The 461,373-nt window shown below is 56.0% G+C and carries 430 protein-coding genes, 6 tRNA genes and 8 pseudogenes (2 of these 444 cut by a window edge); 245 read left to right on the top strand and 199 right to left on the bottom strand.

The features are described 5' to 3' along the window. From ABWH92_RS15180 to ABWH92_RS15160, 5 genes are all read right to left on the bottom strand, one after another. Positions 1-29, bottom strand: the 5' portion of a protein-coding gene (locus tag ABWH92_RS15180) for a class I SAM-dependent methyltransferase (RefSeq protein ID WP_375569769.1). 796 nt of this gene lie to the left of the window's left edge; 29 of the gene's 825 nt are visible here — the first part of the coding sequence; it begins with the start codon at positions 27-29; its stop codon lies beyond the left edge, outside the window. A gap of 83 nt (positions 30-112) precedes the next feature. Next, a complete protein-coding gene (locus ABWH92_RS15175) occupies positions 113-376 on the bottom strand; it encodes a hypothetical protein (RefSeq protein WP_375569767.1) in 264 nt (87 codons plus the stop codon). Positions 377-578: 202 nt separating this feature from the next. Continuing rightward, positions 579-2,129, bottom strand: coding sequence for a winged helix-turn-helix domain-containing protein (locus tag ABWH92_RS15170; RefSeq protein WP_375569765.1), 1,551 nt, complete (start codon positions 2,127-2,129; stop codon positions 579-581). Between the two features lie 688 nt (positions 2,130-2,817). Beyond that, positions 2,818-3,135: a carboxymuconolactone decarboxylase family protein gene (locus tag ABWH92_RS15165; RefSeq protein ID WP_375569763.1), complete on the bottom strand. Its 318-nt coding sequence runs from the start codon at positions 3,133-3,135 to the stop codon at positions 2,818-2,820. Positions 3,136-3,144: 9 nt separating this feature from the next. Further along, on the bottom strand, positions 3,145-3,858 hold the full coding sequence (locus tag ABWH92_RS15160) for a helix-turn-helix domain-containing protein (protein ID WP_375569761.1): 714 nt from the start codon (positions 3,856-3,858) through the stop codon (positions 3,145-3,147). A 239-nt stretch (positions 3,859-4,097) separates the two neighbouring features. On the opposite strand from ABWH92_RS15160, the gene ABWH92_RS15155 reads away from it, so the two are divergent. The 10 genes from ABWH92_RS15155 to ABWH92_RS15110 all read left to right on the top strand — a co-directional run bounded on the left by ABWH92_RS15155 (position 4,098) and on the right by ABWH92_RS15110 (position 16,657). Further along, complete coding sequence (locus ABWH92_RS15155; RefSeq protein ID WP_375569759.1) at positions 4,098-5,510, top strand: MFS transporter; 1,413 nt, start codon at positions 4,098-4,100, stop codon at positions 5,508-5,510. Between the two features lie 83 nt (positions 5,511-5,593). Then, a complete protein-coding gene (locus tag ABWH92_RS15150; RefSeq protein ID WP_375569757.1) occupies positions 5,594-7,201 on the top strand; it encodes an antiporter in 1,608 nt (535 codons plus the stop codon). A 67-nt stretch (positions 7,202-7,268) separates the two neighbouring features. After that, on the top strand, positions 7,269-11,021 hold the full coding sequence (locus tag ABWH92_RS15145) for a nitrate reductase subunit alpha (protein WP_375569755.1): 3,753 nt from the start codon (positions 7,269-7,271) through the stop codon (positions 11,019-11,021). Then, positions 11,018-12,541 carry a nitrate reductase subunit beta gene (gene narH / locus ABWH92_RS15140; protein ID WP_375569753.1) on the top strand — a complete coding sequence of 508 codons (1,524 nt, stop codon included), beginning with the start codon at positions 11,018-11,020 and terminating at the stop codon, positions 12,539-12,541. The genes ABWH92_RS15145 and narH overlap by 4 nt, the downstream gene beginning before the upstream one ends. Before the next feature lies 1 nt (position 12,542). Then, positions 12,543-13,292 (top strand): nitrate reductase molybdenum cofactor assembly chaperone, encoded by a 750-nt coding sequence (gene narJ / locus ABWH92_RS15135; protein ID WP_375569751.1) that lies wholly within the window; start codon positions 12,543-12,545, stop codon positions 13,290-13,292. A gap of 14 nt (positions 13,293-13,306) precedes the next feature. After that, positions 13,307-14,050: a respiratory nitrate reductase subunit gamma gene (narI, locus tag ABWH92_RS15130; protein WP_375569749.1), complete on the top strand. Its 744-nt coding sequence runs from the start codon at positions 13,307-13,309 to the stop codon at positions 14,048-14,050. Between the two features lie 5 nt (positions 14,051-14,055). Continuing rightward, positions 14,056-14,904: a peptidylprolyl isomerase gene (locus ABWH92_RS15125; RefSeq protein ID WP_375569747.1), complete on the top strand. Its 849-nt coding sequence runs from the start codon at positions 14,056-14,058 to the stop codon at positions 14,902-14,904. A 22-nt stretch (positions 14,905-14,926) separates the two neighbouring features. After that, a complete protein-coding gene (locus ABWH92_RS15120; protein ID WP_375569745.1) occupies positions 14,927-15,499 on the top strand; it encodes a hemerythrin domain-containing protein in 573 nt (190 codons plus the stop codon). 1 nt (position 15,500) lies between these two features. Continuing rightward, the gene (locus ABWH92_RS15115) at positions 15,501-16,130 is read left to right on the top strand and encodes a carbonic anhydrase (RefSeq protein ID WP_375569743.1); all 630 of its coding nucleotides are present in this window, start codon (positions 15,501-15,503) and stop codon (positions 16,128-16,130) included. Next, positions 16,127-16,657 (top strand): DUF2478 domain-containing protein, encoded by a 531-nt coding sequence (locus tag ABWH92_RS15110; protein ID WP_375569741.1) that lies wholly within the window; start codon positions 16,127-16,129, stop codon positions 16,655-16,657. The genes ABWH92_RS15115 and ABWH92_RS15110 overlap by 4 nt, the downstream gene beginning before the upstream one ends. Positions 16,658-16,681: 24 nt before the next feature. On the opposite strand, the gene ABWH92_RS15105 is transcribed toward ABWH92_RS15110, so the two are convergent. Beyond that, positions 16,682-17,377, bottom strand: coding sequence for a glutathione S-transferase family protein (locus tag ABWH92_RS15105; RefSeq protein ID WP_375569739.1), 696 nt, complete (start codon positions 17,375-17,377; stop codon positions 16,682-16,684). A 112-nt stretch (positions 17,378-17,489) separates the two neighbouring features. Between ABWH92_RS15105 and ABWH92_RS15100 the strand changes: the two genes are divergently transcribed. The 4 genes from ABWH92_RS15100 (at position 17,490) to ABWH92_RS15085 (ending at position 21,340) form a co-directional block, all read left to right on the top strand. Beyond that, on the top strand, positions 17,490-18,389 hold the full coding sequence (locus tag ABWH92_RS15100; protein WP_375569737.1) for a polysaccharide deacetylase: 900 nt from the start codon (positions 17,490-17,492) through the stop codon (positions 18,387-18,389). 132 nt (positions 18,390-18,521) lie between these two features. Then, the gene (locus ABWH92_RS15095; protein WP_375569735.1) at positions 18,522-19,049 is read left to right on the top strand and encodes a TRAP transporter small permease; all 528 of its coding nucleotides are present in this window, start codon (positions 18,522-18,524) and stop codon (positions 19,047-19,049) included. Between the two features lie 3 nt (positions 19,050-19,052). Then, complete coding sequence (locus ABWH92_RS15090; RefSeq protein ID WP_375569733.1) at positions 19,053-20,324, top strand: TRAP transporter large permease; 1,272 nt, start codon at positions 19,053-19,055, stop codon at positions 20,322-20,324. Positions 20,325-20,350: 26 nt separating this feature from the next. Then, positions 20,351-21,340, top strand: a complete 990-nt coding sequence (locus tag ABWH92_RS15085; protein WP_375569731.1) for a TRAP transporter substrate-binding protein — start codon at positions 20,351-20,353, stop codon at positions 21,338-21,340. A gap of 63 nt (positions 21,341-21,403) precedes the next feature. On the opposite strand, the gene ABWH92_RS15080 is transcribed toward ABWH92_RS15085, so the two are convergent. Next, a complete protein-coding gene (locus tag ABWH92_RS15080; RefSeq protein ID WP_375569729.1) occupies positions 21,404-23,422 on the bottom strand; it encodes a glycoside hydrolase family 31 protein in 2,019 nt (672 codons plus the stop codon). 133 nt (positions 23,423-23,555) lie between these two features. Between ABWH92_RS15080 and xylA the strand changes: the two genes are divergently transcribed. After that, the gene (gene xylA / locus ABWH92_RS15075; protein ID WP_375569727.1) at positions 23,556-24,857 is read left to right on the top strand and encodes a xylose isomerase; all 1,302 of its coding nucleotides are present in this window, start codon (positions 23,556-23,558) and stop codon (positions 24,855-24,857) included. Here the strand turns inward: xylA and ABWH92_RS15070 are convergent. Together ABWH92_RS15070 and ABWH92_RS15065 are read right to left on the bottom strand one after the other, a co-directional pair. Further along, the gene (locus ABWH92_RS15070; RefSeq protein ID WP_375569725.1) at positions 24,854-25,081 is read right to left on the bottom strand and encodes a hypothetical protein; all 228 of its coding nucleotides are present in this window, start codon (positions 25,079-25,081) and stop codon (positions 24,854-24,856) included. The two genes, xylA and ABWH92_RS15070, sit on opposite strands and share 4 nt — an antisense overlap. Before the next feature lie 91 nt (positions 25,082-25,172). Beyond that, a pseudogene (locus ABWH92_RS15065) lies at positions 25,173-25,874 on the bottom strand (LacI family DNA-binding transcriptional regulator); the annotation flags it as partial. A gap of 159 nt (positions 25,875-26,033) precedes the next feature. Here ABWH92_RS15065 and ABWH92_RS15060 point away from each other — a divergent pair. The 9 genes from ABWH92_RS15060 to ABWH92_RS15020 all read left to right on the top strand — a co-directional run bounded on the left by ABWH92_RS15060 (position 26,034) and on the right by ABWH92_RS15020 (position 35,342). Then, a complete protein-coding gene (locus tag ABWH92_RS15060; RefSeq protein ID WP_375569723.1) occupies positions 26,034-26,363 on the top strand; it encodes an EthD family reductase in 330 nt (109 codons plus the stop codon). Continuing rightward, positions 26,363-27,118, top strand: coding sequence for an SDR family NAD(P)-dependent oxidoreductase (locus ABWH92_RS15055; RefSeq protein ID WP_375569721.1), 756 nt, complete (start codon positions 26,363-26,365; stop codon positions 27,116-27,118). Before ABWH92_RS15060 ends, ABWH92_RS15055 begins: the two co-directional genes overlap by 1 nt. A gap of 3 nt (positions 27,119-27,121) precedes the next feature. After that, positions 27,122-29,200 carry a TIM-barrel domain-containing protein gene (locus tag ABWH92_RS15050; protein ID WP_375569719.1) on the top strand — a complete coding sequence of 693 codons (2,079 nt, stop codon included), beginning with the start codon at positions 27,122-27,124 and terminating at the stop codon, positions 29,198-29,200. 57 nt (positions 29,201-29,257) lie between these two features. Further along, on the top strand, positions 29,258-30,469 hold the full coding sequence (locus ABWH92_RS15045; RefSeq protein WP_375569717.1) for an ABC transporter substrate-binding protein: 1,212 nt from the start codon (positions 29,258-29,260) through the stop codon (positions 30,467-30,469). A 66-nt stretch (positions 30,470-30,535) separates the two neighbouring features. After that, positions 30,536-31,435, top strand: a complete 900-nt coding sequence (locus ABWH92_RS15040) for a carbohydrate ABC transporter permease (protein WP_375569715.1) — start codon at positions 30,536-30,538, stop codon at positions 31,433-31,435. 10 nt (positions 31,436-31,445) lie between these two features. Beyond that, positions 31,446-32,273: a carbohydrate ABC transporter permease gene (locus tag ABWH92_RS15035; RefSeq protein ID WP_375569713.1), complete on the top strand. Its 828-nt coding sequence runs from the start codon at positions 31,446-31,448 to the stop codon at positions 32,271-32,273. Then, on the top strand, positions 32,270-33,343 hold the full coding sequence (locus ABWH92_RS15030; RefSeq protein ID WP_375569711.1) for an ABC transporter ATP-binding protein: 1,074 nt from the start codon (positions 32,270-32,272) through the stop codon (positions 33,341-33,343). Before ABWH92_RS15035 ends, ABWH92_RS15030 begins: the two co-directional genes overlap by 4 nt. Before the next feature lie 2 nt (positions 33,344-33,345). Continuing rightward, positions 33,346-34,938: a GMC family oxidoreductase gene (locus tag ABWH92_RS15025; protein WP_375569709.1), complete on the top strand. Its 1,593-nt coding sequence runs from the start codon at positions 33,346-33,348 to the stop codon at positions 34,936-34,938. After that, on the top strand, positions 34,935-35,342 hold the full coding sequence (locus ABWH92_RS15020; protein ID WP_375569707.1) for a hypothetical protein: 408 nt from the start codon (positions 34,935-34,937) through the stop codon (positions 35,340-35,342). Before ABWH92_RS15025 ends, ABWH92_RS15020 begins: the two co-directional genes overlap by 4 nt. On the opposite strand, the gene ABWH92_RS15015 is transcribed toward ABWH92_RS15020, so the two are convergent. The 8 genes from ABWH92_RS15015 to ABWH92_RS14980 form a co-directional block, all read right to left on the bottom strand. After that, on the bottom strand, positions 35,327-36,217 hold the full coding sequence (locus tag ABWH92_RS15015) for an SMP-30/gluconolactonase/LRE family protein (RefSeq protein WP_375569705.1): 891 nt from the start codon (positions 36,215-36,217) through the stop codon (positions 35,327-35,329). The genes ABWH92_RS15020 and ABWH92_RS15015 overlap by 16 nt on opposite strands. After that, a complete protein-coding gene (locus ABWH92_RS15010; RefSeq protein WP_375569703.1) occupies positions 36,214-37,155 on the bottom strand; it encodes an ABC transporter permease in 942 nt (313 codons plus the stop codon). The genes ABWH92_RS15015 and ABWH92_RS15010 overlap by 4 nt, the downstream gene beginning before the upstream one ends. Further along, complete coding sequence (locus tag ABWH92_RS15005; RefSeq protein ID WP_375569701.1) at positions 37,152-38,096, bottom strand: ABC transporter permease; 945 nt, start codon at positions 38,094-38,096, stop codon at positions 37,152-37,154. Before ABWH92_RS15005 ends, ABWH92_RS15010 begins: the two co-directional genes overlap by 4 nt. Then, a complete protein-coding gene (locus ABWH92_RS15000) occupies positions 38,093-39,610 on the bottom strand; it encodes a sugar ABC transporter ATP-binding protein (protein ID WP_375569699.1) in 1,518 nt (505 codons plus the stop codon). The genes ABWH92_RS15005 and ABWH92_RS15000 overlap by 4 nt, the downstream gene beginning before the upstream one ends. A 64-nt stretch (positions 39,611-39,674) precedes the next feature. After that, complete coding sequence (locus ABWH92_RS14995; RefSeq protein ID WP_375569697.1) at positions 39,675-40,688, bottom strand: sugar ABC transporter substrate-binding protein; 1,014 nt, start codon at positions 40,686-40,688, stop codon at positions 39,675-39,677. 103 nt (positions 40,689-40,791) lie between these two features. Further along, entirely contained in the window at positions 40,792-42,213 is a 1,422-nt protein-coding gene (locus ABWH92_RS14990) for a mannose-1-phosphate guanylyltransferase/mannose-6-phosphate isomerase (RefSeq protein WP_375569695.1), read from the bottom strand. 75 nt (positions 42,214-42,288) lie between these two features. After that, positions 42,289-42,912, bottom strand: a complete 624-nt coding sequence (locus tag ABWH92_RS14985) for a CoA transferase subunit B (RefSeq protein ID WP_375569693.1) — start codon at positions 42,910-42,912, stop codon at positions 42,289-42,291. Positions 42,913-42,923: 11 nt separating this feature from the next. Continuing rightward, positions 42,924-43,619: a CoA transferase subunit A gene (locus ABWH92_RS14980; RefSeq protein ID WP_375569691.1), complete on the bottom strand. Its 696-nt coding sequence runs from the start codon at positions 43,617-43,619 to the stop codon at positions 42,924-42,926. Positions 43,620-44,044: 425 nt separating this feature from the next. Between ABWH92_RS14980 and ABWH92_RS14975 the strand changes: the two genes are divergently transcribed. The 3 genes from ABWH92_RS14975 to ABWH92_RS14965 all read left to right on the top strand — a co-directional run bounded on the left by ABWH92_RS14975 (position 44,045) and on the right by ABWH92_RS14965 (position 48,559). Continuing rightward, positions 44,045-45,379 carry a porin gene (locus ABWH92_RS14975; RefSeq protein WP_375569689.1) on the top strand — a complete coding sequence of 445 codons (1,335 nt, stop codon included), beginning with the start codon at positions 44,045-44,047 and terminating at the stop codon, positions 45,377-45,379. Between the two features lie 223 nt (positions 45,380-45,602). Further along, complete coding sequence (locus tag ABWH92_RS14970) at positions 45,603-47,702, top strand: OmpA family protein (protein ID WP_375569687.1); 2,100 nt, start codon at positions 45,603-45,605, stop codon at positions 47,700-47,702. A 158-nt stretch (positions 47,703-47,860) separates the two neighbouring features. After that, on the top strand, positions 47,861-48,559 hold the full coding sequence (locus ABWH92_RS14965) for a hypothetical protein (RefSeq protein ID WP_375569685.1): 699 nt from the start codon (positions 47,861-47,863) through the stop codon (positions 48,557-48,559). A 15-nt stretch (positions 48,560-48,574) separates the two neighbouring features. Here the strand turns inward: ABWH92_RS14965 and ABWH92_RS14960 are convergent, their stop codons facing one another. Then, positions 48,575-49,444 (bottom strand): alpha/beta fold hydrolase, encoded by an 870-nt coding sequence (locus tag ABWH92_RS14960; protein WP_375569683.1) that lies wholly within the window; start codon positions 49,442-49,444, stop codon positions 48,575-48,577. 5 nt (positions 49,445-49,449) lie between these two features. After that, on the bottom strand, positions 49,450-51,531 hold the full coding sequence (locus ABWH92_RS14955) for a transglycosylase SLT domain-containing protein (RefSeq protein ID WP_375569681.1): 2,082 nt from the start codon (positions 51,529-51,531) through the stop codon (positions 49,450-49,452). Between the two features lie 328 nt (positions 51,532-51,859). On the opposite strand from ABWH92_RS14955, the gene dapA reads away from it, so the two are divergent. Together dapA and smpB are read left to right on the top strand one after the other, a co-directional pair. After that, positions 51,860-52,747, top strand: a complete 888-nt coding sequence (gene dapA, locus ABWH92_RS14950; protein ID WP_375569679.1) for a 4-hydroxy-tetrahydrodipicolinate synthase — start codon at positions 51,860-51,862, stop codon at positions 52,745-52,747. Positions 52,748-52,771: 24 nt separating this feature from the next. Beyond that, positions 52,772-53,257: an SsrA-binding protein SmpB gene (smpB, locus tag ABWH92_RS14945; RefSeq protein WP_375569677.1), complete on the top strand. Its 486-nt coding sequence runs from the start codon at positions 52,772-52,774 to the stop codon at positions 53,255-53,257. Here the strand turns inward: smpB and ABWH92_RS14940 are convergent. Continuing rightward, on the bottom strand, positions 53,254-53,946 hold the full coding sequence (locus ABWH92_RS14940; RefSeq protein ID WP_375569675.1) for a uracil-DNA glycosylase: 693 nt from the start codon (positions 53,944-53,946) through the stop codon (positions 53,254-53,256). The genes smpB and ABWH92_RS14940 overlap by 4 nt on opposite strands. Then, positions 53,927-54,538, bottom strand: a complete 612-nt coding sequence (locus tag ABWH92_RS14935; protein WP_375569673.1) for an NYN domain-containing protein — start codon at positions 54,536-54,538, stop codon at positions 53,927-53,929. Before ABWH92_RS14935 ends, ABWH92_RS14940 begins: the two co-directional genes overlap by 20 nt. 222 nt (positions 54,539-54,760) lie before the next feature. Between ABWH92_RS14935 and rpoZ the strand changes: the two genes are divergently transcribed. The 10 genes from rpoZ (at position 54,761) to parC (ending at position 64,862) form a co-directional block, all read left to right on the top strand. Then, positions 54,761-55,168 carry a DNA-directed RNA polymerase subunit omega gene (gene rpoZ, locus ABWH92_RS14930; RefSeq protein ID WP_375569671.1) on the top strand — a complete coding sequence of 136 codons (408 nt, stop codon included), beginning with the start codon at positions 54,761-54,763 and terminating at the stop codon, positions 55,166-55,168. A gap of 150 nt (positions 55,169-55,318) precedes the next feature. Beyond that, positions 55,319-57,556, top strand: coding sequence for a RelA/SpoT family protein (locus ABWH92_RS14925; RefSeq protein ID WP_375569669.1), 2,238 nt, complete (start codon positions 55,319-55,321; stop codon positions 57,554-57,556). A gap of 107 nt (positions 57,557-57,663) precedes the next feature. Beyond that, positions 57,664-58,248, top strand: coding sequence for an orotate phosphoribosyltransferase (gene pyrE / locus ABWH92_RS14920; RefSeq protein WP_375574261.1), 585 nt, complete (start codon positions 57,664-57,666; stop codon positions 58,246-58,248). Positions 58,249-58,304: 56 nt separating this feature from the next. After that, positions 58,305-58,850: a DUF2062 domain-containing protein gene (locus tag ABWH92_RS14915; RefSeq protein ID WP_375569667.1), complete on the top strand. Its 546-nt coding sequence runs from the start codon at positions 58,305-58,307 to the stop codon at positions 58,848-58,850. Positions 58,851-58,860: 10 nt separating this feature from the next. Beyond that, on the top strand, positions 58,861-59,265 hold the full coding sequence (gene acpS / locus ABWH92_RS14910) for a holo-ACP synthase (protein WP_375569665.1): 405 nt from the start codon (positions 58,861-58,863) through the stop codon (positions 59,263-59,265). Positions 59,266-59,446: 181 nt separating this feature from the next. Further along, positions 59,447-60,214 carry a signal peptidase I gene (lepB, locus tag ABWH92_RS14905; RefSeq protein WP_375569663.1) on the top strand — a complete coding sequence of 256 codons (768 nt, stop codon included), beginning with the start codon at positions 59,447-59,449 and terminating at the stop codon, positions 60,212-60,214. Then, positions 60,204-60,899, top strand: a complete 696-nt coding sequence (gene rnc, locus ABWH92_RS14900) for a ribonuclease III (protein WP_375569661.1) — start codon at positions 60,204-60,206, stop codon at positions 60,897-60,899. Before lepB ends, rnc begins: the two co-directional genes overlap by 11 nt. Continuing rightward, positions 60,892-61,809 carry a GTPase Era gene (gene era, locus ABWH92_RS14895; RefSeq protein ID WP_375569659.1) on the top strand — a complete coding sequence of 306 codons (918 nt, stop codon included), beginning with the start codon at positions 60,892-60,894 and terminating at the stop codon, positions 61,807-61,809. Before rnc ends, era begins: the two co-directional genes overlap by 8 nt. A gap of 15 nt (positions 61,810-61,824) precedes the next feature. Further along, positions 61,825-62,571: a DNA repair protein RecO gene (gene recO, locus ABWH92_RS14890; protein WP_375569657.1), complete on the top strand. Its 747-nt coding sequence runs from the start codon at positions 61,825-61,827 to the stop codon at positions 62,569-62,571. Positions 62,572-62,603: 32 nt separating this feature from the next. Further along, complete coding sequence (gene parC, locus ABWH92_RS14885) at positions 62,604-64,862, top strand: DNA topoisomerase IV subunit A (RefSeq protein ID WP_375569655.1); 2,259 nt, start codon at positions 62,604-62,606, stop codon at positions 64,860-64,862. Here parC and ABWH92_RS14880 read toward each other — a convergent pair. Next, the gene (locus ABWH92_RS14880; RefSeq protein ID WP_375569653.1) at positions 64,859-65,470 is read right to left on the bottom strand and encodes a TetR/AcrR family transcriptional regulator; all 612 of its coding nucleotides are present in this window, start codon (positions 65,468-65,470) and stop codon (positions 64,859-64,861) included. The two genes, parC and ABWH92_RS14880, sit on opposite strands and share 4 nt — an antisense overlap. Positions 65,471-65,565: 95 nt before the next feature. On the opposite strand from ABWH92_RS14880, the gene ABWH92_RS14875 reads away from it, so the two are divergent. Together ABWH92_RS14875 and ABWH92_RS14870 are read left to right on the top strand one after the other, a co-directional pair. Next, complete coding sequence (locus ABWH92_RS14875) at positions 65,566-65,922, top strand: DUF3817 domain-containing protein (RefSeq protein WP_375569651.1); 357 nt, start codon at positions 65,566-65,568, stop codon at positions 65,920-65,922. Beyond that, positions 65,922-66,341, top strand: a complete 420-nt coding sequence (locus ABWH92_RS14870) for a CopD family protein (protein ID WP_375569649.1) — start codon at positions 65,922-65,924, stop codon at positions 66,339-66,341. The genes ABWH92_RS14875 and ABWH92_RS14870 overlap by 1 nt, the downstream gene beginning before the upstream one ends. 33 nt (positions 66,342-66,374) lie before the next feature. Here the strand turns inward: ABWH92_RS14870 and ABWH92_RS14865 are convergent, their stop codons facing one another. The 4 genes from ABWH92_RS14865 to hemB form a co-directional block, all read right to left on the bottom strand. Next, a complete protein-coding gene (locus ABWH92_RS14865; protein WP_375569647.1) occupies positions 66,375-67,124 on the bottom strand; it encodes an arginyltransferase in 750 nt (249 codons plus the stop codon). Positions 67,125-67,168: 44 nt separating this feature from the next. Beyond that, on the bottom strand, positions 67,169-69,004 hold the full coding sequence (locus ABWH92_RS14860; protein ID WP_375569645.1) for a sodium:proton antiporter: 1,836 nt from the start codon (positions 69,002-69,004) through the stop codon (positions 67,169-67,171). Positions 69,005-69,108: 104 nt separating this feature from the next. Next, positions 69,109-69,654, bottom strand: coding sequence for an RDD family protein (locus ABWH92_RS14855; protein ID WP_375569643.1), 546 nt, complete (start codon positions 69,652-69,654; stop codon positions 69,109-69,111). A 71-nt stretch (positions 69,655-69,725) separates the two neighbouring features. Further along, positions 69,726-70,748, bottom strand: a complete 1,023-nt coding sequence (gene hemB / locus ABWH92_RS14850) for a porphobilinogen synthase (RefSeq protein ID WP_375569641.1) — start codon at positions 70,746-70,748, stop codon at positions 69,726-69,728. A 197-nt stretch (positions 70,749-70,945) separates the two neighbouring features. Here hemB and ABWH92_RS14845 point away from each other — a divergent pair, with 197 nt between their 5' ends. From ABWH92_RS14845 to ABWH92_RS14790, 12 genes are all read left to right on the top strand, one after another. Next, on the top strand, positions 70,946-71,410 hold the full coding sequence (locus ABWH92_RS14845) for a DUF6163 family protein (RefSeq protein WP_375569639.1): 465 nt from the start codon (positions 70,946-70,948) through the stop codon (positions 71,408-71,410). A 201-nt stretch (positions 71,411-71,611) separates the two neighbouring features. Further along, the gene (gene ldtR, locus ABWH92_RS14840) at positions 71,612-72,127 is read left to right on the top strand and encodes a transcriptional regulator LdtR (RefSeq protein ID WP_375569637.1); all 516 of its coding nucleotides are present in this window, start codon (positions 71,612-71,614) and stop codon (positions 72,125-72,127) included. Between the two features lie 302 nt (positions 72,128-72,429). Beyond that, positions 72,430-73,719 (top strand): murein L,D-transpeptidase, encoded by a 1,290-nt coding sequence (locus ABWH92_RS14835; protein ID WP_375569635.1) that lies wholly within the window; start codon positions 72,430-72,432, stop codon positions 73,717-73,719. Positions 73,720-73,733: 14 nt separating this feature from the next. Continuing rightward, positions 73,734-73,964 carry a DUF6898 family protein gene (locus ABWH92_RS14830; protein ID WP_375569633.1) on the top strand — a complete coding sequence of 77 codons (231 nt, stop codon included), beginning with the start codon at positions 73,734-73,736 and terminating at the stop codon, positions 73,962-73,964. A 143-nt stretch (positions 73,965-74,107) separates the two neighbouring features. After that, positions 74,108-75,415: a serine hydroxymethyltransferase gene (gene glyA / locus ABWH92_RS14825; protein ID WP_375574260.1), complete on the top strand. Its 1,308-nt coding sequence runs from the start codon at positions 74,108-74,110 to the stop codon at positions 75,413-75,415. 18 nt (positions 75,416-75,433) lie between these two features. After that, positions 75,434-75,922, top strand: a complete 489-nt coding sequence (nrdR, locus tag ABWH92_RS14820; RefSeq protein WP_375569631.1) for a transcriptional regulator NrdR — start codon at positions 75,434-75,436, stop codon at positions 75,920-75,922. 11 nt (positions 75,923-75,933) lie between these two features. Then, a complete protein-coding gene (ribD, locus tag ABWH92_RS14815; RefSeq protein WP_375569629.1) occupies positions 75,934-76,929 on the top strand; it encodes a bifunctional diaminohydroxyphosphoribosylaminopyrimidine deaminase/5-amino-6-(5-phosphoribosylamino)uracil reductase RibD in 996 nt (331 codons plus the stop codon). A 4-nt stretch (positions 76,930-76,933) separates the two neighbouring features. Then, complete coding sequence (locus ABWH92_RS14810) at positions 76,934-77,539, top strand: riboflavin synthase (protein WP_375569627.1); 606 nt, start codon at positions 76,934-76,936, stop codon at positions 77,537-77,539. 45 nt (positions 77,540-77,584) lie between these two features. Further along, positions 77,585-78,016: a 6,7-dimethyl-8-ribityllumazine synthase gene (gene ribH, locus ABWH92_RS14805; RefSeq protein ID WP_375569625.1), complete on the top strand. Its 432-nt coding sequence runs from the start codon at positions 77,585-77,587 to the stop codon at positions 78,014-78,016. Further along, entirely contained in the window at positions 78,016-78,504 is a 489-nt protein-coding gene (gene nusB / locus ABWH92_RS14800) for a transcription antitermination factor NusB (protein ID WP_375569623.1), read from the top strand. Before ribH ends, nusB begins: the two co-directional genes overlap by 1 nt. Before the next feature lie 91 nt (positions 78,505-78,595). Next, positions 78,596-79,825: an MFS transporter gene (locus ABWH92_RS14795; protein ID WP_375569622.1), complete on the top strand. Its 1,230-nt coding sequence runs from the start codon at positions 78,596-78,598 to the stop codon at positions 79,823-79,825. A 251-nt stretch (positions 79,826-80,076) separates the two neighbouring features. Continuing rightward, entirely contained in the window at positions 80,077-82,209 is a 2,133-nt protein-coding gene (locus tag ABWH92_RS14790; RefSeq protein ID WP_375569620.1) for a sodium-translocating pyrophosphatase, read from the top strand. A gap of 86 nt (positions 82,210-82,295) precedes the next feature. Here the strand turns inward: ABWH92_RS14790 and ABWH92_RS14785 are convergent, their stop codons facing one another. Beyond that, positions 82,296-82,727: an outer membrane protein assembly factor BamE gene (locus ABWH92_RS14785; protein ID WP_375569618.1), complete on the bottom strand. Its 432-nt coding sequence runs from the start codon at positions 82,725-82,727 to the stop codon at positions 82,296-82,298. Positions 82,728-82,952: 225 nt separating this feature from the next. Between ABWH92_RS14785 and ABWH92_RS14780 the strand changes: the two genes are divergently transcribed. From ABWH92_RS14780 to ABWH92_RS14750, 7 genes and pseudogenes are all read left to right on the top strand, one after another. After that, a complete protein-coding gene (locus ABWH92_RS14780) occupies positions 82,953-83,513 on the top strand; it encodes a ubiquinol-cytochrome C chaperone family protein (RefSeq protein ID WP_375569616.1) in 561 nt (186 codons plus the stop codon). A 126-nt stretch (positions 83,514-83,639) separates the two neighbouring features. Beyond that, entirely contained in the window at positions 83,640-84,068 is a 429-nt protein-coding gene (locus ABWH92_RS14775) for a DUF177 domain-containing protein (protein ID WP_375569615.1), read from the top strand. 142 nt (positions 84,069-84,210) lie between these two features. Continuing rightward, the gene (gene plsX, locus ABWH92_RS14770) at positions 84,211-85,311 is read left to right on the top strand and encodes a phosphate acyltransferase PlsX (protein ID WP_375569613.1); all 1,101 of its coding nucleotides are present in this window, start codon (positions 84,211-84,213) and stop codon (positions 85,309-85,311) included. Further along, positions 85,308-86,300 carry a beta-ketoacyl-ACP synthase III gene (locus tag ABWH92_RS14765; RefSeq protein WP_375569610.1) on the top strand — a complete coding sequence of 331 codons (993 nt, stop codon included), beginning with the start codon at positions 85,308-85,310 and terminating at the stop codon, positions 86,298-86,300. Before plsX ends, ABWH92_RS14765 begins: the two co-directional genes overlap by 4 nt. 138 nt (positions 86,301-86,438) lie before the next feature. Next, positions 86,439-86,759: pseudogene (locus ABWH92_RS14760) on the top strand (integration host factor subunit alpha); the annotation flags it as partial. Between the two features lie 259 nt (positions 86,760-87,018). Continuing rightward, complete coding sequence (locus tag ABWH92_RS14755; RefSeq protein ID WP_375569608.1) at positions 87,019-87,957, top strand: MerR family transcriptional regulator; 939 nt, start codon at positions 87,019-87,021, stop codon at positions 87,955-87,957. A gap of 8 nt (positions 87,958-87,965) precedes the next feature. Then, a complete protein-coding gene (locus ABWH92_RS14750; protein WP_375569607.1) occupies positions 87,966-88,529 on the top strand; it encodes a response regulator in 564 nt (187 codons plus the stop codon). 19 nt (positions 88,530-88,548) lie between these two features. On the opposite strand, the gene ABWH92_RS14745 is transcribed toward ABWH92_RS14750, so the two are convergent. From ABWH92_RS14745 to ABWH92_RS14725, 5 genes are all read right to left on the bottom strand, one after another. After that, a tRNA-Pro gene (locus tag ABWH92_RS14745) sits at positions 88,549-88,625 on the bottom strand. Continuing rightward, positions 88,616-89,836: an O-antigen ligase family protein gene (locus ABWH92_RS14740; protein ID WP_375569606.1), complete on the bottom strand. Its 1,221-nt coding sequence runs from the start codon at positions 89,834-89,836 to the stop codon at positions 88,616-88,618. The genes ABWH92_RS14745 and ABWH92_RS14740 overlap by 10 nt, the downstream gene beginning before the upstream one ends. Positions 89,837-89,895: 59 nt before the next feature. Next, the gene (locus ABWH92_RS14735; RefSeq protein WP_375569605.1) at positions 89,896-91,461 is read right to left on the bottom strand and encodes an undecaprenyl-phosphate glucose phosphotransferase; all 1,566 of its coding nucleotides are present in this window, start codon (positions 91,459-91,461) and stop codon (positions 89,896-89,898) included. Positions 91,462-91,589: 128 nt separating this feature from the next. Beyond that, entirely contained in the window at positions 91,590-92,735 is a 1,146-nt protein-coding gene (locus ABWH92_RS14730; protein ID WP_375569603.1) for a glycosyltransferase, read from the bottom strand. After that, the gene (locus tag ABWH92_RS14725) at positions 92,735-93,304 is read right to left on the bottom strand and encodes a polysaccharide biosynthesis/export family protein (protein ID WP_375569601.1); all 570 of its coding nucleotides are present in this window, start codon (positions 93,302-93,304) and stop codon (positions 92,735-92,737) included. Before ABWH92_RS14725 ends, ABWH92_RS14730 begins: the two co-directional genes overlap by 1 nt. A gap of 258 nt (positions 93,305-93,562) precedes the next feature. On the opposite strand from ABWH92_RS14725, the gene ABWH92_RS14720 reads away from it, so the two are divergent. Together ABWH92_RS14720 and ABWH92_RS14715 are read left to right on the top strand one after the other, a co-directional pair. Continuing rightward, the gene (locus tag ABWH92_RS14720) at positions 93,563-95,725 is read left to right on the top strand and encodes a GumC family protein (protein WP_375569599.1); all 2,163 of its coding nucleotides are present in this window, start codon (positions 93,563-93,565) and stop codon (positions 95,723-95,725) included. Positions 95,726-95,824: 99 nt separating this feature from the next. Then, complete coding sequence (locus ABWH92_RS14715; RefSeq protein WP_375569597.1) at positions 95,825-96,901, top strand: polysaccharide deacetylase family protein; 1,077 nt, start codon at positions 95,825-95,827, stop codon at positions 96,899-96,901. A gap of 120 nt (positions 96,902-97,021) precedes the next feature. Here ABWH92_RS14715 and ABWH92_RS14710 read toward each other — a convergent pair whose 3' ends face one another. Continuing rightward, entirely contained in the window at positions 97,022-97,243 is a 222-nt protein-coding gene (locus ABWH92_RS14710) for a DUF2842 domain-containing protein (protein WP_375569595.1), read from the bottom strand. A 164-nt stretch (positions 97,244-97,407) separates the two neighbouring features. Here ABWH92_RS14710 and ABWH92_RS14705 point away from each other — a divergent pair, with 164 nt between their 5' ends. Continuing rightward, positions 97,408-98,514: a COX15/CtaA family protein gene (locus ABWH92_RS14705; protein WP_375569593.1), complete on the top strand. Its 1,107-nt coding sequence runs from the start codon at positions 97,408-97,410 to the stop codon at positions 98,512-98,514. 77 nt (positions 98,515-98,591) lie between these two features. Here the strand turns inward: ABWH92_RS14705 and ABWH92_RS14700 are convergent, their stop codons facing one another. Further along, positions 98,592-99,869: an O-acetylhomoserine aminocarboxypropyltransferase gene (locus ABWH92_RS14700; RefSeq protein WP_375569591.1), complete on the bottom strand. Its 1,278-nt coding sequence runs from the start codon at positions 99,867-99,869 to the stop codon at positions 98,592-98,594. A 343-nt stretch (positions 99,870-100,212) separates the two neighbouring features. Between ABWH92_RS14700 and rplM the strand changes: the two genes are divergently transcribed. The 3 genes from rplM (at position 100,213) to argC (ending at position 102,589) form a co-directional block, all read left to right on the top strand. After that, positions 100,213-100,680, top strand: a complete 468-nt coding sequence (gene rplM / locus ABWH92_RS14695; RefSeq protein WP_375569589.1) for a 50S ribosomal protein L13 — start codon at positions 100,213-100,215, stop codon at positions 100,678-100,680. After that, positions 100,680-101,186 carry a 30S ribosomal protein S9 gene (rpsI, locus tag ABWH92_RS14690; protein WP_375569587.1) on the top strand — a complete coding sequence of 169 codons (507 nt, stop codon included), beginning with the start codon at positions 100,680-100,682 and terminating at the stop codon, positions 101,184-101,186. The genes rplM and rpsI overlap by 1 nt, the downstream gene beginning before the upstream one ends. Positions 101,187-101,536: 350 nt before the next feature. Continuing rightward, entirely contained in the window at positions 101,537-102,589 is a 1,053-nt protein-coding gene (argC, locus tag ABWH92_RS14685) for an N-acetyl-gamma-glutamyl-phosphate reductase (RefSeq protein WP_375569585.1), read from the top strand. 6 nt (positions 102,590-102,595) lie between these two features. Here argC and rnhA read toward each other — a convergent pair whose 3' ends face one another. From rnhA to ispH, 3 genes are read right to left on the bottom strand one after another with little or no spacing between them, the layout of a single operon-like run. Beyond that, positions 102,596-103,069, bottom strand: a complete 474-nt coding sequence (rnhA, locus tag ABWH92_RS14680) for a ribonuclease HI (protein WP_375569583.1) — start codon at positions 103,067-103,069, stop codon at positions 102,596-102,598. After that, positions 103,050-104,021, bottom strand: a complete 972-nt coding sequence (thrB, locus tag ABWH92_RS14675; protein WP_375569581.1) for a homoserine kinase — start codon at positions 104,019-104,021, stop codon at positions 103,050-103,052. The genes rnhA and thrB overlap by 20 nt, the downstream gene beginning before the upstream one ends. 9 nt (positions 104,022-104,030) lie before the next feature. Further along, positions 104,031-105,026: a 4-hydroxy-3-methylbut-2-enyl diphosphate reductase gene (gene ispH / locus ABWH92_RS14670; RefSeq protein ID WP_375569579.1), complete on the bottom strand. Its 996-nt coding sequence runs from the start codon at positions 105,024-105,026 to the stop codon at positions 104,031-104,033. A gap of 111 nt (positions 105,027-105,137) precedes the next feature. Here ispH and ABWH92_RS14665 point away from each other — a divergent pair, with 111 nt between their 5' ends. Beyond that, positions 105,138-106,097 (top strand): ChaN family lipoprotein, encoded by a 960-nt coding sequence (locus tag ABWH92_RS14665; protein ID WP_375569577.1) that lies wholly within the window; start codon positions 105,138-105,140, stop codon positions 106,095-106,097. Here ABWH92_RS14665 and ABWH92_RS14660 read toward each other — a convergent pair. From ABWH92_RS14660 to ABWH92_RS14650, 3 genes are all read right to left on the bottom strand, one after another. Then, complete coding sequence (locus ABWH92_RS14660) at positions 106,094-107,173, bottom strand: dipeptidase (protein WP_375569575.1); 1,080 nt, start codon at positions 107,171-107,173, stop codon at positions 106,094-106,096. The two genes, ABWH92_RS14665 and ABWH92_RS14660, sit on opposite strands and share 4 nt — an antisense overlap. Beyond that, a complete protein-coding gene (locus ABWH92_RS14655) occupies positions 107,170-108,405 on the bottom strand; it encodes a cytochrome P450 (protein ID WP_375569573.1) in 1,236 nt (411 codons plus the stop codon). Before ABWH92_RS14655 ends, ABWH92_RS14660 begins: the two co-directional genes overlap by 4 nt. A 136-nt stretch (positions 108,406-108,541) precedes the next feature. After that, entirely contained in the window at positions 108,542-112,237 is a 3,696-nt protein-coding gene (locus ABWH92_RS14650) for a vitamin B12-dependent ribonucleotide reductase (RefSeq protein WP_375569571.1), read from the bottom strand. A 560-nt stretch (positions 112,238-112,797) separates the two neighbouring features. Here ABWH92_RS14650 and ABWH92_RS14645 point away from each other — a divergent pair. Then, the gene (locus ABWH92_RS14645) at positions 112,798-113,193 is read left to right on the top strand and encodes an NADH:ubiquinone oxidoreductase subunit NDUFA12 (protein WP_375569570.1); all 396 of its coding nucleotides are present in this window, start codon (positions 112,798-112,800) and stop codon (positions 113,191-113,193) included. A gap of 126 nt (positions 113,194-113,319) precedes the next feature. After that, positions 113,320-113,751, top strand: a complete 432-nt coding sequence (locus ABWH92_RS14640; protein WP_375569568.1) for a DUF2155 domain-containing protein — start codon at positions 113,320-113,322, stop codon at positions 113,749-113,751. Here ABWH92_RS14640 and aat read toward each other — a convergent pair. From aat to ABWH92_RS14610, 6 genes are all read right to left on the bottom strand, one after another. After that, positions 113,685-114,341 (bottom strand): leucyl/phenylalanyl-tRNA--protein transferase, encoded by a 657-nt coding sequence (aat, locus tag ABWH92_RS14635; RefSeq protein WP_375569566.1) that lies wholly within the window; start codon positions 114,339-114,341, stop codon positions 113,685-113,687. The two genes, ABWH92_RS14640 and aat, sit on opposite strands and share 67 nt — an antisense overlap. Positions 114,342-114,360: 19 nt before the next feature. Next, the gene (gene accC / locus ABWH92_RS14630) at positions 114,361-115,707 is read right to left on the bottom strand and encodes an acetyl-CoA carboxylase biotin carboxylase subunit (RefSeq protein ID WP_375569564.1); all 1,347 of its coding nucleotides are present in this window, start codon (positions 115,705-115,707) and stop codon (positions 114,361-114,363) included. 10 nt (positions 115,708-115,717) lie between these two features. Beyond that, the gene (accB, locus tag ABWH92_RS14625; protein ID WP_375569562.1) at positions 115,718-116,197 is read right to left on the bottom strand and encodes an acetyl-CoA carboxylase biotin carboxyl carrier protein; all 480 of its coding nucleotides are present in this window, start codon (positions 116,195-116,197) and stop codon (positions 115,718-115,720) included. A 150-nt stretch (positions 116,198-116,347) separates the two neighbouring features. Further along, positions 116,348-116,785 carry a type II 3-dehydroquinate dehydratase gene (aroQ, locus tag ABWH92_RS14620; RefSeq protein WP_375569560.1) on the bottom strand — a complete coding sequence of 146 codons (438 nt, stop codon included), beginning with the start codon at positions 116,783-116,785 and terminating at the stop codon, positions 116,348-116,350. Positions 116,786-116,821: 36 nt separating this feature from the next. Next, entirely contained in the window at positions 116,822-117,703 is an 882-nt protein-coding gene (locus ABWH92_RS14615; protein WP_375569558.1) for a DsbA family protein, read from the bottom strand. Positions 117,704-117,751: 48 nt separating this feature from the next. Then, positions 117,752-119,116 carry a M48 family metalloprotease gene (locus ABWH92_RS14610; protein ID WP_375569556.1) on the bottom strand — a complete coding sequence of 455 codons (1,365 nt, stop codon included), beginning with the start codon at positions 119,114-119,116 and terminating at the stop codon, positions 117,752-117,754. 222 nt (positions 119,117-119,338) lie between these two features. On the opposite strand from ABWH92_RS14610, the gene ABWH92_RS14605 reads away from it, so the two are divergent. Then, a complete protein-coding gene (locus ABWH92_RS14605) occupies positions 119,339-120,568 on the top strand; it encodes a pyridoxal phosphate-dependent aminotransferase (RefSeq protein ID WP_375569554.1) in 1,230 nt (409 codons plus the stop codon). 94 nt (positions 120,569-120,662) lie between these two features. Here the strand turns inward: ABWH92_RS14605 and ABWH92_RS14600 are convergent, their stop codons facing one another. Both ABWH92_RS14600 and ABWH92_RS14595 read right to left on the bottom strand, forming a co-directional pair. After that, entirely contained in the window at positions 120,663-121,124 is a 462-nt protein-coding gene (locus ABWH92_RS14600; protein WP_375569553.1) for an NUDIX domain-containing protein, read from the bottom strand. Positions 121,125-121,132: 8 nt separating this feature from the next. Continuing rightward, positions 121,133-123,601, bottom strand: a complete 2,469-nt coding sequence (locus tag ABWH92_RS14595) for a ribonuclease E/G (protein ID WP_375569551.1) — start codon at positions 123,599-123,601, stop codon at positions 121,133-121,135. 790 nt (positions 123,602-124,391) lie between these two features. Between ABWH92_RS14595 and ABWH92_RS14590 the strand changes: the two genes are divergently transcribed. The 4 genes from ABWH92_RS14590 to ABWH92_RS14575 all read left to right on the top strand — a co-directional run bounded on the left by ABWH92_RS14590 (position 124,392) and on the right by ABWH92_RS14575 (position 131,362). Beyond that, positions 124,392-125,726, top strand: coding sequence for an N-acetylmuramoyl-L-alanine amidase (locus ABWH92_RS14590; protein ID WP_375569549.1), 1,335 nt, complete (start codon positions 124,392-124,394; stop codon positions 125,724-125,726). Positions 125,727-125,942: 216 nt separating this feature from the next. Next, entirely contained in the window at positions 125,943-128,381 is a 2,439-nt protein-coding gene (locus ABWH92_RS14585) for a penicillin-binding protein 1A (RefSeq protein ID WP_375569547.1), read from the top strand. 93 nt (positions 128,382-128,474) lie between these two features. Then, positions 128,475-129,603, top strand: a protein-coding gene (gene prfB, locus ABWH92_RS14580; RefSeq protein ID WP_375569545.1) for a peptide chain release factor 2 whose coding sequence is annotated in 2 segments (ribosomal slippage) — positions 128,475-128,543 and positions 128,545-129,603 — 1,128 coding nt in all. Because the reading frame shifts where the segments join, the coding sequence is not laid out codon by codon here. Positions 129,604-129,784: 181 nt separating this feature from the next. Continuing rightward, positions 129,785-131,362, top strand: a complete 1,578-nt coding sequence (locus tag ABWH92_RS14575; RefSeq protein ID WP_375569543.1) for an ABC-F family ATP-binding cassette domain-containing protein — start codon at positions 129,785-129,787, stop codon at positions 131,360-131,362. A gap of 2 nt (positions 131,363-131,364) precedes the next feature. On the opposite strand, the gene ABWH92_RS14570 is transcribed toward ABWH92_RS14575, so the two are convergent. Beyond that, positions 131,365-132,003 carry a GNAT family N-acetyltransferase gene (locus ABWH92_RS14570; RefSeq protein WP_375569541.1) on the bottom strand — a complete coding sequence of 213 codons (639 nt, stop codon included), beginning with the start codon at positions 132,001-132,003 and terminating at the stop codon, positions 131,365-131,367. Positions 132,004-132,058: 55 nt separating this feature from the next. On the opposite strand from ABWH92_RS14570, the gene ABWH92_RS14565 reads away from it, so the two are divergent. From ABWH92_RS14565 to ABWH92_RS14555, 3 genes are all read left to right on the top strand, one after another. Next, the gene (locus tag ABWH92_RS14565; RefSeq protein WP_375569540.1) at positions 132,059-133,081 is read left to right on the top strand and encodes an alpha/beta hydrolase family protein; all 1,023 of its coding nucleotides are present in this window, start codon (positions 132,059-132,061) and stop codon (positions 133,079-133,081) included. A 164-nt stretch (positions 133,082-133,245) separates the two neighbouring features. Continuing rightward, positions 133,246-134,007 (top strand): LuxR C-terminal-related transcriptional regulator, encoded by a 762-nt coding sequence (locus tag ABWH92_RS14560; RefSeq protein WP_375569538.1) that lies wholly within the window; start codon positions 133,246-133,248, stop codon positions 134,005-134,007. A 329-nt stretch (positions 134,008-134,336) separates the two neighbouring features. After that, positions 134,337-135,377, top strand: a complete 1,041-nt coding sequence (locus ABWH92_RS14555) for a hypothetical protein (RefSeq protein ID WP_375569536.1) — start codon at positions 134,337-134,339, stop codon at positions 135,375-135,377. Positions 135,378-135,399: 22 nt separating this feature from the next. Here the strand turns inward: ABWH92_RS14555 and ABWH92_RS14550 are convergent, their stop codons facing one another. Further along, positions 135,400-136,512 (bottom strand): linear amide C-N hydrolase, encoded by a 1,113-nt coding sequence (locus ABWH92_RS14550; protein WP_375569534.1) that lies wholly within the window; start codon positions 136,510-136,512, stop codon positions 135,400-135,402. Positions 136,513-136,598: 86 nt separating this feature from the next. Between ABWH92_RS14550 and ABWH92_RS14545 the strand changes: the two genes are divergently transcribed. Further along, complete coding sequence (locus tag ABWH92_RS14545) at positions 136,599-137,411, top strand: LytTR family DNA-binding domain-containing protein (protein WP_375569533.1); 813 nt, start codon at positions 136,599-136,601, stop codon at positions 137,409-137,411. 30 nt (positions 137,412-137,441) lie between these two features. On the opposite strand, the gene ABWH92_RS14540 is transcribed toward ABWH92_RS14545, so the two are convergent. From ABWH92_RS14540 to bcp, 3 genes are all read right to left on the bottom strand, one after another. After that, positions 137,442-138,797, bottom strand: a complete 1,356-nt coding sequence (locus ABWH92_RS14540; RefSeq protein ID WP_375569531.1) for a M23 family metallopeptidase — start codon at positions 138,795-138,797, stop codon at positions 137,442-137,444. Positions 138,798-138,941: 144 nt separating this feature from the next. Beyond that, positions 138,942-139,751 carry a ferritin-like domain-containing protein gene (locus tag ABWH92_RS14535; RefSeq protein ID WP_375569529.1) on the bottom strand — a complete coding sequence of 270 codons (810 nt, stop codon included), beginning with the start codon at positions 139,749-139,751 and terminating at the stop codon, positions 138,942-138,944. A 7-nt stretch (positions 139,752-139,758) separates the two neighbouring features. Further along, a complete protein-coding gene (gene bcp / locus ABWH92_RS14530; RefSeq protein ID WP_375569527.1) occupies positions 139,759-140,241 on the bottom strand; it encodes a thioredoxin-dependent thiol peroxidase in 483 nt (160 codons plus the stop codon). 307 nt (positions 140,242-140,548) lie between these two features. Here bcp and ABWH92_RS14525 point away from each other — a divergent pair, with 307 nt between their 5' ends. Next, complete coding sequence (locus tag ABWH92_RS14525; RefSeq protein WP_375569525.1) at positions 140,549-144,091, top strand: hypothetical protein; 3,543 nt, start codon at positions 140,549-140,551, stop codon at positions 144,089-144,091. A 13-nt stretch (positions 144,092-144,104) separates the two neighbouring features. On the opposite strand, the gene tyrS is transcribed toward ABWH92_RS14525, so the two are convergent. After that, positions 144,105-145,358 (bottom strand): tyrosine--tRNA ligase, encoded by a 1,254-nt coding sequence (gene tyrS, locus ABWH92_RS14520; protein ID WP_375569523.1) that lies wholly within the window; start codon positions 145,356-145,358, stop codon positions 144,105-144,107. A 99-nt stretch (positions 145,359-145,457) separates the two neighbouring features. Here tyrS and ABWH92_RS14515 point away from each other — a divergent pair, with 99 nt between their 5' ends. Then, positions 145,458-146,576 carry an anhydro-N-acetylmuramic acid kinase gene (locus ABWH92_RS14515; RefSeq protein ID WP_375569521.1) on the top strand — a complete coding sequence of 373 codons (1,119 nt, stop codon included), beginning with the start codon at positions 145,458-145,460 and terminating at the stop codon, positions 146,574-146,576. Between the two features lie 41 nt (positions 146,577-146,617). On the opposite strand, the gene ABWH92_RS14510 is transcribed toward ABWH92_RS14515, so the two are convergent. Continuing rightward, positions 146,618-147,271, bottom strand: a complete 654-nt coding sequence (locus tag ABWH92_RS14510; RefSeq protein WP_375569519.1) for an alpha/beta hydrolase — start codon at positions 147,269-147,271, stop codon at positions 146,618-146,620. A gap of 280 nt (positions 147,272-147,551) precedes the next feature. On the opposite strand from ABWH92_RS14510, the gene ABWH92_RS14505 reads away from it, so the two are divergent. From ABWH92_RS14505 to ABWH92_RS14465, 9 genes are all read left to right on the top strand, one after another. After that, complete coding sequence (locus ABWH92_RS14505) at positions 147,552-148,778, top strand: cysteine desulfurase family protein (RefSeq protein ID WP_375569517.1); 1,227 nt, start codon at positions 147,552-147,554, stop codon at positions 148,776-148,778. Positions 148,779-148,862: 84 nt separating this feature from the next. Next, positions 148,863-150,377, top strand: coding sequence for a Fe-S cluster assembly protein SufB (sufB, locus tag ABWH92_RS14500; protein WP_375569516.1), 1,515 nt, complete (start codon positions 148,863-148,865; stop codon positions 150,375-150,377). Further along, the gene (locus ABWH92_RS14495; RefSeq protein WP_375569514.1) at positions 150,374-150,541 is read left to right on the top strand and encodes a hypothetical protein; all 168 of its coding nucleotides are present in this window, start codon (positions 150,374-150,376) and stop codon (positions 150,539-150,541) included. The genes sufB and ABWH92_RS14495 overlap by 4 nt, the downstream gene beginning before the upstream one ends. 13 nt (positions 150,542-150,554) lie before the next feature. After that, positions 150,555-150,770, top strand: coding sequence for a hypothetical protein (locus ABWH92_RS14490; protein ID WP_375569513.1), 216 nt, complete (start codon positions 150,555-150,557; stop codon positions 150,768-150,770). 12 nt (positions 150,771-150,782) lie between these two features. Next, entirely contained in the window at positions 150,783-151,538 is a 756-nt protein-coding gene (sufC, locus tag ABWH92_RS14485) for a Fe-S cluster assembly ATPase SufC (RefSeq protein ID WP_375569511.1), read from the top strand. 12 nt (positions 151,539-151,550) lie between these two features. After that, positions 151,551-152,843, top strand: a complete 1,293-nt coding sequence (gene sufD, locus ABWH92_RS14480; RefSeq protein ID WP_375569509.1) for a Fe-S cluster assembly protein SufD — start codon at positions 151,551-151,553, stop codon at positions 152,841-152,843. A gap of 17 nt (positions 152,844-152,860) precedes the next feature. Then, a complete protein-coding gene (locus tag ABWH92_RS14475) occupies positions 152,861-154,081 on the top strand; it encodes a cysteine desulfurase (RefSeq protein WP_375569507.1) in 1,221 nt (406 codons plus the stop codon). A 46-nt stretch (positions 154,082-154,127) separates the two neighbouring features. Beyond that, positions 154,128-154,529, top strand: a complete 402-nt coding sequence (locus ABWH92_RS14470; protein ID WP_375569506.1) for an SUF system Fe-S cluster assembly protein — start codon at positions 154,128-154,130, stop codon at positions 154,527-154,529. A gap of 21 nt (positions 154,530-154,550) precedes the next feature. Next, the gene (locus tag ABWH92_RS14465) at positions 154,551-154,910 is read left to right on the top strand and encodes a HesB/IscA family protein (RefSeq protein WP_375569504.1); all 360 of its coding nucleotides are present in this window, start codon (positions 154,551-154,553) and stop codon (positions 154,908-154,910) included. Positions 154,911-154,987: 77 nt separating this feature from the next. Here ABWH92_RS14465 and ABWH92_RS14460 read toward each other — a convergent pair whose 3' ends face one another. Further along, the gene (locus tag ABWH92_RS14460) at positions 154,988-156,040 is read right to left on the bottom strand and encodes a GGDEF domain-containing protein (protein WP_375569502.1); all 1,053 of its coding nucleotides are present in this window, start codon (positions 156,038-156,040) and stop codon (positions 154,988-154,990) included. A gap of 284 nt (positions 156,041-156,324) precedes the next feature. Beyond that, positions 156,325-157,821: a DEAD/DEAH box helicase gene (locus ABWH92_RS14455; RefSeq protein ID WP_375569500.1), complete on the bottom strand. Its 1,497-nt coding sequence runs from the start codon at positions 157,819-157,821 to the stop codon at positions 156,325-156,327. Between the two features lie 389 nt (positions 157,822-158,210). Between ABWH92_RS14455 and ABWH92_RS14450 the strand changes: the two genes are divergently transcribed. After that, complete coding sequence (locus tag ABWH92_RS14450; protein WP_375569498.1) at positions 158,211-158,717, top strand: fasciclin domain-containing protein; 507 nt, start codon at positions 158,211-158,213, stop codon at positions 158,715-158,717. 76 nt (positions 158,718-158,793) lie between these two features. On the opposite strand, the gene parE is transcribed toward ABWH92_RS14450, so the two are convergent. The 5 genes from parE to ABWH92_RS14425 all read right to left on the bottom strand — a co-directional run bounded on the left by parE (position 158,794) and on the right by ABWH92_RS14425 (position 163,879). After that, entirely contained in the window at positions 158,794-160,833 is a 2,040-nt protein-coding gene (gene parE / locus ABWH92_RS14445; RefSeq protein ID WP_375574259.1) for a DNA topoisomerase IV subunit B, read from the bottom strand. Between the two features lie 259 nt (positions 160,834-161,092). Continuing rightward, a complete protein-coding gene (locus ABWH92_RS14440; RefSeq protein WP_375569496.1) occupies positions 161,093-161,563 on the bottom strand; it encodes an SRPBCC domain-containing protein in 471 nt (156 codons plus the stop codon). 14 nt (positions 161,564-161,577) lie between these two features. Next, positions 161,578-161,904, bottom strand: a complete 327-nt coding sequence (locus ABWH92_RS14435) for an ArsR/SmtB family transcription factor (RefSeq protein ID WP_375569494.1) — start codon at positions 161,902-161,904, stop codon at positions 161,578-161,580. A 124-nt stretch (positions 161,905-162,028) separates the two neighbouring features. Further along, positions 162,029-163,438: a type I glutamate--ammonia ligase gene (glnA, locus tag ABWH92_RS14430; RefSeq protein WP_375569492.1), complete on the bottom strand. Its 1,410-nt coding sequence runs from the start codon at positions 163,436-163,438 to the stop codon at positions 162,029-162,031. A gap of 102 nt (positions 163,439-163,540) precedes the next feature. Beyond that, positions 163,541-163,879 carry a P-II family nitrogen regulator gene (locus ABWH92_RS14425; protein ID WP_375569490.1) on the bottom strand — a complete coding sequence of 113 codons (339 nt, stop codon included), beginning with the start codon at positions 163,877-163,879 and terminating at the stop codon, positions 163,541-163,543. Positions 163,880-164,257: 378 nt separating this feature from the next. Between ABWH92_RS14425 and ABWH92_RS14420 the strand changes: the two genes are divergently transcribed. From ABWH92_RS14420 to lpxB, 48 genes and pseudogenes are all read left to right on the top strand, one after another. Then, a tRNA-Leu gene (locus ABWH92_RS14420) sits at positions 164,258-164,342 on the top strand. 91 nt (positions 164,343-164,433) lie between these two features. Further along, the gene (gene tig, locus ABWH92_RS14415; protein ID WP_375569488.1) at positions 164,434-165,792 is read left to right on the top strand and encodes a trigger factor; all 1,359 of its coding nucleotides are present in this window, start codon (positions 164,434-164,436) and stop codon (positions 165,790-165,792) included. 203 nt (positions 165,793-165,995) lie between these two features. After that, complete coding sequence (locus ABWH92_RS14410) at positions 165,996-166,628, top strand: ATP-dependent Clp protease proteolytic subunit (protein WP_375569487.1); 633 nt, start codon at positions 165,996-165,998, stop codon at positions 166,626-166,628. A 395-nt stretch (positions 166,629-167,023) separates the two neighbouring features. After that, positions 167,024-168,295: an ATP-dependent Clp protease ATP-binding subunit ClpX gene (gene clpX, locus ABWH92_RS14405; protein ID WP_375569485.1), complete on the top strand. Its 1,272-nt coding sequence runs from the start codon at positions 167,024-167,026 to the stop codon at positions 168,293-168,295. A gap of 392 nt (positions 168,296-168,687) precedes the next feature. Next, positions 168,688-171,156 carry an endopeptidase La gene (gene lon, locus ABWH92_RS14400; protein WP_375569484.1) on the top strand — a complete coding sequence of 823 codons (2,469 nt, stop codon included), beginning with the start codon at positions 168,688-168,690 and terminating at the stop codon, positions 171,154-171,156. Positions 171,157-171,342: 186 nt separating this feature from the next. After that, positions 171,343-171,645, top strand: a pseudogene (locus ABWH92_RS14395) (HU family DNA-binding protein); the annotation flags it as partial. Between the two features lie 193 nt (positions 171,646-171,838). After that, positions 171,839-171,914: transfer RNA gene (locus ABWH92_RS14390), tRNA-Val, on the top strand. A gap of 375 nt (positions 171,915-172,289) precedes the next feature. Further along, the gene (locus ABWH92_RS14385; RefSeq protein ID WP_375569482.1) at positions 172,290-173,621 is read left to right on the top strand and encodes a DUF3422 family protein; all 1,332 of its coding nucleotides are present in this window, start codon (positions 172,290-172,292) and stop codon (positions 173,619-173,621) included. Positions 173,622-173,736: 115 nt separating this feature from the next. Next, a tRNA-Asp gene (locus ABWH92_RS14380) sits at positions 173,737-173,813 on the top strand. A 173-nt stretch (positions 173,814-173,986) separates the two neighbouring features. Beyond that, the gene (locus ABWH92_RS14375) at positions 173,987-174,352 is read left to right on the top strand and encodes an NADH-quinone oxidoreductase subunit A (RefSeq protein WP_375569480.1); all 366 of its coding nucleotides are present in this window, start codon (positions 173,987-173,989) and stop codon (positions 174,350-174,352) included. Beyond that, the gene (locus tag ABWH92_RS14370) at positions 174,343-174,954 is read left to right on the top strand and encodes a NuoB/complex I 20 kDa subunit family protein (RefSeq protein WP_375569478.1); all 612 of its coding nucleotides are present in this window, start codon (positions 174,343-174,345) and stop codon (positions 174,952-174,954) included. The genes ABWH92_RS14375 and ABWH92_RS14370 overlap by 10 nt, the downstream gene beginning before the upstream one ends. Before the next feature lie 12 nt (positions 174,955-174,966). After that, positions 174,967-175,602 (top strand): NADH-quinone oxidoreductase subunit C, encoded by a 636-nt coding sequence (locus ABWH92_RS14365; protein ID WP_375569476.1) that lies wholly within the window; start codon positions 174,967-174,969, stop codon positions 175,600-175,602. Positions 175,603-175,628: 26 nt separating this feature from the next. Then, positions 175,629-176,834 (top strand): NADH-quinone oxidoreductase subunit D, encoded by a 1,206-nt coding sequence (locus ABWH92_RS14360; protein WP_375574258.1) that lies wholly within the window; start codon positions 175,629-175,631, stop codon positions 176,832-176,834. Positions 176,835-176,897: 63 nt separating this feature from the next. Next, positions 176,898-177,983: an NADH-quinone oxidoreductase subunit NuoE gene (gene nuoE, locus ABWH92_RS14355; protein ID WP_375569474.1), complete on the top strand. Its 1,086-nt coding sequence runs from the start codon at positions 176,898-176,900 to the stop codon at positions 177,981-177,983. After that, positions 177,980-179,290 (top strand): NADH-quinone oxidoreductase subunit NuoF, encoded by a 1,311-nt coding sequence (gene nuoF / locus ABWH92_RS14350; protein ID WP_375569472.1) that lies wholly within the window; start codon positions 177,980-177,982, stop codon positions 179,288-179,290. Before nuoE ends, nuoF begins: the two co-directional genes overlap by 4 nt. A 57-nt stretch (positions 179,291-179,347) precedes the next feature. After that, the gene (locus ABWH92_RS14345) at positions 179,348-180,010 is read left to right on the top strand and encodes a hypothetical protein (protein WP_375569470.1); all 663 of its coding nucleotides are present in this window, start codon (positions 179,348-179,350) and stop codon (positions 180,008-180,010) included. A gap of 5 nt (positions 180,011-180,015) precedes the next feature. Then, the gene (locus ABWH92_RS14340) at positions 180,016-180,468 is read left to right on the top strand and encodes a DUF3291 domain-containing protein (RefSeq protein ID WP_375569468.1); all 453 of its coding nucleotides are present in this window, start codon (positions 180,016-180,018) and stop codon (positions 180,466-180,468) included. Between the two features lie 32 nt (positions 180,469-180,500). After that, a complete protein-coding gene (gene nuoG, locus ABWH92_RS14335) occupies positions 180,501-182,573 on the top strand; it encodes an NADH-quinone oxidoreductase subunit NuoG (RefSeq protein WP_375569467.1) in 2,073 nt (690 codons plus the stop codon). 5 nt (positions 182,574-182,578) lie between these two features. Continuing rightward, the gene (gene nuoH / locus ABWH92_RS14330) at positions 182,579-183,625 is read left to right on the top strand and encodes an NADH-quinone oxidoreductase subunit NuoH (protein ID WP_375569465.1); all 1,047 of its coding nucleotides are present in this window, start codon (positions 182,579-182,581) and stop codon (positions 183,623-183,625) included. 20 nt (positions 183,626-183,645) lie between these two features. Then, entirely contained in the window at positions 183,646-184,134 is a 489-nt protein-coding gene (gene nuoI / locus ABWH92_RS14325; RefSeq protein ID WP_375569463.1) for an NADH-quinone oxidoreductase subunit NuoI, read from the top strand. 205 nt (positions 184,135-184,339) lie between these two features. Beyond that, positions 184,340-184,954: an NADH-quinone oxidoreductase subunit J gene (locus ABWH92_RS14320; RefSeq protein ID WP_375569461.1), complete on the top strand. Its 615-nt coding sequence runs from the start codon at positions 184,340-184,342 to the stop codon at positions 184,952-184,954. Between the two features lie 51 nt (positions 184,955-185,005). Then, on the top strand, positions 185,006-185,314 hold the full coding sequence (nuoK, locus tag ABWH92_RS14315) for an NADH-quinone oxidoreductase subunit NuoK (RefSeq protein WP_375569459.1): 309 nt from the start codon (positions 185,006-185,008) through the stop codon (positions 185,312-185,314). 7 nt (positions 185,315-185,321) lie between these two features. Further along, positions 185,322-187,325 carry an NADH-quinone oxidoreductase subunit L gene (gene nuoL, locus ABWH92_RS14310; protein WP_375569457.1) on the top strand — a complete coding sequence of 668 codons (2,004 nt, stop codon included), beginning with the start codon at positions 185,322-185,324 and terminating at the stop codon, positions 187,323-187,325. A gap of 3 nt (positions 187,326-187,328) precedes the next feature. Beyond that, positions 187,329-188,840, top strand: a complete 1,512-nt coding sequence (locus ABWH92_RS14305) for an NADH-quinone oxidoreductase subunit M (protein WP_375569455.1) — start codon at positions 187,329-187,331, stop codon at positions 188,838-188,840. A gap of 15 nt (positions 188,841-188,855) precedes the next feature. After that, positions 188,856-190,289: an NADH-quinone oxidoreductase subunit NuoN gene (gene nuoN / locus ABWH92_RS14300; RefSeq protein WP_375569453.1), complete on the top strand. Its 1,434-nt coding sequence runs from the start codon at positions 188,856-188,858 to the stop codon at positions 190,287-190,289. Between the two features lie 6 nt (positions 190,290-190,295). Then, positions 190,296-191,024: a biotin--[acetyl-CoA-carboxylase] ligase gene (locus ABWH92_RS14295; RefSeq protein WP_375569451.1), complete on the top strand. Its 729-nt coding sequence runs from the start codon at positions 190,296-190,298 to the stop codon at positions 191,022-191,024. Between the two features lie 41 nt (positions 191,025-191,065). Next, positions 191,066-192,745 (top strand): ribonuclease J, encoded by a 1,680-nt coding sequence (locus ABWH92_RS14290; protein ID WP_375569449.1) that lies wholly within the window; start codon positions 191,066-191,068, stop codon positions 192,743-192,745. Further along, on the top strand, positions 192,745-193,149 hold the full coding sequence (gene mce, locus ABWH92_RS14285) for a methylmalonyl-CoA epimerase (protein WP_375569447.1): 405 nt from the start codon (positions 192,745-192,747) through the stop codon (positions 193,147-193,149). The genes ABWH92_RS14290 and mce overlap by 1 nt, the downstream gene beginning before the upstream one ends. Positions 193,150-193,152: 3 nt before the next feature. Then, on the top strand, positions 193,153-193,413 hold the full coding sequence (locus ABWH92_RS14280) for a DUF1467 family protein (RefSeq protein WP_375569445.1): 261 nt from the start codon (positions 193,153-193,155) through the stop codon (positions 193,411-193,413). Between the two features lie 469 nt (positions 193,414-193,882). Beyond that, positions 193,883-194,215, top strand: a complete 333-nt coding sequence (locus tag ABWH92_RS14275; protein ID WP_375569444.1) for a hypothetical protein — start codon at positions 193,883-193,885, stop codon at positions 194,213-194,215. Positions 194,216-194,311: 96 nt separating this feature from the next. Continuing rightward, on the top strand, positions 194,312-195,637 hold the full coding sequence (gene proS, locus ABWH92_RS14270; RefSeq protein WP_375569442.1) for a proline--tRNA ligase: 1,326 nt from the start codon (positions 194,312-194,314) through the stop codon (positions 195,635-195,637). A 153-nt stretch (positions 195,638-195,790) separates the two neighbouring features. After that, a complete protein-coding gene (locus ABWH92_RS14265; RefSeq protein ID WP_375574257.1) occupies positions 195,791-197,092 on the top strand; it encodes a lipoprotein-releasing ABC transporter permease subunit in 1,302 nt (433 codons plus the stop codon). After that, positions 197,085-197,789, top strand: coding sequence for an ABC transporter ATP-binding protein (locus ABWH92_RS14260; protein WP_375569440.1), 705 nt, complete (start codon positions 197,085-197,087; stop codon positions 197,787-197,789). Before ABWH92_RS14265 ends, ABWH92_RS14260 begins: the two co-directional genes overlap by 8 nt. A 285-nt stretch (positions 197,790-198,074) precedes the next feature. Further along, positions 198,075-201,623: a DNA polymerase III subunit alpha gene (dnaE, locus tag ABWH92_RS14255; RefSeq protein ID WP_375569438.1), complete on the top strand. Its 3,549-nt coding sequence runs from the start codon at positions 198,075-198,077 to the stop codon at positions 201,621-201,623. A 203-nt stretch (positions 201,624-201,826) separates the two neighbouring features. Next, positions 201,827-202,696, top strand: a complete 870-nt coding sequence (gene rpsB / locus ABWH92_RS14250) for a 30S ribosomal protein S2 (RefSeq protein WP_375569436.1) — start codon at positions 201,827-201,829, stop codon at positions 202,694-202,696. 250 nt (positions 202,697-202,946) lie between these two features. Next, on the top strand, positions 202,947-203,873 hold the full coding sequence (tsf, locus tag ABWH92_RS14245) for a translation elongation factor Ts (protein ID WP_375569434.1): 927 nt from the start codon (positions 202,947-202,949) through the stop codon (positions 203,871-203,873). Positions 203,874-203,966: 93 nt separating this feature from the next. Next, positions 203,967-204,695, top strand: a complete 729-nt coding sequence (pyrH, locus tag ABWH92_RS14240; RefSeq protein ID WP_375569432.1) for a UMP kinase — start codon at positions 203,967-203,969, stop codon at positions 204,693-204,695. A gap of 97 nt (positions 204,696-204,792) precedes the next feature. Beyond that, a complete protein-coding gene (gene frr, locus ABWH92_RS14235; RefSeq protein WP_375569430.1) occupies positions 204,793-205,344 on the top strand; it encodes a ribosome recycling factor in 552 nt (183 codons plus the stop codon). Positions 205,345-205,377: 33 nt separating this feature from the next. Continuing rightward, positions 205,378-206,184 (top strand): isoprenyl transferase, encoded by an 807-nt coding sequence (locus ABWH92_RS14230; RefSeq protein ID WP_375569428.1) that lies wholly within the window; start codon positions 205,378-205,380, stop codon positions 206,182-206,184. Between the two features lie 62 nt (positions 206,185-206,246). Further along, complete coding sequence (locus ABWH92_RS14225) at positions 206,247-207,155, top strand: phosphatidate cytidylyltransferase (RefSeq protein WP_375569426.1); 909 nt, start codon at positions 206,247-206,249, stop codon at positions 207,153-207,155. Further along, positions 207,148-208,365 (top strand): 1-deoxy-D-xylulose-5-phosphate reductoisomerase, encoded by a 1,218-nt coding sequence (dxr, locus tag ABWH92_RS14220; RefSeq protein ID WP_375569424.1) that lies wholly within the window; start codon positions 207,148-207,150, stop codon positions 208,363-208,365. Before ABWH92_RS14225 ends, dxr begins: the two co-directional genes overlap by 8 nt. Positions 208,366-208,394: 29 nt before the next feature. Continuing rightward, a complete protein-coding gene (rseP, locus tag ABWH92_RS14215; protein ID WP_375569422.1) occupies positions 208,395-209,528 on the top strand; it encodes an RIP metalloprotease RseP in 1,134 nt (377 codons plus the stop codon). Positions 209,529-209,711: 183 nt separating this feature from the next. Beyond that, a complete protein-coding gene (gene bamA, locus ABWH92_RS14210; RefSeq protein WP_375569420.1) occupies positions 209,712-212,087 on the top strand; it encodes an outer membrane protein assembly factor BamA in 2,376 nt (791 codons plus the stop codon). 216 nt (positions 212,088-212,303) lie between these two features. Then, positions 212,304-213,368, top strand: coding sequence for a UDP-3-O-(3-hydroxymyristoyl)glucosamine N-acyltransferase (gene lpxD, locus ABWH92_RS14205; protein WP_375569418.1), 1,065 nt, complete (start codon positions 212,304-212,306; stop codon positions 213,366-213,368). A 94-nt stretch (positions 213,369-213,462) separates the two neighbouring features. Then, positions 213,463-213,936 (top strand): 3-hydroxyacyl-ACP dehydratase FabZ, encoded by a 474-nt coding sequence (fabZ, locus tag ABWH92_RS14200; RefSeq protein ID WP_375569416.1) that lies wholly within the window; start codon positions 213,463-213,465, stop codon positions 213,934-213,936. Next, positions 213,933-214,730 carry an acyl-ACP--UDP-N-acetylglucosamine O-acyltransferase gene (gene lpxA, locus ABWH92_RS14195; RefSeq protein WP_375569413.1) on the top strand — a complete coding sequence of 266 codons (798 nt, stop codon included), beginning with the start codon at positions 213,933-213,935 and terminating at the stop codon, positions 214,728-214,730. Before fabZ ends, lpxA begins: the two co-directional genes overlap by 4 nt. Before the next feature lie 8 nt (positions 214,731-214,738). Next, positions 214,739-215,635: an LpxI family protein gene (locus ABWH92_RS14190; RefSeq protein WP_375569411.1), complete on the top strand. Its 897-nt coding sequence runs from the start codon at positions 214,739-214,741 to the stop codon at positions 215,633-215,635. Then, the gene (gene lpxB / locus ABWH92_RS14185; RefSeq protein WP_375569410.1) at positions 215,632-216,822 is read left to right on the top strand and encodes a lipid-A-disaccharide synthase; all 1,191 of its coding nucleotides are present in this window, start codon (positions 215,632-215,634) and stop codon (positions 216,820-216,822) included. The genes ABWH92_RS14190 and lpxB overlap by 4 nt, the downstream gene beginning before the upstream one ends. Positions 216,823-216,869: 47 nt before the next feature. On the opposite strand, the gene gltA is transcribed toward lpxB, so the two are convergent. Beyond that, complete coding sequence (gene gltA / locus ABWH92_RS14180) at positions 216,870-218,174, bottom strand: citrate synthase (RefSeq protein ID WP_375569408.1); 1,305 nt, start codon at positions 218,172-218,174, stop codon at positions 216,870-216,872. 237 nt (positions 218,175-218,411) lie between these two features. Further along, the gene (gltX, locus tag ABWH92_RS14175) at positions 218,412-219,860 is read right to left on the bottom strand and encodes a glutamate--tRNA ligase (protein ID WP_375569406.1); all 1,449 of its coding nucleotides are present in this window, start codon (positions 219,858-219,860) and stop codon (positions 218,412-218,414) included. 163 nt (positions 219,861-220,023) lie between these two features. On the opposite strand from gltX, the gene ABWH92_RS14170 reads away from it, so the two are divergent. Beyond that, positions 220,024-222,282 carry a ComEC/Rec2 family competence protein gene (locus ABWH92_RS14170; RefSeq protein WP_375569404.1) on the top strand — a complete coding sequence of 753 codons (2,259 nt, stop codon included), beginning with the start codon at positions 220,024-220,026 and terminating at the stop codon, positions 222,280-222,282. On the opposite strand, the gene lipB is transcribed toward ABWH92_RS14170, so the two are convergent. Continuing rightward, the gene (lipB, locus tag ABWH92_RS14165) at positions 222,270-222,965 is read right to left on the bottom strand and encodes a lipoyl(octanoyl) transferase LipB (protein ID WP_375569402.1); all 696 of its coding nucleotides are present in this window, start codon (positions 222,963-222,965) and stop codon (positions 222,270-222,272) included. The genes ABWH92_RS14170 and lipB overlap by 13 nt on opposite strands. A 147-nt stretch (positions 222,966-223,112) precedes the next feature. Between lipB and ABWH92_RS14160 the strand changes: the two genes are divergently transcribed. Further along, complete coding sequence (locus ABWH92_RS14160; RefSeq protein ID WP_375569401.1) at positions 223,113-223,349, top strand: FliM/FliN family flagellar motor switch protein; 237 nt, start codon at positions 223,113-223,115, stop codon at positions 223,347-223,349. Positions 223,350-223,475: 126 nt separating this feature from the next. Continuing rightward, positions 223,476-223,562 (top strand) — tRNA-Leu (locus tag ABWH92_RS14155). A gap of 55 nt (positions 223,563-223,617) precedes the next feature. Here ABWH92_RS14155 and ggt read toward each other — a convergent pair. After that, on the bottom strand, positions 223,618-225,405 hold the full coding sequence (gene ggt / locus ABWH92_RS14150; protein WP_375569399.1) for a gamma-glutamyltransferase: 1,788 nt from the start codon (positions 225,403-225,405) through the stop codon (positions 223,618-223,620). Between the two features lie 334 nt (positions 225,406-225,739). Here ggt and ABWH92_RS14145 point away from each other — a divergent pair, with 334 nt between their 5' ends. Both ABWH92_RS14145 and ABWH92_RS14140 read left to right on the top strand, forming a co-directional pair. Beyond that, positions 225,740-226,582 (top strand): helix-turn-helix domain-containing protein, encoded by an 843-nt coding sequence (locus ABWH92_RS14145; protein ID WP_375574256.1) that lies wholly within the window; start codon positions 225,740-225,742, stop codon positions 226,580-226,582. A 385-nt stretch (positions 226,583-226,967) separates the two neighbouring features. After that, positions 226,968-228,077, top strand: coding sequence for a SagB family peptide dehydrogenase (locus tag ABWH92_RS14140; RefSeq protein ID WP_375569397.1), 1,110 nt, complete (start codon positions 226,968-226,970; stop codon positions 228,075-228,077). A gap of 31 nt (positions 228,078-228,108) precedes the next feature. Here ABWH92_RS14140 and ABWH92_RS14135 read toward each other — a convergent pair whose 3' ends face one another. After that, entirely contained in the window at positions 228,109-229,107 is a 999-nt protein-coding gene (locus ABWH92_RS14135) for an ester cyclase (protein WP_375569395.1), read from the bottom strand. 131 nt (positions 229,108-229,238) lie between these two features. On the opposite strand from ABWH92_RS14135, the gene ABWH92_RS14130 reads away from it, so the two are divergent. The 10 genes from ABWH92_RS14130 to ABWH92_RS14085 all read left to right on the top strand — a co-directional run bounded on the left by ABWH92_RS14130 (position 229,239) and on the right by ABWH92_RS14085 (position 239,277). Further along, complete coding sequence (locus tag ABWH92_RS14130) at positions 229,239-230,282, top strand: ABC transporter ATP-binding protein (RefSeq protein WP_375569393.1); 1,044 nt, start codon at positions 229,239-229,241, stop codon at positions 230,280-230,282. Between the two features lie 74 nt (positions 230,283-230,356). Further along, the gene (locus ABWH92_RS14125; protein ID WP_375569391.1) at positions 230,357-231,583 is read left to right on the top strand and encodes an ABC transporter substrate-binding protein; all 1,227 of its coding nucleotides are present in this window, start codon (positions 230,357-230,359) and stop codon (positions 231,581-231,583) included. A 79-nt stretch (positions 231,584-231,662) separates the two neighbouring features. Next, entirely contained in the window at positions 231,663-232,685 is a 1,023-nt protein-coding gene (locus tag ABWH92_RS14120; protein ID WP_375569389.1) for a carbohydrate ABC transporter permease, read from the top strand. Positions 232,686-232,795: 110 nt separating this feature from the next. After that, a complete protein-coding gene (locus tag ABWH92_RS14115) occupies positions 232,796-233,836 on the top strand; it encodes a carbohydrate ABC transporter permease (protein ID WP_375569387.1) in 1,041 nt (346 codons plus the stop codon). A gap of 130 nt (positions 233,837-233,966) precedes the next feature. Further along, positions 233,967-234,500, top strand: coding sequence for an ester cyclase (locus ABWH92_RS14110; protein WP_375569385.1), 534 nt, complete (start codon positions 233,967-233,969; stop codon positions 234,498-234,500). After that, positions 234,500-235,561: an ester cyclase gene (locus tag ABWH92_RS14105; protein ID WP_375569383.1), complete on the top strand. Its 1,062-nt coding sequence runs from the start codon at positions 234,500-234,502 to the stop codon at positions 235,559-235,561. The genes ABWH92_RS14110 and ABWH92_RS14105 overlap by 1 nt, the downstream gene beginning before the upstream one ends. After that, the gene (locus ABWH92_RS14100; RefSeq protein ID WP_375569381.1) at positions 235,558-236,532 is read left to right on the top strand and encodes an ester cyclase; all 975 of its coding nucleotides are present in this window, start codon (positions 235,558-235,560) and stop codon (positions 236,530-236,532) included. Before ABWH92_RS14105 ends, ABWH92_RS14100 begins: the two co-directional genes overlap by 4 nt. 3 nt (positions 236,533-236,535) lie before the next feature. After that, the gene (locus ABWH92_RS14095; RefSeq protein WP_375569379.1) at positions 236,536-237,504 is read left to right on the top strand and encodes a cupin domain-containing protein; all 969 of its coding nucleotides are present in this window, start codon (positions 236,536-236,538) and stop codon (positions 237,502-237,504) included. A gap of 1 nt (position 237,505) precedes the next feature. Continuing rightward, positions 237,506-238,144: a class I SAM-dependent DNA methyltransferase gene (locus ABWH92_RS14090; RefSeq protein ID WP_375569378.1), complete on the top strand. Its 639-nt coding sequence runs from the start codon at positions 237,506-237,508 to the stop codon at positions 238,142-238,144. Between the two features lie 11 nt (positions 238,145-238,155). Further along, positions 238,156-239,277, top strand: coding sequence for a cobalamin-independent methionine synthase II family protein (locus tag ABWH92_RS14085; RefSeq protein ID WP_375569376.1), 1,122 nt, complete (start codon positions 238,156-238,158; stop codon positions 239,275-239,277). A 10-nt stretch (positions 239,278-239,287) separates the two neighbouring features. On the opposite strand, the gene ABWH92_RS14080 is transcribed toward ABWH92_RS14085, so the two are convergent. Next, positions 239,288-240,826 carry a UxaA family hydrolase gene (locus ABWH92_RS14080; protein WP_375569374.1) on the bottom strand — a complete coding sequence of 513 codons (1,539 nt, stop codon included), beginning with the start codon at positions 240,824-240,826 and terminating at the stop codon, positions 239,288-239,290. Between the two features lie 299 nt (positions 240,827-241,125). Between ABWH92_RS14080 and ABWH92_RS14075 the strand changes: the two genes are divergently transcribed. From ABWH92_RS14075 to ABWH92_RS14065, 3 genes are read left to right on the top strand one after another with little or no spacing between them, the layout of a single operon-like run. Next, complete coding sequence (locus tag ABWH92_RS14075; protein ID WP_375569372.1) at positions 241,126-241,812, top strand: GntR family transcriptional regulator; 687 nt, start codon at positions 241,126-241,128, stop codon at positions 241,810-241,812. Continuing rightward, positions 241,809-242,795, top strand: a complete 987-nt coding sequence (locus tag ABWH92_RS14070; RefSeq protein ID WP_375569370.1) for a TIM barrel protein — start codon at positions 241,809-241,811, stop codon at positions 242,793-242,795. The genes ABWH92_RS14075 and ABWH92_RS14070 overlap by 4 nt, the downstream gene beginning before the upstream one ends. Next, on the top strand, positions 242,792-243,706 hold the full coding sequence (locus ABWH92_RS14065; RefSeq protein WP_375569368.1) for a PfkB family carbohydrate kinase: 915 nt from the start codon (positions 242,792-242,794) through the stop codon (positions 243,704-243,706). The genes ABWH92_RS14070 and ABWH92_RS14065 overlap by 4 nt, the downstream gene beginning before the upstream one ends. On the opposite strand, the gene ABWH92_RS14060 is transcribed toward ABWH92_RS14065, so the two are convergent. After that, positions 243,688-244,524 carry an amidohydrolase family protein gene (locus ABWH92_RS14060; protein WP_375569366.1) on the bottom strand — a complete coding sequence of 279 codons (837 nt, stop codon included), beginning with the start codon at positions 244,522-244,524 and terminating at the stop codon, positions 243,688-243,690. The genes ABWH92_RS14065 and ABWH92_RS14060 overlap by 19 nt on opposite strands. A gap of 15 nt (positions 244,525-244,539) precedes the next feature. Then, a complete protein-coding gene (locus tag ABWH92_RS14055) occupies positions 244,540-245,562 on the bottom strand; it encodes an aldo/keto reductase (RefSeq protein ID WP_375574255.1) in 1,023 nt (340 codons plus the stop codon). A gap of 118 nt (positions 245,563-245,680) precedes the next feature. Here ABWH92_RS14055 and ABWH92_RS14050 point away from each other — a divergent pair, with 118 nt between their 5' ends. The 3 genes from ABWH92_RS14050 to ABWH92_RS14040 are packed head-to-tail and all read left to right on the top strand — an operon-like array spanning position 245,681 to position 249,065. Then, positions 245,681-246,484 (top strand): BtpA/SgcQ family protein, encoded by an 804-nt coding sequence (locus tag ABWH92_RS14050; RefSeq protein ID WP_375569364.1) that lies wholly within the window; start codon positions 245,681-245,683, stop codon positions 246,482-246,484. Then, positions 246,484-247,575, top strand: coding sequence for a M42 family metallopeptidase (locus tag ABWH92_RS14045; protein WP_375569362.1), 1,092 nt, complete (start codon positions 246,484-246,486; stop codon positions 247,573-247,575). The genes ABWH92_RS14050 and ABWH92_RS14045 overlap by 1 nt, the downstream gene beginning before the upstream one ends. Beyond that, positions 247,572-249,065: an FGGY-family carbohydrate kinase gene (locus tag ABWH92_RS14040; RefSeq protein ID WP_375569360.1), complete on the top strand. Its 1,494-nt coding sequence runs from the start codon at positions 247,572-247,574 to the stop codon at positions 249,063-249,065. Before ABWH92_RS14045 ends, ABWH92_RS14040 begins: the two co-directional genes overlap by 4 nt. Positions 249,066-249,073: 8 nt before the next feature. Here the strand turns inward: ABWH92_RS14040 and ABWH92_RS14035 are convergent, their stop codons facing one another. From ABWH92_RS14035 to ABWH92_RS14025, 3 genes are all read right to left on the bottom strand, one after another. Continuing rightward, positions 249,074-249,991 (bottom strand): carbohydrate ABC transporter permease, encoded by a 918-nt coding sequence (locus tag ABWH92_RS14035; protein ID WP_375569358.1) that lies wholly within the window; start codon positions 249,989-249,991, stop codon positions 249,074-249,076. 8 nt (positions 249,992-249,999) lie between these two features. After that, a complete protein-coding gene (locus tag ABWH92_RS14030) occupies positions 250,000-251,106 on the bottom strand; it encodes a carbohydrate ABC transporter permease (RefSeq protein ID WP_375569356.1) in 1,107 nt (368 codons plus the stop codon). Between the two features lie 81 nt (positions 251,107-251,187). After that, positions 251,188-252,858 carry a twin-arginine translocation signal domain-containing protein gene (locus tag ABWH92_RS14025; RefSeq protein ID WP_375569354.1) on the bottom strand — a complete coding sequence of 557 codons (1,671 nt, stop codon included), beginning with the start codon at positions 252,856-252,858 and terminating at the stop codon, positions 251,188-251,190. 329 nt (positions 252,859-253,187) lie between these two features. On the opposite strand from ABWH92_RS14025, the gene ABWH92_RS14020 reads away from it, so the two are divergent. From ABWH92_RS14020 to ABWH92_RS13995, 6 genes and pseudogenes are all read left to right on the top strand, one after another. Beyond that, positions 253,188-254,237 carry an ABC transporter ATP-binding protein gene (locus ABWH92_RS14020; protein WP_375569352.1) on the top strand — a complete coding sequence of 350 codons (1,050 nt, stop codon included), beginning with the start codon at positions 253,188-253,190 and terminating at the stop codon, positions 254,235-254,237. After that, positions 254,234-254,881, top strand: a complete 648-nt coding sequence (locus tag ABWH92_RS14015) for an SGNH/GDSL hydrolase family protein (protein ID WP_375569350.1) — start codon at positions 254,234-254,236, stop codon at positions 254,879-254,881. The genes ABWH92_RS14020 and ABWH92_RS14015 overlap by 4 nt, the downstream gene beginning before the upstream one ends. A 21-nt stretch (positions 254,882-254,902) precedes the next feature. Next, a complete protein-coding gene (locus tag ABWH92_RS14010; protein WP_375569348.1) occupies positions 254,903-255,355 on the top strand; it encodes an RbsD/FucU family protein in 453 nt (150 codons plus the stop codon). 10 nt (positions 255,356-255,365) lie between these two features. Beyond that, positions 255,366-256,298 carry a ribokinase gene (locus tag ABWH92_RS14005; RefSeq protein ID WP_375569346.1) on the top strand — a complete coding sequence of 311 codons (933 nt, stop codon included), beginning with the start codon at positions 255,366-255,368 and terminating at the stop codon, positions 256,296-256,298. 11 nt (positions 256,299-256,309) lie between these two features. Beyond that, positions 256,310-257,062, top strand: a complete 753-nt coding sequence (locus tag ABWH92_RS14000; protein WP_375574254.1) for an SDR family oxidoreductase — start codon at positions 256,310-256,312, stop codon at positions 257,060-257,062. A 6-nt stretch (positions 257,063-257,068) separates the two neighbouring features. Next, positions 257,069-258,719: pseudogene (locus tag ABWH92_RS13995) on the top strand (thiamine pyrophosphate-binding protein). On the opposite strand, the gene ABWH92_RS13990 reads toward ABWH92_RS13995, so the two are convergent. Beyond that, positions 258,716-260,149 carry an FAD-binding oxidoreductase gene (locus ABWH92_RS13990; protein WP_375569344.1) on the bottom strand — a complete coding sequence of 478 codons (1,434 nt, stop codon included), beginning with the start codon at positions 260,147-260,149 and terminating at the stop codon, positions 258,716-258,718. The pseudogene ABWH92_RS13995 and the gene ABWH92_RS13990 overlap by 4 nt on opposite strands. Before the next feature lie 198 nt (positions 260,150-260,347). Here ABWH92_RS13990 and mgtE point away from each other — a divergent pair, with 198 nt between their 5' ends. Beyond that, complete coding sequence (gene mgtE / locus ABWH92_RS13985; RefSeq protein WP_375569342.1) at positions 260,348-261,760, top strand: magnesium transporter; 1,413 nt, start codon at positions 260,348-260,350, stop codon at positions 261,758-261,760. Positions 261,761-261,766: 6 nt separating this feature from the next. Here the strand turns inward: mgtE and ABWH92_RS13980 are convergent, their stop codons facing one another. Continuing rightward, the gene (locus ABWH92_RS13980) at positions 261,767-262,240 is read right to left on the bottom strand and encodes a methyltransferase family protein (RefSeq protein ID WP_375569341.1); all 474 of its coding nucleotides are present in this window, start codon (positions 262,238-262,240) and stop codon (positions 261,767-261,769) included. A gap of 184 nt (positions 262,241-262,424) precedes the next feature. Here ABWH92_RS13980 and ABWH92_RS13975 point away from each other — a divergent pair, with 184 nt between their 5' ends. Next, entirely contained in the window at positions 262,425-262,793 is a 369-nt protein-coding gene (locus ABWH92_RS13975; RefSeq protein WP_375569339.1) for a hypothetical protein, read from the top strand. On the opposite strand, the gene ABWH92_RS13970 is transcribed toward ABWH92_RS13975, so the two are convergent. Then, positions 262,762-263,703 (bottom strand): DMT family transporter, encoded by a 942-nt coding sequence (locus ABWH92_RS13970; protein ID WP_375569337.1) that lies wholly within the window; start codon positions 263,701-263,703, stop codon positions 262,762-262,764. The genes ABWH92_RS13975 and ABWH92_RS13970 overlap by 32 nt on opposite strands. Positions 263,704-264,025: 322 nt before the next feature. Here ABWH92_RS13970 and ABWH92_RS13965 point away from each other — a divergent pair, with 322 nt between their 5' ends. Then, positions 264,026-264,445 carry a rhodanese-like domain-containing protein gene (locus ABWH92_RS13965; protein ID WP_375569335.1) on the top strand — a complete coding sequence of 140 codons (420 nt, stop codon included), beginning with the start codon at positions 264,026-264,028 and terminating at the stop codon, positions 264,443-264,445. A gap of 18 nt (positions 264,446-264,463) precedes the next feature. Here ABWH92_RS13965 and ABWH92_RS13960 read toward each other — a convergent pair whose 3' ends face one another. Then, positions 264,464-264,793, bottom strand: a complete 330-nt coding sequence (locus tag ABWH92_RS13960) for an ArsR/SmtB family transcription factor (protein WP_375569333.1) — start codon at positions 264,791-264,793, stop codon at positions 264,464-264,466. 256 nt (positions 264,794-265,049) lie between these two features. On the opposite strand from ABWH92_RS13960, the gene ABWH92_RS13955 reads away from it, so the two are divergent. After that, complete coding sequence (locus ABWH92_RS13955; protein ID WP_375569331.1) at positions 265,050-265,490, top strand: DUF1489 family protein; 441 nt, start codon at positions 265,050-265,052, stop codon at positions 265,488-265,490. Here the strand turns inward: ABWH92_RS13955 and panC are convergent. Next, complete coding sequence (gene panC / locus ABWH92_RS13950) at positions 265,487-266,320, bottom strand: pantoate--beta-alanine ligase (protein WP_375569329.1); 834 nt, start codon at positions 266,318-266,320, stop codon at positions 265,487-265,489. The genes ABWH92_RS13955 and panC overlap by 4 nt on opposite strands. 130 nt (positions 266,321-266,450) lie before the next feature. Here panC and ABWH92_RS13945 point away from each other — a divergent pair, with 130 nt between their 5' ends. Both ABWH92_RS13945 and ABWH92_RS13940 read left to right on the top strand, forming a co-directional pair. Next, positions 266,451-267,158, top strand: coding sequence for a VWA domain-containing protein (locus ABWH92_RS13945; protein WP_375569327.1), 708 nt, complete (start codon positions 266,451-266,453; stop codon positions 267,156-267,158). Then, a complete protein-coding gene (locus ABWH92_RS13940) occupies positions 267,155-267,886 on the top strand; it encodes a DnaJ domain-containing protein (RefSeq protein WP_375569325.1) in 732 nt (243 codons plus the stop codon). Before ABWH92_RS13945 ends, ABWH92_RS13940 begins: the two co-directional genes overlap by 4 nt. A gap of 52 nt (positions 267,887-267,938) precedes the next feature. On the opposite strand, the gene ABWH92_RS13935 is transcribed toward ABWH92_RS13940, so the two are convergent. Then, positions 267,939-269,306 (bottom strand): serine hydrolase, encoded by a 1,368-nt coding sequence (locus tag ABWH92_RS13935; RefSeq protein WP_375569323.1) that lies wholly within the window; start codon positions 269,304-269,306, stop codon positions 267,939-267,941. Between the two features lie 253 nt (positions 269,307-269,559). On the opposite strand from ABWH92_RS13935, the gene ABWH92_RS13930 reads away from it, so the two are divergent. From ABWH92_RS13930 to ABWH92_RS13915, 4 genes are all read left to right on the top strand, one after another. Beyond that, entirely contained in the window at positions 269,560-269,892 is a 333-nt protein-coding gene (locus ABWH92_RS13930; protein WP_375569321.1) for a phasin family protein, read from the top strand. Positions 269,893-270,298: 406 nt separating this feature from the next. After that, positions 270,299-270,634, top strand: a complete 336-nt coding sequence (gene clpS, locus ABWH92_RS13925) for an ATP-dependent Clp protease adapter ClpS (RefSeq protein WP_375574253.1) — start codon at positions 270,299-270,301, stop codon at positions 270,632-270,634. Between the two features lie 9 nt (positions 270,635-270,643). Beyond that, positions 270,644-273,088, top strand: coding sequence for an ATP-dependent Clp protease ATP-binding subunit ClpA (gene clpA, locus ABWH92_RS13920; RefSeq protein WP_375569320.1), 2,445 nt, complete (start codon positions 270,644-270,646; stop codon positions 273,086-273,088). A 50-nt stretch (positions 273,089-273,138) separates the two neighbouring features. Next, positions 273,139-273,495, top strand: coding sequence for a cupin domain-containing protein (locus tag ABWH92_RS13915; RefSeq protein ID WP_375569318.1), 357 nt, complete (start codon positions 273,139-273,141; stop codon positions 273,493-273,495). Here ABWH92_RS13915 and ABWH92_RS13910 read toward each other — a convergent pair. The 3 genes from ABWH92_RS13910 to ABWH92_RS13900 are packed head-to-tail and all read right to left on the bottom strand — an operon-like array spanning position 273,492 to position 275,874. Next, positions 273,492-273,914, bottom strand: coding sequence for an HIT family protein (locus ABWH92_RS13910; protein WP_375569317.1), 423 nt, complete (start codon positions 273,912-273,914; stop codon positions 273,492-273,494). The genes ABWH92_RS13915 and ABWH92_RS13910 overlap by 4 nt on opposite strands. Before the next feature lie 20 nt (positions 273,915-273,934). Beyond that, positions 273,935-275,116: a GNAT family N-acetyltransferase gene (locus tag ABWH92_RS13905; RefSeq protein WP_375569315.1), complete on the bottom strand. Its 1,182-nt coding sequence runs from the start codon at positions 275,114-275,116 to the stop codon at positions 273,935-273,937. Then, complete coding sequence (locus tag ABWH92_RS13900) at positions 275,113-275,874, bottom strand: glycerophosphodiester phosphodiesterase family protein (protein ID WP_375569313.1); 762 nt, start codon at positions 275,872-275,874, stop codon at positions 275,113-275,115. Before ABWH92_RS13900 ends, ABWH92_RS13905 begins: the two co-directional genes overlap by 4 nt. Positions 275,875-276,017: 143 nt before the next feature. Here ABWH92_RS13900 and ABWH92_RS13895 point away from each other — a divergent pair, with 143 nt between their 5' ends. Further along, a complete protein-coding gene (locus tag ABWH92_RS13895; protein ID WP_375569311.1) occupies positions 276,018-276,941 on the top strand; it encodes an EipB family protein in 924 nt (307 codons plus the stop codon). On the opposite strand, the gene ABWH92_RS13890 is transcribed toward ABWH92_RS13895, so the two are convergent. Both ABWH92_RS13890 and ABWH92_RS13885 read right to left on the bottom strand, forming a co-directional pair. Further along, positions 276,869-278,257 carry a DNA polymerase IV gene (locus ABWH92_RS13890; RefSeq protein ID WP_375569310.1) on the bottom strand — a complete coding sequence of 463 codons (1,389 nt, stop codon included), beginning with the start codon at positions 278,255-278,257 and terminating at the stop codon, positions 276,869-276,871. The two genes, ABWH92_RS13895 and ABWH92_RS13890, sit on opposite strands and share 73 nt — an antisense overlap. After that, positions 278,248-278,517, bottom strand: coding sequence for a DUF3572 family protein (locus ABWH92_RS13885; protein WP_375569308.1), 270 nt, complete (start codon positions 278,515-278,517; stop codon positions 278,248-278,250). The genes ABWH92_RS13890 and ABWH92_RS13885 overlap by 10 nt, the downstream gene beginning before the upstream one ends. Before the next feature lie 190 nt (positions 278,518-278,707). Between ABWH92_RS13885 and ABWH92_RS13880 the strand changes: the two genes are divergently transcribed. Both ABWH92_RS13880 and ABWH92_RS13875 read left to right on the top strand, forming a co-directional pair. Beyond that, on the top strand, positions 278,708-279,079 hold the full coding sequence (locus tag ABWH92_RS13880; protein WP_375569306.1) for a response regulator: 372 nt from the start codon (positions 278,708-278,710) through the stop codon (positions 279,077-279,079). A 9-nt stretch (positions 279,080-279,088) separates the two neighbouring features. Beyond that, positions 279,089-280,456 (top strand): PleD family two-component system response regulator, encoded by a 1,368-nt coding sequence (locus ABWH92_RS13875; RefSeq protein WP_375569304.1) that lies wholly within the window; start codon positions 279,089-279,091, stop codon positions 280,454-280,456. A gap of 325 nt (positions 280,457-280,781) precedes the next feature. Here ABWH92_RS13875 and rpmG read toward each other — a convergent pair whose 3' ends face one another. From rpmG to topA, 4 genes are all read right to left on the bottom strand, one after another. Next, positions 280,782-280,949, bottom strand: a complete 168-nt coding sequence (rpmG, locus tag ABWH92_RS13870; RefSeq protein WP_375569302.1) for a 50S ribosomal protein L33 — start codon at positions 280,947-280,949, stop codon at positions 280,782-280,784. Positions 280,950-281,060: 111 nt separating this feature from the next. Next, entirely contained in the window at positions 281,061-281,615 is a 555-nt protein-coding gene (locus ABWH92_RS13865; protein ID WP_375574252.1) for an NUDIX domain-containing protein, read from the bottom strand. Positions 281,616-281,748: 133 nt separating this feature from the next. Next, positions 281,749-284,067: a ribonuclease R gene (gene rnr / locus ABWH92_RS13860; RefSeq protein ID WP_375569300.1), complete on the bottom strand. Its 2,319-nt coding sequence runs from the start codon at positions 284,065-284,067 to the stop codon at positions 281,749-281,751. Then, complete coding sequence (topA, locus tag ABWH92_RS13855) at positions 284,064-286,655, bottom strand: type I DNA topoisomerase (protein ID WP_375569298.1); 2,592 nt, start codon at positions 286,653-286,655, stop codon at positions 284,064-284,066. Before topA ends, rnr begins: the two co-directional genes overlap by 4 nt. 346 nt (positions 286,656-287,001) lie before the next feature. Here topA and ABWH92_RS13850 point away from each other — a divergent pair, with 346 nt between their 5' ends. Beyond that, complete coding sequence (locus ABWH92_RS13850) at positions 287,002-287,286, top strand: hypothetical protein (RefSeq protein WP_375569296.1); 285 nt, start codon at positions 287,002-287,004, stop codon at positions 287,284-287,286. A 52-nt stretch (positions 287,287-287,338) separates the two neighbouring features. Here ABWH92_RS13850 and ABWH92_RS13845 read toward each other — a convergent pair whose 3' ends face one another. The 7 genes from ABWH92_RS13845 to ABWH92_RS13815 all read right to left on the bottom strand — a co-directional run bounded on the left by ABWH92_RS13845 (position 287,339) and on the right by ABWH92_RS13815 (position 295,780). Beyond that, complete coding sequence (locus ABWH92_RS13845) at positions 287,339-288,508, bottom strand: DNA-processing protein DprA (protein WP_375569294.1); 1,170 nt, start codon at positions 288,506-288,508, stop codon at positions 287,339-287,341. Next, complete coding sequence (gene plsY, locus ABWH92_RS13840; protein ID WP_375569292.1) at positions 288,509-289,156, bottom strand: glycerol-3-phosphate 1-O-acyltransferase PlsY; 648 nt, start codon at positions 289,154-289,156, stop codon at positions 288,509-288,511. A gap of 58 nt (positions 289,157-289,214) precedes the next feature. After that, positions 289,215-290,537 (bottom strand): dihydroorotase, encoded by a 1,323-nt coding sequence (locus ABWH92_RS13835; protein WP_375569291.1) that lies wholly within the window; start codon positions 290,535-290,537, stop codon positions 289,215-289,217. A gap of 2 nt (positions 290,538-290,539) precedes the next feature. Then, entirely contained in the window at positions 290,540-291,535 is a 996-nt protein-coding gene (locus tag ABWH92_RS13830; RefSeq protein ID WP_375569289.1) for an aspartate carbamoyltransferase catalytic subunit, read from the bottom strand. Between the two features lie 82 nt (positions 291,536-291,617). Then, positions 291,618-293,723: a hypothetical protein gene (locus ABWH92_RS13825; RefSeq protein ID WP_375569287.1), complete on the bottom strand. Its 2,106-nt coding sequence runs from the start codon at positions 293,721-293,723 to the stop codon at positions 291,618-291,620. Between the two features lie 80 nt (positions 293,724-293,803). Continuing rightward, entirely contained in the window at positions 293,804-294,289 is a 486-nt protein-coding gene (ruvX, locus tag ABWH92_RS13820; RefSeq protein ID WP_375569286.1) for a Holliday junction resolvase RuvX, read from the bottom strand. Next, complete coding sequence (locus ABWH92_RS13815; RefSeq protein WP_375569284.1) at positions 294,290-295,780, bottom strand: AMP nucleosidase; 1,491 nt, start codon at positions 295,778-295,780, stop codon at positions 294,290-294,292. A 205-nt stretch (positions 295,781-295,985) separates the two neighbouring features. On the opposite strand from ABWH92_RS13815, the gene gatC reads away from it, so the two are divergent. The 6 genes from gatC to ABWH92_RS13785 are packed head-to-tail and all read left to right on the top strand — an operon-like array spanning position 295,986 to position 300,870. Continuing rightward, positions 295,986-296,273 carry an Asp-tRNA(Asn)/Glu-tRNA(Gln) amidotransferase subunit GatC gene (gene gatC, locus ABWH92_RS13810; protein WP_375569282.1) on the top strand — a complete coding sequence of 96 codons (288 nt, stop codon included), beginning with the start codon at positions 295,986-295,988 and terminating at the stop codon, positions 296,271-296,273. 41 nt (positions 296,274-296,314) lie between these two features. Next, positions 296,315-297,793 carry an Asp-tRNA(Asn)/Glu-tRNA(Gln) amidotransferase subunit GatA gene (gatA, locus tag ABWH92_RS13805; RefSeq protein WP_375569280.1) on the top strand — a complete coding sequence of 493 codons (1,479 nt, stop codon included), beginning with the start codon at positions 296,315-296,317 and terminating at the stop codon, positions 297,791-297,793. Positions 297,794-297,800: 7 nt separating this feature from the next. Beyond that, a complete protein-coding gene (locus ABWH92_RS13800; protein ID WP_375569278.1) occupies positions 297,801-298,607 on the top strand; it encodes a GNAT family N-acetyltransferase in 807 nt (268 codons plus the stop codon). After that, positions 298,604-298,828, top strand: a complete 225-nt coding sequence (locus ABWH92_RS13795; protein WP_375569276.1) for a hypothetical protein — start codon at positions 298,604-298,606, stop codon at positions 298,826-298,828. Before ABWH92_RS13800 ends, ABWH92_RS13795 begins: the two co-directional genes overlap by 4 nt. A gap of 48 nt (positions 298,829-298,876) precedes the next feature. Beyond that, on the top strand, positions 298,877-300,379 hold the full coding sequence (gene gatB, locus ABWH92_RS13790; RefSeq protein WP_375569274.1) for an Asp-tRNA(Asn)/Glu-tRNA(Gln) amidotransferase subunit GatB: 1,503 nt from the start codon (positions 298,877-298,879) through the stop codon (positions 300,377-300,379). 5 nt (positions 300,380-300,384) lie between these two features. Then, positions 300,385-300,870 carry a DM13 domain-containing protein gene (locus ABWH92_RS13785; RefSeq protein WP_375569272.1) on the top strand — a complete coding sequence of 162 codons (486 nt, stop codon included), beginning with the start codon at positions 300,385-300,387 and terminating at the stop codon, positions 300,868-300,870. Between the two features lie 7 nt (positions 300,871-300,877). On the opposite strand, the gene ABWH92_RS13780 is transcribed toward ABWH92_RS13785, so the two are convergent. Next, positions 300,878-301,570, bottom strand: coding sequence for a putative metalloprotease CJM1_0395 family protein (locus ABWH92_RS13780; protein WP_375569270.1), 693 nt, complete (start codon positions 301,568-301,570; stop codon positions 300,878-300,880). A gap of 240 nt (positions 301,571-301,810) precedes the next feature. Between ABWH92_RS13780 and ABWH92_RS13775 the strand changes: the two genes are divergently transcribed. After that, positions 301,811-302,506 carry a glutathione S-transferase N-terminal domain-containing protein gene (locus ABWH92_RS13775; RefSeq protein ID WP_375569268.1) on the top strand — a complete coding sequence of 232 codons (696 nt, stop codon included), beginning with the start codon at positions 301,811-301,813 and terminating at the stop codon, positions 302,504-302,506. A 37-nt stretch (positions 302,507-302,543) separates the two neighbouring features. Here the strand turns inward: ABWH92_RS13775 and ABWH92_RS13770 are convergent, their stop codons facing one another. Beyond that, positions 302,544-303,149 carry a YqgE/AlgH family protein gene (locus ABWH92_RS13770; protein WP_375569266.1) on the bottom strand — a complete coding sequence of 202 codons (606 nt, stop codon included), beginning with the start codon at positions 303,147-303,149 and terminating at the stop codon, positions 302,544-302,546. 140 nt (positions 303,150-303,289) lie between these two features. Here ABWH92_RS13770 and ABWH92_RS13765 point away from each other — a divergent pair, with 140 nt between their 5' ends. The 6 genes from ABWH92_RS13765 (at position 303,290) to ABWH92_RS13740 (ending at position 306,967) form a co-directional block, all read left to right on the top strand. Next, positions 303,290-304,105 carry a protein-disulfide reductase DsbD domain-containing protein gene (locus tag ABWH92_RS13765; protein WP_375569265.1) on the top strand — a complete coding sequence of 272 codons (816 nt, stop codon included), beginning with the start codon at positions 303,290-303,292 and terminating at the stop codon, positions 304,103-304,105. A 78-nt stretch (positions 304,106-304,183) separates the two neighbouring features. Continuing rightward, positions 304,184-304,678: a peroxiredoxin gene (locus ABWH92_RS13760; protein ID WP_375569264.1), complete on the top strand. Its 495-nt coding sequence runs from the start codon at positions 304,184-304,186 to the stop codon at positions 304,676-304,678. A 231-nt stretch (positions 304,679-304,909) separates the two neighbouring features. After that, a complete protein-coding gene (locus ABWH92_RS13755; protein ID WP_375569263.1) occupies positions 304,910-305,182 on the top strand; it encodes an SEL1-like repeat protein in 273 nt (90 codons plus the stop codon). A gap of 196 nt (positions 305,183-305,378) precedes the next feature. Beyond that, on the top strand, positions 305,379-305,570 hold the full coding sequence (locus tag ABWH92_RS13750; RefSeq protein ID WP_375569261.1) for a hypothetical protein: 192 nt from the start codon (positions 305,379-305,381) through the stop codon (positions 305,568-305,570). An 82-nt stretch (positions 305,571-305,652) separates the two neighbouring features. Next, positions 305,653-305,745 (top strand) — tRNA-Ser (locus ABWH92_RS13745). 88 nt (positions 305,746-305,833) lie between these two features. Further along, a complete protein-coding gene (locus ABWH92_RS13740) occupies positions 305,834-306,967 on the top strand; it encodes a CaiB/BaiF CoA transferase family protein (RefSeq protein WP_375569259.1) in 1,134 nt (377 codons plus the stop codon). Here the strand turns inward: ABWH92_RS13740 and ABWH92_RS13735 are convergent. Further along, a complete protein-coding gene (locus ABWH92_RS13735) occupies positions 306,942-308,039 on the bottom strand; it encodes a hypothetical protein (protein ID WP_375569257.1) in 1,098 nt (365 codons plus the stop codon). The genes ABWH92_RS13740 and ABWH92_RS13735 overlap by 26 nt on opposite strands. Positions 308,040-308,248: 209 nt before the next feature. On the opposite strand from ABWH92_RS13735, the gene deoC reads away from it, so the two are divergent. The 10 genes and pseudogenes from deoC to mazG all read left to right on the top strand — a co-directional run bounded on the left by deoC (position 308,249) and on the right by mazG (position 320,422). Next, on the top strand, positions 308,249-309,178 hold the full coding sequence (gene deoC / locus ABWH92_RS13730) for a deoxyribose-phosphate aldolase (RefSeq protein WP_375574251.1): 930 nt from the start codon (positions 308,249-308,251) through the stop codon (positions 309,176-309,178). Between the two features lie 7 nt (positions 309,179-309,185). Next, positions 309,186-311,560: pseudogene (locus ABWH92_RS13725) on the top strand (aldehyde dehydrogenase family protein). A 151-nt stretch (positions 311,561-311,711) separates the two neighbouring features. After that, entirely contained in the window at positions 311,712-313,199 is a 1,488-nt protein-coding gene (locus ABWH92_RS13720) for a septal ring lytic transglycosylase RlpA family protein (RefSeq protein ID WP_375569256.1), read from the top strand. A 50-nt stretch (positions 313,200-313,249) separates the two neighbouring features. Next, positions 313,250-314,479 carry a D-alanyl-D-alanine carboxypeptidase family protein gene (locus tag ABWH92_RS13715; protein ID WP_375569254.1) on the top strand — a complete coding sequence of 410 codons (1,230 nt, stop codon included), beginning with the start codon at positions 313,250-313,252 and terminating at the stop codon, positions 314,477-314,479. A gap of 3 nt (positions 314,480-314,482) precedes the next feature. Then, on the top strand, positions 314,483-315,154 hold the full coding sequence (gene tmk, locus ABWH92_RS13710; RefSeq protein WP_375569252.1) for a dTMP kinase: 672 nt from the start codon (positions 314,483-314,485) through the stop codon (positions 315,152-315,154). Between the two features lie 3 nt (positions 315,155-315,157). Next, entirely contained in the window at positions 315,158-316,225 is a 1,068-nt protein-coding gene (locus ABWH92_RS13705; protein WP_375569250.1) for a hypothetical protein, read from the top strand. 32 nt (positions 316,226-316,257) lie between these two features. Then, complete coding sequence (gene metG, locus ABWH92_RS13700) at positions 316,258-317,814, top strand: methionine--tRNA ligase (RefSeq protein ID WP_375569248.1); 1,557 nt, start codon at positions 316,258-316,260, stop codon at positions 317,812-317,814. A gap of 4 nt (positions 317,815-317,818) precedes the next feature. After that, a complete protein-coding gene (locus ABWH92_RS13695; protein ID WP_375569247.1) occupies positions 317,819-318,598 on the top strand; it encodes a TatD family hydrolase in 780 nt (259 codons plus the stop codon). Next, positions 318,598-319,410, top strand: a complete 813-nt coding sequence (locus tag ABWH92_RS13690) for an MBL fold metallo-hydrolase (RefSeq protein WP_375569245.1) — start codon at positions 318,598-318,600, stop codon at positions 319,408-319,410. The genes ABWH92_RS13695 and ABWH92_RS13690 overlap by 1 nt, the downstream gene beginning before the upstream one ends. 157 nt (positions 319,411-319,567) lie before the next feature. Continuing rightward, a complete protein-coding gene (mazG, locus tag ABWH92_RS13685; RefSeq protein ID WP_375569243.1) occupies positions 319,568-320,422 on the top strand; it encodes a nucleoside triphosphate pyrophosphohydrolase in 855 nt (284 codons plus the stop codon). 7 nt (positions 320,423-320,429) lie between these two features. Here mazG and hflX read toward each other — a convergent pair whose 3' ends face one another. The 9 genes from hflX to dusB form a co-directional block, all read right to left on the bottom strand. Next, on the bottom strand, positions 320,430-321,839 hold the full coding sequence (hflX, locus tag ABWH92_RS13680) for a GTPase HflX (protein ID WP_375569241.1): 1,410 nt from the start codon (positions 321,837-321,839) through the stop codon (positions 320,430-320,432). Positions 321,840-321,850: 11 nt separating this feature from the next. Then, positions 321,851-322,105, bottom strand: a complete 255-nt coding sequence (gene hfq, locus ABWH92_RS13675; RefSeq protein ID WP_375569239.1) for an RNA chaperone Hfq — start codon at positions 322,103-322,105, stop codon at positions 321,851-321,853. Positions 322,106-322,249: 144 nt separating this feature from the next. Beyond that, positions 322,250-323,692 (bottom strand): potassium transporter TrkG, encoded by a 1,443-nt coding sequence (locus ABWH92_RS13670; RefSeq protein WP_375569237.1) that lies wholly within the window; start codon positions 323,690-323,692, stop codon positions 322,250-322,252. A gap of 42 nt (positions 323,693-323,734) precedes the next feature. Beyond that, the gene (gene trkA, locus ABWH92_RS13665; protein WP_375569235.1) at positions 323,735-325,111 is read right to left on the bottom strand and encodes a Trk system potassium transporter TrkA; all 1,377 of its coding nucleotides are present in this window, start codon (positions 325,109-325,111) and stop codon (positions 323,735-323,737) included. A 96-nt stretch (positions 325,112-325,207) separates the two neighbouring features. Continuing rightward, positions 325,208-326,575 carry a sigma-54-dependent transcriptional regulator gene (locus tag ABWH92_RS13660; protein ID WP_375569233.1) on the bottom strand — a complete coding sequence of 456 codons (1,368 nt, stop codon included), beginning with the start codon at positions 326,573-326,575 and terminating at the stop codon, positions 325,208-325,210. After that, complete coding sequence (locus tag ABWH92_RS13655; protein ID WP_375569232.1) at positions 326,572-328,845, bottom strand: ATP-binding protein; 2,274 nt, start codon at positions 328,843-328,845, stop codon at positions 326,572-326,574. Before ABWH92_RS13655 ends, ABWH92_RS13660 begins: the two co-directional genes overlap by 4 nt. A gap of 202 nt (positions 328,846-329,047) precedes the next feature. After that, positions 329,048-330,505: a nitrogen regulation protein NR(I) gene (gene ntrC / locus ABWH92_RS13650; RefSeq protein ID WP_375569230.1), complete on the bottom strand. Its 1,458-nt coding sequence runs from the start codon at positions 330,503-330,505 to the stop codon at positions 329,048-329,050. A gap of 34 nt (positions 330,506-330,539) precedes the next feature. Next, entirely contained in the window at positions 330,540-331,685 is a 1,146-nt protein-coding gene (locus ABWH92_RS13645; RefSeq protein WP_375569228.1) for a nitrogen regulation protein NR(II), read from the bottom strand. Continuing rightward, a complete protein-coding gene (gene dusB / locus ABWH92_RS13640; protein WP_375574250.1) occupies positions 331,682-332,734 on the bottom strand; it encodes a tRNA dihydrouridine synthase DusB in 1,053 nt (350 codons plus the stop codon). The genes ABWH92_RS13645 and dusB overlap by 4 nt, the downstream gene beginning before the upstream one ends. 228 nt (positions 332,735-332,962) lie before the next feature. On the opposite strand from dusB, the gene ABWH92_RS13635 reads away from it, so the two are divergent. Together ABWH92_RS13635 and ABWH92_RS13630 are read left to right on the top strand one after the other, a co-directional pair. Beyond that, positions 332,963-334,207: a bifunctional 2-C-methyl-D-erythritol 4-phosphate cytidylyltransferase/2-C-methyl-D-erythritol 2,4-cyclodiphosphate synthase gene (locus tag ABWH92_RS13635; RefSeq protein ID WP_375569226.1), complete on the top strand. Its 1,245-nt coding sequence runs from the start codon at positions 332,963-332,965 to the stop codon at positions 334,205-334,207. Continuing rightward, entirely contained in the window at positions 334,200-334,682 is a 483-nt protein-coding gene (locus ABWH92_RS13630; protein ID WP_375569224.1) for a CinA family protein, read from the top strand. The genes ABWH92_RS13635 and ABWH92_RS13630 overlap by 8 nt, the downstream gene beginning before the upstream one ends. Here the strand turns inward: ABWH92_RS13630 and ABWH92_RS13625 are convergent. Beyond that, positions 334,679-335,143: a type II toxin-antitoxin system RatA family toxin gene (locus ABWH92_RS13625; protein WP_375569222.1), complete on the bottom strand. Its 465-nt coding sequence runs from the start codon at positions 335,141-335,143 to the stop codon at positions 334,679-334,681. The two genes, ABWH92_RS13630 and ABWH92_RS13625, sit on opposite strands and share 4 nt — an antisense overlap. 196 nt (positions 335,144-335,339) lie before the next feature. Here ABWH92_RS13625 and ABWH92_RS13620 point away from each other — a divergent pair, with 196 nt between their 5' ends. Next, positions 335,340-336,197, top strand: a complete 858-nt coding sequence (locus ABWH92_RS13620; protein ID WP_375569221.1) for a penicillin-binding transpeptidase domain-containing protein — start codon at positions 335,340-335,342, stop codon at positions 336,195-336,197. On the opposite strand, the gene lipA is transcribed toward ABWH92_RS13620, so the two are convergent. The 13 genes from lipA to ABWH92_RS13555 all read right to left on the bottom strand — a co-directional run bounded on the left by lipA (position 336,194) and on the right by ABWH92_RS13555 (position 349,635). Beyond that, complete coding sequence (lipA, locus tag ABWH92_RS13615; protein ID WP_375569219.1) at positions 336,194-337,168, bottom strand: lipoyl synthase; 975 nt, start codon at positions 337,166-337,168, stop codon at positions 336,194-336,196. The two genes, ABWH92_RS13620 and lipA, sit on opposite strands and share 4 nt — an antisense overlap. Before the next feature lie 51 nt (positions 337,169-337,219). After that, entirely contained in the window at positions 337,220-337,465 is a 246-nt protein-coding gene (locus tag ABWH92_RS13610) for a GlsB/YeaQ/YmgE family stress response membrane protein (protein ID WP_375569217.1), read from the bottom strand. A gap of 89 nt (positions 337,466-337,554) precedes the next feature. Next, positions 337,555-338,994, bottom strand: a complete 1,440-nt coding sequence (gene lpdA, locus ABWH92_RS13605; RefSeq protein WP_375569215.1) for a dihydrolipoyl dehydrogenase — start codon at positions 338,992-338,994, stop codon at positions 337,555-337,557. 49 nt (positions 338,995-339,043) lie between these two features. Continuing rightward, positions 339,044-339,286, bottom strand: coding sequence for a YdcH family protein (locus tag ABWH92_RS13600; RefSeq protein WP_375569214.1), 243 nt, complete (start codon positions 339,284-339,286; stop codon positions 339,044-339,046). Between the two features lie 115 nt (positions 339,287-339,401). Continuing rightward, positions 339,402-340,733 (bottom strand): pyruvate dehydrogenase complex dihydrolipoamide acetyltransferase, encoded by a 1,332-nt coding sequence (locus tag ABWH92_RS13595; protein WP_375569212.1) that lies wholly within the window; start codon positions 340,731-340,733, stop codon positions 339,402-339,404. Between the two features lie 12 nt (positions 340,734-340,745). Beyond that, entirely contained in the window at positions 340,746-342,131 is a 1,386-nt protein-coding gene (locus tag ABWH92_RS13590; RefSeq protein WP_375569210.1) for a pyruvate dehydrogenase complex E1 component subunit beta, read from the bottom strand. Between the two features lie 15 nt (positions 342,132-342,146). Continuing rightward, entirely contained in the window at positions 342,147-343,202 is a 1,056-nt protein-coding gene (pdhA, locus tag ABWH92_RS13585) for a pyruvate dehydrogenase (acetyl-transferring) E1 component subunit alpha (protein ID WP_375569208.1), read from the bottom strand. Between the two features lie 225 nt (positions 343,203-343,427). Next, complete coding sequence (locus ABWH92_RS13580) at positions 343,428-343,736, bottom strand: septum formation initiator family protein (protein ID WP_375569206.1); 309 nt, start codon at positions 343,734-343,736, stop codon at positions 343,428-343,430. A gap of 158 nt (positions 343,737-343,894) precedes the next feature. Further along, complete coding sequence (gene eno / locus ABWH92_RS13575; protein WP_375569204.1) at positions 343,895-345,166, bottom strand: phosphopyruvate hydratase; 1,272 nt, start codon at positions 345,164-345,166, stop codon at positions 343,895-343,897. A gap of 102 nt (positions 345,167-345,268) precedes the next feature. After that, positions 345,269-346,096 (bottom strand): 3-deoxy-8-phosphooctulonate synthase, encoded by an 828-nt coding sequence (kdsA, locus tag ABWH92_RS13570; protein WP_375569202.1) that lies wholly within the window; start codon positions 346,094-346,096, stop codon positions 345,269-345,271. Positions 346,097-346,098: 2 nt separating this feature from the next. After that, complete coding sequence (locus ABWH92_RS13565; RefSeq protein WP_375569200.1) at positions 346,099-346,977, bottom strand: VOC family protein; 879 nt, start codon at positions 346,975-346,977, stop codon at positions 346,099-346,101. Positions 346,978-347,006: 29 nt separating this feature from the next. Continuing rightward, positions 347,007-348,638, bottom strand: coding sequence for a CTP synthase (locus ABWH92_RS13560; RefSeq protein ID WP_375569198.1), 1,632 nt, complete (start codon positions 348,636-348,638; stop codon positions 347,007-347,009). Between the two features lie 115 nt (positions 348,639-348,753). Then, positions 348,754-349,635 carry a LysR family transcriptional regulator gene (locus ABWH92_RS13555; RefSeq protein WP_375569197.1) on the bottom strand — a complete coding sequence of 294 codons (882 nt, stop codon included), beginning with the start codon at positions 349,633-349,635 and terminating at the stop codon, positions 348,754-348,756. Between the two features lie 99 nt (positions 349,636-349,734). Between ABWH92_RS13555 and ABWH92_RS13550 the strand changes: the two genes are divergently transcribed. Further along, positions 349,735-349,968, top strand: a complete 234-nt coding sequence (locus ABWH92_RS13550) for a hypothetical protein (RefSeq protein ID WP_375569196.1) — start codon at positions 349,735-349,737, stop codon at positions 349,966-349,968. Positions 349,969-350,112: 144 nt separating this feature from the next. Here ABWH92_RS13550 and secG read toward each other — a convergent pair whose 3' ends face one another. Further along, positions 350,113-350,484, bottom strand: coding sequence for a preprotein translocase subunit SecG (gene secG, locus ABWH92_RS13545; protein WP_375569194.1), 372 nt, complete (start codon positions 350,482-350,484; stop codon positions 350,113-350,115). Between the two features lie 181 nt (positions 350,485-350,665). Further along, entirely contained in the window at positions 350,666-351,448 is a 783-nt protein-coding gene (tpiA, locus tag ABWH92_RS13540) for a triose-phosphate isomerase (RefSeq protein WP_375569191.1), read from the bottom strand. Between the two features lie 172 nt (positions 351,449-351,620). Between tpiA and ABWH92_RS13535 the strand changes: the two genes are divergently transcribed. The 16 genes and pseudogenes from ABWH92_RS13535 (at position 351,621) to ABWH92_RS13460 (ending at position 367,467) form a co-directional block, all read left to right on the top strand. After that, on the top strand, positions 351,621-353,537 hold the full coding sequence (locus ABWH92_RS13535) for a SurA N-terminal domain-containing protein (protein ID WP_375569190.1): 1,917 nt from the start codon (positions 351,621-351,623) through the stop codon (positions 353,535-353,537). Positions 353,538-353,558: 21 nt separating this feature from the next. Beyond that, positions 353,559-355,076 carry an anthranilate synthase component I gene (gene trpE / locus ABWH92_RS13530; RefSeq protein WP_375569188.1) on the top strand — a complete coding sequence of 506 codons (1,518 nt, stop codon included), beginning with the start codon at positions 353,559-353,561 and terminating at the stop codon, positions 355,074-355,076. 1 nt (position 355,077) lies between these two features. Continuing rightward, a complete protein-coding gene (locus ABWH92_RS13525; protein WP_375569186.1) occupies positions 355,078-355,698 on the top strand; it encodes an anthranilate synthase component II in 621 nt (206 codons plus the stop codon). Continuing rightward, positions 355,698-356,732, top strand: a complete 1,035-nt coding sequence (trpD, locus tag ABWH92_RS13520) for an anthranilate phosphoribosyltransferase (protein WP_375569184.1) — start codon at positions 355,698-355,700, stop codon at positions 356,730-356,732. Before ABWH92_RS13525 ends, trpD begins: the two co-directional genes overlap by 1 nt. Before the next feature lie 3 nt (positions 356,733-356,735). After that, positions 356,736-357,527, top strand: coding sequence for an indole-3-glycerol phosphate synthase TrpC (gene trpC / locus ABWH92_RS13515; protein WP_375569182.1), 792 nt, complete (start codon positions 356,736-356,738; stop codon positions 357,525-357,527). Next, a complete protein-coding gene (moaC, locus tag ABWH92_RS13510) occupies positions 357,524-358,009 on the top strand; it encodes a cyclic pyranopterin monophosphate synthase MoaC (RefSeq protein ID WP_375569181.1) in 486 nt (161 codons plus the stop codon). Before trpC ends, moaC begins: the two co-directional genes overlap by 4 nt. Next, positions 358,006-359,049 (top strand): annotated as a pseudogene (glp, locus tag ABWH92_RS13505) (gephyrin-like molybdotransferase Glp); the annotation flags it as partial. The gene moaC and the pseudogene glp, both read left to right, overlap by 4 nt. Continuing rightward, positions 358,991-359,197 carry a hypothetical protein gene (locus ABWH92_RS13500; RefSeq protein WP_375574249.1) on the top strand — a complete coding sequence of 69 codons (207 nt, stop codon included), beginning with the start codon at positions 358,991-358,993 and terminating at the stop codon, positions 359,195-359,197. The pseudogene glp and the gene ABWH92_RS13500, both read left to right, overlap by 59 nt. Positions 359,198-359,312: 115 nt before the next feature. Beyond that, positions 359,313-360,023, top strand: coding sequence for a transcriptional repressor LexA (gene lexA / locus ABWH92_RS13495; protein ID WP_375569179.1), 711 nt, complete (start codon positions 359,313-359,315; stop codon positions 360,021-360,023). A 299-nt stretch (positions 360,024-360,322) separates the two neighbouring features. Further along, positions 360,323-361,339, top strand: coding sequence for a Bug family tripartite tricarboxylate transporter substrate binding protein (locus ABWH92_RS13490; protein ID WP_375569177.1), 1,017 nt, complete (start codon positions 360,323-360,325; stop codon positions 361,337-361,339). 170 nt (positions 361,340-361,509) lie between these two features. Further along, positions 361,510-362,022, top strand: a complete 513-nt coding sequence (locus tag ABWH92_RS13485) for a tripartite tricarboxylate transporter TctB family protein (protein WP_375569176.1) — start codon at positions 361,510-361,512, stop codon at positions 362,020-362,022. Beyond that, complete coding sequence (locus ABWH92_RS13480) at positions 362,022-363,560, top strand: tripartite tricarboxylate transporter permease (RefSeq protein ID WP_375569174.1); 1,539 nt, start codon at positions 362,022-362,024, stop codon at positions 363,558-363,560. The genes ABWH92_RS13485 and ABWH92_RS13480 overlap by 1 nt, the downstream gene beginning before the upstream one ends. Further along, entirely contained in the window at positions 363,553-364,269 is a 717-nt protein-coding gene (locus ABWH92_RS13475) for a TetR/AcrR family transcriptional regulator (protein ID WP_375569172.1), read from the top strand. Before ABWH92_RS13480 ends, ABWH92_RS13475 begins: the two co-directional genes overlap by 8 nt. A gap of 45 nt (positions 364,270-364,314) precedes the next feature. Then, entirely contained in the window at positions 364,315-365,466 is a 1,152-nt protein-coding gene (locus ABWH92_RS13470) for a Gfo/Idh/MocA family protein (protein WP_375569170.1), read from the top strand. Between the two features lie 3 nt (positions 365,467-365,469). Continuing rightward, positions 365,470-366,630 carry a dihydrodipicolinate synthase family protein gene (locus ABWH92_RS13465; RefSeq protein WP_375569168.1) on the top strand — a complete coding sequence of 387 codons (1,161 nt, stop codon included), beginning with the start codon at positions 365,470-365,472 and terminating at the stop codon, positions 366,628-366,630. Between the two features lie 3 nt (positions 366,631-366,633). Beyond that, complete coding sequence (locus tag ABWH92_RS13460) at positions 366,634-367,467, top strand: sugar phosphate isomerase/epimerase family protein (RefSeq protein WP_375569166.1); 834 nt, start codon at positions 366,634-366,636, stop codon at positions 367,465-367,467. A 2-nt stretch (positions 367,468-367,469) separates the two neighbouring features. Here the strand turns inward: ABWH92_RS13460 and ABWH92_RS13455 are convergent, their stop codons facing one another. Then, on the bottom strand, positions 367,470-369,479 hold the full coding sequence (locus ABWH92_RS13455) for an acetyl-CoA carboxylase biotin carboxylase subunit (RefSeq protein ID WP_375569164.1): 2,010 nt from the start codon (positions 369,477-369,479) through the stop codon (positions 367,470-367,472). A 100-nt stretch (positions 369,480-369,579) separates the two neighbouring features. On the opposite strand from ABWH92_RS13455, the gene ABWH92_RS13450 reads away from it, so the two are divergent. Beyond that, positions 369,580-370,311, top strand: coding sequence for a DUF1624 domain-containing protein (locus ABWH92_RS13450; protein ID WP_375569162.1), 732 nt, complete (start codon positions 369,580-369,582; stop codon positions 370,309-370,311). On the opposite strand, the gene ABWH92_RS13445 is transcribed toward ABWH92_RS13450, so the two are convergent. The 49 genes from ABWH92_RS13445 to ABWH92_RS13205 form a co-directional block, all read right to left on the bottom strand. Further along, positions 370,308-371,837 carry an acyl-CoA carboxylase subunit beta gene (locus ABWH92_RS13445; protein WP_375569160.1) on the bottom strand — a complete coding sequence of 510 codons (1,530 nt, stop codon included), beginning with the start codon at positions 371,835-371,837 and terminating at the stop codon, positions 370,308-370,310. The two genes, ABWH92_RS13450 and ABWH92_RS13445, sit on opposite strands and share 4 nt — an antisense overlap. A 97-nt stretch (positions 371,838-371,934) precedes the next feature. Beyond that, positions 371,935-372,738 (bottom strand): ATP12 family chaperone protein, encoded by an 804-nt coding sequence (locus ABWH92_RS13440; RefSeq protein ID WP_375569159.1) that lies wholly within the window; start codon positions 372,736-372,738, stop codon positions 371,935-371,937. Then, positions 372,731-372,961 (bottom strand): hypothetical protein, encoded by a 231-nt coding sequence (locus ABWH92_RS13435; protein WP_375569157.1) that lies wholly within the window; start codon positions 372,959-372,961, stop codon positions 372,731-372,733. Before ABWH92_RS13435 ends, ABWH92_RS13440 begins: the two co-directional genes overlap by 8 nt. After that, positions 372,958-373,983, bottom strand: a complete 1,026-nt coding sequence (locus ABWH92_RS13430) for an RluA family pseudouridine synthase (protein WP_375569156.1) — start codon at positions 373,981-373,983, stop codon at positions 372,958-372,960. Before ABWH92_RS13430 ends, ABWH92_RS13435 begins: the two co-directional genes overlap by 4 nt. Next, the gene (locus tag ABWH92_RS13425) at positions 373,980-374,387 is read right to left on the bottom strand and encodes a fluoride efflux transporter FluC (RefSeq protein ID WP_375569154.1); all 408 of its coding nucleotides are present in this window, start codon (positions 374,385-374,387) and stop codon (positions 373,980-373,982) included. The genes ABWH92_RS13430 and ABWH92_RS13425 overlap by 4 nt, the downstream gene beginning before the upstream one ends. Before the next feature lie 12 nt (positions 374,388-374,399). Beyond that, a complete protein-coding gene (locus tag ABWH92_RS13420) occupies positions 374,400-375,734 on the bottom strand; it encodes a replication-associated recombination protein A (RefSeq protein ID WP_375569152.1) in 1,335 nt (444 codons plus the stop codon). Between the two features lie 12 nt (positions 375,735-375,746). Continuing rightward, positions 375,747-377,252 (bottom strand): Do family serine endopeptidase, encoded by a 1,506-nt coding sequence (locus ABWH92_RS13415; protein ID WP_375569150.1) that lies wholly within the window; start codon positions 377,250-377,252, stop codon positions 375,747-375,749. Between the two features lie 111 nt (positions 377,253-377,363). Next, the gene (gene rplQ, locus ABWH92_RS13410) at positions 377,364-377,792 is read right to left on the bottom strand and encodes a 50S ribosomal protein L17 (RefSeq protein WP_375569148.1); all 429 of its coding nucleotides are present in this window, start codon (positions 377,790-377,792) and stop codon (positions 377,364-377,366) included. A 28-nt stretch (positions 377,793-377,820) separates the two neighbouring features. Then, positions 377,821-378,837 (bottom strand): DNA-directed RNA polymerase subunit alpha, encoded by a 1,017-nt coding sequence (locus tag ABWH92_RS13405; protein WP_375569146.1) that lies wholly within the window; start codon positions 378,835-378,837, stop codon positions 377,821-377,823. A 133-nt stretch (positions 378,838-378,970) separates the two neighbouring features. Beyond that, positions 378,971-379,360: a 30S ribosomal protein S11 gene (gene rpsK, locus ABWH92_RS13400; protein ID WP_375569144.1), complete on the bottom strand. Its 390-nt coding sequence runs from the start codon at positions 379,358-379,360 to the stop codon at positions 378,971-378,973. A 111-nt stretch (positions 379,361-379,471) separates the two neighbouring features. Beyond that, complete coding sequence (gene rpsM, locus ABWH92_RS13395) at positions 379,472-379,840, bottom strand: 30S ribosomal protein S13 (protein WP_375569142.1); 369 nt, start codon at positions 379,838-379,840, stop codon at positions 379,472-379,474. 293 nt (positions 379,841-380,133) lie between these two features. Next, positions 380,134-380,718 carry an adenylate kinase gene (locus ABWH92_RS13390; RefSeq protein WP_375569140.1) on the bottom strand — a complete coding sequence of 195 codons (585 nt, stop codon included), beginning with the start codon at positions 380,716-380,718 and terminating at the stop codon, positions 380,134-380,136. After that, positions 380,715-382,049 carry a preprotein translocase subunit SecY gene (gene secY, locus ABWH92_RS13385; protein WP_375569139.1) on the bottom strand — a complete coding sequence of 445 codons (1,335 nt, stop codon included), beginning with the start codon at positions 382,047-382,049 and terminating at the stop codon, positions 380,715-380,717. Before secY ends, ABWH92_RS13390 begins: the two co-directional genes overlap by 4 nt. Positions 382,050-382,146: 97 nt before the next feature. Further along, positions 382,147-382,653 carry a 50S ribosomal protein L15 gene (rplO, locus tag ABWH92_RS13380; protein ID WP_375569137.1) on the bottom strand — a complete coding sequence of 169 codons (507 nt, stop codon included), beginning with the start codon at positions 382,651-382,653 and terminating at the stop codon, positions 382,147-382,149. Between the two features lie 101 nt (positions 382,654-382,754). After that, positions 382,755-382,946, bottom strand: coding sequence for a 50S ribosomal protein L30 (gene rpmD / locus ABWH92_RS13375; protein WP_375569135.1), 192 nt, complete (start codon positions 382,944-382,946; stop codon positions 382,755-382,757). Between the two features lie 30 nt (positions 382,947-382,976). Continuing rightward, positions 382,977-383,528: a 30S ribosomal protein S5 gene (rpsE, locus tag ABWH92_RS13370; RefSeq protein ID WP_375569133.1), complete on the bottom strand. Its 552-nt coding sequence runs from the start codon at positions 383,526-383,528 to the stop codon at positions 382,977-382,979. Between the two features lie 113 nt (positions 383,529-383,641). Next, the gene (gene rplR / locus ABWH92_RS13365; protein WP_375569132.1) at positions 383,642-384,001 is read right to left on the bottom strand and encodes a 50S ribosomal protein L18; all 360 of its coding nucleotides are present in this window, start codon (positions 383,999-384,001) and stop codon (positions 383,642-383,644) included. Positions 384,002-384,083: 82 nt separating this feature from the next. Further along, on the bottom strand, positions 384,084-384,617 hold the full coding sequence (rplF, locus tag ABWH92_RS13360; RefSeq protein ID WP_375569130.1) for a 50S ribosomal protein L6: 534 nt from the start codon (positions 384,615-384,617) through the stop codon (positions 384,084-384,086). A gap of 42 nt (positions 384,618-384,659) precedes the next feature. Beyond that, positions 384,660-385,058: a 30S ribosomal protein S8 gene (gene rpsH / locus ABWH92_RS13355; RefSeq protein WP_375569128.1), complete on the bottom strand. Its 399-nt coding sequence runs from the start codon at positions 385,056-385,058 to the stop codon at positions 384,660-384,662. A gap of 13 nt (positions 385,059-385,071) precedes the next feature. Then, on the bottom strand, positions 385,072-385,377 hold the full coding sequence (gene rpsN, locus ABWH92_RS13350; RefSeq protein ID WP_375569126.1) for a 30S ribosomal protein S14: 306 nt from the start codon (positions 385,375-385,377) through the stop codon (positions 385,072-385,074). Between the two features lie 25 nt (positions 385,378-385,402). Then, on the bottom strand, positions 385,403-385,957 hold the full coding sequence (rplE, locus tag ABWH92_RS13345) for a 50S ribosomal protein L5 (RefSeq protein ID WP_375569124.1): 555 nt from the start codon (positions 385,955-385,957) through the stop codon (positions 385,403-385,405). Further along, complete coding sequence (gene rplX, locus ABWH92_RS13340; RefSeq protein WP_375569122.1) at positions 385,950-386,267, bottom strand: 50S ribosomal protein L24; 318 nt, start codon at positions 386,265-386,267, stop codon at positions 385,950-385,952. The genes rplE and rplX overlap by 8 nt, the downstream gene beginning before the upstream one ends. A gap of 2 nt (positions 386,268-386,269) precedes the next feature. Continuing rightward, positions 386,270-386,638 carry a 50S ribosomal protein L14 gene (gene rplN / locus ABWH92_RS13335; protein WP_375569120.1) on the bottom strand — a complete coding sequence of 123 codons (369 nt, stop codon included), beginning with the start codon at positions 386,636-386,638 and terminating at the stop codon, positions 386,270-386,272. A gap of 35 nt (positions 386,639-386,673) precedes the next feature. After that, a complete protein-coding gene (rpsQ, locus tag ABWH92_RS13330) occupies positions 386,674-386,934 on the bottom strand; it encodes a 30S ribosomal protein S17 (RefSeq protein ID WP_375569118.1) in 261 nt (86 codons plus the stop codon). A 23-nt stretch (positions 386,935-386,957) separates the two neighbouring features. Continuing rightward, on the bottom strand, positions 386,958-387,161 hold the full coding sequence (rpmC, locus tag ABWH92_RS13325; RefSeq protein WP_375569116.1) for a 50S ribosomal protein L29: 204 nt from the start codon (positions 387,159-387,161) through the stop codon (positions 386,958-386,960). Between the two features lie 18 nt (positions 387,162-387,179). Further along, entirely contained in the window at positions 387,180-387,593 is a 414-nt protein-coding gene (rplP, locus tag ABWH92_RS13320) for a 50S ribosomal protein L16 (protein WP_375569115.1), read from the bottom strand. Between the two features lie 128 nt (positions 387,594-387,721). Continuing rightward, complete coding sequence (gene rpsC / locus ABWH92_RS13315; RefSeq protein WP_375569113.1) at positions 387,722-388,462, bottom strand: 30S ribosomal protein S3; 741 nt, start codon at positions 388,460-388,462, stop codon at positions 387,722-387,724. After that, positions 388,462-388,842, bottom strand: a complete 381-nt coding sequence (rplV, locus tag ABWH92_RS13310; RefSeq protein WP_375569111.1) for a 50S ribosomal protein L22 — start codon at positions 388,840-388,842, stop codon at positions 388,462-388,464. The genes rpsC and rplV overlap by 1 nt, the downstream gene beginning before the upstream one ends. Before the next feature lies 1 nt (position 388,843). Beyond that, positions 388,844-389,122: a 30S ribosomal protein S19 gene (gene rpsS, locus ABWH92_RS13305; protein WP_375569109.1), complete on the bottom strand. Its 279-nt coding sequence runs from the start codon at positions 389,120-389,122 to the stop codon at positions 388,844-388,846. A gap of 10 nt (positions 389,123-389,132) precedes the next feature. Next, positions 389,133-389,972: a 50S ribosomal protein L2 gene (rplB, locus tag ABWH92_RS13300; protein ID WP_375569107.1), complete on the bottom strand. Its 840-nt coding sequence runs from the start codon at positions 389,970-389,972 to the stop codon at positions 389,133-389,135. 22 nt (positions 389,973-389,994) lie between these two features. Further along, positions 389,995-390,291 (bottom strand): 50S ribosomal protein L23, encoded by a 297-nt coding sequence (locus ABWH92_RS13295; RefSeq protein WP_375569105.1) that lies wholly within the window; start codon positions 390,289-390,291, stop codon positions 389,995-389,997. Further along, positions 390,288-390,908: a 50S ribosomal protein L4 gene (gene rplD, locus ABWH92_RS13290; protein ID WP_375569103.1), complete on the bottom strand. Its 621-nt coding sequence runs from the start codon at positions 390,906-390,908 to the stop codon at positions 390,288-390,290. Before rplD ends, ABWH92_RS13295 begins: the two co-directional genes overlap by 4 nt. Continuing rightward, a complete protein-coding gene (rplC, locus tag ABWH92_RS13285; RefSeq protein WP_375569101.1) occupies positions 390,908-391,627 on the bottom strand; it encodes a 50S ribosomal protein L3 in 720 nt (239 codons plus the stop codon). Before rplC ends, rplD begins: the two co-directional genes overlap by 1 nt. Positions 391,628-391,682: 55 nt before the next feature. After that, positions 391,683-391,997 carry a 30S ribosomal protein S10 gene (gene rpsJ, locus ABWH92_RS13280; RefSeq protein WP_375569099.1) on the bottom strand — a complete coding sequence of 105 codons (315 nt, stop codon included), beginning with the start codon at positions 391,995-391,997 and terminating at the stop codon, positions 391,683-391,685. A 108-nt stretch (positions 391,998-392,105) separates the two neighbouring features. Further along, positions 392,106-393,281, bottom strand: coding sequence for an elongation factor Tu (gene tuf / locus ABWH92_RS13275; protein WP_375568696.1), 1,176 nt, complete (start codon positions 393,279-393,281; stop codon positions 392,106-392,108). A gap of 60 nt (positions 393,282-393,341) precedes the next feature. Then, on the bottom strand, positions 393,342-395,432 hold the full coding sequence (fusA, locus tag ABWH92_RS13270; RefSeq protein WP_375569098.1) for an elongation factor G: 2,091 nt from the start codon (positions 395,430-395,432) through the stop codon (positions 393,342-393,344). 36 nt (positions 395,433-395,468) lie between these two features. Next, positions 395,469-395,939 carry a 30S ribosomal protein S7 gene (rpsG, locus tag ABWH92_RS13265; RefSeq protein WP_375569096.1) on the bottom strand — a complete coding sequence of 157 codons (471 nt, stop codon included), beginning with the start codon at positions 395,937-395,939 and terminating at the stop codon, positions 395,469-395,471. A 12-nt stretch (positions 395,940-395,951) separates the two neighbouring features. Then, positions 395,952-396,323, bottom strand: coding sequence for a 30S ribosomal protein S12 (gene rpsL / locus ABWH92_RS13260; RefSeq protein ID WP_375569094.1), 372 nt, complete (start codon positions 396,321-396,323; stop codon positions 395,952-395,954). 544 nt (positions 396,324-396,867) lie between these two features. Beyond that, entirely contained in the window at positions 396,868-401,079 is a 4,212-nt protein-coding gene (gene rpoC, locus ABWH92_RS13255) for a DNA-directed RNA polymerase subunit beta' (protein WP_375569092.1), read from the bottom strand. A 134-nt stretch (positions 401,080-401,213) separates the two neighbouring features. Then, positions 401,214-405,371 (bottom strand): DNA-directed RNA polymerase subunit beta, encoded by a 4,158-nt coding sequence (rpoB, locus tag ABWH92_RS13250; protein ID WP_375574248.1) that lies wholly within the window; start codon positions 405,369-405,371, stop codon positions 401,214-401,216. A gap of 355 nt (positions 405,372-405,726) precedes the next feature. Then, positions 405,727-406,107, bottom strand: coding sequence for a 50S ribosomal protein L7/L12 (rplL, locus tag ABWH92_RS13245; RefSeq protein ID WP_375569091.1), 381 nt, complete (start codon positions 406,105-406,107; stop codon positions 405,727-405,729). Positions 406,108-406,154: 47 nt separating this feature from the next. Continuing rightward, the gene (gene rplJ, locus ABWH92_RS13240) at positions 406,155-406,673 is read right to left on the bottom strand and encodes a 50S ribosomal protein L10 (RefSeq protein ID WP_375574247.1); all 519 of its coding nucleotides are present in this window, start codon (positions 406,671-406,673) and stop codon (positions 406,155-406,157) included. A gap of 337 nt (positions 406,674-407,010) precedes the next feature. After that, complete coding sequence (gene rplA / locus ABWH92_RS13235) at positions 407,011-407,709, bottom strand: 50S ribosomal protein L1 (RefSeq protein ID WP_375569089.1); 699 nt, start codon at positions 407,707-407,709, stop codon at positions 407,011-407,013. Positions 407,710-407,712: 3 nt separating this feature from the next. Beyond that, a complete protein-coding gene (gene rplK, locus ABWH92_RS13230; RefSeq protein ID WP_375569088.1) occupies positions 407,713-408,141 on the bottom strand; it encodes a 50S ribosomal protein L11 in 429 nt (142 codons plus the stop codon). A 118-nt stretch (positions 408,142-408,259) separates the two neighbouring features. Beyond that, a complete protein-coding gene (nusG, locus tag ABWH92_RS13225) occupies positions 408,260-408,790 on the bottom strand; it encodes a transcription termination/antitermination protein NusG (protein WP_375569086.1) in 531 nt (176 codons plus the stop codon). A 14-nt stretch (positions 408,791-408,804) separates the two neighbouring features. After that, positions 408,805-409,002, bottom strand: a complete 198-nt coding sequence (secE, locus tag ABWH92_RS13220) for a preprotein translocase subunit SecE (RefSeq protein ID WP_375574246.1) — start codon at positions 409,000-409,002, stop codon at positions 408,805-408,807. A 421-nt stretch (positions 409,003-409,423) separates the two neighbouring features. Continuing rightward, positions 409,424-410,944, bottom strand: a complete 1,521-nt coding sequence (locus ABWH92_RS13215) for a glucan biosynthesis protein (protein ID WP_375574245.1) — start codon at positions 410,942-410,944, stop codon at positions 409,424-409,426. After that, complete coding sequence (gene mdoH / locus ABWH92_RS13210) at positions 410,944-412,554, bottom strand: glucans biosynthesis glucosyltransferase MdoH (protein ID WP_375574244.1); 1,611 nt, start codon at positions 412,552-412,554, stop codon at positions 410,944-410,946. The genes ABWH92_RS13215 and mdoH overlap by 1 nt, the downstream gene beginning before the upstream one ends. A gap of 84 nt (positions 412,555-412,638) precedes the next feature. Further along, positions 412,639-413,187, bottom strand: a complete 549-nt coding sequence (locus tag ABWH92_RS13205) for a cytochrome b (RefSeq protein WP_375569084.1) — start codon at positions 413,185-413,187, stop codon at positions 412,639-412,641. Between the two features lie 195 nt (positions 413,188-413,382). Here ABWH92_RS13205 and ABWH92_RS13200 point away from each other — a divergent pair, with 195 nt between their 5' ends. The 9 genes from ABWH92_RS13200 to ABWH92_RS13160 all read left to right on the top strand — a co-directional run bounded on the left by ABWH92_RS13200 (position 413,383) and on the right by ABWH92_RS13160 (position 421,968). Further along, positions 413,383-414,045, top strand: coding sequence for a CDP-alcohol phosphatidyltransferase family protein (locus ABWH92_RS13200; RefSeq protein WP_375569082.1), 663 nt, complete (start codon positions 413,383-413,385; stop codon positions 414,043-414,045). Continuing rightward, positions 414,042-414,587 carry a hypothetical protein gene (locus ABWH92_RS13195; RefSeq protein ID WP_375569080.1) on the top strand — a complete coding sequence of 182 codons (546 nt, stop codon included), beginning with the start codon at positions 414,042-414,044 and terminating at the stop codon, positions 414,585-414,587. Before ABWH92_RS13200 ends, ABWH92_RS13195 begins: the two co-directional genes overlap by 4 nt. Before the next feature lie 48 nt (positions 414,588-414,635). After that, positions 414,636-415,682 (top strand): sulfatase-like hydrolase/transferase, encoded by a 1,047-nt coding sequence (locus ABWH92_RS13190; RefSeq protein ID WP_375569078.1) that lies wholly within the window; start codon positions 414,636-414,638, stop codon positions 415,680-415,682. After that, a complete protein-coding gene (locus ABWH92_RS13185; protein WP_375569076.1) occupies positions 415,679-416,620 on the top strand; it encodes a YbhN family protein in 942 nt (313 codons plus the stop codon). The genes ABWH92_RS13190 and ABWH92_RS13185 overlap by 4 nt, the downstream gene beginning before the upstream one ends. 113 nt (positions 416,621-416,733) lie before the next feature. Further along, positions 416,734-417,735 (top strand): ABC transporter substrate-binding protein, encoded by a 1,002-nt coding sequence (locus tag ABWH92_RS13180; RefSeq protein WP_375569075.1) that lies wholly within the window; start codon positions 416,734-416,736, stop codon positions 417,733-417,735. Further along, positions 417,725-418,525, top strand: coding sequence for an ABC transporter ATP-binding protein (locus tag ABWH92_RS13175; protein WP_375569073.1), 801 nt, complete (start codon positions 417,725-417,727; stop codon positions 418,523-418,525). Before ABWH92_RS13180 ends, ABWH92_RS13175 begins: the two co-directional genes overlap by 11 nt. Continuing rightward, positions 418,522-420,117, top strand: a complete 1,596-nt coding sequence (locus tag ABWH92_RS13170; RefSeq protein ID WP_375569071.1) for an ABC transporter permease — start codon at positions 418,522-418,524, stop codon at positions 420,115-420,117. Before ABWH92_RS13175 ends, ABWH92_RS13170 begins: the two co-directional genes overlap by 4 nt. Positions 420,118-420,127: 10 nt before the next feature. Next, positions 420,128-421,222: a glycosyltransferase family 4 protein gene (locus ABWH92_RS13165; RefSeq protein ID WP_375569069.1), complete on the top strand. Its 1,095-nt coding sequence runs from the start codon at positions 420,128-420,130 to the stop codon at positions 421,220-421,222. Next, on the top strand, positions 421,219-421,968 hold the full coding sequence (locus ABWH92_RS13160; protein WP_375569067.1) for an FkbM family methyltransferase: 750 nt from the start codon (positions 421,219-421,221) through the stop codon (positions 421,966-421,968). The genes ABWH92_RS13165 and ABWH92_RS13160 overlap by 4 nt, the downstream gene beginning before the upstream one ends. Here ABWH92_RS13160 and ABWH92_RS13155 read toward each other — a convergent pair. The 3 genes from ABWH92_RS13155 to ABWH92_RS13145 form a co-directional block, all read right to left on the bottom strand. After that, a complete protein-coding gene (locus tag ABWH92_RS13155; protein ID WP_375569066.1) occupies positions 421,965-425,018 on the bottom strand; it encodes an efflux RND transporter permease subunit in 3,054 nt (1,017 codons plus the stop codon). The two genes, ABWH92_RS13160 and ABWH92_RS13155, sit on opposite strands and share 4 nt — an antisense overlap. A 10-nt stretch (positions 425,019-425,028) precedes the next feature. Continuing rightward, entirely contained in the window at positions 425,029-426,075 is a 1,047-nt protein-coding gene (locus ABWH92_RS13150; RefSeq protein ID WP_375569064.1) for an efflux RND transporter periplasmic adaptor subunit, read from the bottom strand. A gap of 186 nt (positions 426,076-426,261) precedes the next feature. Continuing rightward, positions 426,262-427,233, bottom strand: coding sequence for a ribokinase (locus ABWH92_RS13145; protein WP_375569062.1), 972 nt, complete (start codon positions 427,231-427,233; stop codon positions 426,262-426,264). A 101-nt stretch (positions 427,234-427,334) separates the two neighbouring features. On the opposite strand from ABWH92_RS13145, the gene ABWH92_RS13140 reads away from it, so the two are divergent. The 8 genes and pseudogenes from ABWH92_RS13140 (at position 427,335) to ABWH92_RS13105 (ending at position 434,488) form a co-directional block, all read left to right on the top strand. Then, on the top strand, positions 427,335-428,357 hold the full coding sequence (locus ABWH92_RS13140; protein ID WP_375569060.1) for a LacI family DNA-binding transcriptional regulator: 1,023 nt from the start codon (positions 427,335-427,337) through the stop codon (positions 428,355-428,357). A 41-nt stretch (positions 428,358-428,398) separates the two neighbouring features. Then, complete coding sequence (locus tag ABWH92_RS13135) at positions 428,399-429,334, top strand: substrate-binding domain-containing protein (RefSeq protein ID WP_375569058.1); 936 nt, start codon at positions 428,399-428,401, stop codon at positions 429,332-429,334. An 8-nt stretch (positions 429,335-429,342) separates the two neighbouring features. Further along, on the top strand, positions 429,343-430,131 hold the full coding sequence (locus tag ABWH92_RS13130) for an ATP-binding cassette domain-containing protein (protein ID WP_375569056.1): 789 nt from the start codon (positions 429,343-429,345) through the stop codon (positions 430,129-430,131). Continuing rightward, positions 430,128-431,129, top strand: a complete 1,002-nt coding sequence (locus ABWH92_RS13125; RefSeq protein ID WP_375569054.1) for an ABC transporter permease — start codon at positions 430,128-430,130, stop codon at positions 431,127-431,129. The genes ABWH92_RS13130 and ABWH92_RS13125 overlap by 4 nt, the downstream gene beginning before the upstream one ends. A gap of 51 nt (positions 431,130-431,180) precedes the next feature. Then, positions 431,181-432,029, top strand: coding sequence for a BtpA/SgcQ family protein (locus ABWH92_RS13120; protein ID WP_375569052.1), 849 nt, complete (start codon positions 431,181-431,183; stop codon positions 432,027-432,029). A 47-nt stretch (positions 432,030-432,076) separates the two neighbouring features. Next, positions 432,077-432,664 carry a TenA family protein gene (locus ABWH92_RS13115; RefSeq protein ID WP_375574243.1) on the top strand — a complete coding sequence of 196 codons (588 nt, stop codon included), beginning with the start codon at positions 432,077-432,079 and terminating at the stop codon, positions 432,662-432,664. Beyond that, positions 432,661-433,722, top strand: a pseudogene (locus ABWH92_RS13110) (phosphotriesterase). Before ABWH92_RS13115 ends, ABWH92_RS13110 begins: the two are co-directional and overlap by 4 nt. A gap of 1 nt (position 433,723) precedes the next feature. Then, on the top strand, positions 433,724-434,488 hold the full coding sequence (locus tag ABWH92_RS13105) for a glutamine amidotransferase (RefSeq protein ID WP_375569050.1): 765 nt from the start codon (positions 433,724-433,726) through the stop codon (positions 434,486-434,488). A gap of 21 nt (positions 434,489-434,509) precedes the next feature. Here the strand turns inward: ABWH92_RS13105 and ABWH92_RS13100 are convergent, their stop codons facing one another. From ABWH92_RS13100 to ABWH92_RS13060, 9 genes and pseudogenes are all read right to left on the bottom strand, one after another. Then, positions 434,510-435,274 carry a hydroxypyruvate isomerase family protein gene (locus tag ABWH92_RS13100; RefSeq protein WP_375569048.1) on the bottom strand — a complete coding sequence of 255 codons (765 nt, stop codon included), beginning with the start codon at positions 435,272-435,274 and terminating at the stop codon, positions 434,510-434,512. Beyond that, a complete protein-coding gene (locus ABWH92_RS13095) occupies positions 435,271-435,918 on the bottom strand; it encodes an aldolase (protein ID WP_375569046.1) in 648 nt (215 codons plus the stop codon). Before ABWH92_RS13095 ends, ABWH92_RS13100 begins: the two co-directional genes overlap by 4 nt. Continuing rightward, a pseudogene (gene otnK / locus ABWH92_RS13090) lies at positions 435,915-437,184 on the bottom strand (3-oxo-tetronate kinase). The gene ABWH92_RS13095 and the pseudogene otnK overlap by 4 nt, the downstream one beginning before the upstream one ends. Next, positions 437,181-438,104 (bottom strand): L-threonate dehydrogenase, encoded by a 924-nt coding sequence (gene ltnD, locus ABWH92_RS13085; RefSeq protein WP_375569044.1) that lies wholly within the window; start codon positions 438,102-438,104, stop codon positions 437,181-437,183. Before ltnD ends, otnK begins: the two are co-directional and overlap by 4 nt. Continuing rightward, positions 438,104-439,048 (bottom strand): SMP-30/gluconolactonase/LRE family protein, encoded by a 945-nt coding sequence (locus ABWH92_RS13080; protein ID WP_375569042.1) that lies wholly within the window; start codon positions 439,046-439,048, stop codon positions 438,104-438,106. The genes ltnD and ABWH92_RS13080 overlap by 1 nt, the downstream gene beginning before the upstream one ends. Then, positions 439,045-440,010, bottom strand: coding sequence for an ABC transporter permease (locus ABWH92_RS13075; RefSeq protein ID WP_375569040.1), 966 nt, complete (start codon positions 440,008-440,010; stop codon positions 439,045-439,047). Before ABWH92_RS13075 ends, ABWH92_RS13080 begins: the two co-directional genes overlap by 4 nt. After that, the gene (locus ABWH92_RS13070; RefSeq protein ID WP_375569038.1) at positions 440,007-440,972 is read right to left on the bottom strand and encodes an ABC transporter permease; all 966 of its coding nucleotides are present in this window, start codon (positions 440,970-440,972) and stop codon (positions 440,007-440,009) included. The genes ABWH92_RS13075 and ABWH92_RS13070 overlap by 4 nt, the downstream gene beginning before the upstream one ends. Position 440,973: 1 nt before the next feature. Then, positions 440,974-442,494: a sugar ABC transporter ATP-binding protein gene (locus tag ABWH92_RS13065; protein WP_375569036.1), complete on the bottom strand. Its 1,521-nt coding sequence runs from the start codon at positions 442,492-442,494 to the stop codon at positions 440,974-440,976. A 120-nt stretch (positions 442,495-442,614) separates the two neighbouring features. Then, positions 442,615-443,721, bottom strand: a complete 1,107-nt coding sequence (locus ABWH92_RS13060) for a sugar ABC transporter substrate-binding protein (protein ID WP_375569034.1) — start codon at positions 443,719-443,721, stop codon at positions 442,615-442,617. A gap of 248 nt (positions 443,722-443,969) precedes the next feature. Here ABWH92_RS13060 and ABWH92_RS13055 point away from each other — a divergent pair, with 248 nt between their 5' ends. Further along, positions 443,970-444,956 (top strand): LacI family DNA-binding transcriptional regulator, encoded by a 987-nt coding sequence (locus tag ABWH92_RS13055; RefSeq protein WP_375569032.1) that lies wholly within the window; start codon positions 443,970-443,972, stop codon positions 444,954-444,956. Between the two features lie 5 nt (positions 444,957-444,961). Here the strand turns inward: ABWH92_RS13055 and ABWH92_RS13050 are convergent, their stop codons facing one another. The 14 genes from ABWH92_RS13050 to ABWH92_RS12985 form a co-directional block, all read right to left on the bottom strand. After that, entirely contained in the window at positions 444,962-446,470 is a 1,509-nt protein-coding gene (locus ABWH92_RS13050; RefSeq protein ID WP_375569030.1) for a mannitol dehydrogenase family protein, read from the bottom strand. Continuing rightward, on the bottom strand, positions 446,458-447,231 hold the full coding sequence (locus tag ABWH92_RS13045) for an L-iditol 2-dehydrogenase (protein WP_375569028.1): 774 nt from the start codon (positions 447,229-447,231) through the stop codon (positions 446,458-446,460). Before ABWH92_RS13045 ends, ABWH92_RS13050 begins: the two co-directional genes overlap by 13 nt. Next, a complete protein-coding gene (locus ABWH92_RS13040; protein ID WP_375569026.1) occupies positions 447,228-448,232 on the bottom strand; it encodes an ABC transporter ATP-binding protein in 1,005 nt (334 codons plus the stop codon). The genes ABWH92_RS13045 and ABWH92_RS13040 overlap by 4 nt, the downstream gene beginning before the upstream one ends. A gap of 11 nt (positions 448,233-448,243) precedes the next feature. Further along, a complete protein-coding gene (locus tag ABWH92_RS13035) occupies positions 448,244-449,074 on the bottom strand; it encodes a carbohydrate ABC transporter permease (RefSeq protein ID WP_375569024.1) in 831 nt (276 codons plus the stop codon). A 13-nt stretch (positions 449,075-449,087) separates the two neighbouring features. Next, positions 449,088-449,966: a carbohydrate ABC transporter permease gene (locus ABWH92_RS13030; RefSeq protein ID WP_375569022.1), complete on the bottom strand. Its 879-nt coding sequence runs from the start codon at positions 449,964-449,966 to the stop codon at positions 449,088-449,090. Between the two features lie 151 nt (positions 449,967-450,117). Further along, a complete protein-coding gene (locus ABWH92_RS13025) occupies positions 450,118-451,383 on the bottom strand; it encodes an ABC transporter substrate-binding protein (RefSeq protein WP_375574242.1) in 1,266 nt (421 codons plus the stop codon). Positions 451,384-451,537: 154 nt separating this feature from the next. Continuing rightward, entirely contained in the window at positions 451,538-452,572 is a 1,035-nt protein-coding gene (locus ABWH92_RS13020) for a LacI family DNA-binding transcriptional regulator (RefSeq protein WP_375569020.1), read from the bottom strand. A 74-nt stretch (positions 452,573-452,646) separates the two neighbouring features. Then, positions 452,647-452,955 (bottom strand): Dabb family protein, encoded by a 309-nt coding sequence (locus ABWH92_RS13015; protein ID WP_375569019.1) that lies wholly within the window; start codon positions 452,953-452,955, stop codon positions 452,647-452,649. A 96-nt stretch (positions 452,956-453,051) separates the two neighbouring features. Beyond that, on the bottom strand, positions 453,052-453,861 hold the full coding sequence (locus ABWH92_RS13010) for a phosphodiesterase (RefSeq protein WP_375569017.1): 810 nt from the start codon (positions 453,859-453,861) through the stop codon (positions 453,052-453,054). Positions 453,862-453,884: 23 nt separating this feature from the next. Further along, a complete protein-coding gene (locus tag ABWH92_RS13005; protein ID WP_375569015.1) occupies positions 453,885-454,898 on the bottom strand; it encodes an ABC transporter ATP-binding protein in 1,014 nt (337 codons plus the stop codon). Further along, a complete protein-coding gene (locus ABWH92_RS13000; RefSeq protein ID WP_375569014.1) occupies positions 454,895-455,686 on the bottom strand; it encodes an ABC transporter permease in 792 nt (263 codons plus the stop codon). Before ABWH92_RS13000 ends, ABWH92_RS13005 begins: the two co-directional genes overlap by 4 nt. Before the next feature lies 1 nt (position 455,687). After that, a complete protein-coding gene (locus tag ABWH92_RS12995) occupies positions 455,688-456,491 on the bottom strand; it encodes an ABC transporter permease (protein ID WP_375569012.1) in 804 nt (267 codons plus the stop codon). Positions 456,492-456,557: 66 nt separating this feature from the next. Beyond that, complete coding sequence (locus tag ABWH92_RS12990) at positions 456,558-457,568, bottom strand: ABC transporter substrate-binding protein (protein WP_375569010.1); 1,011 nt, start codon at positions 457,566-457,568, stop codon at positions 456,558-456,560. A gap of 3 nt (positions 457,569-457,571) precedes the next feature. Next, positions 457,572-458,711: a LacI family DNA-binding transcriptional regulator gene (locus ABWH92_RS12985; protein WP_375569008.1), complete on the bottom strand. Its 1,140-nt coding sequence runs from the start codon at positions 458,709-458,711 to the stop codon at positions 457,572-457,574. A 364-nt stretch (positions 458,712-459,075) separates the two neighbouring features. Here ABWH92_RS12985 and ABWH92_RS12980 point away from each other — a divergent pair, with 364 nt between their 5' ends. The 4 genes from ABWH92_RS12980 to ABWH92_RS12965 form a co-directional block, all read left to right on the top strand. Beyond that, entirely contained in the window at positions 459,076-459,768 is a 693-nt protein-coding gene (locus ABWH92_RS12980; RefSeq protein ID WP_375569006.1) for a GntR family transcriptional regulator, read from the top strand. Between the two features lie 41 nt (positions 459,769-459,809). Next, entirely contained in the window at positions 459,810-460,787 is a 978-nt protein-coding gene (locus tag ABWH92_RS12975; protein ID WP_375569004.1) for a TRAP transporter substrate-binding protein, read from the top strand. 80 nt (positions 460,788-460,867) lie between these two features. Continuing rightward, a complete protein-coding gene (locus ABWH92_RS12970) occupies positions 460,868-461,362 on the top strand; it encodes a TRAP transporter small permease (RefSeq protein ID WP_375569002.1) in 495 nt (164 codons plus the stop codon). Positions 461,363-461,366: 4 nt separating this feature from the next. Next, a protein-coding gene (locus tag ABWH92_RS12965; RefSeq protein ID WP_375569000.1) for a TRAP transporter large permease crosses the window boundary here: on the top strand, positions 461,367-461,373 show its beginning. It continues 1,271 nt past the right edge of the window; 7 of the gene's 1,278 nt are visible here — the first part of the coding sequence; the start codon lies at positions 461,367-461,369; its stop codon lies off the right edge, out of view.

Here is a 461,373-nt window from a genome sequence, read left to right as displayed (position 1 = left end):
GTTGCGGTGCTCTGTTCGATCACTGTCATGTGGATTTTAGCCTTTGAGTTGCATCTGTCGGCACGTATCTCTGTGCGAAGATCGCAGCGTCATGATCTGTTCGATCTTGCACCTAGCTTTCGACAAGCAGTTCAACAGTGCCAGGGCGCACGCCATCATGTTTCATTGCCGCGCCTGCAGCCTCGCTGGCCAGGACTGCTTTGAATTTATCCATGTCGAGAATGGTGCCAGACAGGCCGACACTATTTGGCTTTTCAGGATGCACGAAAGTGAGGATATCCTCCATCACGCCTGCAAATACCTCTTCGCGCTTCGGTGAGGCGAGCCAGTGGGGAACGTCATCGACTTCGTGGAAGAAAATAGCTTTGACAGACATAGAGGTCGTCCTTTTTTAAATGAATATTGGGCTAGCCAAGCGAAAGGAACCATCCGACGCTTCGCGTGAGGTTCTCGGAAATTGTTTCTGATTTTCAGTCGTTTGGCCGAATTCCGCGCCAGGGATGTCACGTTGGCGGCATCATGCGCCAGGTCACGCTGGCGCTGCTATATCGTGACCTAAATAGTTATAAATCGACGGCTCAGCGCACAGCATCGGCCGCTTCGGGCAGCGCTTGTCCGGCTGCGACGCGGAAAAAGGTGTATGCACGCGTCAGGTAGTCCGGGTTGGAGCTTAGCCAACGACCCGCTAGACGTGCCTCTACAAGTTTTGGGGCATTCAGCGCGACCTGTTGGAACAGCATAGTTGCCCTGTCGATCCGGCCTGCGCCGACATTGGCGATTGTTCCCAGGATCAGGGGTGTTGCACCATTTGCGGCCTCCGCCAGTGCCGCTTCGGCAGCCACGACTGCAGCGTCATAGTTGCTCGCTGCAAACTGCGCGAAGCCCAGCGCACAAAGCATGGACCCTCGCGCCGGATCACGTGGGCTGCGCCGCAAGCCAGCCTCAGCCAAGGGCACGCCCTTGGCGACGTCTCCATTGACCGCTTCGTAGAACCCCAGCCAGCATAGCGTCAACGCACAGTTCGGGTTGAGATCGTGGGCGTGGCGAAGCTCAATCAAGCCCGTCGGCGCATCGTCCTTCATGAAATACAGTTGCGCGCGCAGCCTCCTTGCGTGGTGATCCGTCTGGTCGATGGTGATTGCGCGGGTCGCAGCGTCGATGCCCTCCGTAAGCGTTGCGGGAACCGAGCTGGTTGTGCCGTGGTAAACAGTCCACCATGCGACCCAGGCCAATGTCCGATGGGCAAGGCCGGATCGCGGATCACGCGACAGCGCTTGGTGTGCCAGCGCCGCCGCCCGGTCGCGCGGCCCGCTTTCATAACTCATTTCTTCAGAAGAAATCGCTGTCCAGCCCTGCTGCGCCAACCCATGGGCCGTCAAATCATCCGGTACCGCGATGCGTATACGATCCGCTTCTACCCGTTCGATCTGCGGAAAGAGGCACGAGACGATGGCCCGCGAAACGGCTGCTTGGGTCTCGAAATGTGCATCGATAGTGTGGTCGAAGCGTTCCGCCCAAACCTGCCCACCGCTGGTCGTGTCGATCAGCTGGGTCGTCACTCTGACCCGCTCAGGCGTCGCCCGCACGCTGCCTTCAACCACGTAGCGTACCCCGAGGTCGCGGGCGATCGAGCGCAAGTCGCGGGGCGTATCGCGAAAGAGGAAGGCTGAGTTCCGGGCGACGACGAAAAGATCTTTGAAACGAGACAGCTCGGTTGTGATGTCCTCCACAAACCCGTCCGCCATCCAAGCCAGCTCCGGGTCACCGCCAAAGTTCGAAAACGGTAAGACCACGACCGAGGGACGGTCAGGCAATTCCAATCGCTGGGTGTCTGCCGCCAGATCAAGTGCGAACCGCAGACCGCGTCGTGGCACCGTGATGATGGCGTCCGGCCCAAGCACTTGCCTAAGCTTGGCCACTTGTACGTTCAGATTGTTGTCGCCCACCACCGTATCGGGCCAGACGGCCTGAAATATCTCATCGCGGCCCACGATCCGGTCGCTGTGTGAAATAAGGACCTCCAGCAAATCGAATGCACGCGCGCCGATGGGCAGCACATCCGCACCGCGTCGCAACTGCCGAGTCCGCCGATCGAGAACGAAATCAGAGAAGAAAATGTCCGTGTTCACAGTCTAAAAGGCCCCCTTGGTACTTGGTTAGACCACAGGAGACGGGCCTTCCTCAACAAAGTGACTGTCCACACGAAGACCCGAAAAAAAGGTTCTGAGCCATTCTTCATCTTTGGGCGCGTATGAGGCTCCGAAACCAGTCCTTCTGCCCGGCTGCCGATATGGTTTGGTGACCCGGACTGAGACCGAAACTTTCAAAAAAGCGCGCGGGGCCCGTCTTGCTGTCGTGCGACCACGACAAATGCTGTGATCTGCACCAATGCCCCTTTTTAGGAGGCCGCACTGCAGCAGCGCTTGGCGCGCTCAACGTTGGCTGTGCGTGGAGATCGCAATCTCCAACGGCCCATTTGCTCGGTTTGCGGTCATTATTCAAATGCGCAGCATTCGTAATTTTGGGCCCGTAGCTGCCACTTGACGTTCGGTTGCTAATCAATAGCCAACGCGTCCAAATCCATCTCATCCTGATTTTGATCCACACCAAAACCAGGCAACGAACTCAAGATTGCTTCCCAGTCTTCCAGGTCTTTGAAAAGATCATCAGGAAGGTTCGGACTTTGTCCCAGCAGGTCCGCCAGATGTTTTCGAAACCTTAGAAGTTGCCTCGCAGTTGATCGTGTAGCGATCGACCAAGAGGTCATTCATTGTTCTCTTCGTGTCGCGATTGCGACCGCTCAACAGAAGAGCAGGCTTACGACTTAGCCGTCACATCCTCGATCCACGTTTTCGCAGCCACGGCCTGAGGGAAGCCAAGCGTTCCGATGGCCAGCATCGCCACGTGAAGCATATCGTCCTGAGAGACACCTTCACTGCCACCGCGACGTGCGTGGGAATGGACGGCGCCTTCCGAACCCGCACCGACCGCGAGTGCCAGCTTGACCAGACGCTTTTCGCGATCTGAAAGCGGCCCAGCATTCGCGCTGGCCTCGCCTAGGGCCTGATACGCCTGCCAAACATCGGGATAGTGCTCAGCAATGGCGCCAGCAGCGCCGGGAAGCTTCGTGTTCATGGTTGTTCCTTAAACGGTGAAGTCATCAATCAAGACTTCCGGTTTTGCAAAATTGGTGAGGTCATCAATGTCATTGATCGTGACGCGGGCACCATCCACCTCCACACCATACCCCTGCAGAGTTTTGAAGGCGCGCGAGAGGTTTTCCGGGGTCATGCCGAGATATGAGGCCAAGCGGCGCTTCTCCATCGGCAGATGAACTGTGTCGCCGTGGTCGCTAAACTTTCGAACCCGCAGCAGATAATTCGCCAACCGTTCGATGGACGTGCGAAGTTTTAGGTTCTTGGTGTTCTTGATAACGCCGCGATAGCACTTGGCCAGCTCATCCACGATAGCGCGCGCAAACACCGGGTCGGTCGAAAAAACTTCGCGCACGTCGGTGGAGGGCAGTAGCACGATGCGCGACTTCTCAAGGGTTCGGGCGGACATGAGATAAGGCGCATCGCGGATCGTTGCGGCCAAAATAAACGTTGATACCGGCCTGACGGTGGCCATCGTTGTTTCGCGGCCGTTCCAGGCGGCATAAAGCTCTACCGATCCACCGACCATGACGTGTAAAAAATCACACGGATCGCCTTCGGTTATCAGTTCAATCATCGGTGGAAAATTCTGGACATAGGCACCGCGAAACAGAGCGTCAAAACTCTCATCTGCCATGCCTTTGAAAAGACTCAGCGCCCGGATATCGGCTTCTTCGGTCGGTTTCACAGTCGCTCGCGGCAAATCGTTACACCTAACATTTATCAAGCCATGACATGATAAATGTCAATAGGCGGATTGCGCTTTCCCAAACGTTAGCATGACCTTTTCACAAGGAGAAGCTGACCAATCTTAGCCATTGATTTATTTGAGTATTTCAAGGGTACTCGCTTGATGTACGTCAAATTCGACGTCTAAGGAAGCGCGCAGACACATTCCGGTGCTTCGGCAATTTGGCTGAAGCAGAATGCCGGAGAAACCCGATGGAACTGCAAAACAAGGCCACCGCGCTGTGGTCGAATTTCCTCAAAGTGAACATGGTGCAGATCAGGACGTTCCACATGACGTGGTTCGCCTTCTTCGCCTGCTTCTTCGCTTGGTTCGGGATCGCGCCTCTTATGTCGGTGGTGCGCGATGAACTGCAACTTACACCTGATCAAATCGGCTGGGCCATCATCGGTTCGGTGTCGATGACGATCTTTGCGCGTCTGTTCATCGGATGGCTATGCGACCGCATCGGTCCGCGCAAAGCTTACACCGGCTTACTGCTTTTTGGGTCTTTGCCAGTGATGGGCATTGGCCTTGCGCACACGTTTGAGACGTTTCTTCTGTTTCGCGTTCTCATTGGGTGCATTGGCGCATCATTCGTTATCACCCAGTACCATACCAGTGTGATGTTTGCCCCCAATGTGGTCGGTCAAGCGAATGCGACATCTGCTGGTTGGGGTAATCTTGGCGGCGGTGTCACCCAGTTCGTGATGCCCTTGCTGTTTTCGGTGATGGTCATTGGCTTTGGCTTCTCAGAAGCTGTCGGCTGGCGCCTGTCGATGGTTGTTGTCGGCGTGATCATCATGCTGATCGGCATCGCCTACTTCTTCCTCACCCAGGACGCGCCTGACGGCAACTTCGATGACCTGCGCGCGCAGGGAAAAATGGAAGAGAAGAAGAAGGTCACGGGCAACTACATGCATGCTCTGGCCGATCCGCGGGTCTGGGTTCTGTTCGTCATCTATGGCGCCTGCTTTGGCATCGAGTTGACGGTGAACAACGTCGCTGCTCTCTACTTCATGGACTATTTTGACCTGAACCTGGTCACTGCTGGCTTTGTGGCCGCTTCGTTTGGCCTCATGAACATTTTCGCTCGCACCCTGGGCGGCATTTTTGGCGACAACTTCGGTTCGCTGTGGGGCTTAAGAGGTCGGGCGTTCTGGCTGTTCATCTGCCTGCTGTTTGAAGGCATCGCCCTGATGATCTTCAGCCAGATGAGCGTTTTGTTTCTGGCTCTCCCATCGCTGATCGTCTTCTCCTTGTTCACGCAGATGGCCGAAGGCGCGACCTACTCTGTTGTTCCCTTCATCAACAAGAAGGCTCTTGGAGCCGTCGCAGGTGTGGTGGGCGCAGGCGGTAACGCCGGTGCTGTGCTTGCAGGCTTTCTGTTCAAGAACGTGATCGATTGGTCTGAGGCCTTCCTCATCCTGGGCATCGTGGTGACTTGTGCTTCCTTCCTCGCCTTCTTTGTTCGGTTCTCGAGCAAGCAGGAAGACGAAGAGCGTGCAGCCTTCGCAGCGGCCAACATTGAGACGCTCAAAAAGAAAGCTGAACGGGCCAATGCCGAGCTCGAAGAAGGGTTGATTGCGATCGCCAATCGCAACCCCAAGCCCAGCCCAGCTGAGTAGCACGAAACCTACACGAACCACGACGCGTGGCATCCGGTCACGCGTCTCTTCCCGACCGCCAAGACCCAATCAAGGACACGATAATGGGACAGGACCTTAGAAATTATACGCCGGACGATGAGGCCTTCTGGGCCTCTACCGGCAAGGCGATTGCGAACCGCAATCTTTGGATTTCAATCCCCTCACTGCTCTGCGGTTTCGCCGTGTGGCTTTACTGGGGCATCATCACTGTTCAGATGATCAACCTGGGGTATCCGTTTGAAACCTCACAATTGTTCACGCTGACCGCTATCGCGGGCCTATCCGGTGCAACACTGCGTATCCCGGCAACCTTCTTCATTCGTATTGCCGGTGGCCGCAACACGATCTTCTTTACCACTGCACTTTTGATGATCCCTGCCGCTGGGACGGGTCTGGCACTGCAGAACCCTGACACACCGCTCTGGCAGTATCAGATCTTGGCTCTGCTATCCGGCATTGGCGGCGGTAACTTCGCAGCCTCTATGTCCAACATCTCGTTCTTCTTTCCCAAGAAGATCCAGGGCTACTCGCTGGGCATGAACGCTGGTCTTGGCAACTTTGGTGTCACGACCATGCAGATCGTGATCCCACTGGTCATGACCTTTGCCTTGTTTGGTGGTGAGTCACAAACCCTGGTCAATACGTCCGGCACGCTGATCGGCCGTATTCCTGCTGGCACGGAAACCTTCATCCAGAACGCGGGTTTTGTTTGGTTGCTCGCACTCATCCCGCTCGCCTTCCTTGGCTGGTTCGGTATGAACAACATTCGCGATGAGCATGTTTCACCCAACATCCCCAACCCAATTGGTGCCTTCAGCATCATTGGCTTCATGTACGCCATCGGCCTTGCCGCGGCAGCCTTTGGCCTCTGGTTGATGCTTCCAGCTGCCGTGGGTGGCTCGGGCCTTGGCGTTTCGAAATGGTTCGTCCTGCCGATCGTAATCGTGCTGACGGTTGTGGCGTTGAAGCTCATTCCTGGCCAAGTGGGCCAGAACCTTACGCGCCAGTACAAAATCTTCGGCAACAAACACACATGGGCGATGACCATCATCTACGTGATGACCTTCGGCTCGTTCATCGGCTACTCCGCTGCCATGGGCCTGACCATCAAAGTGGTCTTTGGCTTCCAGCACATCATGGTCGACGGTGTTCTGACCCACGACACGGCCAACCCCAACGGCCCTAGCGCCTTGATGTTTGCCTGGATGGGCCCATTCATCGGCGCTCTGATCCGCCCACTGGGTGGGGTTTGGGCTGATAAGGCCGGTGGCGCCAAAGTGACCCAGATCATCTCGATCATCATGGTCCTCTGCGCCGTTGCTCTGGCTTACATCCTGCAGCAGGCCTACGCCTCAGCAACACCGGAAGAGTACTTCATTCCCTTCCTGCTTCTGTTTCTGGTGCTGTTCGCTGCAACAGGGATCGGCAATGGCTCGACCTTCCGCACAATCGCTGTGGCCTTCAACAAAGAACAGGCCGGTCCGGTTCTCGGTTGGACATCAGCGGTGGCCGCGTACGGAGCCTTCTTGATCCCACAGATCTTCGGCGAACAGCTGCGCGCTGGATCTCCCGAACTCGCCCTCTATGGCTTTGCGGTCTTCTACACCGTCTGCATCGTCATCAACTGGTGGTTCTACCTTCGGCGCAACGCCTACATCCAAAACCCTTGAGTTTTGAAAGCCTTAGCTGCGCCGTATCGGGCGGCGCAGCTCCCCATTCTTCGTAAGGAAAACAATCATGAGCCACCTGCTCGACAGACTTAATTTCCTACAGTCGAAAGAACTGGAACAGTTCTCAAACGGACACGGCCAAGTCACGCGCGAAAACCGCGATTGGGAAGACACCTATCGCAACCGCTGGAGGCACGACAAAGTGGTGCGCTCCACCCACGGCGTGAACTGCACTGGGTCATGCTCATGGAAGATCTACGTCAAATCAGGCATTGTAACCTGGGAAACGCAGCAGACGGACTATCCGCGCACGCGCCCAGACTTGCCCAATCATGAACCACGCGGTTGCGCCCGCGGGGCCAGCTACTCCTGGTATCTCTACTCTGCTAACCGGGTGAAAAACCCGCTCGTACGCGGTCGTTTGATGAAGGTTTGGCGCAAGCTGCGCCAAACGCTCGGCCCCATCGAAGCTTGGACCAAGTTGCAAAGCGATCCCATTCTGCGCGCGGGCTATGTTGAGACGCGCGGCAAAGGCGGTTTTGTACGCGCTACGTGGGATGAGGCAACGGAAATCACTGCCGCTGCCAACGCCTACACAGCCAAAACCTATGGCCCGGACCGGGTGTTCGGCTTCTCCCCCATTCCCGCGATGTCGATGGTCTCTTACGCGGCTGGATCGCGCTATCTGTCGCTGCTTGGCGGCGTCTGCATGAGTTTCTACGATTGGTACTGCGATTTGCCGCCTGCATCTCCAATGACCTGGGGCGAACAGACCGACGTTCCAGAGTCCGCTGATTGGTACAATGCTGGCTACCTGCTGATCTGGGGCTCAAACGTCCCACAGACACGTACGCCCGATGCGCACTTCTACACCGAGGCCAGGTACAAGGGCACAAAGTCGGCCGTCATCTGCCCGGACTATTCAGAAGCCGCCAAGTTTGGCGATGTCTGGTTGAATGTGAAGCAGGGCACGGATGCTGCACTCGCCATGGCCTTTGGCCATGTGATCCTGCGCGAGTTCCATCTCGACCAGCAAACGCCATACTTCGAAGACTACACCCGGAAGTACTCTGATTTTCCAATGCTGGTGAGGTTGGAAGAGAAAGACGGCAAGCTGATTCCGGGGCGTTTCCTGCGCGCCGATGATCTCGACGGCAAGCTCGGCGAAGACAACAATCCAGAATGGAAAACGGTCGCTTACGATGAGACCTCCGAAGGGCTCGTCGCACCCAATGGATCGGTTGGCTATCGTTGGGGCGAAGATGGCGAATGGAACCTAGAAGAGCGCGCTTCAAAGGCTGACACGCGCCTGAAAATGACTTTGGTTCTCGAAGACGACCACGACGATGTCGTTGGTGTCGACTTCCCGTACTTCGGCGGCGAGGCCATCGGTCAGTTCGCAACCGATGCAGACCATCCCAACGTTCTGACCCGCAACATTCCGGTCAAGAAGGTCAAGACAGCCGACGGCGAGACCTATGTCGCCACGGTTTTTGATCTCTTCTGCGCCAACTATGGCCTTGATCGTGGTTTGGGCGGTGACTGGGTTTCCAAGGACTACGCCGACGAGACACCTGGCACGCCTGCTTGGGCGGAAAAAATCACCGGTGTGTCCGCTGACAAGATCATCCATGTAGCCCGTGAGTTTGCGCAAAACGCAGAGAAAACACAGGGCAAGTCGATGGTCATCATCGGCGCGGCCATGAACCACTGGTACCACATGGACATGAACTACCGTGGCGTCATCAACATGTTGGTGATGTGCGGGTGTGTTGGTCAGTCCGGTGGTGGCTGGGCGCACTATGTGGGCCAGGAGAAGCTGCGTCCGCAAACCGGCTGGCAGCCTCTGGCCTTTGGGTTGGATTGGTCTCGTCCACCGCGGCATATGAACTCCACATCAGCTTGGTATGCCCATTCTGATCAGTGGCGTTATGAAACGCTCAGCGCTGACGAGATCATCTCTCCAACCGCCCCTGATGGCGATTGGAATATCAACATGATCGACTACAACATCCGTGCTGAGCGGATGGGGTGGTTGCCATCCGCGCCTCAGTTGAAAACCAATCCGTTGGAAGTTGCCAAAGCCGCTAAGGCCGCAGGCAAGGAAATCCCGACCTATGTGGTTGAACAGCTGAAGTCCGGCGATCTGGAAATGGCCTGCGAGGATCCTGATGATCCTGCCAACTGGCCACGCAACCTGTTTGTCTGGCGCTCGAATTTGCTCGGTTCGTCAGGCAAAGGGCACGAGTACTTCCTCAAGCATCTGCTTGGCACCGACCATGGTGTGATGGGCAAAGACTTGGGCGAAGAGGGTGCGCAGCTGCCCAAGGAAGCCAAATGGCATGAGGAAGGACCTCGCGGAAAACTTGATCTTCTTGTGACCATTGATTTTCGCATGTCCACGACCTGCGTCTACTCTGACATCGTTCTACCGACCGCGTCTTGGTACGAGAAAGATGATCTCAACACCTCGGACATGCATCCGTTCATCCATCCGCTTCAGGCGGCGGTTGATCCGGCTTATGAGTCAAAGTCCGATTGGGAAATCTTCAAATCCATTGCCAAGAAGTTCCAGGACATTGCGCCGGGATACTTGGATCAGGAAACCGATATCGTCGCGCTTCCAATCCTTCACGACACCCCTGGCGAGATCGCTCAAGATCAGGTGAAGGACTGGAAGAAGGGCGAATGCGACCTGATCCCTGGCAAGACGGCGCCAGCCTATGTGCCCGTGGAGCGAGACTACGGCGCTATCTACGACCGCTTCACCGCGCTTGGCCCCCTAATGGACAAGCTCGGTAATGCCGGGAAGGGTATCGCCTGGAACACGCAAACCGAGATCGACAATTTGGCGGCCCTCAATGGCACCCAACTTGAGGGTGCCGCGGAAGGCCGTCCGAAAATCGACACAGCGATTGATGCTTGCGAAGTCATCTTGATGCTGGCGCCAGAGACCAACGGCGAAGTGGCCGTGAAGGCCTGGGAGTCGCTGAGCAAGGCCACAGGGCGTAAACATGCGCACCTAGCCGAGGGCGAGCACCACAACAAGATCCGCTTCCACGACATCGCTGCGCAGCCGCGCAAGATCATCTCCTCGCCCACCTGGTCAGGCATTGAGTCAGAGAAGGTCAGCTACAATGCCGGCTACACCAATGTGCATGAGTTGATCCCTTGGCGCACGCTGACCGGGCGTCAGCAGCTCTACCAGGATCACCTTTGGATGCGCGCGTTTGGCGAGGGCTTCATGTCCTATCGTCCGCCTGTGGATCTGAAGACGATCACCGATGAGGTGCACACCGATCAAAACAGCCCTCACGTGGTGCTGAACTTCATCACGCCGCACCAGAAATGGGGCATTCACTCCACCTACACCGACAATCTGTTGATGCTCACGCTCAACCGCGGTGGTCCGGTGATCTGGATCAGTGAAAACGACGCCGCCACAGCCGGTATCGTCGATAATGATTGGGTGGAACTCTACAATACCAACGGCGCTTTGACGGCGCGTGCGGTGGTTTCCCAGCGGATCAAGGACGGAACAACGTTCATGTATCACGCGCAGGAAAAGATCGTGAACACACCGGGCTCTGAGAAGACCGGTCATCGCGGTGGCATCCACAATTCGGTGACCCGCGCCACGCTCAAACCAACCCACATGATCGGTGCATACGCCCAGCAGTCCTACGGCTTCAACTACTACGGAACCGTTGGCGCAAACCGGGATGAGTTTGTCGTCGTTCGCAAGATGCAGAAGGTCGACTGGCTCGACCGTGAGGCCCCCAAAAACATGGAAGCCCCCCGAAAGGAGGCAGCCCAATGAGAGTACGCGCACAAATCGGCATGGTGCTAAACCTCGATAAATGCATCGGGTGCCACACCTGCTCAGTAACCTGCAAGAACGTTTGGACCAGCCGTGAAGGTGTTGAGTACGCCTGGTTCAACAATGTCGAAACCAAACCGGGCACCGGTTATCCCACCGACTGGGAAAACCAAGCCCGCTGGAACGGTGGTTGGGAGCGTACAGCTTCTGGCAAGCTTCAGCCCAAGCAGGGCGCGAAGTGGCGCATTTTGTCGAACATCTTCGGCAACCCGGACCTGCCTGAAATCGACGACTATTACGAGCCGTTCGACTTCGACTACGACCATCTGAAATCGGCCCCGGAAATGGAGGCGTTCCCAACGGCGCGTCCCCATTCAAAAATCACTGGTGAGCGGATTGAGAAGATCGAGAAAGGCCCGAACTGGGAAGAAATTCTGGGCGGCGAGTTCTCCAAGCGCTCAGAGGACTACAACTTTGAGGGTATCCAGAAGGAGATTTACGGCGAGTACGAAAACACCTTCATGATGTACCTGCCACGGTTGTGTGAGCACTGTCTCAACCCAACGTGTGCAGCCTCTTGCCCATCAGGTGCGATCTACAAGCGTGAAGAAGATGGCATCGTTCTGATTGACCAGGAAAAATGCCGGGGCTGGCGCATGTGCGTCTCTGGCTGTCCGTACAAAAAGGTCTATTACAACTGGGAATCGGGCAAATCCGAGAAGTGCACGCTGTGTTACCCGCGCATTGAATCAGGCAATCCGACGGTCTGTTCAGAAACCTGCGTTGGTCGCATCCGTTATCTCGGCGTGATGCTCTACGACGCCGACAAGATCGAACAGGCGGCCAGCGCTGGCAAAGAAACTGATCTTTACGACGCTCAGCTCGATGTCTTCCTCGATCCCAACGACCCTGAGGTGATCGCTGCGGCACGCCGCGATGGCATTCCTGAAGATTGGATCAAATCGGCCAAGGAAAGCCCGATTTGGAAGATGGCAATGGTCTGGAAAGTGGCATTCCCGCTGCACCCAGAATACCGCACGCTTCCTATGGTTTGGTACATCCCGCCGCTGTCTCCGATCCAGAACGCAGCCCAAGCTGGCAAGATCGGCATGGATGGCGCAATGCCGGATGTGAACTCGCTTCGTATCCCGGTGAAGTATCTGGCCAACATGTTGACTGCTGGAGATGAGACACCGGTTGTTCAGGCGCTCGAACGTATGCTTGCCATGCGCGCCTACATGCGTGCCAAAACGGTGGAAGGCGTGAGCGATGCGGCCATCGCTGCGCGGGTTGATCTCAGCCCAACCATCATCGAGGACATGTACAAAATCATGGCCCTTGCGGACTACGAGGACCGGTTCGTCATCCCAACCACTCATCGTGAGCAAGTCGAAGAAGCCTACGACTTAAGGGGCGGCTGCGGCTTCACTGATGGCAATGGCTGCTCGACGGGCATCTCCGGCAGTTCACTCTTCGGCGGCAAGAAGAAGCCGCTCAAGATGCCAGCTGAGGTGCGCTGATATGGCCAATCCACACGATAGAACCCTAAAGGCGCTCTCGCTTTTGCTGAGCTACCCAACGCGGGACCTTCAAGCGGCAATGCCGGAAATCGGTGGTGTGTTGGCGTCTGAAAGCCGTCTGACAGCTGCTGCTCGCCGTGACCTTCGACCGTTGGTCGAAGAACTGGCAAGCCGGGACATCTATGAGTTGGAAGAACAGTTCGTCATGCTGTTCGACCGCTCGCGCACGCTCTCGCTCAACCTGTTTGAGCATGTTCACGGGGAAAGCCGTGATCGCGGCGGCGCCATGGTCTCTCTGATAGAGACGTACCGCGACGGTGGATTTGATCCGGTAACCAGTGAGCTACCGGACCATCTTCCGGTGTTGCTGGAGTTCCTTTCCACGCGGCCAGCCGCTGAGGCACGCGACACGCTGGCTGATGCCGCGCATATTTTCAGCGCGCTGTGCGAACGGTTGGTGCGTCGCGAGAGCGTTTATGCCGGCGTCTTCAATGCGCTGGCGCAGCTCTCTGGCATTCATGCCGACGAGCAGGCGGTTGCCGACCTTCTGGAAGAGCCAGAGGTCGACCCCAACGACCTGGAAGCGCTCGACAAGGTTTGGGAGGAGAGCGAAGTACGCTTTGGCCCCGATCCCAATGCAGGCTGTCCGCAAGTGCGCGACATGCTTGCTCGCATGGATGAGCCCATCAACCCCAAACCACCCAGTTCCATGCCACACGCGCAGCCGACGCCGTCGGTTGCTGCCGAATAAGGAGTACGGACAACATGTTCAGCAACTTCGATATCAACTTCATCATTTTCGGCGTAATGCCTTATGTGGCGCTGACCGTTCTCATCGTTGGTTCTATCGCCCGCTATGAGCGCGATCCTTTCACTTGGAAAAGTTCGTCTTCGCAGCTCTTGCGCCGCAAGCAGCTGATCTGGGGCTCGGTGCTTTTTCACGTCGGTATTCTGACCGTGTTCTTCGGCCACCTTGTTGGTCTTTTCACACCGGTTTGGGTGCTTGATGCGCTGGGTATTCCTTACGCACTTAAGCAATGGATGGCCGTGCTCATTGGTGGTCCGGCGGGTGTTGCGGCTCTCATCGGCTCGACCATGCTCTTGCACCGCCGCCTGGTCGATCCGCGTATCCGTGTCACCTCCAGCTATCCCGACATCATCATTATGGGGCTGATTTGGCTTCAGCTTGCGATCGGTTTGCTGACAATCACTCAAACACTGCAGCATATGGATGGCGCGGCGATGGTTCTCTTCATGAACTGGTCGCAGAGTGTTGTGACCTTGAACCTCAACGCTTGGATCAACGTCATCGACGTGCACTGGCTGTACAAGCTGCACATCTTCCTCGGCTTGATCATCACGATGTTGTTCCCGTTCACTCGGCTGGTGCACATCTTCTCTGGCTTTGCGACGCCATTTCGTTACCTGCTGGGTCGGCGTGGCTACCAACTGGTCCGCTCTCGCCGCCAGACGCCGTTGGATTCCCATTCCTCCACCCCGGCGGAGTGAGCCTTATGGAGCGGACAACCCACACGCTTGCGAATGCTGGTGCCCCGAAAGGGGGCCAGCAAACCAACGGCTCAATAAGCGTCAACGGTGAGGCCATTTCAGCGGAGGCTATCGGTTTGGAGGCGCAAAATCACACCGCACCTAAGAACAAGCCCGGCACGGCCTGGAACCAAGCCGCACGCGCCATGGCAGTTCGTACGTTGCTTTTGCAGGTCGCCAAAAGGCAGGGCATCACGCCATCGCCAATAGAAGTTGGGCCAGGACGGTTCGAGACTGACGAGGAAGCGTTGATCCGCGCCTTGCTGGAAGACTCAATCAGCGTATCGGCACCAACGGATGATCAAGTGCTTGCCGAATGGCAGCGCAACCCAGACCGCTTTCGCTCGCCACCCCTTTGGGAGGTTTCTCACATCCTGGTTGCTTGCGACATGGGCAACCCAGAGAGCCGCCTTGCCGGTTTCAAGCAAGCGGTCTCACTGGCCAAGTCGGTTCGTGAGAAACCACAGCAATTTGCAAGATTTGCCATGGATCATAGCGATTGTGATTCCAAAACCAATGGTGGCGCCCTCGGCCAACTTACACCAGGCGACAGTGTTCCAGAGTTTGAGGCGGCTCTGCGCACACTTGGTGAAGGCGACATCACGCCTAAGCCCGTTCCAACGCGCCACGGGTTTCACATCATCCGCATGGATGCGTTGGCGCTTGGTCAAGTGCTGCCTTTCGAGGCTGTGCGCGGCAAGATAGCTGACGCTATGGAAAAAACCGCTTGGGCGGCCGCAGCCCGTGGTTTCCTGAACACCTTGGTGCAGGGCGCAACGATAGAAGGACTTCACCTCGATCTCGCTGATGTCTAGGCGAGGCTGACAGGAGCAAACCATGCTCAGGAACCAGAATGAGAGGCTAGCCGACGGGGTGGAGTCAACCAGCGCAAGTCTGCAGGCTGATCCGCTGACCTTCTTGGCTGAGGACCATATGCGGCAGCGTGAGATATGCGCGATGCTGCACATGGTTGCCAGCCAACCTTATCCTGAGTTCCGATCCATGGGCATGTCGCTGGCTTATCTGCGCCACGAGTTTCTGCTGCATAACGCAGACGAGCGGGTGGTATTGTTCCCCATGATGGTCCGGCGCTGCGAGAAAGAAGATGAGATTGGTCTCATCATTGATCGCCTGCTGCGCGACCACGAAACAGCGGAAGTCCAGGCACAAAGAATATGCCACATCCTGGACTCCATCATGGAGGCAGGCGACGCGCCCAACGACAAAGATCGCGCCGAACTGAAGGGCTTTGCTGGCCGGTGCCAACGCTACCTTATCTTGGAAAACGCCATCATCTTAAGGTTGGCGCGCGTACGGCTCGATGAAGACGACTTGGCAACACTAACGCGAAAAATGCTGCTGCGGCGTGGGCTGATAGAGCCAAATCAAGCCGGGCAAGAGGAGCGCTAAGATGATCAACAATCTGCTTGCACGTAACGCCAACTGGTCAGCCCGGCGGCATCAACAAGATCCTGGCTATTTTGCCCGGCTGGCTGAACAGCAGGCGCCGGAATACTTCTGGATTGGCTGCTCTGATAGCCGAGTACCGGCCAATGTTGTTGCCGGGCTCGACCCTGGCGAGGTGTTCGTCCACCGCAATGTTGCCAACGTGGTGCACTCTTCTGACATGAACTTACTCAGTGCGCTGGAGTACGCCGTCGACGCCCTCAAAGTGCGTGAGATCATTGTGTGCGGGCACTATGGCTGCGGCGGCGTTAAGGCCGCTACGGAAAGTCTGCCACATGGCCTTGCGGACCACTGGCTGGAGCCAATCAAACGACTGGCTCGCGCCTACGCGCTCGACCTTTCCCAAGCCTCATCTTTGGAAGAGAAGCAGAACAAGCTCGCTGAGCTCAATGTCATTGAAGGTGTGTTGCGTGTTTCAGAAACGCCGATCCTGCAGCGAGCCTGGCAACGCGGCGACAAGATTGCAGTTCACGGTCTGATCTATGGGCTAAGCGATGGCCGGCTACGCAATCTCAACTGTTCTGTTGGTGCCGGACATCTTGATCAACCTGAAACAACAAAGGTGTATCTATGAAAATCGCGTACACAATGATGCCTGGACGGGGGGATATGGACCGGCTCCTTTCCACCTTGGCCAGTGATCTTATCGCCGATGGCCTGCGAGTGTGCGGTGTGGTTCAGTCCAATCAGGAACGTCCAGGCGATCATCCATGCGATATGGATATCAAGGTTCTGCCAGACGGAAACGAGCATCGCATTTCGCAGGCGCTCGGCAAGGGTTCTCGCGGTTGCCGCCTCGACCCTTCCGTGCTGGAGCAGGCCGCTCTTGAGGTTGAGCACAGTCTTGAGGCGGGTGCCGATATCTTGCTCATCAACAAGTACGGCAAGCATGAAGCCCAAGGGCGTGGTCTGGCCACCGCTATTGCCATGGCCGTAGAGCGGGATATGCCGGTGATATGCGGATTGAACGAGCTTAATGTGGAAGCGTTCAACACCTTCACTGCGTCGGCAGCCGTTCAACTGGCCCCCAAGCTGAACGAGCTTGTCGGCTGGGCTAACACCAGTCTAGCAGGGGCAGTTGGCGACGAGCGTGTGGCTTAGCGCTTAAGCGCAGGAACCAACGTCCTAAACAACTGGGTCTGGCGCAAAGATTTGTGGATACATGTGCTGCATCGCTTCTTCATCAAACTCTTGTTTGAAGGCGTGCTGGGTGGGCAGTGCCTTGGCGCGCTGTGCTGCTGGGCGGGCATCAAGCTCTTTCATCAGTCGATCAAGGTTTGGGTATTTTTCCATTATGTTGTCATCAGCCAGCATGTAAGTAAGCCGGTCGCCCCAGCCCCAGACCGCCATGTCGAGGATGGTGTAGGTGTCGCCCATCATATAGCGGCCTTCGGCCAACCGATCATCGATGATCTGCCAGTGGCGCCGCGCTTCAAAGTCGTAGCGCTTGATAGCGTAAGGGATCTGTTCTGGCGCAAACTTGCGAAAATGCACGGCTTGGCCGGAGTAGGGCCCAAGTCCTGAGGCGATGAACATCAGCCAGGAGAGTAGGGTTCCGCGCGAACCGTGATCGTCTGGTGGCAGGAATTGGCCTGTCCTATCAGCCAGGTAAAGCAAGATCGCATTGCTATCGAAAATGGGTACATCGCCATCAATGATGGCCGGTACTTTGGCGTTGGGATTAATCTGTTTGAAGGTCTCGCTGTGCTGTTGGCCGCGTTTGGAATCGATGGGGACAGGCTCATAATCCAACCCACTTTCTTCAAGGAACAGCGCAACCTTCATTGGGTTGGGTGCTGCATTGTAGAAGAACTTGATCATACTCATTCCTAATATGTGCGATATCGTAACACTTGTACGCATGTTGAACATGAGCGACTTTGGCTGGCAAGCGCATTTAGAAACGCACCAGCAGTGACGAGGTCTGACCAAGATGAAGCCTACAATCAATCATGAAAGACCTTGGGACACCGATGAGGCCACCTGGCGAAGCGCGGTCAACCAAGTGCGCGCCGGTCGCGAGCTTGCGCCCAAAACATGGCCTGGCGGTGCCCAATGCGCGATGGCGCTGTCTTTTGATTGCGATCATGAAACGTTTGAGCTTGGTATGGGCAAGGCCGCTGTCGGACGCCTTGCGTGGGGTGAGTTTGGCCGCCGCCGCGGTGTGCCGCGCATCCTAAAAGTTTTAGCCAAACACAACGTCAGGGCGAGTTTCTTTGTTCCAGCTGTTTCGGCGTTGATCGAGCCGGTGGCGCTTCGGCCGATCGTCGATGCGGGGCACGAAATTGGCGTTCATGGCTGGATTCATGAAAACACATCCAAACTGGATCAAGAGACCGAACGCGAGCTTCTGCATCGATCCCGGGACACGCTGGAACAGCTCACCGGTGCCACGCCCGTCGGGCACAGGGCGGCCAACTGGGATCTCAGCGCCCACACCATCCAACTGGTTGCCGAAGCTGGCTTTTCTTATGACAGCAGCATGATGGCCGACGACAGTTGCTACGAGCTTTTGAGCGAAGGTCGCGAGACTGGGCTGGTGGAAATTCCTGTCGATTGGGTGCGTGATGATGCGGTCTATTTGCTGTTCAACCGCGAGCCAGCGACCAGGCCATGGACCGCGCCAACCGACGTGCTCGACATCTTCAAACGAGAGTTTGACATGGCCTTCGATGGGGGCGGCGTTTGTCAGCTTGTTTTTCACCCATTCGTCATCGGCTATCGCTCCCGCATATGGTTATTGGAAGCGTTGATTGAACACGCAAAGGCGCGCGGCAAGGTATGGTTCCCAACCCATGCTGAGCTTGCAGATTGGGTGCGCAACCAGGGGTAGAAACAACCTTCGATCACTCTCGATGTTCGTATTACGCACAAAAATTTATCTTGCGCACAAATGATAAGTGCTCCATCTTAGGTAGTTGTACGCAGGCTATCCTCTGCGGCTATCTGGGTTGGGAGGCAGGCTTTGCGAGCGTTCGTGACAGCCATGGATCGCGTGAATGCAGTGGCCACCGCGCTCGTCGCGGCTTTGCTCGCGATCGTCGCCCTTGCTGTGATGGGCCAAGTGACCGTCCGCTTCGTCCTCACGGCCTTCGGAATCAACATCTCTGCGCCTTGGACCGAAGAGATTGCGCGGTACACGCTGATCTGGATGGTCTTTCTGGGTGCCGCCATTGGCGTACGTCACGCCCGCATGATCGCGCTCGAGTTTGGCGTGCGCAAACTGCCCCCGGGCGTTGGCGTGCCGATCCGCTACGCCGTCATGATTATGAGCATAGCCTTTTTTGGGCTGCTGTTCTGGGTTGGGATGGACTTCTTGGAGCTTGGTCGCTCTGAGCGTAGCCCCGTCCTCGGTATCACCCGCGACTATGTCTACTGGGCGATGCCCGTTGGCATGGTGCTGATGATCCTCAACTCGCTGGCATTGATCGCCGAAACAATCCTTGAAGGCCGCGATATTCGCTTCGCCTCCGATTTCGCGCCGGAGGACTAGGCGATGGTCATGCTCGTTGTCGTTCTTCTGGTGCTTTTCGTGGCCAGCGTCCCCATTGCGATAGCCCTTGGCATGGCGGCGATCCCGACATTGGTTGATCGCGGCATACCCTTTATCGCCATCCCGCAAGTCATTTTCGAAGCGCTGGACAGCTTCGCACTGATGGCCTTGCCACTCTACATTCTTGCTGGGCGGCTCATGCAGCATGGCGGCATCGCCGGTCGGCTGGTCGACTTCGCCAAGGCGCTGGTCAGCTGGGTGAGAGGCGGTTTGGCGGCAGCCGTCGTCATGACATCCATGCTCTTTGCCACCATCTCTGGTTCCTCAGCAGCAACCGCTGCCGCGATTGGCTCCATGCTGATCCCAGAGATGGAAAAGCAGAAATATCCACGCCCGTTCAGCGCTGCTGTGACAGCCTCCTCGGGTGAACTGGGTGTGATCATTCCACCGTCGGTTGCCATGGTGATCTACGGCGTCATCACCGGCGTCTCGATCACTGATCTGTTCATCGCTGGTTTTCTGCCGGGCCTGATGATCGCGGTTTCGTTGATGACCACAGCTATCCTCATCGCTTGGATCATGGGCTATGGCGAGCGCCAGCCTTTCAGCCTGGGTCCATGGGCACGCGACGTCGGCCATGCGCTCGGGCGTGCCTCGCTCTCGCTTTTTATGCCGGTGATCATTCTGGGTGGCATTTTTGGCGGCATCTTCACCGCCACCGAAGCAGCCGTCGTCGCAGTCTTCTACGCGCTGTTCTTGAGCTTGGTTGTCTATCGGGAGATCGGCCTACGCGACCTGCCGCGCATCTTCGCCAGTGCCGCGATCACGTCATCAGTGGTGATGATTATCGTTGCCTTTGCAGCCATGTTTGCCTTCGGCCTTCACCTGCTGCGCGCGCCGCAACAGCTGGGCAATCTCCTAACAACAATCACCGAAAATCCCATCCTTTTCCTGCTGCTCGTCAACCTCTTTCTGCTCATCGTCGGCATGTTCATGGAAACGTTCGCAGCCATCGTGATTTTGGGGCCGATCCTTTCGCCTATTGCCGTCAGCTACGGCATCGATCCGGTCCATTTCGGTCTCATCATGATCGTCAATCTGGCCGTCGGCATGGTGACGCCGCCGGTAGGGGTCAATCTGTTTATCGCCTGCGGCATAGCGCGGATCAGTATGGAGCAACTGATGCGCCCGCTGGCGATTTTCCTAGGTGTGCTCATCATCAATCTTCTGATCATCACCTATGTGCCGAGCATTTCGCTCGTTTTGCTCCGCTAAAATCAACAACTGGGAGTACCGACCGCATGACCATCAAAACGACCCTTATGGGGGCCGCTGTGGCCTTTGCTTGCACCGCGGGTGCAGCGCAAGCGCAGACTTACACCATGACGCTTGCTCATGTTCTCAGCGACACAAGCCCTTACCAAGTGATCCTGGAAGAGTTCAAAAGCCTTATCGAAGAACGCTCAGGAGGCGATATTGCGGTTGAAATCCAGTGTTGTGGCCAGGCAGGAAACGAAACCCGCGCCATTCAGTCGATGCGCACAGGCATCCTAACGGGTGGTTTTGTTGGCGGTTCGACGTTGGAAAACGTGGTGCCTGCCTACCGTGTGCTGTCGCTGCCGTACCTATTTGAAGACAAGGCACAGGCCTACGAGATTCTGCAAAGTGAGATGGGCCGCGAGATGCTTGATCTGCTTGGTGAGTTCGACATGTATGGCCTTGGCTTCGGTTCGATCTACGAACGCTCGGTGGCCTCCAAAGAGCCTGCACGTGTTGAAACCATAGATGACATGCAGGGCCTGAAAATCCGCGTGCTGCCGACACCAGGTTTTGTCGAAGCCTACATTGCGATGGGCACGCAACCGACCCCGATGTCGTATGGCGAGCTTTTCATGGCGATCCAAAACAACGTCGTTGATGCGCTGGAAATCTCGCCTGATGCTATCGTAGCCGATGGTTTCTATGAGACGGTCAACAGCTACACCATGACCCGCGCTCATCAGTCGACGACCGTCTTTGTGCTGTCGCAAAGCTGGTGGGCAGGCTTGCCCTCCGATGTCCAAGAGATGATCCAAACGGCGGCTGACGATGCCATTGCAGTCGGTATCGAAGCCCATGATCGCTTGGCTGATGAGGGTCTTGAGACCGCTCGTGCCGCAGGTGTCGAAATCATCGAGCCAGACCTTGGACCATTCATGGAAGCGGCCCGTCAAAGCTGGGATGTGATCCTCACCGATCAGCCAGAAGCGGCAGAGTTCAAGGATCGCTTCGAAGCCTTCATGGCGCAGTAAATCTGGACATCAACAACGGGGAAGGGTGGCCAATTGGCCGCCCTTTTTTATGTTCAGCCTTCTCTAAACCAAGCGCACATCGCTGCCGGCCCGTTTGAAAACCGGGATCCGATCAAGTGGTGCATCAGTGGTGAAGGTCTGGCCACCTTGATGCTGTGTGCCGGTCCAGGCGTCTTCCCAGTCAGTACCCTTGGGCAAGTAAACCTCTCGACTGGTCGCATCAGCTTCCAGAATGGGCGCCACAAGCAAATCAGGGCCGAGCAAGTAGCTATCGTCCTGGGTCCAACAGCTCGGGTCATCAGGGAAGCCGAACAAAAGTGGGCGCATAACCGGCGTACCAGTTGCAGTCGCTTCAGCACGACAGGCTCTCAGATAAGGTTTCAGCCGCTCTCGCAGGTGCATGTAGCGTTCAAGAATTGCGTACACATCATCACCGAATGACCAGACCTCATTGTCTGCTCCGCCAAATGAAAACAGCTCGCCAAACCGCTCATCGCGCGAGGCATCTTTGCGGAAGCCGTGCAACCGGAAAATTGGGCAGAGCGCGCCAAACTGAAACCAACGGATCAGCAGTTCGTGAAAGGCTGGATCATTCACGTCGCCACCCTTGAAGCCGCCAATGTCAGTCGTCCACCACGGAATACCGCTCATCGCCATGTTGAGGCCCGCTCGGATCTGACGACGGAAATCAGCAAAGGTCGATTTTACATCGCCTGACCAGACCACCACTGGATAACGCTGTGTGCCCAGCCAAGCTGATCGCGAGAGCATCACCCCATCCTCAAAGCCTTCATCTTGAAACGCTTTGGCGTAGCCCTTTTGATGCTCCACCGGGTAGACGTTGGCCACCGCCTGTCCATCACCAGCCCAGAACCGCAAATTGTCGCGGTGCATGGGGTACATTTCCGGCTCATTTGCATCGAGCCAAAAGGCATGAATGCCGTGATCGGCATAGCCTTTTTTGACGCGCGACCAGTGGAAAGCGCGCGCATCGGGATGGGTTGCATCATAATAGGCGAGGGCATTCATCGCGTCCGGCTCACGGTCATAAAAGATCATCCCGTCCAATGCGCCGCGCTTGCTTTGCACCATCCAGCCATTGTCGTGCAGCTCGCCCCAGGTTTCGGCGTTGGCGTTTACCGACGGCCAAACCGAAACCATGGGCGTCACGCCCATCGCGCGCAGTTCGGCGACCATAGCTGATGGATCGGGGAAGTCTTGAGCGTTAAACCGCCACTCACCCATCTTGGTCCAGTGGAAGAAATCGATCACCAGACAGTCAAGCGGCAGGCCTCGCCGCTTATGTTCGCGAGCAATCTCCAGCACCTCCTCTTGCGTCTTGTAGCGCAGCTTGCACTGCCAAAAGCCCAGCGCCCAGTCTGGCAGTTCTGGCGGCCTGCCGGTGAGGGCGGTGTAATCGTTCAAGATAGAAGCAGGCGTCTCACCAGCGATGACGACATAGTCCAGCTGAGCTGTCGCATCCATCACCCACAGCGAGCGGTTTTCCGCCAGTTCCACACGGCCAACGCCTGGGTTGTTCCAGATCAGGCCATAACCGCATGAAGATACCAGAAAAGGGATCGAGATCTCGGTGTTGGCTTGCGCCAAATCTACCACGCAGCCCTTTTGATCAAACTTACCGTGTTGATGCTGACCCAAGCCAAAAAACTGCTCGCCATCACGGGCTTTGAAGCGCTGTTCAACGTGCCAAAGGTCACCCTCTTGTGGTTTGTAGTGTCGGCTCGCTGGCCACAAGATATGCGGCATTTCTTCCTCAAGAAGCAGCGCTCCGGTAACGGCATCAACAAAGCGCAGCTCAAGCGCTGGTCCCATGCCGCGGGCAAGCAAACGCAGCTCAGCGCGCAAACGCCCATTGGTCAAAGCTGCCGCATCCTCGTCGATGTCCCAAGATGTGTCTGGCGCATCGGTTTCCAAAAGCGCGGAGATCGCATGCTCATCGATTGCGCGATTGCGTGTTGTGCGAACCCGCGCGCCATTGGTTCCGCATGGCTCCAGCCAGATCGTTTCGCCACCCAGACGGGCGACAACTCGATCACCGATCTGTTCAAACACTGTTGGCATTGACTGCATTCTCCTTGTCAGATTTCCTTGCAGATTAGGGGCGGGGTTGCGTTTTGGCAAACGTTTGTATTGACCTGATTGAAATGGCGCGCCATCCTTTAAAAGCGCTACATTTTGAACAGAAGGGCTCGATATGACTGACTTTTTCCATGGCATTCCCAAGCTGCGTTATGAAGGCCCGGACAGTCAAAACGAGTTTGCATTTCACCATTACAATCCAGATGAAATGTTGGGCGGCAAAACGATGCGCGAGCATCTGCGTTTTGCGGTTGCCTATTGGCATTCCTTCGCTTGGCCTGGCGGCGACCCGTTTGGCGGGCAGACATTTGATCGACCATGGTTTGGCGATACGCTGGAGCTTGCCAAGCTCAAAGCGGATGTGGCGTTCGAGATGTTTGATATCTTGGATGCGCCATTCTTCTGTTTTCACGACGCTGATGTGCGGCCAGAAGGTGCAGACTTCGCTGAGAACACGCGCAATTTAGAGGCCATCACCGACTATTTCGCGCAGAAGATGGAGACGTCTTCAACCAAGCTGCTTTGGGGTACAGCCAACCTTTTCTCCCACCGCCGGTTCATGGCCGGTGCTGCCACGAATCCTGACCCAGATGTGTTCGCCTGGTCCGCCGCAACGGTGAAAACCTGCATGGATGCCACCCATAAGCTGGGTGGCGAGAACTATGTGTTGTGGGGCGGACGTGAGGGCTATGAAACCTTGCTCAACACTGACCTTAGTCGGGAAGCTGAGCAGGCAGGTCGGTTCCTTGCAATGGTAGTGGAGTACAAACACAAGATCGGTTTTGACGGCACAATCCTGATCGAGCCAAAACCACAAGAACCGTCCAAACATCAGTATGATTATGATGTAGCCACCGTATACGGTTTTCTTAAGCGCTTTGGGCTGGAGAACGATGTTAAGCTGAACATCGAGCAAGGCCACGCCATCCTGGCCGGTCATTCCTTTGAGCACGAGCTTGCTCTGGCCGCATCGCTCGGCATTCTTGGCTCTATCGACATGAATCGGAACGATTACCAGTCGGGCTGGGACACCGATCAGTTCCCCAACTCTGTGCCGGAAATGGCGCGTGCTTACTACGAGATTCTAAAAGCTGGAGGGTTCACCACAGGCGGCACCAATTTTGATGCCAAACTGCGCCGCCAGTCCCTGGACCCAGATGACCTTGTTCTCTCCCATGCCGGTGCTATGGACGTTTGCGCGCGGGCGCTGAAAGCAGCTTACGCCCTTTTTGAGAACGGTAGCTTGGAAGCGGCGCGCAACGAGAGATATGCGGGCTGGAACGCGCCAGAAAACGCGTCAATGCTGACGTCCGATCTTAGCAGCATCGAACAGCGTGTTCGCAAGCAATCCATCAATCCTCAGCCGCGATCAGGCAGGCAGGAGCGACTGGAAAATCTCTGGAACCGTTTCGTTTAGGCAGACAGGAGGTGGGAGCCACGAAGCAAGGCGCGCGGCTCAATCACTTGCCCCTCCAGATCATCATCATCTCGCGGCCCGTCAAGCCGCCGAAGCATGATATCGCTGAGTAACTCGGCCACGCGATTGTCTTCGGTTGAGAATGTCGAAAGGGGAGGGGCTGTGTGTTCTGAACCGGGGAAGTTTTGACCACCAAACACAGCGGCTTCCTCTCCAAGTTTCACGCCGAGTTTGGCAGCAGCGCGGAAAACACCAAAGGCCAGAGAGTTCTTGAATGCATGCCAGGGCAATGCGCGCTCCAGGTTGCAGCAGCCCCATAGCGGCTTCTTCTCCCATCGCTTCGGTCATCTCGATGCGATGGGTGTGCACATTGGTAAGGCCGTTCTTCGATGCAGCACGCTTAGCACCAGCAACATAGTTGTCCGCAAAGCGCAAACCCTCAGGTGCTGAGAGAATGTGCAAGGAATCTGGTTTGGCCGAGGCAAGCGCTTCAACTGCGACTTCGCCCGCGCGCGCATAATCGATCTCCACCCAAGGGTGCTCACGCTCCCATCCAGTTCGGCCAAAGGTCACGAACGGAAAGCCTGCCTCGATAAGATAGGCGACGCGTGGATCGTCCTGCCGTGTTCGGCCAAGCACGATGGCATCGGCCAGCCGGTCTTCGACAACCGCACGCACGATATCAATCTCTTCATCACGCTCTTGTGCTGCGAACACTGCCAGACTGCGACCGGTGCCACGCAAACGTTGATCCAATGTCGAAAGCAATTCCAAGAAAATTGGCGAGGCAAATCGCTGTTGCGGTGGGGAGAGCAACACAGCCACGCGATTGGTCATCCCACCTTTCAGAGCCCGCGCCATCGCATTGGGTCGGTAGCCCATACGTTGCGCGGCATCACGGATAACCTCTGATGTTTCAGGCTTCACCCTTGGATCGGAACGCAGTGCGCGCGAGACCGTGGACACATCGAGACCAAGATGCTCGGCAATATGTTTCAATCCAACGCGATGCGGCATGTACGCGACCTCCATAAGCCAGCAGTGTGGTGATTCTGATCGCCCGTTGAGAGCCTTCTTTTACACCGGAAATTTTCCGGAAAGCAAAAATACAAAGGTTTGTATTGACGCAATCGTCCATTTGTCGTGAAGTATGCGCAACGATAAATGGGAGGTTGCATGATCAAGCTCGTCGCCCTTGTGCGCCGCAAAGCGAGCCTGTCGAAGACGGCATTTGCCGACTACTGGGTGAACGTTCATGCACCGCTTGCTGCGGCCATTCCAGGTATGCGCGGGTATCGTATCAACATAGCTGGTGATGCAGGCGGCATGCCCCCTGCAGACTATGACGGGTCGGCGGAAATCTGGTTCGATAGCCGAGAGGCGATGGACGCCGGGCTTGCTTCGCCAGAGAACGACATTGCGGGCAAAGACACCGAGAATTTCCTCGACCATTTGGAATTTTTGGTCGTCGACGAGCACGTGATTCTGCCGAAGAGCGTCGCCTGATGGCCGCTCGGATGTTTCCCGTTGCTGATCGCCATCAAGGCAAAGTGTATGTCATCACAGGCGGTGCCGAAGGCATTGGTCGGGCATGCGCTGAACGCTTTGCTCAAGAGGGCGCGCACGTCATGATCGCCGATATCAATCCCAAGGGCGCAGACGTTGCCGATAGCATTGGAGCGGCCTTTCAACTGACCGATATGGCCGAACCAGAGCAGGTGAGGGCGCTGGCCGCCGCCACCGTCGAGCGCTTTGGCCGGATTGATATCTGGCACAACAACGCCTTCACCGCCGTCTTCAAACCCATTCATGAACAGACACTAGACGAGTTCAACGCCATCACCGGCGTTGGCATTCGTGGCTATTGGATGGGCGCAAAGGTGGCCGTTGAGCAAATGCGGCTTCAAGGCTCCAAGGGCGTCATCGTCAACACTGCGTCTGTGCAGAGCTTTGTCGGTGAGAAGGGCTTTTCAGCTTACCAAGCCACCAAGGGCGCCGTGCTCGCAATGACCCGATCTCTTGCGCTCGATCACGCACCGGACATTCGCGCCGTGGCCATCGCGCCTGGTTTGATTGAGACCGAAGCGGTGAAGGCCATACCTCAAGATGTCATGGACGAGGTGATTGCGGGCATACCCGCAGCCCGTGCGGCGCAGCCTGAAGAAGTTGCCGCGGTTGCCGCTTTCATCGCCTCAGATGAGGCTGACTACATGTCTGGAACCGCCATCATTCTTGATGGTGCCTACCTTGCGATTGGATAAGTGATGACCTCTTTGTTCACCCAAGATGGGGTTGCACTTGTCTGTAGTTTTCAGGCTGAAACACTACTCATCGAGCCGTGGGGCACGGATGCCCTGCGCGTGCGTTCGCGGCCAGGCCGAACGCTTGCCGAACCACATGTCGATGCGCTGTTGGCTGTCGATGGGCAAAGCTCTCAGATAACCATCGAGGGCGAAAAAGCCTCCATTACGCGTGGCCATATCCGCGCCGAGCTTTGGATCAAAGTGCGCTACGGTGCTGAAGTCCGTCGCGAACTGATGATCCGTTTTCTGCGGTCTGACAGCGGCGAGGAGCTTCTATCGGAAACACGTTCTCACTTTGCAGGGCCACGTCCACGCAACTTCAAGGCCATCGCATCCGGCTCATGGAAATTGGAACAGCAGTTCAAAGCCTATGACGGCGAAAAACTGTGGGGCCTAGGCCAGCCGCAACACGGCAAGATGGACCTGAAGGGCGTCTCAACCACGCTCTTGCAACAGAACGCCCATGTGGTGATCCCATTCGTCGTCTCCTCGCGCGGTTATGGTTTTCTCTGGAACAATCCTGCCGTTGGCCGCGCTGAATTTGCTTCCAACGTGACCCGCTGGACGGCTGAGGCCACCAATGGTCTGGATTACTGGGTCACAGCTGGCGACACGACCCAAGAGATCGTGCGCAACTACATCATGGCGACAGGCAAATCGCCCGACATTCCTGATTGGGCGCTTGGCTTCTGGCAGTGCAAACTGCGCTACCGCACGCAGGAAGAGCTGCTGTCGGTGGCGCGCGAGTACAAAGCGCGTGGCTTGCCACTGTCCTGCATCGTGATCGATTTTTTTGCTTGGACACGCCAAGGGGAATGGAAGTTCGACCCCTCTGAATGGCCCGACCCCAAAGCCATGGTCGATGAGCTCAAATCCATGGGTGTTGAGCTCATGGTCTCGATTTGGCCAACAGTCTCAGCTTCCTCTGAGCACTACAAACAGATGACCGAGCGTGGTCTGATCTTCACCTCCGAGCGCGGCTCACCGGTCATGATTCCGTTCCCAGACAAAGACCCGTTCGGCGCGGGTTTTTTCACCTATTACGATGCGTTCAACCCCGACGCACGAGCCTTTCACTGGGATTTGGTCAAAGAGAATTACGTGGCCCACGGCATCAAGCATTTCTGGCTGGATGCGTGCGAGCCAGAGATGCGGCCTGCCCACCCGGAGAACGTCCGGACGTCTTTGGGCAATGGTGCCGAAATGCTCTGTGGTTATCCGCTCCTTCACGAGGAGAATTACCGCAAAGGCCTGACTGATGCAGGTCACGAAGATGGCGTTCTGCTTTGTCGTTCAGCTTGGGCCGGCTCGCAGCAGCATGGCGTGATCCTATGGTCCGGCGACGTCTGGTCTGATTGGGATTGGTTCCGCGCCCAGCTTCCTGCCGGTCTGCATGCTGGGATGTCAGGCCTTGGTTGGTGGACGACCGACATTGGCGGTTTTTACGACGGGCATGGAGAATCAGAAGAGTTTCGCGAGTTGCTCGTTCGCTGGTTTGAGTTCGGTGTCTTCTCGCCCATTTGCCGTTTGCATGGCTTCCGTGTGCCGGAGGGTGTGCCTGCCCCAGGACCGGGCGAAGAGGTAACCTACGGCCAAGATACCTTCAACATCTTCACCAACACCGGTGGACCCAACGAGGTCTGGTCTTACGGGCCGGAGATTGAAGCCATCCTGACCGAGTTGCTCCGCGTGCGCGAGGCACTACGCCACTATCTGGAAGGCGTTTTTGCCACCTATGCACAAACTGGTGACCCGGTCATGGCGCCGCTTTTCTATCATTTTGACACAGATGCTGGCGCCGATGGCACGAGCTACATGCTTGGGCCTGATCTTTTGATTGCGCCCGTTTTGAACCCTGGCGAGCGATCCATCACTGTTGATCTACCAGATGGCGAAACCTGGGTGCATGTCTGGTCCGGCGAGACTCACGATGGTGGTACCGGCGCCAGTGTTGATGCGCCGTTCGGACAGCCAGGCGTTTTCGTTCGCGCAGCCGCTGCTCATCGGTTCACACAAGCTTTCCCCGCCCTAACCCCCTGAAACCAAAAGAAGAGCGCTGTTGAGGCGCCCGCCCACACACAAACAAGGGAGATACCCATGAAACGTACCTTCACAGCGCTGGCGTTCTCAGCGCTCCTCACATCGACCGCCATAGCGCAAGATGTGACACTAACCCTTTGGACCGAAAGCGCAACAGGTGCTGAGGCGACCTTTGCGGGCGAGTTTTCTGAAATGGACAATGGGATCACCATTGAAGTCCGCGAAATTCGTTTCGATGACATCGTGACCGAAACGCTGCGTGCGTTCGCAACACGCACCAACCCGGATATTATCTCAATCGACAATCCCGATCATGCAGCCTTTGCCGCACGGGGCGCTTTCTTGGACCTCACCGATTTGGCGGCTGGGTCCGATCAGATCGACATGGACAATTACTTCCCCGGCCCACGATCATCCTTCACATGGGACGGCGGTGTTTACGGCATTCCGCGCGCCTCCAACACCATCGCGCTCTACTACAACAAGGACCTGTTTGAAGCCGCTGGCCTTGACCCCGATAGCCCCCCGACAACTTGGGACGAGCTTTACGAAGCTGCCAGTGCGCTGACCGATCCTGACAATGACGTTTACGGCATCGCCTTCTCCGCCAAAGCGTCTGAAGAAGGTACGTTCCAGTTCTTGCCCTGGCTGCAAATGACCGGCGGCTCGTTTGAACAGGTCAATGGTGATGGTGCAGCTGACGCACTTGCCTTCTGGAAAACGCTTCTTGATGAAGGTCTTACAAGCCCGGACACCCTGACCCGCGGCCAGTGGGATTCCACCGGTACGTTCAATGGCGGCAACGCGGCCATGGTGATCTCTGGTCCATGGGAGCTGAACCGCATGGCATCTGATGCGCAGTTTGAGTGGGGTGTAACACTGCTTCCTGTACGCGAAGAAGGTGGCCCGCGTGCATCGGCTTTGGGAGACTTCAACCTCGCCATCTTCGACAACACCGAGCATCCAGACGAGGCCTTTGCGTTCCTAGAGTATTTTGACAGTCAAATGGACCGCCTGTGGCCTGAATTTACCCGCATGCCACCGCGTCCAGACGTTTCGTTGGCACCCACTGGCGATGCGCGCATCGATGAAGCGGCTGGTGTGTTCACAGAACAGCTCCAATACGCTGCCAACCGTGGACCACATCCTGAATGGCCGCGCATCTCACGTGCCATCCAAGATGCGATCCAGTCCTCATTGACAGGCCAAAAAGAACCGCAAGAGGCACTGGATGATGCCCAAGCTGTCATTGATGGTATCTTGAACTGATAGCGGTCAGTCATCGCAGTTCGGCCAGGCGGTTGTCCGCCTGGTCTTTGCAGCAAAGGCGCAACCATGAGCCTCTTTAAGAGCTTTCGAGACGGCATCGGCTTTGACACGCTGCTTATCGGCTTTGCTCTGCTCTACCTTCTGGCCTTTGCTGGCCTGCCGCTCATCTACAACGTCATCATCTCGTTTCAGCAGGTCGACGTTTTCTCGCTCGGAACGCTCTTTCACTCTGCAGCGGGTTGGGACAATTACCTATCGATCTTCCGTGATCCGTTGGCCAACATGGTGTTTTGGAACACCATTATCTTCACCGTTGGCTCGGTCGCCTTCCAGTTCACCATCGGCTTTGCATTCGCGCTGTTCTTCCACCAAAAATTCCCCGGCGCGACCTGGTTTCGCGGACTGTTTCTCGCCGCCTGGGTGATGCCTGGACTGGTCGTTGGTGTGCTGTGGAACTGGCTGCTGTCTGGTGACTTCGGCGTCATCAATCATGTGCTGCTCACCACCGGTCTGATCTCAGAGCCGATCTTCTGGCGCTCGGATATCGACGTCGCACTCTACTCGGTAATTCTTGCCAACATCTGGTATGGCATGCCGTTCAACATGATCCTGTTGTCGGTGGGTTTGGCGGCCATCCCTGACGATCTTTACGAGGCAGCCGAGCTGGACGGTGCAACCGCCTGGCAGAAATTCTGGACCATCACGCTGCCCATGATGCGGGCCACCATCGGCGCGGTTCTGGCGCTGGGCACCATCTTCACGCTTCAGCAGTTCGACCTCTTCGCCGCGATTACCTCTGGAGGCCCGGCGGGCTCCTCAACGGTGGCGCAGTATTGGTCTTGGCAGCTTTCGTTCCGCGAGTTCGATTTCGGACGCGGCGCGGTGATCTCTGTGATGATGATCATCGTCGTGCTGGCCGTTTCTCTGGTCTATGTGCGCTCCACCCGCGCTGAGACGCGGCTGTGAGGGCGGCGTCATGAGATCAGATTGGCACAGCCGCGCACTCTTTCTCATCGCCCTAGTCTTGGCGGCGATCTACCTGTTTCCGCTCTACTGGATGTACGTGACGAGCCTGAAAACTGGCTCGGCCATCTTCGCTGTCCCGCCAGAAATCCTGCCGACGGATCCGCAATGGGGCACCTATGCGGAAGTCTGGGCGACCACCAACATCCCGCGCTATCTCTGGAACTCCACGCTGATTGCTACCGGCGTGACGGCGGTGACGGCTATCCTTGGGGCAGGGGCCGCCTATGTGCTTGCGCGCTATCGCAACGTGTGGATCGATGTCGCTCTGTTCACCGTGCTCATGCTGCAAGTGCTGCCGCCAAGCTTGATGGTGACACCGATCTTTGTTGGGTTTGCCACAATTGGGCTGCTCGATTTTCCGCGTACTGCCGCTGTGCTTGCTATTGCGGCGAAAACTATGCCGTTCTTCGTCATTTTGTGCCGGGCGACGTTCATGACCATCCCGCGTGAGCTGGAGGAAGCCGCGCTGGTGGATGGCAACTCGCGGGCAGGGGCGTTCTTCTTCATTGTCCTGCCGCTGGCGCGTAACGGCATCCTGGTCGCTGCGCTTCTGATCTTCATGCAAGGCTTCGGTGAGTACGTCTACTCGGCCTCGCTCATCGCCGACAATCGCCTGCAACCAGCTTCCATCGGCATGACAAACTTCCTTCAGCCGAACGTTGTTAATTGGAACGCCATCATGGCCTTTGCCGCGACCTATGTGACGCCAATCCTCGCCGCTTTCGTCCTTCTGCAACGCCAGATCGTCAACGGTCTGACCTCCGGGGCTTTGAAATGACCAGTAGCCAAATCCGCATTGAAAAGGTCGACAAGCATTATGGGGCGTTTCATGCCCTGAAAGGCATCGATCTAGATATTCCCAAAGGCGGTTTCGTGGCGCTGGTCGGCCCGTCTGGCTGCGGAAAATCCACCCTGCTGCGGACCATCGCTGGACTCGAGAAGATCACCTCAGGCGACATGTGGATTGAAGACAAGCTGGTGAATACTCTCGCGCCGCGTCACCGCGACCTGGCGATGGTGTTTCAGTCTTACGCGCTTTACCCACACATGAACGTGCGCGACAACCTCACCTACGCGCTGCGCCTAAAGGGTGTCTCCAAAGCCGAGCGCGCCAAACGCGCTGAGGAGGTGGCAGCGGTGATCGGCCTGGAGAGCCTGCTTGATCGCTTTCCGCGCGCCCTGTCGGGCGGGCAACGACAGCGCGTGGCCATGGGCCGGGCTATCATCCGCTCACCCAAAGCGTTTCTGTTTGATGAGCCGCTGTCCAACCTTGATGCCGCTCTCAGGGTCCGCATGCGCAAGGAAATCCGCGCGCTCCATGATCGCATCGGCGCGACATCGGTCTACGTGACGCATGACCAGATCGAAGCCATGACCATGGCCGATCATGTCGTTGTGATGCGCGCTGGGGTCATCGAGCAGCAAGGCGCGCCTTTGGATCTCTATGAACGCCCAGCCAACCAGTTCGTGGCCGGTTTCATCGGCTCTCCAGCGATGAATTTCGCACCTGGCGTGGTGGCCGAGAATGGCACGTCAGTTCGGTTGTTGGATGCGGAAATCCCAATCGATCTGGCGATGCAGCCAGGCCGCGATGTCATTGTTGGTCTACGGCCAGAACACATCACGGTGACTGATCCCCAATCAAAAGGGGCGGTGCCAGTGACCATCTCTGCCGTTGAAGCGACCGGATCGTCCAGCTATCTCTTCACTGATGGTGATCCGGAGCTGGTGCTTGTGACCAATGGAACCAGCCCTTTGGAGGCGGGCGAAACCATCGGGCTGTCGGTCGAACCTGATCAGGTGCACCTTTTTGACAGCCAAACCCAGGTGGCGCTGCGGAGCACTTAGAGATGGCCGAGCACAGCGATGTGGTGATCGTTGGCGCTGGTCCGTCGGGCGCCGTCGCCGCCAGCGAACTCATCGCCGCTGGTATGTCCGTCACAGTGCTGGAACAAGGTGATTGGGTGCCAGCGGACGCGTTTCACGGCGCGACACGCCATTGGGAACTCACACAACTGCACGAATGGCACCCCAACCCGAATGTGCGGGGCAGGGCAGATGATTATCCAATCGATACGTCCAAGTCCGACGTTAATCCGCTGATGTTTGCCGGCGTTGGCGGGGCGGCCCTGATCTATGGCGCGCATTGGATGCGCTTTATGCCATCGGACTTTCGCGTGAAGACACTGGATGGCGTGGCCGATGATTGGCCCTTCGCTTACGAGGATTTGGAACCCTTCTACGCGTATGTCGAGGAGGCGATGGCGGTATCGGGCCGTGCCGGCAACACCGCTTACCCTGATGGCGCACCATGCCCCTTGCCGCCGCTTCCCATCGGCAGAGTTGGACGTAAAGCCGCCGAGGGCATGAACGAGCTTGGTTGGCACTGGTGGCCCGGCTCGAATGCCATTCCCTCGCGCCCCTATCGCTCGTTGCAACCCTGTGTGCTGCGTGGCACCTGTGGCACGGGTTGTTCAGATGAAGCCAAGGCAACGCCGGACCGCACCCATTGGCCAGAGGCCATCAAGCGGGGGGTGAATCTGATCACCGGCGCGCGGGTCTGCGAGGTCGAAACCGATGCACAGGGCAGGGCATCTGGCGTGATTTGGGTCGACCGAGACGGTGCGCGCCATCGCCAGAGCGCAGATGTCGTCATCCTTTGCGCCAACGGCATTGGCACACCGCGTTTGCTGTTGACGTCAGAGCTTGCAAACCGGTCCGGGCTTGTCGGCAAACGGTTGATGATGCACCCGTTTGCCGCTGTCATGGGCACGTTTGAGGAGGATCTGGAAAGCTGGGTCGGTCCTGCCGGGCAGATCCTCACCTCCATGCAGTTTTACGAAACCGACAAAAGCCGGGGCTTTGTGCGCGGTGCTAAATGGAACTGCATGCCCGCTGGCGGGCCGCAAAGCTTCCGCGCTGGCTATGGCGATGGTCCGCTGACCGATGCCTGGGGCGCCGCGCTGCACGAGCGCGTGCGACGCAAGTTTGGTCGATCCTTCGAGTGGGGCATCATTGGCGAGGATTTGCCGGATGAGGCCAATCAGATCGTGCTGTCAGAGACGCTCACCGATGGTGACGGTCTGCCCGCGCCGGAAATCCGCTATCAAGTCTCTGACAACACGCGCGCCATGCTGGATTTTCACAGCGCGCGCGCCGTTGAAGCAATGGAGGCGGCTGGCGCTATCGAGACCTCTGTGACCTCGTTGATCCGCGATTGTGGCTGGCATCTCATGGGCACGGCAGTCATGGGCAACGATCGAGAAACGTCCGTGACCAACGCCGACGGTCGCTGCCACGACGCCCCGAACCTTTATGTGTTTGACGGCAGCCTGTTCCCAACATCTTCGGGCATGAACCCCACGGCGACGATCATGGCGGTGGCGGCCAAATGCACATTGGCGCTGATCGAAAATCGTGCTGAGATTGAGACCGCCGCATGAGACTAACCGACGGCCAGAAAACACGGCTAGGAGAGTTTGCGAGGGTTATGCTCCCCGGCAGCTCCCGGATGCCCTCAGCCGTTGATCTCGACCTATGGCATAACCCGGTAGACGAAGTTTTGGCCATTGATCCAACGCGGTTAGAGCCACTGTTGCAGTTCTTGGCGTTGGAAGGGCCCGTCGAAACACTCGCCGACGTCGAAGCCTTAGCGCAAGCGGACACATCCGGTTTTGAGGCGTTGGGGGTTGTGCTCGCTAATGCCTATTTCATGCATACGGCTGTGCGCGAAAGCATCGGCTATCCGGGGCAGGAGGCACGGGACAGCTCTGGCGGATTGTCGGAGGAGGATGAGGCGCTGCTCGCGCCGGTTATCGCACGGGGGCCGATCTACCGCCCCGCGTAACTCCAGGCCCGACCGCCGGGTAGAGCGGTTTTCAGGTGGTAGAGCGATGACACGGCCGTGATGAAAAGGTCATCCATCTCAGGTCCACCAAATTCCACATTGGTCACCATTTCCGGCACCGCTGCGTGGCCAATTTGAGAACCATCCGGCGCATAGACATAAACGCCATCGCCGCCGCCAACCCAAAGGTTGCCCGCCGTATCGACCCGCATACCATCGGGCACACCAACCGCCATGACGGCGAAATCGCGAAGGTTCGACGCCTCCCAACTCTCCGAGATATCGCAGGCGAGCACCTTGTGATGCTGTTCGGAGCTGTCGCTGACATAGAGCGTGCGTTCGTCCGGCGAAAGGCACAGCCCGTTGGGCCGATAGATGTCTTTCAGGACTGGTGCCGGGCTATCGGCATCGTCGCCTACCTTGAACACATAACAGCCTGGAATCTCCATCGCCTGTTGATAGCCGTGAAGCTCGCCATCCTCTGCGCGCAAGCCAAAAGGCGGATCAGTGAAGAGAATAGCGCCGCCCGATGTGCAGATGACATCATTGGTGGAATTGAGCACTTTGCTGCCAAGCGAACGGGCCAGAACCTCGCGGCTCCAGTAAGATCCATCGGCGCTGACAGTCAGAGCCGATAAACAGCGCGTGGAGTGCTCGCAGGAGAGCACGCGACCATCTGTGGCGCGCGCGAGCCCGATGGCGAAATGGGCATCGTCGGTCCATAGCGACACGCCCCGCTCGGCGTGCCAAGCATGGATCGCATTGCCTGGGATATCGGTGAAGAGCAGCGTTTGATGGTCAGGCAGCCACACTGGCCCCTCGGTGAAGGCAAAGCCGGTCGCAAGCTGTTTTACGTCGCTGGCAATCACACTCATGCCGAAGCTCCTTTCAAACCCCTGGCCCAACGGTCGAGCAGCACAACGGCAATGACAAGCACGCCTTTGATGACCTGCTGGGCGTTGAAATCCACATTGAGAATGGCAAGGCCATTGTTGAGCACGCCGATCAGCATCACGCCAATCAGCGACCGCACCAAGGATCCAGTGCCTCCGCCCAAAGCTGTCCCGCCGATCACCACGGCGGCAATGGCATCGAACTCCAGGCCGACCGCCCCGTCGCTGCGCGCGTTACCAATGCGTGAGATCAGGATCATCCCGACCAAACCCATCAATGCGCCCGCCATGGTGAAGATCAAGATCTTGATGCGATCCACCGCAAGGCCCAGCATCCGCGAAGACGGTTGGCTGCCGCCAATCGCGTAGACATGGCCCCCAAATCGCGTGCGCGAGAGCAGCCACCATAGGGCCAGAAATGCGAACAAAAGCCAGAGGAACGCGCTGCGCAGCCCGAACACCGACCCGGTGGCAAAAAGATCGCGGAACCAGTCGGCGTCAAACAAAATTGTCCGCCCGCCGGTTAGTGTAAGCGCTACGCCTTGGGCAATGAAAAAGCTGACCAGGGTAGCAATGAACGATGGCACGGCAGCATAAACCGTTAGCAGTCCGTTCATCAGGCCGAAGCCCGCGCCGACACCCACACCAATAAGGATCGCCCAAGGGCCAAACCCGGCAGCAAGCGCCATGGCCGTTACCACGCCAGCTGCGGATGCTACAGCGCCGACCGAAAGGTCGATTTCGCCAGCCAAAATCACAAAGGTCATAGCGAAGCTGGCAATGCCAAGCACGGCGACTTGTCGGCCGATAGCAATGAGGTTCTCCGGGGCGCGGAAGGCAGGGCTCGCAATCATCATGCCGATCACCACCAAAGCGAAGGCAAGGAAAATGCCGTAATTGGCCAGTTGAGCGCGCGTCATGTGCGCACCCCTGATGCCAGCCGTTCCAGCACCACGGCAAAGAGGATGATCACGCCTTTCACGATGTACTGCGCATCGATGTTGACGTTCATCAGCACCATGCCGTTGTTGAGCACGGCAATCAGCAGCGCGCCCAGAAGCGTGCGCAAAACCGAGGCCCATCCACCGAAAAGGCTAGCCCCACCGATGATGACCGCCGCAATGGCATCGAGCGTCAGGGTGGGGCTTGATCCCGGGGCTCCATTGCCAAGCCGCGCCGCACTCAAAATCGCGCCAAGGCCGACCAGCAGCCCCATAATGGCAAACACGGCCACCTTGCGCTGTTTTACTGGCACACCAGATAGGCGCGCCGCCTCCATGTTGGCTCCAACGGCAAACAGCTCACGGCCAAAGCGCGTTCGGTTGAGCGTCAGCAGACAGGCAACGAATGCCAGTGCGACGATGACTAGTGGGATTGGCAGGCCGAAAATCTGTTCTGAATAGAAAAGGTCGAGGAAGTCGTATTGCAGAATGGCGACCGAAATCGCGCCGGTGAACACAAAGGCAAGGCCAGTCGCGATGGCGAGCATGCCGAGTGTCACGATGAAAGAGGGGATTTGCCCATAGACGGTAATCGCGCCGTTCAGCGTGCCAATGCCAACTGAGATCAAGATCACCAGCACCATGGCGACGGGCCAGGCCATCCCTGCCACCATTATCTGCGCCAAGATGACCGAGAGCAGGCCAACAACAGCAGAGACGCTGAGATCGATCTCACCGATCAGGATCACCAGTGTCATCCCGAAGGCAACGAGCATGAGGGTCGCGCTGTCAGTGGCAAGTCGCTCGAAATTGCGCGCGTTGAGGAAGAACTCAGACGACAGCGAAAAATAGCCAATGAGCAAGATCAGCCCGAGATAGGGCATCAGATCACGCAGCAGCTTGGCGGCTGACTGGTTCATGCAGCCACCTCATGATCAGGTGATTGCTCGGTGAACGCTAGCTCCAGCAGGCTTTCTTCGGTGGCATCGGCGGCAGACACCACACCTGCTACACGCCCTTGCGCCATCACGGCGATACGGTCGCTGATTTGCAGTACTTCGGGCAGTTCCGAAGAGATCACCATCACCGCTGTGCCTTGGGCAGAAAGATCGCGGATAAGAGTATAGATCTCAGACTTCGCGCCGACATCGACACCGCGTGTCGGTTCATCGAGCAGGATCACCTTCGGCGCAATGGCGAGCCATTTTGCGATGGCCACCTTTTGCTGATTTCCGCCAGACAATGTGTCAGCGGCCACATCCGGTGAAGCCGCGCGAATGCCCAGTTTACCCGACCACTCTTTTGCCATTGCTTTCAGCTTTGCCATGGAGAGCCAGCCTGATTGGCTAAGCGACCCCAGGTTCGGCAACGCGATGTTATCGGCCACTGAAAGGGAAAGTACCAAGCCTTGGGTTTTTCGGTCTTCGGGCAGGTAGGCAACGCCGGCCTCGATGGCGTCTGCTACGGTGTTCGGACTAAAAGGCTCGCCAAACAAGGTCATCGACCCAGCATCACGGCGATCAACACCGGCCATGAGACGCGCAAGCTCCGTACGACCTGCCCCCATCAACCCAGCGACGCCAAGCACTTCGCCGACATGCACGTCTAAAGAAACATCGCGCACTGCCGTGCCTCGCGATAGACCATCGACACGCAGTGCTACTGGTAGGTCTGCTACGTGAACACCGCTGCGCTTCTCATCAACGGCACGACCCACCATGGCTGCGATCAGCTTCTCGCGCGTAAAGTCTTTCGCATCGCCCGTCACCACATGCTTGCCGTCGCGCAATACTGTGATGCGGTCGGCCAGACGAAACACCTCCGACATGCGATGGGTGATGTAGACGATCCCGACACCATCGGCGCGCAATCGATCCACAAGGGCAAAGAGCAGCTCTTCTTCTTGGCGACCAAGTGAGGAGGTTGGCTCGTCGAGCACCAGAACCTTTGGCGTTTCGCCGCAGGCGCGGGCGATTTCCACCATCTGGCGCTGGCCCGCCGAAAGACTGCCTATTGGTGTGCGGGCATCGAGTTTGATGTCGAGACGATCAAGAATTGCTTGCGCTTTAGAGTAGAGCGCACCGCGATCGAGCCAAATCCCCGCTTGCATGGGCTCCTGACCGATCATGATGTTTTGGCCTACATCCAGATTGGGCAGAACCGTGAGCTCCTGAAACACCGTATGGATGCCAAGTGCCGTAGCATCTGATGGAGTGGAGAGCCCCACGCGCTGGCCCTCAACCTCGATGAAGCCCTCGTCTGGCCGGTGGATGCCAGCACCGATTTTCATCAGTGTTGACTTGCCAGCACCATTCTCGCCCATGAAGGCGTGGACCTCGCCAGCACGTACATCAAAGCTCACATCGTCCAGCGCTATCACGCCAGGGAAGCGCTTTGTGATGCCATGAAGTGAGAGGCGAGGGGTGGATGTCACAAATCAACTCGCGCAAAAAAGGCAGGCTCTTTTTGAGCCTGCCCAAGTTTTCGGGAGGGACGGATTACCAGGGCTGTTCGGCGCCTGGGTACTGGATGGACCAGCTTTCTTCGAAGTTGTCAGCGGTCACCAATAGGTTGGGTGTGATGATCTCATCACAGAGCTCTGCGCGAAGGATCGATTGAGCCAAACCTTCAATGGCCGCGCGACCTTGGAGGGCTGCCTGCTGACCTGAAAGCGCCACGATATTGGTATCGCCGCTGGCAAGTTCTACATAGCCGGGAACTTCAGAATCATAGCCTGCGATGACGATGTCGCGGCCTGACTGCTCCACAGCTTCAGTGGCGGCATTCACAGCAAGAGACCAGGTGGCAAAAATGCCCTTTAGGTCGGGGTTGGCCTGAATGACGTTGGTTGCCAGCTCGAGTAGGCGATCTTGACTGAAATCCGACTGCATAGAGATGACCTGACCGCCAGATGCACCAACGGCATCCAGGATGCCTTTCTCTCGGTCACGTATGGTTTGCAGCGCGAAGGGAATGCCGAGAATGGCAACTTGCGCATTCGCTTCGCCAATTGCGTCCATCATGGCTGAACCAGCGTCGAACGAGCCTTGATAGGATGAGGCGTTCATCACGGCGATCACGTCACCACGCGCTGGCGCACCGCCGACAATGAACACAGGCACATCATCGCGGTTGGCGCGGTTCACCGCTTGACCGATGGAGCTAGCGTCCACCGCCGTGAGGAAAATGCCATCCACCTGACGCTGCAACAGCGCATCGAACTGTGAGAGCTGCGTGTTGGCGTCGAAATCGGCATTGTTGACGATCAGTTCAACGCCGATCTCCTCAGCATAGGCCTCTCCGCCCGCGACGAGCGTGCGGCTGAAGTCATCAGAAATGTTGTTGGTCAAAAAGCCGAAGGTGAGTTCGCGCTCCGCCACGTCGGCGAGCTGCGCATCGCTAAGATGCAAGTCTTCCGCCGTCGCCAAACATGCATCTTGAGCGGCCACTGGCGCTGTGGCCAGCAAGGCAAAAACAGAGGCGGCAAGCGCCAAATGCGGTGTGCGGGTCATGCTTAGTCCTCCCAAGTTCAGGCAATTTTGCCTTTTGGGAAGGAAACAGCATTCTCATCGGCAAATCAATACAAACGATTGTATTTTGTGAAAAGTGATCAGCCTATCGGCGTCCATAAGGGTCATCGTAGCGCACAATATCATCCTCACCGAGATAGCTACCGCTTTGCACCTCGATCAGCTCCATAGGCACCTTGCCTGGGTTTTCCAGCCGATGTTTGGCACCAAGCGGCACGTAGACCAACTCATTTTCGCTGACCAAGCTGACAGCGGAATCGATTGTCACCCGTGCTGTGCCAGAAACAACAACCCAGTGTTCGGCGCGGTGGACATGGCTTTGCAGCGACAAGGCTGCACCTGGGTTGACCACCAGGCGCTTGACTTGAAATCGGTCAGAGAGCGCGAGCACATCATAATAGCCCCAGGGGCGATGATCCCGGGGAAACGAGTCAGCTTGCTTGCTCCCCTTTTTGCTGAGAACGTCGACAGCTTGTTTAACCTGTTGCGCGTTGGATTTGTCGGCCACCAGCACGGCATCCTGGGTTGCCACAACCATCACGTTCTCTAGGCCCATACCGACAACCGCCAGTCTGTCGTCATCAGAGCGAAGGTAGGATGAGGAGCAGTCAAGTGCGGTCGCATCGCCAACGGTCACAACGCCGTGTTCATCAGGTTCGCTTTCGCGCCAAAGCGCTTCCCAGTTACCAAGGTCGCTCCAATCGCCTGAATAGGGCACGACCTTGATATGATCGATCTTCTCCATGATCGCATAGTCGATCGAGATACTCTCAACTTGGCCCCAAGCATCGGCATCCAGGCGCTCAAAGCCGAGGTCTTTGGTTCGCCCCTGTACGGCGTTGCGTACGGTTTCGAGGATGTCAGGTTGGTGGGTGGCAAACGCTTTGACCAGAACGTCAGCGCGAAACAAGAAAATACCAGCGTTCCAGAGATGAGAGCCGTTGGCGATCATAGCAGCGGCTGTTTGAACATCTGGCTTCTCAACGAAACGCTTAAGTGGGAGCGCCGAGGAGCCGCCCACAGCTTCGGCTAACTCTAGATACCCATAGCCTGTTTCCGGACGTGTTGGCGTGATTCCGAATGTAACGATCGCACCGCCCAGAGCTGTTTCAACGCCGCATTGAACGGCATCGCCAAAGGCGTTCGTGTCCATGATTAGATGGTCAGATGGAGCTGCAAGCAGCAGCGACTTCGGATCCGTTTCCTGTGCGATTAGAGCGGCGGCCAAAATAGCGGGTGCCGTGTTGCGTCCTTCCGGCTCAATCAGAATACATCTGGCCTCAGCCTTTGCCTCAGCCAGCTGGTCGCGAACCAAAAAACGGTAACCATCACCTGTCACAATGATGGGCGCCTCCCAGTTCAGCTCGGCCAACCTTCGCGCAGCTTTGGAGAACAGGCTCTCGTCGCCGATTAGCTTCGCAAATTGTTTTGGCAACACTCTTCGGGAGACTGGCCAGAGACGCGTGCCCGCTCCACCACTGAGCAAAATGGGAGTAATGTTGTCCACCGGCTATCCTCTATGCAAAAAGCCGATCATTCAGAATGATCGGCTTTAGAGTTGAAAGCACTCTTACTTGAACAGTCAAATAAGACTTGCTTGGGTCGCTGCCTTGATGTCATCCTCGCTTACACCTGGTGCGGTTTCAGTGATCTTTAAACCGCCATCGACGACATCGAGAACACCCAGATTGGTGATGACACGATCAACAACACCTTTTCCGGTGAGGGGCAGGGTACATTCTTTCAAGAGTTTTGACTCGCCCTTCTTGTTGGTGTGATCCATCACCACGATCACGCGGCCCACACCGGCAACCAGGTCCATTGCGCCGCCCATGCCTTTGATCAGCTTGCCTGGAATCATCCAGTTCGCGAGGTCTCCATTTTCAGCCACTTCCATAGCGCCAAGAATCGCCATCGCTATCTTCCCACCACGGATCATGGCGAAGCTTTGAGCTGAATCGAAATAGGCTGTGCGATCCAACTCGGTGATTGTTTGCTTGCCGGCATTAATAAGATCAGCGTCGATCTCATCTTCAGTCGGGAAAGGCCCCATGCCCAACATACCGTTCTCTGATTGCAGCGTCACATCCACGCCATCTGGAATGTAGTTGGCCACCAGCGTCGGAATGCCGATGCCAAGGTTCACATACATACCGTCTTCTAGCTCTTGCGCTGCTCGGGCAGCCATCTGGTTACGATCCCACATAAATCTGTCCCCTAAGCCGCGCGTACGGTGCGTTGTTCGATACGTTTTTCATGCTCGCCTTGAATGAGGCGGTTCACATAGATGCCTGGAAGATGGATGGCGTCAGGGTCTAGAGAACCAGCTGGCACGATCTCTTCGACTTCCAACACGCAGACTTTGCCGCACGTGGCAGCGGGCTGGTTGAAGTTACGCGCAGTTTTGCGGAAAATTGCGTTGCCTGTTTCGTCGGCTTTCCAGGCCTTCACGATGGCAAGATCGGCAAAAATACCTTTCTCCATTATGTAGGTCTCACCGTCGAAGTCTTTGTGCTCTTTGCCCTCGGCAATCACCGTGCCGACACCAGTTTTGGTATAAAACCCCGGGATACCCGCTCCACCAGCGCGCATGCGCTCAGCCAAGGTGCCTTGCGGGTTGAACTCGATCTCCAGCTCTTCGGCAAGATATTGACGCATGAACTCATCGTTCTCACCAACATAAGAGGACATCATGGTTTTGATCTGCCGCGTATCGAGCAGCTTGCCCAGGCCAAATCCATCAACGCCGCAATTGTTGGATGCGATGGTGAGATCTTTCACACCGCTCTTTACCAGTGCATCGATTAAAAGCTCTGGAATGCCGCACAGGCCAAAGCCGCCAGCGGCAATCAGCATTCCATCGTCCAGCAGGCCTTCTAAGGCGCTGTCCGCCGTGTCGTATATTTTGCGCATCGCGCTCCCCTATAAGAAAGTCACCTGAAAGGTCGGGAACAGGTGGCGCAGTCTCTCCCATGCCGCGCTGCAATATTCAAGTTCACGGTTGGGACGCACCGCGCCGGGCAAATAGGAGTTCAGCATTTACCGCTGCTTTATCAGTTACCGGTCATTAACCAATCACCGCCGCCCAAGCGCCACACCGTGGCATCCTTGCAACACAATCTGCCAATCATATCGACTGCACCCCAAACCCATCACTTGTCGCTTGCATGGGCAAAACCGTTTGATAGGCATGGAGCACGAGAAGGGCTCGCCCAACTCGGCCTGTTTTGGTTGTTTTTGGTTTCGCTTCTAAAGCTCCCGCATCCCAAACAGGCTTAGCTGGATCAGATGTGGTCTGACACGCACTGATCTTTTGTTTGATGATTTGGAGGTCAATTATGACTTTGGCAAAACGCCTTCTCCTCGGTTCGGCTGCAGCTGTTGTTGCAACCACTGGGGCTCAAGCTGCCGACCTCGGCCTGCCGGTTGCACCGGCTGTCGACTACGTGCAGATCTGCTCGATCGGTTCTTTCACCGGTTTCATCCTTCCTGGTTCTGACGTCTGCTTCGACATCTCAGGTTTCGCTCGTGCGCAGGCTGATTTTGGCGTTGCCAACACTGGCAGCTACTACGACTATGACGATGTAGATTTCTCCAGCGAAGTTGAGTTGAATTTCGACGCTCGCACGATGACAGAGTGGGGTCTTCTTCGTGGCTTCATCCGTTTGGGTGAATCTGACGAGGGCGAAGACTACAATCTGGATGTCGTGAAGGCGTTTGTTCAAATTGGTGGCTTTACAGCTGGTCTGACTGACTCATTCTTTGATCCAGTTTACACCGATTACGCGATGGCTGGTATTGGCGCACCTGATGGTGGCACCGACGACCTGACGCTCTTTGGCTACAGCTATGCTGTTGGCAATGGCGTTACATTGATGGCTTCTGTTGAAGACAATGATGGCAATGGTCGTTTCGGCGGCATTGCTGCGGTTGATCCGGTTGCTGGCAACATTTACCAAGGTGGTGCTGCTGTTGCTGTTGGTACCGCTTTCACAACCGGTGCCGGAACTACAATTAATAACATCCAAGACACAGAGAACGGTCTAGCATTTGTCGCCGCTATCCGCGTCGACCAAGCTTGGGGTTCTGCGAAATTGGCTGGTGCTATCACCGAAGTCGATATCGACAACTCTACATTGGCTGCGTTGAACGCGGCTATGGGCTCGACCGTTACCGATGATACCGAGCTTGGTTGGGCGATTTCTGCGTCCGCTGAGTTCAACTTGCCTGTCGGTGTTGACTCTGAATTCGGTATCTTTGGTATCTACACCGATGGTGCTGTTTCCTACGCTGGTGTTGGCACGGGCATCACTGCTCCAGGCGCATCAGCTGCATGGGCTGATCTGTCTCTTGACGCAGTGGTTGACACAACAACGGGTAACCTGCAGACGACAGAAGCTTGGGCACTTGGTGCTGGCGTCGAATTCGGTCTGAATGCTATGACCGATTTGGAAATCGATGGTTATTATGCTGATGTTGACCACGGCGATGCCATTGGCGCTGTTGGCGACTACAATGTCTGGGCTGTTCGCAGCTCGATTGCGTACCGCCCAGTTTCCGGCCTTGAGCTGCGCGCTGGCGTTGGTTACACCGACTACGACGTGAACTCGGCTCTTGACCCATACTTCGACAGTGGTTTCACCGGTCGTTTCCGCGTGACCCGTTCTTTCTAATCTGATTTTTCAGACTTAGAGATTACATCGGAAGGGCCCGGCATTCGCCGGGCCCTTTTGTATTTGTCATGTGGTCATTGCCGGACTTGATCCTGCAGTCCAGCGATGAACGATCTGCACACACAGTCGGTTAAACAGACTTGGCTTCACGCGATGCCCTTGCACCTCTTTGCAAAACCGGCTTTCCTGATGTTGGTGCAGATTTGAAGGGGACTCCATCGACATGTGCAATTGGCGTGCTTGGCTTCTCCCAGGGCTTTTGACCCTCATCTTATTGACGGCCATTGCCGTTTTGGTGCGAGGCGGGCTGATTGAAGCCGATCTCACGGCACGATCGCTCCAAATGCTGGAAGCTGATGGCACGCCTTGGGCCTCTGCGACCTTAGATGGCCGCGATGCAACATTGTCCGGTACGGCACCAACCTTAGCGGCACAAGAAGCAGCGATCGCAGCGGCCGAACGGGTGGCGGGCATCTACCGTGTCGACACGTCGGCGCTTACTGTTCTTCCGCTGGCAGACCCCTACGCTCTTTCCTTCACCATTGACGCCGGCAGTGTCACCGCATCGGGCTCGTTTCCTGATGGTGTAACGCGCGCTTCGCTGCTTGATCAGGTTCGCGATGGGCTTGGAAGTCGCACGCTCGTTGATGAAACGGACTTGGCGCGTGGGGCTCCGATTGGTTTTGGCGGCCTGGCAACCTTTGCTGTCGCAGGCTTGCCCGCTCTCCAGGCCGGATCGATTTCTCTCGATGGGTCAACGCTTTCCATCAACGGCGATGCGGCTACGCTTGAGGGTTATACTCTTGAATTGGAACGCCTTTCCGAGCCTCCAACTGGGCTGATGATTGGTGAGATAGCCATCAATCCACCTGAGGTCTCGCCTTACACATGGTCGGCTGAAGTGACGGATATTGGCGTAACGCTTTCCGGTTTTGTGCCGGATGAGACGATTCGCGCTGCCATCCTCGAAGCATCATCATCGTTGGGCACTGTCACCGACACGATGCAGTTGGGGTTTGGTGCGCCCGAAGGTTTTGCCGATGCGACACTTGCCCTGCTTGGGCAGATGCAGATTCTGGATAATGCAGCGGCGTCCATCACAGACCGAGATATCACATTGTCCGGCGAAGCTGCCGACAGCGCGGCCTATGATGCAGCCAACGCGTTCTTAGGCGCTCTACCCACTGGGTTTGACAGCATTTCGGGTCGCATCGCGCCGCCGGTAGCCGCGCCGTTTACAACAACGCTGTCCAAAACAGACGAAGGTTTTGCTCTTTCCGGATTTCTGCCCGATGAAACAGCTCGTGCCGTGATTTTGGACGCTTTGGCAGACGCGTCGGTCACTGACACATCTACAGTTGCACGTGGAGCACCAGAAGGCGTCGCGCTTGGAGACGTTTTGTCATCCATTGCGAGCTCTTTTGGTGACTTGTCCGAGGGAACCGCGTCTCTGACGGATAGCGATTTGACCATCACAGGCATAGCTTCAAGCTTCTCTGCGGCTGAAGAGGCCGAAGCTGCTCTGATGTCGCTTGCGACTGGTGCCCTGTCGGTGACAGTGGATATCACGCCTGGTCCAGTGTCACCTTTCACCTTTGGCGCTTCGGTTGATGACGCGGCTGTTATGCTTGAAGGTTTCGTTCCGAGCGAAGACGCGCGAACCACTATCTTGGATGACCTTTCAGCGCTTTATCCGGGCCGCGAGGTCACCGAGACGCTTGCCATTGCCGAGGGCGCACCGGAGGGTTTTTTGGAGGCAGTGCAGGCGGGTTTGCGTAGCCTTGGTCGATTGGCCGTTGGCCGGTTGGCCATCAGCGGTTCTGAAGCCGCGATCTCTGGGGATGCCTTTTACGCCGGTTCAAGGGAAAGTATTGCGTCAGACTTCTCAACCAATGCGCCGCAAGCTTTTGACATCACCTCTGATATCGGTGTTTTGGACCCACCTCAGGCCATTCGTCCGTTTGCATGTCAGGTGCAGTTCCGCCGTTTGTTGGCGGGCAATACAATCCGCTTTGAAACAGGCAGCGCCTCGATCAACACGCTATCAAATGGGCTTTTGGATCGGTTGGTGCGCGTTCTGCAGAGCTGTCCCGATGCAACGGTTGAGATTGGTGGCCATACCGATGCCCAGGGCTCCGACGATGCCAACATGACACTGTCAGAGGCTCGCGCCCAATCCGTTAGCGACTACATCACGAACGCTGGCATCCCTGAAGGTCGACTGATCGCGGTCGGCTATGGTGAAACCGATCCTATCGCCGACAACGAGACTGAAGAAGGTCGAGCACAAAATCGACGTATTGAGTTCACCGTTCAACGCTAAGGTTGCATGCGCGCTGGCGCCAAACGCACAAAGGCTAACCGATGTACTATCTCATCACGCAGCTCTGGCTGTTCCTGCTTATCGCTTTCTTGATCGGCGTTGCGACCGGCTGGTTCACCAGCGGTTCATCAGCCAGTGATCGCAAATAGGAGGCTGCGTTGTTCTATTTGGTTCTCCATACAGCCCTACTGATCCTCGCAGCTTTCGTGCTTGGCGCGATTGTTGGTTGCCTTTTGAAGTGCTTCCTATCCGGTGGCAGTGTTTATAGTTCTGGTACCGCTGAGACCAAGCGCTCAACACCAGCGCAATCTGCTGCTGCGGCAGCTGCTGCAACCGTCGCCGCTCGGGCCAAAGCGCTTGAGCAGTCGGCTGAACAGGCTGTGGAAGAGGCCGCCCACAAGGCGGAAGAGGTGGTTGAAACCTTGTCTGCCGATGCGCCCACCATGGATCAGCCAGAAGTGGCATCGACGGACATGGATGATCAGGCCGTCGAGGCGGCGCTGGCGGCCTTACCAGCCAACGCCAGCAATGAAGACAAGGCCAACGCAGTGGGCACGCGCCCAGCTGGCTTGGCTTCACCAACAGGTGGAGCAAAAGACAACCTCCAGCGCATCAAGGGTATAGGCAAAGTGAATGAGGGCAAGCTCAACGATCTTGGCATCTACCATTTTGCCCAGATAGGTGACTGGACACCCGCCGAAGCACGTTGGGTTGGGACCTATCTCGCCTTTTCAGGGCGTATTGAGCGCGAAGACTGGATAGGGCAGGCCAAAGTGTTGGCGGATGGAGGCGAAACTGACTTCGCCAATCGTGTCGATAAGGGTGACGTGCAAACCTCATCTTCAAAGAAAAAGTAACGCCCCAGGTAATCTCTAGAGGTTGTGCTGGAGCAAAAACTGCTCAACAACCGTGAGCACGTCGCCACGCAGGCTTGGCGCATGTCCTTGGCCAGCAATGGTGCGCGCGGTCGCACCCATTGCAATGGCATCATTCAAAGTACCGCCATCAAGCAGATCAGAATGCTCGCCATGCAGCACAAGCGTTGGTCGAGTCACCAAAGCTTTGAAAGGCCCGGAAAGGTCGATGAACGGCAAGCCATCCGGCAAGGCTGAAAGCGGCTCAAGCAGTTTCCGATCAAAGGCTGAGGTAGGGCGCCCATCCTTCTCGTAGAAGGTCAGGCGGGCATAGTGCTCCCAATCCTGCTCTGAAAACACTGGGAACTGAGCGCCCATGCTGGCCTTTACGCGTGCAGCGGCTTCATCCCAACTTGTGGGCAAAGTGGAGGAGGGCAGTTGCCTTTGCAAGCGAGCGATACCGTCGCCAGCTATCCGCGGCCCAATATCATTGAGCACGCTCCCGACCAAAAGGCCCGGACGCGTGAGCGCCAACACCATCGCAAGTATGCCGCCGCGCGACGTGCCAACAATCACGCAATTGTGCATGCCGAGCGCGCAAGCAACCTGCGCCGCATCATCGGCCTCGCGTTGCACGGTGTACTGCGAACTATCGGATGCATGGTCGGACTCACCACGTCCCCGTGTGTCCATCAGGACAACCCGTCGCGGCGCATTGCCGTGAAAGGCGAAATGGTCTCGCAGGTCGTAGAAATCGCGTTTGGTACGCGTCAATCCCGCCAAGCAGAGTAAAGGTGCGTGGTCAGAACCATGGCGCGGCCCCGCATCCTCGACCGCTAGGCGCAAACCGTCACTGGCCAAAACCGTCAGATGGCGAACATCACCCACTGGCGTCAGCCATTAGCGGTAAGCTGCTGATAGACAAAGATGTTTTCAAGCACGCGTTGCACGTAGCTGCGTGTTTCAGAGAATGGGATAAGCTCGATCCAATCAATCACATCAACCTGTCCGGCGCGCGGGTCACCAAAGCGTTCGATCCACTGGGGCACACGACGCGGGCCAGCATTGTAAGCGATAAAGGTAAGGATGTAGGAGCCGTTATACTCGGCGATCAGCTCGTCCAGATGATAGGCGCCAAGCGTTACGTTGTGGGCTGGATCTGAGGTAAGTCGGGCGGTGGAGTGTGAAACGCCAACCTCTCGTGCAATACGCCGAGCGGTTTCTGGCATCAACTGCATCAAGCCCAATGCACCGGCGTGGCTGCGGGCACGCGCATTGAACCCACTTTCTTGGCGCGAGATCGCATAGGCAACCGCTTGCGGTAGCCGCTCGGGTATCCTTGCATCTTGGGGAAAGGCACCGGTCGGATAGCCCAACAGCGCAAGTGAACGGTGGCGCAGCGCACCAATCTTGCCAATCTGAACCACACTTGTCGCATCACCATGGCGCGCTGCTAACTCCGCCATCGCAGCAATCTGCGCCGGGGTCGCGCCGTCGCGGGCCAAAGCGTAGAGGAACAGGCGGGCATCTGTGCGCCGGTCCATACTGTAGAGCGCGTCAGCGTAAGAGAAGTAAGCGTGGCTCGGCGCTTGCGCCCTCGGCACGTCTTCAAAGCGGATGGGCAACCCAGTGATGGTTGAGGCAGCTTGGCCGTAAAACGTCTCGCCATAGGTCATGGCTTGGGCATAGGCCTGATTGGCGCCTGTTGTATCGCCACGTGCTGAGAGAGCTCGGCCCAACCAATAGTAACCGCGTGCCCGCGTGATAGGTGTCGTTCCGATTTCCAAGATCTGTCGGAAGTGCGGTTCGGCACGATTGGGGTCGTTCAGATACCGCAGGGCAATCCATCCTGCCAAAAATGAGCGCTGCGCTTCATCACCGGCGCTGGACCCTGTTGGTGCAACGGCCAACTGATAGGCGCCATCGAACTGACGCGTCTCGAGCAAGTCGCGCGCCACGATATGGCGTTCGCGCCACCAAACATCAGGGCGCACCAGGGCATCGCCAGTCTGGCGCACCGACCGCAGCAATCGCGCCGCTTCACGGGGCTGATCGGCTCGGCGGTAGAGCCGAGCCAACTCATAGGTGATGTGTATATCGCCGGGATTGGCCTCATGCGCCCTGCGCACCAAATCGCGCGCGCTGGCGCCATCTCGTATAGCCCGACCACGAACGGCAATGGAATTCTGGTCGGCGGAGGGCAGATACTGGCCAACGCGTTCGGCACCTGTCACGCGATCACGATAAAGCAGCCAATGGGCACGATGGCGATGATCGTCTTGGGTCAGCAAGCTGCCAAGAGAAGAGAGAAGTCGGGCTTCCAGGCCATCATCGAGAATATCACCACGCCAGAGCGCAGCAGCAAGACGTCGAGCTTCCTGCGTTTGCCCTGCTTGGGCAAAAGCTTGGGCTTGCGCCAGTTGGGCTGCGGGGGTTCGCGCGTCACGTGTGCCAAATAGGGAAACGGGCGGCACCTGATTGCCGTAACGCTCCATCATCGCGACATCGGTTTGGCGAGCAATGATCCCTGCGCCTGGCCATCCCGCGAACGCATCGCGAAACGCTGTCCGTAGTTCCAAGGGAAGATCATCGGCCCGGGTACGCGCGATCATCCAGAGGCCCAGATCACGTGTTGCAGGATCTGTGATGCCTTGCGCAATGGAGTAAGCCCGCTGACCTTGATCGTTCGCCAAAGCCTGCGAAAGGGGCTCCAAGGCGCGCGCCGCCGCCGATGCATTGCCGCCAATGCTTCCGGTGAACAGGGGGGCGGCATCCGCTTGAGCTTGGCGGGCAAGCGCATGCGCGGTTCCGATGGCCGAAGATGTCGGTGATGTTTGTGTCGCGGTGCCAACTGGATGAGCAATTGGGTTGGGCGGAGAGAACCGCTGGGCAAGTGCAGCGCCGCCAAGCACCATCATTACCAAAGCGCCGGATACGGCCGAAATGGTCAAGCGAGAGAGCGGAAAAACCGACACGGGAGCAAAGTTCCTTCAACACGGGTTCTGCGCGAATACTCCAACGCCGACAGTTTCGCGCACAAAACGGCGAAAGTCTGGTCATTTGAACTGGAATATCGTCGACAAGGTTTGGTTCACCATGCACCGCTCTTGGTGAAAACGAGGTGAAGATTGCCGTGGACGCGCAGACACGCCTCATCAACGTTCCATCAACCATGTTAGCGACTAACCATTCGTGCCGCGGCCGCTTGCGGGATCGTTCGCGTCTACCTATGGTCCGGCAACCTTATTCAAGGCTGCCGCAAGGTCTGCGGTGGCCTTTCTTGCCTTTGAAGGAGACCTGGCCATGCTCACCCTGGGCGGCTCAATTCCAGCGCTTGTCACCCCGTTTGATGGTGACGCGGTCGATTTTGATGCGTTGGACGCGATCGTGGACTGGCAGATTGCCGAAGGTTCGTCCGGTTTGGTGCCGGTCGGAACCACCGGTGAATCGCCAACTTTGAGCCATGACGAGCACAAACAGGTGGTAGAACGCGTGGTGAAACGCGCTGCTGGGCGCGTGCCTGTTGTCGCTGGAGCAGGGTCTAACAACACAGCTGAAGCCATCGACTTTGGCCGCCATGCCCTCAGTGTCGGCGCCGACGCGATCCTTGTCGTTACGCCTTACTACAACAAACCCGGTCAACAGGGGCTCTATGCCCACTATATGGCGATCGACGCTGCCGTCGATCTGCCGACAATCATCTACAACATTCCTGGCCGCTCTGTGGTGAACATGAGCGTGGAAACGATGGCGCGTCTGCACAAAGAAGGCCGGGCCATTGTCGGTGTTAAAGATGCCACAGCCAATCTTGTGCGCGTTTCTGAACAACGCGCGGCGGTTGGCCGTGATTTCATTCAATTATCAGGCGAGGATGCGACAGCCATCTCTTTCAATTCCCATGGCGGGCAGGGCTGCATCTCCGTAACGGCCAATGTTGCCCCAGCGCTTTGTGCGCAGATGCAAGCGGCATGCGCCGCAAATGACTACGCCAAGGCGCTCGATATCCATGATATGTTGATGCCGCTACACACGGCGATGTTTGTTGAAACCAATCCTTCACCTGTTAAAGCCGCGCTTGAAATGCTTGGCAAATGCAAGGCCGATGTGCGCCTGCCCATGGTGCCGATTTCCGAAGCGACACGCACGCAACTTGGTGATGCGATGCGCTTTGCTGGCCTCTTGAACAGTTAGGCGCGCGCACGCATCTAGAGCACTATGGCAGCAAAGAAAAAAGGCGCGAACGACGGCCCACGACGCACAGTGGCCGACAACCGCAAGGCGCGCTTCAACTATGAATTTGTCGAGACATTTGAGGCGGGCCTGCAGCTGACAGGCACCGAAGTCAAAAGCTTGCGTGAAGGCAAGGCGATGATCGCCGAAAGCTATGCAAGCGCGGAGGGCGATGAGATATTTCTCATCAACTCCTACATTCCAGAATATCTACAGGGCAATCGCTTCAACCATGAAGCCCGACGTCCGCGCCGATTGTTGCTGCACCGCAAGCAGATCAACAAGCTGATCGGTGCGACGCAGCGCGAAGGCATGACAATGGTACCGACCAAAATCTACTTCAATGATCGTGGTCGCGCGAAGATCGAGATTGCGCTCGCTAAGGGTAAGAAGATTCACGACAAGCGCCAGACCGAAAAAGCCCGCGATTGGCAGCGTGACAAAGCACGCCTTATGCGAGAGCGCGGCTAAGACGGCACTCTGTCGAGTGCGTCTTGAATGCTATCAAAAACAGCCTCAAACATCGGCACGGTGAGGCGGCCTGTGTTCGTGTTGTAGCGCGAGCAATGGTAGCTATCGATAAGCACCAAACCACTATCGAGCGCATGCACTGCATTGTGCCCGAAGGTGTAAGCTGAGCGTTTGATGGCAAAGGCGCGTAGGACTGCGTCATGCGAAATGCGCCCCAAAGCCATAATCACTTTCAGGTTTGTCATGCCGCCCAGGAGTTCTTGAAGGAAGGCGTTGCAGGTTGCAATCTCCGCACCAATGGGCTTGTTCTGAGGTGGAACGCAGCGCACCGCGTTGGTGATCGCGACGTTGTGAAGGGTCACACCATCATCGGGCCGCGCGTCATAGGTGCCTTGGGCAAACCCATACTTGCCAAGCGTCGCGTAGAGCAGATCGCCGGCATAGTCGCCGGTGAAGGGACGCCCAGTCCGGTTGGCGCCGCGGAGCCCTGGGGCTAGCCCAACGATAAGCAGATCTGCATCAGCATCGCCGTAGGTTGGCACGGGTCCATTGTGCCAGTCAGGATGATCGGCTTGGTGTGAGACAGCGAAGTCATGCAAGCGCGGGCAAAGTGTGCAGGGCAGGGGTGGTTCGCTGTTGGCAGGAAAGCCAGCGGCCACACCTTGCTGCTCAGTCGTCGTAATCGTCATACTCGTCGTCATCATCATCAAAGCGCTCGCGCCGCGCCGGGCGTTCTGAAGGATCACGGCCAAGGCGATCCGTCAAATCGGCAAGATCAAGAAAATGATCAGCCGTGCGCCGCAAATCATCAGACACCATAGAGGGGGTGGTTTTCAGCGAAGAGACGACGGTCACCTTCACCCCCTTCTTCTGAAGCGCTTCGACCAGAGCCAGATAGTTGCCGTCACCGGAAAACAGAACCAGATGATTGATCGAGTCAGCCAGCGTCATCGCATCGACCGTTAGATCAACGTCAAGCGAAGGGCGAACTCGCCGCCGCTGTCCGCTGTTGTCTGTGAACTCCCGCATCGGCTTTGTAGTGATCTGAAAGCCGTTATAGTCCAGCCAATCGATCAGCGGACGTAGTGACGAAAACTCCTGATCGTCTGCCATGGCTGTGTAATAGTGCGCGCGCAGCAGATAGGCATCACCAACAAAGCTGGTCAGCATGCGCCGATAATCGATATCGACGTTCAAATTACGCGCTGTTTGATAAAAATTTGCACCATCGACAAAGAAAGCAACGCGTTCACGCATATCAAAAGGAAAATTGGACGACATTATCATCTTCTCCAGATCGAAAAAATAGAATCAAATATTGCAAGAGATGCTGCTTATACTGCAGCACCTTCTGGCTACTCAGAAACGGCGCGCAACTCAAGAGGATAAGAGCGCGCACCCAAAACGAAACGCTCTGGCAACAACCCAGTCGCGTTTTGCTTGCGTTTCGCGGCGAGCCTGCGTATAGCCACCGTAAATCCAAAAATGTTTCAGGAGGGCCGCATGGCTCGTGTGACTGTCGAAGATTGCGTCGACAAAGTCGAAAATCGTTTTGACCTGGTTCTTTTGGCCGCCCATCGTGCGCGGTTGATCTCGTCTGGTGCTGAACTCACCATTGACCGCGATCGCGATAAGAACCCTGTTGTGGCGCTGCGTGAGATCGCCGACGAGACCATTCTTCCCGGTGATTTGGAAGAACAGCTTATTCACTCCTTGCAAAAACAAGTTGAGGTTGATGAGCCCGAACCCGATGTCGTGCCTATGATCCCGTCACCAGAAGCGATGGCTGCATCGTCGGCGGATGGTACTGACGTGCCCGATGAAGGCATGTCGTTTGAGCGCATGACCGAAGAAGAGCTGCTGGCCGGATTGGAAGGTATCGTTCCACCTGAGCGCAAAGACGATATGTAGTTTGATCTTCGCGTAAAGTTTTCGGAGCGCCGGCTTGGATCAACCAAGTCGGCGTTTTGCGTTTGCATTCAGCTTTCTAAGGCGCCACCTTGCGCCAGAGAGACACGTTCAGTCGCCACTGGCTGAACGACACCCATCCGAGCCAACACCATGATGCGTCAGTACGAGTTGGTTGAGCGGGTCGCCCGCTACAACCCCGATGCCGATGAGGCCTTGCTCAACAAGGCCTATGTGTACGCAATGCGTGCCCATGGCAGTCAGACGCGCGCTTCAGGTGACCCCTATTTCTCACATCCTCTAGAAGTGGCGGCGATCCTCACCGATCTTAAGCTCGATGATGCAACGATCGCCGTTGCGCTGTTGCACGATACGATTGAAGACACCGACGCTACGCGCGATGAGATCGACCGCCTGTTCGGTGATGAGATCGGCAAGCTGGTCGATGGCCTTACCAAGCTGAACCGCCTTGACTTCATCACCTCTGAAGCCAAGCAGGGCGAGAACCTACGTAAACTTTTCTTGGCAATCTCCGATGATGTGCGTGTGCTGCTGGTGAAGCTTGCTGACAGGCTGCACAACATGCGCACGCTTGGCGCTATGCGCGAAGATAAGCGCCAGCGCATTGCACGAGAGACGATGGAAATCTACGCGCCGCTCGCCGGACGTATCGGCATGCAGTCCATGCGCGATGAGTTGGAAGATTTAGCCTTCGAGATCCTTGATCCAGAAAACCGACAAATGGTGCTGGATCGCTTGGCCGAGCAGATGGAGCAGTCAGACGCGATCATCGGCACCATTATTGAAACGGTTCAGGCAAAGTTAGCTGAGTATGGTCTCGCATCAGAGGTGACGGGGCGGCAGAAACGGGCCTACTCGATCTATCAAAAGATGTTGCGCAAGGGCCTGTCTTTTGAGCAACTTTCCGACCTCTATGCTTTCCGGATCATCGTCGCCAATCCTGCGGCTTGCTACCGCGCCCTCGGCATCGTCCACACAACCTGGAAATGCGTTCCTGAGCGTTTCAAAGACTATATCTCCGTCCCCAAGCAGAACGATTATCAGTCTCTACACACGACAGTCATTGGGCCGTTTTCACGCCGCGTCGAACTGCAGATCCGTGATCATGCCATGCATGCGGTGGCCGAGTACGGCATCGCTGGTCATGGTTTCTACAAAGATGGCATGACGGTTGGTGGCTCCCAGCTTGATGCGCTTCGCCGCGATAGCCGGGCTTTTGCTTGGATCAGGCACACCGTCGATATGCTTGATGGCGATGACACCGCTGAGGAGTTCCTGGAAAACACCAAGCTGGAGCTTTTTCGTGATCAGGTGTTCTGCTTCACGCCCAAAGGGCGCGTGATCGCTTTGCCGCGGGGCGCCACACCGATTGATTTTGCTTATGCCGTCCACACCGATGTTGGCGACACCACCGTTGGGGCGAAGATCGACGGACAGTTGATGCCGCTGCTCACCGAGCTCAAAAACGGCAATCAGGTGGAGATTATCACCTCGCGGGCCCAGGTTCCGCCTCCAGCTTGGGAGCAGTTTGCGCGTACCGGTAAGGCGCGCGCTGCAATCCGTCGTGCGACACGGCAAGCAGTGCGCCGACAGTATCTGGGTCTTGGCAAAGAGGTTGTTCAACGGGCCTTTGAACGCGCAGGTAAGAGCTTTGATCCGGCTTCCATAGAGACCGTACTGCACAAGCTTGCGCACAAAAATGTCGATGATGTTTTCACATCAGTCGGGCGAGGGGAGTTGGCCTCGCGCGCCGTTCTGGCCGCTGTCCATCCCGAGGCGAAAGACATTGAGCAAGGTCCAGCTCCCAACGATCAGGACGGTTGGTTTGGCCTATCAGATATGACGGCGCTGCAGTTTCGTATTCCCGGTGAGAAGGCCGATGCATTTCACTCTGGCAGCAATGGCCATGCTGATCCGAACCGAGCTCCCGTACGTGGCCTCGACAAGGCAATGCCGGTGCGCTTTTCCACCGATGAGCCTCCCATTCCTGGTGACCGCATTGTCGGCATCGTGACGCCCGGCGAAGGCGTGACCGTCTATCCGATACACGCCGCAGCGCTTGCCGATTTTGAAAATCAGCCCGAGCGCTGGCTTGATGTCCGCTGGGATATCGATCCGAGCCAGACCCAGCTCTTCGAGGCAAAAATCCGAGTGACCGCTCTCAATGAGCCTGGCTCGCTGGCAACCTTGGCCACGGTCATTGCCGACCATGGCGGTAATATTGAGAACCTCATCATGACGCGCCGAGGTCCTGATTTTCATGACCTTTTGATCGAGCTGCAGGTCAGCGATGTCAAACATCTGCATCGCATCATTGCTCAGCTTCGCTCAAGCGCCGTCATAAGCAGCGCCGCCCGCGCCGAAAACTAGGCTTTTTTTCTAGCCCTTCTGCTGCTTGCTCTTCAGCAGCGAGAGCGCTAGGTCCATCCCCACAGACACGCCGGTTGTGGGGACGGATCATCATGAGTGAAACACTGTTGAGCGACGAAGATGTGCTGGATGTGTTTCGCTCGGAAGACGCAATTCTAGATGGGCACTTTGTGCTCTCATCTGGCTTGCACAGTCCGGTCTTCCTTCAAAAAGCTCTGGTCTACCGATCACCTGCCAAAACAGAACGTCTCTGCCGGGCATTGGCTGCGAAGGTTCGCGCCAGCGATCTCGGCGCCATCGATTGCATCATTGCTCCAGCCATGGGTGCGGTCGTCCCCGGCTATGAGACAGCGCGCCACCTAGAGGTTCCTTACATGTGGGTTGAGCGCGAGGATGGAAAGTTCGCTCTGCGCCGTGGCTTCACGTTGGAAAAAGGCGCCCGCGCGCTGATTGTCGAAGATATCATCACCACTGGGCTGTCGGTGGGAGAGGCGGCTAAATGCATACGCGATTTGGGTGCTGAAGTGGCAGGATGTGCGTGCATCATTGATCGTTCCGCCGGCAAGGCGGATATCGGGATGCCCCTGGTTGCGTTGGCCAATTACGAGGTGCCTGCTTACCCGGCCGATCAATTGCCTGATGAGTTAAGGGCCATTCCAGCGACAAAACCTGGCTCACGCGGGCTGGCCTAAACGCCATGCTCTTTAAGCGCCGTTCAAAACCATCTTGGGCCAAAAGAACCCGCGCGATGGCTTGGCCAACGCGCAGTTTTACGCGTTCGGCTCAATATTTCTTCAAGCGCATTTTAAGGGTCAATGCGACGCCCTATGCCATTGCTATGGGCGTTGCGATCGGTGCGTTCGTCTCTTTCACGCCGTTGCTCGGCCTGCATTTTTTAATGGCCTTTGCGCTGGCGTATCTGCTGCGTGCCAACTACTTTTCCGCCATTATCGGCACAGTGGTTGGCAATCCGGTCACCTTTCCCTTCATCTGGGCGTTCACCTTTCGCGTTGGGCGGGTGATGTTGGGTGACCCTGTTCATCGTAACGCCGAGCCCCAACTTGATGGGCCAACCGCTTACACCGCCGAGGCCATTGGCGGTTTCTTTGAGCGGACATGGCCGGTGATCAAGCCGATGCTGGTCGGCAGCATTCCCCTTGGCTTGACCGCTGCCGTTGCCTGCTTCTTTCTCACCTATGGCACCGTCTTAGGCTATCAAAAAGCTAGGCAGGCCAAAGCATTGGCCGCTGCGAAAAAACGTGAAGCACTGATAGAAGGTGCCGACACACTATGATGGGCACTGCATGATCATCGGGCTTGGCAGTGATCTTTGCGATATCCGCCGCATCGAAGACACGCTTGAGCGGTTTGGCGAGCGGTTCACGCACCGCGTGTTCACGCCGCTTGAGCGCGCGAAATCCGATCGCCGAAAGCAGCGCTCAGCATCTTACGCCAAACGTTTTGCGGCCAAGGAAGCCTGTGCCAAAGCGTTGGGAACAGGCCTTCGCAACGGCGTTTTCTGGCGCGATATGGGTGTTGAGAATCTGCGCAGCGGCGCTCCCACCATGGTGCTGACAGGCGGCGCGCAGGATCAGCTTCAGCGCTTGATTCCAGCCGGTCACGCACCGGTGATTCATCTTTCCATCACTGATGATTTTCCCTACGCGCAAGCGTTTGTGATTATCGAAGCACTGCAGCCAACACCCTGATCTAGCGGCCTAGGCGTGGCCAAACCGCCACGATTGTGGCGCAATTGCCCACCAAAGGCTTGCCTTCACACCGGGCGAAGGTTGACTTGTGCCCACGGACCCCCGACATGGGCGACACGCAAGGCGCAAGCGGCGCCTGGAATCGACCATTCTTTTGAAGAACCAGGAAGGCAACCATCGCATGGCGCAGGACGGATCAACCGAAGATGCCACCGCGCGCGAGCCGGAAAAGAAGAAGAGCGAACTGTGGGACACCATCGTTGTTCTATTGCAGGCGTTCGCCATCGCCTTGGTCATTCGCACATTTCTGTTCCAACCGTTTGTGATTCCATCCTCTTCGATGGTTGGTACGCTGCTCATTGGTGACTATCTGTTCGCCAACAAGTTTGCTTACGGTTTTTCCCAGCACTCTTTGCCTTTTAGCCCTGATCTCTTCGATGGCCGAATTCTCGGCTCAGACCCAGAGCGCGGCGATGTGGCCGTGTTTAAACTGCCGTCTGATGGCTCGACTGACTACATCAAGCGTGTGATCGGCCTGCCCGGCGATAGCGTCGAAGTGCGCAACGGTGTCGTCTTCATCAACGGTGAAGAAGTACCGCGCGAGCGCATCGATGACTTCGTTCATCCTGAAACGGGCGAACGCGTGCCTCAGTACCGTGAAACATTGCCCAATGGCGTCACCTACAATGTGCTCGATCTCATCGACAACTCGATGCTCGACACCTCACCTGCGCCCTTTGTGGTGCCGGAGGGCCATTACTTCATGATGGGCGACAACCGCGACAACTCCTCTGACAGCCGCACCGCGCTGGTTGGTTTTGTGCCTTTGGAGAACTTTGTTGGCCGGGCCGATTTGATCTTCTTCTCGATGGCTGAAGGATCCTCGCCTTGGCAGGTGTGGCGCTGGCCCTCCGATGCCCGCTTCGACCGGATGTTTGATGGCATTTAAGCCTGTTGAAGTCGCGCTGGGCCATACCTTTGCAGACACGGCCTTGCTTGATCGTGCGCTCACCCATGCCAGCCATGGTGGTGGCCAAAGCGATCCCAACAAGACCTATCAGCGCTTAGAATTTCTCGGCGACCGCGTGCTTGCGCTGGTCATCGCTGACGCCTTGATTGCCCGTTTTCCAAGCGCCGATGAAGGTGAATTGGCGCGTCGCCTCAACCATCTGGTTCGGGCTGAAACCTGCGCAGCGATTGCCAAGCAGCTTGGCCTCGATCGTCATGTGCGCACCGACGATTTGGATGTCACCAAACCCACACGCGCCGCCCGCGCGGTGCTTGCTGATGTATGCGAGGCACTCATTGCTGCACTGTTCCTTGATGGCGGTATGAAGGTCGCCAAACGTTTCATCCTCACTCACTGGCAATCGGTGATGGATGAGGCCGGTGCCGCACGCCGTGACCCGAAAACAGCACTTCAGGAATGGGCGCATTCCAAACGCAAGGCCACGCCGACCTACACGGAAGTAGGCCGAGATGGTCCAGACCATGCGCCGGTGTTTAAGATCGCCGTCTCGGTCGACGGGATCGATCCGCTGGAAGCTGACGGCAAATCAAAGCGCGACGCACAACAGGCTGCCGCTATGGCAATGTTGGTGCGTGAAGGCGTTTGGAAAGATTCCCATGACTGAGCCATCGTCTGAAAATCAGCAAACACGTGCTGGTTTCGTTGCCCTGATGGGGCCAACCAATGCTGGGAAATCGACACTGCTCAATCGCTTGGTTGGTTCGAAAGTGGCGATTGTCTCGCACAAGGTACAGACAACGCGCGCACTGGTTCGCGGTATCGCTATTCTGGAAGAAACACAGGTCGTTTTTGTCGACACGCCAGGTCTCTTCAGGCCCAAACGGCGTCTGGATCGCGCTATGGTGGAGACCGCTTGGTCGGGCGCAAAAGATGCTGAATGCGTATGCTTCGTCATCGATGCTCGCAAAGGCCTGTCCGAAATCGTTGAATCCGCCTTAGAGCAGCTGGAGGGTATCCGTCAGCCCAAATGGTTGGTGCTCAACAAGATCGACGAGATGGATCAGTCCGAGCTTCTGCCATTGATTGCCGCCATCAATGAAAAGCTCTTGTTTGATGAAACCTTCCCGCTTTCGGCCATCACGGGCGAGGGCGTTGATGTGTTTGTTGATGCCCTGCGCAAGACCATGAAACCAGGGCCCTGGCTGTACCCTGAAGACCAGATATCCGACATGCCGATGCGTATGTTGGCTGCTGAGCTGACCCGCGAGAAACTGTATGAGCGGCTTCACGAAGAACTGCCCTACGTCTCCCATGTCGTCACCGAAGATTGGAAAACCACCCCAAAAGGTCACCGGGTGGAGCAAACCATCTATGTGGAGAGGGACAGCCAGAAGAAGATTGTGCTTGGCAAAGGCGGGCAGACGATCAAATGGATTTCGATGAACGCCCGCAAAGCGATCAGCCATGCCGTCGATGCGCCGGTTCATCTGTTTCTGTTCGTCAAAGTACGACCGAATTGGACCTCAGATCCGGAACGCTACAACGAGATGGGCTTGGACTTCCCCACCCAATAGGGCAGGTTTGCCAGCATGGAATGGACCGCCAGCGGCATTGTTCTCGGTCACAAAAAGCATGGTGAATCGAGCCTCATCCTTGAGGTGATGACACGCGAGCGTGGTCGTCATCTGGGCTTGGTACGCGGTGGGCGATCGCGCCGTATGGCGGCGCTCTTGCAGGTTGGCAACACGCTCTCGCTCACTTGGCGAGCCCGTCTTGATGAGCATTTGGGCCTCTTTCAAGTGGATGGCGAAACACTGCGTGGTGCGCAGTTGATGGATGAGCCTGTCGCGCTGCTCGCGGCCCAACTCTGTGCGGCTCATCTGCGTCTACTGCCCGAACGCGATCCGCACGCCCGGCTGCATGATATGCTGGGCCTCATCCTGGATCATTATGATGAACCGCAAACCATCGCCGCTTTGGTGGCGCGTTTTGAAGTGCTGCTGCTGGAAGAGCTTGGCTTTGGCCTTGATCTCACCAAATGCGCGGGAACAGGCGTGCAAACCGGGCTGATCTATGTCTCGCCGAAATCCGGCTGTGCGGTCAGTGCCGATGCTGGCGCGCCTTACAAAGACAAGCTCCTGGCTTTGCCATCTTTTCTTACCGGTTCCATGAAGGGTGTCTCGTCGGATCAAACCGCAGAAGCCTTCGCGCTGACGGCCTTCTTTTTGGAGCGCAATGTGTGGGGACCACGTGCTGTGCGTCCGCCAGAAGGCCGTGATGCGCTTCTTCGTCGGATTTGCGGGCCTTCTGCACAGTCAAAGACCAGTACTGCTTGAAGCCGTGAGCGCCGTTGGGTACGTCCAAGGACATGAGCGACATGACGATTCGGCCACCCGGTGGAGATGATGATGACGGCATTGAGGCCATCGACCTCGATGCGGCTCTGCGTGAGCGTTATCTCGCCTATGCCCTTTCCACCATCACACAACGGGCGCTGCCGGATGTGCGTGATGGTTTAAAACCGGTTCACCGCCGCCTGCTTTACGCCATGCGGCAGCTAAAGCTGGATCCAGCGCAGGGCTTCAAAAAGTCCGCCCGCGTTGTCGGTGACGTCATCGGCAAATACCACCCGCACGGTGACCAGTCGGTCTATGATGCTTTGGTGCGCTTGGCGCAGGATTTTGCCGTGCGCTACCCGTTGGTTGAAGGCCAAGGGAACTTTGGCAACATCGATGGCGATAGCGCTGCCGCCATGCGCTACACAGAAGCGCGCATGACCGATGTCGCCACGCGGCTGCTTGATGGCATCGACGAGGATGCGGTTGATTTCCGCGAAACCTATGATGGCTCCGAAGAAGAGCCGGTGGTTCTACCTTCTGATTTTCCTAACCTGTTGGCGAATGGCTCCACTGGCATTGCCGTCGGCATGGCAACGTCCATTCCACCGCACAATGTGGCCGAGCTTTGCGACGCGTCTCTGGCGCTGATCGACAATCAGAACATGGAAACGCCTGAACTGGTGAAGCTCGTTCTGGGGCCTGATTTCCCAACTGGCGGCATTTTGGTTGATGATGAGGCAAGCCGCATTCAGGCCTATGAAACAGGCCGCGGCGGTTTCCGCGTCCGAGCGCGCTGGCACAAAGAGGATCAGGGCAGGGGCACTTGGTCGATTGTGATCACCGAAATCCCCTATCAGGTCGTCAAAAGCCGTTTGGTGGAACGCATTGCCGATCTGCTGCTGTCGAAAAAACTACCGCTTCTTGGCGATGTGCGCGATGAATCGGCCGAAGACATGCGTTTGGTTCTGGAGCCAAAGAACCGCAATGTTGATCCTGAACTCATGATGGAGTCGCTGTTCCGGCTCACCGAGCTGGAATCGCGCATCTCGCTCAACATGAATGTGCTCGACGGCGGGCTGACACCGCGCGTGATGGGTCTGCGCGAGGTTCTTGTCGCCTGGCTTGATCACCGCCGCGACGTATTGGTGCGCCGCTCCAACTACCGTCTTGGTAAGATCGCCGCGCGGCTGGAGTTGCTTGAAGGCTTTATTGTTGCCTACCTCAATCTGGATGAGGTGATCCGTATCATCCGCTACGAGGATGAGCCCAAGCAAGAGCTGATGAAGGCCTTTGGCCTAAGCGATACCCAGGCTGACGCCATCCTCAACATGCGTTTGCGTGCCTTGCGCAAACTCGAAGAGATGGAAATCCGCAAGGAGCGCGATGCCCTGCTGGAAGAGCAGGCCGGACTGGAAGCGCTGGTCGGTTCCAAAGCGCGCCAGTGGACGCGCATTGGCAAAGACATCAAAGCGCTGCGCAAGACCTATGGTCCGGACACCGATCTTGGCCGTCGTCGCACAACCTTTGCTGAAGCGCCGTCTATTGATCTTGGCGATATTGATGCCGCGATGGTCGAGCGTGAACCGATCACGGTTGTGCTGTCGCAAAAAGGTTGGGTACGGGCGCTGAAGGGCCACAATGCTGATCTGTCGCGTCTCGATTTCAAGCAGGGCGATCGGCTGAAGTTGACCCTTGAAGCCATGACAACCGATAAGCTCGTGGCGGTCTCAACAGGTGGCAAAGTGTTCACGCTCGCGGCAGACAAACTGCCTGGCGGGCGTGGCCATGGTGACCCGCTGCGCATCATGGTTGATCTGGAAGCTGGACAGGATGTTGTCGCGCTTTTTGTTCACGACCCGAAGCGCAAACTGTTGATGGTCAACACCGATGGCTATGGGTTCGTTGCGCCGGAGAAAGATATCGTCGCCAACACCCGCAAGGGCAAGCAGGTTATGAACCTGTCAGAACCCACCGAGCTGCAAATGTCAGTGCCGGTGGAGGGCGATATGGTCGCTGTCATCGGTCAGAATCGCAAGCTTTTGCTCTTCCCACTCTCTCAGATCGCCGAGATGGGCCGCGGTAAGGGCGTACGGTTGCAACGTTACAAAGATGGTGGGGTCAGCGACCTCGTCACGTTTAAGACTGATGAGGGCATCACTTGGTCGGACAGCGCCGGGCGGCAGTACAACCGGTCACTGGAGGAAATGGCGGAATGGCGCGGTGAACGCGCGCAGGCCGGCCGCATGGCCCCGCAGGGCTTCCCCAGGAACAATAAGTTCGGCGCTTAGCGTCGCGCTGCACCCATGCGGTGAGAAAATTCTGAGAACTGTGCGTCAATTTCCTCGGTTGAGCGACCTTCGATGATCGCGCCAAAAAAATTCACCGAGAACGAAAAGTACGCGATCGCCGAAAACAACATGTCCACATTCATGTCCTGCGGGGCTGATCCAAGCTGCTGGTGTTGTTTGGCACGCAGTCTGAAGTTTTCGTCCGCTCCGCTTGCCATCATCGCGCGCGCCTTTTGACGATAGTCATCGTCGATAGAAACGCGGCTGACCATCAATCGAACCATCGCCTCATGCGCGCGATCCTCTAGCAGGCGATGATGGAGATAGTGGTAAATCTCATCGCTCAGGGTTGGTTGTAACGGGTAGGGCAGTTCAGTGTAGCGCTTGGCTTCCACAAAGCGCTTGGTGATACCAACCAGCAGCCCGTCTTTGCCACCAAAATAGCGGTTTATAAGCGAGGTGTTGGCCTGTGCTTCAGCAGCCACATCGCGCACCGTTGCACCGTCATAGCCGTGTTCAGCGAAGACTTTTTCAGCTGCATCCAAGAGCCGAGTTTCCGTTTCAAAACGGTTGCGCGGGTGTCGCTTAAGGTTCCTGGAATCGATCATCGCTCGCGACCATCTGTCATGTAAACATACCTTTACTTAGCGTCGTTCCAACGATAAAGCAAACAAATGTTTACATAGGCAACTGTTCGGAGAGCATGAGTATAATCCAAACTGTTTCGCAATCTGATCCCTTGCGTTTCCTGCGATGGGTCGGGGTTTTTGAAGGGTTCACGTTGATCCTCTTGATGTTGGTGGCGGTACCAATCAAGCGACTGCTTGGTGTCGCAGAGATGGTCACATGGGTTGGTCCAGTCCACGGCGTTGCTTTTCTTGTCTATCTCTATGCTGTCGTTGAGGCTTGGTCGGCCGGTGATCTTTCCAGACGTCGCTTGGCCTTCTCTCTCCTGGCTTGCTTCATTCCCTTCGGAACGTGGTTCAACAACAGATATCTGCGCGGCCCAGCCAAAAATGCCTGGCTTTCCAAAACGAAATCCGAGAGGTCGATGCCTTGATGTATGAGTGGCTAAAGATCATCCACATCATCTCTGTGATCATCTGGATGGGCGGTATGCTGACAGCACCGCTCGTGGGCACAATGTTGTCCGATCAACGCGCTGATCAACAATTGCGCTTGCGTTTACGATCGGCATTCTCACGATGGATAACGCCGGCGATGATCTTATCTCTGATCGTCGGCATCGCCCTGGCTCAAATCGGTGGCTGGTTTACCGATCCCTGGCTTCTCACCAAGCTTGTATTGGTGCTCGTGATGACCGCCCTTCACGGCGTTATCTCTGGCCGCTTGCGTCGTTTTGCATCTGACCCGAAAGCTGAATTGGCTGCTTGGTTTCCTCGCGTCAGCCTAATCGTTCTGCTCTTGTTGGCAGCTGTGGTGTCATTGGTGGTTACAAAGACTCTGTTCGCAGGTTGACATCACAGAAAAAGGTTCTGGTCAGGTCTGACCCTACTTACTCGCGCGCCATCCGCTTGGCGTCAGATGCTCTTGTGGTTTGAAGCGGGCTTTGTAGGCCATCTTCTGCGAGCCTTCGACCAAATAGCCGAGATAGAGATAGGGCAGGCCGCGTTTGCGGGCCCTCTCAATGTGATCAATGATCATGTAGGTGCCCAGAGATCGAGCTTCGAGCGACAGATCAGGGTCGAAAAACGAGTAGACCATCGACAGACCATCAGCCACCTGATCGGTAAGGCAGAGGCCCACCAGCGGGCCGCCATCTTCCCCGGCCAGTTCGCCTGGCTGGCGTTGGCGATAGCTGACAACCTGCGTGTCGATATGGCTGTCTTCGATCATCATCGCGTAATCAAGGACGCTCATCTGGGCCATCCCACCATCTTCATGGCGGGCATCCAGATAGTCGCGAAACAGGGCGTACTGCTCTGACGTTGCGCGGTTGGGCTCATCGCTTCCGATGATATCGACATTGCGCCTGACGATGCGTTTCATCGATTTGGTAGGTCGAAAATCATCAACTCGCACGCGCACCGAGACGCAGGCATTGCAGCCCTCACAGGCCGGGCGATAGGCAATGTTTTGCGAGCGACGGAAACCACCTGCCGACAGCATGGCGTGCAGTTCACGGGCTTGCGAACCAACAAGATGGGTGAAGATTTTGCGCTCCCGATTGCCCGGCAGATAAGGGCACGGCGAAGAAGCCGTTAGATAAAAGGTTGGCGTATCAAGCGGATGCTTGGTCATTGATTAAGGCCAATCAGGGCGTTCGGCGGCAAAGTTGCGCCACTCTATAGGGAAAAATACCAGGGCGCCAGCAAGGTGAAAGCAAGCCAATACATCACAACAAGCGGCGCACCGGCTTTGACATAGTCCGAAAAGGCGTAGTGGCCAGGGCCCATCACCAACAGGTTGGTTTGATAGCCGATCGGTGTCGCAAAAGAGCAGTTGGCCGCCAATAGGACGGCCATCACAAAAGGCTCCGGCGGCAGAGCCATGTCACCAGCCAGTTGCAGGGCGATTGGGGTGAAGAGAACCGCCGTTGCATTGTTGGACAGAATATTGGTGAGCACCGCCACAACCAGAAAGAATGCCGAGAGGATAACGGTTGGCCCCGCATCGGCAGCCAAGGCCATAACGCCATCCGCTATGGCTCTATCGCCGCCTGTCACTTGCAGTGCTGCCCCCATGGCGAGTGCGGTGCCGATCATCATCACGATGCGTGGATCGATTGCGCGTGTTGCTTGGCGGATGTTGAGGCAGCCCGTAGCAACCATCGCAAATGCCGCCGCGACCGTGGCCACCATCAAGTCGGCGAAGCCCAACAAGACGCATATGATGGCCACCGCAAAAATGCCGATGGCCATGGGTGCGCGTTCACGATTACCGATTTCGGCCCGCGTCTCTTCCAAGATGAGGAGTTCACGTTGGCCACGGAGATTTTCCAATCCGTCATCAGTGCTTGCCAGTAAGAACACGTCGCCAGCTTCTAGGCGCAGGGCATCCAGCGCAACACGCGGCATGCGCGAGCGCCGTTCGATGCCAAGAAGCTTGTGTTCTCCCCCAAGATAGGCAGCAATCACATCAATGCTTTGGCCAACAAACCGTGCGCCCGGGGCCAGCATTGCCTCGCTTGCATTGACCGACAGCACGCCACGCCGCTCCTCTTCCTCAGCCGGTGTAGAGGCCACGAACGTTTTCACCAGTTCATCGCGCTTGGCGGCGACCACGACCGTGTCGCCAGGCATCAGTTCCAGATTGTCAAAAGGTGGCAAAAATAGACGCGGTCCGCGCCGCACCGAGCGCACGGTGATGTCTTTGAGGCCCGTGAAAAGACCTTGTGTTGCGCGCGCGCCAACCAGCGCATCGCCAGCCACCAAGCGCTGTTCGGCAATGAACTGCTTGCCGCGGAAGGCGGTGGCTGGTGTCGAAGCTGCATCATTCTTCAAGATGTTGGGCAGAACCCACAATAGATAGGGCAGCATGGTAACCACAAGGATCAGAGCCAGAGCGGTCTGATCGAAGAAGCTGAGCATATAGCCTGCATTGCGTTCGGCTGTGGATGCGACCAGCAGGTTTGTCGAGGATCCAATCAGTGTAGTTGTACCACCCAAAATGGTCGCAAACGAAAGGGGAATCAAAAACGGCCGCGCGCCACCGGGTAGTTTTGCCGCCATCGCGCCGATAACCGGCAGCAGCATGACAACGACAGGTGTGTTGTTGAGAAAGGCGCTGAACGCACCAGCGATCAGTATCACCAGTAAGATGGTCAGTACTTCGCGCTTGCCGCCAACACGCGTGGCCAAGCGTGCGACGGGTGCCAGCGCATCGGTTTGGAAAAGCGCTTGCCCGATGACAAGCAGAGCCAGGATCGTGAAAAGAACGGGGCTCGCAAACCCATCGAGCAGAAAGGCCGGATCAACAAAGCCTTGCAGCACCGCTGCGCCGACCGGAACCCCAAACTGTTCGGTGAGTGTCGGGCCGACCATTGGCAGGACCGAAAAGACCAGCAGCAACGCGGCCATAATGCCAAGCGAGACAAACTCGATTGACCATCGGTCGGACGCATACGCGATGATGGCCAAGCCAATCACCGCATAGACCATCCAGACATCAAGTCCAATCAAAGGCAAAACCCTCTCGCCGCACTAGGGGGTCAACCATGCGGCGAGAGGGTGGGGATTAGCAACCTGCTTTTGGTTGCGTGTTGTGGATGGGCGAACCGCTTGGCTTAGGAGCCACGAAGCTGATTGGCGCGCGTGCCGTTGTTGATGACCACCGTGCCTAGAAGAACATCATGCAGGCAACGTTTGGTTGAGGAGAACAAGCTCGCGCCCAAAATGATCATCAACAAAAGTCCTGTCCCGGCTGAGAAATAGAAGGCCAGTGCATGCACGATGGCCAGAAGACCGTACATCGGCGCGCCGTGCCAGAGCCGCATCTCAATGCCCATGGCCTGCATGCCAGGCGTTGCCGATTTCGCGCCACCCAGTGTGAGGCCGATATAGGCGATAGCGATCAATGGCAGCAGAATTGGATAGAGCAACCACGCCAACCCAAAGGTCGGCAAGCCGAGGATCGCGATCACCACCGCAGCGATGGTCACAAAGACCGAGAGCACAATCAGATCGAGAAAAAACGCGAAGATCCGCCGCGTGCGCACACCATCGAAAAGCCAGGGCTCGCCAACAGGATCAAAAGCAAAGCGGTCCCGCTTAGGATCGCTCCCATCAAGCGGCATGATAGGCGGGCGAGGTTGTGATGAAGCGGTGGTCATGGGTCTCCGGTCCTAAACAATGGATATTTAAGACGTGGGCACGCTGTTTGGCATCTTCAAGCAAAAAGCACCTATTTGGCCAGTTTTGCAGCGATCTCTGGCGCAAAATAGGTCAAAATACCATCAGCGCCGGCGCGCTTGAAGGCCAGCAGGCTCTCCATGATCGCCTTGTCGCGGTCGATCCAGCCATTGGCGGCTGCCGCTTCGATCATCGCAAATTCGCCGGACACCTGATACACGGTTGTTGGCACGCCAAAAGCAGACTTCACCCGGTGCACGATGTCCAGATAGGGCATGCCGGGCTTCACCATCACCACGTCGGCGCCTTCGGCCAAATCCAGCTCCACCTCATGTTCTGCCTCTTGGCCGTTGGCAGGGTCCATTTGATAGGTGCGCTTGTCGCCCTTCAACGTGCCCGAGGCACCGACCGCATCGCGAAACGGCCCGTAAAAGGCGGACGCGTACTTTGCTGCATACGCCATGATGGGCAGATCCGTATGACCGGTCTCATCCAAGCTTGCGCGAATGGCACCGATACGCCCGTCCATCATGTCTGAGGGCGCGATCATGTCAGAACCTGCCTCGGCCAGTGTCTGGGCCTGCAAAATGAGTTGCGCGACCGAGGCATCATTGTCGATCTGTTGATCGTTACTGCCAAACACCCCATCATGGCCGTGACTGGTGTAGGGGTCGAGCGCAACATCTGTGATCAACCCGACATCAACACCCGCTGCTTTGATCGCGCGCACCGCTGTGCAAACCAAATTGTTGCTGTTGAGTGCCTCGCTGCCTGTTTCATCACGCAGTTCAGAGGGTGTGTTTGGAAAAAGCGCAAGCGCACGGACACCAAGATCCTCAGCGCGTTTGGCGGCATCCACCGCCAGATCAGGGGACAGGCGCGACACACCGGGCATAGAGGCTACGGGCTCGCGTGTGCCGACGCCTTCGGTCAGAAAAATGGGCCAGATGAGATCATTGATGGTGAGCACATTTTCACGCGCGAGATCACGCAGCCAGGGCTGAAGCCGCCGACGCCGCATCCGCCGTCCACCTGTAACCTCATTCACAAGGCCGCGCGCAGTGTGTTTGTCCATGATATCAGCCTTGTCTCGCCGGGTGCTGTTCTTATCCTGTTGCTAGCAGTGGCTTGGCGGTGGAACAATGTCGTGGAAGGCCTGATGCGACAACCAGCCATCCTCAACCCTTCCTTGCTCTTGCCCAACGCCTTCGGCATAAGCCGACCATGTCGCACTGAGTTTCAGCCAACTCTTAAAAGGAATGCCTTTGCCACATGGCGCGAACGTCCGCTCCTGAGCCGATTGATCCCATCTGGATCACACCGCCGCCAAAACAGCGGCTCGACCCCATTGAGCGTTGGTTCATTGTGGTCTTACGCATCATCGCGTTGGTGCTCTTGGTGCGAGCGATCCACGGTTGGCTCTTGATCGTCGGCATTTTGGAGCACCCAGAGCTTGGACGCTTGCTGGTTGCCGATCCCTATGTGCGGTTCGCGCTGTTTGGTATTCTCACCGTTGCCAGCATCATCGCTTGCGTTGGGCTTTGGCTGCTCGCGCCGTGGGGCGCTGTATTGTGGCTGGTGATCGTTGCAGCGGATGCCTTGATCTTTTTCCTGCTGCCCAATCTTGGTATTGTGAGCATCATCATTGTGTTGACCAACGCCGGATTGGTTTCAATCTATTTGGGTATGCTGTTGCAGGTTCGCCGCCTGTCACACGAAGCGCCGCCTCTTCGCTAACCCCGTCCGCCAAAGTTAGCCTGAACGCTCTCTCACCAGCACTGGTTAGGGGTTCCTGACCGCAATTGGTGAACAGCTTCTTGCACGAATGCCAGAAGAAATATGAAATTAATCAAAGACTTTAAGCGAGGTTTTAGAGCTCACTGCTACGTTGCTGTCACGACCGGAGGAAACATCCGGCAAAAACAGTGAGGCTTACCTATGACCAAGACCAGTGCCGCTATGGCAAATTACCTGGCCGACCAAGATGAAGACCAGGGTATTGAACCGCTTTATATGGAATCGCTGCACCTTGTGGAGCGGCTGCACCGTCGCCTACTTGACGTGATCAAGGACGAGTTTGATCGCCAGGGTCGCTCTGACATCAACTCTGTGCAAGCGCTGCTGCTTTTCAACATTGGTGATTCCGAGCTGACGGCAGGCGAATTGCGCACCCGCGGTTACTATCTTGGTTCCAACGTTTCTTACAATCTGAAGAAGCTCGTTGACTTAGGTTTCGTCTCACATCAGCGCTCCCGCATGGATCGCCGCTCGGTACGCGTCAGCTTGACCGACAAAGGCAAAGAGATCGCCAAGATCGTGGGTGACCTTTATCAGCGCCACCTGCTTTCCATTGAGAAAGTTGGTGGTCTGGGCACCGAAGAATTCAAAACGCTGAACAAGTCGTTGCACCGTCTTGAGCGTTTCTGGACAGATCAGATCCTTTATCGTCTGTAGATGTCAGAGCCGACAGGTGTCGGCGCAAGACTTTGCTAACCAAAACCTCGCATCATCATCGTCGATGGTGCGGGCTTTTTCGTTTTGGCCTCTGCGCTGCTGTGATCCGCCGGTCACTCTGTGTGGTTTTTGCCGCACTTCATCACAAATGCGTTAGGTGAAAGCGGCTCATAGGGCCAACCACAAAAGAGCCACATTGCATTGGCGTCACCGAAGCCAACATATGAGACAAAATGCATGTAAGCGCCCGTACGGATATCAGGTGGCTAGGCGTGCTCTCGCGATTTCTGTAGGATGCTTTGATGGACCGTAAAACCAACCATTTGAAAACACGTCGCCAAATCTTGGCCGCCGGACTTGGTCTTGGCGCGTCTGCATTGGCGATGCGTGCTGCCCACGCACAGCAGTCGGCGCTTGATGCGCTGCTCGATCAACGTCTTCGTCAGCACAACTCCGGGTGGGGCGATAGCTTCGATTCCACGGCACAAGGCCAGGCGCCGGTTATCTCGCCGGAACCAATGTTCTCGCCGGCCAGCGCGGTGAACCTCGAAACCGCGCTCCGTCAGCATTCTGACATGATGAACCGTGGCGGTTGGAACCAGGTTCCTGCCGATTCCGTGCTTCGTTTGGGCGTTCGTCACCCCAATGTGCAGCATCTTCGCCAGCGTCTCATCGTTGGTGGTGATTTGGCTCAGCAATGGGGCATTTCGGACATCTTCGACAGCTATGTCGATTCGGCGGTCAAGCGCTTCCAAGCGCGTCATGGTCTGGTCGTTGACGGCATTATGGGGCCAGAAGGCTTTGCGGCCATGAACGTACCGATCGGTTTCCGGGTACGTCAGATGGAAACCAATCTGGTGCGCATTCGTTCCATGTCGGGTTTCCTAGGCGATCGCTATGTGATGGTGAACATCCCAGCTGCTGCGCTAGAGGCGATCAACTCCGGTCGGGTCACCACACGCCACACCGCCATCGTTGGTAAAGTGGATCGACCAACACCGATCCTCGATAGCCGCATCCACGAGCTAAACTTCAACCCGTACTGGACTGTGCCGGTTTCCATCATTCGCCGTGACTTGATCCCGCTGATGCAGGAAAACCCAAGCTATCTGGCTGAGAACAACATTCGCATCTTCAACAGCTGGGGTGCCAGTGCGCAGGAATTGGCGCCGGAACAGGTCAACTGGAACACCGAGGAAGCCACACGCTACATGTTCCGCCAGGATCCAGGCGAGATCAATTCACTTGGCTCGGTGAAGATCAACTTCCACAATGAGCACCAGGTCTATCTGCACGATACACCTGACAAGTCATTGTTCGGTGACGACTACCGCTTCCTGTCGTCGGGCTGTGTGCGCGTGCAGAACATCCGCGAGTTGGTAACATGGCTTCTTGCCAACACAGATGGTTGGTCACGTCAGCGTATTGACCAGGTCATCCAAACCGGTGAGCGCGTCGATCTGCGCATCCCTGATCCTGCGCCGCTCTACATCAATTATGTGACGGCTTGGGCTGCATCGGATGGCACGGTGAACTTCCGTGAAGACATCTACAACCGCGATGGCCTGCCAACCGTCGCGTCCAACGGCTAAAGCACCGGCGGCGCATGACGGGCGAGATTTATCTCGAAATCATTCCCGTCGATAAGGCGTTGCGTGTCACAGCGATTGACCCGGTAACGGGGCTGGAGGTGGTTTTTGCCGCCCCCAGCTATACCGCTCGCGAGCGGATCAACGAACTGGCACGTCGCAAACTGCAAGCGCGCATCGCGCGCGAGCGCCCTGAGTCCAAGGCATCCGCGATTGATGCAGAGCCTGGGCGCGGCAAGCTCGTTTAGCTGATCTTTCTGTGCGCTTTTCACGCGGCCATTGGTGTGTTGGACAGCGCCGCGCAATGTGTTAGCTGCACATCTCGCTTGCCGATTGCCTGTCACGCGCCTTGCTGCGCCGATCCATCACCAGGGGGCCTTCAACCATGGCTATGACCGAACACGACGCTGCGCCGTTGTACCCGACCTTCTTCACAGATGATCTTGCGACCACCGACCCAGAATTAGCTGCCGCCATCAAGGGTGAGCTTGGCCGTCAACAGCACGAAATTGAGCTGATCGCATCAGAGAACATCGTCAGCCGCGCCGTGATGGAAGCGCAAGGCTCGGTGATGACCAACAAATATGCCGAGGGCTACCCAGGACGCCGTTACTACGGTGGTTGCCACTTTGTTGATATTGCAGAGAAATTGGCGATTGAGCGTGCTTGCAAACTGTTCGATTGCGAGTTCGCCAACGTCCAGCCCAACTCCGGTAGCCAGGCCAATCAGGCGGTGATGCTCGCGCTGGCCAAACCAGGCGACACCATCCTAGGCATGAGCTTGGATGCTGGTGGTCACTTGACCCACGGTGCTGCGCCGAACCTCTCAGGCAAATGGTTCAATGCGATCCAGTACGGTGTGCGCAAGGAAGATGGCTTGCTCGACTATGACCAGGTTGAGCAGCTTGCCCAAGAACACAAACCCACAATCATCATTGCTGGTGGATCGGCCTATTCCCGTCAGTTTGATTTTGCCCGGTTCCGCGAGATTGCCGATTCTGTTGGCGCGCTTCTGATGGTCGATATGGCGCACTTTGCTGGCCTCGTGGCCGGTGGGCAGCACCCAAGCCCATTCCCTTACGCGGACGTGGCAACCACAACCACGCACAAAACACTGCGCGGCCCACGCGGCGGTATGATTCTCACCAACAATGGCGACATCGCCAAGAAGCTGAATTCAGCCGTATTCCCGGGCCTTCAAGGCGGCCCGCTCATGCATGTGATTGCAGGTAAGGCTGTCGCCTTTGGCGAAGCCTTGCGCCCAGAGTTCAAGATCTACGCCAAAAATGTCGTGGAGAACGCGATTGCGCTGGCCGAAACCTTGAAGGGACACGGCTACGATATTGTGTCCGGTGGCACCGAAAATCACATTGTCCTTGTTGACCTGCGGCCGAAGAACCTCACCGGTAAAGTGTCGGAGAAAGCGCTGGAGCGCGCTGGCATCACCTGCAACAAAAACGGTGTGCCGTTTGATCCACAGAAACCGTTCGTGACTTCCGGCGTGCGTCTTGGCTCGCCAGCTTGTACGACGCGCGGGTTTGGTGTTGCCGAGTTCCAGGAGGTTGGTCACCTTATCTCTGAGGTGCTCGACGTGCTGTCGCAAAACCAGACCGATGAAGACTCGCTGGTTGAAAAAGCTGTTCACGAGAAGGTGGTCGCGCTCACCGATCGCTTCCCGATCTATCCTGATCTCGGCTAGAAAGGCTCCTTCTGCTTTATGCGCTGTCCTTTCTGCCAGAGCCTGAACACGCACGTTAAAGACTCACGACCTGCCGAAGATAACGCCGTCATCCGCCGCCGCCGCGTGTGCGGCGACTGCGGTGGTAGGTTCACAACGTTTGAGCGGGTGCAACTGCGCGAGCTAACCGTTGTGAAGCGCGACGGAAAACGCCAAGCCTTTGATCGCGATAAGCTTTCCCGTTCAGTACGCATTGCTGCCCGCAAGCGACCGTTGGCCGATGAGCAGTTGGAGCGGCTGGTCTCCGGCATTGTTCGCCAGCTGGAAAGCACCGGTGAGACCGATGTCCAATCCGATCAGATCGGGCTTTTGGTGATGGATGCGCTCAAAGGCCTGGACGATGTGGCCTATGTTCGCTTTGCCTCGGTCTACAAAGACTTCCGCGAAGCGCGCGATTTTGAAGAGTTTGTCGAAGAGCTCGCCAACTCTTCGGGCGTGACTGCCAAGCGCGTCGACCAGGCCGAGTGATCGCATCTGCGATGACCTCAGAAACCGACCGTCGCTATCTGGCTGCTGCAATTCGTGTTGGACGTGCTCAGCTTGGGCGCACCTGGCCGAATCCTGCCGTTGGTTGTCTTGTCGTCAAAGACGGCGTTGTGGTTGGCATGGGCGCAACAGGGCAGGGCGGTCGTCCCCATGGTGAGACTGTTGCCTTGGATGAAGCGGGTGACGATGCGAAAGGCGCGACCGCCTATGTCTCGCTTGAGCCCTGCAACCATCACGGCAAAACCGGTCCCTGCACGCTCGCGCTCATATCGGCAGGCGTTGCGCGGGTTGTGATCGCCCTTGGAGACCCTGATCCGCGTGTGTCGGGCGCCGGCGTTACACGGCTGCGCGAGGCAGGCATTGAGGTCCTTTTTGAGCCGTTCGCTGACTTGTGCGCCACCGCCGCGCAGGCCCACCGCGGCCACTTCACGCGCCTTGCAAAAGGCCGCCCACATGTCACGCTTAAACTGGCGCTGAGCGTCGATGGTGGCATCGGTTTGTCGGGCGAGGGGCAGGTTGCCATCACCGCGCCGGCCACCAACCGGCTGATGCACGGGCTTCGCTCCCGTATGGACGCCATCGCTGTGGGTGCGGTCACCTATCAAACAGATGCTCCGCAGCTCACGGTACGCTTGAGTGGGCTACCGGACCATTCACCACAACGTGTTGTTTTTGGTGGAAGTGAAGCGCCTGATGGTTTCATCCACCTACCAGGTCATGATCTCGATGCTCACCTTCAAACATTAGGTGAGCGCGGGTTCACCAGCCTGCTCGTTGAAGGCGGCGCGAAGCTTGCGCGCAGTCTATTGCAGGCTCATCTGGTCGACGACATTGTTTTGATCCAGGGCACCCCTGTTTTGGGTCCTGACGCGATACGCCCTTTTGAGGTGAACCCGTTTGCCGGCGGAGTGCCAGGCTTCACGGTCATATCACGACGTCAAAATGGCTCCGATCGCATCTTAACTTTTGCACCAGACAGGAAGGCTTGAGCCTATGTTCACCGGTATTGTCACTGCAATGGGATCTGTAGAAGCCGTCGAAGCAATGGGTGCGGACAAGCGCTTCACCATCCAGTCGCCTTACGACGCTGCTTCCATCGATCTAGGCGCGTCCATTGCCCATGATGGTTGCTGCCTGACGGTCACAACATTGGAGCAGACGCCTGAAGGCGCGCGCTATACCATTGATGCCTCCAGCGAGACGCTTCGCTTGACAACTCTGGGCCAATGGCAACAGGGAACCCGCATCAACTTGGAACGCTCCTTGAAGCTGGGCGATGAAATGGGCGGGCATCTCGTCACCGGTCACGTGGATGGCATGGCCGTCATCACCAAACGCGAGGATGGAGACAACACATCCTTCTTTGAGATTGAAGCGCCACCAGAGCTATCTAGGTTTGTCGCCAAAAAGGGCTCGGTCTGCCTTCAAGGAACATCTTTGACTGTCAATGATGTTGCTGGTGATCGGTTCACACTGATGCTTATCCCACACACTCTGGCCGTCACCACATGGGGTGACCGACAGGTGGGTGATGCGATGAACATCGAGATAGACCTTATGGCGCGTTACGCTGAACGCTTGATGGGTAGCGCTGGCTAACAAAAGGCGTATAAGCGGCGCGCGATCCAAACAAACTGGTATTTCATGGCTCATTTTCTCATTGTTGAAGCGCGCTTCTACACCGATCTTGCTGATGAGTTGGCAGCAGGTGCCATCGAAGCACTAGAGGCCGAAGGGCATACCTATGAACGTGCCTCTGTACCTGGAGCGCTGGAAATTCCTGCTGCGATGATGATCGGCTACCGCAACCCCAAAGCCTATGACGGGTACATTGCGCTCGGCGTCGTGATCCGCGGCGAGACGAGCCACTACGATATTGTCGCCGGGGAATCCTCCCGCGCGCTCATGGATCTAACGCTCAATCCGGGCCTTGCTATTGGTAATGGCATCCAGACCGTTGAGAACCGCGATCAGGCCTGGGCCCGCGCCAACCGAAGCGATAAGAACAAAGGCGGCGGGGCGGCCAAGGCAGCTATGGCGCTTTCTGCGCTGCGCAGCACCATGGGAACCCAGTGATGACCGCAGCCGCTCGCCCCAGTTCGACGTCCAAAGGTGCGACGCCAAAACCAGCCAACGCACGCGGTGTGGCACGTTTGATTGCCGTTCAGGCGCTCTACCAGATGGATGTGGGCGGAACGACGCTGCCTCAAGCATTGGCGGAGTTTGAGATGTTTCGCTTGGCCGAGGAAGTCGATGGCTGGGCCTATCGACCGGCAGACAAGGGTTACTTCCGTCACTTGGTTCAAGGCGTGGTAGAGAGCCAGAAAGTGCTCGACCCAGCCATTCACGCAGCATTGCCTGATGGGTGGCCGCTAACGCGTCTGGACACATTGCTACGCGCCATACTGCGTACAGCGGCGTTTGAGATCATGAAGCGGCAGGATATTCCAGCGCCGGTTATCCTCAACGAGTATCTCGATGTCGCCAAAGCATTCTACGAAGATCAGGAAGTGCGCCTAAGCAATGGTGTGCTCAATGCACTCGCAAAACGGTTTCGCGCCTAGTTGGTATTGACGCGCGGTCGAACGACGACATGTGCGCGCATAAGCGTTTTCCAACATGGACGTTTGGCGCTCACTGCGAGATACCCCCTTCATGACCATAGCTTCCGCTGAACCAATAGAAACGCACGATGACGGTCGTGCCAAACGCAACGCCTTGGTGCTGGCCGTCGGCCAAGCCCTTGGTGGCGCCAACGCATCCATCGTCATTGCCACAGCCGGTCTTGCAGGTGGCTATGTGCTGCCTGCTGAACAGGCCGCCTTCGCCACGATCCCGGTTTCGTTGTTTATTTTGGGCACCGCGTTTTGCACGCTCCCAGCGCAAAAGCTGATGGGCCGCGTTGGCCGTCGGCCTGTTTTTCTGGCAGCTGCTGCCTTCGGAGCACTTGCCGGTCTGGTGGCAATGCAAGGTGTATTGATTGGCGCCTTTTGGATGCTGTGCCTCGGTACTTTCATGGCAGGTATGTTCGGCGCCGTCGTGCATTCTTACCGTTTTGCCGCTGCCGATACAGCCTCGCCCGCTTTCCGGCCCAAGGCCATCTCCTGGGTGTTGGCGGGCGGCGTGGCATCTGGCTTCATCGGCCCGCAAATCGTGATCGCCTTCAACGACTTTTTTGATCCGATTCTTTTCGCTGGTGCCTTTATGGGGCAGGCCGGTCTGGCACTGCTTTCCATTGCCGTGGTCAGTTTTGTCGATCTGCCCAAGCCGATGGTGCAAACGCCAGCAAGCAAAGCGCGCACGCGCCCAATGTCTGAAATTGCGCGCCAACCACGCTTCCAGGCAGCTCTAACAAGCGCCATTGTCTCTTACGCGCTGATGGCACTGGCGATGACGGCTGCCCCTATCGCAATGATCGCCTGTGGTCACACAGTGGGTGACGCTGCGCTCGGTATCCAGTGGCATGTTATCGGCATGTTCGCGCCGAGCTTTTTCACTGGCTCGCTGATCACACGCTTTGGGGTCGAGCGGATCATCTTGACAGGCTTTGCCGTTCTAGCTGTCTGCGCTGCTGTGGCCCTCAATGGCATCTCTGTCGGCCATTTCTGGGTTGCTTTGGTATTGCTGGGCGTGGGTTGGAACTTGGCCTTTCTTGGCGCAACATCAATGCTCACAGAATGCTACCGCCCAGAAGAACGCAACACCGTTCAAGGCTGGAACGATTTCATCCTATTTGGATTCGTCGCTTTTGCCAGCTTCTCTTCAGGCGGGTTGCTGCACCTCTTCGGCTGGGACGTCATCAACTGGCTGCTTCTGCCTGTTTTGGCAGCCGCTGCGCTGTTCCTTTTGTGGCGTGGGCGCAAGGTGGAAAGCGCAGCAGTCTAGCTCGGCCCTTGTGCTTTAGACTTTCGTTGAAAGGTGTACCGACAAGCGTGAACCATCACCCAGCAGCGCTTGCTTATGGTTTGCCTTTTTGGCATGACCAGCACGGCTAGGGGCGGCCAGACCCGCTCACCCGCGAGGTGGAAGCGTCCCTCTCCAGCCTACCAAGAATAAGAACAAGCGGTGCGCGTGCGCGCAGGCTTGCTGGAAACAGGCGCGCTTTGCGCTTCTAAACGCTTCAAGGGATTTGTTCTATGGAACTCATTTTCGTCATCGCGTGTGGCATCTTATCGATCGTCTACGGCGTCTGGGCCGTGCAGTCGGTGATGGCCGCTGACGCGGGCAACCAGCGCATGCAAGAAATTGCCAGCGCCATCCAGGAAGGCGCTTCGGCCTACCTGACCCGCCAATACCTCACCATTGCCATCGTTGGCGCGGTGATCTTCGTCGCTGTTATCTTCTTGCTCGGTTTTGAGGTCGCGATCGGCTTCTTGATCGGTGCCGTTCTATCAGCCGCTGCTGGTTTTATCGGCATGCACGTATCGGTTCGCGCCAATGTGCGCACCGCGCAGGCATCGTCACAAAGCTTGGCTGCTGGCCTTTCCATCGCCTTCAAATCGGGCGCTGTGACCGGTATGCTGGTGGCTGGCCTCGCCCTGCTCGGTGTCGCTGTCTACTACTACCTGCTGACTGGCCCGATGGGCTTCGATAACACCTCACGCGTTGTCATCGATTCCCTTGTCGCGCTTGGCTTCGGTGCTTCACTTATCTCTATCTTCGCCCGTCTTGGCGGCGGTATCTTCACCAAAGGTGCTGATGTTGGTGGCGACCTTGTGGGTAAAGTTGAAGCTGGCATCCCCGAGGATGATCCACGCAACCCAGCCACGATCGCTGACAATGTCGGTGACAACGTTGGCGACTGCGCAGGCATGGCCGCTGACCTGTTTGAAACCTATGCGGTGACGGTCGTTGCCACCATGGTGTTGGCATCGATCTTCTTTGTCGGCGCGGACGGCGAGAAGCTCATGCTGCTGCCGCTGGTCATCGGTGGTGCCTGCGTGATCACATCGATCATCGGTACGTTCTTTGTGCGCCTTGGTTCGAACAATTCCATCATGGGCGCCCTCTACAAGGGCTTCTGGGGTGCTGCCATCCTTTCCATCGTTGCTCTTGCCGGCATCGTCTGGGGTTGGTTGGGTGCTGACCAGGTGTTCACCACCTCTGGCGGCACAAGCTTCACCGGTATGGACCTGTTCTTCTGCGGTGTGATCGGCCTTGTGGTCACTGGCGGTATCATCGTCGTCACCGAGTACTATACCGGTGTTGGCTATCGCCCTGTGCGCTCGATCTCTCAGGCGTCTGTGACCGGTCACGGGACGAACGTCATCCAAGGTCTGGCGATCTCACTGGAAGCAACCGCGTTGCCTGCGATCATCATCATCGCTGGTATCATCTCCACCTTCTTGCTTGCCGGCTTGTTCGGTATCGCCATTGCGGTGACAACCATGCTGGCGCTGGCTGGTATCGTCGTTGCATTGGATGCCTTCGGTCCTGTCACTGATAACGCAGGCGGCATCGCTGAGATGTCGAACCTGCCGGACTCGGTGCGTGAGACAACCGATGCGTTGGACGCTGTCGGCAACACCACCAAGGCTGTCACAAAAGGCTATGCCATTGGTTCAGCCGGTCTGGGTGCTCTGGTGCTGTTTGCGGCCTACACCGAAGATCTGAAGTTCTTCGCGGCCAACGCAACGCCGGGTTCCTTCTTTGAAGGTGTGGCGGTCGATTTCTCGCTATCCAATCCATACGTCGTAGTCGGTCTGCTGTTCGGTGGTCTGCTGCCTTACCTGTTCGGTGGCATGTCTATGACGGCTGTGGGCCGTGCCGGTGGCGCGGTTGTGGAAGAGGTGCGCCGTCAGTTCAAGGCTGACCCTGGCATCATGGAAGGCACGTCTAAGCCGGACTACGCCCGCGCCGTTGACATGCTGACCAAAGCTGCGATCAAAGAAATGATCGTGCCGTCCATGTTGCCGGTTCTTTCGCCGATCGTGGTGTTCTTCGCCATCAACGCGATTGCTGGTAAAGACCAGGCCTTCGCTGCCGTGGGTGCCATGCTGCTCGGCGTGATCGTCAACGGGCTTTACGTGGCGGTTTCCATGACCGCCGGTGGTGGTGCGTGGGACAACGCCAAAAAGAGCTTTGAAGATGGTTTCACCGACAAAGATGGTGTGAAGCACGAAAAGGGCGGCGATGCCCATAAGGCTTCGGTCACGGGCGATACTGTTGGTGATCCTTACAAGGATACCGCGGGCCCAGCTGTGAACCCGATGATCAAAATCACGAACATCGTGGCTCTGTTGCTGCTGGCTGTGCTTGCTCACGGCTAAGCCGGGCCGTCACCACACACACATGAAAACCCCGCCAAACAGTCGGTTGGCGGGGTTTTATTTATTCTGGATGTAACTGGTCGGGCTTAGAAGACACTCGTTGGCGCTGACCCAAGTCCACCGAGAATCTGACCGATAAACGTCAAATCAGCACCACCGGTTGGTGTCGTCTCACTAACAAAGTCAAAGATCACACCGTCTTGCAGGCCGTAATCGGCGATGCGGGCCACGAGCTCATTTTCATCAAAATAGACCGCAAGCACACGCTGGTCGGTGATTTCAGGGCGCGAGAACGCAAAGGTCTGTTCGCTGCGCTGCGAGATGTAATAAAACACCTCATTGTCCAGCGTCGCCGTGGTTTGAGGTGTGCCAAGCACAATCAGAACCTGGTTCTTTGAGGAGCCAACCGGCACTTGCTCAAGGCCCGAATCTGGCATGATGAAGCCGTGATTGCGCACCTCGGTGGTGTTGCAAGCAGACAGTGCAAACGCAGCACCCAGAGCTGCAACGCCCATCATAAGCGATCTTCGTGTTGGTTTGCTGCTGGGTTGTGCGACGCCAATCGGGGATGCCCCCTTTAATCCAACCTGTGCCAACCCTATACCTCCTCAATACACAAAGCATACGCACATGGGTGCGGGCTTAAGCGAATGGTCCAAAAGACCCTTGTGCGTCCGGACCTACCCAAGATGACCAAATAGGGCAACACGATGGTGTTCGGTTTATGGAAACGGCGTAAAGATATGACGCCTTACGCTTTTTATCAAAGCGTGATGGATCAGTCGCGCCAACCCATCTTTTTTGAGGCCTGGGGCGTGCCCGACACCATTGGGGGGCGGTTTGATACGCTCATTGCCCACGCCATTCTTGTCTTTCGTCGGCTGAAGAGAATTGAAGGCGCTCGCGCAGAGGAAGCCGCAGCGCGATCACAAGCCTTTTCTGACTTGATGTTCAAAGACTTGGATCGTGTTCTTCGTGATACCGGCGTGAGCGATCGCAATGTGCCCAAACGACTGAAAACACTTGCCACAGCCTATCTGGGGCGCGGACAGGCGTTTGGCGATGCTCTTGATGCCAATGATCAGGACGCTTTGGTGGATGCTGTTGAACGCAACGCCGGCGGCATCGTATTTGGTGCCGACAAAGCATCAGCCGAAGATGAGGCGGAACCTTACGCTGTCGATGCACTGGCGTTTGCCAAATATCTTCAGGCCGCTGACCAGGCGCTGATCGATCAAGATGACGAAACAGTGCTCAGCGGAACATTGGCATGGCCTGCCCATCCTGATCAGGCCGCAGCCTAACGGACAAAGCATGGCTGAACATCAGAAAGTGAATAAGACCGACCTTCCAGCGCTCACCGTACTCGCAGAAACCGCGCGCAGAAGTCCGGTGAGGGTAAAGCTTGAGCTTTCCCCGAGGAGCGCGCTGTGCTGGCGCATGAAAACGGCTTGGCCTCCGTAGAGGCTTTTCGTCTGAAAGCCACGGCGCTCGGTATGAAGGGTAGAAAACTGCGGGTGGAGGGCGACCTGACCGCCGACGTCACCTATGTGTGTGGCGTCTCGTTGAAACCGTACCCGGCATCGCTTGATGTGCCATTCGATCAGGTGTTCGGTGAAGGCCAGCACGACAACAACCTCATCGATTTCGACCCGTTGGATGACAATGAGGTTGAACCTCTGGTTCACGGCGAAGCGTCGGTTTCTGACCTTGGCTACCAGCTTTTCAGTTTGGCTCTTGATCCCTTTCCTCGGCACCCTGATCTGGCTCCACCAAGCGAAAAAGACGATGAGGACGGCGATGATGAGATTGAAGAGAAAACCTCTCCGTTCGCTGTGCTTAAAGACCTCAAACTCTGACATCTCAGGTAAATCAGTCAAACGGCGCGTTGCATCCTCATCATCATGATGTGCCCTTTATCCGGGCAAGATTCGGCTATAGGAATGCGAACGTTCTTTGCGACCTTCGGTGTCGTCGGGCCCCAACACTTTGAAAGCATTGATGACGCGTACAGATAACACGGTAACGATCTCGGTAGATGTGATGGGCGGCGACAACGGCGCCATCGACGTCATTCCCGGGCTTGCCATATCACGGCAGCGCCATCCGGAATTGGCCTTTGTCCTGGTGGGCGATGAGACCGTCATCACGCCGATTTTGGCCAAGTACCCCAATCTTAAAGACTGCACGTCCATCGTTCACACCGATGTGGCCATCGCAATGGATGCCAAGCCTTCTCAAGCTTTGCGCCAAGGACGGCGCACCTCGTCCATGTGGAAAGCCATCGAGCAGGTAAAAATTGGTGACGCAGATATTTGCGTGTCTGCTGGCAACACTGGCGCATTGATGGCGATGTCAAAGTTCTGTTTGAAAATGCAAAAAGGCATTGAACGCCCCGGTATCGCTGCCATTTGGCCAACTGCGCGCAATGAGTCGGTCGTGCTCGATGTTGGTGCAACCGTCGGCGCTGATGCTGACATGCTTGTTGATTTTGCCTTGCTTGGCTCAGCTATGGCCCGTGCTTTGTTTGGCCTTGAGCGCCCCACAATCGGCCTTCTCAATGTGGGTGTGGAGGAAGTCAAAGGCTTGGAGCCAATCCGCGAGGCCGGTCAGCGGCTGAAAGATGCTGCCTATGAAGGCATGGACTATATCGGGTTTGTCGAAGGCACCGATATTGGTTCGGGCAATGTCGATGTGATCGTGACAGAGGGCTTTTCGGGCAACATTGCTCTGAAAACGGCGGAAGGTACGGCCAAACAGATTGGTAGCTATTTGCGTGATGCGATGACGGCAACATTGCGCACCAAGCTTGGTGCTTTGTTGGCGCGCCCCGGGTTCAACGCACTGCGCATGAAAATGGATCCACGCCGGGTGAATGGTGGCGTGTTTTTGGGCATGAACGGAACAGTAGTGAAAAGCCACGGCGGCGCCGATGCGCTGGGTTTTGCTGCTGCTGTTGATCTTGCGCGAACCATGGTCATCAACGAGCTTGGTGAGAAGATTGCTGCGCAGCTTGCCCAAGCTGGGCGAGGCAGCGTAGAAACTGATCCTACACCTTCTCCCTCGGTCGAGGAAGATACCCCAATCTCCGAGGCCTTATGACACCTGCAGCTTCCACCACACGCCACACCCGTCTTTTGGGTGTCGGTAGCTATCTGCCTGAAAAGATCCTCACCAATGATGATTTGGCGAAGATGGTGGACACCTCAGATGAGTGGATCGTCCAACGCACGGGCATAAAGTCACGACGCATTGCTGACCCAGACCAGCGCACCAGCGACCTCGCCTTTGAGGCTGCCAAAGCTGCGCTTGCCAATGCTGGCGTTGATGCGGAGTCAATAGACCTCATTGTGTTGGCTACCGCCACACCGGATTACACCTTTCCGGCCACTGCGACGCAAGTTCAGCAGAAGCTTGGCATCCGCCATGGCTATGCTTTCGATTTGCAGGCCGTTTGCTCAGGGTTTGTTTACGCAATCGCCAATGCCGATAGCCAGCTGAAAGCAGGCCTTGCCAAGCGGGCTTTGGTGATTGGTGCTGAGACTTTTTCGCGCATCATTGATTGGGAAGACCGCACGACCTGTGTGCTTTTTGCCGATGGGGCAGGGGCTGTCGTGTTGGATGCCGTCGATGGTCCGATGAGTTCAGATGGCCCAGGTATCATCGCCTCATCATTGCGTTCAGACGGCAATCATCGCGAGAAGCTTTATGTCGATGGCGGCCCGTCGACCAATCAGATGGCGGGCCACCTGCGCATGCAGGGCAAAGAGGTTTTCAAACACGCCGTGGGCATGATCACTGACGTGATTGTCGACGTCTTTGAGCAAACCGGCTTTGATGGTGATAGCATCGACTGGTTTGTGCCACATCAGGCCAACAAGCGCATTATTGATGCGTCGGCCAACAAGCTCAAAATCGACCCTGCCAAGGTCGTTACGACCGTTGATCATCACGGCAACACATCGGCGGCATCCATCCCACTTGCGCTCAGCGAAGCGGTCGACGACGGACGCATTAAGACAGGCGATGTTGTGCTGCTTGAAGCGATGGGGGGCGGTTTCACCTGGGGTGCCTGCCTGTTGCGCATGTAACCCACTGCGCAAGAATGCCCGCCTATTGCGCTTGATGCTGATATTTCTAGCTATTTTTGCCCTCCACTGAATTGACCCGCTGCAAACTCATCGCTTAAGACTTGTCCTCCAAGGCGAGGGGTCGCTGGGGCGAACAGGAAAAGGGCCAAGAGGGTTATGGCTGGTGGAACCGTTACGCGTGCTGATCTATGCGAAGCCGTCTATCAACAGGTAGGGTTGTCGCGGACTGAGGCGGCCGATTTGGTCGAAGCAGTGATTGAAGAAATTGCGGCGGCAGCTGTCCTTGGCGAGAATGTTAAGCTGTCCTCTTTCGGCACATTCGTTGTGCGTCACAAGGACGAACGCATCGGACGCAACCCAAAGACTGGCGAAGAAGTTCCGATTACCCCGCGCCGTGTGATGGTGTTTAAGCCTTCCAACATTCTCAAAGAACAGGTCGACAACGGCCACAAGAGTTAGACAGTCCGCCTGTTGCAGGTCTCATTGTAGATGCATAGTCTTCCAAGACTTTATCAATGAAAACGTTGTCGTCGTAACGCAACAAATCGCATGGATTGCTAACTTTTCGTCATCATTCAACCATAGACCTGTTGGTACGTTTGGCGACATGACGTAAAGTCTGGCTTCTTCAATGATTCGTACGATAACTACCGTTAGTCATTGAAATATAAGAATAAAAAGTTCGTCAAATCGGTGTCATTGAGGGGGTTGCAGCGACATGGCGCGTGCCTCGGCCAAAAGTCCGGAAGCGTTTCGCACAATCAGCGAAGCGGCCGATGCTTTGGACTTGCCTCAGCACGTTCTGCGCTTTTGGGAAACCCGCTTTAGTCAGATCAAGCCGATGAAGCGCTCCGGCGGCCGGCGTTACTATCGCCCCGGCGATATCGCACTTCTGCAAGGCATTCGCCATCTACTCTACGATGAAGGCTACACCATCAAAGGTGTGCAGCGCATTTTGCGCGAGCAAGGCATTGCGCATGTCGTTTCCTTTGCTGACCAAGGACCGGCTCTGCCGGACGTTGCATCCAAGTCGACGCAGCCGAAGCCAGAACCAGCACCGCAACAAAGCGCCGAGCAGTCGCCACCTCGACCAGATCCTGTGCGTGCTGCGCTTGCCAACCCGCAACCAGAGCCCATTCAGCCGGAGCAACGCCAACCTCAACCAGCGCAACCAATGCCGCCAACTGCTCCGGTGCCAGTTGCCTCGCCGCCGCTCATGCCAAGTTCGGGTCTAAGGTTTGTCGCTGAACCCGAGCCCGATGGCGCACAGCCCGCGCCAACCCAGATGGTGCCGTCTCAGCCTGCTTCACCACAGCCAGCTGTTTCGCAGGCGATGAACCAACCTGTCGCGCCTGTGCCACCGGAGCCACAGCTCCCGCAATCGCCCACTCACACGCAACCACTGCCAAATCCGGTGTTGCAGAATCAACCACTGCCCACCGTACCGTCGATTGTAGATCCTGCGACACCAGCGCCCACGGTTGCTCAGCCAACAGTGGCACCAGGTGCATCCGAGGTTGGTGGTCAGCTCGCGCCGCATCAAACCAAGTCACTGGTGAAAGCGCTGCGCACGCTGATGGAGTGTAAGTCGCAGCTGGATCAGGCCCGGCCCGCACCAACAGCCTCTTCAGCCTCGGCGCAGGTGATAGACCCTTGAAGGCTCCTTTGAAGTCCAGCCTCGACCTGTCTTACGTCCAGTTCTTGATTGCCGATGACAGCCGGTTCATGCGCCGACTGGTGGTATCGGTGCTCAAAGCGTTTGGCGTGCGCCACATACAAGAGGTCTCAACGGGCGGAGAGGCTTATGAGGCCATTCTTGCCGGCAACCACGATATCGTTCTGCTGGATTGGGAGTTTCCTGACCGCTCAGGCGAGTCGGTGATGCGCGCCATTCGCACCCCAGGGCATCCAGGTGCTTTCCAAACGGTCATCATGATGTCTGGCCACGATGAACAGCGCCGCATTGAGCGCGCTCTGCGCTTTGGTGTGAATGGCTATGTGGCCAAGCCGGTGGCCCCGGCAACCCTCTACACCCAAATCCGCCAAACCATTCTGCATCCGCGACCCTATCTGCGCACCGAGCACTATTTTGGCCCACAGCACCCCTTGATCACCGAACGGCTACGTCAGGACGACAAGAGAAAAGCGCGTGAAAAAGCAGAAGCCGAGCGCACGTTATCGAAGACGGACAACACCATCTATCTGGACGAAGTTCAGCTCTTTGATTGATCTAACACGGTCCTGAAAATGGTCGGGGCGGCGGGATTCGAACCCACGACCTCTCGTCCCCCAGACGAACGCGCTACCAGGCTGCGCTACGCCCCGACGGACGGCACATAGCCTGTGTCAGGTGCTTTGTGCAAGCACCCAAAGCTGGTTGCCGAAAATCCCCAGGCCAATCCCAGGAACAGCCACAAATGGCGCCAGTGTTCCGCCTCGTGCAGGCTGGCGCACAGGACGATTCCAATCACACCAAACATGACTGTTATCGGCACGTCAGAGCCGGTGCGAATATAGCCCCGCAGACCTGCCACCAACGATCCAAAGAAGAGGAAAAGCCACGAAATGCCACCAAGCCAGCCATAGTTCACAAAGGCACTCAAGAAGATGTTGTGAATGGGCTCTGGGAAGATGCGTTCCAACTGCAGCACCCCAACGCCAACTGGATCTTGCAAGATCATCGGCAGCACGAGCAGATAGCGACCAAAGCGACCTTCCCGACCGGAGTCATAGGCTTTCACAAAGGTGAGGCGTTCAAAAAACTTGGTTGCGAACTCTTCTGACAGCGACAGTGCGACGGCCAAGGCAAACACCGCCAGCAGCGTCACGATAATCAGCTTTGGGATGAAAACAGGAAGTTTGTGGCGATTGAGAAAGCCAAGATAGCCAACAACCACAAAAATCAGTGCAGCTGAGGCAATACGTGAAAAGGCGACCATCACACCGACCGCGATAACCAGCGCGCAAGCCATTCCAACAATCCAGGAGATTCGGCGGTGTTTAACCAAGAAGATGGCTGCCAAAACACCTGGGATCAAAAAGGAGGCGAACATGTTGGGGTCATCAATGAACGCCATCGCGCGCCCATCCCATGTGAGACTGGGATGCCCTATTGCGAACGCGACGATGCCGATGGTCGCCGCAATAGTGGTCGATATCATGTAAACTTTGAAAAATGCGGCAAAATCCGCTTGTCGCCATGTCGATGCGATGTAGGCGGACAAGATGGCCAGCAGCGCGACAAACGTTTTTGCCAGCAGTTCATGCTGAACATTGCTGTCCCCTGCATAGGGCAGCGACGCATTCATGTAAGAAAAGACCCAGGCCACGATAATGGCGAAAAAGGCAACGAAATGCGTGCGTATTGGCTGATTGATCACCACGCACACGCCCAAAGCACTGAGGAAAATCAGATCCACAGGAGATGGCCGCATCCAAGTGTAGTTCATGGCAATCACGCCAAGAAAGAACAGGTAGGACCTGACGTGCCAGAACGTGCGTGACGCATTCCACGGGACTGTCGAGACGTCAGCCATAAAGGAAATCCCAACGGGGGGGTCGTCGATGTGTTTTCATCAATAGCGAGCTGCGCATATCAGTACGCATTCTCGTTTTTGGTCAGCAGGGCCAGCGGCGTCATAGCAATGATCTGCAGATCAAAAAGGATCGACCAGTTTTCGATGTAGAACAGGTCATGTTCCACGCGCCGTTCAATCTTCTCCAGCGTGTCCGTTTCGCCGCGCCAGCCGTTGACCTGGGCCCAACCGGTGATGCCAGGTTTCACTTTGTGGCGAGCAAAATAGCCATCAACCACGTCATGGTAGAGGCCGCCGGCTGCTTTGGCGGCCATGGCGTGAGGACGCGGGCCAACCAGCGATAGATCGCCTTTGAACACCACATTGAAAAGCTGCGGTAGTTCATCCAGACTGGTGGCGCGTATGAACCGCCCAACACGGGTGACGCGCGGATCATCCTTGGTGACCAGCTTGTTGGCCTTGGCATCGCACATGTCGGTGTACATGGAGCGAAACTTGTAGACGCCGATCGGTTCGTTGTTGAAGCCAAAGCGCCGCTGCTTGAAGAACACCGGACCTTTGCTATCCAGTTTCACCACAAGCGCCGTGGCCAGCATCACCGGTGACAGGGCCACCAGCATCGCAAAGCCAAGCACGCGATCGAGCACCGATTTCGCGACATAGTCCCAATCGGCCAGCGGTCGATCAAGGATCGCCAGAAACGGTACATTACCAATGTAATTGTAGGCGCGGGGACGAAAGCGCAGTTTCTGTGTGTGTGCCGACAGGCGAATGTCGATGGGCAAAACCCAGAGTTTGCGCACCATGTCGAGCACACGCTTTTCAGCGTTTACCGGCAGTGTCACGATGATCATGTCCAGCGTTGCCATGCGGGCAAATGCAACGGCATCATCAACGCAGCCGAGCTTTGGTAGCCCTCCGCATGTTTGTTTGCTTCGGTCATCCCCACGGTCATCGAAAAAGCCGATCAGATTGAGATCGCTGTTGGCTGAGTTCCGCAGAGCTTCCACCAGCTTCTCTGCGTCTTTTCCGCCGCCAACCAGCGCAACGCTCCGCTGTAGGCGACCGGCCTTTGTCCAATGCCCCACAAGCGTCACCACGCCTGCGCGGTAGAGCATCAACACCAGCAGACCAACGGCGAACCAAAGGCCGACCCATACGCGGCTGAGATCATCACCAACGTTGGTGAAGAAACCAAAGGCCAGCATCAGAGCAAACAGGACCGTCCAACCGCCCACCAGACGAAGACCCTGATGCACAACCGAACGCAAGCCGTAAGGGGTATAAAGGCCGAGAAGCTGAAAGATGCCAACGGCTGCTGTCGATACACCAGCGATCATGCTCAGATAAAGAACGGAGAACCCAAACTCTGATCCCAGGTAACTGGCGTAGATGATGGTGCCAACACCAGCGATCGCGATCCATTCAAACAGGCGCACCAGGCCGGCCAGAATAACCGGCGACATCGCATGGCTCTTGAGCGCATGGGCGGCGTCCATGGCTGCTTGAGAAAGTGGGCGAATATCATCTTCGCCCCCAATAAGGTTGGAACTGGTGGAGGGGTCAATGTCGACGCTGGCGGCTTGAATGGCCTCGCGTGCAACGCTCCCACGATCGATCAACATGACGGCACCCTTGTTTGGCGCCGGATTGGTCCAGCGCCTTGTCGTTAGGGTTCGTTGTATCGCAGTGGTCTTTGCGCCCGTTTAAGGGAAGTGGTGAACAACACCTTGCCGCAATCGCTGATAAAGCGTTAACGGGCCTGGCTCAGATTGCGGTAGCTTGCAGCGATTTGGTCAACCATCGTGTCGACGTGAAAGTTCGCAGCCAGGTAGGCATAGCGCGTTTCCAGCACGCTCTCCGTCGTCGGCGAGCGTGGCTCCAAAGCTTGCCGCATAGCCTCTGCCAACGCATCCACATTGTCGGCAGGCACCAGCGCGTCTCGCGTCGGGCCGAAAATTTCGCTGATGCCACCAACATCCGTGGCGATCACCTGTTTGCCTGCAGCAATCGACTCAATCACGATGTAGGGCAGAGATTCCGCCCGTGATGGCACCAAAACCGTGTTGGTAGCCGCAAAGGCTTCGCGCACGGGGCGCCGGCCGACAAAGGACACCTCGTCGGCCAAACCAAGTTGCTCTGCATACGTGCGATAGTCCTCAAGCATCGGTCCATCGCCAAGCATCAGTACTTTCAAAGGGCGTCCTTCAGGATGCCGCACTTGGCACAGCGCTTCGAGCAGGACATCGACACCTTTGATTGCGCGCATTTCACCGACAAAGGCAAAGTCATGGGTTGGCTCGTCCAACACAACCGGGCCACCAGCAAACTCACGGCTTCCTAGGCCGTTGAACACAACCTTGTCACGTCCCTGCGTATCGCCAATCTTTTCTTCAAAACCGTCAGCACTGAACTGGCTTTCAAAGAGAAACTGATGGGTAAGGGGGATGAGCCGCCGTTCTGCCGTCAGAAACACCTTCCCGCCCATTGTCTTCCAATCATAGTGCAGCGAGCCGCCATGAGGGGTGTAAACGGCGTTCGCCTCGGTCCGCCACGCCGAAAGCCTTGCGTAGAGGCCGCCTTTAGCGCCGTGGCCGTGTACAATGTCTGGCTGCACGGTCTTGATGAGCTTGCGAAACTGCATGGAGAGCCGCAGATCGCCCCAGCCAGGCAGACGCGGGATATCAAGTGTATGGACCCCGAGGGCAAGCCTTGGCTCAAAACGCTTCAGAGTGGCGCGGACATGCTCTGAGGCCCGCAGCGAATCCACCGCAATGCCGAGCTCAAAACCGCGATCGAGCAATCCGTCGGTGAGATCAAGAATATGCCGCCAAAGCCCGCCAACGGGCGCGCGCGTGATCAGCAACACCCGCACGGGTTTGCCATCGGTCCTGGTCATTAGAACCAGCGTTCCCGAACGGTGATGACATCGCCCGGACGCACAGCCTCATTCAAGTGGATGCGTCCGACAACAACCTCGCCATTGATCACGCGGGATACATCCACATTCTCACGCACCGCACGCGGTGAAAAACCTCCAGCAATCGCAATAGCGCTTCGCACAGTCATGCCAGCGACATAAGGGAACTGTCCTGAGGTGCCCACTTCGCCAAGAACAAAGAAGGGGCGATAGGCAGCCACTTCAACGCTGACGTCCGGATTACGCAAAAACCCTTCACGCAGCGCCGTGGTGATGGATGTGTCGAGCTCGTCCGTTGTCAGGCCGCGCGCGGGAAGGTCACCGACCAACGGCATGGAAATCATGCCTTCAACATCGATTGTGTAGGTCGCCGACAGGCTGGGTTGCTCAAAGACCGTGACACGCAGGGCGTCACCAGAGTCCAATGCGTAAGGCTCAACAAGGAGTGGATTGAAGTTGGACGGCTGAGGCGGCGCAGTTGCGCACCCACCAAGAAAGGCAAGAGAGACCAGCAGGCCCATCTGCCGAATTTTCTGTCCAAACACCATGACACGCTACGCCTTACAACCAACAAACAGTGCGTTGCTGTGCGGCGGCGAAAGGCAGCCAAGCAACATTTCTAATGGCCGCAAAGGTAATCGAACAAGGTTAATCAACCGTTGTTTGGATGTGCCGAGTTTTGGCGATCGTCGCGCTACGTTGCGTCAAGCATCATGCAGGCATTGGACGGTTAACCGCTTGCTTACCATAGTCGGTCACATTGCCTGTGTCTTTCTAGTCGGCTTCTGGACCCGTGGAGTAGAGCGTTGGCGTCCCCCTATGTGCAAGCACCCCAAGAAATAAGTCTTTCCCATCTGCTGGGGCGTCTGTGGGCCATGAAGTTTGGCATGGCGCTGTTCGTCATTGTTTTGACGGGCCTAGTCTACCTCTACACACAGACCGCAACGCCAAAATACGGCGCCGAAGCGCAAATCCTCATTGAAGCCCAGGAAACCGCGTTTACCCGCCCTGAAGTTCAGCAGGGCGAGGCAGCTCCAAGTATCGACGAGCGTGTTGTTGCCAGCCAAGTGCAGGTGGTGCGTTCGCGTGATGTTGCAGAGCAAGTGATCGAACGCTTGAATTTGCGCGATGATCGCCGGTTTGATCCCGCCTTGGATGGGTTGTCGCTGATCAAATCTGTGCTCGTGCTGTTTGGCCTCTCCGACGACCCGATGCTTCTGTCACCCGAAGAGCGCGTCTATCGCGAGTTTGATCGCGGCTTGAGTGTCTACAACATCGTCGATTCGAGCGTTATCGTGGTGCGTTACGAAAGCACCGACCCAGAGCTGGCCGCGCAACTCGCCAACGCTGTCGTCGAGGTCTACTTAGCCGCGCAGCGCAGCACGCAGGCGACGAACACACGGTCGGCCACGTCTTTCTTGGAGACGGAAATTGCGCAGTTGCGCGAACAGGTGAACGAGGCCGAAGCTGCCGTCGCGCGCTACCGTTCGGGCTCTGGCCTTTTCCTGGACACCAACGATCGCACACTCTCAACGCAGCAGCTGTCTGAACTCTCCAGCGAATTGACACGGGCTCGCGCTGAGGAGTCCACCTCACGGTCGCGTGCAGAAGAAATCCGTTCGCTGATTGCTCAGCAAGGCACCCGTGTTGCGTTGCCTGACAGTTTCTCCACCCCGCTCACTCAGCGTTTGCAGGAAGAGCAAGCCACACTGCGTGCGCGGGTGGCCGAACTTTCAGCCACATTGCTGCCGGCGCATCCGCGCTTACAAGAGCTCAACGCGCAGCTCTCCGACCTGGGCGGACAACTGCGAGCCGAAGCAAGCCGCATTGCTGAACGCTTCGACAACGAAGCGCGCGTGTCCGCGGCGCGCGCCGCTGCTTTGCAAGACGAGCTTGCGCGCTTGAGCGCAGAGGCTTCACGCGTTGCTGAAGCAGAAGTTGAACTGCGTGCCCTTGAACGCGAAGCGGCTGCGCAGCGTGACCTTTTGGCCAGCTATCTGGTCCGCTTCCGTGAGGCTGCGACACGTGATGAAGCAGCTGATCTGCCAACCAATGCACGAATCATTCAAACTGCACAGATCGAGCGAGATGCGATCTTCCCGCAAACGCTGCCCATGATCATGATCGCTTTTGTTGGCAGCGTTGCGTTGGCACTGCTTGGTGTTACCAGTCACGCGATCTTGGCAGGTGCTGTGCGCGATGAAAGCTTGGATGCTGTTGAACCGCGTATGGCGCCGGAACAAGAACCCGTTTCTGTCCAGCCAGCATCAGCAGCGCATAGCAGCAACGACGCTGTTGCGCGTCTCCAATCCATGGCGCAGAGCAGTGCCGCAAGCCAGACTGCCGTTCCAGCCATGGCACCAATGGTGCGGACCTACACGCTGTCTGATCTGCAAGAGTGTCGTTTGCTGTTCGCGCATCTGCATCGCTTGGCGCAGCCCGGTGTTGGCACCCGCATTACCATGGGGGCTGCTGACGGGCAGACATCCGCCGGTGACGTGGGTTTGCGCCTTGCCCGCGCTATGGCCAATGCCGGACGTTCGGTGGTGATGATGGACTGCGTCGGTGATCTGCGCAGTGCCGGTATCAGCGCTGATGGCCCTGGCTTCTATGAGCTTATTATGGGAACGGCAGGTTTTGACGCTGCTCTCCACAAAGACCCCGAAAGCCCACTTCACTTTGTGCCTTCAGGTTTCACACAGGCTGATCGTTCCATGATTGCCGATGATGCTGCCGATCTTGTGGTGTCTGCACTGGCCGAGGCCTATGACACCGTTATCGTCAATGCCGGTTCAGATGCGCAGCTTCTTTTGGAGTGTGCCAACATCAATGATGGCATGGTGCTGTGTGGTGAGCCTGAGCGTATCGATGCCTTGGCCCACACGCTGGCCAGCATCGTATCCCGTGAACGCATCTTGTCCGTGCGCCCGCACGCCCATACGGCTTTGCAAGCTGCCATTCCTGCCTAGCAGGGTGCTTCAACCTTTTGGCAACCAAGCGTTTTAAGCCGGCTCAAACGCTTGGCATGCCATGGGTGTTCAAGGCGACGATCAGGCAAGGAACATTCCATGGCATCCACACGCGTAAGGCTCATGAAGGGCGCACTTGGTGCGATGCAGACGCTTGGTGTGCATGCATTGCTGCGACCCTTGTCCGAAGGGTTGGGCATGATTCTGACGCTGCATCGCGTTCGCCCCGCCAGCATGTTGGAAAATGAACTTGGCGCGTTTCCCAAGTTCAATCCCAACGGTCTGCTGGAAGTCACGCCTGATTTTCTTGACGCCGCGCTCGGACTGCTCAAGGCTCAAGGCCTTGCTGTCCTCAGCTTGGATGAGGCGGTTGAAGCAATCAAAAATCCAGCCGTTCGCAAAGGCCGGTTCGCTGTTTTCACCTTTGACGACGGCTATATCGACAACCGCGAACATGCCTTGCCGGTTCTCCAAGCGCATAATGCGCCAGCCATGATCTATGTTCCCTCGTCCTATCCGCAAGGCACAGGTGAGCTGTGGTGGGTTGCTCTGGAAGAGATGATCCGCTCTGCCGAGACGCTTGTGAGGCCCGACCAGCCGGAGCAGGGTCCGCAATCGGTTCGTACCGACGACGAGAAGCTTGCCTTCTATCTCGATCTCTATTGGACGCTGCGAGCGATGAGCCAAGATGATCAACGGGCTGCTGTTCGCCAGATGGCGCACGCCCAGGGCTATGATCTTGATGCGCTTTGTCGCCGTCTGGTCCTTTCAACCGCAGAGCTTCAAGATTTCAGCAACCATCCACTTATCACCATCGGTGCGCACACGGTGACCCATCGCGCCATCGCCCGGCTTTCGCCGGAGGAAGCCATGCGGGAGATGGTGGAAGGCACCGATTGGTTGGAAGAGGCGCTTGGTAGCAGACCAAAACACTTCTCATTTCCCTATGGTGACCGCGGCTCGGCGGACGCACGCGACTACGCGTTGGCACGTGAGGCCGGTTTTGAAACGGCGGTCACAACACGCAAAGGCATGCTCTTTGCCGACCACAAGGACCATCTGTTCTGTTTGCCACGTGTTTCGCTGAATGGAGACTATCAGCAAGAGCGATACCTCAGGCTTTTTGAGTCTGGCGCGCCGTTCTTGCTTGCCAACAAGTTTAAGAAAGTGGCCTAGGGTCTCTCTCGATCTGCTGAACGCCCCTCTCCGACATTGCTCCAAACATCATTGGACGGGCCACGGCAGCGCTTGGCGTAAGACAGATAGAGATGGTGTGAAAAGGACTGCAGGCCCGCGTCAGCTTTGTGGCACGTCTGGCCTGAGCATCCATTTCAAAATCAGCATAGCTGGAAATGCCCAAGCACAACCGGTCACCACGTAATAGATGATCGAGAAGACCTGAGATGCGTCCTCCAGCAGACGCACACCGAGCAGCATGATCAAGAACGCGTAGACGATGATGAACGCCAGTAGGAGAAACGTTCCGATCAGTTTGCGCGCACGCGTAGGAAGGGCCATGACATGATCCGGTCTTATCGATGATGGGCGCACAGATAAGCTGATGAACGCATCCCGCAACCCCTGATATCGACGATGCGGCACCGGGCCGCAAAGGCTGGGGCTAGGCATGACAGGGCCAGAGCGCCATAAACTAGGTTTTCAACAACAGTTGCGAAAAGCCAATGGCCGTGACCTCACCAATGATGAACGCAGACACGTCGGAGCAAACGCGCGACGCGTACCGACCCGTGCGGATTTGGTTGTGGAGCGTGGCGGCGCTCGTTTTTCTAATGGTGTTTGTTGGTGGTGCGACGCGACTGACCAACTCAGGGCTTTCCATCACTGAATGGCGTCCGATCACGGGCGCGATTCCACCACTGAGTGCCGAAGGCTGGGAAGCCGAACTGGAAAAATACCGCCAGATACCGGAGTACCAGCGCATCAATCGCGGCATGTCGATGGCCGAGTTCCAGTTCATCTATTGGTGGGAATGGGGTCATCGGTTCCTAGGCCGTCTTGTGGGGCTGGCCTTTGTCGTGCCGCTGATCTGGTTTGCCGCGCGTAAGGCACTGCCGCCAAAGTCCATGCCCAAAATGCTTGGCTTGCTCGCTTTAGGCGGGCTGCAAGGGTTCATTGGTTGGTGGATGGTCGCATCGGGCCTCACCGAACGTGTGGATGTTAGCCAGTATCGTTTGGGCGTTCACCTCACCATGGCCGCCATCATTCTGGCCTCCATCGCTTGGGTCGCGCAGTCGATGAAACCCATCGACTTGGATCTGGCGAAAAGGCGTGGGGAGGCGGCACCTGGCGCGACAATGGCCGCTCTGCTTGCGCTGTTCGTTTTGGTACAGATTTTCCTCGGCGCCTTGGTTGCGGGCCTCGATGCTGGGCTCACCTACACGACCTGGCCGTTGATGGATGGCGACTTCATCCCGCCCGCCGCCAAACTGTTTCTGCAATCGCCCTGGTACGTCAACTTTGGTGAAAACGTGCTCACCGTGCAATGGGTCCACCGCATGGGCGCTTATGCCCTTCTCGGTTTCGCGCTCTTCCATGCATGGCGCATGCGACGTGTCGCCGACGACACTAAAGATGCGAAAATGGCGTCGGCGTTGGTGATCGCTCTTTTGGTGCAGGCGCTGGTCGGCATTGTCACCCTTCTAACCCAGATCGAGATGGAGTGGGCACTGTTGCACCAGTTCTGGGCGTTTGTGATCCTGGTCGTAGCAGTGTTGCACCGAGCGCGGCTCACCGGTCACGGATACGCGCCAGCTTCTCAACCAGCATAAAAAAGCCAGCGCCTCAAAGGAAGCGCTGGCAAGAGACCGCCTAAAGACGGTCTTCAGGGAAAACCTGATTGTGATCGTTAACCGAGGGCTTTGTCCAAGTCAGCGATGATGTCGGCGACATCCTCAATACCCACTGAGATGCGCACCGTATCAGGCGCAGCACCGGCTTCGGTTTTCTGCTCGTCAGAAAGCTGACTGTGGGTTGTTGAGGCCGGGTGGATGATCAGGGAACGCGTGTCGCCAATATTGGCAAGGTGCGAGAAGAGCTCAACGCCTTCCACCAGTTTCACACCAGCTTCATGACCGCCCTTGAGGCCAAAGGTGAACACCGCGCCTGCGCCCTTGGGAGCGTATTTTTGGGCGAGCTTGTTGTACTTGTCGCCCGGCAACCCAGCGTAGGAGACCCACGCCACCTTGTCGTGGTTCTGCAGGTGTTGCGCGACGGCCAGTGCGTTGTCGCAGTGGCGCTGCATGCGCAGCGGCAGCGTTTCCAAACCTGTTTGGATCATGAACGCATTGAACGGTGAGATGGCCGGGCCAAGATCACGTAAGCCAAGCACGCGGCAGGCGATGGCAAAGGAGATGCCGCCAAGCGCCTCGTGCAGCTTCACGCCATGATACTCGTCCAGTGCTTCTGAGAGCTTTGGATAGTTGTCAGAGGCTGACCAATCGAAGTTGCCACCATCGACGATGATGCCGCCCATCGAGTTACCATGCCCACCAATGAACTTGGTCAGCGAGTGGATGACGATGTTCGCGCCATGCTTGATGGGTTGCACCAGATAGGGCGTGGCCATTGTGTTGTCGACGATCAGCGGGATACCAGCTTTTTGCGCCACAGCCGCAATCGCTTCGATATCGGTTACCACGCCGCCTGGGTTGGCGATGGACTCAATAAAGATTGCTTTGGTTTTCGGTGTGATCGCTGCTTCGAACGAAGAAATGTCGTCCGGATCAGCCCATTTCACGTTCCAGCCGAAGCTCTTGAACGAGTGATTGAACTGGTTGATCGAGCCGCCATAAAGCTTCTTGGCGGCGATGAACTCATCGCCAGGCTGAAGCATGGTGTGGAACACCAAGAGCTGTGCTGAATGACCTGAGGCCACCGCCAGGGCAGCTGTGCCACCTTCTAAAGCGGCCACGCGCTGCTCCAGCACATCTTGCGTTGGGTTCATAATGCGGGTGTAGATGTTGCCGAATGCCTTAAGACCAAAAAGGTTTGCCGCGTGCTCGGTGTCATCAAACACAAAGCTCGTGGTTTGATAGATCGGCGTTGCCCGCGCACCCGTGGTTGGATCGGGTTGCGCGCCTGCATGCACTGCCAGCGTGTTAAAGCCTTGGGGTTTGTCGCTCATGATTGGTCCTCACCGGTTTGCGCCCACGCCTACAGTGGGGGTCGTTCTGAATATCGAATGAGCGTTCTTTATATAGAACGCGGGCGCACGTCAATTGGGTTTGAGCTTGCTGAGATATGTGGTAATAAAATACCGCATTTATAGAGCTCTGAAATATCTAAGGAAATTGCGCACATTCCGGCTTGACCCATTCGACGCGCATTCGTATAGAGACGCCAACCTTGATGGGGCTTGGCTTCTCAAGGGTATCGTATTTCCAAAACGGTTCGTAGCCCAATGCTTTACGGCGCAAAGAGCGCTGGCATAGCACGCTTTGCCCGTTTGAAGACCAGGACCAACTCTCATGAAGACCTTTTCAGCGAAGCCCGCTGAGGTGGAGAAAAAGTGGATCATCATTGACGCCGAAGGCCTTGTGGTCGGGCGTCTTGCATCCATCATCGCCACCCGCCTGCGCGGCAAGCACAAGCCCATCTTTACCCCGCACGTTGATTGCGGCGACAACATCATCGTCATCAATGCTGACAAGGTGCTGTTCACGGGCCGTAAGCGCGAGAACAAGAAGTACTATTGGCACACCGGTTATCCAGGCGGCATCAAAGAGCGCACAGCCAAAGCGCTTCTTGAAGGCCGTTTCCCTGAGCGCGTGGTGGAAAAAGCTGTCGAGCGTATGTTGCCGCGCGGCCCACTTGGTCGTCAGCAGCTCTCCAACCTTCGCGTCTATGCAGGCGCCGAGCACCCCCACGAAGCGCAGCAGCCAGAAGTGCTGGACGTCAAAGCGCTGAATGCGAAAAACAGCCGGAGGGCTGCATAATGGCCGAACAGATTACATCTCTTGAAGATCTTGGCGACGCCATGGGCGTGGCTCCTGGTGAAGGCGCTGATACACCTGCAACCGAAACAGCTCCGGTGCATGTGCAGAAGCTGGACGGCGAAGGCCGCGCCTATGCCACGGGTAAGCGTAAAGATGCTATCGCCCGTGTTTGGGTGAAGCCTGGCTCTGGTCAGATCACCGTCAATGGCAAAGACTTCACTGCCTACTTTGCTCGCCCGGTGCTGCAGATGATTGTGCAGCAACCGATTGTTGCGGCAGCACGCGATGGTCAGTTTGACATCGTCGCCACCGTCAAAGGCGGCGGCTTGTCCGGTCAGGCCGGTGCGGTGCGTCACGGTATTTCCAAAGCACTCACCTACTATGAGCCGGATCTGCGTGGCGTGCTGAAAGCTGGTGGGTTCCTCACCCGCGACAGCCGTGTTGTGGAACGTAAGAAGTATGGCCGCGCGAAAGCCCGCCGCTCCTTCCAGTTCTCCAAGCGCTAAACATCTCATCCCAAATGTGGGTTTTTGGGGCGGGGTGTTTCGACACGCCGCCCTTTTTGTTTGTCATGCGAGTTTGGTAGAAGTCCGATGTTAGAACTTTGGCTGCAATTCTGGGACGCGGAATTTTGGGATAGTGCCGAGACCAATCAGCAAAAAATAATGATTCTTATTACTATAGGATCAATTTTAGCATACGTCGCTTCATATGTATTTGGTAAACGTCTCTTGGTTCATCGCAATTGGTATCTGGTCATTTTTGTAATTAGTATCATAGTCAGGTCTATACTTCCCGATCCTTTTTGAAGCCGACCGTATTCAAATAGTTCACAGGTAAACCGGTTATCGTCTTAATGTCCAAAACCATCAAAACCGCGATCTTGGGCGCGTCCGGCTACACAGGCGCCGATGCCATGCGGCTCGCCCTGCGCCACCCGCACCTTGAGATCGTCGCGCTCACCGCCAACACCCATGCCGGCAAGCCTGTCGGCGATGTCTTCGAGCATCTGCGCGGGCTCGACTTGCCGGATTTGGTCACGCTTGATGATGTGGATTGGACCGCCGTCGATCTTGTCATTTGCGCGCTGCCCCACGGCACGACGCAGGCAACCACCAAGGCCATCCGCGCCACCAACCCCGACTGCGTGGTGGTCGACATGTCGGCGGATTTCCGGCTGCGCGACGTTGATACCTATGCCCAGTGGTATGGCATCCCGCATGGCGCGCCGGAGCTTCAGGGTGAGGCCGCGTACGGCCTTTCAGAACATAATCGCGATGGTATCGCGGGCGCCAAGATCGTGGCGTGTCCGGGCTGTTTTCCAACAGCAGCGCTGACGGCGCTCATCCCACCGCTCGCCAATGGTCATGTCCAGCCTGATGACATCATCATCGATGCCAAGACTGGCATGTCAGGTGCGGGGCGTGGGCTTAAGCAAGGCATGCTTTTTTCCGAAGCTGGGGAGGGCACATCGCCCTATGGCATCGGACACCACCGTCATATGCCCGAAATCGAACAAGAGCTTTCCAAAGCATCCGGTCAGGCGATCACGGTCGGGTTCACACCACACTTGGTGCCCATGGCGCGTGGCGAACTGCTGACATGTCACGTCAGGCTTGCGGACAACGTGTCCATCGATGATGTACGCACCGGGCTTGTCGAGCGTTACGCTGACGAGCCGTTCGTGCTGGTGCTGGAAGAAGGCCAGATCCCGAAAACGCAAAATGTGCGTGGCTCCAACATGGTCCATATCGGCGTCTTCAAGGATCGGCTGGCGGGCCGTGCGATCATCATCGCTGCGCTCGACAATTTGGTGAAGGGATCAGCGGGCCAAGCGCTTCAAAACGTCAACATCGCGTTCGGCTTTGAGGAGACGCTCGGCTTGGAGCAGATCGCGCTCTTCCCGTGAGTGGGCCTAAGCGTCTGGATCGTAGTCGGGCTTGAACGGCGCCATGCCGGCGCGGGCAAGCTCGTCCGCGCGCTCGTTCATCTCATCACCCGCATGGCCTTTAACCCAATGCCACGCGACGTCATGATTCAGAATCTGAGCGTCAAGTAGCTCCCATAAATCCTTGTTTTTGACAGGCTTTTTGTCCGCAGTCTTCCAGCCGCGAGCTTTCCAATTCACCATCCACTTGGTGATGCCGTCTTTCACATAAGAGGAGTTGGTGTGCACCGCGACCTTGGATCGGCGCTTCAAGGCAGCTAAGGATTCAATGGCGGCCGTCAGCTCCATACGGTTGTTGGTGGTCTCGAACTCACCACCCTTGAGCTCTTTTTCATGGCCATTGAAGGTGAGGATCGCACCCCAACCGCCAGGTCCAGGATTGCCGGAACACGCGCCATCGGTCCAAATTTCAACGAGCTTCTCAGTCAAAGTCCAACCCATAAAAACGGGCGTCGTAGACGCCTTGGTGGAAGGCAAGTTTGGTCGCGTATTCCTGCGGATTTTTTGGCACCACGAGTGCGCCTTCAGGCACACTCAGCCAATCATTGAGACGGGTGACCAAAAACCGGATGGACGCGCCGCGCGCCAAAAGAGGTAGGGCTTCAATTTCCTGCCGCTCCAATGGCCGCACGCTCTGATAGCCGGAAACCAATGCACGCGCTTTGGTAACGTTGAACGCCATATCGGGCTCAAAACACCAGGCGTTCAAACAGATCACCAGATCGTAGGCGTAGGCGTCCGTACAGGCGAAGTAGAAGTCGATCAGCCCGGACACGTCGTTGTGTAGGAAGAACACATTATCGGTGAAGAGGTCGGCATGGATGACACCGGATGGCAGGTTTTGTGGCCAGAGCTTATCCATCTGGTCCAGTTCGCGCCCCATCCGCGCCCGCAGGCCTGGAAAGGCCGCATCGGCTTCCTTAGGCGCAATGCCATCATAAACCTGCCGCCAACCGGCCAGTGAAAGATCGTTCGGGCGACCTGTGGGGAAGTCAGCCGTGGCGAGATGAAATTTGGCCAGCACCTCGCCCAGTTTGCGACAATGCTCCGCGCGGGGTCTCCGGATCGCTACACCATCCAAGAACGAGATAATGGTGGCCGGGCGCCCGCAAAGCTCACCCAGCACCGCGCCATCGCGGCGCATGATTGGCAGAGGACAGTTCAGTCCGCGATCCACCAGATGCTTCATCAGATCAAGGAAGAACGGCAGGTCGCCCGCATTCACCCGCTTTTCAAACAGAGTAAGAATGTAGGAGCCAGCTTCTGTGCGCAGCAAAAAGTTTGAGTTTTCAACGCCTTCCGCGATACCTTTGAACGCCAAGACCTCACCGAGATCATAGTCGGCAAGAAAGGCGTCGAGATCCGCATCGCTGACATCAGTGTAGACGGCCATGGAGAAGAATCAGCCGTTCACAAAACGCATGTCATCGCGGGTGAGCTCAACGTCACGCAGCGCGCGTGCGACCGGAAAAAGCTCATTTTCTTGGGCCGTTTCAACAAGATCAAGCGATACCTGGAATCGATCTTTGAAGCGATTGATCACGCCGTCGACCAATATCTCCGGCGCTGATGCACCAGCTGACAGAGCCACGATGTCGCCATCGGACACAGAGTCCAGATCGATATCCTCCGGCCCTGCGATCAAAAGGCCTCGCGTTGCACCAGCCCGCTCAGCCACTTCGACCAGCCGTTTGGAGTTGGAGGAATTTTGTGCCCCGACCACCAAAAACAGGTCTGTGCCAGGAGAAGCGGCCTTCACCGCTTCCTGACGGTTGGTGGTGGCGTAGCAAATGGATTCGCCCGCTGGGTCAGCGATCTCAGGGAACTTGACCTTCAGCGCGTCGATCACCTCCATCGTGTCATCCACCGACAGAGTCGTCTGTGTCACGTAACCCAGCATGGTCGGATCGGGCGGGGTGTAGGCGGCCACATCATCAGGCGTTTCAATGAGATCCACCGCACCCTCGGGCAACTGGCCCATGGTGCCCACCACCTCAGGGTGGCCGGTATGGCCAACCAGCACGACCTGACGGCCAAGCTTCATGTGTCGTGCCGCCTGCTTGTGCACTTTGGAAACAAGCGGACAGGTGGCATCGAAATAGAGAAGGTTCAGTGCCTCAGCATGGGCGGGCACAGATCTCGGAACGCCATGGGCTGAAAAAATCACGGGCGCGTTGGAGCCTGTAGGAATCTCATCCAGCTCTTTGACGAAGATCGCACCCTTCTCGCGCAACCCGTCCACGACATAACGGTTGTGAACGATCTCATGGCGTACATAAACTGGCGCGCCATAGCGCTTCAGGGCCATCACCACCATTTGAATGGCACGGTCAACACCGGCGCAAAAACCGCGCGGTCCGCAAAGGCGAAGGGTGATGGAGGGTGATGCATCTGCCATGACCTGTCCTAACCGCTGTCTTTGGCAATGAAAAGATGACTTTGGAGCATAGCGTCCGCGCCTTTTGGCCCTACATTAGAGATGAAACACCGACACCTTGAAAGGTTCCCCATGCGTTTTGCCCTTCCCATTGCTTTGCTGGCGAAAACCATCGCGCTCGCTGCAACATTTGGTGTGTTGACGGCACCAGCTCAAGCGCAGAGCGAAGGGGGCACGGACGCTTGCGCTTTCGACACTGTGATTGATCTGCGCACCGGCGTACCAACAACTGCGCAGCGGCTGTTTGGCGAGGCCGGCAACACGCAGCTCGTTTTTTTAGGCGAGCGACACGGCACGCCGGAGCATGTGGCTTTGGCATCGTGCATCTTGGCGGCCAAAACCGGCAGCCGTCCTCCTGTTTTGGCGCTGGAACATGTGCCTGCCAGTGCGCAGAGCGATCTGGACGATTGGCGTCGTAACAGTGCGTTTGACACTGATCTTTTTGCCGACACGGTCGATTGGGAGAGCCTTGGCTGGCCGGACTTCAACATCTATCGCCCGCTGATTGAAACCGCTGGCACGTCTCGCGCTCATGTCGTGGCCACCGATTTGCCGCAGCCAGGTTCCGGTGGTCCATCCTTCGATGCCTTGTTGGAAGTGGCACCGGCTTACGGTCTGCAAACCGCTGAGATCGTGGAGGCTTGGATTCCAGATATGATTGCCGGTCACTGCGGGTTGATCGATGAGGAAGCCGCGGCGCGCATGGCGTTGGCACAAATGGAGCGTGATCGGATTATGGCCGGACGTTTGATCGCCGGACGTGGCCGTGGGCCCTCAACGCTCTATTTCGGCGGCAAGGGCCATGTGCGAATGGATCGCGCCATTCCCTATCTCATTGGTCGCACCGACCGTCCGCCCAGCATGCTGACCGTGGCCGCTTACACGGTGGATGAGTGGGAAAGCCTACTCGAAGCAGGTCCAATCCGCGAGCAGGGCCTCAACGCACAGTATGACATCGTGGTTGTTGCCGGAGAGTCGAACCCGACCGATGAGTTTCTGTGCGAGCAGATGCGCGCGATTATGGGTGGTTAAACACCTTGGGTGAGGCGAATGACGCGCATCCAGTTACCGTGGCAAATTCTGGTGATGAGCGCTTGGCCATAGCCACGCGCTTCCATCGCCTGCACCAGCACCGGCAGCCCGGCCACTGAGCCGATCTCAGCAGGCACCACCGCGCCATCAAAGTCAGAGCCTAACGCCACATGATCCTCGCCCATGCGTTTGATCATGTAGTCCAGGTGCTCGATCATCAGCAAAACGGGGGTGTCGCTCAGCATTCGACCGTCCGCGCGCAGAAAAGCGGCGGCGAAGTTGAGCCCGACAACGCCACCAGATTCGGCAATCGCATCCAACTGCTTGTCCGTCAGGTTGCGGGCGTGCGGGCAGAGCGCGTGGACGTTGGAGTGGGTGGCGACCAGCGGCGCATCGGATAGCTTTGCCACATCCCAAAACCCGGCTTCGTTGAGGTGAGCCAGGTCAATCATGATCTTCAGCGCATTGCATTTGGCGATGAGGCGCCCGCCATGCTCCGTCAGCCCGCCGCCTATATCGGGTGACCCTGGAAAGCGAAACGGCACACCCTCGCCATAGATGGTTGGGCGACTCCAAACGGGACCGAGCGAGCGCAAGCCTTGGGCATAAAACTCATCAAGAACCGCAAAGTCTGGATCGATAGCCTCCGCGCCCTCCATGTGCACAAAGGCGGCGATCCCATCTGATGCCATCACGTTCTCAATTTCATCGGCGCTTGTGCAGATGGTTACTGAGCCCTCGGCGTCTAAAGCTTTGAGCGTGTCGAGTTCCACGCGGGCGCCGCGCAATGCATCAGCAGCCGGCACCATGGGGGGCAGGGGGATATCGTAGTGCAACGCGCGCATCGCATCACTGGGATTGCCGCGCGGTTGACGACGGTCCGTGCGCGCTCGCTGAGGCCCTGGCACCCAAATGGCAAAAAAGCCGCCCGCAAAGCCACCATCACGCGCCTTCTGGGCATCCAGATGACCGCTTGGGCGCCCGGCCTGAAACTGGTTTGCTGCCTGGACCCCGCCTGCCAAGTAGAGCCGAGCCAACAGATCATTGTGGCCGTCAAAGACCTTATGTCGGCTCACAACGACACGCTTAGGCTTTCAAGGCCATGAAAATGATAGGCGTTTTTGAAGCGCGGCGTCTCAGCCATGTGCATGTTTGGGAAACGGGCAAAGAGCATCGGGATGGCCGTCGCCATCTCCAGTCGCGCCAACGTGTGACCGATGCAGAAATGAATGCCCGCGCCAAAGGCAACGTTTTTGACTGGCACACGCGAGGGGTCAAAGCGCTGTGGGGCGGGCATCGCGCGTGGATCATGATTGGCAAGCCCAAGATGCAGGCCGATCACATCGCCTTGTTTGAAGGGTGCGCCGTAAAGCTCGCAGTCCTCCAGTACATAACGCATGAACATGTGCAGAGGTGGCGTGTGGCGCAGGATTTCCTCCGTCATCGCTTCCGGATCGGCGAGCCAGCGCATGCGCTCGTCTGAGGAAGCCAGAAACAGTGTCCGCAACCCATTGCCCATGGCGTGGACAGTGGCCTCGTGACCAGCATTGAGAAGCAGGATCATGGTAGAGATGATTTCCTCTTCGGTGAGCCTGTCCTGCGCCTCATGCGCGGTAATGAGATGGGTGAGTAGATCAGGACCGGGGCCCTGACGGCGTGTGGCGATTTCCTCGCGGACAAACTTTGTGAACGCGCGTGCGGCGGCATTGGCAGCTTCCTCAACGGCGCGGTCACGTCCAAAGGCATACATCTGCACCATAGCGTGCGACCAAGCGAGCAATTGCGGCACATGCAGCAGATCGATGCCAAGCATGCGTGCGATGGTGTTGCCCGCAATCGGTTCAGCGAAGTCGGCCAAGAGGTCAGGTGCATCACCAAAAGCGTCCATCGCCTTGTTCGTCTCCGCCGCAATCTCAGGCCCCAGCGCTTCCACGTGCCGAGAGACGAACGCGCGATTGATCAAGGCCCTTAGCCGCGTGTGATCAGGCGGTTCCAACTCAAGAAGTGAGCGTGCATCAATGGCGTCAAAGTCTGCCGTGTGAGAGTGAGGGGCATCCCAGCCGAGAGCCTCACGGGTCGTGCGATGGAGAATTTGCCGCCCCAAACGCCGGTCACGGAATAGAGCATTCACCGCATTCAAGCCGCCAAACACCCAGTGGTCATAGGCCTCCCAGAACACAACGGGTCCATGGTCCCCGCCGGCCTCATGGAGTGCGGCGTAGGACGGATAAGGGTTTTGAACGAAGGCATCCTGACGCGGGTCTATGAACAGGCGACGTGAAGCAGAGTCGTAAGGCAGTGAGCGCATGGTACCGACTTACGCGCAACGCGGGCAAAGAAAAAGCCCGGCTGAAGAAGCCGGGCTTGGAGCAACAGACAGATGTCTCAGCTCAGTACACGCAGTCATACTCTCAGGGAGGAGAAGAATAGCGTGGAAGTCATCGTTACGAGCATCCGCTTGTTGAGCCGCAGGTGTCGCATTTCAAGCAAGTCCCGTTGCGCACCATGGTGAAGTTACCGCATTCAGAGCAGCTTTCGCCCTCATAGCCCTTCATCCGCGCAATGGAGCGCTGCTCCGCGACACTTTCCAACGGCTTAGCTGCTACCGCAGGAGCAATGTCGGCTTCAGGTGCCATCTGCAACGCTGCTGATGTTGCCACAGCTGCTGATGACAGCGACGCCGTCACCGTGCTTGGGGCAGGGGCATTGGAATTGCCGACAGCAGAACCACCCACAACCTGCAAACGCTCAGCCACTTTGCCGCGCACCAGACCAGCCGACACGATGGAGTTGGCAGATGGCTTTTCAGCATCTTCGCCTTTGCCAAGGGTCGTGGCACCAGCTTCATCAGGCTGGACATGCGCCAGATCGTAACGGCCGAGATAGGAGACCGCCAGTTCGCGGAAGATGTAGTCCAGGATCGACGTCGCATTCTTGATCGTCTCATTGCCCTGCACCATGCCTGCCGGCTCAAACCGGGTGAAGGTGAAGGCATCCACATACTCTTCCAGCGGCACGCCATATTGCAGGCCGAGCGAGATCGCGATGGCAAAATTGTTCATCATCGCGCGGAAGGCAGCGCCCTCTTTGTGCATGTCGATGAATACTTCGCCTAGGCGACCATCTTCATATTCGCCAGTGGTTAGATACACTTTATGCCCGCCAACACGCGCCTTCTGGGTGTAACCCTTGCGGCGGTCCGGCATTTTCTCGCGCATGCGCACTTCTTTTTCGATGATGCGCTCAACGATTTTCTCCGCCACCTTTTGGGCGCGCAGGCCCTGTGGTGCAGCGATAATCGCTTCTGCTGCGTCCTCAGCATCCTCGTCATCATCATTGTCAGCAAGCAACTGCGAATTGAGCGGCTGCGAGAGTTTTGAGCCATCGCGGTAAAGCGCATTGGCTTTCAAAGCGAGTTTCCAAGAGAGCATGTAGGCACTCTTGCAATCCTCAACCGTCGCCGCGTTCGGCATGTTGATCGTTTTGGAGATCGCACCTGAGATGAACGGTTGGGCAGCAGCCATCATGTGGATATGGCTTTCCACCGACAGGAAGCGCTTGCCCTTCTTGCCGCATGGGTTGGCGCAATCGAACACTGCATAGTGTTCCTCTTTCAGGTGCGGTGCACCTTCCAGCGTCATTGTTCCGCAGACATGTTCATTGGCCATGCTGATTTCGTCAGCTTCGAACCCGAGGGCTGAGAGCATATCGAAAGCAGGGTCGTTGAGCTGTTCGTCTGTGAAGCCTAGCTCGTCAATGGCGATGTCGTCGCCGAGCGTCCAACGGTTGAACACAAACTTGATATCGAACGCTGAGCCCAGTGCGCCTTCAATCTTGGCGACCGCAGCATCGGAGAAACCGCGAGCTTTCAAGCTTGTGTGATTGACACCGGGCGCCTGCGCCAGCGAGCCATGACCCACCGCATAAGCTTCGATCTCGCCGATCTCGGCCTCGGTGTACCCAAGCACACGCAATGCTTCGGGCACGGCACGGTTGATGATCTTGAAGTAACCGCCACCGGCCAGCTTCTTGAACTTCACCAGAGCGAAGTCCGGCTCAATACCTGTCGTATCGCAATCCATGACCAGACCAATCGTACCGGTCGGCGCGATCACCGTGGCCTGTGCATTGCGATAGCCGTGCTCGGCGCCGAGTGCGACCGCTTTGTCCCACGCTTCTGTCGCATGTTTGATCATGCGCTGATCAGGGCAGTTTTTATGATCCAGCGGCACTGGATTGACGGAGAGGCCTTGATAGCCATCTGTCATACCCAGGGCTGCCTGGCGGTGGTTGCGCATCACGCGCAGCATGTTGTCCGCATTGGCTTCATAGCCCGGGAAAGGACCAAGCTCTTTGGCCATTTCTGCTGACGTCGCATAGGCAACACCGGTCATGATCGCCGTCAGCGCGCCACAGATCGCGCGGCCCTCTGGTGAGTCATAGGGAATGCCAGACGTCATCAGCAGGCCACCAATATTGGCATAGCCAAGGCCTAGCGTGCGATACTCATAGGAAAGCTGAGCAATCTGCTTGGACGGGAACTGCGCCATGGCGACGGAGATTTCCAGAACCATGGTCCAGAGCCGCACACCATGCTCATAGGCTTCGATATCAAAAACCTTTTGCGCGCCGCTTTCGCTGGCTTCATTGAACTGAAGCAGGTTCAGGGAAGCGAGGTTACAGGCCGTGTTGTCCAAGAACATGTATTCCGAACACGGGTTGGACGCGCGAATGCGTCCACCGGCTGGCGAGGTATGCCAGTCGTTCATGGTCGTGTTGAAATGCAGGCCGGGATCAGCTGACGCCCACGCGGCGTGACCGATCTTTTCCCAAAGGTCCTGGCTCTTCACCGTTTTGTGGACTTTGCCCGTTGTCCGCTCAACCAGGTCCCAATCCCCATCCTGCTCAACGGAACGCAGGAAATCGTCGGTGATCGACACTGAGTTGTTGGAGTTCTGGCCCGACACAGTGCCATAGGCTTCAGAATCCCAGTCAGTGTCATAGGTGGAGAACTCAAGCTCTTTATAGCCTTGGCGCGCAAACTGAATGACACGGGCGATATAGTTCTCTGGCACCAGAGCCTTTTTCGCTGCGCGCACTTCACGCTTCAGCGCAGGGTTCTTGGTGACTTCAAAGCAATCGCCATCCTCGCCTTCGCAATTGACGCATGCCTTCATGATGGCGGTCAGGTGCTTCTTGACGATCTTCGAGCCGGTGACGAGCGCAGCAACTTTCTGCTCTTCCTTCACCTTCCAGTCGATGTAGGTCTCGATGTCGGGATGGTCGACATCCACAACCACCATCTTGGCCGCGCGACGCGTCGTGCCGCCCGACTTGATGGCACCAGCGGCGCGATCACCAATTTTGAGGAAGCTCATCAGGCCGGAGGATTTGCCACCGCCGGAGAGTTTTTCGCCTTCACCGCGCAGCATAGAGAAGTTGGAGCCAGTGCCGGAACCATATTTGAACAGGCGCGCCTCACGCACCCAAAGGTCCATGATGCCGCCTTCGTTCACCAGGTCATCGCCAACGCCCTGGATGAAGCAGGCGTGCGGCTGTGGGTGCTCATAAGATGAGGCTGACTTGGTCAGCTCGCCGGTTTCCGGGTCCACATAATAGTGGCCCTGGCCTGGGCCATCGATGCCATAGGCCCAGTGCAATCCTGTGTTGAACCATTGTGGCGAGTTTGGTGCCACGCGCTGGGTGGCAAGCATGAAGGCCAGTTCGTCGCGGAACGCCAGTGCGTCTTCTTCGCTGTCGAAATAGCCGCCTTTCCAACCCCAATAGGTCCAAGTGCCGGACAGGCGGTCAAACACCTGGCGCGAATCTGTCTCAGGACCGTAGCGCTCCTCTTCGGGCAACTCGGCGAGCGCCTCTTCGTCAGCAACCGACCGCCAGAGCCAAGAGGGAACGGAATTTTCTTCGACCTTTTTCAGTCGAGCGGGCACACCGGCTTTACGGAAATATTTTTGCGCAATGATGTCGCAGGCAACCTGGCTCCAGGTCTCAGGAACCTGAATGTCCTTCAACTGGAAGACGATCGATCCATCAGGATTGCGAATCTCGCTGAGCGCATTGCGGAAGGTAAGATCCGCATAGGCCGATTGACCGTCTTTGGTGAAATGCCGTGCGACACGCATATTGGTAGTGCTCCTCTAGCCCATTCTAAGCCGACACACAGATGCTCACCCTAGTCTGCCGCAACGCCGCCAGACCTCTCAAGCATGACCTGTTTCAGGTCGATGTCGATTCCGTTTGTGCAATAGCCACAACACATCAACATATAGTGTGTAAACAAAAAATTAACACCATATGTGGGGCCTTTAGGCCGCAAGAAAGCAGTCCGCTGCTACACACAGCAGAGGGCCCAAACCAATTGCAAAAACGCTTACTCTGATTATGTGCCGCCGAGCCCAGATTTGCTGGGTGGTCACCACACCGTCGACCAGAAGGCCCAACTCGCATCCGCTCGTCAACCTTCGTCTAAAGGAAACACCGACAAAGAATTTTTTCCACGGGATGAATGTGGACAATTTTCCCGCCCCTGTGGGCAACATCGGATGCAACGAAAAAGGGCGCGAGCACGCATCAAGCGAAGATGTCTGTGAGCCGATCGCTTAAGCAAAGGGTGCGCTGGACAGGGCTCATCATTCAAGGCACAACCACGCCAAACCTTTCCACGCCTGTTTGCGGATCAAACATGAAACAGTTTTTCTTGCGCTTCTTCACTTGGTGGCAGGACCAAACGTTCGGCACCATGCTTTTCACCGCCCGCAAGGGGCAGCGTGTGGGTGAGGATCAGCTGGGCAATGTCTACTACCGTGCTGATGTTCCGCCTTTGGGTGAGCGCCGCTGGGTGATTTACAATGGCGAAGCCGATGCATCGGCCATTCCTCCAGGCTGGCACGGTTGGATGCACAAGAAAACCGATGTTCCCCCCACCGAGGATGACTATGTCGCCAAAGAGTGGGAATTGCCGCACAAACCGAACCGCACCGGTATGCCGGGCGCCTATCGCCCTGATGGCTCGATTCTTACGCCCACCAAGCGTCCAGCAGCCACTGGTGATTATGAGGCTTGGTCACCAGGCGACTGATGTCGCTTGGAGGGCACCCCGGGCTTTCTAGCTAGGAAAACAGCATCGAATCGCCACAATGTGCCAACAGGGCTTTCGCGAGCCCTGCCACGCCTATGCGCGCCCCGAATCACATCCGAGATATTCATGCGTCTGCCGACTTACTTCACCGCTGTTTTGACCATTGCCGTGTTTTTCGGGGCTGTCGGCCAAAGCACCGCTCAGACATCTGCGCCGGTTCTGCGCAATGAGCACCCGGTCGCGCTGTTTGCCGGTCTCGATAAGATCACGGGTGAATTGCACACCTTCTACGTCTTCGTTGATGAGACAGTGCAGTTCGGCGCGTTGCAGCTGACCCCGCGCGTTTGCTATGACCGCCCGCCCTCAGAGCCAGAACGCACAACGGTGTTCTTGGAAGTTGATGAACTCACCCTTGATCGCCGCATTCGCAGGGTTTTCACCGGCTGGATGATCGCTGAAAGCCCCGGCCTCAACGCCATCGATCACCCGGTCTATGATGTTTGGCTCACCGGTTGCAGCGATGCGGCGCCTGAAACGCCAGCCGCTGGCCAGCAATAAAAGTTGGCATCGACCGTCACGGCCTCACGCAACGCTTCACGATAGATATCGGCCGAGATCTCCACAGCGCCAAACTGCCGCAAATGCTCGGTGATGAACTGCGTATCGAGCAACGTGTATCCGCCTGCGATTAAGCGTCCAACCAGATGCACCAGCGCCACTTTGGATGCGTCGCGCTCGCGCGAAAACATGCTCTCACCGAAAAACGCGCCACCCAGCGCTACGCCGTACAAGCCACCGACCAGCTCACCATCGCGCCATGTTTCCACCGTGTGGCAGTTGCCGCGCTTAAAAAGCTCGCCATAGAGAAAGCGGATGTCGGCGTTGATCCAGGTTGAGGCCCGGCCCGGTGCGCTGGCCGAACACCCATCGATCACAGCGTCGAAATCACTGTCGATGCGAACCTGATAGACATCTTGGCGAACAGTGCGCGCAAGGCGACGCGGCACGTGGAACGCATCAAGCGGAATGACCCCACGCATCGGCGGATTGACCCAAAACACCGACGTATCGTCGGCATCCTCAGCCATTGGAAAAAAACCCACTTCGTAGGCTTGCAACAGAAGGTCAGGGGTAATCGTCTCGGCCATCAGCGGGCCTGCCTGTCGGTCAGTGACCCTGATCAGCCAGCCAACGTTCCAGCCAATGGATGGAATAGTTGCCGCTGCGCACATCGGGCTCGTTCACCAGGCGGCGGAACAAGGGCAGGGTGCTGTCCACGCCGGAAATTACGAACTCATCCAACGCCCGCGCCATCCGGTTTATGCACATCTCGCGCGTATCCGCATGGACGATCAGCTTGCCGATCAAGCTGTCGTAATAGGGTGGGATCTGATAGCCCTGATAGACCGCTGAATCCACGCGCACGCCTAGACCACCTGAGGGGTGAAACGCCTCAATCATACCAGGCGAAGGGCGGAAGGTTTCAGGGTGCTCTGCATTGATGCGCACCTCGATAGCGTGGCCCTTAAAGGAGATGTCGTCCTGCGTGACTGACAGGCCCTGACCGGCGGCGACCCGCAATTGTTCGGCCACAAGGTCTAGCCCGGTGATCGCCTCTGTTACCGGATGCTCCACCTGCAAGCGGGTGTTCATCTCGATGAAATAGAACTCGCCATCCTCATAGAGAAACTCAATCGTACCAGCACCTGAATAGCCAAGATCAGCAATGGCCTTGGCCGAAACAGCGCCAATTTCTTCGCGCTGCTCAGGCGTGATCACTGGCGACAATGCCTCTTCCCATACCTTCTGGTGACGCCGCTGCAGTGAGCAGTCGCGTTCACCCAGATGGATCGCTTTGCCCATGCCATCGCCAAACACCTGAACTTCGATATGGCGCGGATTTTGTAGATATTTCTCCATGTAAAGCGCATCGTCGCCAAAGGCGGCGCGCGCTTCGGCGCGAGCTGTGTTGACCGCATCGGCCAACTCTTCGGCGTTGTTGGCAACCTTCATGCCGCGACCACCGCCACCGGCAGAGGCTTTGACAATCACCGGATAGCCCATGCCGTCTGCCACTTGGCGTGCTTCTTCCACCGACCGCAGCTCGCCTTCCGAGCCAGGAACGACGGGGATGCCAAGACGTTTGACGGTGGTTTTGGCCGCGATCTTATCGCCCATCACCTCGATATGCTCAGCTTTCGGGCCGATAAAGGTGACGTTATGGGCCGCCAGAATCTCAGAGAACTTGGCGTTCTCTGACAGGAAACCATAGCCGGGGTGCACCGCATCGGCGCCGGTGATTTCACAGGCGGCCAAAATCTGCGGAATGTTCAGATAGCTCTCGCTGGCATCAGGCGGACCGATGCAAACGCTCTCATCAGCCAGGCGCACATGCATGGCATGGGCATCGGCCGTTGAGTGCACCGCAACGGTGCCAATACCGAGCTCTTTGCAGGCGCGCAGCACACGCAGCGCGATCTCACCACGGTTGGCGATCAGGACTTTTTTGAACATGTCTGACCCCTTAGGCGATAATCACCAGCGGCTCGCCATACTCAACCGGCTGCTTGTCGGTCACCAAAATCTCTTGCACTACGCCGGAGGCCGTGGCTGGGATTTGGTTCATCGTTTTCATTGCTTCCACGATCAGCAGCGTTTGCCCTTCGCGCACTGTATCACCCACCTTGATGTAGGCTGGGGCGCCAGGCTCAGATGACAGATAGGCCGTGCCAACCATCGGCGAGCGTACCGCTTCGCCCTGCGCGCTTTCAGCTGGCGCTGGCGCCGTTGAGGCTGCCGGGGCAGGGGCGGCCGCTGGAGCAGCCGGGGCAGCGACCGCAGGCGCGGACACTTGAGCGGTGTGGGTAACAGGAGCGGGCGTGCGGGCAATGCGAACCCGGGTATCGTCTTGCTCAACCTCAATTTCGGTCAGGTCCGTCTCATTAAGCAGCAGGGCAAGCTGACGGATAAAATCCTGATCGATGGTGGCTTTGGACTTCGACATAAAAACTCTTTCACTCATCATCGCACCCCAAGAAGGAAGCCTAGGTTGAAACCTGATGGGCGTGCGCACGCAAACAAAAAACGTGGGAGACTTGATCGGCGCGGTATAACCGCTCCAATGCTGGCCGTCCACAGCCTGTTTGTCACGTGATTAAGCGTCGATCAGATCGGCAAGAGCCGTCAGTGCCAGCCGGTATCCGGTTGGGCCCAAACCGGCGATCATGCCTTGGGCCGCTTGCGCTGTGTAGCTGGCGTGGCGAAAGGTTTCACGGGCGTGAATGTTGCTCAAGTGGACTTCGATCACCGGCAAGTCACACGCCTTCAGCGCATCATGCAATGCGATGGATGTGTGGCTGTAGGCGCCGAAATTGCAGATCAGTCCATCAGCCAGTCGACGTGCTTCATGCACCCAATCAATCAGCACGCCTTCATGGTTGGATTGGCGCAAGTCGATCTCCAGATCGAGGTCAACGGCATGGTCGCGGCACATCGCTTCGATGTCATCCAACGTTTCGTGACCGTAGAGATGCGGTTCGCGTTGTCCCAACAGATTAAGGTTGGGGCCATTGAGAATGAAGACGGTGGCCATAGCGGTAAGAGCCCAATAGAGGTGAGTGCGAATCGACTAGAGCGCCGACAGACGATCACGTTCAACTTGGATGGCCTCGGCAAGCCGGTCAAATCCGACGGCCCCCATCAAACGCTGTTCACCGACAATGAAAGCTGGCGTGCCACGAATGTTGAGCTGTTCGGCCAGTGTGTAGGCCTCTCCAATGGGTTCCATGATCGCCGGGCTGTCCAGTGCGAGATCAAGAGCGGTCTCATCGGCACCAAGCTCAAGCGCAACAGCGCGCGCCAAGGTGGCATCGGCTTGGACAAACTCATTCATCATTGCATCGATAAAGGCTGTCATATCGCCACCGATAGACCGGAAGGCCACAGCAACTTGGGCTGCTTCCAAAGACCCTGGTCCGAGCACCGGAAAGTCCTTCACCACAACACGCACATCGGTCTGTTCAGCGATCAGGCGCATGACATCGCCATGGGCGCGTTTGCAAAACCCGCAATTGTAATCGAGGAACTCCACCAGCGTAATCGCACCATCTGGGTTGCCCATAAGGCTTGCGTTTTCGCTGTCGAACAGAAGATCTGCATTCTCAGCAATAACTTGCGATACCAGCGTTTCTTCTTGTTCGGCGCGGGCTGCTTCCAGCGCTGTGATGGCCTCATCAAGCATCAAAGGATTGTCGAGCAAGGCTTGCCGTACCACTGCTGCTGCGCCTTCGCGGTCAGCAGCGGCCATATCTGTCAAGCTTTGTGCGGTAGGGGCAGGCGTCGGTGAAAGCTCAAGCGGCGCTGCGTCGGCCTCTATGGCCTGTTCGAGCATATGATCGTCCAGACCCAAGGGCTCAGGGTCTGCCAAACTGCCAGAAAGCACGTAGACACCCAAACCAATAGGCAGTGCGATGCCCGCGAGGGCGGTGACGGCGACAAGAGCGCGGGCCATGTAAAGTCCTAGAGTTGGCAACGTTTGAAGGTTGGGCTGAAGAAGCGACTACTCGTCGTATGTCAAGATGTCCTGGGCGCGCAACCAGCCTGTCGAACCGCGTGGCAGATTCTGCTGCGCGCGCGCCGCAAAACCCTTTGCTCCTTGAATATCACCGCGCGCAAAGGCTTCCAGGCCAGATGCCAGTTGCGCCATCGCCGTATTGCCGCTGCGGGCGTAGGCTTGACCCAGGAAACGATATCCAAAGGCCAGCGACTGATCGTTGGCAAGGCCACGCTCCAATTCGCCAATGGCTGTCGCAAGCAATGCATCATCGCCACTTTCCACAAGGGCTGCTCCATAGAACACGCGGATCATGGTGTTGTTGGGCGCCAGTTCCAGTGAGCGAGCCCAGCTTCGGGCAGCTTCACGGGGGTTGCCGTTTTCAAAGAGGATCGTGCCACGCATTTCCCAGAAAAACGGATTGGAAGGTTGGGCGGCGATCAGCTGGTCAAATTGCTGGATCGCATTTCGCGCTGAACCTGATTTGCCTTCGACAATGGCGCGCGCATACCGTGCAGGCAGAGATGTATCGCTGCTGGGATAACGCCTCGCCACAGTTCGCTGGCCGTCCAAAAGGGCTGTTAAGCGTGCAATCGCCATATCGTGTCGCAGTTGCAGCTCTGGCGGATCACTGCGGCCAAAATATTCACTTTGCCGCGCCAACCGTTCAATCTGGTTGATACGATCACGCGCCATCGGGTGCGAGCGCACATAGGGATCAACAAAACGCCCGGTGAACATGGTCTGGTCAGCAAAGCGACTGAACACCTCCAGCATACCCTGCGCGGACTGACGAGTGGCATTCAGATAGGTGATCGCAGCACGGTCGGCGGCCAACTCTTCGCCGCGCTGATAGGCCAGCAGCGAGCGTTGCGCAGCGCTCTGGCCGCCGATAGCGATCCCCGCGCCTGCAGCTGCTGCGTCACTGTTACCAGAACCCGCAGCCGCTGCCATCGCAGCAGCGCCTGCCAACATCGTGATGGCTGAAATGATCTGTGAGCGTGAGATTTGCTGGCGCAGGCGGGTAAGGTGTGCCCCGGCCAAATGCCCTGTTTCATGGGCCAAAACGCCGATCACTTCATTGGGTGTATCGGACTCCAACATTACACCCAGATTGATGAAAATACGCCTGCCGTCAGCGACGAACGCGTTGAAATCACGCTCATTGATCAAGACAATTTGGATAGAGCTTCCTCGAATGCCGGCAGCGCGCAAAATCGGCGCTACATAATCGGCAACAAGGGCCTCTACTTCTGCGTCGCGGAAAACAGAAATCTGTCGCTGCGCCTGCGCGGTGGAGACAACAAGCTGCGACACCACAAGAAGCGCGCTGATAAGCCAGACGCGAAGAAGGTGAGCGGATCGGATCATGGGGCCGACACTCCAATGGGGAAACGGCAAGATTTGGGCATCAGAAAGGGATCTGAAGTCGCTAAGATGCTCAGGTGTTTTCGGTTGCGATGAAACTAGCATCCGATCCTTCCTGGTCAACGTGCCATCAAAGACCTGTCGGCGTGCCAAGCGTCATTGTCCACGAGCGGAGAGTTGCGTATCACCGTGGCACGCTAACCCCTGACAAAGGCCCAAACCTCCATGGCCGCAATGGAAAAGCACACTGCTGCAAAACATCACCACCTAGCTGCGATGCGACACATTGCGCAGGCGCGCAAAGTGGATTCGTTCCTGGCGATGGACGTTCTGGCTGCCGCCAATCAACGTGAAGCGGCGGGCGAGGCCACCTATCATTTAGAGGTTGGGCAGCCCGGCGCCCCCACACCCCAAAGCGTGCGTGATGCGATCAGTGCCACATTGGCAGATGGTCGTATCGGTTACACCGAAGCCGCTGGCACGAAAGCCCTGCGTCAGCGGATCGCGCGCCACTACGCCGACCAGTATGGGCAGAGCGTTGATCCAGCACGGGTGATGGTCACCACCGGTTCCTCGGCCAGCTTCTCGCTTGCGTTTCTGTTGCTTTGCGATCCAGGCGACCGCATCGCCTTGCCCAGGCCAGGGTATCCGGCCTATCGCAACATTGTGCGTGCGCTTGGTCTGGAGCCCGTCGAGATCGACCTTGATCCGGATTCAGGGTGGGTCCTGACGCCGGAAGCGCTGGCCAAACATCATGACGATGTACCGATCCGTGCGGTGCTGATTGCCTCGCCCAACAATCCAACCGGCACGGTCATGCCACCACAAGCCATTGAAAAGCTTGCCTCTTACTGCAAGCAGGCAGGTATCTGGTACATCTCCGACGAGATCTATCACGGGCTGGTTTTCGATGGTGAACAGTGCTGTGCGCTGAGCTTTGATGAGGATGCGATCATCATCAACTCCTTCTCAAAATACTATTGTATGACCGGCTGGCGGATCGGCTGGATGATCCTGCCCGAACGCCTGGTGCGAGGTGCCGAAGCGCTGGCGCAAAACCTCTTCATTTGTGCGCCAAGCCTGTCACAAACCGCGGCCTTGGCAGCCTTTGATGCGACCGACGAGTTGGAGACCATCAAGGCAGGTTATGCCGCCAATCGGCAGCGCTTGTTGCAAACTCAAGAGGTCCTTGGGCTAGCTGGCGGTCCACCGCCGGACGGCGCGTTCTACATGTACTGGCCGGTCCAAACGCTGCTGCGTCCCGGTGAGACATCGGTGGCTCTGTGCGACAGTTTACTTGCCGAAACCGGCATCGCTATCACGCCTGGCAACGATTTCGATCCGGTGCATGGCGATGGGTTCGTTCGGGTGTCGTTCGCTGGAAGCCAGGAGACCATTTCTGAGGCCGCTGACCTGTTTGAGCATTGGGCGAAACGGCGCTCAAATCGTCTTTGAAGGAGCGGACCAGTCTGCTCAGCACAAGCGGACGGTCCGCTCTTAGTCCGCCGATAGTCTGCACTTAGTCCGCTCGTTTGGGCGGACCGTCCGCCTAGCGAACCAGACGTTCCAGCGGATCATAGCCAGCGCGGTGCTCTCCAAAGGCAAAATCGGGTAGCAGGTCAGGCTTGAAGCGAACGCCCATCATTTCTTCGCGTGACATGAACTGACGTCTATCGACAATCGCGTCCTCATCCTTCCAAGTCGGATCGAGGGCGCCAGAGAGAATTGTCGCGTGGAAATAGAGATCAACCTGGTGGAAGTCAGAGCCTGGCTCATGAAACTCGTTGACGCCCGCAAGATCGCCGACAGCAATGGTGAGCCCGGTTTCCTCAAAAACCTCGCGCTTCACATTGTCATGGATCGATTGGTGCTTCTCGACACCTCCGCCAGGCGCGCACCACAAGTCTGAGGTGCCGCCCGGATAGGCGTTCACCAGCAAAAGCTTGCCGTTTTCAACGATCAAGGCCCGCGCTGCGAGACGCGGGCCTGTGTTATCGGGAAGCGAAGGCATGGAAAATCTTAGAAAAACGAGCGCTTCTGCCACCAGCCCTGCTTTTTCGGGCCAGTGTCTGGATTGGAGCTTTCCACCACCGGCTCCTTAGGCGGTTCAGGTGTCGGCTCTGGCGCCGTTTCCGGTTCAGCCGCGGCAACAGCAGGCGCGTCTTCTACTGGAGCCTCTTCAGCAACGGGTTCTTCAGCGGCCTCTATCACTGTCTCGGCGGGCGCATCATCAGAAGTAGCGGCCGCTTCTGACTCAGTATCGTCGGCCTTCTCAGTGGTTTGCTCAGCGTTGGCGTCGACATCCACGCCGTTCTCGGTGTTGCCCTCAGTGTTGCCTTCGCCATTGCCGCGTCCACCGCGACGACGACGGCCTCCACGGCGCGAGCGACGCCGTTTTTTCGGCTCACCATCTTCTTCAGAGGTCTCTTCATCTGAAGACTTCGCCTCAGAAGATTTGGCTTCAGACGTTTCCTCGTCTGAGCTTTCCTCTGAACTGCGTTCAGCCTCATCATCGCCACCACCTCTGCGGCGACGGCGACGGCGACGGCGCTTGCGGCCTTCACCACCTTCGCCATCGTCTGAGGAGCGCGTATCATCATTATCAGCTGCCAGGGCTTGTTCTTCGGCTTCTGCGGCCTCAGCAGCTTCCGCCGCGGCTTGGTCAGCGCGTTCCTCGGCTTCCAGATCAACACTCACCGATTGCACGGCGGCGACCGGGACAACGTCACGCGGATCGGCGGCATCACCACGGCTGATGGAAAACGCGTCAGCGGCCAGGCTACCGTCGATGGTGAACACCACGCGGCGACCATAGCGCGTTTCAAGATCGGCCAGCATCGCGCGTTTATGGTTGAGGATGTAGAGCGCAGTTTCTGAGCGCAGCGTCACATTGGCATGGTGACCCTGATGGCGCAGCAGTTGGGCTTCGGCTTGACGCAAAATCTGTAGTGCAACCGAGGATGATGCCCGCACGTGCCCAGTGCCAGCGCAATGCGGGCAGGGCTCCATGGTGCTCTCGATAAGCGATGTGCGGATGCGCTGGCGCGACATCTCCAAAAGGCCGAAATGCGAGATGCGCCCGACTTGAATGCGCGCCCGGTCGCTTTTCAGCGCATCTTTCATGCGCTTCTCGACGGCCCGGTTGTTGCGCTTTTCCTCCATGTCGATGAAGTCGCAGACGACCAAGCCAGCCAGATCGCGCAGGCGTAGCTGGCGAGCGATTTCGTCGGCGGCTTCCAGATTGGTCGCAACCGCCGTGTCTTCGATGTTGTGCTCTTTAGTTGACTTGCCCGAGTTCACATCGATGGCCACCAGTGCCTCGGTCTGGTTGATCACCAGATAGCCACCTGATTTCAGCTTCACCGTCGGCTCGAACATGGAATCGAGCTGCTCTTCCACACCTTGGGCAGTGAAAAGCGGTGTCGGATCGCGATAGGGTTTCACATTGCGGGCATGGCTCGGCATGAGCATGCGCATAAAGTCTTTGGCTTCGCGATAGCCCTCATCACCGGCAACCGTAACCTCATCGATATCGCGCGAGTAGAGATCGCGGATCGAACGTTTGATCAGGCTGCCTTCCTCATAGACGAGGGCGGGGGCGGCAGACTTCAGCGTGACATCACGCACCGTCTCCCAAAGCCGCATCATATATTCAAAGTCGCGTTTGATCTCGACCTTGGTGCGGTTGGCACCGGCGGTACGAAGGATGACGCCCATACCATCCGGCACATCCAGATCGCTAACAACCTCTTTCAACCGCTTGCGGTCGGCGGCGGACGTGATCTTGCGCGAGATACCGCCACCGCGTGGGGTGTTGGGCATCAGAACAGCGTAGCGGCCAGCCAGCGACAGATAGGTGGTCAACGCTGCACCTTTGTTGCCACGCTCTTCTTTCACCACCTGCACCAGAATGATCTGGCGGCGCTTGATCACCTCTTGAATTTTGTAGTGACGACGACTTGGGCGGCGGCGCGGGCGTGCCTCTTCCAGCGCATCGTCCGATCCGCTCTCGTCGACATTGTCGGCCTCATCGTCTTCGCCAGTATCGTCATCGCTGACGAACAAGCCGGCAGAGACCGCCGCTTTGACCGTTAGGCCTTCACCCTTCTCGTCCTCAGAAGCATCCTTGTCGCCAGCTTCGTTTTCGCTTTTCGATGCCTCAGCGTTCTTGTCGTCGCCATCATCATCGGATTCGCTGTCATGGCCGCGTTCATCGGCCAACAGCGCATCGCGATCTGCTTGCGGGATCTGATAGTAATCAGGGTGGATCTCGGAAAAGGCCAAAAAACCGTGGCGATTACCGCCATAGTCCACAAACGCAGCCTGCAGCGAAGGTTCAACGCGGGTTACTTTGGCCAGATAAATGTTGCCGCGAAGCTGCTTCTTCGCGAGCGTCTCGAAATCAAACTCCTCGACGCGATTGCCACGCTTCACCACCACACGGGTCTCTTCCCGGTGGGTGGCATCGATTAACATTTTGGATGACATTGAAGGGTTCCTTGGGGCGCGCAGGCCGAGCATGAGGAACAAGCTCAGCAGCGATCGCCAACGGTTCTGTAGAGAAAGATGCGCTGCCTGCTGTGGTGGCCGCATGCGGCTCAGCGACACCAGGACGAGCGAAAGTGTGTGGAACCGGTGCAAGTTTCCGTGCGAGCGATCCGCGTGCAGCGGCATCGGTCAGGAGCGCATACCCATACGAACGCGGTCGCTGAAAAGCGGTGTTCGATACACAAGGCAACGGGCGCAGCACCATTTATATTCCGGTCTAAAAAGCAGGCGAAGCAAGTCCGCACCGCTTAAGAAAGCTATTGGCTTGCAATGGTCATGGGTGTGGGCAGCTATGCGCAATCCGGGCTGATCGCCCACTCGGTGCCAGTTCCGGAGCCTAGAACAGTCTCAGATCGCTGCCTGCTTTCGCGTTGGCTTTGCGCTCTGCATTCCAGTTCCGATTGGCGTCTCCAACCCAAAAGTTGGTGCCGATCAGATTCATGCCGCATATTGCCCGCAAGTCCCAGCAGATGGCCAAACCTTGGTCCATCCAACACCCTGCAAGTCTTCCCGATGTACGCTCACCAGTGCTTATTTGCAAGCGTACTCAATGTGTTTGGCGGCATTCCCAAGGTCTGGGTGCTGCCTTTCAGCGCATGGTGACGGTGCGACACGCATGTTTTGGATTGATTTACCACCGTGCTTTAGGATGTGGTAACCGTTGCGCTCACGGCGCTGACCTGGTCAGGCTTTGAAGGCAACTTGCACGCGTTTGAGACAGTCTGCACGTATGAAAGCATCAACGCCCACTTTTGGCGAGCAACCATTCCGCCCCGATGCCAAGACCTCCTTGGGTCTGGGGCAGGGCGCGCTGCGTTTTCTCAGCATGTTGAAATTCTCGTTGTGCCTAACCTTGTTGATCGGCTTGATGTGGCCTTGGTCGGCAGCCGCGACCGAAGACACAACGTTGGAAGCGTCCTTTGAACCGGTGGAAGAGGCCACGGCCCTGGCCGCACGGATTGCCGGCGATGAAGCGCGCACGCGTATCGTTATCGATTTGGCCGGAGACGTCGTGCCCTCGGTCTACATGCTACCAGAACCAAACCGTTTGATCCTTGATCTGCCCGGCCTCTCATTTGAGCCAATGGGTGATACGCAAGTGGAAGCGCGCGGCCTTATCTCGGCGTTTCGCTATGGTCCTTTTGCACCTGGACGTGGGCGCATCGTGGTCGATCTTGCCGACTATGTGGTGATCGATGAAATCCTCATGCTTGCCGCCCTTGATGATCAGCCCACCCGACTGGTGCTCGATCTGGTGCGCAGCGATGAAGAAGGTTTCTTGGCCGAAGTGGAGCGCACGCGCGAAAGCTTTTTGGCCAGCGTTGAAGCACCCAAAGAAAATCGTCTCGATATCGCCAGCACCAGCGGACGCCCGATCGTTGTGATTGATCCGGGCCATGGTGGCATCGATTCTGGCGCGGTTAGTCGTTCGGGCGTTTTGGAAAAAGAAGTGGTGCTGCGCTTCGCGCGCGAGTTTGCCGCTGATCTTCGCGCCACCGGGCGGTTTGAAGTCTACATGACGCGCGATGATGATGTCTTCATTCCGCTCGCCGGGCGCGTGCGCTTTGCGCAGAACCACAATGCAGACCTCTTCATTTCAGTGCATGCCGATTCGCTGGTGCGCCACCGCGATATGCGCGGGGCGACCGTCTACACTCTATCCGACCGGGCATCGGACGAGATCGCCCAGCAACTGGTGGACAATGAACGGCGTTCAGAAATGCTGGCAGGCATGGACGTCACCGAACCGGCGACCAGCGAAGTGGCTGATATTCTGATTGATCTGACACGCCGGGAGACAACGCGCTTCTCGCTTGCCTTTGCCGAAGACCTGGTAAGCGAGATCACGACGGCCACACGCATGGTCAACAATCCCCACCGTTCAGCCGGGTTCCGTGTGCTTAAGGCCCCCGAAATCCCATCGGTTCTGCTAGAGCTTGGATTTCTATCGAATGAGGATGATGTGCGTCTGTTGACGGATGCCGCTTGGCGCGAACGCACCATCGCGTCGCTTTCAACAGCCGTGGAGCGATTTTTTGAGCAGCGTGTTGCAAGCGCGCCATAGCGCTGCGCAAACACCACGCCCATATCACCGAAGCTGGTATTGTCGCGCGCGGCGCCCTATTTCCGCCGCATCACCAACGCCTACCGTGACGCGATTGGCGCCGATCGGGCTTTTGGTTTCGCTTTGCCTGCAAAAGCTAACGGTGCATTTACCATACTGCGCTTCAGTGACACTTAGGTGGCGGGCGCACACTGATGATGACGAACGGATGAACGCATGTTCACGAAGTTTCTGGGTTACCTTTTTGGCATAGGCGTTCTTGGCTTCCTGTTGGCAGCTGGCGGTGTCGCCTATGGCATCCACTATTACTCTCAGGATTTGCCCGACTACACGGTGCTCAGCGACTATGAGCCACCGGTGATGACACGCGTGCATGCATCCGATGGCGCCTTGATCGCTGAGTACGCCTCCGAGCGGCGCCTCTTTCTGCCCATCCAGTCGATGCCCGATGTTCTGAAAGCAGCGTTCCTGTCCGCTGAGGACAAGAACTTCTACCAGCATGGCGGCCTGGACTTCACCGGTATCGCCCGCGCCATCGTGGTCAACATCGAAAACTTAGGGTCTGATCGCCGTCCTGTAGGGGCATCGACCATCACCCAGCAGGTTGCGAAAAACTTTCTGCTGACCAGCGATGTTGCCATCGAGCGGAAGATTCGTGAGGCGATTCTGGCGCTGCGGATTGAACGCACCTTCTCCAAGGACGAAATCCTGGAGCTCTACCTAAACGAGATTTATCTCGGTCTTGGCGCATATGGTATCGCTGCTGCTTCGCTCGTTTATTTTGACAAGTCTGTCCATGAATTGACGCTGGCTGAAGCCGCCTATCTTGCCGCGCTGCCCAAAGCGCCGAACAACTATCATCCGTTCCGCCAGACCGAGCGCGCTTTGGAGCGCCGCGACTGGGTGCTCGATCGCATGTACGAGAACGGCTACATCACCGATGAGCAACGGACAGCCGCTCAAGCTGAGCCGCTCAACGTCATCCCGCGCGATACTGGCACGTTCCTGGAAGCCTCTGACTATTTCGCTGAAGAGGTGCGCCGCGAGATCGCTGAACGTTATGGCAATGACGGTCTCTACGAGGGTGGCCTGTCTGTCCGCACCACGCTTGACCCTGTGCTTCAAAGCCATGCCCGCCGTGCAATGCGCCGCGGATTGGAAGAGTTTGACCGCGCCCGTGGCTGGCGTGAACCTGTTGCCTCCATCGATATCACCCAGGACTGGGGTATCGCTTTGAGTGAGGTGGAAGGGCTTTCCGACATCGAAGAATGGACGCTGGCCGTTGTTCTCGCCGTGGGCGAAGATGGTGCGCAGCTGGGCTTGATGCCGCCACGTTTGGCCTCCCGCGCTCTATCTGATGAGCGCCCCACGGGCTTCATGCCAGCTTCCGCGATGAGTTGGGCCGGTTCCAATCCCTCTGACATCGTGTCGGCCGGTGACGTGGTCTATGTGCGTCCTGAGCCAACCGAATCCGGTGAGACAAACTATTCACTGCGCCAGGTGCCTGAAGTCTCAGGCGGCATGGTTGCCATGGACCCCTACACGGGCCGTGTGCTGGCGATGGTCGGCGGTTTCTCGTTTGACGACAGCCAGTTTAACCGCGCGACGCAAGCTTGGCGTCAGCCTGGGTCCTCGTTCAAACCGTTCGTTTATGCCGCGGCCCTCGACAATGGCTACACGCCCTCCAGCGTGGTGATGGATGCTCCGATCGAAATCGATCAGGGCCCAGGTCTCGGCATCTGGCGCCCGGACAACTACTCCAATGAGTTCTATGGCCCGCAGACCCTGCGTGTCGGCATTGAGCGCTCACGGAACGTGATGACCGTGCGCCTGGCTCGCGATATGGGCATGCCATTGGTCTCCGAATATGCTCGCCGGTTTGGCGTCTATGATGACCTTGATCCGCTGCTGGCTATGTCGCTCGGCTCCGGTGAGACCACCGTGATGCGCATGACCGGCGCTTACGCTGTGATCGCCAATGGTGGCCGCGCCATTCAGCCCACGCTGATTGACCGCGTGCAGGACCGGTACGGCAACACCATCTTCCGTCACGACGAGCGTCTTTGCGAAGGCTGTCGGGTGGAGGCCTGGCAGGGCCAGGATGAGCCCAACCTGATTGATGAACGCGATCAGGTGCTCGATCCGATGACCGCCTATCAGGTGACCTCCATGCTGGAAGGCGTGGTGCGCCGTGGTACCGCTGCTGGCATTTCCGGCGAGCTGTCCAACTGGGCGGTCGCAGGCAAAACCGGCACCACCAACGACAACCGTGATGCCTGGTTTGTCGGCTACTCGCACGATATCGCTGTTGGCGTCTACATTGGCTACGACAACCCGCGCGACATGGGCCGTTCGGCCACTGGCGGTGGCTTGGCCGCCCCTATTTTCGCTGACTTCATGCAGGCAGCCCTGGAAGGCCAGCCACGCACTGAGTTCCAAGTGCCGCGTGGTATCTCTTTGATCCCAATCGACCGCCGCACTGGCCTTCAAGTGGCCGCTGGAACCGATGGTTCGATCCTGGAAGCGTTCCGTCCTGGGACTTCGCCGCCCTCATCCTACTCCATCATCGGCTTCACCGATGATATGGGTCGCGAACTGACCGTCGATCCACAAGCTGATCGCGCGGTTGTTTCGGGCACCGGCGGGCTTTACTAACCGGCCAACTTATCCCACATGATCACCCAGTTGCATCGGGCGCTTGCTGAAAGGCATGCGCCCCTTCTGTTTGACTGACCTTAGGACTGACCCATGCGCGCGGAAGCCCAGCGGCTTGTAGATGACATTGAGCAGGCACTCACCCTGCTAAGGAGGCATCTTTGACTGGGATGCTGCCCTCAAACGCCTTGATGAACTGAACGCGCTGGCCGAAGACCCACGCCTCTGGGACGATCCGCAAGAAGCCCAGGGGCTGATGCGCGAGCGCCAGAAGCTGGACGATGCCATCAACGGCATGAATGCCATGCGCACCGACCTTGCTGATACCAGCGAACTCATTGAGCTGGGTGAAGCTGAAGGCGATGATGAGATGGCCAGCGAAGGCGTGGCTGCCCTGCAAGAGCTGGCGAGCAAAGCCCGTCGCCTGCAAGTTGAAGCGCTGCTTTCTGGCGAGGCCGATGGCAACGACACCTATGTGGAAATCCATTCTGGGGCAGGGGGCACCGAAAGCCAGGACTGGGCCAATATGCTCTTGCGCATGTACACCCGATGGGCTGAGCAGTCTGGTCGCAAGGTCGAGTTACTAGAAGAGCAAGCCGGGGAAGAGGCTGGCATCAAGTCAGCGACGATTTTGGTGAAGGGTGATGATGCCTATGGCTGGCTGAAAACCGAAGCTGGCGTGCACCGTCTGGTGCGCATCTCGCCTTATGATTCCAACGCCCGCCGCCACACCTCCTTTGCCAGCGTCTGGATCTATCCGCTGATCGACGACACGATCAACATTGAGATCAATGAAAGCGACTGCCGCATCGACACCTATCGGGCGTCAGGTGCCGGTGGTCAGCACGTGAACACAACCGACTCGGCTGTGCGCATCACGCACAATCCGACGGGCATCGTTGTGCAGTGTCAGAACGAGCGCTCCCAGCACAAGAATAGGGCGACGGCCTGGAACATGCTGCGCGCGCGCCTTTATGAGCTGGAACTGCAAAAGCGCGAGGAAGCAGCGAGCGCTGAGGCTGCCGCCAAAACCGATATCGGTTGGGGGCACCAAATCCGCTCCTACGTGCTGCAGCCCTATCAGCTGGTGAAAGATTTGCGCACCGGCCACGAAAGCACCGCGCCCTCGGACGTGCTTGATGGCAAGCTTGATAGCTTTATGGAAGCCACGCTTGCCCAGCGGGCCTATGGCGGGACAGCCGACGTCGCCGACTTGGACTAACAGCCCTTGTGGCCCGCTAAGACAGGCCCGTCTGAAAAGTGCGTTCCGTGCCGTTATCAAGCCTTGTGAGTGGGCGTCATCAACCCTATCTCTAAGGAGACAGCGATAGGAGCCGATTTCACCATGGATATGAACCTCGCCACCACCAACTCCTTGGTTTTGCTGCGAGATATCACGTCCTATGTTGGCATCAGTTTCTTTGTCCGACCTGTCATGGTCCACACCTGACGGCACCCCACTTTTCAAGCATCTTACCTTAGCCTTTGGCTGTGAACGCGTTGGCCTTGTTGGTCGAAACGGCACCGGCAAAAGCACGCTTCTGCGCCTGATCGTCGGTGATCTGCAGCCGCACGCAGGCCAGATCAAACGATCTGGCACGCTGGCGATGGCACAGCAGGATGTGGTGAAGCATCCAGATGACACCGTTGCTGACCTGTTCGGCATCCAGGAAGCCCTTGCTATCCTTGACCGGGCTGAGGCAGGCGCAGCCGATGCTCAAGATCTTGCGGAAGCCGACTGGACACTGCCCGCACGGGTCGAGGCCGCGCTTGCACGGTGCGGTCTTTCCGCTGATCCGAAGACGCCATTGGCCGAGCTTTCGGGCGGGCAACGCAGCCGTGTTGCCCTGGCAGCCCTTCTCTTTGCCGAGCCCGACTGTCTGCTTTTGGATGAACCGACCAACAATCTAGATCGGTCAGGGCGCAAGGCCATCATCGATCTCGTGCGCAGTTGGAAAGGCGCAGCGATCATTGCCAGCCATGATCGTGAGCTGCTGCAAGAAATGGACGCCATCATCGAGCTCACGTCACTCGGGGCCACCCGTTATGGCGGCAACTACGATGTGTTTCAGGCGCAAAAAGCCATAGAGCTGCAGGCCGCCAAACATGATTTGGTGCATGCCCAAAAGGTTCATGCTGAGACGGCACGACGAGCCCAACAGGCTGCCGAACGCAAGGCGCGCAAAGATGGTGCCGGGCGAAAGGCGCGTGCCAAAGGCGATCAACCCAAAATTGTCATGGATGCCGCCAAGGCGCGTGCTGAAGCATCAGGTGGTGCTGGCGCTCGTCTTCGCGATGCCAAGCGCCAAGCCGCCGATGACGCGGTGTTTGCCGCCCAGAGTGCGGTTGAGGTCTTGCAGCCGGTACACATGGACATACCGGGGACGGCTTTGCCCGCAAACAAGCAGGTGTTGCACGTGGAGGGTGTTACAGGCGGGTATGACAGTGATCACCCAATCATTCACGATGTCTCGCTCACGATAACCGGTCCAGAGCGCGTTTGTGTGTCCGGCAAAAACGGCAACGGAAAGACCACGCTGCTGAAACTCATTGCAGGTCACTTGCAGCCTCAAAGCGGGTGGGTCGATGTGATGGTGCCCTTTGCGATGCTCGACCAGCATCTAAGCTTGCTCGATCCAGGCGAGAGCTTGCGCGCGAACTTTCTTCGCCTAAACCCATCCGGTGAGGATCACAGTGCCCATGCAGCGCTTGCGCGCTTTGGTTTTCGCGCAGACGATGCGCTGCGCAAGGCAGGTGATCTTAGTGGAGGCGAACGGCTGCGTGCTGGCTTGGCCTGTGTCTTGGGGTCAACACCCCCGCCAAAGCTTCTGATTCTTGATGAGCCGACCAATCATCTCGATCTGGATGCGATCGAGGCGCTGGAGGCCGCGTTGGAGGACTATGACGGAGCTGTTATGGTGGTCAGCCACGATGACGCTTTTCTCAAATCCTTGAGGCCAACCCGCGTGGTCGTGCTGTGACATCACAACGAAGGTCTGGCTGTCCTCTGAGACGAGTGCACGTTCTTGGTCATCGTGGCGGCGCTTTGAAATCCAAAAATCGCTCCTAAAGGCCAAACCGATGTGTTTGATGTCTCAACATACCCTCGTTGGGCGTAAAGGGCTTGGGCGCGAGGGTTCGTATCGATCACGTCGAGCCGAACGCGTTTTAGAGCGTTCTTGGCGGCGTGATCCTCGATGGCCGTGAGCAGCAACGTGCCAACCCCATGGCCTCGGGCAGTTGGTTGAACGAAGATGCCGTCCATCAGCAGCGTGTCCGGCTCGTTCTCTCGCTCAAGCAGGCTTATCAACAGGCCTCGCAGCGTCCCTCCGATAGCACCATAAGTGTTGATCATGTCGCGCAGCCCACCTCCCACAAAGGCGCCTTGTGGTGTCTTGAACCCGGCAACGCCCAGAAACGCACCATCGCGGGCAACGGCGCTGATGGCATGGCCAGGGTCAAGAACCTGCTCAATGAACGCCACGGCCTTGCGCTCTGGTCCAAGGGGGTAGTGCAGTTTGCGCGAGAAGGCTTTCCAATACCCAAGAGCGGCCTCGTTGCGATGGGCATCGCGCAAGCCTGGCTCGATGATGATGGTGTGCTTGTCGCTATCGACAGCCATTGAGGAGTCTCCGTGAAGGTCCTATCGAGGTGGGCATGCAGGAGGGTGAATACAAATGAAATGGTGGGCCATTTTGGCCATGTGTGCGATTGGTTTTGTAGCTACGGCAACCTTCGTGCTGTGGCGCCTTGGCGATCACGATCTTGAACGGCGTTCCAGCGAAGACTTTGACGTTCAAGCCGATGGGGTTGAGCTGAGTGGAACGCTTTGGTTGCCAGATGCGGAGCTGGTTGCCGCCATTGTGCTCGTCCATGGCGATGGCGCTCAAGATCGCCTCGCTGGCGGCGCCTATGCACCCTTGATCAACACGCTTTTGGATGCCGGTGTTGCGGTTGCCTCCTGGGACAAGGCTGGCGTTGGCGGGTCTCAGGGCAACTGGCTGGACCAGTCGATGCACGACCGAGCAGAGGAGACCGCAACAGCCTTAGAAGCGCTGAGGCAGCGGTTGGAGAGAGTGTCGGTTGGGGCGCTTGGTTTCTCACAGGCTGGTTGGGTCTTGCCACGCTTGTCGGAGGGCCAGGCGGACTTCCTTGCGCTTGTCGGTCCAGCCGTTTCCTGGCGCGATCAAGGCGCGTATTACACAGCAACCCGGTTGCGGTTGGAGGGGGCTGGTGAGGCTGAGATCGCAGAAGCGCTCGCCTTGGCGCAGGACGAGAATGAACGCCTGTTCGCTGCGGAAGCACAGTTTGATCCAACCGTGCTTGCCAATGAGATGGACGAGGCGCGATGGGCGTTCATCCAGCGCAATCGAAACGAGGACGCGCGAGATTATCTTGGATCGCTTCAGATACCGACATTGGCAATGTGGGGTGAGGACGATCTCAATGTGAACGCGACAAGCGATGCGGCGATCTACCAAACCCTCTTGAGGCAGAATCCAGCCAATCAGATCATCATCGTGCCGGATGCCACCCATGGGTTGCTGAAAGCTTCGCCCTACAACGCGCAGCTAACAAGCAGCTGGCCGTGGCACACGGTTCTGCGGTTCATGATCGAAGGGCGTCATGCCTGGGCGCCAGGCTCTTTGGAGACGCTTGTCGATTGGATCAAGGCGAGGGCGGCTGACCGGCGTGAGTAACGCCCAGATTGCCGGGGCTTGCTTTTGCAACGGGGACGTGCAGGCTCGCGTAACCCGCGTTCGCCTGCAATCAGGCTCTGGTTTCACTACGACAGTCGAGGGGATTGAGCGCTTCCTTTGGCTTGCAAGCCCTATCGGCTCGTCCGAGCCGCCCGTTGTCTTCCATGAATTCTGATCGTCTCGTCAGCACAGTTTCTGCTTTTGAACAGAGCCAAACGGCACAAGATGTCGTCGAGGTGTTCGTCCACGCAATTCTTACACTTGGCTTTCAAGGCTTCGTCGCCGCCGACATTGATATGCAGGATCGGTGGAAACTGCTTCTGTACACCTCGATGTACGCTTTCTTTAAACCGCTCGATGGTGCTGCACCCTGGTGGTCAGATGATCCGGTGGCGGCCCGGCTGGCCACCGGCGAAGTGCGACCTTTTCGTGTGGAAGATGCGTGGGCCAACCCTTTGCCGTCGGCCAAGGATCGCTGGGACTACATCGTGGCAAGCGGCTATGGACAAGGCTGGGTCTTGCCAACAGCCAAGCCTGGCTATGCGGGTGGTATTGTTTTGTTTTCGCAAAACAATGGGTCTGCCAGGCAGGAGCAAGACTTGCAGCTTGGTGAGTTGCACCTGCTTGCAAGTTATTTCCACGCTTTTGTCACCGAGCGTGATCCAGATCCCGATGATCGCTACTTTATCCGTAACACACTTGGGATCCGTTCCTTTAAGGGTCGAAAGGCCCATCTGGCCCCACGCGAGATTGCCTGCTTGCGCTGGTGCGCTTTTGGCAAGACCGCCGACGAAATCGCCTATCTGGAAAACATCAGCGTGCACACTGTGCGGCAGTATCTGAAACTGGCCATGCGCAAGCTTGACTCCAAATCACAGGCACAGGCCGTCGCCCGCGGCTTGACCTACGGGCTCTTCAAAATCTGATGTGAAACAGTCCCAATATTAGGGAGTGTTCAGACCGCCTACCGATACGCTTAGTTCCGGCCTCGAAAGTTCAGGCGTATCGGGGGTGTCTTATGGGGCTGTTTTCGCGTGTTTTTATGGCTGGTGTTTCAGCCACAATGGGTTTGGTTGGCTACGGGTTTTTGGGAGCTCAAAACGCGCATGCGATAACGCTTCCACTCAGTGTTTGCCAAGCTCAGGTTGGGTCTACCAGCGCCCCATTTGTTACTGGTTGTTCCTGCTCTGGCTCGACCTTGATTACCACATTCACGTCAGGGCCTAACAGCACGTCCTCTGGAAACTCTGCTTGCATGTCCAGTGGGTCATCCACGATGGATCGCATCAAGCACAGCTCGGCTGGTAGCTTAATCCGTCCAGGCGTACGGGTTTCCGACCGCCTTGCTGTCTCTGGGCTGGCATGGGGCAACCAGACCGTCCAAGACGGGCAGGCCCGCCCACAAGACATGGATTATTCCGGCATAGGCAGCACGTTTGAGCCAAACAACCCATTGTTTGGCTATGCACCGACCCAGGAATCTGGCTTCCACAGACCCTTCGCTGCCATCGATAGGAGCATTCGCGAAACATCGGCTGCGTTTTCTTCCGTTGGTGGTGTTCGATTTTCAACGCCTCGCTTTGACGGCGTAACCACCGATTTCAACGTCCGCAGCATCAGCGTTGATAGCCCGTTCGTGGACACGGAGGTTACCGACTTTCAAAACGATAGCTTCATCACCTACTCGCTTGCCTCGCGCTTGCAGGTGCAGGCCGGACTGCTGAACTCCTACTCGCGCGTGGAAACACAAGGTGGCGGCGAACTGGATGTATGGCGCTCAGAACTCTATGGCGGCGGCTTTGTGGGTGTGCTGCCATGGTTGTGGCTTGATGGATCCGTCGGCATTGGCTTTGCCGACTTCGATGCCAACACAGCGGCCAACACGGTTGATGAAACATCGCTGCTCTTCTCCACCAATGGTGGCGCGACGGTCATTGCCGGTCACCCGGACTCACCATGGGCAGCCTCTGGGCGCGTCGGTGTCAATTTCTTGCACGTCGGCACATCACCTGATGAGGTTAATCAAACCAAATTTGATCTCACCGCACGTGTTGGCCGCAGGATGGATTGGGGGCCAGGTGGTGGCGCGGCGTATCTTGGATATATCGGCTCCACTGCCCTGGCGAACGCCGCGGTTCCTGGGCAGGATTGGACCAACCAAATCGAGGCCGGGGTGATCTTCGCGCTGCCCGATTTGGGTGTCTTGCGCTTGAGCGGAGATGTGCTGGTTGGCGATGCAGATGTCGAGAACTACTCAGCCAAGCTGACCTTTCATCTCTTTCCCAATCGTGGCTAAGCGATTGCGGAGTTGGATCAGGTCACCGATGGCAGTGCAGGGCATGCAACTGAGCTTGGGTTAGTGGCTCAGCGATGTCAGCAGGCAGGCCGATCGTGTCAACAAACCCATCAAGCACCGTGGTCAGTGTGCCCACCAAGCCTGCCTGGTGAAGCGTTGGAAACGTCAACATGTTGTCAGGCGTCGACAGATCATCAAGGCTCTGCCCGCGTGGCCAGCTTGAACACGCGAAATCGACCTGCGCCATGTCGATCTGCCATCGACGATCATCATCAGGGAAGGTGAAATGGATCATGCCGCCACGTGGATCAAAAACCACCTGCCACCGCGTTTGCGCATTTTGAACGGAAAGCAACGCGTCAAACGCGTCATCCACCGCAACGGCATCTCGCTGGTTAGCCGCTGAAGCTGCAAGAGCAAACCGTTCTTGGTTGCTAGGCTCATGGTCCAAGGAACTCGGCGGCAAGGGTGTTGATCCTCCAAACCCGGCATAGACCTCGATATCGCGCAAAAGGACCTCATAGCTGGAGTTTGTTAGCGCGCGTATGGGCATATCCTCGCCCATATGAATGTGCATGCCACCCCGCGTTGGGGTCACGATGGCTGTTGCACCAGCCGCGTCAGCAACGAAGTAATGGATGGGCACCAGTGCCTGAACGGAGGCTCCATGAAAAAGCTGTGCAGCTTCGTCGACCGACGCGGCGCGATCCAGCACCATCTGGATTAATTCCAACTCGTTCACGATGGCGCTATCGATGATGGAAGGGAAGATCACATCGTCGTTCCACATCAAGGACACAACCAACCCCATCGTGTTGATACCAACCGTCGGCATTCCAAGCCCCATCTGGTTGAACGTGATGCTGCCATGGTCCACGTCCCAACGTGCTGTGCTGCCTTCCATGATTGAGAATCGCTTCGCCTGCGATGGGTTGACGAAAATGTAGCCGCTGCCGACGATGGAGACGTCATAGCTGTAAGCAATCAGCGGATTGTCGTCCGGCCCGATAGCAAAGGTTGAGCAGGCAAGTGCTACCGGAGCGAACAGACAACTGGCCAAAACAGAGGGCCAACGTCTTGATAGCAGTCCGGCAATGTTCAACTTCGCGATGAGGGTGGGCGTGACGCGGGTCATTGCAGGCTGTTGCTCCAAAAGCGAGAAAACACACTCGTCTTTGACCTGCGGTTTGGTTGGCTGAGCAGCAAGCGGAGTTTCGCCAAATGCATCGACACATCGCCAACGTCGCCGAGCAAGCCCTTTTGCACAGAGCCACAGTCGCCTTGATGGGTACGCCTCGGCGCGCATCGATCTTGCTTTTGATCGCCTTCCTTGCTGGTTTGGTCGGTCCCTTTGGTACGACCGCCGGTTTCTTCACTGTTGAACGCTATGTCTATTGGCTTCTTGTGACATTGGGCACGGCCATCCCAGTCCAAGCTGTATTCATGGGCTTTGACCGCTTCATGGGCCACTCGTTCTGGCGTGATGCAACCTGGCTGCCCATCATATCGCTGGTCGCATCAATCCCCGCCACCAGTGTGGTCATTCTCATCGCCACCCTGTTTGGATCACGGATCGATGCCCCTACAGCAAAGGAGCTGTATGGCCAGTGTGCGTTTGTCGTTTTGGCCATTGCGACGATCATGCATTTGGCAACCAGCCAATCGAGGAGAAAGCCTGCCGCTGATCTGCCTGTTCAGCAAGCATTGGCCAAAGAGTCATCTCCACCGATCTTGGATCGCTTGCCCGGCGCACGACGCGGCAGGCTGTTACGCATGAGCGCGCAAGATCACTATGTAGAAGTGGTGACCGATCGAGGCCGGAGCTTGGTAGCGATGCGTTTTCGGGATGCGATTGCTGAGGCGCGACCGGTCAACGGTGCACAGATCCATCGTTCGCACTGGGTTGCTGCAGATGCTGTAACGGCGCGTCGGTCGGTCAATGGCGCGATCCGTCTTGAACTGTCTGATGGCAGTGTTGTGCCTGTCGGACGAACCTTTCGCCGAGCGGCTAAAATGGCCAACGTGCTCTACTGATATCAGATCAGGCTGTGAAAGACTGCTGCTCTACAAGGCGTCAATGCTTTGCCCAGCGCGGACAAAGGGCATGGGATCGATGGCGCGGGTTCCACGACGCACTTCATAATGCAGGTGAGGGCCGGTGCTTCGACCTGTGGAGCCGATACGACCAATAACATCGCCGCGCTGAACCTGGGTCCCCGGTGAAACCAACATGCGTGAGAGATGCGCGAAACGCGTTGAAAGTCCGTGAGGGTGATCGATTTCAATCATCAGCCCATAGCCGCCACGACGGGCTGCGCGTGTCACCACACCGTCAGCTGGTGCGTAGACTGGCGTTCCAGTGGGTGCGGCGTAGTCGATACCGGAGTGAAAAGCTGAGCGCCGCGTGAACGGATCACGTCTGTTACCGAAGCGAGAAGTTAGCCGCGCATTGCGCGCCGGAGCTGCGATAGGAACCAGGTCAATCGCCTCGCGTGCAGCATTTAGATCGGCAAGAGCTCGCTCGGCGTCATCGGCATAGAGTTGAAAGCGATCAGTTTCCGACATAGGGGCGAGCAATGGACCACCCATTGCACTTTCGCCCGTGAGCTGTGTTGGCAATGGGTCCATGGATGCACTGGGCAATGAGACGCGAATGCCCAACCCACCAACAGCGTCAACAATGGCATCGGCTTCATGATTGGCTTCAGCAGAAAGGCCTGCGAGCGCGATCATCTGGTTGTGCTCGCGCGCTTCCAGCGTTTCATCCAGTGTGGTCAACAAACCCGCGGGATCAGTCACGGCTTGCTGCATCACTGTCATGCCACGCTGTGGCGGCAGCTGTGGGATGCTGCCAGTGATCAACTCGCCAGGAGGGATCGGTGCGAAGGCCGACATGTCCGTCGCCATCGTGCCGAGCTGGAGGCGGCTGCCAAGGCTGGCTTCCTGGTTCGGTGGGATCACGGGAGAAGGCGGGGCAGGGCGCGGTACCAGGCCAAGAGAGCCCGCACGATCAAGAATCACATTGAGGCGTGCACCTTGCTCGTAAAGCTGCACATGCTCTGTGAGCAGGCGTTCAACACGCGCTTCATAGGCTTGTTGATTGAGCAGTTGGCGCGAGGTAATGCGATCAATCTCGCGGCGCAGATCTGAGACGCGATCCTCGTAGGCCACTTGGATTTGATGCTGACGTTTGATGGACGCGGTAAAGAGTTCATCGCGAAAGAACAGGTAGCTTGCCGAAGCGATAATCCCAACCGATCCGGCCAAAACAAACAGGACCAGCAATGCCCCCATCCATGGGGCAATGCGCAAAACCTGGACGCTGTCGCCATGGGCAAAAATAATGCGGCGGTCAGCGCGAGCGCGCTTGAGTTGCTTGGCTTGAACGGACTTTTGAAAATCCGCCTGGGACGACGGCATGGCCGATGATCGAGACAAAGACTGCGGCGCACCATTCGCCATTGGGAACCCACCACTGATACACAAACTGTTGCGCCTATCTGGCCCCAGCATGGTTAATGTGAGGTTTAGGACAGGTGGTTTGCGATGGTTTCCCAGTTCCGTTTAATGGCCGGTCAATGGCATCAGCGGTTTGTAAAATCCTGGCGTCAAACCAGCTTCGGCACGCGCTCGATCATTGGTCGGTGGTTTGATGGCGCCTCGAAAATGTTTGCGCACCAAAGCGTGGAATGTGGGTTCAGGTGCGCGTCGGTCGCGGTCGCACAGGTAGCGGAACCATTTCGCGCCGAAGGCCACATGCTTCTTTTCATCATGATAGATCGTACGCAGGATTGCTGCGCTGTCTGGATCTCCCAGTCCTTCCAACGAACGGATGGTTGCGGGCGTGACATCCAGTCCGCGCGCTTCAAGCACCAGGGGAATGATCGCCAGGCGTGCGGTGAGATCAAGACCGGTCGATTGTGCCGCTTCCCATAGCCCGGCATGGGCCGGCAAAGCGCCATAGTGCGAGCCCAGCTCTTTGAGCCGATTGGCCAACAGTTTGAAATGTTTGGCTTCTTCAAGCCCGACCTGCACCCAATTGTCATAGTAAGAGCGCGGCAGGCGGTGCCCTGCTGAACGCGCGATCATGTCCCAGGTGAGATCAACTGCGCTCAGTTCGATATGAGCCAGAGAATGCAGAAGTGCGACGCGCCCCTTCACCCCGCCTTTGGAACGCCGCGGCATGCGGCTGGGTGCGATGAGCTCTGGCTTTTCAGGCCGTCCGGGGTCATCTGGGAGTGTGTTGCGGTCGACTGAGCCAACACCGACCCGTCCAGCAAACCATGCCTTGGCAAGCGCGTAGGCATGGTCTGCTTTGGCGTCCAAGTCAGCCAACCGCACAACGGTGATGGCCTCTTCGGCAAGTGACTTCATGGAGTGCTTAAAGGGCTTTGGTCGCTTCCAAGACTTCATCCACATGGCCGGGAACTTTCACCTTCCGCCACGCTTTTGCGATGGTGCCATCGGCGCCAACCAAGAAGGTTGAGCGCTCCACACCCATGTATTTCTTGCCGTACATCGACTTTTCCACCCAGACGCCATAGGCCTCGGCAACCGTCTTTTCCTCATCCGCTGCCAACTGGATGGTGAGGTCGTACTTCGCGATGAACTTGTCATGCTTGGCCGCCGAATCGGGTGAAATGCCAACAATTGTTGCGCCGAGCGCATCGAAGTCGCCCTTTGCTTCGGAAAACCCGATCGCTTCCTTGGTGCAGCCGGAGGTATCGTCTTTGGGATAAAAATAGACGACCACCGGCTTGCCCTGCAACGCGCTTAGGCTCACCGAACCACCGCCATCGGTGGGAAGCGTAAAGTCGGGGGCTTTTTCGCCTTCAGCAACGCGGTCAGCAGTCGATGCAGTCATGATGTATCTCCAAAAAGTTCAGCGCCACCGGAACAAAGGCTTCGTATGGTTTTGCGGGGAATGAATGATCTGACAAACCCTACGGTTTGACGCAAGCAACAGATCGGCTCGCGATGCCATGCTCCTGCCGTTTGTTGTGCATAGCATTCTACATTAGCCGATGTGAATGTGGCGTTGCGCGACTCCTTACGTTCGGGCAGAACGGTGGGTAGCAAGGGAATCCCGTGTTCACGTGACGCGGTAGAAACGATACAGGTTGCCAAGCGGCAGAGATCGCAGGCGAACGCCTCGGGAGCATGGATCATCCGTGAAGGTTGAAGTGCCATCACAGTCTGAGCTTGTTGCCGAAAACGGCATCAGTCAGCCAGTGTCCGCTGACGACAGCGCACATCCCAACGGGCCAGTCGCTCCGTGGGGACGTGTACGCAAACCCGCCTTGGTAGCAGGCCTCACGATCCTTGCTTTGTTCTTGATGTTGCCGGTGCTCGCTTTGGGAACACCGCCTGGCCAGCGGCTGGTTGAGCAGGCCATTGCCGCACCTCTGCTCGCGCGCCTTGAAGCATCCGCACCAGCGCCCTTCACACTCACCGTCGACGAACTCACGACCCATGTCGGTGGCGCGACCATCCGTGTCGATCTGGTGGGGGCCGTTCTTAGCGCGCCAGGCTTATCGCTCAGCTTGGATGAAATGAGTGTGCGCGTGCGATATCTGGACGTTCTTCGGCGTAACCTGGTTCCGGATCGTATCTCCGTGGAGACGGCGCAGCTGGATGTGGTGGACTTGGAGCCTATGCGCGAGTTCAGTCGCAGCATCCAGAGACCTTCCGCATCCGCGTTTGATAGCCCCGATGTTGCCAGCTTCGATAACTTTGAAGCGCTGGCGCCCGCCACCCAGAGCGAAGAGGCCGAGATTGCAACGCCTGATATGCTCGCAAGCCTGCGGTTGGAAGGCTTAGTCAACGCCTTTGATGCCCTTGATCGCGCGCTGACCGATATCACCGTTGGCGACACGTGGCAGAGTTTGGAAAGCATAACAGTCGATCAGTTGGTGATTGTGCCGCGACCGGATGCTGGCATTCCCTTCTTACGAAACCCTGATGATTTTCAGGTGACGATTGACCGCGAAAACGCCCGCGAGATGATCGCGCGGGTGACAACCACCACGCGCGCTGAACCGCTGTCATTGATCGTGCGCCACGCCGAAAGCGGTGCCCCGGAAGGGCCATCGGTTCTTGCTCGCGTGGCAGGTGCAGAGATCGCCGAGGACGAAGCCTTCTCGCATCTGTTGTTGAGAGGCTTGAAAACCAGCGATGTGACCGACGCGCTGACTGGTGATGGACCTGTCACGTTCGAATCCAATCTTGCCTCCGAAATCGTTGTGACGCGCGATGAAGATGATGGTGCGGTGAACCAGATCGCCGCTCTATTCGAAAGTGATGCAGGTTATCTGGTGGCCAGTCGGCGTGCGGCCACTATCTTGGAATTTGCCTCCGTACCGATGATCTACACCCGTGAGAGCGGGCGGTTCGATATCATCTCCGCGCAGGTCCAGTTTCAAGAAACAGGCGGTGTGTTCAATGGCACACTGGCGCCAGCCGTGCGCGAGGGGCGGCGCGGAATGGCGCTAACCCTCGCTGCCCCCAGCTATCGCTTGGCCATACCACCGGAACCTGAACTCAGCCGAACGCTTCAGCGCGCCCTTGGCAGCGTATCGCTCGAACTCTTTGTTGATGACAGCGGCCGTTTGATCGATCTACCGCTTATGCAGGTGGCCATGGGCGATGTGCGCGTGGCCTATGCTGGTTTGATGGAGCTAACCGAACAGGGGACGTTCGTCTCGCTGGTCGGCCAATCAACGCCCATGCGTGTGCCGCATTTGGCAGCCATGTGGCCGCTTCCTATTTCGCCGCAGGCACGAAGCTGGTTCCTGGAAAATGTTGCCGAAGGCCGACTGGGCGAAAGCACGTTTTCCTTTGCCGCGCGTCTTGAGGATATCGAAGTTGAAGACGGTCGCACCTATCTTGTCGACGACATGCTCAGCCTATCGGCGCCATACCAAAACCTGGTGATGCGCACCGCGGGTGAGTTGCCGGTGGTGTTTGGATTGGATGGAACAATCGAGGTGACGGGGCGCACTGTCCATATGGTCGGTAACGGCGGAGCTGGGCGTTTAGAAACAGGCGAAACGATTGCCGTGCCGAGAGCCGAGTTCTTCATTGCCGATCATGCTGATCCCGATCCCCTAGCTTGGCTTGAGCTGGACTTGGAGGGACCCGCATCTGGTTTTGCTCATATGGCATTGATGGATCCCTTAGAGCTGGAGGATGCGGTTCCCTTCGACCCAGAAACGGTCACAGGGCATGTTGAGCTGTCCTCGCGCATCGAAGCTGTGCTTGCTGATGAGATCGACCGTGACACAGTGCGGGCGTCCACCGAAGCAATCGTGACCGACTTTGCAAGCAGTCAGCCGGTTGAAGGGCGAACCATGTCGGATGGCAATTTCCGCATTCTTGCCGACGAAACGGGGACATCGCTGCTTGGACAGGCACGTTTCGACGGAATCTTGACGGATTTGGACCTAACTCCTGGAACCGATGGCTTGCTGCTGGCCATGGTCTTGGACGCCGATGATCGACGCCAAATGGGTTTGGACTTCGGCGACTATCTAACCGGCACAATTGGTGTAGACCTCGGCCAGGAAAACGCTGATGGCGAGCGCAGAATGGTGATTGACCTTACCGATGCCACCATCGCGATCGCTGAGCTTGGCTACAGAAAGCCCGCTGGTGTTGCCTCACGTGCAAGTTTTACGGTGCGGGAGCGAGATAACCAACGGCAGATTCGCGACCTTGTGGTGGCTGCTGATGGCTTGGCCGTGCGCGGAAGCCTTGATTTTGTAGACGACGAGCTGCGCGTCGCTGAGTTTGAGAGTGTGGCTATTGACGGTATTGGTCGTTTTGCATTGGACCTTACACGCAACAGTCAGAACATATCCGCGCGGCTGACCGGCGATAGGTTTGTTCTCACCCCCGATTTGCTGCGCGGTGATCGAGAAGCTGCAGGTGCGCTGTCGCTTGATGTTGAGGTGGGCGAGCTTGTTACTCAGCAGGGGGCGAGCTTGGCCGACGTGCAGCTCAGATATGCTCAAACCGGAGAGCGCATCACCACCTTTGATCTTCGAGCACGCCATACTGATGGTACAGATTTGGTGGGCACGCTGGCTCCCGCTGGCGCCAGCAACAGTCTGGTGATCTCATCGGGCGATGCTGGGACGTTTCTGCGGTTTTTGGGGCTGTATGAACGCGCCCAAGGTGGCCGTGCCACACTGGTTCTTGATCCACAATCGGTTGGTGGTCGTGTCGCGGGGCAACTGTTGTTGAGCGATTTTGAGATCGTCAACGAACCGGCCATGGAGCGCATCTTCACCAGTGGTCGCGATCAAGCACGCAATGCCAGCGACGTTGTCTTGCCAGGAGAATTTGAAACCGCTGATCGCATCGAAATTGAAGTCACCAACATCACATTTGACCGCACACCTGATCGCCTCATCATTCATGATGCAGAAGGGTGGGGACCATCGCTGGGTGGCAACATTGATGGTGTGATCGACTATGCTGCGAACGAGGTGCGGCTAAGCGGTACCTACGTTCCGTTCTTTACGATCAACAACATTTTCAGCCGGATTCCGATTCTTGGTCAGGCCCTGGGCGGGCGTGACACCGAGGGCCTGCTCGGTGTCACTTTTGCGCTAACTGGCAGCGTGGATAGCCCGCAGTTGGAGGTCAACCCGATGTCAATTTTGGCACCGGGCGTCTTCCGTAACATCTTTGAATACCAGCAGGGTGGCTAGTACCAGCCGGCCATCAAACTGGCTTGAGAAGAACATGCTTCTTCTTGCCAAGCGAGAGTTTGATAGCCCCATCAAGCACATCGCTGGTTAGCAAGACGCGGCGTTCATCCTGGCTTTGCTCGTCATTGATCCGTACTGAGCCGCCTTTGACGTGGCGGCGCACTTCACCGTTTGATGAGGCCAGGCCCGCTTCCACATAAGCTGCAAGCACACCAAGACCTTCCTCCAGGCGTGAGGAGGCGATTTCAACCGTTGGCATATCGGCCGACAGAGCACCTTGCTCAAAGACTTTTTCGGCGGCATCCGCCGCTTTGGCGGCCTCATCCGCACCATGCAGCAGCGTGGTTGCGGCATTGGCGAGCGCCTTTTTCGCCTCATTGATCTCAGCACCTTCCAGCGCTTCAAGCCGCGCGATTTCCTCCATCGGCAGAGTTGTGAAAAGCTTCAGAAAGCGACCCACATCGCTGTCTTCAGTGTTCCGCCAAAACTGCCAGTAATCATAAGGGCTGCACATCGCCGCATCGAGCCAGACAGCACCTTCAGCGGTTTTACCCATCTTTGTGCCAGACGCGGTCGTGAGCAGTGGCGTGGTCAGCGCGAACAGCGATGCCCCTTCCATACGACGACCAAGATCAATGCCGGAGAGAATGTTGCCCCATTGGTCCGATCCGCCCATTTGCAGGCGACAACCGGTGCGACGGAAAAGTTCAACATAGTCAAAGGCCTGAAGCACCATGTAGTTGAACTCTAGAAAGGACAGGTGTTGCTCGCGTTCCAAGCGCAGGCGCACGGCATCACGTTGGATCATCTGATTGACCGATAGGTGCTGACCAACATCGCGCAACAGATCGACATAGTGCAGACCAAGCAACCAATCGGCATTGTCCACCATGGAGGCGGGTGTTTCTCCGCCTTCGAAATCGAGAAACTGAGCGAATACTTTTTGGATGCCGACCTTGTTTTCCTCAATCCGCTCAGCGGTGAGCATTTGCCGGCTCTCATCTTTACCCGATGGATCACCGACGCGCGTCGTCCCTCCGCCCATCAGCACGATGGGCGTGTTACCGGTTTGCTGGAACCAATGCAGCATCATGATCTGAACAAGCGAACCCACATGAAGGGAGGGCGCGGTGCAGTCGAATCCGATATAGCAGGTCAGCGGTCCGTCCTTGAGGGCTGCATCCAAGCCGTCCGCATCGGACAGCTGATGGATAAAACCGCGTTCAGAAAGCGCGCGCAGGAAGTCGGATTGAAAGGACTGTGTCATGGGTCTGCTGATGGTTTGGGGGAAACGGCGTCTTTGGACTTTAAGACCCGGCTCTTGCCATGCCCTCCAGTCCTTTGCAACGCGTGACGGTGTGCAAGCATGATGCGGGCCATTGGTACAATGAGCGGTACATCTATGGATGGTGTGGATGTTGCGCTTATTGAGACGGACGGAATGGGCGAGGTCGGCGCGGTGCAAGACGCGCATCTAACGCTGGACTATTCACCTGATGAACGTGCTGTTCTGTTCCAGGCCGTTGAAACGGCGCTCGCGATCAACGCGCGCGAGGCGGTTGATCACCCGGATGCGAAGGCGGCCGCCGCACTCTCCACCCGTCGTCATGCTGAGGCATTGGTTGCGCTTCAGAAAACGCTGGCAGTACCCGCTGATGTGATTGGGTATCATGGGCAAACGGTGCTGCATCGGCCCAACCCCAGCGAGCCATCAAAGGCGTTTACGCTGCAATTGGGTGATGCTCAAATCCTCGCAGATGCCACGGGTTTACCGATCGTCTATGACTTCCGCAGCGCAGACGTGGAGGCGGGCGGCCAGGGCGCACCGCTTGCGCCCCTCTACCACCAAGCGTTGATTGCATCGCGAACCAGGTTGCCTGCAGCGATCTTGAACTTGGGCGGCATCGCCAACATCACGCTGATCCAGGACACCAACCCAGAGAGCCTGCTTGCTGCCGATGTTGGCCCGGCAAACGTGTTTATGGATGATCTCCTGCTGGAGCGCGAAGGCGTCGCTTTTGATGAGCGTGGCGCGCTCGCTGCATCGGGAGCGCCTGATCTGGATGTGGTGCGGGCGTTCTTCACTGACCCTTTTTTTACCCAAGACGGACCGAAGTCGCTGGATCGCTACAGCTTTGCCGCGCCCGATCTCGCGCACCTTAGCACCGCTGACGCCCTGGCCACGCTCGCCCAACTGACCATTCGAAGTGTGGTCAGTGCTGTCGCTGATTTGCCTGAAACGCCCAATGCTTTGTTCGTGGCTGGGGGTGGCGTTCAAAACACATTCATCATGCGTGAGCTTGCCCGCCAGCTGCCTTGCTCGGTTGCGCCGTTGGATACGCTTGGCGCCAGTGCCGCGATGCTGGAGGCTGAAGCGTTCGCCTATCTGGCGGTACGCCACATGCATGGAATGCCGACCAGCTATCCCAGCACCACCGGCGTTTTGGCGCCAACTGTGGGTGGAAAGCTCATCCACCCGCAGTAGCAGCCAAGACGCACCCAGACTCGACCAACCGGCGTTGCCGGTTAGCGCATGCCAGGGTTAGCCAGACGGAAGTCCAGATACTCGCTGCACCGGCGATCAAGGTCTTCCAACTTGCCTTCAAAGAAGTGGTTGGCGCCTTCCACCGTTTGATGGTCGATTGTGATGCCCTTTTGGGTTTTCAATTTGTCCACCAGCGCCTGAACGGCTGGCTCCGGAACGACCTTATCCTCATCACCATGGATGATGAGACCTGAGGACGGGCAGGGGGCCAAGAAGGAAAAATCATGCAGGTTGGCTGGCGGGGCGACGGACATGAAGCCGGCAACTTCTGGACGACGCATCAACAGCTGCATGCCAATCCAGGCGCCAAACGAGAAACCAGCAATCCAAGTGAAGCGCGAATCAGGGTTTTGCGCTTGCAGCCAATCCAACGACCCGGCTGCGTCGGCGAGTTCGCCAACCCCATGATCGAAATAGCCCTGTGATCGCCCCACACCGCGTGAGTTGAAGCGCAGCACCGAGAACCCGCGCTCCACGAACATGTAGTAGAGTTGGTAGACGATGGGGTTGTTCATCGTGCCGCCAAACTGCGGATGCGGGTGCAGGATGATTGCTGTTGGAGCACCACGCTCGGGGGCGGGGTGCAGCCGCCCTTCCAGACGACCAGAGGGACCTTGGTAAATAAGTTCGGGCATGATACGAAATGTTGCCTTCTATTTTCAACAAATCAGGCCGAGCGTCTTGACGCACGGCCTGCAAAAAACCTAGAACGGTTCTAATCTTCAACCGCAGGCCTTTGAACCTGTTGGCTGATGCAAGACTTTTCAAGCGCGGGTGCTGCTATTGGCGGCGGCCCGGCTGTCGCGCCGCACTTAACACCAGGCGCTGCTCGAAAAACAAGGTTTTTCGATCCCTTGCTGTCAGCTTTCGCTCATAAGGTGCTGCAAACTTTGGTTTCTTTGCACCGGTCAGCGCATGATGGCGAACAGCCCCAACGCCCCAGTCTATTGTGACTACAACGCGACCAGCCCGCTGCGTCCGGCAGCGCGCGAGGCGATGCTGGTGGCCATGGAAGAGATCGGCAATCCTTCATCCATTCATGGATTTGGTCGCGGGGCCCGCAAGCGCATAGAGGAAGCGCGGATCTCCATCCTCAAAGACCTGGACCTTCTAGACTATCGACTGGCTTTCACCTCGGGCGCCAGCGAAGCGCTGGCCACCTTGCTGACACCTGCCACACAGTCGCTCGCGACCAAGCGCCAGGTCAGCCACCTTTTCATGGCCCCCACAGAGCATGTGGCGGCGCTTCAAGGTCATGGGTTTGATGAATCTGCAGTCATTGCGCTGCCAGTGGATGCCAATGGCCAAGTGGTCCCGGTGATGCTTGGCGAGGCGTTGTCTACCTTACCGGGCGATGCGCAGGCGATGGTGTGCGTGCAGGGCGCGAACAATGAAACCGGTGTTCTGCAACCCATCGAAGAGATCGCAACGCTTTGCGATGTGCATCAAGCGCTCTTCGTCTGCGACCTGGTGCAGTGGGCTGGTAAATGCAGGCTCAGCGACGCGCGCCCGGCCGCCCTTGTTGTGTCGGCGCACAAATTGGGCGGTCCAGCTGGTGTTGGCGCGATCATCTACGATCCGATGCGATTGCACCTCACCAAACCGCTTGTCCGCGGTGGCGGACAGGAGAGGGGCGTTCGTGCTGGAACGGAAAACGCCACCGGTATTGCGGGCTTTGCAGCGGCCATGGGTGCAGCTGTCAGGGCAATGGATGGCGAACAAAGCCGTCTGCAAGAGCTGCGCGAGCGTTTTGAAACCGAGCTTTTGAACAATCATCCCGACGCGATCATTTTCGGCAAAGACGCACCGCGGCTCGCCAACACAAGTTGCTTTGCGATCCCTGGACATCAAGCTGCATTGGCACTGATGCAACTGGATCTTGATGGCATCGCGCTGTCCTCAGGCTCGGCGTGTTCCAGCGGGAAGGTAAAGGCAAGCCACGTTCTCAGCGCCATGAATGTGAGCCCCGACATTGCCGACTGTGCCTTGCGGCTCAGCCTCGGTTTTCAGTCGAGCGCCGATGATGTCGACCGTGTTTTGGCGTCTATCGCGCGCTGGTCGACCCGGAAAACTGTGCCTCCAGATAAAATCAGCGGGAAAAATGCAAATTTAACGCAATCTGCCATTGGTGAATCTGCGTAGAGTCGTTATACAATTTGGAATGATTTTAAAGTGGCCGGTTTGGTCACTGGTTTGAAAGCCTAGCTTTTAAGGAGCATGCCCCCGATGCCAGCGGTACAAGAGACCATCGAACAGGTCCGTGAGATTGACGTCGACAAGTACAAATATGGCTTTGAGACTGACATCGATATGGAGTACGCGCCCAAGGGCCTGAACGCCGATATCGTGCGTTTTATCTCGGCCAAAAAGGGCGAGCCTGAATGGCTGACCGACTGGCGCTTGGACGCGCTGAAGCGGTTTGAAACCATGACACGGCCCGAGTGGGCGCGCGTGGATTATCCTGAAATCGACCTTCAAGAACTCTATTACTATGCCGCACCGAAATCGACCGAAGGCCCCAAGAGCCTGGACGAGGTCGACCCGGAGCTTCTGCGCACTTACGAGAAGTTGGGTATCCCGCTGAAAGAGCAGGAGATTTTGGCCGGTGTGCGCAAAATGGATGAGCCGTCCAAACTGGATGGTGATCTGGATTCGCTGGCTGGCAAAGTTGCGGTGGATGCCGTTTTTGACAGCGTGTCGGTTGTGACCACGTTCAAGGAAGAACTGGCCAAGCACGGCATCGTGTTCTGCTCGATCTCAGAAGCGGTGCATTCGCATCCAGAACTGGTGAAGAAGTACCTCGGTTCGGTCGTACCGGTCACCGACAACTACTACGCAACTCTTAATTCCGCGGTTTTCTCAGATGGCTCATTCGTCTACATTCCGGAAGGCGTGCGCTGCCCCATGGAGCTGTCGACCTATTTCCGCATCAACGCGGAGAACACGGGCCAGTTTGAGCGCACACTGATCATCGCCGACAAAGGCTCCTATGTCTCCTATTTGGAAGGCTGTACGGCGCCAATGCGTGATGAAAATCAGTTGCACGCGGCCGTCGTTGAGTTGATTGCGCTGGATGATGCAGAGATCAAGTATTCCACCGTCCAGAACTGGTACCCAGGTGACGCCGAAGGCAAAGGCGGCATCTACAACTTTGTCACAAAGCGCGGCGACTGCCGCGGTGACAACTCCAAAATTTCCTGGACCCAGGTTGAGACCGGATCGGCCATCACCTGGAAGTACCCGTCCTGCATTCTTCGCGGCGACAACTCGGTAGGTGAGTTCTATTCGATCGCCATCTCCAACGGGATGCAGCAGGTCGATTCCGGTACCAAAATGATCCATCTGGGCAAGAACACCTCGTCGAAGATCATTGCGAAAGGGATCGCTGCCGGCAAATCAGACAGCACGTATCGCGGCTTGGTGCAGATTGCGCGTGGCGCGAAAAACGCACGCAACTTCACCCAGTGCGACTCGCTGCTGATTGGTGATCGCTGTGGTGCACACACGATCCCGTACATCGAGTCGAAGAACGCAAAAGCCGTGTTGGAGCATGAGGCCACCACCTCAAAAATCTCCGATGATCAGATGTTCTATTGCCTGCAGCGTGGTCTCAACGAGGAAGAAGCTGTGGCACTGATCGTCAATGGCTTCGTGAAAGACGTGCTGCAGAAGCTTCCAATGGAATTCATGGTGGAATCCCAGAAGCTGATCGGCATCTCGCTTGAAGGATCGGTTGGGTGAGTTTCGACGGCATTGCCATTGCCTACTACGCCGCCATTTGCGGGGCTCTGGCAGCGTTGGCTCCACGCTTCAACACGCTCATGCGGCGCCTGGCTTTGGGCGCTGCGGTTGGCGTGATCGCGGCGACGCTGGCTCCTAACATTCGTGCAGCCTTGGGTCTGTAGGGGGCGGGCACTGATGGAGTTGGCACTATTAATTGGCCGTCAGGTGGCCTTTGTCGGTCTGCTCGCTGGACCGATCATTTTGGTGGTTCTGCTTGGTCGCCATCGCGGCTGGAACCAGACCTACATTTTTGTGGCGGTGCTCGGTTGGGCAGTGCTGTTTTTGGGATTGAACGCGATGATGGCAGGCGATGCATCCGCTGGTGCGCAAGCCCTCTCGCAAAGGATATGAGGACCTACAACGATGCTTCAGATTAAGAACCTGCACGCACGGATTGCCGATGATGGCACGGAAATTCTTCGCGGTGTCGATCTGTCGATTCCCAAAGGCGAAGTGCACGCCATCATGGGCCCCAACGGCTCCGGCAAATCCACACTGTCTTATGTGATCGCTGGCAAGGAAGAGTATGAAGTCACCGAGGGTGAAATTCTGCTCGACGGCGAGAACATCTTGGAGATGGACCCGCACGAGCGCGCCAATGCAGGCCTGTTTTTGGCATTTCAGTACCCAATTGAAATTCCGGGCGTTGCGACCATGACGTTCCTGCGTACGGCGCTTAATGCCAAGCGCAAGGCTGAAGGTTTGGAAGAGCTTTCGACGCCTGATTTCATGCGCGTCGTGAAAGAGAAAGCCGCTGAGCTCAACATCTCGTCGGACATGCTGAAGCGCCCACTGAATGTTGGGTTCTCCGGTGGTGAGAAAAAGCGCAATGAAATCATGCAGATGGCACTTCTTGAACCCAAGATGGGCATTTTGGATGAGACCGATTCCGGCCTTGATATCGATGCGCTCAAAGTGGTCGCCGATGGTGTGAATGCATTGCGCGGCGCTGATCGCGGGTTTCTTGTGATCACCCACTATCAGCGCCTGCTTGACCATATCGTGCCCGACTATGTGCACGTGCTCTCGGGCGGCAAGATCGTCAAAAGTGGCGACAAAGAACTGGCGCTTGAGCTTGAAGCCAAGGGCTATGCCGACATCATCGCTGACGCTGCTTAAGGGTAGACAACCATGAACGCCGACTTGAAACGCATCCGAACTGCTGCTGAATCGGCCGTGCTGGAAAGCTTTGCCGATGTGGAAGATTCCCTTCCGGGCAACGCGGCCACCCATGCTGATCGCCGCACGCGTATCGCCCTTTTTGAGCGTGAAGGCCTGCCGCATCGCCGCATCGAGCCGTGGAAATACACTGATCTGCGAACCTTGGTGCGTGAGATTGCGCCGCTCGCTGACAGCGCTGGCGCTGCTGAGGTGCCCGCACCGCTGTTGAGCGGCGCGCGGCAGATCGTTGTTGTGGATGGGTTTCTAACGTCTGGCAGCACTGACCTGCCAGCCGGTGTCACCTTGGCACCTTTGATGGATACCTTAGTCGAGGGCGCAGCTTCTCTGGCTGGTGCTGACACGCCAGATCGCGCCATTGATGCGCTGAACGCGGCCTTTGTGCGTGACGGGTATGCCCTGTCGGTTGAGAAAAACGCCAAGGTCGACACACCGTTGGAACTTGTTTTCATGCGCTCGACGGGGGCATCAATGAGCCATGCGCGCGCGCGCATTGTTCTGGGTGAGGGCGCTGACCTAACGGTCATTGAGCGTCATATCAGTCCTGATGGTGAGGCTTGCCAGTCAAGCGCTGTCACCAACTACACGGTGGGCGAGGGCGCTTCGCTTGCAGTGCTGCGCACACAAGACGAGGGCAGTGACGCAGTGCATCTCGGTGAGATCACAATGGATCTTGCCGCCAAGTCGCACACCAAACTGCTTCATCTGGTTGCTGGTGCCAAGCTGGCTCGCACCGAAACGCGTGTGGTTTTCGCTGGTGAAGAGGCTCGCCTTGATGTGGCCGGTATCACCATGGTGGCTGATCGTCAGCACTCCGATTCAACACTTTATGTGGATCATCTGGTGCCGCATTGCGATAGCACAGAGACCTTCAAAGCTGTGATCGATGATGCGGCCAAAGCTGTTTTCCAGGGCAAGATTGTCGTGGCGCAAGATGCGCAGAAGGTGGATGCGCAAATGGCGATCAACTCGCTGTTGCTCTCTGATACGGCGGACATGGTGGCCAAGCCTGAGCTGGAAATTTTCGCCGATGACGTTAGCTGCGCCCATGGTGCAACGTGTGGCGACATCGAAGAAGACTTGATGTTCTACCTGCTTGCTCGTGGCATTGCGCCCAACGAAGCGCGCAAGCTGCTGCTGCAAGCGTTCCTTTCCGAGGGCGCTGAGCTGTTTGAAGATCACCCGTTTGAGCAATTGGCCTTTGACGCCATTGAAAACTGGCTTGCTGCCCACGCGGCACGCTAGTTGGAGAACCCCACCCTATGAGCCTTGATGTAGCTGCCATTCGCGCGGATTTTCCAGCGCTTTCCACGCAAGTGAATGGCAAACCGCTTGTCTATTTGGACAATGCTGCGTCCGCGCAGAAACCAAACCAGGTGATTGACGGCACCGCGGAGTTTTACCGCACATCCTATGCCAATGTGCATCGCGGGCTGCATCATCTCTCAACGGCTGCCACAGAGGCGTATGAGGGTGCGCGGGCCAAAGTCGCCAAGTTCTTGGGTGCTGCCAGCGATCAGGAGATCGTGTTCACCCGCTCTGTTACCGAAGCCCTGAACCTTGTGGCGCATGGTCTTGGCGAGAGCTTGCAAGAGGGCGATGAGATCATCCTCTCGGTAATGGAGCATCACTCCAACATCGTGCCGTGGCATTACCTGCGCGAGAAGAAAGGCGCGGTGCTCAAATGGGTGCCGGTGCTGGAGGATGGAAGTTTTGATTTCGACGCGTTTGAAAGCATGCTTTCAGAGCGCACGAAGATCATAGCGCTCACGCACATGTCGAACGTGCTCGGCACTGTCACACCCATTCGAGCTGTTGCCGATCACATCGCTGAGCGCGATGACATCACGCTTGTCGTCGATGGCGCACAGGGCGCGGTACATATGAGCGTTGATGTGCAAGCTCTTGGCTGTGATTTTTATGCCATCACTGGGCACAAGCTTTACGGGCCTTCGGGGATCGGTGCGCTTTGGGGCAAGGCTGAGAAACTGGCGGATTTGCCACCCTATATGGGCGGCGGTGAAATGATTGATGAAGTGCGCGAAGATGGCATGACCTATGCGCCGCCGCCAGCACGCTTTGAGGCCGGGACGCCCCCGATCGCCCAAGCAGTGGGACTGGGGCTCGCGCTCGACTATATTGAGATGATTGGGCGCGATGCCATCAGTGCCCATGAGCACGACCTGCTCGCTTATGCGATGGAGCAGATACGCCACATCAATGCGGTGCGCATCATGGGTGAAGCGCCCGGCAAGGGTGCCATCATCTCTTTTGAGGTCGAGGGCGCACACGCCCATGACATTTCAACGCTGCTTGATCGCTCCGGCGTTGCAGTGCGCGCGGGAACCCATTGTGCCCAACCGCTTCTTAAACGCTACGGCGTGACTTCTTCTTGCCGCGCTTCGTTCGGGGTCTACAACACCCGTGACGAGGTCGATACGTTCGTGGAGTCCTTGAAAAAGGCTCAGAGCTTCTTCACATGAGACTTCACTGGTAAAGTCGGGCCTGACCCCTGGAATGGACACATCAATGACCGAGACAGCCACAGCGCCAACCACAACCGATCCGCAAGCGCCCAACGCGGCCGAGCTGAGTGGTCCCACGTCTGCCATTCCCGCTGAAGAGCTGGAACAGTTGACCGAGGACATCATCGCCGCCCTGAAGACGGTGTATGATCCTGAAATTCCGGTCGACATCTACGAACTTGGCCTGATCTACAAAGTCGACATTGATGATAACCGTAAGGTGTCGATCCATATGACGCTAACCGCGCCGGGCTGTCCGGTGGCTGGTGAGATGCCAGGTTGGGTTGAAAACGCGGTGGCAACGGCCCCTGGCGTGCAAGATGTACAGGTAGAGATGGTGTTCGACCCACCCTGGACCCCTGAGCGCATGTCAGAAGAGGCGCAGGTCGCTATTGGTTGGTTCTAAGAGACAATCGAAGGACATGTGATGAGCTTTGCGATGATCACAATGACCGATCCTGCCAAGGATCACGTCGCTGCGCTTTTGGCTGATCATGGGCCGGAAGCGGGTCTGCGGCTTACTCTCAAGAAGGGCGGCTGCGCTGGTATGGAGTACAAGCTCGACATAGCCGAAGAAAAGCCCGACGGCGATGATGCGGTCGAAGATGGCCCAGCGCGCCTCTTCATCGAACCATCGGCAATGCTCTATCTTCTTGGCATGCAGGTCGACTACGAAGAGACCAAACTTCGCTCTGGCTTTGTTTTCAAGAACCCCAACGAAGTGTCAGCCTGCGGCTGTGGCGAATCTGTCGAGTTGAAACCGGCAGAGGCCGAGCCGGCGCATTAAGAGGATCACCTGAACACAAAAAAGCGCGCAACCGTTGGAGGCTGCGCGCTTTTTGTTTGAACGGAAGCAGGTGGCGCTTAAGCGGCTTTCTCGTTTGCCTCAAGCTCAGCCTCGGCAACAACACGGTTCCGACCGGCTTCTTTTGCCGCGTAGAGACACTTGTCCGCGCGCTCAATGATCGACTGCACGCTGTCATCCTCGCGCAACTCCGCGACACCAATGGAGATGGTCACGCGGCCCAGCGTCTCGCCAGTTGAGCGTTTGACAAGCTCTTTGCCCATAACCGCCTGACGGATCACGTTGGCCATATCGGTCGCGCGTCCAATTTTCGTTGAAGGCAGGATGACGCAAAACTCCTCGCCGCCATAGCGGCAGGCAATGTCCTTGGAGGACACAGAACTTTTCACCGTGCTTCCAACCAGGCGTAGAACCTGATCGCCAGTCTGGTGGCCGTGCGTGTCATTGAACTTTTTGAAGTGATCAATGTCGCAAACAAGAAGGCTGAAAGGCTCGCCTGTCGCTTCAGACGAGAGCATGGCCTCGTCCATCGCCCGATCAAAGCGCTTGCGGTTGCCGATGCCAGTCAACTGATCTGTCATGGCTTCGTAACGAACCGATTCCAAAGCTTCTTTCAGAGCTGCGATTTCCTGCTCACTCTCCAAAAGTTTGTTGGACATGGAACGGCTGCTACGCTCGACCTCATCGGTCATGGTGATCAGTTTTTGAACGATGGCTTGCACCACCTGCTCATCAACAACACCATCAAGATTTTTGGAGGCATCCTGCAACTCGTCTGAGTAACCGCTGGTCTGGCCAGCAGCCTCGTTGATCAAATCCATGATCTCAGACACTTTGCCAGAAAGCTGGCCGCCAACAGCATCAACGCGTTCTTCAAAGGACCCCGCGCCGAAAAACTCTTCGCGGATCTTTTCAAGCTCATCCTGGCTGACACGTTCGCCAGCGCGCAGAATTTCATTGATACGTTTGTTCAATGCTGGGTTGAAACCGGCAGCATAAGCAAACCAAATCTCGTAGTTTGGAGGAAAAGCCCCAAGCTCATTTGTTTTGATCTTCGCGATTGCGTGCTCAGCAATTTGATATGTGCGCGCAACATCTTCGGGCAATGACATGCCAGGGTCCCCCCAAGGGTCAACTCAACTTCCCCAAAACTCTGTCATAACACCGTTTCCAAGGCGTTAATCGATAGCCTTGTGGTCGGTTCAAATCGGCCAACAAAGGTAGAATAGGTGTTCTTTGGCGCAAAATTGCAAAGGCGGCTAAGCGCAAGTTGAGGTCGCAGAGCGGTTGCATGCGCGCAGATGGCACGCGTCAGTGTTGTCGAACAACGTTTAGCCAGCCGACGCGAATCGGGAACAGGCGATCAGTCGGCGGGTAGCAGTAACGCCAAAAAAGATCAGGCAGCAGACCGACGGATAGGACGCAGCAAGAAAGCAGGCACATAATCCGTTTCGCCGAAGGGACGGCGATCATCTGGACCGTCATCGTTTCGGTTGCCGCGACGCCCACGTCCACGCTTGGGTGGATTGGCCTCATCACCATCTTGGCGTGGGGTACGCTCACCGCGACGGGACTTTTTCGGTTTGTCTGCAGCCTCTGAGCTTTCCTCATCGGTTTTCGCCGATGGTGTTGCTTCCGATGTTTCGGACGATGCCTGCGCCTCGTTCGACTTGCGGCCACCGCGACGGCCCCGCCGACGTGTTGGTTTTTCTTCCGTCTCAGGCTTTGCGTCTTCAGCCACTGCTTCAGCAGCGTCGGCCTGATCCTCAGGGGTCGTGTCGGCCTTTGGAATCGGCTGGCCGATCATCTCTTCAATGGCGGCGACATACTTGCCATCAGCTTTTGAGGCCAGTGTGATGGCTGTTCCCGTTCGTCCTGCGCGGCCTGTACGACCAATCCGGTGCACATAGTCTTCGGCGTGCGTTGGCACATCGAAATTGAACACGTGGCTCACCGCGGGAATATCGAGGCCTCGTGCTGCAACATCGGAAGCGACAAGAAGGGTCAGTTCGTTGTTGCGAAACGCTTCGAGCGTTTGCATGCGCGCACGTTGATCCATATCGCCGTGCAAACAGCCGGCATTGTAGCCATGGCGCTTGAGCGAGCGCTCCACCACCGACACATCACGTTTGCGGTTGCAGAATATAATGCCGTTGCTGAGGTCTTCTGCGCCGTCGATGGCCTTGCGCAGTGTCTCACGCTTACCGGCGGCCACGCTTGGCGCATTTAGCAGAACCTGCGTGATCGTCTCACTGGTTGATGAAGCACGAGCTACCTCCACACGTTCCGGCGTGTGCAGGAAGGTGTTTACAAAGCGCTCGATCTCCGGCGGCATAGTTGCTGAGAAGAACAGTGTCTGGCGAGTGAATGGCACCAGCTTAAAGATACGCTCCAGATCAGGCATGAAGCCCATATCGAGCATCCGGTCAGCTTCATCGACAACCATAAATTCGACGCCGGTCAGCAGCAGTTTTCCGCGCTCAAAGTGATCGAGCAGGCGACCTGGGGTGGCGATCAGAATGTCGGCGCCCTTGGTGAGCTTCTTTTCTTGCTCTTCAAACGAAACGCCACCAATGAGCAACGCCATCGTGTATTTGTGGTTCACCCCAAAGGTCTCAAAGCTCTCAGCAACTTGGGCTGCCAACTCACGTGTCGGCGCGATCACCAACGAGCGCGGCATACGGGCCCGGGCCCGACCGCGTTCAAGCAAAGTGAGGATGGGCAGAGAGAAGGCCGCGGTTTTACCCGTGCCGGTTTGGGCAAGGCCCAAGACGTCCTTGCGCTCCAAAACATGCGGGATGGCCTGTGCCTGGATCGGCGTTGGCTCGCTGTAGCCAGCGGCATCAATGGCGGAGAGTACTTTTTGCGAAAGACCAAGGGTCGAAAATGACATGCGTTAAATGGGTATCCGTGTCGAAAGGGATCGGTGCGCGAAGGGCTGAAAGGCGCGGCGAAGTGGCGGTTTACGTAACAGCGATCCAATTGGATGCCGCCCGGCGCAGGCCACTGGGCATGAGCGCCATAATGCGCACTGGCGATCACAACTGTGTGACGAGCGCGCGTTTGCAACGAAGCAATGGGCGGCACATGGCCTGTGGGGCCGCAAAAGTCAAGGAAATGCGGGCGTTACCTGCCAAAACAAGGCCAATTGCGGCGAAAGTCTGCGTCAAGGGTTTAGAAAGCGCGAATGTCTTGCCCGAATGGCGCAAAACCAAAGGATGATCTGGAACGTTTCTCCCACGGCTGGAATTTTTCACAGCAACCCCTCTATGGAGATTATCAATGCGTTTCACTCACTTCCTTGGCACCACCGCTGCAGCGGCCGTCGTCTCTCTCGGCATGGCAGGCTCGGCGTTCGCTGACGGCCATTCGAAGGACATCGTCGACACAGCTGTTGAAGCTGGTTCGTTCACCACCCTCGTTGCAGCCGTTCAAGCTGCTGGTTTGGAAGATACGCTGCGCGGCGAAGGCCCATTCACTGTTTTCGCCCCAACCGACGAAGCCTTCGCGGCTTTGCCCGAAGGCACCGTTGAAAACCTGCTTCTGCCAGAAAACCTGGAAACCCTGCAGGCTGTCCTGACGTACCACGTGCTTCCAGGCAAAGTGATGTCGGCGGATATCGCCGGTCAGGAACTGTCCGTGGCGACGGTTGAAGGGTCTGAAGTGATGGTCAATGCAACCGATGGCGTCATGGTCGATAGCGCCAACGTTGTCACAGCGGACATCGAGACATCCAACGGTGTTATCCACGTTATCGATGCGGTGATTTTGCCACCGTCAGCGATGTAAGGCTGAACACCAATGCAATGAGAGGGTCGGGCATTTGCCCGGCCTTTTTTGCGATGTCGCGACAACGCGAGGTCAGCTAGATATCCAACTCTTCGGTGAACTTGGCGTTCTCCTGGATGAACTGGAAACGCGCTTCTGGTTTGTTGCCCATCAGCGTTGTCACCGTATCGCCTGTGCTCTCACCATCCAGAACTTTGACGCGTAGCAGGGTCCGCTTGTCCGGGTCCATGGTGGTTTCTTTCAGCTGCGCAGGCAGCATCTCACCCAAGCCTTTAAAGCGACCAATCTCAACGTTGCGCTTGCCTTTGAAGGCTGTGCGCATCAGTTCATCCTTGTGAGCATCATCGCGAGCATACTCCACCACGCTGCCAGCCGAGAGCCGGTAGAGCGGCGGCACAGCGATAAAGAGGTGCCGGTTTTCAATCAGCTCCGGCATCTCGCGGTAGAAGAACGTGATCAGCAATGAGGCGATATGCGCGCCATCCACATCGGCGTCGGTCATAATGATCACCCGCTCGTAGCGCAGATCATCATCGCGATAGGCTGAGCCAGTCCCAACACCCAGCGCCTGAAGCAAGTCTGAGAGTTGTTGGTTGGAGGTGATTTTCTCGCGGCCCGCATTGGCAACGTTCAAGATTTTTCCGCGCAGCGGCAGCACCGCCTGCGTGTCGCGGCGGCGGCCCTGCTTGGCCGACCCGCCAGCTAAATCGCCCTCGACAATGAAAATCTCAGAGCCTGCAGCTCCGGCCTTGGAACAGTCGGCAAGTTTGCCGGGAAGGCGTAGCTTACGTGTTGCGCTTTTGCGGGCGATGTCTTTTTCAGCGCGCCGTTTCAGCCGTTCCTCGGCACGGTCAATCGTCCATTCCAGCAGCTTATTGGCCTGGTTGGGTGAGCCGGTGAGCCAATGATCAAAGGCGTCGCGGACGGCATTTTCAACGATCTTGGTCGCTTCCTGCGTGGCCAGTCGATCTTTGGTTTGGCCGACAAATTCTGGTTCGCGCACAAAGACCGACAGCATGGCACCCGCTGATGTCATCACATCATCAGCCGTAATCTGCGCGCCTTTTTTCACACCGGTCAGTTCGGCGTAAGCGCGCAGGCCTTTCAGCATCGCCATACGAAGGCCAGCCTCATGCGTACCGCCCTCGGGCGTTGGCACCGTGTTGCAGTAGGAAGCGAACGATGCATCGCCGACATGCCAGCAGACCGCCCATTCCACGCCACCATGTTTGCCGGCATTGGGCGTGCGCCCAGCGAACATCTGCTCGGTTACGCGTCGCTCGTTGCCCAGAGACTCGGCCAGATAATCTTGCAAGCCACCAGGGAAGGAGAAAGTCGCAGTTTGTGGAACGTCTTTCACGCCTTCCAAAAGCTCTGGCGCGCAGGTCCAGCGGATTTCAACACCGGCGAACAGATAGGCTTTGGAGCGCGCCATCTTCATCAGGCGAGCTGGCTTGAATCTGGCGTTTTTGCCAAAAATCTCCGCATCAGGATGGAAACGCACGGTGGTGCCACGGCGGTTCATCGTTTCGCCGATCACTTCAACAGGCCCTTGGGGAATGCCGCGCGAGAAAATCTGACGATGGAGTTTGCGGTCGCGCGCAACCTCCACTTCCAAATGGTCTGACAGCGCATTGACCACCGAAACGCCGACACCATGCAGACCGCCTGATGTTTCATAGACCTTGCTGTCGAATTTGCCGCCAGCGTGCAGCGTGGTCATGATCACTTCCAACGCGGATTTTTCCGGCATTTTTGGATGCGGATCGACGGGAATGCCACGACCATTGTCACTGACCGACAATGATCCATCTGCCATCAACTCCACCTCGATGCGCGAGGCGTGACCGGCCACCGCTTCATCCATGGAGTTGTCGATCACCTCAGCAAACAGGTGATGCAGGGCGCGTTCGTCCGTACCGCCAATGTACATGCCTGGGCGGCGACGCACGGGCTCCAGTCCCTCGAGCACCTCGATAGCAGAAGCATCATAGCCCGCCTCCGCGCCAGACGTTGACGGTTTGGGCGCAGCCTTCTTGCTGGGCTTTGGCGCTGGTTTGGGGGCAGTGTCAGCTGCTGGTGTGGCCGCAGCTGCGGCGCCGAACAAATCTGTCATCGTGGCAAAAACCGAAGGGGCTGGGGGCGAATCGCTTGGCTCCACAGTGCCATGGCCAAGGGGCTGGTTGCAAAGGGGTATCGCATCACCCTCTTTGCGAATGATTGCCATCAGCACCTCAATGCTGAGTTCCCCCTAAACGGTATCAAGTTTGCCACGTTCTATGTTCTATAGAGGAAATGAAGCACCACGAGCACCCTTATTGCCTTGTCCGGGGAAAAGCGTCGCGTCTGCGCTCCAAACGAGCACAGGGTAATCCCTAACGGAGCGTGGTGAGCAAAGGTTCCAGATTGCTGAAACTCGCTTCCATGCCTTTGCCCATGCCGTGCTGAATGCTCATGTCGCGATTGGCCTGGTTCTCATAGTGGATCAACAACGTAACAGTTGTTGCGTCTCCATCCTGGGAAAAATGTGTTTCGACCAGCGATTCCATTTCCGGTGCAATGTCGAAGCTTTCTGTGTGCACATAGTGATCATGCTCGACGATGTGCTTGAAAATGCCGTTGCCCACCATCTTGCCGTCCGGCCATTCCCAGACATATCGCCAAGCGCCGTCCACACGAAAATCGATCTCGCACTCTGGCATGGTGTGATCAGACTTGCCCGTCAGCCATTGCCGAACCAGTTCCGCCTCGGTGAAGGCGCGCCAAACCAAGTGTAGCGGCGCATCAAACCGGCGCACGATCTGAATGCTTGTGTCTGTTGGTGTTGTGAGAGTGAGCGGGGCCATAACCATGATCCTTCTTAGTTTTGGGAATTCTTGAGCGTTTCCAGAACTGTATCGAGACGCTGGAACTGCGCCTCCCAGCGTTCGCGATAGGCTGAGAGCCAATCGTCAAGCTCCTCCAAGGGCGCGACTTCGAGCGTGCGGGGGCGGGCAGTTCCGGAGACTTTTGTCGAGATCAATCCTGCTTTTTCCAACACCTTCAGATGCCGTGAAATTGCCGGTTGTGAGATATCGAACGGTTCCATGATCTCGGACACCGTCGCTTTGCCTTCTGCAAGGCGAGCCAGAATAGCCCGGCGGGTGGGGTCGGCGAGGGCGGCAAAGGTATCGTCAAGCTGAGACATGCGATCATTATATCGCATATATGTTATATAGCAAGAATGTTATGTTTAGCTGTTCAGAGGCCCCAACGAAAAAGGGCGCCCACTGGGCGCCCTTCCTTTTGGCTCAAAGCTGTAACGGGCGGCGTTACGCTGAGTAGTACATGTCGAACTCAACCGGGTGCGGCGTCATTTCGTAACGCATGTTCTCTTCCATCTTCAGGTCGATATAGGCTTCGATCTGATCTTCATCGAACACGTTGCCAGCGGTGAGGAACGCATGATCATCGCCAAGGGCTTCAAGAGCTTCGCGAAGCGAACCGGCAACCGTTGGGATATCTTTGAGCTCTTCTGGCGGCAGATCATAAAGATCCTTGTCCATCGCTTCGCCCGGGTGAATTTTGTTCTTGATCCCATCAAGGCCTGCCATCAACAGAGCCGAGAACGCGAGATATGGGTTGGCCATTGGATCAGGGAAACGCACTTCCACACGCTTGGCTTTTGGCGAAGACGTGTATGGAATGCGGCAAGAGGCCGAGCGGTTACGCGCTGAGTAAGCCAACAGAACCGGCGCTTCGTAGCCTGGAACGAGGCGCTTGTACGAGTTGGTAGATGGGTTGGTGAACGCGTTGATCGCCTTGGCGTGCTTCAGAACACCGCCAATGTAGTGCAGGCAGGTTTCTGACAGATCAGCATATTCCGATCCAGCGAACACGGGCTGTCCATCTTTCCAGATCGACTGGTGGCAGTGCATGCCGGTGCCGTTGTCACCAAACACTGGCTTCGGCATGAAGGTCGCCGACTTGCCATAAGAATGCGCAACCTGATGCACAACATACTTGTAGATCTGCATGTGGTCTGCGCAGGTCGTCAGCTCGTTGAACTTCATACCAAGTTCGTGCTGAGCAGCGGCCACCTCATGGTGATGCTTTTCGACCGTCACGCCCATTTGCGCCATCACGGTCAGCATTTCAGAGCGGATGTCCTGGCAGGAATCAACAGGTGGTACAGGGAAGTAACCGCCTTTGGTCCGTGGGCGGTGTCCAAGGTTGCCCATCTCATACTCGGTGTCGGTGTTCTCAGGCAGTTCTGAGGAATCCAGCAAGAAACCGGTGTTGTAAGGGTCGGCGCGGAAACGGACGTCATCAAAGATAAAGAATTCAGCCTCTGGGCCAAACATGACCGTGTCGCCGATGCCGGTCGACTTCATGTAGGCTTCAGCTTTTTTCGCAGTCATGCGCGGGTCGCGGCTGTAGGCTTCGCCTGAGCCTGGTTCAAGAATATCACAGAAGATCGCCATGGTTGGCTGTGCGAAAAACGGGTCCATGTGGGCTGTGTCGGTGTCTGGCATCAGAACCATGTCCAACTCGTTGATCGCCTTCCAGCCGGCGATCGAAGAGCCGTCAAACATGATGCCGTCGGCAAACATGTCTTCATCAACCTGGCTTACATCCATGGTGACGTGCTGCATCTTGCCGCGCGGATCGGTGAAGCGAACATCAACGAACTTCACATCGTTGTCGCTGATGGACTTCAAGACATCTGCTGCTGTGGTCATGCTTACTGTTTTCCTTAAGGCTTGGGTACGAATGGGTTGTGCGAATGTTGGAGAGGATAAGAAGGGTGAGGACACCCTTTGGTGGTTGAGCGCACCTGGCGTCTAAACGGCGTCCGGTCCGGTTTCACCGGTGCGAATGCGCACGACATCCTCAACTGGGGAAACGAAAATTTTGCCATCACCTATGCGGCCGGTTTGCGCGGCTTCGCGGATCGCGTTGACTGCGCCTTCAAGCAGATCATCTTGAAGGACAACCTCCACTTTCACTTTCGGAAGAAAATCGACCACATACTCCGCGCCACGATAAAGTTCGGTATGGCCCTTCTGCCGACCGAACCCCTTGGCCTCAGTCACTGTGATGCCCTGAAGACCAACGTCTTGCAGCGCCTCTTTCACCTCGTCCAGTTTGAACGGCTTAATGATGGCCTCGATTTTTTTCATCAACTCCCCAATCCAACATACTGTGTGCGCGGGTTGCGCACTGCTCCACCCCAAAGCATGTACCGTGCCAACTTCGCAGCGACGGCTCAGAACGGGGGTATTTTTCGGCCATCTGAGGCGCTGGGGCTGATTTACAGTCCGTTTGCCCATTGCTTGTGCAAACAAGTGCGCTTGATGACCGGCGGTAGCGCCTAATTATTATGCAAATGCCTGTTTGGCGAGCAAATTATTGCGGCAAGACGGATGGGGTTTGAAATAATGCCTGCTTCTTCATCGGTTGAGCCGTTTGGGCGCGAGAAAATCGGCGCCATTCGGATTTTCCTTGATGCGCGCGTACGCTTTGCTATAGAGCCGCCCACGGCATCGCGCTTCGTGCATGCGGGCGTGGTGAAATTGGTAGACACGCTGGTTTTAGGTACCAGTGGCGCAAGCCGTGGGGGTTCAAGTCCCTCCGCCCGCACCAACAACGCGATTAACGTGTGTTTGCCGAACCGCGAAGAGCTTCTGCTCTTCGCGGTCGTCTGACACACATGGATGATAAGGAACTCGGCCCAATGCAGGTCACTGAAACGCTCGCCGAAGGCTTGAAGCGCGAACTCACAATCACCATTCCCGCCACCGATCTGTCGACCAAGTTGGATGACAAACTGTCGTCGCTGAAAAGCCAGGTCCGCCTTCCAGGCTTTCGCCCTGGCAAAGTGCCGGTGTCACACCTTAAAAAAGTCTATGGCAAGCAGGCAATGGCTGAAGTCATCAACGATACGTTGAACGAGTCCACCAACGCTGCGATTGCCGACCGCAAGGAAAAGCCAGCCAGCGAGCCGAAGTTCACGCTGCCGGAAGATGAGAAAAAAGCCGAAGATATCATCGCCGGCAAAGAAGACCTGGAAATCGCAGTCGCTTACGAGATCATCCCTGATTTCGAAGTGAAAGACTTCTCCGGTATCGAAATCGAGCGTCCGGTGGTCGACGTCACAGACGAGATGCTGGATGAGCGTTTGAAGCAAATCGCATCCTCAAACGTCACCTATTCGGCCGTCAAGCGCAAAGCCAAGAACGACGACCAAGTGACCTTCGACTTCTTGGGCAAGGTTGACGGCGAAGCCTTTGATGGCGGCGCTGCAGAGGGTTTCAAACTGGTGCTCGGCTCCGGGCAGTTCATTCCAGGCTTTGAAGAGCAGATGGTTGGCCTGAAAGCTGGCGATGAGAAAACGCTCGATGTGACGTTCCCCGAAGAGTATGGCGCTGAGAACCTTGCTGGTAAGGCTGCCACGTTCGACGTGAAAGTCCATGAGGTAGGTGCGCCGGATGAAGCGGTGATCGACGAAGCTTTTGCGACCAATCTTGGTCTGGAGTCGCTCGACAAGCTCAAAGAGGCCGTCAAAAGCCAGCTTGAAAACGAGTACGGTCAAAAAACCCGCATGAAGGTGAAGCGTCAGCTGCTGGATGCGCTTGACGAAGCCTATGACTTTGAACTGCCGCCAAGCCTGGTTGATCAAGAGTTTGAGGGCGTCTGGAAACAGGTAACCGACGATCTGGAGCGCGCCGGGCGGTCGTTCGAGGACGAAGACACCACCGAAGACAAAGCCAAAGAAGAGTATCGCGTGCTTGCCGAGCGTCGCGTACGTCTTGGCCTGTTGCTAGCCGAAGTTGGTGGCCAAAACGATGTTCAGGTGACCAATGAAGAACTCCAGCGCGCCGTGATCGCGCGCGCGCAACAGTTCCAAGGCCAAGAGCGCGAAGTGATTGAGTTCTTCCAAAAGAACCCACAGCAGCTTGCTGGCATCCGCGCGCCAATCTTCGAAGACAAAGTGATCGACTTCATTTTGGAGTTGGCCAAGGTGACTGACAAGAGCGTCGATCCGGCTGACCTGGAAGACGATGACGAGCATGATCACGACCACGATCACTAAAGTCTGGTGGTGCGACTTGGTATCTTGAAGCCGGTCGCGTGTTCACCATATTGCCATTTGATGGGCCGTGATCGCACCGATCGCGGCCCTTTTCTGTTCCCAAGCCTTGCCCCATCGCGATCAACCGCTAGGCTCCGCTAAACCGGGTTGAGTCGGACAGTTGCCATCGGCCCGTGACATTTCTGAACAAGGACGTTTTTTCCATGCGCGATCCCATCGATTTGACCATGAACACCCTCGTGCCCATGGTGGTCGAGCAATCCAACCGCGGCGAGCGCGCGTTCGACATCTATTCGCGTTTGCTGCGTGAACGTATCATCTTCATGACCGGCCCGGTTGAAGACAATGTTGCCTCGCTGATCTGCGCGCAGCTTCTGTATCTAGAGGCGGACAACCCCTCCAAAGACATTGCACTTTACATCAACTCGCCTGGTGGTGTGGTGACATCGGGGATGGGCATCTACGATACGATGCAGTTCATCAAACCATCCGTGTCGACCATTTGCATCGGCCAGGCAGCTTCCATGGGGTCGCTTCTTCTAACAGCAGGTGCCAAGGATTCGCGCTTTGTGTTGCCGAACGCGCGCGTGATGCTTCACCAACCATCAGGCGGTTTCCAAGGTCAGGCCTCCGATATTGAACGTCATGCAGCTGACATCATCAAAATGAAACGGCGTTTGAATGAGATCTATGTCCAGCACACCGGCCAGGACTATGACACGATTGAAAAGACACTGGATCGCGACCACTTCATGACGGCTGAAGAAGCCAAAGACTTCGGCATTGTCGATGAAGTGATCACCTCACGTGCCGCTCTGGAAGAATCAGCGGAGTAACGCGATTTGGCCATTTTCGGCGATCTAACACGTCTTTTGTGCCCGGTAGTCCACAGCATCGGGCACAAACGCATCTGTTACCCAGCATTGCGTCAACGGTGGTTGACAGGGCCAACAAACCCAAGAACTCTGTGGCCAAGCGGTCTTTTGAAGGTGTGCGCAGACCCAATGGCTGTGTGAAGGTCGCTGAAAACACGCCAAGTAAGCGTGCCGCGTGTTAACCCTTGGGCCGGACAATGGGTTTAATCTGGTCTGATCGTCTGATTTGGTCGACGTAGCTGACGGCGCCTAATCGGATGTGAGCTTAAGGGGCAGGCAAACCTGTCCCAACCAAAGGCGAAATGCGTTTCGCCAATTCGGTACGCGTGCTGCGTGCCGCTATGGAGATAAGATATATGAGCAAGTCTGGCGGCAGCGATTCCAAGAACACGCTTTACTGTTCGTTCTGCGGGAAGAGCCAGCACGAGGTGCGCAAACTGATTGCGGGCCCAACCGTGTTCATCTGCGATGAGTGTGTTGAACTGTGTATGGATATCATTCGTGAGGAAAACAAAACCTCGCTTGTGAAGTCCTCCGACGGCGTGCCGACCCCGCAAGAGATCCTGACCGTTCTTGATGACTATGTGATCGGGCAACCTCAGGCCAAGCGCGTGCTTTCTGTGGCCGTGCACAACCATTACAAACGGTTGCATCACGCCGCGAAGAACGCAGATATTGAGCTTGCCAAGTCCAACATCATGCTCATCGGCCCAACTGGGTGCGGTAAAACACTGCTTGCCCAGACGCTTGCCCGCATCATCGACGTGCCGTTCACTATGGCCGATGCCACCACGCTAACCGAAGCTGGTTATGTGGGTGAGGACGTTGAAAACATCATCCTGAAGCTCTTGCAGGCGGCCGACTACAATGTGGAACGCGCCCAGCGTGGCATCGTCTACATCGATGAGGTCGACAAGATCTCTCGCAAGTCGGACAACCCATCGATCACACGCGATGTGTCGGGTGAGGGTGTGCAGCAAGCGCTTCTGAAAATTATGGAAGGCACGGTTGCCTCCGTGCCACCACAGGGCGGCCGCAAGCATCCGCAGCAGGAGTTCCTGCAGGTCGACACAACGAACATCCTGTTCATCTGTGGCGGCGCGTTTGCCGGTCTTGATCGGATCATTTCTGATCGTGGTCGCGCAACCTCCATCGGCTTCAAAGCCTCTGTTGAGGATCCTGATGCCCGTAAGGTCGGTGAACTGTTTGCTGAGGTTGAGCCAGAAGATCTGGTGAAGTTCGGCCTGATCCCCGAATTTGTTGGCCGTTTGCCGGTGCTGGCAACGCTGATGGACTTGGATGTGGAAGCACTTGTTTCGATCCTGAAAGAGCCGAAAAACGCTCTGGTGAAGCAGTATCAGCGCCTATTCGATATGGAAGAGGTGCAACTGACCTTCCAGGATGAAGCGCTCGAAGCGGTGGCCAACAAAGCCATTGAGCGCAAAACAGGTGCACGTGGTCTGCGCTCCATCATGGAGACAATCCTGCTCGACACGATGTATGAGCTTCCTGCCATGGAAGGCGTGGAACAGGTCGTTATCTCTGATGAGGTGGTCAACGGATCGGCCCGCCCGCTCTACATTTATGCTGATAAGGAAGAAACGCAGCAAACGGCTGACGCGTCCTAACGCTCTTTTTCAGGTAGTTTCGCAAACGGCGTTCCAACCATTGGGACGCCGTTTGTGTTTTGGGTTCCGACCGACAAACAAACCGGTTTCTTCGGTGCATAGCTCAGCGATTGTGCCTCTAAGATATCGCCAGCCGTTGAAATCCATCCAAGAAGCGCCCAAGTTCGCTGCAACAACGTAACGGCGTGATTCACTGCCCACACTGGGTATTCTGGTTGCGTAGCGTTGCGTTCCCCCCTGCCGGTGCATGTTTGCCGGACAGCGATGCCAGGGCGACGGCACCAAGATGTCTTTCTGCCAGCCGCCTCAACCGACCATCAGGCCGGTTCGATCCGCACCGCTTTTCGGCTTGGATATCCTTCCGCTCATGCCCGATTGCCAAAGGCCTGACTATGACTGAACAAACCCCTGACTACACTGCGGCCTATCGCGACGCTGAGCCCAGCGTGCACCCCGTGCTGCCGCTGCGCGATATTGTGGTGTTCCCCCACATGATCGTGCCGCTGTTTGTGGGCCGTGAGAAATCCATCGCTGCGCTTGAAGAAGTGATGCGTTCTGACAAGCAGATCGTGCTTGCCACGCAGATGAATGCGTCTGATGACGACCCTGCTGCCGACGCCATCTACAATGTTGGAACCATCGCCAATGTGCTGCAGTTGCTGCGCTTGCCCGATGGCACCGTCAAGGTGCTGGTAGAGGGCACCGATCGCGTGGAGATCGTGCGGTATCATGAGCGCACCGACTTCCACGAAGCGGATATCCACGCCCTCATTGAAGATGAAGGCGAAGAGGTTGAAGTGGAAGCTTTGGCCCGCTCGGTGACGGCTGAATTTGAGAGCTATGTGAAGCTCAACAAAAAAGTCTCGCCAGAAGTTATCTCCGCCATCAGCCAGATCGAAGGCTTTTCCAAGCTTGCTGATACGGTTGCCTCGCATCTGGCTGTGAAGATTGCCGACAAGCAGGACGTGCTTGCCACGATTTCTGTTGTTGAACGGCTGGAACAAGTGCTCGCGCTTATGGAGAGCGAAATCTCCGTTCTCCAAGTGGAAAAACGCATCCGCAGCCGCGTGAAGCGTCAGATGGAGAAGACCCAGCGCGAGTACTATCTCAACGAGCAGATGAAGGCGATCCAGAAGGAGCTCGGCGAAGGCGAGGACGGCAAGGATGAGCTGTCGGAGCTGGAAGATAAGATCGAGAAAACCAAGCTCTCCAAGGAAGCGCGCGAAAAAGCGACGGCTGAAATGAAGAAGCTGCGCGCCATGAGCCCGATGTCCGCTGAGGCAACGGTTGTGCGCAACTATCTTGATTGGTTGCTCGGCCTCCCTTGGGGCAAGCGTTCGCGCATCTCCGTTGATCTGAAAGCCGCCCAGGACATTCTGGATGATGATCACTATGGCCTGGACAAGGTCAAAGACCGCATCATCGAATATCTCGCGGTGCAGGCGCGCTCCAACAAGCTGCGTGGCCCGATCTTGTGTCTCGTTGGACCTCCAGGTGTGGGTAAAACCTCACTCGGCAAGTCCATCGCCAAAGCCACCAAGCGCGAATTCGTTCGCATCTCGTTGGGCGGCGTGCGTGATGAAGCTGAGATTCGCGGTCACCGGCGTACCTATATCGGATCGATGCCTGGCAAGGTGATCCAGTCGATGCGCAAAGCCAAGAAATCCAACCCGCTGTTCCTGCTCGATGAGATCGACAAGATGGGCATGGATTTCCGCGGCGATCCATCATCGGCTTTGCTTGAGGTGCTTGATCCGGAACAGAACTCAACGTTCGCCGATCACTATCTTGAGGTCGACTATGATCTCTCCAACGTGATGTTCGTGACCACCGCCAACACGCTGAACATTCCTGGGCCTTTGATGGACCGCATGGAGATCATTCGCATCGCCGGTTACACCGAGGATGAGAAGATCGAAATTGCGCGCCGTCACCTCATTCCTAAAGCGATCAAGAACCACGGCCTGAAGCCTGAGGAGTTCACGATCGACGCTGAGGCTTTGCGCTTGGTCGTGCAGCGCTACACCCGCGAAGCTGGTGTGCGTAACCTTGAACGCGAGCTGTTCTCTCTTGCCCGCAAAAGCGTGAAAGCCATCATGCTCGGCAAAATGAAGACTGTGGACGGCGAAGAGATCGAGATCGAAAAGGCCGATATCACCGCTCAGAACGTTGCCGACTTCCTTGGCGTGCCCCGGTTCCGCCACGGCGAGATCGACGATGATGATCAGGTTGGCGTTGTCACGGGCCTAGCTTGGACCGAAGTCGGCGGTGAGCTGCTCACCATCGAGGGCGTCATGATGCCAGGCAAAGGCAAAATGACGGTCACCGGCAACTTGCGCGATGTGATGAAAGAGTCGATTTCGGCTGCCGCGAGCTATGTTCGCTCGCGTGCTGTGGACTTTGGTGTCGAGCCGCCGCAATTCGACAAGCGTGACATCCACGTTCACGTGCCGGAAGGGGCAACACCCAAAGACGGACCGTCAGCCGGTGTTGCTATGGTGACAGCCATTGTCTCCATGATGACCGGCATTGCGGTGCGCAAAGATGTGGCGATGACCGGTGAAATCACATTGCGGGGCAGGGTGCTTCCGATCGGTGGCTTGAAAGAAAAGCTGCTGGCGGCTCTGCGCGGCGGCATCAAGAAAGTTTTGATCCCAGAGGAGAACGCCAAGGATTTGGCGGATATTCCTGAAACGGTGAAGAACGGTCTTGAGATCGTGCCCGTTGCCCGCATGGATGAGGTGATCGAGCACGCTCTGGTCGAGCAGCCGCAGCCCATCGAATGGACAGGTGAAGAGGTGACAACCGATTCGCCTGCCGGAGACGAGGCGGATGCAAGCGGTACCATTGTGGCCCATTAGCCGGATAAGCATCGGCTGATGGGTCGAGAAACCCATCTGATGATGACACCTTGTGCACAAATGAGCGAAAAACCCCGGTTTTCCGGGGTTTTTTGTTGTCAGAACGGTCGAATATCGGCAGTGTTTTCTGGCATTAGCCGCAGATTCGCGGCGTGAGCGGCAGAGCCTGGCGGAAAAGCTGAACGGCGCGCCGAACCTATTGGAGACAAAGAAATGAACAAGAGCGAATTCGTTGCCGCAGTTGCGGAAAAGTCCGACCTGGGCAAAGGCGATGCCGCCAAAGCGGTTGACGCTGTTTTTGAAACGATCACGTCTGAGCTTGCCTCAGGTGGCGATGTTCGCATGACAGGTTTCGGCAATTTCAGCATCACGCACCGCGCTGAAAGCAAGGGTCGTAACCCTTCCACAGGCGCTGAGATCACCATCCCAGCTGCCAAGCGTCCAAAATTCACCGCTGGTAAGGCGCTGAAGGATGCCGTGAACAACTAAGTCTTGTTCCATTGTTGGCCATGCTTCGTGCGTGGTCAGGCGCCCGGGTCGATCATCGACTCGGGCGTTTTGCGTTGTAAGCTGAAAAACAGGATCGAAAGTGTGAGCTTGGCGGTCAACAGCGCTTGCATTTGCGCTGCACGCAACCTATTCAACGGCCTCGCATTGGTCTGACGCGTGGTCGGGCCGGGCAGGGCGGTTAGCTCAGCTGGGAGAGCATCTCGTTTACACCGAGAGGGTCGGGGGTTCGAGCCCCTCACCGCCCACCATGTTGTTTCTTGAAGAAACGACAGCGGCGCGACATGCGATTATTCCAATCGCCGAGAGCGCCAGCTTCTACAAAACTGTCGGCATGGCAGGCGTTTGCGGAGCAAATGTCGAGAATGCCAAGTCTGAACGACATGACGCTTTTTTCCTTAGATCAACTGATCGTGTTTGCTAGAAGTCGAAGTTTTTGATCTCACGTCGAGATGCATTTCGTCAGCACCGCGTTTTCCTGAACCGGCTGCCAGTCATTTGCGTAGAGTGAGTTCGGCGACGCATAGGCAACAGACGCTTCCCCGCTTCGCATTTCCTTGCAATGATGGCAACTCGTTGCCCAGACAATCGTCAGGCCCAATTGTCTGCTAAAAATGATGGATGCCATGGCTGACTCGGCTCTTTCTTACGGAAAACATCCACAGTTTGAGGCAGCTGCCCGCGCGACTCATTCGCGTCCGGCGTTACCGGTCAAAGCACCGGCGGAAATCAACCACTCTGTTATTCTGGCCGGTGAGACCGATCACGGTGCTGACCGACGCCGGTTTGTCGATGCCGTTGAGAGCATTGGCTGGGACGTCATTCAGGAGAGTACGGGCGAAGTGCTGGCCGTGAAAGACCGCAGCACCATGAAGTGGGAGCGGCACACCGAGTTTATCTCACTCACTGCTGTTGCCGGTCAAAAACTTGGCAACACCGAGACGTCGCAAGCCTTTGAGGCAACACTTCGCGAGCTAGCACAAGATCACCAACCTGACGGCGATACGGATGTTGGTGTTCTCTCGCGCACCCGCGTTTTGGTCGGCATGCCCAGCGATGGTTTGACGATCAACCGCGGTGACAGGCCCGTCCAAAGGGTTTTGGTGGTTGGCGACAACATCCAAGTGGAAACGACGTTGCTGCATGATAGCACTGATATGGTGGAGTACCGCGCCACACTGCTCCATGAAGACACAAGCCCGATGAGCCCCCGCCGGGTCGGCCGGTTTGTGCAACGTTTGATTGAAATCGAGAGCTACCGTCTGATTGCCTATCTTGCGGTGCCGATGATGCAAAGCATTGGCCCACGCGTTTCGGCACTGGAAGCAAAGGTGAATGAAATTGCTGAACGTGCAGCAGCCGATCCAAGGCCTCACGAAGAAGCAGCGATTCTCACCGAGCTGACCAACCTGTCGGCTGAACTCCAATCCATTGGATCTGCTTCGGAATTTCGTTTCGCAGCCTCGCTGGCGTACGCAGCTATTGTTGATGAACGCCTTGAGTCGTTGCGAGAAAACAGGATCGAAGGCGCTCAGCGCATTTCAACGGCAATCAAACGCAGGCTTGATCCAGCCATGCGCAGCTGCAACGCGCTGCTACGTCGCCAGCAGAAAATCGCCGAGCGTATCGGCTACGTGACCGAGCTGTTGCGTACGCGGGTTGATTTGGCCCTTCAGGATCAAAATGCCGCAGTTCTGCAAAGCATTGATCAGCGCGCGCGTGCGCAGTTGCGTTTGCAGCAGGCGGTTGAAGGTCTGTCGGTTGCTGCCATCACCTACTACACGCTCGGCATCATCTACTATCTGGTGAAGGGGGCACCCCTAGAGGCGTGGGGCCTCTCCAAAGATGTGGTGCAAGCGCTGTTCGTGGTGCCCGTGGCACTGCTTGTTTTCTACGGATTACGGCGTGTGCGCGCCCGCAATGAGGCCGCAGATGGAGACGTGGAAGAGAAGGAATGAGGCCGCGCCAATCCACAAGATGCAAAGCTTCTTCAAATCCACTGCATCAGGCGCTTGACTTGCCCTAGGTGCTGCCTTATCCCGGCGCATCTCTAACGCATTTACAGCGTTTTGCGCGGCTGTAGCTCAGTTGGTTAGAGTGCCGGCCTGTCACGCCGGAGGTCGCGGGTTCGAGCCCCGTCAGCCGCGCCACTTTCCATTGATTTTCCATGTTTTGGTGATACCGGTTTCATAGACGAGCGGTCACGCGTTTGCATACCTGCGTCAATAGGCCGTGTGTTTTCCCAAAGGCGGGATTGACCTCCCGCAGGAGTTCGATAAGCACAGGGTTGAGATCGGGACTCTGACAAGAATGGAGGCGCGCTGTGGAAGCGTTGCTGGCGGAATATCTGCCCATTTTGGTGTTCTTTGGCCTATGCTTGGTCATAGGGCTTGCGCTTTTGGTGGCGCCGTTTGTTGTTGCCTATAAGAACCCGGACCCTGAAAAGCTCTCAGCTTATGAGTGCGGCTTTAATGCTTTTGATGACGCACGCATGAAATTTGATGTGCGTTTCTATCTGGTGGCCATCCTTTTCATCATCTTTGATTTGGAAGTGGCGTTTCTCTTCCCATGGGCAGCAACCTTTGGCGACCTTGGCCTGTTCGGCTTCTGGTCGATGATGGTGTTTCTCGGCGTTCTGACAATCGGCTTCATTTATGAGTGGAAGAAAGGGGCGTTGGAATGGGATTGATCGACCAAAAAGGCCAGCCTCTGCGTGCCGCTGCCGAAGGGGGCGGTACCCTTGTTGCTCCCAAACCTGTTGGCGCTACTGATGATAGCGGTAAGCCGGTCGGCTGGGATGATCCCTTTTACACCGGTGTGAACGACGAACTTGCCGATAAAGGCTTCCTCGTCACCTCCACAGACAACCTTATTCAGTGGGCGCGCCAGGGCTCGCTCATGTGGATGACATTTGGGTTGGCATGTTGCGCTGTTGAAATGATGCAGATGGCCATGCCGCGCTACGATGCTGAGCGCTTTGGCTTTGCGCCACGTGGTAGCCCGCGCCAATCCGATGTGATGATTGTGGCCGGCACACTGACCAACAAAATGGCACCGGCGCTGCGTAAGGTTTATGACCAAATGCCTGAGCCTCGCTACGTGATCTCCATGGGATCCTGTGCCAATGGCGGCGGCTACTATCACTACTCCTATTCGGTGGTGCGCGGATGTGATCGCGTGGTGCCGGTTGATATCTATGTACCGGGCTGCCCGCCAACGGCAGAAGCGCTGCTCTACGGCGTTTTGCTGTTGCAGAAGAAACTACGCCGCACCGGTACCATTGAGCGTTAACGCGAGACCCTTATGGCAGACGTGACAAATCCACAGGACGAAGCGCTCGGCGAGCTGGCTGAGACTTTGGCTGCGAGCCTGGAAATGGACTCTGGTGACGTGGAGATCGCCCACGGCCACGTGACCGTTCGTGTTGGGATCAATGATGTGCTTTCGACCGTTCGCACACTGCGCGATGATCCCAAGCTTGCTTTCGTCAACATCATTGATGTGTGCGGTGTGGATTACCCCTCGCGTGAGCGTCGATTTGATGTGGTGTACCACTTCTTGTCGCCAACTCAGAACGCGCGCGCTCGTGTGATCGTTGAAACAGATGATCGCACGCCTGTGCCGTCCATCACCGAGCTTTTTCCCGGTGCTGAATGGTTCGAGCGCGAGGCCTACGACCTCTACGGTATTCTGTTTTCAGGCCATCCGGACCTGCGCCGTCTGCTGACCGATTATGGCTTCGATGGCCACCCGCTGCGCAAGGATTTCCCGCTGACTGGGTTTGTCGAAGTGCGCTATGATGATGAGCAGAAACGCGTCCTTTATGAGCCGGTGCGGCTCAACCAGGAATTCCGCGATTTTGACTTCCTCTCTCCGTGGGAAGGCACTGATTACGTGATTCCAGGCGATGAGAAAGCCTCAGACGAGAAGGCTGGCTAAACCAGAATGGCGATTTCATGAACGTTATGCCAACCAACACGACCGGCGAAACCCAGGTTCGTCAGTTCAATATCAATTTCGGCCCGCAGCATCCAGCTGCGCACGGCGTGTTGCGCCTTGTGCTGGAGTTGGATGGGGAGATCGTTGATCGTGTCGATCCGCATATCGGCCTGCTTCATCGCGGCACCGAGAAACTGATCGAGCACAAGACCTATCTCCAAGCGGTCCCTTATTTTGATCGCCTCGATTATGTTGCTCCGATGAACCAAGAGCACGCGTTTGCTCTGGCTGTTGAGCGCCTGATGGGGATAGAGGTGCCGCGTCGCGGCCAGCTGATCCGTGTCTTGTTCTGCGAGATTGGTCGTATTCTCTCGCACATCTTGAACATCACCACGCAGGCTCTGGATGTCGGCGCGCTCACCCCGCCTGTTTGGGGTTTTGAAGAGCGCGAAAAACTGATGGTGTTTTACGAGCGCGCGTGTGGCGCGCGGTTGCACGCAGCCTATTTTCGCCCTGGTGGTGTCCACCAGGACCTGCCGCAAGAGCTGATTGACGATATCGAAGCCTGGTGCGACCCGTTTCTGCAGACTGTGGAAGACATCAGCGAGCTTCTGACTGACAACCGCATTTTCAAACAACGTAACGTCGATATCGGTGTCGTGACGTTGGATGAGTGCTGGGCTTGGGGTTTCTCGGGCGTGATGGTGCGCGGTTCGGGCGCTGCCTGGGATTTGCGCAAAAGCCAGCCTTATGAGTGCTACGAGGAGTTCGATTTCGATATTCCCGTCGGCAAGAACGGCGATTGCTATGATCGTTATCTGATCCGCATGGAAGAGATGCGCCAATCAACCTCGATCATGAAGCAGGCGATCGCCAAGCTGAATGCGCCCGAGGGCAAAGGCCCAGTCGCTAACACCGACAACAAAGTGGTGCCGCCCAAACGCGGTGAGATGAAGCGTTCAATGGAAGCGCTGATCCACCACTTCAAGCTCTACACTGAGGGCTATCACGTGCCAGAGGGCGAGATTTACGCCGCCGTCGAAGCGCCAAAAGGCGAGTTCGGCGTCTATCTGGTTTCGGATGGCTCCAACAAACCTTATCGCTGTAAGATCCGCGCGCCCGGCTTTGCGCATCTGCAGGCGATGGACTTCATCTGCCGCGGGCACCAACTGGCTGACGTTTCGGCCATCCTCGGTTCGCTCGACATCGTTTTTGGGGAAGTGGACCGCTAAGCCACTTCGCATCGCATATGGGGTTGCTGGGTTACGGCGACCTTTGAAGGAAAGACTGACTTCATGGCTGTTCGCCGCCTACACGAAGAACAACCCGAAAGCTTTGCTTTCACGCCCGACAATGAGAATTGGGCCAAAGAGCAAATCGGAAAGTATCCTGAAGGACGCCAGGCCTCGGCGGTGATCCCGCTGCTGTGGCGCGCCCAAGAGCAGCACGAAGGCTGGCTGCCAGAGCCTGCCATCCGCGCGGTCGCTGAGATGCTGGATATGCCATACATCCGTGTGCTCGAAGTCGCGACTTTCTATACGATGTTTCAGCTGCAACCGGTGGGCAAAAAAGCTCACATCCAGGTTTGCGGCACAACGCCTTGCATGCTTCGCGGCGCCAATGACCTGAAAGACGTCTGCCGCCGCAAGATTGCTGAGAACCAATTTGAGCTGTCCGAGGACGGCAACTTCTCTTGGGAAGAGATGGAGTGCTTGGGCGCCTGTGTGAATGCTCCGATGCTGCAAATCTTCAAAGATACCTACGAAGATCTGACACCGGAAAAGCTTGAGCAGTTGATTGACGATATTGCTGCTGGCAAAGCAGTGACACCCGGCCCACAGAACGGTCGTCATTTCTCGGTTGCTGAAGGTGGCCTGACATCGCTGGTGGATTTTGACGGTGGACCTGAAGGCGGTGTGCCTCAGCCACAGGTCATCAACGGCGCGACCCAAACCATCAATTCGGTGGCAGGTTTTGCGCTGAACGGTGGCGAAGGCACTGCGGCGAAAACCAAGACTTCTTCTAAAAAACCTGCTGCCAAAAAGGCCCCAGCAAAAACGCCCGCCAAGAAAGCGGACTCTTTAGCGGCTCCGAAGTCAGCGGCTGCACCGCAAGCCACAGATGATGGCCCAGCCAAAAAGCCAAAAATGCTGAAAAAGGCGCGAGCTTCCGGTGCGGATGATCTCAAGCTTATCAAAGGCATTGGCAAGGTGTTGGAAGACAAGCTCCACGGGCTCGGCGTCTTCCACTTTGATCAGATTGCCGCTTGGACAGACGAGGAAGTGAACTGGGTGAACGATCACCTGTCCTTCAAGGGTCGTATCCAGCGCGAGGAATGGATTCCGCAAGCCAAGGCGCTTGCTGAGGAGACCAAAGCATGACGGCTTTTCTCGACGACAAGGATCGCATCTTCACCAACATTTATGGTCTCCACGATTGGGGTCTAGAAGGTGCGATGAAGCGCGGCCACTGGGATGGCACCAAGGGCATCATCGAAAAAGGCCGTGACTGGATCATCGATGAGATGAAAGCCTCCGGCCTGCGTGGTCGCGGTGGTGCGGGTTTTCCGACCGGCCTTAAATGGTCGTTCATGCCCAAAGAGAGCGATGGCCGCCCATCCTATCTCGTCATCAATGCCGATGAGTCTGAGCCTGGTACCTGCAAAGACCGCGAGATTATGCGCCACGATCCGCATACGCTGATCGAAGGGTGCTTGATTGCAGGTTTCGCCATGAATGCGCACACCTGCTACATCTATATTCGCGGCGAATACATTCGCGAGCGTGAGCGCCTACAGGCAGCTATCGACCAAGCGTATGAAGCTAAGCTGATTGGCAAGAACAACAAGAACGGCTGGGACTACGACATCTACGTCCACCATGGGGCAGGCGCCTATATTTGTGGTGAAGAGACAGCGCTTCTGGAGTCACTGGAAGGCAAGAAGGGCCAGCCACGCTTGAAGCCGCCATTCCCGGCCAATGTCGGCCTTTATGGTTGCCCGACCACTGTGAACAATGTGGAATCGATCGCCGTTGCGCCAACTATTCTGCGTCGCGGTGGCGCTTGGTTCGCAGGCTTCGGGCGTCCCAACAACACAGGCACCAAGCTGTTCTGCGTGTCCGGCCATGTGAACCAACCGGCGACGTTTGAAGAAGCGATGTCGATCCCGTTCAAGGAACTGATCGATAAGCATTGCGGTGGCATTCGCGGTGGCTGGGACAATCTATTGGCCGTGATCCCTGGTGGGTCCTCGGTGCCCTGCGTGCCAGCCGAAGAGATCATCAACACGCCGATGGACTTTGACGCGCTACGCGAGCTGAAATCTGGCCTCGGAACAGCGGCTGTGATCGTCATGGACAAGTCCACCGACATCATCCGCGCCATTGCCCGTATTTCTTACTTCTACAAGCACGAAAGCTGCGGCCAGTGCACGCCGTGTCGCGAAGGCACGGGTTGGATGTGGCGCGTGCTGGAACGCATGGCCAAAGGCGAAGCGCATAAGCGAGAAATCGATATGCTGCTCGACGTGACCTATCAGGTCGAAGGCCACACCATTTGCGCCTTGGGCGATGCTGCCGCATGGCCGGTGCAAGGGCTGATCCGTCACTTCCGACAGGAGATCGAAGAACGGATCGACAGCTATTCTTACAACGCAAAACCAGGGGAAACGCTCATTGCTGCTGAGTAGGCCAGCGACTTCCGTGAGGGGCGGGGGCAAGGCACGTGCAATGAGAGAGACGAAACGATGATCGATACCTGGATGAACATGTGGACCGATGGGTTGAGCAAAGATCCACAGACAGTGGTGACCGGCTGGACGGCCATGCAAGATGCCGTGCCAAGCGTGACGGACGGCGATATGCCGATGTGGCTGACGTCAATGGCAACGCCTGTGATGGCGCCCGCCATGATGGGAGCTGTGGCTGCCAACACGGCTGTCGCGACATGGGCTGGGCTTTGGATGGGCGCACCGCTTGCAGGCGCCGCAGCCCTTCAAGCGCTGTCTGGTGAGGCACCTGCAGCTGCTTCAAAAAAAGCCGTTTCAAGGCCCGCTAAGCCCGCGTCTAGTACGGTTGTGAAGGCTGCGACCAAGCCGTCAGCCAAAGTATCTGTCAGCAAGAAAGCAACAAAAGCCAACGCACCTAAGGCAAGCCCAAAAGTGGATGATCGTCCGGCTGGACTGGATGCACCGAACGCTGGCAAGGCAGATGATCTGAAGCGTATTTCCGGCGTTGGCCCAAAAATGGAAAGCGTTCTCAACGATTTGGGCATCTATCATTTTGATCAGGTTGCTGCCTGGACAAAAAAGGAAATCGCTTGGGTTGAGAACTATCTGCGCTTCAAAGGGCGCATTGAGCGTGATGGCTGGATCGCTCAGGCCAAAACCTTTGCGAAAGAAGCCGTGTAACGATTATGCATCTGGCTGAGCTCAACATTGCTGAATGGAAGATTGACCCGCAAAGCGACGCGGCTCAGCCCTTCCTGCGCGCTATCGACAAGGTGAATGCGGTTGCTGATCGCTCGCCCGGTTTTGTGTGGCGTGCCGATGTCGAGGTTGGCGATCCAACACCTTTTCGATCGGATGATATCATTGTGAACATGAGCGTCTGGGAAGATGCGCATGCGCTTGAGAACTATGTGTGGAACACGGTTCATCGGGCGATCTATCGTCGCAAGGACGAATGGTTTTCACACATGCGCATGGCCCACTTCGTTATGTGGTGGGTGGAAGCCGGCCATCAGCCAACATTGGATGAGGCCAAAGAGCGCCTTGACCACTTGAACAAACATGGCAACACCGACACAGCCTTTGGCTGGGAGCACTTGCCGCACGTCAAACTCTGGCAAAGCCAGCAGTGCGGCTAACCGAGCCGACCAGGAGCAAAACGGACATCTAGATGAGCGATACGCGCCAAATCATCGTTGACGGAACCGAAGTTGAAGTGCCTGCGCACTACACGCTCTTGCAAGCGTGCGAGGAAGCAGGCGCTGAGGTGCCGCGTTTTTGCTACCACGAGCGTCTGTCGGTTGCTGGCAATTGCCGCATGTGCCTGGTGGAACTCAAAGGTGCGCCGAAGCCCATCGCGTCCTGTGCGTGGGGTGTGCGCGATTGCCGCCCAGGGCCTGAAGGTCAACTGCCAGAGGTCTCCACACGCTCACCAAAAGTGAAGAAGGCCCGCGAAGGGGTGATGGAGTTTTTGCTCATCAACCACCCGCTGGACTGCCCAATCTGCGACCAAGGCGGCGAATGCGATCTGCAGGATCAGGCTATGGCCTATGGCGTTGATAAGAATCGCTTTGAAGAGAACAAGCGCGCCGTTGAAGACAAGAACATCGGTCCGCTTGTGAAAACCATCATGACGCGCTGCATCCACTGCACGCGCTGCGTTCGCTTCACCACGGAAGTGGCGGGTGTGTCCGATCTCGGCGCGACTGGTCGTGGCGAGGATATGGAAATCACCACGTATCTTCAAGCCGCGATGGCATCAGAACTTCAAGGCAATGTGATTGACCTCTGCCCTGTCGGTGCGCTGACCTCAAAACCCTATGCGTTTAAGGCGCGCCCCTGGGAGCTCACCAAGGTTGAAAGCGTCGACGTGATGGACGCGGTAGGCTCCAACATTCGTGTGGACGTGAAGGGTCGCGAAGTGATGCGGATCATGCCGCGCCTCAACGAGTCGATCAATGAGGAGTGGATTTCCGACAAAACGCGCTTCATCTGGGATGGCCTGCGCTCACAGCGTCTGGATCGGCCATACATCCGCGAAGGTGGCAAACTGCGCCCGGCAAGCTGGGGCGAGGCATTTGCGCTCATCGCCGATAAAGCTTCCAAAACAGCGCCGGAGAAAATCGGCGCACTGGCAGGCGACTTAGCCGGTGTGGAAGAGATGTTCGCGCTGAAAGGTCTCATGGCGGCCCTTGGATCGGCCAATATGGACTGCCGTACGGATGGAACAGCATTGGATCCAGTGCACGGTCGTGCGAGCTATCTGTTCAATTCCACCATTGACGGCATTGAAGACGCAGATGCGATCTTGTTGATCGGCACCAACCCGCGCCATGAGGCACCGATCCTCAACGCACGCATTCGCAAACGCTGGCGTGCTGAACCAACGATGATCGGTTTGATCGGTGAAGCAGCCGATTTGACATATGACTACACCCATCTGGGCGACAGTGTCGACGCGCTGGCCAAGCTGGCTGATCATGCGCCCGCCAACGCTGAACGTCCGATGATGATCATCGGGCAGGGCGCTTTGTCTGGACCCAATGGCGCCGAAGTGTTGGCGCTGGCGGTTCAAGTTGCGAAGAAAATCGGTGTCATCAAGAATGGTTGGAACGGCTTCAACGTGTTGCACACGGCAGCTGGCCGGGTCGGCGGTTTGGATATCGGTTTTGTTCCAACTGATGGCGGTAAGGATGCTGGCGCAATTGCCGGCGGCGAAGTCGATTTGCTCTTCAATCTTGGTGCTGATGAGCTGGAAATCGCTGATGGAACCTTCACAGTGTACATTGGCACCCATGGTGACCGCGGTGCCCATGGCGCCGATGTTATCTTGCCTGGCGCTGCCTACACCGAGAAATCAGCGACTTATGTGAACACCGAAGGTCGTCCGCAGCAAACACAGCGCGGCGCGTTTCCTCCCGGCGAAGCCAAAGAAGACTGGGCAATTCTTCGCGCACTGTCTGATAAGTTGGGCAAAACACTGCCCTACAACACGTTGGAACAGCTGCGCGCGGCGCTCTATGCGGAGCATCCGCATTTGGCGCAACTCGAGCAGATCACTGAAGCCGACGCATCCGCGCTGGCCGATCTGGCGAAGAAAGCACCCAAGAGCGCTGGCAAAGCTAAGTTTGCCCGTGCCTTTGATGATTTTTATCTCACCAACCCGATCGCCCGCGCCTCAAAGGTGATGGCCGAGTGCTCGGCGACATTGAACCGGCCTGATCTGGCCGTGGCGGCGGAGTAAGCCCGATGGAAGCCTTTTGGTCCACTTACGCATGGCCGCTCATCATCATGGTGGCGCAAAGCTTGCTGTTGCTGGTCACGTTGCTGATCGTCATCGCTTACATTCTCTATGCTGACCGCAAGATTTGGGCAGCCGTGCAGCTGCGTCGTGGTCCCAACGTTGTTGGGCCGTGGGGACTGCTGCAGTCGTTTGCTGATCTCTTGAAGTTCGTTCTCAAAGAACCGCTGATTCCATCAGGCGCGGATAAAACAGTCTTCTTGCTGGCGCCGCTGGTTACCGTGTCGCTCTCGCTGCTTGCTTGGGCGGTGATCCCGGTAGCCGAGGGATGGGTGATTTCCGACATCAATGTCGGCATCCTCTACATTCTCGCCATTTCATCGCTTGGTGTTTACGGCGTGATCATGGCCGGTTGGGCCTCCAACTCAAAATACCCGTTTCTGGGTGCACTGCGCTCTGCTGCGCAGATGGTGTCCTACGAGGTTTCGATTGGCTTTGTGATCATCACCGTTCTGCTGGTGGTGGGCTCGCTCAACCTGTCAGAAATCGTATTGGCTCAGAACACTGGCATTGGGACCAGCATTGGTTTGCCGCCATCCTTCTTGGATTGGCATTGGTTGCCGCTGTTCCCGATGTTCATCATCTTTTTCATCTCAGCGCTGGCGGAGACCAACCGCCCACCGTTTGATTTGCCTGAGGCTGAGTCGGAGCTGGTTGCCGGTTTCATGGTGGAGTACGGCTCAACGCCTTACATGATGTTCATGCTGGGTGAGTATGTGGCCATCGCGCTGATGTGCGCGCTTACCACCATCCTGTTCCTGGGTGGTTGGCTGCCAATCGTCGATATCCCACCACTGTCGTGGGTGCCGGGCATTGTATGGTTCTTGCTTAAAGCGTTTGGCGTCTTCTTCATGTTCGCCATGGTGAAGGCCTTTGTGCCGCGCTACCGCTATGACCAACTTATGCGCCTCGGCTGGAAGGTCTTTCTACCGCTCTCGCTGGCCATGGTCGTGATCGTGGCAGCCTTTCTTCAGTTCACCGGCCTTGCGCCCTAAGCACCTTTGGGAGACTTCACATGCAGCTTGATCAAGCCGCTAAATCGCTCCTGTTGAAGGAGTTTGTTGGGGCTTTCGCCCTGTCGATGCGCTACTTTTTTAGGCCCAAGCCAACGCTGAACTATCCTTATGAAAAAGGGTATGTGTCACCGCGCTTTCGAGGTGAGCACGCGCTGCGTCGGTATCCAAATGGGGAAGAGCGCTGTATTGCGTGCAAGCTTTGCGAAGCGATTTGCCCAGCGCAGGCCATTACCATCGAGGCTGGTCCGCGCCGCAACGATGGGACGCGACGCACAACCCGCTACGATATCGACATGGTCAAGTGCATCTATTGCGGCCTCTGCCAAGAGGCTTGCCCAGTGGATGCGATCGTTGAGGGGCCAAACTTTGAGTTTGCCACCGAAACGCGTGAAGAGCTCTACTACAACAAAGAAAAACTGCTGGAGAACGGTGAGCGCTGGGAGCGCGACATCGCCAAATCTCTGGAGATGGATGCAGACTACCGTTAGGGCCACGAAGGGTCGGTCCCAACGTTACAAAGTTGGGCTGGACGACTTGTCTGGCTTTGGCTAACACGCCACCCAATCGGGATGGCAACAGTGATTTGATATGCAGCGCACCCGCGCTGATGGATGCAATGACATCGCCTCTTTAAGGCGATGATGTAAATGAGAAGGTATGACCGCTGATAACGGCGGCAAAACAGGCGCTTAGATGGTTCTTACCAGCTTCTTTTTCTATCTGTTTGCCGCCATCACTGTTGCATCGGCTTTTCTGGTGATTGCCGCACGCAACCCAGTGCACTCGGTGTTCTTTCTTATCCTGGCCTTCTTCAATTCCGCAGGCCTCTTCATGCTTGTCGGCGCAGAGTTTTTGGCGCTGCTTCTTGTGGTTGTGTACGTTGGTGCGGTCGCGGTGCTCTTCCTCTTCGTCGTGATGATGCTCGACGTTGATTTCGCCGAACTGCGCCAAGGGTTTCTTCAGTACCTGCCAATCGGGGCGCTGATTGCGGTGATTCTGGTGCTAGAACTTGTTCTGGTGCTTGGCGCGACTGTGTTCGACGCGGAAGTCGCGCTCGACACAGGCATGCCGATGCCGCTGTTGGAAGAGGTTTCCAACATCGAAGCCATCGGCTTGGTCCTGTACACCGACTACGTCTACTTCTTCCAAGCTGCTGGCATGGTGCTTCTGGTCGCAATGGTCGGGGCCATTGTGCTCACGCTGCGCCACCGCGAAGGCGTCAAGCGGCAGGATATCAATGTTCAAAACGCACGCACACCTGAAACCGCCATCGAGGTGGTCAAGGTTAAGTCGGGCCAAGGTCTTTAAGAGTTTGCCGCCGCGGGTTCTTCCACGGCGATCAGGGGGTTAAATTCGCACATGTCCATCGGACTTGGCCATTATCTCACGGTCGGGGCGATCCTGTTCACGCTGGGCGTATTTGGGATCTTCATCAATCGCAAGAACGTCATCATCATCTTGATGTCGGTTGAACTGATCCTGCTTGCGGTCAACCTGAACCTGGTAGCGTTCTCTTTCTACTTGAACGATCTGGCCGGACAGATTTTCGCGCTCTTCATTCTCACCGTGGCCGCCGCAGAGGCAGCCATTGGCTTGGCTATTCTCGTTGTCTTCTTCCGTAACCGTGGGTCCATCGCGGTGGAAGACATCAACATGATGAAGGGCTGACACGTTCATGCTATCGGCAATCGTCTTTCTCCCTCTCATCGGCTTCTTGATCGCTGGCCTGTTTGGCAAGCTGCTTGGCCACCGTCCCGTTGAAATCATCACGACCAGTTTCGTTGGGATCGCTGCGGTTCTCTCCTGGATCGTTTTCGTTCAGACAGGCTTCGGTCATGGTGAAGTGGCCGAAGCGGTTGAGCACTCCGGTCTCATGTCCCTGGTTGGCACGGCTGGTAATGGCCACGCTTACGAGCGCGTCCAAGTGCTGCACTGGATTTCTTCCGGCGACTTCACCGTCGATTGGGCGTTTCGCCTTGATACGCTGACAGCTGTGATGCTGGTCGTGGTGAATTCGGTCTCAGCGCTCGTTCACCTCTATTCGATCGGCTACATGAGCCACGACGAGCACCGGTCGCGCTTCTTTGCCTACCTTTCGCTCTTCACCTTCGCCATGCTGATGCTGGTGACATCAGACAATCTGTTGCAGATGTTCTTCGGCTGGGAAGGCGTGGGCGTGGCCTCCTACCTGCTCATCGGTTTCTGGTACAAAAAATCGTCGGCCAATGCGGCGGCGATGAAAGCCTTCATCGTCAACCGTGTGGGCGACTTTGGCTACCTTCTTGGCATCTTTGGCGTGTTTGTCCTGTTCGGTTCGGCCGAATTTGAAGTGATCTTCAATGAAGCCTCCGAGTACGCCGACACCACATTCATGTTCCTGGGCATGGAAGTCCACGCTCTAACGACGATCTGCCTGCTGCTCTTCATGGGCGCGATGGGTAAATCAGCGCAGTTCCTACTGCACACCTGGCTTCCAGATGCGATGGAAGGCCCAACACCAGTCTCCGCGCTGATCCACGCAGCAACCATGGTGACCGCCGGTGTTTTCCTGGTGGCGCGCATGTCGCCGATCTTCGAATACGCTCCGAGCGCGCTCGCCTTCGTAACCTTTATCGGTGGCACCACAGCCATCTTCGCGGCAACGGTTGGCTTGGTTCAAAACGACATCAAGCGCGTCATTGCTTACTCAACCTGTTCGCAACTCGGCTACATGTTCGTTGCGCTCGGCGTTGGGGCTTACTCGGTTGGGATTTTCCACCTCTTCACGCACGCCTTCTTCAAGGCACTGCTTTTCCTTGGCGCTGGTTCGGTGATCCATGCGGTTTCCAACGAGCAGGATATGCGCCGCATGGGCGGCCTCTGGAAGCACATTCCGTTCACCTACGCGATGATGATCATCGGCACGATTGCGCTGACTGGTTTCCCTTATACGGCAGGTTACTTCTCTAAAGATGCGGTGATCGAAGCGGCTTTCGCTGCTGGTGACGGTGTGGCGCGCTACGCATTCTGGATGACAGTGCTCGCGGCGATGCTCACAAGCTTCTATTCGTGGCGCCTCATCTTCATGACCTTCCATGGCACACCGCGCGCCTCAGCCGATGTCATGAGCCATGTTCACGAGAGCCCTTACGTAATGACAATTCCGCTGGCGTTGCTGGCGGTCGGGGCGCTGCTGGCAGGCATCGTATTCGAGCACTCGTTTGCTTACGAAGACGGCTTCCACCACTTCTTCCGCGAAGCGATCTTCATGCTTCCCACCAACGACATCCTTCATGCCCTGCATGAAGTGCCACAGTGGGTGATCCGTTCGCCACTGGTGATGATGATTCTGGGCTTCTTACTGGCTTACTGGATGTACATCCGAAGCCCGCACATGCCTGCTCAGTTGGCAGAGCGCCATGACATCCTCTACCGCTTCCTGCTCAACAAATGGTACTTTGACGAGCTCTACGACATGATCTTCGTGCGCCCAGCGCAGTGGCTTGGCCGTCTGTTCTGGAAAGGCGGAGACGGCAAGATCATTGATGGAGTCGGGCCCAACGGCATTGCAGCGCGCGTCATTGACGTCACCAACCGCGTGGTCAAGCTGCAGACCGGTTTCGTCTATCACTACGCCTTTGCCATGCTGATTGGTGTGGCGGCGCTCATCACCTATTTTGTCTTTGCGTCAGGTGTCTAACCGATGATCGACTGGCCCATCCTTTCCATCGTCACGTTCCTGCCGCTCGTCGGTGTCGCGCTGATCCTGTTGATCCGTGGTGATGATGACATTGCGCAACGCAACATTCGCAACATCGCCCTGTTCACCACCATTGTGACGTTCATCGTCTCGCTGTTCATCTGGGGTGGGTTTGATAACTCCAACCCCGGCTTCCAGATGGTCGAAGAGAGCGAGTGGCTCGGCGGTCTGGTCACGTACAAGATGGGCGTGGACGGCATTTCCATGCTGTTCGTCATCTTGACCACCTTCTTGATGCCAGCCTGTATTCTGGCAAGCGCTGCGATTAAGACGCGCCTCAAAGAGTACATGATCGCGTTTTTGGTGCTCGAAACGCTGATGATTGGCGTGTTCTGTGCTCTTGATATCGTCGTCTTCTACATCTTCTTTGAAGGTGGCCTCATCCCGATGTTCATCATCATCGGCGTCTGGGGTGGCAAGCGACGCATTTATGCGAGCTTCAAATTCTTCCTCTACACGCTGCTAGGCTCGGTTCTGATGCTGCTCGCCATCATGGCGATGTACTGGAGTGCAGGCACCACCGACATTGAGCAGCTTCTGGCGCATGATTTCCCGGCCAGCATGGAATTTTGGCTGTGGCTTGCCTTCTTCGCTTCGTTCGCTGTGAAGATGCCCATGTGGCCATTCCACACCTGGTTGCCAGACGCGCACGTGGAAGCACCAACCGCAGGTTCGGTGATCCTCGCCGGCATCTTGCTGAAGATGGGTGGCTACGGCTTCCTGCGTTTCTCGCTGCCCATGTTCCCCGAGGCAAGCGAACTGTTCGCGCCACTTGTGTTTGTCATGTCCGTGGTGGCCATCATCTACACCTCGCTTGTGGCGATGGTGCAGGAAGACATCAAGAAACTGATCGCCTACTCGTCCGTCGCTCATATGGGCTTTGTTACCATGGGAATTTTCGCGCTCAACGAACAGGGCATCCAGGGTGCTTTGTTCCAGATGATTTCACATGGCATTGTGTCCGGCGCGCTCTTCCTATGCGTCGGGGTTGTCTACGACCGCATGCACACACGTGAGATCAAAGCCTATGGCGGACTTGTCCATCGTATGCCGCTCTACGCCGCGATCTTCATGATCTTCACCATGGCCAATGTCGGGTTACCGGGCACATCCGGTTTCGTGGGCGAGTTCCTGACACTGATGGGAGCTTTCCAGGCCAACACTTGGGTTGCGTTGCTGGCGACAACGGGCGTGATTTTGTCGGCCTGTTACGCACTTTGGCTGTATCGCCAGGTGATTTTCGGCCCACTTGAAAAAGAGAACCTGAAAACAATCACCGATGTGAACGCGCGCGAACTCATCGTGCTTGTTCCGCTCGTTCTTCTCACCATTTTCTTCGGCGTCTATCCCTCGCCAATCAACGATGTCACAGCCGCATCGGTTGCCAACATGGTCACCGGTGTTGAGCAGGCTCTGCAAGCCGCAGAGGCGCTCAACATGGCGGCCACGCAGTAAGCTTCAGAGACACTCATGCTTCAGCCAGCCCTCCCAGACCTGATGCCAGCGCTGCCAGAGATCGTTCTGGCCATCGGCGCTATGGTAATGCTGATGTTTGGCGTGTTCCGCAAATCCGACAGCACCAACCTGATCACCGGTCTGGCCATTGGCCTGTTGGTGGTTGCTTTGGTGCTCACGCTTCTGGCGCCCGCGGGCATGACCATGAATGGCGCGTTCGTGATGGATGAGTTTGCGCGGACGATGAAGGTGTTAATCTTTGCTGCTGCGGCAATCGCGTTGTCGCTTGGTGTGGATTTTGTTCAACGTGAGGGCTATGGCCGTTTTGAGCTGCCGGTGTTGATCGTACTGGCAACGCTCGGCATGGGCATGATGGTCTCGGCGACAACGCTGATCGCGCTTTATCTCGGCCTGGAACTTATGTCTCTGGCGCTCTACGTGACTGCCGCCATCAATCGCGATTCCACCCGCGCATCTGAAGCCGGTCTGAAATACTTCGTTCTGGGTGCGCTCTCCTCAGGCATGCTGCTTTATGGTGCCTCACTGGTCTACGGTTTTACCGGCCACACCGAGTTTGGCCCAATTGCCGACACGCTTCAGGCGGGTGGTGTTTCCACCGGTGTGATCTTCGGCCTGGTGTTCATTTTGGCCGGTCTTGTTTTCAAGATTTCCGCCGTGCCGTTCCACATGTGGACGCCTGATGTCTACGAGGGGTCACCAACTCCGATCACGGCGTTCTTTGCCGCTGCACCAAAAATCGCAGCCATGGCACTGCTTGTGCGGATCGCTGTGGACGCCTTCGAACCGGCAACCCGCGAGTGGCAGCAAGTGCTCACCTTTGTGGCCATTGCCTCCATGGTGCTCGGTGCGTTTGCGGCCATCGGTCAGCGCAACATCAAACGTCTTATGGCCTATTCGTCTATCGGGCATATGGGCTTTGCATTGGTCGGGCTTGCCGCTGGCACACAGGCTGGCGTTCAAGGGGTGGTGATTTATATGGCGATCTACGCCGCCATGACCCTTGGTGCATTCGCCATCATTCTTTCCATGCGCCGAGCTGGCGGCATGGTGGAAGAGATTGACGAGCTTGCAGGCCTCTCCAAAACCAATCCTGTGCAGGCTTTTTTCCTGGCAATGCTTCTGTTCTCGCTGGCCGGTATCCCGCCGTTGGCAGGCTTTTTTGCCAAGTACTTTGTCTTCCTGGCGGCCATTGAGGCAGAGCTTTATGCGCTTGCCATCATCGGCGTTCTCGCCAGCGTTGTCGGAGCGGTCTACTATCTGCGCATCATCAAGATCATGTACTTTGATGAGCCTGTGGAAGGCTTTGTGCCCGCGGCTATCGAACTGCGCACGGTGACCTGGGCCTCTGGCCTGTTCGTGGTTTTCTTCGTGTTTGTTGCTGGTCCGCTGACCTCCTGGGCAGACCGCGCAGCCGCGAGCCTGTTCTAAAGAGTCTTGCCAAACACGCCGCATTTCCACCTCTCCAGCGTTGGGTCGACGCTCACAGAGGCTTGGGCCATGGTTGGCCAAGGAGAAGCGGTACCGTTTTGGCTGACCGCAGATGAACAGACGCAGGGGCGCGGGCGGATGGACCGCCATTGGGTTTCTGCACCGGGCAATCTCTATTCGACATATGTTACGCCCCCGCCTGATGCGCTTCAGCTTTTGCCGTTTGCCGTATCATTGGCCGTCTACCATGCCATGGCCAAGCATCTGCCACCGGAGCGTCAAAGCGAGGTTGGCCTTAAGTGGCCCAACGATGTGTTGATAGACGGTGCCAAAACCTCGGGCATCCTCATCGAGCAGAAAACACTACCTGGTCATCCGCCGTTGATTGCGATTGGAATTGGGCTCAACATTGAACATGCGCCCGAGATAGAGGGACGCGCCGTCACCTATCTTTCCGAGCAGGGAGCGAGCGCAACGGCGGGCGATGTGTTTGCAAGCCTGCGAGGAACACTGAGCCATAGCTTGGCGCAGTTGGACAGCGCGCCGCAGTCAATCATTCCGGCCTGGATGCAGCACGCGACCGGTATTGGCGCGCCAATCACCGTGCGGATGGGCAGCGAAGACTTACACGGCACCTTTGACCATCTGGCATCTGATGGTGCCTTGATGGTACGGCTGGACTCCGGCGCTATGCGCGCCATCCGCACCGGCGATATCGTCATCAAATCGCAATAGGATCCGCACGCTAAGCGCCGGACCGCAGCAGAAGAGCCACTATGAGCAAAGCTCCAACCTTCACATTCATGCCTTTGGGCGGGGTGGGCGAAATCGGCATGAATTTGGCGCTGTATGGCTACGGGTCAGGCAAAGGGCGCCGGTTCATCATGATTGATTGTGGCGTTTCGTTTGCTGGTCCAGACCTTCCTGGCATTGATCTGATCACGCCTGACATCAGCTACATCGAGAAGCGTCGCGACAAGCTGGATGGCATCGTCATTACCCACGCGCATGAGGACCATATCGGCGCGCTTCTAACGCTTTGGCCGCATCTTCAGGCGCCGGTGTACATCAGCGCCTTTGCCCAGGCACTGCTTGAGGCCAAGAATCCGTCAGATCAGGTGTTCCACGCCATCGATTTTCAGCGTTTTGAACCCCGTGCTCCGTTTTCAGTTGGTGACTTCACACTTACAGCTGTACCCGTTTCCCATTCGATCCCTGAGAGTCATTCCTTGATGATTGAGGCTGGGGATCGTCGTGTCGTGCATACAGGCGATTGGAAGCTGGACGCTGAACCCATCATTGGCGAACCAACCTCACTTGCCGATTTCAAAGCCTTTCGTGACGCTGGTCCCGTCGATGCCGTCATGGGCGACAGCACCAATGCTATGCGTGACGGGGAAAGCCCTACCGAAGCTGAGGTCGGCAAAGCGTTGGCAAAGGTCATCAATGAGGCCGAGCAGCGCATTTGCGTGACGCTCTTTTCCTCCAACATGGCCCGTATCAAGTCGATTCTAGACGCGGCTCGCGATGCTGGGCGCACAGTCGTGCTGGCGGGAAGGGCACTTCAGCGTGTCATTGGCGTTGGCGTTGATCTTGGGATCCTTACCGATCTGCCGCCAATTGAAGATATGCGCAGTTTCGATCGCATCGCGCGCAACAAGGCGCTCATCCTGCTCACAGGATCACAAGGCGAAGAGCGCGCAGCGTTGTCGCGCACCGCAGAGCACGATCATCCGCATCTTTCCCTGACGCGTGGAGACACCGTCGTCTTTTCGTCACGCATCATCCCAGGAAACGAGCGCGGGGTGCTACGCATCATGAACAAGCTCGCAGCAACGGGCATCAAGATCATCACTGATGCCGATGCGCCAATCCATGTCTCCGGACACCCAAGGCGCGGCGAATTGGTTCACCTTTATTCAGCGCTCAAACCGACGACAGTCGTGCCGGTGCACGGAGAGGCGCGGCACATGAACGCCCATGCCAAACTCGCCAAAGAGCATGGCTATGGCGCAACCATTGTAAACGATGGTGACATCTTGGAAATTCGCGCTGACGGGGCTGAGATCGTCGATGGAATTGAGCAAGGCTTTTACGTTAAAGACGGCAACTTGCTTACTCTGCCAGGCGATAGCGGAGTTTATGAGCGCCGCACATTGGCCGACGTAGGTGTAATCACCATTGCGCTTGGACTGTCGGCTGCTGGCAAGCTGGTCAGTGATATCGAGGTGATCGTGGATGGTTTGCCCGACCAGTTGGATGATGAGGATGCGGACAGCTACGTGTTGACCGCGACAAGCCAAGCTTTGCGAGCGCTACCAATGGCCCGGCGTCGCGATGTTGATGCTGTGTCGGAAAGTTTGCGCAAATCGGTGCGCGGCAAAGTGCGCGAAGCCTGGGGCAAACGCCCTGTGGTACATGTTCACGCATTGCTCATCGATAAGGGTGCCACGTGATGATTGGCCGCCTCAACCATGTCGCCATAGCCGTTCCTGATCTTGCTTCGGCGACCGCGCTCTACCGTGATCAACTGGGCGCAACTGTCTCTGAACCACAGGCTGAGCCTGATCATGGCGTAACCGTGGTGTTTGTCGAACTGCCAAACACGAAGGTGGAACTGTTGGAGCCGCTGGGTGAAGGATCGCCCATTCAGGCCTTTTTGGATCGAAGCCCATCTGGCGGAATCCATCATATGTGTTTTGAGGTCGATGACATCATGGTGGCGCGAGACAAGCTGAAGGCCGAGGGGGCGAGGGTGCTTGGCTCAGGCGATCCTAAAATCGGGGCGCACGGCAAACCTGTTCTGTTTCTGCATCCAAAAGACTTCAACGGCACATTGATCGAGCTGGAAGAGGTTTAGCCCATGTCGCTTGGCAGCGCTTTTGCGATCTATTTTGTGGTTTGGTGGGTCACACTGTTTGCGGTTTTGCCGTTTGGCGTGCGTACGCAAGCAGAAGCAGGAGAGGTGGTGCCAGGTGCTCCAGCCAGCGCGCCGGAAAAAACATCGTTCCTGAAGATCGCCATCCGCAACACGGTTGTGGCCAGCATCGTCTTTGCGGTGATCTATTGGTTGATTGTCTACTCCGGCATCTCGATCATGGATTTTCCGCTTCCTGGCGAATAATATCAATAACTTAAGAGATTTTCTTCAAGTAGCAATTGATGTTGTGAATTGCTGGCGCTTTGTGCGCCATAAACATGCGTGCCTCGAAACCGCTTTCAAAAACTTTTTCAGCTTATTGATTTGCCAAATAAAAAGGCAGGATCTTTCGATCCTGCCGATAGTAATCCAATTAACCCCGCGTCTCCCCCCGAGACTTGAGCCACTGGCATTTATTTGTGCGGTTTGGCACCGCTTATGACAACTTTGTAGGCGTTTTTCCGGTTGGGTGTCACGTAAAAAATGTGCTGCGCTGCACAACAAATGTGGCGCCACCTGTTTGAGATCGATTGCACCGGGGAACCTTGCGTAAATTCACGTAGGAAACTGTCTACTGGCAGTCAAAGTACGAGAGTTGGTTGCCAAAATCGTGCTGTTTACCGCGTTGCAAACCTCTGTGCGCAATCGGTTTCGCTCGTGCTATCAATCGATCATGCCTAAGACGCTTGAAAAACTGGCTATGAGACTGGCAACCACCGCAACAATGCTGCTCGCGACCGTAAGCCTTGGCACGGCAGAATCGCTCAGCAATCGCCACCATCTTTCTTGCACAAACCAAAGCGCGCCGGTGGTGATTCCACACGCAACGGCGCGAACGGTGCGGCTGGGGTTGCCCGCTGATGTCGGGCCAACTGTGAACCTCCAAGACGTTTATGGCTGGGACGAGGAAACGCGCTTGCGCTTGCGTCGACAGGGTCTGTCTGTTCGTACAGAGGGCGGCGGCGCGCGCTTGGTGGTTGAACAAAACAGCGCCTGTCCGCACTAGTCACAGCGTTCAGACCACATCCGGCCTTGCCATGACCCCGTGCTTTCATGCACATGCGCAGGCAACACCACGATCCCCTTAAGGAAGAGGCCTGTCATGCGCTTGTCGCGCTATTTTCTGCCGACCCTGAAAGAAACGCCGCGTGAAGCGGAGATCGTCTCCCATCGGCTCATGCTACGCGCTGGCATGATCCGCCAAGAGGCCGCTGGCATCTACTCTTGGCTTCCGCTGGGTAAGCGCGTTCTGGACAAAATCTGCACGATCATCCGCGAGGAGCAAGACCGCTCCGGCGCCATTGAGGTGCTGATGCCGACGTTGCAACCGGCTGACCTTTGGATCGAATCGGGGCGGTACGATGCCTATGGCCAAGAGATGTTGCGCATCACTGATCGGCACGACCGCCCAATGCTCTACGGTCCAACGAACGAAGAGATGATCACCGCGATCTTCAAGTCCGGTGTGCGATCTTACAAAGACTTGCCGCTCAACCTCTACCACATCCAGTGGAAGGTGCGTGATGAAGTGCGCCCGCGCTTTGGCACAATGCGCTCGCGCGAATTTCTTATGAAGGATGCCTATTCCTTCGATTTGGATGCCGAGGCTGCGCGTCGCGCTTACTATCGTATGTTTGTTGCCTATCTGCGCACCTTTTCGCGCATGGGTCTTACCAGCGTGCCGATGAAGGCCGACACTGGCCCAATAGGCGGTGATCTCAGCCATGAGTTCATTATCCTGGCAGATACCGGCGAAAGCGAAGTCTTCTGCGACAAGGCGATGCTTGATTTGCCGATTCCTAGCGAAGACACCGACTTTTCAGGCGACTTGGCCGATCTGGTTGCTCCTTTTACAGCGCCTTATGCGGCCACCGATGAGATGCACGATCAGGCTGCCTTCGAAACGGCAGTACCAGAAGAGCGGCGCGTATCGGCCCGTGGCATCGAGGTTGGTCACATTTTCTATTTTGGTACCAAGTATTCAGCGCCTATGGGCGCTGTTGTCACCGGACCAGATGGCAAAGATGTGCCGGTGGAAATGGGCTCTTATGGCATTGGTCCAAGTCGCTTGGTTCCTGCCATTATCGAGGCCTCGCATGATGATGATGGCATCATCTGGCCTGCCTCTGTGGCGCCGTTTGATGTTGGTATCATCAACATGCGGTCCGGCGATGAGGCTTGCAATTCAGCTTGCACCTCGCTTGAGGCCCAGTTGCAGGCTCGTGGGCTGGATGTGCTCTACGACGACACGGATGCACGCGGTGGCGCCAAATTTGCCCAGATGGATCTGATCGGTCTGCCCAAGCAGATCATTGTCGGACCAAAGGGACTGAAGAACGGTGAAGTGGAAGTCAAAGACCGCAAAACCGGCGAGCGTTCCCTGATGTCGCCTGACGCAGCGGTGAACGCGCTGGCAGCCTCCCAATAGGGCAACGGCTCTCTCACCTCACTTTGGCCTTGGTTTGCAACACTAAGGAAAGCTCAGAACAGCCTTGGTCGGTTTGCTCGCCGACAGGTGGCGAATCGTGGCACATCTCGTCTAGGAGGAAAGACTTTGGTGAGCGTTTCCGATCAAAGCGACATGGCCAGCGATGGCACTGCGACATTGCCCCCAAAGACAGGGCCCTTCTCCCGTTTTGAACGGATGATTGCGCTTCGCTATCTACGCGCGCGCCGTAAAGAAACCTTTATCTCCGTCATCGCGGGATTCTCGTTCCTCGGCATCATGCTCGGCGTGGCGACCCTTATCGTCGTCATGGCCGTCATGAATGGCTTCCGCGCTGAGCTCCTGGATAAGATCCTTGGCATCAATGGTCATCTGGTTCTGCAAGCTGTTGACCGGCCCTTTGATGACTATCGTGATGTGCAGACCCGCGTGACCGGTGTAGATGGTGTTGAGATCGCTGTGCCTTTTGTGGAAGGCCAGGCACTCGCGTCAGGAACCAATGCCAGCAACGGCGTTGTTGTTCGCGGCATGAGCGAAGATGATCTGCTGTCGCTACCCGCCCTTTCACAGTCTTTGCGCGGTGGAACCATCGACGGCTTTGATCCTGTCGAGGGTGAGCCAGGGGAAACCATCATCATCGGATCGCGTCTTGCCTCACAGCTGGGCGTTGCGGTCGGAGACAGCGTGACCATCGTGACGCCGCGAGGGTCTGTTACACCATTTGGTGTGACGCCGCGTATCAAAGCCTATCAAGTGCAAGCGATCTTCGAGATTGGCATGTCGGAATACGATCTGGTGTTCGTGTTCATGCCACTGGCTGAAGCGCAGGCTTATTTTAACATGGGCAACACGGTGTCCGGTGTGGATGTCTATGTTGAGGACCCAGACGCGATTGGCGAAATGCGCGCGACCATCGAAAACGCGGCGCAACGCTCGCTGTTCAGCGTCGATTGGCGGCAACGTAACCTCACCTTTTTTGCTGCGCTTGAGGTGGAACGGAACGTCATGTTCCTGATTCTCACCATGATTGTGCTTGTGGCGGCCCTGAATGTGGTTTCGGGCATGATCATGCTGGTGAAGGACAAGGGGCGCGACATTGCGATCTTGCGCACCATGGGTGCCTCGCGCGGTGCCATTATGCGAGTGTTTGTGATGACAGGTGCCAGTATCGGACTGGTCGGTACAGCATGTGGGTTCGTTCTGGGCACAATCATTTGCCTCAATGCGGAAAACATACGTCAGTTGATATCAACGCTGACACGCACCGAACTGTTTTCCCCCGAACTCTATTACCTTTCACGCCTGCCGGCTGACATGGACCCTATGGAAACTTCAGCCATTTTGATCATTGCCTTGGCTTTGTCCTTGTTGGCCACGCTCTACCCAGCATGGCGTGCTGCCAAACTCGATCCAGTTGAGGCGCTGCGCTATGAGTAACGTGCCGCGGCTTCAGCTGCACAATGTATCGCGCGGATTCCAGACCGGCGAAGCGCGCTTGGACATTCTCCAAACCACCAATTTTGCTGTTCACCCCGGCGAACTGGTTGCCTTGGTCGCGCCATCAGGCGCTGGCAAATCGACCCTGCTTCATATTTGCGGCTTGCTCGACCGACCCGACAGCGGAACGGTTTTGATCAATGGTCAAGATACGACCGGCCTTGATGACAAAGACCTTTCAAGTCTGCGTGGTCAGCAGATCGGTTTCGTCTATCAATTTCACCATCTGCTGCCAGAGTTCGATGCGCTTGAAAATGTGATGATGCCGCAGCTCATCGCCGGGTTGGACAAAGCGACCGCGCGCGACCGTGCGATGGAACTCCTTGACTATTTGCACATTGGGCCTCGTGCCACCCACCGACCCGCAGAGCTTTCAGGCGGTGAGCAGCAACGCGTTGCCATTGCGCGTGCCATGGCCAATGCGCCGGGCTTGCTGCTGGCTGATGAACCAACGGGCAATTTGGATCCTGGTACGTCTGATCATGTGTTTCAGGTGCTGCTGGCACTTGTGCGGGCAGCGGGTGTTTCGGCTTTGATTGCCACACACAATCTTGCCCTGGCCGCGAAAGCTGATCGCATCATCACGCTACAAGAGGGCAAGGTGGTTGCGAAAGAGCCGGTGGAATCAGCCGCTTAGCCTGGACGAGCCAGACAAAATGCAGCCGCGCTTGACGTGAGAACAAAAATAGAACTATGTTCCCTTCATGTTCTTTTTGTAGGGAGTTGAACATGCTTGTTCTCAAAGATGGTTGTGCATTGATTGTCGTGGCTTTGCTGGTGATGTCCGTTGGGCTGATCGGCTAGAGCAAAACCTGGCTGTGCATAACGATCTGAGATGTCGCACAGCCCTTTCACTGAAAGCCGGGGAAGCCTAGCTTGCTACGTCAGGTAATCATGCCGGCGAGTCACGAGGGCAAGGCAGATGGCAGATGCGACTGGAGATGCGATGGGCAACATGCCTTTCATTCATCTGCGCTCGCACTCTGCGTATTCGCTCCTTGAGGGGGCTCTCCAGGTTCCCAAGCTCATTGACCTTGCCAAGGCGGACGGTCAGCCAGCGGTAGCGATCACCGACACCAACAATCTGTTTGGCGCCCTCGAATTTTCAGAAAAAGCCGCAAAAGCTGGCATGCAACCCATTATTGGATTGCAAATACCTGTTCTCTTCGACCGGGAAGAGGATGGCGATAGCAAGATAGGCGGCAGAGCAAACGCCAAAGGAAGCGTTGCTCAGACGTCTCCATCCATCGTTCTAATCGCGATGAACGAAGAGGGCTTCGGCAATCTTCTATCTTTAGCGTCGCTTGCTTACGATGATGTTGCGAGCACAGGGCCATTGCTCTCCATCGATCAGCTTTCTGATGCCCATCAGGGCATCATCTGCCTGACCGGCGGTGCCTTCGGTCCGGTGGGCGAAGCAATTTGGCGCGATGAGAAGGAAATAGCAGAGCAGCGCCTGAAGCAGCTGCATAGCGTTTTTGACAATCGGCTCTACGTGGAACTTCAACGCCATGGCATGGAGCAAGAAAAAGCTACAGAGCCTGGCCTCATTTCGCTTGCCTACAAGCATGATCTCCCCTTGGTCGCGACCAACGAAAATTTCTTTCCTGCACCCGATGATTATGAGGCGCATGATGCACTTCTTGCGATCGCCGAAAGCAGGTTGGTGGCGGACGATGATCGCCGACGCCTGACACCTGAGCATGCCTTTGCAAGCCAAGAGGAGATGCGCCGCCGCTTCTCCGATTGTCCCGAAGCCATCGCCAACACGTTGGAAATCGCTCGGCGCGTCTCCTTCCGACCCACAAAGTCTCCACCGCTTCTGCCGCACTTCACCACAAGCGAAAGTGCCGCAGGAGAAGAAACAGAGACCGAAGCACTAGTGCGGATGGCCAGAACCGGGCTCGATGAGCGCTTGGACGCCAATGGATTGGCGCCCGATACCACGCGTGAAGATTATGACAAGCGTTTGGAGTTTGAGCTCTCGATCATCGAGCGCATGCAGTTCCCCGGATACTTCCTAATCGTTGCCGATTTCATCCAATGGGCAAAGCAACATGACATTCCGGTTGGGCCAGGCCGTGGTTCTGGTGCCGGTTCCGTTGTGGCGTGGGCGCTGACCATTACAGACCTCGATCCCTTGCGGTTCGGACTGCTGTTTGAACGTTTCTTGAACCCTGAACGCGTGTCGATGCCCGATTTCGACATCGATTTCTGCCAAGATCGGCGCGATGAGGTCATCACCTATGTGCAAGAGCGCTACGGGCACGATCGCGTCGCCCAGATCATTACATTTGGAACGTTGCAGGCCCGCGCTGTGCTGCGCGATGTCGGGCGTGTCCTGGAGATGCCATACGGCCAGGTAGACCGCCTTTGCAAAATGGTGCCCGCCAACCCAGCTGATCCCTACACGCTTGATCGTGCACTAAAAGAGGTCGACACACTGCGCGCCGCCGGCCAAGACGAGCCGATTGTCGCTAAGCTGTTGGATTTGTCACAACGCCTAGAAGGCTTGTTCCGGCACGCGTCCACGCACGCTGCTGGCGTGGTGATCGGCGACCGCCCGCTTGATAAATTGGTGCCGATCTACCGAGAGCCAGGCACGCCGATGCCGGTCACCCAATACTCGATGAAGTGGGTGGAACCGGCCGGTTTGGTGAAGTTCGATTTTCTCGGTCTCAAAACCCTCTCCATCATTCAAGAAACGCTGCGCCTGCTCGAAGGGCGAGGGATCGAGATCGATCTGGAAACCATCCCACTTGATGATCCAGGCGCCTACGAGCTGTATGCCAAGGCCGATACGGTTGGAGTGTTCCAGGTGGAATCGGCGGGCATGCGGCGCACACTGCTCAGCATCAAGCCTGACAGATTTGAAGATATCATCGCACTGGTGGCGCTCTTCCGGCCTGGCCCAATGAGCAACATTCCGCGCTTTGCGGCTATCAAGCATGGCCACGAAGAGCCAGACTACATGCACCCGCTGCTTGAACCGGTGCTCAAAGAGACGCATGGCATTATTGTCTACCAAGAGCAGGTGATGGAGATCGCTCGCGTGCTCTCTGGCTTTTCACTTGCTGAAGCGGACATGCTGCGTCGTGCGATGGGCAAAAAAATCCGTTCGGAGATGGAGAAGCAGAAGTCTCGTTTCTTGGATGGCGCGGAAGAAAACGGCCTAGATGCCCATGTTGTCAGCGACATCTTTGAGAAAGTGGCGAAGTTCGCCGACTACGGCTTCAACAAATCCCACGCTGCCGCCTATGCCCTGGTTTCCTACCAAACAGCCTATCTAAAGGCGAACTACCCGGTGGAGTTCCTGGCCGCGTCGATGACCTATGATCTCACCAACACGGAAAAGCTTGCTGACTTCCGCCAAGATGCGATCAAACGCGGCATCACCGTCAACTCACCGTCAATCAATCATGGACTTGCACGCTTTTCGGTGCGTGATGGTGCGATAGACTATGCGCTTTGCGCTATCAAAGGCGTGGGCGAGGGCGTCGCCGACCATATTGCGGACATTCGAAAATCTCACGGCACGTTCGCGTCGCTGGATGACGTTGTGGCCCGCATCAACCCGCGCATCATCAACAAGCGCTCCATGGAAAACATGATTGCCGCTGGCGTTTTCGACAGTTTGCACGGTTCGCGAGCTGCTCTGTCACGATCCGTTGACCGCTTGATGGCAGAGGCGGCAAGCCGTCACGATGATCGGGCCTCAGGGCAGGGCGGTTTGTTTGGCGATGCACCTGCCGACCAAACAGACCTGGTGGTTATTGGCAATGAATGGCCTTTGGCCGAGCGCTTGCAGAACGAGCTCAATGCCCTTGGGTTTTTCTTCTCCGCCCATCCGCTCGATGACTATGAACAGGTCCTCAAACGGCTCCGCATTCAAACGTTCAATGAGTTTTTGGCCAGTGTCAGCCAAGGACAACCGGACGAGGATGACGCGCCGGTTGTGAGCAGCAACGGTCGCGAACGCAAAGGCCCGATGCACGCGACACGGCTCGCGGGTGTCGTGTCCGACAGCTATGAGCGCCGTACCCGCGATGGCCGTGCAATGGCGATCATCAAGCTCACTGATCACTCTGGGCTCTACGAAGTCGCCGCTTACGAAGAGCAAATCGGTGACGTGCGCGCTCATGTGAAACCAGGTGTTTCATTGTTGCTCAGTGTGGCCGGTCGTATGAACGATGGTGATTTGCGTCTGCGCATCACAGCCATTGAGCCGTTGGAAGACCTTGCCAAATCCAGTGTCCAACGTTTGCAGGTTTTTGTTCGCGAGCCGGAGACAGTTTCGTCCCTTGCAACCTATCTGAAACCTGGACCACGCGGCGAAGTCAGCGTGATCGTTCTTGATGGCGAAGCTGCGCAGGAAATCGAAGTTTCTCTGCCCGGCTCCTATGCAGTCACTCCAGCACTGGCGGGCGCAGTGCGTGCACTGCATGGCGTGGTTGACGCGGAACTGGTCTAGTTCTTGATGTCGAAAGCGCCGCGTTTAATCGGCGACGCACCAGTTATGCTTGCGTTGGGCTGCAAAACCCGCTAAGCGCCCCCTCATTCCACACGCACTGACCGGTCGATGGCAGTTTATCGACCATCCGGTGGGCTTCAGGCTTCGGCCTGAGCGAAGGCCCTACGGTGCGCTAGGTTAAACCGGAAAAAAGGACATTCCGCATGGCACTCCCTGCCTTCACCATGCGTCAGCTTCTGGAAGCTGGCGCTCACTTTGGACACCAAACTCACCGCTGGAACCCGCGTATGGGAACCTATATTTTCGGTGAGCGCAATGGCGTCCATATTCTCGACCTTGGCCAGACAGCACCGATGCTGCAGCGCGCGCTGCAAGCTGTTTCCGATGTGCTTGCCGATGGTGGCCGTATTCTGTTCGTTGGCACCAAGCGTCAGGCTTCTGAGCCGATCGCTGAAGCTGCGCGCAACTGCGCACAGTACTATGTCAACTCCCGTTGGCTCGGTGGCATGCTGACCAACTGGAACACAATCTCCAATTCGATCAAACGCTTGAAGCACTTGGAAGAGGTTCTGGCGAATCCCGAGTCTGGCTTGACCAAGAAAGAGCGTCTGCTGCGCACCCGAGAGCGTGACAAACTTGAACGCGCACTTGGCGGTATCAAGAACATGCCAGGCCTGCCGTCTATGATGTTCGTGATCGACACCAACAAAGAGTTGATTGCCATCAAAGAAGCCAACCGCTTGGGTATTCCTGTGGTCGCTGTGGTCGATACCAACTGCAACCCGGATGGCATCACCTTCCCGATCCCAGGCAATGATGATGCGGGTCGTTCGGTCGCTTTGTTCTGTGATCTCATTTCGCGTGCTGCGCTTGATGGTATCGGTCGCAACAAAACCGGGATGGGCGTCGACTTGGGTGCAACGGAAGAAACTCCGATTGAACCAGCCCTTGAAGAAGTTGCTGCTGAAGCGCCCGCAGAGGCTGCAGCTGAAGAGGCTGCACCAGTTGCTGAAGAAGCTGCCGCAGCAGAAGCCTCAGCCGAAGCACCCGCCGAAGAAAAGCCTAGCGCTTAACGTCTGCGCTTAACGCATGGCAGTGGCCCGCTGGGCCTGACTTGAACGGTGTGAGCAGCGTACCCATACATGCTGCTCACCCGCAAACACGAGAAACCAAATTGTGAGTTGGTACGTTGCCATCAGGTTTGACACAGCCGTGTCATACTTGATCAGGCAAGACCTCCCGCACAGGAAAACTGCTCAGGTAAGTCCGCTTAAAAGGATAGTGTCTGGGACAGCGCAACACATTTGATAGGAGATGAGAGCAATGGCCGCAATCACCGCAGCCGCCGTGAAAGAACTGCGCGAAACCACGGGCGCAGGCATGATGGATTGCAAGGCAGCGTTGGTGGAAACCGAGGGCGACATGGAAGCCGCCGTCGACTATCTGCGCACCAAAGGCCTTGCTCGTGCGGCCAAGAAGGCAAGCCGTGTGGCTGCTGAAGGTCTTGTTGGCCTCGTGGCCGATGGCAAGCAAGCCGCCATGATCGAGCTGAACTCAGAAACTGACTTTGTTGCCCGCAACGAGCAGTTTCAGTCATTGGTGATGGGCGTGGCGAAAACCGCGCTTGGCACTGATGGATCGGTCGATGCCGTTGAAGCCGCAACCCTGGATGGTTCAGACAAGACCGTTGATGCCAGCATCAAAGATGCTGTTGCAACAATCGGTGAGAACATGAACCTGCGCCGTGTTGCCAAGCTTTCGGTCAACGAGGGTGTGGTGGCCAGCTACGTCCACTCATCTGTCGCGCCTGGCCTCGGCAAGATCGGTGTTCTGGTTGCGCTGGAATCATCCGGCAAAGCCGATGCTCTGGCCGGTGTTGGCCGTCAGGTTGCCATGCACGTGGCTGCAACGACGCCTTTGTCTTTGTCTGTTGATGACATGGACCCAGCTGTTGTTGAGCGTGAGCGTCATGTGTTTTCCGAGCAGGCCCGCGAGTCCGGCAAGCCTGAGAACATCATCGAGAAGATGGTGGAAGGCCGCATCCGCAAGTTTTTTGAGGAAAGCGTGCTTTTGAACCAGTCCTTCGTCATGAACCCAGACGTGACGGTGGCTCAGGCTATCAAAGATGCTGAAGGTGACGTTGGCGCACCGATCAATATGACAGCGTTTGCACTCTTCAAGCTCGGTGATGGCATCGAGAAAGAAGAAGAAGACTTCGCTGCAGAGGTTGCCGCTGTCGCTCAAGGGTAGGTTTCACGACCTCACCTAAGGGAAACATCGATACGAAAAACAAAGGGTGTCGCGTGACAGCGCGGCACCCTTGCTGTATCCGGTGCCCATTCAATGAGAGGGTCAACAGTGGCTGATTCTTCACCCCGTTACTTGCTGAAATTGTCCGGCGAGGCTTTGGCTGGGCCGCAGGGCTTTGGCCATGATGCGGCGACCATGAAGCGCATCGCGGGCGAGATCGCAGAATGTGCCAATACGGGCGCGCAGATGGCAGTCGTTGTCGGAGGTGGCAACATCATTCGCGGCGCACGGATGGCTGCTGACGGCGGAGACCGCGTTGCCGGTGACCATATGGGAATGCTTGGCACGTTGATAAACGGTATCGCGATGCGAGAAGCGATCCGCGAAGCAGGCGCTGCCTCAAACCTTTTTTCCGGTTTTCCGGCGCCAACCATGTGCGAGACCTTTTCGCAGCGCGCGGTGCTTGCCTCGCTTGAGGCCGGTGAGGTTGTTGTCTTGGCTGGTGGTACGGGCAGCCCCTTTTTCACAACGGACACAGGGGCAACGCTGCGCGCTGCCGAGATTGGCGCTGACGCCATTTTGAAGGCAACGCAGGTTGATGGTGTCTACAGTGCGGATCCAAAAACAGATCCTAGCGCCACGCGCTATGCCACGATCAGCTTGGATGAGGCCTTGGCCAAGGGCTTGCAGGTTATGGACACCGCTGCTCTTGCCTTGGCACGAGATAATGCGCTGCCCATCATAGTTTTTTCTATTCACCAGCCCGGCGCGCTTGGTTCGGTTGTGGCCGGTGAAGATGTTGGTTCAAGGATTACACCATGAGGGTGTGGTGGCTGAACCACAGAGGCCGATAGAACTTTCTTGGCGGCTCCGTTCCGTTGGCCGCCTGACTTTGAACGATGCGTGTAGGGTGAAAACGATGAGTGATGATATCGATCTTGGCGACATTGAGCGCCGCATGCAGGGTGCTTTGGGAAGCCTCAAAAATGAGTTTGGCGGCTTACGCACAGGGCGGGCGTCATCGAGCCTTGTGGAACCGATCATGGTGGAAGCCTACGGCAGCATGATGCCGATGACCCAAGTGGCGACGGTCAGCGTGCCAGAGCCGCGTATGATCTCCATAAATGTGTGGGACAAGGGCACCTTAATTGCGGTGGAAAAAGCCATACGGCAGTCGAATCTAGGCCTCAATCCAGTGGTGGATGGCACCAACATTCGTCTTCCTATCCCCGAACTCAACGAAGAACGTCGCACCGAATTGACCAAGGTTGCTCAAAAGTATGCCGAGCAGGCCCGTATTGCCGTTCGTCACGTACGGCGTGACGGACTGGATACCATTAAGAAAGCTGATGGACTTTCAGAGGATGATGTACGCGCCCAATCTGATCAGGTGCAGAAACTGACAGATCGTTATGTTGGCGAGATTGATACGATGCTCGCATCCAAAGAAACGGAGATCATGCAGATCTAGCCCGTGCGTCTGATCCTTGCTTGATAGAACACCATGAACCCACCGTCAGCCGCTGCTCGCCTCGTCGATCTTGAGGAAAATGCTGAAGACATCCGCACCTCCACGGGAGGCGCGAATGGAACGCCAGTTCATCTGGGCATCATCATGGACGGCAATGGTCGGTGGGCTGAAAACCATCATTTGCCGCGCGTTGAAGGGCATAGAAAGGGCGTTGAGGCATTGCGTCAAACAGTGCGCGATGTTGGTGAGCGTGGCATCAAGCACCTAACGCTCTTTGCTTTTTCCTCCGAGAACTGGAAGCGGCCTCAAGCTGAAGTGCGCGATTTGCTGATGCTTCTTCGGCTGTTCGTCAAACGTGATTTGGGCGAACTAAAAGCCAACGGCGTGAAGGTTCGCGTGATTGGCGAACGCGATGACCTGGCTCGCGATATTCGTGAGCTTTTGGAGCATGCTGAAGCTGTCACGCGTGATGGTCGAAACCTGTATCTGAATATCGCCTTCAATTATGGCGGGCGCGATGAAATCGTTCGTGCCGCCCGCAAACTGGCCGATCAGGCCGCCAATGGCGTGCTCGATGCCAACTCCATCACTCCAGAGCTCTTTGAAGGTGCTTTGGATACAGCTGGCATGCCGGATCCTGATCTTATTGTTCGCACCAGCGGTGAAATGCGCCTGTCCAATTTTTTGCTTTGGCAGGCAGCTTACGCAGAATTCGTCTTCACAGAAACGCTCTGGCCCGATTTTAACGCGGCCGCGTTGGATGAGGCATTGGAGACATTCCGCTGCCGGAACAGGCGTTTTGGTGGTCGCGTTGCAACGGCAAGCGTAGCCGCTGAATAAGTGGCAAACCGCCGCTTTTGGTGATCTGGTCAAATTGCGCTGGAGGCCCTATGCCATGGCGCATGACCGCGCCAATACCACCAAATTCTCACAAGGCTTCAGCTGGCCGTCCGCTCTCTGAGCTGACGAAGCGCGTACTGTCAGGCATCGTGTTGATGATCGTGGCATTAGTGACCACCTGGACAGGTGGTCTTGTATTGGTCTTCGCCTTTTCGGTTTTGAGCTTCTTTGTTTTGATTGAGTGGGAACGTCTGACGGGCCCTAACTCACAGCGCCGCCTGGTCTTGGGTATGCTTGTCGTGGGCGCTGCGGCGTCCATAGCCTATTTTTTTGGGCCCGTAGCAGCCATGGCAGTTGGCATTGGATCACTTTTTGTGGCTTTGGGGGCGGCGCTCCTTGAGAGCCCAAAACGTTGGTCATTAACAGGTGTTGCGTACGCGTCTTGGTTGGTGGTGAGTCTGGTCAGCCTTCGCGGCCATGACAGCGTGGGATTGTCTGCCATTTTGTTTGTTTTCGCCGCCGTCTGGGCAACGGACATTGCCGCCTATTTTGGTGGACGCTCTATCGGCGGGCCGAAGCTTATGCCCTCGGTTTCGCCCAACAAAACATGGTCGGGTGCAATTTCAGGTGCCTTGGCAGCTATTCTGGTCTGCGTCGGTTACATCGCTTGGGCAGATGTTCATGTCTCTGCCCGCACGTCCTCTCTTGCGCTCACACTGGTTTCCGTTGGTTACATCGCCTTGATGGCGTTGGCTTTGAGCGTGGCGTCGCAGGCTGGCGATCTTTTTGAGTCAGGCCTCAAGCGGCGTTTTGGCGCAAAGGACTCAGGGACTCTTCTCCCTGGACATGGCGGCTTCATGGACCGGGTTGATGGGTTGGTGTTTGCCAGCGCAGCCGCTTTTCTGATTGGCCTTTCCTTGAAGGGGCAGGGGACGGTTGCTGAAGGTCTTTTGACATTGGGGAATGGGTGAGATGGTAGATGGTAACGACACGCGAACCATCGCCATACTGGGTGCGACGGGATCAATTGGTGATAGCACCGCTGATATTGTGCTCGCCAACCGTGACCGTTTCCACGTCACAACGCTTGTTGGTCATTCCAATGTTGATAAGCTTGCCGCTCGAGCGAAAGCACTACGCGCGGAGAGAGCGGTGGTGGCGGACGAGCGGCACCATCAAAAGCTCAAAGATCTTTTAGCAGGCACGGGTATCGATGTTGCGGCCGGTCGACGTGCTGTGATTGCCAGCGCTGCCGAGGCCGCTGATCTTGTCGTTTGTGCCATGGTTGGCTCACCTGGCATTGAACCAGCAATGGCGGCGATTGAAGCTGGCAACACCGTGGCGCTGGCCAATAAGGAGGCTCTTGTGTGCGCCGGGCCAGTGATGATGAAGCTGGCAGCCCAAAAAGGCGTGCGTATCCTGCCGCTCGATTCAGAACACAACGCACTGTTTCAAGTCTTTGAAGACACAAACAGATCGCACATCGAAGCGATCACGGTCACGGCATCTGGCGGTCCTTTTCGCACATGGGACGCAGAGCGTATTCGCTCCGCCACATTGTCGGATGCGCTCAACCATCCAAACTGGACGATGGGGCAAAAGGTCACGATCGATTCAGCAACCCTCGCGAACAAAGGGCTGGAGGTGATTGAAGCACATCACCTTTTTGCCATGAGTCCTGATGCGATCAAGGTGGTTGTGCACCCACAGTCTATTGTACATGGCATGGTCCACTATGCAGACGGGTCGGTGCTGGCACAGCTTGGTATGCCGGATATGCGCACGCCCATCGCAGCTGCATTGGCATGGCCTAATCGCTATCAGGCGCCGCAAGTAGAGAGGCTAGATTTAGCCACTTTGAGCACGCTGAGTTTCGAACGCCCTGACTTGGAGCGCTTTCCAATGCTTGGTCTTGCTTTCGATGCCATGCGCGAAGGTGCAGCGGCTCCGGCGCTTTTCAACGCAGCGAATGAAGCTGCGGTGACGGCTTTTGTTGAGGGCAAATGTGCGTTCTCTGACATTGCCACGATTGTTGCAATGACCATGGATCAAGCCCTGGCAGCTTCAACATCGCGACCATTTGCGTCACTTGAGGATGTCTTGTCCGCTGATCAAAACGGACAACGTCTTGCTAACGCTATCGTGGATGATCAATTGCACGGTGTAGGCGCGCCAAGCTAAATCAAGCTTGGGAAAAAGGGATAGTGGGAATGGAACTCATCGCAGGCAGCGGGTCGTTTCTTTTGGGAACGATCGTGCCCTTCTTGTTTGTGCTGACGGTCGTGGTGTTTTTCCACGAACTGGGACACTTCGCGGTCGCGCGGTGGTGCGGGGTTGGCGTGCGCACATTCTCGGTCGGTTTTGGTCCGGAGCTGCTCGGCGCAACCGATAAACACGGCACGCGATGGAAGCTTTCAGCAATCCCACTTGGCGGCTATGTGAAATTCGCAGGTGATGAAAACGCTGCCAGCGTTCCTGACAATGCTGAGCTTGCAAAGATGAGTGAATCTGAGCGGGAAGAAGCCTTTCATCTCAAACCGTTATGGCAACGCGCAGCTGTCGTGTTTGCTGGACCACTCGCCAACTTTATTCTGGCCGTTGTTATCTTCGCTGGCGTCTTCGTCACTTTGGGCGAGAGCATCACTGTGCCGCGCGTTGACAGGGTACAGGAGGCATCCGCCGCCGAAGCTGCCGGCGTTGAAAGCGGGGACATTGTTGTCGCTATTGATGGCGAACCAATTGAGGCCTTCGCTGATGTTCAGCGCATCGTGTCATTTTCCGCTGAGCGCCCTTTGGTATTCACGCTGGATCGTGCAGGCACAATCTTTGATCTCACAATCGTTCCTGAGCGCAGGGAGGTTGATGACGGTTTTGGCAACATGCAGCGCGTCGGGATCATCGGCGTCGTCCACGAGGCCAATGAAAACGACGTAACGGTGATTGAATATGGACCGCTAGAAGCAACCGGTCGTGCCGTTGAACAAACTGGCATCGTGATCACCCAGTCGCTAACCTACATTGGGCGCATTTTGGTCGGCCAGGAATCGGCTGATCAACTCTCCGGCCCAGTGCGGGTCGCAAAAATTTCCGGCGATGTGGCAACACTGGGCTTTCTTGCATTGCTGCAACTGACAGCCGTCATCTCGGTCTCGATCGGCATGGTCAATCTGTTCCCGATCCCCATGCTCGATGGTGGGCACTTGGCTTTTTACGCAATCGAAGCGGTGCGCAGAAAGCCGCTCAGTGAGCGTAGCCAGGAGATCGGATTCCGCATTGGTTTGGCCATGGTCATGTTCCTGATGGTATTTGCGACGTGGAACGATATCGCGAACCTCATGCGGTGATGTGCACTTATGAAAGGTTAAGTGACCGTTGCTTGCGTGCAACTAAGTGGCGCAAAGGTCCATAAATCAGGTGGGTGAAGGCTCAGATGGCTTGCGTCTGACGTCAGCGTGGATAGAAGACAGTATGCGATGCCGAAGTGACTCGGCTGAATTGGTGTGCCCCGTAAGGGGTAAAGGATTGTAATGACTATGAACCGTTTGGGTATTTCGTTTGTGTTTGCGGTGATGATGGCGGCGCTCCCGCTGTCGATCTCAGCAGGAAATGGCACCTTATCGCTCACCCCAACTGCCGCCCAAGCCGCCACGGTTTCTTCCATACAAGTCGAGGGCAATCGTCGGATCGAGTCATCCACTATCATTTCTTATGTCACAGTCATTCCTGGCCGGAACTTCGGTGCACGCGACCTCAACGAGTCATTGCAATCGCTTTTCGCCACCGGGTTGTTCGCAGATGTTTCTCTCGAACGCCGTGGCAATGTGTTGCTTGTTCAGGTCGTTGAGAACCCAGTTGTTCGCCAGGTTGTTTTTGAAGGCAATCGTCGAATTGACGACTCCGCGCTCAGCACGGTTGTGCAGTTGGAGCCACGTCGTGTTCTGACTGAGTCGGCTGTTCAATCGGACACGCAACGTATCCTCGAAGCCTATCGCCGTAATGGCCGGTTCGCAGCACGCGTCGAGCCAAAACTGATCGAAGTTGGCGATAACCGCGTCGATCTGGTGTATGAGATCGAGGAAGACGAGCGTTCTGGCGTCTCGCGGATCACGTTTATTGGCAACCAAGCTTTCAGCGACGGTAAACTGCGCGACACCATCACGACCGAGCAATCGGGCCTTTTGTCATTCCTTTCCTCGGCAGATGTTTATGATCCAGATCGGTTGGATGCTGATCGCGAGCGTCTACGCCGCTTCTATCTCAGCGAAGGCTATGCTGACTTCCGCGTGGTTTCAGCGGTCGCAGAGCTTGACCGTGAACAGAACGTCTTTTTCATCACCTTCACGGTGGATGAGGGCCCACGTTACCAGTTCGGCAATGTTGAGATTGACTCCACGTTGCGTGAGCTTGACCCTGAAGACCTTTATTCGGTGCTCGAAACGCGTCCTGGCGACACCTATGACGCCACGGCCGTTGATCGCTCTATCGAAGCCTTAACAATCGAGGTGTCGAGCTACGGCTACGCTTTCGTTCAAGTTCGCCCACGCGGTGACCGTAACGCTGCCGACAACACAATCGACCTCACCTACTTTGTTGATGAGGGCGTGCGCGCCTATGTTGAGCGGATTGACATCTCTGGTAACACGCGGACCCGCGACTACGTCATCCGCCGAGAGTTTGACTTCGCAGAAGGCGACGCATTCAATCGGGTGCTGGTTGACCGCGCGCAGCGGCGCTTGGAAGCGCTTGGCTTCTTCGAACGCGTTCGTATCACGACGTCTCAAGGGTCAGCATCCGACCGTATCGTTCTCAACGTACAAGTGGTGGAGCAGTCAACGGGTGACTTCTCGTTCGGTGTCGGCTATTCGACAACATCCGGTGTGACGCTTGAACTTTCAGTCACCGAACGCAACTTCCTTGGCCGTGGTCAGTACGTTCGTGCTGCCGTTGGTGGTGGTCTGGACGAAAACCGTACGTTCGATTTTTCGTTTACCGAACCTTACTTCCTTGGGCGGCGTCTGGCGGCTGGGTTCGACTTGTACCGTCGAGAGTCAGGCGATTCCGATGACAATGCATACACGACCATCGCGACAGGTGGTGCATTGCGAATTGTTGCGCCAATCACGAATGATTTGAACTTCGGCCTAAGCTACGGTCTGGATGTTTCGGAGTACGACCTTGATGCTGGATCATCGGCGTCGCGAGCAGTCTTGCAACTCGTAGGGGCTCCGGACTTCACAACACCAACCGCTGCGAATTACTCTAATGAACGTGTAACATCCAGCCTAACATGGACTCTGGTCTATGATACCATCGACAATAGAACGACGCCCCGCGATGGCTACTTCGCACGCTTGCGCCAGACCGTTGCTGGTTTAGGTGGTGATGCAGAGTACGTACAAACCACGTTGGATGCTCGCGCCTTCCGCACGCTTTCAACCGATTTGGATTTGGTTGCATCAGTTCGTGTTCAAGCGGGTAACGTTTGGTCGTGGGACGAAGATGGTCTTTTGATTGTTGATGGGTTCTTCAAGGGTGCTGACCTGGTGCGTGGTTTCGATAGTCTTGGGCCCCGCGATGCCAACACCCTCGATGCATTGGGCGGTACGACTTATGCTGGCATTTCAGGCGAGCTGAACTTTGCCTTGCCTTACATCACTGAAGCGATTGGCATTCGCGGCGCAGTCTTTGCAGATGCAGGTACTTTGTTTGATCCGGTCGGCAGCGTGGATAACATTGCCGGTCTGACGGTCAATGACGACAATTCCATCCGCGCATCGGTGGGTGCAAGCTTGATTTGGAACTCACCGTTTGGCCCGTTGCGTGCTGACTACGCGCATGTGTTGGCATCCGAAACCTATGACCGGGAAGAGGCCTTCCGCTTCAGTGCGGGCGCGCGCTTCTAACAGAAGAACAGGGCTTCTAGCTCCGTTTCAGCAAAAACTTGAAAAAGCCACAACGCTTATGCGTTGTGGCTTTTTCATTTTGGCCGCTGGGCCTTGCTACGACATGCCTTAGAAGGTGAGCTCAAACCAACAGAAGGAACGATCAAGTGTTGGCCAACCGCATGTGACCAAGCTAAAGGTCGATATGTAAGTTCAACCGCGTTTGTGTGTTCACCCATGGTCGATACCGCCTTTTTCCCTCCAATCGTTCCACAGACCCCACAAAACTTGGCGGGCGCACTCGGTCTGGACATTGTTGGCGGAGATCCCGGCGCGCTCGATCAAAACCTTTCAGGTGTGGCACCGATCGAACAGGCTGAGCCAGGCACATTGTCTTTCCTTGATAACGCTAAGTACGCTGAAAACTTAGCAAATACGAAGGCGAGTTGCGTGATCCTCGCTGCTCGCTTTCAAGACAAACTGCCCGACACGGTTGTCGGACTGATCTCAAAAGAACCGTATCGCGACTTCGCCAGAGCAGCGGCATTGATGGTACCAACAGGGGTCAAGCTGCAAGGCGCTGCGCTGAGTGATGGGATTTCATCTGCTGCGCATATCGATCCGACAGCAAGTCTGGAAGACGGCGTGACTGTTGAACCTAGTGCAGTTATCGGCGCGCATGTGTCTATCGGGTCAGGCACAACCATTTGTGCCGGTGCCATCATCGCGCATCACGTACAGGTTGGGCGCGACAGCTATGTCGGAGCGCAAGCTGTTCTTCAGCATGCGCTGGTCGGCGATCGTGTGATCGTCCACAGCGGTGTTAATGTCGGCCAGGATGGTTTTGGGTTCGCTATGGGTCCAACAGGCCACCTCAAAGTCCCGCAACTCGGTCGTGTCATCATTCAAGACGATGTGGAAATTGGCGCTGGCACCTGCATTGATCGTGGAACGACGCGAGACACTATCATTGGTGAGGGCACAAAAATCGACAATCTGGTTCAGATTGGACACAATGTTGAAGTCGGCCGCCACTGTATTTTGGTTGGCCATGTGGGGATAGCAGGATCCAGTGTGCTGGAGGACTTCGTTGCCATTGGTGGCCAGTCCGGTATCGCTGGGCACATACGCATTGGTATGGGTGCGCAAATCGCGGCAGCATCCAACGTGAAGGACAATGTGCCAGCCGGGGGGCGTTGGGCCGGGACACCCGCCAAACCAGCCCGCACGGTCTTCCGTGAGCTTGCCGCTATCAAGCGCCTAGGAGAGCAAGGCAGCGCTTCGGCGAAAAGCAAGGATTGATCCCCGACTTTTGGCGGCTCGCCATTTGAACCTTTTCAGTGGACATGCTGTAAGGTCTCAGTTTCCTATGCAGACCCAACGATCTATGACGGATATGACAAACTCTCCTACATCCCTGGGCATTGCTGATATTCAAAAGCTGCTTGAGTATTTGCCGCACCGGTACCCATTTCTCCTGGTCGACAAAATCATCGATATGGATGGTGATAACTACGGTGTCGGCATCAAGAACGTGACCATGAACGAACCGCACTTTCAGGGTCATTTTCCAGGTCATCCGATCATGCCCGGTGTCCTGATCATTGAGGGTATTGCGCAGACGGCTGGGGCTTTGTGCATTGCTGCCAACCCCAAGCGCGAAGTTCAACCTCTTGTGTACTTTATGACCATCGACAAGGCAAAGTTTCGCAAGCCCGTTATCCCGGGCGATGTGCTGCACTATGAAGTTAGCAAGATGCGCCAGCGTGCAAACATTTGGAAGTTCGCCTCCGTTGCCAAGGTAGACGGTGCCAAGGTGGCCGAAGCCGAGATCAGTGCGATGATTGTCCACCAGGAGGCAGCCGATTGAGCACCACCATTCATCCCTCAGCCCTTGTTGATGAAGGCGCAGAACTTGGCGAAGGGGTGACTGTCGGTCCGTTTTGTCATGTCGGCGGCCATGTCAAACTGGGTGATCATACAAAGCTCGAAAGCCATGTGGTTGTTGCGGGGCGCACCACGGTTGGTGCTGGGTGTCACATCTTCCCATTTGCATCGATTGGCCATCGACCGCAGGACTTGAAGTATCATGGTGAGCCATCCACGCTGGAGATCGGTGCGAACACGACCATGCGTGAGTATGTGACAGTTCAGCCAGGCACTGAACATGGCGGAATGATCACCAGGGTCGGCGAGCAATGCCTGCTCATGGCCTCAGCCCATGTCGCGCACGATTGCCAAGTCGGGAACCAAGTGATCCTGGGCAACAATGTGATGATGGCTGGCCATTGCACCGTCGAAGATCACGTCATTGTGTCGGGAGGCTCAGCAGCCCACCAATTCGTGCGCATCGGTGAACACGCATTTGTGGGTGGCCTTACCGGTGTCGAAAACGATGTGATTCCTTACGGTATGATCATTGGTAATCGAGGGAATCTAAGCGGCCTTAACATTGTCGGCCTGCGGCGACGTGGATTTGACCGAGATGAGATTCACACAATTCGTCAGGCTTATCGGCTTCTGTTCTCCGATGAGGGCACATTGGCTGAGCGCGTCGAAGACGTTTCAAAAATGTTTCCAGACAGCCCCAGTGTGAAGCGTGTGATTGATTTCATTCGTTCGCGATCAGATCGGGCACTCTGCTTGCCACACTCAGGCGACTAGCTCCGCCAATGGCGGAAACAAGCACCAACAACCTGGCAATCATAGCCGGCGGCGGGCAACTTCCAATCGAAGTGGCCCATGCCGCTCAGTCTGTCGGCCACAACGTCCTTGTTGTGGGTATCGCCGAAGAAGCCGACCTTTCCAATCTTGACGCCGGTGTGAGCCAAACCAAGGTGGGCTGGGGCCAGTTTGGCGCGCTTCAACAACATCTCAATGATCATGGAACGAACAAACTGGTCATCATTGGCAGTATCTCTCGAAGGCCCGAATACAAGGATGTGAAGCTGGATTGGGGCGCCGTGCAATTGCTCCCCCAACTACTGACCACTCTTTTGGCCGGGGGCGACTCGTCGGTGCTCGATAGAGTTGCGAAGCTCTTCTCAGACCTCGGGTATGACCTTATCGGCGCCCATCAAGTGGCACCCTCTCTGGTTGCAGAAGAAGGTATCTTGGCCGGGCCCAAGCCCAGTGAAACTTTGAAGCAAGATGCTCTCCAGGCGATGCGAGCTGCTTGGACGTCGGGACATCTCGATATGGGGCAGGGGGCTGTCGCCACCGCGGGGCGAGTCGTTGCCATGGAAGGCGCTGAGGGCACCGATGGTTTGCTGGAGCGTGTGGCGGCCATGCGCCAAGCAAAACGCTTTTCGGGATTTAATCGCTCGGGTGCTTTGGCAAAATGCACACGTCCGCAACAAGATCTTCGCCTCGATATGCCGACCATTGGCCCCCGCACCATTGAAAACGCAGCAGATGCCGGTCTGTCAGCCATTGTATTGGAAGCTGGACGCGTTCTTCTCTCACAGCGAGAGGAAACAGTGGCACGGTGCAAAGCGCGCAAGATCTCGCTTCTTGCAAAGCAACGTTCTGAATTCATCCCGCAAGGCAGGGAGGACGAACCGGCGTGAACATCCCAGCTGCCAATCAAGTGCGGGTGTTCTTTGTGGTTGGCGAAGCCTCAGGAGATAGGCTGGGCGCATCCTTGGCATCTGAGCTAGTAGCCAAACATGGAAACACAGTCGCGTTCGAGGGGTTGGGCGGCGAAGGCCTAACCGAGCATGGCCTTACGAGCCTCTTTGATATCGAGGACATCGCAGTGATGGGCCTAGCCCCCGTAATTGCCAGACTGCCCTTGATCTTGCGTCGTATTAGACAGACCAGCGATGCCATTATCGCTTCCAAACCCGATCTGGTTGTGTTGATCGACAGCCCCGATTTCACCCACCGTGTTGCCAAACGCGTTCGCAAGGCCGCTCCAAATATCCCCATCATTGGTTGGGTTTCACCGTCGGTTTGGGCCTGGCGCCCTGGGCGGGCTAAGGCCATGCGGGCCTACATGGATCACCTCTTGGTTTTGCTGCCTTTTGAGGTGGAGGCTCACCAACAGCTAGGTGGTCCCCCAGCAACCTATGTGGGACACCCGCTGATTGATGAGCTAGAAAGCCTGCGCCCTCAATCGCCCAACGAACGCCTCTCGTTGGGCACTGATCCCTCAACACTGTTGGTTATGCCAGGAAGTCGAAGCGGCGAGATCAGTCGGCACATGCCCATGCTTCGTGAAACACTGGCGCGAACCAACCAGCTGCTGGTTGGCGAGGGGTATGCACCGCCGACTTACATCCTACCGTCAGTTCCCAAACATACCACAACAATCAAGGAGGCGGTCAAAGACTGGCCCGTGAGCATGGATGTCGTTAGCTCCCAGGATGCCAAACGCGCGGCAATGCGAAAGGCTCATGGCGCAATTGTCGCCTCTGGTACGGCAACACTTGAGTTGGCGCTCGCCGGTATTCCCATGGTCGTTGTTTACAAGCTTGACGTCCTGGCTCATCTGGCACGCCGGTTGGTGAAAGTCTGGACCATTGTTTTGCCCAACCTTGTTCTCGGCCGACCGGTGGTGCGCGAGTATGTGGATGAAATGGCGCGACCCGAAGCGCTAGCCCGTGCTTTGAAAGCTCTGGCGACCGACACACCCGAACGGAGGGCGCAAGTCGAGGCCTTTGAAGAGCTCGATGCATTGATGGCGGGCCCTGACAATCAAACACCTGCCCAACGTGCACGCCGCATCGTCGATACGTTTCTCTCCAAAGAATAAAAAAACCGGCCTCAAGGGGCCGGTTTTCACTTTGATGGTGAGCGTAGCTACTTGCGCCGCGACATCGGTACGTAGTCGCGCTGTGTATGGCCAGTGTAGAGCTGGCGTGGGCGGCCGATGCGCTGCTGCGGGTCTTCCACCATCTCTTTCCATTGAGCAATCCAACCCACGGTGCGGGCAAGCGCAAAGAGCACCGTGAACATATTCGGCGCAAAGCCAAGTGCCTTCAGCGTAATACCGGAATAGAAGTCGATGTTTGGATAGAGCTTCTTCTCAATGAAATACTCATCGGTGAGGGCGATGTTCTCCAGCTCCATTGCCACCTCGAGCATTGGATCATCGGTGATGCCCAACTCACCCAATACCTCATGGCAGGTTTTCTGCATGATCTTGGCGCGCGGGTCATAGTTTTTGTAGACGCGGTGGCCAAAGCCCATCAGGCGGAATGGATCATCCTTATCCTTCGCGCGCGCCACATAAGTTGGAATGTTCTCAACCGAACCAATCTCCGACAGCATGTTCAGTGCGGCCTCATTGGCACCACCATGGGCAGGGCCCCAGAGGCAGGCGATGCCTGCAGCAATGCACGCAAAAGGATTGGCGCCAGAGGAGCCAGCTAGACGCACGGTCGACGTGGAAGCGTTTTGCTCATGATCAGCGTGCAAAATGAAAATGCGATCCATCGCGCGAGCGAGCACAGGATTGATCTTGTATTCCTCACAAGGTACCGCAAAGCACATGTGCAAGAAGTTTGCAGCATAATCGAGATCGTTACGCGGATACACAAAAGGCTGGCCGATGGAGTACTTCAGCGCCATCGCGGCAATTGTCGGCAGCTTCGCGATCATCCGCAAGCTAGCAACCATGCGCTGATGCGGATCCGAGATGTCGGTGGAGTTGTGATAAAAGGCTGAAAGCGCACCAACAACACCGCACACAATAGCCATAGGGTGCGCATCACGGCGGAAACCGGTGAAGAAGCGCGCCATCTGCTCGTGCAACATGGTGTGACGGGTCACACGGTTGTCGAAGTCTGCCTTCTGCGCCGATGTCGGCAACTCACCATAGAGCAGCAGGTAGCAGGTTTCTAGGAAGTCTCCATGCTCAGCCAGCTGGTCGATAGGGTAGCCCCGGTGCAATAGCACACCCTTATCACCATCGATGTAAGTGATTTCGGACTCACACGACCCTGTGGATGTAAAACCAGGATCGTAGGTGAAAGCGCCGGTCGAAGCGTAAAGTTTCGAAATATCAATGACATCTGGCCCGATGGTGCCAGAGCGCACGTTAAACTCGTGCTCCTTGCCATCCAAGCTCAGTGTCGCTGTGTTTTTGCCAGTGGTATCGCCCATATGAGACGCTCTCCTCTTTCTATCGGACCCGAGTGTTGGCTGGGCGAGGTTGGTCTATCCGTTCTTTCGCTATGAAAGAAGAACAGATGGCTCTACCGCAACGCACCCATGGTCAGGCTGTGAGGAGTGGGTAGCGAATTAACCCGCCTGCCACAAGCCACCAAAGGACGCATAGACAGAGTGCATCGAGAACAACGCGTTTGAAAATTTGGTCGCAATTTCAGCGTGTTGTAAAAACTAAGGCTGCGTTTGATCACCAATTCGGGCCAATGACTCCTCGCGACCCAAGGCAATGAGAACATCGTAGATACCAGGACTGGTCTTTGAGCCAGTGAGTGCCGCTCTAAGCGGTTGGGCAACCGCTCCAAGCTTGATCTCGGCCTGTTCTGCATAGGCCTTTGTCGCCGCCTCCAGGGGTTCAACGGTCCAGGCTTCCAGCGCGCCGTAAAGGCCGTGGAGCGCTGCCAAATGACCACGCGCTTCATCTGTCAAAAGCGTAGCGGCTTTCTCATCCATCGCCAACGGACGCTGTGCAAAAAGGAAAGCTGCGCTATCAATCAGCTCCACCAGTGTACGCGCCCGCTCTCTCAACCCTGGCAACGCCGTCTCAAAACGAGCCTTGGCGTCTCCCTCAAACGGGTTGGGAAGCTTATCTTTGTTCGGCAAATAGGGAAGGCTGGCGTTGAAAGCAGACTGGAACGCATCGATGCTTAACTCGCGCATGTAATGCGCGTTGAGCGCCGTCAGTTTCTTCACATCGAAACGCGCTGCTGACTTGCCCATGCCATCAAAGCCGAACCATTCAATGGCCTGTTCGGTGGAAAAAATCTCATCATCGCCATGCGCCCAGCCGAGACGGGCCAGGTAGTTTCGCATGGTATCTGGCAAGAACCCGTCCGCGCGATAGGCCTCAGCGCCCACGGCACCATGACGCTTGGACAGTTTGGCGCCATCTGGACCGTGAATAAGAGGAATGTGCGCAAACACCGGGCGGTCCCATCCAAGCGCATCATAGATCACGCTTTGACGTGCCGCGTTGGTCAGGTGATCATCGCCGCGGATCACATGGGTCACACCCATATCATGATCATCGACGACGACTGCCAGCATGTAGGTCGGTGTTCCGTCGGAGCGCAGAATAATAAAATCATCGAGGTCTTTGTTGGGTGTTTTGACCTCACCTTGAACCTGGTCATGAACAACCGTGAGACCATCCGTAGGTGCTTTGATCCGAACTGCAAAAGGCGCGCCCTCTGGTGCGTCGGACGCTGGCCTATCGCGCCACCTGCCATCATAGCGTGGGGGTTTCCCTGCCGCACGCGCGTCTTCTCGCATTTGGGTCAACTCGTCCGGGGTCGCATAGCACTTGTATGCTTTGCCATCGGCCAGCAGTTGATGGGCCACTTCGGCGTGACGGTCGGCGCGTTGCGATTGAAACACCGTTTCGCCATCGTGATCCAAGCCCAACCAAGAAAGACTGTCCAAGATGGCGGCAATAGCTTCGGTTGTGGAACGCGAGCGGTCGGTGTCCTCGATCCGAAGCCGCATCACGCCGCCAACCGACTTGGCATAAAGCCAATTGAACAAAGCGGTGCGCGCACCACCAATGTGCAGAAAGCCCGTGGGCGAGGGGGCAAAGCGCGTGACAACAGCGGCTTGCGTGGTGGTGTGACCGGATTGGCTCATATCGCGATAGGCTCACTTGTGACAGGATAAGTATGCTGGGCGGCGCGCTGATAGCGTGTCGACCGAGGGAGGGTGACCAAGCAAATGGTGTGCTCGCACTTATCATGTCTGGAAAGGCGCACAAGTATCGGTGCATCGATGCGTCCGCTACGCGGGAACTGCAATGGCTGAAGACCCGCCAGCCGTTCGGCAGAAACCACGGTTGCTTTCAGCTATTGCGCTGGAAAGACTGGCGACGGGCAAAGCGGCGCGATCTAGTCACCCCGCCATCAGCAACGAAGACCTGGCCGAACATCGTCCATCGGCTTTTTCGAGAACACGCAAAGCTCTCCTGCAGTCTGTTGAAAACTCGCTCGCGATGGGAAACGGCCCTGCCTGGCTTGTCTTTGGGCTGGGCGGCGGACTCATTGGCTACTTCGCTCTGCCCTACGAACCAGCCCTTTGGGCGCTCTACCCAGCAGCTATCGCATTGAGCCCTTTGGCATGGCGCGCCCGTTCGGGTGTTGGATTGTACAGCGCTTTGATGGCGCTCTTTGTGGTTTTGGGTGTGGCCCTTGGCGCGCAAACAGCGCGACTGGTTGACGCGCCTCAGATTCTCGTTGAACGGGTCGATCAGGTAACTGGCAGGGTGGTGCGTGTGGAGCAGCGCACCCCAGCGCGCGCTCGATTGACGGTCGATCGGTTGGCCATCGAAGGCTTACCAGCTGAGAGAACGCCGGAGCGAATTCGCATCACGGTGATCGCTGATGCCGGCACGATAACGCCAGGGGATGAGATTGATGTGCTTGCCCGCCTGGGGCAACCACCCGAGTTTGTGATGCCAGGTGCGCGCAACATACGTCGTGAACTCTATTTCGATGGTATCGGCGCCACTGGTTTCAGTTATGGCCGACCATCGCGCATTGAGAGAGCCGCAGAGCACCGCCTCTCTTTTCAGAGTGTCGTTCATGCTGTTGAGCGAACGCGGTTGGCGCTGGCGGCACGCTTCTCTCAAACCTTGCAGGGTGACACTGGGGCCTTGGCAGCCACTCTATTGGTCGGCAAACGTGATGGTCTGTCTGAGGAAAGCTACGAGGCGCTGCGTCGCGCGGGGCTTGCCCACCTTTTGGCGATCTCCGGCATGCACTTGGCGATGATGACCCTTTCAGCCATCGCTATGATCAATCTGGTGCTTGCGCTTCACCCCTCAATGTCCACCTCGCAAAGCGTAATGCGGTGGGCAGCTCTTGCGGGATTGATCATTGCCAGCGGGTATTTGGTGCTGTCTGGCGCGAGCACGGCCACCCAGCGTGCCTTTGTCATGATTGTCATTGTGCTGGTTGCGATGATGACAAGCCGGCGAGCCTTGACGATCCGCGGCGTGGCTTTCGCCGCACTGATCGTGTTGTTGCTTCATCCTGAAAGCATATTGGGGCCAAGCTTTCAGATGTCGTTCGCCGCGACTTTGGCTTTGGTCGCCTTCTACGGCGCGTTTACGACCTCTCCCTGGGTGTGGCAGATGCGCGCCTCGTGGCAAACAAGCTCGCTCGGTCCGATGATACGGCCAATAAGTATCGTTTCCGGCATTGCGCTAACATCACTGGTGGCCGGGCTCGCGACAGCGCCTTTCGCCGCTTACCATTTTTCGGTTGGCGCGCCTCTAGGCTTGCTGGGCAATGTGCTGGCCTTACCACTGGTTTCCCTAATCATCATGCCCGCAGGACTTATCGCGCTTTTTCTGACACCCTTTGCGTTGGAAGCACCAGCGCTCATCATAATGGGATTTGGCATTGATGCCGTGATGGTTATTGCCCAATGGGTCGCATCCTTCGACGGGTCGCGCGTGGCAATAGCCGCCATCACGCCGCATGCTTTGTTGCTGCTTACCCTCTCTGGGTGTTTGGCTGCGTTCTTCACGGCGCGCGCACGTCTAACCTCGGTTCTGCCCCTGGTTGTGCTTCCCTTTTTGGGTGTCTTTCAACCCGTCCCCACTATCCTCGTGGAGCGCAATGCAGCGACCGTCGGACATGTCAGCACCGGCGTGGAAGCCAATGTATGGATTGATCGTTCGATAGCCCGTGGCAGCAGATTTTCAGTTGAAATGTGGGGACAACGCTTGGCCATTGATGAGCACACCCATGCCACACCTACCAATTGGACGTGCGATCCGTTGGGATGTGTGCTGACACTACAAGGCGGAGAAACGATTGCACATGTTCTCGATGCCGCCGCGCTGGAGGAAGACTGCCGGTTGGCCAACATTATTGTCAGCCCATTGCGTGTGCCGGAAAGCTGCCAAGCAGATCTGATCATAGACCAGGGCGTATTGCAGGAGCATGGCGCTACCGCTCTCATACGGACCAATGAAGGTGGTCTGGCCATTTGGCCAAGCTTTGCAACGCGAACGCGCCCCTGGGAACAGATCAGCAATCAAACTGAGTGAAGCGGGCCGAAAAGCTGCTCGGCTTCCGCTTTCAACGCGAGATCCAGATCGTCCATGGCAACTGGCAAGCCCAAATCAACCAAACTGGTCACGCCATGCTCGCTCACCCCGCATGGCACGATGCCTGAAAAGTGCTCCAAGTCTGGTTCCACGTTGATGCTGATACCGTGAAAACTCACCCATTGGCGCACGCGGATTCCAATGGCAGCAATCTTGTCCTCTGCAATTGTACCAGGCACAGGCGAGGCTTTCTCCGGTCGTTGAACCCAGACGCCAACCCTATCTTCTCGCCGTTCGCCGCGGACATTGAACCGATCAAGCGTCTGGATGATCCACGCTTCCAATCCCGCAACAAAAGCGCGCACGTCTTTGCCTCGTCGATTGAGATCAAGCATCACATAGGCAACCCGCTGACCGGGCCCATGATACGTGTACTGCCCACCCCGTCCAGTCTTGATGACCGGAAAACGGTCCGGTGCCATCAGGTCCGCCGGATCAGCGCTGGTTCCTGCGGTGTAAAGGGCAGGGTGTTCGACAAGCCAAATCAGCTCCGGTGCATTGCCAGCGCGAACGGCAGCGACACGCTCTTCCATCGCCTCAACCGCAGAATCATAGTCGATCAAACCAGGTTCAACGCGCCACTCAATGGGAGGCGTGGCTGCAAAAAGCTCATCTGTGACCAAGGTCTCTTCGCGTAGAATGGGTCGGAACTCCTGATTTCCTGGTGCTCTGCAGTCAGCGCAGCTGAACGAATGTAAGGCTTTAAGTATGCGTTAACCATCCACGCTCAATGGTGAGTGACGAGCCCTCCTAATGAGTTTCAGTGCCTGATGCAAAACCCCATTGAAAGCATATCCGTTGATATCGCTGTTGAGCTTGGCGCGACCGTCATGCCGGTGCACCAGTTGCTTCGCATGGGTCGTGGAGCGGTCATTGAGCTTGAAACGCTGCCCAACGAGCATGTGAAGGTTCTGGCCAACAATATGCAGATAGCTGAAGCTGAAGTGGTTGTAAGTGGAGACGCCATTGCCGTTGCCATCACCCAGATCGGAAAATCTGAGCTTTAGACTTTGATTGCAAACGCGTTTTCCACTCGCGCTGAAAAAATCACGCTTTCGGACAAACCAGCCCTTGAGACTGTGAGCGGCCTTTGGTATCAGCGCCGCTCTGGATGCTAATTCAGAATAGTCTTTGCGGTCGTGGCGGAATTGGTAGACGCGCAGCGTTGAGGTCGCTGTCCGGTAACACGGGTGGAAGTTCGAGTCTTCTCGACCGCACCATTAAAAGCAAAGCCCCGTGGGAACCACGGGGCTTTTTTCATTTTCTATCAGAGCTTTACTCGCCTAGCGCTATGCCTTCGCGGCGTCGATCGGCACCGCCAGACAATGTCTCGTCGATGGCGATGGCATGAAGACCTGATGTCAAGGCGCGAACATTGACCTCAAAGCCCATCTCTTCCAGTCGTTCTTGGAAATCAACGGCGCTTGTGCCCTCTTCCACATCATAGGTGCCAAACCGATTGACCAGATGAGGCATATCGATGGCGGCTTGCACATCCATGCCCCAATCAACATGCGCGATGATGGTTTGCGCAACATAGCCTATGATCCGGCTTCCGCCCGGTGACCCCACAACAAGTACCGGCTCTCCGTCTTGCAGCACGATTGTTGGTGACATGGAGGAACGGGGGCGTTTACCTGGCTCGATACGGTTGGCGATAGGCACCCCATCACGCTGGGTTCGAAACGAGAAATCGGTCAACTCGTTATTGAGCAAGAAGCCGCCTGGCGCCATCACACGAGAGCCAAAGCCGTTTTCAATCGTGGTTGTCATCGACAGGGCGTTGCCAAAAGAATCGACGATCGAGATGTGGCTGGTTGAGGGCAATTCCAGCGATTCGTCGTCTGCTAGCACCATGGCGTGATCCCATTCGGGTATCCCAGCCTCGACCTCTTCCAAAGCATTGTCGCCTGCAAGCAACTCCGCCCGAGAGGCCAGGTAATCCGGGTCAACCAAACCCCGCGTTGGCATCGGTACAAAGTCGCTATCCGCCATGTATCGGCCTCGATCGGCAAACGCCAACCGTGAGGCGTCGCCTATAATGCGCCAAGCGTCCGCGCTTTCCGGTCCCATTTCCCCCAGATCATAGGATGCAGCCATGCCGAGAATTTGCCCGACGGTCAGGGCGCCCGAAGATGGTGGGCCCATGCCGCAGACATCGTGATCACGATACGCAACGCAGACGGCATCGCGTTCAACAACATCGTAAAGCGCTAAATCGGTGAGACTGAGATGCCCAGGATTTCCTTCAGCGCCGCGGACAGCTGCGACGATACCCTCAGCAATAGGTCCTGAGTAGAACGCATCAACACCCTCGCTCGCGATGGCATGCAATGTGTCTGCATAAGCCTGATTGGTCAGAAGTGTCCCTTCGGCGATGGGCTCTCCACCTGGCAAAAAGTAACTGGCTGTTGCGGGAAAGCGGCCAAGCCGCTCTGCATCACCTGCCACCAATGTGGCGAGCCGTGGGGAAACAGCAAACCCGTCTTCGGCATGGGTGATGGCCGCTCTAAAAAGACTACCCCAATTGGCGTTGCCCCAGCGACGGTGTGCTTCCTCCATCAGGGCAGGTGTCCCCGGCGTGCCAACCGATAGTCCGCCAACAACAGCGTCAAAGAAGCGAAGCGGCTCGCCGGTAGCGTCTTGGAACATAGTTGGCGTGATGGATTGCGGCGCCGTTTCCCGCCCATCAAGAGTTGTAACGTCACCTGTTCTTGCATCGTACCATACGAGAAAAGCGCCGCCGCCAAGTCCGGAGGATTGTGGCTCCACCAAGCCAAGCACGGCTTGCACGGCCACCATCGCGTCGGCAGCTGTGCCACCAGCACGAAGCACATCGGCACCGGCCTCAACGGCCAGTGGGTTCGCGGCCGCAACCATCCAAGTGTCCGCCTCAACGGGTTGACCGGCTTCTTTTGCTTCTAGTGCCGCCATAGCCGCTTCGCTCAACCCCGAAAAAGCACTCTGCGACGCCATCTCCGGTGCGACGCTGTCAGCGGCTTGTTGGGCAAGTGCGCTGGTGCTCATAAGAGCGCCAAGAGTAAGAGCAAGAGTGATCCGCATACTGTGTCCTCCTCACGGTGTTTCTTGGGAGGGTGGATCAGGCTTAGATATCAGGCAAGCCAATTGTCGAACACTTGGTTCAATCGCTGCCAATTGTGATCCAGTGAAAGGTTTGACAGGTCGGTGAACACGCAAGTTCAAAAATGAGTAGGCGGCTCACTAAGGACTGTTCATGATACTTTTTGGTTTTGTCGGCTCCATCAGCGACAAGTACCGACATTACTTGTTTGATCCTTGACGAAGGTTGCAACCATCGGTGATGGTGTGCGGCCGATTGGCAATGGACGTTCGCATAGCTCTGTCCGAGCTTTGATCCATAGCCAACAACAGCGTGATGCAAGCAGAAAACGGCGCCGATGCGCCCAGAGGATTGACGATGGAAGTACGCGAAGTGTTTGCGCGAAATCTGCGTAATCTGTGCGAGACGCAACCGAGCATTGCAAGCGTTTGCAGGGATGTCGACATAAACCGCCAACAGTTCGCGCGTTATCTCAGTGGTAAGGGTTTGCCCAATACGGGTAATTTAGAGAAGATATGCGAATACTTCGGAATCGTAGAAGCCGAGCTCTTCAGCTCGGATAGGTTGGTCGATGCAAACCATAACCTTAAACAGAAGCATCCCGTTGGGCGCCAGCTGATGGGGATTATCGAAGAAGAAACCCCTGCTAGAATTGAGCCCGGCATCTACTTTGTAGATTTCACTGGGCCGCAGCACGAGAACACGGTTGTGCGATCGGTGTTGATTGTGAAGGCACAAGGCAACATCATGACATTTCGACGCATAACCGGATTTGGTGAGCGTCGACGCAGTTGGTGGGCTCAGTTCGATGGCGATCATGAGGGCGTAATCCTTGAGCGTCGCGGAAATTTCTACCTGATGGGTATCAACAGCAGCGGTACGCGCGAGCCTTCAATGATCGTTCTGCGGTACGCAGCAACTGAGCGTTTTGTATTGGTTGGTCATGCATCCATCATTGGACCCACCGGTCCAACAACAATGGCGGCCGTTATCACGGCCGCACCAAAATCAATGTCGTTGCGTGGAGCCTTGAAAAACGCTCGCTCCCACGCGGTCGACGCGCCGACCATTCCGATGGACATCATCGATCTTTTGGAAAGCGAGCGTCACAGCCTGGCGCGTCAGCCAGCGCCCCTTATTCAAGCTGTGCCAGCATAAGTAGCTACATATTCACGTTGATTTTTCGCCTGCGCGTTGAAACGCGCAGGTTTTTTTTGTCGTGTTTTTACCTCTTTAGGGTCTCATGTTCGCACCTTTCGCACAAAGCGCGAAGGGCTTGTGCACCTCGCTCGCTCTCCGCGCACCCTTCGCGGATCACGCTGCTCGTTGGCCTCTGAGAGATTTTCCATGTTGCCGCCAGCCGTACTTCGCGGCGTGACAACTTTGGAGAATGATAATGACTTCTCGATCTTACCGTGACTTAGGTTTCTCAAATCGAAGGCGTTGACACGCCTGCAATGGCCTACGACAAACGCTAAGCGTGTAGGACTGCAGACCGGCAGCCGGTAAGGCTGCCGGTCTTCGCATGCTTGAGGAGCACAGCATGCACTATCGGGCGTCGCACGCCTTGGTCTTTTATGCAGAAGGTGAGACAGGGCTGGTTGGGCTCAACTACCTTCAAAACAAGCGTTTTGCCGGTAAGTCGGACATAATCACGCTCCTCGGAGTGATGGGAGACTGGTCAACACCTGGCGCCATTGCTGAAGCGCTCGGCATAAATGATGAGCAGTTGCTCTCCGTACAACTGAACAACTTAGCCGACAGCGGTATCGTTGTCCGCGAGGGTTCGGACGAAGCCGAACTTGAAGACGCCCATTTCTCTGCTTGGAAATGGGGCGCTCCAGCAGCACTTTACCATCATATCGTCCAAGATCGTCCTGTGATGTCGGTCGATGAAGCGCTGGACAAACAGCGTGAAAAAATCGACACCACCGACCAGCCAGATGCGTATTTTGTTCCCGGGGCTGCGGACAAAAAGATAGAGCTACCGCGCGAGTGGTGCTTTGCCGATTATGACCTAGGGCAAAGCATGGATGGCCGTAGATCTGTTCGAGAGGTCACGGCTGCGCCTATCTCGATGGAAGCCTTGTCCGACTGCTTACGTGCGGGCTTTGGCATCAATGGTTACACGCAAAACGACGCCGGTGTCCGTCTTCCGCTGTCGTTTACGCCATCAGGCGGCGCTCGCAACCCCTACGACGCGTTTGTCTTCGCAGAGACCGTTGAGGGATTGGTCCCAGGCATCTATCGATATGCGCCGCTTTCCCATGCATTGGTACCCTGCGGCCAGAAGTCTGCTGGGTTTTCCGCAATGCTGGGTGGCCAGGATTGGCCCGATAGGATGTCGTGCTTCATTGTTTTGCGGGCGGATTTCTCACGCAGCATGTGGAAATATGACGACGCCAACGCCTATCGCGTGGCGTTGATCGAGGCCGGACACATTGGCCAAAACGTTATGCTTGCCGCTACTGCTCATAGTCTCACCGCGTGCCCATCGGCCGCTCTCAACCACGCTCAATTGGCTGAAGACCTCGGGCATACCGATGATCCTGTAAAGGCTGCCGTCTATGCTCTTGGATTAGGGCACCCCGACCAAAGCTTAGCCGGTAAGGAAAATGATCCAAAGGCCGGCCAGCCCTATTCGATGACTTGAAATGGCCGAAGGCGAGATCACAGTGGCGTTGTCAGTGACCGCGAAGAGTTTGGGTTTTGGCAATCAGATCGATGCCCATCTGCGCCATCAGATCGTTGTAGTCGAGCAGAACCCAGTTCTCCATGATCTTGCCATCTGCGCAGCGATAGAAGTCCATCACGCGAAGTGTCAGTGCTCGACCATCGGCTTTCACGTCTAAGTAATCGCCTTTGAAGGTCATAGTCATCGAAGGCCAACCTGATATCGCAGCGTAATTGCTATCTCCGAGGCGGCAATAGTGGTCGCCACCTTTACGATCCGGGAACGCGCGAAGAAACGGTTCGCGGTGATCCCTCACAAAGCCATCCCACAGATAGTTGGATCCTATGCCCGCCGGTCCGTACCAGAGCATGTCCTCGTGCCAATATCCCGATGCGCCTGTCTGGTTGCTGGAAGAGAATGTTGTTGGATCGAAATTGTGGAGGTCGGCGAGCATGCCTTCCACCACATCTAAAGAGCGTCCAGCCATATCCTGATCGCTATCTGGAAGCACCCCATCATGAGTTGCAGGTCCAGGGAAAAGCGTTTCCAGCCCATACGATGCGCCGAAGGGGTTGATACCGGTCTGGCGGATCATATCGGGGATATCGAGAATGATCCGCGCTTTGGTGATGAGCCCGTCATCGATACGATAGAACTCACCGGAGCGCGCAAGCATCAAATGGTAGGACGGTGCTATCCCCAAAAAAGGGGCGTCGAAGTTGCCCAAATAATGGGTGACCGACGCAACCCATTCACCACCTTCTTCGCGGATGTTTTGCCCGCCAATGAAGATCTCATCGCGCCGTTGAACACGCGTTAGTGCGGCTCGAAGAGGGCGAACAAAGCCATCCAGAACAGCGTCAGGACCAACCAGATGATTGATGGGGTGGGACACGTCCCAAACACAGTCAGGCGCAAGGTGCTCATGTGCCAAATCGTTTAAGACCGACTCAGGTGCGCGGATCAACGTGTTGAGAAACGTGTGGGCTGATGCCCGAAAATCGGTCATTTTGGCTCCATTTTCGGCAATAAGCCGATGCGATGCATTGGTATGCAAATTTGCTCTTGCCACGCTTGGCAATGTGTTGAAAGCTTCTTGCTGCACGGATTCAAAAACAAAAACACCGTGTGGGAGTGGCTATGGCTGAAATCCAGTTGCGCAATGTGTGCAAGCGTTGGGGCTCGTTCGTCGGCGTCGATGACTTTGACCTGACCATTGCTGACCGAGAATTCCTGGTCCTCTTGGGACCATCGGGGTGCGGCAAGACAACAACCATGCGTATGATCGCCGGGCTTGAAGAAGCAACCAGTGGCGACATCAACATTGCCGGGCGACGGGTCAACGATCTGGACCCAAAAGATCGTGACATCGCAATGGTGTTCCAGAGCTACGCGCTCTATCCAAACATGAATGTCTACGACAACATTCGTTTTCCTTTGAAGGTCCGCAAGGTCCCGCAAGAGGAGCACGACGCGCGTGTCCGCCGCGCTTCGGCGATGGTGGAACTTGATGAGTTTTTACACCGCAAGCCTTCTGAGTTGTCAGGCGGTCAGCGTCAGCGTGTTGCGCTTGCACGTGCAATTGTGCGTGAGCCCAACGTCTTCCTGATGGATGAGCCTCTTTCCAACCTAGATGCCAAACTGCGGGTCTCAACTCGGGCGCAAATCAAAAATCTATCGCACGAGCTAGCGGTCACAACGATCTATGTGACCCACGACCAGATTGAAGCGATGACACTGGCCGACCGTGTGGTGGTGATGAAACAAGGCATCGTCCAGCAAGTCGGGACCCCCACAGAAATCTATGACAAGCCTGCCAACACATTCGTGGCAGGCTTTATTGGTTCACCAGCAATGAACCTGATGGAAGGCAAGCTGGAGGGCGGGACCTTCACTGGAGAGAATGTTGAGGTCGCTGGCCTTAAAGGGCCCGATGGGCCAGCTGTCCTAGGCTTTCGGGCTGAAGATGCACAGATCACCAATGCTGGGGAAATCAACGCGCCTGCCTATTCTGTCGAGTTGCTTGGCGATGCCACTATGATCACGGTGCGGGCGGGCGGTGCCCTGGTGGCCGTTAAGGCTCACAAAGACTACCGCACAAAAATCGGTGCGCCAGCTGCCATCGCTGTGGCTCCGACAATCTGTCATCTCTTCGATGCTGAGAGTGGACAACGCATCGATTAAAACTTTTGCCCATTAGGGCGTCGCTGACACGCTTGGCACCAATGCCTGGCGAATAACAAGGGAGATACAATCTCATGAAAAAACTTCTTCTTGCTAGCGCTGTATCCATCGGCGCGATCATGGCCGTCAGCACGTCAGCTCATGCTGATTGCGCGATCCAAAACGATGTTGAACTTTCCTCTCTCACCGCAGGTTTCGAAGCTTGGAAGTCTGTTACCGACGCCATGGCTGAATGTGGCAATTTCACCGCCGAGCTGGACCAAGAGTTTCGGACAAAGCAGCCAGCGGCTTTCGCTGCTGATCCATCGCTTTACCAGATTGGCGGCGTATCAAACGGTACGGTGACGCCTTTGCTAAACGAAGGCACCATCCGTCCACTTGATGATCTTGTCGCCGCCTATGGCCAGGATCTGTCACCGAACCAACTGATCCGCATCGATGGTCAGATCATGGCGGTCGCGATGATGGTGAACACCCAGCATCTGATGTATCGGCACGACATCTTTGATGATCTTGGCCTGGATGTTCCCACCACTTGGGAAGAGGTGATCATCGCTGCTGAAGCGATTCAAGAAGCCGGTGTGGTCGAGTATCCGCTCGGTGGCACCATGAAAGCTGGCTGGAATATCGCTCAAGACTTTAACAACATGTTCCTGGGCTTTGGCGGCAGCTTCGTGAACGATGACGGTACCCCCAACGTCAACTCAGAAGCTGGCGTCAATGCGCTGGAGATGATGGCGCGTCTTACCGAGTTCATGGACCCAGAATATCTAGTGTCTGATAGCACCTATGTGCAGCAGCAGTTCCAGCAGGGCACCATTGCGATGGCCAATCTTTGGGCTTCACGTGCAGCTGCTATGGATAATGCCGATGAGAGCCAGGTTGTTGGCTTGGTCAACACCGCTGCCGCTCCGTTGGCAATGGATGGCGGTGCACCAGCAACAACACTCTGGTGGGACGGCATCGTGATTGCTTCCAACATCACCGACGAAGAAGCCGAGGCCGCTTTCCAAGTGGCTCTTGAAGGCATCGACACGGACATGGTGATGGAAAACAATGAAGACGCCATCTGGCTGATACCGGGCTATGAGCCAAACCGGCTAGCCGAAGGGGCCATTGCCACGGCCACCGCTAGTCCAGCGCCACAGTCCTACCCGTCCTCAACTGAGATGGGCCTCATGCACACAGCCCTCGGCAACCAGCTTCCCGCGTTCTTTACCGGTGAGCTGTCTGCCGAAGAAACGCTTGCTGCTATCGAGGCGGAGTATGTGACGGCCGCTGAAGAAGCTGGCGTTCTTTAGGCACACAGTCTTTGGGGTCGGTTTGCGCTGACCCCAAAGCTTTCTCTAGGCAACATCAGCGCATTTCGGGGGAGATGGCATGAAGTTCCGCACCTTTGCCGCCTTTGTTGGCCCATCTATCTTCCTGATGCTTCTGTTCATCGCCGCGCCGCTTGTGAGCGTGTTCACGCAGAGTTTTTATCTCACGCAACCTGTTGTGGAGATCGTCACCGAAGAGGTTTGCACGCCAGGTTTCTTGCAGCAGACCTGCACCACCGAAACGCGTAGCCAGCCGGTTCTCGACGAGGCCGGTCGTGTGGTGCGTGAAACAACGTTTGTTGGTCTACAAAGTTACCGCAACGTGCTTGAACCAGAGCGCGCGTGGAATGCGATTTCAAATTTTGATATCGGCGGCTTGCTGGCCATCGATTTTTGGAAAGCACTGCGTTTTACGCTGACATTCACGTTGATCACGCTGCCCTTGGTGATCGGGGTGGGGCTTGCCATTGCGCTTGCCGTCAACAATGCAGCGAAAGCTGTGCGTGGGCCGGTGATTTTTGTTTCTCTGCTGCCGTTCATCATCACGCCGGTGATCGGTGCACTGTCGATCCGTTGGCTCTTTGTCGGTGATGGCATCCTGACGCGTGCGCTGGAGTGGTACATCGGCACGGATATCGCAATGTTCGCGCAAGGCTGGACCATTGAGATATTGATGCTTTTCTATCGCGTCTGGCATGTTGCGCCATTTGCATTTGTGATTTTCTATGCGGGCCTTCAAACAGTAAACACCGATACGGTAGAAGCCGCGATTATTGATGGCGCTTCCCGCTGGCAGCGGCTCTGGTACATCATCGTGCCGCACCTTATGCCGTTGATTGTCTTCGTGGCGCTCATCCACCTAATGGATGCTTATCGTGTCTTCGAAGAGGTCGTTGGCTTCTCCTCACAGGCCCATGTCATTTCGTTGCAATGGCTAACATACGACTTCTTGCAGCCCGATGATTCCGGCAACCGTGCCGTGTCGCGAGCCTCAGCCTCGGCCATGCTCACAATGATTGGTATTGTGATCTTGCTGATACCGCTGCTGCGCAAAACATGGCGCGATCACAGGGGAACTCGCTGATGTCTGGTCCCAAGGCGCTTCAACAACCACTCACCTTGCGTTTTGCTTCCAACGCATTTCTCGCCTTCTGGTGCCTGCTTGCGGCGTTCCCGATCTTTTGGATCGCTGTCATGAGTTTCAAGGCCCCGGTCGATGCCTTTGCAGGCAATCCGCTGGACGTGATTTTTGGCCCGATGACACGTGCTGGTGGCGATGGACTGACACTGATCGACGTTGTGGTTGGTATCGCCGTCCTCTACGCCGCTGTGCAGTTTGCGATGCGGCTTTTGCCACGACTGGTGGGAGTGTATTCTCCTTGGGGCAGCCTTGTTCTTGGCTGGTTGATTGGCAGCGCTGTTTTCGCCGTCGGCTTTATCCTCGTCTTTTTTGGGCTCCTGCCGCCCATCCTTGGCGCAATCAACAGCGCGCTTGGTCTGGAACCGGTGATCGGCCTTACCACCGCACACTATCAGGCGGTCTGGATTGACAATGAGTTTTGGCGCAACTTCGTCAACTCACTCATCGTGACGGTCGGCGTGGTGACCGTATCGCTAACGGTCGGCACACTCGCTGGGTATGCCCTGGCGCGGTCCGGCTCTCAGTTGGCCTTCTGGATTCTTATCATCGCACTTGTTTTCCGGGCGCTTCCACACTCGGTTCTCGTTGCGGGCTATCTGCCAGTTTTCGTGAATTCTGCGGCGATCCTTGAGCCTATCTTTGGAGAAAACGCCCCAACGCTTTACGGCCAGCCGCTCGCCGTGATCGCTGTGCTCGTGTCGATCAATCAGCCCTTTACAATCTGGATGCTGCGCTCATTTTTCATGAGCATCCCCGCTGAACTGGATGAAGCCGCACGCGTGGATGGCTGCACCCACTTTCAGGCATTTCGGTGGGTTATCATGCCGGTCATGTGGCCAGGCGTGATCACAACCGGGCTGTTCTCATTCTTGCTGGCTTACAATGATTTTCTGGTCACATCGCTGCTCTTGGATGCCTCCAATCAAACGATGGTTCCAGCCATCGCTGGATACTTCAACCGCGAAACCACGACAACAGATCAGGTGGAGGCCGTTGCTGCGGCCGTGTCCATCACAGCGCCCCTGTTCCTACTGGTCATGATCTTCCAACGCCAGATCGTATCAGGTCTGACGGCTGGGGCCGTGAAGGGGTAGGGCTATGTCATCAAACGCCCGTAACGGCGCCCTTATGCGTCATCCTTGCCTGAACCGCATGCCGCGCGACTTCATAAGTGCCTGAAGCGTTTTCATCAGACGTTTCAATGCATTATGAATGGATGGGCATATGCAGGGCTCACGACCCGAACAAGCGCTTTTCACGCGCGACACGGATCTTTCCAAGACCGACGACACGCGGCGCGTTATCGAGGACATGGTCGATGGTTTGAACGATCATCGCATCGACGATATGGGCGAGTTTTTTGCCGAAAACTTTCGCTGGATGGGTAACTTCGGATGCGGCACCAAACAGGGGCTGCAGCAATTTCAAGACAATTGGCAGCGTCCTTTTCAGGCAGCCTTTACAGACAAAGTGTGCGTGGATGAGGCTCGGCTGTTTATGGGCGAATGGGCGGCCGCTTTTGGCCGCCAGGAGGCCACCCATTCGGGTGCCTTCATGGGGATCGAGCCAACCGGCAACCGCGTCGTGATCCGCTACATGGACTTTTGGAAAGTGGAAGATGGCCGCATCGCCGACAATTGGGTGATGGTCGATTTTCCCGACATCTTAGCTCAGTTGGGTGTTGATGTTTTCAGTGGTGAAGGCTGGGAAGCCTATGACCGTGGAGAGCGTGTTCCACCGCGCCCTGAGGCTGCGTGATGGATGTGCCAAGCCATCACAAAGCGCTGATCGCACCTTACCGGGCTGCTCTCTATAACTTCAATGAAGCGGCGCTTCTCACCATTATGGACGACCTGTTCAGTTTGGATCTTGTCGCCAATTTTTGTCACCCGATTGGCACCCTGTCAGGGCCTGCCGCGACGTATGTTGCCACCATCGCGCCGCTTGCCAACGCATTTCCTGACTTGGAACGACGGGACACAATTGTGATGGCTGGCCCAACACCCAAAGGTGACCATTGGGTGGGTTGTGGTGGATTTTACACAGGCACCTTCAAGCGTCCTTTTCTTGATGTTCCACCAACCGGCCATATGGCGGCCATGCGCTTTCACGAGTTCTATCGTTTTGAAGACGAGCGCGTGGTGGAGATCCAGGCGCTTTGGGATATTCCCGAGCTTATGATGCAGGCAAGCGCCTGGCCAATGCAGCCGAGCTTAGGCCGTGAGTGGCAGGTGCTTGGTCCAGCCACACAAGATGGTATTGTGCCAGGGCCCTACGACGAGGCAACCAGCAGCATCACTTGTCAACACATCATCGACATGTTGGAGGCAATGAAACGCCATCCATCGCAGGGCGGGCCGGAAGTGATGGAAATGAATCGCTACTGGCATGAAAAGATGAGTTGGTACGGACCGAGCGGAATCGGGACCGGTCGTGGTATTGAGGGTTTCCGCAACTGGCATCAAATCCCGTTTCTGGCCGGCATGCCTGATCGCGGCCAGTATGTTGATGAGATAACCTATCATTTCTTCGGTGATGGCAATTACGCTGCCGTGACCGGATGGCCGGACATGATCCAGACCATAAGCCATGGCGGGTGGCTCGGAATCCCACCGGTGAACAAACGCATCACGATGCGCTCACTCGACTTCTGGCGGCTTGAGAGCGGCAAGATTCGTGAGAACTGGGTGATGGTCGACATGCTTGATATGTACGATCAAATAGGCGTCGACGTGCTGGCGCGGATGAGAGAATTTAACAAAGCAAAACAGGGCTTTAACCGGCAAACCGGCAAGGCCGTGACAGGAGCATTTGTATGAAAGGTTTCAGCCAGCGCTGGAAAAATTTTCCCGACTACATCTTGGGGATCACCAAAGAAATATGGGAAGACCGCGGCATCGCCACCCTGGAACGCTACTATGCTGACGATGTGATCGTGCGCATGCCCTCTGGTATCTCCATTGGCAATCGCGGCTCGATCAACTCCACAATGGCAGTGCTGTCCGAACTCCCCGATCGTCAGCTCCTGGGCGAAGATGTCATTTGGTCGGGTGATGCGGAGACTGGAGACCTGTTGTCATCTCACCGCTTGATGTCAACAGCGACCCACAGCCGCGATGGCGTTTACGGGCCAGCATCAGGAAAGCAGTTGCGTTACCGCATCATCGCTGATTGTGCAGCCGCGGACGATTCCATCTATGATGAGTGGTTGATCCGAGACAATGGCGCCATTGTTCGACAGATTGGCCACGATGTGGTCGAGTATACTCGCCGTTTGATCGAAGCTGAAGGTGGCTTTGAGTACGCTGCCAAACCGTTCACGCCATCGGCCGACAAGCAAGGAAGATACAGGTCCAAAGGTAACACACACGAAGCTGGTGTACGCTATGCAGACAATTTGCGTCGATTGATGCGCGCTGATTTCGCATCCATCCGGGAAACTTATGATCGGGCATGCCAGATTGAAATGCCGGGATACAAAACCGATCACGGTTGGCAGGCTGTTGATGCGTTTTGGCTTGGTTTGAGAGCGGCTTTTCCAGATGCGACCTTTGAGATCCATCATCAGATCGGCATGGATGATTCTGATGGGTTTCCTGAACGTGCGGCAATCCGCTGGTCGCTGACCGGCAAGCATGCAGGCCATGGCGTTTTCGGCAGACCTTCCGGCGCGGACATTCACATTATGGGCGCAAGCCATGCCGAGTTTGGGCCGTGGGGCTTGCGTCGAGAGTTTGTGCTCTACGATGAGATTGCGATCTGGAAACAGATTCTATTGGCAACAGGATAAGAAATGACCCCTCAAGACATGGAAGCTCGGATCGTTCGATATGGCGAGCTAAAGCCCTGCAAAACAGCCTTTATCGACGCGCACACGCCTGGCTCGGACCAAAAAGAGAACTTCACAATTATCGGTGGTGGGGTTTCAGAGAGCCCTGATCAGCACGTGCACATCTCTATCCCGCACGGGTTCAACATTGGTGCGGCCGGCCAGCCGCCTAAGTGCCGAAATTCGCTGCACTCTCACCGCACGGCCGAGGTCTTCTTTGTGTTGTCTGGTCGCTGGCGATTTTTTTGGGGACGTTGGGGAGATGCTGGAGAGGTTGTTCTGGAAGAGGGCGATATCTTCAACATCCCAACGGGCATCTTCCGGGGTTTTGAGAACATCGGAACCGACTATGGAATGATCATGGCCATTCTCGGTGGTGATGATGCGGGCGGCGGTGTGATTTGGGCGCCGCAAGTGATTGAGGAAGCCGCGGGTCATGGCCTGGTCCTCTCAGAAGAAGGCAAGCTGTACGACACCAAGCAGGGGCAGTCTTTGCCAGATGGCATCGGACCAATGCCGCTTCTGACGGATGATGAGCTCACAGCGTATCCTGAGCCAACCACGGCGGATGTCGTGCCCAACTACGTTGCCCGCTATTGGGATGTGGTGGCCTTGGCCGACAAAGCGCCTGCCAAAGTGATCGGTGAGAATGGTATGCTCCGTGACAAGCCGGGTTTTGAGGTTGATCTAATCACCCGCGCCTCTGCCAGTGAGGCGATGCATCAGCACAATCGACCTTCAGTGCTTATGCCGGTGACTGGACACTGGAAGGTTGACTGGGAGGGCGGCGAAACTGTGCTGGCGCCTGGCGACACCATGAGTGTGCCGGAAGGTCTTCCACATCGCGCCAAGCCATCCATGACAGGAGAAGCCGCGCTCTACCATATCGTTGGGACGGATGATCCCGCCGGGCTGACATGGATGCCAACCTAGAGTGCCGCCAAACAACGTTTCTTCTCGTGATCTTCAAGCCATCCACGCACAGACGCGTGACATCTATGATCGGGTTGCTGAAGGCTACGATGCGCATCGTTCCAAGGTTCTGTTCGAGCAAGACTGGCTTGACCGTTTCCTAAGCTGCTTGCCGCAGATGCCCAAAATTCTTGATGTGGGATGTGGGGCTGGAGAGCCGATTGCGCGTTTTCTTGTTGAACAAGGCTGCGCGCTAACCGGGGTTGATGTTGCGCCCGGTATGCTGTCCCTCGCAAGAGAGCGGTTTCCCGATCATAGATGGCTTGAGGCCGACATGCGTTCGCTCGACTTGGGTAGCATGTTTGACGGCGTTTTGTCCTGGAATGCCTCTTTTCATCTGACGATCCAAGAGCAGCGCGACACGATCCCGTTGCTTGCCAAGCATGTCGCGCCATCAGGCGCTCTCATGTTCACTATCGGACCGAGTGAAGGGGAAGGCACAGGGACGGTGGAAGGGGAACCTGTCTATCACGCTAGCCTCCACCCAGAAGACTATCAGTCCATCCTCTCCGAGCTGGGCTTTTCCAACATTCAGATTGGTTTGGAAGACGCCAAATGCAATCTCCACTCCATCATCCTGGCCACACACAAGAAGCCGTAAGAGGACCCATCATGACCATCGCCACCACCCATGTCGGTTCATTGCCCCGCAGCCAAAACGTTGTCGATTTCATCTTCGCTCGCGAGCGGCAGGACGACTATGATCAGGCAGCCTTCGATGCCGCCATGGCCGAGCACGTAATGGACGGGGTGCGTCGGCAAAAAGATGCTGGCATCCACATCGTTTCTGATGGCGAAACATCGAAGATCAGTTACGCCACCTATGTGAAGGATCGCTATACGGGTTTTGATGGCGATAGCCCACGCAACGCTCCGGCGGACTTGAAAAAGTTCCCGACGTTTCTCAAACGTTTGGCGGAATCCGACGGCACGCCGACTTACTCACGGCCCATGTGCGTGGGCGAGGTGAAGTCTAAAGGGCAGGGCGAGCTTGAAAAAGATATCGCGAACCTAAAATCCGCGATGCAAGCCCATGGCGTGGAGCGTGGGTTCATGAATGCCGCATCACCAGGCGTCATCTCACTGTTTTTGCCCAACGATCACTATTCAAGCCGAGAGGCTTATCTGGCAGCCTTGGCCGACGCGATGCGCGAGGAGTACCGCACGATTGTTGATGCTGGACTTGATCTACAATTGGACTGCCCAGATCTCGCGCTTTCTCGGCACATGCTTTTCAACGACCTGTCAGACGATGAGTTCGTGAAGGTTGCCCAGCAAAATGTCGACGCCCTTAATCATGCCCTTGATGGCATTCCGCAGGATAAGGTGAGGGTGCATATCTGCTGGGGCAACTATGAGGGACCCCATGTCTGCGACATTGATATGGCAAAAATGTTCGACACGCTGATGAGCACGAACGCACGGTACATGCTCTTTGAAACGTCCAATCCACGCCATGCCCACGAGTGGGCGGTTTTTGCGGAGCGCAAGGCTGATATCCCTGATGACAAAGTGCTGGTGCCAGGTGTGGTCGATACCACAACCAACTTCGTTGAACATCCAGACGTTGTCCGCCAACGCATTGAGCGGTTTGTCGATGTTGTCGGAAAGGAACGGGTGATTGCCGGTTCCGATTGCGGCTTTGGAACGTTCGCGGGCTTTGGCGCCGTCGATCCAGAGATCGCCTGGGCGAAGTTGGCAACGCTCGCCGAAGGAGCATCACGGGTCATATAAGCTCTGCGTTCTACATCACGGCGCCAAGCTGCCAAGGCACGAATTCGGCGCCACCAAAGCCCTGTTTCTCGCTTTTGGTCTGTTCACCTGAGGCCACGGCTACCAACTGACTGAAGATGGCTTCGCCCTTTTCTTTGGCAGTGACACCGTCAGAGAGAACATCGCCACAATTGATATCCATGTCGTTGGCCATCCGCTCGTACATGGGTGTATTGGTGGCGAGCTTGATGCAGGGCGTTGGCATATAGCCTGATACCGACCCACGTCCTGTTGTAAAGGCAACAAGGTTCGCGCCAGACGCGATCTGACCCGTCACTGAGCAGGGGTCATAGCCAGGGGAATCCATGTAAACCAAGCCGTGGCTCGTGACAGGTTCAGCGTACTTGTAGACGTCGACAAGGGGAGAAGCGCCGCCTTTAGCAACTGCGCCCAAAGACTTCTCCAGGATGGTCGTCAAACCGCCGCGCTTGTTGCCGGGTGAGGGATTGTTATCGAGCTTACCGCCGTGCATGGCGGTGTAGCGCTCCCACCAATGCACACGCTCCATGAGTTTGTCCGCAACTTCGGGCGAAACCGCCCTATGGGTCAGCAGGTGTTCCGCGCCATAGATCTCCGGTGTTTCGGAGAGAATGGATGTTCCGCCCGAAGCAACAAGCAAGTCTGAGGCATAGCCGAGAGCAGGGTTGGCGGTAATTCCGGAATAGCCGTCTGAGCCGCCACATTGCAGGCCAAGTGTTAGCTGCGACAGGGACGCAGGCTTGCGTTCCACAGCATTGGCTGCTTCGGCCAGCTCCTTTAGCAGGGCGACGCCTCGTTCCACCGTTTTCACAGTGCCACCAGACTGTTGGATGGTCATGTACCGAAAGGCTCCATCGGCGCGTGGGCGCCCTTGGCCAATCAAATCGCCAACCTGCATAACCTCGCACCCTAAACCCACCAGCAGGATGCCTCCGAAGTTGGGATGTTGGGCATATCCTGACAGAGTGCGAAAAAGCGTGTCATAGCCTTCATCGTCACCAGCCATTCCACAGCCGGTCCCATGAACGATGGGGGCAATACCGTCGACGTTTGGAAAAGCGTCCAGCAAGCCACTTTTCTCAGCCGCATCGGCGATAAAGCGCGCCACGGAGCCTGAGCAGTTCACCGACGTGACAACCCCAAGATAATTGCGTGTGCCGACCCGGCCATCGGCGCGATGATATCCCAGGAAGTTGGTTGGAAGGTCCTTTGATGCCTGGATGGTTGGCGCACCCGTCTCACCGGCCTTCAGCCTTATGGCCCCATCGTCGGCCTGATCGCCCATAGCCAAGTTGTGGCTGTGAACGTGCGCTCCAACCTCGATTGGCGAAGTGGCGCGTCCGATCATCTGACCATAGCGAATAACAGGATCACCCGCCACATGCCGAACACGGCTGATCTTGTGGCCTTGGGCCACGCGATCAAGAGTCGTGATGTTCAGAGAGGCCAGATCTGCACCCATCTCCAAGTCCTCGGTTGCAACAGCAACTGTATCGTTTGGATGAAGCAAAAGCGCACGCAGCTGTGACATAGACTTGGAATCGTGTGATGGAGGCACTTGAAGGACAACCTTCTTTAGAGAACAGAGGCTTCGTATCTCAAACGCTGGCACAAACTCTTCTTGCAGAGAGCAAGCAGCAAACCCTACAACTGCCCTATGAGCTGAACGACGCGACCAGTTGACAGCACCTGGTCGGCAACTAACATGCTAACATGCTACAGCTGGATCGGGCGAAGGTGCAAGACCCAACACAGACCTCCAAGGCCGTTTCCGAGGCCGACTTGTCAAAACCCACATTGACCGGGATCGCGAGACCTGAAGGCAGCGCCTTGACTCTGGCAAGTTTGGACGATTTTCCAGGAACGCTGGCCCAAAAAACATATGGGTCGCTCAAACAAGCCATACTCAGTCTTCATCTGAAGCCAGGGGAAGTGTTGCGCAAACCAGAGATCTGCCAACAACTTGGCGTTTCTCGCTCACCAGTCGCCGAAGCTTTAGCGCGATTGGCTGTTGAGGGTTTGGTGGATGTGGTCCCCCAGGCGGGCACCTTTGTCGCACGATTTTCTCTTGAAGAAATTCGTGAGGGTGCCTTTCTGCGCGAGGCCCTGGAGCTGGCAACTGTGGAATTGCTCGCCACAACCATCACCGACGATCAATTGGTGCAACTGCGGCGGAACTTACGCATTCAAGCCGCACTGGTAAGCGATGGTGATTTTCCCGGATTCTATCAAATGGACGGCCAGATGCACGAGCTGATGATGTCGTTCACCGGCTTCAAACGGTTGCCCCAGATTGCTGAAACGAGTTGGGTGCATGTCGATCGTGCACGCCAGCTTATCCTTCCTCAACCGGGCCGGGTGCAGGCCACTCTAAAAGAGCACGAAGCGATTCTTGCCGCGTTAGAGCGACGTGATCCTCAGGCCGCCAGGGAGACCACACGGCATCACCTACGCCAACTCGTTGCACTGCTTGAACCTATGATGCGCTCCAAACCAGAACTGTTCGTCAGCCTATGACCATTCTCCGGCCGAACGCGCCGCGCTATGCAGCCCGCCTGAACGCCTTCAAAACGGGTTTGCCAGGTAAACCAAGCGCTGAGGACATGCTGCGACGCGCGTCCACGGTGCCGGGTCTCAATGCCGCCGACCTCAACTATCCCGATCATTTTGATCACCATAGCGCCGAAGAAATGATGAGGGTGTTGGAAGACTGCGGCATGGCGCTGAACGGCCTGGCGATGCGCTACTACACCGATCCAGGCTTCCGTCTTGGAGCCTTCACACACCCCAATCCAACTGTCCGACGCGCTGCCGTGGATATCACAAAAAAAGGATTGGATACGCTGGCACATATGGGCGGCAATCTGATGACCCTTTGGATGGGGCAAGATGGTTTCGACTACGCATTCCAGGGCGACTATAAGGCCATGTGGGACACCACGATTGAGGCCATTCAAGAGGTCTGTGACCACAATCAAGCCATTGATATTGCGATCGAGTACAAGCCCAATGAGCCACGGGCCTATGCTCTTATGCCAGACATCGGCACCACCTTGTTGGCTGTGAAAGAAGCAAACAGAACCAACCTGGGTGTCACGTTGGATTTCGCCCACGTTCTTTACGCCGATGAGATGCCAGCTCACACTGCTCATCTGATTGTTCGCCATTGCAAACTGCTGGGCGTCCATCTCAATGATGGCTACGGCAAGCGCGATGATGGTCTGATGGTTGGCTCAGTTCACCCAATGCAGACACTCGAGCTCTTTGTTGAGCTGGAGCGGGCTGGCTATGATGGTGCAATCTATTTCGACACCTTCCCCGATCATGGCGGTTTGGACCCATGTGCGGAGGCGGAGACCAACATCATCATGGCTGAGCGCTTAAGAGCAACTGCAGCGCAGCTGGTGAGTGACAGCAGTTTGGCTGCTGCTATTGCCCAGCAGGACGCGACAAAAAGCTTACAAATCGTGGGCGAGGCGCTCTACCGGAGCCCGGTTTGAGCATCCTGGTTGTTGGGGCCATCCACCATGATGTGATTGTTGATGCGCCTTCTCTTCCTCGATTGGATGAGACCTTACCAGGCAGTGCCGTTCGCTATGCGTTTGGTGGAAAAGGCGGGAACCAAGCTGTTGCCGCGGGCCGTCTAACCAAACATGACAAGACCAGTATATCGATGGCCGCATGTGTTGGGAGCGATGCTCCAGGTGATCAAGCACTGGACATCTTGGCTGACGCTGGTGTCGCGACAAATCAGGTGCAGCGCGTTGAAACGCCCACCGGAATGAGTGTTGCCATCAGCCTGCCAGATGGTGGCTATGGAGCCGTTATTGTATCAGGATCCAATCAAAAGCTTGATGCTGATGCCATAGCCATTACGCCTCCAACGCAGTGGGTTGTGCTGCAAAACGAGCTGCCGCTAGCGGCAAACGAAACCATTGCCGAGAAAGCTAAGCGTGCTGGTGCACGCGTCTTGCTCAACGCAGCGCCAGCGCGACCTCTCGGTTCCGATCTGGCCGGTCAACTCGACTGCCTGGTCGTCAATCGTGTGGAAGCGGCAGACTTGCTTGGCCTTTCCGCTAAAACCTTGGACGGCAAGGCAGCCGTGCTTCAACTGGCCGCCAACTATGGGTGTGCTGTGATCGTCACGCTTGGCGATCAAGGTCTTTGGTTCATTGACTTGGACAGTGCAGAGTTCTTGCCGGCTCATGAGGTGTCAGTCATTTCAAGCCACGGGGCGGGCGATGCCTTCATCGGCGCTCTAACGGTTGCTCTTTGCAGGGGGCAATCACTCGCCGCAGGGGTGCGTTATGCCTCGGCAGCTGCTGCTATGCATGTTTCAACGCCGGTTGAAGAACGCGCATTGATCACCGATGAAATGGTTCAAACGCTCGCTCAAACATCCAGCCGATAGAAGGCTTTGGCGTTTCCGCCAAAAACCGCAGCCTTTTCCGCTTCGCTCAAATGAGTGGTTAGTTCTAATGCGGCCGCGCGCCAATCATCATATCCACGCGCCAGACGCGAAACGGGCCAATCTGATCCCCAAACCATCCGCTCTGGTCCGAACACCTCGAACACATGCACTACGTAGGGTCGCAAATCATCCACAGTCCAACCCTCACTGGCTTCGGTGACAAGCGCTGAGTATTTGCAGAAGGCATTGGTGTCAGTGGCTATCTTGGCCATGCCGTCGGCCCAGAACCTGAACGTCTCTGGAGAGTGATCTCGGATTTGTGGCTTCATGCAGTGATCGACCACCACGCGCAGTTTCGGATAACGCGTGAGAAGGGTGTGAAAGTTGGCCAGATGACGTGGGAAACCCAAGGCATCAAAGGATAGGTCAAGCTCGCACAAAGCTTCATAGGCCCATTGGATATCATCGCGCAGCATCCAGTCATCGTCGGGGATGTCTTGGATCATCGGGCGGACGCCAAGGAACTTCGGATGCTTGGCCAGTCGTTTCAGTTGTGCCAAGTCTTCCGGCTTCTCAAAATCAATCCAGCCAACCACGCCAGCAACGAACGGCGTCGCATCGGCTATACCAAGCATGTACTCCGTCTCTTGGATTGTCGCGGCAGCTTGGACCAACACCGTTGCATCAATCTCGTGGCGCTTGAGGTGTGGTGTTAGATCAGCGGGGCCGTAAGAGCGCGCCAAAATGGCGTTGTCCATTGGCATCCAATCATAGTCACCGCGCGCCGGGTTCCAAAAGTGCTGATGAGCATCGATCATCACAGCTTTGCCGCCTCAAACCGGTGCATCATCGCGCATCAAACCTTCAGCTTTGAGATCGTCCCAAAGTGTTTGGGGTATCTCGGCCTGAGAGGCCTGAAGATTGGATTCCATTTCGGCCATTCCTTGTCCGCCCGGGATCACGGACACCGTGGTTGGGTGACGGAGAGGGAACTGAAACGCTGCGTCGACCATGCGCACGTCGTGACGCTGGCAAACAGCTTGAATACGAGCAACTTTGTCTAACACCTCGGGCGGTGCCACATCGTAGTTGAAGAAGGCACCTGGCTTGGGTCCGGTTGCCAAAACCCCCGAATTGTAAGGCCCGCCGATAACCATGCCGATGCCTCGCTGTTCAGCCAGCGGCAGATATGTTTCCAGAGCCTCTTGCTCCAAAAGCGTGTAACGACCCGCCAAGAGGAAAATGTCAAAATCGCCTTGCTCGGCCAAAGTCTGGCAGCTCTGCCACTCGTTCACCCCTGCACCAAAGGCTTTGATGACGCCTTGCTCGCGCATCTCTGACAGTGCCTTGTAGCCGCCATCATTCATCAGCTCAGAGATCTTTGCGTCCAGCGCCTCTTGGCTCCCATGATTGAAGATGTCCAAGTCATGGGCAAACAGGACATCGATGCGGTCAATGCCCAGACGTTCCAGCGAAAACTCAACCGAGCGCATCACGCCATCATAGGTGTAGTCGTAAATCTCTTTGCGGGCGGGCACGTCAAAAAACTTGCCGATGCAATCGCGCTGATCTGGTGTGGTGACTTTAAAGTAACGCCCGATTTTGGTGGAAAGCACATAGGAATCACGCGGCTTATCGCGCAAAAAGCGGTTCAAACGGGTTTCTGAAAGCCCAAGCCCATAAAGCGGCGCCGTGTCGTAGTACCGTACCCCGGCGTCCCAGGAACGCTGAAGCACCGCATGGGCATCATCATCGCTCACCGCTTTGTATAGATTGCCAATCGGCGCCGTCCCGAAACCAAGTTCAGTGAAGGTCAGGCCGCCATTGCCCAGGCGATCCCAGTGCCGTGTTTTCAGTGGTGTGGTCAATTGCATCAAAGTCTCCCGCATTGCTAACATGCTAGTATAAACAGTCGGGCGCGCCTACCGTTTTGTGAGCAGTCGCGCGAGAGAGAAGCCGAGAAAAGGACGTCACATGGATCGTTTCACCCAAACCTTTGGTAGCCAAAAGCCGGTGATCGCGATGGTCCATCTCGGTGCTCTTCCAGGCTCACCACTTTATGATGCTGAGGGCGGGCTTACCAAGCTGCTTACCGATGCGCGAAAGGATCTTCAGGCGCTTCAAGAGGCCGGTTTCGACGCAATCATGTTTGGCAATGAAAATGATCGCCCATACGCCTTTGATGTCGATACGGCATCCACAGCAACCATGGCCGCGATTGTTGGCGCTTTGAAACCCGAGATCACGAGGCCCTTTGGCGTCAACGTGCTCTGGGACCCTATGGCAACGGTTGCGTTGGCAGCAGCAACGGGCGCAAGTTTCTGTCGTGAGATTTTCACCGGAACTTATGCCAGCGATATGGGCGTTTGGGCTCCAGATGCGGGAAAGGCTCTGCGTTACCGCGATGGGTTGGGACGCAAAGACCTTTTGATGCTTTACAATGTATCTGCAGAGTTTGCTGACAGCCTGGATCGACGTCCTTTGCCGGATCGCGCGCGTAGTGCTGTTTTTTCTTCCATCCCAGATGCGGTTCTTGTTTCCGGTCAAATCACGGGTGAAGCTGCGCGTATGGAGGACCTAGAGGGTGTGAAGAACGCTTTGCCTGATACGCCCGTTCTTGCAAACACGGGAGTGAAACACGACACGGTCGCCGATGTGCTTGCCATCGGCAATGGCTGTGTTGTTGGGTCTGCTCTGAAGGTGGATGGGCATACTTGGAACGCCGTTGACCCAGATCGGGCAAAAGACTTCATGGATCGCGCAAGGAAAGCGCGCTGATGAGCATTCGTGATGATCTTGAAGCACTGATGGTGATACCGGGGCTCTCGGGTCATGAGGAGCGCGTTGCCAAAGCCATCCGGAAACGTTTGGACGGCTACGGCCTGACGCATCGAACCGATCGATTGGGCAACGTCATTGCCACTTTACAAGGTGACGATGCCGCGCCATCCATACTGCTTTTCACCCATATGGATCAGCTGGGCTTCATCGTTCGCAAAATCACAGATGATGGGTTCATCAAAGTCGAACGTCTTGGCGGTGTTCCCGAGCGAGCATTGGCTGCGCAGTCGGTTCTTTTGTGCGTGGGTGAGGGCAAAGATGTCCCGGGGGTCATTGCGAACAAGGCCCATCACGCAACGGCGCCAGATGAGAAATATCATGTGGTGCGCGCACCTGATCTGGTGATTGATGCGGGTTTCACCAGCAAAAAGGATGCTGAACACGCCGGCATCCAAATCGGTACACCCGTCGTCTACAAACCTCAGGTCAACGTGATGGGCGAGAACCGGATCGTTGGCACAAGCGTTGATGACAGAGCAGGGTGCGCGGTGCTGCTGGCAGTCGCCAGGGCTTTGAGCCATCGTGTTGGTGGACCAACCGTACACTTGTTGTTTTCCGTTCAAGAAGAGTTCAATTTGCGCGGCGCAGTGGTGGCAGCTCAACGGCTGATGCCAGACATTGCCATTCAGGTTGACTTGATGCTGGCCAGCGACACGCCAGACATGGCTGATCGTGGTGACATGGAACTAGGTGGTGGGCCCGGTATCAGTCTCTATTCTTTTCATGGCCGCGGAACGCTAAACGGCGTCATCCCGCACCCTGCCATGGTTCGCTTGATTGAGGATGTGGCAATGGCCAACGGTATTCCTCTTCAACGCTCAGCCCAGGTTGGTGTACTGACCGACCTGTCGTACGTTCAGTTGCTTGGCGATGGCGTGGCAAGCATCGATGTCGGATTTCCGATGCGCTATTCACACTCAGCCAATGAGATGTGCGATGTGTGCGACTTGGAAGCACTTCAGAGGCTTCTGACACACGCGATCAGTGCCGTTGGCCCAGACTTTCCCTTATCACGAGAGATCTCATGACCAGTTACACTCTGGGTGTCGACATCGGCACCTTTGAATCCAAAGGCGTGCTGGTTGATGAAACGGGCGGGATTGTTGCTCAGGCCACCAACCCTCACAAAATGCTTGTCCCTCAAGCTGGTTGGGCGGAGCATCACCCTGATGAAGACTGGTGGGGAGACTTCGTGCGCATCACGAAGACTCTTTTAAAGGAAAGTGGTGTCGACCCGGCAGCCATCAAAGCGGTTGCGACATCTGCCATTGGACCGTGCATGCTGCCGGTGGACGCCGATGGCACGCCGCTTATGAACGGTGTGCTTTATGGTGTGGACACCAGAGCAAGCAAGGAGATCAACGATCTCAACGCCAAGCTTGGTGAAGAGGCAATTCTCGCTCATTCAGGCAATGCTCTGACATCCCAGGCCGTTGGACCAAAAATCCTCTGGTTCAAGCGCAACCATCCTGATCTTTGGGCCAGAACTCACAAAATCCTGACCGCCACAAGTTACCTGACTTTCAAATTGACCGGGCGGTTTGTGATCGACCACTACACGGCGCCGAACTCTGCTCCGCTTTACGACATCAAACAGCAAGCCTGGTCGGACGCTTTGAAGTCCGATATCTGCCCGCTGGCGATGCTCCCTGATCTGATGTGGTCGACAGAGATTGCGGGCAAGGTTACGCCGCAAGCCGCTGAAGCGACGGGCCTCGCGGAAGGTACGCCTGTTACCTGTGGCACCGTTGATGCTGCAGCAGAGGCAGTCAGCGTTGGAACGCTCAACCCTGGCGATATGATGATGATGTATGGATCCACCATCTTCATCATCACAGTGACCGAAAATCAGCTTTCTGACCCGCGACTGTGGCACGCGCCCTGGCTCTTTGAGGGCGAATACGCGGCAATGGCCGGCCTGGCGACATCAGGAACTCTGACACACTGGTTTCGTGACCAATTCGCTAAAGACCTCTCCAAAGAGGAAGCCTTTTCGGTACTCGCAGCTGAAGCCAGCGCATCGCCGGCAGGCGCAAAAGGCTTGCTGTGCCTGCCTTACTTCTCTGGTGAACGCACCCCAATCCATGACCCTAAAGCCAAGGGGGTGTTTTTTGGCCTCGATCTTACGCATTCGCGTGGAGACCTTTATCGCGCGGTCATTGAGGGCATCGCGATGGGCACGCGCCATGTGACAGATACCTATGCCGAGGCTGGACAAGTGCCACAGCGGTTGCTCGCGGTCGGCGGTGGCACCAAGAATGAACTGTGGTTACAAGCAACCTCAGACCTCACAGGCCTAGACCAAGTCGTATGTTCGATCACCACTGGAGCAAGTTACGGCAATGCGTTTCTTGCCAGAATGGCTTTGGGCGATGTCATAAAAGCCGACCTGCCCGATTGGAACTCGGCTGAACGCACAGTGAAATCGGTCAGGCATGCTGCGCACGACAAACACTATCCTTTGTTCAAAGCGCTCTATGAGCAGACAAAAGATATTGCTTACGGTTTGCAGGCCTAGCCGGCGAGCTACTTAACGGCGCCTGCGGCCATGCCTTTGATGATGAACCGCTCAAGAGCGATGCCGATAACAATCAGCGGAAGAATAGCCGCGAATGACAAAGCGGCCATCGACCACCAACTGATCCCTTGAGACCCGGTCTGGCTGGCCACCATCACCGGCAGTGTGTTGGCGTGGGTGGAGGTGAGCAGAGCTGCAAAAAAGTACTCGTTCCACGTCAAAACCAAAGACAAGATGAAGGCTGCCACCATGCCGGGCAGGGCGATTGGCAAGATGATGGTCGCAAATGCGCGCCAAATCGAAAGCCCGTCCACCAAGGCTGCCTCCTCCAGCTCAGTTGGAATTCCAGCAAATTGATCACGCATGATCCAAATGACGATTGGCAGGACTGTGAGCGTGTAAAGCAGGATGAGACCGATGCGGGTATCCAGCAAATCAAGCTCCCGGTAGAGCACCAGGAACGGCAAGGCCAAAACAACTGGCGGAAGAATGAGCTGCGACAAGAAGAAAAACGAGATGTCTTGGTTGCGCATAAAACCGAACTTGAAGGAAAAACGCGACAGCCCGTAAGCGGCCAAGCTGCCGAGCACCACCGCCAAGGTCGAAGCTGATAGCGATGTGATCACTGAGTTAAAAAATCGCTGTAAAAACTGCTCTCTAACTGTTGATTCTGCTAGGATAGTTTCTGGAGAAAGACCGAGAGAGCGCCAGCCCAACCAAGCGGGTCGATAGTCAACCCAAGGGATCATGTTGCCGCGCATAACGTCGGGCGCCATCTTAAAGGATGTGGTGATCGTCCAATAAATCGGGAACAGGCAAACAATCGCCCAAACGATCAGGATGCCATAAAGCAGAGCCTTGGACGTGAACCATTTTGCCCGGTGGGCCAGGTCACTTTCGCTATCGTGAAAGATTTGCTCGCTCATCATCCCACCTAGTGCTGCGGTCGCATCCAGCGATCGGCAAGCTTCATGAGGATCGTCATCGCGATCACGATCAGCACCAAGTAAAACATGGCAAGCATGGTGCCGTAGCCAACATTGGAGCGATCGCGGTACTCGCGGAAAATGAAGCTCGTCACGCTGTCGGTAGCGCCACCTGGGCCACCGGACGTTACATTGATGATGATATCGGCAAGCTTCAGCTTGAAAATGATACGGATCAGGATGGCCGTAATGGAAACTGGCAGCATCAGCGGGAAGGTGACTTCCCAAAAGCCGCGCCAGCCTGATGCCCCGTCTACCTTTGCAGCCTCTTGGACCTCTTTTGCGATAGCCTGAAGGCCAGCCAAGATCATGATCATCATGAAGGGGATGAATGTCCACGCATCCATGATCATGATTGTTAGACGCGCCAGCTCTGGGTTGCCAAAGAACGAGACATTATCGACACCAATCTCACGCAAAAACCGCGAAATTGGTCCGAAGCGCACCTCCAGCATCGACTTGCCAATCATCCAGCTCACGGCCACCGGCGACAGCATGAGGGGCAGAAGGAATGCAACACGGAAAAACTTGCGCGCTTTGATCTGGCTGTTGAGAAGCAGCGCCAAGCCGAAGGCAATGGCATACTCCACCAAGATCGCTAGCGTGTACCAAACCATGTTGGTGAGAGCATTCCAGTAGAACGGGTCTGCCCACATTTGCCGGACATTGTCCCAACCGTTGAACTGGCGGCCGTCAGGTGACGAAAGGTTCCAATCGGAAAAGGCAATCACCAAGCCAAAGAGCAAAGGAAAGACCACCATTGAGACAACAAACAAGGTGGCTGGGAGTACAAACAGCACGCGCTTGCCTTGTTCACCGCGCACAAGAACCTGGCCCGCGCACAAACATATCGCCCACAAAACATAGGCATAGAGGGTAGGGCGCCAAGTTTCGAACGTTTGATCGATCTGTCCGATAACACCAAGTGTTTGAAAGGCCGCAACGATCACCAGCAAGCCAAACGAGCCCCATATGATGAAGCGACCAAACGCAGCGCGTTGGGCCGAAATATCATCATTGGTGACAACGTGAAGAAGATCGCCTTGTGCGGACAAAGAGCTAGGCCTCACACATATGTGCCCGGTGGGGCGGAAGGGGTCTGGCGGGACAAAACCCGCCAGACCATTCTCTGGTTGCTACAAGCCGAGCGAGGCTCGGTACAGCGCAATCTGGCTTTCGCGGCCAATTTGATCGGTGATCCGCTCCCAGGCCGCGGCGATAGCATCGGCTGTTTCTTGTGCACTTGCGTACTCACCGGCAAAGCCTTTGGCCAACTCGTCTTCCGCCACTGAATAGTATTGGAAGATGCCCGGAATCCGCGGCTCAATGGCCGCATTCGGGTGATTGTAGCTATCAAGGTTGGAGCCAAGATAGTCTTCCACAAATGGGCGGTCATAGCCGGCAGCTTCCCACTCATCGAACTGGAAGTGTGAGTTGCGATAAGGCTGGAAGCCGGACGGATATGCTGATGCCCACAAGGACAGGTCCTTGCCGCCCAGATGCGCCGCAGCCGACCAAGCAGCCTTGCGTTTAAGGTCATCACCCTCAACACGGTTGGTAACGTAGACGCCCCAACCAATGTAGGCATTGTTTGGCGAGACGTTTGCCGAGTCTTCCCACGCGCCAGTCACTGAGTTGTAGACCCGTGATGTGCCTGGGTTGATGTCAAAGCCGACAACGTCGCCAACCACCGAAGAGTCAGATGTGCGTGCGTTGGACCCCACATCACCCCACCAGTTGAGCATGGCGCCTGTGCCAGCCAAGAACTGCTGGAACGCAGTCGTGCCAGGATCAGCATTGATCTGATCAGCCGGATAAGCGCCAGGGGTTTCGATGAGATCCATCACATCCTGGATTGCCTGAACCCAGCCAGGATTGTTGACCCGCGGTTCCATGGTTTCTGGATCAAAGAGCCAAGCCGGATCATCAGGGTGTTTGACGTAGGGAGCGGCGCGGTTTTCCAGAAAGTAGAAGCCAAAGCCGCCCCAACCTTTAAGCGGGTCAAGATAACCATGCGCGTCAAGGCCTGTCAGCGGATCGGTCTTGCCTGCCAAGAATTTCGAATGGGCGTTGACCATCTCCCATGTTGTTGGCTGCTCCCATGCGCTGTCATTGCCAGCGTCCGCCCATGCTTGAGCCAGTTCTTCACTCTCGTAATAGTCTTTGCGGAAAGCGAAGGTGTGGCAGTCACCATCAATAGAGACGCGATACGTCTTGCCATCCCAAGTTCCAACAGGCGCTTTGAGATAGTCGACATAGTCGTCCATATCGATCAGCTCAGCGACCCAATCTGGCATTTCGTTCAGAAGGCCACGGCCCGCTGTATCGCCTTCGAAGGGAGCGCCCATCTCCAGAATGTCAAAGTCGACGGTACCGGTGGCAATGGACTGTTGCAGACGAGCGTTGTAATCGGCCTGCGCTAGATCGATCCAATTGATCGTTGCTCCCGTGTACTCTTCCCAAGACCGCAAGAAGCCGCGGAACAAGAAGTTGTGCAGGTTCTGGTTGTTGAGACCCATAAAGGTCAGCTCAACGCCTTCAAACTCTCCTTCAGCAACAGTCTCGCGCGTGCCGCCCAAGCAAAGCTCGCCAACCCGCTGCCAATCAGCATCGGTGGGCGAACCTCTGCCGACGCCTGGGATTTGCAGGATCTGCGCGCGCACATCGTCCATAGCGAAGGCTTTGGTGGCGCCCATGACGCCGGTGCCCGAAATGGCTGCTGCACCGGCGATTGCCGTTGAGCCCTGAAGGAAACGCCGCCGCGTCAGCCCGTTCTTCAAGGCATAGTTGTACAGATCAACTTTCATTGAGGTTCCTCCCATGATGTGACCGCGATGTTTCAACGGCCAACTGGCTGCCCTTTTGGGCTTATTCGATTGCCATTTTGGAGCGCCAACGGCGTCGCAAACAGGCTTTAATTGGATGTATGAACCTGGCTCCAAATGATCCGGTTCATGCGATAACATCGCGGACTGTCTCAACCTTAGCGAGCCGAGTCAAGCCGCTAACATGTTAGCATGTCGACAATGGACATGGGGGCGAGCTTCGGCTAGGTCTTGCCGAAAGATGTGCGGAAAAACGCACCGAGACCGCCCCCTACAAAACTGGGCGACAGAAGGCTGGGAGCTTGCAAAACATGGCCGAAGTGACTGTCCGCGATGTGCGCAAAAACTACGGGCAAGTGGAAGTTCTGCACGGCATCGACGTTGATATCGATGATGGCCAGTTTGTGGTTCTCGTCGGCCCGTCAGGCTGCGGGAAGTCCACACTCCTTCGTATGATCGCGGGGCTTGAGGGCATAACCGGCGGCACCATTCAAATCGGTGAGCAGGTGGTGAACAATCTTCCACCGGCCAAACGCGACATCGCGATGGTTTTCCAAAACTACGCCCTCTATCCGCACAAAAGCGTCGCTGCAAACATGGGTTTTGCCTTAAAGATGCAGGATATGCCCAAGGCGGAAATCGACGAACGGGTGAACCGCGCTGCGGACATATTGGGGTTGCAGCCCTACCTGAAACGCTACCCGCGTGAGCTCTCTGGCGGACAACGCCAGCGTGTGGCTATGGGGCGGGCTATCGTTCGCGATCCGCAGGTCTTCTTGTTTGACGAGCCGCTGTCCAACCTCGATGCCAAACTGCGCGTTCAGATGCGTTCGGAGATTCGCGAGCTTCATCAGCGTTTGAAAACCACAACCGTTTACGTGACCCACGACCAGATTGAGGCCATGACCATGGCTGACAAGATTGTTGTCATGCGTGATGGTCACGTAGAGCAAGTTGGCGCGCCTTTGGAACTCTATGACAAGCCTGCCAATACCTTTGTGGCTGGTTTTATCGGCTCGCCCTCTATGAACCTCATCGATGGCAAAATTGATGGATCGAAGTTCGTGTCCAATGGCATGCACTTCGATATAAGTGAGACAGCCAATGGACATGACGGCAAAGCGGTGACCGTTGGTTTGCGCCCCGAACACCTCGCTCTGGCTGATGGTGGGTTTGAGGCGAAGGTCGCCATTGTGGAACCAACAGGATCTGAAACCCACCTGGTCTCACGCGTTGGTGATAAGGAAATTGTCAGCATTGTGCGCGAGCGCCATCAATTCTCGGTCGGGCAAAGCATCACTCTTCGCCCTGATCCCAGCACGATCCATCTTTTTGATGCTCAATCTGGGGCTCGGCTTTGACGCCAAAAACACTTCTTTGTTTCGGTGACAGCAACACGCACGGCACAATGCCTATGACGTCGCTGTCAGACACTCGTCGGTTTCAAATCAGCAGTCGTTGGCCGTCCGTGATGGCAAAGGCCCTTGGTGAGGGATGGCATGTTCTTGCCGAAGGGCATCCAGGTCGTACCAGCGTACATGACGATCCAATTGAAGGCGCCCACAAAAACGCGCGCCGAACCCTTCTGGCCGTGCTTGAAAGCCATCGCCCGATCAATCTGGTGATCATCATGCTCGGCACCAACGATTTGAAATCAAGGTTTCAGGTCAATGCACTGGAAATCGCCTTAGGGGTTGAGAAGCTGGTGCACACAGTTCGCACATCACCCTGTGGGGTAGATCAGGGCGCACCAGATGTTCTTGTGGTTGCACCACCACCTCTTAACAATGCCGGTGTCTTGATGGATTTCTTTGAAGGCGGTGTCGAGAAATCCATCGGTTTCGCACAGACATTTGCCGCCATGGGCGAGCGCGTTGGCGTTCCTGTTTGGAACGCTGGCAGCGCTTGTTCTATGTCGCAGATCGACGGTATTCACCTGGATGAAGATGGACACACAGCGCTTGGGTTAGCCCTTGCAACTGAGGTGAAGAAGCTTGGTCATTAAGAGACAAAAAGGGAGATTGCGATGCTCAAAGGGATAGACCCGCGCCTCAATGCTGAGGTGCTCTACACGTTGGCCGCCATGGGCCATGGTGATACGTTAATCATCTCAGACACCAATTTTCCTGCCGACTCCATTGCGCGGCAAACGGTCGTTGGTGACTTGCTACGCATTGGCAACGTAACGGCCGGTGAGGCCGTTGAAGCCGTGCTATCTGTCTTCCCCCTCGATACATTTGTCGATGATTTTGCAGGGCGTATGGAGATCGTCGGCGAGCCGGACACCATCCCTCCCGTGCAAGAGGAGGTGCAGGCGGCCATTGATGCAGCCGAGGGAAGTCATCGGCCGATTGTCAGTGTTGAGCGTTTTGCCTTTTATGACATGGCTAAAGACGCTTATGCCGTCATCCAGACAGGCGAACGGCGTTTTTACGGCTGCTTTATGCTGCGCAAAGGCGTGATACCGCCGGAAGCTTAAGGAGATCGGCATGGCAAATGTTGTCATTTTGGGCGTGTTCGTCGCCGATACCGCCTACAGAGCACCACGCCAACCCAAGATGGGTGAGACAATACTCGGTGAGAGCTTTGCACTCGGCCCAGGTGGAAAAGGCTCCAACCAGGCCGTAGCCGCAGCCATGGCAGCAGGTGGTGGTAACGTCTCGGCACACTTCATTACCAAGCTTGGCCAAGACCCTTTTGCCGACATGGCGTTGACCACTTGGCAGAAGGCTGGCGTGAAGCCTGCAATCTCTCAACACGCTGACAGCTACACCGGTGCGGCTTACATCTTTGTTGAGTCAGGGACGGGCAACAATGCCATCATTGTATCGCCGGGTGTCGCACGAACCATCAGCCCAACCGACATTGACTCGCATAGCGACCTTGTTGGGTCGGCCTCGGTTTTCGTAACGCAGTTGGAGCAGCCGATGGACGCGGCGGTGCGGGCGCTTGAGATCGCGAAAAAAGGCGGCGCGCGTACTGTGCTCAACCCAGCGCCAGCCGATACGCTGCCCGATGGCATGTTGGCGCTGTGCGACTTCGTAACCCCCAATGAGTCTGAGGCAGAGGCTTTGGTCGGTCATCCAGTTGTCTCAGTCGATGATGCTCGTGCGGCCTCAAAACTGCTTCGCGACCAAGGGGCAGGGGCTTCCATTATCACGCTAGGTGAACAGGGTGCGCTCTATGATGACGGTACCGTCAGCGAACATGTTCCCGCGTTCAGTGCAGGGGCCGTGGTTGAAACCACAGGTGCAGGCGATGCGTTCAATGGCGGCTTTGCTGTCGCCATTGCCGAGGGTCAAGACCCTGTATCAGCGGTGCGCTTTGGCTGTGCGACGGCAAGCATATCCGTCACGCGTGCCGGTACCGCGCCGTCCATGCCCTCGCGCGCTGAGATCAACGCGCTGCTCAACTCAGCTTAGGACAACCAAAAATTATGGGACGATTGAAGGGCAAAACCTGCCTGGTGACAGCAGCAGGGCAAGGTATCGGTAAAGCGACGGCTCTCGCGATGGCAAAGGAGGGGGCCAGTGTTGTCGCAACTGATATCAATGAGGGCGCTTTTCCTGATCTTGAGGCAGCAGGGTGTCAAACGCACGTCTTGAATGTGCGTGAACCGGACAGCATAGCCAGAACGCGTGAAGCCATTGGCACACCGGATGTTTTGTTCAACTGTGCGGGCTACGTTGCACACGGCAACATTCTTGATTGCGATGAGGACAGTTGGGCTTTCTCCATTGATCTCAACATGACGGCGATGTTTCGCGTCACCAAAACGTTTCTGCCTGGTATGATTGAGGCAGGTGGTGGCACCATTCTCAACATGTCGTCTGCGGCATCCTCGGTGATCGCTGCCCCCAATCGTTTCGTCTATGGCGCCACCAAGGCGGGTGTTATTGGGATGACGAAGTCGATTGCGGCTGATTTCATTGGACAGGGCATTCGGGCTCACGCCATTTGCCCAGGAACCGTGGAAAGTCCTTCACTGGACGAGCGTATCCGCACGCTTGGCGAAACCATGGGCGGGTATGAAGCAGCCAAGAAGGCTTTTATCAGCCGTCAGCCGATGGGTAGAATTGGCACCGCCGAAGAAGTCGCTGCTTTGGCTGTTTATCTTGCGTCTGACGAAGCGGCTTACACAACCGGAACCATCCACGTGATCGATGGTGGTTGGAGCAATATTTAGAGGGTCATGTCCAACCATACGGTGCACGGTGGAGCAGTCCTGATCAACGCGCTGGTCGCGCAGGGCATTTCGCGTGTTTTCTGTGTTCCGGGTGAGAGCTATCTAGCCGCTTTGGATGCCCTCTTCGACACCAACATTGAAACCATTATTGCGCGCCAAGAAGGCGGCGCAACGATGATGGCTGAGGCCCACGGCAAGCTTACGGGCAAGCCGGGCATAGCATTTGTTACCCGTGGTCCAGGTGCCACCAATGCCGCATCAGGCGTCCACGTGGCGTTCCAAGAACTCCACACCCATGATCCTTTTCATAGGGCAGGTGGCTACCGATCAGCGTGATCGCGAAGCCTTCCAGGAAGTGGACTATCGCGCCATGTACGCGCCGTTGGCCAAGTGGGTGGCGCAAATTGATCGGGTTGATCGCATCGGAGAGTATCTCAGCCGCGCCTTTCAAGTCGCACAATCTGGTCGCCCAGGACCGGTCGTGTTGGCATTGCCCGAAGATGTGCTGTCCGCTCCAGTTGAAAAGCAACCCAAAGCATCCCCGCCAGCGACGCTAGCAGTCGCCGCACCCTCTTCGAGCGAAGTTGACGAGGTGGCTGACTTGCTTAGCCAAGCGCAGCGCCCTTTTGCTATCGTCGGGGGTGGCGGTTGGACTGGGGAAGCCGCCATTGCTCTGGGAGAGTTTGCTCGGCAGGCGCAACTGCCAGTGGGCTCGTCGTTTCGCTGCCAAGACTATCTGGATAACCGGCACCTAAACTATGCAGGCGATGTTGGCATCGCGCCAAACCCGGCCCTGGCCAGAACAATCGAAGAAGCTGACGTCATTCTTGCACTTGGGCCAAGGCTCGGAGAAATGACAACGGGTGGATACACGTTGCTCACGCCCCCAAAAACTCGGCAAAAACTCATTCACGTTCACGCCGACACCAACGAGTTGGGCCGTGTTTTCCATCCAGATATCGCCATTTCCTGTCGACCCGCACAAATGGCCATCGCTCTGGCCGAGAAGACCACTACCCCGAAACATGATCGTTCTTCTTATGTCGAAAGCTGTCGGTCAGCTTACGAGGCATGGCAGAAGCAGCAGCCAACCGTTGGCGACCTGCGTATGGAAGCTGTGATTGGTCACCTTAATGCCGTTCTTCCCGACAACGCGATCATGACCAATGGTGCTGGCAACTATGCTGCGTGGCTGCATCGCTATTTTCGCTACAAAACTTGGCGAAGCCAATTGGCACCAACGTCTGGGTCCATGGGATATGGTTTGCCTGCCGCCATCGCTGCCAAACTGGAAGCCCCAGAGCGCGATGTGATCTGCTTGGCCGGCGATGGTTGTTTGCAAATGGTGATCCAAGAGTTCGGTACCGCCGTCCAGTACGGAGCCAACATTATTGTGCTTGTTGCCAACAACGGTGTTTACGGCACCATCCGCATGCATCAGCACCGCACATATCCAGGACGACCATCTGGCACTGATCTCAAAAATCCTGACTTTGCAGCGCTTGCAGAAGCTTATGGCGGTTACGGAGCAGCTGTGACGCGCGGCGAAGACTTTGTTGCAGCATTTGAAGCGGCACGCGCGGCCAAAGCACCGGCAATCATCGACTTGAAAATCGACCCGCGCGCGGTCTCGCCTCGTATGGTTCTTGCCGACTAGGCAGGAAGGACCTTCCCGGGGTTCATGATATTTTGCGGGTCAAGCGCCTGTTTGATGGCACCCATGACATCGACTGCATCGCCGAGTTCACGACGTAAGTAGGCTGATTTGCCCTGGCCGATACCATGTTCGCCCGTGCAGGTGCCTCCTGCTTCGATCGCCATCTCGTTCAGCCATCCAACATAGGAACGGGCCCGCTTGATCTCATCTTCATTGTCCATGTCAATGAGTGGTAAAACATGAAAGTTGCCATCACCCACATGACCGACAATCGGTGCAATAAAGCCCTCATCCTCAGCGCGCTTTTGCGCCTTTCCGATGCACGCGGCCAGCTGGGATATTGGCACACAGATATCAGTTGAAAGGCCTTTGGCACCCGGCCGCAGCGTCAGGCTTGCCCAATAGGCGTCGTGACGTGCCTGCCAGATTCGTGTCCGCTCTTCGGGACTGTTTGCGGACGGTACGGTGTTGCCGCCATGGTCCTCAACGATTGCTTTGAAAAGCTCTTGATGCTCGGCGACTGCAGTCTCTGATCCATGAAACTCCACCAAAAGCAGCGGGGCCTCATCGAAATTGAGGTTGGAATAATCGTTCATTGCGCGCACGGTCAGTGGGTCGAGCAATTCGATACGCGCTACTGGCACGCCATATTGCATGGTCGCGATGACGGCCTCAGCCGCCTCAGCGATAGTGCCGAAACTCGCCGCCACACTTCCGACAGCCTCCGGGATACCAAAGAGCCGCACTGTGAGTTCCGTGATGATCCCCAGCGTGCCCTCGGATCCAATCAGCAACGATGTGAGATCGTAGCCCGCAGAGCTTTTGCGCGCCCGCTGGCCTGTGCGCACAATACTGCCATTGGGCAATACAGCTTCGACTGAAATTATCATGTTCTTCATTGTGCCATAGCGCACCGCATTGGTGCCCGACGCTCGCGTGGCCGCCATTCCGCCAAGCGTTGCGTCGGCCCCAGGGTCAATTGGGAAAAACAGCCCTTGATCACGCAGCAAGACATTGAGTTGCTTGCGGGTCACACCCGGCTGCACCACGCAGTCAAAGTCATGGGCGTTGATCGCAAGCACCTGATTCATATGGGAAAGATCAACCGACACACCACCCTCAGGCGCATTCACGTGACCTTCCAGCGATGTGCCGACGCCAAACGGGATAACCGGCACGTCGTGAGCGGCACAGGTGCGAACAATGAACGCGACCTCGTCGGTGGACGCAGCAAACGCAACGCCATCCGGTGGCTGATTGGGGATCCATGTTGTTGTGTGGCCATGTTGCTCACGAACCGAATCGCCGATCTGAAAACGGGCACCAAGGCGTTCTGAGAGTGTTCTTGCGACAGTTTCCCAAGCCTCATTGGAGAATCGGCGTAAATCACCCTTAGGGGGTGGAGACGATGACGCTGCTGCAATGGTCATGAAACCTCTGGCTATTTTGAATGAAGCAAACGGCTCGCCGCACTATTGCTTTAAAGTATTGACCATAGGGCCGAATATGCAACCGATTGATTGCCGCGTGCGTTGAGCAATGTCACAACTTAAGACAGCACATCTCAGGCACGCCCAGTCTTTCCGCTCGATCGCAAGTTCCTTGACCAGATAGGACCGCCCACCCCCATGGCACCAGAGCTTGAACCGGCATCCGTTACGGCGGGCCCAGATCTACCGTCCGATGCGATTCGCACAGACGACGACCATTTGTTGCGCGGGTTCGTCTCGGCAATCAAAGAGGCATTGGCCCAAGAAAATGCGGACGAACTGCGTGCACTTACCGACCAGCTCTACGTTTCAGAGGTTGCCGAACTCCTCACCATTCTGACCGATGACGAACGCCCCAGGCTTATCGAACTGATTGGCGAGAGCTTCGACTTTGCAGCCTTGACCGAGGTGGATGAGCAAATCCGCATCGACATTCTTGATGAACTGCCCTTGCACCTCATCGCGGCTGGTTTCGTTGAGCTTGAATCTGACGATGCCGTCTACATACTCGAAGATCTCACCGAGGATGCGCAGGCCGAAATCTTAAGAACGATCCCAACCTTGGATCGTCTCGCTCTGCAACGGGCCCTTGACTATCCCGAGGAGTCAGCCGGCCGACGTATGCAATCCAACTTCATTGCTGTGCCGCCTTTTTGGACGGTTGGTCGCGCCATCGACTACATGCGTGAGGCGAGTGACTTACCAGAAGAGTTCCACGATCTGTTTGTGGTGGACCCGGGATATCGGCTGCTCGGTTTTGTCAAACTCAACCGTATGCTGCGCTCTAAGCGACCCGTGACAATTGACGCTATCATGGACGAGGTCCAAGAGATCAGTGCAGAAACCGACCAAGAGGACGCGGCACGCACCTTTCAAAAGTACGATCTCACCTCCGCCGCTGTCGTGGACAAGGGCGGTCGCTTGGTTGGTGTTCTCACCGTCGATGATATCGTGGACGTTGTTCAAGAAGAGGCCGGTGAGGATATGCTGGCGCTTGCAGGTGTCGGTGATGAAGAAGTGTCGGACAGCGTGCGTGCGATCACGCGCTCTCGCTTGCCTTGGTTGTGCGTGAACCTGGCCACCGCGGTTTTGGCATCACTTGTTATCGGCCTGTTTGACGCAACACTGGAACAGATGGTCGCCCTGGCAATCCTCATGCCTATCGTCGCGTCCATGGGCGGCAATGCCGCAACACAGACCATGACGGTGGCCGTCCGCGCTATCGCAACCCACGATCTTGACCCCTACAATATGGGGCGCGTGGTGTTGCGTGAAACGTACGTCGGTTTGGTCAATGGTGGCGCTTTTGCCTTGCTGATGGGGATCGTTGCCATCGTTTGGTTTGGCAGTGCCGGACTTGGTCTTGTGATCGGCGCAGCGATGGTCGTGAACATGCTGGCCGCTGCTCTTGCTGGTATCTTGATACCGATTGCGTTGGATCGCTTTAAAATCGATCCGGCAATTGCCTCCAGCGTCTTTGTGACAACTGTGACGGATGTGGTAGGCTTTTTTGCTTTTCTCAGCCTGGCCGCGCTTTGGTTTGGTATCTAGAAGCTTCTATAGCCAGCGTCGAACCCGCGCCGCGTAGTTCGGCCATTCTTCAGGAAAGTTGGCAGCCAGATGCGCCTCTTCCCGAGCAATGGCGAAATACCAAATCGTTGCGGCGAGCGCGGGCACCAAAACAACGTGCCAGGGCGATCCGGCTAGAAGTCCAACGCCCGCCAAAATCAGCAAGTTCCCCACATAGATCGGGTTGCGAGAAAACCTAAAAGGGCCTGTCGTCACCAGGTTTCGCGTACCGCGATGGGGAAGTATCGTGGTCTTCGCCCTGCTAAACGTCAGAGACGCCCAGCCGTCCAGGGCCAAGGCACCTGCAATCAAGACAAAACCGGAAAACTGGCTGAGCGGTGTGCGCGACACACCGAACGGAACCAATTCGCGCAACACGAATCCGACGCCGATCATCGCAACGAGCAATAGTGGCGGCCAAGGGAAGCGGTTCGGTCGTTCTTGGATATCCCAATTCGTCATCACATGCCTTTCAGGGCAACAAAAACACTGTCTCGCCAGGGCGCTTGTTGCAGCGCGGCAACACAGTGCTTTTCATAGTCAACAATTGCTGAAGATGCCTAGGATAAATGTTTTCGAAACAGATTGCTGTGATATGTGACGCGCCGCACAGTTTGATACAAAGTCACATGGAATACCTAGCGCCATGCTCAAGCGGATTGCCCTTTTTGTTCTCGCCCACATGGCCTTTTTCGGTGTCGCCGCCGCTATTGTCGCCGCGTCGACCACCAACGCCGACGCACAGCGTAGCGATAACCCCTACGATATGCGCTTTGTGACAACCGAGGAGCAGCCACTAAGAGCTGGCCCTGAGGCGGATAGCGCAGTCTCCGGCACCGTGGCTTCCGGTGTGCGCGACATATCCATGCGTTGGTGCCGTCCGGAGTTTGATTTTCAAGGCTGGATGTTCGGTTCTCCTGGCGCGCAGCAACGTCAGTTGGATGAGCGTGTTTGTGAAATCAATGCGAACGGACAGGTGGGTTTCATTCCTGGATCGGCGCTTCGCGTTCAGTAGCTTGAATTTTTCCGCTTCTTAACCGCGCGACAGCAAGCCCTCCCAATATCAGTCCAAGACCTGCAAGCAGGCTCAGCGGTATCGGCTCCGACAACCAAACGGCAGCTATGGCGACACCAAACACTGGCACCAGGTAAATGCTTAGCCCAAAATAGCTCATGCCAACCGTGCGAATGAGCCTATAGCGCAGCATGTACGCGCCGCCGGTGGTGATTGCTCCTAGATAGAGCGTTGCTAGTATGGCATCTGGGCTGAGGCGCGTGGTTACATCAATGATGTTGGGCATAAGCAGCGGTGTAGCAGCCAGCATCGCAACACTTCCAAAACCCAGAACCAAACTCGCGAGCTGATGTGACGGTAGATCAGTGATGCGTCGCACAAAAACACCCGAAACCGCATAACAAGCACTGGCCAAAAGTGCAGCGGCTTGGGCCAATCTCGCCTCTATGTTGCCACCGGAAAGCCCTGTGAAAGCATCAACACCAAGCACGAGGGCAACACCAGCAAAGCCCACGGCCACACCGGCTACCTTTGGGCCCGACAGCCGATCATCCGTCGTCGTCGCATGGCTCATCAGCAAACCAAACAAAGGCCCGGCACCCATAAGAAGCGCCATCAGCGATGCATTAATGTGCTGCTGTGACCACGAAACCAGGAAAAACGGAATGATCAGGTTGAAAGCACATAGAAAGCCCAAGAGCGCCCAACTGGAGCGTGACGATGGCCATGTCCAACCACGGGCCAGAGCATAGGGAAGAAGAACCGCAAACCCGAGCAGAACACGGGCTAGCACCAGCCCGAACGGGCCAAGCTCAGGCACCGCAATCTTGATTGCGGTAAACGCCGAACCATAGATAGCGGCGAGCAACACGAGCAAAAGCATGTCAGAAGGGGTGGCAATGCGGATCACGCTTGCAGCGTTACCGTTAGTGGACCGTCATGGCAATTGAGCCGCGAAGCGCTCACCATCAACAGCGGAATTGCTGCTATGCAAAATTGATACCTTGCGGCGCGGTAAACAGTTCGTTAATGAGCCGAACGCCCCGCATGCAGTTGTTGTATGCGCGGGTCCTAGTGAGGGCTTTATGATCGATAGTAGTACGGTTTCCTGCTGGTCGGCAGCACGTTGGACAGTGGCTTGTGCTTTGTGCGTCGTTGCACTTGTTTGGTTTTTCGGCGGCTTTGAAACATCTGCCCTTGCAGTAGCACCGAACTAAACGGCACAGTGCGTCATGTCTGACGCAACAAACACCCCAAAAATCGCTCCAAGTTCTGCCAGTCTGGTCGCTCAGGCGGAAGCCTATGTTGGCCATGTCGATGTCGCAAGCGCCGCCGACATGTTGAAGGTCACGGACGTTCGCTTCATTGATGTGCGTGATGTTCGTGAGCTCGGTAGAACAGGACGTATTCCCGGGGCAAAACACTGCCCTCGCGGTATGCTCGAGTTTTGGATCGACCAGGAAAGCCCTTATCACAAGCCGCTGTTTGCTGAAGATGCCACGTTCGTCTTCTACTGCGCCAGCGGATGGCGCTCAGCGCTTGCCGCCCAGACAGCCAAACAAATGGGCTTGCAGAAGGTGACGCATCTAAAAGGCGGCATCACAGCCTGGATCGAAACTGGGAAGCCGACAGAAGCCCGAGAGACGTCCTAAGCTAAGAAGGCATACTTCTTAGCGCGTAAAGATGTCTTGCAGTTTGACCAAAAGCTCTTCGACGCGCTCATCGGCAATGCGGTAGAATGCCATCTGGCCTTCTTTACGGAAATCCACCAGATTGTCGGCCCGCAAACGCGCCAAATGTTGCGACATGGCTGATTGGCCAAGGCTGATCGATTGGGAAAGAAACGAAACCGTTGCTTCACCCTTTGCAGCCAAAAGGCACAAAATCATCAACCGCCGTTCATTGGCGATCAGTTTAAGGTAGGTTGCGGTTTCCGCCGCATTGATGTTCAGCGAACCTTGACCGGCGCCCTGGGCCGAAAGAGGAGTTTGATCGTTCATAAGAGTCGTGTTGCCGTTGCGTCGTTGTCGACCAAACAAGCCTGCGACTTGTCTGTCGCTGAACGCTCGATCTGGTAATAGTAGGTTAGCTGCGAGGCGCCCGAGGGCCTATCCGGTAAGCCCCATACTCACTATGGCCTTAAGCCTATGTTTGCGTTGAAAGACTCGCGCAATTGTCGCTTCAGCAACTGTGGATTGCAAAAAAGTGTGCGTAGTTTCCCTTGGAAGGGCCGCTGTCGCACGGCATGATGCATGAATGAGCCTTCACCTTCTCAAACTTTGCGTCGGCGCCGAATCTCTCGAAGACCACCGTGAATGGATCGCCCATACGCTGGAACGAAAACGGCGCGCGGGATTGCCTGAGGAACAGTTACACACCACACGCATGGTGCCCAAACAGCGTGACGCTTTGCTTCAAGGCGGCTCACTTTACTGGGTGATCAAGGGCAGCATTCAGGGCCGCCAAAAGTTGCTCGACATTCGCCCGTTCAAAGATGATGAGGGTATCAACCGCTGTCATCTGGTGATGGAGCCTGTTTTGTTTGCGACACGGCCGCAACCGCGCCGACCGTTTCAAGGCTGGCGCTATCTGAAAGCCAGCGATGCGCCTGCTGATCTATCAGAACTGGGTGGCCAGAGCATTGAGTTTATTGAGCCAGCCATGCGGCAGGAGTTGATCGAGCTTGGCCTGATTTAAACCGCTATGTTGTCGATAAGACGTGTTTTGCCGAGCCAAGCTGCTGCAAGCAGGCGCGCTGATCCAAGGTCTTGCAACGGTCCCAGTGTTTGCGCGTCGCGCAGCTCTATATAGTCTGGCCTGAAGTCGAAGGCTTTGACATGAGCCACGGCTTTGGCGAGCGCATCGGCCTCGGAAGCTCCGGAACGCAAAGTCTCCCGGCAAATTTGAAGGGCGCGGTTCAACTCAGGCGCTCGTTCGCGTTCATCCTCGGAAAGGTAGGCGTTGCGCGATGACAACGCCAGACCGTCAGCTTCGCGCACAGTTGGGCTTCCTTGAATGGCGACAGGAATTTTAAGATCAGCCACCATACGCTTGATGACGAGCAGCTGCTGATAGTCCTTCTCACCGAAAACTGCGATATCACACATAGATGCCAGCAGGAGACGGCTCACAACCGTTGCCACGCCTTGGAAGAAATGGGGGCGAAAATCGCTCTCAAGTCCAAGGGCAGGGCCCTCCATTAGGATGCGGGTTGCATCGTGCGATCCATACATTTCTTCTACATCCGGCATGAACACGGCATGCACACCAGCCCTTTGCAGAGCATCTAAATCGGCCTGTTCTTGGCGAGGATAGCGATCCAAGTCTTCGTTGGGTCCAAACTGGGTTGGATTCACAAAGATGGTTGCAATCACTGCATCGGCCAGCGAAGCCGCATGTGTCACCAGAGCAAGATGCCCGTCGTGCAATGCACCCATGGTTGGGACCAACGCACTGGATCTCCCTGCAGCTTTCAATGCTGACTGGGTTTGTCGAAGAGAAGCGATTGTGCGGCAGACTTTGGTCATCAAGAAAGTAAGCTGAGTGGAAATTAAGGTTGGGCGGTCGTCGCCAAAAGGCCAACGGTGCGTTCAAGGACAGCGCTTTGGCAGTCCTATACCCTTCCCAAGAGCACATGTGCATCCCAAATGATGACCTATGAAGAAACAAACACCCTCTGTTAAAGGTCAGTCTGAACCGACAACGCAGTCTACTGAAGGCTCAGTGGATGCGTTTGTTGCCGCGCTTGGAGCGGCCCCAAAGCCAGGCTCATCTGGGCGACTGCTGTTCGCTTTGGACGCCACACTCAGCCGAGAGCGCACATGGGATCGCGCTATGCACATCCAATCCTCCATGTTTGCTGAGGCCAGTTTGGTCAACGGGCTAGCGATGAAGCTTGTCTACTTTCGAGGGTTTAATGAGTGCCGCGCGTCAGCTTGGCAGACTGATGGCAAATCATTGGCGCGGCTGATGCAGGGCATTGTGTGTTTGGGTGGCCAAACGCAGATTGGTCGCGTGCTCGGCTTTGCCCGCAAAGAGATCGCCAAAGCTCCGGTGCCAGCGATGGTTTACATAGGTGATGCTGTTGAGGAAGCGCCTGATGCGCTCAGTCAACAAGCTGGTGAACTTGGCATGCTTGGCTGCAAGCTTTTCATGTTCCACGAAGGGCGAGACAGAATGGCCGGAAGTGTCTTTCGCTCCATGGCCACCAACTCCGGTGGCGGCTATTTCCAGTTTGATGAGCGCTCAGCCGAAACGCTTGCAAGGCTGCTCCAAGCTGTCGCGCGCTATGCGTCAGGAGGGCGGACCGCACTGGAAAACACATCGACCCACGAAGGGCAGATGCTGTTGGAGCAAATGCGATGATCTACCTGATTTTTGGCCTGGCCCTACTGGCGTTGTTTTTGCTGGTCGGACGCGCACTTACACGCATTCCTGCTGCACAAATCGCCAAACACGCGCGTTTTGGCGGCATTGCCCTGCTGATGGGCCTTGCCGGCCTGTTGCTGCTAACCGGACGCTTCGGCGCGATGAGCCAAGTGTTTGCACTCGCAAACCATGCCTTACGCAACCGCGCGATGTTTCGTGGTCGACCCAAAGGCTTTGATGATGTGGACGGTGTCTATGGTGCCAGCACATCGCAGGGCGGTCCAACTGTGCGCACCAAATATCTGGAGATGAAGCTCGATCAAAGCTCCGGAGATATTTCGGGCAGCTTTATCGAAGGCCCCTGGAAGGGCAGGGCTCTTGAGGATTGCTCACGAGATGACCTGCTGACCGCGCTTAGCGCGGCAAGCGATGATGGAGAGAGTGTCAGGCTTTTAGAAGCGTATCTGGACCGCACGTTTACCGGTTGGCGAGAAAACCATGACGAGCGGGCGGGAGACCGGCGTGCCCGCGCGTCGAATCCGAGCGGCATGACTGAAGACGAGGCCTATGAGATCTTGGGGCTTGAGCCGGGCGCCAAGGCCGATGCCATCCGTGCGGCGCACAGGCGCCTCATGGCCAACATCCATCCCGACCGAGGCGGGTCGACGTACCTTGCGGCCAAGGTCAATCTTGCCAAGGAAGTTCTCTTGAAGCTGCACGGCTGATACTCCTGGAAACACAAAAAGCCGAGTGGAAAGGTAGACGCTCGTTTTGCCTCTAACGGTCTGGTCTCACCGCCAGACATGCAAAGCTGCGCGCCTCAAGGGCACTGCATGCTGCCTGCGCAACATCGCGACTGTTGAACCCTCCAAAACGGGCGCGCCAAAGCGTGTTGCCATTGGACTGGATGCTTTGGGTGTAAGGGGTACGAGCCGTTAGGTCGCTAAAGCTCCCGCGTGCTTGGGCAAGCATATCAACGGCGGCTTCCTGGCTTGGCATGGCACCAATCTGGATCGTCCAGCCATCGGCGGGCACACTTCCCAGTTGCATACCGCCTGATGCCGAAGCCGTGGCAGCTGGAGCCTCCGGTGAATGGGTGGCGACCATACTGGCAGATGCTGGCGCAGAGACGGTCGCGACTTCAACGGCGGCCAGCGGTGCTGGCAAAGGCTGCGGAGGTGTTGGCGCCATCATCGCATTGGCGGCCGCGAATGCAACGGCGGGCAATGCTGCAGGGTGTGGAACAGGTGAGGGTGGTGTGAACTGGGCACGAGCAACGACCAAACGCGCCGTGCGAGGCCCGGTTGATGCCTGTGGCAGATGCCGTGCGATCAAATCGCGCATATGGGCATTACGGCTGGCGCCAGTACGACCGCCCATGACAACCGCAACGATATGACGGCCACCATCATTGACCGACGAGAGCAAATTGAAGCCCGAGGCACGAATGTAGCCGGTTTTGATGCCATCAACGCCACGAACGGTACCGAGCAACCGGTTGTGGTTCCGGTAGGTGCGACCGCCATATCGGAAGCTTGTGGTTGAAAAAACCTGGTAGCGCTGCGGGAAACGCTCATAGATCGCCCGACCCATCAGCACCATATCATGTGCCGTGGTGCGTTGCTCACGGTTTGGAAGTCCGGATGCATTGCGAAACGTGGTGTCGCTCATGCCGATCCGGCGCGCGGTCTCGGTCATGCGCTGAGCAAAACTCCACTCGGTGCCACCAATGTGTTCGGCAACAACGGCAGCGGCATCGTTAGCCGATTTGGTGACAAGCGACAGCATCGCATCGCGCACCGTGATGGTTTGACCGCTTCGCAGGCCAAGCTCTGATGGAGGCTGAGCCTGGGCGTGAGCGGAGACGTTCATCCGTGTGTCGAGGGAAAGGCGGCCAGCCTCCAGCTCTTCAAACAAGATGTAGAGCGTCATCACCTTGGTAAGGGAAGCTGGAAATCGTGGAGCATTCGCATGGCGAGAGAACAAGACCTCGCCGTTGCGCGCATCAACAACCAAAGCGGCATAACGCGGATTGGCGTTCGCCTGTGACGGCATGCCGAAAGATCCGAAGAAAACGCCAAACGCAACAAGCAGTGCAAACCCAGCCTGCACCAACGATACTCTACGCAACACAATTCCACCCATTGGTTTTCCGGCTCAAAACGCGAGCCAGTACGCCCCCAAAAACTTGTCCACCCGCACAAACGCCACGAGCCAAGCTTGATGCTCAAAATAGAATTTGGAGGGTTTCAGAAGGGTTAAACGCTCGGCAGGAATTGCACTTTGTGCGTCGCAGCAATTTCTCCTTGACTATCATGTTGCAACGCACATATATGATTGTGCGCTGCAAACATTTGCGGCACGTGATTTCTTGCACAACCTTATGGAGCTGAGGACCATGATGACCAATTTTGATGAAGTACAAAAAGCCAGCAAAGAGAACATGGATTTGGCCATGGCCTCCATGGCCGCCATGTCTAAAGGTGTCCAGGCGATGGCCTTGGAAACCCAGGACTATTCCAAGAAAGCAATGGAAACAGGTTCCGCTGCTATGGAAGACCTGCTTGCTGCTAAGTCGCTCGACAAGGCTGTTGAAGTGCAGTCCGACTACATGAAAACCGCTTACGAGGCGTTTGTTGGCCAGGCAACCAAAGTCAACGAGATGTTCGTTGATCTCGCCAAAGAGACCTACAAGCCTTACGAAGGCGTGTTCGCCAAAGTCGGCAAGTAAACAACACGGTCGCATGTTCCATTGTAGTGATGGGATGCCCGCGACACTTTGAGAGTTGACGAGCCGTCGCGCTTGTCTCGCTCCAACTGTCTCAAGAAGGGCTGGTGCCATTGGCACCGGCCCTTTCTCGTTTTTGGACGGCCACTTTGTGCTGCCCCTTTAAATCTTTCCAGCGACGCATATTTGATAGGCTGTGCCCGCCAGATAATTGGCCTTGATGGCATCGCTATTGTGCTTCACCATCCAACCCAAATCAGACCGCACCCATTTGTGGTGCTTCATGGTGGCCCAAACCGTGTTCGACGACCCGACCCAGTTCAATCATTCAATGATGCCTGCCTTGCTTGAGACGACCTTGCCCCAACCTACCATCATGCCAATCAATATGACCGGCAGCACCACACCTATGTTGTCTGCCGAAGAGGGCAGTGACGGCGACAACGCCGGAAATGGCACAGCGGTCATCACGCGCACCAAACCTAAGGTGAAGCGCCCCAACCTCTACCGGGTTTTGCTTCTCAATGATGACTACACGCCGATGGAATTTGTCGTGCTTGTTTTGGAACGGTTCTTCCGCAAGACGCGTGATGAAGCGACTCAGATTATGTTGCATGTCCACCAGAACGGGGTCGGCGAATGTGGCGTGTACACCTATGAAGTGGCGGAAACCAAAGTGACTCAGGTCATGGATTTTGCCCGACAGAATCAACATCCTTTGCAATGTGTTATGGAAAAAAAGTGAGAGCCGCCTGTGCCAACCTTTTCCCGTAGTCTTGAAAAAGCCCTGCATCGCGCCCTCGCTGGCGCCAACGAGCGTAGCCACGAATACGCAACGCTTGAGCATCTACTCCTGGCGCTGATGGATGATGAAGATGCGCTCGGCGTTATGCAGGCCTGTAGCGTTGATGTAACGGCGCTGCGCGACGCGGTGGCCGATTATGTGGACCACGAGCTTGTCGATCTAACCGCCGAAGACGGTGAAGAAGCCAAACCAACAGCCGGCTTTCAGCGGGTTATTCAGCGCGCAGTCATTCATGTTCAATCCTCTGGACGCGATGAAGTGACCGGTGCGAACGTGCTTGTCGCCATCTTCGCCGAGCGGGAAAGCCATGCTGCCTACTTCCTGCAAGAGCAGGATATGACCCGCTATGATGCGGTCAATTACATCTCGCACGGAATTGCCAAACGCCCTGGAGCAAGCGAGCAGCGTGCGCCGCGCGGTGCTGACGAGGACGCTGGGGATGATGAAGGCCGCGAATCCAAAAAGAATGAGGCGCTGGACGCGTACTGCGTGAACCTCAACGAAAAAGCCAAGGACGGAAAGATCGATCCTCTGATCGGTCGTGGCAAAGAGACTCAGCGCACGGTGCAGGTGCTTTGCCGTCGTCAGAAAAACAATCCGTTGTTGGTTGGTGACCCGGGCGTGGGCAAAACCGCCATCGCCGAAGGCTTGGCCAAACGCATCGTTGATGGCGATGTGCCTGAAGTGCTGGCGGATGCCACCGTGTTTTCGCTCGACATGGGCGTTCTATTGGCGGGGACGCGCTACCGTGGTGATTTTGAAGAGCGGCTGAAACAGGTCGTCAAAGAGATCGAAGCCTTTGAAGGCTCAATCCTTTTCATTGATGAGATTCACACGGTCATTGGTGCTGGAGCGACATCAGGCGGCGCCATGGATGCGTCGAACTTGCTCAAACCTGCCCTTGCTGCCGGGTCACTGCGCTGCATCGGTTCGACGACTTACAAAGAGTATCGTCAGTTCTTTGAGAAAGACCGTGCGCTTGTTCGGCGTTTCCAGAAAATCGATGTCACCGAGCCAAGTGTGCCGGACGCAATCGAAATTCTGAAAGGCTTGAAGCCCTACTTTGAGGACTATCATAAGGTCCGCTACACCCATGATGCGATCAAAACGGCCGTCGAACTCTCAGCACGCTACATCAATGATCGCAAGCTGCCGGACAAAGCCATTGATGTGATCGACGAGACCGGCGCGTCGCAACAGCTTGTTCCAGAGAGTCGTCGTCGTAAAACAATTGGTGTGAAAGAGGTGGAGAACGCGATTGCGCTGATGGCGCGTATCCCGCCGAAAAATGTCACCAAGGACGATGCGGTGGTGATCAAAGGTTTGGAAGACAATCTCAAACGGGTTGTCTTCGGCCAGGATGATGCCATCACTGCCCTGTCGGCTGCCATCAAGCTTTCACGCGCAGGCCTGCGTGAGCCAGAAAAGCCAATTGGCAACTATCTGTTCTCCGGCCCAACTGGTGTCGGTAAGACTGAAGTCGCCAAGAGTTTGGCCAACTTGCTTGGCGTGGAGCTGCTGCGCTTTGACATGTCCGAATATATGGAGCGTCACGCGGTTTCGCGACTCATTGGTGCGCCCCCAGGCTATGTCGGATTTGATCAAGGTGGCCTTCTAACCGATGGCGTCGATCAGCATCCGTACTGCGTCTTGTTGCTTGATGAGATCGAGAAAGCTCATCCCGATCTGTTCAATGTGCTTTTGCAGGTGATGGATCACGGCAAGCTGACCGACTCAAATGGTAAAGAGGTCGACTTCCGCAATGTCATCATCATCATGACCACAAATGCGGGCGCGCAGGACCTCGCCAAGCCGGCCATCGGCTTCAAGAACTCACGCCGCGAAGGCGACGATATGGAAGCGATCAACCGCTTGTTTGCACCTGAGTTCCGCAATCGCTTGGATGCGATCATTCAGTTCAGCCATTTGCCGCAGGATGTTGTCTTCCGCGTGGTTGAAAAGTTTGTGCTTCAGTTAGAAACCCAGCTGTCAGACCGCAATGTCGTGATTGAACTGACGGACAAAGCGCGCGAATGGCTGGCGATTGAAGGCTATGATGAACATATGGGTGCACGCCCGTTGGGACGTGTGATCCAAGAACACATTAAGAAACCGCTTGCTGATGAGGTCTTGTTCGGTGAGTTGATCAAGGGTGGTACAGTGCGCGTCGATCTCGACCAAAACGAGAAAGGCAAGACGGTTGGACTGAAGCTGGAAGCGGTCGCCGAGCCAGCAAAGCCGAAACCGGACCCTGTGCCAACCAAGGCGAAGCGCAAAGCACCTGCCAAAAAGAAGACAACCACCAAGGCAACCGCAACCAAAGCATCTGGGCGCAAAAAGCCTGGCTCAAGCGGCGGAAGAGGCGCGGTACCGAAAGTGCCGCTGAAGACATAAGAGCAAAAAGGTCGGGCAATTATCCGACCTTTTTTTCTGGGAGTGTCGCTATGAAACCCGAAGCCATCAACCTGGCTGACAAACTCAGTCAGTTTTCAGAACATTGGTCACCAAAGATCGTCAGTCAGTTCAATGGCAACGATATCATGGTCGTGAAGGTGCAAGGCGAGTTTGTTTGGCATGACCACCACGACACGGATGATTTCTTTCTGGTTCTGGATGGCCAAGTGCGTATTGAAACCGAAGACGGAAACGTCACCCTCGGGCCAGGTGACCTTTACGTTGTTCCGAAGGGCAAGAAACACAGACCGGTTGCTGATCGTGAAGCCCATATTTTGCTCATCGAGCCGCGTGGTACGCCGAATAGGGGTGACGCGACAACAGCGGTGATCAAGGAAGCGATCTAGCTGAGATGGGCGCGATACTTCTCAGCATGATCTGCTAGAACGGTTTGATCGGCCATTGCGCCAGTGTGCGGCTTTAAGGGTACGCCTGTATGCCGAGGGATCACGTGCACATGCAGGTGGAAAACAGACTGGCCACCTGCGGCCTCGTTGAACTGCTGAATGGTCACCCCGTCTGCTTCAAAGGCCTGTTTGGCCGCCTGCGCGACAGCTTGCACCGCTTTGAAAAGCACAGCAAAAGTTGAAGCGTCCGCATCGAGAAAATTGCGTGACGGTGCTTTTGGAAGAACCAAGGCATGTCCCGGCGCTTGTGGCATCACATCCATGATGGCCAGCACGTCATTATTCTCAAGGATCTTGTGGCTGGGAATGTCACCGCGCAGGATCTTAGCAAAAATATTCTCAGAATCGTAAGCCGTCATTGGGTCGTCCTTGCTGGTGCTCAACCTTTGCGGAAAGGCGTGCGCTGTTCAAGATACTGCGCATCAAACATCACCTGTTCACGCTCCCCGACCAAATAGTCGGACACCGCACGGCGGAAACTTGGATTGGGTATGTAGTGCATGCTTGTCGTGATCGCAGGCTGATAGCCCCGCGCCAGCTTGTGCGAGCCTTGTGCGCCAGCCTCAACACGATCAAGCTTGTGAGCAATCGCGTAGTCGATGGCCTGATAGTAGCACACTTCAAAATGCAAGAACGGATGATGTTCCGTGCATCCCCAGTTACGCCCATAGAGCGCATCTGAGCCTTTGAAGTTGAGGGCGCCTGCGACGTAGCGTCCGTCACGTTTGGCCATGATGAGCACAATGTCATTGGGCATACGCTCACCAATCAGCGAAAAGAACGAGCGCGTCAGATAGGGTTGACCCCATTTGCGAGCGCCAGTGTCCTGATAAAACGTGAAAAACGCATCCCAATGCTCTTCATTCAGATCATCGCCTGAAAGCCACTCGATCTCAACACCATTGTTCGAGAGTGCTTCCCGGCGCTCTTTGCGGATTTGTTTGCGCTTGCGAGACGCCAGCGCGGCTTCAAAGTCCACAAAGTTGCTGTAGCCATCATTGTACCAATGAAACTGTTGGTCATGGCGGGTCAAAAAGTCGTGACCCTCCAGCAGTTGTGCTTCGTCTTCGCTCACAAACGTAATATGCGCCGAGGAAAGGCCAAGTTTGTCGACCACCGCCTGCATGCCTTGTGCGAGCAGCGAGCGCAGCAAGTCATCGTCCGTCTCGTTGGCAGTCAGCAGTTTTGGTGCACTGGCAGGGGTGAACGGAATGCTTGATTGAAGCTTTGGGTAGTAACGGCCTCCAGCGCGCTCATAAGCATCAGCCCAAGCATGGTCGAAGACGTACTCGCCATAGCTGTGCATTTTTAGATATGCAGGAAGAACAGCCTCAAGCGTGCCTTCGGCGCTCCGCACAACAATGTGAGAACCGATCCATCCCGTGTCGGCCTCAGCCGATCCAGAGTCTTCCAAGGCAGACAAGAAAGCGTAAGAAACAAAAGGGTTGTAGAAGTTGCCTTCGGTTTTCGACCCACCTTGGAGGCCCGCCCAGGCCTGTTTACCGACATCGGATAAATTCTCTACGGTCTCAAGCGTGCGCGATCCAGAAACAGTACTCATAGGGGCACACCATAAGGATCAAAGCCCTCAAAGGTGATCGCATCAACATGACGCGCCATATGTTTGGCGGTCTGGACATCTTTGACAGTCCAACAAAGAAGCGCTTTTTGACCAAACACCTTTGCCAGCCAGGGCGAAAATGCAGGTAGGTTGGCCTGATTGTAAGACACGAAATCGCACCAAAGTCCGGGGCCGTGAAGCAAGGCTCCATACTGAAAACGCTTCCAAATCGACAACTCGCCCCAGTGTTTATAGCCCATGCTAGCGGCCACGACGCCCAATGGACGACCCGTATTGTGTTTGTGCAGATGCGATATCAAGGTTGGATCAAATGACATCAAAGCCAGTGGACCTGGGTAAGCGGCAATCGCGCCTGCAACGGCATCAGCTAGGGCAAGTTCTCGATCAAATCTGCTTTTCAACTCAACGATCAGTGGCGTACGACCATCAACATGGGCCAAAACTTTCGCCAAGGATGGGATCTTTGTGCCGGCGCCAATCACTTCAATTTTTTGAAGGTCTTGGCATGCTCTTGCCACAACAGAGCCTGTTTCACGCGTCAAACGATCGAGCGTATGATCATGAAAGATCACCGCATCGTTATCAGCCGTCAATTGCACATCAAGTTCGATCGCAAAGCCACGTTCAATAGCCGCATCGAACGCTGGGATGGTGTTCTCCACAAGGCCTTGTGTTTGATCATGAAGGCCACGGTGAGCGATTGGGCGAGCCGTTAGCCAATGCGGTGTGTTGGGCATGGTGCGCTAGACTGCACGCTGGCAACGAAAACCAGCTTCGGCTGACAGGTTATGGTCAGAGTCGGCAAATCGTTGCTCGAAGCTCATGGGGCGTGTATCTCGACTATTGATTGAAACCAATTGGCTACAGGATCGAAAATCTCTTGCTGTCCAGCTATTTAAAGACCGCCGCAGGAACGTCCAGGGGTTACGATAAGCACCTCACTGCTTTTCTGGTGGGCGGCGGGTTTTTGGTGCTCTCTGGTGGTGTGACGACATCTGCACAAACGGTCGATCCAACAGAGTTGCTCTCACACCGCGCGGTTTACGAGCTCTCGTTGATGGACAGCGAGCGCGACTCAGGCATCGAGCACGCATCTGGTCTTTTCATTTTTGACGTAACAGGCGCCGGTTGTGCCGGCTGGACCATGGCGAGCGACATGATTCTTTCTATTGAAGGTCGCTCCGGCAATACCATTCGAACCCAGACAAGTTACCGCGCTTTCGAGGATGGGGCAGGGCAGGTTTTCACCTTTCAAACCAACACTGAGACCAACGATGAAGAACCAATCTCCGTGACGGGTGCTGCAGAACGCGCGCCTACAGGAGATATGACCATTCGACGCTTTGCACAGGAAGAAACGACAACGGCTGCCCTGGCCGAAACCCTCTTTCCTAATCAGCTCACCGAAGCGGTCATGCGAGCTGCGCGCGATGGCGAACGTTTGGTTTTTACCTCAGTGTTCGACGGTAGCCATGAAACGGGCCTGGCCCAAGCTGTTACCGCAATAATCGGGGAGCCGATTGAACCAACGGTACTTGCTCCTATACGCGCCAACGCCACCACTGACCGCGATGTCACGGACCGTGAACGTTGGGATGATTTCCCAGCGCCATTTCGCGCTTGGCCGGTAACGCTAAGCTACTTTGATCCTGTGGAAGCGGACTCCGGACCAAGCTTCGTTGTTTCCTATTCACTGGACAGCAACGGGATTTCAGATCAGCTGGTGCTTGATTACGGCTCGTTCTCTTTACGCGGTGAACTGGCAGACTTTGAAGCGTTCCGATCGACACCCTGCTCGGAATGATTTGCGGTCATCGTTTGATCGGATTGTTTGGGTGATTTCTCGCCAAACACCAGCCCCACACCAACGGCATCGTCGCCGTACTTCGCCCGCAAAGCGTCCATCGCTTTCTCTGCATCTGTGCGACGTTGTGCATCGGCATCGGCAAGGTCGCGGTCATCAGCCGCTTGCCCATCCATGAGTTCCGACACACCCACTCCAAGCAAACGATAGCGCGTCCCCTTGGCCACGCCCTCCAATAGGGGCTCAACAGTGCGGAAAATGCGGTCAGCACTCTGTGTTGGCGTCGGCAGACTGTGCGAACGGGTGAGTGTTTTAAAACTGGCGGTCTTGATCTTCAGCGTGACTGTGCGCCCACTTATATCTTTCGCTTTCAGTTGCTTGGCTACGCGCTCGCTGGCGCCGCGTGCAATCACGCGCAAAGCATCAAGCTCAGCGATATCCTCATTGAATGTTCGTTCTGACGAAACGCTTTTGCGCTCCCTGTCAGGTCGCACCGTTCGTGGATCAATGCCGCTGGCAAGATCGTGCAAACGCGCGCCTTGCTCACCAAAACTGCGCCACAGACGCTCCGGGTCTGCGGCTTGAAGATCAGCCAGTGTGGCGTACCCTTTTTTCTCGAGGCTCCTGGCCATGGCAGCACCCACGCCAAACAGCGCTCGCACAGGCATCGGCGCCAGAAGATCCAACGTCTCTGCGCGGCCAACGACGGCAAAGCCTCGAGGCTTGTCCATATCGGAGGCCATCTTCGCCATCGACTTGTTGTGTGAGAGGCCAATGGAGACCGTCACACCGACATTTTCTTCAATGGAGCGAGCAAATCGCAAAAGGGTCAAAGCCGGTGAGCCACCATGCAAGCGTTCCGTTCCAGTAAGATCGAGGAATGCTTCGTCAATGGACAAGGGCTCAACAAGAGGCGTCAATCCAAGCATGCGTTCACGGATATCGCGCCCCACCTCCGAGTAACGCCGCATATTGGGTTTCACGATCACCGCATCGGGGCAAAGCTTGCGAGCCGTGAACATCGGCATGGCGGAGCGGACCCCGTGGATACGCGCAATGTAGCAGCATGTTGAAACAACGCCGCGCTGACCACCGCCAACAATCACCGGTTTGTCACGCAAGTCCGGATTATCCAGCTTCTCAACAGCTGCAAAGAACGCATCACAATCGATATGCGCAATTGAGAGCGCCTCCAACTCGTCATGAACAAGCATCCGAGGGGACCCGCAGGCAGGGCACCGTTTTGGCAGTTGGGCAGCAACACTGCCTTGTGCGGAGGTTAAACAGTCACGGCAATAGCCGGTGACTAAGCCCATGAATCGTCGATCCCACTGCTTTGGGCCACACGTGCGACAAAAGCTGGATCTTCACCTGTCTCCTCGCAAAAAGCCAGGAGCAAAGGTTCATTGGTCATCATGTAATCCAGCAATCCATTTTGGAACCCCTTGTCCGCCAAACGGGAACGCAACTCACTTGGATGAACACCTGAAATGGCAAAAAACTGCTCCATGTCCTCAGGTCGAGCACCAAGGAAAACAAGCAATCGTGAAACAAGATCAAAGCGGTTAGTGTTCATTAACGCTGCCCACTGTTTATCCCAACAAGGCGTTGGTTGAGAGGTGTGTGATCATCAAGAACTGGGCGCCCTTTGCTTTTTCTTCAAGTTTGAACGGCATAACTGACCCAAAGGCAACCGCGCCTGGACGTCCATCGGCGATCCATGTGGACTAGTGGGGACGGCAGTTGGCCGATCCGGAGCAAATAAGATGAGCAAGACCATCCTCATTGTTGAGGACAACGAGCTGAACATGAAGCTGTTCAGCGATCTACTTGAAGCCAAAGGCTATGCCACGGTGAAAACCGGCAATGGCATGGACGCCATGGAGCTGGCACGCACCCACCGTCCAGATCTCATTCTGATGGATATCCAGCTACCAGAAGTCTCTGGTTTGGACGTAACCCGCTGGCTTAAGGAAGATGATGATCTGCGCCACATACCCGTCATCGCTGTCACCGCATTTGCCATGAAGGGTGATGAAGAACGTATCCGATCCGGCGGCTGCGAGGCCTACATCTCCAAGCCTATTTCCGTGTCCGGTTTCCTTGACACCATCCGCACTTTTGTCGGCGAAGCATAGGGATCCGTCATGACTGCGCGTGTACTGGTCGTCGATGATATTGTTGCCAACGTCAAATTGCTCGAAGCACGTCTGAAAGCAGAGTATTTTGAGGTGCTGACCGCGACAAGCGGCTTTGAGGCCCTCGATATCGCGGGAAACTCAGACTGCGACATCATCATCCTGGACATCATGATGCCTGGTCTCGATGGCTTTGAGACCTGCCGGCGCCTCAAGAGCAATCCCAAAACCGCCCATATTCCCGTTGTGATGGTGACAGCACTTGATCAGCCAAGTGATCGCGTCACCGGTCTGGAAGCTGGTGCGGATGACTTTCTTACCAAACCCATCAAGGATGTCGCACTTCTGACACGCGTAAAGAATCTGGTGCGCGTTAAGCGCTTGATAGACGAGTTGCGCACCCGCTCTGCATCACGCGGTGACACGATGGCCCAGCCTGCGGTGGCACCGGTAAGCGAGGCCGCGGTCACCGGCCGTGTCATCCTGGTCGATGATCGTCCCAGCTCTTACGAGCGATTGAAAACAACGCTCTCCAAGCGCTTCGATGTTGACGTTCATACCGACCCCGAATCGGCACTCTTTCATATCGCCGATGAGACATATGATTTGGTGATCGTCAGCCTTTCTCTACGCGACTATGATGGTTTGCGTTTGTGCTCTCAGCTGCAAAACCTTGAAAAGACCAGGGCCTTGCCCATCGTCATCATTTCCGAGCCGGAGAACGATGGCAAACTGATGCGCGCATTGGACATGGGTGTCAGCGACTATTTGGTTCGTCCGATCGATGCCAACGAGTTGATGGCGCGTATCGTGACGCAGCTACGACGCAAGCTCTACGCCGACCAGCTTCGCGAGAGTGTTGAGCAGACCATGGAGATGGCGATCATGGATGGGCTGACCGGCCTCCACAATCGTCGATACTTCGATACCCATTTCAAATCGCTGACCCACCAAGCGGCTACTCGCGGCAAAACACTATCACTGGTCCTGACGGATATAGACTTTTTTAAGTCAATCAACGACACGCACGGCCACGACGTTGGCGACGAGGTATTGCGAGAATTTGGGGACCGTATACGTCGTTCTGTACGCGGCGCCGACCTAGCGTGTCGCTACGGCGGCGAGGAGTTCGTGCTCATTCTCCCAGACTCTGACCAAGACGCCGCCGCTGCCATAGCTGAACGCCTGCGCGCGCGCATGGATCATGATCCAATTCCCGTGGCGGGGGGGCAGAAGCAACTCACCATTACAATCTCGTTGGGTGTTTCTACCATTCAAGGCCCTGAGGACACAGCAGAGGCAATGCTAAAACGCGCTGACGAGGCGCTCTACAAAGCCAAGCGCGACGGACGCAACCGCGTTATGCTTGCCGCTTAAGGTTACCAAACCCTTTTAACCACAACGAGCAAGGTTAACATCGCAAACACGGCTCTGAGTGCCGCGTTAACGGCGTATTTGCTTGCCCGTGAGTGTTTCATTGAGGCTTAAAGCAGATACCGCCTAGTGCGGGTCCCACTTGCGTTTCGGGTCCGCCGCACACCCCGAAACGTCGGGATGGCTGGTGCTCATCTCCACCTTTTGGCCTCCTCAAGCCTGGAGCACGGCACCAGCCGCTCGCGGTATCGCCACAAGAGCATCGAGCACAAAAAAACGCGCCCCCAAATCTGGGAGCGCGCTTTGATCAATCAGTGCCAGCTGGCTTTTATTTGATCTTTGCTTCCTTGAACTCAACATGCTTGCGCGCAACCGGATCGTATTTGCGCACAACCATCTTCTCAGTCATGGTGCGGGAATTCTTCTTAGCCACATAGTAGTAGCCAGTGTCAGCCGTCGAAACGAGCCGGATTTTAATGGTCGTGGCTTTAGCCATGCGATGGGCCTCGATATTGAATCGGTAAAGGGGTGCCGACCGTCAGACGAGCTGACCACCAAAAGGCATAAGTCGGAAGATGCGGTGCTATCGTGGGAATTCGTCTTTTTGTCAAGACCTTGAAGACTTCGCTGGTGCGCTTTGTGCCGCTTTGAGGTGACGAGAGCGCAGGGGGGCAGACCCTGTCCAGCGTTTGGGTACCCTGTCGGCGATAAGCAAGCGCGGATGGGAGGCCCAATCACCTTGCAAACCATGATTCAACACGGCCTGCGTTACATGGTGCAAAGGCTGACCGGCAAGCCTGTCCAGTGAGAACCAATCTGGCTGGAGGAGTTCCCCGTCGCCTTGCCCCTGGGAAAGCGGGGGCTCTGCGCTGGGTACGACAATAGCCAGGAAAAATCGCGTGTCATAGCGTATCGACAAGTGCGGCGGCGTGATCGCACGCGCAATGTAGTTCAAGTGTCCATCAAGATGAGGGGCCAAATCCAGTCCGGTTTCTTCTACGCACTCACGCAAGGCCGCCCGTGCAAAAGTCTGCGGCCTAGAGGCAGGGCAAAGTTCTGCCTGAAGCGTTTGGGCACAAGCTGCAGACAGATAGTCCTTCTCAGAAGCATGTCCGTCGCTCCTTTCAACCCGACCACCAGGAAACACCAAATAGCCTGGCATGAACCGCAAAGACGCATCTCGGCGTCCCATGAACACATGAGGCGATCCCGATGAATCATGCCAGACGGTCATAATGCTGGCAGCGGGTCTGGGGCGTGCAGCCCGCTTACGTCGCACAGAACCATCCGGCACTTTACCGGCCCTTGGCTTTGCGCACGGCTTTGCGGACATGGGAAGCGGGAGACTGGCTGCGTTTAGGGCTTGTTCCAGGTTTTTTGCCGCTGCGCTTCCTACCTTTGCTGGGACGACCATGCCGGTTTATCGGCTTGCCACTCTTTCCTTCGCTGAGCATCTCAAAACGCAAGGAACCAGCAAGAGGCGCAACCTCTTCAAGACGCACCTCAACAGCATCACCGAGTTGGAAGGTGATGCCTGTTGCCGAACCCACGAGCCTCTGGTGGCCTTCATCAAAGGCAAAGTAATCAGCCCCCAACTGAGCAACGGGAACGAACCCATCCGCTCCGGTTTCATCAAGACGAACAAACAGTCCAGCACCGACAACGCCGGTGATACGCCCTTCAAAGCGCGCGCCAATTTTGTCAGCTAGAAAAGCGGCTATCAGCCTATCCGTTGTCTCGCGCTCGGCAAGCATAGCACGTCGCTCCGTGCCGGAGAGATGATCACCCATTCGTGCGAGCACGTCGTGACCAGCGGCCAAAGCATCCTCATCACCAAGGCCATACGCATCCAACAAAGCGCGATGGACCAAAAGGTCTGCATAGCGGCGAATTGGCGAGGTAAAGTGCGCATAGCGCGACAGGTTGAGACCGAAGTGACGAATGTTGTCGGGCGTGTATTCAGCTTGAGCCTGACTGCGCAGCACCATCTCATTGATCAGTTGCTCACTTGCCTGGCCTTCGGCGCGCGCCAGAATTTTGTTGAAGTCAGACGGACGGAGCGAGCTCTGACTGGCAATTGATATGTTGAGGCTTTTCAGGAAAGCGCGCAGCCCTTCAAACTTGGCCGCACCTGGCGCGTCGTGCACACGATAGAGGCAGGGCGTCTTTTTTGCTTCCAACAGTTCAGCAGCAGCCACATTGGCTTGGATCATGAACTCTTCGATAAGCTTATGCGCGTCCAACCGGTCTGGAACACGCACGCTGATCACCTTGCCATCATCGTCCAGCACCAGCTTGCGCTCCGGCAAGTCCAAATGAAGCGGCGCTCGGCGTTCACGGGCCTGATGGACCGTGCGATAGGCAGCCCAAAGAGGTTTCAGAACAGTTTCTGCAATATCGGTCGGGCAGGGCACAATACCGGCAGGAGGCGGCGTGCCGTTAATCGCTGCTTGCGCTGCTTCGTAAGCAAGACCCGCGTGCAGCTTGATCCATACACGGTGCAAGGAGTGCTTTCGCTTGCTCCCATCCCTGGAAAACACCATACGAATAGCAAGCGCTGGTCGATCTTCACCCTCATGCAAAGAGCAGAGATCCGTCGACAGCCTCTCCGGCAGCATAGGAATCACACGGTCGGGGAAATAGACCGAATTGCCGCGAGAACGTGCCTCGCGATCAAGCAACGTATGCGGGCGGACATAGTAGGCAACGTCTGCAATAGCGACCATGACGACAAACCCACCTTTATTGTCTGGGTCATCATCCGCTACGGCATACACTGCATCATCGTGATCTTTTGCATCAGCAGGGTCGATCGTGATCAGCGGAAGTTCACGCCAGTCCTCGCGCATGCCTTTTTGTGCAGGTGCAAGTGCCTCTGCGTGAGCCTGCACATCAGGTGGAAACACATCCGGCAGTCCTTGGCGCAAGACGGCGATCTGGCTGATGGCACGCTCAGAACCGAGCTGACCGAAAACCTCTTCCACCTTGCCGTTTGGGGATCGCCCACGGCCGCGACCTGGCAGGCGCACAGCGGCGACAAGATCTCCGTCTTCAGCCCAACCAATATCGTGCTTATCGATCTGCAAGATATCGGCTTTGCGCTCTACTGGCTCAATGTACGCACTGCCGCTTGAAGGAACACGAAGCACGCCATAGTGGCGTACATCACCACGTCCAATGGCCTTAATGAGTTGAACCCGGCCAGGTTCGCCAACATCTGCCGATGCAATCAGACGTACCAGCAGAGTATCGCCAACGCCCGGTGGTGTTTGGTTGGGGGCGCCGCGACGGGCGGACTTCTTTTCGACCAGGACAAACCGATCAGGTTCTCCGGCTCCATCAAGCTGGATGCGCGGTACAACAATCAGATCGCCCTCATCGTCAACCGAAGCAACTTGGGCCGGAAACACCGGTGGCAACGCATCGGCGCGACGGAAGCTTCCACCATCTTTGGTGATAACGCCTTGATCCTTAAGCGCCTTAAGACGCTGCTTTAGCGCAATACGGTCTGCACCTTTGATCCCAAAAGCCCGCGCAACCTCACGCTTCCCCGATTGCCCGGGATTGTTGCTCAAGAACTCCAGCAACGCCTCATCAGAGGGAAGCCCACTCATTCGCCGCTGGCTGCTTTCTTCTTAGCTGCTGTCTTTTTGGCGGCTGCCTTTTTCTTGGCGGGGGCTTTCTTTTTTGCAGCTGGCTTCTTGCCTGCCTTGGCGGCCCGCGCCGCGATCAGTTCGATGGCTTGATCCATCGTCACATCTTCAGGCTTCGTATCCTTAGGGATCGTTGCATTGATCTTGCCGTGTTTCACATAAGGGCCGTAACGCCCCGAATGCACTGTGACCGCGCCACCGTCAGGATGATCGCCCAGCGTTTTTAAAGCCGCCGGGGCGCCGCGTCCACGACCACCGCTGGCTGCTTTTTCAGCAATCACGGTCACCGCCCGATTGATACCAACCTCAAACACCTCATCGACGGATTCCAAGTTGGCGTACTTGCCATCATGCAGAACGAATGGCCCGTAACGGCCAATGCCTGCCATAATATCTTTGCCCGTTTCCGGATGGGCTCCGACAAGACGAGGAAGAGAAAGAAGTCGCAAAGCCTTCTCCAAGTCCATCGCAGCACGATCCCAGCCCTTTGGCAGACTTGCGCGCTTGGGCTTGGCCTCTTCGCCCAATTGGACGTAGGGCCCAAAACGGCCATCGCGAAGCGTTATCTGCTCGCCTGTTTCAGTATCCTCGCCAAGCACGACCGGTCCAGCTTGCGCCTCACCATCATTGTCATTGGCCGCAAGCTGACGTGTGTAGTTGCACTCAGGATAGTTCGAGCAGCCTATGAAAGCGCCGTAGCGCGAGATCTTCAAAGAGAGCTGCCCATCATCACAGGCTGGGCACTTGCGGGGGTCTGAGCCATCGCCCTTATCGGGGAAGATGTGTGGCCCAAGCAAATCGTTCAGGGCATCGATGACTTGTGTGATGCGAAGCTCGGATATCTCATCGACTGATGCTGAAAAGGCCGTCCAGAACGCCCGAAGCACGTCGCGCCAGTCACGCTCACCGGCGGAAATTTGGTCAAGCTCTTCTTCTAGCGAGGCAGTGAAATCGTACTCAACATAGCGTTTGAAGAATGCCTCCAAGAACGCGGTCACCAAACGCCCTTTGTCTTTGGCAAAGATACGACGTTTCTCAACTTCGATATAATCGCGGTCTTGAAGAACGGCCAGAGTCGCCGCGTAGGTTGACGGGCGACCTATCCCAAGCTCTTCCATCCGTTTGACAAGGCTGGCCTCAGAAAAACGGGCAGGGGGCTCGGTGAACTTCTCTGTCGCTTCAATTTTTTCTTGTGTAATGCGATCACGCTCGGTGATGGGTGGCAAACGCTTGTCGTCATCATCTTTTGATGATGCACCAGTGTCATAAGCAGCCAAGAAGCCATCGAAAGTGATAACTGAGCCGCTGGCACGAAGGTCAGCTGAATGCCCGCCATGGGTGGCAGTCAGGTCGACGCTTGTACGCTCTGAAACCGAAGCCGCCATTTGGCTCGCCATCGTGCGTGACCAAATAAGCTGGTAGAGCTTCGCCTGATCCGCATCCAGATACCGCTTCACCTGGTCCGGTGTGCGGAACAGATCCGTCGGTCGGATCGCTTCGTGCGCCTCTTGCGCATTTTTGGCCTTGGAAGAGTAGAGCCGTGCGTCCTTCGGCAAATACTGCTCGCCATACTTCTCGCCGATCAGCTTACGTGTGGACCGGATAGCTTCAGGCGCCATTTGGACGCCGTCAGTCCGCATATATGTAATGAGACCGACCGTTTCGCCATCTATTTCTGTGCCTTCGTAAAGGCGCTGAGCAACCCGCATTGTTGTGCTAGGTGACATACCAAGGCGTGACGAGGCGTCTTGCTGAAGCGTTGAGGTTGTAAACGGTGCGTAAGGGTTACGGCGCACCGGTTTGGCTTCAACCTTAGCAACCGAAATATCAGCCTGCTCCAACATACTTTTGATCGAACCGGCCAAATCAGCATCAGTCAGATCATGACGGCCATACTTGGTACCATCATAGGCCGCTAGGCGAGCTTCGAAGGGCGCGTTGCTGCCGTTCTTCAAATGCGCGTTGATCGTCCAATAAGCCTGCGGAACGAAAGCTTCGATTTCTGTTTCTCGTTCGGTAACAAGACGGAGCGCCACGGACTGCACACGACCAGCAGAGCGAGACCCTGGCAGTTTGCGCCAAAGCACGGGCGACAAGGTAAAACCAACCAGATAGTCAAGCGCGCGGCGTGCAAGATAGGCATCCACGAGGGGGCCATCAATCGCACGTGGATTGTCCATCGCTTCAAGAACAGCATTTTTGGTGATCGCGTTGAACACCACGCGTTCCACCGGCTTGTCCTTCAAAACTTTCTTGGCCTTCAGGATCTCTAAGACGTGCCAAGAGATCGCTTCACCTTCTCTATCAGGGTCAGTCGCGAGAATAACACGCTCAGCTTCCTTTACGCTTCGCGCGATTTCCGTAATGGTTTTGGATTTGCCAGCATCGTTCTGCCAACGCATCGCAAAATCATCTTCAGGGTCCACCGAACCATCTTTCGACGGCAAATCGCGCACATGGCCCATCGACGCCAAAACTTTATAGTTTGGTCCGAGATATTTGTTGATGGTCTTCGCCTTAGCTGGCGATTCCACGATGACGAGATCCATGTGGTTGCTTCACTCTCACGCAAGATGGTGGATGGTGTTTCAGCGCTCGATCAGCGCTTTGAGACCGACGAAACCCGGTACTCTGCTGGCGGGAACATGAGTATGGGGCTTGCACTTGTCAAACTGCATTCGTCAAGAAGCAACCAAAATGACCCCGACAACCGCAGCTGCTTTCTGGAAGCTGGCTCTCTTTCGAGCCCACAATCAGCTTCGGTCATAAAAATCTAGCGATACAACTTTTGCGAGTAAATTGAGATGACAATATAGAAATACAACTTATAATAGTATTTGATAGCAATCGTTTTGTGGCTTTGTGAAAGGTTAAGTAGTGCGGAAACCTACTGACATGTCTCAGTTTTACGATGACCAAGACACCGACGGTGCTGCTCAGAGCCAAGATAAGGAAACGAACAACCTTCTTACGTTTCCTTTGCGACTGGCATCGTCTGACGATGATGACTACCCGTCAAACGCCAAGGCGAGCGCATACGATATCGCTGAGTACATAGCTGAGATGTTGGAACCCCTTGAAAACCTTGCGCTTCAAAACCGGCTGGAAGTTCTCGGCCTCATGATCGCAATGGCCCGCGAACAAGCCAATGATGATGTTCGCGAGAATGGCACAACCTAAAACGTGCGGCTTAGATAGATGTTTGTCGCCGCTGATGGTCACTGCAGCGTAGCTAGCTTGCGGCGTCAGGGTTCCATGCGAACCGGTCACCGGGCGAGCGAACGATTCGACCAATGAGCTCGTTCTCGACGAGCCACACACGTACCTGTGCGGTGGGCACGCCCGTGCTTTCAATCAGCGCATCAGCTGAAACGGGAGAAAAACCCATAGCTTGCTCGATCAACGATTCGGCATCTGCGTCAGTTGGTGTGTAGCCTAACGAACTGAGCTCTTCCTCTTTTAGAAGCGGTAACTGGCCCTTGCCGACCTCAGCCGACGGGTTGGATGCATCCCAACTGGCCGGGCGAGCAAGCATTGGCGAGACATCCTCTAAAACATCGGCGGCACCGGTTACCAGCGTTGCACCATCACGAATCAGACTGTTGGGACCATCACTGCGCGGATCGAGCGGGAACCCTGGGACCGCCATGACCAACCGCCCAAGCTCGCCGGCCTGACGAGCGGTGATAAGTGAACCCGAGCGCTTGGCAGCCTCCACCACCACAACTGCGAGCGAGGAGCCAGCTACCAAGCGATTGCGCTTAGGGAAGTCTTGAGCGCGCGCAACCCAGGTAAGAGGCATCTCAGAGTAGACTGCACCACTTTCAACGATTTGCGCCATCAAATCGGCATGTTCAGGCGGGTAGGGGCGAGCCAACCCACCGGCTGTAAACGCTAAGGTGCCCGTTTCCAATGCCCCCAAATGGGCAGCAGCATCGACACCTCGAGCAAGGCCTGAAACCACCGCAAGGCCTGCATCGCCCAGCTCAGCTGCCATACGCTTGGCCAGCGTCAAACCACCAGCGGACGCATTGCGAGCGCCAACAAGAGCCACACATGGCTTTGACGCAATGTCGGCCGACGACATCATCGCGCACAGAACGGGCGGCGGTCGTGGGGAGTGCGACAATGCCCGCGGATAGCCTTGTTCGCCACTTGCTACAAAACGTGCACCAATGCGCTCGGCCTCGGCTATCTCGCGCTCGATGTCGGCCAATGGCGCAGGCTGAAAGGAAATTCCGCGCCGGGCGCTCATATGCGGTAGTGCATCAAGGGCACTCTGAGCACTGCCGTAGACGTTCAACAGATCTTGAAAAAGGGCAGGGCCGATGCGAGGCGTTCGGATCAGGCGAAGCCAGGCCAGGCGTTGGGCATCCGAAAGTGTCGGCCAACCCTCAGCCATCTATGTCTCGCTTTGCGCCTTCGAGCCACCAATCTTGCTTTCTTCACCTCGCATCAATCGCGCTATATTAGCGCGGTGTTTCCACCATATGATCAGCACCATAATGGCGGTCACTTCACCAATGGCAAACGCCCCAAAGAAGGATCCTTCGGGGAAGAGGAAGGCGGCCAATGGTACACACAGCGTTGCAACCAAAGCAGCCAGGGAGGAATAGCGTAGGGCGAAAGCCAAAACCAACCATACGACCGCAAAGAGCAATGCGTGGGGCCAGGACAAGGCCAACACCACGCCCAAGAACGTCGCAACGCCTTTGCCACCTTTGAACTTGAGCCAAACAGGATAACAGTGCCCAACTAGAGCACCGATGGCCGCGAGCGCTGCTGTGCCAGGGCCAAACTGCGAGGCAATCAGAACCGCGGCAAAGCCTTTGCCTGCATCAAGCAACAGAGTGGCGGCAGCCACATCTTTGCGGCCTGTTCGCAACACATTGGTTGCGCCGATATTGCCAGAGCCTATGGAACGCACATCACCAAGGCCTGCAAGCTTGGCCAACAGCAGCCCAAACGGAATACTTCCAAGCAGGTAACCAAACAAAAAAGCCGCCAGAAAGTACGGGGCAGAGGCAGCCAAATTGATTGGATCAGGCATAGTGAACCTTATGCTAGTAGGCGCTCGATATTTGTTGGTAAGCTAGCGCGCTCTTCTATCAGGCGGCAACATCAATGCTGCCGTCATCACGGCGTTCGGCAATTTTCCTGCCGCCGACGAAAGTGAGCTGAACACGCCCGGAAAAACGTGCATCCTCAAACGGCGTGTTCTTTGATCGTGAATAGAGTGTGTGACGATCAAGAACCCAAGGCTCATTGGGATCAAAAAGAACCACATCAGCCGGCGCGCCTGGTTTGAGTGTCCCAGCATTCAATCCCAAAATACGTGCTGGCGTTGTTGAAAGCTTATCCACCAATTGCATCAGTGTCAGATGGTCATTGTGCACCAGCCGTAAAGCAGCCGAAAGCAGTGTCTCCAGACCAATGGCGCCATCATGAGCCTCGGCAAAAGGATGACGCTTGCGCTCCACGTCTTGAGGGTCGTGGTCAGAGACGATCACATCGATCGTGCCATCCGCAACGCCTTCAATCAGAGCTTGGCGATCATCTTCTGTACGAAGAGGTGGCGATAGCTTCAAAAAGCTGCGCCACATACCAATGTCGATCTCATTGAGTGAAAGGTGATTAACCGAAACGCCGACGGTCATCTTTACACCCGACGCTTTGGCGCGCCTGACGGTCTCAACGCTCTTTGCGCATGATATCTGCGCCGCATGATACCGCCCGCCGGTTAATTGCGCCAAACGAATATCACGGTCGAGCATGATGAGCTCAGCTTCCACGGGAATACCCGGTAAGCCGTAACGTGTTGCGGTCTCCCCTTCATGCATTACACCCGCGCCACGAAGATCGGGATCTTCCGGGTGATGGATAACCAACGCGCCGAAATCACGTGCATAGGTAAGAGCGTGGCGCATAATAGCTGCGCTGGCCACAGGGTGGCGGCCGTTGGAAAACGCAACAGCTCCAGCTTCTTGAAGCAGACCAATCTCAGCCATTTCTTGGCCAGCAAGCCCCTTTGTCAAAGCAGCAATGGGGTGGATGTGCACGGTTGCGGTGTCGCGCGCCCGACGCATCAAGAAATCAACCAGTGCGGCATCGTCAATCACCGGATCGGTGTCTGGCATGACGCCAAGGCTCGTGACTCCGCCCGCAGCGGCTGCCTGGCTTGCTGATGCAAGAGTTTCCACGTGCTCAGCACCAGGCTCACCAACACGCACTTGCATGTCGACCAGTCCAGCACACGCAACAGCACCGCGCCCATCAATGGACAGACAGCCATCGGGCTCAGCGGTGGATATGGCATCTGGACCCGCCGCAATGATGCGCCCATCAATCATCAAGATCGCGCCTGGAGCATCCAGGGTACGCGAAGGGTCAATCACCCGGACATTGCTTATCTTGGTTGGACGTACCGCCATCTCTACCGCTCCGACGATCCAGGTGCTGCATCGCCATTTGGAAGATGGTGGGCCAGCGCATCAAGAACGGCCATACGTACAGCAACGCCCATCTCAACCTGCTCATTGATCACGCTTTGCGTGCTCTCGGCCACCTCTGGGTCAATCTCAACGCCACGGTTCATTGGCCCAGGGTGCATCACCAATGCATCGGGTTTGGCATAGGCAAGCTTGGCGGCGTCTAGGCCATAGTAGCGAAAGTATTCACGCGTTGAGGGGATCAATGCCGCATGCATGCGCTCGCGTTGCAGGCGCAGCATCATCACGACATCGGCACCATCAAGTGCATCCTTCATGGATCGAAAAACATCGCAACCCAATCGCTCAACCCCTGCGGGCATCAGCGTTGAGGGACCGCAAAGTCTGACGCGAGCGCCCATAGCATGCAGCAAGAGCAGATTTGACCGTGCAACACGAGAGTGCAGAACATCTCCGCAGATAGCGACGATAAGACCTTGCAGACTACCTTTGTGACGCCGGATTGTCAGTGCATCCAACAAAGCCTGTGTTGGGTGTTCATGGGCGCCATCACCGGCGTTGATAACCGAACAGCCAACTTTACGTGCCAGCAACTGAACGGCGCCGGCCGCATGATGCCGCACGACAATGATATCAGGTCGCATGGCATTGAGCGTCGCCGCCGTATCAACCAGTGTTTCGCCCTTCTTCACGGAGGAAGAGGCAACCGACATGTTCATCACGTCAGCGCCCAATCGCTTTCCCGCAAGTTCAAAAGAGGATTGGGTGCGCGTTGAGGCCTCGAAAAAGAGGTTGATTTGCGTGCGCCCGCGCAATGTCGAGAGTTTCTTCTCAACCTGGCGGCTGACCTCAATTGCGTTTTCCGAGAGATCGAGCAGTGCCGATATGTCGGTGGGTTGGAGACCCTCAATTCCAAGCAAATGCCTATGACCAAAACGCGGAGCGCTTGGGCGATCGGTGGGGGCGGTGCTTGCTGTCATAAAGCTGGGTCATAGACCGCGGGTTCAGAGGCCGCAAGGCTTTGAGCAAATGGACCCCAGCTTTTCGATGTTGGGACTTCGTTTAACGGTTAGAAGCCCGCCAAAGCGAAGGGTAGGTTGCCAGTGTATCGCCCAAGGCGCCGCGTGGTGTACCCGTTTCTATGTGCACGGCCACCGTCCCAGTGACGGCGGCATGCTCAGCCAATGTCATGGCCATAGCTTGTGCATCCTCAGCACCAAGACGTGGAGCAAGACCAAGAACGGCATGATGGGGTACATCAGGCATTGAAGCGCAAGGGACATTCAGTACCCAAGCTTCGCGCAAACCTGCCGAATGACTGAAAAGCGCTTTCAACGTGTCCTGGTCTTCAGCATCGAGGGAACAGGGGCCGAGCTTCTCAAGATCAATCTCTGCACGTTCTTGGGCAATGGCACTTGCGTTCTTCTGCATGTTCGCCACCGCTTGGCGTAGAGGCTCCTCCTCCAAAGGGCTCACCATCGCAAGAGCACTTTGCAACCGGTCCAAAATGGTGGGTAAGGCGCTGGGCAACCTCTCAGCACACGTCATGAGATTGGCCACACAGTCAGGGTTGCCCATCTCTATCTGGGCCTCGGCCATACGAAGGCGTGCGAGCGACCAACGTGGATTGGCGTCTACAAGAGCCTGATAGGCTTCAAGCCCAACCCCTGGATCGTTCTTGTAGAGAGCATCAGCATTATAGAGAGGCTGCTGATGGGGATCGAGATCAGGCATAACGTCTTTGGTTTTACGACCGCGCCCAAGCAATTTCCCAACAAGGCTTTTCGACCTGCCTTGGTCTTTTGACGCCCTTTCTCGCTTTGCGTTTCGCTCGCCCGTCAATTCCTTTGTCTTGGGTTTTGACAACTTGCCTTGTTTTTCCTTCGGTGGCTTTTCAGGCTTCGACAAGCGCCTTTCCAAAGCTTTTTGGGTTGATGGAGGCAGATCAAGAAAAGCTGGATTGAAGGACGGCAGAACTGGCACAGAACAGGATGTGTCGAGATTGGCGACACGCTCCAAAAGAGCAATTGGCATGCCCATCGCAGCAGCATCGGCTGATGGGTGACCGTCCTGCGCTACGCTATGGAGAGCACCATCCAGTTGCGAACGACCATAGCCATTTCTCAAAGCTTGAAGGCTTTGAGCATAGGAACCGCCATCGACAGCATCTTGCCAAAATCGTGCGGCAAGCAGGGCCTGGGCAAGTAAGGCTTCAACCAGAGCGCGGGGACCAGCATAACGAGCTGCCAAACGATCGGCCTGACGCGCGCGCTCTTCCCAAGAGATATGAAAAGCGCGGACAGCTTGGCTGTGTGTGGCCTCAAGAGCATCGACATTGGAAAGACGAGTAAGTCTTGATCGTTTAGACAAGGACTGGCTTAGCACATTCAAACGTTGAATGGTTTCACCATCAACAGCCTCTGTTTCATTGGCCAGCTTGGCGCAAACCAGAGCATGGGCAACCAAAGCTTCAATCTGCCGAGCTCCAAGTCCTACCAAAACCGCTAGGCCGATCCTGACACGGTACCCTCTAGGGCCGGACCGGCGAGAACTGCCAACTGTGACGGCATGGACGGCTGCACTTTGATCAATAGAAATGTTCAGTGAACCTTCGGCGCATTCAACCAAGCCGCAAGCGTCCCTCGCCGTTTCAAACAGTTTGGGCGCTTGCTTTGGTTTCAAGATAACGGTCTTGGCGTTGTCGGTAGCGATGCGTTGCGCGCGCTTGCCAACCATATTGCCAGCCAGTGCGCCAACCAGAGCACCGGCAGGTAGCGCGATAGGTGTGCCAGAAGCAGCTAGGCCAAGTGCAACCCCCGCACCACCTCCAACTGCAGCATGGCGCAGCGTGTTCTGCTGCAATGGCTTCAAGGTCTCTGCATGTGTGATCGAGGCTCGTTGCGTGTCGGCCACGCTTGCTGTTGGTGTGACGAGCATGCTTGACGATGTCGCATCTTCCACCGCCTCAGCACGTCCCGCGACATGCCTGTCGTTCTTCGACAGACGGTCCACGGGCGACTTCTTCGGCCGACTGGATGAGGGTGGGTCGTCGCTGCGCGCAAACGGCAACTTTGACAAAAGACTTGGTTTGGCAGGCCGTTCCAACCCGCTGGTCTGATTGCGTTCAGCACCAATCCGGCGCATGTCGGCCAACGACAATCCGCTCATTCTTCTTTTCCCGTACACACCTACACATCGGGGGCGCGGCAAAGACGCGCCGTGCTGGCAGCTAGAGTAAATCGGAATGCTTACTGATTCGTGATGTCTCGCAGGTGAACCAAGCAATCGCCAAGAATGTGAGCTGCTGCTGCTGCATCAATCATGGCTTCGCGTTGCCTGTTGGTCTTGCCTGCATCGCGCAACGTTTCACTGGCGACGTCGCTAGAAAGGCGTTCATCCCAAAACAGCATCGGGAGATCGATGTACTCGGCAAGAGCACGACGAAACGCGCGAACGGATTGCGCTCGTGGTCCCGCCGTGCCGTCCATGTTGAACGGCATGCCGATAACCAACCCGCACACGACCTCGCGCGCAATGATATCAACCAGCGTCCCTGCATCTCGGTGAAATTTGGAACGCCGAATGGTTGTAAGGGGACTTGCCAGGGTCCGATCAACATCGCTGATCGCAACGCCAATGGTTTTGGTCCCAGGATCCAGGCCAAGCAACGTGCCGCTACCACCAATGGCAGCAGCAAACACGTGCGCATCAAACAGCTGTTCTGGTGCGGCCACTTACTGGAACGCCGATTCAGAGAAGCTGCGCAACTTGCGCGAATGCAATCGCTCACTGGGCATTGACCGCAAAAGCTCCATGGTGCGAATGCCGATCTGCAAATGCTGATTGACCTGGGTTTTGTAAAAGGCACTCGCCATACCCGGCAGTTTCAATTCACCGTGTAAGGGTTTGTCAGACACGCAAAGAAGCGTTCCGTAAGGCACACGAAAGCGGAACCCGTTGGCGGCGATGGTGGCCGATTCCATGTCGAGCGCGATAGCCCTGGATTGAGAGAAACGCTCAACCGGTTCAAGAAAGTCGCGCAGCTCCCAATTGCGGTTGTCGATGGTTGCCACTGTGCCTGTTCGCATAATGCGTTTGAGTTCATACCCAGACAGGTTTGTGATTTCAGCGACCGCTTGCTCCAGGGCCACCTGAACTTCAGCCAGCGGGGGAATCGGGACCCAAGGTGGCAAATCAGCATCCAAAACATGGTCCTCTCGCACATAGCCGTGCGCAAGTACGTAGTCGCCCAGGCGCTGGGAATTTCGCAAACCCGCGCAGTGGCCCAGCATGAGCCAAGCATGCGAACGCAACACGGCCACATGGTCTGTGATTGTCTTTGCATTGGAAGGGCCAACCCCAATGTTGACGATACTAATACCTTCATGCTCACCCGAGCACAGGTGATAGGCTGGCATTTGCGGTGTACGAGCTGCTAACTCGCCCTCAGGATCACGCCCTATGCGAACGTTGAAACTGGCTCGTCCTCCTGGCTCAACAAAATGCGAATAAGCACTGTCTGGATTGGCAAGCTCACGTTTCGAAAATTCAATAAATTCATCAATGTAAAACTGATAGTTCGTGTAAAGAACGAAGTTTTGAAACGCTTCAGGCGGTGTCGCCGTATAGTGCTTTAGACGGTAGAGCGAATAGTCGGTGCGCGGTGCCGTGAACAGCGCCAGTGGAAAAGGCTCGTTCTGCAGGGAGGGGGCAACCCCATTCACAATCGCGTCGTCGGTGATGCCCAGATCGGGAACATCAAAATAGTCACGAAGCGGCCTATCATCTTCAAGCGTTCCATCGCCCTCGAAAACCATGCCGTCAGGAAAAGCAAAATGGATCGGGATTGGGGTATCGGACAGACCGACCTCAACCGGCACGTCGTGGTTCTCAATGAGCGCGTCGATCTGCTCTAGCAGATAGGTACGATAGAGTTCTGGTTGGGTTACCGTGGTTTCATGCCGGCCAGGGCGGGTCACGTGGCCATAGGCAAGGCGCGAATCAACTTCCGCATAAGACTCAGTGGCCAGGCGCACAAAGGGGTAGAAACCGCGGACCTTTCCATGGCCAGACCGCATGCCGCCATTACCCCCACCCAAAGCTCCCATATGCTCGTAAAAAGCCTCGCGCAGTCGCGCGGTTTCGTCGTTGTAAAGTTCAGTCAGTGCATCGACGGCTTCACTGGCACTACGGGTTTGAAGTGTGGAGTGTTGAGTGTGTGGCATTACGGTTTGCCCTTTTCTTTTTGTTTCGTATTGGGATGAGGACGCTGGTTGAAGTATTGTTCGCTTCGCGTGCGTCGTTCCTGTGACGTATCACCACTTCAACCTTGCTTGAACCCATTGAGGTCGCGCGCTATCACCCAGCAAGCATTTTCCTGCAGCTGAGCACAGGCCCAAGTGGTCTATGCCTGAACAAGGTTTACCCACATTGAGTGTAGACAGCGATACCGTGCGTCGCATCGCACACCTTGCCCGTATTCGTCTTGAGGACGAGCGCATCGAACCAATGCGCGAAGAGCTTAACGCCATCTTGGCTTTCGTCGAACAACTCAACGAGGTCAAAACAGACGGGGTGGAGCCCATGACATCTGTAGTCGCCACCAAGATGCGATTGCGTGCAGATGCTGTGACGGACGGTAACATATCAGAAGACGTCGTTGCCAATGCGCCGGCCAGTGAAGACGGTTTCTTCATGGTGCCGCGTGTCGTCGAATAGCGCATGCAGCCTGCCGCAAATACTTTGAAAAGACTGGTACGATGACAGAATTGACGACCCTTACAATTTCGCAAGCGCGTGACGGATTGCGCGACAAAGCTTTCACGGCACGAGAGCTGACCGATGCGTATCTTGGGGCAATTGAGGCAGCGAACGATAAGCTGAACGCCTACATTGTAGAGACGCCGGACCAAGCCCGCGCAATGGCCGCTGCTAGCGATGCCAAACTCGCAAAGGGTGAGGGCGGTGCGTTGGAAGGCATTCCTTTGGGCATTAAAGATCTTTTTGCAACCAAGGGCGTGCACACGCAGGCTGCTAGCGGCATCTTGCATGATTTCAAGCCACGCTATGAGTCCACCGTCACGCAAAACCTTTGGGATGACGGCGCGGTGATGCTTGGCAAACTCAACATGGATGAGTTTGCGATGGGCTCATCAAACGAGACGTCAGCTTACGGACCAGTGGTGAACCCTTGGCGCTCGACAGGTTCCAACGCAGACTTGGTTCCAGGTGGGTCATCTGGTGGCTCGGCCGCCGCCGTTGCTGCTTGGTTGTGTGCCGGCGCCACTGCAACCGACACCGGTGGCTCGATCCGTCAGCCAGCGGCTTTCACCGGTACGGTTGGCGTGAAACCAACCTATGGGCGCTGTTCGCGCTGGGGCGTTGTGGCATTTGCCTCATCGCTCGATCAGGCGGGTCCCATCACACGCGATGTTCGTGATGCAGCCATCCTATTGAAAAGCATGGCATCGGTGGACACCAAGGACACCACCAGTGTGGACATTCCCGTGCCAGACTACGAACAGGCGTTGGGCGGCTCGATTGCTGGCAAAACCATCGGCATCCCCAAAGAGTACCGGATGGATGGCATGCCAGCGGAAATTGAAGAGCTTTGGCAGACTGGTATTGCCTGGATGCGCGAAGCCGGTGCTGAGATTCGCGACATCTCGCTACCTCATACAAAATATGCCTTGCCAGCCTATTACATTGTCGCGCCAGCTGAAGCTTCTTCCAACCTCGCGCGCTATGATGGAGTGCGCTACGGGAAGCGTGAGCCAGGCGAGGATATTCAAGCGCTCTACGAGAACACCCGCGCGTCCGGCTTTGGCCAGGAAGTGCAACGCCGTATCATGATCGGCACGTATGTGCTTTCAGCGGGCTATTACGATGCCTACTACAAGCAGGCGCAGCGCGTGCGCACGCTCATCAAACAAGACTTTGAAAAGGTCTATGCCGATGGCGTGGATGCTATTCTGACACCGACCACGCCGAGTGCAGCCTTCGGCGTCAACGAGATGGCAACAGCCTCACCTATTGAGATGTATCTCAATGACATCTTCACGGTGACGGTCAATATGGCTGGCTTGCCAGGCATGTCGGTGCCAGCTGGTCTGAGCAAAGATGGATTGCCGCTGGGGTTGCAACTCATTGGGCGACCATTTGACGAAGAAACGCTGTTCACACTCGGCTCAGTGATCGAAAAACAAGCCGGACACTTCGCACCGACAAAATGGTGGTAGTGGGCCCGTGAGCAAGCTTCCATCCATCTCACTACGGCCAGGAGACCCAGGCGAAGTCGATGCTTTGGTCAAACTGGCCACAACAGCATACGCGACCTCAATTGGAAAACTGGCCGAATTCAGCGGACGTGAGGCTGAACTTCATCAGGCTTTCAAGCGCTTTGTTACGGCTGCCGTTGATCAGATCATCGTGGCCGAACAAGATGGTGCTCTTGTTGGCTTTGCTGCCACTGAAGGACGCTCTGATGAGATCAGCGATGTCTGGGTTGAGCCTGCCCACCAGGGCAAAGGCATTGGCGCTATTTTGTTGGCGGCATGTGAAGCACAGATCAAGCAATGGGGTTTTAGCTGTTCATGGCTGACGACCCATGCCCAAAACACCCGCGCAAGCAACTTCTACCGCGTACAAGGCTATGCGCTGCTGAACGTGCACACAGCGCCTTCGGTTTCGTTGCCTGATATCACCTATCCCAAGGCACTGCTGGGGAAGCAGCTATCACGGCCTGATGCCTCCAAAGCTGCCTCCATGGCAGAGGTTCGGGTTGGCATCGATACACTTGACCCCATGATCGTCTCTCTCATCGCAGAGCGCTTTGCGTTCATTGATCGTGCCGCCGACTTGAAACCGGCGTTGGCTATGCCCGCCCGTGTGCATGAACGTGTTGAAGAGGTCGTCGCGAATGCGCGGGCGCAAGCTGAAGGTGTTGGCTTTGACCCTGATCTGACGGAGAAGCTTTGGCGCACCATGATCGACCTTGCCATCCATCGCGAGGACAAGAAAATGGGCGATCCATCGCATGAACCTGCCTCATGACGACAATGCCACTTTCCAAAATGCTGCTTGATGTCTTTGCTGGCATGCTTGCGATACTGATGGCTGTGGCGTCGGCACTTTTGATCCTCTTGGTTGCTGTCAACGCCAGCCGCGGAGATAACGAAGCCAACGGCTCCTTGCTAATTGTTGCCTGTTGCTTCGCCGTTGGCGCTATCGGCTTTTACGCATTGAAGCGCTGGGCTAAGAGCATCCGCACGTAATCTTTGTATCGGCAACACAAGCCCTATTCCCTTGCCAGAGAGACACCCATGAACCAGCCCGCCAACTACACCGAAATGCGCCAAGCTGATCCGGCGAAGTTTATCCCTGGCGCCACCGGCGACTGGGAACTCATCATCGGGCTGGAAGTGCACGCACAGGTAACAAGTGAATCCAAATTGTTCTCTGGAGCATCAACGCAGTTCGGGTCTGCGCCCAACACCAATGTTTCGCTGGTCGACGCTGCCATGCCCGGCATGTTGCCGGTCATCAACGAAGAGTGCGTGAAGCAGGCTGTGAGAACCGGTCTTGGCCTTAAAGCTCAGATCAACAAGCGCTCCGTTTTTGACCGCAAAAACTATTTTTATCCTGATCTGCCGCAAGGCTATCAGATATCACAGTTTCTCGACCCGATTGTCGGGGAGGGCGTTGTAACAGTGGACTTGGTTGATGGCACGTCGTTCGACGTCGGCATTGAACGTCTGCACCTGGAACAAGATGCTGGCAAGTCACTGCATGACCAGCACCCAACTATGAGCTTTGTCGACCTCAATCGGTCAGGTGTTGCGCTGATGGAGATCGTTTCCAAGCCAGACATACGCTCATCTGAAGAAGCGCGTGCTTATCTCACCAAACTGCGCTCGATCCTACGGTATCTTGGCACCTGCGACGGCAACATGGAAGAAGGGTCGATGCGCGCCGACATCAACGTGTCGGTCCGTCGCGCTGGCGAACCATTGGGCACGCGTTGCGAGATTAAGAACGTGAACTCAATGCGCTTTGCGGTGCAGGCCATCGAGTATGAGGCCCGTCGCCAGATTGCGATCCTTGAGGATGGTGGTTCCATCGACCAGGAAACACGTCTTTTTGACTCTGTGAAGGGTGAAACCCGCTCCATGCGGTCGAAGGAAGAGGCGCACGACTACCGTTATTTCCCAGACCCTGATCTCCTACCCCTGGAGTTTGATCAAGCGTTTGTTGATGCATTAGCAGCCGATCTGCCAGAGTTACCGGATCAAATCAAACAGCGGTTCATCGACGACTATGGGATCACGCCCTACGATGCTTCGGTGCTGGTCGCTGAAAAAGAACGCGCCGATTTCTTTGATCAGGTTGCAAAGGGCCGCGACGGGAAACTTGCCGCCAACTGGACCATCAATGAGCTCTTTGGTCGCCTGAACAAGGAAGGCATGGCAATCTCCGATAGCCCAGTAAACGCCAACCAACTGGGCGCAATCATTGATCTAATTGGTGAGAAAACCATCTCCGGTAAAATCGCCAAGGACCTCTTTGAGATCGTCTGGTCTGAAGGTGGTGAACCGCGCCAGATCGTTGAGGACCGCGGCATGAAGCAAGTCACCGATACCGGAGCGATTGAAGCAGCTGTGGATGAGGTCATCGCCGCGAACCCTGATAAGGTAGAACAAGCCAAGGCCAAACCCAACCTGGCTGGTTGGTTTGTTGGTCAGGTGATGAAAGCCACAGGCGGGAAAGCCAATCCTCAAGCAGTTCAAGCTCTCGTGCGTGAAAAGCTAGGTGTCACAGAAGGATAGAGACCATGATGCGTTTCCTCAAAATTGCCTTACCGGTCTTTGTGGTCGGCTTTCTTGCTGGCAACGCGTTTTGGTACCTCTTCTCGCCCCTTTGGATCGACCAAGTCGTCTCTGAGGCGCTGCCCGATGAATTGATGGTATCGGTGATTAGCCTAGGCGCCTTCCAAGATGCCGATCGGGCGCATCAAGGCGCTGGCAACGCGTTGCTGTTGCAAACGGCCACCGGCTCCCACCTCATGCGCTTCACGGAGTTTGAGGTCACCAACGGCCCTGACCTTGAAGTATGGCTTGTGGCTGACGATACCCCGTTTTCTTCAGGTGCCGTGCTCGCTAGCGAATGGGTTTCGCTCGGCCAACTCAAGGGTAATATTGGCGACCAGACCTACACCATTCCCGACGACGTCGATGTTAGCCAGTTTGGATCCGTGGTCATTTGGTGTGAGCAGTTCAGCGTGCTCTTCTCAGTCGCAACATTAGAAGAGCCCAGCTAACCAGTACCTAGCTTGCTCCTCCAAAGAGTTGGGCAGCCAGCCCTGCATTGGATTGGTAGGCAGCTGCCGCGCTGGCGGCGCTTGAAGCGCTGATTTCTCCTGTCGATCCAGCGTCGCCCTCGGCTTGGCTTATGATCTGAGCAAGGATACCTGAGTCAATTCCAACGGCATCAGCGCTTTCACCTTTTTCAGGCGCGCCAGATTTGCGCTCATCAGCCTGTTGTTGGGCAAGTTGTTGTTGCGCTTCCAAACGCTGTTGTTGCGCCTGGCGAGCTACCGCTCGGTCCTGTGAGGAGGGCTCAGCCGGGGCAAGCGCAGCACGGATAACAATGTCCATCTTGCGAATGGTGGCATCAGGTGTGCGCTCAGGAGAGGTATCAATCTGGACCTCTCCACCCACAGCATATTTTTTCCCATCTGGACCACGCGTGTACGTGTATTTCGGAGCACTGGCATAAGCTCCACCAACAGCGGCGTGCGCCTGCTCGTGTGCTTTGACTTCAGCATCGCGTTTCTTGAGATCGCGAACCTGCGCCTCCTGCTCCTTAGAAAGCGGTTCGCCTGTGGAGGACGTAGCACCGGGCTGTGTTGGCTTCTCTGCTTTCTCTAGAGGCTTGTTTTCCGCAGCACCGAACCCCGCGCCAGCTGATCGGCTGGGCGGTGAAGAGAGAGGGGCAGACAAAGCGGATCCAAGTTCCAAGCAGAACCACTCCAAAAACAGCCCAATCAAAATCAAGAAAAAAGGTCAGCAAATCCTTACAGTCAGTCGACCTGTCCTAAAGATCACGATCACAGCTTTGTGAGTGAGGGCACCAATCTTCCCAAAGCAGCCTTTTCATTCGTTCGCAGATACATAGATTGATGCCATCTCCTGGTGGGGCCGCTTCAAAGCAGTGTGGCCCAAAATCACCGCTTACCGAACAACTCTAAGGATGGCGTCATGGCGACCCAAACCAAACCTATCGACCTTTACTTCTGGCCAACTCCAAATGGCTTCAAGGTATCTATTTATCTGGAAGAGCTGGATATTCCCTACAGTGTTCACCCAATCAACATCGGCAAGGGTGACCAGTTCAAGCCAGAGTTTTTGGCCTTCTCGCCCAACAACCGTATGCCGGCGATCATTGATCCCGAAGGGCCAGATGGGCAGTCAATCTCTGTTTTTGAGTCGGGCGCAATCCTCCAATACCTCGGTCGCAAGTTTGGCGCTTTCTATCCTGCCGATGAGCGAGGCCGGGTGAGAACAGAAGAATGGTTGATGTGGCAGATGGGCGGATTTGGCCCAATGCTCGGTCAAAACCATCACTTCAACACCTATGCGCCGGAAGAGGTGCCTTACGCCAAAAAACGCTACACCGATGAAACACATCGACTGTATGGGGTTCTCAACAAACAGTTGGATGGAAAAGACTACATCACTGGGGATTATTCGATTGCTGATATGGCGTGCATCGGTTGGGCACGTGGCTGGGAACGCCAACAAATGGATATCAAAGAGTTTCCCAATGTGGGTCGCTGGATCGACACGATGATGGCACGCCCTGCCGTTGAGCGCGGCCTGGCTGTGGGCGCTGAGTGGCGCAAACCCATGTCCGACGACGATAAAAAGGTGCTTTTCAACCAACGTGCCAAATAGGCATCGCGCTTACTGGTCGGTCAGGCAAACAAACGAGTTAGCCTCGACCGGCCACCGGCGAGAGCTTGTTCATATCGACACCAAGGTTGGACAGACTGGCCGCGTAGTGCAGCTCTGGCGGCGTTTCAAACAAAGCTTTTGCGCCCATGGGTGCCGCCAGCCAGGCATTTTGCAGCATTTCTTGGTCGAGCTGACCTTCACCCCAGTTGGCAAAGCCCAGTGCAATCAAAAAGTGTTTTGGGCCGTGGCCCAAACTGATATCGCGCAACACATCCATCTTGGTGCTCAAATGCACATCATCGGTCACGGCAACCGTACCATCACGCTCAAGCACATCAGGTGAATGCAACACAAAGCCGCGTGTTTTTTCAACCGGGCCACCAAGCAAAACGCGGCCTTCTAGCCGCGTGGACTGATGCTCACCCAGCGGTGCCATATCATTTGTCTCAGGGTCAGCTGCCAGACCCAACTCATCAAGAATATCGCCAACCGTTTGGTCAGACGTTGGCCGATTCACAACCACACCCATCGCTCCGTGCTCATCATGAACACAAAGATAGATGACGGTGCGCTCAAACCGCTCATCGCCGATGGACGGCATAGCAATCAGCACTTGACCGGCAAGGCTTGGAAACTCATCCATGTTCGGACTCGATACTTAAAGACAAAAAAGGGGCAGCACCTAGATAAACCAGGGTGCTGTGGAACACGCCATTGATCGCCTCTCCAGGACACAAAGGCCAGCGCAAATCGAAGAGCACAACCAGTTTTCTGAGCGCTGTGATGAGCGTGTTATGCTGCATAGCGCCGATGGCGGCTGTCGCCAACGAGACACGTACATCAGTTGCTCTGGAAGGCGCCACCATAAGCTTAAGCGCGGCTCCATCCATGGCCGAGGTGCTGCTTTCCGATGCAATTTCGCTGGGTGAGGGCGAGCATGTTGTGTTCCTATCAATCGATCTCAACGAGGGTTGGAAAACCTATTGGCGCCTGCCGGGTCGCTTTGGGCTGGCGCCAGATTTTGACTGGCAAGCAAGCGAGAATGTGGCGTCCGCAACGGTGCATTTCCCCAAACCATCCTTGTTCCAAGAAGGCGAGGGAACATCAATCGGCTATGGCACGGCAACACTATGGCCTGTGATCATTCGTACCGAAAACGAAGGGCAGCCTATCGATGTCCATCTCTCATTAAACCTTGGGCTTTGCGCTGAGCTTTGCCTGCCGGAGACCGTCGAGCTATCCGCATCAATGATTGATCTGGTGGCGGAACCAGCAGTCACCATGGCCCAAGTTTTTGCCTTGCAAGAAAGTTTGGCGTCAGGTGTTCAACCTCTTGCGGACGTAGCGCTGCTGCACCAGCATACCGAAATTGCTCTCATCCAGGACAAACAAAGCGAGCCAGGTAGCTTTGCCATCGTTGAGGATACCCTTGGTCGGCACGTGCTTTTACACGCCAATGACAATCAAGCGGAAGACACAGAGGGCCTGAGGGGTGAGTGGCAATGGGAGACACCCATTACCTGCATTACAGTCATTGAACCCAGCTCTCCTATGCAAGTGTTCACAAACGACAATTGCGGACAAACACAGCTCCCATAATTTTGCAGTCGCTAGCTCTGGTTCTGACCTTCCATTGCCTTACATGTCGAACAACAAACACTGAACCTGGAGACTGCTATGCCGCTTACCGTTGGCCAACCCCTACCTGATGTCCCTCTCGCCGCTATTACCGACGCCGGCCCTGAGGAAATGAGCAAAGATGCACTGTTCGGCGGGAAGAAGGTTGTTTTGTTTGCCGTGCCCGGCGCCTTCACACCCACATGCAACAGCAATCATCTTCCTGGCTATGTCGAACATGCTGACGCGATCAAAGCAAAAGGTGTCGATACGATTGCAGTTCTCGGCGTCAACGACGTTCACGTGATGAAGGCCTGGAAAGAAGCTGCAAAAATAGGTGACGCGGTGCTTTTCCTTGCCGATGGCAGCGCCGCCTTCACGAAGGCCGCCGACATGGTGCTGGACGCCACGGCTTTCGGCATGGGCATCCGCTCCCAACGCTACGCCGCATTGATTGTCGATGGTGTTGTAACCAAGATCGCAATCGAAGATTCACCAGGCGAAGCTGAACAATCTGGTGCAGCTGCAATGCTCGCCATGCTTGATGAAGCGTAAAAAAAGCACGTCGAAAAAAGTAAAGGCGAGCCAAAAATTGCCTTTACAATGCCCGTTATTGCGGGGCTCTGGATGGTTACCAGGCTGACCAGCGTTAGCAGAACATAAAGATCGGGTTTGCTTTCAATTAAGGGCAAATTTTAGCGACCGATTCAAACCCGATCGCCATACTCCCTTCCATCGACGTTTTGGGGACGTCACGGCCACTTAAGCCAATGGGAGGCACACAAAATGGCACGTTTAGCACTCAACGAATTCGAGGCTGGCTATCTTGGTCAGCGCGCCGACGAGGGCGACTTGTTCTTCGACCTGGGCATGATGTATGCAACCGGTCGTTCAGTCGCGATCGATCTTGTTGCAGCACACAAATGGTTCAACCTTGCATGCCTGCGCGGTAAGCAAGCTGCGAAAACCTATCGCGAGGAAATCGCTGGCGAGCTTTCAAAAACTCAACTGGCTCAAGCGCTTGCCTCGGCACGCAGCTTCCTGGCAGACAAACGCTGATACACGGCCTCGACCATGTGGCTGTTGATTTTCAAGTCCGGCAGGGCGGCAGTGCGCAAAGCTAAAATGCCGTTAATGCTGCTCTGCACAAATTGCATAGCTGTTTTGATTTCTTAGGGCTCCTCATCGGGCAGGAACACGCTTAGATGCGTTTCGTCACCCCCCGACGGAATTCACATCTTAAGGATCGAACCCCATGCCAATGATCAAAGCCATCACTTTCGGTATCGAACAGGCTTTCGCGAAATTCAACGAACAGCGCTTGCGCGCAGAACAGGAGCGCTTGACTGAACTTCAGTTCGCCCGTGAAATGCGCAATCGTGTTGAGCCAGGCTCGCCCGATTTCTACTACTACAACGCAATCGTGAAGCGTTGCGGCGGCTTCTAAGCTGCTAGCCATTTATCGGTCACAGAACCCGCGATCTCGTGGTTGACAAAGTGCCGTTCCCGTTTGACAAGCGACGGCGAATGGGCACGTGGCCGAGTGGCTGAAGGCGCTCCCCTGCTAAGGGAGTATACGGTGTTGAGCCGTATCGAGGGTTCGAATCCCTCCGTGCCCGCCATTATCGAAAGCCCGCCAGATCGGCGGGCTTTTTTGTTTTTGGTTTGGCAGAAAAGTTCGGCCAGACCCGCAACTGTTTGGATCTGTCTATGCTGGAAGCCTCCGCACCGCTCAAAGGCCTAAAAGTTATTGAATTGGCTCGGATTTTGGCGGGGCCGTGGGCTGGTCAGGCGTTGGCTGACCTTGGGGCAGAAGTCATCAAGGTGGAAGGGCCCAAAGGTGATGATACGCGCGCATGGGGCCCTCCGTTTATCCAGCAAGATGATGATACTTCAGCGGCTTACTACTATGCCTGCAATCGGGGAAAAACATCGGTTTTTGCCGACTTCAAAACAGATGCTGGCAAGCAAACGGTGCTCGACCTGATCGACAGCGCCGACATCGTGATTGAAAACTTCAAAGTCGGCACACTGGCCAAATTCGGCCTCGACTATGAGAGCTTATCCAAACGCAATCGGCGCCTCATCTACTGTTCAATCACAGGCTTTGGGCAAACTGGACCCTACGCCCAAAGGGCTGGATACGATTTCATGATTCAGGGCATGTCAGGCCTGATGTCTATCACCGGTGAGGAAGGTGGCGGACCGCAAAAAACGGGTGTTGCCATCTCTGATCTGGTCACCGGGCTCTACAGCGGCATGGGGATCTTAGCAGCTGTTGAACAGCGCCACCGCACGGGGCGGGGCCAGCACATCGACATGTCTCTTTTCGATTGCTCCGTCGCCCTGCTAGCCAACCAAACAATGAACTATCTGGCAAGTGGCATTAGCCCGGGTCGGCTAGGGAATGCTCATCCCAACATCGCTCCGTACCAGACTTTCGAAACCAAGGATGGTCACATAAATATCGCTGTCGGCAATGATGATCAGTTTGCGCGATGTTGCATCGTTCTCGGTCTTCAAGGCCTGCCTGATGATGAGCGTTTCTCGACAAACGCGGCACGTGTCGCCAACCGAACAGCTCTCATTGACTGCATGAGGCGAGCGACACGCGAACATTCATCAGATGGTTTGCTGGCATTGTTGGAACAAGCAACCGTTCCGGCAGGCCCAATCAACACAGTTGGCGAGGCGCTTGAAGACAAACAAATCGCTGATAGAGGCTTGCGGATCGCCCCCGATGGTATTCCGGGCGTGCGCGGCCCATGGGTCTTTTCAGACGCGCGGTTGGAAACCAACAAAACAGCACCCAAACGGCCTAAGCCAGACGACCAAAAAAGTTAGCACCAAACGGCATCTTCAGTGTTTCACCTTTCGCCTCATGGATTGAGAGGATGTCACCATCAATTTTTATGTTGGTGACTATATCCCAACCGGCGGGGCGTGGCACCGCGCCAATCACATGAGCAACACGGTGCGTCTTACCTTCGGCCAAACTTAAAGCAGTTGGCACACCGGATTTGGAAAACACCGTCTCACCAAGCGCAGCTTTGTGGCCAGCCGCCCCTGCAGCGATGCCATCCTCGATGCCAAGAACACCTCGGTGGCGGCCGCTCCACGGAGCGTCGTCACGACCACCGTTGGAGTGCCAAATCATCGTGAGGGGCAGAACGGACGGGTCTTTCAACACGAAAACAATATCGTCAAAAGCCTCGCGGATAACCGCAGTCCAACCCAGTTCCGATTGTTCAGCTTCGACCAAAGCAACAAAATCCTCATCGCTGTCTGCAATCGGCAACCGCGTCACATCGATGGTTCCTCCGCGGGTCGCCGGAACAACGGTATGATCAGCAATCGCGACGCCGCTTTGGAGTGCATGGCGACCCGCAACAATCGGTGCGTCTGGCGTCACAGCCAAGCGTTTGGGCGAAGTGAACAGGCGCGCGCCACCGGCGACACGCATCATCGGATGGTGCGCAAAGGTGAGGCACCCAACCCCTCCTTCAATCGTGTGCACCTGATAGAGTAGGGGCGCATCTGGGCCAGGGCGGACATGCTTAGTGAGGCGGGCGCCGAGAATGGTTCTATCGAGTGTGAAGCGAACACCGTTAGAGTCGTTGCTAACCAAGCTCCATGCACTGTTGCTAGTCCAACCGTGTGGCGGCGAAACCTCAACATCGCTCATCCCGAATGGGGCACAAACAAAATCACCGCTTAGCTTGCGATCAACCAGGGGCATATCTTCGGAAAACGTGTTATCCTCAACCCATGGCGCACGATGCAGTGGCTCCCAACTCTTTCCTTGCCAGTGAAAAACAAGGCGCGGAATGTTTCCGACGGACGGATCAATACCGACCTCACAGCATTCAGTGCGGGCAAAAACGGTACCGTCTGGGAGTGATGTTGGCGTGTGCATTCATCAACCTTCCAAAAAACAAAACCAAGTGACGACAAGCGTTCCTCAACGCTGGCCCCAGATGATTTTGCCATGCTAAGCAGGGTATTCACCACGAACCGGTGGTCCATGACAAACAGCGGGTAAAGCTGATGACATCCAATGTCACCCCCATCGCGCCCAAGGCTCAGTTGGGCCACAACACAACGCACCATCAACGCAATGAGGCGATGGAGCTTGATCTTGGTTGGGTGAGGGATGTGCGGGTCAATCTTTCGGCCACCGAGCGCCGTGTAGCCACGCTACCAGGTCGTCGCACAGTTAAGAAAGACGCCCAAGCGGCATGGCTGCTAAAGGCTTTGACGTGCATTGATCTCACAACACTCAATGGCGATGACACCGAAGGTCGTGTGCGGCGGTTGTGCGCCAAAGCGGCTCGTCCTGTAAGGCCCGACCTACTTGAAGCAATTGGTATGACGGACCGGATCCTCACGACCGGGGCTGTGTGCGTTTATCACCGTTTTGTTGCAACGGCTGTAGACGCTTTGAAGGGAACCGGGATTCCTGTCGCCGCCGTTTCAACCGGTTTCCCGGCAGGCCTTTCACCGCATCATCTGAAAGTTCAAGAGATCAAAGAATCGGTCGCTGATGGCGCCGAAGAAATCGACATTGTTATCACTCGAGAGCATGTGCTGACGGGTAACTGGCAAGCGCTTTATGATGAAATGAGGGAGTACCGCGAAGCCTGCGGCGACGCGCACGTGAAGGCTATCCTTGCCACCGGCGATATCAAAACACTGCGCAACGTTGCTCGCGCATCTCTTGTTTGCATGATGGCTGGGGCAGACTTCATAAAAACCTCAACCGGCAAAGAAGGCATCAACGCCACCCTAGCTGTCTCACTGACAATGCTGCGCTGTATACGAGCGTATGAGGAACGCACGGGCATCAAAGTTGGCTACAAACCTGCCGGTGGCATCTCCACCGCCAAAGATGTGCTGAACTATCAATTCCTGATGAAGGAAGAACTCGGCCGCGATTGGCTGGAACCAGATCTCTTCCGGATCGGCGCATCCAGCCTTCTGGCTGATATCGAACGCCAGCTTGAACATCATGTTACCGGCGCGTACTCCGCGTTCCTTCGTCACCCACTTGGATGATTCACCCATGAGCGTTGCTGACTATTTCGACACAATGGACTACGGCCCTGCACCAGAAGCCGATGGTGATGCACGGGCATGGATCGCCAAGCACGGCAATGCATTTGGCCATTTTATCGATGGAGCGTTTGTTAAGAGCGAAGCCACATTTGACAGCCAAGCGCCTGCCTCGGGCGAACATCTGGCAACGCTTTCGCAAGGCTCAGATGCAGATATGGATGCTGCGGTAAAAGCTGCCCGTAAGGCCCAAAAAAAGTGGGCGGCTCTTCCCGGCCATGCACGCGCAAGGCACCTCTATGCTTTGGCACGCACGATCCAGCGCAACGCCCGCCTCATCGCGGTTGTTGAGGCGCTTGATAATGGCAAACCAATCCGTGAAACCCGTGACATTGATGTGCCGCTCGCCGCGCGTCACTTTTATCATCATGCCGGTTGGGCTCAGCTTCAGAGCAAAGAGTTTCCTGACCATGACCCTGTTGGTGTCGTTGGGCAGATTATCCCCTGGAACTTCCCAGTTCTTATGCTGGCATGGAAAATTGCTCCAGCCCTGGCACTCGGCAACACGGTTGTCTTGAAGCCAGCTGAGTTCACGTCCCTTACCGCACTTTTGATCGCCGAGTTAGCGCAAGCGGCTGGTTTGCCGGCGGGTGTGCTGAACATCGTAACAGGTGAGGGGGACACTGGCGCCGCGCTGGTTGATCACCCTGACATTGACAAGGTTGCTTTCACAGGCTCGACCGAAGTTGGCCGCATTATCCGCCAGCGCACAGCCGGAAGCGGCAAATCACTCACACTCGAACTTGGCGGGAAGTCCCCCTTTATCGTCTTCGATGATGCTGACTTGGATGGCGCGGTCGAAGGTGTTGTGGATGCGATCTGGTTCAATCAGGGCCAAGTTTGCTGCGCTGGATCACGACTGCTGCTGCATGAGGGCATCGCCGATACATTTGTTTCCAAGCTCACCAGGCGCATGGAAACACTGCGCGTTGGAGCGCCACTCGACAAAGCCATTGATATGGGTGCGATTGTTGCTCCTGTTCAGCTTGAACGTATCAAAGCACTGGTTGATCAAGGCGTGAAAGAGGGCGCAACACTGCATCAACCCTCCGGCGCCATTCCAGCAGCCGGAAGCTACTTCCCGCCCACACTGCTATCCAACGTTGGAACATCGTCCACCGTTGCGACAGAAGAAATTTTTGGTCCAGTAGCTGTCTCCATGACGTTCCGAACACCTGATGAGGCCGTGCAACTGGCGAACCACTCTCGCTATGGTCTTGCCGCTTCCATCTGGTCGGAAACGATTGGGCTGGCGCTCAACGTGGCCGCCAAACTCGACAGTGGCGTGGTCTGGGTAAACGCGACCAATATGTTCGATGCATCGGTTGGTTTTGGAGGCAAAAAAAATCTGGCTTTGGCCGAGAAGGTGGTCGTGAAGGTGCTTTTGAGTACCTGAAGCCGAAGTTTTGGACAGGTACAAAGCTCCGTCAAACCGCCCCTCCAACAGAGCCCAAACCACAGTCTGGTGGTTTCGACACACCCACCATCGATCGCACAGCAAAGCTTTACATTGGCGGCACACAAGCGCGCCCCGATGGCAACTATTCGCGCCCAATTGTGTCGCCAAAAGGGGACATCATCGGAGAAGTCGGCGTCGGCAACCGTAAAGACATTCGCAATGCCGTAGCTGCTGCCCGCAAGGCTGCAGGCTGGTCGGCGGCAACCGAGCACAATCGCGCGCAAGTGATCTATTACCTCGCTGAAAATCTCTCCGTCCGTCGAGATGAGTTCGCGGCACGTATGGCAAGCGTTTCAGGAGCCACACCAGCAAAAGCCGCCAAAGAAGTGGACGCAGCGATTGATCGCCTGTTCACCTATGCCGCCTACGCGGACAAAAACGACGGTCGCGTGCATGTCCCGCCAATGCGTGGCGTGGCATTGGCGATGAACGAGCCAATCGGTATTGTCGGTGTTGTTTGTCCGGACGAAGCACCTTTGCTCGGCGCGATAAGCTTGGCAGCTCCTTTGATTGCGATGGGCAACCGTGTGGTTTTGGTTCCCAGCATGGCCAATCCCCTGGCGGCAACAGACCTCTACTCAGTTCTAGAAACATCAGATGTACCGGCCGGTGTTATCAACATTGTCACTGGTGATTCCGGCGAGTTGGCTGCCGTTCTGGGCTCCCACAACGATGTTGATGCACTTTGGGCATTTGGCTCACAAGATCTGTCCACAAAGGTGGAGTCCCTTTCAGCTGGTAATCTGAAGCGCACATTCGTTGACTATGGCCGCGCCATTGATTGGTTTGCGCCTGCGGCAGAAGGACCAGAATGGCTTCGAAAATCCTGTGAAATCAAAAACATATGGATACCATACGGCGAGTAACAGAGCGCTCAACGTCAACAGACTTAACGCCTTCTTCACGCTCATGCGTCACTTTACACGCACAGTTTCACCATTTGTGAAGCAAACCGCCTGCGTGCTTTGCGTGTTTAAGTTGCCCGTGCGGTCGCCAGTTTGTATCGAGTATGGCGTGATGATGAGATGTTCTGTGGCGCTTTCAGGCGCCTTTTCGGCTGCGGGCTCCGCTGCCAACTCCTTTGTTAAAAGGCCGCTTCACCGTGCACTTGCGGTGGTTGGCGTCTGTGCGTTGGTATTGACCGGTTGTAACGCGGTCACAACAGGTGGTGATGGCGGCGGTGGCGATGGCATCAACGATGCGGCGCTGGGCGTGGCAGCAAGTCCACGCGTTACCGACCAGGAAACGAACCTGCCTCGCGGCGGGGGTAGGGCGCAGGTTGGGCGTCCCTATCGCATTGCTGGACGTCTCTACACACCACGTGAGGACCCAGACTACGATCGAACGGGCGTTGCGTCCTGGTATGGGCCCGGATTTCACGGACGCCTGACCGCCAATGGTGAGGTGTTTGACCAATATACACTATCGGCGGCACACCCAACGCTGCCTTTGCCGAGCTATGCCCGCGTCACCAACCTGGAAAACAATCATTCCGTGGTTGTTCGTATCAATGATCGTGGTCCTTTTGCTCACGACCGGATCATCGATCTTTCAAAACGAGCCGCTGACGTTCTTGATTTTCGCGGCGATGGCGTGGCGCGCGTTCGTGTTCAATATGAAGGACAAGCGCCGCTGCACGGACAAGATGTTGCTTGGATGGAAGCCACTGCCCAGGTCAATGGCCAGCCAATGAACGGTGCCGATCCGGGCACCATGTTAGCGCGCGCCCCGGTTCCAGCCCCGACGCCTGTTGCTGCGTCCAGCCAAATTGCTTTTGCAGAGAGTGCCCAGTCATCAGCGGCGAACCAGACGGCTTCATCCCAAAGTTCGTCGTTTCTGGACACGCTCTTCGGTCAGCCACAAAGTGAACCACAGGTTCAACGTGCACCGGTCTTGTCACAGCCCTCTGCACCAGCCACCGGATCACCCATGGTGCTAGCGCCACCATCAGGTGCGGAAGCGTCTGCTCCAGCTGCGTTTTCGACTCCAACCGTGCAACCTGCTGGAGGTCTTGTACCAAACGCGCCGATTCCGAGCGCCGCTATTGGTTTCATGGCCACTGATCTTGAAGCTGGTTTCACCCAACGTAACCAGTCTGCTACCGCTCAAAGCGCGCGTATTGAGCTCGCGCATCGCGCTGCGGGTGCAAACGCTCTGGATGCGGCAAGCGCTTTGGCCCTACAATCACAAGCAGTTGCGCATTTGAGCGAAGCGCAACAAACGCCACTCGTTGCTCTTACTGCGACGGAAACACCTGCAGCTGGACGCACCGCGCTCATCCAGATCGGAATTTTTGGCGATCCGGCCAACGTCACACGATTGCGTTCCGAACTGGCATCGTTTGGCGAGGTTGTCACAGAGCCTGTGCAATCGCGAGGAAGGACACTAACTCAAGTTCGCCTGCGCGCCCCAGCACCAACAGAGCAGGCCGAGCAAGACCTCTTGCGTAGATTGGCTGGCCAAGGCTACACCGACGCGTATGTGACGGGCACGACAAGCAGTTAAATTCATCGTCCAACACGGCCGGGTCGGCACGGCAGCGGGAGCTCGAGTCTATGACACCACGGGAGGCAATGCGCGCATGCGAAGGCTGCGCCTCACATAGCTTTACCTACGCGCTCTCTGTCTTAGGTGTCCTGGCGCTTGTATGCACTCCCCAAATCGCCTGGTCACAAGCCTTTGAAAGCCGCGCGCCTTACGCCTTCCTCTATGATGTCAACTCGCGAACGGTGCTCTATACGCAGCGGGCCAATGAGCGCTTTGAACCGGCGTCAATGGCCAAGACCCTTACCACCGCCGTCGTTTTTGATGGTATTGCTCAGGGCACCTTTGATCTTGAGACTACATTTCCAATAAGTGAGGACGCGTGGCGCAGGGGTGGGGGCCCCTCTGGTCGAGCAGCCATGTTCGCTGAACTGGGAAGCTCGGTGGCAATCGCAGATCTCTTACGTGGCCTAACAATCATCTCTGGAAACGATGCTGCCATCGCATTGGCTGAAGGTATTGCCGGTAGTGAAGAAGCCTTTGCCGAGCAAATGAGCGAACTTGCCATGAGCTATGGCGCAACAAACAGTGCCTTCACCAACTCAACGGGACAACCGGAGCGCGGCATGTACACAACAGCTCGCGATTTGGTGGTCGCAACGACGGCTCTTATCGACTCGCACCCCAACCTCTATGCGATGTTTGCCGAAGACCAGTTCTCCTGGAACAACATCACGCAGCGCAACAGAAACCCGATTTTCAACCAAATTGCAGGTGCTGACGGCTTGTTTGCAGGGTTTAGCGATGAAGCCCAGTACGGTCTTGTAGGATCGGTTATTCGTGACGGCCGCAGAGTTGTGTTTGCCTTGTCTGGCGTTGATACGCCTGAAGGCCGGGTCGACGAAGCGCGTCGCCTTGTTCGCTATGCCTTTGAAGACTTTCGTACTGTGCGTGTGGCCGAGCCAGGCGAACCCATAGCGTTTGCCCGCACCTATGGGGGCGCGCAACGTCAAGTTGGCTTGATGGCAGAGCAGGGAGCCTTAGAACTCCTACTTCCACGCGAAGGGGTCGATCGGGTTCGTGCCCGCGTTGTCTATGAAAGCCCTATCCCAACGCCCATCGCAGAAGGTCAGCAGCTTGGTCGGTTGCTCGTCGAGCGCGATGGAACGATCATTCAGGAAACACCTTTGGTCGCCGCATCACAGGTCGAAACAGGATCAATGGTTCAGCGCGCGCGCGATGGATTCCTTGAACTTGTGCTCGGTTGGATCCCGCCCATCTCGTTCGCGGGAAGCTTTTAAGCCATGCCATCAAATAAAAAAGCAGCAAAGCAGCCGACGGGTGGCTATTTCATTTCATTTGAAGGCGGAGAAGGGTCTGGCAAGTCCACGCAAGCGGCAATGCTTGGTGAGACGCTGCGCGAGGAAGGGTACGACGTGCTTGAAACGCGCGAGCCAGGAGGTTCCCCAGGCGGGAAGATTGTACGTGAGGTGCTTCTTGGCGGCCATGCAGCTGAAAAAGGCCCTCTGGCCGAAGCTTGTCTACTGACCTCTGCTCGCCGCGAACATGTTGACCTTGTTATCAAACCAGCATTGGCCAGCAACCAAGTGGTGGTGTGCGACCGCTACGCTGATTCCACGCGCATTTATCAGGGTTATGTTGGTGGTTTGCTCCCCGAAACGATCGATCAACTTGAAGCGATCGCGACAGACGACCTGATGCCAGAAGTTACCTATGTTTTGGACGTCGATGCGGATGTATCCAAGACACGCCGCAAAGCCCGCTTGTCGACCAAAGATGATGGCGACGATCGTTTTGAGAAGGAAGACCAAAGCTTCCATGACAAAGTCTCAGAGGGTTTCCGCTGGCTTTGCGATACTTTTCCCAAACGATGCATCTTGATTGACGGTGCAGGAAAGCCAAACACGGTGGCGCTTACGATCCGCGATAGCCTACGCCTTCGTGGTCTGGTTTAGCCAATGGCGCGCAAAGCCACCGCCAAAGACACCATTGCCCGACCCGGCTTACCGCTCGACCAGCCTTTGGTTGGCCATAAGAGCGCTCAAGGCGCTTTCCTAGACGCGCTACAAAGCGGTCGCATGCATCACGGCTGGCTGCTGCACGGCTCAAAAGGCGTCGGCAAAGCGCGTTTTGCCGCGCAAGCAGCTGCCTACCTGGTTGCCGAAAACGCTCGTAAGGCGGTCAATGGGCTCGAGATCGATCTCAACCATGCGGACGCAAGACTGGTTGCTCAGGGTGCTCACCCGGACCTTCATTGGATTGACAGGCAAACAAGCAGTGATGGCAAAAAGCTACCAAAGACAATTCCCGTTGGCGCGGTTCGCTCTACGCTTCACAAGCTGCAATCAACCGCCGCGTACGGTGGATGGCGGGTACTGGCTGTTGATGCCGTCGACGAGTTGAACGTTGAAGGTGCCAACGCTCTGCTTAAGCCGTTGGAAGAACCGTCTCAAAAAACCGTGATCTTCTTGGTCGCCCACGCTCTTAATCAGGTCTTGCCAACAATCCGTTCGCGATGCCGCCATTTGGCGTTTGCACCTTTGAGCGCCGAGGAGATGGGAGACTTGGCTCAATCAACAAGCGGCATGAACCTTAGTGACACCGCTATCGCGCTTTCTGGCGGCAGGGCAGGGCACATGCTTAGCTTATCGAAAGACAGCCAAGCGCTCGATGCCTATCAAGACTTCTGCAAGCTTGCAGGCGAAACCGGGGAACGCCCAGACAGCAAAACGATGGCAGCTCGCTTGATGTTTTCAGCGAGCTTGACAGCCATGTCGCCTGAAGTGCGCGAGCTATTGCTCGGCCTGATAGAAGACTGGCTTTCAAGACGCGTTAGGGAAGAGAGCGAGCCAGAGGGGCTAGCAACACCCCCGCCAACAAAAGGTCTGATCCCACAACAGAGGCTCGCCGCACTCTGGAGCGAGCACACAGCGGCGATACGCACACACCAAGCGATCAATTTGGATGTATCAGAACGCATCATGGTGCTTTTCGACCAACTCGATCAGGTCTATAGCCAGGGGTAAATCCCTCCGCGCCGAAAGCTTACATTCGTTCTATGTCCCAACGCTTCTACATCACCACAGCCATTTCCTATCCCAACGGCAAGCCGCATATCGGCCACGCCTATGAGGCGCTCGCCACCGATGCCATTGCTCGCTTCAAACGGTTGGATGGGTATGATGTGCGCTTTCTCACCGGCACGGATGAGCACGGCTTGAAAATGGACAAGACGGCGCGTGAGGCGGGCATGACGCCCGCTGAACTCGCTGATCAGAACGCTCCCCAGTTTGAGAAGATGGTAGAGGTTCTAGGGTGCTCGAACGACGATTTCATCCGAACCACCGAAGAGCGGCATCACAAGGCCAGTCAGGCAATCTGGCAGCGCATGCAAGATGCGGGCTACATCTACAAAGACAGCTATGCTGGCTGGTACTCAGTTCGTGACGAGGCCTATTACGGTGATGAAGAGACCCATCTCAAAGATGATGGCGTCCGATTTGGACCGCACGGCACACCCGTGGAATGGGTCGAGGAAGAAAGCTACTTCTTTCGTCTTTCTGCCTTCCAGGATCGCTTGCTGAAACACTACACCGACAATCCAAGCTTCATTGGGCCGGATGAACGTCGTAATGAGGTGATGAAGTTTGTCGAAGGCGGATTAAAAGACCTTTCGATCTCTCGCACCACATTCAATTGGGGCATCAAAGTGCCGGGAGACGACGCCCATGTGATGTATGTTTGGGTCGATGCTCTCACCAACTACATCACCGGGCTTGGCTTTCCCGATGAAAGCGATCCTCGCTGGCAATACTGGCCAGCAGACTTACACGTGATCGGCAAAGACATTGTGCGGTTCCACACCGTGTATTGGCCTGCTTTTTTGATGTCGGCAGGCATTGCGCTGCCCAAGCGTGTGTTTGGCCACGGCTTCTTGTTCAACAAGGGCGAGAAGATGTCGAAGTCGATTGGCAATGTCATCGACCCATTCACCATGGTGGATCACTATGGTCGCGATCAGGTCCGTTACTTTTTTCTGCGCGAAGTTCCATTTGGGCGAGACGGCAATTACAGCCACGAGGCGATTGTTGGGCGAATCAACGCCGATTTGGCCAACGACCTTGGCAACTTGGCACAGCGATCCTTGTCAATGATTGGCAAAAATTGCGACGGCAAAGTACCTGTGCCAGGTGAGCTATCTGCCGACGATAGGGCACTGTTGGTATCAGCTGATGCCCTGTTGGGTCGCGCCCGTGTAGCCATCGACAAGCAAGAGCTGCACGCGATGCTCACATCTATCTGGTCTGTTGTGGCTGATGCGAACCGATACTTTGCTGCGCAAGAGCCATGGGCTTTGAAGAAAACAGATCCAGCCCGGATGGCAACGGTGCTTTGGGTCACAGCTGAAACAATCCGCAAAATCGCCTTGCTGGTTCAACCGGTCATGCCCGATAGCGCGGGCAAGCTTCTCGATGCGCTGAGTGTTACAAGCGAATCCCGCCAGTTTGCCGATCTTGATGCGGAAAGCGCACTCAAAGCTGGCACAAACTTGCCAAAGCCAACGCCGATTTTCCCACGATACGTTGAAGACGACAAAGCCGGGCAAGGGGCCTAACGCCTTGCTCGTCGATAGCCATTGCCACCTTGATTTTCCGGACTTTGAGCCTGAGCGTGATGCAGTCGTTGCGCGCGCCAACGATGCCGGTATCGGGCATATGGTCACGATTTGTACGCGTGTAAAGAAATTCAACCAGATCAAGGACGTGGCTGAGGCCTACGACAGCGTTACCTGTTCTGTTGGTACCCATCCACACAATGCCGGCGAAGAACCTGATGTTACGGTAGACGACCTGGTGACACTTTCCGAACACCCAAAGGTGGTAGCAATTGGCGAGGCGGGTCTGGATTACCACTATGACAACGCGCCGCGTGAAGCGCAGGCCGGAGGGCTGAAACGCCATATCAAAGCGGCTCGAGTTACAGGCTTGCCGCTGGTTATCCATGCACGTTCGGCCGATGATGATATGGCCGCCATTTTAGAGGAAGCGTATGAGACCGATGGCGCTTTTCCGATGGTACTGCACTGCTTCTCTTCTGGCTTGGAACTCGCGAAACGAGGTATCGCCTTAGGAGCGTACGTTTCGTTCTCGGGAATCTTGACGTTCAAAACGGCTGAAGAGCTGCGCGGCATCGCAGCCCAAGTTCCAGAAGACCGGCTGCTCGTTGAAACAGACGCGCCGTACCTCGCCCCTGTGCCGTTTCGTGGCAAGCGCAACGAACCGGCTTTTGTATCTCACACCGCTCGCGTGCTTGCCGATGTACGCAATATCCAAGCAGATCAGATTGCTGACCTGACAACTCGAAATTTTCAGCGCCTTTTCAGCAAGGCAAAACTTTGATGACGCTGACGCTTACCATTCTTGGATGCGCGTCATCGGCTGGCGTGCCTAGGGTAGGGGGGACAACCCACAAAGAGCGTTGGGGCGATTGCGACCCGAGCAACCAGAAAAATCACCGAAGGCGCTGTTCGGCCCTCCTCACTCGCAATGGGCCCAATGGAACCACCTATTGCGTAATCGACACCGGCCCAGACTTCCGTGCCCAAATGTTGGATGCTCAAGTTCCTTGTCTTGATGGCGTTGTTTACACCCATGAACATGCAGATCATCTTCATGGGATAGACGACATGCGCCCGTTTGCGCTGATACAGCGCTCGCGCATTTCAGTTCATATGGACAATCGGACCTTCGAGCGTGCTAGTGCGGCTTTCGGTTATGTGTTCCATACACCGCCTGGCTCAGGTTATCCACCAATCTTGGATAGACAGGTTTTAGAGCATGATCGCCAAGTCGTCATTGATGGTGCTGGCGGTTCAATCGAGCTGACACCTGTGCCTGTGGATCACGGCGATATCACTGCACTTGGCTTTCGTATTGGCGGCTTGCTTTATCTGCCGGACGTCAGCGCGATACCGAAAGCAAGCATGGCGCATTTTCATGCGCTCGACGTGTTGATTATCGACAGCTTGCGCCGCAAGCCACATCCGAGCCACTTCAATCTTGAAAAGGCACTGGCTCTGCATAGCAGCGTGCAGCCGAAGCGCACCATTCTCACCAATCTGCACAACGATTTGGATTATGAGACGCTGCTCAGTGAAACACCAAACAGCATTGAACCAGCCTACGATGGACTAGAGGTCGCTATTTCCTAGCTAAGTCGGGGTTTCAGCGCGCTTTTTGGTTCCATAATATATCTTATCGGATAAATGTATGTCTTTCTTGTGGGTTCTACCCCATTGGATGTCCACCACCCACGATCGCCATGCAGTCCTGCGTTAGACTTGCTGATGCAAAAGCATGGAGCTGCCAATGAGCGACAATGGATCAACAGACGGCCCACCCGGTGAGCTGTCGACCTTGCTCGCCATCATGGCCAAGCTGCGTGACCCAAAGACAGGTTGCCCTTGGGATGTGGAACAGAGTTTCTCATCGATCGCGCCCTACACCATCGAAGAGGCCTATGAAGTCGCCGACGCAATCCAACGCAACGATAAAGAAGATCTCTGCGACGAGTTGGGTGACCTTTTGCTTCAAGTCGTTTTCCACGCGCAGATGGCCAAAGAAGAAGGCTCATTTGCCTTCCACGATGTCGTGGCTGCAGTGACGACAAAAATGATCCGCCGCCACCCGCATGTCTTCGGCGATATTGATCGCAACGATCCTCAAGCCGTGAAAGTGCGCTGGGAAGAAATCAAGTCCGAAGAAAGAGCAGAGAAGCGAGCCCGACGTGCGTCGCAAAATCAAGGCGAGGGCGATGACAAACCAGCAAGTGCTCTAGACGGGGTGCCGACCACCCTGCCCGCCCTTCAACGCGCCTTCAAGCTGCAAGCCAAAGCCGCAAGCGTCGGCTTTGACTGGCCAACTCCACAGGCAGTGATGGACAAGCTTGCCGAAGAAACTGACGAGGTCGCCGAAGAGCTAGCAGCTGCTCCTCAAGACAGATCGAGGCTTGAGGATGAAATAGGCGATGTTCTTTTCGTGGTCACAAACCTGGCGCGAAAACTGGATATTGACCCGACCGTTGCACTTGAAAGCACAAATCAGAAATTTATTCAAAGGTTTCAGTGGGTTGAGAAGGCTTTGGAGGGCACATCGACCCCTGTCGGCAACGCCTCCCTGGAGACAATGGAAAATGCCTGGCAACAGGCAAAGAGCGAAGCTTAATAGTGTTCTACGCTGGCGTAGCAGCTCCAAACCGCGCCCTCGCATGGGCCATGCGCCGGGGTGTCATAGCCACGCGAACCTGTGTTGACCCGTCCTCTAAAATGACTTCGTCTAGCACTGTTGCATTGGCAAAAACCCAAGCACGTCCTTCACCATCCTCAACAGGAACAAGGAACGTTTCTTCCTGACGTGTAGCTGCAATCTCTTTCTCAATCTGGGAGAGCAAAGCACTGAGCCCCTGCCCGCTCACCGCAGAAACAGCCAGAACGCGCGCGCCTTGCACCTCTGCTTGGCGTAGCGTGACATCCAAGGTGCCCGCATCCATCAAATCGATTTTGTTCCAAGCTTCAATCATCGCGCGGTCACTTTGACCGTCGCGGTCCACCACACCCAATTGTGCAAGAACATCAATGACATCAGCACGTTGTGCATCGGTCTCTGGGTGTGTGATATCACGCACATGAACAATAAGATCGGCTTCAAGCACCTCTTCCAAAGTGGCGCGAAACGCGGCGATCAAAGAGGTGGGCAGGTTTGAGATAAACCCAACAGTGTCGGACAGAATAACCTCTGTCCCCCTAGGCAATTGCACCTTTCGAAGAGTGGGATCGAGCGTGGCAAACAGCAGGTCCTTTGCCATCACTTTCTCATCGACAATACGATTGAACAGGGTGGACTTACCCGCGTTGGTGTAACCAATCAAAGCCACGGTAGGCGCAGGCACTTCCTGTCGACGTGAGCGATGTAAAGTCCGCGTCCGCCGAACCTCCTCAAGTTGGCCCTTCAGGCGCGTGATCTTCTCTTGAATAACGCGTCGATCAGACTCGATCTGTGTTTCACCGGGGCCACCAAGGAACCCTTTCCCGCCTCGCTGACGTTCCAGGTGGGTCCAGGAGCGCACAAGCCGGCTTTTCTGATAGGTCAGATGCGCCAAATCAACCTGCAATGTCCCTTCGCGGGTTTGAGCGCGCCGTCCAAAGATCTCTAAAATAAGACCGGTGCGATCAACAACTTTGGCCTCCAAAGCGCGCTCGAGATTGCGTTGCTGAATAGGTGTCAACTCGTGGTCAATAACAACGAGTTCGATGTGTTCTTGGGCTACGCGCTTCGCAATCTCTTCAACCTTACCGACGCCTAAAAGTGTCGCAGGACGCGGCGTTTGAAGCGCTAAAAGTTCAACAAAAACAACATCTAAACTGATCGCGGCGGCCAGCCCAACAGCTTCTTGCCGGCGTGCATCCAGTGAGCGCTGTTCACTTACGGCACGTCCGCCAGCTTCTCCTGCCCGCTTTGCTGCGCGACCGGAGATGACGGGGACAATGACGGCGGTGCGAGTTTCTTTGGCGCGTGTGTCTTCAATCTGGAAACGGGGCTTTCCAGCAGGTTTGCGATCGGTATCGCTTGTTTCAACGGTCAAGGATTATCCTTTTATCCGTCAGCGCGATCTTCATCGGACGGATCAAACAGTTGCACCGGTTGTGCTGGCATGATGGTGGAAATAGCATGCTTATAAACAAGCTGCGAATGGCCATCACGGCGCAACAATATGCAGAAATTGTCAAACCAGGTCACAATGCCCTGAAGCTTCACCCCGTTGACCAAAAAGATAGTCAACGACGCTTTCTGCTTACGCACATGATTAAGAAAGGCGTCTTGCAGATTTTGGGTTCGCTCGTTTGCCATGGTTACCCCCTGGTCGTTGTTGTTGGCCGCACAAATCAAAACACACCCTCATGTGTTCAGACGGCTACGCTAGCACGGCTTTTTCACGAGCCAAAGAGTTTTGAGGGGAGATTTGGTCTTTCATGCCTGCGTTGCGCAGAACAACTAACGCCTAAAAAACAAGACGCTAAACCCTGCAACCAAACCGATGATCTCAAGGCGCCCAGCAAGCATGGTCAGGCTCAGTGCTCCACTGGCAAGCGGTCCAAACTCAAAATAGCCTGGCCACGCATGGGGCGGAGACCAACCGAATGTATAGACGGGTCCAGCATTCGCCAACGCGCTCAGCGCGGCGACCAAGGCGGCCTCGGGCGGCAAGCCAGTAAGCGCTAAGAGGACGCCACATCCTGCCCAAACGACAAAGAACAACACAAGTGCGGTCCAAATGGCGCGCATGCCATCGGTGTCATAAGCAAATCGACCTAAATGATCGGTGTGAACAGCATTGGGATAAATGATATGCTCAAGCTCTTTCAAACTGTGGCGCGCCATAAGTGCTACGCGATAGAGTTTGACACCCCCTGCAGTGGAAAACATTCCACCACCAATCAGGATCACCACCAAAACCAACGACAACGGTAAGACAGACGCACCGGCATTGCGAGCCTCAAAGCCTGTTGTTGAAACAAGCGAGGCTGCCGTTACGAAGCCCTCGCGCAGCGCCGTGATTGGCCCCAGAACTGTTCCAGAGCCAGCAGCCAGCGCAAAGGCTACAGCGTATGCAACCCCAAGCGCGCCAGCCAATCCTATCAGCGCTACACTTTCCAAAAGCGTGATTGAGCGGCCTAGGCGACCGGTCGCCACCAAGCGGTGCCACATCAAACTGGATGCACCGATCAGCATAAACAAACCGATTGTCCACTCAGCCAGCGGTGCATTGTAGTCGCTCAGCGTGCCTGGCCGCGGCATCATACCCCCGGTTGAAACAGTGGTCAGGGACAGGGCGAAGGCATCGAACGCACCGATGTTGGACGCCAGCAGTAATGCAAAACAAGCAAGTGTGACTGCCAAGTACGCACCAAATACACCTCGCACACGGTTTTCTAGTATCTGCTGCGTGTCTCCCCCCAGTCGCAGCAAAGGTGTTCCCCCGGCCCCAGCGGGCGCTAGAACCACAATGATAGACATAAGCGTCGCCAGACCACCAAGCCACTGCAACCAAGCCCGCCAGCCAATGATGGACAACGGCACGGAAGCTAGATTCTCAATGGCCGTTGCACCGGTTGTGGTGATCGCCGATGTGGCCTCGAAAAAAGCCAAGTGCAAGGGAAGGTCGGTGAGCAACAAAAAAGGGGGCGTGGCGAGAACTGGCGCCAAAACCCATGCGAGGATCAGGACCCGAAAACTGATTGTTCGGGTCAGCGGTGCACGTCGACCAGCAAAAGCAAGGCGCACAGCTGTGGCGAAGAAAACCAGCACACCCGCCTGTCCCGCAAAGAGGGATACAGAAGCGCCATCGCCCTGCCCCAAACCAATAGCAGCGCACATGATCATGGCCAACGCCATGGTGAAACAAACGGCCGCCAGAGCACGAAGCCCTACAAGCATCGCACCGCCATCAAGGTTGTTTCAGCACAAGCCATTCTAAGTCTAGAAAAACTCAAGAGAAACACGGAACAATTGCTCCACCCGTTTCACTTGGCCAGCAAGCGCGAACATCACCACACGATCGCCGGCCTTCACGGTCGTCTCTCCGTCTGGCATAATCACTTTCGACCCTCGCAAAATAGCACCAATACGAAGACCGTCTGGCAAGTCTAGGTCTCGCAGATGCGCGCCAACTAATGGTGAGGTGTCAAGCGCCTCAGCTTCTATCACCTCAGCAGCACCATCTTGAAGCGAGTGTACCTGGCGGATACGCCCTTTGCGAACATGCTGCAAAACACGCGAAATCGTCACCTGGCGCGGGTTAACATAGGCATCGATGCCAAGCGATTGGGCTAGAGGTGGATAGGAACTGTTGTTGATAAGCGCCAAGTTCTGCCGCACGCCCAAACGCTTAGCCATAACGCAGGAGAGGATGTTAACTTGGTCATCGTTGGTCAGCGCAACCATCGTATCTGTTTGGCCAATGTCACTCTCGTTCAATATATCTTGGCTGAGAGCGCTGCCGTGCAAGATGACGGTTCGCGAGAGATCGTCGGCAATTTCAACCGCGCGCTCTCGATCTTGCTCAATGATTTTCACCTTGGTGCGTGATTGGCGTGCTTCAAGAGCTTGCGCCACATAGAGGCCGATATTGCCTCCGCCGGCGATCACCACCCGACTTGCTTCAGTCTCTTCACGGCCAAAGATACCAAGCGTGCGCCGGACCTGATCGCGATCAGCGGCAAAGTAGGCCACATCACCAGCAAGCATGGCATCATCAGAGCGCGGGACAAACATGCTGTCGTTGCGCAACACACCGACCACTGTGGCTTTGAGTTCCGGAAAGAGACCAGACAGCTGACGCAGAGGAGTGTCGATCACAGGACAGTCTTCACGCAGATAAACACCAACGACCGAGATACGCTCATCGGCAAAGCGCGCTGAATCCAACGCGCCTGGCAACGCCAACCGACGGAGCACCATCTCGCCGACCTCAATCTCAGGCGAGATAATGACATCAATTGGCAGATTATCGCGTGAAAACAGCGAAGCGTACTGCTTCTCCAGATAGCTCTGCGCACGGATGCGTGCGACTTTTGTCGGCACATTGAAAAGAGAGTGGGCCACCTGACAGGCGATCATGTTCACCTCATCATACAAGGTGACAGCAACGATCATATCAGCCTGCTCAATGCCTGCCTGCACCAGGGCATCAGGGTGCGATCCGTGACCAACAACACCACGCACATCCAAAGAGTCTCGGATCGCTTGCACGAGGCGTGCAGAAGTATCGATAACAGAGACGTCGTTGTTTTCACGCGACAATCGCTCTGCGATACCAAAGCCAACCTGCCCTGCCCCGCAAATCACTACTCGCATCGGCTATGGAGTCCCTGTGTTCTGTTCGTGATGAATATCGCGTCGAGCGCGATCATCCATCGCTCACTGGTCGCACATTTCAAGCCGATGTGCCAATCACCCGTTAAGGCCCAATGACTTGAGTTTTCGGTGCAAGGCGGAGCGTTCCATGCCGATAAACTCTGCAGTCTTAGAGATGTTCCCGTTAAACCGATTGATTTGAGAAGAAAGATAGTCTCGCTCAAACAACTCTCGCGCATCACGAAGAGGCATGCCCATAAGATGTTCACTGCCCATACTAGCCGTTTTTGGGAGCAGCGATGAAACGTCCGGCGGCAAGAGATCCGCGGTCACGTGAGAACCATTTTCGCCGCGTGCTAAGATCATTAAGCGTTCTACATTGTTTCGCAGTTGGCGCACATTTCCTGGCCAATCGTGCGTTTGTAGGATGGTCATAGCGTCATCGGCGATCTGACGCGTTGGCAGACCGCTGGCTTTAGAAAGCTGTTGCATAAAGTGTTGGACGAGTTCTGGGATATCTGAACGCCGCTCAGCAAGCGAGGGCACCGGAAGCGGCACGACGGCCAGACGGTGATAGAGGTCGGAACGAAACGCATCAGTTTCAATCAGCGGTTCCAGCGGTACTGAAGACGATGACAACACGCGCACATCCACCTGCACACGCGTTGATCCCCCAACACGGGTAAATGTTTGATCGACCAAGACACGCATGATCTTGGATTGGGTATCGCGCGGCATTTCTGACACTTCATCAAGATAAAGCGTCCCGCCATGAGCCTCTTCAAGCGCCCCAACCTTACGAGGTGTACCTGGCTCGGCTTCGGTTCCAAAAAGCTCCAACTCCATTGTTTCGGGAGAGATGTTGGCGGCATTAAGCACCACAAACGGCCCGTTGGAGCGACGGGATTTGTCGTGGATTGCACGAGCAACCAGTTCTTTGCCGCTGCCCGACGCCCCCATAATCATAACCCGTGAGTTCGTGGGTGCGAGGCGGTCGATCTGTGCCCGTAGCGTGTTCATTTCCTGCGAGGATCCAACAAGTGTGTATTCAACACCTGATGTTTGGCGCAGTTCGCTAATTTCGCGCTTTAGGGCCGTTGTCTCCAGAGCACGCATAGCAACATGAAGCAGGCGATCAGACTTGAAAGGCTTTTCAATAAAGTCAAAAGCACCCGTCTTGATAGCATTCACGGCTGTATCGATCGTGCCGTGGCCCGAAATCATCACCACGGGCAAGTCTGGATAAGAAGATCTGACAACATCCAGAAGCTGCATACCGTCCAGCCGGCTTCCTTGCATCCAGATATCCAAGAAGACTAGATTTGGGCGACGTTTCTCGATCGCCTGCAAAGCTTCGTCTGCGTTGCCAGCAAGCCTGGTGGTGTACCCTTCATCGTCCAGAATACCAGCGACGAGTTCGCGGATGTCAGCCTCATCATCAACGATTAGAATATCACCACTCACGCGTTATGCTCCTTCACCTGCTGCGACGCGTATCCATCGTCGGCAAAAGGCTGTTCGTTTGTATCTTGATTGTCTTTTGACTCCGCATCGCTTCCAGCGGCAGGCAGGGTCAATCGAACTAGGGCGCCATGTGTCGGTACGCTGGCTTGCTCGCCGTCAAGCAGACGCAAAGTTCCTCCGTGGTCCTCCACAATGCGCCGCACAATGGCCAAACCCAATCCAGTACCCTTCTCACGAGTCGTCATGTAAGGCTCAAGCAATTGCGCGCGGCCTGTCTTGGGAAATCCGATGCCATCGTCAGCGACATCCACGATGTACATTCCATCCTCTCGCCGCCGCGCATTCACTTGTACATGACCTTCAGGGCTGGCCTCGCCGTCCTGCTCACCACGTGAGGTAATACCCTCGGCGGCGTTCTTGAGAAGGTTGGTGAACACATGTCCCATCAATCGGCCATCAAGTGAGAGCGGCATCCCACCGGGTTCAAGCTCGGCGGTGAAACGAATGTCAGGGTATCCGTTATCCATGAGGAAAACTGTGTCGCGGATCACAGTCGCCAAGTCGCCGGGAGCAAACTCTGGCTTCGGCATCCGAGCGAAGGACGAGAATTCATCGACCATCTTGCCGATATCTTCGACTTGGCGAATGATCGTGTCTGTACACTGGTCAAACACTTCGGTGTCTTCCGTCAGTTTCTTCCCATAACGACGCTTCAATCGCTCGGCAGATAGCTGGATAGGCGTGAGCGGATTTTTGATTTCATGAGCAATACGCCGAGCAATGTCGGCCCATGCGCTCGAGCGCTGGGCAGCAACCAAGTCAGACACATCGTCAAACGTCATAACTGCACCTTGAATAGCGCCATCATCACTGGCTTCGACAGTAATGTTGACTGTCAGAATACGCTGATGCTCCCCTCTCTCGATGCGAACTTCGCGAGCAGGTCGTCGACCGAGCTGCTCATTGATAGAGCCAGAAAAAAGCGAGGAAAATTCTGGAACTGCCGTGCTGATGGAACGCCCCAACATTGCGGCTTCTTCGACGTCGAGCAACTGGCAGGCCGATCGGTTCATCAGCGTGATACGCATAGCGCGATCAACACCAATCACCCCCGCCGACACACCCGCCAGCACTGCCTCGGTGAACCTTCGGCGACCATCGATCTGATCTTTCGCATCAACAAGCTCGTTTCGCTGCGAACGCAGGTCATTTGTCATTCGATTGAAGCTTTGACCAAGCACCGCCAGATCACCTTCTTCGCGACGAACCGGAACCTGAACATAGAGATTCCCAGCTGAAATCTGTTGTGCTGCAACCATGAGACGACGCACAGGAAGCACGAGGCGATCAGCAAAGCTGATGGCTATCCACATCGCCGCAAGCAGCATGATCAACGCCAGCCCGAGGAACATAAAACCAAAGGAAAGTTGCACACCGAACCGCCGGTCCTGCATGGCCTGAAACTCGGTGGCATTCTGCTCGGTCACCAACAGGTACTGAACCACGCGCGGATCCACGGCGCGGGCAATGAAAAGGTAGACGTTGTTGAATTCCGGCAGTCGAATAAGACCCGCAATTTGGTTGGTTGTACCGGGCGGAATCAATACCGGCTCATCGCCGGTCACCCTTGCAATCATCGACGGATCAGGCTGTCGATAGCCTTCAGCAAACCGTGTGTCAGCCCGCAAAATCTCAATGCCATCTGCGCCGACAATGGAAAGATAAGGAATAGAACGCACCGCCGCGATATTCGACATATGCTCAGCAAAACGCTCTGGGTCGAAGTCATACAGCGGTTTGGAACGATCAAGCTCACTGGCGACCGCCGTCAGCTCCACGTTGAGGACTTGACGGTACTCATCCAGATAAGCGCGCGCGACAACAAGCGAAAAATCCACCATTGATTGTGTGCGCTCGGAGAACCAACGGTCTAGCCCTCGATCGAGAGTCAAGGTCGCAACTATTGCCACCAGCACAGCGGGCACGGCAGCAATAAGACTGAAAAGCACCAATATCCGTGTGTGTAACCGTGCACCTGCTTTACGTTCGCGCCGGGCCAGTATGATCTTTCGCACTTCAAGACCAATAAGCAGAACAAGCGCGAACACTGCTGCAGCATTCAGCACCACAAGACGGACCACGACGTCACGGGTCGGAATGATGGCGGTAGAACCGGTCAGTATCGCAAATGTCACGCCAGCCAACACCACCGAGAGCACGACAAGCATAGGCGCAAGCAACCGTGAACGTGAGCGGCGCGTTTCGTTCATTACAGTTGGTTTTGAACTGACGGCATCAACCAAGCGAGAGGTGCTCCAGGCGCAGCAAGGTTCGTCCAGCACGGGAGAACCAAAGAATCGACAACCACGTCACTGTGGCATGCGAGGCACACCAGTGTTGTTTATTTATGACAAAAAAGAGGTCAGTGGCCAGATAAACGGCAAGGACTGTCTGTTTCGGCGCGGATCAGCGTTAACGGGAACCTCGAATGACCTGGATATCCAAGTCACGAATTTTCTTGCGCAACGTGTTCCGATTAAGCCCGAGAAGTTCAGCGGCTTTGATCTGGTTGCCCCGTGTGGCGGCTAGAGCGACAGAAAAAAGCGGGATTTCGAGCTCCTTAAGCATGCGGTGATAGAGCCCAGGCGGCGGAAGATCGTCCCCAAAGTCCTTAAAGTAGCGCACCAAGTGGCGCTCGATAGAAACAGACAGCCCTTCGTCCGCATCGACCTGCTCTCCCGACGGAGCAATGCCGGTAACCGCTGTGCGCAATTCATCTTCGACAATCGGCGCGGTTATCACATCCTGAGGGTAGAGCGCAGCAAGACGCCGAACCAGGTTCTCAAGCTCACGAATGTTGCCAGGCCAACGATACTGACGCAGCACATCCAGCGCGGCACCATCAATTTGCTTTGCCGGCAAACCCTCTTCAACCGCTTGGGCAAAGAAGTGCCGCACAAGATCGGGCACATCTTCGGTACGCTCACGCAAAGGTGGCAGACGCAAGGGAACCACATTGAGACGAAAGAAAAGGTCCTCGCGAAAGAGGCCCTGATTGATAAGCTGACGCAGATCCTTGTTGGTTGCAGCCACGATCCGCACGTCGGAACGTATCGCTGTACGGCCACCAACCGTGGTGTACTCGCCTTGCTGCAAAACCCGCAGGAGGCGCGTCTGCGCGTCCATCGGCATGTCGCCGATCTCATCGAGAAAAAGCGTGCCGCCCTCGGCTTGTTCAAACCGACCAACGACACGATTCTGTGCCCCTGTGAACGCACCCTTCTCGTGACCAAACAGTTCAGTTTCAATCAGGTCGCGCGGTATGGCAGCCATATTTATGGCAACAAAAGGGCCTTTGGCACGGCGGCCAAACTCATGAAGAGCCCTTGCAACAAGCTCTTTGCCAGTGCCGGATTCTCCCGAGATCGTTACGGTTAAATCCGTCTGCATCAGGCGTGCCAAAACCCGATAAATCTCTTGCATGGCTGCCGACCGGCCAACCAGCGGCATGTTTTCAGCGCCCTCTTCGACGGAAGGAGCACCTATGGCCTTGCGTTTGGGTTCGGCCATCGCGCGTCCAACAATGGCAATCAGCTCTTTCAGATCAAAAGGCTTGGGCAGATAATCGTAAGCGCCTTTTTCGGATGCGCGCACCGCTGTCATGAACGTGTTTTGCGCGCTCATTACGATGATAGGCAGATCTGGCCTTGCCTTCTTCATACGCGGGAGCAAGTCAAAGGCATTCTCATCCGGCATCACCACATCAGTGATGACGAGATCACCCTCGCCTTCACTCACCCATCGCCACAGCGACGTCGCGTTCGACGTCACGCGCACGGAGTAGCCAGCACGCGTCAGCGCCTGATTGAGCACAGTGCGGATAGCCGCATCATCGTCAGCGATCAAAACCGTTTGGCTTCGTTGAGGCATTGGGGGGTTCCTAATCGGTCAAACGTTCAAGCAGTTACACGGAGAGGTTTGGAGTGTTTTCAGCCGGTCGATAAATCGGCATCATCACTTTGAAAGTTGCGCCACGCTCATGGTTCTCGCACTCCACAACCCCACCATGATCGCGGATAATCTTGGCAACCAACGCCAATCCCAAGCCACTGCCATTGGATTTAGTTGTTACAAACGGATCAAAAAGATTGGGCACCAAATCGTGCGGGATACCGCCCCCATTGTCGTGAATGGAGAACTCCAGGGGCAGAGTAAGCCGCTTTGCGCTGCCTGGCACAGACAGCCGAATACCAGGCTTAAAACCCGTGGAGAGAACAATCTCGCCATCGGAAGCCGAACCAATAGCCTCACACGCGTTCTTCACGAGGTTCAAAAACACTTGAACCATCTGGTCTCTATTGGCGAAAACCGCGGGAAGTGAAGGATCGTAGCGTTCGACAAAATGTATGTGGCTGCCGAAGCCGTTTTCCGCCAAGCGCTTCACATGCTCCAACACAGTGTGGATGTTGACGGGCCCTCGCTCCACCGGACGTTCGTCGGAAAACACCTCCATCCGATCGACCAGTTTGACAATGCGATCAGCTTCGTCGGTGATGAGTTGGGTCAGTGCGCGGTCTTCGTCCTCCACGCTGCCTTCCAACAACTGCGCAGCCCCACGAATACCCGAAAGTGGGTTCTTGATTTCGTGCGCCAACATGGCGGCCAGTCCGCTGACCGAACGCGCTGAGGATTGCGAGGTAAGTTGCCGATCAAGCTTGCGCGTGCGCGCTTGGGGATGCAGCGTCAAAGCAATGGCTGAAACTGGGCCACCCTGGCCTTCGTCGGCAGAAGCCTCGACAATGGGAACTGCATAGACGTCCACAAGCATATCGTCAGGTTGACGTGGGCTTGAAAGATCGACGCCGTAGGCCGTCAAGGGGGCATTGTCAGCTGCAACTTGATCTATCGTTGTGAACACTGGGCTACCAAAGGGTACAAAGTGTTTCAGCCCTTCACGCCGCATGATCGCAAGCGATGTGCGAAAGAACACCTCAGCCGCGTTGTTGGCCTCAAGTATTTGAAACTGCTCATCAACCAGCAATGCTGCGTGTGGCAGCGCGTTGAGCAGCCTAACTTGAAGGCGTTCACTGTCGCGCGTTTCGATACTCATGCTGCGCGCGCCTTGAACATATCGCCTGACAAATCAGTATTCGCGCCGCTTTCCCGTCCAACTGGTCGAAGCCAAACTGCATCGGCCCACACAGACAGGATCACCGGCACGACGTCGTTTGGATCATCGCTACCGAACAGCACATCACGCTCTCTGGTTTCCAACGGCCTCTGAAGGTCGGTTGTATCGAGATACCAGCCAAAGTGTTTGCGGGCGATGCGAACGCCCAACGGCACACCCCTGTGCACGGCATGATGCGAAACAAGGGCCTGATAGTGCTCAGCAATCAAGTCAACCGGTTTGGGCAGTTCCGACAGAAATGCTTGAGGGTCGTCGCTTGCCAAATAGCCAGGTAGCCACGGTCGACCGTAGGCGCCACGTCCTACCATCACCGCATCTCCACCGCTCTCTTGCAAGATGCGCTTTGCATCAGCGCTAGAGACCACATCGCCATTGGCAACAAGAGGCACATCGATCGCGTTTTTCACCGCTGCGATAGTCGGCCAATTGGCCAACCCTTTGTAGAACTGGCAGCGTGTGCGCCCATGCACAGTGATCATCTGCACCCCAGCTTCACACGCACGGCGCGCTAGCTCTGGTGCGTTGATAGTCTTGTCATCCCATCCGAGGCGCATCTTCAGCGTGACCGGCAAAGACACGGCATCAACCGTTTCCTCAACAAGTGTGAGCGCATAGTCTAAATCGCGCATCAATGCGGAACCCGAGTACCCTGAAGTGACCTTTTTGGCCGGACATCCCATATTGATATCGATGACGCTGGCGCCCGCGCCTTCAGCAATCTTGGCTGCTTCACCCATCCATTGGGCCTCTCGGCCTGCGATCTGAACCACCGACGTCTCTAGGCCGCTCACATCCATCCGCAACCGCGAGTCAGGATTATCGACCACCAACTCCTGACTGGCCACCATCTCGCTGACGACCAAGCCAGCCCCAAGCTTGTTGGCCAAGTGACGAAAAGGCAGGTCTGTTACACCGGACATTGGAGCAAGCAAAACGCGATTGCGGGCCGATGCCTTCGCAATAGGCATTGGCGTACCGATTTCCGGTACGGACGACCCGAGCGGATCGTTTTCCAACTCAACACCTGATGCATAATTGACCATTATGCATGCATGGCTAATTTTTCAGCACATTGCAATGCTCTTCGTGCTCATCGTCAAGTGGAAGAGCGGCAGAGTTAACAGGCAAACGCAATAGACCGCGTTGAACGCACGACTCCCTTCCCGACCGAAGCTCGTCACGATATGCCTCCTCATATGTCGAACCAAACCTCACCAGCAACCAACACTCGTTATGCATGCGCCATCGTCTTGGCCGCAGGTCATGGTCGCCGAGCCCGTGAAACAACTACCGAGCACGGCGTTGCCAAACAGTTCGTTGAGTTGGAAGGCAAACCGCTTCTTGCCTGGAGCTTGCATACGCTCTCCTCGCATAAAGATGTAGCAACAGTTGTGCTTGTTTTGCCCGCATCAGAGACCAACGCGGGGGCTTGGAAACGTTATGTTGCCGAAGGGGTCAGCTTCTTCGCGGTCCCTGGCGGCGCCTCGCGACGTGAAAGCACGCTGGTAGGCCTTCAAGCGTGGGCCGCTTCAGATGCCTATCAGCCAGATAGCGCTGTTCTTGTTCACGATGGGGCAAGGCCTTTTGCCTCGACCGGCCTCATCGACCGGTTGTTGAATGGGTTAGAAAACGCACTGGGGGCGATCCCTTGCTTACCTGTCACGGACACATTGAAAACACGACATGATGACTGGCTAGCAAACGGCCCTGACCGCAGCACTCTGACAACGGTTCAAACGCCACAAGCCTTTCATGGAGAAACACTGCTGAACGCACACAGAGCAGTTGAAGCTAACAGACCCGAGACACTCTTCACCGATGACGCCAGCATCATGGAATGGGCTGGGCATAGCTGTATCGGAATCAATGGAGAAGCAGACAACATCAAGATCACCACGCCTCGGGATTGGCAGCATGCGCACGCCATTATCCAAACGAAAGAGAACTCCATGTTGGAACCGCGCACCGGACTTGGCTACGATGTTCACCGCCTGGTCCCCGGAGATGGTGTATGGCTTTGCGGTCATTTCATCCCCCATACCCATAAACTGGACGGACATTCTGATGCGGATGTGGGGCTCCACGCCCTAACCGACGCGCTCTTAGGGACCATAGGCGAAGGGGATATCGGCACGCATTTCCCGCCATCAGATTCAACATGGAAAGGCGCGGCGTCACACTTGTTTGTCCGTCACGCTGCCAATCTGATCAGAAAAGCAGGCGGAAAGATCATCAATGTCGATGTAGCACTGGTTGCTGAAAACCCTAAAATTGGGCCTCACCGTGACGCCATGATCAAGGTAATGGCCGAAGCTTTGGGCATCAGCAAGCAGCGCGTTTCCGTTAAAGCAACGACCAATGAACGAATGGGTTTTGCGGGCCGCGAAGAGGGTATTGCTGCCTTCGCCACTGCGAGCGTGATGGTACCTTCAGATGAATGATCTTCACGATCAAGCGCGCCATCTTCTCAAACAATTGGAAGCTCATCGGCTGATGATAGCGACTGCTGAGTCGTGCACGGGAGGGATGATCGCAGCCACACTGACCGAGATCGCGGGTTCGTCAGCGGTGGTGGACCGAGGGTTTGTGACATACTCCAACGGCGCCAAAACTGAAATGTTGGGCGTTCCTGCTGCATTGATCAACGAGCATGGCGCTGTAAGTGAGCCGGTTGCCAGGGCTATGGCCGAAGGTGCCTTGGCGCGCGCTGGCGCTGACATCTGCGTGTCCGTTACCGGCGTAGCAGGACCAAGCGGCGGCTCAGCAGAGAAACCCGTTGGCACTGTTCATTTTGGATGCGCTCGAAGAGGGCAAGCAACCGTACACAGCCACAGACTGTTTGACGGTATGGACCGTTCGGAAGTTCGGCAGGCGAGCGTTCTGCATGCTTTTGAGTTGGTTGAAAAAATACTCTAGGCCGCGCTTTCGGTTCCATAGAGTTGATCAGCACGAGCTTCGAAAGCGCTGGAAAACTTGCGAAAAGCCCGATCAAACATCGCCCCCATAAGCGAGGCCAAAGCGCGTGAACGAAATTCGTAGTCGATGAAAAACTCGACCACGCAACGCCCCTCGCCTGTCTCTTCAAAGCGCCAACGGTTTTCCATCTTCTTGAACGGGCCATCCAAGTAAGTGACCAGGATTTCTCGCTTATCTGGATCGAGCTCAACACGGGACGTAAAGGTCTCTTTGAACACCTTGTACGCCACCGTCATGTCAGCAACGACGACCGACCGGTTCCCTTCCAAGGGCGATTCCCCGCGGACGCGCAGACTCTGGCAAAGTGGAACAAACTCTGGATAAGCGCGCACGTCGGCAACAAGCGCGAACATATCGTCTGCGCTATGCTGAACCATATGGCGGGTCGTGAAGTGCGGCATATGTGCTCCCCGGGCACGATCTTAGGCATCGAATGCCAGATATGGCAGCGAAAACTAGCATGACAAAGCGCTGAAAGCCTACGCGCTATGCGTGAACAGATCGTTTGAGACACAATATCGTTCAAGGGCCGCACCTTGGTCATAGTGTCTCATCATAGCGGGTCATTCGCACTTCCACCTCAACCATGAGTCTTTGATGAAACACTACAGAAATGCCCTGGCCACAGTTCTGGCCTCATTTGCCCTGCTAACCAGCGCACAGGCGCAACAGACCAACACGGCGACCCTTCCGCTTGCTCCTCACCAGGAGAGCATCGAAGACCGTGATGTCTCCTTCCTTGCGTACGATCTGGAGACAAACACACGTTACGTTTTAGAAGGCAGTGATCTGCAAAGCCGCCACGCGCCTTGGTCTACGTTCAAGATACCCAACTTGATTATTGCGTTGGACAGCGGCTTTACACCCGACCTAGACACAGTGCGGCCTTGGGATCAACAAACGCGTCCCGCCAGTTTCTGGTGGCCTGACGCTTGGCGTCAGGAGCAAAGCCTACGCACGGCTTTTCAGCGATCTGCTGTTTGGTACTTTCGCGATATTGCCCAGCATGTTGGCGCCTCCACCTATCGGACGCAACTGACCGCTTGGGACTATGGCAATGCAGGCGCTCCGGACGGTTCGGACTCGTTCTGGCTGTCAGGCGCCTTGGAGATATCTGTTGAAGAGCAAGTGGCTTTTCTCGCAAGTCTCCTTACAGGAGAGCTTGGTGTACCAGACGCTCAACTCGCTGCCCTAACAGAGGCCAGCCTGGCGCGCGAAATTAATGAACATGCACTGCACGGAAAGACTGGGGGCGGTCCGGTCGTATCAGGAAACTTCTCAGGCCCATTCGAGGGTTGGTATGTCGGCTTTGTTGATCGAACAAACGCCATGCCGGTCGTTTTCGCCCTGCACACCCAAGGGCCAAGCTGGAACTCCATCCGCGAGTTCAGGCAGTCATTCACAACGCGTTTGCTGATCGAAGCCAACCTGCTTCCAGCAGGCTTTGGCGACTAAAATCCCTGGGTCTTCATCCTAGCATCACGCAGTTTGGCGAAGTCGTCGCCTGCGTGATGCGAAGAGCGCGTCAAAGGACTGGATGAAACCATCAGAAAGCCCTTCGCATAGGCGATGGTCTCGTAGGCCTTAAACTCCTCAGGCGTCACAAATTTCTTTACCGGGTGATGCTTGCGAGTGGGCTGAAGGTACTGACCGATAGTCAGAAAATCGACGCCAGCGGCGCGCAGATCGTCCATAACCTGAAGCACTTCGTTGCGCTCTTCACCCAAGCCGACCATGATGCCGGATTTGGTGAACAGGGTTGGATCGACTTCCTTCACCAGTTGAAGCAAGCGGATCGAATGGAAGTAGCGTGCGCCAGGGCGAACCGTCAGATAGTTTGACGGCACCGTCTCCAGATTGTGGTTGAACACATCAGGTTTGGCACGTGCAACCTGCTCAATAGCACCATTTTTACGCAGGAAGTCAGGCGTCAGGATTTCGACCGTGGTTCCCGGCGATGTGTCGCGAATGGCATCGATCACCTCAACAAAGTGCTGAGCACCACCATCATCAAGGTCATCTCGATCCACGGACGTGATCACAACGTGCTTCAGACCCATTTGCTCAACAGCATTGGCGATGCGACGAGGTTCATCGGAATCAAGCGCCGTCGGCACACCTGTGGCCACGTTGCAGAACGCACAAGCTCGCGTGCACACCTCGCCCATAATCATGAACGTGGCGTGTTTTTTATCCCAACATTCGCCGATGTTGGGGCAACCAGCTTCCTCACACACAGTGACGAGCTTGTTTTCACGCACGATGTCGTTCGTCTCATGGAAGCCTTTGGACACCGGCGCTCTCACGCGTATCCAAGATGGCTTCTTCAGAACATCGCTGTCAGCACGGTGCGCTTTTTCCGGATGCCGAGGCTTGGGCTTGCTGGCCGGGGCGTTCGATGCTGTGCGATCAATCAGCGTGACCATGGGGTCTCCTGAGGTTTTGACGGCCAGAAAGCCGTCAATTGCAAACCTGTGCTAGCGTTTGATCATCCGCAGCACCCAGAGGAGCACAATCGCACCGATGGTTGCCACGACCAGGCTTCCTAAAAAGCCGTAGAACGCGATACCGACCGCGTTGGCCAAGAAACCGCCGATGAACGCGCCCACGACACCGACAATCAAATTTGTCAGCAGCCCGTGACGTGAGTTCATCACTTTCTCAGCAATCCAACCGGCCAAAATGCCAATCACGATAAAACCAATCCAACCCACACCCTGCATGTCCAATATCCTTTTTGTATTTGGCGTTGCGCCAGTGATCTTAGCTAATAAGAGCTGAGAGGCAGTTCAACCGCTCGACCTTGATCCATCTATGTGTGGATTACCCGATCATAGGCATCAAGCACGCTTTCATGCATCATTTCTGAAAGCGTTGGGTGCGGGAAGACGGTATGCATCAAGTCTTCTTCGGTAGTCTCCAAGTTCATCGCCACGACGAAGCCTTGGATCAATTCAGTCACTTCGGCGCCAACCATATGCGCACCAAGCAACTGCCCGGTTTTCTTGTCGAACACCGTTTTCACCAAGCCATCTGGCTCGCCAAGGGCAATCGCCTTACCGTTTCCAACAAACGGGAACCGACCAACCTTCACCTCATGACCAGCCTCTTTGGCCTTGGCCTCAGTGAGACCAACTGAAGCCACCTGTGGGTTGCAGTAGGTGCAGCCTGGGATCTTCTTCTTGTCCATAGGATGGGCATCAAGACCTGCGATCTTCTCAACGCAGATCACACCCTCATGCTCGGCCTTGTGGGCGAGCATGGGAGGTCCGGCAACATCACCAATAGCGTAAATGCCCTTGACCGATGTGTTGCCATATCCGTCGACGGAGATGATGCCGCGATCGGTCTTCACGCCAAGCTTTTCCAAGCCAAGGTTTTCAATATTGCCGACGACACCCACAGCCGAAATCAGTTTCTCAGCTTCAATGACCTGAGACTTGCCGTCCTTGGTCTCAACGGTCGCCTTGATACCAGCACCGGCTTTTTCAACTTTGGAAACCTTGGCGCCAGTGATGATGTTCATGCCCTGCTTTTTGAACTGCTTGGCAGCGATTGCAGAGATTTCTGCATCCTCCACTGGCATAACTTGATCCATCATCTCGACGACCGTCACGTCCACGCCCATGGTGCGGTAGAAAGATGCAAACTCGATGCCGATGGCACCGGAGCCCATAACCAGCAAGCTTTTCGGCATTGATGGGGGAACCATCGCCTCAAAATACGTCCAGATGGTTTTACCGTCAGGTTCAATGCCCGGGATCACGCGCGGCCGCGCGCCCGTGGAAATCACGATGTGTTTGGCGGTGTAGGTGCCCTCGCCCTTGGTGCCTTTCGGTGCTGGGTGGGCAGGCTCCATCGCGGCCTTGGTTGGTTTGCCAACCTTCACTTCACCGGGCTTGGTGATCGTGGCTTCACCCCAGATCACATCCACCTTGTTCTTCTTCATCAGGAAGCCAACACCACCATTCAGCTGAGCGGAAACGCCACGCGAGCGTTTGACCACGGCTGACGCGTCAAAGCCGATCTTTTCCGCCGACAGACCGTAGTCTTTGGCGTGTTCCATATAATGGTAGATCTCAGCTGAGCGCAGCAGAGCTTTGGTAGGAATACAGCCCCAGTTGAGACAGATACCGCCAAGATGCTCACGCTCAACGACCGCCGTCTTCATGCCAAGCTGAGCGGCGCGAATGGCGGCGACATAGCCACCCGGCCCGCCGCCAATAATGATGATGTCGTAAGCGTCTGCCACGGATCGTCTCCCGTTTGGTTTCTCAACCGGGAGACTGGCTGCACTCTCGCTAGACTGCGTTGCTCAGCATCCCGAAGATTTCATCCTTGAGCTGCATTCGCTCTTTGCGCATGGCTTCCATGTGCAAATCATCGGTTGGCTCAATATTTGTTTCAGCGCGATGAATAGCCCGGTTCACATCATGGTAAGCGTCAAACAGCTTGGCAAAATGTGCGTTATCTTGCTTCAGCTGATGCATCTTATCGGTGTGCTCTGGAAACTCCTCGGCCAATTCGTGGGGCACATGCGACACTCTTATTCTCCCTTGCTTTATGGTTCGCTCGTATTGGTTGAGCGGTCATATGGAGGGTTAGCCTGCGCCCCAATGATCTCCTTTGATCGCCATCAATGGCGGTTGCGAAAGCGGCCTACACCAGCATCGACATTGGATTTTCGATGTAGGACTTAAACGCCGCGAGCAACTCAGCCCCAAGGGCGCCATCAACACACCTGTGATCGGTGGAAAGAGTCACCGTCATCACGGTCGCAATGGCCAGAGCGCCATCCTTGACGACTGGTCTTTGTTCACCAGCACCAACCGCAAGGATCGTGGCGTGCGGCGGGTTCACGACAGCTGAGAAGTTGGACACGCCCATCATACCCATATTGGAAACAGCCGTTGTACCGCCTTGATACTCCAGCGGCTGCAGTTTGCGGTCTTTCGCGCGCTTACCAAGATCTTTCATCTCGTTGGAAATGATGGAGAGCGACTTCTCTTCAGCGCGACGTACAATCGGCGTGATCAAACCACCCGGGATCGACACGGCAACACCAACATCGGCATGCTTGTGTTTGACCATATCATTGGCCGTCCAAGACACATTGGCATCTGGGACATCGCGCAGCCCCAAGGCCAGCGCCTTGATGACCATGTCATTGACAGAGAGCTTGTACGCGGGCTTCTCATCTTTAACTGGAGCCGATTTGTTCAGCTCGCTACGCAGCTTCAACAGCGCGTCCAATTGGCAATCCACCGACACATAAAAATGCGGGATCGTCTGCTTCGATTCTGTCAGACGGGCGGCAATCGTCTTGCGCATGCCGTCGTGTGGCACCAGTTCGTAAGACCCTTCTTCGAACAGCTTCAGGACAGCATCATCTGACATACCTTTAGCCGGCGCAGCTGTCGCTTGAGACGGGGCGGCTGCATTTGGTGAAGATGCAGCTTTGCTCGTACCGCCTGCGATGGCAGCTTCCACATCGGCTTTCACAACCCGCCCGCGTGGGCCCGTTCCGGTTACCGAGGAAAGATCAACACCATTTTGTTTGGCGATACGGCGTGCAAGGGGTGAAGCAATCACCCTATCTCCCGATGCGGCAACAGGCGCTGGGCCTGCCGGAGCGGACAGTGCAGTCGGAGCAACGTCTGGCGTAGCAGCAGGGGCATCGACTTGAGCGCTCGCAGCTTGCGGAGGAGCAGATGCTGCTGCCGATGTATCTATGGCTGAAGCATCTTCACCATCTTCCAACAGCACAGCAATCAGCTCGTTGACCTTCACACCGGCAGTGCCATCGGGAACAACGATCTTGCCAACAGTGCCTTCGTCGACGGCTTCCACTTCCATGGTCGCTTTGTCCGTCTCGATTTCGGCAAGCACGTCACCAGACGTGACGCTATCGCCTTCCTTCACCAACCATTTGGCAAGGTTGCCCTCTTCCATCGTCGGAGACAGGGCGGGCATCAGAATATTGATGGGCATCGCTTGGGTCTCCTAGGACTTGTAGGTCACGGCTTTCACCGCCTCGATAACCTCGCCGACGTTGGGTAGCGCAAGTTTTTCGAGGTTGGCCGCATAGGGCATTGGAACATCCTTGCCAGCAATGCGGATCACCGGCGCATCAAGATCGTCGAACGCCTTTTCCATCAGCTGAGAAGAAATCTCCGAGCCGATGGAGCAAACTGGGAAGCCTTCCTCGACCGTTACGCAGCGATTGGTTTTACGCACGGATGCAATGACTGTATCGATATCCATGGGCCGCAAGGTGCGCAGGTCGATAACCTCCGCGGAGATGCCCATACCAGCCAACTCATCGGCTGCCTTGGTGGCGTAGGTCATCCCGATACCAAACGAAACAATGGTGACATCAGAGCCTTCGCGAGCAATCCGCGCTTTACCGATTGGCAGCACATAATCGTCAAGCTTCGGCACATCGAAGGTTTGGCCGTAGAGAATTTCATTCTCCAAGAAGACCACCGGGTTTGGATCACGAATAGCAGCTTTCAAAAGACCCTTCGCATCAGCCGCAGAATAAGGCTGAATAACCTTGAGACCTGGGACATGACTGTACCAAGCGGCATAGTCTTGGCTGTGCTGCGCCGCCACGCGAGCGGCAGCACCGTTGGGGCCGCGGAACACAATTGGCGCTCCCAGCTGACCACCTGACATATACAATGTCTTGGCCGCTGAGTTGATGATGTGATCGATGGCCTGCATGGCGAAGTTAAACGTCATAAACTCAACGATCGGGCGCAATCCCGTGAGCGCTGCACCAACGCCAACACCGGCAAACCCGTGCTCAGTGATCGGTGTATCGATCACGCGGCGTGCGCCAAACTCCTGCAACAAGCCTTGGGTGATCTTATAGGCACCCTGATATTCAGCGACCTCTTCTCCCATGATGAAAACATCATCGCTGGAGCGCATTTCCTCCGCCATCGCATCACGCAATGCTTCGCGAACTGTTGTCGGCACCATTTCTGTTCCAGCAGGAAGATCCGGGTCAGATGGAGCAACACTCTCCACCGGCGCGGCTGGTACAACAGGCGCTGACGGCACGGGCGCTTCAGCGGATGGAGCGTTATCCGCAGCAGGTGCTGGAGCGGAAGAGCCAGAGCCAATAGCGGAGGCATCCTCGCCATCTTCCAGCAGCACGGCAATGATCTCGTTGACTTTCACCGCGTCCGTGCCTTCGGCAATCATAATCTTGCCGAGCACGCCTTCATCAACGGCTTCAACTTCCATAGTCGCTTTGTCGGTCTCGATCTCGGCCAGAACATCACCAGACGAAACCGAGTCGCCCTCGGCCTTCAGCCACTTGGCAAGCTTGCCCTCTTCCATTGTCGGCGAGAGCGCAGGCATCAAAATATCAATCGGCATGAATACACCCTCCCCTTAAAGCGTTATGTCTGTGTAGAGCTCAGAAACGTCTGGTTCCGGATCGCTCTGCGCAAACTCGGCTGCGTCGGTGACGATGGCGCGAACGTCTTTGTCCAACGCCTTCAAATCGTCCTCGCTAGCCCATTTTTTATCCAACAGACGCACCTTCACCTGTTCAATCGGGTCGTGCTCTGCGCGCATTTTCTGCACCTCATCCTTGGTGCGATATTTCGCAGGATCAGACATGGAATGGCCGCGATACCGGTAAGTCAGCATCTCCAAGATGTAAGGGCCTTTGCCGGAGCGCGCATGCGCCAAGGCTTTCTCGCCTGCAGCGTGGACCGCGCGAACATCCATACCGTCAACCTGCTCGCCAGGTATCCCAAACGAAGCGCCACGCTGCGAGAGATCAGTGGTTGATGAGGACCGCTCGATGGACGTGCCCATCGCGTATTTGTTGTTTTCGATGATGTAGACGACCGGCAAGCTCCAAAGCTTGGCCATGTTGAAGCTTTCATACACCTGGCCTTGGTTGGCCGAGCCATCGCCAAAGTACGTGACAGAAACATTGCCATTGTCACGATATTTGTTGGCGAACCCCAAACCTGTGCCAAGTGAAACCTGCGCCCCCACAATACCGTGACCGCCATAAAAGTGCTTCTCACGGGAGAACATGTGCATCGACCCGCCCTTGCCACGCGAGTAACCACCTTGGCGCCCAGTGAGCTCAGCCATCACACCACGGCTTTCCATGCCGGTTGCCAGCATATGGCCGTGATCACGGTAGCCGGTGATAACTTGATCGCCCTCAACCATGGCCATTTGCATGCCAATCACGACGGCCTCTTGTCCTATGTAAAGGTGACAAAACCCGCCGATCAGGCCCATGCCATAAAGCTGGCCAGCCTTTTCTTCAAAACGACGAATAAGTAGCATTTCGCGATAGGCAGCGAGTTCTTGTTCTTTGGAAAAGTCAGCAACCTTTGGGCTTGCTTTTGACGCCCGCCTGCTGGTGGTCTTTCGAGCGGTTTTCGCGGGCGATTTTGATGCGGAACTGGCTGCACGCGCCATAGACTGGCTCCTTGGTTATCCTCAACAGCGAACGTGTTATCTCTGCGCTCGTTGGGTGACGCAAATGTAACTCAGTAGTAGCCGGTTTTGAAGAGAAACGAAAGGCTAGATAAGTGCAAATACAATAGAGAAAAAAATGATATTTTTTAATGGGTTAGACTAGATTAACTGAATTATTGTTAAACAACATATGCGGTTGCCAGGATCGCATTGAAGCGTTCCTGGTTATCGACGAACGATCCGCTCCGATCGGCCAATCAATGCGAGCGACTGTCGCGCTCTTTCGTCAACCAGATCACCATCCATTGCGTCATTTCGCAAGGCTTCTACGCGCGCTTCTAAAATGTCGCGGCGCGCCTCAAGGTGCAACCGTTCCTCAGCAAGACGCTCAACCTGACCTTGAACCTGCGCATAGGCAAGTAGACCATGGTTGCCGTGAAAAGCATGATAGGCAAAATAAATCCCGAACAAGATGAGGGCGACGCGAAAGGCGTAGAGCGTTCGGCGGGATCGAGGTTTATGGCGCGTGAGCATGCGTGGGGGGTCACACTGTTATGGCGATGGACTGTTTATGCCGCGCTCAGCGTTAGCCGCCACTTAAGCGACTTGGTTAACAACAGGTATCAAGAAAAAACCCGGTATCGCGCTGGGCGACACCGGGTTCATCAACATCGTAGCGCTAAAAAAGAGTGCTAGCCCTTCAGCATTGCCCGCCCCTGATAGAGCGCTGTAGCGCCGAGCTGTTCTTCAATACGAATTAGCTGGTTGTATTTGGCCAGCCGATCGGAGCGCGCCAGAGACCCGGTTTTGATCTGTCCGCAGTTGGTTGCAACCGCGAGGTCAGCAATGGTTGCGTCCTCGGTTTCGCCAGAGCGATGCGACATTACCGCAGTAAAGCCAGCACGATGCGCCATATCAACGGCCGTCAACGTCTCGGTGAGCGTGCCAATCTGATTCACCTTCACCAGAATGGAATTGGCCGACTTTTTCTCAATGCCGGTGGAAAGGCGCGCCGGGTTGGTGACGAAAAGATCATCACCGACAAGCTGAACTTTATCGCCTATCTTGGCTGTGAGGGCGTTCCAACCGTCCCAATCGTCTTCAGCCATGCCGTCTTCGATGGAGATAATCGGATAGTTGGCTGTAAGTTCGGCAAGGAAATCTACCATGTCGGACGGTGAGAGAACCTTCCCTTCGCCTTTCATGTTGTAGTTGCCGTTCTCAAAGAATTCGGTGGATGCAACATCAAGCGCCAGCATCACATCGTCGCCGGGCTTGTAGCCAGCGTCTTCCACCGCTTTCATGATGAAGCCAAGCGCGCCCTTGGTATCGAGATTGGGCGCGAAGCCGCCCTCGTCACCAACATTGGTATTTTGACCGGCTTCAGAGAGCGCTTTTTTCAGCGTGTGAAAAATCTCAGTGCCCATCTGCACGGCGTGGCTGAGGCTCTCAGCCCCAACAGGCATGATCATGAATTCTTGGAAATCAATCGGATTGTCGGCGTGCTCGCCACCATTGATGATGTTCATCATCGGTACCGGTAACACTCGGGCTGAGGGACCGCCGATGTAACGATAGAGTGGCAAGTTGGAGGCCTGGGCAGCTGCTTTGGCGACAGCAAGCGACACGCCGAGGATGGCATTGGCGCCAAGGCGCGCTTTGTTTGGCGTGCCATCCAGTTCAATCATGGTGGAGTCGATTTCAACCTGATCTTCTGCATCCAAGCCCAAAAGCTCTTCACAGATATCGGTGTTGACGTGGTCAACGGCCTTGGTAACGCCCTTACCTTTGTAGGCATCGCCACCGTCACGCAGCTCAACAGCCTCATGGGCGCCCGTCGATGCGCCAGAGGGAACAGCCGCACGGCCAACAAGGCCATTCTCCAGTTCCACATCCACCTCAACGGTTGGATTGCCGCGGCTATCAAAGATCTGGCGTGCATGAATATCGACAATAGCTGTCATGAGAGTCCCCCGAGGATAAGTGGCCAACGCGTTGGCAGAACACGGTTTTGATTTCGCTTGGCTTCTAAGACAAAAGTCTTGAACCCGCCAGCCCAAAGAAGGTCACTGTTTGGCGGCTTGATCGATCGCCATCAGTCTCAGCAACAAACCTTCCATCTGATCAAGCCGGATCATGTTCGGTCCATCCGAAGGAGCGTTATCAGGGTCTTGATGACTCTCAATGAACAAGCCGGCGATACCGGTTGCCAAAGCTGCTTTGGCCAACGGTTCAACAAACTCACGTTGGCCTCCGGTTGACCCGCCCTGCCCGCCTGGTTGCTGGACCGAGTGTGTCGCATCAAAGATTACCGGTGCGCCCATAGCTGCCATGGTCGGCAAAGAGCGCATATCGACCACCAGTGTGTTGTAGCCAAAACTTGCGCCGCGTTCGGTCAGCAAGACATTGGCATTGCCAGACCCTGTGACCTTGTCGAGCACATTTTGCATGTCCCAGGGCGCCAAAAACTGCCCCTTTTTTACATTGACCACGCAACCAGTTTTGGCTGCCGCCACAAGAAGGTCTGTTTGCCGGCAAAGGAAGGCTGGGATTTGCAAGACATCCACCACACTGCCAACTTCTGCGCATTGGCCAGGTTCGTGGACATCGGTGAGTACAGGCAGTCCAAGCTCGGCCTTGATGTCGGAAAAAACCGCCATAGCCGTTTCAAGACCAACGCCGCGCTTTCCCGAAAGGCTGGTACGATTGGCTTTGTCGTAGCTTGTCTTGAAAATGAAGCCGACACCGAGCTTGCCGCAGATCTCTTTCAGTGCGCCTGCCATATCAAAGGCATGCGCGCGACTTTCCATCTGGCAAGGCCCAGCAATCAGCGAAAACGGCGCATCGTTAGCAAACGACACGTCCCCGACTGTAACAGTGGTGCTTGGCTGCATGATCAAGCTTCCCGAGCAACGATGGTGATAGCAAAGTCTTCGTCGCGGTGGATCACCAGATCATGACCACGATCATCAAAGGCGATATCCGAGACGCTTAGGTGCGCACGCAACACGTCCAGACTATCGAACTGCATTTCCACCGCCTCAATGCGGGGGCCGCGACCACGTGGTGGAAGTATCTCACCTGTCATCGCTGTATAAGCCGTCGGAGAAACCACGCTGACCAATGCGTTGGGCAAATCCATCTCCATGCCAAACGAAGTTGTTCGTAGATCACGATCACCGGTCACGGTCTGGAAGAGATACTGAAAGTCAGATGGATTGCCTTCAACCAAAACCAAGCGAGAAATGCCCTTGGCGCCGTTGACGTGAACGAAGCGTTCCGATTGCCACAGCACCTCGCGTGACAGGTGTTCGCAACAAAACAGTGTGACATCGGGCGCGCGTTCCGATGCTGACACGGCCAGATGCACGCCAATCGTCGTCTCTCCGCCGTCGGGCATTGCCTGCTTGCGCGTGAAGGAGAGAATATCTCCCGCGCTTACGCCCTCCAATGCAAAAAGCGACTGCATCCGCTTCGCGCTATCGGTTGTGAACGCTGCCATGATCGGCCCATAGCCATGGCGGAAACGAAAAGCATGGTACCGCTTCACGAACGGGTTGGTTGTTTTCAGCGCTGTAAGTTCAGCATCACGATCTGTAACGGCCAACGGCTCAAAGTAAGTGCCGTTCTCGAAAAAAACGTTGCAGTTGCCCGTGCCGAAGGGATGGTGAGCATCAGGCTGAACCTGAAAACCAAGCGCCGTGAGACGTCCGCGCGCGGACACAAGATCGGGCACGCCAACAACGACGTGGTCGAGAGCATTTTTCGGGTTCATGAGCGTCCGGCTTTCTTCGAAGAAAGGCTTTAAACGAGCCTGCTCTGTTCAATAGCCGCTTCGATGAACGAGGCAAACAGCGGATGCGGTTCAAAGGGGCGCGATTTCAGCTCTGGGTGGTATTGGACGCCAATGAACCAGGGATGATCAGGATACTCTATGGTTTCGGGAAGCACGCCATCTGGCGACAAACCAGAAACCACCAGGCCAGCTTTCTCCAGTGTCTCACGATAATCGATGTTCACCTCGTAACGGTGACGATGGCGCTCAGAGATATCTGTGTTGCCATAAATATCGGCGATCTTGGTGCCGTCAGAAAGGTGCGCATGATAGGCGCCCAAACGCATCGTACCGCCAAGATCACCTTCTGCAGCACGTTTTTCAAGCGCATTCCCCTTCAGCCATTCGGTCATCAAACCGACCACGATTGGGCCTTCTGAATTCTCAAATTCGCTGGAACGCGCATCGGTTACACCAGCAAGATTGCGCGCTGCATCAAGCACCGCCATCTGCATACCGTAACATATGCCAAAGTACGGCACCTGACGGGTGCGAGCGAAACTAGCGGCAGCAATCTTGCCCTCAGCGCCACGTTTGCCAAACCCACCAGGCACAAGAATACCGTGTACACCTTCTAAATAAGGACTGGGATCTTCGCTTTCAAAAATCTCAGCTTCCAGCCATTCGATCTCGACCTTCACCTTGTTGGCGATGCCGCCGTGCGTCAGGGCTTCAATGAGCGATTTGTAGGCATCTTTCAGGTCGGTGTACTTGCCAACAACGGCGATTTTTACGGTACCGTCGGTGTTCTTCACACGACTGGAAATGTCTTGCCAGCGCTCAAGGTCTGGTGCCGGCGCACCTGTGATTCCAAAAGCGGCCAGAACTTCATCATCCAATCCCTCGTCATGATACGCCAAGGGCACATCATAGATGTGAGGAACATCAAGAGCTGGAATCACACTCTCTTCGCGCACATTGCAGAACAAGGAGAGCTTTCGCCGTTCCCCAGGTGGAATTGGGCGATCACAGCGCACCATGAGAATATCTGGCTGGATACCGATAGAACGTAGCTCTTTGACCGAGTGCTGGGTCGGTTTGGTTTTCAGCTCACCAGCGCTTGGGATGTAAGGCATCAACGTCAGATGCATATAGATCGCATCGCCACGTGGAAGCTGGTTGCCAAGTTGGCGGATCGCCTCAAAGAACGGCAAACCTTCGATATCACCAACCGTGCCGCCAATCTCACAGATCACAAAGTCGTAATCCTCGTTGCCGTCCAATACGAAGGCTTTGATCGTATCGGTCACATGCGGGATGACCTGAACCGTGGCACCCAGATAGTCCCCTCGGCGCTCTTTGGCGATGATATCTTGATAGATTTTGCCGGTGGTGATGTTGTCCCGCTGATTGGCTGAACGGCCTGTGAACCGTTCATAATGCCCAAGGTCGAGATCTGTTTCCGCGCCGTCGTCTGTAACGAACACCTCGCCGTGCTGAGTCGGCGACATCGTACCGGGGTCAACATTAAGATAAGGGTCGAGTTTGCGGATGCGGACCTTGTACCCACGAGCCTGCAACAGCGCGCCTAAAGCTGCCGCTGCGATGCCTTTACCGAGGGAGGAAACCACGCCGCCTGTGATGAAAATATATCGCGCCATGGGACTCACCTAGTAACTGAACCGCCTTGGCCTCACAAGCGCTGATCTGTGGACGTTCATGCATGACAGCCATGCAAACAGTTTGTCCCCAAAAACTATCCTTGCTGCCCAGTGTCTAGGAGTTCCCCACATGAGGTGAACTGCCAGCAAAAAGCGCAGCGTTGCGGCTGAACAGTTCAACCATACGATCCACAAACAACCTCACTTCAGAGCGCTTGCGATCATCGTCGTGCAAAACGATCCATGCGGTATGGGTTAGTTCGTCGATGACGCCGCCCAAACGCTTCAGCTTCGGGTCTGTGTCGCCAATGTAACACGGCAAGACCGCTCGCCCGGCACCAGCTCGAACCATATCGCGTAGAACACTCGGACTATACGTCCAAGAAGTGATCCAGGCGCCGGGCTTGCTAGAAGCCCAATTGGCCCAAGGGGTGTCCAGTTCACCACGACCAATAGACACCCAGTTTTCATTGTTGGCGTCGTCAAAATCGCCAGCGCAATACACCGCATAAGCCACCGAGGGAGCGCTACGCACCGCAACATTCCCGCTTTGTGGACGTTTGTCAGACACCGTAATGGAAACACGGCGATGCCAGATATCAGCGAGGCCGCCATTGGCTTCGATACACAGTTGGAAGGGATCCTGCGGCGTCCAAAGGGATGTCAAATTTGCCGTGAAAAAGCATGCCATCCAATGATCGAGCGAGATATCAACGCCAGGCAAAGGAACTGCTTCCAATCGCCAGTCCTCGACGCTTTTAGCTCCATCGCGCATCATCAAAACACGGTCGAACAATGCCTTACCATCTGGCGCCAAAACGTAACCAGTCTGGCGACGGATGAAGAGCTCTCGTTGCAACACCCTCTCAAGGTCATGCATGCGGCGCCCGATTGTCGGTGAACTGATCCCGGTATGGGCAGATGCAGCTGCCAAGCTGCCTAGGCTGGCCACTTTGTAGAAAAGCCGCAGATCATCCCAATCCAACGCGTCTTTCATCTTTGAAAATACCCTTTCAAAACGTCCTCTACCAAGACGGCCCATCCACTCTTAGCTTCCGAGTATCCTGCCAACTCCCCTCGAAAAGGATGCAGCCCAATGTTCGAGTACTCTGTTCTTGCAACCCACATTGTTGAAGCCCCGAAAAACCACAACCATGTCGACAAAGATGTGCTGGACAGCCCTGAATGGGCTGGTTTCCTGCCCCTAGTCGAGCTTGCCGCCCGGTGGAGCACCGCCAATCGCAAGCGTGCGCTCAGCAATCTTGCCAAAGACACGGCACAGACAAAGGCATTCGCCCAAGACCTGGCGGCCAAACCATCTTGCCCTTGACGGATAAGCCTTCCCGACACGAAGCGCATCCTTCAGGTATGAAACCCGTCTTTCGCCGCTGAGCGATCTGCCACCACCGACACAAACAAAAAAGCTGCGCGTGACGGGGTCACGCGCAGCTTTTTTGTTTGTCTAGGAACAGCTTTACTGGGTTGTCGGTATCTGCGGCTCATCAGGTGTATCGACCGCTGGAACTTCGCCGCCGATCTGCTCAAGCAATGTCGAACCATCCTCCGACGGTTGAGCGTCAGGAATGCTGTCGAGAATCGAGGACGGCCCAGCACCTGTCTGAGCAAGCACCGTCAATGAGATTGATGTGATAAAAAAGCCAAGCGCCAAAAATGCCGTGGCACGGGTCAGCACATTCGCCCGACCGCGACTGGACATAAAGTTGCCGCCACCGCCGCCACCGATCCCCAAAGCTCCGCCTTCAGAGCGTTGGAGAAGCACGACAGCAACCAGTGCAACAACCACCAGAAGATGAACAACAATCAAGACAGTTTCTAAGGTTTCCATACCAATTCCATTTTTCCAGCAAAAAGCCAGATGGCGCCGACAATGAAGCAGCTCAAGTGATGTCCAGCTGTGCTTGGATCAAGAGGGTTGCGCTAATCACGTAGATAAAAGTGCAACGTTGGCGTTGCCATACACCAAGACTGAGCCTCGTGCAAAGTCCTCTTCTAGGTGAAGCAAGCGGCTAACCCTCGGCCTTCATCATACCGGCCACAGCATCAGCGATACCCATAAAGTCGGACGCGCTGAGGCTGGCACCTCCAACCAAGGCTCCATCAACATTGTTTGGCGCCAACACGTCGGCTGCGTTGCCCGGTTTCACCGATCCCCCGTACAGAATGCGCATCTTGGCGCCTTCGTCTCCGAAACGGTTGGTAAGTTCAGCACGGATTGCATCATGCATCGCGGCGATATCATCGACCGTGGGTGTCAAACCTGTGCCGATGGCCCAAACAGGTTCATAAGCAACAACCGTGTTCTCTGCCGTTGCCCCATCAGGGACTGATCCCGCAATCTGTCCGGCGACAACTGAAACTTCATTGCCAGCCTCACGCTCATCTTTGGTTTCACCCACACAGACAATTGCGCAAAGACCAGCACGCCATGCACCAAGAGTTTGGGCATGGACAACTTCATCTGTTTCACCATGGTCAGTGCGTCGCTCAGAATGACCTGTCAAAACATAGCTGGCACCAACGTCCAGCAGCATTTCCGGAGCGATATCACCGGTGTGCGCACCATTTTCGGCTGGGTGACACGTTTGGCCACCAATATGGATGGGGACCGTGTCCATGGTTTTCACGGCCAAAGCAACAAGAGTAGCTGGAGGACAAACCAACATATCAATGCGCTCAAGCACGCCCTCTTGCGCGTGGCTTTTGAGGGCCTCGATCGTGTCAACGCTGCGTCGCAACCCGTTCATTTTCCAATTGCCCGCAACGAGCGGACGAATACCGTCAGTTGGCATAACCGTTCCAAGTGATTGATGAAGTTGGCGGCCTGCTAGCAGGTTTACCGCCATCAATCAAAGCCGCAAAAGCTCGTCCGGTTCCGCTTGCACCGCCCCAAACGGCTGACTATAGTCGCGACCAACCACGCGATTTGCGTTATTTTCTAACAAAAACAAAAGCTTAAAACAAATGCTGACAGCCTTACGACGGGGCGCAAGCACCACCCTTGCCAAAGTCTTCCTCATTATTGTGTCCATTGCCGTGGTCGCGGGCCTCGGCTTTGGCGGCTTCATCGGCAATATCGGCCAACGCACTGTGCTGGCGGTTGGAGATTTAGAGATCAGTGCTGAGACCTTCCAGATTGCATTGCAGCGGCAACTGAACAGGCTCAGCCAACAACTCGGCACCAACTTAACACTTGAGCAAGCAAGCTTGTTTGGGCTGGATCGCCAACTTCTTGGTCAATTGGCTTCTGAGGCAGCGCTGGACTCCGAAGCAGACCGCCTCAACATCGGTGTGTCCGATTACCGTCTGGCCGAGCGCATCGCCAACGATCCTATTTTTCTTCAGACCGGCGGTTTCAATCGCCAGTTTTTCCAACAAGTTCTGCGCTCATATGGCATCACAGAAGACGATTTTGTCGCAGACACGCGCTCGTTCGCTGCCCGTCAACAGCTCGCTCAAGGTCTCGTCGGCGGCATGCAACCCGCCGATGCAATGCTTGAAGTTGCCAACACCTACGCAAACGAACTGCGCGTTGTTTCATTTTTGACTCTTGATGACACCTCCCTCGGGGACCGTCCAGCCGCGACCGAAGAAGATCTGAGAGCCTTCTTCAACGACCGCACCGGGGACTATCGCGCGCCGGAGTATCGCAGCATTGTTTATATGGCACTCTCTGAGACAGATCTCGCCGACCCTTCAGCAGTAAGCGCCACCGATGTTCAGGCCGCCTATGAAGCTGAACGCGAAGAACTCACAAGCGCGGGTGAACGCGATATCACACAGCTCCTTTTCCAGGATTCAGCCCAGGCAAATGAAGCGCAAGCGCGCCTTGAAGCTGGCGAAGCAGTTGCGGACCTCCAGGCCGATGAGAGTTTTGATTTTACCGCAACAGAGCTTGGCGCTGTCCAGCGAACAGCGATCTTGGATCAAGCTGCTGGCGATGCCGCGTTCTCACTGGATGCTGCCGGGCCAACGGGTGTCGTTGACGGTCGCTTCGGCAGTATCATCATGGTGGTGAATGAGGTGATTGAAGACAGCGTCACCCCGCTTGAAGACGTTGAAGATCGTTTGCGCCAGGAACTTGCAAACGCAGCCGCGCGCGATGAAATCTTCTCGCTGTTTGATGCCATCGAAGATGCCCGCGCCGGTGGAGACCCTCTGGATCAAATCGCTCCGCGGTTTGACCTTGAACTGGTCACTGTTGACGCACTTGATGCCAACGGTTTTGGCCGTGATGACGAACCCGTTGATCTGCCAGAAACAAACTCGCTGATCGCAGACACATTTGAAAGCGACGTCGGCCTGGAGAACGATGCGCTCGATACAACCGGCGGGGGATTCGTCTGGTTTGAAGTGACAGGCGTCGAGGAGGCGCGCGACCTCACATTCGAAGAGGCACAAGATCGTGTTCAAAGCGATTGGGAAGACCAACAGCTTGATGAAATGCTGCGCGAGCGCGCAGGTGAACTTGTCAGCGAGTTAGAGCGTGGTCGCTCACTACAAACACTTTCCATAGCGCTGGATTTACCGGTCACCATCACCGAGCCGTTTACGCGTGGCGAGGCACCTGATGAGATGGGTGGCCCCGCAACCGTCGCCGCTTTTGAAGGTGGTGAAGCCCATTTTGGTGATGTTGAGGGTCCGCCAAATGCTGACGGAGAAACAACGACCCGCCTTGTCTTCGTGGTTGATGACGTCACCCGCCCAGCCTTCTTTGAAACGGCCGCTGACGTGCAAGAGCTGGCAGAGCAGCTGGCACCTGCACTTGAGGACACGGTGCTCACCCAATACGTCCAGGCGCTGCAGAACTCTCTCGGCGTACGCGTCAACCAGGCACTGGTGGCAGAATTGACCGGTGGCGGAAGCCATAGCGGCATGTAGGGCGCATAGGGTACCAAAAACATGCAGGTTCTGCCCTTCTCCGACGCTTTTGCCGAGCGCTACAACGCCGGAACCGCTCAAGTCGTCTACACACGGCTCGTCGCAGACCTTGAAACGCCGGTCTCGGCGATGCTCAAGTTATCAGGCACGTCCAAAAACGCATTCTTGCTGGAGTCGGTCGAGGGTGGTGCGGTCCGTGGGCGCTACTCGATGATTGGTCTGGCACCTGATTTGTTGTTCCGCGCTGATGGCGACCGCGCAGCCCAAGCCAGTGTCAGCATTGACGGTGTGACGGCACCTTTTGAAGAGCTTGATGCCTCGGCACTTGATGCTCTGCGCACGTTGATTGAGCAAAGCCGCATAGACCTGCCAGATGATCTACCGCCAATGTCAGCAGGTGTGTTCGGCTATCTAGGCTACGACACGGTTCGGTTGATCGAAAAGCTCCCGGACCAGAATCCAGATCGCCTCGGCACGCCCGACATTTTGTTGATGCGCCCCACCATCATCGTGGTCTTCGATGCGGTGCGTGATGAAATCACGGTGGTAACACCCGTTCGACCAACGCCAGAGCAGAACGCCGACCAAGCCTATGCGCGTGCTTTGGACCGTTTAACAGCCGCGGTGGACAAGCTCGAAACTCCGCTTGGACAGAGCGCGGCACCCATCGATGTGCCAATGCCGACGATGATGTCGAACACATCGCCGGACGAGTACAAGGCGATGGTCGCGCGTGCCAAAGAGTACATCACCGCAGGCGATATCTTCCAAGTTGTTCTGTCCCAGCGTTTCGAAACGCCATTTCCTCTACCCGACTTTGCGCTCTACCGTGCTCTGCGGCGCACCAATCCCGCACCATTCCTGTATTATCTCTCTTTTGATGGCTTCACGATTGTCGGCTCAAGCCCAGAAATACTGGTGCGCGTACGTGATGGTGAGGTTACCATTCGTCCCATTGCTGGCACGCGCAAACGTGGAGATACACCCGCTGAAGACCAGGCATTGGCAGACGAGCTTCTCGCCGACCCAAAAGAGCGCGCTGAGCATTTGATGCTGCTCGACCTCGGCCGCAACGATGTCGGTCGTGTTTCAAAGCTGGGCACCGTGAAGGTTACCGATCAGTACTTCATCGAGCGCTATTCGCACGTCATGCACATCGTTTCCAACGTGATCGGCGAGCTTGATAGTGATCGCTACGACGCTCTCGATGCTTTGGGCGCTGGTTTTCCTGCCGGAACAGTGTCCGGAGCGCCAAAAGTACGGGCGATGGAAATCATTGACGAGTTGGAGAAGGACAAGCGGGGGATTTATGCAGGTTGTGTTGGCTATTTCGATGCCAACGGCTCGCTTGACACGTGCATTGTGCTGCGCACCGCGATCGTCAAAGATGGCGTGATGTATGTGCAGGCGGGAGCCGGCATCGTGGCAGACAGCGACCCTGATTCAGAACAGGCAGAATGCGAAAACAAAGCCCGCGCGCTTTTCCGCGCAGCTGAAGAAGCTGTGCGCTTTGCGGCCACCTCACAGCGGGGGCAATGACGTGGCAGACACCTATCTCGTCATCGATAACTATGACAGCTTCACTTACAATCTGGTGCACTGTTTGGGCGCCACGGGTGTGGCAATGGATGTTGTGCGCAATGATGCCATCTCCGTCGAGGATGTTGCCAAACGCCGCGCATCAGGCGAGCTTGCCGGCATTGTTCTCTCACCGGGTCCCTGCACACCTAATGATGCAGGTATTTGTCTCGATCTCATTGATCACCTGGGCGCATCCACTCCGATTTTTGGGGTTTGTCTTGGCATGCAGTCGATGGGCCAGGCCTATGGTGGCAAAGTCATCGGCGCAGCTCAACTGATGCACGGTAAAGTATCGACAGTGACACCGGCTATCGAAGCGCCATTGTTTGCGGGTATCAACGGCCCTTTCGAAGCCACGCGGTATCATTCGCTCGCCGTAGAAACCACATCACTACCCACCGACATGGTGATCACTGCACGCACAGATGAAGGAGAGATCATGGGCCTCTCCCATCGCAATGATCCGGTCCACGGCGTACAGTTTCACCCCGAGAGCATTGCTTCGCAGCATGGTGAGCGCATTCTCGCCAACTTTGTGGCGATAGCCACACGTTTCAACGATCAGCAGCAGGGCCAGTGATGTCTGACGCAATCAAACCGCTTCTGACCAAAGTCTGCTCTGGCGATGGTTTGACCCGTAGCGAGGCAGAGACTGCCTTCGAGCACATCATGTCCGGTGATCTAACCAACGCTCAAATTGCCGCGTTTCTTATCGCACTTAAAGTGCGTGGCGAATCCATTGATGAGCTGGTGGGCGCTGTTTCGGTCATGCGCTCAAAGATGACGCCAGTAGACTTACCCGAGCGGTTGGCTGTTGAAGCAATGGATATTGTTGGAACCGGGGGCGACGGCAAAGGCAGTTACAATGTGTCAACCGCAACCGCGCTCACTGTTGCCGCGTGCGGTGTTCCGGTCGCCAAGCATGGCAATCGCGCTGTTTCTTCCCAGTCCGGCGCAGCCGACGTACTCAAAGCACTTGGCGTCAACATCGACATCGGGCCAGAGCAAATTGCCACCTGTATCGAAAAAGTTGGCATCGGATTCATGTTCGCCCCCATGCATCATTCAGCCATGAAGCATGTCGGACCGACCCGCACTGAACTCGGGCAGCGCACGATTTTCAACCTCATCGGCCCACTCTCCAACCCCGCAGGCGCGAAACGTCAGTTGATTGGCGTCTATGATGAGCGCTGGCTCGTGCCCATCGCTGAAACCCTTAAAGCACTGGGGTCGGAAACAGCGTGGGTGGTCTATGGTATTGATGGCATGGACGAAATCACAACGACAGGCATCACGCATTTGGCCAAGTTGGAGGAAGGCGAAGTCAGCCTCGCTGCAATTGACCCGCGCGACCACGGCATTGACCTCGTCGATGAACGCGAACTCGTTGGCGGCGATGCCACTCACAATGCCAAGGCACTGCGTGATGTTCTAGCAGGTGAGCAGAATGCCTATGCCGATATTGTTGAGATGAACGCCGCCGCCGCTTTGTGTGTCGCCGGCGCAGCAACCACGTTGGACAAGGGCCTTCTCAAGGCTCGCGACGCACTATCATCCGGCCAAGCGTCGGCGACACTGGACAAGCTCGTCACAACATCTAACGAGGCTGCGTGAGCTGTGGTCGATATCCTGGACAAGATCGAAGCCTACAAGCGTGAGGAAGTCGCGGCCGCCAAACTGGCCGTTTCGCTTTCGCACCTCGAAGAGACAGCAAAAACACAAAGCGCGCCGCGCGGCTTTCTATCCGCTCTTCGCACCAAAAAGGCGGCAGGCACCTATGGTCTGATTGCTGAGATCAAAAAAGCATCCCCCAGCAAGGGGCTGATCCGTGAGGCTTTCGATCCGCCTGCTCATGCTCAGGCCTACGCTGCAGGTGGAGCAGCGTGCTTGTCGGTGCTAACAGATGCGCCTTCCTTTCAAGGCCACCCTGATTTCATGATCGCTGCACGCGATGCCGTTTCCTTGCCCGTTCTGCGAAAAGACTTTCTCTACGACACCTATCAAGTCGCCGAAGCGCGCGCCTGGGGCGCCGATTGCATTTTGATCATCATGGCAGCAGTTGATGATGCACTGGCGGCTGATTTGCTCGCATCCGCCACACACCATGGCATGGATGCTCTGGTCGAAGTGCATGACGCGGATGAATTGGAACGCGCGCTGGCGCTGGATGCCCCACTCCTTGGAATCAACAACCGCAACCTGCGAACATTCGAGACCAAGCTAGAGACAAGCGAAGAGCTAGCCAAAAACGTTCCCAATGATCGATTGTTGGTGGGCGAATCTGGACTTTTCACCCGCGCTGACTTGGATCGCATGGCAGCATCAAACATTACCACGTTCCTTATCGGCGAGAGTCTGATGCGCCAAGCTGACGTGGAAGCAGCAACGCGTGATTTGTTGGCTGCATGAAAGATCAGCTGACTCACACAGATCAAGCTGGCAAAGCATCTATGGTGGATGTCAGCGACAAGCCTGTAACGGCTCGAACAGCCGGCGCATCTGGCGCCATTTTGATGCAAGCGAAAACACTCGCCGCCATCCGCGACAATCGCTTAAAAAAAGGAGACGTGCTGGCCACGGCACGTATCGCTGGTGTTATGGCCGCCAAGCGCACACACGACCTTATTCCGCTATGCCACCCTCTGGTTTTGAATGATGTGCAGGTGGCGATCAATGAGCGTGACGATGGCAAAGGTTTAAACGTTGCAACATCGGTCCGCACAAGCGGGAAGACCGGTGTTGAAATGGAGGCACTGACCGCCTGCAGTGTTACGCTTCTAACGCTGTACGACATGGCCAAGGCTATCGACCGGCACATGGAGATGACCGACATCAAAGTGACGTCGAAAGCTGGAGGCGCATCGGGCGACTGGAGCCTGGACGACCAATGAGCGAGATGGTGCCCCTGGAGGCTGCGCTTGAGCTCATGATTAGGTCGGTTGAACCACTGGCGCCGTGCGCCTTGCCTCTTCTGGAAACCGACGGCTGTGTGCTTGCAGAAGACTGCGTTGCCACGCGAACTAAACCTCCCTTCGCCGTCTCTGCCATGGATGGTTATGCAATAGCGTCCACGCCATTGGCCGGGGAACATCTTCAGGTGGTTGGCGAAGTGCCAGCTGGCGCGATGTTCAATGGGACGATTGGCAAGGGTGAAGCTGTGCGCATCTTCACCGGCGCACCAATACCCAACGGCGCGAGCCATGTCCTTATCCAGGAAGATGCCATTCGAAATGGCAATGCTGTTACCGTCGCTGAAAACCCAGGTAAGGGCGCGAATGTACGTTCAGCAGGTGGAGATTTTCGCCAAGGCGATGTTTTGATTGCCAAAGGCACGAAACTGACGCCGCAACATTTAGCACTCGCTGCCTCCGGCAATCATCGAGAGTTGGTGGTTCATCCTCAGCCCAAGGTGGCTGTGATGATGAACGGAGATGAGCTTGCTTGGCCAAATCCAGAAGCGCCCAAAGATGCCATCATCGCATCCAATGGCTTCGGGCTGGCCACGCTGATACAGCGCTACGGTGCCAAGCTGCATGACCTAGCACTCATTCGTGACGATCAAGATGGTTTGGAGGCTTACATCGCTGGCTGTGAGGCCGACACGTTGGTCACAATCGGCGGTGCTTCTGTCGGTGACTATGATCTCATCCGCCCTGCCCTTGAAGCCCAAGGCTATACGTTGGACATCCCAAAGGTGGCGCTACGACCAGGTAAACCGACACTGTTTGGGAGAAAAAATGAGAAAACGGTGCTCGGTCTACCGGGCAACCCCGTCTCTTCAATGGTGAGCGCCATCATCTTTCTGCGTCCGCTTCTTGATCGGCTAGCGGGCCGCAATCCTCAACCATTCCTGGCTCTAGAAACGGCAAACCTTGGAGAAGACTTGCCTGTCAACGGGCCACGCGCGCACTTCATGCGGGCCGTCGAGAATACAGAAGGCGATCTGGTACCGGTATCAAGCCAAGAACTCCTCGCTCCTGCGCCTGCTCGGCAATGCCGATGCTTTGATCTATCGGCCAGCACATGCCGAAGCGGCTCGCGCTGGCACGCCTTGCGCAACACTTCCTTTGCCAAAATAAGGCCAACCCCTTGAAGAACACATCAAGAACAGGTACAAACTGTTCATCTTGTGTTCCAATGAGTTGGATGCGCCGCGCGCAAACAACTTGAGCCATTTGAAGCGGGGGAAATGCCGTGCTGACACCCAAGCAGCATGAACTTTTGATGTTCATCCACGAGCGACTGCGTGAATCAGGCGTCCCTCCTTCTTTTGATGAAATGAAAGATGCGCTGGACCTGAAGTCAAAGTCAGGCATTCATCGCCTCATCACTGCTTTGGAAGAACGAGGTTTTATTCGCCGACTTCCAAACCGGGCGCGCGCGATGGAAGTTGTACGGCTTCCAGACTCCCACAATCCGCGTTTGGGCGGTCGTGAAGGCGGCTTCGTGCCGAGCGTTATTGAAGGGTCCGGTGGGAGAGAGAAACCCACTCCATCAATGCCTGATGTGGCGGCACTGGGCGACGTTGTCACGGTACCGGTCATGGGTCGCATTGCTGCAGGTACGCCAATATCCGCCATCCAACAGGAAAGCCATTCAGTGTCTGTGCCAGCTGAACTGATTGCTGGTGGTGAGCATTTCGCGTTGGAAGTGCGCGGTGACTCGATGATTGAAGCCGGTATCTTTGATGGCGATACCGTGCTTATAAAACGCTCCGAAAGCGCTGATAATGGTGAAATTATCGTGGCTTTGGTTGACGATGAAGAAGCCACACTGAAGCGTTTGCGCAAGCGTGGCGGGTCAGTGGCTCTCGAAGCGGCCAACCCAACCTACGAAACACGAATCTTTGGCCCAGATCGCGTGAAAATCCAGGGCAAGTTGGTCGCGCTTTTCCGACGTTACTGACCAATCCGTATGGTCAAAGCTTTTTCAAAGCTCGGCGTTCACACGTCGAGCTTTTTTGTGTGTTGAAGCCGTTTGACTCACTCCGAGTTATTTTCGCATCCACGCACAATTTCCTGCACTGCACCACGCTATGTTGCGCTTGCGAAAACGAGCAAGCAGTCTTCACACTTCGCCCGAAAAGCATTCAGCCCATTGATTTCAAAATAAATTAATATCGAACGCAATTGCCAATTCGTGATTGACAGGGCCAAATTTTGTTTATTACCTACTAGTCAGTAACAAAGGGAGGAAAGAGACCAATGAAGCTCTCCACATTCGCATGCACATCCCTCGCGGCCATCGCGACACTTGGACTAACCACAAGCGCAATGGCGCAATGGCAGCCCGATCGTCCTATCAACATCATCGTGCCATGGTCGGCAGGTGGATCAACCGACCAGGTAACCCGCGTGGTTGCCCCATTGCTCGAGGAAGCGCTTGGAACTGAGATTGTAGTGGTCAACCAACCAGGTGCGTCCGGTTCGATCGGCACGGCTGCAGCGCTTGCAGCACCGCGCGACGGGTACACCTGGACGGCCAACGCTATTGCGAACAACGCAACCTACTCTGTTACCGGCCTCATCGAAGACACCTCGATTGAGGATTATGTCGTTTATCTGCACGTCGCCAACGTGCCCGTCGTCTCTGTGAATGTGGATTCGCCCTACCAAGACTTTGGTGAACTGCTTGATGCTATGAAGATGGACAGCGTGACGGTTGGGACAGCCGGCGTGAACTCGTCTGGCGGCATGGCCTTGGCAGCCATTCAAGAAGCGGCTGGCGAAGAGCTCAATGCGCGCATGGTGACCTATGACGGAGGCAACCCTGCTGTCATTGCTGCGGCGTCTGGCGAAGTGATCGCAACGACGCAACTGGCGGTCGAACAAACCGAGATGATTCGTGCTGGTCGCTTGCGCGGTTTGGCTGTGCTTTCCGATCAACCTTTGATGGTTGAGGGCATCGACCCCATTCCGCCCATCACAGAATATCTGCCTGACATGCCCATCGCCGCGGATTACTTCGGCGTCTTCATTCCCGTTGGTGCACCCGATGAGGTATATGAGACCGTCGATCAGGTTTGGCGTGATGTGATCATGAGCTCACCAGAACTCCAGGCTTATGCCTCAGATCGCGGTGCTGTTTTTGCACCAAGCTATGGCGAAGATGCCATGGCAGCCGCCATGCCGGTCGTGATCGCTGAGGCTTGCGCGCGCGTCACGCGCGGTGAGGCAGTGGTCGATCCATCTGAAATCGGCATCGACTGCCCCGCTGAGTAGTCACCAACCATTCTGGCCGTTTCCTTAGCGGGTGATGCGGCCAGAATGGGCAACTGCAGACGGCCCTGAAGAGGTCTCATCCCGCGTCCCCCCGCGACAATAATAAGTCTCCCTAGCGAACCAGAAACCAAATGACCCTAGACAGCGCTACCGCAGACCGTTGGACAAGTGTGATTCTCTTTGCTGTAGGGGTCGCAATGCTGATCGGCGGTTACACAATGGATCGGCTTGAAATTCGTCAGATCCATCCAGCTTCTATCCCTGGTCTGGTACCAATGATTCTGGGTTTGGCTATGATGCTCTGCTCGGTGTTGCTATTCCTTTCAGCACGTGCGCTACACATCGCGGCGCAATCACAGCTCGCAAAAACTGTTGGGCCTTCAACCGCCTCGCAATTTGATGAAGCACTCAATCAGACCGACGATCCAATCACTTCCAATCGCGACTTGTTTTTCGCGGCCAGCTACAGTGTGATCTACGCGCTAGCTCTTGTTGGATCACTACCGTTTGCGCAAGCTACCGCTATCTACATCGCTGTTTTTTATACGCATTTCACTTGGAAACGCGATGGATCGGCAAGCGATCATGTCAAGCGCATCGCTTTTGGAATAGGCTTCGGAATTATGGGGGCTTATGCAATCGCGAGCCTCTTTGAATACGGCTTCTTGGTTCGCCTTCCCTGATGGACGGCCTTCTTTCCCTTTTCCAAGCCTTTCAGCAGATGGCGACAGGCCAGATGCTCTTCCATGTTGTGTGGGCAACACTGCTTGGCATCTTTGTTGGCAGCCTACCGGGACTGACCGCAACGATGGGGGTCGCGTTGCTCACCACCCTCACCTATACGCTTGACCGCGATGCAGCGATCACGGTGCTCATCTGCATGTATGTGGGAGCGATTTATGGCGGCTCGCGCAGCGCCATCCTGCTCAACATTCCGGGGACACCTGCAAGTGCGGCAACTGCGTTGGATGGTTATCCACTAGCCCAATCAGGTCGTGCTGGCTACGCAATGGCGTTGGCGACCGCTGGATCAGCGATGGGCACGATGGTCGGCATCTTGTTGCTGGTCATGCTGGCGCCACCCCTCGCCGAGGCGGCGCTGAGGTTTGGTTCCTTTGAATTCTTTTGGCTTGCTGTTTTTGGCATCGTTATCTCTGGTCAACTGACCGGAGGCATCAGCCCACTCAAAGGCTATATCGCTGGGCTAATAGGGCTGATGGTCGCGATGATTGGATCAGAAGGGATCCACGCTCACATTCGCTTCAATTTTGGTGTGCCGGAGCTAAACGGTGGCATTGGCCTCATTCCTGCAATGGTGGGCGCTTTCGGTTTTGCCGAAGTGCTCACTGTTATGTGGCGGGCCAAAGCAAGAGTTGTGAAATCAGCTGATAAGCGCGACCGAATCTTACCCAAACTCGTCGATCTCTGGCGCTACAAATTCACCATCGCTCGATCAGGTGTCATTGGAACGCTGGTAGGTATCATCCCCGGCGTTGGTGAGGATATCGGCGCATGGGCTTCTTACGCTGCTGCGCGTCGCACAAGCAAAGAACGCGCTGACTTCGGAAAAGGCTCCTACGAAGGCCTGACGGCAGCCGAGACCGGCAACAGCGCCGTCGTGCCGGGCGCTTTGATCCCAGCCCTTACCCTCGCCGTGCCAGGGTCAGCACCAGCGGCGGTCCTTATCGCCGCGCTCTTTATTCATGGCGTGCGCCCTGGCCCGATGATCATGATCGAGCAGCCCGATTTTATCTATTCGGTTGCGGTAATGCTGATCTTTGCAACCATCGCTATTGCGATCTTTGGTTTGTTTTTGACGCGTATTTTTGTCCTGGTGCTCAAAGTGCCGCGTGAAATCTTGATGCCCTTGGTCTTCACCCTTTGCGTTATCGGACCCTACGCGCTCACCCAACGTACCTTTGAGATTTGGGTCATGGTGGTGTTTGGCTTGATTGGTTTTGTGCTGCGCCAGATGAACTACCCAATGGCACCGCTGGTACTCGGCATCATTCTGGGCGCTTTGCTCGACAAAAGTCTGCGGCGCGGCCTCACGCTCAGCGATGGCGACCTCACCCCCTTCTTCACGCGGCCAATCTCCGCAGTGTTCGTCATCATTATCATCCTAAGCATCGCATTTGGCGTGCCCGCCGTCCGCAACGCTATCAGCCGTGCACTCGACCGCGTTTTGCAACGGGAAGCAGAGAGATCAAACGATGGCTAAAAACTTGCCCATCAGCGGACGACAAACCCGCGCTGCGTCGTCTCGCAAATCCTCGGTGCGAACCGCCCGCAAGCCAGCGCAGAGCCAGAAGCGCGATGCGGCAAGATCCAAACGTGCTATCTTGGATGCCTCACTGATAGAGTTCTCAACCTATGGCCATGCAGGCGCGCGCATTGACATGATCGCCGAGCGTGCGGGTGTCTCCAAGCCTTTGATTTACAGCTACTTTGGCGACAAAGATCAGCTTTATGCAGCCGCTCTTCGCGAAGCCTATGTGCAAATTCGTGAAGGTGAACGTGATCTCGATCTGGATCACAAAGACCCTGAAACCGCCATCCGCGATCTGGTCGATTTCACATTGCGACACTTTATGCAAAAACCCTGGTTTATCTCCATGCTCAACACGGAAAATCTCCGCGGCGGTGAGACGATCCGGCAGATCAAAGATGTCGCCGATATTCAATCACCATTGACGGATGAGCTACGTAGCTTGCTTGATCGTGGCGTGGCCATGGGCGTGTTTCGACCCGGCATTGCGCCAACCGATCTCTACATTTCGATCGCCTCGCTTTGCTACTTCCCGATTTCCAACATGCACACGCTGCGTGCCGTTTTCCACGCACCGATTGATGATGCATGGCTCGATCAACGCAGCGACGACATCGGCGAAATGGTCATCCGTTTCCTACGCCCCGACCCCAAAGACTAACCGTCTTCCCCCGACATTCCAGTTGCTTACCTAAGGAGCCAAAAAATGAGAACGCAGCGTATCGGCATCATCATGCACGGCATCACCGGCCGCATGGGGATGAACCAGCATCTCATCCGATCTGTTTTGGCCATTCGCGACCAGGGCGGCGTACTTCTATCCGACGGGTCCTATCTCGTGCCTGATCCTGTTCTTGTTGGTCGCAACGCCGATAAGGTCGAAGCTGTTGCCAAAGCCCACAATGTGGCGCGCTGGACAACCGACCTTGATGCAGCATTGGCCAACCCAGACGACACACTCTTTTTCGATGCAGCCTCCACCAAGCTACGTCCTGAGCTTCTCAAGCGAGCCATAGACGCTGGCAAAAACATCTATTGCGAGAAGCCAATCTCAGAGAGTTTAAGTGAGGCTCTCGACATAGCGACCTACGCCAAATCCAAAAGCGTCAAAAACGGAATTGTTCACGACAAGCTTGACCTGCCAGGCTTGAAGAAATTGAAGCGCTTGCGGGACTCCGGATTCTTCGGACGTATTCTCTCGGTGCGCGGCGAGTTCGGCTATTGGGTGTTTGAAGGCGATTGGATGCCTGCCCAGCGACCGTCATGGAACTATCGTGCTGCGGATGGCGGCGGCATCATTTCTGATATGCTCTGCCACTGGCGCTATGTGCTCGACAATGTGGTTGCACCTGTGAAGGCTGTTTCTTGCCTTGGCGCCACGCATATCTCCGAGCGCTGGGACGAAAACGGAAACGCCTACAAAGCTGACGCAGACGATGCAGCCTATGCAACATTTGAGTTGGAAGGCGGCATCATCGCTCACATCAACTCCAGCTGGTGCGTGCGCGTGCGCCGTGATGATCTGGTCACTTTCCAAGTGGATGGCACGCATGGATCAGCTGTGGCGGGCTTGCATTCCTGTGTTTCGCAACAACGTGTCAACACGCCCAAGCCGGTATGGAATCCCGACCAACCTCAAACCATGAACTTCTTTGATGATTGGGAAGAGGTTCCTGACAACGCAGTCTTTGACAACGGGTTCAAGTTACAGTGGGAAGAATTCCTTCGCCATGTCGCTGAGGATGCTCCTTGGAGCTACACATTGCTTGAAGGAGCCAAGGGCGTTCAACTGGCAGAGCTTGGCGTCCAAAGCTGGAAAGAGCGCCGCTGGCTCGATGTACCGGCACTTGAGGGGTAACCGGTGGCCACGCTTCATCTTCCCACAGCCGATGGAACAATCGAGCCTGTTCACTTAACCGCTGGCCCAACCCCGGCGCGCTCGCCACTTGGTTGGAATCGAATTGCCTACGCCGCCGCTCATGTCGTGGCGGACCCGCGAGCCGACAGTGATCCGTGGCTTGATCCGATCATAGACTGGGATCGCACTCTGGCTTTTCGTGAGCATCTCTGGTCGCTCGGCTTTGGTGTAGCCGAAGCGATGGACACAGCCCAACGCGGGATGGGCTTGGATTGGAACCAATCGCTGGATCTCATTCAACGTTCGGTATCAGCAGCCAAAGCAGGTGGTCATTTGATCGCGTGCGGCGCGGGCACCGACCATCTGTTGCCTGGCCCAGATGTGACCATTGATGACGTGATCGCTGCTTATGAAATGCAATGCGAAGCTGTCGAGGCAACGGGTGGCCGCATTATTCTGATGGCCTCGCGTGCCTTGGCAAAAGCAGCCAAGTCACCGGACGACTATGTGCGTGTTTACACACGCATCCTTGGTGGACTGTCTCAACCTGCCATTTTGCACTGGCTGGGCGAGATGTTTGACCCAGCCTTGGAGGGCTACTGGGGCTCCGACGACCATATGCAAGCCATGGATACCGGCCTAAGCGTCATCGCTGAAAACGCTGCCAAGGTGGATGGCATCAAGATTTCGCTGCTCTCGGCAGACAAAGAGATTGCCATGCGCCGACGCCTTCCTGATGGCGTGAAAATGTACACAGGCGACGATTTCAACTATCCAGACCTCATCGCAGGCGATGAAGAAGGCTTCTCACACGCGCTGCTTGGCATCTTTGATCCAATTGCTGGCGCGGCTGCAAAAGCTCTCGGAGCATTAAGCTCAGGCGACGAACCAGCCTATAAAACCGCCTTTGAACCAACAGTTCCTCTGTCACGTCACATCTTCAAAGCACCCACGCGCTTCTACAAAACTGGCGTTGTCTTCATGGCCTATCTCAATGGGCATCAAGACCATTTCACGATGATCGGCGGCCAGGAATCAGCACGCTCGACGTTGCATCTGGCTGATGTTATTCGCCTAGCAAACAGCGCCAACCTGTTCACCGACCCTGAGCGTGTTGCCGCGCGTGCTCGACCCGTTTTTGCTGCCCGCGGCATTGAGGTGTAACCCGTGCCAAGCGCTTCTGACCTTTCGCTCAACACCGCCACTGTGCGGCCACAGTGGAACCTTCGTCAGTGTGTTGATGGTTGCGTGCGGCATGGCATCGGCGGCATTGCACCATGGCGTGACAAGCTTCAAGAAACTGGTGTTGATGAAGGCGCACGTATGATCAAAGACGCCGGCCTTAGAGTGTCTGGCCTTTGCAGAGGCGGTATGTTCACCGCCGACGGAGCACTCAGCGATGATGTTTTGGACGACAACAAACGCGCCGTCGATGAGGCCGTCGCCATTGAAGCCGCTTGCTTGGTTATGGTGGTTGGTGGGCTGCCCGATGGCTCCAAAGACATCGCAAATGCACGATCCATCGTCACCGACGGTCTCGCCAAAACGTTGGACTATGCGCGGACCGTTAACATGCCGATCGCCATCGAACCATTACATCCGATGTATGCCGCGGATCGCGCCTGCGTGAATACGATGAATCAGGCCCTTGATATCTGCGACGAACTGGATCCTGGAAGAACAGGGGCCATGGGTGTGGCGTGCGACGTCTACCATGTGTGGTGGGACCCTGATCTTTCAGCGCAGATAAAGCGCGCTGGAAAAGAACAGATGCTCGCATTTCACATCTGCGACTGGCTCGTGCCCACCAACGATCTTCTGCTTGATCGCGGTATGATGGGTGACGGCGTTATCGACATCAAAGCTATTCGCGAGCAGGTCGAGGCGGTTGGTTTCACAGGTCTCAACGAGATAGAGATTTTTTCCGCAGAAAACTGGTGGAAACGCGACGCCGATGACGTGCTCGCTACACTGGTTGAACGCGGTCGAACAGCCAGTTAGCGCTACTCGAACTCGATCATCACCTGATCGACAGCCAAGCTCTCACCGGCCTCAACTTTGATCGACTTCACGGTGGCATCGCGCTCAGCTCGCAAGATGTTTTCCATTTTCATCGCCTCAACGATGGCAAGCTGCTGGCCGACCTGAACCGTTTCGCCTTCGGCAACGTGAAGCGACACGACAAGACCTGGCATCGGACACAGAAGGTACTTAGACGTGTCCGGGGCAACTTTCTCTGGCATCAGCTCGGCAAGGTCAGCATTCGTCCGTGGCATCACCTGCGTATGCACTTGCGCCCCTCGCCGCTCCAACATTCGGCTGTGCCCGTTGCGTTTGATGCGTACGGCAACTTGCTGCCCATTCACGGTTCCAAGCCAAAGGCTTTGGTCCGGCGTCCAGCCAGATGTGATAGCCACGTCCTCGCCATCCAGCGTAACCTTCAAGTCCACGGGCGGGAGAGTTGTTCCCGCTAGAGCATCGGCATCATAGCGCGTTCCAGCCAAAAAGACTGACCAGCTATCGCGAATACCGCCCTGATGCGGGCGAAGCCGACCGGTAAGGTGATCCAACCGTTTGCGCTCCACAACTTCCATCGCCAAAGCGGCACTTGCCAAGACAAGTGCTTCATCACGGCTTGGCTCCAGCGGTGTGAACCCATTGGGGAACTCTTCAGCGATGAAGTTGGTCGTCAGTTCACCTGACTTCCATCGCGGGTGGATCATCAGCGCTGAGAGAAAACCCATATTGTGTTGGATGCCATCGATCTGGAACCGATCAAGTGCCTCTTCCATCGCAGCGATAGCGGATGCCCGATCTGGTGCGTAGGTTACGAGCTTGGCGATCATCGGGTCGTAGAACATGGAGATTTCAGACCCCTCCACAACACCAGTGTCGACGCGTACGGTCTGCTCGGGATCGGATGTTTCCTCGGGTGGCGCATAGCGCGTTAGCCGCCCAATCGATGGCAGGAAACCACGCACTGGGTCTTCTGCGTAAACACGGGACTCAACCGACCAGCCGGTTAATGTGACATCGTCTTGCGTGATCGATAGGGGCTCGCCAGCCGCCGAACGGATCATCTGCTCCACCAGATCAACACTGGTGATGAGCTCGGTCACAGGGTGTTCCACCTGCAAACGGGTGTTCATCTCCAAGAAATAGAAGCTCTTGTCCTGGCCAACCACAAATTCCACTGTGCCAGCGGAATCGTAGTCAACTGCTTTGGCAAGAGCGACTGCCTGCTCGCCCATGCGCTTGCGCGTTTCTGGATCAAGCAGCGGAGACGGGGCTTCCTCAATGACCTTTTGGTTGCGCCGCTGGATGGAGCATTCGCGCTCGCCGAGGTAAACGCAATTGCCGTGCTTGTCTCCCAACACCTGAATTTCAATGTGGCGCGGATTTTCGATGAACTTCTCAACGAACAGTCGGTCATCGCCAAAGGAAGAGGCTGCTTCTGACCGCGAGCGTTCAAACCCTTCGCGTACTTCGTCTGGTGAATAGGCAATACGCATGCCCTTACCGCCGCCACCCGCTGATGCCTTGATCATCACCGGATAACCGATCTCATCGGCAATGCGGATTGCGTCATCAGGTGTATCAAGAATTCCCAGATAGCCTGGGACGGTGGAAACACCGGCGTCAGCAGCAACCTTTTTTGAGGTTATCTTATCGCCCATCGCTTCGATAGCTCGCGGGTTGGGGCCAATGAAGGTGATTCCCGCCTCTGCCAATGCCTCGGCAAAACTGGCCCGCTCCGAAAGGAAACCGTAGCCTGGATGAACAGCGTCTGCGCCGGTTGCTTTGCAAGCTTCAATGATTTTCTCGGCCAGCAAGTAGGACTGCGCCGCTTGTGGCGGGCCAATATGCACGGCCTCATCGGCCATCTTGACGTGCAACGCACTGGCATCTGCGTCAGAATACACAGCTACAGTCTTGATCCCCAGCGCCTTGGCACTTTTGATGACGCGGCAAGCAATTTCGCCGCGATTGGCGATAAGGATGGCATTGAACACGAGGCAGCTCCCAGCTAGGCAGATGCACCTCATTACTGCGTTGCACAACACCGGGCAACTTGACCGAAAGGTGAGGAAAATAGAGAGCTCGCAACCAACAGTGCAGCGCTTTGGACTGCTCGATAAAGCACGTGGCCTCGCTCTGGTCGCGATGATTGTCTACCACGCGATCTGGGATGGCTTTCAGTTTGGCTTGCTAACTTGGACAGCAGAACGCGATGCCATCATGCGCTTGTCCGCGCAGCTTATCGCCGGGTCCTTTTTGACAATCAGCGGAGTATCGCTTGCGCTCTCCGCAGCGATGGACAACATGGCCCTGCTCCAAAGACGGTCATTTTGGAAACGCACGATCATCGTTGCTGGCGCTGCGCTGTTGGTAACAGCAGCAAGCTTCGTCGCATTGCCACAAGCCCCAATCTATTTTGGTATCCTTCATCATATCGCCGTCGCCAGCCTCGTCATCGCGCTCGTCGCAACGCGACATGCTTTCCTGGCTGCTGCGTTGGGCGCTGTCGTTCTTCTGGTCAACGCCAGCTTGGCGATACCAGAGTTCAACAACCCGGCCCTGATTTGGCTCGGTCTAGGCACACGCGCGCCGATCACCGCAGATTGGGTCCCTGTTGTGCCTTGGCTTGCTGCCGGGCTCTTAGGATTTGCTATCGGCAAACAGTTTCTGCTGCCGTGGCTGGCGTCACGCGCGCCGTCACCAGCGGCCATAGCGCGCGATCCACTCACATGGATGGGCCGTCGCAGCCTTCTGATCTACCTGGTACACCAGCCAATTTTGATTGGATTAATATATTTATATCAAGAACTTACACCGATATATTAAAGTGGAATATTATCATGCTTCTTCCACGGAATGTCCAGTTGCTTTGACGCAAGCAGCTTGAGGCCACGGGCCACTCGGCGACGCGTTGAGTGCGGCAGGATCACATCATCGATAAAGCCACGTTCTGCTGCAACAAAGGGGTTGGCGAACCGCTCCTCGTAATCTGCAATGCGTGTTGCAATCTTCTCCGGCTGATCCAGATCTTGGCGATAGAGGATCTCTGCTGCGCCTTTTGACCCCATAACGGCGATTTCTGCGGATGGCCAAGCATAGGTGAGATCACCACCGATGTGTTTGGAAGACATCACCACATAGGCACCACCATAGGCCTTGCGTGTGATAACAGTGATCTTGGGAACGGTGGCCTCAGCAAAGGCATAAAGCAGTTTTGCACCGTGCTTGATGAGGCCGCCGTACTCTTGAGCGGTACCTGGCAGAAACCCAGGTACATCGACAAACGTTACGATGGGAATGCTGAAACAATCGCAAAAGCGTACGAACCGGGCCGCTTTGCGACTTGCGTCGCTATCGAGCACACCAGCCAAAACCATTGGTTGATTGGCAATCACACCAACCGGTGATCCCTCAATACGTCCAAACCCAGTAATGATGTTGCCAGCGAAACTGGCTTGAAGCTCATAAAAGTCGCCATCATCGAGCGTTTTCAGCACCAGCTCTTTCATATCATAAGGCTGGTTCGGATTGGCCGGCACAAGGGTGTCTAGACTGTCATCTTGCTGGTGGACATCATCATAGCAAGGAACTTCCGGCAACTCGGCAGTGTTGGACGCCGGCAGAAAGTTGATCAGGCGCCGCACTTCAAACAACGCATCCATATCATTGTCGAAAGCGCCATCAGCGATGGACGATTTGGTCGCATGTACACTTGCACCACCCAACTCCTCCGCAGTCACGGTTTCATTGGTGACCGTCTTTACGACATCAGGACCCGTCACAAACATGTAGCTCGTGTCACGAACCATGAAGATGAAGTCCGTCATGGCTGGAGAATAGACATCCCCACCGGCACACGGTCCCATGATAACCGATATCTGTGGGATGACGCCTGACGCGCGCACATTGCGATCAAAAACACCGCCATAACCGGCCAGAGATGCAACGCCCTCCTGGATACGAGCTCCACCGGCATCGAAAAGGCCAATGATAGGCGCGCGGTTGCGCAGCGCCATGTCCTGGATTTTGTGGATTTTTTCTGCATGCGCCTCGGAGGTCGAGCCACCAAGGACGGTAAAATCCTTGGCAAACACATAAACGACGCGGCCATTGATGGTGCCCCAGCCGGTTACCACCCCGTCGCCAGAGACTTTGTTATCAGCCATGCCAAAGTCGACGCAGCGATGCTGCACGAACATGTCGTACTCTTCAAAGGATCCTTCATCCAGCAGCACCGATAGACGCTCGCGCGCCGTCAGCTTGCCTTTTTTGTGCTGGCTTTCGATCCGTCGCGCACCGCCACCCTGACGGGCTTGGTCGCGCCGCGCTTCCAACTCATCAAGCACACTCATAAAACAGCCCTGCCTTCGGTAAGAACGTGATGGCACTATCGCTTACCAGTGCACCGCAGCATGTCCAGCCATCCGAAGGGCGCAACTCGTGAGGGATTCAGCTGCGCGTTACGGACAGAACGAAGGCCGCAGCCTCAAAATCGCGCCAACGTGTCTCTCGCAGCGCAGTTGCTTCGGCATCCTCGCCCCACTGAGCGCGATTCCAGTCTTCATCCACGTGCGCTGCCTGCCAAATGGTCTTGGCGCGCCCGTCATCCATACCGGGCTCGGTGAGGGCGAGCGCCAAAACCGCAGACCCCGTCAAGCTTGTCGCCAAAACTAGAGCTGCGACAGCCTCAGCATCACCAGCTCTTCTATCAGCAAGCGCTCGTACGGCATCCAACATCGGTTCGTCTTGCGCCACATGCATCACGCCAGCGGCCTGCTTCATGGTGATACGGTGGTGTGTTTTCAAACGGTCAAGATAAGGGTCCCAAACCGTGGACTGACGGTCCACCAACCCTTGCGGACGTTCAGCACGATAACAAAGCAGGTCAGTGCCAGCGTAGGAACGAACCTCATCTAGCAGCGCTTCGCGATGGTCTGTCCCGCCATCAAGAGCAACATTGACGAGCTTGGTCAGCGGCAGGAGTGACGGGTCGAGTTGCTCACCAACAGCATTCCACTCCAAGGCCATGCGCTCAGCTATCTGCAAGTGGCGTGATGCCAACGTATTGCGCCCCGGCGATCTGGCGGAACGACCATCAAGCAGAACGTGAAAGACACCATTGCGTTCATCAACCGAGGCTTCTTTCCAGAACCGTTTTGGTAAATCTGGGCGCATAGTACGCTGCGCTGCTTCATTGGGATCAAGGCCGGTTTCGGTGAAGATCGCGTCAAAAGGCGAAGTTTTATCACTCATCAATCTGATTCTTACCCGGCTCTTCAATAAGGCGTTCAAGATTGCCGTTGAGACGGCGCAACTCAACAACCAACTCTGCCATCTGTTTGTCGTGCGACGCTGACTTACCACCAGGCCCAACCACGCCTAGCGCATGCAAACCGCGACGACCGGCCCAAACAGCCAGTACCATCAAAGCGATGAGAACCGCCAAAGCTCCCCATAGGATCAGTTCATTGATCACCGTTTGGTTCCACGCATGGCCTGGGTCTCCCAGGCATCATCTTCCTCTTCACCCATGCCTTGGGTGGAAAATCCAAGCAGGTTCCAGCTTTGTTGCATATGCGGCGGCAGCGGTGCTGTGACATCGATCTGCCCGCCCTTTGGGTGTGGAATTAGCAAGCGGCGGGCATGAAGGTGCAAACGGTTTTGGATACCGCCCGGTAACTCCCAGTTTTCAACATCAAAGTATTTGGGGTCACCTATGATCGGATGGCCAATATGATTGGCATGGGCCCGCAGCTGATGGGTTCGGCCGGTGACAGGTCTAAGTGTTACCCATGTCAGTCCCCTGCCCGCTGTCTCCAAGACATTGTAAAGCGTTAGCGCGTGATCAGCACCGCTGTCTCCATGCTTGGCAATCCTCATACGCTCTTTTAGATCAGGCGCAGCATCCTCATCGCCTTTGGCGAGATAGCTTGAGATACGCCCCTGGCGTGGCTTTGGAACACCGCGTACCAGCGCCCAATAGACTTTCTTCGTTGTGCGCGCCCGAAACGCAGCCGCAAGAGAAGACGCCGCGCCCTTGGTTTTGGCGACGATAAGAACGCCGGAGGTATCCTTGTCTAGCCGATGAACGAGCCGTGGTTTGCGACCTTGTTTGTCGCGCAGTGCCTCCAGCATGCCATCGACATGTTTTGACAATCCTGGCCCACCTTGAACTGCCAAACCAAAAGGCTTGTTGAGCACGAGGACCATATCGTCTTCAAAGAGTGTCATGTCTTTGAGCGCCTGGACTGTCTCATCATCTGGTCTGGCAGGCGCCGACATTAGCGCCTCAGCCTCCATCGGCGGTACGCGGATCGTCTGACCAGCTTCAAGACGGGCGTTGGACTTTGCCCGGCCACCATCGATGCGGATGGACCCCTTACGCAGCAACTTGTTCAGCGCTCCAAAGGCCAAACCTGGATAGTGCTCCTTGAACCAGCGATCGAGGCGCATGCCGTCTTCATCGCTGGCCACCTCGCGAGTCTGGACACCACTCATGCCAACGCACCTCGCACCAGCACCAAACCGGCGATCAGCGCCGCTATGGCAAGCGCAACGCTCAACGCAACATAAGCGATAGCTGCACTCTGCGCTCCAGACTCCCAAAGCCGCACCGCATCCAGCGAGAAGGCCGAAAAGGTTGTAAAGCCGCCAAGCAATCCCGTCGCCAAAGCTGCTTTGGCGGCATCATGGCCAGACATATCGAGAAAAGGGCCAAACCCACCACCACGCGCAACCAACCAACCGGCAAGCATTCCCATCATAAAGGACCCAACGATGTTGGCGGCAAAAACGCCATAGGGGAAGTCCGTTCCCAGAGCGCTCTCAGAGACGCGTACCAACCCATAGCGGACGAGTGCACCGCATCCACCACCAACAAACACCAAGGCTGCCACGCTCAAGGCCAACGCCGATCACTCTCCGTCATGTTTTGAGTCTCGTAAGCCCTGCCAGTATCGCAGCCGCTTGACAAGTTCACGCTCAAAGCCGCGCTCAGGTGGATCATAGAGAGTGTGGCGACCCAAAGCCTCGGGAAAATACGCCTGACCTGAAAACGCATCAGGCGTGTCATGATCATAGATATAGCCTGAACCGCGACCGATATCTTTCATCAACTTGGTCGGCGCATTGAGAATCTCTGAGGGCGGCGCCAATGAGCCACCCTCTTTGGCCAGTTTTCGAGCGGCTTTGTAGGCGGTGTAGGTCGCGTTTGACTTAGGCGCTGTTGCGACGTGCACCACAGCTTGAGCAATGGCAAGCTCACCCTCCGGGCTGCCAAGCACATGATAAGCATCCCGTGCCGCAATAGCCGTTTGCAGAGCTGTGGGATCAGCCATCCCGATGTCTTCACTTGCCATCCGGATGATCCGTCGGGCGAGAAACAAAGGGTCCTCGCCGCCTTCCAACATGCGGGCAAACCAATAGAGTGCAGCGTCCGGATCGGATCCTCGGACACTCTTATGCAGGGCGGAAATTAGATCATAGTGCCCATCGCGATCCTTGTCGTAGCGAGCCAGCGCCATGCCCAAGCGCTCCGCAATTGCCTCTGCGCTGTAAAGGGATGCGTCGTCTCCTTGCCCCGCAATCACCAGTCCGGTCAGCGCGATAGACCGTCGGCCATCCCCATCCGCGCGATCTGCGATCACCTGTCTGGCCGTATGATCCACCGTGTCAGATTTGCCCAATGCCTCTAACGCTCGACCAACCAAAGTGACCAGATCATCAGGTTCCAGGGATTGCAGAATCAAAACATCGCAGCGTGAAAGCAGTGCCGGGTTCAGCTCAAAGGATGGATTTTCGGTCGTTGCACCGATCAGTGTGATCGTTCCGTCTTCCATGACGGGCAGAAAGCTGTCCAGCTGGGCCTTGTTGAAGCGATGAATCTCATCAACAAAAAGAACCGTTGATTGACCGTGGCCACGCGCCAGACGAGCACCATCAAAAGCAGCTTTGAGATCCTTCACACCGCTAGTCAGCGCTGACAGCTGCACAAAACGTGTATCGTCGCCAAGATGGGAGGCAATCAACCGGGCAAGTGTTGTCTTGCCAGTGCCCGGCGGCCCCCAAAGCACCAGGGACGGCAAAGCACCACCTTGTTCAACCGCTGCCAGCAAACGTGTCAGCTTGCCATCAGGCCCGAGCAGTTCCTCTTGTCCAACAACATCACTCAGTGTGGTCGGACGCAGACGTTCGGGCAATGGCGTGCGATGAGGCGTTGCCTCCTCTGCAGCACCGAAAAGATCATTCATCGTGACATAAGCCTAGAACCGCAACATAGCGGAACGAATGCGCCCATCCCGCTCAAAAACAATCTGCCAGGCACGGTTTTGGGCAGACGCGATCTGCTCAAGGTCGAACGTGTTGCCAACGCGACGGTCATTCACTTGCATGATCATGTCGCCCTCACGAAAACCAACCTGGTTGGCGATAGACCGCGGTTGCACTGAAACGATCATGACACCTTCGGTTTGATCAAAGCCAAACTCCTGCGCAACAGCAGGTGAAAGGTTCAGCACTTCAACGCCTGAAAAAGGTGAACGTCCCTCAATCAAACGCAGATCACGCGGCACGGTTTCGGGCGGCCCCACCAGAAAAATCGTGAGATCGCGGCGGCGGCCATCACGGATGACCCTAACACTGGTCGTCCCGCCAATACCTTTAGTCGCAAAGCGGTAGGCAAACGCATCGGGGTCTTCGATCTGCGCGCCATCGATCGACACCACAACGTCACCACGCCGCAAACCAGCTTGATCCGCTGGACTGCCGCGCACGAGATCAGCCACCAGCACACCACGTGGGCGGCGCATACCGAGGCTCTGAGCGATGGCAGATGTCACAGCCTGCACTTCAGCCCCAAGATAAGGGCGCGCAACAAAGGATGCCCCGCTGGCTGCTTCACCAAGCACAACATTCACCATCTCCGTTGGGATCGCAAAGCCAATGCCGTTCGAACCACCAGATCGAGAAAAAATTGCTGTGTTGATACCGACCAAGCGCCCGGACAAGTCAACGAGGGCGCCACCGGAATTGCCCGGGTTGATGGCTGCATCGGTCTGAATGAAGAATTGAAAATCCGTCACCCCAACTTGCGTACGAGCAAGCGCCGATACGATACCCTGGGTTACCGTTTGACCGACACCGAACGGATTGCCAATCGCGAGCACCACGTCACCGACATCCAGATCGTCAGACACACCAATGGACAGCGCAGGTAGTGGTTCGTCCAAGTCACGAACCTGAAGCACAGCAAGATCGGTACGTTCATCCCGGATGAGAATATCAGCGGCAAACTCTCGGCGGTCCGACAAGGAAACGCGAACATCTGTTGCTTGTTCGATGACATGATTGTTGGTGACAATGAGCCCTGAACTGTCAACGATCACACCGGAACCGAGGGAGGACGCCATCCGCTCACGCGGACGAGGCCGCATCTGGTCGCCAAAGAAGCGGCGAAAGAACGGATCCATTTGCGCAAATGGATCGCGCACTTGCTCCATACGAGTTGCATAAACATTCACCACGGCAGGAGCGGCCAAATCCACAACCGGTGCGAAGGACAGTTGCACCTGCTGAAGACTTTGCGGTGCTTCACGAGTCAGTTGCGTCGGTTCACCCTGCCCCTCGTTCAACTCTTCCAGCAAAACCGGTGCATTGTTGATGAACAGATCAAGCAGCCGCTCTGGCAAATCACTCTGCGCCTGAGCAGGCATCGCGTGCGCGATACCAGCCACGAGCGCAACGACGGCCAACCTGCGGATCGCACCCATTCTGGTCTCCTTAAACATCTCGACTCACCGCGCTCACGGAGCACAAATCTAGGCAAAAAGAAGGGCGGCTCCAAGGCCGCCCTTCATTCTATTGCCAATGATGGCCGTTCACTATGCTGCGACTGTTTCAGCTTCTTCTTCAGCTTCAACGCGCGCGCGATCTTCCGCACCTTTGGCCTCTACATCGCGGTCAACCAATTCAATGATCGCAACCGGTGCATTGTCACCGAAACGGAAACCAGCTTTGAGCACACGCGTGTAACCCCCTGGACGCTCGGAATAACGCTCTCCCAAAACCCCAAACAGCTTGCGCACGGCAGCTTCGTCGCGAACCTGGCTAAGCGCCTGACGACGCGCGTGCAGGTCGCCACGCTTGGCGAGTGTGACGAGCTTATCGACGATGGGCTTGAGCTCTTTGGCTTTCGGCAACGTTGTTTTGATTTGCTCGTGGGTGATCAGCGATGCTGCCATATTGGCGAACATCGCTTTGCGATGGCTCGATGTGCGGTTGAGCTTGCGGCCTGATTTACCGTGGCGCATGGCCCTTCTCCTTTTTTAACCGAGGTCGTTAGACCTGGTGTTCCTCATAACGCTTAGAAAGCTCGTCGATGTTTTCAGGCGGCCAATTGGGCACATCCATGCCCAAATGCAGACCCATCGAAGCGAGCACTTCTTTGATTTCATTCAGCGACTTGCGACCAAAGTTCGGCGTACGAAGCATCTCTGCTTCGGTTTTCTGGATCAGATCGCCGATGTAAACGATGTTGTCGTTCTTCAAGCAGTTGGCCGAACGCACTGAAAGCTCCAACTCGTCGACCTTCTTGAGAAGCTCTGGTGAGAATGGGAAATCAGGCAGCTCTTCCTCGACCTGCTCTTTCTCAGGCTCTTCGAAGTTCACAAAGATCTGGAGCTGGTCCTGAAGGATACGCGCAGCGTAAGCGATCGCGTCTTCAGCAGTCACCGCACCGTTTGTCTCGATATCCAGCGTTAGCTTATCATAGTCGAGGATCTGACCTTCACGGGTGTTTTCCACCTTGTAGGCCACGCGCTTGACCGGCGAGAACAGAGCGTCGACGGGCACCAAGCCAATCGGAGCATCGTCCGGGCGATTACGCTCAGCTTCCACATAGCCTTTGCCGGTGTTCACCGTGAACTCAATGCGGACTTCAGAGTCTTCATCGAGGGTGCAGAGAACATGGTCTGGGTTGAGGATTTCAACATCGCCAACCGTCTGGATATCTCCAGCTGTGACGATACCAGGGCCTTGCTTGCGAACAATCATGCGCTTGGGGCCTTCGCCTTCCATGCGCAAAGCTATCTCTTTAACGTTCAGCACGATGTCCGTGACGTCTTCACGCACACCAGGGATAGAGGAAAACTCGTGCAGCACGCCGTCGATCTGCATGCCAGTAACCGATGCGCCCTGAATGGACGACAGCAGAATACGGCGCAGAGCATTGCCAAGCGTTAGGCCATAGCCACGCTCAAGCGGTTCAGCAATCACTTGGGCGATCCGACCGTCTTCGCTGGTCTTCACTTCAAGTTTGCTTGGTTTAATCAGGTTCTGCCAATTCTTATGGATCATGGGTGCACCCCTTTGGGTCTTGCGCATCCAACAGTTGGTTTGGGTGACCAACTATGCGCCTGAAGGGAAAGCTTGGATTTGGGTGCCGCCACCCGGTTCACCAAGCCAGTGATGATGTCGAGGCGTTGGCCTCTTACACCCGGCGCCGTTTCGGCGGACGACAACCATTGTGCGGGATCGGCGTCACATCGCGAATGGACGTGATCGTAAACCCAGCAGCTTGGAGCGCGCGCAGGGCCGACTCACGGCCCGAACCTGGACCAGAGACTTCAACTTCCAGCGTCTTTACGCCATGCTCCGATGCCTTTTTGGCAGCATCTTCAGCTGCAACTTGAGCTGCATAAGGGGTAGATTTACGCGATCCTTTGAATCCCATCGTTCCGCACGATGACCAGGAAATCGCGTTGCCCTGTACATCGGTGATGGTGATCATGGTGTTGTTAAAAGACGAACGCACATGCGCCACGCCTGAAGTGATGTTCTTGCGCTCGCGGCGGCGAACGCGTCCAGCTTCTTTAGCCATTTTGGTCCTTATGTCGATCTCATCGCCAACCGTTGCCCGGCGCCCACATGGCGACCGTGAAAGCCCGGTTGGCTCCACCGAAGGTTAGGCGCGACCAAGTCGCGCCACCTCTTACTTCTTCTTGCCAGCAATCGCCTTCGCAGGACCCTTGCGGGTACGAGCGTTGGTGTGTGTGCGTTGACCGCGCACTGGCAATCCACGACGATGACGCAGGCCACGATAGCAGCCCAAATCCATCAAGCGTTTGATGTTCATGCTCGTCTGACGGCGAAGATCACCTTCGACCATGTAGTCGCGGTCGATGATCTCACGTACCTGGATCACATCTGAATCGGCCAACTCGTTGACCCTTTTGCTGGGGTCAATGCCAGCTTTTTCGATGATCTCCGCAGCCTTCGCTGCACCGATACCATGAATGTATTGGAGCGCGATGATCGCGCGTTTATTCGTAGGAATGTTGACGCCTGCAATGCGGGCCATACCACCATCTCCATCTTACGGGGCACAGACGAAAAGACTGTGCCCATACTGACCCTTCGCAAAGGGTTTCCCACAATGGGTACAACCGCGTCCGGTGGAGGCCGGCCCATGCGGTTTCTTCATAAAACAATCAGCTCGCCCACAAGGCGCAACCGAATGGTTTGTCGGGAAGAGCCATGCGCGTATTGCCTGATTGACCATTTGTCAACAGTTACGCCGCTCTTTCGCGACTGAAAGAGGCATCAGCATAAGGCGCCTCACACTTTTCAGCATAAAAAAGTGCTGCCTGAACTCTACAGCGCCTTCAGAACCGCATTAATCTCCGCAGTAACCTCATCAATGGATGCCATGCCATCGATCGTTTTGAGATTGCCTTTGGCATAGTAGTAGCCAGTCAGCGGAGCGGTGCTTTTGTAGTAAGCACGCAAACGTTCATCGAAGACCTCAGGCGTGTCGTCCTTGCGCACTGGCTGACCTGCGGCCTTGGCATCCTCAGCGCGCTTAACGATCCGGCCAACCAAAGCTCGATCATCGACGACCAGCTCAACAACAGCGTCCAGTCGCCGACCCTTACGTTGCATCATCTCTTCAACCGCATCCGCTTGCGCCAATGTGCGCGGATAACCATCGAGGATGAACCCCCGAGCACAGTCCGGTTCAGAAATCCGATCAGAAACAATTTGGTTGACGATCTCATCAGAGACCAGATCGCCTGCTTCCATCACAGCCTTGGCTTTGAGACCTGTTTCAGTGCCCGCAGCAACTGCAGCGCGAAGCATGTCGCCTGTAGACAGCTGAACTATGCCATATGTCTCAACAAGCCGTGCGGCCTGCGTTCCCTTCCCCGCGCCTGGCGGTCCAAGAAGGATCAATCTCATCTACGTTTCCCCCGGAGTTTCGACTTCTTCACAAGCCCCTCATACTGGTGCGCCAGCAAATGCCCTTGCACCTGTTGAACGGTATCCATGGTCACAGAGACCACGATGAGAAGCGATGTACCTCCGAAATAAAAGGGAACGCCAGAATAGGATATGAGAAATTCGGGTATGAGACAGACGATGGTGAGGTAAGCAGCACCAGCAACCGTAATGCGCGTCAGCACGAAATCGATGTAATTGGCCGTCCGCTCACCTGGACGAATGCCAGGAATGAACCCGCCGTGCTTACGCAAATTGTCAGCGGTATCGGCCGGATTGAAGACGATCGCGGTGTAGAAGAACGCGAAGAAGATAATACCAGCTGCATAAAGCAACATGTAGGCTGGCTGCCCATGACCAAGCAACGCGGTCAGCGTTGTGATCCAGCCGGTCGCCTCGGTGCCATCTGAAAAGCCTGCCAGCGTTGCCGGTAACAGCAGCAAAGACGAAGCAAAGATCGGCGGGATAACACCAGCCGTGTTGAGCTTCAGTGGCAGGTGCGAACTTTCGCCCTGCGTCATGCGATTGCCGACTTGGCGCTTAGGATACTGAATCAACAAACGGCGTTGTGCACGCTCAACAAACACAATGAAAGCAATCACAACAATTGCCAGAATAATGATTGTCAGAATGATACCGGTGCCGATAGCGCCCTGGCGGCCAAGCTCAAGGGTCTGAGCCAACGCGCGCGGAAGCTCGGCGACAATACCAGCAAAAATGATCAGCGAGATACCGTTGCCAACGCCGCGCGCGGTGATCTGCTCACCAAGCCACATCAGGAACATCGTACCGCCAACAAGCGTGATCACAGTCGTTAGACGGAAAAACCAGCCCGGATCAGTTACGATGGTACCGGATGATTCCAGGCCAACTGAGATACCGTATGCCTGGATCGCAGCCAGAAACACTGTGCCATAGCGGGTGTACTGATTGATAACCTTACGGCCGGCTTCACCCTCTTTCTTCAGCTGCTCTAACTTCGGCGATACCGTCGTCATCAGCTGAATGATGATCGAGGCCGTGATGTACGGCATGATGCCGAGCGCAAACACCGCCATGCGCTCTACAGCGCCACCGGTGAACATATTGAACAAGCCGACAACGCCCTGCGCGGCCTGATCAAACGCCGCAGCAAAAGCCTGCGGTTCGATACCAGGCATCGGGATATAAGTCCCAAGCCGATAGACCAAAAGCGCACCCAGCGTGAACCAGATGCGCTTTTTGAGCTCTTCGGCTTTACCGAACGCTTTAAGAGAGAAGTTTGAAGCTAGCTGCTCAGCTGCTGATGCCATGCGTCTTCAATTCCTTTGGCCAACATATGCCCATCAAAGGCATCCATCAGGGCTCAAAAAGAGCAAGAGAGGCCCAGCCGAACTGGGCCAATCCGGATTATTTGGCGACTTTGCTTGCCCCGGCTTTGCCCGAAGCTTCTTTGGTTTCTTCGATGTGGACCTTGCCGCCGGCCTTTTCAACCGCAGCAATCGCGCCTTTCGAAGCGCCCGCAACGGTGATCTCAACCTTGGCCTTCAACTCACCGTTACCAAGCAGGCGAACACCATCTTTTTCAAGCTTGGTGACAACACCACTTGCAACCAACGCGGCAGCATCAATGGCAGCTTTGGCGTCTAGTTTGCCAGCATCAACCGCCTGTTGAATGCGGCCAACGTTCACTTCTGAATAGGCCTTGGCAAAAACATTGTTGAAGCCACGCTTAGGCAGGCGGCGATACATCGGCATCTGGCCGCCTTCAAAACCCTTGATGGCGACACCTGAACGCGACTTCTGGCCTTTAACACCAGTGCCTGTGTTCTTGCCTTTGCCCGAACCAATGCCGCGACCGACGCGACGTTTGGCTTTGGCAGACCCTGGCATAGGGGCGATTTCATTGAGCTTCATGATTTTGTCTCCACTTGCGCGGCATCGGAGGACAATCGGTCCTGCCTATACCGCTCGCTTTCAGACGAGAACAAGGCCGCCAACTGGCAGCCCCGTCTCAGTTAGTTTTCTTCAACCACACGCACCAAATGGCGCACCTTGTGGATCATACCGCGCACAGAAGGTGTGTCTTCCAACGTCCGTTTACGGCGCATTTTGTTCAGGCCGAGGCCGATAAGCGTTGCACGCTGATCTGGCTGGCGCCCAATGGGGCTGCCAATTTGCTCAACCGTGATGGTTTTTGATTGTGCCATCGATCTTATCCTTACCTGTCTGGTGAGCGCCTAAGCATCCACCGCGGCGACATCACCGCGACGTGCTTGAAGCACCGAAACTTTCAAACCACGGCGAGCAGCAACCGAACGCGGGCTGTCTTCTTCGCGCAGCGCGTCGAAAGTGGCGCGGATCATGTTGTAAGGGTTGGACGTACCTTGCGACTTGGCAACAATATCTTGGATACCGAGCGTCTCGAAAACCGCACGCATTGGACCACCAGCAATAATACCGGTACCAGCGGGTGCAGCGCGCAAGAGAACCTTGCCAGCGCCATGACGACCTTTGACATCGTGGTGCAGGGTACGGCCTTCGCGCAGCGGCACGCGGATCATCCCGCGCTTAGCAGATTCTGTTGCTTTACGAATTGCCTCAGGCACTTCGCGAGCTTTGCCGTGGCCGAAACCAACACGGCCTTTCTGATCACCAACAACAACAAGAGCTGCAAAGCCGAAACGCTTACCACCCTTCACCGTCTTTGAAACGCGGTTGATGTGAACAAGCTTGTCGACAAATTCACTTTTCTCTTCGTCGCGGTCGCGATTGCGGTCACGTTGAGCCATCAAACTATCCTTATGTGTCTTGCAGGGGCCATGATAGCCAGCTGCCAAGTGCGATCTGCCTTCTATGCAGACCGGAGGGAACCAAAAGGGTGGAGAGCCACCCTCACCTAAAATTAGAAGTTCAAGCCACCTTCACGGGCTGCATCGGCCAGCGCTTTAACGCGGCCATGGTAGCGATAAGAACCACGGTCGAAGACCACATTCTCAACACCAGCTTCTTTGGCACGACTGGCGACCAGCTTGCCGACTTCAGCTGCAGCATTGGTGTCAGCGCCTGTTTTCAGGCTCGAGCGCATATCTTTTTCAAGCGATGATGCTGCGCAAACCGTGCGACCAGCCAGATCATCGATCACTTGCGCATAGATGTGGCGACCTGAACGGTAAACGGACAAACGTGGGCGTCCGTTTGCAACTTTGCGAACCTGACGGCGAACGCGCTCACGGCGACGTTCGGTCGATGTTTTATGGGCCATTGTTCTGCCTTTTCAAAAACGGAGCACCGCATGGACGTCTCCCAAGCAGATTGGGACGGCCAGGCACGGCAACTCGCATGCCTTACTTGTTCTTACCTTCTTTGCGGAAGATGTATTCATCCGCATATTTGATGCCCTTACCTTTGTAAGGCTCCGGCGGACGGAACTTACGGATTTCCGCAGCCGCCTGGCCAACGCGTTGTTTGTCGATCCCAGACAACACGATTTCCGTTGGCTTCGGCACGGCAACCGAAACGCCCTCAGGCACGTCGTAGATGACGTCATTAGAGTAACCGAGCGCCAAGGTCAGTTTCGACCCTTGTGCTTGCGCACGATAGCCAACGCCATTGAGCTCCAACTTCTTCTCAAAGCCATCCGAAACACCGACAACGATGTTGTTCACCAATGTGCGGGACATGCCCCACATGGAACGCGAACGCTTATCCTTGCCACGAGGGCTTACCTCGATGCCGTCATCGCCCATGGACACGGAGCACTCGTCAACAACTGTAACGACCAACTCACCCTTAGGGCCTTTGACCGAAACGGTTTGACCTTTGACATCGGCCGTTACACCGCTAGGCAGCGCAACCGGCTTTTTACCGATACGAGACATTAATCTCTTCCTTTCATTGGACCGGTTTCTTCCAAGCAGTGCTTAGAAGACCTGGCACAAAACCTCGCCACCAACATTCTCTTCGCGCGCCTGATGGTCCGCCATCACGCCTTTTGGCGTTGACAGGATCGACACACCCAAGCCGTTGTTCACGGTTGGAATGTTGCGGACCGACGCGTAAACGCGGCGTCCAGGTTTGGACACACGTTCAATTTTGCGGATCACAGGTGCACCATCGAAATACTTCAGCTCAATGCTGATTTCCGACTTGCCATCGTCCATCTCCGTGCGCGCAAAACCACGAATGTAGCCTTCATCGGCCAACACCTGAAGCACACGTTCACGAAGCTTGGAAGCAGGAGCAACCACGCTTGTTTTGTTCCGCATCTGCGCATTGCGAATGCGCGTCAACATATCACCAATCGGATCTGTCATCGCCATCGTGAAGATCCTCCTACCAGCTTGATTTCACTAGGCCGGGCACATCGCCGGCCAAACCCAACTCACGCAACGCAATACGCGACATACCTAGCTTACGATAATAGGCACGTGGACGACCTGTTACGTTGCAACGGTTGCGCACGCGCGTTTTAGACGAGTTACGCGGCAACTCAGCCAACTTCATCGTCGCGTTGAAACGTTCCTCAGGGCTTGCACTCTTGTCATGCACGATTGCATTTAGCTCAGCGCGCTTCTGGGCGTAATGATCGACCAGCTTGCGGCGGCGGTTGTTCTTTTCAACGGCGCTTTTCTTAGCCATCTATCTCTATCCTTTGAAAAACGCGTCAGTTCGTGCGGAACGGGAAGTTGAAGTGCTTGAGCAGAGCCCGCGCTTCATCATCATTGTCCGCCGTGGTGCACACGATCACATCAAAACCCCACACCTGGTCGACTTTGTCATAGTCAATCTCAGGGAAGACGATGTGCTCTTTGATCCCCATGGCGTAGTTGCCATTGCCATCAAAGCTTTTCGGGTTCAGCCCGCGAAAGTCACGAACACGTGGCAGTGCGATTGTCACCAACCGGTCGAGAAACTCATACATGCGCGTCTTACGAAGAGTGACTTTAACGCCAAGCGGCATCTGCTCGCGCACCTTAAAGCCGGCGATCGACTTACGGGCATGCGTGATCACTGCTTTCTGACCGGCAATAGCTGTCAAATCTTCAGCCGCGGTTTTCACCTTCTTGGAGTCACCCACAGCTTCACCAACGCCCATGTTTAGGACGATTTTGTCAAGCGCTGGGATCTGCATCGGGTTTGCATAGGAAAACTCTTCCTTCAGCTTACCCTTGATCTCGCTCTCATAGAGCGACTTCATGCGTGGTGTATAATCAGCCATCGATCGCTTCTCCCGAGCGGCTGGCGACGCGCACCTTGGTGCCATCGTCTTGAATCTGGAAACGCACGCGCGTCGGTTTCCCATCTTTCGGATCGCGCAAGGCAATGTTCGAAATCTGGATCGGCGCTTCTTTGGAAATGATGCCGCCTTCGCTGTTCGCCGTCTGACGCTGGTGACGCTTCACCATGTTAACGCCTTGAACGAGCGCACGATTTTCAGCCGGCATCACCTGCATGACCTGGCCCGATCGACCCTTGTCACGACCGGCGAGCACTACAACGGTGTCACCTTTTTTGATCTTCGCAGCCATAACTACAGCACCTCCGGTGCAAGCGAGATGATCTTCATGTGGCTCTTGGCGCGCAGTTCGCGCGGCACTGGGCCAAAGATACGCGTGCCAACAGGCTCTTTGTTGTTGTTCACCAGAACAGCAGCATTGCGATCAAACCGGATCACAGAACCGTCTGGGCGGCGGATGTCTTTAGCGGTGCGCACAACGACCGCCTTCATCACATCACCCTTTTTCACCCGACCCCGGGGGATGGCTTCCTTCACGGAGACAACAATAATGTCGCCCACGCCAGCGTACTTGCGCTTGGAGCCGCCCAGGACCTTGATGCACATAACACGGCGCGCGCCGGAATTATCGGCGACGTCGAGGTTTGTTTGCATCTGAATCATGGCCGTATGCCTCTCTTATAAATCAACTGAAACGATCAACCGTGCGACGCCATCAGCGCGCGCGATTCATCGGCCAGAACCATGAAATTTTTCGACTTCGAGAGTGGACGGCATTCTTCGATCAGAACAATGTCGCCAGTCTTGAAGGAATTATCAGCATCATGCGCATGGTACTTCTTTGTACGACGCACAGTCTTCTTCAGAAGGGGGTGCGTGAAGCGTCGCTCGACAAGCACGGTAACGGTCTTGTCGGTTTTATCGCTCACCACGGTGCCCTGCAGAACGCGTTTTGGCATGGTCTATCTCCTCGTGACGAACGCTAGGCGTTCGCCGCTTCGCGCCGTTTGGCGTTCAGCACAGTGTTAATGCGCGCGATGGATCGGCGAACCTGCCGGAAACGCGCGGTGTTCTCCAACTGACCCGTGGCGCGCTGAAAGCGCAGATTGAACTGCTCTTTCTTCAGCTTCACCAACTCGTCCACAAGCTGGTCAGGGGTCATGAGGGCTGCGTCTTGCGCTTTCATCTCTCTGGTCTCCTGCCGCTATTCGCCAATGCGCTGAACGAAGCGCGTCTTCACCGGAAGCTTCATTGCCGCAAGGCGAAGCGCCTCGCGGGCTACATCTTCCGAAACACCATCGATCTCGAACATGATGCGACCAGGTTTCACTTTGGCTGCCCAATATTCCACCGAGCCCTTACCTTTACCCATACGCACTTCGGTCGGTTTCTTTGTCACCGGCACATCTGGGAAGATGCGGATCCACACTCGGCCGGCACGCTTCATGTGGCGTGTCATGGCACGGCGAGCCGCCTCAATCTGGCGCGCTGTCACACGCTCAGGCTCTTGAGCTTTCAGGCCAAAGGCACCAAAGGTCAGCGTCGTGCCACCCTTTGCCACGCCTTTGATGCGGCCCTTATGCTGTTTGCGAAACTTGGTGCGTTTCGGCTGAAGCATCGTCTTCGTTCCTGTTTTTTATGCCCGGTCTCCGCTGCAATCACGGACGCAAGGCACGTCTTAAAAAGTCAGTTCACAACGGCGAGACCGCCGTCCAAACGGCGGGCACGCCAAATCAATGCGTGTGTTTAATCGCGGCGACGTCCGCCGCCACCACCACCGGAGGCTTCCAGTGCGCGGCGCTCAGAGGCGAGCGGATCATGTTCCATGATCTCGCCTTTGTAGATCCAAACCTTGATACCAATGATACCGTAGGCGGTCTTTGCTTCTGCAGTGCCGTAGTCAACATCTGCGCGCAGTGTGTGCAGCGGAACTTGACCTTCGCGGTACCATTCCACACGGGCAATCTCAGCACCGCCCAAACGACCGCCAGAGTTGATACGGATGCCCAGGGCACCAGCTTTCATCGCGTTTTGCACCGCGCGCTTCATGGCACGACGGAAGGCAACACGACGCTCAAGTTGCGAGGCAATGGACTGAGCGACCAGCGTTGCGTCTGTGTCAGGCTTGCGCACTTCAACGATGTTGAGATGCACTTCGCTGTCCGTCATCTTAGAGATGGCACGGCGCAGCTTCTCAATATTATCCCCCTTGGGGCCAATGATGAAGCCTGGACGCGCCGTGTGGATCGAAATCCGGCACTTCTTAAGCGGACGCTCAATCACAATTTTTGAGATCGCTGGATCAGCGCCGCCCTTGGCACGACCGCCATCGCTTTTCACGAAAGTCGGAAGCTTCTTTGTGATGAACTCACGGATCGTGAGATCTTCATGAAGGAGCTTGGCGTAATCATTGTCAGCGAACCAACGTGAGTTCCACGTTTTGTTGATGCCCAGGCGCAAGCCTGTTGGGATGACTTTCTGACCCATTAAGCGGCCTCCTCAACTTCACGAACCACGATGGTCAAGTTCGAAAATGGCTTCTGAATCCGACCAACACGACCGCGCGCACGCGGTTGCCAACGCTTCATTACCAACGCCTTACCGACGAAAGCCTGCGCGACAACCAAGTTGTCGACATCCAAATCGTGGTTGTTTTCGGCGTTAGCAATTGCCGATTCCAGTGCTTTCTTTACGTCAACTGCGATGCGCTTGCGCGAGAAGGTCAGATCGGCCAACGCCTTATCAACCTTCTTGCCGCGGATCATTGCAGCGACCAAATTCAACTTCTGCGGGCTGATACGAAGCCGACGGACAACCGCCTGAGCTTCATTGTCAGCAAGCGAGCGTTCACGCGATGCCTTGCCCATCTTACTTCCTCTTTGCCTTCTTATCGGCGGCATGACCGTAATAGGTGCGCGTTGGCGCAAACTCACCGAATTTGTGGCCGATCATGTCTTCCGAGATCGAAACCGGAATGTGCTTCTGGCCGTTGTAGACACCGAAAGTCAGACCGACGAACTGCGGAAGGATTGTCGAGCGGCGCGACCAAATCTTGATCACATCGTTCCGACCGCTTTCACGCGCCTTATCAGCCTTCTTTAAAATGTACCCGTCGATAAACGGGCCTTTCCATACCGAACGTGACATGGGAGCTCCGTTATTTCTTCTTGCGCTGATGGCGCGAGCGAATGATGAATTTATCGGTCGCCTTGTTCGAGCGAGTCCGCTTGCCCTTAGTCGGCTTGCCCCATGGCGTCACCGGGTGACGGCCACCAGACGTACGACCTTCACCACCACCATGCGGGTGATCAACCGGGTTCATAACAACACCGCGAACCGATGGACGACGGCCAAGCCAACGTGCACGACCAGCCTTACCAAGGTTGGTGTTCATGTGGTCGGGGTTCGACACGGCCCCAACCGATGCAAAACAACGACCGTGGATGAGACGCTGCTCTCCAGACTGCAAACGAACAATCGCATACGCGCCGTCGCGACCAACAAGTTGCGCATACGCACCAGCGGAGCGAGCGATCTGACCGCCCTTACCGATCTTGAGTTCCACATTGTGGATGATCGTGCCAACAGGCATGGACGCAAGCGGCATAGCGTTGCCTGGCTTTACGTCGGTTTTCTCATCAGAGATCACCTTGTCGCCTTCGGACAAGCGTTGCGGCGCCAAAATGTAGGCCTGGTCACCATCCTCATAGGTCACCAACGCTATAAATGCAGTCCGGTTCGGATCGTACTCAAGACGCTCCACTGTGCCAACAACGCCAAGCTTTTCCCGACGCTTGAAATCGATGATGCGGTAGGTGCGCTTCACACCACCGCCACGACGACGCACGGTGATACGACCGGTGTTGTTACGACCACCTTTCGACGTCAAGCCTTCGGTAAGCTGCTTGACCGGCTTGCCCTTATGCAAAGCAGAGCGGTCAACTGCAACCAACTGGCGGCGTCCCGGCGATGTTGGATTGAATGTCTTCAATGCCATTGTTCTAAATCCTCACTTCGCCTTAAAGACCGGTCGTCACGTCGATGGACTGGCCATCTTCAAGAGTCACGATCGCTTTCTTGACGTCCGACTGGTGACCAATCATGCCGCGAAAGCGCTTTTCTTTGCCCTTGCGGACAAGTGTGTTCACAGCCTTAACCTTCACCGAGAACAAAGCTTCGACAGCTTTCTTGATCTGCGGCTTGGTGGCGGTCGGTGAAACGTTGAACATCACCTGGCCATTTTCAGATGCCATCGTCGATTTCTCAGTGATCACCGGCGAGACGATCACGTCGTAATGGGTTGGGTTCGAGCTCATTTGAAGCGCGCCTCCAGCGCATCGACAGCATCCTTGGACAGGACCAGCGTGTTGCGACGCAAAATGTCGTAAACATTGATGCCCTGCACCGGCAGCACATCTACATTTGGAAGGTTCCGGGCTGCCTTGGCGAAATTATCGTTCACCGATGCACCATCGATGAACAGAGCGTTGGTCAGGCCGCGTTCACCGAGAACTCCAGCAACAACCTTTGTCTTGGCTTCAACATCTGCGAAGCTTTCAACCACAATCAAGTTCTCAGCCTTCACTTTTGAAGAAAGCGCGTGGCGAAGAGCCAAGGCACGAACGCGTTTCGGCAAATCATGAGCATGCGAACGCACGCGTGGACCGTGGGCCTTGCCACCGCCAACAAATGACCCAACCCGGCGCGAACCGTGACGGGCACGCCCGCCGCCTTTTTGCTTGCCGAATTTAGCACCTGTACGCGCAATCTCTCCACGCTGCTTGGTTTTGTGATTGCCAGTCTGACGCTTAGCGAGCTGATAGCGCACCATCCGCTGCAGGAGATCAGCTCGCGGCTCAAGACCGAAAACTTCCTCCGACACAGCAACCTTACCGGCAGCCTTACCATCAAGCTTGGTGACCTTGATATCCATTAGACGGCCTCCTCAACTTGAGCTGTCTCATTGGCTGCACCAGCTGGAGCGCGAAACGCGCCAGGTGTTGGAACATCACCAGGCAAAGACTTCTTCACAGCGTCACGAACCATGATCCAGCCGCCCTTAGAACCAGGGACAGAGCCTTCAACCATGATCAGGCCGCGTTCAACGTCCGTCTTGACGACTTTGAGGTTCTGCGTAGTCACACGCTCATTGCCCATCTGACCAGCCATCTTCTTACCTTTGAAGACTTTGCCAGGATCCTGGCACTGACCGGTTGAACCGTGCGCGCGGTGCGAAATCGACACACCATGTGAAGCGCGAAGACCACCGAAATTGTGGCGTTTCATAGCACCGGCGAAGCCTTTACCGATGGACGTACCGGATACGTCGACATACTGGCCCGGAACAAAATGATCGGCGGTGAACTCAGCACCGACATCAACCAAGTTGTCTTCCGATACCCGAAACTCAACAACCTTACGCTTCGGCTCAACATTCACCTTGGCGAACGCACCGCGTTCAGCTTTGGTCGTGTTCTTAACCTTAGCAAGGCCGCAGCCGAGCTGCATGGCTGTGTAGCCATTCTTTTCCACGGTGCGGTGGCCAACCACCTGGCAATTGTCGATCTTCAAAACCGTCACGGGGATATGACGCCCGTCTTTGGCGAAGATGCGGGTCATGCCCACCTTCTGTGCGATAAGTCCTGACCGCATGGGTCCCGTCCTTCTAATCGCGTTTCAAACGCTTGTTTCTTAAAAACCGGGTGGCTTAGCCGCCCAGCTTGATTTCCACATCCACACCAGCAGACAAGTCGAGCTTCATCAGCGCGTCCACTGTCTGTGGGGTTGGGTCGATGATGTCCAAAAGCCGCTTATGGGTACGGATTTCAAACTGCTCGCGACTCTTCTTGTCGATGTGCGGCGAGCGGTTGACCGTGAATTTTTCAATCCGCGTTGGAAGCGGGATAGGGCCACGCACCTGCGCGCCTGTCCGCTTTGCGGTCGAAACGATCTCAACGGTCGACGTGTCGAGGACACGATGGTCGAACGCTTTCAATCGAATTCGAATGTTCTGTCCGTTCATGGCCGAACCTTCTGCCTATCTAATGTGTGAGACCCGACGTTTGGGGTTTCACGAGGGAACGAAAAAGCGCGCAGCCAATCCAAAGGCAGCTGCGCGCTGTTAGTCTGTCTACTCGACGATTTTGGAGACGACGCCGGCGCCGACGGTACGGCCGCCTTCGCGGATGGCAAAGCGCAGCTTCTCTTCCATCGCGATCGGCACGATCAGATCAACATTGATCTCAACATTATCGCCCGGCATCACCATTTCCACGCCCTCTTTCAGCGTCACGATGCCGGTCACATCGGTCGTGCGGAAGTAGAACTGTGGGCGGTAGTTGGTGAAGAACGGCGTGTGACGGCCACCCTCTTCCTTCGTCAGGATGTAGGCTTCAGCCACAAACTTCGTGTGCGGCGTCACCGAGCCTGGCTTGCAGAGGATCTGGCCACGCTCAACATCTTCACGGCCAACACCACGCAGCAGCGCGCCAATGTTGTCGCCCGCTTCACCGCGATCAAGCAGCTTGCGGAACATCTCAACGCCCGTGCAGGTGGTTTTCTGCGTGTCACGGATGCCGACGATTTCAATCTCTTCGCCAACATTCACAACACCGCGTTCCACACGGCCGGTCACAACCGTACCGCGACCAGAGATCGAGAACACGTCTTCGATCGGCATCAGGAACGGCTGGTCCACCGGACGCTCAGGCTGTGGAATGTAGCTGTCCACATGCTCCATCAGCTCACGGATTTTGGTCTCACCGATTTCAGGTGTCTTGCCTTCCAGAGCGGCCAGAGCCGAACCGGCCACGATGGGGATATCATCGCCTGGGAACTCGTAAGACGACAGCAGCTCACGGATTTCCATTTCGACAAGCTCAAGCAGCTCTTCATCGTCGACCTGGTCAACCTTGTTCATGAACACCACCAGCGCTGGCACACCAACCTGGCGGGCAAGCAGAATGTGCTCGCGGGTCTGTGGCATCGGGCCATCAGCAGCTGAACACACCAGGATCGCGCCATCCATCTGCGCCGCACCGGTGATCATGTTCTTCACATAGTCAGCGTGGCCTGGGCAGTCGACGTGTGCGTAGTGACGGTTGGGTGTTTCATACTCAACGTGCGCCGTTGAGATGGTGATACCGCGGGCACGCTCTTCAGGTGCACCGTCAATCTCATCATAGGCTTTGAAGTCACCAAAATACTTCGTGATCGCCGCCGTCAACGTCGTCTTACCATGGTCAACGTGACCAATCGTGCCAACATTCACATGCGGCTTGTTACGCTCAAACTTCTCTTTCGCCATTTTCGGCTCTCCGTAATCTCGACTGACGTCGTGTTAATCTTGAGTGTCGCGTTGCCTGGATCAGGCGTACTTCGACTTAACTTCTTCCGCGATGGCTTGCGGAACCTGCTCATAGTGATCGAACTGCATGGTGTATTGCGCACGGCCCTGCGTTGAAGACCGCAGCGCGGACACATAGCCAAACATATTAGCCAGCGGCACGAAGGCGTTGATAACGGTGGCCACACCACGCGTTTCGGTGCCCTGGATCTGGCCGCGACGTGAGTTAAGGTCACCCATAACCGAACCGGCATACTCATCCGGGGTTACAACTTCGACCTTCATCACCGGTTCAAGCAGTTTTGGACCGGCTTTTTGAACGGCTTCACGGAACGCAGCACGCCCAGCGATCTCAAAGGCAAGCACCGAGGAGTCCACATCATGGTAGGCGCCGTCGGTCAGTGTTGCTGTGATGTCGAGCATCGGGAAGCCAGCAATCGGACCCGATGACATAACCGACCCAATGCCCTTATCGACACCAGGAATGTATTCCTTCGGCACATTACCGCCGACAACTGTGTCAGTGAACACGTAACCAGAGTTCGGCTCGCCAGGTTCAATAGTGATCTTCACGCGCGCAAACTGACCTGAACCACCGGACTGTTTCTTGTGGGTGTAATCAACATCGGCCGTCTTCGTGATGGTCTCGCGGTAAGCCACTTGCGGCTGACCGATGTTGGCCTCCACCTTGAACTCACGCTTCATGCGATCAACCAGAATGTCGAGGTGAAGCTCGCCCATTCCAGCGATGATTGTCTGACCAGATTCATGGTCAACTTTCACGCGGAATGAAGGGTCCTCAGCTGCGAGACGGTTCAGCGCGATGGACATCTTCTCCTGGTCGCCCTTAGTCTTCGGCTCAATAGCGATCTCGATGACCGGCTCAGGGAATTCCATACGTTCAAGGATTACAGGCTTCAGCGGCTCGCAGAGCGTATCGCCTGTTGTTGTTTCCTTCAGACCAGCAATCGCGACAATGTCACCAGCGTAGGCTACCTTGATGTCTTCACGGCTGTTGGAGTGCATAGCCATCATACGGCCTACGCGCTCACGCTTGTCTTTCACCGAGTTAAGCAAGGTAGAGCCCTGCTCAAGCACGCCGGAATAAAGACGGCAGAATGTGAGCGAACCAACGAACGGATCGTTCATAATTTTGAACGCGAGGATCGAAAGTGGTTCATCATCGGAAGCTTTGCGCTCGATTTCACCATCAGTTTTTACATCGATGCCCTTAATGGCAGGGATATCCACCGGCGATGGGAGGAAATCGACCACAGCGTCGAGCAGCGGCTGCACGCCTTTGTTCTTAAAGGCAGATCCACAGAAGACTGGGAAGAACTCAACGTTACATGTGCCCTTACGGATCAAGCGACGAATGGTGTCGTTGTCTGGCATTTCGCCTTCGAGATACGCTTCCATGACATCGTCATCCATTTCGGCGACGGTCTCAATCAGCTGCTCACGGAACTCTTCAGCCTTGTCTTTCAGGTCCGCAGGGATCTCAACAACATCCCACTCGGCACCAAGATTTTCAGATTTCCAGACCAAGGCATTCATCTCAATGAGATCAACAACACCGGCGAAATCATTCTCAGCCCCGATCGGCAACTGCATCACGATGGGCTTGCCACCAAGACGCTCTTTGATCATCTCAACTGAGTTGTAAAAGTCAGCGCCAAGCTTATCCATCTTGTTGACGAAGATCATACGCGGCACATGGTACTTGTCAGCCTGGCGCCACACTGTCTCAGTCTGCGGCTCTACGCCAGCGTTGGCGTCAAGCAGCGCGATCGCGCCATCAAGCACGCGAAGTGAACGCTCCACTTCAATGGTGAAGTCCACGTGACCTGGCGTGTCGATGATGTTGAAGCGACGCTTCTTGCCGTCACGGCCTTCCCAGAAAGTGGTGGTCGCAGCAGACGTAATCGTAATGCCACGCTCCTGCTCCTGCTCCATCCAATCCATGGTCGCAGCGCCGTCGTGTACTTCACCGATTTTGTGCGACTTACCCGTATAGTACAGGATGCGTTCGGTCGTGGTCGTCTTACCAGCGTCAATGTGGGCCATGATGCCGAAGTTACGATAGTCCTCGATGACGTATTCGCGTGCCATGGGGGGATGCTCCTTAGCGGACCAAAAGGTCCTAAATTACCAGCGATAGTGCGAGAAGGCGCGGTTGGCGTCGGCCATCCGGTGCGTATCTTCGCGCTTCTTAACGGCAGTGCCACGGTTGCTCGACGCGTCCAGCATCTCGCCCGACAAACGATCCACCATGGTGTTTTCGTTGCGACCGCGAGCTGCCGAGATCAACCAACGGATCGCCAAGGCCTGGCGACGCTCGGTTCGCACTTCAACAGGCACCTGATAGGTCGCACCACCGACACGGCGTGAGCGAACCTCAACCGACGGGGAAACGTTGCCCAACGCCTGATGGAAAACTTCCAGCGGGTTCTGTCCAGTCCGCGTTTCAATGGTGTCAAAAGCACCATACACAATGCGCTCAGCGGCAGACTTTTTGCCATCGATCATGATGGCATTCATGAATTTTGAGACAACCAGATCACCGAACTTGGGATCGGGGTTGACGACGCGCTTCTCGGCTGCGTGACGACGTGACATCGCTTCTTACCCTTACTTAGGACGCTTAGCGCCGTATTTCGAACGACGCTGCTTACGGTCTTTAACGCCCTGGGTATCCAGAACACCGCGCAGAATGTGATAACGCACACCCGGCAAATCTTTCACGCGACCACCGCGAAGCATCACAACAGAGTGCTCCTGCAGGTTATGGCCAACGCCTGGGATGTAGCCGATGACCTCAAAGCCGTTTACCAGGCGCACCTTGGCAACCTTACGAAGGGCCGAGTTCGGCTTCTTTGGGGTCGTGGTATAGACACGGGTGCAAACGCCGCGCTTTTGCGGGTTCTGCTCCAGTGCCGGAACTTTGTTACGCTTGACCGGAGCCTGACGTGGCTTGCGGATCAGCTGATTAATAGTTGGCATCTAAGCCTCTTCCTTTTTGGTCGAACGCTTCGGCCTCGTCAGCCGATCGCTTTTCGCCTCATCAATTGCGTCTAAGCCAAAGCCTCAAGACGCATACCTTAACGACAACAAACAAAGCGCCATTCGGGGCATTCCCCGGGCGCTTTGCAATCAGAGGACCAAGAAAGCACCGAAGTGCGGGTATCTCAGTCGTGACATGCTTAAATTTGCAGCCAGTCAAAGCAGCGTTTGGAACCAAGCCAGCTTGCGAATTGACACAAGCTAAAAGGCTTTGCGAACCACGGCCTGCCGCAAAAGTGAGCGGTGGATACGATGGGTTAGGCGTATGGTCAAGCCCCTAACCAGAAATTTGGCCGGTTAAGGCAAAGTTCGTCAATCTCAAGGGCCACAAGGGCTCAGCTCTAGCTTTCACACCTACAAACACTTCGCGAAACAGGCACTTGGCGCAACTTTCGTTCGCACAGGCACAAGGTATCGCTGACATAAAAAAGCCGCTGAAACCAAACCTGATTCCAGCGGCTCTGATTTTCGTTTTCGAACCAGGTTACTCGGCTGCGGGTGTCTGCTCGGAAAGGTCTTCCAAGACCGCTTCCACATCGACAACCGGTTCGGCTTCACGCGCATCAAGAATGAGATCATCGCGCTTGGCTGCAACCTGCTTGATCTTGTTCATCATCCGGCCAGTACCGGCTGGGATCAAACGACCCACAATGATGTTCTCTTTCAAGCCTTCGAGCGTGTCGACTTTACCGTTGACCGCAGCCTCGGTGAGGACACGTGTGGTCTCCTGGAACGATGCCGCGGAGAAGAACGAACGGGTTTGCAGCGATGCCTTGGTGATACCAAGCAGCACCGGCGTGCCCGACGCAGGCTTCTTGCCATCGGCGGTCAGTTGCTCATTGAGCTCTTCAAGCTCAATGCGATCAACCTGTTCACCGGCCAGGAACTCACTGTCGCCCGGATCGGTGATGTCCACCTTCTGCAACATCTGACGCACGATCACCTCAATATGCTTATCGTTGATAAGCACACCTTGCAGGCGATAGACCTCTTGAATTTCGTTGACGAGATAGGCCGCCAACTCTTCCACGCCCTTGACCGCAAGAATATCGTGCGGCGCTGGCAGGCCATCGATAAGGAAGTCGCCTTTCTGAACCTCATCCCCATCCTGAAGCTGCATGTGCTTGGATTTCGGGATCAGATATTCAGCTGGCTCCATACCCTCTTCGTGCGGCTGGATCGAAATCCGACGCTTGTTCTTGTAGTCACGGCCAAAGCGAACCACACCATCAATGTCAGCCATGATGGCTGCATCTTTTGGACGACGCGCTTCAAAGAGTTCTGCAACGCGCGGCAGACCACCGGTGATGTCACGGGTCTTGGCACTTTCGAGCGCGATACGTGCAAGCACGTCACCGGCCTTCACCTTATCTCCTGGCGACACGGAAAGAACAGCATCGGCAGGCAAGAGAGCACGAGCATCGCCACCGCGCGCGGTTTTGAGAATCTCGCCCTTCTTGTCCTTGATCACCATAGCAGGACGCAGATCAGCCCCGCGCGGCGTGGAACGCCAATCAATAATCAGACGTTTGGCGATACCGGTAACTTCGTCAACCTGCTCGGACATGGACACGCCATCGACCAAGTCTTCGAACTCAACCTCACCATCCACATCAGCCAAGATCGGACGAGTATAAGGATCCCATTCCGCCATGCGCTGACCGCGGCGAACCGTATCACCTTCTTCAATCAGCAAGCGCGAGCCATAGGTCACACGATGCACCGCCGCTTCATTGCCCTGATCATCAGTGACGACAATGAACATGTTCCGACCGGTCGCAATCAGATGACCCTCGGTGTTGCGGGACACAGAGCGGTTGCGAAGGCTGATCGTGCCCTCATTGTTCGACTCAATGAACGAGCTATCGACAACCTGGGCCGTACCACCAATGTGGAACGTACGCATCGTAAGCTGCGTGCCTGGCTCACCAATGGACTGTGCAGCGATAACACCCACAGCCTCACCCATGTTCACAGGCGTGCCCCGAGCAAGGTCGCGACCGTAACAAGTGCCGCAAACGCCGTGACGCGTTTCGCAGGTGAGCACAGAGCGAATTTTCACGCCCTGAACGCCGCTTTCTTCAATGGCAATCACCGCCTTCTCGTCGATTAGAGTGCCTTTAGGAACCACCACTTCAAGCGTTTCAGGGTGGATCACATCATCGGCAGCCGTACGACCAAGCACACGCTGCCCGAGTGAAGCCACAACCTGACCAGCATCGACGATGGCCTGGACGCGGATACCTTTATCGGTGCCGCAATCCACCTGGCTAATGATCGAATCCTGCGCCACATCGACCAAACGGCGGGTCAGATACCCGGAGTTGGCCGTTTTCAGCGCCGTATCAGCGAGGCCCTTACGCGCACCGTGGGTGGAGTTGAAGTACTCCATCACAGTCAGGCCTTCTTTAAAGTTCGACGTGATCGGCGTCTCAATGATCGAGCCATCCGGCTTAGCCATCAAGCCACGCATACCAGCAAGCTGTTTCATCTGAGCCGGCGAACCACGGGCACCGGAGTGCGCCATCATGTAAACCGAGTTGATCGGCTTCTGGCGATTTGTTTCCTCATCGATTTCGACAGAGGAAATCCGCGCCATCATTTCGTCGGCGATCTTGTCGGTGCACTTGGCCCAAGCATCAACAACCTTGTTGTACTTCTCACCTTGGGTGATCAGGCCGTCATTGTACTGCTGCTCGAACTCCTCAACCATCGTCCGGGTCTCATCAACGAGGCCCTTCTTGGTGTCGGGGATGACCATGTCGTCCTTACCGAACGAGATGCCAGCCTTACAGGCTTGACGGAAACCAAAGCCCATCACTTGGTCGGCGAAGATCACGGTCTCTTTCTGACCGCATGCGCGGTAGACCGCGTCGATCATCCGACTGATTTCCTTTTTGGTCATCAGGCGATTGGCGGCGTCAAACGGCACCTTGGCATTCTTCGGTAACAGATCGGCCAAGAGATAGCGACCAGCGGTCGTGTCATGAATTTCCGAGACGGCATTGCCATCGGCATCTACGGTTTTGTAGCGACCTTTGATCTTGGTGTGCAGCGTGATGACACTGGCATCAAGCGCGGCTTGCACCTCGCCTGTCGACCCGAACACCATGCCCTCGCCGGGCTCATTGTCCGCTTCGATGGTCAGGTAATACAGGCCAAGAACCATATCCTGCGACGGCACGATGATCGGTTGACCATTTGCCGGATGCAGAATGTTGTTCGTTGACATCATCAAGACGCGCGCTTCCAACTGCGCTTCAAGCGACAGCGGAACGTGGACAGCCATTTGGTCGCCGTCAAAGTCGGCGTTAAATGCAGTACATACCAGCGGGTGAAGCTGAATGGCCTTGCCTTCGATGAGCACCGGCTCAAACGCCTGGATGCCCAAACGGTGAAGCGTCGGCGCACGGTTGAGCATAACCGGGTGCTCACGGATCACCTCATCGAGGATGTCCCAAACCTCCGGACGCTCTTTCTCCACCAGCTTTTTGGCTTGCTTGACGGTGTTGGAGTAGCCCTTAGCGTCAAGGCGCGAATAGATAAACGGCTTGAACAGCTCAAGCGCCATCTTCTTCGGCAAGCCACACTGGTGCAGCTTCAGCTCTGGACCGGTCACGATCACAGAGCGACCGGAATAGTCGACTCGCTTACCAAGCAGGTTCTGACGGAACCGGCCCTGCTTACCTTTGAGCATATCAGCAAGTGACTTCAACGGACGCTTGTTGGCGCCGGTGATCACTCGGCCACGACGACCATTGTCGAACAGCGCATCCACCGCCTCTTGAAGCATACGCTTCTCGTTACGGATGATGATGTCAGGCGCTCGCAGCTCAATCAGTCGCTTCAAACGGTTGTTGCGATTGATCACGCGGCGATAAAGATCGTTGAGATCCGACGTCGCAAAGCGACCACCATCCAGCGGCACCAAGGGACGCAAATCAGGGGGAATGACCGGCACAACGGTCATAATCATCCACTCAGGCTTGTTGCCAGAGTTGAGGAACGCGTCGATCAGCTTGATACGCTTAGCCAGTTTTTTCGGCTTCAGTTCACCGGTTGCTTCAGCCATTTCCTGCTTCAGCTGATCGCGCAGCACAGGCAGATCCAGATCGCCGAGCAACTTACGAATTGCCTCAGCACCGATCATCGCGGTGAAGCTGTCAGCGCCATATTCATCCTGCGCCTGAAGATACTCTTCTTCCGACATCAGTTGGTAAGGCGCGAGCGGCGTCAGGCCCTGCTCGGTGACAACATAGTTCTCAAAGTAGAGCACGCGCTCCACGTCTTTGAGCGCCATGTCCAGCAGCGTCGCGATACGCGATGGCAGCGACTTCAGGAACCAAATATGCGCAACCGGCGCGGCCAGCTCGATATGGCCCATACGCTCGCGGCGCACTTTGGTCAGGGTGACCTCAACACCGCACTTCTCGCAGATAATACCTTTGTATTTCATGCGCTTATATTTACCGCACAAGCACTCATAGTCCTTGATCGGGCCAAAAATACGCGCACAGAAAAGACCGTCCCGCTCAGGCTTGAACGTACGGTAGTTGATGGTTTCAGGCTTTTTGATCTCGCCATACGACCAGGAGAGAATCTTCTCCGGGCTCGCCAATGAAATGCGGATCTGGTCAAAACTTGGCATCGTGGACTGCAAGTCACGGCCAAAGACGTTTTGGATTTCCTGGTTCAAAGCGTGTCTCCTAAGGGTCTAAACCCTGGGTGCTGCATCTGCCTTGCGCCACTGGCAGCCTGGAACACCCTGATATTTGTTTCTTCACGCGCTCCAAGGGACAAGGCAAAGCGCCCTGCCCCTTGGTATCTGTGTTACTCAGCAGCGTCCTGTGTTGGAATTTCAACGTCGATGATGTCCTCATCATCCTCGTCTTCCTCACTCTGGGCCAACTCAACATTGAGGCCGAGTGAACGCATCTCTTTGACGAGCACATTGAAGCTTTCTGGAATACCAGCTTCAAACGCATCCTCGCCACGCACGATCGCCTCATACACCTTGGTACGACCGGCCACGTCATCGGACTTCACAGTAAGCATCTCTTGGAGGGTATAGGCCGCGCCGTAAGCTTCCAAAGCCCAGACCTCCATCTCACCAAAGCGCTGGCCACCAAACTGCGCCTTACCACCCAGCGGCTGCTGCGTGACAAGTGAGTATGGTCCAATCGAACGCGCGTGGATCTTGTCATCCACCAAGTGGTGCAGCTTGAGTACATACTTGTACCCAACCGTCACTTTGCGATCGAACTGATCACCAGTGCGGCCATCAAACAGCGTGACTTGGCCTGAACGATCAAGACCTGCTTTTTCCAACATCTCGGCCACATCAGGTTCACGGGCACCATCAAAGACCGGAGTACCGATCGGCACCCCTTTCGACAGCTGCTTGCCAAGACCAACGATCTCGCCTTCCGACAGTTTGTCCACCTCAACGGCGTCACCATAAATCGTAGTGATCCGCTCCTGAAGCTGCGCTACGTCAGCTTCCTTGCGATAGGAATCAACCGCTTTCTGGATCGACTTCCCAAGGCCCGAGCAAGCCCAACCCATGTGGGTTTCAAGGATTTGCCCCACGTTCATACGCGACGGCACACCAAGTGGGTTCAGCACCACATCGACAGGCGTCCCATCTTCAAGGAACGGCATGTCTTCCTGCGGCACGATTTTCGAAACCACACCTTTGTTGCCGTGACGACCAGCCATCTTATCGCCTGGCTGAATCTTACGCTTCACTGCGACGAAGACTTTGACCATCTTCATCACGCCAGGGGGAAGCTCGTCGCCTCGTTGCAGCTTCTCAACTTTGTCCATGAACCGCTGTTCAAGCTGGTTCTTGGATTCATCGTACTGTGCACGCAGCGCTTCGATTTCACCCATAAGCGTGTCGTCGTCGAGCGCAAACGTCCACCACTGTGAACGCGGATACTCGTTGAGCACATCGATGGTGATCGCATCACCCTTTTTGTAGCCCTTAGGCCCGGCAATACCTTTTTTGCCCGACAGCATGTCGGCCAAACGACCGTATACGTTGCGATCCAAGATTGCTTGCTCATCATCGCGGTCTTTGCCGAGGCGTTCGATTTCCTCACGCTCAATAGCAATCGCGCGCTCATCTTTGTCGATGCCATGGCGATTGAAGACGCGAACCTCAACAATGGTTCCCTTCACACCGGGAGGCACGCGCAGCGAGGTATCGCGCACATCAGATGCTTTCTCACCGAAGATGGCACGCAGAAGCTTCTCTTCCGGCGTCATCGGGCTTTCGCCCTTCGGGGTGATCTTACCGACCAAGATATCGCCAGCTTCAACTTCCGCCCCGATATAGACCATGCCGGCCTCATCAAGGTTTTTCAGCGCTTCCTCAGAAACGTTGGGAATATCACGGGTGATCTCTTCCGGGCCCAACTTGGTGTCGCGCGCCATCACCTCGAACTCTTCAAGGTGGATGGACGTGAACACATCGTCTTTCACGATGCGCTCGGACATCAAAATGGAGTCCTCAAAGTTGTAGCCGTTCCAGGGCATAAACGCGACGAGCACGTTTTTACCGAGTGCCAACTCACCCATCTCAGTCGATGGACCGTCAGCGATGATTTCGCCCTTCTTCACCTCATCGCCGATCGTCACAAGCGGACGCTGGTTGATACAGGTGTTCTGATTGGAACGCTGGAACTTCATCAAGCGATAGATATCAACACCCGGACGACCGGGATCGAGGTCCTCGGTGGCACGAATAACGATACGGGTTGCGTCCACCTGCTCCACGATGCCTGTGCGACGTGCACCAATCGCAGCGCCAGAATCCTGCGCCACAATGCGCTCCATGCCGGTACCGACCAGCGGCGCCTCAGCGCGCACCAACGGCACGGCCTGACGCTGCATGTTCGAGCCCATAAGAGCGCGGTTAGCATCATCATTTTCAAGGAACGGGATCAGCGAGGCAGCCACAGAAACCAGCTGCTTCGGAGACACGTCCATAAGGTCAACGCGCTCTTTCGGCGTGAGCATCACATCGCTCTGGTGGCGGCACACAACCAGCTCATTGATGAAGTTACCATCATTGTCAAGCTCAGAGTTCGCCTGTGCAATATGGTGACGTGCTTCTTCCATCGCCGACAAGAAGACCACTTCGTCGGTCACATTACCGTCGTTCACTTTGCGATAAGGCGTTTCGATGAAGCCGTACTTGTTCACGCGAGCAAATGTCGCCAACGAGTTGATAAGACCAATATTCGGGCCTTCCGGCGTTTCAATTGGGCAGATGCGGCCGTAGTGCGTTGGATGAACATCGCGGACCTCAAAGCCTGCACGCTCGCGTGTCAGACCACCTGGCCCAAGCGCAGACAGGCGACGCTTGTGAGTGATCTCAGACAGCGGGTTCGTCTGATCCATAAACTGCGAAAGCTGCGAGGAACCAAAGAACTCACGAACCGCGGCCGAGGCAGGCTTGGCGTTGATCAAGTCCTGCGGCATCACCGTACCGATCTCGACCGATGACATGCGCTCCTTGATGGCCCGCTCCATACGTAGCAAACCAACGCGGTACTGGTTTTCCATCAGCTCGCCAACGGAACGCACACGGCGGTTACCTAGATTGTCGATGTCATCAATCTCGCCCTTGCCGTCACGCAGACCAAGCAGTGTGCGCAGCACTTCCAGAATGTCTTCTTTGCGCAGCGTACGAACGGTGTCTTCAGCATCCAGATCAAGACGCATGTTCATTTTCACGCGACCGACGGCGGAAAGATCATAGCGCTCAGCATCGAAGAACAGCGACTGGAACATCGCTTCAGCGGCTTCAATGGTTGGCGGCTCGCCTGGGCGCATCACACGGTAGATGTCAAACAGTGCTTCAGCCCGGCTTTCGTTCTTGTCAGCCATCAGCGTGTTGCGGATGTAGCCACCGGTGTTCACATGGTCGATGTCGAGCAGGTTCAACGACTTGAAGCCAAGCTCAAGCAGTTTTTCCATCAGCTCTTCGGTGATTTCTTCACCAGCTTCGGCGTAAATTTCACCGGTTTCCATGTTCACGACATCTTCAGCCAAATACTGGCTGATCATGTCTTCGGCTTCCACGCGCAGGTTTTTCAAACCTTCGTCAGCGAGACGCTTGGCCTGACGTGGTGTGATTTTTTTGCCGGATTCAACAGCAACTTCGCCGGTGGCATCATTGATCAGGTCACGTGTGACCTTCATGCCTTCCATTTTCCCGGCGTCAAACGGTGTTTTCCAACCGGTCTTCGTCTTGGTATGAACCGAAGCGGTGTAGTAAGTGTTCAAAATCTCTTCGGTGTCGAGGCCGAGCGCATAAAGCAGGGATGACACGGGGATCTTCCGCCGACGATCGATGCGCGCATGCACAATGTCTTTGGCATCGAACTCGATATCCAACCACGAACCGCGGTAAGGAATAATGCGCGCGGCGAACAGAAGCTTGCCAGACGAGTGTGACTTACCCTTGTCATGGTCGAAGAACACGCCAGGTGAGCGGTGCATCTGCGAAACGATCACGCGCTCGGTGCCGTTAACGATGAACGTTCCGTTCGTCGTCATCAGCGGCATGTCGCCCATGTAGACGTCCTGCTCTTTGATGTCCTTGACCGACTTGGCGCCGGTTTCTTCATCCACATCAAACACGATGAGCTGAAGGTTCACTTTCAAAGGCGCTGAGAACGTCATGCCCCGCTGACGGCACTCATCAACATCATATTTGGGTGGTTCAAACTCGTAGCGAACAAATTGCAGCATGGCAGTGCCAGCAAAGTCCGAAATCGGGAACACCGATTTGAAAACCGACTGCAACCCCTCATCATCCGGGCGGCCACCTTCTGGCTCGTCCACCATCAGGAACTGCTCGTAAGATGCCATCTGCACTTCGATGAGATTGGGCATATCGGCAACTTCGCGAATGTTGCCAAACATGCGCCGTGGGCGCGAGCGCACAGAAAAGCTCGTCACCGGTACTGTGTTCATTTTGCGCGAAAGATCGGAAGTCGTTGAAGTATTTGCCACGTCGATGGTCGCCATGTCCGCTCCTTGTATGGACCTAAAACCAGACCGACCTCGGGGGTGGATCGTCTGGCATCAGATCACCTGGGAAGCGCTGCGCACAGTGTGCGAAAACCAGCGTTTGCCAGGTCATCCGATCATTCAAAAATGCATCTCAATCAGCAAAGAGCCTTAGAGACGCGAAAAAGATGGCACCGAACCCTCAAAGCCTTTGAGGACGGCCCATCTTACAAAACAAGCAATCCAATCCCTTAGTTACGCGGGATTGGTCGATGTGGCTGCACTTCACTGCACAGCCACATCGCGCAAGACATATGCCTTACTTCAGGTCGACAGAAGCACCGGCTTCTTCGAGCTTTTTCTTCAGCTCTTCTGCTTCTGCTTTGGCTACGCCTTCTTTAACAGGCTTCGGCGCGCCTTCAACCAAGTCTTTGGCTTCTTTCAGGCCGAGACCTGTGATGCCGCGAACTTCTTTGATGACGTTGATTTTCTTGTCGCCGGCCGACGTCAGGATGACATCAAACTCATCCTTTTCTTCGGCAGCTTCAGCGCCACCAGCAGCCGCGCCACCAGCTGCAGCAACAGCTACGGGAGCAGCGGCAGAAACGCCCCACTTTTCTTCCAGCATTTTGGAAAGCTCAGCAGCTTCCAAAACAGTAAGGTTGGACAGGTCGTCCACGAGTTGTTCAAGATTTGCCATTGTATTAAGTCCTTAAGAGGTCTGTTCGATCAGTTTGTGAAAGCCGCTTACGCCGCTTCGCCCTTGTCAGCATAGGCTTGGACCACACGCGCCAACCCACCAGCCGGTGCGTTGACAACCTGCGCGATACGCGTTGCTGGGGTTTGAACCATTCCAACAATCTTAGCACGCAGTTCATCAAGCGAAGGCATCGTTGCCAGCGCTTTGACGCCATTGGCGTCCAGGTGTGTGGCGCCCATTGCACCACCAATGAGAACGAACTGTTCGTTGTCTTTGGCAAATGCGCTGGCCACCTTCGGCGCCGCCACCGGATCATCCGAATAGGCAATCAAAGTCTGCCCTTCGAAAAGATCGGCGATATGCGCCGCGTCCGTGCCGTCAAGAGCCAGCTTTGCAAGGCGGTTTTTGGCGACCTTAACCGTGCCACCGGCTTCGCGCATTTTCGCACGAAGGTCGGTCATTTTGGCAACGGAAAGACCACCATAGTGGGCAACGACCACAACACCGGCCGAGGAGAAAACCTCGTTCAGCGTCGAGACCATTTCGCGCTTTTCCGCTCTATCCACTGTCTCTCTCCAGTTGGCCAATCCTTCCTCAAGTGAGGAGATCAAGGCCGGTTTCATTGTGATGCCCGCCAAAACGCGCACCGTTCAAAACCTGCCCCGACCGCCCGTAGGATGGCCGATAACGGATCGAACTGACCGGTGAGAGCGACACACGCTCTCAAAACTCAGCTCTTCGCGTCTCATGCTGGCCTGGAAGTTTCCAGATTAAGCCCCGCTTCCCAAGGAAAGATCAGGGCGCCCGCAATCTCGGACAGGTAAGCCGCCAATCAAGAAAGGCTGGCGGCCCTACCGGGGCAGGACCAAAGCCGTGCCCGCGATTTCGTGTGTCAGCCGGTGCTTAGGAAGCACTCAAGCTGGAAACATCAATTTTCACGCCGCGGCCCATGGTCGAGGAGACCGACGCGCGCTGCATGAAAGTACCTTTGGCACCCGATGGCTTGGCTTTCGATACCGCATCGGCAAACGCTTTCACGTTTTCTGCCAGTTGTTCTGCGGTGAAAGACGCTTTCCCGACGCCAGCATGGACGATGCCAGCTTTCTCAACGCGGAACTGCACTTCACCACCTTTGGCGTTTGCAACAGCTGTGGCAACGTCCATTGTCACAGTGCCGACGCGAGGGTTAGGCATCAAACCACGTGGGCCAAGCACCTTACCAAGACGTCCGACCAAACCCATCATGTCAGGTGTGGCGATGCAGCGATCGAAGTCGATCGTGCCGCCCTGAACGATTTCAACCAGGTCTTCTGCGCCAACAACATCGGCGCCAGCAGCCTTGGCTTCATCGGCTTTCTCGCCCCGGGCGAAAACACCCACACGCACTGACTTGCCGGTGCCATTTGGCAAGCTCACCACACCGCGCACCATCTGATCCGCGTGGCGCGGGTCAACACCCAAATTCATGGCAATCTCGATGGTTTCGTCGAACTTCGCCGTGGCGCGCTCTTTGACCATCGCAACGGCCTCTTCAACCGGGTACAGCTGATCCGGGTTCAAACCTTCATCAGCAGCTTTCAAGCGTTTTGCTACACGTGCCATCGACTAGCCCTCCACCTTGAGGCCCATGGAACGGGCAGAGCCAGCAACCATTTGCATGGCCGCTTCAATTGTTGTGGCGTTCAAATCAGTCATCTTCGCTTCAGCAATCTCGCGAACTTGCGCTTCGCTGACCGAACCAGCGGTACTGCGTCCAGGCTCAGAACCACCTTTTTGTAGCTTGGCCGCTTTCTTCAAGAAGAAGGACACCGGCGGTGTTTTCATCTCGAAGGTGAACGACTTGTCCTGGAAAATGGTGATGACAACCGGAACCGGCGCACCCTTTTCCATTTCCTGCGTCTTCGCGTTAAACGCCTTGCAGAATTCCATAATGTTCAAACCGCGCTGGCCAAGCGCCGGCCCGATGGGCGGCGATGGGTTGGCAGCACCGGCAGGCACCTGAAGCTTCAGGTAACCAGCGATCTTTTTCGCCATGGTTCATCCCTTATCAGTTTGCCACCTGAGTGGCTGGGTTGGGGTTGCGTGGTGCGATCAAAACCAGGCGGCGAAACCTGGCCATCTCTCCCACACGGGGTTATCGGCAGCGAAAACCTTACAGCTTTTCAACCTGCCCATATTCAAGCTCGACCGGGGTTGCCCGACCAAAAATGGAAACAGAGACTTTCAAGCGCGCCCGCTCGCCATCGACCTCTTCAACAACACCGTTGAAAGACGCAAATGGGCCATCCGACACACGCACCTGTTCGCCCACATCGAATGTGATTGACGGCTTGGGTCGGTCCACGCCTTCCTGGACCTGGTTCAGGATATGATCAGCCTCAGCGTCTGAAATCGGGATCGGCTTCATGTCCGATCCAAGAAAACCGGTCACCTTAGGCGTGTTCTTGATGAGGTGATAAGCCTCATCGGTCATTTCCATGCGCACCAGGACATATCCGGGAAAGAACTTGCGCTCCGTATCTACCTTACGGCCACGACGCACCTCGACCACCTTTTCGGTTGGCACCAAAATTTGGTCGAACAGCGCATCAAGGCCCGCAGCCTGCGCACCCTCACGGATTGACTCGGCAACTTTCTTTTCAAAGTTCGAATAGGCGTGGACGATGTACCAGCGCAAAGCCATTTTTCTGCGCCTCCTCAGCGACCGAGAGCAAGAAGCTGGCCAACGATGAAGCTCAGCACCTGATCAGCAGCCAAAAAGAACAGCGCTGCCAAAAACACCATGATGAACACCATGATCGTTGTGACGGTCGTTTCACGACGCGTGGGCCACACAACCTTGGAGACTTCCTGCCGCACTTCCTGCATGAAAGTGAAGGGATTGGTCTTTGCCATCATCTACCTTTTCGCCACACGAGCATTGCGACCGCGTCGAGATATCCCGGTCATTGCCGCTCAAAATATCTGAGCTGACAGTGATAGGTACCTTCCTACGGTAGCGGGTTTTTCAGCGACACCTGCTTGCGGGCCGCGCACAACACAATAAGGGCGTGCAACCGGGGCAGCACGCCAGAAAGTTCGAAGTAATCGCGAATCTGGTTGAAATCAACCCTAGTGCGGGGATTTTTTGGCCAGATGATCACTTGGTTTTTCCGAGCTGGCCGTCAACAAGCCAAACACTGGCCCAAACGTGATCAGAACAGGGGTAGGCAACCAACCAAACGGCAATCCACGCCGCAACAGTCTATAGATTGATGTTGTTTGATGCACCAAGAAAACATGCCATCGTCAGTTCGGTTGCTGTCCACATCAGGCGTTAAACGCCTCCATCGCGGGCGCGGGTCCAACGATGAAGCCAAACCGGGCTCACCGCAGAGCCATCTTCGGCGCGCAAGCTCAAGCGAAGCTCAACCGAGCCTTCGCTCGCAGGGGTCAGCAAGAAAGTCACGCGCATGCCGCGTGCATCTGGCAATGCAAACGCGCTAACGCCAGAGACTTCTGCCTGGCCGGAAGATGAGATGTCAGGTGTGGCGTCTGTTGCGTCGGTATCGAAGTCCACCACAAAGCGCCGAGTACCTGGACGATCATGCTCTTCTCCGCTGCGACTTTGAACGATTGGAGCAAGGTTGGCAGTGTCCGCTACATCACGCGTCCAACTCAATTGATAGGCATAGCTGTAGGTACCACCTGCTTCAAGTGATCCCTCAGGGCGCCAGAAGGCCACGATGTTATCGAGAAACTCATCACCTGTGGGGATTTCGACCAGCATCACGGCACCCCTCCCCCAATTGTCGGAGGGTCGAACAATGGCAGACGGCCTATCGTGATAGCGTGCCTCAGTGTCCTCAAAATCTTCGAAACGGCGCGCGGTTTGAAACAAACCAAAACTGACCGGGTTATCATCAACAAAGGCCGAACTTTCAACCTCCGCCGGATTGGCGATGGGGCGCCAAAGATGTTCGCCAGCGCCATTTTCGATGAACAACAGATCGCTGTCATGGACACGTGGGCGAAAGTCATCGGACACGGAAGCGCGCATCGGACCTTTTAGGTACATGGATGTGAGCGGCGCGATACCTATTGTGCTGATCTCCACACGCGGGAAGAGCGTTACCGCGATCTGCATGTCTGTGTTGGTGCCAGGTTGAACGGTCATGTCGATGTGACCGGCTAAAGAAGGGCTATCTATCAGACCTTCCAACCGCACAGCACCATTGTATGGCTCATGCAATCTCAGATGGGTAAAACGCGGAAACTCTTCAGGTTGCGAGCCTCCAGTGCCGATGGCGACCGCACGGGCAGAAAGGCCATAAACCATCGCTTGGCCAATGGCGCGAAAATAACTCGCGCCTTGCACCACAAGCACCTCGTCCATGCGCTTAGGTTCGTTCAAGCCATAGCGCAGGCGCATTCCGGAAAACCCAGCGCCAGGACTGGTTTGCGGAACACCCTCGAAATAGCGCGGGCCAAAACTGAACAATCCAGGGCGGAACGAAATCTCCACCAAACCTTCTGGAGTCACGCGGTCAATCTTAACCGGATCTGGAAAATAAAGCCCTGGCGGCAACAGATCTGCCGCAAATTCCTCGCCATGTGGAAGCATCGCGGAAAGCCCAGGTTGCGGGCGGATAGAGCGGTAAGCATCATAAGTTAGCCCGGCAAACGGAGCGCTTAGCGCTGTTGTGTTGGGTGTGTAAGCCTGTGCACTCAACGCACGCGCTGCCTCCAAAAGGCTCGCTGGTGAAGTCGAGGTAGCATTGGCAATCGACGATGCAAAACCAAGCACCGGCGTTGAAAACAGTGCTGCGGCGGCCCCAAGAACGTCGCGTCGACGCATCACGCCCCTGCATCCAGCACACGAACAATCAGCGGCGCGCAGACGAGCGGCAACACAACAGGCGCAAGCCAAAGCGCTGCGACACTGCCCATCAGTATCGTAAGCGCGGCAAAGCCAAGGCCAACCGCAGCTTCTATGGACCCAGATGGGACACGCCATGCGCGACAACGGCCGGTTTTCCACCCGCAGTCAATGCCAAGCAAAACAGAACCCACTGAAGCCGCTTGACGAACCATAATGAGCGGCGCCAGCAATGACGAGAGCCCAAGCTCAGCTAACCAAGCGCGAGCAATCACAACCCGCCGTTTGGCGGTTTTGGAGCGTGTCAGCCCATCGATAAGCGCGCATATCTTCGGCAACAGCAGAGCAGTGGCAACCAAAATAAGCGGCAAGGCACCGGCAAGGGACACGGCGCCAGAGCTGATCAGGCCAACAAGGAGAAGCCACACAGGAGCTGCAAGATAACTGAAGATACCAGAGATGAGATGAAAGCGACTGACAGGATGCAAACTTGGCTCAGCAAGCAATCTCAGATGCTGCAAATTGCCCTGGCACCATCGTCGGTCCCTGCGGTGGAATGCTTCCAGCGTTTGCGGTGCGTCTTCGGCGCTGCCAACCAAATCAGGCTCAAGCTCAACAGCCCACCCTGCCCGGCGGATCCAAGCTGCTTCTACGAAATCATGGCTGAGCAGATCACCGCCAAAGGGTGCACGACCGGACAGGTGTGGCAGCTTTGCCGCTGCTCGAAAGGCAGCAACACGCATGATTGCATTATGCCCCCAATAGTTGCCGCTTCGACCCGACCAAGCTGCGAAGCCCCGGCCAAAATTGCGTGAAAGCAGACGTGAAGAGGTTCGCTGATGGCGCCCAAAGCCACTGCGCCCTGGGATAAGCGCGATACCTGCTTGGATGAGGCCGGTGTGTGGTCTCGTTTCCAACTGCCAAATCATCTGCCGAACACGGCGTGCGGACATACGGCTGTCGGCGTCAAGCACCATCATGTAGTCGTAGTCGGCTCCATGCCGCTGCAACCAATCAGCGATATTGCCAGGCTTGCGACCAACATTACGTGCGCGGCGGCGGTAGCTAACGTGATCACTTGCAATCAGCTCACCAAAAGCACCCTCCTCCTTCTCTATCGAGTCAGCATCACTTGTATCGGACAGGACAAAAAGGCGCGCGTTTTCTTGAGCGAGGTTCTGTTGAACCAAATCACCAGCCAACTTATGAAGATAATCAGCAACCGGACCAGGATCCTCACCACATAAAGTAACTAGAATGGCAGTCCGACCCTTCGGCATCGAGCAATCTGGAAGGCTTTTGGTGGGGAGCTTCGGTTGCATCAAACCAAGCAAAGCCGTCACAGCGCCGCCTGAAATCCAAAGCGCGTTGATCAAGACCAACGATAGAGCCACAACTGCAAGAAGCGTCCATTGAGTAAGCGAGTACGCAAAAGCTGTGACAATCGCCAGCGAAAGCAACCCAGTCAAAACAGCGAAAGTTACGCGTGTGCTGAAAACCCATAGCCGCGGCTCAACACACACCTCAGCCGTTTGCAAGGTCTTATAAGTGGCTGGCAAGGGGGATGGCCTCCAGATGGACCCGCGCATAAACAAGCGCGCGGTAATCATGAGCTATTAATCAACGAACAGGTATCGCAGCGCACAAAAACGGCAAGAGTATAGCTAAGCGGATCAATTTTTGATCGGTGGCCACATGCGCGTAAAGATACCGTCGCGACGAACCAATCCGTGATAGGCTGCGGCGGCTATGTGCAAGCCCACAAAGGCTGCAATGGCATAGCTGCCCCAATAGTGGACAAGCTTTGCAAACTCCGCCAACTCATCTGAACGGGGCACCATCGCCGGAATGCCCATCGCGTTGAGCGACTCAATGGGAAAACCACCGGCGCGCACGCGAACGTAGCCAGCGATCGGCATAATCAGCAAAAGAGCATAAAGCGCGAAGTGCGTGAGGTGGGCTGCACGTTCTTGCATCGCGGGCATGACGCTTGGAAAGGCTTCGGGTGGCTTTGCCAAGCGATAAACAATGCGAGCAACGACGAGAAGGAGCACCAAGACACCCACATTTTTGTGAAAAATGAAGAGTGTGTTTTGTGTTGCCCGATCCAGGCCATCTTGCACCATAAGAAAGCCTGCTGGAATCATCAGCAGAACCAAAATGGCCACAGACCAATGGAAAAGTCGGGCCGTATTGCGATAGCCGGTGGTCGGTGTATCCATCTTTAGTCTCCTTAAGGACCGCCAGGACTAGGTTCTCATGCTTCAGCCCAGCACATGCACTCTTGACTTCCTACGCCAGCGAATAATCTGCGTGGTATGAGTATCATGCAACCCGATCAAGCACCTACTGCCCAAAATTCTCTCTATCGCTCAAACAGACGCCAACCCTTGTCTGGCTTTGCTTTGGCAGCTTGCATGGGTGCGTTTGTAGTTGTCGCGCTCAGCAGGGGCTTGTTCGGCACAGGAGAACGCGTGGGGTTGGGGCTCAGCGCAGGGCTTGGTCTCTATATGGTCGCGGCTGGAGCTGCGAGCTTTGCCCTCCTGCGCACCTATCCGCACGCCACGCTCGGGCTCTGCAACATTGTTACGCTAGCTCGATTGGTGATCGTCGCTACCCTTGTAGGCGCGCTACTATCAAACCCTGGACCGTCCTGGGCAGTGTTCTCCTTAGCTGCTATCGGCCTTGTGCTTGATGGCGTCGATGGCTGGCTTGCGAGAAAACAAAACCTCACCTCGTCCTTTGGAGCGCGTTTTGATGTTGAGGTCGATGCGGCTTTCGCGCTGGTGCTAACCCTGCATGCATTGGTTGGTGGTACCGCGGGGTTTGCCGTTCTGTTTCTAGGGCTTCCCTACTATCTGTTCAGAGGTGCCAGCCTTGTTGCCCCATGGCTGAGCCACCCCTTGCCGGAGCGGTTCAGCCGCAAAGCAATGTGCGTGGTCCAAATTGCTGTTCTCATAGCCATCCAGTTGCCTTTTGTTGCCTCGGGTCTCCTAGACCCGGTGGTTGTGGCCGTTGCCGTGGCACTGGCGTGGTCGTTTGCGCGCGATATCCTTTGGCTTTGGCGGAAAAACTCTTGAAGCCTGACAAACTGCGCATCGTCATTCGCCTGGTCTTGGCGGGTTTGATTTTTCATCTTGTGCTGATCCAGCCCAACCACCCGGCGGCGATGACGTGGGAAGCGCTTTTGGTGCTGCCGCTGGAGTTGCCCGCTGTCTTGCTCGGTTTGATGGTCGTTGGAAACGGGCGCCTAAGCACACTCATCCGTATTGCTCTGGTTGCGGTGCTGACGTTGATCGTCGTTCTGAAGACCGCTGACTATGTGATGTTCACCTCGCTCAACCGGGGGTTCAACCCTGTGGCCGATCTGCCGCTTGTGGCGTCTCTCGTTCATCTTACGGCAGGCAGCATGGGGCTCGCAATGGCGTCGCTGGCCATTGTTGGATCACTTGTTGCAACGGTGATCGTTGCGGCAGCCTTGTGGTGGGCATCAGGTGTTTGGACGACGATCAGCACAAAAAGAGCTACGCTTCGTTTGGCAGCCATCGGCACCGTGCTTTTCACTGGTATTGCGATCGCCGAGGTCGGACACGCAATGCGTTACTGGAGCTTACCGATTTAGCCGCCCGGTGCAGCCTTTACCGCCCGTGTCGGCGTTGAACGCGTCCAAATGGTCCAAACCACACTGGCTGAACTGCGCGCCTTTCGCTTAGCGGCAGCAAACGACCCTTATGGAGACATCGACACGCTGCTTGATCACATAGATCGCGATGTCATCATCCTGTTTGTCGAAAGTTATGGGCGCACCAGTTTCGACACCCCGTTCTACGCCGATCTCCATCGCGAGACCCTCAACACTGCCCAAGACGATTTGGAGGCGCTCGGCCTGTCCATGGCGTCCAACTTTCTCACCTCACCAACGCAAGGCGGCCAGAGCTGGTTAGCGCATGCCACATTTGCCAACGGCCTCTGGATTGACAGTCAGGCGAGCTATGGTGCTGCTTTGGCGAGCGGGCGCGAAACGCTTTTCCACATCGCAGCGCGCTCAGGGTTTCGAACGGCAGCGGTTATGCCGCAAATCACCTTGGATTGGCCAGAATCGCAATTCATGGGCTTTGATACTGTTCTGGCGGCAAGTGACCTTGGGTATCGGGGTGAACGCTTCAATTGGGTCACAATGCCAGACCAATTTACACTGACCGCACTCGACCGCCGACTGCGCGACGGTCGGTCAGATGATGAAAGGCTTTTTGTGCAAGTCGCTCTTGGATCGTCCCATGCACCCTGGGTGCCTGTGCCAGACCTGGTGGATTGGGATGCAGTCGACGATGGTCGCATTTTTAACGCGATGGCAGCATCCGGCGATTCTCCCGATGTAGTCTGGCGCGACAGAGATAGGGTCCGCGCACAGTATCGTTTATCCATCGACTATGCCTTACAGACCGTCTTTTCATACACCGCCCTCCATGCCGACGAGTCAGCACTGATGATTGTGGTTGGCGACCATCAGGCTGCGAGCTTTGTCGCTCTAGACGAACGTGCGGATGTGCCGATTCATATCATCGGACCACAACACCTTGTTGATCGCATGATTGATGTTGGGTTTTCTCCAGGCTTAATCCCAGCACCACCAGAACCCGTTCTTTCGATGGATCACATGCGACATCTGTTGCTCGAAGCCTTCTCTTCAGGCCAGACAGTGGATGAGGCACGATGACCACGGCGGCGCTCTCATTCTCACCTCGACTTGTGCGAGTGGGCCAAACAGCGGCCACGATTGGGCTTCTTGCCTTCCTATGGCAAATTGCTGATGGTCCCGAAACAGCGCGCATCCTGACGACCGCTGAACCGGTGTGGCTTTTGGCAGGATTTCTGGCGCTCACAATCCAGACCGTACTTTCAGCCATGCGCTGGCAGCTCACTGCCGCTCAGCTAGGCATAAAGCTGCCGCAGATGCATGCGCTTCGTGAGTATTATCTCGCTCAACTGGTCAACCAGGCGGTACCTGGAGGCGTTGTCGGGGATGCTGCGCGAGCGGTACGCTCACGCGATCAGGTTGGACTGATCGCTTCAGGTCAAGCCGTTGTCTTCGAACGCTTAGCTGGGCAAATTGCCATGTTTGTTACCATGGCCGTCGCATTTCTAGCGACGCTTCTAGCACCTGGAGGTTTTGAGTGGCCGGCATGGTTGGTGCCGCCCATCTTGTTGGTGATCCTTGCGGGTACACTGACCCCGTTCGCTGGGTTCGTTGCCACGCAGCTCCCAGGCCGAGTTGGCGTCATCATCAAGAGGCAATGGCTCACTTTGGGAAAAGCTCTAACTGAACGTAACGTTCTGCTTCGGCAGATTGTGCTCAGTCTTGGAACCGTGTTTTGCAACCTTGCAGCCTTTGCATTCTGCGCGCACGCTGTTGGAGTGGCGCTTCAACCCATCATAGTTTTGGCACTTGTCCCGCTTATCCTTTTCACCATGCTTGTTCCGATAACCATTAGCGGCTGGGGCGTGCGTGAGGGCGCGGCCGCAGCCCTTCTCCCGCTCGCAGGCGTGTCTGCAAGCCAGGGCTTTGCGGCAAGTATTGCCTTCGGACTTGTGCTGTTCGTGGCTGTTTTGCCCGGATTCCTGGTGCTTTGGCGCCAAGCCGATGAGGATAGCTGAATGCGTCAGAACAGATCACAGGCGTGTTTTGCGCATTTTCTCAGATATACGCGCTTTCGCGTGTTGCCTTCCCAACCATCCTTTCTAGCTTCCCGAAGTCACAGGAGGACTTCATGACGAACCGTTTTTCGCTCACCCGACGCACACTTCTTGGCACCGGCGCTCTAGGCTTAGGCGTGGCAACCTTTGGCCGGTCGATCCCTATGGCCCATGCGCAAACATCTGTGAGCCTTCAGCTTTCATGGCTGCACTCCTCGCAGTTTGCGGGCAGTTATATCGCGCTTGATCGCGGCTGGTGGGCCGATGCTGGGCTTGATGTCGCACTGCTTCCCGGTGGGCCTAACGCGCCAGTGGAACCACCTGTGGTGGCTGGCACGGCGCTCATGGGTATCTCCGCTGCTGATTACACCGCGGCAGCCGTGGAAGAAGGCGCGCCTTTCAAGATCCTTGGCGTCGCGATGCAGAAGAACCCGTTCGTGGTGGCTTCGCTACCAGACAATCCAGTAAACGAGCCCGCTGATTTGGTGGGCAAGCGTATCGGCATGGCGCTTGCCAACACGCCTGTGCTGCAAGCGCTTTGCACACTCAATGGCGTGGACATCAACGGCATCGAGATCGTTCCAACGCAATATTCGGCACAGCCACTGCTCGCTGGCGAGGTCGACTGTTTGCTCTGCTGGGAAACCGACCTGCCAGTTGCCATGGCTATTCAAGGCATTGAAAGCCTAACCATGCTGATGGCTGATCACGGTTATGCGGTGCACTCGCAGACTTACATCGCAACGGAAGACAGCCTGGCCAACCGTCGGCCTGAACTGGTCAAGCTAATGGCTGGTGAAGTGCGCGGCTGGGACACTTATCAGACCGATACCGACGCGGCAGCGCAGCTCACACTTGATATGTTCCCCGACGCGGGCCTCGACCTTGAAACACAAAAACTGCAGGCTGCACGACAGGTGCCCTTGATGTTCTCGGAGCTCACCAACGCCAATGGTTTTGGTTGGTGGACCGACGAAGCGGTGGCGGAAAACATCGAAACGCTTGGCTTACTTGGCCGCACAGTGACCGCTGATCTTTGGGACCGTTCTATCCTTGAAGAGGTCTATGGCGCCTGATCGAACTCCCCCGCCCGGCATTGAGTGTACAGGGCTTGCCAAGACATACCCCGATGGTCTGGTTGCTGTAAGTCCACTTGATGTGACGTTTGCCGCCGGAAAAACGACGGCGATCGTTGGGCCTTCAGGGTGTGGCAAGTCCACACTGTTGCGTATGATCGCGGGCCTTGAAACGCCAAGTGGTGGCAGCGTTGATATCGGAGGATCCCCGCCAGCTGAGACGCTACGCAACGCGCAGCTATCTGTTGCGTTTCAAGACCCTTCTTTGCTGCCGTGGCGTACCGTACGCGGGAACATTGAGCTCGCGCTGACATTGGCGCGCCGATCAATCGTGCCATCTGACATTGATCAACTGGTTGAACTTGTCGGATTGGACGGCTTCGCAGATGCTCGCCCCGCAGAGCTTTCCGGTGGTATGCGCCAACGTGCAGCCATCGCTCGAGCCCTTGCGACCGAGCCGCGCTTACTGCTGCTTGATGAGCCCTTTGGGGCAGTCGACGAGCTAACACGCCGCCAACTGGCGCAAGACCTACCACGGCTTTGGGAAGCGCGCGGCACAACGACCCTTTTGGTAACACACTCGGTTCATGAGGCGATCATGCTGTCTGATCGTATCATCGCGTTGTCACCAAGACCGGCCGAGATTGTTGCTGATATCACGGTCGATCTGGCGCGACCACGCCGACCAGACCATGCGCGACGACCTGAGTTTGCGGCCATCGCTGACAAGGTTTTTGCAGCGCTTACCGATAGCATGGCCAAAAGCAGACCAGCCCTGGCCGCGCAATGACAACCGCCATCGCCGCGCCCTATCACACCGGCTCGCATCGCCGCTCGTGGTCATCCACAGCGCTCGGTATTGCACTTGTGATTTTAATGTGGGAGGTCGCCGCTCGCCTACTGATCGACAGCTTTGTTCTGGCGTCACCATCGCAGGTTTTGCTCTATCTGGTCGAAAACCACGCGTTGATGACGCGCGCACTGACCGAGACGCTAACCAACGCTGCAGCAGGCTTCGTTTTGGGCAATCTCGCTGCTGTCCTACTTGCAGCGATCGCACTGGTATGGCCGCGAAGCCAAACCGTCGTCACCGGTCTAGCGCTGGTGGTGTTCTGTTTACCGCTGGTTGCAACGGGGCCAATTCTTCGTGTGTTTTTCGGTCCAGGCCCAGGACCGCAAATCATCCTCGCCGCGCTGGCGGTTTACTACACAACCCTTATTCCACTGCTCGTGGGGCTGAAAGCCGTACCTGCTACATGGTTCGATCTTGTGCGCAGCTATGGGCGCTCAGGCCTAACCGAACTCTTTCATGTCCGCACGATGGCATCCTTGCCCTATCTTTTTGCTGGCCTGCAGATCGCCGCACCTGCGGCCTTCCTCGGTGCAATGGTCGGAGAGTTCACAGGCGCTGAAAAGGGTATGGGAGTGCTCACGATCCGCGCAATGCGCGCGCTTGACGTAGAGATGACTTGGGCGATTGCCACACTCGCTACCGCCGTTGCCACGATTGCCTACCTCACCATCGGTTGGATCGCCAAAAAGGTCTTGCGCGATACCCCGCCGGTTATCCTGGCCCCTCCTCGCTCTGCAGCCGCCTATACCCAATCGCCTATGCGTCTAATCCTGAACATGGCCCTTGTTTGCGCTGCCGTTCTGCTCCTTTGGTGGGGCACGATTGCAGCACTCAACCTGAACCCATTCTTGGCCAAGGGTCCTTTGGACGTGTTCGACGCACTGTTCACAGCCGGTGACGCGGCCTCAAACCGCGCGACTTTAGCCACTGCACTTTGGGAAACAGCGACCTTCCTGCTGCCTGGCTATCTGGCGGGCCTAATGGCAGGTGCAGGGCTTGCCGTGCTCTTTGTCCTGGTCCCAGCGGTGGCTGGCACAGTGATGCCGGTAGCGATTGCGCTAAGATCAGTTCCCATCGTGACCACTGCCCCGCTGATCGTCCTTCTTCTCGGAAGGGGCGCGGCAGGCACCATTGTTCTGGTAGCCGTCATGGTCTTCTTCCCAACTCTTGTTGCGTGCTTGCATGGCCTGCGACAAGCACCAGGCCAAGTGAATGATGTTCTGAACAGCTACGCAGCAAGCCCGCTTCAAAGACTTGTTTTGGTGCAAGTGCCGGCCATGCTTCCAGCGTTCTTTGCAGCAGCACGCATGAGTGTGCCAGCAGCAGTGCTGGCCGTGACAGTCGTAGAGTGGCTGGCAACTGGCAATGGCATCGGAAGCCTAATGGCACTCTCCTCATCGCTGTCGGACTATGACGTGTTGTGGAGTTCGGTCTTTCTGGTGGCAAGCCTATCAGCTGTTTGCTACGCCATCGTCGGTTTGATTGAAGCACGCGTGCTGCGCATCTATGCGCCTGAACAACTTGCATGAGCCTACCGAAATGAGCCTGCCGCACGCCGCCTTCGCAATTCCTGGAGATATCAACACGCTTACCGGTGGCTACATCTATGAACGGCGCTTGCTAGAAGGCTTGCGAACGCTTGGCCATAATGTGAAGCACATCGAACTTGCAGCATCCTTCCCCGATCCATCGCCCGAGCATATGGCCGATGCGATGAAACAGTTGCAAGCCTTGCCGGAAGACTGCCCCCTTATCCTTGATGGATTGGTGTATGGTTCCATCGAAACGCAAGGTTTGGCGCAGATGCGCGCACCCATCGTGGCGATGATTCACCACCCATTGGCGCTTGAAAGCGGCCTAAGCGATGAACGTCGTAGCCATCTCTATCAGACCGAGCGCGACAATCTCACTTTTGCCAGGCACGTCTTAGTACCAAGCCCACATACGGCAACGATCCTGGCAAAGGATTATGGCGTGGACCCAAAAAGCATCTCTATTGCGCGCCCAGGTACCGACAAGCCAACAGGAGTTTCAACACCCATTGATCCGCCTTTGATCCTTTCCGTTGGTATTCAGCACCCCCGCAAAGGCCATGACATCTTGCTGAAGGCACTCGCCAGCATCACCGATCAGAACTGGCAGGCAGTGATCGTCGGCTCGCCCTACGATGCAGAGCACGCAGAAGACTTGGTTGGGCTACAGGAACAGTTGGGGCTGATGGAACGCGTCCAATTGGCAGGCCGGGTATCGGCAGAAGAGTTGGGTGATTTCTACCAAAGGGCATCCATTTTCGCGCTGGCAACGCGTTATGAGGGCTACGGGATCGTTTTTGACGAAGCGCTTGCCCACGGATTGCCCATTGTTTCCTGCCACACCGGTGCTGTTCCGGATACCGTACCGGAAGAGGTTGGACTGTTGGTGCCACCAGAAGAGCCAGAACCATTTGCGAATGCACTCAGGCAGCTCCTGGAGGACAAAGCCAAACGCAACACGATGGCCGCCGCCTCACAACACGCTGGCAAAACACTGCCCAGCTGGCTCGATACGGCCCGTGTTGCGTCAGACGTGTTGACCGCACTTTCAGCTCACAGCTCGGTTGCTTCCGCGAACCGTGAAGTCTCGTCCTCGCCATGACTGGGTTAAAACAACGTGCTGCGGCGATCGCGCGCTCTTTGGATACATACTACCGCGACCAAGAGCGCACAGAGCGTATGGATCAATTGAATGCGAGCTTTGTAACCAAGGGCGGTCTCGCTTTTGACATCGGCGCTCACGTAGGCGATCGAACAGCAAGCTTTCTTCGTCTGGGTGCATCCGTGGTCGCGCTAGAGCCGCAACCAAGCGTCTTTCGTGCACTCAAACTCATCCATGGTCGCGCGAACAATGTGGTTCTTCTTTGCCAAGCGGTCGGAGCCGAAACGGGCGAGATCACGATGCATCTCAACACCGCCAACCCCACTGTTTCAACCGCATCGCACGATCTTATCGCAACCGCTTCATCAGATGAAAACTGGCAGGGCCAAGTCTGGGATTCACAGATTGAGGTGCCGGTCACGACACTTGATCAACTCATCACACAGCATGGCGAACCTGATTTCGTGAAGATCGACGTCGAAGGTCACGAACTCGACGTTCTGTTGGGCCTCAGCGCACCGATCCCTGCCCTCTCTTTCGAGTTCACGACTATTCAACGCGATGTTGCACTTGCCTGTATTGAACGTTTGAAACAACTGGGGCGCTACGAGTTCAATGTTAGCTTGGGCGAAGATCATCACCTGCGTCACACGACTTGGATCAGCCCTCTAGCGCTACGGGATGAGATTGATCGCCTGCCAAGCAGCGTAAACTCCGGTGATGTCTATGCCCGGCGTCTGATCTAGGCAGGTTGAACCTCCTGCGACTCCAAGACTTTGCGCTCTGATCGTGAGAAGAAGAGATCGTAGAACACCGGCGCAGCTATAAGCGTGAGGATTGAGGCAAAAGCCAATCCCCCCATGATCGCCACAGCCATCGACACAAAAAATGCGTCGGTTAGCAACGGAGCCATCCCGAGAATTGTTGTGGCAGCTGCCAAGATCACAGGTCGCAACCTCGACTTGCACGCCTCCACGATAGCCTCGCGCAATGCCCTACCCTCAGCACGCACCAAGTCTATCTCCTCAACCAACACAATGCCGTTTTTGATCAACATCCCAGATAGGCTGAGAAGCCCCAGCAGAGCGGTAAAAGTGAACGGCAGTCCGGTCGCCAACAGCCCAATCGTCACACCGTTGACGGACATCGGCACCAGCAACCAGATGATCAACGGCTGGCGCAGGGCGTTAAACAGCAGCACCGAAATCAGCACCATGATCAAGATCGTGATGGGAAGCTGACGCCCCAGGCTCTCATTGGCATCGCCCGAGCTTTCAAACTCACCGCCCCATTCCATACGGTAGCCAATAGGCAGCGCCATTTCTTCAATGATCGATCGAATTTCCGCATGCACCTGCGCTGCCGTCAGTTCCGTTGGAATATCAGCGCCAACGGTGATGGTCGGCACTCGGTTGCGGCGATGCATGAGCGTGTTCTGCACCTCATAGCCATAACCTTCGACCACCTGTTCGATAGGCAAAAGCGTACCGGAGCCAGACGTCACCACCTGATCAAGCGGGCTGAGACCACTTTGATCAGCGACTCGCACAATAATGGGCAACTGGCGATCGTCCTCACGATACGCACCAGCAGTGATGCCATCGGTCGCAAAGGAGAAAAGCTGGGCCACGGCCTCGCGGGTAATGCCTGCAGTCTGCGCTCTGTTCTCGGCGTAGTTGGGTCGCAGAACCAACTCCTGCTCACGCCAATTCGTACGCGGCGCGATGATGTTGCTTGATGCTTCTTGAAGTCTTGCAATCGCTTCATCCGCAAGGTCGCGCAGAACCGCTGGATCGCTGCCCGAGAAGCGCACCTCAATGGGATTGCCACCGCCGGGGCCGAACACCAGCCGTGCAGTTCGGAATTCTCCTGCTGGCAACACAGAAGCAGCATATGCCTCCAGATCACTTTGCAGCGCCGGAATTTGATCGAGCGTCTCAGTACGGATGATCAAATGTCCATAGCTCGGGTTTGGGCTTTCCGCCGAGTAGGTCAGCATGAAGCGGGTCGCCCCTTGGCCAACGAACGTGGAGACCGAAACGACATCTTCACGTGCCACCAACCAGTCTTCCAGCAGCGTCAAATCTTCCGATGTCTCCGCAATCGGCGTGCCCTGCTGGAGCTTATAGTGGGCGAAAAAGAGCGGTGTGTTGGAGTTGGGGAAGAACTGCTGCTTCACCTGTCCAAAGCCCCAATAGCAAACAACCGTCACAACCACGAGGCCCGCTGCCACGAGCCAACGAAAGTTGAGGGCATGAGAAAGCAACGCGCCATACGCCCGGAACATGAACCCTGAATAGGCATCACCCTCGTCTTCAGAACCAACCTTGAAAAAATAGTGTCCAAGCAAAGGGGTCACGGTCAGCGCAAGAACCCAAGAAAGCATCAGTGAAATGCCAATCACCGCAAACAAGGAGAACATGAACTCGCCAGTGGAATCCGGGCTCAACCCAATACCCGCAAATGCCATGATGCCGATGACCGTGGCACCAAGCAGCGGAATCTGCGTCTTTCCAGCGGCCTCGCCTGCCGCATCACGCGAGTTTTTGCCGCGCAACATCGCAATCTGCATGCCCTCGGCGACAACAATGGCATTGTCTACAAGCATGCCCATAGCGATGATGAGCGCCCCCAACGAGATGCGCTCCATCTCGATGGAAAAGATCGCCATGAAGAGCAATGTGCCAACAACCGTTAGAAGCAGCGTCGTTCCCACCACAACAGCAGCGCGCGGACCCATAAACAGGGCAAGGACCAACACAACGATGCCCACCGACATTGCAAGATTGACCAGGAAATCGTTGGATGCCGTGTCCACCACGACATGCTGCTGATAAATGGGGTGGAGTTCCACGCCGTAAGGTATCTCAACCTGCAACTCGGCAAGCCGCGCGTCCACGCGCTGCCCCACCTCGACAATGTTCTCCGTGCCAAGTCCTGCAACACCAAGCGTGAATGCCTCCACTCCATCAAAGCGGATCAAGATAGAGGGATTGTCCTGACGACCACGCGAAACATCGGCGATATCGATCAGATTGACCACATCGCCTCCAACGCCGACCGTCAGCCCAGCGATGTCGTTGACGCTGTCCGATCCCTCTGGCGTTTGAATGCGTGTGCGCACCCGGTCGCCTTCCAATGAGCCAGCCGGATCGATGGAATTGGCGGTCGCGATGGCGTTGATCACAGCTTCAGGAGAGATGTTTTGGTTGGCAATCAATGTTAAATCAGGCTCTACAAAGATTGCTTCATCCGGCAAACCTTGAACTTCGATGTTGGCAACGCCTTCGACAGCGAGCAGCTCACGACGCAAGAACTGAGCAAGCTCATGCTTTTCTGCATCATCGAAGCCTTGAGACGTGACGGCATAAAAAATGCCGAACACATCACCAAACCCATCATTGACGAACGGTTGCTCCACTCCATCGGGCAAAGACCGGGCGGCATCGTTCACACTGTCGCGCAAGTCGGTCCAAATAGCCGGAAGCTCATCACCATTGTAGGTGTCGCGGATCTCAACCTCGATCCGTGACAAGCCTGGTTGTGAGATCGACGTGATCCTATCGACCTCCTCCATGCCCTGAATAGTCGCTTCCAAAGGCTCCGTAACCTCGCGCATCACCTGCTCAGCTGATGCACCAGGATATTGCGTGATCACGACTGCCGTTTTGATGGTGAAGGCCGGGTCTTCGAGCCGACCCAGCGTGTAGAAGCCCCAGATACCACCCGCTAGATTGATAAGGATTACAATCCAAGTCAGGATTGGCTTGTCGATAGATGCCCGCGCGATGTTCATAAGCCGGGCCTCAGTTGGCGAAGCCGGTGAAGCGACGCACGGTTTGCGCATCGTCCACATCAGCTACGCCCGTCATCACGACGAGATCGCCTTCCTCAAGCCCAGACAGGACATGAAACCTGCCTTCACGCGTTGGTTCGATCTCAATAGATCGCCGCTCCAGCGTACCTTGATCACCCTCTGTTGGCTGGAACACCATGGCAAAAGCTTCGCCGTCATTGGCAAGGCCGATGGCCGACGTCGGCAGCATCAGAAAATCCTGGCCGCTATCAAGACGAGCCGTCACCTCAACCGATGATCCTGGTAAGATGGCCAAGCCGGTTGGCTGAGGCAATCCAAGCGTCAATCGAAACGTTTGGCCAACCGATGAAGCCTGGGCATCAAACTCTCGAATCTCTAAGGGGAAAATGGTGTCGCTGGCAGGAAACTGAGCGGTCAATGTCACATCGGGGTCTTGTCCGGCCTGCTGGAACAGAATCTCCGGAACATCGATCTCAATGCGTAGTTCAGACAGGTCATGAAGTCGTACAACTGGCGTGCCACCACTGATGGTCGTGAAGTTTGCGACATTGCGCACAGCAACAAGTCCATCGAACGGAGCGTAGAGTGTGGCGTGTTCCAGCGCATACTCCGCGTCACGCAACGCTATGCGCGCAAGATCAACCTGGGTTCGGGTATCATCAATCGTGGCTTGTGATACGGCAAGATCTGACAACTGGTCGAACCGTTCCAACGTTCGCTCAGCTTGCTCCAACTGCACCCGGGCCTGGTCGCGCTGAAGCGTAAGGGGCTCCAGATCAAGCTCGGCTATCAATGCGCCTTCAGCAATCTCCTCGCCTTCGATGGCAGGAAACTCTACAATCTGACCACCAACCTGAAAGGCTAGGTCGACAGTCTGTCGTGCAACGACGTGGCCGAAAAAATGACGTTCAATACCATTGGAGTCAGCCTGGATCTCAACCAGCTTGACCGGCCTAACAACCTCCTGAGCAACCGCATTTGCTGCTATTCCACAACATACAGCAATTGCTGCGCACAAGGCTGCCATTTGGTTCATCGTTTTTCTCCAGCGTGGACTGCGCCCGGGAACAGGCTTGGCAGAGGACAAAGGGAGCATCAAGTTGGATCACAACACGGCGCTCACAGGCTTTAGAGCCTGCACTAACAAAAAAGAGAGGAAATCAAAGCTGAAATCTTGGTAAGGGTTGCATCTTTTTTGCAAGAGTTGTGATCACTCAACACCTCAATCTTTAGATGAAAGCAAGGTTGAAAGGTCCTGCTTGCTTGGCAAGGCCCTTGCTGTCCCAAACCGCGAAATTGTGATTGCCGCGGCTTTCGATGCGACTTGCAGCATGTGTGAACGCAATGGGCCGTTCTCTCGGATCATTGCTGCCAGTGCCACGCTTTGAAACGTATCCCCAGCGCCGGTCGTGTCGACAACGTCACAAGGGTGCGCCTGGACACTGCCGACGTCGCCACCGGAAACACCGAACAAAGCTCCCTCGCCGCCTCGTGTTAGAACAACGGCATGACTTCCCATAGCTAGTAGCGCGTGCACCGCGTCTTCGCCTCTTTTACCAGTGTAAGCTTCTGCCTCCGCCTCGTTCAAAAACACCATGGATGCTCGCCCAAGCAACGCTTTATAGGCGTCGTCGATAGGCGATGGATTGAAGATGACCTTCAAGTCTTTGGCTTCGGCAACATCAAACAAGTCAGCCGTCACTTTGGTGGACAGGTTGCCCTGGAGCACCATCATATCGCCGGTCGATGCTTCACGTAGCACCGAAACAACCGTTGAAACGTCAAGCGAGCGCGCGCAATCAACCGTTGTCAGGATCGCATTCCCGCCACGAGGGTCGGCCATCACAATAGAAAGATCCGTCGCAATACCTGAAAGTGTAACAAAGCGAGCATCAACTGGCTCGTCTGCCAACCGGTCACGCAGTTTGCCAGCCTGCGCATCGTCCCCCACACCAGCAATAAAGGTGACCGGAACACCGCAACGGGCAAGAACGATGGCTTGATTGGCGCCCTTACCACCCAGGTCGCTGGAACGCTGCGATCCAAGGATCGACTGTCCTTCTTGCGGCAATGCCTCGACCTCAAAGGTCTCGTCCATAGCGACATTGCCGACCACATACGCACGCATAAAAGAGGCTGCCTTTTCACCCTGATCATTCAGGAACTTGAGATGAGAAGCACGACGATGGGTCATCGCGCTTGCATTCTTGTGCGCGCAATATCCTTGACTCCTGCGCTCAGAACAAGTGTAAATGCGTTTACTAAACCGCTTTATAAGACGGAAAGAGCGCTCGCTTGGCCCAAAACCGGCATAGCTTGAAGGATGTTGCAAAACGCGCTGACGTATCGGTGGCGACTGTCTCGCGCTATCTTAATGGGTTTCTCGAACTCCCCGACGGCACCCGTGGTCGCATAGATCGCGCTGTTGCTGACCTTGATTATCGACCCAATCCTCACGCACGCCGACTTAGCCTCGGGCGCTCAGATACCTTCGCACTGATTATCCCCGATATCGCCAACCCATTTTTCTCAAGATTGGCAGCAGCGATGGAGGCCTGTGCGGCAGAGCACGGGAAGATGGTCACGTTGCACGCCACGATGAACCGCAGTGACCGCGAGATTGCTGCGCTTGAAAATGCTTTTCAAAATTTGGTCGATGGCCTCGTTTTCATCACCAACCATATGCCTCCCCCCGAGGTTGCAGAGCGGATCAACCGCTTTGCGCGGGCCATCGTTTTGGATGAAGATGTCAAAGACGCGCGCGCACCGCGTGTGCTCTGCGACAACGAACAAGGTGGGTTTTTGGCCGGCCAAGTTCTCTACCAGGCGGGCCATCGAAAAGTCGCCTACATTGGCGGCCGAGAAGACCTGTTCAGCACATCAGCACGTCTGGAAGGTCTGCGGCGCGGCATGCAGGGCATTGCTCCACTAAGAAGCTACGTCGATGACCACGCGGCTGCGTCTGGTCGCGAACTTGCCCAGCGTTTCCTCAAGGACTGTGATGGAGAGACCGCCCTTTTTGTTGGCTCAGATGAGTTAACGGTCGGCGTACTTGAGGTGTTTCGCGCCCAAGGCGTTCGGGTGCCAGATGACATCTCGCTGGTCAGCTTCGACAATGTTCGCTCACTCCACCTTTTTGCCCCCGCAATCACGGCTGTCGAGCAGCCGGTCGACACCATGGGCCGCCGCGCCATCGAAATGCTTCTCGATGGCGAGTGGGATGATCCCGACTTTTTAAAAACAAGAGAACTTTTACCCGTGCGCCTGATCGAACGTCAGTCCGTCGGTGCACCCAACCCCATTACCAGAAAGGCCTGATCAAGGGTCTCGTCAATGCTGATTCAACAGGAGAAAAATCGATGAGAAAAGCTTTGAGAACAACTTTGCTTGCCGCAACCGCAGTGTTTGGCCTGAGCGCCAACGCAGCGCTCGCAGATGAAACATTTGCCGTGGTTCAAATCAATCAACAGGCCCTCTTCTTCAACCAAATGAATGAGGGTGCACTCGCTGCCGCTGCGGAGTTGGGCGATGAAGTGGTGATCTTCAACGCCAACAACGATCCGGCTGCACAAAACAGCGCAATCGAAACCTATATCCAGCAGGGTGTTGATGGCATCGTCGTGATTGCCATCGACGTGAACGGCATCATGCCAGCCGTTGAACAAGCTGTTGACGCGGGCATCCCTGTGGTGGCCGTTGATGCTGTTCTGCCAGAAGGACCACACGCCGCTCAAGTTGGCGTAGATAACGCGACCGCTGGCGCAATGATGGGTGAATTCTTCCTCGACTATATGGCGGCTGAAATGGGCGGCGAAGCTAAAGTGGGCATCGTCGGCGCTCTCAACTCTGCCATCCAGAACATCCGCCAGGCCGGCTTTGTCGATACGATTGAAGGCGTCGACGGGGTAAGCATGGCAACGGTCGTCGACGGCCAGAACGTGCAGGATCTAGCACTTTCTGCCGCCGAGAACCTGATTACTGCCAACCCGGATCTGGACGCGATCTATGCGACCGGTGAGCCAGCCCTCTTGGGCGCAATTGCCGCCGTCGAAAGCCAAGGCAAGCAAGATTCCATCCGCGTGTTCGGCTGGGACCTTACCGCACAAGCAATTGCCGGTATCGATGCTGGCTACGTAACCGCCGTGATTCAGCAGGATCCAGGCCAGATGGGCGCAACGGCTGTTGAAGTGCTGGACACGCTGGCTGGTGGAGGTTCCACAGACCCAATTGTGTCAGTTCCAGTCACCATCGTCACAACTGACAATGTGGATGATTTCCGCAGCATCTTCGAATAGGCGGCGCAATGACGTCCCCACAAACATCATCCCCGGAGGGCCTCACGCCCTCCGGGACATTGAATGTCCCGCGCATCGCGTTGAAAGACATCCGCAAAACCTTCGGTTCCATCGAAGCTCTGCGCGGCGTTGATCTGGATATCGCGCCAGGAGAGTGTGTTGGTCTGATCGGTGACAATGCCGCGGGCAAATCGACACTGACCAAGATCATTTCTGGCACGTACATAGCCGACGGCGGCTCTATCGCCATTGATGGTGAAGAGGTCCACTTCACCAGCCCATCGGACGCGCGTGCGCGGCAAATCGAGATGGTCTTTCAAGACCTTAGCCTCTGCGACCATATCGATGTGATGGGCAATCTGTTTCTTGGGCGTGAAGAAACAAAGTTCTCGTTCCTCAACAACGCCGCGATGAAAACCCACGCCCGCGAGATGCTGGATGAGCTTGATATCCGCATTCCAAAACTCAACGCCAAGGTCGCCCAGCTTTCCGGTGGTCAGCGCCAAGCCATTGCCATTGCCCGAGCAGCATCTTTTGATCCACGAGTGTTGATCATGGATGAGCCGACATCGGCTCTCGCCGTGGCTGAAGTTGAAGCCGTGCTTCGCCTTATCAACCGCGTCAAAGAGCGTGGTGTCTCGGTGATCCTCATCACCCATCGCCTCCAAGACCTGTTCCGAGTTTGCGACAAGATCGCCGTTATGTACGAGGGTACAAAAGTGGCTGAACGCCGCATTGAAGAAACCGACCTTGAAGACCTCGTGAAGCTGATTGTTGGCAAAGGGGAAGAACTTTGAGCGTCAACTACACCGAGCGCGGGCAAGGCTCAGCCGCCGCCGACTTCATTGCCGAGCATGCTCAGGTCCTCTCCATCGCCTTCTTTTTCGCGGTCTGTGCGGTCTTTTTCTCAGTATCGACAGACGTGTTCCTGACCACAGGCAATATCCTCAACATCTTGCGGCAAGCCGCGCCAATCTTGATTGTGGCCACCGCGATGACGTTCGTCATCATCACTGCCGGCATCGATCTGTCGGTTGGATCGCAGGTTGCGCTGATCAATGCAGCCGCTGCGCTCATCTTGATGATGGGGGTACCCTGGCCGGTGGTGATCATAGCCATGTTGGCTCTGGGCGCCTTCATTGGTTTTGCGCAAGGTTGGTTCGTCGCCTACCAAGGCATTCCAGCTTTCATCGTCACGCTGGCAGGTCTTTCCATTTTGCGCGGCCTGGCTCTCTACATGACCCAGGGCTACTCCATCCCCATCTCAAATGTTCCAGGCTTCTTCGCCTTGGGGCGCGGGACGCTGATGGGGATCCCGGTGCCTGCCATCATCGCGTTAGCCATCGCTGGTATCGGTTGGCTGATCCTTAGCCGCAATCTCTATGGTCGCAGGGTCATCGCTGTCGGCTCCAACCCTGAAGCTGCACGGCGTGTGGGAATGCCAGCGCGCTGGACCATCACGTCAGTCTACATGCTCACCGGCGTTGCCGCAGCCATTGCAGGTCTTCTGATAGCAGCGCGCCTGGGCTCGGGTTCATCCAATGCCGCTGTCGGCTTTGAGCTTCAGGTCATTGCTGCGGTTGTGCTCGGTGGCACATCGCTGTTTGGCGGGCGCGGGTCCATCTTGGGCACAGTGTTGGGGGCGCTGACCATTGCTGTCATCGGCAATGGTCTGATCCTGATGCATATATCGCCATTCTTCACACAGATAGTGACAGGCACAATCATCCTGATCGCCATCTGGCTAAACACGCGTATTTTCACCGCATCCTTCTCTTTCAAACGAAAAAAATGATGGCTCAATACCTGCGCAAGCAGATCAAACGGCCTTCAAACTGGACAGTTTATGCAAACCATCTCGAGCAATGACGGTAACGCGATCCAAGACATCTTTGGGCGCCCCAAAGCCTTGATCGGCATGATCCATTGCCCGCCTTTTCCAGGCAGTCCACGCTATCGCGGTGAGGCCATGGAAGCGATCTACGACGCATGCATGCGTGATGCTGACGCCTTGATCTCCAACGGAATGCACGGATTGATTGTCGAAAATCATGGCGATGTACCGTTTGCCAAACCTGAAGACATCGGGCCGGAAACAACCGGCTTTCTCGCTGTGGTGACGGATCGTATCCGTCGCAACTTCGATGTTCCAATGGGCATCAATGTACTGGCCAATGCGCCTGTGCCCGCCTTTGCAATAGCACGTGCAGCGGGAGCAGAATTCATTCGCGTGAACCAATGGGCCAATGCCTATGTGGCCAATGAAGGCTTCATGGAAGGACGCGCAGCCGAGGCGATGCGCTACCGATCGGCTTTGCGTGGCGAACATATTCGCGTGTTTGCCGATGCCCATGTAAAGCACGGTAGCCATGCCATTGTTTCTGATCGCTCGGTTGCCGAGCTCACACGTGACCTTGCTTTTTTCGATGTGGATGCGGTGATCGCCACGGGGCAACGCACCGGTAACAGTGCAACGCTGGAAGAGTTGGAAGACGTGGCAAGCGCCACCAACCTCCCCGTCCTGGTTGGCTCCGGCGTAACCGCCAACAACATCGTATCAATTCTCAGCATTGCAGACGCGGTCATTGTCGCGTCCTCGCTGAAAGAAGGCGGTGTGTGGTGGAACCCGGTTGAGGTCAATCGTGTAGGTTCCTTTGTTGAGGCCGCCAAACCCGCAATTGAGGTCGCTGAGTGAGCCTGTCAGACGAAATACTGCGAGCCAATGAAAGCATCTTGAATGTGATGCTAAACCATCGCTTTGTCGAAGATGTTTGTGCAGACCGTCTCCCCCCAGACGTGTTTCAACGATACGTTGCCTATGAAGGCGCGTTCGTTGAAACTGCCATCGCCATCTTTGCCTACGCGGTTGCGCGCGCTCCTGACATGGAAGCCAGCCGCTGGATGATCGGTGTACTGGACGCACTCGCCAACGAGCAAATCCCGTACTTTGAAGAGCGCTATCAAACCCTCAACATCACACAGCTTGCCGATCTCCCCCCGCAGGCTGCTGCGTTCGACAACGGCATGCACGAACTGGCAAAACAAGGCGATTTTCTTGATATCGCCACAGCCATGTTTGCCGCCGAATGGATGTACTGGTCGTGGAGCAAGCGAGCCATCACCTGCCAGATTTCCAATCCAGACCTAAAAACCTGGATCGCCCTGCATGTAGACGACACCTTCGCAGCGCAGGCCATGTGGCTGAAACAGGCGATCGACCGCTATGGCAACGCAAGCGATCTCTCACGCCTGTCCACCATCTTTGCCAAAGTGACAGAGTTGGAAATTGCATTCCATCACGCGCCCTATGAAGAAGCCGACCCGTCATGACACACCACTTTTCAGACAGCGTGATGACCGTCCTTGGTCCAGTAAAGGCCAATGATCTTGGACAAACGTTGATCCATGAACACATCTTGAACGATTGCACGTGCTGGTGGCGGGGTCATGACCCACAGTTCACTTCGCCTGTGCGCGATGTGCCAGTGAGCCCAAACATCCTTTGGCAACTGCGAAACGACCCTTTCGCCAACAGACACAACTGCGCCCTGGATGACGAAGCGCTCGCCATCGAAGAACTGGGCCTCTTCACCGCAGAGGGTGGCCGCACGATAGTCGATCCAACCTGCCAGGGTATTGGCCGCAATCCAGAGGCCCTACAACGCATTGCCCAAGCGACTGGTCTCAACGTCATCATGGGATCAGGATACTATCTTCAAGCTTCCCATCCAGAACACCTGGCAACGATGTCTGCGGAGGATGTAGCCGACGAACTGGTCTTTGAAGCTGAGAATGGTGTGGGTCAAAGCGGCGCTCGTATCGGCTTGATCGGTGAGATTGGTGTTTCGGCTGACTTCACGGACGAGGAGCGCAAAGTGCTGCGCGGCTCAGCGCTTGGTGCTTTGCGCACTGGCCTCCCGCTCATGGTGCATCTGCCAGGCTGGGAACGCCTAGCGCACGAGGTGCTTGATGAGATCGAGAAATATGGCCAGCCGCTGGACCGGGTCATCCTTTGCCATATGAACCCCAGCCATGCTGACCGCCAGTACCAACGCCTGCTCGCACGACGTGGCGCCTACATCGAATATGACATGATGGGCATGGACTATTGGTACGATGACCAAAAGGTCCAATGTCCAAGCGATGAGCAAACGACTTAAGCCATCGCCGCGCTTTTTGCGGATGGCTTTGGCGAGCAAGTCCTGCTTTCGCAGGATGTTTTTCTAAAAATGATGCTCTGTGCCTATGGCGGCAACGGCTATGCCCATGTGTCGCGCTATGTGCTGCCCCTTTTGAAACGGCTAGGCCTCAGCTCACAAGACCTGCATCTCCTGATGGTGGACAATCCTCGGCGGGCGCTTCTGCAACGAACAAATGAAGGACACTAGAATGACCAACGTACTGCTTGTCGGTGAAAGCTGGGTTAGCGCAGCCACACACTTCAAAGGCTTTGATCAGTTCGGCAGTGTGACCTTTCATACCGGCGCCAAACAGTTTCTATCCGACATGAAAGACGCTGGTCTGAACGTGACCAACATGCAAGCACATGAGGCCGCTGAAGCCTTTCCGACAACGCTGGAAGGCCTCAGCGACTACGATGTGATCATCCTATCGGATATCGGCGCCAACACGTTGCTTTTGCATCCCGATGTCTGGTTGCGCGGCGAGCGTGTCGCCAATCGCATCGCCCTCATTGAAGAGTGGACGCGCAAAGGTGGCGGTCTCATCATGATCGGCGGCTACTTCTCCTTCCAAGGCATTGATGGCCGAGCGCGCTGGCACAAAACAGCGGTTGAAAAGGCGCTGCCAGTTACCTGCCTTCCCAGCGATGATCGTTTGGAGATTCCAGAAGGAGCAAAGCCTGTGGTCAAAGCACCTGATCACCCTATCCTATCAGGCATTACGGGTGACTGGCCTTACCTGCTGGGCGTTAATGAGGTGGAACAGAAAACCGAACCAGGCATCGAATGCGTGCTTGAGCTTCCTGAAGCGCAGCGCAGCCTACCATTGCTGGTCACGGGCCAGCACGGCGAAGGGCGCACAGTGGCTTGGACATCAGACATGAGCGAACACTGGCTGCCCCCAGCTTTCCTCGCATGGCCAGGCTACAAGACGCTTTTTGCAAACATGATCCATTGGGCCGCCGCCCGCTGATGGTTCGCGATAAAAAGCCAATCAGGCTTTTACCGACCGCAACCATCCTAACGTTGCGTCCGTATCGCCGCCTGGCTTGTACTCCGCACCCAACGGCTTGCGATAGCCCAACGTGTCGAGCAATTTGAAGATGTATCCATAGTCGACCTCACCGTGATCAGGCGCACCGCGATCTGGCACCGAGGCGAATTGGATGTGGCCGATGCGCGGCATCAAGCTCTTGAGCCGATTGGTAATATCTCCCTCCATCAGCTGAACGTGGTAGCAATCAAACATGAGATGCAGCGCGTCTGAGCTGACTTCGTCGATGATGGCGACAGCTTGCTCAGTGGTTTGCAAAAAATAGTCCGGCGCATCGTACCGATTGAGCGGCTCAACAAGGAGACCGATATCAAGCTGCTCTGCTTTGGCACACGCGTACCGCAGATTTTCAACAAATGTGGCATGGGCATCTGGGCCACTGGCAAAACCCGCCATTACGTGCACCTTGCCCGCACCGATAGCATGAGCGTAATCAATGGCTTGATCGATCGCTGCCCGTGCTTCCGCTTCACGACCCGGCAGTGCCGACAACCCATTGTCGCCCGCGCCAGTGTTGCCGCGGTTCGTATTGAGCCCAAGCATTGCGAGCCCAGTCTCGCTCAGCGCCTGCACCACCTGCTCGGCAGGCGTGTCGTAGGGCCAGTGGCACTCCACCGCGTCAAACCCAGCGCGTTTGGCAGCGCGTATGGCATCCGGCAAGGACAGTTCGGTCCACAGAAATCCCAGATTGGCCGAAAAAATCATGCCTCCCACTCCACGTTGAACTTGGTGACCAAGCCATCAATCTGTTCCGCCGTCAGCATACGGGCCTCAAACCCGCGCATCAAAACGGCCAAACGAGCCATGTCTTCGAATTCTTCGATGGCATTGCAGGCCGCCTCGATGTCCTTGCCAGCAACAACGGGTCCATGGTTGGCCAGCATCACAGCGGAGCGCTTTCCTGCCAAACCGCGAACAGCCTCGCCCATCGCCGGATCGCCAGGCAAAAAGAACGGGAGAAGCTTCACTTTGCCCAATTTCATGATCGCGTAAGGCGTCAGCGGTGGCAGAAAATTGTCTTCATCCACCTCCGGCATCAGTGACCAAGCAACCGAATGGCATGAGTGAAGGTGAACGACGGCACCAGCCGTACTGCGCGTGTCGTAAAACGCTGTGTGCAGCGGCATCTCTTTGGTTGGTGGATCACCATCGATAAGCGTGCCCTGCGCATCGAACCGGCTAAGCCGCCCCGGATCAAGACGGCCAAAGCTGGTACCGGTGGGCGAAACCAGCAAACCACCGTCTGGCGTGCGCGCCGAGATGTTGCCGGTGCTGCCACCGGTCAATCCACGGTCAAACATGGACTTGGCAAGCAAACACATCTGTTCGCGTAGTTTGGCTTCGCTCATGTCGCCTCCAAGAGATCAAGGGCGTGGCTAAAAAACGTTTCAGAGCCAAAATTGCCAGACTTCAGAGTCTAAAGCGATGGGCACCCCTGCACTCTGGCTGTACGTCCAGGGCACTCCAGGAGCAATCTCAACCCCGATATCAAGCCGCGTAACTCCAAGTGCTTTGGTAACAGCGCCTGAGGTTTCACCTCCTGCAACGACAAAGCGGCGAACCCCCTTCTCACGCGCTGCGACCGCAAGGGTCGCCAACGCATCTTCCACCAATTGTCCGGCGCGCTCGACACCCAACGCATCCTGCGCTGATCTCACGTCTTCCGGTTCAGCAGATGCATAGAGCATGGGTGCTGCCCCCCGGCTTTGGGCAGCAAGCCAAGCCAATGCCTGGGTCGGCCCTTCGGTAGCCAAAATGTGTGGATCAAGGTGAAACGACGGCGCTTGTGCTGCGTATTGCGCAACTTGGTTGCGTGTCATGGCAGAGCAGCTGCCAGATAGAATGATAGAAGGCGCGTCTACGTGCGGTTTTTTAGTGTCACCGCTTGTTACATCACTCATACCTTGAGCAGCGTACAAGGCCGGCAAAGGCATAGCCAAAGCACTGCCACCAGTTAGCAGGGGCATGGCGTGGCACGCTTCAGCAATGAGGCTGAGATCCTCATCAGCCACAGCATCGACCACAATATGAGCGACACCATCGGCTTTCAGTTCTTCGAGAGCCGAGCCGATGGCCTGTGAACCCTTGGCAACCGTTAGTCGATCCACCAACCCCACAGATTTGGTCACCTGGGGTTCAAGCAGGCGCATCAGATTGCTATCGTGCATGGGTGTGAGCGGATGATCTTTCATTGGGCTTTCCGCAAGCGGCTGCTGGCCAACAAACAAATTGCCCATAAAGATCGACCGACCATTTTCTGGAAAGGCAGGACAATAGATGGTTTGATCGGTCCCGAGATCAGCCATCAAGGCTTCAGAAACCGGACCGATATTGCCCTCTGAGGTCGAGTTGAAAGTCGAGCAGTACTTCCAGAAGAAATGCTTGGCACCTGCTTGTTGCAACCAGGCAAGCGCGCGGCGGCACTCCAGCACAGCTTCCTCAACTGGAGCGGTACGGCATTTAAGGGCGATCACTTCAAATGGGGCTGTTTCGCTAGGTGGCTCATCCGGCACGCCGATGCGCAAGCTAACCGGTGCGCCACTGCGTGCCAACAGGCCAGCCAGGTCGGTCGCACCAGTGAAATCATCAGCAATGCAGCCCAAACGAATGCTCATAAATCCTCCATACCAGGCAGTGTTACTTTGCCCTTACGCGCCAGCAATTTCGCAACCGCTGCATCATCTTCAGCGCCCATGCCAGCAAGGCTTGCTTCTTCAAAAAGGCTCAGCGCAGCTTGCGTCATCGGCGTTGGAAACGCTTGGCCTTTGGCCTCGTTGGAGACAATGCCCAGATCTTTGACAAAGATATCGACCGCTGAATGCGGCGTGTAATCACCGGTCACGATGTGAGCGCCGCGATTTTCAAACATCCACGAGTTGCCAGCGCTCTCGCGGATAACCTTGTAGAGAGTGTCCAGTTCAACGCCGATGCTGGCCCCAAGGCTCATCGCCTCGGCCGCTGCTGCAATGTGAACACCGGCAAGCAGTTGGTTGATCATCTTCACCCGGCTGCCAATCCCCGGCGCATCGCCCAAGCGAAACACCTTCCCAGAGATCGCAGCCATTGCTGGTTCGGCCTTGGAGAACGCCTCAGGTGATCCAGACGTCATCATGGTCATGTCGCCGGCTTCCGCTTTCAGCGATCCACCTGATACAGGTGCGTCAATCACCAGCATGCCACGTTCGGCCAGATCATGGGCAATATCCTGAGCGGCACTTGGCGGCATGGTCACGCAAAGCACAAACACCGTGCCACGCCGTGCGGCGTCGACAGCGCCTCTCTCTCCAAAAAGCACCTGCCGGGTCTGCGCTTCATTAACAACAAACACAAACACGATGTCAGCGCTTTGGGCGGCTTCTGACGGCGTTAGGGCAGCAACCCCACCAGCCTGCTGGAGACGCAAAAGCACATCCTGACGCAAGTCCACACCAATCGTCGGCAAGCCGGCTCGCAACAACGATATAGCCGCCCCCCAACCCATAGAACCGAGGCCGATCACAGCGCTGGTGGGGGGCGTCTCAGTTGAACTTGCCATCACGCCTGCCCTGCGCGCGCAACGCTTGCTGCGTCACGTCGCGTGGTGCGCACGCGGTAAACTTTGTCCGAGGACGTGATGAACATATCGGCGCCATACTCGCCACCGAAGCAAAGATTGGACGTAGCCGCAGGCAGAATGATCTTACCCATCAAGCCTCCATCGGTGTCTAGACAGCGGATGCCATCCATCGCTGATGTCCAGACATAACCTTCATGATCAACCCGCAGGCCATCGGGCACGCCAGGATGTATCTCGGCGAACACCTCGCCGCCTGAGAGCGTGACGCCATCCACATCAAACACCCGGATATGATGGGGCAAGCCGTAGTCGATGCCAGGAAAGCTAGCTCCTTTGATCGCACCGGAATCAGCGATGTAGAGGCGCTTTTCATCTGGCGAGAAAGCCAAACCGTTTGGCTTGTCGAAATCGGTGGCAACAGCATGCAAGCGGCCATCCGTTGAGACACAATACACAAAACAGCCAGCTTGTTCGCTGTTGGCCAAATACCCTTCTACATCGCTGTTGATCCCATAGGGTGGATCGGTGAACCAAACCGAACCATCCGAACGCACAACGACATCATTGGGCGAGTTCAGAGGTTTACCGCCAAAGCGGCTAGCGATCACATCGATACTGTCAGAATCCTCGGGCACAGCACGACGCACGACGCGGCGACCGCCATGCTCGCAGGAGATCATCTGGCCATTCAAATCCAGCGTGTTGCCATTGGCGAACTCACTGTTTTCAAGGGCAATTCGAACACCGGTCCTTTCGGTCCAGCGCAGCATCTTTTTGTTGGGGATGTCGTTGAAATACAGACCGTCATTCAACCAAACCGGCCCCTCAGTCCATTTGCAACCCTTCGCAATCACCTCCGGTGGGGTGGTGATATCAACGAAGCTCTCAAAGAGCGGATCAACAGTCTCATAGGCAACACTCATGCACGCGTTCCTTTTCTCCGAAGGGTTTGGAACAGCAGCATGATGATGATGATGCTTCCGAAAATGATGTTCCGCCACGCCTCGGAGATTTGAAACACCGAGAGAATGGACGTTAGGATCGTGATAAAAAGAACACCGCCAATGGTGCCGACCAACGATCCGCGACCACCTAGGATCGACGTGCCACCAATGACGACCGCCGCGATGGTAGGCAGCAAGAACGGATCACCCATCGACTGGTAAGCTTGGTTGGCATAGCCAGCCAAAAGAACGCCGCCCAAAGCCGAGCAGGCGCCCGCAATCATGAACGCGGCGAAGATCACGCTAGGTGTCGAGACACCAGACAAAAACGTCGCCTTCTCATTGTATCCAATCGAAGAGAGATAGCGGCCAAAGCCTGTCAGCGAAAAGAAGAACCCCAGAACCAGCGCGACGGCCATCCAAAGGAGAAAGGCAAATGGTACGCCAGCAACCGTGCCGGTGGCAGCTTCAATCATGAGTGGCGAAGCAACACCGCGCGGGCTGAAGCCACCGGTGTTGAGCACGGCCACCCCAAGCAACATGGAGTTGACTGCCAGGGTCCATACCATCGAGGGAATACGAAACACCGCAACCCCAACGCCATTGACGATGCCCACCAGCACGCCAAAAAGAAGCGCAGCGGGCACAGCAATCGCGCCCAATACGGCACTGTCTGTACCAACCAAAGCGGTGGATATGATCGCCGCTCCGCCGAGAACCCAGGGCACCGACAGATCGATATGGCCAAGCAAGATCACCACGGTTGCGCCGAGCGCCAAAACGCCGAGGAAGGATGCAACCTGTAACTGCTGCAGTAGATAATCCAGGCTCAAAAAGCGCGGCACGAAAAACGAACCAATGATGATGATGGCGGCCGTCGCCAAAAACGGAATGGCAGCATCAAGATCAAAGCTTGGCCGTTTGAGAGAAAGCGTTGTCATCGCCGGAAGGCCTCCAAGCGGTTGCGTTGACGCAAAATCGCGAGGCTACCGACAGCAATGGCTGTGGCGAGCACCAACCCCTCCACGAAGGGTTGTGCCAATGGCGGTAGTCCGGAGAAAAACATCAAGAACGCAATGGTTTCTAGGATGAACGCTCCAATGACAGCGCCGATCAAGCTACCGACACCCCCACTAAGCGCAACGCCGCCCAGCACCACTGCTGCGATGGAATTGAGTGTGAAGTTTGCTGAAATACCAGCATCACCTGTCGTTGTGACATAGCTGAAGTAAGTGCCAGCGAGCCCGGCAAAGAAGCCGCCCAGTGCAAACGCAGCAATGCGCACCGTGTTGATCGGGATACCCGACTGGTACGCGGCCGTTTCAGACGATCCCAGTGCGTAGATCGAAAGGCCAAGGCCACTGCGGCGCAGCGGCAACCAGAACGCGCCAATGATAATCGCCAGTATGACGAGCGCGGTGGGAACACCGAGCACATCCAGCGTCATGGCATCGGCAAGGTCGAAATTTATACTGCCGCCTGGCGTCGGACGCAAAAGCAGCGCGAAACCCACGTAGATCGATGCGGTTGCCAATGTCACAATGATTGGTTGAATGCGTCCATAGACGACGATCAAACCATTGATGGTGCCGCACGCCGTGCCAACCGCGAGCACCAAGAGCGTCCCACCGAACAGACCCAACCCGCTTCCCGCAAGGACGTAGGAAGCAACCGTGTTGGTCAGCGCCATCATCGCACCAACGGACAAGTCAATACCGCGAACGAGGACCACGAAAAATTGTGCGATCGCCGCCAACGCAAGCACAAGACACTGGTTGGCCCATATGGTCATAACATACGTCGATGGCCCGCGCGGATGCGTGGCAAGATACGCGATCAATGCAACGACCAAGATGGCAAAGGCAATCAGCTCGCGTCGGTTGGATTGAAGGAAATGACGCATCTTAGGCCGCATCCTCCATGGTCTGCGTCAGCCCAAGGTTCAGCGAAGACGCAATGATGTTTTCGGCGGTCAGATCATCGCCAGATAAACGGTTCACGACTCTACCAGCGTAGAATATATGCACCTCATCACAAAGATGGAGCAGCTCTTCGTAATCGGTGCTAAGCAGAAGAACCGCTACGCCGTCATCGGCAAGCTTACGCAAGAGCGCGTAAATCTGCGTCTTGGTCTTCACATCGATGCCGCGTGTAGGATCGGCGAGCAGCAAACACTTCGGTGAAAGCACCAGCCACTTGATCAGGGCAACCTTCTGCTGGTTCCCCCCGGAAAGGTCTTCAACCGGCTGATCCAGGCTGCGGCACTTCAACTCTAGCGCTTCGATAAAAGCCTGAAAGCTGCCCTCACCTGGCGCATCGTCTCCTGATCGGCTGGTTGCGGCCAGTTCCATGTTTTGGCGGATCGATTGCGCAAGGATCAGACCCTCGGTCTTGCGATCCTCTGGCACCAGAGCAATGCCAACATCCGGTGCCTTGGCGTCTTTAGGTGACCCGAGATCAAGAGACTTTCCATCCATCGTGACGGCACCGTCGGTCTGCTTCAACAGACCAAACAGTCCTTGCAGCACCAGCATCTGTCCTTGACCATCCAGGCCGCCAAGGCCGGTGATCTGACCGGCACGCAGAGACAAGGAGACATCATGTATCTCACCGTCCCAGCCGAAATTTTCCAGACGCAGAACTGCCTGCGCACTAGGGTTTGGCTCGGGTTTGGGTGGGAAAAGCTCATCAAACGACTGGCCAACCATCTTATCGATGATTGCCGGATAGTCGTAAGCACCATTGGCAAAGGTATCGATATGCTTGCCATTGCGAAACACGGAGATGGTGTCAGCCAGCGCCTCAATCTCGTGGAAACGGTGTGAAATAAACAGAACACCGGTACCATTGTCGCGCTCTTGGCGGACAATCTCAAAGACCTTCTCGACAACCGATGCGTTGAGCGCTGAGGTTGCTTCATCCAGAATCAACAAACGCGGCGCACGGCTGAGCGCCTTGGCAAACTCAACCTGTTGACGCTCGGCGAGCGTTAGATCAGCGACAAGGGCTTGAAACGAGATCGAGGCACCATCGATCTGATCGAGGATTGACCGCGCGCGCTCCAATCCATCTGCCTTCAATCGCCCAAGGCCAATGCCAGGTGCGCCCAGCAATAAGTTATCGCGAACGGTCAAATCCGGTACCAGCGAGAGCTCCTGGAACATGCAGATGAGACCGAGGTCCATCGCAGCGCGCGGTGAGGAAAGCTTTTGCTCTTTACCGTCGACAAAAATCGACCCTTCACTTGGCTCGATCACACCTGCGATCAACTTCATCAGTGTCGACTTGCCCGCTCCGTTCTCACCCAGAATGGCGTGAATTTCGCCGGCATGACAGTCAAAGTCCACGTCGCTGAGCGCAGCGGTTGGGCCGTAGAACTTCGACGTACTCGACAGACGCACCAAGGGTGTTTGTGTTTTGGACATTCTTTCTCTCGTCAAAGATCGAAACTGTTCAAACAACCACAGTCATGGCGTTCTAGAGCCTTGGTCAATGCTATGCGCAAGAGTGGCACCCCATCCTGGGGTGCCACTCTTGCGCTTAGCTTACTCGACGCTTTGGCCAAGCAGCTCTTCGGGGGAGAACGGTTCAAAGCACTCGGCAAAGCCCGTGCCGGTGTTGAACGAGTTTGGCAGATCGGGGAAATAGTTCACCCCTGCTTCCAAGTCAGCGGCAGGTACTTGCGGAATCGGCAAGAAGATAGTTTGCGGCAATGCGTTGCCCTGAAGCAGCGCCACCGCAGCTTCCAGCGCAATAGCGGACATAGCAGGCGCCTGACTTGCTGAGATGCCAGGAATATCATGCTCATCCATCAAGATGCGCACACCATTTTCGCCATCCACGCCCATCGGCACGATAGGGTGATCAGCAGCCAGCATCGCATTGATGGTGCCTGCCGAGCCGTGCTGTGAGACCACGCCATCAAACTGACCATGGGTTGCCAAAGCATCAGCAACAACCCTCTGGCTGGTACCCGTGTCCCAATTGCCAACGACCTCAACAATCTCAAGACCATCAACCTCTTCAAGCACGCTCATCATGCCCAAACGACGATCACGGTCGGTAGCATTGCCTGGCAAACCGTTGACCATCAGGATCTTGTCGGCTTCCCCGCCAAGCTCATTCATCACCGTCTCTGCTTTCAAGCGACCGAGAGCAAACTGACTTTCGTTCACCTGCACAACCTGATCGGTGTCGAGAACGTTGTCGAACGGCACAAGAATGGTCCCTGCCCGATCCGCGCGGCGAATAACGCCTTCAAACGCGGTTGGGTTAACAGCAATGAAGGTGATGGCGTCGTAACCAGCGGCAATGAAGTTATCGATGGCCGCAATCTGGGCGGCGCTATCATCACCAACCGAGACGACATCAAACTCTTCCAAGTTGGCAGCGTTTTCCGGACGCGCCGCCCAAGCCTGAGCGGACTGGATGGCCTGGATGCGCCAGTCATTGCCGGCAAAGCCGTTGACAAAAGCGATGCGGTAAGGCCCTTCGCGCTCATCGTACTCGATAACGGCGGAATCTGGAGCTGGGGCAAAGCACTCAGCGCGATGCGTTTCGTGATCATCAGCTGCGGCGGGCTTGCTGAGAAGCATTGAGCCAGCGATGGTACCTGCCATCAGCACGGCAGCGGTAAGAGCGATTGGTTTCATTGTGTCCTCCCAGGACCATTGGATATTTTTGTTTGTGTAGCGCCGTGATGGCGGCTTGCATGTTTGACAGCGCATACGTCTATCTTGTTATGTTAGCGCAAACACATTTGCCAGGCCATACTCATGATTGCGCAAACATATGTCAAGGCTAGACTTTCAACCGTGAAAAATGGTCTGTCTGCAAACCGAGGGGGCAAGGTCACATGGTGAGCAAAAAAGGGGTCGGGTCAGTCGCGCGCAGACCGACGATGAGCGACGTTGCTCGGCTCGCCGATGTTAGCCAAATGACCGTTTCGCGTGTCATGCGCAAAACCGGTTATGTCAGCCAAGACATTGTTGAGCGGGTGCAAAGCGCCTCAGCTAAGCTTGGCTATGTTCATAACCGCATTGCTGGCGGTCTTGCTGGTGAAAAAAATGCGCTTGTTGGCGTTGTGCTTCCAACGCTGGGCAACCGCGTGTTCACCGAAGTTCTGACTGGCATCACACAGGCCCTCGCCTCCTCCAGCGTCCAGCCGGTGTTTGGTGTATCGGAGTACTCCACTGAAACCGAGGCTGCTCTGGTCGAAGACCTGCTCTCCTGGCGCCCCATGGGCCTCATCTTGCCCGGCCTAGAGCAAAGCGAACCGGTCCGCAGGATGGTGGAAGCCTCTGGTATCCGCACAGCTCAAATCATGGATATCGACGGACAACCGCTGCAGGGCGAACATGCGGCTTGCTTTGGTTTCTCTCAGGTTCGAGCGGGCGTGGAAATGGCCGAGCATCTTTTGGACAAAGGCTATCGGCGCTTTGGCTATGTCGGTAGCCAGGTCGATTTGGATTTGCGCGCCGCCAAAAGACGCAACGCTTTTGTGGAAACAATCGAACGAAACGGCGCTCAGCTGGTGGCCGAACGCCAATCCGATGAGCCATCATCCATGGTGGTTGGCCGTAGTCTCACCGCAGACGTCTTATCCGACGGCACACCACCGGAGGCCATCTACTACGCCAATGATGACCTCGCTTGCGGTGGTCTGATGCATTGTATCGCTGACGCAATCAGCGTTCCTGATGACGTTGCAATCGCCGGCTTTAACGGCCTCAACTTCCTGCAGTCCATGCCTCTGAAAGTCACCACCACACGCACACCACGTTACGATATCGGCTTTCAAGCCGGGCAGTATGTGAGCGGTGCGCAGCAGATGGATGGTCAGCTGGTAGACCTCGGCACGACCATAGTGCGCGGGGAAACAAGTTAAGGGTCCTAGGCTTGTTGCTGCTCTCGTTGGTAGGCGAGTTCTGCACAATAGGTCTCAAGCGCTGCACGTGTGCCCTGCTGCCAGATCAGCGTCAACCAATGTTCAAAGGCCGAAGAAAAAACGGGAGCTTGTCCGAGCTCTCCATAGATCGCCTGCTGGTCGAGCCAGACGCCTGGCCTATCCCGGGCTGATTGAGCAGCTGCAAGTAGGGATGACCAGTTGGGGTCGTTCGCCTCGATCGCCGAACCATCTTCACGCGTTCCAAAACACATACGCGCCCAAAACGCCTCAACCAGAGCCAGACCAGACACCTCACCGCCCACTGCCAGAGCATCCCGGATAATTGGCAGAACAAAGCCTGTATGGCGTGAGGAACCATCAAACGCCACCCTGCGCGTGGTATCTTTGATCGACGGGTTGGCAAAACGCTTTGAGATCAGATCGAGATAGTGCTGTGGGCTCATCTCAGGAACTGGCTCAACCCGTGGAATGATCTCATCTTGCTGCACTTTTCGAAAAAAATCGCAAACACCAGCGTGCGCCATACAGTCGGCGATGGTTTCAAGCCCAAGTATCTCGCCCACATTGGCAAGCACCTGATGCCCAGCGTTGAGCATCCGTAGCTTCATAGCCTCATACGCATGCACATCACGAGCAAACGTGACACCAACCTTATCTAAGTCCGGACGTCCCGCGCAAAAATCATCCTCAATCACCCATTGGCGAAAGTTTTCGTGGGTCACTGGGACAGCATCATCAATGCCTAACTCCCGCACCAGCGAGAGTTCATTGGGCCCAGTGGCCGGCACGATGCAATCCACCATTGAGTTAGGAAAGGTGCATGTCTGATCGATCCAAATCGCCAGATCAGGATCATGAAGACGCGCAAGCGATACCACCGCCTGGCGCGCAATCGCACCATTGCCCTGAAGATTGTCGCAGCTGAGAATACTGACTGGTCCAGCACCCGTCTGGCGACGGCTTTTCAGCGCTGCAATGATCGCTCCAAAAGCAGTAATCGGCTTTTCAAGCGAGACCGCATCGCGCTGGATATCAGCATGAGATGTGTCGAACTGATTGGTGGCCGGATCAAGATAATACCCCCCCTCCGTCACCGTAAGACTGATAATGCGAACCGAGGGTTGCGCCATGGCCGATATGAGACCGGCGTGGCCTTCTTCAACCGGCAGATAGTCCACCATGGACCCAACAACCTCGGCTGAGGATCCAGCAGGGTCCAACTCCACAAGGGTGGTCAGACAGTCTTGCGCTAAAAGCCTTTCGCGCATCACCGCATCATAGTGGCGAACCCCCGCGCCCAATATGGCCCATTCATAGGCTTCACCCGTCTGCATCAAGCGGTGCAAATACCAAGCTTGATGGGCGCGGTGAAAATTCCCAACACCGATATGCACAATCCCCGGTTTGAGATCAGACCGCTGGTAAAGCGGGCGCTCCACGCGTGCTGGGAGCTGACTGAGAGTGGCACTGGACAGCGTGATCAACTCATCCATTGACCGCCATCCACATTGTAGGTCTGCGCGACGATGTAGTCGGCTTCATCGCTGGCAAGAAAAACGGCCATGCCCGTCAGGTCGTCGGCGGTGCCCATTCGACCAAAAGGAACACCCTCACCAACTTCGTTTTTCTTCTGACCGGGGGCCTTGTTCTCCAGTTTTGCAAAAAATGCATCGACGCCGTCCCAATGGTCGCCATCAACCACGCCTGGTGAAATCGCATTCACATTGATGCCGTGTTTGATGAGATCAAGGCCCGCCGACTGGGTGAGGCTGATAACAGCAGCTTTACTGGCGCAATAGACCGCCACCAGCGGCTCACCGCGGCGTCCAGCTTGACTTGCAATATTGATGATTTTGCCTCCGCCGCCGCGCGCGATCATATGGCGAGCAACGGCCTGCAGCGCAAACAAGGTGCCAGCGACGTTGATAGCGAACACCCGCTGAAAGTCTGCCGGTTCGATATCAACAATTGGCGCCGCGGAGAAAATCGCAGCATTGTTGATGAGAACATCGATGCGGCCCATCGCATCAACCGCGGCATCCACGCCTTCTGTAACGCTGCGCTGATCGCTCACATCCATTGCAACGGCAGTTGCCGCAGACCCAAGCGTCTCCGCCGCTTTCTGAGCAGCTTCCTTGTCGATGTCAGCGATAACAACCCGCGCGCCTTCGCGTGCATACGCTTGCGCGAAGGCAAAGCCGATACCGCGCGCCGCGCCTGTTATCAGCGCGCACTTGCCTTCCAACCAATTCATTCGATGCGTAGTCCTTCGGCATCGAAACGGTGAATACGCTCAGCATCGGGCGTGAGGTAGATCGTGTCGCCATGATGCATGTCGACTTCGCCACCGGCGCGCACCGTTATCGGCTCAGAGCGCCCTTCCATATGCACATGGAAGAAGGTGTCAGAACCCAGATGTTCTGAAACGCCAATGCGACCCTGCCACGTGCCCTCTGTGGAAGATGTAACAATATGCTCAGGTCGAATGCCGATGGCGTGTGCGCCGTGCTTGCTGGCTTCCTCGCCTTCCAAGAAGTTCATTTTGGGCGAGCCGATAAATCCGGCGACAAAACGATTGCGCGGCGAACGGTATAGCTCAAGTGGACTGCCAACCTGTTCAATCCGCCCAGCTTGTAGCACCACAATTTTGTCCGCCATGGTCATGGCTTCGACCTGATCGTGGGTCACGTAGATCATCGTGGTTTTCAGACGCTCATGCATCTCGCTGATTTCCAGGCGCATACCAACGCGCAGCGCCGCATCTAGGTTAGAAAGCGGCTCGTCGAACAGGAAGGCAGATGGCTCGCGCACAATCGCGCGGCCAATCGCAACACGCTGGCGCTGACCGCCTGAAAGAGCCGCGGGGCGACGATCAAGATAGTCTGTGAGGTTGAGAACGGCAGCAGCTTGCTCAACTCGCTTGTTTTGCTCTGCCTGGTCGAGGCCTGCCATCCGCAGCGGGAAAGCGATGTTTTTGCGCACGCTCATATGCGGGTAAAGGGCGTAAGACTGGAACACCATCGCCAAGCCGCGCTTGGCCGGCGGCACGTTGGTCGCATCGGTACCATCAATGCGGATGGAGCCGCCTGTCATGTCTTCCAACCCCGCAATCAGCCGCAATAGCGTGGACTTGCCGCAGCCGGACGGACCAACGAAGACGACAAACTCGCCATCGTTGATATCCAGATCGAGTGGATGGATCACCTTCACATTGCCAAAGGACTTTTCCACTTTGTCGAGAACGATGTTTCCCATTGTGATTGTCCCTATTTAACCGCGCCGAAGGTGAGGCCGCGCACAAGTTGCTTTTGGCTGAACCAGCCGAGGATGAGGATTGGCGCGATGGCCATCGTGGATGCCGCCGAAAGCTTGGCAAAGAACAAGCCTTCCGGGCTGGAATAGCTGGCAATGAACGCTGTCAGAGGAGCTGCCGAAGCGGCGGTGAGGTTCAACGTCCAAAACGCCTCGTTCCACGCCAAGATGAAATTGAGCAAGATAGTCGAAGCAATGCCGGGGATCGCCATTGGCGTGAGCACGAAAAGAATTTCCTCTTTCAACCCGGCGCCATCCATGCGCGCTGCTTCCAGGATTTCTCCAGGTATCTCGCGGAAATAGGTGTAGAGCATCCACACGATGATCGGCAGGTTGATGAGCATCAGCACAACCACCAGCCCAATGCGTGTATCGAGCAGCCCCAGCTGAATGAAGATCAACGAGATCGGGTAAAGCACACCGACCGCCGGAAGCATTTTGGTGGAAAGCATCCAAAGAAGAATGTCTTTGGTGGCCTTTGACGGAACAAACGCCATAGACCAAGCAGCTGGGACCGCAATGATGATGCCAAGCAAGGTTGATCCACCCGCAACAATCACCGAGTTCCAGAGGAAGCGCATATAGTCGGAACGTTCCTGAACGACGGCATAGTTTTCCAATGTCCAATCGAAGAAGAAGAACAGCGGCGGATCATTGATCGCCTGTGCTTCGGTTTTGAAGCTGGTCAGGATCGTCCAATAGATCGGGAAGAAAATCAGCAGACCAACACCCCAAGCCAGGGCCGTGGTGAAGATTTTGCGCTGTGTTGTGACCGAGCGTGCCATCGTCGTCTCTCCCCTACTTATCCAAGTTCTTGCCGACGATGCGCATCAAGAAGATCGCAACGATGTTGGCGAGGATGATGGCGTAGACACCACCTGCCGATCCCAGCCCGATATTCTGGCTGTCAATGACGCGTTGGAAGATCAGGTAGGTCAGCGTGCGTGTGCCAAACGCACCGCCGGTGGTGACAAAGATTTCCGCAAAGATTGAGAGCAGAAAAATCGTCTGGATGAGGACCACGATGGTGATCGCCCGAGAAAGGTGCGGCAGGATGATGAACCAAAAGCGCTTGAGCGCTGGCGCACCATCCATCTCAGCGGCTTCAAGCTGCTCGCCATCAAGCGACTGAATGGCTGTCAGCAAAATCAACGTGGCGAACGGAAGCCATTGCCAGGAAACGATCATAATCACTGATTGAAGCGAGGCATCTGACAACCAAGAGACCGGCTCAGCCCCGAAAAACCGCCAAAGGTGCGCCAAGATCCCATTCACGGGATCCATGAACATGTTTTTCCAAACCAATGCAGAAACGGTTGGCATCACGAAAAAAGGCGCAATTACCAGGATGCGCACCACCCCCTGCCCCCAGAAGGGCTGGTCGAGCAGCAACGCCAACAGCACACCGAGCACGACAGTGATCAGCAGCACGCCGCCAACCATGATCAGGGTTGTCTGAACACTTGGCCAGAACGAGCTGGAAGAAAGAAAGCGGGCGTAGTTTTCAAAACCCACCCAGTCGAGGCCACGCTCAAGGCTGTCTCCGCGCAGTGGCAGATACCGTTTGAACGAGAAGTAGAGCGTCATCGTCAACGGCACCAGCATCCAACCAAGAAGGAGGATCACAGCGGGCGCCATCATAATGCGGGCGGCGGATCGGGATGCTTTGGTGGCCATGGTGCGACTTCCGGATACACTTCTTTCGTTGACGGGATTGCCGACAGAAGACGACATCACCCGACGGAGGCATGATGAAGGGTATTGGGTGGTACGGTAAGGATCGAGGGGCGGAGGAGGAAAACCGCCCCTCGCGTGTGTCACACGGCGCTTAGCGGTAGCCGGCGGCTTCCATCGCGTCGTTTGTCAGAGCCTGGGCTTTCTCCAAGGCTTCTTCCACACTTTGCTGGCCTGCATAGGCAGCCGAGAACTCCTGGCTGACCTCTGTGGCAATCCCAGCAAACTCAGGGATCGCGACAAACTGAATACCAACATAAGGCACCGGATCGACTGTTGGATTGGTCGGGTCCGCCGCGTTGATCGAGTCCAACGTCATCTGAGCAAACGGAACCTCTTGGTACTCAGGGGTCTCGTAGAGCGAGGTGCGTGCGCCAGGAGGAACATTGGCCCAACCCTCATTTTCGGCCACCAGCTCAATATAGTCACTGGATGTTGCCCACTCGATGAACGTTTTGGCAGCCTCTTCTTGCTGCGTACCAGCGGGGATCGCCAAAGCCCAAGCCCACAACCAGTTGGAGCGCTTACCAAGGCCAGTGTCTGGTGCAAGAGCAAAACCAACGCTGTCAGCCACAGTGGAGTCGTTCGGGTTGGTCACAAAGGACGCTGCAACCGTGGCATCAATCCACATGCCGCACTTGCCCTGCTGGAAGAGCGAGAGATTCTCGTTGAAGCCGTTGGTGGCATATCCTGGAGGGCCGGACTCTTCCATCATGCCGACGAAGAAGTTCAGCGCTTCAGCCCATTCGGGTTGATCGAACTGAGCATTCCAGTCCTCATCGAACCAACGCGCCCCAAATGAGTTTGCTGTTACCGTGATGAAAGCACCGCCCTCACCCCAACCGGCCTTGCCACGCAGGCAGATACCGTTGATGTCGTTGTCGCGGTCAGTCATCGCCGCAGCCGCTTCGCGGATGAACTCCCATGTCGGCGCCGTTGGCATTTCCAGGCCAGCAGCTTCCATCAAGTCTGTGCGGTACATCACCATCGAGCTTTCGCCGTAGAAAGGTGCGGCATAAAGTGTTCCATCATGCGATAGGCCGTCGCGCATCGCGGGCAGGATGTCATCAACATTGTATTCAGCTGACAGGTCGTCCAGCGGAATCAGCCATTCATTGGCACCCCAAATTGGGGTCTCGTACATGCCGATGGTCATGATATCGAACTGGCCGCCATTGGTGGTGATGTCAGTTGTGACGCGCTGGCGAAGAACGTTCTCTTCGAGCGTCACCCACTCCACAGCGATACCAGTTTGCTCAGTAAATTGGTCGGTGTAGCCCTGCATACGGATCATATCGCCATTGTTGACCGTGGCGATGGTGATCGTAGCGTCTTGTGCGACTGCAACGCCGCCAGACATGATCAACGTCAGAGCTGTGGCTGTGCACAGCTTCGATGCAAAAGACATGGTGTCTCCTCCCGGGACATTTGTTTGTTTTTAGGGGGAGCAGCGTACTGATGAAAATTCGAGCGTGTCAATTAAAATTTTACGCGCGTAAAATTAAGACATCTCATCAGGCCGAGGCGCGTATCACCAACCGACCATGAAAAAGTGTTGTTTTCCTGTCGGTTGGGCGCTCAGAATGATCATCAAAAAGCCCTGTTAAAAGCTCCACACTACGCGCGGCGATAGCGTCGAAATCCTGAGAAACCGTCGTAAGTGGAGGACATGTGAAGCGTGAAAACGGATGGTCATCATGGCCTGCCACACGCAAAGCACACCCATCACCGCGGCCAACGCGCAGCCCCTCTTCATAAGCGGCAGCAAGGAAGCCAACAGCCAACCGATCATTGCCGCAAAGCACGGTATTGGATGAGAAAGCCCGCTCGCGCAGGGCCTTGATGCCAGCCTGATACCCAATCGCTTCGAAGTCCCAGCCTTCGCCATCGGCATATACGATGTGCGCCTCATGCCCCAGGTCTTGCATGGTCTTCTTGTAGGCCCGCAGCTTGGAACGAACGTTTGGGTTCGGCGCTGACCGTCCTTCAAAAAAGCAAGGTGGCTCTCCTGATTCACAGAGATACCTGACGATCGCACCGATACTCTGATCATTGTCGAGGCCGACAAACCCCTCACCCAAATTCTCAATGTTGCTGTCAAACAAAACCGAAGGCACATCATCACAAAAGCTCGAAAGCGCCTCTTGGTCGGACAAACGCCCAAGCGGCGCAAGCAACGCACCAGCAGGCTTCATCGCCAGCAAGCTTTTGAGATTATCAACTTCAAGCTCGGGTTCGCCATGTGAGCTGAAGACAATCGGGCGAAAGCCAGCATTGTGGCACAACCGCTCAATGGTGCGGGCGATCTCAGCGAAAAAGGGATCGGCCAAAAATGGCACCAAGATGCCCACCGTACGGGTCAATCTACGGTTCTGGTTCACCGCATACATGTTGGGCGTATAGTCGTAACGCTCCAACGCCTCTTCGATCTTGGCGCGCGTCGATTTACGCACGCTGCTTGCATCGAAAAAATATTTAGAAACCGTTGGCCGCGACAAGCCGCTGACGCTGGCAAACTCTTCCATAGTTTTGATCTTGGTATCAGACATCGCGACGTTCTAAACCAGCAAACCGCTCCATGCCAAATGATCGCGCCTCGGCTCGGTCGATCTTATGAAAAGCCCTAAACGTGCAGATCAAACACGATGATGCCATCATGGCCGCCGACGCACATATCAACCATCCTGGCGCCGAGCTCTCGATGCAAAGGGTGGTTTTCATAGGCCAGATGCGCATCCCTGTCGGCGAAGGTCACAATGAAACCATCGCGGTAGGCGTCTGACTTGTTCTCATAGTCAAGGTTCGGCCCGTAGCAATAGTCGAGCATACCAGGAACGTCATCGGCTACAGCAGCAAACCCAGCCAACACCTTGTCCCGTTCGATCTGCGAACAGTCTGGTTTGAAATTCACGAACACACAGTGTTTTAACATCGACATTCCTTTGATCAGCACGAGTCTGAATCTGAACCAAAGAAACACGGAACGCATTGAAATCTCAAGGCAACCACGCAACCGGCGAGCCTTTGATCAATAGCTGTAGAACGGATACGGGCCTTCAAAGTCACCTAGATGCACAAGGTGCGACTGAAAACCTGATCCAATCCATCGGTGCAGCAGCATACCCGGCGGTTCCAGCATCAGACTGTTGGGCTCTTCAGCGCGAAACTCCAGTTTCACCGCGTGCGAGGTCCCCGGCGCGATTGTGGCCGGGATGGTACCAAGCCGGCTCACGACCATACGATGCACATGGCCACAGATAATCTGGACCTCTCCATCATAATCACCGAGCATCGAGAGCAACGCATCGCGATTGTCAAAACCCTGCGCATCCATCGTTGGAATGCCCGTGAGAAACGGCGGATGGTGAACCGCTATCATTACCGGCTTGGGCGACAATCCATCGAGTGCAGCTTTTAGGAATGTCAGCCCCTGTGTGCAAAGCGCGCCACTGCCCTGCCCTTCGACCAGCGTATCGAGACCTATGACTGCAAAATCATCAAACGCCAACAGCCATTGGATCGGGCCATCGGACGGCATCCAGGTTTGGCTTGAGAACGCAGCACGCATAGGCTCGCGCCTATCGTGGTTACCCGGGACAGCAAACACTGGTGCTGGCAGATCACGCGTCAGGTCGAGGAAGCGTGCGTATTCGTCCGGCTTTCCGAAATCTGTCAGATCACCGGTCACAACAATCGCGTCGATGGCCCCTAGCTGCGGTGCGATCTGCTTGATGACAGCAACGCCGTCAGCCAAAGCCGTGGCGGTATCGACCACGCCATAGGCGCGCTCACCAGCGCTGACGATGTGAGTATCAGAAAGTTGAAGGATAGTGGTCATGTCAGTTGATGCAGTCCGTGAAACTAGAGAAGAAGGGCCTCATCGGCGTTGATCGCCAGGCGCACGGGCTGACCACGTTGTGGTGGCGTGCTACCGCGATAGGTGGCCGGGATCGGCGCAGGATTAAGACCTGCAACAAGCACACGGTGATGGGTGCCCATGAAGGTGGTTGCAGCCACTGTCCCTGAAAGGCTCCCCGTCTCATCGACCATCAAGCTTTCCGGGCGCACAAACACTTTGCGGTTACCAGCAGGTTCGCGTGTCCGGAACCGCCCGGCACCAGTCACCCACTCATCACCTTCAGCTTTGCCATCCAGCGGCACCGCATGGCCGACAAAACTGGCCACGAAAGGTGACGCCGGTTGCTGATAAAGCGTCATTGGTGTGCCGATCTGTTCGATACGACCAGTGTTCATCACCGCGATACGGTCAGCAATGGCAAGCGCCTCACTTTGATCGTGCGTGACGAAAATTGCCGTTGTTCCGATGGTACGCAACAAACCGGCAAGCTCATCGCGCAGAACCTCGCGCAAAGCTGCGTCAAGCGCCGACAAGGGCTCATCCAACAGCAAAAGTTTCGGACGCGGCGCGACCGCACGTGCTAACGCAACACGCTGTTTCTGACCTCCAGACAACATGGTGTTGGCGCGATCTGCCAGCCCTTCAAGGCGGCAAAGTCCCATCACCTCATCAACGCGCGCGGTGATCGTTGCGCGTGGCTGCTTCTGCATTTTCAGGCCGTAGGCGATGTTCGCCCGCACGCTCATATTGGGAAAGAGCGCATAGTTCTGGAACACAATGCCCACCCGGCGCGACTCGACAGGTAAGGCCGTAACATCCTCTTCACCTAATTGAATCCGGCCACCGGAATCAGGCGTTTCAAGTCCAGCGATTAGACGCAGCAGCGTGGTTTTTCCGCAGCCAGAGGGTCCAAGAAGAGCAACAATCTCGCTATCACCAACAGCAAGGTCTGTTGGCAAAAGCGCCCGCGTGCCATCGGGAAAGGTCTTGGCGCACCCGGTGAGAGAAATGGTCATGGGTTGATGGCTCCTGCCCATTTCTGAGCTTTGGCGCTCGCCCACTGCATGGCAACCAGCAGTGGAACGATCATGATAAAGAAAACAAGCGTGTAGGCCGAGGCGATCTCAAGGCGCATCGAGGCGTAACTGTCCGCCAGACCAACGGGCAGCGTTTTGAGAAAGGGCGTATGCAGCATCCAGGTGAGATTGAACTCACCGATGGAGAGCGTCACCACAGTCAATGCACCGGCCAGAATGCCGGGCGTCGCGTTCGGTACAACGATATCGATGAACCTCCGCCAGGGTGGTGCGCCAAGCGAGGCCGCGCCCTCTTCTAGGGTTTTCAGGTCAATGGCGGACAGAACGGCAAGAACCGATCGCACCATGAACGGCAGAGTGTAGAGCACGTGGCCGACAAGGATGAACGTCCATGAAACACGAAAGCCGCGCATCGTGCCGTAAAGCTGCAACAGTGCGAGTGCTAGGGCGAGACCCGGCACCGCCAAGGGCAGTGAGATGAACTCTTCCAGAACACGGCTCCAGCGACCGGGATTACGCGCCAAGGCGTAACCGGCGGGCACGCCAAGTATCAGCGTGCAAACGAGGCAAGCCAACGCAATGCCGATAGATAGAAAGATGCTGTCAGCATAAAGCACCCAAACTTCGCCCACCCAGCGCAGCGTCAAACCAGAGGAGAGGCCTTGAAAATAGTTCCGGGTAAGGCCAGCCAGAACCGATAGAAGTGTCGGAACGAAGAGGAAAAGGCACGCCGCAAGCGTGACGATGATTTGAAGGGTGCGTGCCATTTTAACCACCTGCCGCAACGGTGGAGCCGGACAATGAGCGCGCCAGCAAAAGCAGCGCCCATGTCACCAAACCCAAGAGCACCGAAAGGGCCGCAGCGCCGGCTATGTTCGCCGAAAGCGTGAACTCCGTGTAGATGACCATCGGCAACACATCGATATCGGTCGCCAGCGTGAATGCCGTGCCAAAGGCGCCCATTGCTGTGGCAAACGCGATGGCACCCGATGCAATAAGCGCTGGCATCAATCCCGGCAGAATCACATCGCGAACCACCTGAAATGGCCCCGCGCCGAGCGATCGCGCCGCTTCTTCCAGCGCCGGGTCCAGTTTCTCGCTGGCCGCCATCACAGTCAGCAACACACGCGGAATAGAAAAATAGAGATAGCCCAGGAAAAGGCCGATCATCGAATAGGCAAACACCACATGACCAGGTGTCAGCGTGTTCACCAACCCCTGCCGACCACCGAGCAAGATGATCAGAAATCCGATCACAACGCCTGGAAAGGCGAGCGGCAAGGTCAAGATCGAGAGCACAACACCGCGACCAGGAAAGTGGTTGCGCACCAGAAACAACCCGGCAGTTGTGGAGACTGCCAGCGCCGCGATGGTCACGGCCAGCGATACCAGCACAGTGTTGAGAAGCGTTTCCATGTAACGCGGAGTTTGCAGGATATCCCAATAGATCGCCCAGCCCGCCTCTCCCTGTGAGGAAGCAAGCACAAGACGCATCAAGGGCAGCGCCAGAAAAGCCAGCGCGAAAATGCCCATGGGCAGCAAACAGAAAAGCGGGAAGAGAGAGCGGCGCATAAGCGGACTTTCAGCAAGGGCGCCCACCACAGTGGAAAGCGCCCCCGCATTGCGTGTTTTGAAACGTTACTCGACTTCAGCTAAATAGCGTTCGCCAAAAGCTGATTGCGCTGCTTCCATAGCGGCGTAATCGACTGCAGCAGCACGCTCATACTCGCTCATCGGCAAGAAGCGGGAGGCGACCTCCTCCGGCAGCTCAATCGGGCGGGCCGGACGCAGATAGGCATTGGTCCAGATCGCCTGACCTTCGTCCGACATGATGAAGTCGAGCACCTGACGACCAAGCTCAGGGTTCGGGCCATCTGCCACAAGGCTCATGACGTAAGGCACCGTCACCGTGCCTTCACAGGGAATGACAAACTCAAAGTTGCCGTCTTCCTCGTACTTGGCGCGGTAAGCGTTGAAGTCATAATCAAACAGAATGGGGATCTCGCCGGACACCACACGTGCGTAAGATGTCTGCTTGGGCACGATCGGGTCGTTTTCGCCCAGCGTCTGGAAGTACTCGATCGCTGGATCGAAATTGTCCAAATCACCACCATTGGCCATGTTGATGGCAACAGCACCGGCATAACCAACAAACGCGCTGGATGGGTCAAGATAGCCGACCATACCGCGATATTGCGGGTCATTAAGATCAGACCAACACGCAGGCACAGGAGCACCGCCAAGTGCATCGACGTTCACGAACAGGCCGAGTGTTCCTGCGTGAACGGCAAACCAACTGCCATCATCGGCGCGCAAACCTTCAGGGATTTCATCGAAACCTTCAGGCATATAAGGCTCGGCAACGCCCTCATTGGCGGCACGAATGCCCGTTGTCACACCATAGTATGCAACATCGGCAACCGGTGCCGCACGCTCAGCCAACAGCTGGCTTAGCGTTTGACCGGAGTTCTTGTTGTCGTGTGGCATGGTAATGCCAAGGTTGGCTTCAATGGCTTCAAGCATTGAAGCCCAGTCAGCCCATTGCGGGGGACAATTATAACAAACCGCGTCAGCGGCCTGTGTTGCGGTTATTTGTCCAGGTGCCAACAGTGCTGTTGTCACCATGGCGGCGGCCAAGATATGTTTCATAGATCAATCTTTCTTGAGTGATGGTTCACGAGGGTGGGTTGGTGAAGGCAGTGGAGAGGCGGCAACCTCTCCACTGTCCGTTTGATCGTCCCGGCAGCGCGAAAGCGAGCCACCGGGGCGAAAATGAAACCGCGTTTGATCACAGCTTGATGAAACCTGCTCATTGCGCAGGGCGGCCAAAACCGTCTCTGCGGCGGCGGTCCCCATCGCTTCAGGATCAGTTTGCACGGTTGCAAGAGTCGGCTCGACCATCTGGCCGATGGCGATGCCATCAAAACCGACAATCGAAAGGTCATAGGGAACGCGCAGGCTAAGGGTGCGAGCCGCCTGCATAGCTGCCAGAGCCAACATGTCGTTGGATGCAAAAATCCCGGTCAAATACCGATGCTCATCCAAAAGGCTGGGCAAATGATCGGCAAGATGGGCTGGTTCGTCATCAACCTCCAGCAGAACAGGTGCTTCAAGACCATGCTCCTGAAGGCGCGCGCCAAAACCCTCAAAACGCTGGCGGGACCGGTCTGATGAGCCAAATCGCAGGGCCAGGAAGCCCAGCAGGCGGTGCCCTTGATCAACGAAAGCGTCAGCCACCAATCTGGCGGCAGATGCATTGTCGACGCTCGCACAAGGCGCAAGGCTCGGGGCATGGTTGAACATCAACGCATGGGGCAAGCCACGCTCGCGTACCAGGTCAAGCGCTTGGCTGGTCTCTGGGTCACTGACGGTTAGCACCAACCCATCAACTTGCTTGCCCAACAGCGTGGTAACCGCTTCCAGTTCCTGATCAAGAGTATAGTTTGACCCACTCACGATCAGCTGATGACCGGCAGCACGGGCCGCGCGTTGCAACCCCTGGAGCGCCTGCGCGAAAACGGGATTGGCGATCGATGGAACCACACACCCAATGGTGCGCGTTCGTTGCGTGCGAAGTGAGCGGCCAATATCGCTAAGTTGAAAGTCAAGGCTAGCTGCCGCGGCGAGCACCCGATCATGCGTTGCTACACTGGTCGGTCCCGACCCATTGAGCACACGACTGACGGTCGCGATACCACACCCTGCCAAAGCAGCAACATCCTTGATGGAGGCGCGTCCGCGGTCGGAAGTGTTGGTTGATTTAATCACGGCTCGGGTATCGGCAGTCAGCAAATGGAAACGATTCCACAATGCCTAACACACATGACGGTTTGATGTCAGTTTCCCAAGAGCTGGGTCCAACGCCAACAGCTCGATAACCGTCATCTGGCCAAACAAGCACACGCGAGGACGACCTCAAGACCTGTCCGTCTAGGGTGGGCGCCGGGTTCGGCACACCCAGAAACAAAAGCGGCAGGCACGCGTCCAAGGTTCAGGTTTCCTGCCGTCATTCTGCTTCAACAACACCAATCATTGACCCAGAAAAAAGGAATCCCTCGCCCTAAACCGCTCTTTTTGCTGGTAAATATCGAAAACGACCTCAATGTGTTGACATGTATGGAAGTATGGAAATAGCATTTTTGCCAGGAGGAACCATATGACCCTGGTCCTGGATGATCTCAACGCTTGGCGCCTCGACCCTCTTCAGGCGGTCAGCCCTCAACTGCGTTTGATTTTAAGAAGTCGGATCATCCGCAATGACCTCAAACCAATGAGCCGTCTGTCAGAACCGGAACTTGCCAAACAATACAATGTCAGTCGGCAACCTGTGCGTGAAGCTTTCATCACATTGGCTGACGAGGGCCTGCTCGAAATCCGCCCGCAACGTGGCACATTCGTCAAGCGCATCAACTATGAGGCAGTTCTCAACGGACGCTTCGTGCGCGAGGCGGTTGAAGCCGACATCGTTGCCAAGATAGCCGCGCAGCCCGACGCTGCGTTGGTGCGCGAGTTGCGTGCACAACTCACCCGACAAAGTGAGCTTGAGGACGCAAACTCCAAACGTTTCATCGAACTGGACGAGCTGTTCCATCGCACACTGGCCAGTGCTGCTGGCGTCGCCCAGTCGTGGAACTATCTTGACGCCATCAAGTCGCAAATGGATCGCGTGCGTTTCATTTCGTACGAGGAATTTCCTGTTTCCACACTCGTGCGCCAGCACAGGGCAATCGTAGATGCGATCGAGAGCGCCAGCGTTGCCTCGGCCGAAACAGCCATGCGCACCCACCTTCAAGAAATCCTGAAATCGCTACCAAAGATTCAATCCTTGTATCCTCAGTACTTTGATTGATCGGCGGCGAGAAAACACAAAACCAAAAACCGGAGGAAACAATGAAAAATTTCAAAACACTGACAGCACTTGCTGCTGCAACATGCATCTCGGCGGTGGCATCCACAGCGGCGTTTGCACAAGAGGTAACGTTGCAGCTCGGCCATCTTGCCAATGAGCAAAATGCCTGGCACCTGGCCGCCGTGCGCTTTGGTGAAGAACTGTCGGAGCTGACGGATGGACGGATCGCCGTCGAGGTCTTCCCCAACGAGTCGCTCGGCAAAGAGATCGATCTCATCAACGGCATGCAGCTTGGCACGGTCGATATGACAATCACCGGCGAGAGCTTGCAGAACTGGGCACCAATGGCCGCCTTGCTGGCTGTGCCATATGCATACCGGTCGCTTGAGCACATGGACGAAGTCGCATCAGGCGACATCGGTGATGATATCGAAGCGCAAATCATCGAGCGTGCGCAGGTTCGACCCATCGCTTACTTCGCTCGTGGCCCGCGCAACCTGACATCACAGCGTCCCATTGCCTCGCCTGATGATCTGGATGGCATGCGCATGCGCGTTCCTAATGTGCCGCTCTTCGTCGATGTTTGGAGCGCCCTGGGGGCCTCACCAACACCGATGGCCTTTTCTGAGGTTTTCACCTCGCTGCAGAGCGGCGTGATCGATGGTCAAGAAAACCCACTGGCGCTTATCCGCTCGGCCAACTTCAATGAAGTGCAGAACTATGTGAATCAGACTGAGCACGTTCGCTCTTGGATTTACCTGACAATCGCTGAGTCGACCTGGCAGGGCCTATCGGAAGACGACCAGGCTGCAGTGATGCAAGCAGCAGCGGCAGCGCAAGAGTATGAGCGTGGTTTGTTGCTGGAGAGCCTGGCAGAAGACCGCGCACATCTTGAAGCAAACGGCATGGAGTTCGTTGAAGTCGATGGCGCTGCCTTCCAAGCAGCGGCTCGCGATGCGGTTCTAGCCAATGTGAGCGACGAGATCCGTCCGATCGTGGAAGACTTGTTCTCAAACTAGCAATCTGCTGGTTTCTCCCCGGGGAGGCTGTCGAGCCGAGTGCTTGACGGCCTCCTTGCTTCTCATCGAAAGCATCCTGCATGCAGCGCATTGAAAAAGCTGTTGTTTTGATTGCCAAGATCGGCGTCGGCGTGTCGTTTGCCATACTGATCGGTGCCGTTCTCACGCAGGTTCTAGGCCGAACCTTTGGCTCCTCACCAGTCTGGACCGAAGAGCTGACCCGCTTTGCGATGCTGTTCACCGTTGCTTTTGGCGCCGGCCTAGCATTGCGCTCCGGCGATATGGTCAATGTTGATATCGTCTGCGAAGCTCTGCCGGGCGCATGGCCTTGGCGCCTTCGCTTGTTTTCAGCGGCTGCCACCGCGTTACTCTCGGCCATCCTCATTCCAGCAGCCTGGCGCTACGTTTCGATTGGCGCTTTGCAAACATCGCCTGCTCTTGGTGTGCGCATGAACATCATTCACTTTTCCGTCTTCGCCCTACTCGTTGGTTTGTTGGTTTTTGCCACCCTGCGTCTGGTGACCATGATTTGGTTTGGCAGCGACGGCCATCCGCAAAACCGACTGGACGGATAACACCATGGGCT

It is taken from the genome of Ahrensia marina (assembly GCF_042140245.1).
Classification (GTDB): Bacteria; Pseudomonadota; Alphaproteobacteria; order Rhizobiales; family MH13; genus MH13.
The sequence above is the reverse complement of the archived record's forward strand: the minus strand, read 5'-3'. Positions and strand labels throughout refer to the sequence as shown.

Excerpts from the sequence above, each read along its gene's own strand:
- ABWH92_RS15175 (WP_375569767.1), bottom strand. The coding sequence starts at position 376 with ATGTCTGTCAAAGCTATTTTCTTCCACGAAGTCGATGACGTTCCCCAC.
- ABWH92_RS15165 (WP_375569763.1), bottom strand. The coding sequence starts at position 3,135 with ATGAACACGAAGCTTCCCGGCGCTGCTGGCGCCATTGCTGAGCACTAT.
- ABWH92_RS15155 (WP_375569759.1), top strand. The coding sequence starts at position 4,098 with ATGGAACTGCAAAACAAGGCCACCGCGCTGTGGTCGAATTTCCTCAAA.
- ABWH92_RS15150 (WP_375569757.1), top strand. The coding sequence starts at position 5,594 with ATGGGACAGGACCTTAGAAATTATACGCCGGACGATGAGGCCTTCTGG.
- ABWH92_RS15145 (WP_375569755.1), top strand. The coding sequence starts at position 7,269 with ATGAGCCACCTGCTCGACAGACTTAATTTCCTACAGTCGAAAGAACTG.
- narH (WP_375569753.1), top strand. The coding sequence starts at position 11,018 with ATGAGAGTACGCGCACAAATCGGCATGGTGCTAAACCTCGATAAATGC.
- narJ (WP_375569751.1), top strand. The coding sequence starts at position 12,543 with ATGGCCAATCCACACGATAGAACCCTAAAGGCGCTCTCGCTTTTGCTG.
- narI (WP_375569749.1), top strand. The coding sequence starts at position 13,307 with ATGTTCAGCAACTTCGATATCAACTTCATCATTTTCGGCGTAATGCCT.
- ABWH92_RS15125 (WP_375569747.1), top strand. The coding sequence starts at position 14,056 with ATGGAGCGGACAACCCACACGCTTGCGAATGCTGGTGCCCCGAAAGGG.
- ABWH92_RS15120 (WP_375569745.1), top strand. The coding sequence starts at position 14,927 with ATGCTCAGGAACCAGAATGAGAGGCTAGCCGACGGGGTGGAGTCAACC.
- ABWH92_RS15115 (WP_375569743.1), top strand. The coding sequence starts at position 15,501 with ATGATCAACAATCTGCTTGCACGTAACGCCAACTGGTCAGCCCGGCGG.
- ABWH92_RS15110 (WP_375569741.1), top strand. The coding sequence starts at position 16,127 with ATGAAAATCGCGTACACAATGATGCCTGGACGGGGGGATATGGACCGG.
- ABWH92_RS15105 (WP_375569739.1), bottom strand. The coding sequence starts at position 17,377 with ATGATCAAGTTCTTCTACAATGCAGCACCCAACCCAATGAAGGTTGCG.
- ABWH92_RS15100 (WP_375569737.1), top strand. The coding sequence starts at position 17,490 with ATGAAGCCTACAATCAATCATGAAAGACCTTGGGACACCGATGAGGCC.
- ABWH92_RS15090 (WP_375569733.1), top strand. The coding sequence starts at position 19,053 with ATGGTCATGCTCGTTGTCGTTCTTCTGGTGCTTTTCGTGGCCAGCGTC.
- ABWH92_RS15085 (WP_375569731.1), top strand. The coding sequence starts at position 20,351 with ATGACCATCAAAACGACCCTTATGGGGGCCGCTGTGGCCTTTGCTTGC.
- ABWH92_RS15080 (WP_375569729.1), bottom strand. The coding sequence starts at position 23,422 with ATGCCAACAGTGTTTGAACAGATCGGTGATCGAGTTGTCGCCCGTCTG.
- xylA (WP_375569727.1), top strand. The coding sequence starts at position 23,556 with ATGACTGACTTTTTCCATGGCATTCCCAAGCTGCGTTATGAAGGCCCG.
- ABWH92_RS15060 (WP_375569723.1), top strand. The coding sequence starts at position 26,034 with ATGATCAAGCTCGTCGCCCTTGTGCGCCGCAAAGCGAGCCTGTCGAAG.
- ABWH92_RS15055 (WP_375569721.1), top strand. The coding sequence starts at position 26,363 with ATGGCCGCTCGGATGTTTCCCGTTGCTGATCGCCATCAAGGCAAAGTG.
- ABWH92_RS15050 (WP_375569719.1), top strand. The coding sequence starts at position 27,122 with ATGACCTCTTTGTTCACCCAAGATGGGGTTGCACTTGTCTGTAGTTTT.
- ABWH92_RS15045 (WP_375569717.1), top strand. The coding sequence starts at position 29,258 with ATGAAACGTACCTTCACAGCGCTGGCGTTCTCAGCGCTCCTCACATCG.
- ABWH92_RS15040 (WP_375569715.1), top strand. The coding sequence starts at position 30,536 with ATGAGCCTCTTTAAGAGCTTTCGAGACGGCATCGGCTTTGACACGCTG.
- ABWH92_RS15035 (WP_375569713.1), top strand. The coding sequence starts at position 31,446 with ATGAGATCAGATTGGCACAGCCGCGCACTCTTTCTCATCGCCCTAGTC.
- ABWH92_RS15030 (WP_375569711.1), top strand. The coding sequence starts at position 32,270 with ATGACCAGTAGCCAAATCCGCATTGAAAAGGTCGACAAGCATTATGGG.
- ABWH92_RS15025 (WP_375569709.1), top strand. The coding sequence starts at position 33,346 with ATGGCCGAGCACAGCGATGTGGTGATCGTTGGCGCTGGTCCGTCGGGC.
- ABWH92_RS15020 (WP_375569707.1), top strand. The coding sequence starts at position 34,935 with ATGAGACTAACCGACGGCCAGAAAACACGGCTAGGAGAGTTTGCGAGG.
- ABWH92_RS15015 (WP_375569705.1), bottom strand. The coding sequence starts at position 36,217 with ATGAGTGTGATTGCCAGCGACGTAAAACAGCTTGCGACCGGCTTTGCC.
- ABWH92_RS15010 (WP_375569703.1), bottom strand. The coding sequence starts at position 37,155 with ATGACGCGCGCTCAACTGGCCAATTACGGCATTTTCCTTGCCTTCGCT.
- ABWH92_RS15005 (WP_375569701.1), bottom strand. The coding sequence starts at position 38,096 with ATGAACCAGTCAGCCGCCAAGCTGCTGCGTGATCTGATGCCCTATCTC.
- ABWH92_RS14995 (WP_375569697.1), bottom strand. The coding sequence starts at position 40,688 with ATGACCCGCACACCGCATTTGGCGCTTGCCGCCTCTGTTTTTGCCTTG.
- ABWH92_RS14985 (WP_375569693.1), bottom strand. The coding sequence starts at position 42,912 with ATGTGGGATCGTAACCAGATGGCTGCCCGAGCAGCGCAAGAGCTAGAA.
- ABWH92_RS14980 (WP_375569691.1), bottom strand. The coding sequence starts at position 43,619 with ATGCGCAAAATATACGACACGGCGGACAGCGCCTTAGAAGGCCTGCTG.
- ABWH92_RS14975 (WP_375569689.1), top strand. The coding sequence starts at position 44,045 with ATGACTTTGGCAAAACGCCTTCTCCTCGGTTCGGCTGCAGCTGTTGTT.
- ABWH92_RS14970 (WP_375569687.1), top strand. The coding sequence starts at position 45,603 with ATGTGCAATTGGCGTGCTTGGCTTCTCCCAGGGCTTTTGACCCTCATC.
- dapA (WP_375569679.1), top strand. The coding sequence starts at position 51,860 with ATGCTCACCCTGGGCGGCTCAATTCCAGCGCTTGTCACCCCGTTTGAT.
- smpB (WP_375569677.1), top strand. The coding sequence starts at position 52,772 with ATGGCAGCAAAGAAAAAAGGCGCGAACGACGGCCCACGACGCACAGTG.
- ABWH92_RS14940 (WP_375569675.1), bottom strand. The coding sequence starts at position 53,946 with ATGACGATTACGACGACTGAGCAGCAAGGTGTGGCCGCTGGCTTTCCT.
- ABWH92_RS14935 (WP_375569673.1), bottom strand. The coding sequence starts at position 54,538 with ATGTCGTCCAATTTTCCTTTTGATATGCGTGAACGCGTTGCTTTCTTT.
- rpoZ (WP_375569671.1), top strand. The coding sequence starts at position 54,761 with ATGGCTCGTGTGACTGTCGAAGATTGCGTCGACAAAGTCGAAAATCGT.
- ABWH92_RS14925 (WP_375569669.1), top strand. The coding sequence starts at position 55,319 with ATGATGCGTCAGTACGAGTTGGTTGAGCGGGTCGCCCGCTACAACCCC.
- ABWH92_RS14915 (WP_375569667.1), top strand. The coding sequence starts at position 58,305 with ATGGCTTGGCCAACGCGCAGTTTTACGCGTTCGGCTCAATATTTCTTC.
- acpS (WP_375569665.1), top strand. The coding sequence starts at position 58,861 with ATGATCATCGGGCTTGGCAGTGATCTTTGCGATATCCGCCGCATCGAA.
- lepB (WP_375569663.1), top strand. The coding sequence starts at position 59,447 with ATGGCGCAGGACGGATCAACCGAAGATGCCACCGCGCGCGAGCCGGAA.
- rnc (WP_375569661.1), top strand. The coding sequence starts at position 60,204 with ATGGCATTTAAGCCTGTTGAAGTCGCGCTGGGCCATACCTTTGCAGAC.
- era (WP_375569659.1), top strand. The coding sequence starts at position 60,892 with ATGACTGAGCCATCGTCTGAAAATCAGCAAACACGTGCTGGTTTCGTT.
- recO (WP_375569657.1), top strand. The coding sequence starts at position 61,825 with ATGGAATGGACCGCCAGCGGCATTGTTCTCGGTCACAAAAAGCATGGT.
- parC (WP_375569655.1), top strand. The coding sequence starts at position 62,604 with ATGAGCGACATGACGATTCGGCCACCCGGTGGAGATGATGATGACGGC.
- ABWH92_RS14880 (WP_375569653.1), bottom strand. The coding sequence starts at position 65,470 with ATGATCGATTCCAGGAACCTTAAGCGACACCCGCGCAACCGTTTTGAA.
- ABWH92_RS14875 (WP_375569651.1), top strand. The coding sequence starts at position 65,566 with ATGAGTATAATCCAAACTGTTTCGCAATCTGATCCCTTGCGTTTCCTG.
- ABWH92_RS14870 (WP_375569649.1), top strand. The coding sequence starts at position 65,922 with ATGTATGAGTGGCTAAAGATCATCCACATCATCTCTGTGATCATCTGG.
- ABWH92_RS14865 (WP_375569647.1), bottom strand. The coding sequence starts at position 67,124 with ATGACCAAGCATCCGCTTGATACGCCAACCTTTTATCTAACGGCTTCT.
- ABWH92_RS14855 (WP_375569643.1), bottom strand. The coding sequence starts at position 69,654 with ATGACCACCGCTTCATCACAACCTCGCCCGCCTATCATGCCGCTTGAT.
- hemB (WP_375569641.1), bottom strand. The coding sequence starts at position 70,748 with ATGGACAAACACACTGCGCGCGGCCTTGTGAATGAGGTTACAGGTGGA.
- ABWH92_RS14845 (WP_375569639.1), top strand. The coding sequence starts at position 70,946 with ATGGCGCGAACGTCCGCTCCTGAGCCGATTGATCCCATCTGGATCACA.
- ldtR (WP_375569637.1), top strand. The coding sequence starts at position 71,612 with ATGACCAAGACCAGTGCCGCTATGGCAAATTACCTGGCCGACCAAGAT.
- ABWH92_RS14835 (WP_375569635.1), top strand. The coding sequence starts at position 72,430 with ATGGACCGTAAAACCAACCATTTGAAAACACGTCGCCAAATCTTGGCC.
- ABWH92_RS14830 (WP_375569633.1), top strand. The coding sequence starts at position 73,734 with ATGACGGGCGAGATTTATCTCGAAATCATTCCCGTCGATAAGGCGTTG.
- glyA (WP_375574260.1), top strand. The coding sequence starts at position 74,108 with ATGACCGAACACGACGCTGCGCCGTTGTACCCGACCTTCTTCACAGAT.
- nrdR (WP_375569631.1), top strand. The coding sequence starts at position 75,434 with ATGCGCTGTCCTTTCTGCCAGAGCCTGAACACGCACGTTAAAGACTCA.
- ribD (WP_375569629.1), top strand. The coding sequence starts at position 75,934 with ATGACCTCAGAAACCGACCGTCGCTATCTGGCTGCTGCAATTCGTGTT.
- ABWH92_RS14810 (WP_375569627.1), top strand. The coding sequence starts at position 76,934 with ATGTTCACCGGTATTGTCACTGCAATGGGATCTGTAGAAGCCGTCGAA.
- ribH (WP_375569625.1), top strand. The coding sequence starts at position 77,585 with ATGGCTCATTTTCTCATTGTTGAAGCGCGCTTCTACACCGATCTTGCT.
- nusB (WP_375569623.1), top strand. The coding sequence starts at position 78,016 with ATGACCGCAGCCGCTCGCCCCAGTTCGACGTCCAAAGGTGCGACGCCA.
- ABWH92_RS14795 (WP_375569622.1), top strand. The coding sequence starts at position 78,596 with ATGACCATAGCTTCCGCTGAACCAATAGAAACGCACGATGACGGTCGT.
- ABWH92_RS14790 (WP_375569620.1), top strand. The coding sequence starts at position 80,077 with ATGGAACTCATTTTCGTCATCGCGTGTGGCATCTTATCGATCGTCTAC.
- ABWH92_RS14785 (WP_375569618.1), bottom strand. The coding sequence starts at position 82,727 with ATGATGGGCGTTGCAGCTCTGGGTGCTGCGTTTGCACTGTCTGCTTGC.
- ABWH92_RS14780 (WP_375569616.1), top strand. The coding sequence starts at position 82,953 with ATGACGCCTTACGCTTTTTATCAAAGCGTGATGGATCAGTCGCGCCAA.
- plsX (WP_375569613.1), top strand. The coding sequence starts at position 84,211 with ATGACGCGTACAGATAACACGGTAACGATCTCGGTAGATGTGATGGGC.
- ABWH92_RS14765 (WP_375569610.1), top strand. The coding sequence starts at position 85,308 with ATGACACCTGCAGCTTCCACCACACGCCACACCCGTCTTTTGGGTGTC.
- ABWH92_RS14755 (WP_375569608.1), top strand. The coding sequence starts at position 87,019 with ATGGCGCGTGCCTCGGCCAAAAGTCCGGAAGCGTTTCGCACAATCAGC.
- ABWH92_RS14740 (WP_375569606.1), bottom strand. The coding sequence starts at position 89,836 with ATGGCTGACGTCTCGACAGTCCCGTGGAATGCGTCACGCACGTTCTGG.
- ABWH92_RS14735 (WP_375569605.1), bottom strand. The coding sequence starts at position 91,461 with ATGTTGATCGATCGTGGGAGCGTTGCACGCGAGGCCATTCAAGCCGCC.
- ABWH92_RS14730 (WP_375569603.1), bottom strand. The coding sequence starts at position 92,735 with ATGACCAGGACCGATGGCAAACCCGTGCGGGTGTTGCTGATCACGCGC.
- ABWH92_RS14725 (WP_375569601.1), bottom strand. The coding sequence starts at position 93,304 with ATGGTGTTTGGACAGAAAATTCGGCAGATGGGCCTGCTGGTCTCTCTT.
- ABWH92_RS14715 (WP_375569597.1), top strand. The coding sequence starts at position 95,825 with ATGGCATCCACACGCGTAAGGCTCATGAAGGGCGCACTTGGTGCGATG.
- ABWH92_RS14710 (WP_375569595.1), bottom strand. The coding sequence starts at position 97,243 with ATGGCCCTTCCTACGCGTGCGCGCAAACTGATCGGAACGTTTCTCCTA.
- ABWH92_RS14705 (WP_375569593.1), top strand. The coding sequence starts at position 97,408 with ATGGCCGTGACCTCACCAATGATGAACGCAGACACGTCGGAGCAAACG.
- ABWH92_RS14700 (WP_375569591.1), bottom strand. The coding sequence starts at position 99,869 with ATGAGCGACAAACCCCAAGGCTTTAACACGCTGGCAGTGCATGCAGGC.
- rplM (WP_375569589.1), top strand. The coding sequence starts at position 100,213 with ATGAAGACCTTTTCAGCGAAGCCCGCTGAGGTGGAGAAAAAGTGGATC.
- rpsI (WP_375569587.1), top strand. The coding sequence starts at position 100,680 with ATGGCCGAACAGATTACATCTCTTGAAGATCTTGGCGACGCCATGGGC.
- argC (WP_375569585.1), top strand. The coding sequence starts at position 101,537 with ATGTCCAAAACCATCAAAACCGCGATCTTGGGCGCGTCCGGCTACACA.
- rnhA (WP_375569583.1), bottom strand. The coding sequence starts at position 103,069 with ATGGGTTGGACTTTGACTGAGAAGCTCGTTGAAATTTGGACCGATGGC.
- thrB (WP_375569581.1), bottom strand. The coding sequence starts at position 104,021 with ATGGCCGTCTACACTGATGTCAGCGATGCGGATCTCGACGCCTTTCTT.
- ispH (WP_375569579.1), bottom strand. The coding sequence starts at position 105,026 with ATGGCAGATGCATCACCCTCCATCACCCTTCGCCTTTGCGGACCGCGC.
- ABWH92_RS14665 (WP_375569577.1), top strand. The coding sequence starts at position 105,138 with ATGCGTTTTGCCCTTCCCATTGCTTTGCTGGCGAAAACCATCGCGCTC.
- ABWH92_RS14655 (WP_375569573.1), bottom strand. The coding sequence starts at position 108,405 with ATGCGCTCACTGCCTTACGACTCTGCTTCACGTCGCCTGTTCATAGAC.
- ABWH92_RS14650 (WP_375569571.1), bottom strand. The coding sequence starts at position 112,237 with ATGCGTGTCGCACGGCATTTCACCAAAGACGGTCAATCGGCCTATGCG.
- ABWH92_RS14645 (WP_375569570.1), top strand. The coding sequence starts at position 112,798 with ATGAAACAGTTTTTCTTGCGCTTCTTCACTTGGTGGCAGGACCAAACG.
- ABWH92_RS14640 (WP_375569568.1), top strand. The coding sequence starts at position 113,320 with ATGCGTCTGCCGACTTACTTCACCGCTGTTTTGACCATTGCCGTGTTT.
- aat (WP_375569566.1), bottom strand. The coding sequence starts at position 114,341 with ATGGCCGAGACGATTACCCCTGACCTTCTGTTGCAAGCCTACGAAGTG.
- accC (WP_375569564.1), bottom strand. The coding sequence starts at position 115,707 with ATGTTCAAAAAAGTCCTGATCGCCAACCGTGGTGAGATCGCGCTGCGT.
- accB (WP_375569562.1), bottom strand. The coding sequence starts at position 116,197 with ATGTCGAAGTCCAAAGCCACCATCGATCAGGATTTTATCCGTCAGCTT.
- aroQ (WP_375569560.1), bottom strand. The coding sequence starts at position 116,785 with ATGGCCACCGTCTTCATTCTCAATGGCCCCAACCTTAATCTGTTGGGA.
- ABWH92_RS14615 (WP_375569558.1), bottom strand. The coding sequence starts at position 117,703 with ATGGCCCGCGCTCTTGTCGCCGTCACCGCCCTCGCGGGCATCGCACTG.
- ABWH92_RS14610 (WP_375569556.1), bottom strand. The coding sequence starts at position 119,116 with ATGATCCGATCCGCTCACCTTCTTCGCGTCTGGCTTATCAGCGCGCTT.
- ABWH92_RS14605 (WP_375569554.1), top strand. The coding sequence starts at position 119,339 with ATGGCCGCAATGGAAAAGCACACTGCTGCAAAACATCACCACCTAGCT.
- ABWH92_RS14600 (WP_375569553.1), bottom strand. The coding sequence starts at position 121,124 with ATGCCTTCGCTTCCCGATAACACAGGCCCGCGTCTCGCAGCGCGGGCC.
- ABWH92_RS14595 (WP_375569551.1), bottom strand. The coding sequence starts at position 123,601 with ATGTCATCCAAAATGTTAATCGATGCCACCCACCGGGAAGAGACCCGT.
- ABWH92_RS14590 (WP_375569549.1), top strand. The coding sequence starts at position 124,392 with ATGAAAGCATCAACGCCCACTTTTGGCGAGCAACCATTCCGCCCCGAT.
- ABWH92_RS14585 (WP_375569547.1), top strand. The coding sequence starts at position 125,943 with ATGTTCACGAAGTTTCTGGGTTACCTTTTTGGCATAGGCGTTCTTGGC.
- ABWH92_RS14575 (WP_375569543.1), top strand. The coding sequence starts at position 129,785 with ATGTTGGCATCAGTTTCTTTGTCCGACCTGTCATGGTCCACACCTGAC.
- ABWH92_RS14570 (WP_375569541.1), bottom strand. The coding sequence starts at position 132,003 with ATGGCTGTCGATAGCGACAAGCACACCATCATCATCGAGCCAGGCTTG.
- ABWH92_RS14565 (WP_375569540.1), top strand. The coding sequence starts at position 132,059 with ATGAAATGGTGGGCCATTTTGGCCATGTGTGCGATTGGTTTTGTAGCT.
- ABWH92_RS14560 (WP_375569538.1), top strand. The coding sequence starts at position 133,246 with ATGAATTCTGATCGTCTCGTCAGCACAGTTTCTGCTTTTGAACAGAGC.
- ABWH92_RS14555 (WP_375569536.1), top strand. The coding sequence starts at position 134,337 with ATGTCCAGTGGGTCATCCACGATGGATCGCATCAAGCACAGCTCGGCT.
- ABWH92_RS14550 (WP_375569534.1), bottom strand. The coding sequence starts at position 136,512 with ATGACCCGCGTCACGCCCACCCTCATCGCGAAGTTGAACATTGCCGGA.
- ABWH92_RS14545 (WP_375569533.1), top strand. The coding sequence starts at position 136,599 with ATGCATCGACACATCGCCAACGTCGCCGAGCAAGCCCTTTTGCACAGA.
- ABWH92_RS14540 (WP_375569531.1), bottom strand. The coding sequence starts at position 138,797 with ATGCCGTCGTCCCAGGCGGATTTTCAAAAGTCCGTTCAAGCCAAGCAA.
- ABWH92_RS14535 (WP_375569529.1), bottom strand. The coding sequence starts at position 139,751 with ATGAAGTCACTTGCCGAAGAGGCCATCACCGTTGTGCGGTTGGCTGAC.
- bcp (WP_375569527.1), bottom strand. The coding sequence starts at position 140,241 with ATGACTGCATCGACTGCTGACCGCGTTGCTGAAGGCGAAAAAGCCCCC.
- tyrS (WP_375569523.1), bottom strand. The coding sequence starts at position 145,358 with ATGACACAGTCCTTTCAATCCGACTTCCTGCGCGCGCTTTCTGAACGC.
- ABWH92_RS14515 (WP_375569521.1), top strand. The coding sequence starts at position 145,458 with ATGATGCGGGCCATTGGTACAATGAGCGGTACATCTATGGATGGTGTG.
- ABWH92_RS14510 (WP_375569519.1), bottom strand. The coding sequence starts at position 147,271 with ATGCCCGAACTTATTTACCAAGGTCCCTCTGGTCGTCTGGAAGGGCGG.
- ABWH92_RS14505 (WP_375569517.1), top strand. The coding sequence starts at position 147,552 with ATGATGGCGAACAGCCCCAACGCCCCAGTCTATTGTGACTACAACGCG.
- sufB (WP_375569516.1), top strand. The coding sequence starts at position 148,863 with ATGCCAGCGGTACAAGAGACCATCGAACAGGTCCGTGAGATTGACGTC.
- ABWH92_RS14490 (WP_375569513.1), top strand. The coding sequence starts at position 150,555 with ATGGAGTTGGCACTATTAATTGGCCGTCAGGTGGCCTTTGTCGGTCTG.
- sufC (WP_375569511.1), top strand. The coding sequence starts at position 150,783 with ATGCTTCAGATTAAGAACCTGCACGCACGGATTGCCGATGATGGCACG.
- sufD (WP_375569509.1), top strand. The coding sequence starts at position 151,551 with ATGAACGCCGACTTGAAACGCATCCGAACTGCTGCTGAATCGGCCGTG.
- ABWH92_RS14475 (WP_375569507.1), top strand. The coding sequence starts at position 152,861 with ATGAGCCTTGATGTAGCTGCCATTCGCGCGGATTTTCCAGCGCTTTCC.
- ABWH92_RS14470 (WP_375569506.1), top strand. The coding sequence starts at position 154,128 with ATGACCGAGACAGCCACAGCGCCAACCACAACCGATCCGCAAGCGCCC.
- ABWH92_RS14465 (WP_375569504.1), top strand. The coding sequence starts at position 154,551 with ATGAGCTTTGCGATGATCACAATGACCGATCCTGCCAAGGATCACGTC.
- ABWH92_RS14460 (WP_375569502.1), bottom strand. The coding sequence starts at position 156,040 with ATGTCATTGCCCGAAGATGTTGCGCGCACATATCAAATTGCTGAGCAC.
- ABWH92_RS14455 (WP_375569500.1), bottom strand. The coding sequence starts at position 157,821 with ATGTCATTTTCGACCCTTGGTCTTTCGCAAAAAGTACTCTCCGCCATT.
- ABWH92_RS14450 (WP_375569498.1), top strand. The coding sequence starts at position 158,211 with ATGCGTTTCACTCACTTCCTTGGCACCACCGCTGCAGCGGCCGTCGTC.
- parE (WP_375574259.1), bottom strand. The coding sequence starts at position 160,833 with ATGACAGATTTGTTCGGCGCCGCAGCTGCGGCCACACCAGCAGCTGAC.
- ABWH92_RS14440 (WP_375569496.1), bottom strand. The coding sequence starts at position 161,563 with ATGGCCCCGCTCACTCTCACAACACCAACAGACACAAGCATTCAGATC.
- ABWH92_RS14435 (WP_375569494.1), bottom strand. The coding sequence starts at position 161,904 with ATGTCTCAGCTTGACGATACCTTTGCCGCCCTCGCCGACCCCACCCGC.
- glnA (WP_375569492.1), bottom strand. The coding sequence starts at position 163,438 with ATGACCACAGCAGCAGATGTCTTGAAGTCCATCAGCGACAACGATGTG.
- ABWH92_RS14425 (WP_375569490.1), bottom strand. The coding sequence starts at position 163,879 with ATGAAAAAAATCGAGGCCATCATTAAGCCGTTCAAACTGGACGAGGTG.
- tig (WP_375569488.1), top strand. The coding sequence starts at position 164,434 with ATGCAGGTCACTGAAACGCTCGCCGAAGGCTTGAAGCGCGAACTCACA.
- ABWH92_RS14410 (WP_375569487.1), top strand. The coding sequence starts at position 165,996 with ATGCGCGATCCCATCGATTTGACCATGAACACCCTCGTGCCCATGGTG.
- clpX (WP_375569485.1), top strand. The coding sequence starts at position 167,024 with ATGAGCAAGTCTGGCGGCAGCGATTCCAAGAACACGCTTTACTGTTCG.
- lon (WP_375569484.1), top strand. The coding sequence starts at position 168,688 with ATGACTGAACAAACCCCTGACTACACTGCGGCCTATCGCGACGCTGAG.
- ABWH92_RS14385 (WP_375569482.1), top strand. The coding sequence starts at position 172,290 with ATGGCTGACTCGGCTCTTTCTTACGGAAAACATCCACAGTTTGAGGCA.
- ABWH92_RS14370 (WP_375569478.1), top strand. The coding sequence starts at position 174,343 with ATGGGATTGATCGACCAAAAAGGCCAGCCTCTGCGTGCCGCTGCCGAA.
- ABWH92_RS14365 (WP_375569476.1), top strand. The coding sequence starts at position 174,967 with ATGGCAGACGTGACAAATCCACAGGACGAAGCGCTCGGCGAGCTGGCT.
- ABWH92_RS14360 (WP_375574258.1), top strand. The coding sequence starts at position 175,629 with ATGCCAACCAACACGACCGGCGAAACCCAGGTTCGTCAGTTCAATATC.
- nuoE (WP_375569474.1), top strand. The coding sequence starts at position 176,898 with ATGGCTGTTCGCCGCCTACACGAAGAACAACCCGAAAGCTTTGCTTTC.
- nuoF (WP_375569472.1), top strand. The coding sequence starts at position 177,980 with ATGACGGCTTTTCTCGACGACAAGGATCGCATCTTCACCAACATTTAT.
- ABWH92_RS14345 (WP_375569470.1), top strand. The coding sequence starts at position 179,348 with ATGATCGATACCTGGATGAACATGTGGACCGATGGGTTGAGCAAAGAT.
- ABWH92_RS14340 (WP_375569468.1), top strand. The coding sequence starts at position 180,016 with ATGCATCTGGCTGAGCTCAACATTGCTGAATGGAAGATTGACCCGCAA.
- nuoG (WP_375569467.1), top strand. The coding sequence starts at position 180,501 with ATGAGCGATACGCGCCAAATCATCGTTGACGGAACCGAAGTTGAAGTG.
- nuoH (WP_375569465.1), top strand. The coding sequence starts at position 182,579 with ATGGAAGCCTTTTGGTCCACTTACGCATGGCCGCTCATCATCATGGTG.
- nuoI (WP_375569463.1), top strand. The coding sequence starts at position 183,646 with ATGCAGCTTGATCAAGCCGCTAAATCGCTCCTGTTGAAGGAGTTTGTT.
- ABWH92_RS14320 (WP_375569461.1), top strand. The coding sequence starts at position 184,340 with ATGGTTCTTACCAGCTTCTTTTTCTATCTGTTTGCCGCCATCACTGTT.
- nuoK (WP_375569459.1), top strand. The coding sequence starts at position 185,006 with ATGTCCATCGGACTTGGCCATTATCTCACGGTCGGGGCGATCCTGTTC.
- nuoL (WP_375569457.1), top strand. The coding sequence starts at position 185,322 with ATGCTATCGGCAATCGTCTTTCTCCCTCTCATCGGCTTCTTGATCGCT.
- ABWH92_RS14305 (WP_375569455.1), top strand. The coding sequence starts at position 187,329 with ATGATCGACTGGCCCATCCTTTCCATCGTCACGTTCCTGCCGCTCGTC.
- nuoN (WP_375569453.1), top strand. The coding sequence starts at position 188,856 with ATGCTTCAGCCAGCCCTCCCAGACCTGATGCCAGCGCTGCCAGAGATC.
- ABWH92_RS14290 (WP_375569449.1), top strand. The coding sequence starts at position 191,066 with ATGAGCAAAGCTCCAACCTTCACATTCATGCCTTTGGGCGGGGTGGGC.
- mce (WP_375569447.1), top strand. The coding sequence starts at position 192,745 with ATGATTGGCCGCCTCAACCATGTCGCCATAGCCGTTCCTGATCTTGCT.
- ABWH92_RS14280 (WP_375569445.1), top strand. The coding sequence starts at position 193,153 with ATGTCGCTTGGCAGCGCTTTTGCGATCTATTTTGTGGTTTGGTGGGTC.
- ABWH92_RS14275 (WP_375569444.1), top strand. The coding sequence starts at position 193,883 with ATGCCTAAGACGCTTGAAAAACTGGCTATGAGACTGGCAACCACCGCA.
- proS (WP_375569442.1), top strand. The coding sequence starts at position 194,312 with ATGCGCTTGTCGCGCTATTTTCTGCCGACCCTGAAAGAAACGCCGCGT.
- ABWH92_RS14265 (WP_375574257.1), top strand. The coding sequence starts at position 195,791 with ATGGCCAGCGATGGCACTGCGACATTGCCCCCAAAGACAGGGCCCTTC.
- ABWH92_RS14260 (WP_375569440.1), top strand. The coding sequence starts at position 197,085 with ATGAGTAACGTGCCGCGGCTTCAGCTGCACAATGTATCGCGCGGATTC.
- dnaE (WP_375569438.1), top strand. The coding sequence starts at position 198,075 with ATGGCAGATGCGACTGGAGATGCGATGGGCAACATGCCTTTCATTCAT.
- rpsB (WP_375569436.1), top strand. The coding sequence starts at position 201,827 with ATGGCACTCCCTGCCTTCACCATGCGTCAGCTTCTGGAAGCTGGCGCT.
- tsf (WP_375569434.1), top strand. The coding sequence starts at position 202,947 with ATGGCCGCAATCACCGCAGCCGCCGTGAAAGAACTGCGCGAAACCACG.
- pyrH (WP_375569432.1), top strand. The coding sequence starts at position 203,967 with ATGAGAGGGTCAACAGTGGCTGATTCTTCACCCCGTTACTTGCTGAAA.
- frr (WP_375569430.1), top strand. The coding sequence starts at position 204,793 with ATGAGTGATGATATCGATCTTGGCGACATTGAGCGCCGCATGCAGGGT.
- ABWH92_RS14230 (WP_375569428.1), top strand. The coding sequence starts at position 205,378 with ATGAACCCACCGTCAGCCGCTGCTCGCCTCGTCGATCTTGAGGAAAAT.
- ABWH92_RS14225 (WP_375569426.1), top strand. The coding sequence starts at position 206,247 with ATGACCGCGCCAATACCACCAAATTCTCACAAGGCTTCAGCTGGCCGT.
- dxr (WP_375569424.1), top strand. The coding sequence starts at position 207,148 with ATGGGTGAGATGGTAGATGGTAACGACACGCGAACCATCGCCATACTG.
- rseP (WP_375569422.1), top strand. The coding sequence starts at position 208,395 with ATGGAACTCATCGCAGGCAGCGGGTCGTTTCTTTTGGGAACGATCGTG.
- bamA (WP_375569420.1), top strand. The coding sequence starts at position 209,712 with ATGACTATGAACCGTTTGGGTATTTCGTTTGTGTTTGCGGTGATGATG.
- lpxD (WP_375569418.1), top strand. The coding sequence starts at position 212,304 with ATGGTCGATACCGCCTTTTTCCCTCCAATCGTTCCACAGACCCCACAA.
- fabZ (WP_375569416.1), top strand. The coding sequence starts at position 213,463 with ATGACAAACTCTCCTACATCCCTGGGCATTGCTGATATTCAAAAGCTG.
- ABWH92_RS14190 (WP_375569411.1), top strand. The coding sequence starts at position 214,739 with ATGGCGGAAACAAGCACCAACAACCTGGCAATCATAGCCGGCGGCGGG.
- gltA (WP_375569408.1), bottom strand. The coding sequence starts at position 218,174 with ATGGGCGATACCACTGGCAAAAACACAGCGACACTGAGCTTGGATGGC.
- gltX (WP_375569406.1), bottom strand. The coding sequence starts at position 219,860 with ATGAGCCAATCCGGTCACACCACCACGCAAGCCGCTGTTGTCACGCGC.
- ABWH92_RS14170 (WP_375569404.1), top strand. The coding sequence starts at position 220,024 with ATGGCTGAAGACCCGCCAGCCGTTCGGCAGAAACCACGGTTGCTTTCA.
- ABWH92_RS14160 (WP_375569401.1), top strand. The coding sequence starts at position 223,113 with ATGCAAAACCCCATTGAAAGCATATCCGTTGATATCGCTGTTGAGCTT.
- ggt (WP_375569399.1), bottom strand. The coding sequence starts at position 225,405 with ATGCGGATCACTCTTGCTCTTACTCTTGGCGCTCTTATGAGCACCAGC.
- ABWH92_RS14145 (WP_375574256.1), top strand. The coding sequence starts at position 225,740 with ATGCAAGCAGAAAACGGCGCCGATGCGCCCAGAGGATTGACGATGGAA.
- ABWH92_RS14140 (WP_375569397.1), top strand. The coding sequence starts at position 226,968 with ATGCACTATCGGGCGTCGCACGCCTTGGTCTTTTATGCAGAAGGTGAG.
- ABWH92_RS14135 (WP_375569395.1), bottom strand. The coding sequence starts at position 229,107 with ATGACCGATTTTCGGGCATCAGCCCACACGTTTCTCAACACGTTGATC.
- ABWH92_RS14130 (WP_375569393.1), top strand. The coding sequence starts at position 229,239 with ATGGCTGAAATCCAGTTGCGCAATGTGTGCAAGCGTTGGGGCTCGTTC.
- ABWH92_RS14125 (WP_375569391.1), top strand. The coding sequence starts at position 230,357 with ATGAAAAAACTTCTTCTTGCTAGCGCTGTATCCATCGGCGCGATCATG.
- ABWH92_RS14120 (WP_375569389.1), top strand. The coding sequence starts at position 231,663 with ATGAAGTTCCGCACCTTTGCCGCCTTTGTTGGCCCATCTATCTTCCTG.
- ABWH92_RS14115 (WP_375569387.1), top strand. The coding sequence starts at position 232,796 with ATGAGTTTCAAGGCCCCGGTCGATGCCTTTGCAGGCAATCCGCTGGAC.
- ABWH92_RS14110 (WP_375569385.1), top strand. The coding sequence starts at position 233,967 with ATGCAGGGCTCACGACCCGAACAAGCGCTTTTCACGCGCGACACGGAT.
- ABWH92_RS14105 (WP_375569383.1), top strand. The coding sequence starts at position 234,500 with ATGGATGTGCCAAGCCATCACAAAGCGCTGATCGCACCTTACCGGGCT.
- ABWH92_RS14100 (WP_375569381.1), top strand. The coding sequence starts at position 235,558 with ATGAAAGGTTTCAGCCAGCGCTGGAAAAATTTTCCCGACTACATCTTG.
- ABWH92_RS14095 (WP_375569379.1), top strand. The coding sequence starts at position 236,536 with ATGACCCCTCAAGACATGGAAGCTCGGATCGTTCGATATGGCGAGCTA.
- ABWH92_RS14085 (WP_375569376.1), top strand. The coding sequence starts at position 238,156 with ATGACCATCGCCACCACCCATGTCGGTTCATTGCCCCGCAGCCAAAAC.
- ABWH92_RS14080 (WP_375569374.1), bottom strand. The coding sequence starts at position 240,826 with ATGTCACAGCTGCGTGCGCTTTTGCTTCATCCAAACGATACAGTTGCT.
- ABWH92_RS14070 (WP_375569370.1), top strand. The coding sequence starts at position 241,809 with ATGACCATTCTCCGGCCGAACGCGCCGCGCTATGCAGCCCGCCTGAAC.
- ABWH92_RS14060 (WP_375569366.1), bottom strand. The coding sequence starts at position 244,524 with ATGATCGATGCTCATCAGCACTTTTGGAACCCGGCGCGCGGTGACTAT.
- ABWH92_RS14050 (WP_375569364.1), top strand. The coding sequence starts at position 245,681 with ATGGATCGTTTCACCCAAACCTTTGGTAGCCAAAAGCCGGTGATCGCG.
- ABWH92_RS14045 (WP_375569362.1), top strand. The coding sequence starts at position 246,484 with ATGAGCATTCGTGATGATCTTGAAGCACTGATGGTGATACCGGGGCTC.
- ABWH92_RS14040 (WP_375569360.1), top strand. The coding sequence starts at position 247,572 with ATGACCAGTTACACTCTGGGTGTCGACATCGGCACCTTTGAATCCAAA.
- ABWH92_RS14035 (WP_375569358.1), bottom strand. The coding sequence starts at position 249,991 with ATGAGCGAGCAAATCTTTCACGATAGCGAAAGTGACCTGGCCCACCGG.
- ABWH92_RS14025 (WP_375569354.1), bottom strand. The coding sequence starts at position 252,858 with ATGAAAGTTGATCTGTACAACTATGCCTTGAAGAACGGGCTGACGCGG.
- ABWH92_RS14020 (WP_375569352.1), top strand. The coding sequence starts at position 253,188 with ATGGCCGAAGTGACTGTCCGCGATGTGCGCAAAAACTACGGGCAAGTG.
- ABWH92_RS14010 (WP_375569348.1), top strand. The coding sequence starts at position 254,903 with ATGCTCAAAGGGATAGACCCGCGCCTCAATGCTGAGGTGCTCTACACG.
- ABWH92_RS14005 (WP_375569346.1), top strand. The coding sequence starts at position 255,366 with ATGGCAAATGTTGTCATTTTGGGCGTGTTCGTCGCCGATACCGCCTAC.
- ABWH92_RS13990 (WP_375569344.1), bottom strand. The coding sequence starts at position 260,149 with ATGACCATTGCAGCAGCGTCATCGTCTCCACCCCCTAAGGGTGATTTA.
- mgtE (WP_375569342.1), top strand. The coding sequence starts at position 260,348 with ATGGCACCAGAGCTTGAACCGGCATCCGTTACGGCGGGCCCAGATCTA.
- ABWH92_RS13980 (WP_375569341.1), bottom strand. The coding sequence starts at position 262,240 with ATGACGAATTGGGATATCCAAGAACGACCGAACCGCTTCCCTTGGCCG.
- ABWH92_RS13975 (WP_375569339.1), top strand. The coding sequence starts at position 262,425 with ATGCTCAAGCGGATTGCCCTTTTTGTTCTCGCCCACATGGCCTTTTTC.
- ABWH92_RS13965 (WP_375569335.1), top strand. The coding sequence starts at position 264,026 with ATGTCTGACGCAACAAACACCCCAAAAATCGCTCCAAGTTCTGCCAGT.
- ABWH92_RS13960 (WP_375569333.1), bottom strand. The coding sequence starts at position 264,793 with ATGAACGATCAAACTCCTCTTTCGGCCCAGGGCGCCGGTCAAGGTTCG.
- ABWH92_RS13955 (WP_375569331.1), top strand. The coding sequence starts at position 265,050 with ATGAGCCTTCACCTTCTCAAACTTTGCGTCGGCGCCGAATCTCTCGAA.
- panC (WP_375569329.1), bottom strand. The coding sequence starts at position 266,320 with ATGACCAAAGTCTGCCGCACAATCGCTTCTCTTCGACAAACCCAGTCA.
- ABWH92_RS13945 (WP_375569327.1), top strand. The coding sequence starts at position 266,451 with ATGAAGAAACAAACACCCTCTGTTAAAGGTCAGTCTGAACCGACAACG.
- ABWH92_RS13940 (WP_375569325.1), top strand. The coding sequence starts at position 267,155 with ATGATCTACCTGATTTTTGGCCTGGCCCTACTGGCGTTGTTTTTGCTG.
- ABWH92_RS13935 (WP_375569323.1), bottom strand. The coding sequence starts at position 269,306 with ATGGGTGGAATTGTGTTGCGTAGAGTATCGTTGGTGCAGGCTGGGTTT.
- ABWH92_RS13930 (WP_375569321.1), top strand. The coding sequence starts at position 269,560 with ATGATGACCAATTTTGATGAAGTACAAAAAGCCAGCAAAGAGAACATG.
- clpS (WP_375574253.1), top strand. The coding sequence starts at position 270,299 with ATGTTGTCTGCCGAAGAGGGCAGTGACGGCGACAACGCCGGAAATGGC.
- ABWH92_RS13915 (WP_375569318.1), top strand. The coding sequence starts at position 273,139 with ATGAAACCCGAAGCCATCAACCTGGCTGACAAACTCAGTCAGTTTTCA.
- ABWH92_RS13910 (WP_375569317.1), bottom strand. The coding sequence starts at position 273,914 with ATGACGGCTTACGATTCTGAGAATATTTTTGCTAAGATCCTGCGCGGT.
- ABWH92_RS13905 (WP_375569315.1), bottom strand. The coding sequence starts at position 275,116 with ATGAGTACTGTTTCTGGATCGCGCACGCTTGAGACCGTAGAGAATTTA.
- ABWH92_RS13900 (WP_375569313.1), bottom strand. The coding sequence starts at position 275,874 with ATGCCCAACACACCGCATTGGCTAACGGCTCGCCCAATCGCTCACCGT.
- ABWH92_RS13890 (WP_375569310.1), bottom strand. The coding sequence starts at position 278,257 with ATGGGCTTAGTCACCGGCTATTGCCGTGACTGTTTAACCTCCGCACAA.
- ABWH92_RS13885 (WP_375569308.1), bottom strand. The coding sequence starts at position 278,517 with ATGAACACTAACCGCTTTGATCTTGTTTCACGATTGCTTGTTTTCCTT.
- ABWH92_RS13880 (WP_375569306.1), top strand. The coding sequence starts at position 278,708 with ATGAGCAAGACCATCCTCATTGTTGAGGACAACGAGCTGAACATGAAG.
- ABWH92_RS13875 (WP_375569304.1), top strand. The coding sequence starts at position 279,089 with ATGACTGCGCGTGTACTGGTCGTCGATGATATTGTTGCCAACGTCAAA.
- rpmG (WP_375569302.1), bottom strand. The coding sequence starts at position 280,949 with ATGGCTAAAGCCACGACCATTAAAATCCGGCTCGTTTCGACGGCTGAC.
- ABWH92_RS13865 (WP_375574252.1), bottom strand. The coding sequence starts at position 281,615 with ATGCCAGGCTATTTGGTGTTTCCTGGTGGTCGGGTTGAAAGGAGCGAC.
- rnr (WP_375569300.1), bottom strand. The coding sequence starts at position 284,067 with ATGAGTGGGCTTCCCTCTGATGAGGCGTTGCTGGAGTTCTTGAGCAAC.
- topA (WP_375569298.1), bottom strand. The coding sequence starts at position 286,655 with ATGGATCTCGTCATCGTGGAATCGCCAGCTAAGGCGAAGACCATCAAC.
- ABWH92_RS13850 (WP_375569296.1), top strand. The coding sequence starts at position 287,002 with ATGTCTCAGTTTTACGATGACCAAGACACCGACGGTGCTGCTCAGAGC.
- ABWH92_RS13845 (WP_375569294.1), bottom strand. The coding sequence starts at position 288,508 with ATGGCTGAGGGTTGGCCGACACTTTCGGATGCCCAACGCCTGGCCTGG.
- plsY (WP_375569292.1), bottom strand. The coding sequence starts at position 289,156 with ATGCCTGATCCAATCAATTTGGCTGCCTCTGCCCCGTACTTTCTGGCG.
- ABWH92_RS13835 (WP_375569291.1), bottom strand. The coding sequence starts at position 290,537 with ATGGCGGTACGTCCAACCAAGATAAGCAATGTCCGGGTGATTGACCCT.
- ABWH92_RS13830 (WP_375569289.1), bottom strand. The coding sequence starts at position 291,535 with ATGACAGCAAGCACCGCCCCCACCGATCGCCCAAGCGCTCCGCGTTTT.
- ABWH92_RS13825 (WP_375569287.1), bottom strand. The coding sequence starts at position 293,723 with ATGAGCGGATTGTCGTTGGCCGACATGCGCCGGATTGGTGCTGAACGC.
- ABWH92_RS13815 (WP_375569284.1), bottom strand. The coding sequence starts at position 295,780 with ATGCCACACACTCAACACTCCACACTTCAAACCCGTAGTGCCAGTGAA.
- gatA (WP_375569280.1), top strand. The coding sequence starts at position 296,315 with ATGACAGAATTGACGACCCTTACAATTTCGCAAGCGCGTGACGGATTG.
- ABWH92_RS13795 (WP_375569276.1), top strand. The coding sequence starts at position 298,604 with ATGACGACAATGCCACTTTCCAAAATGCTGCTTGATGTCTTTGCTGGC.
- gatB (WP_375569274.1), top strand. The coding sequence starts at position 298,877 with ATGAACCAGCCCGCCAACTACACCGAAATGCGCCAAGCTGATCCGGCG.
- ABWH92_RS13785 (WP_375569272.1), top strand. The coding sequence starts at position 300,385 with ATGATGCGTTTCCTCAAAATTGCCTTACCGGTCTTTGTGGTCGGCTTT.
- ABWH92_RS13775 (WP_375569268.1), top strand. The coding sequence starts at position 301,811 with ATGGCGACCCAAACCAAACCTATCGACCTTTACTTCTGGCCAACTCCA.
- ABWH92_RS13770 (WP_375569266.1), bottom strand. The coding sequence starts at position 303,149 with ATGGATGAGTTTCCAAGCCTTGCCGGTCAAGTGCTGATTGCTATGCCG.
- ABWH92_RS13765 (WP_375569265.1), top strand. The coding sequence starts at position 303,290 with ATGAGCGTGTTATGCTGCATAGCGCCGATGGCGGCTGTCGCCAACGAG.
- ABWH92_RS13760 (WP_375569264.1), top strand. The coding sequence starts at position 304,184 with ATGCCGCTTACCGTTGGCCAACCCCTACCTGATGTCCCTCTCGCCGCT.
- ABWH92_RS13755 (WP_375569263.1), top strand. The coding sequence starts at position 304,910 with ATGGCACGTTTAGCACTCAACGAATTCGAGGCTGGCTATCTTGGTCAG.
- ABWH92_RS13750 (WP_375569261.1), top strand. The coding sequence starts at position 305,379 with ATGCCAATGATCAAAGCCATCACTTTCGGTATCGAACAGGCTTTCGCG.
- ABWH92_RS13740 (WP_375569259.1), top strand. The coding sequence starts at position 305,834 with ATGCTGGAAGCCTCCGCACCGCTCAAAGGCCTAAAAGTTATTGAATTG.
- ABWH92_RS13735 (WP_375569257.1), bottom strand. The coding sequence starts at position 308,039 with ATGCACACGCCAACATCACTCCCAGACGGTACCGTTTTTGCCCGCACT.
- deoC (WP_375574251.1), top strand. The coding sequence starts at position 308,249 with ATGGAGCTTGATCTTGGTTGGGTGAGGGATGTGCGGGTCAATCTTTCG.
- ABWH92_RS13720 (WP_375569256.1), top strand. The coding sequence starts at position 311,712 with ATGATGAGATGTTCTGTGGCGCTTTCAGGCGCCTTTTCGGCTGCGGGC.
- ABWH92_RS13715 (WP_375569254.1), top strand. The coding sequence starts at position 313,250 with ATGACACCACGGGAGGCAATGCGCGCATGCGAAGGCTGCGCCTCACAT.
- tmk (WP_375569252.1), top strand. The coding sequence starts at position 314,483 with ATGCCATCAAATAAAAAAGCAGCAAAGCAGCCGACGGGTGGCTATTTC.
- ABWH92_RS13705 (WP_375569250.1), top strand. The coding sequence starts at position 315,158 with ATGGCGCGCAAAGCCACCGCCAAAGACACCATTGCCCGACCCGGCTTA.
- metG (WP_375569248.1), top strand. The coding sequence starts at position 316,258 with ATGTCCCAACGCTTCTACATCACCACAGCCATTTCCTATCCCAACGGC.
- ABWH92_RS13690 (WP_375569245.1), top strand. The coding sequence starts at position 318,598 with ATGACGCTGACGCTTACCATTCTTGGATGCGCGTCATCGGCTGGCGTG.
- mazG (WP_375569243.1), top strand. The coding sequence starts at position 319,568 with ATGAGCGACAATGGATCAACAGACGGCCCACCCGGTGAGCTGTCGACC.
- hfq (WP_375569239.1), bottom strand. The coding sequence starts at position 322,105 with ATGGCAAACGAGCGAACCCAAAATCTGCAAGACGCCTTTCTTAATCAT.
- ABWH92_RS13670 (WP_375569237.1), bottom strand. The coding sequence starts at position 323,692 with ATGCTTGTAGGGCTTCGTGCTCTGGCGGCCGTTTGTTTCACCATGGCG.
- trkA (WP_375569235.1), bottom strand. The coding sequence starts at position 325,111 with ATGCGAGTAGTGATTTGCGGGGCAGGGCAGGTTGGCTTTGGTATCGCA.
- ABWH92_RS13655 (WP_375569232.1), bottom strand. The coding sequence starts at position 328,845 with ATGAACGAAACGCGCCGCTCACGTTCACGGTTGCTTGCGCCTATGCTT.
- ntrC (WP_375569230.1), bottom strand. The coding sequence starts at position 330,505 with ATGCCTCAACGAAGCCAAACGGTTTTGATCGCTGACGATGATGCGGCT.
- ABWH92_RS13645 (WP_375569228.1), bottom strand. The coding sequence starts at position 331,685 with ATGAGTATCGAAACGCGCGACAGTGAACGCCTTCAAGTTAGGCTGCTC.
- dusB (WP_375574250.1), bottom strand. The coding sequence starts at position 332,734 with ATGCCTATTGCGAAGGCATCGGCCCGCAATCGCGTTTTGCTTGCTCCA.
- ABWH92_RS13635 (WP_375569226.1), top strand. The coding sequence starts at position 332,963 with ATGTCGAACCAAACCTCACCAGCAACCAACACTCGTTATGCATGCGCC.
- ABWH92_RS13630 (WP_375569224.1), top strand. The coding sequence starts at position 334,200 with ATGAATGATCTTCACGATCAAGCGCGCCATCTTCTCAAACAATTGGAA.
- ABWH92_RS13625 (WP_375569222.1), bottom strand. The coding sequence starts at position 335,143 with ATGCCGCACTTCACGACCCGCCATATGGTTCAGCATAGCGCAGACGAT.
- ABWH92_RS13620 (WP_375569221.1), top strand. The coding sequence starts at position 335,340 with ATGAAACACTACAGAAATGCCCTGGCCACAGTTCTGGCCTCATTTGCC.
- lipA (WP_375569219.1), bottom strand. The coding sequence starts at position 337,168 with ATGGTCACGCTGATTGATCGCACAGCATCGAACGCCCCGGCCAGCAAG.
- ABWH92_RS13610 (WP_375569217.1), bottom strand. The coding sequence starts at position 337,465 with ATGCAGGGTGTGGGTTGGATTGGTTTTATCGTGATTGGCATTTTGGCC.
- ABWH92_RS13595 (WP_375569212.1), bottom strand. The coding sequence starts at position 340,733 with ATGCCCATCAATATTCTGATGCCCGCCCTGTCTCCGACGATGGAAGAG.
- ABWH92_RS13590 (WP_375569210.1), bottom strand. The coding sequence starts at position 342,131 with ATGCCGATTGATATTTTGATGCCTGCGCTCTCGCCGACAATGGAAGAG.
- pdhA (WP_375569208.1), bottom strand. The coding sequence starts at position 343,202 with ATGGCGCGTGCAGCCAGTTCCGCATCAAAATCGCCCGCGAAAACCGCT.
- ABWH92_RS13580 (WP_375569206.1), bottom strand. The coding sequence starts at position 343,736 with ATGCTCACGCGCCATAAACCTCGATCCCGCCGAACGCTCTACGCCTTT.
- eno (WP_375569204.1), bottom strand. The coding sequence starts at position 345,166 with ATGACAGCTATTGTCGATATTCATGCACGCCAGATCTTTGATAGCCGC.
- kdsA (WP_375569202.1), bottom strand. The coding sequence starts at position 346,096 with ATGCAGCCAAGCACCACTGTTACAGTCGGGGACGTGTCGTTTGCTAAC.
- ABWH92_RS13565 (WP_375569200.1), bottom strand. The coding sequence starts at position 346,977 with ATGAACCCGAAAAATGCTCTCGACCACGTCGTTGTTGGCGTGCCCGAT.
- ABWH92_RS13560 (WP_375569198.1), bottom strand. The coding sequence starts at position 348,638 with ATGGCGCGATATATTTTCATCACAGGCGGCGTGGTTTCCTCCCTCGGT.
- ABWH92_RS13555 (WP_375569197.1), bottom strand. The coding sequence starts at position 349,635 with ATGAAAGACGCGTTGGATTGGGATGATCTGCGGCTTTTCTACAAAGTG.
- ABWH92_RS13550 (WP_375569196.1), top strand. The coding sequence starts at position 349,735 with ATGTTCGAGTACTCTGTTCTTGCAACCCACATTGTTGAAGCCCCGAAA.
- secG (WP_375569194.1), bottom strand. The coding sequence starts at position 350,484 with ATGGAAACCTTAGAAACTGTCTTGATTGTTGTTCATCTTCTGGTGGTT.
- tpiA (WP_375569191.1), bottom strand. The coding sequence starts at position 351,448 with ATGCCAACTGACGGTATTCGTCCGCTCGTTGCGGGCAATTGGAAAATG.
- ABWH92_RS13535 (WP_375569190.1), top strand. The coding sequence starts at position 351,621 with ATGCTGACAGCCTTACGACGGGGCGCAAGCACCACCCTTGCCAAAGTC.
- trpE (WP_375569188.1), top strand. The coding sequence starts at position 353,559 with ATGCAGGTTCTGCCCTTCTCCGACGCTTTTGCCGAGCGCTACAACGCC.
- trpD (WP_375569184.1), top strand. The coding sequence starts at position 355,698 with ATGTCTGACGCAATCAAACCGCTTCTGACCAAAGTCTGCTCTGGCGAT.
- moaC (WP_375569181.1), top strand. The coding sequence starts at position 357,524 with ATGAAAGATCAGCTGACTCACACAGATCAAGCTGGCAAAGCATCTATG.
- ABWH92_RS13490 (WP_375569177.1), top strand. The coding sequence starts at position 360,323 with ATGAAGCTCTCCACATTCGCATGCACATCCCTCGCGGCCATCGCGACA.
- ABWH92_RS13480 (WP_375569174.1), top strand. The coding sequence starts at position 362,022 with ATGGACGGCCTTCTTTCCCTTTTCCAAGCCTTTCAGCAGATGGCGACA.
- ABWH92_RS13475 (WP_375569172.1), top strand. The coding sequence starts at position 363,553 with ATGGCTAAAAACTTGCCCATCAGCGGACGACAAACCCGCGCTGCGTCG.
- ABWH92_RS13470 (WP_375569170.1), top strand. The coding sequence starts at position 364,315 with ATGAGAACGCAGCGTATCGGCATCATCATGCACGGCATCACCGGCCGC.
- ABWH92_RS13445 (WP_375569160.1), bottom strand. The coding sequence starts at position 371,837 with ATGAGTGTGCTTGATGAGTTGGAAGCGCGGCGCGACCAAGCCCGTCAG.
- ABWH92_RS13440 (WP_375569159.1), bottom strand. The coding sequence starts at position 372,738 with ATGAGTGATAAAACTTCGCCTTTTGACGCGATCTTCACCGAAACCGGC.
- ABWH92_RS13430 (WP_375569156.1), bottom strand. The coding sequence starts at position 373,983 with ATGAGTGGTGTCCAGACTCGCGAGGTGGCCAGCGATGAAGACGGCATG.
- ABWH92_RS13420 (WP_375569152.1), bottom strand. The coding sequence starts at position 375,734 with ATGAATGATCTTTTCGGTGCTGCAGAGGAGGCAACGCCTCATCGCACG.
- ABWH92_RS13415 (WP_375569150.1), bottom strand. The coding sequence starts at position 377,252 with ATGGGTGCGATCCGCAGGTTGGCCGTCGTTGCGCTCGTGGCTGGTATC.
- rplQ (WP_375569148.1), bottom strand. The coding sequence starts at position 377,792 with ATGCGCCACGGTAAATCAGGCCGCAAGCTCAACCGCACATCGAGCCAT.
- ABWH92_RS13405 (WP_375569146.1), bottom strand. The coding sequence starts at position 378,837 with ATGATCCATAAGAATTGGCAGAACCTGATTAAACCAAGCAAACTTGAA.
- rpsK (WP_375569144.1), bottom strand. The coding sequence starts at position 379,360 with ATGGCTAAAGAAGCTGGACGCGTTCGCCGCCGCGAGCGCAAGAACATC.
- rpsM (WP_375569142.1), bottom strand. The coding sequence starts at position 379,840 with ATGGCCCGCATTGCAGGCGTCAACATTCCTACGAATAAACGCGCGATC.
- ABWH92_RS13390 (WP_375569140.1), bottom strand. The coding sequence starts at position 380,718 with ATGAGATTGATCCTTCTTGGACCGCCAGGCGCGGGGAAGGGAACGCAG.
- secY (WP_375569139.1), bottom strand. The coding sequence starts at position 382,049 with ATGGCATCAGCAGCTGAGCAGCTAGCTTCAAACTTCTCTCTTAAAGCG.
- rplO (WP_375569137.1), bottom strand. The coding sequence starts at position 382,653 with ATGAAGCTCAATGAAATCGCCCCTATGCCAGGGTCTGCCAAAGCCAAA.
- rpmD (WP_375569135.1), bottom strand. The coding sequence starts at position 382,946 with ATGGCACAATCAAAAACCATCACGGTTGAGCAAATTGGCAGCCCCATT.
- rpsE (WP_375569133.1), bottom strand. The coding sequence starts at position 383,528 with ATGGCTCAACGTGACCGCAATCGCGACCGCGACGAAGAGAAAAGTGAA.
- rplR (WP_375569132.1), bottom strand. The coding sequence starts at position 384,001 with ATGGCCCATAAAACATCGACCGAACGTCGCCGTGAGCGCGTTCGCCGT.
- rplF (WP_375569130.1), bottom strand. The coding sequence starts at position 384,617 with ATGTCTCGTATCGGTAAAAAGCCGGTTGCGCTGCCTAGCGGTGTAACG.
- rpsH (WP_375569128.1), bottom strand. The coding sequence starts at position 385,058 with ATGGCGATGACAGATCCGATTGGTGATATGTTGACGCGCATTCGCAAT.
- rpsN (WP_375569126.1), bottom strand. The coding sequence starts at position 385,377 with ATGGCTAAGAAAAGCGCCGTTGAAAAGAACAACCGCCGCCGCAAGCTG.
- rplE (WP_375569124.1), bottom strand. The coding sequence starts at position 385,957 with ATGGCTGATTATACACCACGCATGAAGTCGCTCTATGAGAGCGAGATC.
- rplX (WP_375569122.1), bottom strand. The coding sequence starts at position 386,267 with ATGGCTGCGAAGATCAAAAAAGGTGACACCGTTGTAGTGCTCGCCGGT.
- rplN (WP_375569120.1), bottom strand. The coding sequence starts at position 386,638 with ATGATTCAGATGCAAACAAACCTCGACGTCGCCGATAATTCCGGCGCG.
- rpsQ (WP_375569118.1), bottom strand. The coding sequence starts at position 386,934 with ATGCCAAAACGCGTTCTGCAGGGCACCGTGGTGAGCGATAAAACCGAC.
- rpmC (WP_375569116.1), bottom strand. The coding sequence starts at position 387,161 with ATGAAAGCGCAAGACGCAGCCCTCATGACCCCTGACCAGCTTGTGGAC.
- rplP (WP_375569115.1), bottom strand. The coding sequence starts at position 387,593 with ATGCTTCAGCCGAAACGCACCAAGTTTCGCAAACAGCATAAGGGCCGC.
- rpsC (WP_375569113.1), bottom strand. The coding sequence starts at position 388,462 with ATGGGTCAGAAAGTCATCCCAACAGGCTTGCGCCTGGGCATCAACAAA.
- rplV (WP_375569111.1), bottom strand. The coding sequence starts at position 388,842 with ATGGGCAAGGCATCGCGTGAACGCTCGCTTGCTGACAATGAAGCTCAG.
- rpsS (WP_375569109.1), bottom strand. The coding sequence starts at position 389,122 with ATGTCACGTTCGGTATGGAAAGGCCCGTTTATCGACGGGTACATTTTA.
- rplB (WP_375569107.1), bottom strand. The coding sequence starts at position 389,972 with ATGGCATTGAAGACATTCAATCCAACATCGCCGGGACGCCGCCAGTTG.
- ABWH92_RS13295 (WP_375569105.1), bottom strand. The coding sequence starts at position 390,291 with ATGAGCTCGAACCCAACCCATTACGACGTGATCGTCTCGCCGGTGATC.
- rplD (WP_375569103.1), bottom strand. The coding sequence starts at position 390,908 with ATGGATATCAAGGTCACCAAGCTTGATGGTAAGGCTGCCGGTAAGGTT.
- rplC (WP_375569101.1), bottom strand. The coding sequence starts at position 391,627 with ATGCGGTCAGGACTTATCGCACAGAAGGTGGGCATGACCCGCATCTTC.
- rpsJ (WP_375569099.1), bottom strand. The coding sequence starts at position 391,997 with ATGAACGGACAGAACATTCGAATTCGATTGAAAGCGTTCGACCATCGT.
- tuf (WP_375568696.1), bottom strand. The coding sequence starts at position 393,281 with ATGGCGAAAGAGAAGTTTGAGCGTAACAAGCCGCATGTGAATGTTGGC.
- fusA (WP_375569098.1), bottom strand. The coding sequence starts at position 395,432 with ATGGCACGCGAATACGTCATCGAGGACTATCGTAACTTCGGCATCATG.
- rpsG (WP_375569096.1), bottom strand. The coding sequence starts at position 395,939 with ATGTCACGTCGTCACGCAGCCGAGAAGCGCGTCGTCAACCCCGATCCC.
- rpsL (WP_375569094.1), bottom strand. The coding sequence starts at position 396,323 with ATGCCAACTATTAATCAGCTGATCCGCAAGCCACGTCAGGCTCCGGTC.
- rpoB (WP_375574248.1), bottom strand. The coding sequence starts at position 405,371 with ATGAACACAGTACCGGTGACGAGCTTTTCTGTGCGCTCGCGCCCACGG.
- rplL (WP_375569091.1), bottom strand. The coding sequence starts at position 406,107 with ATGGCAAATCTTGAACAACTCGTGGACGACCTGTCCAACCTTACTGTT.
- rplA (WP_375569089.1), bottom strand. The coding sequence starts at position 407,709 with ATGGCACGTGTAGCAAAACGCTTGAAAGCTGCTGATGAAGGTTTGAAC.
- rplK (WP_375569088.1), bottom strand. The coding sequence starts at position 408,141 with ATGGCGAAAAAGATCGCTGGTTACCTGAAGCTTCAGGTGCCTGCCGGT.
- nusG (WP_375569086.1), bottom strand. The coding sequence starts at position 408,790 with ATGGCTTTGCGCTGGTACATCGTCCACGCCTATTCGAACTTTGAAAAG.
- secE (WP_375574246.1), bottom strand. The coding sequence starts at position 409,002 with ATGGCAAAGACCAATCCCTTCACTTTCATGCAGGAAGTGCGGCAGGAA.
- ABWH92_RS13215 (WP_375574245.1), bottom strand. The coding sequence starts at position 410,944 with ATGCGTCGACGCGACGTTCTTGGGGCCGCCGCAGCACTGTTTTCAACG.
- mdoH (WP_375574244.1), bottom strand. The coding sequence starts at position 412,554 with ATGCGCGGGTCCATCTGGAGGCCATCCCCCTTGCCAGCCACTTATAAG.
- ABWH92_RS13205 (WP_375569084.1), bottom strand. The coding sequence starts at position 413,187 with ATGGATACACCGACCACCGGCTATCGCAATACGGCCCGACTTTTCCAT.
- ABWH92_RS13200 (WP_375569082.1), top strand. The coding sequence starts at position 413,383 with ATGGGTGCGTTTGTAGTTGTCGCGCTCAGCAGGGGCTTGTTCGGCACA.
- ABWH92_RS13190 (WP_375569078.1), top strand. The coding sequence starts at position 414,636 with ATGGTCCAAACCACACTGGCTGAACTGCGCGCCTTTCGCTTAGCGGCA.
- ABWH92_RS13185 (WP_375569076.1), top strand. The coding sequence starts at position 415,679 with ATGACCACGGCGGCGCTCTCATTCTCACCTCGACTTGTGCGAGTGGGC.
- ABWH92_RS13180 (WP_375569075.1), top strand. The coding sequence starts at position 416,734 with ATGACGAACCGTTTTTCGCTCACCCGACGCACACTTCTTGGCACCGGC.
- ABWH92_RS13175 (WP_375569073.1), top strand. The coding sequence starts at position 417,725 with ATGGCGCCTGATCGAACTCCCCCGCCCGGCATTGAGTGTACAGGGCTT.
- ABWH92_RS13170 (WP_375569071.1), top strand. The coding sequence starts at position 418,522 with ATGACAACCGCCATCGCCGCGCCCTATCACACCGGCTCGCATCGCCGC.
- ABWH92_RS13165 (WP_375569069.1), top strand. The coding sequence starts at position 420,128 with ATGAGCCTGCCGCACGCCGCCTTCGCAATTCCTGGAGATATCAACACG.
- ABWH92_RS13160 (WP_375569067.1), top strand. The coding sequence starts at position 421,219 with ATGACTGGGTTAAAACAACGTGCTGCGGCGATCGCGCGCTCTTTGGAT.
- ABWH92_RS13155 (WP_375569066.1), bottom strand. The coding sequence starts at position 425,018 with ATGAACATCGCGCGGGCATCTATCGACAAGCCAATCCTGACTTGGATT.
- ABWH92_RS13150 (WP_375569064.1), bottom strand. The coding sequence starts at position 426,075 with ATGAACCAAATGGCAGCCTTGTGCGCAGCAATTGCTGTATGTTGTGGA.
- ABWH92_RS13145 (WP_375569062.1), bottom strand. The coding sequence starts at position 427,233 with ATGACCCATCGTCGTGCTTCTCATCTCAAGTTCCTGAATGATCAGGGT.
- ABWH92_RS13135 (WP_375569058.1), top strand. The coding sequence starts at position 428,399 with ATGAGAAAAGCTTTGAGAACAACTTTGCTTGCCGCAACCGCAGTGTTT.
- ABWH92_RS13130 (WP_375569056.1), top strand. The coding sequence starts at position 429,343 with ATGACGTCCCCACAAACATCATCCCCGGAGGGCCTCACGCCCTCCGGG.
- ABWH92_RS13120 (WP_375569052.1), top strand. The coding sequence starts at position 431,181 with ATGCAAACCATCTCGAGCAATGACGGTAACGCGATCCAAGACATCTTT.
- ABWH92_RS13115 (WP_375574243.1), top strand. The coding sequence starts at position 432,077 with ATGCTAAACCATCGCTTTGTCGAAGATGTTTGTGCAGACCGTCTCCCC.
- ABWH92_RS13105 (WP_375569050.1), top strand. The coding sequence starts at position 433,724 with ATGACCAACGTACTGCTTGTCGGTGAAAGCTGGGTTAGCGCAGCCACA.
- ABWH92_RS13100 (WP_375569048.1), bottom strand. The coding sequence starts at position 435,274 with ATGATTTTTTCGGCCAATCTGGGATTTCTGTGGACCGAACTGTCCTTG.
- ABWH92_RS13095 (WP_375569046.1), bottom strand. The coding sequence starts at position 435,918 with ATGAGCGAAGCCAAACTACGCGAACAGATGTGTTTGCTTGCCAAGTCC.
- ltnD (WP_375569044.1), bottom strand. The coding sequence starts at position 438,104 with ATGGCAAGTTCAACTGAGACGCCCCCCACCAGCGCTGTGATCGGCCTC.
- ABWH92_RS13080 (WP_375569042.1), bottom strand. The coding sequence starts at position 439,048 with ATGAGTGTTGCCTATGAGACTGTTGATCCGCTCTTTGAGAGCTTCGTT.
- ABWH92_RS13075 (WP_375569040.1), bottom strand. The coding sequence starts at position 440,010 with ATGACAACGCTTTCTCTCAAACGGCCAAGCTTTGATCTTGATGCTGCC.
- ABWH92_RS13070 (WP_375569038.1), bottom strand. The coding sequence starts at position 440,972 with ATGCGTCATTTCCTTCAATCCAACCGACGCGAGCTGATTGCCTTTGCC.
- ABWH92_RS13065 (WP_375569036.1), bottom strand. The coding sequence starts at position 442,494 with ATGTCCAAAACACAAACACCCTTGGTGCGTCTGTCGAGTACGTCGAAG.
- ABWH92_RS13060 (WP_375569034.1), bottom strand. The coding sequence starts at position 443,721 with ATGAAACCAATCGCTCTTACCGCTGCCGTGCTGATGGCAGGTACCATC.
- ABWH92_RS13055 (WP_375569032.1), top strand. The coding sequence starts at position 443,970 with ATGAGCGACGTTGCTCGGCTCGCCGATGTTAGCCAAATGACCGTTTCG.
- ABWH92_RS13050 (WP_375569030.1), bottom strand. The coding sequence starts at position 446,470 with ATGGATGAGTTGATCACGCTGTCCAGTGCCACTCTCAGTCAGCTCCCA.
- ABWH92_RS13045 (WP_375569028.1), bottom strand. The coding sequence starts at position 447,231 with ATGAATTGGTTGGAAGGCAAGTGCGCGCTGATAACAGGCGCGGCGCGC.
- ABWH92_RS13040 (WP_375569026.1), bottom strand. The coding sequence starts at position 448,232 with ATGGGAAACATCGTTCTCGACAAAGTGGAAAAGTCCTTTGGCAATGTG.
- ABWH92_RS13035 (WP_375569024.1), bottom strand. The coding sequence starts at position 449,074 with ATGGCACGCTCGGTCACAACACAGCGCAAAATCTTCACCACGGCCCTG.
- ABWH92_RS13030 (WP_375569022.1), bottom strand. The coding sequence starts at position 449,966 with ATGGCCACCAAAGCATCCCGATCCGCCGCCCGCATTATGATGGCGCCC.
- ABWH92_RS13025 (WP_375574242.1), bottom strand. The coding sequence starts at position 451,383 with ATGTCTGGCGGCGTTGCAGTCGCACAAGACGCTACGATCACCATCGCC.
- ABWH92_RS13020 (WP_375569020.1), bottom strand. The coding sequence starts at position 452,572 with ATGTCTGATACCAAGATCAAAACTATGGAAGAGTTTGCCAGCGTCAGC.
- ABWH92_RS13015 (WP_375569019.1), bottom strand. The coding sequence starts at position 452,955 with ATGTTAAAACACTGTGTGTTCGTGAATTTCAAACCAGACTGTTCGCAG.
- ABWH92_RS13010 (WP_375569017.1), bottom strand. The coding sequence starts at position 453,861 with ATGACCACTATCCTTCAACTTTCTGATACTCACATCGTCAGCGCTGGT.
- ABWH92_RS13005 (WP_375569015.1), bottom strand. The coding sequence starts at position 454,898 with ATGACCATTTCTCTCACCGGGTGCGCCAAGACCTTTCCCGATGGCACG.
- ABWH92_RS13000 (WP_375569014.1), bottom strand. The coding sequence starts at position 455,686 with ATGGCACGCACCCTTCAAATCATCGTCACGCTTGCGGCGTGCCTTTTC.
- ABWH92_RS12995 (WP_375569012.1), bottom strand. The coding sequence starts at position 456,491 with ATGCGCCGCTCTCTCTTCCCGCTTTTCTGTTTGCTGCCCATGGGCATT.
- ABWH92_RS12990 (WP_375569010.1), bottom strand. The coding sequence starts at position 457,568 with ATGAAACATATCTTGGCCGCCGCCATGGTGACAACAGCACTGTTGGCA.
- ABWH92_RS12980 (WP_375569006.1), top strand. The coding sequence starts at position 459,076 with ATGACCCTGGTCCTGGATGATCTCAACGCTTGGCGCCTCGACCCTCTT.
- ABWH92_RS12975 (WP_375569004.1), top strand. The coding sequence starts at position 459,810 with ATGAAAAATTTCAAAACACTGACAGCACTTGCTGCTGCAACATGCATC.
- ABWH92_RS12970 (WP_375569002.1), top strand. The coding sequence starts at position 460,868 with ATGCAGCGCATTGAAAAAGCTGTTGTTTTGATTGCCAAGATCGGCGTC.